The organism is Rossellomorea sp. KS-H15a (assembly GCF_024195245.1).
Taxonomy (GTDB): Bacteria; Bacillota; Bacilli; order Bacillales; family Bacillaceae_B; genus Rossellomorea; species Rossellomorea vietnamensis.
Map to the genome: position 1 here is coordinate 200,001 of NZ_CP096886.1, position 372,500 is coordinate 572,500.

The 372,500-nt window shown below is 43.7% G+C and carries 365 protein-coding genes, 9 tRNA genes, 2 pseudogenes and 5 riboswitches (1 of these 381 only partly in view); of the genes and pseudogenes, 114 read left to right on the forward strand and 262 right to left on the reverse strand.

From position 1 onward, the window contains the following. The 5 genes from M1J35_RS00905 to M1J35_RS00925 all read right to left on the reverse strand — a co-directional run. Positions 1 to 30, reverse strand: a tRNA-Leu gene (locus tag M1J35_RS00905) (it extends 55 nt beyond the left edge of the window). 34 nt (positions 31 to 64) lie between these two features. After that, a tRNA-Lys gene (locus M1J35_RS00910) sits at positions 65 to 140 on the reverse strand. A gap of 18 nt (positions 141 to 158) precedes the next feature. After that, positions 159 to 234 (reverse strand) — tRNA-Thr (locus tag M1J35_RS00915). A 62-nt stretch (positions 235 to 296) separates the two neighbouring features. Beyond that, positions 297 to 372, reverse strand: a tRNA-Val gene (locus tag M1J35_RS00920). Positions 373 to 409: 37 nt separating this feature from the next. Continuing rightward, positions 410 to 484: transfer RNA gene (locus tag M1J35_RS00925), tRNA-Glu, on the reverse strand. A 407-nt stretch (positions 485 to 891) separates the two neighbouring features. On the opposite strand from M1J35_RS00925, the gene M1J35_RS00930 reads away from it, so the two are divergent. Together M1J35_RS00930 and M1J35_RS22640 are read left to right on the forward strand one after the other, a co-directional pair. Next, positions 892 to 1,251 (forward strand): MBL fold metallo-hydrolase, encoded by a 360-nt coding sequence (locus tag M1J35_RS00930; RefSeq protein WP_254652486.1) that lies wholly within the window; start codon positions 892 to 894, stop codon positions 1,249 to 1,251. Between the two features lie 153 nt (positions 1,252 to 1,404). Continuing rightward, the gene (locus tag M1J35_RS22640; protein ID WP_256503929.1) at positions 1,405 to 1,539 is read left to right on the forward strand and encodes a hypothetical protein; all 135 of its coding nucleotides are present in this window, start codon (positions 1,405 to 1,407) and stop codon (positions 1,537 to 1,539) included. Positions 1,540 to 1,607: 68 nt separating this feature from the next. On the opposite strand, the gene M1J35_RS00935 is transcribed toward M1J35_RS22640, so the two are convergent. Both M1J35_RS00935 and M1J35_RS00940 read right to left on the reverse strand, forming a co-directional pair. Continuing rightward, positions 1,608 to 1,757, reverse strand: a complete 150-nt coding sequence (locus M1J35_RS00935; RefSeq protein WP_254652487.1) for a hypothetical protein — start codon at positions 1,755 to 1,757, stop codon at positions 1,608 to 1,610. 408 nt (positions 1,758 to 2,165) lie between these two features. Continuing rightward, entirely contained in the window at positions 2,166 to 4,232 is a 2,067-nt protein-coding gene (locus tag M1J35_RS00940; protein ID WP_254652488.1) for a class I SAM-dependent methyltransferase, read from the reverse strand. Positions 4,233 to 4,346: 114 nt separating this feature from the next. Here M1J35_RS00940 and M1J35_RS00945 point away from each other — a divergent pair, with 114 nt between their 5' ends. Then, positions 4,347 to 4,709 (forward strand): DUF948 domain-containing protein, encoded by a 363-nt coding sequence (locus M1J35_RS00945; RefSeq protein ID WP_254652489.1) that lies wholly within the window; start codon positions 4,347 to 4,349, stop codon positions 4,707 to 4,709. Positions 4,710 to 4,755: 46 nt separating this feature from the next. On the opposite strand, the gene M1J35_RS00950 is transcribed toward M1J35_RS00945, so the two are convergent. Next, positions 4,756 to 5,070: a DUF5658 family protein gene (locus tag M1J35_RS00950; RefSeq protein ID WP_254652490.1), complete on the reverse strand. Its 315-nt coding sequence runs from the start codon at positions 5,068 to 5,070 to the stop codon at positions 4,756 to 4,758. Positions 5,071 to 5,293: 223 nt separating this feature from the next. Then, a complete protein-coding gene (locus M1J35_RS00955; RefSeq protein ID WP_254652491.1) occupies positions 5,294 to 10,867 on the reverse strand; it encodes a pullulanase in 5,574 nt (1,857 codons plus the stop codon). Between the two features lie 353 nt (positions 10,868 to 11,220). On the opposite strand from M1J35_RS00955, the gene M1J35_RS00960 reads away from it, so the two are divergent. Beyond that, positions 11,221 to 13,323, forward strand: a complete 2,103-nt coding sequence (locus tag M1J35_RS00960) for a GDYXXLXY domain-containing protein (RefSeq protein ID WP_254652492.1) — start codon at positions 11,221 to 11,223, stop codon at positions 13,321 to 13,323. 229 nt (positions 13,324 to 13,552) lie between these two features. Here the strand turns inward: M1J35_RS00960 and M1J35_RS00965 are convergent, their stop codons facing one another. The 13 genes from M1J35_RS00965 to M1J35_RS01025 all read right to left on the reverse strand — a co-directional run bounded on the left by M1J35_RS00965 (position 13,553) and on the right by M1J35_RS01025 (position 33,476). Continuing rightward, complete coding sequence (locus M1J35_RS00965; protein WP_254652493.1) at positions 13,553 to 14,683, reverse strand: S-layer homology domain-containing protein; 1,131 nt, start codon at positions 14,681 to 14,683, stop codon at positions 13,553 to 13,555. A 250-nt stretch (positions 14,684 to 14,933) separates the two neighbouring features. Next, complete coding sequence (locus M1J35_RS00970; protein ID WP_254652494.1) at positions 14,934 to 16,052, reverse strand: acyltransferase; 1,119 nt, start codon at positions 16,050 to 16,052, stop codon at positions 14,934 to 14,936. Between the two features lie 242 nt (positions 16,053 to 16,294). Next, a complete protein-coding gene (locus M1J35_RS00975) occupies positions 16,295 to 17,887 on the reverse strand; it encodes an extracellular solute-binding protein (protein ID WP_254652495.1) in 1,593 nt (530 codons plus the stop codon). A gap of 62 nt (positions 17,888 to 17,949) precedes the next feature. After that, positions 17,950 to 18,822: a carbohydrate ABC transporter permease gene (locus M1J35_RS00980; RefSeq protein ID WP_254652496.1), complete on the reverse strand. Its 873-nt coding sequence runs from the start codon at positions 18,820 to 18,822 to the stop codon at positions 17,950 to 17,952. Between the two features lie 20 nt (positions 18,823 to 18,842). Beyond that, positions 18,843 to 19,694, reverse strand: coding sequence for an ABC transporter permease (locus M1J35_RS00985; RefSeq protein WP_254653665.1), 852 nt, complete (start codon positions 19,692 to 19,694; stop codon positions 18,843 to 18,845). A 248-nt stretch (positions 19,695 to 19,942) separates the two neighbouring features. Continuing rightward, positions 19,943 to 20,569, reverse strand: a complete 627-nt coding sequence (locus tag M1J35_RS00990) for a YesL family protein (protein WP_254652497.1) — start codon at positions 20,567 to 20,569, stop codon at positions 19,943 to 19,945. 64 nt (positions 20,570 to 20,633) lie between these two features. Further along, entirely contained in the window at positions 20,634 to 22,949 is a 2,316-nt protein-coding gene (locus M1J35_RS00995) for a heparinase II/III family protein (RefSeq protein ID WP_254652498.1), read from the reverse strand. 34 nt (positions 22,950 to 22,983) lie between these two features. Next, positions 22,984 to 24,408 carry an extracellular solute-binding protein gene (locus M1J35_RS01000; RefSeq protein ID WP_254652499.1) on the reverse strand — a complete coding sequence of 475 codons (1,425 nt, stop codon included), beginning with the start codon at positions 24,406 to 24,408 and terminating at the stop codon, positions 22,984 to 22,986. A 76-nt stretch (positions 24,409 to 24,484) separates the two neighbouring features. Then, a complete protein-coding gene (locus tag M1J35_RS01005; protein WP_254652500.1) occupies positions 24,485 to 25,570 on the reverse strand; it encodes an alpha/beta hydrolase family protein in 1,086 nt (361 codons plus the stop codon). A gap of 39 nt (positions 25,571 to 25,609) precedes the next feature. Next, the gene (locus M1J35_RS01010) at positions 25,610 to 27,442 is read right to left on the reverse strand and encodes a hypothetical protein (protein WP_254652501.1); all 1,833 of its coding nucleotides are present in this window, start codon (positions 27,440 to 27,442) and stop codon (positions 25,610 to 25,612) included. A 25-nt stretch (positions 27,443 to 27,467) separates the two neighbouring features. Beyond that, complete coding sequence (locus M1J35_RS01015; RefSeq protein ID WP_254652502.1) at positions 27,468 to 28,703, reverse strand: DegT/DnrJ/EryC1/StrS family aminotransferase; 1,236 nt, start codon at positions 28,701 to 28,703, stop codon at positions 27,468 to 27,470. Beyond that, positions 28,696 to 30,426, reverse strand: a complete 1,731-nt coding sequence (locus M1J35_RS01020) for a hypothetical protein (protein WP_254652503.1) — start codon at positions 30,424 to 30,426, stop codon at positions 28,696 to 28,698. The genes M1J35_RS01015 and M1J35_RS01020 overlap by 8 nt, the downstream gene beginning before the upstream one ends. A gap of 218 nt (positions 30,427 to 30,644) precedes the next feature. Next, complete coding sequence (locus tag M1J35_RS01025; protein WP_254652504.1) at positions 30,645 to 33,476, reverse strand: carbohydrate binding domain-containing protein; 2,832 nt, start codon at positions 33,474 to 33,476, stop codon at positions 30,645 to 30,647. Positions 33,477 to 33,758: 282 nt separating this feature from the next. Here M1J35_RS01025 and M1J35_RS01030 point away from each other — a divergent pair, with 282 nt between their 5' ends. The 7 genes from M1J35_RS01030 to M1J35_RS01060 all read left to right on the forward strand — a co-directional run bounded on the left by M1J35_RS01030 (position 33,759) and on the right by M1J35_RS01060 (position 41,796). Next, complete coding sequence (locus M1J35_RS01030; RefSeq protein ID WP_254652505.1) at positions 33,759 to 35,009, forward strand: Nramp family divalent metal transporter; 1,251 nt, start codon at positions 33,759 to 33,761, stop codon at positions 35,007 to 35,009. A gap of 17 nt (positions 35,010 to 35,026) precedes the next feature. Beyond that, positions 35,027 to 36,043 (forward strand): NAD-dependent epimerase/dehydratase family protein, encoded by a 1,017-nt coding sequence (locus tag M1J35_RS01035; RefSeq protein WP_254652506.1) that lies wholly within the window; start codon positions 35,027 to 35,029, stop codon positions 36,041 to 36,043. Between the two features lies 1 nt (position 36,044). Continuing rightward, complete coding sequence (locus tag M1J35_RS01040; protein ID WP_254652507.1) at positions 36,045 to 37,097, forward strand: dihydrodipicolinate synthase family protein; 1,053 nt, start codon at positions 36,045 to 36,047, stop codon at positions 37,095 to 37,097. Positions 37,098 to 37,163: 66 nt separating this feature from the next. Beyond that, positions 37,164 to 38,522, forward strand: coding sequence for a GGDEF domain-containing protein (locus M1J35_RS01045; protein WP_254652508.1), 1,359 nt, complete (start codon positions 37,164 to 37,166; stop codon positions 38,520 to 38,522). Then, positions 38,509 to 39,384, forward strand: a complete 876-nt coding sequence (locus M1J35_RS01050; protein ID WP_254652509.1) for a Gfo/Idh/MocA family protein — start codon at positions 38,509 to 38,511, stop codon at positions 39,382 to 39,384. The genes M1J35_RS01045 and M1J35_RS01050 overlap by 14 nt, the downstream gene beginning before the upstream one ends. Before the next feature lie 399 nt (positions 39,385 to 39,783). Continuing rightward, positions 39,784 to 40,662: a helix-turn-helix domain-containing protein gene (locus M1J35_RS01055; protein ID WP_254652510.1), complete on the forward strand. Its 879-nt coding sequence runs from the start codon at positions 39,784 to 39,786 to the stop codon at positions 40,660 to 40,662. A 90-nt stretch (positions 40,663 to 40,752) separates the two neighbouring features. Further along, a complete protein-coding gene (locus M1J35_RS01060) occupies positions 40,753 to 41,796 on the forward strand; it encodes an S-layer homology domain-containing protein (protein WP_254652511.1) in 1,044 nt (347 codons plus the stop codon). A gap of 59 nt (positions 41,797 to 41,855) precedes the next feature. Here M1J35_RS01060 and M1J35_RS01065 read toward each other — a convergent pair whose 3' ends face one another. Then, positions 41,856 to 42,383 carry a hypothetical protein gene (locus tag M1J35_RS01065; RefSeq protein ID WP_254652512.1) on the reverse strand — a complete coding sequence of 176 codons (528 nt, stop codon included), beginning with the start codon at positions 42,381 to 42,383 and terminating at the stop codon, positions 41,856 to 41,858. 410 nt (positions 42,384 to 42,793) lie between these two features. Between M1J35_RS01065 and M1J35_RS01070 the strand changes: the two genes are divergently transcribed. Both M1J35_RS01070 and M1J35_RS01075 read left to right on the forward strand, forming a co-directional pair. After that, complete coding sequence (locus tag M1J35_RS01070) at positions 42,794 to 43,102, forward strand: hypothetical protein (protein ID WP_254653666.1); 309 nt, start codon at positions 42,794 to 42,796, stop codon at positions 43,100 to 43,102. Positions 43,103 to 43,294: 192 nt separating this feature from the next. Continuing rightward, positions 43,295 to 44,260, forward strand: coding sequence for a glycosyltransferase family 4 protein (locus tag M1J35_RS01075; RefSeq protein WP_254652513.1), 966 nt, complete (start codon positions 43,295 to 43,297; stop codon positions 44,258 to 44,260). A gap of 161 nt (positions 44,261 to 44,421) precedes the next feature. On the opposite strand, the gene M1J35_RS01080 is transcribed toward M1J35_RS01075, so the two are convergent. Beyond that, positions 44,422 to 45,255: a DUF6574 domain-containing protein gene (locus M1J35_RS01080; RefSeq protein WP_254652514.1), complete on the reverse strand. Its 834-nt coding sequence runs from the start codon at positions 45,253 to 45,255 to the stop codon at positions 44,422 to 44,424. A gap of 13 nt (positions 45,256 to 45,268) precedes the next feature. After that, complete coding sequence (locus M1J35_RS01085; protein ID WP_254652515.1) at positions 45,269 to 46,633, reverse strand: TcaA NTF2-like domain-containing protein; 1,365 nt, start codon at positions 46,631 to 46,633, stop codon at positions 45,269 to 45,271. Between the two features lie 646 nt (positions 46,634 to 47,279). Here M1J35_RS01085 and M1J35_RS01090 point away from each other — a divergent pair. The 6 genes and pseudogenes from M1J35_RS01090 (at position 47,280) to M1J35_RS22645 (ending at position 51,958) form a co-directional block, all read left to right on the forward strand. Then, positions 47,280 to 48,065 (forward strand): hypothetical protein, encoded by a 786-nt coding sequence (locus M1J35_RS01090; protein WP_254652516.1) that lies wholly within the window; start codon positions 47,280 to 47,282, stop codon positions 48,063 to 48,065. 335 nt (positions 48,066 to 48,400) lie between these two features. After that, positions 48,401 to 49,195, forward strand: a complete 795-nt coding sequence (locus M1J35_RS01095) for a zinc ribbon domain-containing protein (RefSeq protein WP_254652517.1) — start codon at positions 48,401 to 48,403, stop codon at positions 49,193 to 49,195. 73 nt (positions 49,196 to 49,268) lie between these two features. Next, positions 49,269 to 49,361, forward strand: a pseudogene (locus M1J35_RS22790) (zinc-ribbon domain-containing protein); the annotation flags it as partial. A 303-nt stretch (positions 49,362 to 49,664) separates the two neighbouring features. After that, positions 49,665 to 50,885, forward strand: coding sequence for a TcaA 3rd/4th domain-containing protein (locus M1J35_RS01100; RefSeq protein WP_371928731.1), 1,221 nt, complete (start codon positions 49,665 to 49,667; stop codon positions 50,883 to 50,885). 39 nt (positions 50,886 to 50,924) lie between these two features. Further along, positions 50,925 to 51,710 carry a hypothetical protein gene (locus tag M1J35_RS01105; RefSeq protein ID WP_254652519.1) on the forward strand — a complete coding sequence of 262 codons (786 nt, stop codon included), beginning with the start codon at positions 50,925 to 50,927 and terminating at the stop codon, positions 51,708 to 51,710. Positions 51,711 to 51,829: 119 nt separating this feature from the next. Beyond that, positions 51,830 to 51,958, forward strand: coding sequence for a hypothetical protein (locus M1J35_RS22645; protein ID WP_256503932.1), 129 nt, complete (start codon positions 51,830 to 51,832; stop codon positions 51,956 to 51,958). Between the two features lie 401 nt (positions 51,959 to 52,359). On the opposite strand, the gene M1J35_RS01110 is transcribed toward M1J35_RS22645, so the two are convergent. From M1J35_RS01110 to M1J35_RS01120, 3 genes are all read right to left on the reverse strand, one after another. Continuing rightward, positions 52,360 to 52,989: a TasA family protein gene (locus tag M1J35_RS01110; RefSeq protein ID WP_254652520.1), complete on the reverse strand. Its 630-nt coding sequence runs from the start codon at positions 52,987 to 52,989 to the stop codon at positions 52,360 to 52,362. 77 nt (positions 52,990 to 53,066) lie between these two features. Beyond that, positions 53,067 to 53,612: a signal peptidase I SipW gene (gene sipW, locus M1J35_RS01115; protein ID WP_254652521.1), complete on the reverse strand. Its 546-nt coding sequence runs from the start codon at positions 53,610 to 53,612 to the stop codon at positions 53,067 to 53,069. After that, positions 53,581 to 54,312 carry a DUF4047 domain-containing protein gene (locus M1J35_RS01120; RefSeq protein WP_254652522.1) on the reverse strand — a complete coding sequence of 244 codons (732 nt, stop codon included), beginning with the start codon at positions 54,310 to 54,312 and terminating at the stop codon, positions 53,581 to 53,583. Before M1J35_RS01120 ends, sipW (M1J35_RS01115) begins: the two co-directional genes overlap by 32 nt. Positions 54,313 to 54,569: 257 nt before the next feature. Between M1J35_RS01120 and M1J35_RS01125 the strand changes: the two genes are divergently transcribed. From M1J35_RS01125 to M1J35_RS01130, 3 genes are all read left to right on the forward strand, one after another. Further along, positions 54,570 to 56,294 (forward strand): M4 family metallopeptidase, encoded by a 1,725-nt coding sequence (locus tag M1J35_RS01125; RefSeq protein ID WP_371928733.1) that lies wholly within the window; start codon positions 54,570 to 54,572, stop codon positions 56,292 to 56,294. Between the two features lie 55 nt (positions 56,295 to 56,349). After that, a complete protein-coding gene (locus M1J35_RS22650; RefSeq protein ID WP_256503933.1) occupies positions 56,350 to 56,475 on the forward strand; it encodes a hypothetical protein in 126 nt (41 codons plus the stop codon). 92 nt (positions 56,476 to 56,567) lie between these two features. Beyond that, the gene (locus M1J35_RS01130) at positions 56,568 to 57,197 is read left to right on the forward strand and encodes a DUF4396 domain-containing protein (protein WP_254652524.1); all 630 of its coding nucleotides are present in this window, start codon (positions 56,568 to 56,570) and stop codon (positions 57,195 to 57,197) included. A 106-nt stretch (positions 57,198 to 57,303) separates the two neighbouring features. On the opposite strand, the gene M1J35_RS01135 is transcribed toward M1J35_RS01130, so the two are convergent. The 10 genes and pseudogenes from M1J35_RS01135 to M1J35_RS01180 form a co-directional block, all read right to left on the reverse strand. Further along, positions 57,304 to 58,131, reverse strand: a complete 828-nt coding sequence (locus M1J35_RS01135; RefSeq protein WP_254652525.1) for an aldo/keto reductase — start codon at positions 58,129 to 58,131, stop codon at positions 57,304 to 57,306. 56 nt (positions 58,132 to 58,187) lie between these two features. Continuing rightward, positions 58,188 to 59,198: a 2-hydroxyacid dehydrogenase gene (locus M1J35_RS01140; protein WP_254653667.1), complete on the reverse strand. Its 1,011-nt coding sequence runs from the start codon at positions 59,196 to 59,198 to the stop codon at positions 58,188 to 58,190. 19 nt (positions 59,199 to 59,217) lie between these two features. After that, a pseudogene (dgoD, locus tag M1J35_RS01145) lies at positions 59,218 to 60,366 on the reverse strand (galactonate dehydratase). Further along, positions 60,347 to 61,855: a tripartite tricarboxylate transporter permease gene (locus M1J35_RS01150; protein WP_254652526.1), complete on the reverse strand. Its 1,509-nt coding sequence runs from the start codon at positions 61,853 to 61,855 to the stop codon at positions 60,347 to 60,349. Before M1J35_RS01150 ends, dgoD begins: the two are co-directional and overlap by 20 nt. A 14-nt stretch (positions 61,856 to 61,869) precedes the next feature. After that, positions 61,870 to 62,292, reverse strand: a complete 423-nt coding sequence (locus tag M1J35_RS01155) for a tripartite tricarboxylate transporter TctB family protein (RefSeq protein ID WP_254652527.1) — start codon at positions 62,290 to 62,292, stop codon at positions 61,870 to 61,872. Between the two features lie 96 nt (positions 62,293 to 62,388). Further along, positions 62,389 to 63,393 carry a tripartite tricarboxylate transporter substrate binding protein gene (locus M1J35_RS01160; protein ID WP_254652528.1) on the reverse strand — a complete coding sequence of 335 codons (1,005 nt, stop codon included), beginning with the start codon at positions 63,391 to 63,393 and terminating at the stop codon, positions 62,389 to 62,391. A gap of 43 nt (positions 63,394 to 63,436) precedes the next feature. Next, positions 63,437 to 64,447, reverse strand: coding sequence for a 2-dehydro-3-deoxygalactonokinase (locus tag M1J35_RS01165; RefSeq protein ID WP_254652529.1), 1,011 nt, complete (start codon positions 64,445 to 64,447; stop codon positions 63,437 to 63,439). Positions 64,448 to 64,463: 16 nt separating this feature from the next. Continuing rightward, a complete protein-coding gene (locus M1J35_RS01170; RefSeq protein ID WP_254652530.1) occupies positions 64,464 to 65,111 on the reverse strand; it encodes a bifunctional 4-hydroxy-2-oxoglutarate aldolase/2-dehydro-3-deoxy-phosphogluconate aldolase in 648 nt (215 codons plus the stop codon). 176 nt (positions 65,112 to 65,287) lie between these two features. After that, positions 65,288 to 66,055, reverse strand: a complete 768-nt coding sequence (locus M1J35_RS01175) for an IclR family transcriptional regulator (protein ID WP_254652531.1) — start codon at positions 66,053 to 66,055, stop codon at positions 65,288 to 65,290. 135 nt (positions 66,056 to 66,190) lie between these two features. Next, a complete protein-coding gene (locus tag M1J35_RS01180; protein ID WP_254652532.1) occupies positions 66,191 to 67,084 on the reverse strand; it encodes a LysR family transcriptional regulator in 894 nt (297 codons plus the stop codon). Positions 67,085 to 67,194: 110 nt separating this feature from the next. Here M1J35_RS01180 and M1J35_RS01185 point away from each other — a divergent pair, with 110 nt between their 5' ends. Together M1J35_RS01185 and M1J35_RS01190 are read left to right on the forward strand one after the other, a co-directional pair. Next, positions 67,195 to 67,941, forward strand: a complete 747-nt coding sequence (locus M1J35_RS01185) for an SDR family NAD(P)-dependent oxidoreductase (protein WP_254652533.1) — start codon at positions 67,195 to 67,197, stop codon at positions 67,939 to 67,941. Positions 67,942 to 68,243: 302 nt separating this feature from the next. Then, complete coding sequence (locus M1J35_RS01190; RefSeq protein WP_254652534.1) at positions 68,244 to 69,002, forward strand: SDR family oxidoreductase; 759 nt, start codon at positions 68,244 to 68,246, stop codon at positions 69,000 to 69,002. 192 nt (positions 69,003 to 69,194) lie between these two features. Here M1J35_RS01190 and M1J35_RS01195 read toward each other — a convergent pair whose 3' ends face one another. The 3 genes from M1J35_RS01195 to M1J35_RS01205 all read right to left on the reverse strand — a co-directional run bounded on the left by M1J35_RS01195 (position 69,195) and on the right by M1J35_RS01205 (position 71,620). Then, entirely contained in the window at positions 69,195 to 70,010 is an 816-nt protein-coding gene (locus M1J35_RS01195) for a TasA family protein (RefSeq protein ID WP_254652535.1), read from the reverse strand. Between the two features lie 79 nt (positions 70,011 to 70,089). Continuing rightward, positions 70,090 to 70,659: a signal peptidase I SipW gene (gene sipW, locus M1J35_RS01200; protein ID WP_254653668.1), complete on the reverse strand. Its 570-nt coding sequence runs from the start codon at positions 70,657 to 70,659 to the stop codon at positions 70,090 to 70,092. A 37-nt stretch (positions 70,660 to 70,696) separates the two neighbouring features. Further along, the gene (locus M1J35_RS01205; RefSeq protein WP_254652536.1) at positions 70,697 to 71,620 is read right to left on the reverse strand and encodes a fibronectin type III domain-containing protein; all 924 of its coding nucleotides are present in this window, start codon (positions 71,618 to 71,620) and stop codon (positions 70,697 to 70,699) included. Positions 71,621 to 72,005: 385 nt separating this feature from the next. Here M1J35_RS01205 and M1J35_RS01210 point away from each other — a divergent pair, with 385 nt between their 5' ends. Further along, entirely contained in the window at positions 72,006 to 72,260 is a 255-nt protein-coding gene (locus M1J35_RS01210) for a hypothetical protein (protein WP_254652537.1), read from the forward strand. A gap of 563 nt (positions 72,261 to 72,823) precedes the next feature. Here M1J35_RS01210 and M1J35_RS01215 read toward each other — a convergent pair. Continuing rightward, a complete protein-coding gene (locus tag M1J35_RS01215; protein ID WP_254652538.1) occupies positions 72,824 to 74,290 on the reverse strand; it encodes an ankyrin repeat domain-containing protein in 1,467 nt (488 codons plus the stop codon). 162 nt (positions 74,291 to 74,452) lie between these two features. On the opposite strand from M1J35_RS01215, the gene M1J35_RS01220 reads away from it, so the two are divergent. The 6 genes from M1J35_RS01220 (at position 74,453) to M1J35_RS01245 (ending at position 81,931) form a co-directional block, all read left to right on the forward strand. Next, a complete protein-coding gene (locus tag M1J35_RS01220) occupies positions 74,453 to 75,205 on the forward strand; it encodes a sensor histidine kinase (RefSeq protein WP_254652539.1) in 753 nt (250 codons plus the stop codon). After that, complete coding sequence (locus M1J35_RS01225; protein WP_254652540.1) at positions 75,202 to 75,906, forward strand: response regulator transcription factor; 705 nt, start codon at positions 75,202 to 75,204, stop codon at positions 75,904 to 75,906. Before M1J35_RS01220 ends, M1J35_RS01225 begins: the two co-directional genes overlap by 4 nt. Continuing rightward, on the forward strand, positions 75,899 to 77,215 hold the full coding sequence (locus M1J35_RS01230; protein ID WP_254652541.1) for a hypothetical protein: 1,317 nt from the start codon (positions 75,899 to 75,901) through the stop codon (positions 77,213 to 77,215). The genes M1J35_RS01225 and M1J35_RS01230 overlap by 8 nt, the downstream gene beginning before the upstream one ends. A 103-nt stretch (positions 77,216 to 77,318) precedes the next feature. Continuing rightward, positions 77,319 to 78,236 carry an acetamidase/formamidase family protein gene (locus M1J35_RS01235; RefSeq protein WP_254652542.1) on the forward strand — a complete coding sequence of 306 codons (918 nt, stop codon included), beginning with the start codon at positions 77,319 to 77,321 and terminating at the stop codon, positions 78,234 to 78,236. A 3-nt stretch (positions 78,237 to 78,239) separates the two neighbouring features. Continuing rightward, on the forward strand, positions 78,240 to 79,601 hold the full coding sequence (locus M1J35_RS01240; protein WP_254652543.1) for an APC family permease: 1,362 nt from the start codon (positions 78,240 to 78,242) through the stop codon (positions 79,599 to 79,601). Between the two features lie 293 nt (positions 79,602 to 79,894). Continuing rightward, positions 79,895 to 81,931, forward strand: coding sequence for a methyl-accepting chemotaxis protein (locus M1J35_RS01245; RefSeq protein ID WP_254652544.1), 2,037 nt, complete (start codon positions 79,895 to 79,897; stop codon positions 81,929 to 81,931). Between the two features lie 374 nt (positions 81,932 to 82,305). Here the strand turns inward: M1J35_RS01245 and M1J35_RS01250 are convergent, their stop codons facing one another. After that, on the reverse strand, positions 82,306 to 83,916 hold the full coding sequence (locus M1J35_RS01250; RefSeq protein ID WP_254652545.1) for a hypothetical protein: 1,611 nt from the start codon (positions 83,914 to 83,916) through the stop codon (positions 82,306 to 82,308). 310 nt (positions 83,917 to 84,226) lie between these two features. After that, entirely contained in the window at positions 84,227 to 85,075 is an 849-nt protein-coding gene (locus M1J35_RS01255; protein WP_254652546.1) for a LysR family transcriptional regulator, read from the reverse strand. Between the two features lie 162 nt (positions 85,076 to 85,237). Here M1J35_RS01255 and hutG (M1J35_RS01260) point away from each other — a divergent pair, with 162 nt between their 5' ends. Together hutG (M1J35_RS01260) and gltS are read left to right on the forward strand one after the other, a co-directional pair. Beyond that, complete coding sequence (gene hutG / locus M1J35_RS01260; protein ID WP_254652547.1) at positions 85,238 to 86,197, forward strand: formimidoylglutamase; 960 nt, start codon at positions 85,238 to 85,240, stop codon at positions 86,195 to 86,197. Positions 86,198 to 86,212: 15 nt separating this feature from the next. Further along, positions 86,213 to 87,421, forward strand: a complete 1,209-nt coding sequence (gene gltS, locus M1J35_RS01265) for a sodium/glutamate symporter (RefSeq protein ID WP_254652548.1) — start codon at positions 86,213 to 86,215, stop codon at positions 87,419 to 87,421. 114 nt (positions 87,422 to 87,535) lie between these two features. Here the strand turns inward: gltS and M1J35_RS01270 are convergent, their stop codons facing one another. The 16 genes from M1J35_RS01270 to M1J35_RS01345 form a co-directional block, all read right to left on the reverse strand. Next, entirely contained in the window at positions 87,536 to 88,579 is a 1,044-nt protein-coding gene (locus M1J35_RS01270) for an aldose epimerase family protein (RefSeq protein ID WP_254652549.1), read from the reverse strand. Positions 88,580 to 88,612: 33 nt separating this feature from the next. Continuing rightward, a complete protein-coding gene (gene galT, locus M1J35_RS01275) occupies positions 88,613 to 90,103 on the reverse strand; it encodes a UDP-glucose--hexose-1-phosphate uridylyltransferase (RefSeq protein ID WP_254652550.1) in 1,491 nt (496 codons plus the stop codon). Between the two features lie 16 nt (positions 90,104 to 90,119). Beyond that, positions 90,120 to 91,109: a UDP-glucose 4-epimerase GalE gene (gene galE / locus M1J35_RS01280; protein ID WP_254652551.1), complete on the reverse strand. Its 990-nt coding sequence runs from the start codon at positions 91,107 to 91,109 to the stop codon at positions 90,120 to 90,122. A 15-nt stretch (positions 91,110 to 91,124) separates the two neighbouring features. Next, complete coding sequence (locus M1J35_RS01285) at positions 91,125 to 92,291, reverse strand: galactokinase (RefSeq protein WP_254652552.1); 1,167 nt, start codon at positions 92,289 to 92,291, stop codon at positions 91,125 to 91,127. 65 nt (positions 92,292 to 92,356) lie between these two features. Beyond that, the gene (locus M1J35_RS01290; RefSeq protein ID WP_254652553.1) at positions 92,357 to 94,156 is read right to left on the reverse strand and encodes a glycoside hydrolase family 2 protein; all 1,800 of its coding nucleotides are present in this window, start codon (positions 94,154 to 94,156) and stop codon (positions 92,357 to 92,359) included. A gap of 170 nt (positions 94,157 to 94,326) precedes the next feature. Continuing rightward, positions 94,327 to 95,316 (reverse strand): LacI family DNA-binding transcriptional regulator, encoded by a 990-nt coding sequence (locus M1J35_RS01295; protein ID WP_254652554.1) that lies wholly within the window; start codon positions 95,314 to 95,316, stop codon positions 94,327 to 94,329. 87 nt (positions 95,317 to 95,403) lie between these two features. Next, entirely contained in the window at positions 95,404 to 96,234 is an 831-nt protein-coding gene (locus M1J35_RS01300) for a carbohydrate ABC transporter permease (protein WP_254652555.1), read from the reverse strand. Continuing rightward, the gene (locus tag M1J35_RS01305) at positions 96,235 to 97,137 is read right to left on the reverse strand and encodes a carbohydrate ABC transporter permease (RefSeq protein WP_254652556.1); all 903 of its coding nucleotides are present in this window, start codon (positions 97,135 to 97,137) and stop codon (positions 96,235 to 96,237) included. A gap of 98 nt (positions 97,138 to 97,235) precedes the next feature. Next, positions 97,236 to 98,504: an ABC transporter substrate-binding protein gene (locus M1J35_RS01310; RefSeq protein ID WP_254652557.1), complete on the reverse strand. Its 1,269-nt coding sequence runs from the start codon at positions 98,502 to 98,504 to the stop codon at positions 97,236 to 97,238. 44 nt (positions 98,505 to 98,548) lie between these two features. Beyond that, a complete protein-coding gene (locus tag M1J35_RS01315) occupies positions 98,549 to 99,568 on the reverse strand; it encodes a glycoside hydrolase family 43 protein (protein WP_254652558.1) in 1,020 nt (339 codons plus the stop codon). 536 nt (positions 99,569 to 100,104) lie between these two features. After that, positions 100,105 to 100,347: a hypothetical protein gene (locus tag M1J35_RS01320; RefSeq protein ID WP_254652559.1), complete on the reverse strand. Its 243-nt coding sequence runs from the start codon at positions 100,345 to 100,347 to the stop codon at positions 100,105 to 100,107. Positions 100,348 to 100,528: 181 nt separating this feature from the next. Then, positions 100,529 to 100,840 (reverse strand): hypothetical protein, encoded by a 312-nt coding sequence (locus M1J35_RS01325; RefSeq protein WP_254652560.1) that lies wholly within the window; start codon positions 100,838 to 100,840, stop codon positions 100,529 to 100,531. Between the two features lie 84 nt (positions 100,841 to 100,924). Then, positions 100,925 to 101,959 (reverse strand): DnaD domain-containing protein, encoded by a 1,035-nt coding sequence (locus M1J35_RS01330; RefSeq protein WP_254652561.1) that lies wholly within the window; start codon positions 101,957 to 101,959, stop codon positions 100,925 to 100,927. Positions 101,960 to 102,090: 131 nt separating this feature from the next. After that, entirely contained in the window at positions 102,091 to 102,390 is a 300-nt protein-coding gene (locus tag M1J35_RS01335) for a DUF2442 domain-containing protein (RefSeq protein WP_254652562.1), read from the reverse strand. Between the two features lie 298 nt (positions 102,391 to 102,688). Then, entirely contained in the window at positions 102,689 to 103,060 is a 372-nt protein-coding gene (locus M1J35_RS01340) for a magnesium chelatase domain-containing protein (protein ID WP_254652563.1), read from the reverse strand. After that, positions 103,057 to 103,599, reverse strand: a complete 543-nt coding sequence (locus M1J35_RS01345) for a transposase (protein ID WP_254652564.1) — start codon at positions 103,597 to 103,599, stop codon at positions 103,057 to 103,059. Before M1J35_RS01345 ends, M1J35_RS01340 begins: the two co-directional genes overlap by 4 nt. 763 nt (positions 103,600 to 104,362) lie before the next feature. On the opposite strand from M1J35_RS01345, the gene M1J35_RS01350 reads away from it, so the two are divergent. Next, entirely contained in the window at positions 104,363 to 105,292 is a 930-nt protein-coding gene (locus M1J35_RS01350; RefSeq protein WP_254652565.1) for an LCP family glycopolymer transferase, read from the forward strand. Between the two features lie 61 nt (positions 105,293 to 105,353). On the opposite strand, the gene galE (M1J35_RS01355) is transcribed toward M1J35_RS01350, so the two are convergent. From galE (M1J35_RS01355) to M1J35_RS01425, 15 genes are all read right to left on the reverse strand, one after another. Next, entirely contained in the window at positions 105,354 to 106,337 is a 984-nt protein-coding gene (gene galE / locus M1J35_RS01355; protein ID WP_254652566.1) for a UDP-glucose 4-epimerase GalE, read from the reverse strand. 77 nt (positions 106,338 to 106,414) lie between these two features. After that, positions 106,415 to 107,431 carry a PseG/SpsG family protein gene (locus tag M1J35_RS01360; RefSeq protein WP_254652567.1) on the reverse strand — a complete coding sequence of 339 codons (1,017 nt, stop codon included), beginning with the start codon at positions 107,429 to 107,431 and terminating at the stop codon, positions 106,415 to 106,417. Positions 107,432 to 107,448: 17 nt separating this feature from the next. After that, the gene (locus M1J35_RS01365) at positions 107,449 to 108,405 is read right to left on the reverse strand and encodes a 2-dehydropantoate 2-reductase (RefSeq protein WP_254652568.1); all 957 of its coding nucleotides are present in this window, start codon (positions 108,403 to 108,405) and stop codon (positions 107,449 to 107,451) included. A 2-nt stretch (positions 108,406 to 108,407) separates the two neighbouring features. After that, positions 108,408 to 109,127 carry a cytidylyltransferase domain-containing protein gene (locus M1J35_RS01370; protein ID WP_254652569.1) on the reverse strand — a complete coding sequence of 240 codons (720 nt, stop codon included), beginning with the start codon at positions 109,125 to 109,127 and terminating at the stop codon, positions 108,408 to 108,410. Positions 109,128 to 109,209: 82 nt separating this feature from the next. Then, the gene (locus M1J35_RS01375) at positions 109,210 to 110,244 is read right to left on the reverse strand and encodes a UDP-N-acetylglucosamine 4,6-dehydratase family protein (protein WP_254652570.1); all 1,035 of its coding nucleotides are present in this window, start codon (positions 110,242 to 110,244) and stop codon (positions 109,210 to 109,212) included. A gap of 14 nt (positions 110,245 to 110,258) precedes the next feature. Then, positions 110,259 to 111,314, reverse strand: coding sequence for an N-acetylneuraminate synthase family protein (locus M1J35_RS01380; RefSeq protein ID WP_371928705.1), 1,056 nt, complete (start codon positions 111,312 to 111,314; stop codon positions 110,259 to 110,261). Between the two features lie 36 nt (positions 111,315 to 111,350). Further along, positions 111,351 to 112,466, reverse strand: a complete 1,116-nt coding sequence (locus M1J35_RS01385; protein WP_254652572.1) for a glycosyltransferase family 4 protein — start codon at positions 112,464 to 112,466, stop codon at positions 111,351 to 111,353. 2 nt (positions 112,467 to 112,468) lie between these two features. After that, positions 112,469 to 113,716 carry a DUF6418 domain-containing protein gene (locus tag M1J35_RS01390; RefSeq protein ID WP_254652573.1) on the reverse strand — a complete coding sequence of 416 codons (1,248 nt, stop codon included), beginning with the start codon at positions 113,714 to 113,716 and terminating at the stop codon, positions 112,469 to 112,471. A gap of 52 nt (positions 113,717 to 113,768) precedes the next feature. Next, positions 113,769 to 114,851, reverse strand: a complete 1,083-nt coding sequence (locus M1J35_RS01395; RefSeq protein ID WP_254652574.1) for a polysialyltransferase family glycosyltransferase — start codon at positions 114,849 to 114,851, stop codon at positions 113,769 to 113,771. A gap of 1 nt (position 114,852) precedes the next feature. Further along, a complete protein-coding gene (locus M1J35_RS01400; RefSeq protein ID WP_254652575.1) occupies positions 114,853 to 116,028 on the reverse strand; it encodes an oligosaccharide flippase family protein in 1,176 nt (391 codons plus the stop codon). A gap of 65 nt (positions 116,029 to 116,093) precedes the next feature. Beyond that, entirely contained in the window at positions 116,094 to 116,783 is a 690-nt protein-coding gene (locus M1J35_RS01405; protein WP_371928706.1) for a sugar transferase, read from the reverse strand. Between the two features lie 6 nt (positions 116,784 to 116,789). Further along, on the reverse strand, positions 116,790 to 117,674 hold the full coding sequence (galU, locus tag M1J35_RS01410) for a UTP--glucose-1-phosphate uridylyltransferase GalU (RefSeq protein WP_254652576.1): 885 nt from the start codon (positions 117,672 to 117,674) through the stop codon (positions 116,790 to 116,792). A 380-nt stretch (positions 117,675 to 118,054) separates the two neighbouring features. After that, entirely contained in the window at positions 118,055 to 118,822 is a 768-nt protein-coding gene (locus tag M1J35_RS01415) for a tyrosine-protein phosphatase (RefSeq protein ID WP_254652577.1), read from the reverse strand. A gap of 107 nt (positions 118,823 to 118,929) precedes the next feature. Beyond that, on the reverse strand, positions 118,930 to 119,601 hold the full coding sequence (locus tag M1J35_RS01420) for a CpsD/CapB family tyrosine-protein kinase (protein ID WP_305882341.1): 672 nt from the start codon (positions 119,599 to 119,601) through the stop codon (positions 118,930 to 118,932). 19 nt (positions 119,602 to 119,620) lie between these two features. After that, positions 119,621 to 120,361, reverse strand: coding sequence for a YveK family protein (locus M1J35_RS01425; RefSeq protein ID WP_254652578.1), 741 nt, complete (start codon positions 120,359 to 120,361; stop codon positions 119,621 to 119,623). A gap of 196 nt (positions 120,362 to 120,557) precedes the next feature. On the opposite strand from M1J35_RS01425, the gene M1J35_RS01430 reads away from it, so the two are divergent. Both M1J35_RS01430 and M1J35_RS01435 read left to right on the forward strand, forming a co-directional pair. After that, entirely contained in the window at positions 120,558 to 121,361 is an 804-nt protein-coding gene (locus M1J35_RS01430; RefSeq protein WP_254652579.1) for an SGNH/GDSL hydrolase family protein, read from the forward strand. Between the two features lie 81 nt (positions 121,362 to 121,442). After that, positions 121,443 to 122,378: a polyisoprenyl-teichoic acid--peptidoglycan teichoic acid transferase TagU gene (locus M1J35_RS01435; RefSeq protein ID WP_254652580.1), complete on the forward strand. Its 936-nt coding sequence runs from the start codon at positions 121,443 to 121,445 to the stop codon at positions 122,376 to 122,378. Positions 122,379 to 122,477: 99 nt separating this feature from the next. On the opposite strand, the gene M1J35_RS01440 is transcribed toward M1J35_RS01435, so the two are convergent. After that, positions 122,478 to 123,158, reverse strand: a complete 681-nt coding sequence (locus M1J35_RS01440) for a hypothetical protein (protein WP_254652581.1) — start codon at positions 123,156 to 123,158, stop codon at positions 122,478 to 122,480. A 72-nt stretch (positions 123,159 to 123,230) separates the two neighbouring features. Then, positions 123,231 to 124,112, reverse strand: a complete 882-nt coding sequence (locus M1J35_RS01445) for a helix-turn-helix domain-containing protein (RefSeq protein ID WP_254652582.1) — start codon at positions 124,110 to 124,112, stop codon at positions 123,231 to 123,233. 198 nt (positions 124,113 to 124,310) lie between these two features. Between M1J35_RS01445 and M1J35_RS22655 the strand changes: the two genes are divergently transcribed. Further along, positions 124,311 to 124,433 (forward strand): hypothetical protein, encoded by a 123-nt coding sequence (locus M1J35_RS22655; protein ID WP_256503935.1) that lies wholly within the window; start codon positions 124,311 to 124,313, stop codon positions 124,431 to 124,433. A gap of 233 nt (positions 124,434 to 124,666) precedes the next feature. After that, positions 124,667 to 124,993, forward strand: a complete 327-nt coding sequence (locus M1J35_RS01450; protein WP_254652583.1) for a hypothetical protein — start codon at positions 124,667 to 124,669, stop codon at positions 124,991 to 124,993. 103 nt (positions 124,994 to 125,096) lie between these two features. On the opposite strand, the gene M1J35_RS01455 is transcribed toward M1J35_RS01450, so the two are convergent. From M1J35_RS01455 to M1J35_RS01500, 10 genes are all read right to left on the reverse strand, one after another. Further along, positions 125,097 to 125,246: a hypothetical protein gene (locus M1J35_RS01455; protein WP_254652584.1), complete on the reverse strand. Its 150-nt coding sequence runs from the start codon at positions 125,244 to 125,246 to the stop codon at positions 125,097 to 125,099. A 2-nt stretch (positions 125,247 to 125,248) separates the two neighbouring features. Continuing rightward, the gene (locus M1J35_RS01460; protein ID WP_254652585.1) at positions 125,249 to 125,464 is read right to left on the reverse strand and encodes a hypothetical protein; all 216 of its coding nucleotides are present in this window, start codon (positions 125,462 to 125,464) and stop codon (positions 125,249 to 125,251) included. Between the two features lie 87 nt (positions 125,465 to 125,551). Further along, positions 125,552 to 126,499 carry a formimidoylglutamase gene (gene hutG / locus M1J35_RS01465; protein ID WP_254652586.1) on the reverse strand — a complete coding sequence of 316 codons (948 nt, stop codon included), beginning with the start codon at positions 126,497 to 126,499 and terminating at the stop codon, positions 125,552 to 125,554. Beyond that, on the reverse strand, positions 126,477 to 127,760 hold the full coding sequence (gene hutI / locus M1J35_RS01470; RefSeq protein ID WP_254652587.1) for an imidazolonepropionase: 1,284 nt from the start codon (positions 127,758 to 127,760) through the stop codon (positions 126,477 to 126,479). Before hutI ends, hutG (M1J35_RS01465) begins: the two co-directional genes overlap by 23 nt. Before the next feature lies 1 nt (position 127,761). After that, positions 127,762 to 129,432, reverse strand: coding sequence for a urocanate hydratase (hutU, locus tag M1J35_RS01475; RefSeq protein ID WP_254652588.1), 1,671 nt, complete (start codon positions 129,430 to 129,432; stop codon positions 127,762 to 127,764). After that, positions 129,425 to 130,957: a histidine ammonia-lyase gene (gene hutH / locus M1J35_RS01480; protein ID WP_254652589.1), complete on the reverse strand. Its 1,533-nt coding sequence runs from the start codon at positions 130,955 to 130,957 to the stop codon at positions 129,425 to 129,427. The genes hutU and hutH overlap by 8 nt, the downstream gene beginning before the upstream one ends. Before the next feature lie 227 nt (positions 130,958 to 131,184). Further along, positions 131,185 to 131,631, reverse strand: a complete 447-nt coding sequence (hutP, locus tag M1J35_RS01485) for a histidine utilization transcription antiterminator HutP (RefSeq protein ID WP_079534321.1) — start codon at positions 131,629 to 131,631, stop codon at positions 131,185 to 131,187. Between the two features lie 222 nt (positions 131,632 to 131,853). Beyond that, positions 131,854 to 132,336 (reverse strand): hypothetical protein, encoded by a 483-nt coding sequence (locus tag M1J35_RS01490; protein ID WP_254652590.1) that lies wholly within the window; start codon positions 132,334 to 132,336, stop codon positions 131,854 to 131,856. A gap of 101 nt (positions 132,337 to 132,437) precedes the next feature. Next, the gene (locus M1J35_RS01495) at positions 132,438 to 133,010 is read right to left on the reverse strand and encodes a transposase (RefSeq protein WP_254652591.1); all 573 of its coding nucleotides are present in this window, start codon (positions 133,008 to 133,010) and stop codon (positions 132,438 to 132,440) included. A gap of 147 nt (positions 133,011 to 133,157) precedes the next feature. Then, complete coding sequence (locus M1J35_RS01500) at positions 133,158 to 133,346, reverse strand: hypothetical protein (RefSeq protein WP_254652592.1); 189 nt, start codon at positions 133,344 to 133,346, stop codon at positions 133,158 to 133,160. A gap of 196 nt (positions 133,347 to 133,542) precedes the next feature. Here M1J35_RS01500 and M1J35_RS01505 point away from each other — a divergent pair, with 196 nt between their 5' ends. Beyond that, the gene (locus M1J35_RS01505) at positions 133,543 to 133,956 is read left to right on the forward strand and encodes a helix-turn-helix domain-containing protein (RefSeq protein ID WP_254652593.1); all 414 of its coding nucleotides are present in this window, start codon (positions 133,543 to 133,545) and stop codon (positions 133,954 to 133,956) included. A 156-nt stretch (positions 133,957 to 134,112) separates the two neighbouring features. Here the strand turns inward: M1J35_RS01505 and M1J35_RS01510 are convergent, their stop codons facing one another. Further along, positions 134,113 to 134,274: a hypothetical protein gene (locus M1J35_RS01510; RefSeq protein WP_254652594.1), complete on the reverse strand. Its 162-nt coding sequence runs from the start codon at positions 134,272 to 134,274 to the stop codon at positions 134,113 to 134,115. A gap of 198 nt (positions 134,275 to 134,472) precedes the next feature. Then, positions 134,473 to 134,548: riboswitch (cyclic di-GMP riboswitch) on the forward strand. Between the two features lie 262 nt (positions 134,549 to 134,810). Between M1J35_RS01510 and M1J35_RS01515 the strand changes: the two genes are divergently transcribed. Next, positions 134,811 to 135,476, forward strand: coding sequence for a hypothetical protein (locus tag M1J35_RS01515; protein ID WP_254652595.1), 666 nt, complete (start codon positions 134,811 to 134,813; stop codon positions 135,474 to 135,476). 23 nt (positions 135,477 to 135,499) lie between these two features. Continuing rightward, the gene (locus M1J35_RS01520) at positions 135,500 to 136,735 is read left to right on the forward strand and encodes an efflux RND transporter periplasmic adaptor subunit (RefSeq protein ID WP_254652596.1); all 1,236 of its coding nucleotides are present in this window, start codon (positions 135,500 to 135,502) and stop codon (positions 136,733 to 136,735) included. A 42-nt stretch (positions 136,736 to 136,777) separates the two neighbouring features. Here the strand turns inward: M1J35_RS01520 and M1J35_RS01525 are convergent, their stop codons facing one another. Next, positions 136,778 to 137,020: a hypothetical protein gene (locus M1J35_RS01525; RefSeq protein ID WP_254652597.1), complete on the reverse strand. Its 243-nt coding sequence runs from the start codon at positions 137,018 to 137,020 to the stop codon at positions 136,778 to 136,780. A gap of 415 nt (positions 137,021 to 137,435) precedes the next feature. Between M1J35_RS01525 and M1J35_RS01530 the strand changes: the two genes are divergently transcribed. The 3 genes from M1J35_RS01530 to M1J35_RS01540 all read left to right on the forward strand — a co-directional run bounded on the left by M1J35_RS01530 (position 137,436) and on the right by M1J35_RS01540 (position 143,922). Further along, positions 137,436 to 139,040: an alkaline phosphatase gene (locus M1J35_RS01530; protein ID WP_254652598.1), complete on the forward strand. Its 1,605-nt coding sequence runs from the start codon at positions 137,436 to 137,438 to the stop codon at positions 139,038 to 139,040. A gap of 429 nt (positions 139,041 to 139,469) precedes the next feature. Further along, a complete protein-coding gene (locus M1J35_RS01535; protein ID WP_254652599.1) occupies positions 139,470 to 141,104 on the forward strand; it encodes a hypothetical protein in 1,635 nt (544 codons plus the stop codon). Next, the gene (locus M1J35_RS01540) at positions 141,097 to 143,922 is read left to right on the forward strand and encodes a DEAD/DEAH box helicase (RefSeq protein ID WP_254652600.1); all 2,826 of its coding nucleotides are present in this window, start codon (positions 141,097 to 141,099) and stop codon (positions 143,920 to 143,922) included. The genes M1J35_RS01535 and M1J35_RS01540 overlap by 8 nt, the downstream gene beginning before the upstream one ends. 593 nt (positions 143,923 to 144,515) lie before the next feature. On the opposite strand, the gene M1J35_RS01545 is transcribed toward M1J35_RS01540, so the two are convergent. Next, positions 144,516 to 144,689: a hypothetical protein gene (locus tag M1J35_RS01545; protein WP_254652601.1), complete on the reverse strand. Its 174-nt coding sequence runs from the start codon at positions 144,687 to 144,689 to the stop codon at positions 144,516 to 144,518. Positions 144,690 to 144,713: 24 nt separating this feature from the next. Beyond that, on the reverse strand, positions 144,714 to 145,091 hold the full coding sequence (locus M1J35_RS01550; protein WP_254652602.1) for a single-stranded DNA-binding protein: 378 nt from the start codon (positions 145,089 to 145,091) through the stop codon (positions 144,714 to 144,716). Positions 145,092 to 145,360: 269 nt separating this feature from the next. Between M1J35_RS01550 and M1J35_RS01555 the strand changes: the two genes are divergently transcribed. Continuing rightward, positions 145,361 to 145,801 carry a YwpF-like family protein gene (locus M1J35_RS01555; protein ID WP_254652603.1) on the forward strand — a complete coding sequence of 147 codons (441 nt, stop codon included), beginning with the start codon at positions 145,361 to 145,363 and terminating at the stop codon, positions 145,799 to 145,801. Between the two features lie 97 nt (positions 145,802 to 145,898). Beyond that, entirely contained in the window at positions 145,899 to 146,219 is a 321-nt protein-coding gene (locus tag M1J35_RS01560; RefSeq protein ID WP_034765209.1) for a helix-turn-helix domain-containing protein, read from the forward strand. A 114-nt stretch (positions 146,220 to 146,333) separates the two neighbouring features. Here the strand turns inward: M1J35_RS01560 and M1J35_RS01565 are convergent, their stop codons facing one another. The 6 genes from M1J35_RS01565 to M1J35_RS01590 form a co-directional block, all read right to left on the reverse strand. Next, positions 146,334 to 146,723 carry a hypothetical protein gene (locus tag M1J35_RS01565; protein WP_254652604.1) on the reverse strand — a complete coding sequence of 130 codons (390 nt, stop codon included), beginning with the start codon at positions 146,721 to 146,723 and terminating at the stop codon, positions 146,334 to 146,336. 254 nt (positions 146,724 to 146,977) lie between these two features. Next, positions 146,978 to 147,115 carry an anti-repressor SinI family protein gene (locus tag M1J35_RS01570; RefSeq protein ID WP_254652605.1) on the reverse strand — a complete coding sequence of 46 codons (138 nt, stop codon included), beginning with the start codon at positions 147,113 to 147,115 and terminating at the stop codon, positions 146,978 to 146,980. A gap of 33 nt (positions 147,116 to 147,148) precedes the next feature. Continuing rightward, positions 147,149 to 147,306: riboswitch (cyclic di-GMP riboswitch) on the reverse strand. Between the two features lie 399 nt (positions 147,307 to 147,705). After that, on the reverse strand, positions 147,706 to 148,422 hold the full coding sequence (locus tag M1J35_RS01575) for a transcription factor S-II central domain-containing protein (protein WP_254652606.1): 717 nt from the start codon (positions 148,420 to 148,422) through the stop codon (positions 147,706 to 147,708). Positions 148,423 to 148,490: 68 nt separating this feature from the next. Then, positions 148,491 to 149,264, reverse strand: coding sequence for a TasA family protein (locus M1J35_RS01580; protein WP_254652607.1), 774 nt, complete (start codon positions 149,262 to 149,264; stop codon positions 148,491 to 148,493). A gap of 68 nt (positions 149,265 to 149,332) precedes the next feature. Beyond that, on the reverse strand, positions 149,333 to 149,914 hold the full coding sequence (gene sipW, locus M1J35_RS01585) for a signal peptidase I SipW (RefSeq protein WP_254652608.1): 582 nt from the start codon (positions 149,912 to 149,914) through the stop codon (positions 149,333 to 149,335). Continuing rightward, positions 149,892 to 150,620 (reverse strand): hypothetical protein, encoded by a 729-nt coding sequence (locus M1J35_RS01590; protein WP_254652609.1) that lies wholly within the window; start codon positions 150,618 to 150,620, stop codon positions 149,892 to 149,894. The genes sipW (M1J35_RS01585) and M1J35_RS01590 overlap by 23 nt, the downstream gene beginning before the upstream one ends. 291 nt (positions 150,621 to 150,911) lie before the next feature. Here M1J35_RS01590 and M1J35_RS01595 point away from each other — a divergent pair, with 291 nt between their 5' ends. Together M1J35_RS01595 and M1J35_RS01600 are read left to right on the forward strand one after the other, a co-directional pair. Further along, positions 150,912 to 151,241 (forward strand): helix-turn-helix domain-containing protein, encoded by a 330-nt coding sequence (locus M1J35_RS01595; RefSeq protein WP_254652610.1) that lies wholly within the window; start codon positions 150,912 to 150,914, stop codon positions 151,239 to 151,241. Beyond that, complete coding sequence (locus tag M1J35_RS01600; RefSeq protein WP_254652611.1) at positions 151,234 to 151,836, forward strand: class D sortase; 603 nt, start codon at positions 151,234 to 151,236, stop codon at positions 151,834 to 151,836. Before M1J35_RS01595 ends, M1J35_RS01600 begins: the two co-directional genes overlap by 8 nt. A 34-nt stretch (positions 151,837 to 151,870) precedes the next feature. Here M1J35_RS01600 and M1J35_RS01605 read toward each other — a convergent pair whose 3' ends face one another. The 11 genes from M1J35_RS01605 to M1J35_RS01655 form a co-directional block, all read right to left on the reverse strand. After that, the gene (locus M1J35_RS01605) at positions 151,871 to 152,170 is read right to left on the reverse strand and encodes a hypothetical protein (RefSeq protein WP_224522567.1); all 300 of its coding nucleotides are present in this window, start codon (positions 152,168 to 152,170) and stop codon (positions 151,871 to 151,873) included. A gap of 166 nt (positions 152,171 to 152,336) precedes the next feature. After that, the gene (gene fabZ, locus M1J35_RS01610) at positions 152,337 to 152,768 is read right to left on the reverse strand and encodes a 3-hydroxyacyl-ACP dehydratase FabZ (protein WP_254652612.1); all 432 of its coding nucleotides are present in this window, start codon (positions 152,766 to 152,768) and stop codon (positions 152,337 to 152,339) included. A 307-nt stretch (positions 152,769 to 153,075) separates the two neighbouring features. Beyond that, on the reverse strand, positions 153,076 to 153,351 hold the full coding sequence (locus tag M1J35_RS01615) for a DNA-directed RNA polymerase subunit beta (RefSeq protein WP_254652613.1): 276 nt from the start codon (positions 153,349 to 153,351) through the stop codon (positions 153,076 to 153,078). Between the two features lie 15 nt (positions 153,352 to 153,366). After that, entirely contained in the window at positions 153,367 to 154,209 is an 843-nt protein-coding gene (locus M1J35_RS01620) for a flagellar hook-basal body protein (protein WP_254652614.1), read from the reverse strand. 56 nt (positions 154,210 to 154,265) lie between these two features. Continuing rightward, positions 154,266 to 155,108 carry a flagellar hook-basal body protein gene (locus tag M1J35_RS01625; RefSeq protein ID WP_254652615.1) on the reverse strand — a complete coding sequence of 281 codons (843 nt, stop codon included), beginning with the start codon at positions 155,106 to 155,108 and terminating at the stop codon, positions 154,266 to 154,268. 47 nt (positions 155,109 to 155,155) lie between these two features. Beyond that, positions 155,156 to 156,166, reverse strand: coding sequence for a rod shape-determining protein (locus M1J35_RS01630; RefSeq protein WP_206857105.1), 1,011 nt, complete (start codon positions 156,164 to 156,166; stop codon positions 155,156 to 155,158). A gap of 540 nt (positions 156,167 to 156,706) precedes the next feature. Beyond that, positions 156,707 to 156,967 (reverse strand): sporulation transcriptional regulator SpoIIID, encoded by a 261-nt coding sequence (spoIIID, locus tag M1J35_RS01635; RefSeq protein ID WP_034765200.1) that lies wholly within the window; start codon positions 156,965 to 156,967, stop codon positions 156,707 to 156,709. A gap of 511 nt (positions 156,968 to 157,478) precedes the next feature. Next, positions 157,479 to 159,146 carry a sodium:solute symporter family protein gene (locus tag M1J35_RS01640; RefSeq protein ID WP_254652616.1) on the reverse strand — a complete coding sequence of 556 codons (1,668 nt, stop codon included), beginning with the start codon at positions 159,144 to 159,146 and terminating at the stop codon, positions 157,479 to 157,481. 33 nt (positions 159,147 to 159,179) lie between these two features. After that, positions 159,180 to 159,482: a DUF4212 domain-containing protein gene (locus tag M1J35_RS01645; protein WP_254652617.1), complete on the reverse strand. Its 303-nt coding sequence runs from the start codon at positions 159,480 to 159,482 to the stop codon at positions 159,180 to 159,182. A gap of 24 nt (positions 159,483 to 159,506) precedes the next feature. Next, positions 159,507 to 159,689, reverse strand: coding sequence for a hypothetical protein (locus tag M1J35_RS01650; RefSeq protein ID WP_034765190.1), 183 nt, complete (start codon positions 159,687 to 159,689; stop codon positions 159,507 to 159,509). 291 nt (positions 159,690 to 159,980) lie between these two features. Continuing rightward, complete coding sequence (locus tag M1J35_RS01655) at positions 159,981 to 160,838, reverse strand: stage II sporulation protein SpoIIQ (RefSeq protein ID WP_254652618.1); 858 nt, start codon at positions 160,836 to 160,838, stop codon at positions 159,981 to 159,983. 258 nt (positions 160,839 to 161,096) lie between these two features. On the opposite strand from M1J35_RS01655, the gene M1J35_RS01660 reads away from it, so the two are divergent. Further along, positions 161,097 to 161,534, forward strand: a complete 438-nt coding sequence (locus M1J35_RS01660) for a VanZ family protein (protein WP_254652619.1) — start codon at positions 161,097 to 161,099, stop codon at positions 161,532 to 161,534. A 35-nt stretch (positions 161,535 to 161,569) separates the two neighbouring features. On the opposite strand, the gene spoIID is transcribed toward M1J35_RS01660, so the two are convergent. The 5 genes from spoIID to M1J35_RS01685 form a co-directional block, all read right to left on the reverse strand. Next, entirely contained in the window at positions 161,570 to 162,583 is a 1,014-nt protein-coding gene (gene spoIID, locus M1J35_RS01665; protein WP_254652620.1) for a stage II sporulation protein D, read from the reverse strand. A 206-nt stretch (positions 162,584 to 162,789) separates the two neighbouring features. Continuing rightward, a complete protein-coding gene (murA, locus tag M1J35_RS01670; protein ID WP_254652621.1) occupies positions 162,790 to 164,097 on the reverse strand; it encodes a UDP-N-acetylglucosamine 1-carboxyvinyltransferase in 1,308 nt (435 codons plus the stop codon). A gap of 32 nt (positions 164,098 to 164,129) precedes the next feature. Next, on the reverse strand, positions 164,130 to 164,879 hold the full coding sequence (locus M1J35_RS01675) for a YwmB family TATA-box binding protein (protein ID WP_254652622.1): 750 nt from the start codon (positions 164,877 to 164,879) through the stop codon (positions 164,130 to 164,132). A 221-nt stretch (positions 164,880 to 165,100) separates the two neighbouring features. After that, positions 165,101 to 165,337, reverse strand: coding sequence for a DUF1146 family protein (locus M1J35_RS01680; protein WP_254652623.1), 237 nt, complete (start codon positions 165,335 to 165,337; stop codon positions 165,101 to 165,103). A gap of 393 nt (positions 165,338 to 165,730) precedes the next feature. Continuing rightward, positions 165,731 to 165,979: a hypothetical protein gene (locus M1J35_RS01685; protein WP_254652624.1), complete on the reverse strand. Its 249-nt coding sequence runs from the start codon at positions 165,977 to 165,979 to the stop codon at positions 165,731 to 165,733. A gap of 240 nt (positions 165,980 to 166,219) precedes the next feature. Between M1J35_RS01685 and M1J35_RS01690 the strand changes: the two genes are divergently transcribed. The 3 genes from M1J35_RS01690 (at position 166,220) to M1J35_RS01700 (ending at position 168,280) form a co-directional block, all read left to right on the forward strand. Continuing rightward, positions 166,220 to 166,678, forward strand: a complete 459-nt coding sequence (locus M1J35_RS01690; protein WP_224522551.1) for a hypothetical protein — start codon at positions 166,220 to 166,222, stop codon at positions 166,676 to 166,678. A gap of 27 nt (positions 166,679 to 166,705) precedes the next feature. Then, entirely contained in the window at positions 166,706 to 167,320 is a 615-nt protein-coding gene (locus M1J35_RS01695; RefSeq protein ID WP_224522550.1) for a hypothetical protein, read from the forward strand. Between the two features lie 288 nt (positions 167,321 to 167,608). Next, the gene (locus M1J35_RS01700; protein ID WP_224522549.1) at positions 167,609 to 168,280 is read left to right on the forward strand and encodes a DUF2642 domain-containing protein; all 672 of its coding nucleotides are present in this window, start codon (positions 167,609 to 167,611) and stop codon (positions 168,278 to 168,280) included. Between the two features lie 40 nt (positions 168,281 to 168,320). Here the strand turns inward: M1J35_RS01700 and M1J35_RS01705 are convergent, their stop codons facing one another. The 32 genes from M1J35_RS01705 to M1J35_RS01860 all read right to left on the reverse strand — a co-directional run bounded on the left by M1J35_RS01705 (position 168,321) and on the right by M1J35_RS01860 (position 197,293). Continuing rightward, entirely contained in the window at positions 168,321 to 168,725 is a 405-nt protein-coding gene (locus M1J35_RS01705) for a F0F1 ATP synthase subunit epsilon (RefSeq protein ID WP_034765168.1), read from the reverse strand. A 22-nt stretch (positions 168,726 to 168,747) separates the two neighbouring features. Then, positions 168,748 to 170,151, reverse strand: coding sequence for a F0F1 ATP synthase subunit beta (gene atpD / locus M1J35_RS01710; RefSeq protein WP_034765166.1), 1,404 nt, complete (start codon positions 170,149 to 170,151; stop codon positions 168,748 to 168,750). 72 nt (positions 170,152 to 170,223) lie between these two features. Further along, entirely contained in the window at positions 170,224 to 171,081 is an 858-nt protein-coding gene (locus tag M1J35_RS01715; RefSeq protein ID WP_224522548.1) for a F0F1 ATP synthase subunit gamma, read from the reverse strand. Between the two features lie 92 nt (positions 171,082 to 171,173). Then, entirely contained in the window at positions 171,174 to 172,682 is a 1,509-nt protein-coding gene (gene atpA / locus M1J35_RS01720; RefSeq protein WP_034765162.1) for a F0F1 ATP synthase subunit alpha, read from the reverse strand. Positions 172,683 to 172,709: 27 nt separating this feature from the next. After that, complete coding sequence (locus M1J35_RS01725) at positions 172,710 to 173,246, reverse strand: F0F1 ATP synthase subunit delta (RefSeq protein WP_254652625.1); 537 nt, start codon at positions 173,244 to 173,246, stop codon at positions 172,710 to 172,712. Beyond that, positions 173,243 to 173,770 carry a F0F1 ATP synthase subunit B gene (gene atpF, locus M1J35_RS01730; RefSeq protein ID WP_034765158.1) on the reverse strand — a complete coding sequence of 176 codons (528 nt, stop codon included), beginning with the start codon at positions 173,768 to 173,770 and terminating at the stop codon, positions 173,243 to 173,245. Before atpF ends, M1J35_RS01725 begins: the two co-directional genes overlap by 4 nt. A 141-nt stretch (positions 173,771 to 173,911) precedes the next feature. Then, positions 173,912 to 174,124, reverse strand: coding sequence for a F0F1 ATP synthase subunit C (gene atpE / locus M1J35_RS01735; RefSeq protein WP_032086923.1), 213 nt, complete (start codon positions 174,122 to 174,124; stop codon positions 173,912 to 173,914). Between the two features lie 77 nt (positions 174,125 to 174,201). Beyond that, positions 174,202 to 174,915 carry a F0F1 ATP synthase subunit A gene (gene atpB, locus M1J35_RS01740; RefSeq protein WP_034765155.1) on the reverse strand — a complete coding sequence of 238 codons (714 nt, stop codon included), beginning with the start codon at positions 174,913 to 174,915 and terminating at the stop codon, positions 174,202 to 174,204. A 22-nt stretch (positions 174,916 to 174,937) separates the two neighbouring features. Next, positions 174,938 to 175,312 carry an ATP synthase subunit I gene (locus M1J35_RS01745; RefSeq protein WP_034765153.1) on the reverse strand — a complete coding sequence of 125 codons (375 nt, stop codon included), beginning with the start codon at positions 175,310 to 175,312 and terminating at the stop codon, positions 174,938 to 174,940. A gap of 6 nt (positions 175,313 to 175,318) precedes the next feature. Continuing rightward, positions 175,319 to 175,540, reverse strand: a complete 222-nt coding sequence (locus M1J35_RS01750) for an AtpZ/AtpI family protein (protein ID WP_254652626.1) — start codon at positions 175,538 to 175,540, stop codon at positions 175,319 to 175,321. Between the two features lie 568 nt (positions 175,541 to 176,108). Beyond that, on the reverse strand, positions 176,109 to 177,260 hold the full coding sequence (wecB, locus tag M1J35_RS01755; protein ID WP_254652627.1) for a non-hydrolyzing UDP-N-acetylglucosamine 2-epimerase: 1,152 nt from the start codon (positions 177,258 to 177,260) through the stop codon (positions 176,109 to 176,111). A gap of 18 nt (positions 177,261 to 177,278) precedes the next feature. After that, the gene (gene upp / locus M1J35_RS01760; protein WP_098351501.1) at positions 177,279 to 177,908 is read right to left on the reverse strand and encodes a uracil phosphoribosyltransferase; all 630 of its coding nucleotides are present in this window, start codon (positions 177,906 to 177,908) and stop codon (positions 177,279 to 177,281) included. A 403-nt stretch (positions 177,909 to 178,311) separates the two neighbouring features. After that, positions 178,312 to 179,553 carry a serine hydroxymethyltransferase gene (gene glyA, locus M1J35_RS01765; protein ID WP_061808907.1) on the reverse strand — a complete coding sequence of 414 codons (1,242 nt, stop codon included), beginning with the start codon at positions 179,551 to 179,553 and terminating at the stop codon, positions 178,312 to 178,314. 197 nt (positions 179,554 to 179,750) lie between these two features. Then, positions 179,751 to 180,293 (reverse strand): TIGR01440 family protein, encoded by a 543-nt coding sequence (locus tag M1J35_RS01770; RefSeq protein ID WP_254652628.1) that lies wholly within the window; start codon positions 180,291 to 180,293, stop codon positions 179,751 to 179,753. A gap of 12 nt (positions 180,294 to 180,305) precedes the next feature. After that, positions 180,306 to 180,749, reverse strand: a complete 444-nt coding sequence (rpiB, locus tag M1J35_RS01775) for a ribose 5-phosphate isomerase B (RefSeq protein ID WP_034765248.1) — start codon at positions 180,747 to 180,749, stop codon at positions 180,306 to 180,308. Positions 180,750 to 180,865: 116 nt separating this feature from the next. Then, positions 180,866 to 182,155: a methyl-accepting chemotaxis protein gene (locus M1J35_RS01780; RefSeq protein WP_034765141.1), complete on the reverse strand. Its 1,290-nt coding sequence runs from the start codon at positions 182,153 to 182,155 to the stop codon at positions 180,866 to 180,868. Positions 182,156 to 182,173: 18 nt separating this feature from the next. Next, entirely contained in the window at positions 182,174 to 182,611 is a 438-nt protein-coding gene (locus M1J35_RS01785) for a low molecular weight protein arginine phosphatase (RefSeq protein WP_254652629.1), read from the reverse strand. A 146-nt stretch (positions 182,612 to 182,757) separates the two neighbouring features. Continuing rightward, positions 182,758 to 183,312, reverse strand: coding sequence for a manganese efflux pump MntP (locus tag M1J35_RS01790; RefSeq protein ID WP_034765135.1), 555 nt, complete (start codon positions 183,310 to 183,312; stop codon positions 182,758 to 182,760). A gap of 105 nt (positions 183,313 to 183,417) precedes the next feature. Beyond that, a complete protein-coding gene (locus tag M1J35_RS01795; RefSeq protein WP_371928707.1) occupies positions 183,418 to 184,458 on the reverse strand; it encodes an L-threonylcarbamoyladenylate synthase in 1,041 nt (346 codons plus the stop codon). Between the two features lie 305 nt (positions 184,459 to 184,763). Continuing rightward, positions 184,764 to 185,204: a GNAT family N-acetyltransferase gene (locus M1J35_RS01800; RefSeq protein WP_254652630.1), complete on the reverse strand. Its 441-nt coding sequence runs from the start codon at positions 185,202 to 185,204 to the stop codon at positions 184,764 to 184,766. A 131-nt stretch (positions 185,205 to 185,335) separates the two neighbouring features. Beyond that, a complete protein-coding gene (gene spoIIR / locus M1J35_RS01805) occupies positions 185,336 to 186,142 on the reverse strand; it encodes a stage II sporulation protein R (protein ID WP_254652631.1) in 807 nt (268 codons plus the stop codon). 349 nt (positions 186,143 to 186,491) lie between these two features. Then, positions 186,492 to 187,361 carry a peptide chain release factor N(5)-glutamine methyltransferase gene (prmC, locus tag M1J35_RS01810; protein ID WP_305882326.1) on the reverse strand — a complete coding sequence of 290 codons (870 nt, stop codon included), beginning with the start codon at positions 187,359 to 187,361 and terminating at the stop codon, positions 186,492 to 186,494. Between the two features lie 2 nt (positions 187,362 to 187,363). Beyond that, the gene (gene prfA, locus M1J35_RS01815) at positions 187,364 to 188,434 is read right to left on the reverse strand and encodes a peptide chain release factor 1 (protein ID WP_034765126.1); all 1,071 of its coding nucleotides are present in this window, start codon (positions 188,432 to 188,434) and stop codon (positions 187,364 to 187,366) included. Positions 188,435 to 188,567: 133 nt separating this feature from the next. Further along, entirely contained in the window at positions 188,568 to 189,020 is a 453-nt protein-coding gene (locus tag M1J35_RS01820; protein WP_254652632.1) for a hypothetical protein, read from the reverse strand. 341 nt (positions 189,021 to 189,361) lie between these two features. Continuing rightward, positions 189,362 to 189,973 (reverse strand): thymidine kinase, encoded by a 612-nt coding sequence (locus M1J35_RS01825; protein ID WP_034765125.1) that lies wholly within the window; start codon positions 189,971 to 189,973, stop codon positions 189,362 to 189,364. Positions 189,974 to 190,268: 295 nt separating this feature from the next. Beyond that, positions 190,269 to 190,481, reverse strand: coding sequence for a 50S ribosomal protein L31 (gene rpmE, locus M1J35_RS01830; protein ID WP_034765123.1), 213 nt, complete (start codon positions 190,479 to 190,481; stop codon positions 190,269 to 190,271). A gap of 221 nt (positions 190,482 to 190,702) precedes the next feature. Continuing rightward, positions 190,703 to 191,965, reverse strand: coding sequence for a transcription termination factor Rho (rho, locus tag M1J35_RS01835; protein WP_034765121.1), 1,263 nt, complete (start codon positions 191,963 to 191,965; stop codon positions 190,703 to 190,705). 316 nt (positions 191,966 to 192,281) lie between these two features. Next, positions 192,282 to 193,244 carry a class II fructose-bisphosphatase gene (gene glpX, locus M1J35_RS01840; protein WP_034765120.1) on the reverse strand — a complete coding sequence of 321 codons (963 nt, stop codon included), beginning with the start codon at positions 193,242 to 193,244 and terminating at the stop codon, positions 192,282 to 192,284. 363 nt (positions 193,245 to 193,607) lie between these two features. Then, positions 193,608 to 194,891 carry a UDP-N-acetylglucosamine 1-carboxyvinyltransferase gene (locus M1J35_RS01845; RefSeq protein ID WP_206858198.1) on the reverse strand — a complete coding sequence of 428 codons (1,284 nt, stop codon included), beginning with the start codon at positions 194,889 to 194,891 and terminating at the stop codon, positions 193,608 to 193,610. Between the two features lie 178 nt (positions 194,892 to 195,069). After that, positions 195,070 to 195,711, reverse strand: coding sequence for a fructose-6-phosphate aldolase (gene fsa / locus M1J35_RS01850; RefSeq protein WP_224522537.1), 642 nt, complete (start codon positions 195,709 to 195,711; stop codon positions 195,070 to 195,072). Between the two features lie 181 nt (positions 195,712 to 195,892). Beyond that, positions 195,893 to 196,750, reverse strand: coding sequence for a class IIb fructose-bisphosphate aldolase FdaB (gene fdaB, locus M1J35_RS01855; protein ID WP_061810877.1), 858 nt, complete (start codon positions 196,748 to 196,750; stop codon positions 195,893 to 195,895). 180 nt (positions 196,751 to 196,930) lie between these two features. Beyond that, positions 196,931 to 197,293, reverse strand: a complete 363-nt coding sequence (locus tag M1J35_RS01860; RefSeq protein ID WP_034765110.1) for a response regulator — start codon at positions 197,291 to 197,293, stop codon at positions 196,931 to 196,933. A 193-nt stretch (positions 197,294 to 197,486) separates the two neighbouring features. On the opposite strand from M1J35_RS01860, the gene M1J35_RS01865 reads away from it, so the two are divergent. Continuing rightward, positions 197,487 to 198,011 (forward strand): DUF2529 domain-containing protein, encoded by a 525-nt coding sequence (locus M1J35_RS01865; RefSeq protein ID WP_254652633.1) that lies wholly within the window; start codon positions 197,487 to 197,489, stop codon positions 198,009 to 198,011. Between the two features lie 51 nt (positions 198,012 to 198,062). Here the strand turns inward: M1J35_RS01865 and M1J35_RS01870 are convergent, their stop codons facing one another. The 13 genes from M1J35_RS01870 to M1J35_RS01930 all read right to left on the reverse strand — a co-directional run bounded on the left by M1J35_RS01870 (position 198,063) and on the right by M1J35_RS01930 (position 216,629). Continuing rightward, positions 198,063 to 199,049 (reverse strand): ABC transporter permease, encoded by a 987-nt coding sequence (locus tag M1J35_RS01870; RefSeq protein ID WP_224522535.1) that lies wholly within the window; start codon positions 199,047 to 199,049, stop codon positions 198,063 to 198,065. Further along, positions 199,018 to 200,553 carry a sugar ABC transporter ATP-binding protein gene (locus M1J35_RS01875; RefSeq protein ID WP_254652634.1) on the reverse strand — a complete coding sequence of 512 codons (1,536 nt, stop codon included), beginning with the start codon at positions 200,551 to 200,553 and terminating at the stop codon, positions 199,018 to 199,020. The genes M1J35_RS01870 and M1J35_RS01875 overlap by 32 nt, the downstream gene beginning before the upstream one ends. Before the next feature lie 16 nt (positions 200,554 to 200,569). Then, positions 200,570 to 201,646, reverse strand: coding sequence for a sugar ABC transporter substrate-binding protein (locus M1J35_RS01880; protein ID WP_254652635.1), 1,077 nt, complete (start codon positions 201,644 to 201,646; stop codon positions 200,570 to 200,572). A 96-nt stretch (positions 201,647 to 201,742) separates the two neighbouring features. Continuing rightward, positions 201,743 to 201,850, reverse strand: a riboswitch (SAM riboswitch). A 167-nt stretch (positions 201,851 to 202,017) separates the two neighbouring features. Beyond that, positions 202,018 to 203,622 carry a CTP synthase gene (locus M1J35_RS01885; protein ID WP_224522532.1) on the reverse strand — a complete coding sequence of 535 codons (1,605 nt, stop codon included), beginning with the start codon at positions 203,620 to 203,622 and terminating at the stop codon, positions 202,018 to 202,020. 453 nt (positions 203,623 to 204,075) lie between these two features. Next, complete coding sequence (gene rpoE / locus M1J35_RS01890; RefSeq protein WP_224522531.1) at positions 204,076 to 204,639, reverse strand: DNA-directed RNA polymerase subunit delta; 564 nt, start codon at positions 204,637 to 204,639, stop codon at positions 204,076 to 204,078. 160 nt (positions 204,640 to 204,799) lie between these two features. Next, the gene (locus tag M1J35_RS01895; RefSeq protein ID WP_061810870.1) at positions 204,800 to 204,982 is read right to left on the reverse strand and encodes a hypothetical protein; all 183 of its coding nucleotides are present in this window, start codon (positions 204,980 to 204,982) and stop codon (positions 204,800 to 204,802) included. A gap of 488 nt (positions 204,983 to 205,470) precedes the next feature. After that, a complete protein-coding gene (icmF, locus tag M1J35_RS01900; protein WP_224522530.1) occupies positions 205,471 to 208,737 on the reverse strand; it encodes a fused isobutyryl-CoA mutase/GTPase IcmF in 3,267 nt (1,088 codons plus the stop codon). Continuing rightward, entirely contained in the window at positions 208,734 to 209,387 is a 654-nt protein-coding gene (locus M1J35_RS01905; protein ID WP_034765087.1) for a TetR/AcrR family transcriptional regulator, read from the reverse strand. Before M1J35_RS01905 ends, icmF begins: the two co-directional genes overlap by 4 nt. A 111-nt stretch (positions 209,388 to 209,498) precedes the next feature. Continuing rightward, the gene (locus M1J35_RS01910) at positions 209,499 to 210,638 is read right to left on the reverse strand and encodes an acyl-CoA dehydrogenase (protein ID WP_034765086.1); all 1,140 of its coding nucleotides are present in this window, start codon (positions 210,636 to 210,638) and stop codon (positions 209,499 to 209,501) included. 167 nt (positions 210,639 to 210,805) lie between these two features. Then, on the reverse strand, positions 210,806 to 211,942 hold the full coding sequence (locus M1J35_RS01915; protein WP_224522529.1) for an acyl-CoA dehydrogenase: 1,137 nt from the start codon (positions 211,940 to 211,942) through the stop codon (positions 210,806 to 210,808). A 29-nt stretch (positions 211,943 to 211,971) separates the two neighbouring features. Then, the gene (locus tag M1J35_RS01920; protein ID WP_224522528.1) at positions 211,972 to 212,823 is read right to left on the reverse strand and encodes a 3-hydroxybutyryl-CoA dehydrogenase; all 852 of its coding nucleotides are present in this window, start codon (positions 212,821 to 212,823) and stop codon (positions 211,972 to 211,974) included. A 179-nt stretch (positions 212,824 to 213,002) separates the two neighbouring features. Next, positions 213,003 to 214,190 (reverse strand): acetyl-CoA C-acetyltransferase, encoded by a 1,188-nt coding sequence (locus M1J35_RS01925; protein WP_224522527.1) that lies wholly within the window; start codon positions 214,188 to 214,190, stop codon positions 213,003 to 213,005. A 321-nt stretch (positions 214,191 to 214,511) separates the two neighbouring features. After that, positions 214,512 to 216,629: a 4Fe-4S dicluster domain-containing protein gene (locus M1J35_RS01930; protein ID WP_061810865.1), complete on the reverse strand. Its 2,118-nt coding sequence runs from the start codon at positions 216,627 to 216,629 to the stop codon at positions 214,512 to 214,514. Positions 216,630 to 216,930: 301 nt separating this feature from the next. On the opposite strand from M1J35_RS01930, the gene cls reads away from it, so the two are divergent. After that, entirely contained in the window at positions 216,931 to 218,136 is a 1,206-nt protein-coding gene (cls, locus tag M1J35_RS01935; protein WP_254652636.1) for a cardiolipin synthase, read from the forward strand. An 11-nt stretch (positions 218,137 to 218,147) separates the two neighbouring features. Further along, positions 218,148 to 219,101, forward strand: coding sequence for a UV DNA damage repair endonuclease UvsE (gene uvsE / locus M1J35_RS01940; RefSeq protein WP_254652637.1), 954 nt, complete (start codon positions 218,148 to 218,150; stop codon positions 219,099 to 219,101). 47 nt (positions 219,102 to 219,148) lie between these two features. Here the strand turns inward: uvsE and M1J35_RS01945 are convergent, their stop codons facing one another. The 5 genes from M1J35_RS01945 to speE form a co-directional block, all read right to left on the reverse strand. After that, complete coding sequence (locus M1J35_RS01945) at positions 219,149 to 219,328, reverse strand: XapX domain-containing protein (RefSeq protein WP_032086963.1); 180 nt, start codon at positions 219,326 to 219,328, stop codon at positions 219,149 to 219,151. Positions 219,329 to 219,433: 105 nt separating this feature from the next. Then, the gene (argS, locus tag M1J35_RS01950; RefSeq protein WP_254652638.1) at positions 219,434 to 221,104 is read right to left on the reverse strand and encodes an arginine--tRNA ligase; all 1,671 of its coding nucleotides are present in this window, start codon (positions 221,102 to 221,104) and stop codon (positions 219,434 to 219,436) included. Between the two features lie 4 nt (positions 221,105 to 221,108). After that, entirely contained in the window at positions 221,109 to 221,546 is a 438-nt protein-coding gene (locus tag M1J35_RS01955) for a YwiB family protein (RefSeq protein WP_254652639.1), read from the reverse strand. Positions 221,547 to 221,753: 207 nt separating this feature from the next. Beyond that, the gene (gene speB, locus M1J35_RS01960) at positions 221,754 to 222,626 is read right to left on the reverse strand and encodes an agmatinase (protein ID WP_098351466.1); all 873 of its coding nucleotides are present in this window, start codon (positions 222,624 to 222,626) and stop codon (positions 221,754 to 221,756) included. Positions 222,627 to 222,729: 103 nt separating this feature from the next. Further along, complete coding sequence (gene speE / locus M1J35_RS01965; protein ID WP_254652640.1) at positions 222,730 to 223,560, reverse strand: polyamine aminopropyltransferase; 831 nt, start codon at positions 223,558 to 223,560, stop codon at positions 222,730 to 222,732. 388 nt (positions 223,561 to 223,948) lie between these two features. On the opposite strand from speE, the gene M1J35_RS01970 reads away from it, so the two are divergent. Then, positions 223,949 to 226,009, forward strand: coding sequence for a transglycosylase domain-containing protein (locus tag M1J35_RS01970; protein WP_254652641.1), 2,061 nt, complete (start codon positions 223,949 to 223,951; stop codon positions 226,007 to 226,009). Positions 226,010 to 226,322: 313 nt separating this feature from the next. On the opposite strand, the gene M1J35_RS01975 is transcribed toward M1J35_RS01970, so the two are convergent. Then, positions 226,323 to 226,829 (reverse strand): YwhD family protein, encoded by a 507-nt coding sequence (locus M1J35_RS01975; protein WP_254652642.1) that lies wholly within the window; start codon positions 226,827 to 226,829, stop codon positions 226,323 to 226,325. Between the two features lie 13 nt (positions 226,830 to 226,842). Continuing rightward, on the reverse strand, positions 226,843 to 227,448 hold the full coding sequence (locus tag M1J35_RS01980; protein WP_254653673.1) for a site-2 protease family protein: 606 nt from the start codon (positions 227,446 to 227,448) through the stop codon (positions 226,843 to 226,845). A 254-nt stretch (positions 227,449 to 227,702) separates the two neighbouring features. Between M1J35_RS01980 and M1J35_RS01985 the strand changes: the two genes are divergently transcribed. Then, positions 227,703 to 227,888: a 2-hydroxymuconate tautomerase gene (locus M1J35_RS01985; protein ID WP_254652643.1), complete on the forward strand. Its 186-nt coding sequence runs from the start codon at positions 227,703 to 227,705 to the stop codon at positions 227,886 to 227,888. A gap of 153 nt (positions 227,889 to 228,041) precedes the next feature. Next, the gene (locus M1J35_RS01990; protein ID WP_254652644.1) at positions 228,042 to 228,233 is read left to right on the forward strand and encodes a DUF4083 family protein; all 192 of its coding nucleotides are present in this window, start codon (positions 228,042 to 228,044) and stop codon (positions 228,231 to 228,233) included. Between the two features lie 61 nt (positions 228,234 to 228,294). On the opposite strand, the gene M1J35_RS01995 is transcribed toward M1J35_RS01990, so the two are convergent. The 3 genes from M1J35_RS01995 to M1J35_RS02005 form a co-directional block, all read right to left on the reverse strand. Next, positions 228,295 to 228,804: a YwgA family protein gene (locus M1J35_RS01995; RefSeq protein ID WP_224522519.1), complete on the reverse strand. Its 510-nt coding sequence runs from the start codon at positions 228,802 to 228,804 to the stop codon at positions 228,295 to 228,297. Between the two features lie 38 nt (positions 228,805 to 228,842). After that, positions 228,843 to 230,141 carry an HD domain-containing protein gene (locus tag M1J35_RS02000; protein ID WP_254652645.1) on the reverse strand — a complete coding sequence of 433 codons (1,299 nt, stop codon included), beginning with the start codon at positions 230,139 to 230,141 and terminating at the stop codon, positions 228,843 to 228,845. A gap of 270 nt (positions 230,142 to 230,411) precedes the next feature. Continuing rightward, positions 230,412 to 230,636: a YuzB family protein gene (locus tag M1J35_RS02005; RefSeq protein WP_034765044.1), complete on the reverse strand. Its 225-nt coding sequence runs from the start codon at positions 230,634 to 230,636 to the stop codon at positions 230,412 to 230,414. Positions 230,637 to 230,884: 248 nt separating this feature from the next. Between M1J35_RS02005 and M1J35_RS02010 the strand changes: the two genes are divergently transcribed. Then, positions 230,885 to 231,700, forward strand: coding sequence for an RsfA family transcriptional regulator (locus M1J35_RS02010; protein ID WP_305882342.1), 816 nt, complete (start codon positions 230,885 to 230,887; stop codon positions 231,698 to 231,700). 365 nt (positions 231,701 to 232,065) lie between these two features. Here M1J35_RS02010 and M1J35_RS02015 read toward each other — a convergent pair whose 3' ends face one another. Both M1J35_RS02015 and pta read right to left on the reverse strand, forming a co-directional pair. Beyond that, positions 232,066 to 232,908 (reverse strand): octanoyl-[GcvH]:protein N-octanoyltransferase, encoded by an 843-nt coding sequence (locus M1J35_RS02015; protein ID WP_254652646.1) that lies wholly within the window; start codon positions 232,906 to 232,908, stop codon positions 232,066 to 232,068. Between the two features lie 231 nt (positions 232,909 to 233,139). Continuing rightward, a complete protein-coding gene (gene pta, locus M1J35_RS02020; protein WP_060674296.1) occupies positions 233,140 to 234,111 on the reverse strand; it encodes a phosphate acetyltransferase in 972 nt (323 codons plus the stop codon). 298 nt (positions 234,112 to 234,409) lie between these two features. Between pta and hemQ the strand changes: the two genes are divergently transcribed. From hemQ to gerQ, 3 genes are all read left to right on the forward strand, one after another. Continuing rightward, positions 234,410 to 235,156 carry a hydrogen peroxide-dependent heme synthase gene (gene hemQ, locus M1J35_RS02025; protein WP_254652647.1) on the forward strand — a complete coding sequence of 249 codons (747 nt, stop codon included), beginning with the start codon at positions 234,410 to 234,412 and terminating at the stop codon, positions 235,154 to 235,156. A gap of 632 nt (positions 235,157 to 235,788) precedes the next feature. Next, the gene (locus tag M1J35_RS02030; RefSeq protein WP_034765031.1) at positions 235,789 to 236,211 is read left to right on the forward strand and encodes a cell wall hydrolase; all 423 of its coding nucleotides are present in this window, start codon (positions 235,789 to 235,791) and stop codon (positions 236,209 to 236,211) included. 24 nt (positions 236,212 to 236,235) lie between these two features. Further along, positions 236,236 to 236,706: a spore coat protein GerQ gene (gerQ, locus tag M1J35_RS02035; RefSeq protein WP_034765028.1), complete on the forward strand. Its 471-nt coding sequence runs from the start codon at positions 236,236 to 236,238 to the stop codon at positions 236,704 to 236,706. A gap of 49 nt (positions 236,707 to 236,755) precedes the next feature. Here the strand turns inward: gerQ and M1J35_RS02040 are convergent, their stop codons facing one another. From M1J35_RS02040 to M1J35_RS02060, 4 genes are all read right to left on the reverse strand, one after another. Continuing rightward, positions 236,756 to 237,127, reverse strand: coding sequence for a DUF423 domain-containing protein (locus tag M1J35_RS02040; RefSeq protein ID WP_034765025.1), 372 nt, complete (start codon positions 237,125 to 237,127; stop codon positions 236,756 to 236,758). A gap of 15 nt (positions 237,128 to 237,142) precedes the next feature. Then, positions 237,143 to 237,436, reverse strand: a complete 294-nt coding sequence (locus tag M1J35_RS02045) for a YwdI family protein (protein WP_224522515.1) — start codon at positions 237,434 to 237,436, stop codon at positions 237,143 to 237,145. 288 nt (positions 237,437 to 237,724) lie between these two features. After that, entirely contained in the window at positions 237,725 to 238,396 is a 672-nt protein-coding gene (locus M1J35_RS02055; protein ID WP_254652648.1) for a uracil-DNA glycosylase, read from the reverse strand. A 15-nt stretch (positions 238,397 to 238,411) separates the two neighbouring features. Beyond that, entirely contained in the window at positions 238,412 to 239,170 is a 759-nt protein-coding gene (locus tag M1J35_RS02060) for a DUF4230 domain-containing protein (protein WP_254652649.1), read from the reverse strand. Positions 239,171 to 239,303: 133 nt separating this feature from the next. Here M1J35_RS02060 and M1J35_RS02065 point away from each other — a divergent pair, with 133 nt between their 5' ends. The 7 genes from M1J35_RS02065 (at position 239,304) to M1J35_RS02095 (ending at position 244,449) form a co-directional block, all read left to right on the forward strand. Next, entirely contained in the window at positions 239,304 to 239,654 is a 351-nt protein-coding gene (locus M1J35_RS02065) for a YflT domain-containing protein (protein ID WP_224522512.1), read from the forward strand. A gap of 154 nt (positions 239,655 to 239,808) precedes the next feature. Next, positions 239,809 to 240,612: a pyridoxine/pyridoxal/pyridoxamine kinase gene (gene pdxK / locus M1J35_RS02070; RefSeq protein ID WP_254652650.1), complete on the forward strand. Its 804-nt coding sequence runs from the start codon at positions 239,809 to 239,811 to the stop codon at positions 240,610 to 240,612. A gap of 184 nt (positions 240,613 to 240,796) precedes the next feature. Continuing rightward, the gene (locus tag M1J35_RS02075) at positions 240,797 to 241,144 is read left to right on the forward strand and encodes a YojF family protein (RefSeq protein WP_254652651.1); all 348 of its coding nucleotides are present in this window, start codon (positions 240,797 to 240,799) and stop codon (positions 241,142 to 241,144) included. A gap of 35 nt (positions 241,145 to 241,179) precedes the next feature. Continuing rightward, on the forward strand, positions 241,180 to 241,863 hold the full coding sequence (gene bshB2 / locus M1J35_RS02080; protein ID WP_098438675.1) for a bacillithiol biosynthesis deacetylase BshB2: 684 nt from the start codon (positions 241,180 to 241,182) through the stop codon (positions 241,861 to 241,863). A 170-nt stretch (positions 241,864 to 242,033) separates the two neighbouring features. Next, positions 242,034 to 242,762 carry an ABC transporter ATP-binding protein gene (locus M1J35_RS02085; RefSeq protein ID WP_254652652.1) on the forward strand — a complete coding sequence of 243 codons (729 nt, stop codon included), beginning with the start codon at positions 242,034 to 242,036 and terminating at the stop codon, positions 242,760 to 242,762. After that, entirely contained in the window at positions 242,752 to 243,768 is a 1,017-nt protein-coding gene (locus tag M1J35_RS02090; protein WP_254652653.1) for an ABC transporter permease, read from the forward strand. The genes M1J35_RS02085 and M1J35_RS02090 overlap by 11 nt, the downstream gene beginning before the upstream one ends. Positions 243,769 to 243,801: 33 nt before the next feature. Continuing rightward, on the forward strand, positions 243,802 to 244,449 hold the full coding sequence (locus tag M1J35_RS02095) for a TetR/AcrR family transcriptional regulator (protein ID WP_254652654.1): 648 nt from the start codon (positions 243,802 to 243,804) through the stop codon (positions 244,447 to 244,449). A gap of 42 nt (positions 244,450 to 244,491) precedes the next feature. Here M1J35_RS02095 and M1J35_RS02100 read toward each other — a convergent pair whose 3' ends face one another. Beyond that, positions 244,492 to 246,873, reverse strand: coding sequence for an immune inhibitor A domain-containing protein (locus M1J35_RS02100; protein WP_254652655.1), 2,382 nt, complete (start codon positions 246,871 to 246,873; stop codon positions 244,492 to 244,494). Between the two features lie 304 nt (positions 246,874 to 247,177). On the opposite strand from M1J35_RS02100, the gene M1J35_RS02105 reads away from it, so the two are divergent. After that, positions 247,178 to 247,972: an SDR family NAD(P)-dependent oxidoreductase gene (locus M1J35_RS02105; protein WP_254652656.1), complete on the forward strand. Its 795-nt coding sequence runs from the start codon at positions 247,178 to 247,180 to the stop codon at positions 247,970 to 247,972. Between the two features lie 26 nt (positions 247,973 to 247,998). Here M1J35_RS02105 and M1J35_RS02110 read toward each other — a convergent pair whose 3' ends face one another. Next, entirely contained in the window at positions 247,999 to 248,331 is a 333-nt protein-coding gene (locus M1J35_RS02110; RefSeq protein ID WP_254652657.1) for a hypothetical protein, read from the reverse strand. Between the two features lie 304 nt (positions 248,332 to 248,635). Between M1J35_RS02110 and M1J35_RS02115 the strand changes: the two genes are divergently transcribed. The 8 genes from M1J35_RS02115 to M1J35_RS22795 all read left to right on the forward strand — a co-directional run bounded on the left by M1J35_RS02115 (position 248,636) and on the right by M1J35_RS22795 (position 252,397). After that, positions 248,636 to 249,238: a sigma-70 family RNA polymerase sigma factor gene (locus M1J35_RS02115; RefSeq protein WP_254652658.1), complete on the forward strand. Its 603-nt coding sequence runs from the start codon at positions 248,636 to 248,638 to the stop codon at positions 249,236 to 249,238. Continuing rightward, positions 249,214 to 249,435, forward strand: a complete 222-nt coding sequence (locus tag M1J35_RS02120; protein WP_034764990.1) for a hypothetical protein — start codon at positions 249,214 to 249,216, stop codon at positions 249,433 to 249,435. The genes M1J35_RS02115 and M1J35_RS02120 overlap by 25 nt, the downstream gene beginning before the upstream one ends. Before the next feature lie 204 nt (positions 249,436 to 249,639). Then, a complete protein-coding gene (locus M1J35_RS02125) occupies positions 249,640 to 250,272 on the forward strand; it encodes a D-Ala-D-Ala carboxypeptidase family metallohydrolase (protein WP_034764987.1) in 633 nt (210 codons plus the stop codon). A 21-nt stretch (positions 250,273 to 250,293) separates the two neighbouring features. Beyond that, entirely contained in the window at positions 250,294 to 250,836 is a 543-nt protein-coding gene (locus M1J35_RS02130) for an N-acetylmuramoyl-L-alanine amidase family protein (RefSeq protein WP_254652659.1), read from the forward strand. Between the two features lie 31 nt (positions 250,837 to 250,867). After that, on the forward strand, positions 250,868 to 251,020 hold the full coding sequence (locus M1J35_RS02135; protein WP_034764982.1) for a YvrJ family protein: 153 nt from the start codon (positions 250,868 to 250,870) through the stop codon (positions 251,018 to 251,020). A 13-nt stretch (positions 251,021 to 251,033) separates the two neighbouring features. Continuing rightward, positions 251,034 to 251,183, forward strand: a complete 150-nt coding sequence (locus tag M1J35_RS02140) for a hypothetical protein (protein WP_254652660.1) — start codon at positions 251,034 to 251,036, stop codon at positions 251,181 to 251,183. A gap of 128 nt (positions 251,184 to 251,311) precedes the next feature. Then, positions 251,312 to 252,196 (forward strand): nucleoside hydrolase, encoded by an 885-nt coding sequence (locus M1J35_RS02145; protein WP_254652661.1) that lies wholly within the window; start codon positions 251,312 to 251,314, stop codon positions 252,194 to 252,196. A gap of 129 nt (positions 252,197 to 252,325) precedes the next feature. Beyond that, complete coding sequence (locus M1J35_RS22795; protein WP_371928734.1) at positions 252,326 to 252,397, forward strand: putative holin-like toxin; 72 nt, start codon at positions 252,326 to 252,328, stop codon at positions 252,395 to 252,397. 38 nt (positions 252,398 to 252,435) lie between these two features. Here M1J35_RS22795 and M1J35_RS02150 read toward each other — a convergent pair whose 3' ends face one another. Next, positions 252,436 to 253,527, reverse strand: a complete 1,092-nt coding sequence (locus M1J35_RS02150; protein ID WP_254652662.1) for a PQQ-dependent sugar dehydrogenase — start codon at positions 253,525 to 253,527, stop codon at positions 252,436 to 252,438. A 59-nt stretch (positions 253,528 to 253,586) separates the two neighbouring features. Further along, positions 253,587 to 254,456 (reverse strand): Cof-type HAD-IIB family hydrolase, encoded by an 870-nt coding sequence (locus M1J35_RS02155; RefSeq protein WP_254652663.1) that lies wholly within the window; start codon positions 254,454 to 254,456, stop codon positions 253,587 to 253,589. A gap of 160 nt (positions 254,457 to 254,616) precedes the next feature. Between M1J35_RS02155 and M1J35_RS02160 the strand changes: the two genes are divergently transcribed. Continuing rightward, positions 254,617 to 256,134 carry a BCCT family transporter gene (locus M1J35_RS02160; RefSeq protein WP_254652664.1) on the forward strand — a complete coding sequence of 506 codons (1,518 nt, stop codon included), beginning with the start codon at positions 254,617 to 254,619 and terminating at the stop codon, positions 256,132 to 256,134. 123 nt (positions 256,135 to 256,257) lie between these two features. Next, a complete protein-coding gene (locus M1J35_RS02165; protein ID WP_254652665.1) occupies positions 256,258 to 257,571 on the forward strand; it encodes a short-chain fatty acid transporter in 1,314 nt (437 codons plus the stop codon). Between the two features lie 125 nt (positions 257,572 to 257,696). Here M1J35_RS02165 and sda read toward each other — a convergent pair whose 3' ends face one another. Further along, the gene (gene sda / locus M1J35_RS02170; protein WP_079532306.1) at positions 257,697 to 257,828 is read right to left on the reverse strand and encodes a sporulation histidine kinase inhibitor Sda; all 132 of its coding nucleotides are present in this window, start codon (positions 257,826 to 257,828) and stop codon (positions 257,697 to 257,699) included. 372 nt (positions 257,829 to 258,200) lie between these two features. Between sda and M1J35_RS02175 the strand changes: the two genes are divergently transcribed. Further along, positions 258,201 to 259,562 (forward strand): YjiH family protein, encoded by a 1,362-nt coding sequence (locus tag M1J35_RS02175; protein WP_224522500.1) that lies wholly within the window; start codon positions 258,201 to 258,203, stop codon positions 259,560 to 259,562. A gap of 64 nt (positions 259,563 to 259,626) precedes the next feature. On the opposite strand, the gene M1J35_RS02180 is transcribed toward M1J35_RS02175, so the two are convergent. The 9 genes from M1J35_RS02180 to M1J35_RS02220 all read right to left on the reverse strand — a co-directional run bounded on the left by M1J35_RS02180 (position 259,627) and on the right by M1J35_RS02220 (position 268,766). Then, positions 259,627 to 260,883, reverse strand: a complete 1,257-nt coding sequence (locus M1J35_RS02180) for an ATP-binding protein (protein ID WP_254652666.1) — start codon at positions 260,881 to 260,883, stop codon at positions 259,627 to 259,629. Between the two features lie 294 nt (positions 260,884 to 261,177). After that, positions 261,178 to 262,119: an L-threonine 3-dehydrogenase gene (locus tag M1J35_RS02185; RefSeq protein WP_254652667.1), complete on the reverse strand. Its 942-nt coding sequence runs from the start codon at positions 262,117 to 262,119 to the stop codon at positions 261,178 to 261,180. Between the two features lie 90 nt (positions 262,120 to 262,209). Further along, positions 262,210 to 263,400, reverse strand: a complete 1,191-nt coding sequence (locus M1J35_RS02190) for a glycine C-acetyltransferase (protein ID WP_254652668.1) — start codon at positions 263,398 to 263,400, stop codon at positions 262,210 to 262,212. A gap of 256 nt (positions 263,401 to 263,656) precedes the next feature. Continuing rightward, a complete protein-coding gene (locus M1J35_RS02195) occupies positions 263,657 to 264,835 on the reverse strand; it encodes a MalY/PatB family protein (protein ID WP_254652669.1) in 1,179 nt (392 codons plus the stop codon). Between the two features lie 113 nt (positions 264,836 to 264,948). Continuing rightward, positions 264,949 to 265,644 carry a DNA alkylation repair protein gene (locus M1J35_RS02200; RefSeq protein ID WP_254652670.1) on the reverse strand — a complete coding sequence of 232 codons (696 nt, stop codon included), beginning with the start codon at positions 265,642 to 265,644 and terminating at the stop codon, positions 264,949 to 264,951. Between the two features lie 249 nt (positions 265,645 to 265,893). Further along, entirely contained in the window at positions 265,894 to 266,538 is a 645-nt protein-coding gene (locus M1J35_RS02205) for a YczE/YyaS/YitT family protein (RefSeq protein WP_254652671.1), read from the reverse strand. Between the two features lie 115 nt (positions 266,539 to 266,653). Beyond that, positions 266,654 to 267,007: a VOC family protein gene (locus M1J35_RS02210; RefSeq protein ID WP_254652672.1), complete on the reverse strand. Its 354-nt coding sequence runs from the start codon at positions 267,005 to 267,007 to the stop codon at positions 266,654 to 266,656. Positions 267,008 to 267,018: 11 nt separating this feature from the next. After that, on the reverse strand, positions 267,019 to 268,038 hold the full coding sequence (locus M1J35_RS02215; RefSeq protein ID WP_254652673.1) for an S-adenosylmethionine:tRNA ribosyltransferase-isomerase: 1,020 nt from the start codon (positions 268,036 to 268,038) through the stop codon (positions 267,019 to 267,021). Then, a complete protein-coding gene (locus tag M1J35_RS02220) occupies positions 268,035 to 268,766 on the reverse strand; it encodes an SDR family NAD(P)-dependent oxidoreductase (RefSeq protein ID WP_254652674.1) in 732 nt (243 codons plus the stop codon). The genes M1J35_RS02215 and M1J35_RS02220 overlap by 4 nt, the downstream gene beginning before the upstream one ends. 196 nt (positions 268,767 to 268,962) lie before the next feature. After that, a riboswitch (ZMP/ZTP riboswitch) is annotated at positions 268,963 to 269,059 on the forward strand. A 40-nt stretch (positions 269,060 to 269,099) separates the two neighbouring features. Here M1J35_RS02220 and M1J35_RS02225 point away from each other — a divergent pair. The 4 genes from M1J35_RS02225 (at position 269,100) to M1J35_RS02235 (ending at position 272,569) form a co-directional block, all read left to right on the forward strand. Next, entirely contained in the window at positions 269,100 to 269,960 is an 861-nt protein-coding gene (locus tag M1J35_RS02225; RefSeq protein WP_254653675.1) for a bifunctional 5,10-methylenetetrahydrofolate dehydrogenase/5,10-methenyltetrahydrofolate cyclohydrolase, read from the forward strand. Positions 269,961 to 270,074: 114 nt separating this feature from the next. After that, the gene (locus M1J35_RS02230; RefSeq protein ID WP_254652675.1) at positions 270,075 to 271,631 is read left to right on the forward strand and encodes an FAD-dependent oxidoreductase; all 1,557 of its coding nucleotides are present in this window, start codon (positions 270,075 to 270,077) and stop codon (positions 271,629 to 271,631) included. A gap of 147 nt (positions 271,632 to 271,778) precedes the next feature. Continuing rightward, the gene (locus M1J35_RS22660) at positions 271,779 to 271,913 is read left to right on the forward strand and encodes a hypothetical protein (RefSeq protein WP_256503940.1); all 135 of its coding nucleotides are present in this window, start codon (positions 271,779 to 271,781) and stop codon (positions 271,911 to 271,913) included. A gap of 134 nt (positions 271,914 to 272,047) precedes the next feature. After that, positions 272,048 to 272,569 (forward strand): DinB family protein, encoded by a 522-nt coding sequence (locus tag M1J35_RS02235; RefSeq protein ID WP_254652676.1) that lies wholly within the window; start codon positions 272,048 to 272,050, stop codon positions 272,567 to 272,569. A 33-nt stretch (positions 272,570 to 272,602) separates the two neighbouring features. On the opposite strand, the gene msrB is transcribed toward M1J35_RS02235, so the two are convergent. Then, complete coding sequence (gene msrB, locus M1J35_RS02240; RefSeq protein ID WP_254652677.1) at positions 272,603 to 273,574, reverse strand: peptide-methionine (R)-S-oxide reductase MsrB; 972 nt, start codon at positions 273,572 to 273,574, stop codon at positions 272,603 to 272,605. A gap of 9 nt (positions 273,575 to 273,583) precedes the next feature. Next, the gene (locus tag M1J35_RS02245) at positions 273,584 to 273,913 is read right to left on the reverse strand and encodes a CHY zinc finger protein (RefSeq protein WP_254652678.1); all 330 of its coding nucleotides are present in this window, start codon (positions 273,911 to 273,913) and stop codon (positions 273,584 to 273,586) included. Between the two features lie 131 nt (positions 273,914 to 274,044). Between M1J35_RS02245 and M1J35_RS02250 the strand changes: the two genes are divergently transcribed. Beyond that, the gene (locus M1J35_RS02250) at positions 274,045 to 274,659 is read left to right on the forward strand and encodes an NAD(P)-dependent oxidoreductase (protein WP_254652679.1); all 615 of its coding nucleotides are present in this window, start codon (positions 274,045 to 274,047) and stop codon (positions 274,657 to 274,659) included. Positions 274,660 to 274,707: 48 nt separating this feature from the next. Here M1J35_RS02250 and M1J35_RS02255 read toward each other — a convergent pair whose 3' ends face one another. Further along, positions 274,708 to 275,376, reverse strand: a complete 669-nt coding sequence (locus tag M1J35_RS02255; RefSeq protein ID WP_254652680.1) for a haloacid dehalogenase type II — start codon at positions 275,374 to 275,376, stop codon at positions 274,708 to 274,710. Between the two features lie 157 nt (positions 275,377 to 275,533). Here M1J35_RS02255 and M1J35_RS02260 point away from each other — a divergent pair, with 157 nt between their 5' ends. The 7 genes from M1J35_RS02260 to M1J35_RS02290 all read left to right on the forward strand — a co-directional run bounded on the left by M1J35_RS02260 (position 275,534) and on the right by M1J35_RS02290 (position 284,791). Next, the gene (locus M1J35_RS02260; RefSeq protein ID WP_254652681.1) at positions 275,534 to 276,877 is read left to right on the forward strand and encodes an MFS transporter; all 1,344 of its coding nucleotides are present in this window, start codon (positions 275,534 to 275,536) and stop codon (positions 276,875 to 276,877) included. Positions 276,878 to 277,008: 131 nt separating this feature from the next. After that, positions 277,009 to 278,478 carry a phospholipase D family protein gene (locus M1J35_RS02265; protein WP_254652682.1) on the forward strand — a complete coding sequence of 490 codons (1,470 nt, stop codon included), beginning with the start codon at positions 277,009 to 277,011 and terminating at the stop codon, positions 278,476 to 278,478. Positions 278,479 to 278,548: 70 nt separating this feature from the next. Next, complete coding sequence (locus M1J35_RS02270; protein ID WP_034764945.1) at positions 278,549 to 278,806, forward strand: GlsB/YeaQ/YmgE family stress response membrane protein; 258 nt, start codon at positions 278,549 to 278,551, stop codon at positions 278,804 to 278,806. A 283-nt stretch (positions 278,807 to 279,089) separates the two neighbouring features. Next, the gene (locus M1J35_RS02275; protein ID WP_254652683.1) at positions 279,090 to 280,244 is read left to right on the forward strand and encodes a CdaR family transcriptional regulator; all 1,155 of its coding nucleotides are present in this window, start codon (positions 279,090 to 279,092) and stop codon (positions 280,242 to 280,244) included. Between the two features lie 200 nt (positions 280,245 to 280,444). Next, a complete protein-coding gene (locus tag M1J35_RS02280; RefSeq protein WP_371928708.1) occupies positions 280,445 to 281,509 on the forward strand; it encodes a glycerate kinase family protein in 1,065 nt (354 codons plus the stop codon). A gap of 20 nt (positions 281,510 to 281,529) precedes the next feature. Continuing rightward, positions 281,530 to 282,885 carry a GntP family permease gene (locus M1J35_RS02285; protein WP_254652685.1) on the forward strand — a complete coding sequence of 452 codons (1,356 nt, stop codon included), beginning with the start codon at positions 281,530 to 281,532 and terminating at the stop codon, positions 282,883 to 282,885. 130 nt (positions 282,886 to 283,015) lie between these two features. Next, entirely contained in the window at positions 283,016 to 284,791 is a 1,776-nt protein-coding gene (locus M1J35_RS02290) for a metallophosphoesterase family protein (protein WP_254652686.1), read from the forward strand. Positions 284,792 to 284,932: 141 nt separating this feature from the next. On the opposite strand, the gene gvpU is transcribed toward M1J35_RS02290, so the two are convergent. From gvpU to M1J35_RS02380, 18 genes are all read right to left on the reverse strand, one after another. After that, positions 284,933 to 285,334 carry a gas vesicle accessory protein GvpU gene (gvpU, locus tag M1J35_RS02295; protein WP_254652687.1) on the reverse strand — a complete coding sequence of 134 codons (402 nt, stop codon included), beginning with the start codon at positions 285,332 to 285,334 and terminating at the stop codon, positions 284,933 to 284,935. Positions 285,335 to 285,353: 19 nt separating this feature from the next. Next, positions 285,354 to 286,193 carry a GvpT/GvpP family gas vesicle accessory protein gene (gene gvpT, locus M1J35_RS02300; RefSeq protein WP_224522479.1) on the reverse strand — a complete coding sequence of 280 codons (840 nt, stop codon included), beginning with the start codon at positions 286,191 to 286,193 and terminating at the stop codon, positions 285,354 to 285,356. A 15-nt stretch (positions 286,194 to 286,208) separates the two neighbouring features. After that, complete coding sequence (gene gvpJ / locus M1J35_RS02305; protein ID WP_034764928.1) at positions 286,209 to 286,541, reverse strand: gas vesicle protein; 333 nt, start codon at positions 286,539 to 286,541, stop codon at positions 286,209 to 286,211. Between the two features lie 22 nt (positions 286,542 to 286,563). Further along, positions 286,564 to 286,848, reverse strand: a complete 285-nt coding sequence (locus M1J35_RS02310) for a gas vesicle protein K (RefSeq protein ID WP_034764925.1) — start codon at positions 286,846 to 286,848, stop codon at positions 286,564 to 286,566. Then, the gene (locus M1J35_RS02315) at positions 286,814 to 287,089 is read right to left on the reverse strand and encodes a gas vesicle protein (RefSeq protein WP_034764922.1); all 276 of its coding nucleotides are present in this window, start codon (positions 287,087 to 287,089) and stop codon (positions 286,814 to 286,816) included. The genes M1J35_RS02310 and M1J35_RS02315 overlap by 35 nt, the downstream gene beginning before the upstream one ends. A 23-nt stretch (positions 287,090 to 287,112) precedes the next feature. After that, positions 287,113 to 287,919: a GvpL/GvpF family gas vesicle protein gene (locus M1J35_RS02320; protein WP_254652688.1), complete on the reverse strand. Its 807-nt coding sequence runs from the start codon at positions 287,917 to 287,919 to the stop codon at positions 287,113 to 287,115. A gap of 4 nt (positions 287,920 to 287,923) precedes the next feature. Continuing rightward, positions 287,924 to 288,184 (reverse strand): gas vesicle protein GvpG, encoded by a 261-nt coding sequence (locus M1J35_RS02325; protein WP_034764916.1) that lies wholly within the window; start codon positions 288,182 to 288,184, stop codon positions 287,924 to 287,926. After that, positions 288,184 to 288,951 (reverse strand): GvpL/GvpF family gas vesicle protein, encoded by a 768-nt coding sequence (locus tag M1J35_RS02330; protein ID WP_034764913.1) that lies wholly within the window; start codon positions 288,949 to 288,951, stop codon positions 288,184 to 288,186. Before M1J35_RS02330 ends, M1J35_RS02325 begins: the two co-directional genes overlap by 1 nt. Positions 288,952 to 288,962: 11 nt before the next feature. Next, positions 288,963 to 289,886, reverse strand: coding sequence for a gas vesicle protein GvpN (gvpN, locus tag M1J35_RS02335; RefSeq protein ID WP_224522477.1), 924 nt, complete (start codon positions 289,884 to 289,886; stop codon positions 288,963 to 288,965). Positions 289,887 to 289,915: 29 nt separating this feature from the next. Continuing rightward, complete coding sequence (gene gvpO, locus M1J35_RS02340) at positions 289,916 to 290,182, reverse strand: gas vesicle protein GvpO (protein WP_034764910.1); 267 nt, start codon at positions 290,180 to 290,182, stop codon at positions 289,916 to 289,918. Positions 290,183 to 290,262: 80 nt separating this feature from the next. Then, positions 290,263 to 290,523 (reverse strand): gas vesicle protein GvpJ, encoded by a 261-nt coding sequence (gvpJ, locus tag M1J35_RS02345; protein ID WP_034764908.1) that lies wholly within the window; start codon positions 290,521 to 290,523, stop codon positions 290,263 to 290,265. Positions 290,524 to 290,544: 21 nt separating this feature from the next. Continuing rightward, the gene (gene gvpQ, locus M1J35_RS02350; protein WP_254652689.1) at positions 290,545 to 291,006 is read right to left on the reverse strand and encodes a gas vesicle protein GvpQ; all 462 of its coding nucleotides are present in this window, start codon (positions 291,004 to 291,006) and stop codon (positions 290,545 to 290,547) included. A 24-nt stretch (positions 291,007 to 291,030) separates the two neighbouring features. Continuing rightward, positions 291,031 to 291,522 (reverse strand): GvpT/GvpP family gas vesicle accessory protein, encoded by a 492-nt coding sequence (gene gvpT, locus M1J35_RS02355; protein ID WP_254652690.1) that lies wholly within the window; start codon positions 291,520 to 291,522, stop codon positions 291,031 to 291,033. Positions 291,523 to 291,571: 49 nt separating this feature from the next. Continuing rightward, on the reverse strand, positions 291,572 to 291,832 hold the full coding sequence (gene gvpA / locus M1J35_RS02360; RefSeq protein ID WP_060674023.1) for a gas vesicle structural protein GvpA: 261 nt from the start codon (positions 291,830 to 291,832) through the stop codon (positions 291,572 to 291,574). Positions 291,833 to 292,221: 389 nt separating this feature from the next. Continuing rightward, a complete protein-coding gene (locus M1J35_RS02365) occupies positions 292,222 to 292,815 on the reverse strand; it encodes a ribosomal L1 domain-containing protein (protein ID WP_254652691.1) in 594 nt (197 codons plus the stop codon). 9 nt (positions 292,816 to 292,824) lie between these two features. Next, positions 292,825 to 294,003, reverse strand: a complete 1,179-nt coding sequence (locus M1J35_RS02370; protein WP_254652692.1) for a ParM/StbA family protein — start codon at positions 294,001 to 294,003, stop codon at positions 292,825 to 292,827. 541 nt (positions 294,004 to 294,544) lie between these two features. After that, positions 294,545 to 295,321: a 3-hydroxybutyrate dehydrogenase gene (locus M1J35_RS02375; RefSeq protein ID WP_254652693.1), complete on the reverse strand. Its 777-nt coding sequence runs from the start codon at positions 295,319 to 295,321 to the stop codon at positions 294,545 to 294,547. Between the two features lie 20 nt (positions 295,322 to 295,341). Next, positions 295,342 to 296,625 carry a GntP family permease gene (locus tag M1J35_RS02380; protein ID WP_254652694.1) on the reverse strand — a complete coding sequence of 428 codons (1,284 nt, stop codon included), beginning with the start codon at positions 296,623 to 296,625 and terminating at the stop codon, positions 295,342 to 295,344. Between the two features lie 183 nt (positions 296,626 to 296,808). Here M1J35_RS02380 and M1J35_RS02385 point away from each other — a divergent pair, with 183 nt between their 5' ends. Both M1J35_RS02385 and M1J35_RS02390 read left to right on the forward strand, forming a co-directional pair. Continuing rightward, entirely contained in the window at positions 296,809 to 297,684 is an 876-nt protein-coding gene (locus tag M1J35_RS02385) for a LysR family transcriptional regulator (RefSeq protein WP_254652695.1), read from the forward strand. A gap of 106 nt (positions 297,685 to 297,790) precedes the next feature. Beyond that, positions 297,791 to 298,192, forward strand: coding sequence for a carboxymuconolactone decarboxylase family protein (locus tag M1J35_RS02390; RefSeq protein ID WP_224522469.1), 402 nt, complete (start codon positions 297,791 to 297,793; stop codon positions 298,190 to 298,192). Between the two features lie 41 nt (positions 298,193 to 298,233). Here M1J35_RS02390 and M1J35_RS02395 read toward each other — a convergent pair whose 3' ends face one another. Beyond that, positions 298,234 to 299,244 carry an NADP-dependent oxidoreductase gene (locus M1J35_RS02395; protein ID WP_254652696.1) on the reverse strand — a complete coding sequence of 337 codons (1,011 nt, stop codon included), beginning with the start codon at positions 299,242 to 299,244 and terminating at the stop codon, positions 298,234 to 298,236. 146 nt (positions 299,245 to 299,390) lie between these two features. Between M1J35_RS02395 and M1J35_RS02400 the strand changes: the two genes are divergently transcribed. Beyond that, on the forward strand, positions 299,391 to 300,245 hold the full coding sequence (locus M1J35_RS02400; RefSeq protein ID WP_254652697.1) for a helix-turn-helix domain-containing protein: 855 nt from the start codon (positions 299,391 to 299,393) through the stop codon (positions 300,243 to 300,245). 54 nt (positions 300,246 to 300,299) lie between these two features. Beyond that, on the forward strand, positions 300,300 to 300,662 hold the full coding sequence (locus M1J35_RS02405; RefSeq protein WP_371928735.1) for a VOC family protein: 363 nt from the start codon (positions 300,300 to 300,302) through the stop codon (positions 300,660 to 300,662). 82 nt (positions 300,663 to 300,744) lie between these two features. On the opposite strand, the gene M1J35_RS02410 is transcribed toward M1J35_RS02405, so the two are convergent. Further along, entirely contained in the window at positions 300,745 to 301,374 is a 630-nt protein-coding gene (locus tag M1J35_RS02410) for a putative periplasmic lipoprotein (protein WP_254652699.1), read from the reverse strand. Positions 301,375 to 301,550: 176 nt separating this feature from the next. Here M1J35_RS02410 and M1J35_RS02415 point away from each other — a divergent pair, with 176 nt between their 5' ends. The 4 genes from M1J35_RS02415 (at position 301,551) to M1J35_RS02430 (ending at position 306,036) form a co-directional block, all read left to right on the forward strand. After that, a complete protein-coding gene (locus M1J35_RS02415; protein ID WP_254652700.1) occupies positions 301,551 to 302,237 on the forward strand; it encodes a response regulator transcription factor in 687 nt (228 codons plus the stop codon). Continuing rightward, positions 302,234 to 303,238 carry a sensor histidine kinase gene (locus M1J35_RS02420; RefSeq protein ID WP_254652701.1) on the forward strand — a complete coding sequence of 335 codons (1,005 nt, stop codon included), beginning with the start codon at positions 302,234 to 302,236 and terminating at the stop codon, positions 303,236 to 303,238. Before M1J35_RS02415 ends, M1J35_RS02420 begins: the two co-directional genes overlap by 4 nt. A 100-nt stretch (positions 303,239 to 303,338) precedes the next feature. Next, positions 303,339 to 304,100 carry an ABC transporter ATP-binding protein gene (locus M1J35_RS02425; protein ID WP_254653676.1) on the forward strand — a complete coding sequence of 254 codons (762 nt, stop codon included), beginning with the start codon at positions 303,339 to 303,341 and terminating at the stop codon, positions 304,098 to 304,100. After that, positions 304,090 to 306,036, forward strand: coding sequence for an FtsX-like permease family protein (locus M1J35_RS02430; RefSeq protein WP_254652702.1), 1,947 nt, complete (start codon positions 304,090 to 304,092; stop codon positions 306,034 to 306,036). The genes M1J35_RS02425 and M1J35_RS02430 overlap by 11 nt, the downstream gene beginning before the upstream one ends. Positions 306,037 to 306,095: 59 nt before the next feature. Here the strand turns inward: M1J35_RS02430 and M1J35_RS02435 are convergent, their stop codons facing one another. The 6 genes from M1J35_RS02435 to M1J35_RS02460 form a co-directional block, all read right to left on the reverse strand. Further along, the gene (locus M1J35_RS02435; RefSeq protein ID WP_254652703.1) at positions 306,096 to 306,350 is read right to left on the reverse strand and encodes a hypothetical protein; all 255 of its coding nucleotides are present in this window, start codon (positions 306,348 to 306,350) and stop codon (positions 306,096 to 306,098) included. Positions 306,351 to 306,382: 32 nt separating this feature from the next. Next, positions 306,383 to 306,760, reverse strand: coding sequence for a hypothetical protein (locus M1J35_RS02440; RefSeq protein ID WP_254652704.1), 378 nt, complete (start codon positions 306,758 to 306,760; stop codon positions 306,383 to 306,385). Positions 306,761 to 306,780: 20 nt separating this feature from the next. Next, positions 306,781 to 307,488: a hypothetical protein gene (locus tag M1J35_RS02445; protein ID WP_254652705.1), complete on the reverse strand. Its 708-nt coding sequence runs from the start codon at positions 307,486 to 307,488 to the stop codon at positions 306,781 to 306,783. Then, a complete protein-coding gene (locus tag M1J35_RS02450) occupies positions 307,475 to 308,134 on the reverse strand; it encodes a hypothetical protein (protein WP_254652706.1) in 660 nt (219 codons plus the stop codon). The genes M1J35_RS02445 and M1J35_RS02450 overlap by 14 nt, the downstream gene beginning before the upstream one ends. Before the next feature lie 94 nt (positions 308,135 to 308,228). Next, entirely contained in the window at positions 308,229 to 308,927 is a 699-nt protein-coding gene (locus M1J35_RS02455; RefSeq protein WP_254652707.1) for a hypothetical protein, read from the reverse strand. Between the two features lie 101 nt (positions 308,928 to 309,028). After that, positions 309,029 to 309,961: a hypothetical protein gene (locus M1J35_RS02460; RefSeq protein WP_254652708.1), complete on the reverse strand. Its 933-nt coding sequence runs from the start codon at positions 309,959 to 309,961 to the stop codon at positions 309,029 to 309,031. A gap of 339 nt (positions 309,962 to 310,300) precedes the next feature. On the opposite strand from M1J35_RS02460, the gene M1J35_RS02465 reads away from it, so the two are divergent. Then, entirely contained in the window at positions 310,301 to 311,491 is a 1,191-nt protein-coding gene (locus tag M1J35_RS02465) for an MFS transporter (RefSeq protein ID WP_254652709.1), read from the forward strand. 229 nt (positions 311,492 to 311,720) lie between these two features. Here M1J35_RS02465 and M1J35_RS02470 read toward each other — a convergent pair whose 3' ends face one another. Both M1J35_RS02470 and yiaA read right to left on the reverse strand, forming a co-directional pair. Then, positions 311,721 to 313,076 (reverse strand): FAD-binding oxidoreductase, encoded by a 1,356-nt coding sequence (locus M1J35_RS02470; RefSeq protein ID WP_254652710.1) that lies wholly within the window; start codon positions 313,074 to 313,076, stop codon positions 311,721 to 311,723. A gap of 129 nt (positions 313,077 to 313,205) precedes the next feature. Further along, on the reverse strand, positions 313,206 to 313,676 hold the full coding sequence (yiaA, locus tag M1J35_RS02475; RefSeq protein WP_254652711.1) for an inner membrane protein YiaA: 471 nt from the start codon (positions 313,674 to 313,676) through the stop codon (positions 313,206 to 313,208). Between the two features lie 332 nt (positions 313,677 to 314,008). Here yiaA and M1J35_RS02480 point away from each other — a divergent pair, with 332 nt between their 5' ends. After that, complete coding sequence (locus M1J35_RS02480; RefSeq protein WP_061810535.1) at positions 314,009 to 315,004, forward strand: tRNA dihydrouridine synthase; 996 nt, start codon at positions 314,009 to 314,011, stop codon at positions 315,002 to 315,004. A gap of 991 nt (positions 315,005 to 315,995) precedes the next feature. Here M1J35_RS02480 and yeiL read toward each other — a convergent pair. Beyond that, the gene (gene yeiL, locus M1J35_RS02485) at positions 315,996 to 316,667 is read right to left on the reverse strand and encodes a transcriptional regulator YeiL (protein WP_254652712.1); all 672 of its coding nucleotides are present in this window, start codon (positions 316,665 to 316,667) and stop codon (positions 315,996 to 315,998) included. An 81-nt stretch (positions 316,668 to 316,748) separates the two neighbouring features. Here yeiL and M1J35_RS02490 point away from each other — a divergent pair, with 81 nt between their 5' ends. Beyond that, positions 316,749 to 317,933, forward strand: coding sequence for an MFS transporter (locus M1J35_RS02490; RefSeq protein ID WP_254652713.1), 1,185 nt, complete (start codon positions 316,749 to 316,751; stop codon positions 317,931 to 317,933). Between the two features lie 157 nt (positions 317,934 to 318,090). On the opposite strand, the gene M1J35_RS02495 is transcribed toward M1J35_RS02490, so the two are convergent. The 19 genes from M1J35_RS02495 to M1J35_RS02585 all read right to left on the reverse strand — a co-directional run bounded on the left by M1J35_RS02495 (position 318,091) and on the right by M1J35_RS02585 (position 333,902). After that, on the reverse strand, positions 318,091 to 319,071 hold the full coding sequence (locus M1J35_RS02495) for a Gfo/Idh/MocA family protein (protein ID WP_254652714.1): 981 nt from the start codon (positions 319,069 to 319,071) through the stop codon (positions 318,091 to 318,093). A gap of 51 nt (positions 319,072 to 319,122) precedes the next feature. Further along, positions 319,123 to 320,463, reverse strand: coding sequence for an amino acid permease (locus tag M1J35_RS02500; RefSeq protein WP_254652715.1), 1,341 nt, complete (start codon positions 320,461 to 320,463; stop codon positions 319,123 to 319,125). Between the two features lie 138 nt (positions 320,464 to 320,601). Beyond that, positions 320,602 to 320,680, reverse strand: a riboswitch (glycine riboswitch). A gap of 119 nt (positions 320,681 to 320,799) precedes the next feature. Then, entirely contained in the window at positions 320,800 to 321,279 is a 480-nt protein-coding gene (gene rlmH, locus M1J35_RS02505) for a 23S rRNA (pseudouridine(1915)-N(3))-methyltransferase RlmH (RefSeq protein ID WP_254653677.1), read from the reverse strand. Positions 321,280 to 321,373: 94 nt separating this feature from the next. Further along, the gene (locus tag M1J35_RS02510; RefSeq protein WP_079532410.1) at positions 321,374 to 321,532 is read right to left on the reverse strand and encodes a CxxH/CxxC protein; all 159 of its coding nucleotides are present in this window, start codon (positions 321,530 to 321,532) and stop codon (positions 321,374 to 321,376) included. A 110-nt stretch (positions 321,533 to 321,642) separates the two neighbouring features. Further along, the gene (locus tag M1J35_RS02515; protein ID WP_254652716.1) at positions 321,643 to 322,887 is read right to left on the reverse strand and encodes a S1C family serine protease; all 1,245 of its coding nucleotides are present in this window, start codon (positions 322,885 to 322,887) and stop codon (positions 321,643 to 321,645) included. Positions 322,888 to 323,087: 200 nt separating this feature from the next. Continuing rightward, on the reverse strand, positions 323,088 to 323,882 hold the full coding sequence (locus M1J35_RS02520) for an MBL fold metallo-hydrolase (RefSeq protein ID WP_034764817.1): 795 nt from the start codon (positions 323,880 to 323,882) through the stop codon (positions 323,088 to 323,090). A 5-nt stretch (positions 323,883 to 323,887) separates the two neighbouring features. Beyond that, on the reverse strand, positions 323,888 to 324,691 hold the full coding sequence (locus M1J35_RS02525; protein ID WP_254652717.1) for a two-component system regulatory protein YycI: 804 nt from the start codon (positions 324,689 to 324,691) through the stop codon (positions 323,888 to 323,890). A gap of 1 nt (position 324,692) precedes the next feature. Further along, positions 324,693 to 326,030 (reverse strand): YycH family regulatory protein, encoded by a 1,338-nt coding sequence (locus M1J35_RS02530; protein WP_254652718.1) that lies wholly within the window; start codon positions 326,028 to 326,030, stop codon positions 324,693 to 324,695. Beyond that, positions 326,027 to 327,853, reverse strand: coding sequence for a cell wall metabolism sensor histidine kinase WalK (walK, locus tag M1J35_RS02535; protein ID WP_159363156.1), 1,827 nt, complete (start codon positions 327,851 to 327,853; stop codon positions 326,027 to 326,029). The genes M1J35_RS02530 and walK overlap by 4 nt, the downstream gene beginning before the upstream one ends. Positions 327,854 to 327,859: 6 nt before the next feature. Continuing rightward, positions 327,860 to 328,567 (reverse strand): response regulator YycF, encoded by a 708-nt coding sequence (gene yycF, locus M1J35_RS02540; protein ID WP_034764811.1) that lies wholly within the window; start codon positions 328,565 to 328,567, stop codon positions 327,860 to 327,862. Positions 328,568 to 328,784: 217 nt separating this feature from the next. Beyond that, positions 328,785 to 330,269 (reverse strand): M23 family metallopeptidase, encoded by a 1,485-nt coding sequence (locus tag M1J35_RS02545; RefSeq protein WP_254652719.1) that lies wholly within the window; start codon positions 330,267 to 330,269, stop codon positions 328,785 to 328,787. Positions 330,270 to 330,625: 356 nt separating this feature from the next. Then, positions 330,626 to 330,698: transfer RNA gene (locus M1J35_RS02550), tRNA-Phe, on the reverse strand. A 159-nt stretch (positions 330,699 to 330,857) separates the two neighbouring features. Further along, positions 330,858 to 330,934 (reverse strand) — tRNA-Asp (locus M1J35_RS02555). A gap of 124 nt (positions 330,935 to 331,058) precedes the next feature. Further along, positions 331,059 to 331,130, reverse strand: a tRNA-Glu gene (locus M1J35_RS02560). Between the two features lie 8 nt (positions 331,131 to 331,138). After that, positions 331,139 to 331,214 (reverse strand) — tRNA-Lys (locus tag M1J35_RS02565). Between the two features lie 246 nt (positions 331,215 to 331,460). Beyond that, positions 331,461 to 331,874, reverse strand: coding sequence for a DUF350 domain-containing protein (locus tag M1J35_RS02570; RefSeq protein WP_254652720.1), 414 nt, complete (start codon positions 331,872 to 331,874; stop codon positions 331,461 to 331,463). An 18-nt stretch (positions 331,875 to 331,892) separates the two neighbouring features. After that, complete coding sequence (locus M1J35_RS02575; protein ID WP_254652721.1) at positions 331,893 to 333,131, reverse strand: glutathionylspermidine synthase family protein; 1,239 nt, start codon at positions 333,129 to 333,131, stop codon at positions 331,893 to 331,895. Between the two features lies 1 nt (position 333,132). Next, entirely contained in the window at positions 333,133 to 333,441 is a 309-nt protein-coding gene (locus tag M1J35_RS02580) for a hypothetical protein (RefSeq protein WP_061810504.1), read from the reverse strand. Continuing rightward, positions 333,438 to 333,902 (reverse strand): hypothetical protein, encoded by a 465-nt coding sequence (locus M1J35_RS02585; protein WP_254652722.1) that lies wholly within the window; start codon positions 333,900 to 333,902, stop codon positions 333,438 to 333,440. Before M1J35_RS02585 ends, M1J35_RS02580 begins: the two co-directional genes overlap by 4 nt. A gap of 119 nt (positions 333,903 to 334,021) precedes the next feature. Between M1J35_RS02585 and M1J35_RS02590 the strand changes: the two genes are divergently transcribed. Continuing rightward, positions 334,022 to 335,044: a potassium channel family protein gene (locus M1J35_RS02590; RefSeq protein ID WP_061810502.1), complete on the forward strand. Its 1,023-nt coding sequence runs from the start codon at positions 334,022 to 334,024 to the stop codon at positions 335,042 to 335,044. A 42-nt stretch (positions 335,045 to 335,086) separates the two neighbouring features. Here the strand turns inward: M1J35_RS02590 and M1J35_RS02595 are convergent, their stop codons facing one another. Beyond that, positions 335,087 to 336,379 (reverse strand): adenylosuccinate synthase, encoded by a 1,293-nt coding sequence (locus M1J35_RS02595; RefSeq protein WP_254652723.1) that lies wholly within the window; start codon positions 336,377 to 336,379, stop codon positions 335,087 to 335,089. A gap of 843 nt (positions 336,380 to 337,222) precedes the next feature. Between M1J35_RS02595 and M1J35_RS02600 the strand changes: the two genes are divergently transcribed. Beyond that, positions 337,223 to 338,947, forward strand: a complete 1,725-nt coding sequence (locus M1J35_RS02600) for an ABC transporter ATP-binding protein (protein WP_034764794.1) — start codon at positions 337,223 to 337,225, stop codon at positions 338,945 to 338,947. A gap of 42 nt (positions 338,948 to 338,989) precedes the next feature. Here M1J35_RS02600 and dnaB read toward each other — a convergent pair whose 3' ends face one another. The 11 genes from dnaB to M1J35_RS02655 all read right to left on the reverse strand — a co-directional run bounded on the left by dnaB (position 338,990) and on the right by M1J35_RS02655 (position 350,994). Then, positions 338,990 to 340,342, reverse strand: coding sequence for a replicative DNA helicase (dnaB, locus tag M1J35_RS02605; RefSeq protein WP_034764791.1), 1,353 nt, complete (start codon positions 340,340 to 340,342; stop codon positions 338,990 to 338,992). A gap of 184 nt (positions 340,343 to 340,526) precedes the next feature. Beyond that, positions 340,527 to 340,973, reverse strand: coding sequence for a 50S ribosomal protein L9 (gene rplI / locus M1J35_RS02610; protein WP_034764788.1), 447 nt, complete (start codon positions 340,971 to 340,973; stop codon positions 340,527 to 340,529). Then, positions 340,970 to 342,943: a DHH family phosphoesterase gene (locus M1J35_RS02615; protein WP_098438606.1), complete on the reverse strand. Its 1,974-nt coding sequence runs from the start codon at positions 342,941 to 342,943 to the stop codon at positions 340,970 to 340,972. Before M1J35_RS02615 ends, rplI begins: the two co-directional genes overlap by 4 nt. A gap of 26 nt (positions 342,944 to 342,969) precedes the next feature. Next, complete coding sequence (locus M1J35_RS02620; RefSeq protein WP_254652724.1) at positions 342,970 to 343,893, reverse strand: YybS family protein; 924 nt, start codon at positions 343,891 to 343,893, stop codon at positions 342,970 to 342,972. Positions 343,894 to 344,195: 302 nt separating this feature from the next. Continuing rightward, positions 344,196 to 346,256, reverse strand: a complete 2,061-nt coding sequence (locus M1J35_RS02625; protein ID WP_254652725.1) for a methyl-accepting chemotaxis protein — start codon at positions 346,254 to 346,256, stop codon at positions 344,196 to 344,198. 914 nt (positions 346,257 to 347,170) lie between these two features. Further along, a complete protein-coding gene (rpsR, locus tag M1J35_RS02630; RefSeq protein WP_034764780.1) occupies positions 347,171 to 347,407 on the reverse strand; it encodes a 30S ribosomal protein S18 in 237 nt (78 codons plus the stop codon). 40 nt (positions 347,408 to 347,447) lie between these two features. Continuing rightward, positions 347,448 to 347,969, reverse strand: coding sequence for a single-stranded DNA-binding protein (gene ssb / locus M1J35_RS02635; RefSeq protein WP_254652726.1), 522 nt, complete (start codon positions 347,967 to 347,969; stop codon positions 347,448 to 347,450). A 79-nt stretch (positions 347,970 to 348,048) separates the two neighbouring features. Next, entirely contained in the window at positions 348,049 to 348,336 is a 288-nt protein-coding gene (gene rpsF / locus M1J35_RS02640; protein ID WP_034764776.1) for a 30S ribosomal protein S6, read from the reverse strand. Positions 348,337 to 348,500: 164 nt separating this feature from the next. After that, entirely contained in the window at positions 348,501 to 349,601 is a 1,101-nt protein-coding gene (gene ychF, locus M1J35_RS02645; protein ID WP_060674606.1) for a redox-regulated ATPase YchF, read from the reverse strand. Positions 349,602 to 349,853: 252 nt separating this feature from the next. After that, entirely contained in the window at positions 349,854 to 350,054 is a 201-nt protein-coding gene (locus M1J35_RS02650; RefSeq protein ID WP_034764770.1) for a DUF951 domain-containing protein, read from the reverse strand. Positions 350,055 to 350,067: 13 nt separating this feature from the next. Beyond that, a complete protein-coding gene (locus tag M1J35_RS02655) occupies positions 350,068 to 350,994 on the reverse strand; it encodes a mechanosensitive ion channel family protein (RefSeq protein ID WP_224522417.1) in 927 nt (308 codons plus the stop codon). A gap of 256 nt (positions 350,995 to 351,250) precedes the next feature. Here M1J35_RS02655 and yyaC point away from each other — a divergent pair, with 256 nt between their 5' ends. After that, a complete protein-coding gene (gene yyaC, locus M1J35_RS02660; protein WP_224522416.1) occupies positions 351,251 to 351,871 on the forward strand; it encodes a spore protease YyaC in 621 nt (206 codons plus the stop codon). A 42-nt stretch (positions 351,872 to 351,913) separates the two neighbouring features. Here the strand turns inward: yyaC and M1J35_RS02665 are convergent, their stop codons facing one another. The 11 genes from M1J35_RS02665 to rpmH form a co-directional block, all read right to left on the reverse strand. Continuing rightward, a complete protein-coding gene (locus tag M1J35_RS02665; protein ID WP_254652727.1) occupies positions 351,914 to 352,627 on the reverse strand; it encodes a DUF554 domain-containing protein in 714 nt (237 codons plus the stop codon). 105 nt (positions 352,628 to 352,732) lie between these two features. Further along, a complete protein-coding gene (locus tag M1J35_RS02670) occupies positions 352,733 to 353,572 on the reverse strand; it encodes a ParB/RepB/Spo0J family partition protein (RefSeq protein ID WP_061811184.1) in 840 nt (279 codons plus the stop codon). Then, the gene (locus tag M1J35_RS02675) at positions 353,565 to 354,326 is read right to left on the reverse strand and encodes a ParA family protein (RefSeq protein ID WP_224522413.1); all 762 of its coding nucleotides are present in this window, start codon (positions 354,324 to 354,326) and stop codon (positions 353,565 to 353,567) included. The genes M1J35_RS02670 and M1J35_RS02675 overlap by 8 nt, the downstream gene beginning before the upstream one ends. A gap of 200 nt (positions 354,327 to 354,526) precedes the next feature. Then, positions 354,527 to 355,390 (reverse strand): nucleoid occlusion protein, encoded by an 864-nt coding sequence (gene noc, locus M1J35_RS02680; RefSeq protein ID WP_159363164.1) that lies wholly within the window; start codon positions 355,388 to 355,390, stop codon positions 354,527 to 354,529. Between the two features lie 119 nt (positions 355,391 to 355,509). Beyond that, the gene (gene rsmG, locus M1J35_RS02685; protein WP_254652728.1) at positions 355,510 to 356,226 is read right to left on the reverse strand and encodes a 16S rRNA (guanine(527)-N(7))-methyltransferase RsmG; all 717 of its coding nucleotides are present in this window, start codon (positions 356,224 to 356,226) and stop codon (positions 355,510 to 355,512) included. A 21-nt stretch (positions 356,227 to 356,247) separates the two neighbouring features. After that, positions 356,248 to 358,140 carry a tRNA uridine-5-carboxymethylaminomethyl(34) synthesis enzyme MnmG gene (mnmG, locus tag M1J35_RS02690; protein ID WP_254652729.1) on the reverse strand — a complete coding sequence of 631 codons (1,893 nt, stop codon included), beginning with the start codon at positions 358,138 to 358,140 and terminating at the stop codon, positions 356,248 to 356,250. A gap of 56 nt (positions 358,141 to 358,196) precedes the next feature. Beyond that, positions 358,197 to 359,582 (reverse strand): tRNA uridine-5-carboxymethylaminomethyl(34) synthesis GTPase MnmE, encoded by a 1,386-nt coding sequence (gene mnmE / locus M1J35_RS02695; protein ID WP_034764754.1) that lies wholly within the window; start codon positions 359,580 to 359,582, stop codon positions 358,197 to 358,199. Between the two features lie 345 nt (positions 359,583 to 359,927). Next, complete coding sequence (jag, locus tag M1J35_RS02700) at positions 359,928 to 360,545, reverse strand: RNA-binding cell elongation regulator Jag/EloR (protein WP_034764752.1); 618 nt, start codon at positions 360,543 to 360,545, stop codon at positions 359,928 to 359,930. Continuing rightward, positions 360,542 to 361,330, reverse strand: a complete 789-nt coding sequence (spoIIIJ, locus tag M1J35_RS02705) for a YidC family membrane integrase SpoIIIJ (RefSeq protein WP_034764750.1) — start codon at positions 361,328 to 361,330, stop codon at positions 360,542 to 360,544. The genes jag and spoIIIJ overlap by 4 nt, the downstream gene beginning before the upstream one ends. 142 nt (positions 361,331 to 361,472) lie before the next feature. Beyond that, positions 361,473 to 361,847, reverse strand: a complete 375-nt coding sequence (gene rnpA / locus M1J35_RS02710; RefSeq protein WP_034764749.1) for a ribonuclease P protein component — start codon at positions 361,845 to 361,847, stop codon at positions 361,473 to 361,475. A gap of 165 nt (positions 361,848 to 362,012) precedes the next feature. Beyond that, positions 362,013 to 362,147: a 50S ribosomal protein L34 gene (gene rpmH, locus M1J35_RS02715; RefSeq protein WP_034764748.1), complete on the reverse strand. Its 135-nt coding sequence runs from the start codon at positions 362,145 to 362,147 to the stop codon at positions 362,013 to 362,015. A gap of 1,143 nt (positions 362,148 to 363,290) precedes the next feature. Here rpmH and dnaA point away from each other — a divergent pair. From dnaA to gyrA, 7 genes are all read left to right on the forward strand, one after another. Then, positions 363,291 to 364,634, forward strand: a complete 1,344-nt coding sequence (dnaA, locus tag M1J35_RS02720) for a chromosomal replication initiator protein DnaA (protein WP_061811179.1) — start codon at positions 363,291 to 363,293, stop codon at positions 364,632 to 364,634. 206 nt (positions 364,635 to 364,840) lie between these two features. Continuing rightward, the gene (dnaN, locus tag M1J35_RS02725) at positions 364,841 to 365,977 is read left to right on the forward strand and encodes a DNA polymerase III subunit beta (protein WP_034764746.1); all 1,137 of its coding nucleotides are present in this window, start codon (positions 364,841 to 364,843) and stop codon (positions 365,975 to 365,977) included. 169 nt (positions 365,978 to 366,146) lie between these two features. Next, positions 366,147 to 366,365 (forward strand): S4 domain-containing protein YaaA, encoded by a 219-nt coding sequence (gene yaaA, locus M1J35_RS02730; protein ID WP_034764734.1) that lies wholly within the window; start codon positions 366,147 to 366,149, stop codon positions 366,363 to 366,365. Between the two features lie 17 nt (positions 366,366 to 366,382). Then, a complete protein-coding gene (gene recF / locus M1J35_RS02735; protein ID WP_224522407.1) occupies positions 366,383 to 367,501 on the forward strand; it encodes a DNA replication/repair protein RecF in 1,119 nt (372 codons plus the stop codon). A 36-nt stretch (positions 367,502 to 367,537) separates the two neighbouring features. After that, positions 367,538 to 367,765, forward strand: a complete 228-nt coding sequence (gene remB, locus M1J35_RS02740) for an extracellular matrix regulator RemB (RefSeq protein WP_229596311.1) — start codon at positions 367,538 to 367,540, stop codon at positions 367,763 to 367,765. Between the two features lie 42 nt (positions 367,766 to 367,807). Beyond that, positions 367,808 to 369,736 (forward strand): DNA topoisomerase (ATP-hydrolyzing) subunit B, encoded by a 1,929-nt coding sequence (gene gyrB, locus M1J35_RS02745; protein ID WP_224522406.1) that lies wholly within the window; start codon positions 367,808 to 367,810, stop codon positions 369,734 to 369,736. 118 nt (positions 369,737 to 369,854) lie between these two features. Then, a complete protein-coding gene (gyrA, locus tag M1J35_RS02750; RefSeq protein WP_254652730.1) occupies positions 369,855 to 372,389 on the forward strand; it encodes a DNA gyrase subunit A in 2,535 nt (844 codons plus the stop codon). The last annotated feature ends 111 nt before the right edge of the window (positions 372,390 to 372,500 follow it).

Genomic DNA, 372,500 nt, shown 5'->3' on the forward strand with positions numbered 1-372,500 from the left:
TGGTGCGTCTGCCAATTCCGCCACACCCGCAAATGGTAAGATGTTTTACCGAGGCGAAAATCTTTGGTGAGCCATGAAGGATTCGAACCTTCGACCCTCTGATTAAAAGTCAGATGCTCTACCAACTGAGCTAATGGCTCATCTCATATAAAACCAAATGGTGCCGGCAAGAGGACTTGAACCCCCAACCTACTGATTACAAGTCAGTTGCTCTACCAGTTGAGCTACACCGGCACGTGTTTCCCTACTTATTAAAAGCAATGCACGGAAGGATATTTTGCTGACGCAAAAATCTTTGGTGGAGGATGACGGGATCGAACCGCCGACCCTCTGCTTGTAAGGCAGATGCTCTCCCAGCTGAGCTAATCCTCCACAATATATAAGTAAGTTCTTTTTACATTCTAAAAAATGGTGACCCATACGGGATTCGAACCCGTGTTACCGCCGTGAAAGGGCGGTGTCTTAACCGCTTGACCAATGGGCCGTTTGTGCAAATGCCCTTTAAGGACAAGTATTACTATAGCAATTAATTTCGCAGAAGTCAACTTCTAAATCATAATTACTGAGAACTTTTTTTCTACTTACTCATTATAACATTTTTGTAAGCCGAAAAAGAATATACCACACTATTTAAGTTTATATCAATAGTGATTTTAAAAAAACAACTTCATTTGTACTTTAGATTCTACTCCTAGTATTCGCATCTTTTTGAGAAACTTTTAAAAATCAGGTCTGTCCCCCTCTCTCCCGCATAGATATAGAAATTGAAAATACGATGATAACAAAGGAGTTTCCTATGAAAATAACACGTTTAGGTCATTCTTGTTATGTCTTTTCCACGCTTGCTGGAAAGAGTATTATAGTGGACGCTTTTTTGCAACAAAACCCTGCATGTCCAAAGGAGTTTGTTCAAGAAGATTATTTGAAGAAGATCGATATAGTTTTGCCACACAAATCACTTTGATCATATATCAAGGATTGGAGGAGGTTAGGAATTCGAATCCTGATGTACTCGTCGTTGACCAGTATGTGCTGGCATTGAAATTAATGGGTGAAGGATACAAAGTGTTTCCATTAAACTATGGCGGCACCTATCATGCGGATAGCTTTAAAGTGACGATGGTCAATGCCGTTCATACCCCTTCTTTCAGTGAAACTCAGGGAGTACCCAGCTTGGTTGAACTTCCGTGTGGGTATGTCTTACATGCCTTCAACGATCAGGTAGTGTATATTTCGGAGACACCAACGTGACGGCCGATATGAAGATCATATAGGAAATCCATCAACCGACCATTGCCATTCTTTCCTGTTCGACACAATTCGTAATGGGTGTCAAAGAAGCAGCATATCACTTACTCCTCTCATACCTTCCCTAAGGTTAAAGACGCCTCCTGTCCGGAATTGATGGCTGGACTTGTAAAGGGACTCCTTGTGATTCAGTTTATGATGGGACAGGATGAGGAATTAAGGGAAATGATGAAGAATATCGATGTAGAAGTTTCTATTCTAGGATATGGAGAAACGAAAGAGTTTCAATAGAAGGAAAGAAGAGTAGTCCTATAATTATGATGAGAGTTTCTTAATGATGTGTGCCTCCCAATCTTATATTACAGAAAATCATTCAATTTCATTTGATGATAGGATATTTTTTGCTGTAACTTACTTTGTATGCGGGAATCCAGACATCCTTCAAGTAATGCTTTATGATAGTGAATCCTCATGGAATGCCATTTGAATTTTAACACTGTAAAAAACATCGTATTCCTCCTTAAATCTTAAGGTGGCAGGAGTCCGCTACGGAAACTGGCAAGCTCTGTCGCGTCTTTAATTTTCACTGATTCAGTCTTCACCCTACCATTATCTAGTTAAAAACCACTCAATTTGTAATGATTCAAATTTACCATTCAGATAATATCACATTATCTAACGTTATATACGATATATTCTTAAAAGAATACTTTTGCGAACCACTAAATGAAAAAATAAACGGGAAGAAATCTTTTTCATATTTTAAACAAACGTTTATTTAGTCCCCCTCCCGTCTGTCTTTAAAGGGTTTTTCAATTAATCAAACGTTTGTTACATTATCTTAGTACTGATGCTACTAATATCCTCGAATAAAAAGATCTCACCCTCTTTAAGGAGTAAGATCTTTTAGCATTGCACTATTTCTTCTCAATCACAATAAAACACGTACTATCCGGAAGACGCACCGGTTTTCCGGTTTCATCGGTAAGCTCTATTTTCTGTTCTAAGTGTTCTTCATATCCTTCTTGCAAATAATGCTCAAATATCAGGATTTCAGCCTGGTTTCCAAGCGTCGCCTGAATAAACTCCCGAAATCTTGATGGAGTAAAATAGCCGAATTGCTCTTGTACTTCATGGGGGTATGCCTCTTCTCCCCACGTATACGTATAAAGGAATTCCATCGCATCGTTTACATCAAGAAGGACGGCATCGTCTCCTGCTGAACGATATGTGATCGACCTCCCCTTGAAGTCCCCGACGTATCTCTTGAAAAAGGAAAGGCCTTGTGGGTCTTTAAAGCGAATGATCCGTTTCTCTTCCATTGGCTCTGTCATGATGCCATCCCGGATGATGATCCTTCCTTTTGGTCTGAGAGCTTTAAGGGAACTCTTTAAGGTTTGGGCGATGACCCCATGATTGAATTTTTCACCTTCGTACGGGATGTAGGAGAACATTTCATGGAGGATCGATGAGAATACGATCGTGTCGGCTCCTCCCTTCCCGATGTAGTCTTCGAGCTTGAGAGCATCTCCCTGCATGACTTCCCATGGGGCGTTATCCCTTTGCTTTTTCCGCTTCAGCTCCTCCACCACATTGACGGCAATGTCGATTCCGATGACGGTGGCCCCGGGGTGGTGACGGGTCAACAGGTCCAGCATGACTCCTCCCCCCGGACCGATATCGACCATTGTCTTTCCTACAGCGTAATCGGAAATCTTTTTCTTGAAGTCCCGTGAGCTATTCATATCACTTAGGTAGGTTTGTTCATTGTTCAGCCTGTCATAGGCATCCTTCCTGAAGTTGAACAGGTCAAATAACAGGACGATGGCCCGGTCATAAAGGGGTGATTTTTCAGCTTCCTGGCAGAATTCAATCAGCTTCTCTCCTGCCCGTGAAAAAGAAAACCCGACCCCCGCCATTTCTTCCTGTGCATGAAGGGGTGCTGCTACCAAACGGACATGCTCGTTTGAAGGGTGTTTTCCATTGACGATCTCTTCGATTGTGCACTCGGCAAGATATGATTCTATGATTCTTTTTTTATAAACATTGACGGTCTTTCTACCTTTATAGTCGTAATACAGTTCCTTCATCAAGGGCTCAAAGGAAAGGTGTTCCAAGGTAATCTCCCGTGTGTTTCGTTTAATGAGCAGAAAGATCTTGATGAATTCTTCAAACGTAAAATCCGTAAGAGAGGCCTCCACATACCACATATCCGTTTTTCGAAAAAAACGTTCCAGAAGCTTTTCTGCATCGGGATGGGAACTCAGCCACTCATCGTATACGGCGTCAACGTTTTCCCCATGTAAAGAAGCAAGATTTCGCAACCTACGGAGCCTTTCTTGAAACGTTTGCTCTTTGGACACTTCTCCATCGCAAATCCAGCGGTTCACCTCTTCCATTTCCTTTTGTACCGAACTCCAGATCCCGGAGGATACTCCCGCTACGATACAGTGATTCAGTGCATACAGAAGAGGAAACATTTCTTGTGTCGCCACTTCGATCAGAGGCTTCATCGATGAATATCTGACCTCACCCCGTATGTATTGTCCGGCGAGACCGTGTGTCAGGATCAGCACGTACAGTAGCTTCTCCTTCTCACGATTACGTTTTGCTTCAGGTCGTTTTTCCATTTCCGAGGCGTAAATTTGAGCCGACCCCATATTATGAATGGCGAGGTGAAAGCCGTTATCAAGCCACTCTCTCCGTTGGTGGGGAAGGCCGCACTTGGCCGTTTCACTCCATATGAGGACTTCTTCCACTAACTCTTTCTCTTCTTGGTGCAGACTCAACCCGTCCAGTATTTGGAGTGTTCTCTCCACGTATTCCAGCACCGGATTTTGTGCCATCTGTTCAAGCGATTCGACTTGTTCAAGGTTTACATTTTTTTCTTTCGTAAGAGAAAGGTATTTTAGCCACACTTGTTCCCGCAGTATGAGTGTATTTCCTGATCTCAATTCTTCAATTGCACGTAAGGATGAAAGCATTGTTTTCGCTCCCTTTTTCTCATTATTTACCTTTCCATCATACCTCACTCTGGTAAAGGAATGTATGAATTCCCTTTTTCATAGACTTAATGTATAGGAAGGGAGCTGGTCTCAATGCTTGAGTGGAGCGCTGCTATTGCAGCCGTTGCATTTACGATTCTTGTGGCTTACTTGATTTTGACATTAAGGAGAGTCATGAACACGCTGGACGAAACGAAGAAGACGCTGTCTGACACGAGGAAGGCCGTTAATGGTATTACAGAGGAGGCTGAAGAACTGATCCATACGGCCAACCAGATTTCTGTTGATGTAAAAGGAAAGATGAAAGCCGTTGATCCGTTGGTTGAGTCCGCGCATGATGTCGGGGACATGATCCAGAGTGTGACAAGCTCGGTGAAAAGAGCCGCTTCGCAAAACCGCACTCCAAAGACCATCCATACTCAGGAAAGCAAACCGGTGCAGATTAAATTGAAGTAAATGGAAAAGAGGCCTGGCTAAACGGCCTCTTTATTTGAGTCCATACTCAAACCAGTTCACCTGCGACCTCCAACAGCCAGTACCCATGCATGAGAAAAACACAGCTGTAGGATACTGCCGCAAAGACTGACACGAGGAGCAACACCCTTGAAGACCGTTTATCCGTTTTAAGATGAAAAAGAAGGCACAGCAAAACGAACGAGAGACCGACCTTCAATAGTAGAAACAACCAAGGGTCCGTGAGATAAAGGGTATGCATGAGGGGATTGGATTCTGATATATACTGAAAGTGCAATCCATACATTGTGACGAATGCGTCTACGAGGTTAAGGAGTAAGATATAAAGCAGCAGGTACCTCATTAATCGATTCTCCTATTCGCTATTTATCGTGGTTTATACCATCATACCATACATTTCATTATAACACTCCTATTTTGTTCTCAATAAAGAATATTATACAAACGTTTATTTAGATCCTCCCATTCTTTGTATTGATATGGATGGGGACACTATTCAAACGTTTGTTTAAATTTCCTCAAAAAAATCCCAACCCTACGAATAAGGTTGAGATTCCATGATTCTATCAATGTTTCTTTTTCTTCTTCTCTTTCTCCCCCTTCTCATCCACCTTGATGACAACAGTAGTCAAAGGATCGAGGGTCAATGTGTCGTCGCTCATGGTGAAACCGGATTTCTTAGAAACAGGATGTGTCCCCGCTTCATCGTTATCCACGACCACTTTTCCTTTCGAGAAGTCATAGTCTCCGATAGACAGCGTCCTTGCTTTATCATCCGCATTCACAAACACATAATACTCACCCGTATCATCCGTCGATACGTTCTTATACGCAAGCAGCAAATCCGTATCGTCGATTTCAGGGATATCCATCAGGGAAACATTCTGATCGACCAGTTCTTTGTCGCCGAGTCGGAACGCATTGGTGGATCTTCTCAGCTTGATCAATCCTTCAGTGTATTCCCTTGTGGTTGTGTTGATTTCGTATTTCTTCTTGTTCGTTGCTTTTTCCCAGTCAAACATGTTGATGGCGTCGGATGAATCGTAGGAGTCGTGGATGAAGTAACCGAATGGGTCTCCATTTTCATCCTCTAACTCATGATATTTCTGTTCCGGTACGCCTTCGCCGAGCCACTGCTTGGTCCTGCCGTATTCCTGACCAGCATGAAGGAAGGCTGTTCCTTGCGATGTGAGGATCATCGAGTTTCCGAGTCTGATCCGCTTATGGATTTCCAAGTTATTTTCCGGTATAGCTGGATCTTTCTTGATCGATTGAGCAATCACATCGTACAGCGGCAGATTATCGTGGGCCGCAATGTATTGGACCATATCGCCCGGGTCGTCGTCAGCCGTGTTACCCGGCTGTCCCTTGATGTTATTAAAAATAGTGTTGATGTCCCGTGCGCCACCGGTCAGGAAGCGTGGCTCACCTTCTGAACCGAAACCGGATTTCAGTTCGTTCCGGATTTCGTCGGAGAAGACTCCCACGTCGTCGGTTTTGTCCATCCAGTCCTGATCGGCTCCCATTCCTTTTAAGGAAGGATCCGATAGGTGACCGGCGAATGTTCTCCAGCCTTCCCCGATGAACAGGGCGTCCGGGTTGATTTCAGCCGCTGCGTCGTAGGCTTTCTGGATCGCAGGGTAGCTTGCGTCTCCCATCATATCGAAGCGCATGCCGTCGATCTTGTATTCGTCGAACCAGTATTTCACCGAGTCCACCATCAGCTTTTCAGCCATCGTGTGGTTTGTCGCCAGGTTGTTACCGAACCCTCCGAGGAAGTTCCCCTGCTCATCCTGGAACGCATAATAGTTTGGCACGATATCGTTCAGTGTGCTTGTTTTCGCCATATGGGTGTAGACGACGTCGAGGACGACTCCCATACCTTTATCATGAATCGCGTCAATCAATCGCTTCGTTTCTTCGATGCGCAGCTGTGGATCGGTGGGATCCTCTGAATACGCACCGTCCGGGGAGAAGTAGCTGTGAGGATCATAGCCCCAGTTGTACTCGTTACCTCCCGCCGAATACTCAAGCTCCCGTTCACCCATCTTCGTTTCATCACCGTAATACCAGGCCATGATCGGAAGCAGCTGGACGTGGGTCACGCCCATTGATTTGATATAATCAAGCTTTTTGATGAAGGCGTCATACGTGCCCCATCTTTCCTTTTTCAAATCCTTCTCGATGGACGGGTCGGACGTGAAGTCACGGACATGGATCTCATAGATGACCGCATCCTCCCGTTTTTCATAGCCATCGATGGCGGCATGAGTGAATTTCTTAGGATCCGTCCCCTTCAAGTCGACGATTGCCGCTTTTCCGACATTATCGCCGTCTGGTCCCGTTTCACCCTCTGTGTTGACGGTGAAGGCTGCCATGGATTTGGCGTACGGATCGAGTACTTTTTTCGTTACACCATCATTGGTCACCTCGTATTGATAGTAGTAACCCTTCAGATCCTTCACTTTTAATTCTTTCGCTTTCGCGTCTGTCGACCAGACTCCTTTTTCACCTAGAGTCAATTCCACGCTGCCGATTTTCGTTGCAGCATCTTTTTTATCATAGAAGTTTGCCACCACTTTGCTTGCTTTCGGTGCCCACAGTTTTAACGTGGCATTTCCTTTTTTATACGTGGCACCCAGGTCATCCCCATCGTAAGCATACTTGTTATCAAGCAGTCGCCATCCGGCTTCTGCCGCAACGGTCCTGCCCGAGTAGGTGATGGAAAGAGGGAGCTTTTTCAGGTCAAAATCTGCTTTCACTTCCACCGTTTTGTCTCCCGTAATCTTGGCTCTGTTTACTTTCACATCGGAACCAGCGTTGTCTTTGATGACCAATCCTGAAAGCAGTACGTCTTCCGTCAAACCATCTGTCATCGTAAAATTCAATCTGATCGTGTCATCCGAAATGACTTCAGATGAAACAAGTCCCGTCGCCACATCTCCATGCGGGGAAATGAAGACATTATCCTCGCCCTCTTTTACCCATAGTTGATCATACTTATCGAGGAGGTTGAAGGTTTTGTCTCCGCCATCCTTCTCACCGGTTTGCTCATTCAACACAAGGAAGCCGATCTGTTTGGCATCTTCCTTCAATTCAACGTCTACATAAGCGCCATATCGATCCTTTTTTGAAAAATCCAGTGCGCCTGTCGGCCAGTTCTCTGTCGGGGATTTCACCTCTCCCCACGTCCATAGGCCGAAGTTTTCATAGTTCCCGTCTTCACGGTCATAGTGGATGCGAACCGTGTTCGCAGTGAGATCCACCGGCTCATACGTATACACTTTATCCGATCCCTGCTCGATCCAGATTTCATTCACGTCAGTGTTTGTGATCGAGAAGGCTTTGTCTCCGCCGTCCTTACCCCCGTCGCCTTTCGTAATATCCATGACGAGGAATCCGATGTTTTTGGCCCCTTCAGCCAGAGGTACGTCAATGTATGCCCCGTAGCTGTCGGTTTTCTCGAACATCGTCGCTCCTGTCGGCCAATTAGCCGATGGTGATGCGACATCATTCCACAGCCATGCACCGAAGTTTTCAAAGTTGCCATCCGTCCGGTTATAGTGGATGCGGATGTTGTTTTCAGGTACAGGTTCCGCTTCCGGATCTTCCCCTCCAGCCACTGCACCCGTGATGATGCCGCCTTCAACAGTAAGGAGTGCCGTACCTCCGTCTGTTTTGGAAGGAAGGGACAGTGTTACGTTCCCCGATTCAGTTGTAGTATAGGTTTCTCCAGAGTACGCATTCGTCACGACCGCTTCAGGAGAATCAACCGTCAACGTGACTTCTTTCGCTTCATCCGCCACGTTTAACCCGACGTATACGGAGTCGTCTTGGTAGTTACGGGAGAACAAGAGGAATTTGTCGCTGTTGGAACCGCCGACTGTATGTCTTTCGCCCTTCGCAAACACGTCCGAATGGGCCCCCCTGAAGTTCAGGATCTTTGTGTAGTGATCCAGCACATCATTGTTCTCTATATCATCCCAGTCCAGGTCATAGCGGTTATCATACTGAGGGTAATTATTCGCTCCGCTCTGACCTAACTCTTCACCATAATAAATGACCGGCTGCCCTTTTGACGTCGCCTGAAGAGATGCTGCAAGTTTCAGCTTTCCTTTGTCCCCGCCGAGTGAATACAGGAATCCGTCTTCATCATGGCTTCCGAGGAATTGTCCCAGTGTGGCCGTGTTATCAATCTTCCCGTTTCGGGCCGTCAGTTTATCATTGGCCGCTTTCAGGTTGCCGTCCACAAACTCACGGGCGATATCCTTGAATCCGAAGTCGAGGAGGGAATCCATCATCCCTGTACCAAGGTAGCCGTAGTCATTATCAGCACTTGCGCCCCACGCTTCGCCGATCATTTTGTGCTTCGGCATTTTTTCAGTGATCGCATTCTTGAACGCCATCCATGTGGCGTCTTCCACATGCTTCACCGTATCGACACGGAAATAGTCGATCGTGTTGCCCTTATCCGTTTTCGCTTTCTCGATCCAGTCGGTCTGCCAGTCGATGATCTGCTGGCGCACTTCAGGATCTTCCGTCATTACGTCAGGAAGCCCGGCCAGTTCGCCGACCACTTCGTCACTACCAACATTGCCCTGACGCAGGATGTCGCTGTACTTTTCACGTTCTGCGTCTGTCGGATATCCGGCAGGACGCTGATCTTCCGGCAGCTCACCGTCGATTTCTTTCAATCCGTAACCGGTATGGTTCAACACGACATCCACCATGATCTTGATCCCGCGGTCATGGGCCTCGTCGATCAGGTTATGGAAGTCGTCCATGCTTCCGAAGTGAGGATTAAGCTCACCGAAATTGCTCGCCCAGTAGCCGTGGTAGCCAAAATATGGCTCTCCTTCTTCCCCTTTCCGCACATCGTACTTCACATTCTCCACAACCGGACTGATCCAGATCGTGTTCACGCCAAGCTTATCAAGGTAATCGAGTTTTTCCGTGATCCCTTTAAAATCTCCACCTTGATACGAACCGCGTTTATTTTTATCATAATTCAGATTGTATGGATCATCATTCGATGTATCCCCGTTGAAGAATCGGTCCGTCAGCATGAAATAAATGATCGATTCATCCCAGTCAAGGTCGGAATCGCCAACGGACTGCCTTGCTTTCACTTCAATTTCAGTGCTTCCTTTATAGACGTTTCCGTAGGAGTCCACTGCGGTTAGAGGAATTGATTTCGTTCCTGCCGTAATATCATCATCTACGGAAAGGGTCACTTCATTCAGCGAAGGATCAATTTCAAGCTTCTCCGATCCGCCTAATGAAGAAACATCCGCTGTGATTTTTTGAATCGTTAAACCATCTGTCATTCCTTCGATGTCAACATTCAAGACGGCGTTTTCGTTATAGTCCACAGCTGCAGGAGCCACAGAACCCGTCACGGTCAGATTGGCTTTCTGGAAATCCAGAACCGATTTGCCGTCCACCGTATTGTAAGGATCACTCACTTCCGTCGTCACGCCATCCTTTGTGACTAAAAAACTGTACTCATTTTTACCATTAGGAATGTTGTCGTATGGCAGAACGAAACGCTCATTCTCCGGCTCATACGTCATTTCCTTCGTCTCTCCGTTGTACTTTAATTCGACTTTCTCAATCGTATCCATTTGATCGTTTTGGAAAAGGTCCTTGTCACGATAGAAAAATGTCGCATCCCCCTGATCGATAACCGGTGCGGACCCATCCGGTACGATGCGGATCTTCTCGACACCACTTGTTATGTAGGCCTTGGTGAGAGTGTCGTTCTTATTGACCTTGATGAAGCGGTCCCCGAATTCCTTCTCCGCAGTATTCCAATCCTCGGTACTGCGCAGCACAAATCCGAACTGCTCCGTTTCAGGTGCGACGGAGATGTTCGCTACCGCCACTCCGTTTTCATAGGAGTCGAAGTTGATTTGATCATCCTTCACCCCTGTATTCCATGCCCATATGTTCCAGCCGTCGTACGTTTCGTCTTCACGGTCATACGTGAAGCGTACCGTGCGGTCACCTGAATCCGCTGCTGTCGCCGTCTCATTTCCGTCGGCAACGGCAGAAGCTGCCGGAGCGAATGGTGACCACAGGCTGATCAGCATTATCAATGTCATAACCACTGAGAAGTGACGCTTTGTCTTATTTCTCATTCATGTTTTCCCCCTTAATTGGATAAATAGAATAATAGAAGTGCTCGTGATGATACTTGTGGAAACGTTTGCGCAAATGGTTAAAAAAATGTGAGGTAACTCCCGGGGTAGTAATTTCGAACTAATGCAAACGCTTGCAATTGTCTGTCTTTTTCATTTTACAATAGGTGGGTGGAGGGTGGCTATATGACTATTGGGGGATTTTTTACTTATTTTGCTTGTTCAGTAGGAACGGTCTACGGTTTTATAAATGAAGGATTTGAATACTCCCCTCTTGCTCCTCCATATATTAGCCTATTTCCCTAGCGCCATCATATAATAGAAGGAAGAATTTCATGACAGGGGTGAGCTTAATGAAAAAAAAGGTTTCACTTACCTACTTATTCGGAGTTGTCTTTATTTTAAGCAGCGCACTTTATTTTTTCGCTTCTAACTGGCAGATGTTTTCACGGCTTGAGAAAGTGGCTTTAGCGGGGGCTTTGATTGTATTGTTCTATGGAGCGAGTTTCCTGTTGGACCGTGTTTTGAAGGGAGCCCATTTCCTGTCCAACTGGCTGTTGGTCAGCGGGGTGATTTCCTTTGGTCTTTCCGTTGCGTTGCTCGGACAGCTGTACAATTCCCATGCGGACAGCTATTTATTGTTTCTTGTCTGGTCCATTCCCGTCTTGCTGTTCAGCTTGTTCACACGATACGGCGGATTTTACGCATTGACCCACATCCTCATCCATTTGACGATCTATTTTTATCTGTTCCCTTCCACTCCAATCGGGCACTGGACCCTCGCCCACACGTGGATCGCATTCGGAGTCGGCATCGCGAATATGCTCTTATTTTTGATTATTAAAAAAGGATATATCCATTCAAAACCATTGCTTTACTTGAGTCTCGTCTCTGCCAACCTTCTCCTTATCGTCACAGCTTTCAATAACCCGTATTCCGCTTTCTTCACCCTGCTTTATATAGGCATCCTCGGAGTCGGGATTTACCGGTATGTTCATAAGGAAACATCCATCTTTATCATTCTATCAATGTTCGGAACGGGGTTTATCATCATCAAAATGTTCGAGCTGATGGCAAGATACGTGTCCAGTCTGTTCTTCATCGGTCTTTTACTGGCAGCCATTCTGTTATTAACGGGAAGTGTATTCCTTGTGAACTACTTACGAAACCATTCCGCTTCCCGTCACTGGACAAAGACAATCTTCGTGGCAAGCGTCACGACCATCGCTTCTGTCTTCATCGTGGCGTCTGTTTTCGGCCTGCTTTCATTGTTCATGGTGGATGTGTCCATGACCACCCTATTCGTATTGGCGACGGTATTCCTCGTCATTCCGAGTACAGTAACGAACTGGCCATCCCCTGTAAAATATTCGCTTATGATGACCGGCATCGTGATCGGGATGATAGCAAGTGTGTTTGATGAATTTTCGTTTGTGATGTTCTTTGTTTTCGCCTTCCTGTTTTACGTTGAAAAACGGACTGCTGCGAGATTTATCGTTTACCTTCTGTTTCAATTGAATACAGGGATCTTCTTAGGGCAAACGATGGAACTGGGTGCTCATGCCCTTCTTCTCGTGATGGTGCTCTTAAACGGAATCGCCTATCTCCTGCTGAAAAATAAACAGGTCCTTCAGTATGGAGCGTTTCTCAGTGGATTCATAGCCTTTTTCTTGTTAACGACGATTGATTTATCGTTTAGTCTTCATATTTTCTATTGCACGCTATTTTTTCTGATCGCGACCTTATGCGTGTATGTTTTCAAAAAGCAGGGTCTTCAGGTTTATTGGATATCATCCCTACTATTCTGGTTCATGCTGATCGTCCAGCTGTATTATGATCTGGCCTGGAAACTCGTTCACAAATCCGTGCTCTTTGCCGTATTGGGCATTTGCTTCTTACTTGTGGCCGGCTACCTGGATAGGAAGAGTGGCTTTGAACAAAAATCGCACTCGATCCTTGCAGGGAAAAGGCTCGGTATCCTCTTCATCATTTGTCTTCAAGCCGGATGGATCGGGTATCAAGTGTATTCGAACGAAACCTTACTCCAAAACGGGGAAACGGTCATCCTGGAACTTCAACCAGTCGATCCGCGGTCCCTCCTCCAGGGGGATTATGTGGAATTGAACTACAGTATTACACAACTCGAGGATACCTCCATCGATGACAACGGGCCCGTCACGATTGTATTACGTAAAAACCCACAGGGCGTCCATGAATATACAGGAGATTATAAGTTTAATGGAAAATGGAATGTTTCTTATGAAAACAAACCCGGTGACGTGCTCTTAAATGGAAAAGTGACAAGCTCGTGGGACAACAGTGCCCAGGTCTCATATGGAATCGAACATTTCTTCATTCCTGAAGGAACCGGTCTCGATGTGGAAGGAAAGGTGAAGACTGCGGTGGTGAAGGTGAGTGATAAGGGGGATGGGATATTGGTCCGGTTGCGGGACTAGAGGCCAGGTAGTTATGTGATTTTTTATGGAGGTGGTAATTTGTGCGCCGCTCTACACTTGCACTCATTCCACCTCTATTCTTTCAAAGGAAAATAAATTCCCTTTAAGTATAGTTGGATGGGTGTACTAGTAAAAAAGCAAGGAGTGCGTAGCCACCCCCTTGCTTCCTCATTGATTTCTACCTGTTAGAAGGAAAATCAGGATTGAATCAAGATCGCCCTCAAAATATTTATTTTGTATAATCCCGAATCACTTCATCCTTCGTTAACTTCTTCATAGTTTCATCCGTTTCGATCGGTGCACCTTCATATTGGAGACCCAGTTTAAAAGTATTATAAACATCTCCTCTATAAGTAGGGACCGATTCTGACATTAGGACATGCTTTGAGCCTGGCATGATGTAATAATGTAACCATTGATCGGGCTCAGTATAGTCATCAATCTCTCCATATACTTCACCACTAAAGTGATGGACAAACTCATCATCCACACTATGATTCAAAGGATAGAATGTTTTAGTCTCATAGTGGATAGCTCTTACATCTCCTGATTCAAAAAAGAAAACTGCTAAACGATCGTCTTTAAAGATATCGGAAGTTCTATAAGAATAGCTAAACCCTGAAGATGACTGAGAAGGACTGCTGGCATCTGGTAAACCAAGCTTCTGAATCACTTCCTCCTTCGTCATCAATAAAGTGATCCCGTTGAAAAATACTTCATTGTCTTTGTAATCTATGGCCACGTCATTCATTCTGAAGGTATCCTTAATGGTTCGGGCAAGCATAACAGCAAAGTGCTGTCTGGATATCACCTCTTGAGGATGAAAGGAGTGGTCGTTAAAACCTGTAACGATTCGGTTTTTCACCATCACATTGATATAGTTATAGGCCCAATGAGACTTAGGTACGTCTGTAAAGTCAGAGAAATGATACCCTGATAGATTATAAGCTTGAACGATGATCTTTGTCATTTGGGCTCTTGTTAGAGAACCCCAAGGATCAAAGTATTTACTTCCATCTTCACGGGTTTTTCCACTGACCCATCCCATTTCCACAGCTTTGGCAACCTCTTCGTATCCATAGTCACCCTTTTTCAAATCTGTAAAGCCTGGATCTTTAACATCTTTCATGTCCTTGATCCCTTTATCTCTTAAGATCATTTGAACTGCTTGAATTCTTCTGACTGGATCATTTGGCTTAAAGGTGTCGCCATACCCCTCCACAATTTTCGAGTTTGCCAGATAATTGATTTCTTTCTCATAAAGCGTGACATCAGTAAAGGTTCCTGAAGCTCCGGCTGATGAGCCCATACAAAAACCTAGAATCATGAATATAAACGACAAGAAAAATATTTTCTTCATATTATCCCCCTCTCATATAACAATCTTAGCACACATATACATAATTGTAATTTAATCCCAAAAAGTAATTGAATTTGGGTCATTTGCATCATAAAGTCAGTATTTTTCAGAGAGTTAACACTTTCAAAAATTACAGCTAATATGAGTAGTGATCACCTGTAACTCTGAAAACGTCCCCATTGCTTCCAAAACAACAAACGAAAGGGAGCTGCACACTAAGCAGCTCCCTTTCGTTTGAATAAACTTCATTTTAATTCGAAAATCCAACTTTCCTATGATTCGATCTGTACTTGTCATCTTCTTTTTGAACACGGTCTTTCTTAATCCGGGGGACGGTAAGAATATATTGATTGTACGGAAGCAGTTGAAATAACTTAATCAACAGCACTGATCCTCCCAGTAAAGCCAAATACACAATCGGGAAAAACATCGTATGATTCCACAATACATCAGGAATCAGTCTTTCCAGTCCCGTTAACACAAAGGGATGCACAAGATAAATTGCCATGGATAGAGTCCCGATTTGAGTCAGGAATCGATTAGGAATGCTCCACTTTTTAATGTTTTCGGTCATTCCCATAACAAAAAGAATGATGATCGGAATATTAATGACATTGGATAACCTGCTTGCTCCAATCGAACCGACTGTTTTATACTCATATACAGCTAACAGAACCACTATGGCAAAGGCAATCCCAAGTAAGCCCTTGAATTGCTTGGAGAAGTGTAAGATGGGTTCCCAGAAATGAGCCATAAAGCCGCCAAGGACAAAGAAATAAATCCAATAAGGCAAGATGACGCCAGGTCGGATCAATACCTCCCATACTCCACTAAGTGCTCCGAAATCAAAGATGTTAAAGAGATAATACATATTCAGAGCCGATAAGACCAATAGTACACTCCAGCTCTTCTTTGACTTAAACTTCTGTAACAGAGGATAAATCAGATAAAACTGAAAGACAACCGACATAAAGTATAGGTGATAATGCGAACCACCGTAGGCAAAGTTCACAAGAAACATCTTATACCCACTTTCAAATGGGTTTGTCCCAAGAAGAACATAATTAAAGGCCAAATAAAAGATGCTCCAAAACAAAAACGGCAGACCGATCTTCGTAAATCTGCTCGTAATAAATCTTGTCAGATTAAAATCCCTAAACCTTGATTGATACACAAGAAGAAATCCGCTGATTACAGCAAATAAAGATGTTCCAAACCGACTGATCTGATTTATAAAATATGTGACTTCGGTAAATTGCTGTCCGTTCTGATGAAAGTACGAAGCGGACACATGAACAAGAAGAACACATAAACAAGCAAAAGCTCTCAAGAAGTGAATTTCAAAAATGTGACCCCTTGCTTTACTCATCTTTTCACATCCTACTCTAAAATAAATTACGTTTAGAAGCATACAATGGAAAAGGTGAATAATGGGGGATGTTAGTAACCTTTAATACAAAAGTAGGCATTCCTTAATAATCGATCTACTTATTGGATTATGTTCCTTTCTTTTCCTTTCTGTAAGCTGGGGAACAATGCTGCTAATTCCTCGATACATAAAAAAAGAAGCAGGAGAATCGCTCCCCCGCTTCCTTTCCTTTCTAACTAACTTTATTCCCATTTTCTCTCTGAATAACCCTTCTCTTCAATTCCTTTGTTTACTTCTTTAATGATTTCCGAACCTCCACGCTTAAGGTATTCATCCACCAGTTTATCCCAATCTGACACTGGTCTTTGACCAGCAATCATTTTGGCCTGTTCATTCATTAAGAACTGTGTAAGATCAGCACCTTTTTCTTGATCAGTTTTTGACACAATTCCATAAGATGGGTTGATATACATTGGATTAGATTCAAACATATCCTGTAAAGAATTCACCAAATCCTTCATTTCAGGCAGTTTGTAATCATTCGAGTAGCGAACATCTGCGTCTGAAGGTACATGCTCTCTGTTATCAAGGAAATAGGTAGATGGTGCCAATCCCTCAGATGAGAATGTCGGTACACGGACCGGGGCGTTGTTCTCCATCTTATAGCCTTCTCCCTCTTTCCCCCACATCCAATCAAAGTCTTCATTTTCTGGATTTTTTTGATCTGTTGGGAAGAATTTCTTGCCTGCATCAACTAGCTCCAGCGTTCTATATATCTTTCCTTCATTGTCTGCCAATTTGGCATTAAGAGCAAGAATTCCAGAGAAGCCAGATCCCATGGTAAAGCCTTGGGAATCATCTGGAGCCTTAAATGGAGGAAGCGCCACTAGCTTAGCCTCTGGATCTATTTTTAACAATCCACTTAAGTAATCTTCACTCATCCCTGAAACACCACCTACAAAGATACCCGCTTTACCCGAATAAAATTCATTATTCGTGTCTGCCCAGTTCAACACAGCGAAATCTTTCGGCATGGCATTTTCCTTGTAAAGATCTGCAAAGAATTGAATCACTTCTTTTCTTCCTTCCGAAATGATACCCGGGATGAAATCACCGTCATCGTTCTGGTGGTACCATGCACTCGGGTCCCAATAGGCACCCATATTAAAGTTAGGGTTGATGTTTTCTCCTACAGCAAGACCGTACGTATCATCTTTTCCATTTTGGTCAGGATCATCTTCCGTAAAGGCAATGGCCACTTTTTCGAGTTCCTCATAGCTTGTCGGTGCTTCTAGTCCAAGATTGTCCAGCCAATCCTGTCGGATGATGGGCGTAAGAGGAAATGGGTTCGAGTATCTTGGAATGCCGTAGATATGGCCATTCACTTTAAAAGAATCATAAACATGGTCAGGGATTTTAGAGAGTGTGTCATATTCTTTCAGATAATCATCCAGCGGCAGGAATGCTCCTTCATTAGCCCATTGATAGAACCGATTATCATCTGCTGTGAAACCAATCATATCAGGCATGCTTCCTGAAGCGACAACAGCGGAGGATTTCTCTGCATAGTCCCCTTGAGGAATGATTTCCGGCTTATAATCAATATTAAAGCGGTCATTTATCATATCCAATCCAGGACTTGAGGATGGCGGTGGATCACCATAGCGGAAAGTCATCCCGGTAATGGTATACTTCTCACTATGATCAAACGGATCTTGCGTCTTCTGATTATCTTTCTTGTCCGTGTCGCTCTTTGTCTCTTCCGAAGAACATCCAATCAGTGACAAACTGAGGGAAAGACTAAGGAACCCTGTCATTAAATACTTTCTTTTCAAATTAACCCCTCCAGATTCTTTTTATCTTTAGGCAAAAGTGAAAATCGGGTGGCCAAGTACCATCATCCTTTAACTGAACCCAGCATCACTCCTTTGGCAAAATGTTTCTGCAGAAATGGGTAGACTATTAATATAGGAATGGTAGCTAACAGGATAGCTGCCATTTGCACTGTTTCAGGCGGCGGCAGGGATTCCATCATTTCATGGGATCCGAGCGCCGCATTAGGCTCATTGACAATCACGATTTGCCTAAGGATGACTTGAATAGGCCATTTGGCGGGATCATTCAGGTACAATACACCTGTAAAATAGCTATTCCAATGACTCACTGCGTAAAAAAGTCCAAATGCAGCAAGGGCTGGCTTGGATAGGGGAAGAACTACTTTCGTGAATATTTGAAAATCATTGGCTCCATCAATGACGGCTGCTTCTGTCAGTTCTTCCGGTATTCCAAGGAAAAATTGCCTCATGATAATCAGATTAAATGGACTTATTGCAACGGGGATAATCAAAGCCCACCAAGTATTTAAAAGCCCTGTTGCCTTCACGATCATATAGGTTGGGATCATCCCGGCTGAGAACAGCATGGTAAAAAGGACAAAAAAGAGGATGAGCCGCTGTCCGTAAATTCCCCGTGTCAATGAATAAGCCATGGTGGATGTGAAAACCAAATTGATAAAAGTTCCGACCACCGTAATGTAGACCGTGACAAATATGGAGCGGATGAACTGATCAGATCCAAGCAGGTACGTATAAGCATCTGTAACCCATTCCTTTGGCCATAGGAGGATATCATTTTCCAAGAAATCGCTAAGACTTGAAAAAGAAACCGCGAATATGTAAAGGAAAGGGAAGATCATGGTGGCTGCTATTATCAGAAGGATAATACCATTAAACCCATCAAATAATTTATTGCCGACAGAAGTCTTTGACATTTAATCCCCTCCCAATCAGGTTAAAATAATCCGTCTTCACCAAACCGTTTAGCAAGACGGTTAGCAACTACCACCAATACGAGCCCGACCACTCCCTTAAATAATCCAACCGCAGTGGCAAAGCTGTAATTTGCTTGCTGAATACCTTTAAAGTAAACAAATGTATCAAGTACATTACCTGTCTCCATATTAAATGGATTCAGCATGAGAAAGATTTGTTCAAATCCGCTATCCATTACGTTTCCTAATCGCAGGATCAACAGGATGATGATCGTACTCTTTAACGCTGGTAGAGTAATATGCCATATCTGCCTCCACCGATTAGCCCCATCCATAACAGCTGCCTCATATAAATGAGGACTTATCCCTGATAACGCTGCCAAAAAGATGATCGTCCCCCATCCCGATTCCTTCCAGATGACCTGAAGGACAATTAAAGGCTTAAACCATGCAGGATCAGTTAGAAAAGGAATGGTCTCCATTCCTAGCTTACTTACAAAGAAATTATTAACCAGTCCCTCGCTTCTTAAGAAAATGACCGTTATACCCACAACCACTACCCATGAAAGAAAGTGCGGCATATAGACAATGGACTGAAGGAAACGCTTATAAACCTGGTTACGCAATTCATTAAGCATCAAAGCGAGTAGAATTGAAATTGGAAAGGCAAAAATAATTTGCAAAAGGGATATTTGTAGCGTATTCCAAATAACTCTAATAACGTCAGGGCCTTCAAAAATGAGTTTAAAATATTTCAATCCCACCCATGGGCTCTCTGCAAACCCACGAAATGGACTATAATCCTTGAAAGCCAGCAATAGTCCGGCCATAGGAATATATCGATAGATTAAGAAAAATAATACACCTGGCATAAGCAGCAATAATACAAAACGGTCCCTCCAGAGTTTTTTTCTGATTTTGCTCCACCTTGTCACTCCAGTGACCTTGCTTTGGATGCCTGGTGAAGATTCATTGGACGGCCTGGTCTTAAGTTCCAACTGTTTCACTCCTTTCTCTATACCTATTCCTCAGCCAACCCATACATGTATACAACATGTATTTATAAGGTAAGAATAATACAAATTTTAAGAAAATTCAATATATTTTACTATTTTCTTTCTTACTCTTTTGATTTTTCTTCTAATACACTGAATATATGGATAGATAACTGCATCAAGATCAACGCTATTAAGCTCCCACCGAAAAGAGGAAATAGTCCAGGTATTTTTACGATCAGGTAATAAGGGAAATAAAACCCTAATGCCATTATCACTGAATATAGTGGATGGGAAAGAGCAATCAAGACGGCGTTCCGTATACAATGAAAAATACCAAGTTCATAATGGGCATAAACAGGAAAGGCAAATAATAGTGCCGCCAGATAAATGACACCAAAGATAAAAAGTACATATGAAAAAAGGAGCGCTGGCAATGAAGGAATTCCTCGAAAGTAAAGAAGGTCAACATATAAGATGACACCTATAATAACCCATGTGTAACCGTATAGGTTTCCTTTAAAGAACTCTCTTTGATACTCCTTTTTAAAGTGAGTAGCCATGGGCAGGTCCATGTCCCCTGTTTGGTTCCACTTCCTTACAACAGAAAACATAGCGATAGTAGATGGGAAAACACCTGCAATACCTGCACCTATGACAATTCCCCCTAACCATAATAGGTTAAGGCAAGCCAGTTTCAATGCATAGTTCCCATAGTATTGTAATCCGCCCTTCCATCCAGTTAACTCCATATCCATGCCGCCCTTTCTAGAAAATGTAAATAACTCATTTGATTTTATCTTATAATAGGCATGATCATTTTTCTAGAGTTGATGGAAAAATAAGTACTATGTCATAAACGCCTTTAGGGAGCATGAGGTCCAACCTCCCCTGACCATGATGATAGACTGCCTTATCGTCTTCGGCACGAACACCGTTAATCATGATTTTTGCAGGTGGGGAAATGAGTAAAAAGAATTCCCTAGCACCCTTTTTTATTTTTAACTTAGCTATTTGTTTATGAAAGGATGCTGAAACATTAATGTTCTCAGGGGACTGGATAATGATCTCGTCTCCCACCATTAACTCGCTGCCATTGACTAGTGTGAATTTGTTTAATTCGTTGCTTTCATCTTTTATTGAAACCCATCCACGTTCTCCCTTTATCCTCACCTTCCCATCAAATGACCTATGTGTGGCGTCACAAACGTTTGTTTTCATTATGAATAAATAATCTAATATACCGATAGATTCATCCACCATTTTCCACTCGAAATAGGGGTCAGAGTCCCTGAATGTACAATAGAAATCATCCCTTTCACTCTCCACCAGGGGAATAGGTCGCAGCAATGCAGCCATGTATTGAATTTCGTCTTTCGCTTTCGGTTTCACCTCAAGGCAAACGCCATACTGTTCTGCTCCTGGGAATTGGCTAACTTCTATATCAACATCATCGGGGTAACAGATAGTAAGATCTGCAGCAGAATGATTTCCCATAAACCTGATTTTGTTATCACTTACTTTGTATCCGGGCTTAATCACTTCCCTTCCAACTTGAATTTCTGCAGATGTGTGGAATAAGAACGATAGGTTACTATTCTTGTCTTTCTTTATTACTTTATCTATGAGGACAAAATAACGTTGATCAACATGAACTACCGCTCTTTCCCACTTAGAAACCGATGAATGATACGCATCTGATGCATCTCCCACAACAAACGAAAAGTTTTCCGAAGTATGCCAATCGACAAACCTGCTCTTTCCTCTTGCCACCTGTCCTTTTCCATTCACTAGTAGGCTGTTGTGACCGATGGTGCCGAGGGTGAAATCCCTACGCGGTCCCTCTACATAATCCTGATAGCCTGGATTGGTGATCAACCATTCTCCCGCTACATGGAGTATGAAATTATTCTGGTCAAAATGGTTATGGTCTTTCGCTGATTCACTGGCATTGAAAGCTAGAAGGTGGTCATCTTCATTCCAGCCGTTCCTAAAAACACACCACCCTATATGAGGAAATACCCTTGAAGGATTTCCCTTATAATACGAATCCGGAGGAACCGGCTCAGGGATTACTTTGAAATCTAATAATACATCCAGCTTTTTCTCAAAAAAGTGATGGAGGTACCAACTGCAAATAGGATTTTTCACATTAGAGGCAAGGACCGACATGAAATAAAAGATATCCAGTTTATAAAACGAATCCGAGAAATTTACGAAGGTAGCTTCTGTTCCTGTCCCTAACATATAAACAAATAAATCGGGAAGAAAGCGGAAGTACTCATGCCGCAGCAGTTCGTCGTTTCCCGTTGAACGCTTGAGCACGTCTGCGGCCATTAAGATATGGCGAGCGGCAACATTCAAATACAATAACCCTTCAATTTCGGGGTCAGCTAATCTATTCTGTAAATATTCCATCAAATAAGCATATGCGTTTTGATAGTAAGGATAAATTTGCTTTGCGTTTTGAGGGTCCATAATGGCAAGCGACCCGATGAACATAGCCACTTTCTTGGAAGCAATAATATTATGGCTGTCATTATTGAAAAAGTCATTTTTAAGGAGGCATAGACCTTTATCATAAATGGCATACTCAATCGTTCTTTTTTCCTTTGATGAAAGGGTGTCATAAATGGCATCGTAGCCGATGGACACGCCCAATATAAAATGGGCAATACTCAAATTCCCATCGGCTCCTCTGTGGGGGAACTCATACCACCTTGTAAAGGTAGCAAGAGCGATTAGATACTCCTTCACTTTCAGTGAAAAGCATTCTTTACCTGTCACTTTATATGAGAAGGCTAGCACTTTTATTCTCTCTTCAATCGCTCTTGAATACATCGTCCAAAACGGGTAGTCCACATAACCTGGAGGATCCCCTACCGGTTGAAGCTGAGTAAGGGGCAGCTCAATATTCAGCTCCACATCACAGCTGGAATAAGGAACGTGGAAATCTTTCTCGGCTGCATAGATTTCTGCTGCACACTCCACTTCTGCCCATATTTCATGGAAAGGAATAGAGTGCGAGAAACCATGATCAGCGACACGCCGTTTTATTTGATCCACTTCAAGATCATTGAATAAGATTCTAGGATGAGGTTTTATATCATTTAAGAGCCGATCCATATCCATACTAATCATGCACCCCTTTTAGAAATTCTTTTTTCTATGAAGTGACCATTCTGTCATTTAGCATACCGTCGATTCGTCTGCACGAATCTTCCGGTGTTTCCATATTAGCCCAGAGAAGATGTAATTCATTTTCAATTAATTCCAGTTCTTTATTCGTAATGTTAAGATCCTTCAGGCTGACTGCATAAGGCATGACATCCTTGAACGCATTATAATGAGGGGGATGAATGTCGGGTTTAAGCAGATAGTTATCTTCAGCCACATACCGGAGAACCGGTATAGTACAACCATTCAGCTTAATCATCGTTTGGGCTTCGGTGCTGACCATGTAACTGACCAGTGCTTTTGCTGATTCTTTCTTGCTGCTTGCTGCATTTATTCCGAGGGCGCCTCCGATAAGTAAAGTGGCAGACGACTTTTCTTTAGGTGGGGGAAGGACATCCCACTTAATATCATGATCTCTGAACTCATTCATAAAGTAATATGTCGTAAGAATCATAGCTGCCCTCTCCCGCATAAACAGGTTTTCGGCAAGGACATTGCTCCCATGGGAGAAAATGGGGGAGACTTGATGCTTATACATCATATCTACACAAAAGTGCAGGGCATCAATAGTTTCACGGCTATTCATCAGTGACTTGGAACGGTCTTTCGTCATAAAGCTTCCATTATTCTGCAATAAGAATACAGGCCACCGATTCGTCAAAGAAGAGAAACAAAATCCGTATTGGTCAACTAAATGCTTTCCGGCAAAATCTTTGGTATTTCGTCTTGCAATCTCCAGCAAATCCTTCCAGGTCTCCATGTTAAATTGTTCCGGAACTCCTGCTTCTTTAAACATTTTCTGATTGTAGCAAATCATGACCGGGGAAAAGACAAATGGCGTCACATGTAGTTCATTATGGTAGGTGAACATTTCGAAAACTTTATCGTAACTATCCTTTTCTGGCTGAAGATGTTCCGGAAGGTACCCCTCTATGATCGATAAACGATCAGACTCGGCAAGTTCACGTAAATGGTAATCAGAAACTATAAAGACATCCGGTCCATTACCCTGCTCGATGATCTCGTTTAAATGGTGGACATAGTGACTATTAGGGAAAACACGCAGATTCACCCGAATATAGGGGTTCAGTTCCTCGAATCGCTCAATGATTTTCTCGACAATTTTAATTTCATAGGAGTCTGAAAACCAGCCCAGGGTGATCGACTGCTTCTGAGTATCATTTGGAATGGTGACTCTGTTCCCCTTCCCCGGAATTTTCTCGATCAATCCCTCATCCACTAGTTGTGCGAGTGCTTTCCTGATTGAAACCCGGCTTAAATCATATTCCAAACTCAGGGTATTTTCAGGGAGGATGAATTCGCCCGCCTTAATTTTCCCCGAAATAATTTCATTTTTTAGATCCCGGATGAACTTATTAAAGCGTTCATCAAAATCCGTTTTCCTTTTCAACATAACAGACAGCTCCTATACAGCTTGATAATCCTAATTTTACTGGAGGGATCAAGGATTTGCAAAGTTGATCTTTCTTCTATTTTTCCGTTCCCGCATACAGCCAATGATCAAGAAAAGAGTACGCCAATCCCCTGATTTCAGGAGGGAAGTCATGACCCGAATGACCAATGAATGAAGTATATTTCTCCCTTTCGTTCAGCCAGTCATATAAGGAATGTACCTCTACCAATCCTTGAGCTGCGGGCTGCCAATGAGGGAAAATCTGATCATTCTGCCCCATCCAGATAAATAATGGGGTAGGTGCTGTCAAAGCGAGTATTTCATGAAATTCAAAAGGGATTACCCCCCTCTTGATATAATCACTTAATAAAGGAATATGGGTAAACCATTCCCTCCTCCCCCATCTATGCCTTTCCGGATCCTTTGTCAAAGTGGAAAAGCCGCAACTGCAAACAACTGCTTTAATTCTTGTATCAACCCCGGCTAAAAAAAAGGCATTATACCCCCCAAGAGAATGACCGATCACGCCAATCCTGCTCCTATCAACAAATGAGAATGATTCCAGCAGACTGATTCCCTGTCGGTGATCAGCTATCATTTTCCCCACAGCAGACCATTCAGGGTGCTTCTTATAAAAGGAGGCTGTATGAAAAGGTTGTTCCCCATGAGAAACTCTTTCTCCTGCTGTAATAGAATCCGGTGCCAGTACAACGTACCCTTTCTTGACAAGTTCCAGTCCATATTGACGATTTTCCGTTCCTGATTCCAAGCAAATAGCGTCTTTTCCCATTTCAACAGTCGGATGCAGAGCAAGGACAGCAGGAAAGGAACTCGTTTGAGGGAAAGAATCTGAGAAAAGAAATCTTTTAGCCTCTTCTTTAGTCTTTAATATGGGGGTTCTCCCTGATTTAGGAATAAGTAGATTGGCGGGAATCCGATCATCGAAAACAGTCGAATATCTCACCTTTACAAGATAATGGTCAATCTGGTCTACCAGGGCAACGACCTCCATCATAGTTTCAGTTAATGGAGGGATTCCACCTAAAGTTTCCAACCACGTATTCACTATACCTTCCCTTTTCGTTTCCCAACGCTTTAAGTCAACAATATTGTCCAATAAAGAAGGGATTCCTTTTCCAGCCAACTCTATTAAAGAATACAAGGATTACCACCTCCTAAAGAATGGCGTAAACTTCACTTACTAATCGACACATACACTGCATAGATGGCTGCCGCTCCCGTAATAAATTCTCCGCTTATGAAGAACAATGCCACTTGAAGCTTCTTTAGGCAGGAAGGACAATACTTCCGGCTTTGAATGTGCATCCACCTCTTTCAACACCTTTACACAGAGTAACGCCTTGCTTAATAATATGATTAGTGAATGTGATTCCTGGTCAAATATGAACCCTTCTCTGACGATACTTCCCCATCTCGAAAGGTCCTCTCTTATTAACATCTTTTTAGTAACCGGATTAATAACGAAGTAGATGCTTGAGTCCGTTAAGCAATGCACCCGATCAAATTGGTCGACGTAAAGCTGGGCAATCTCCTTCGCCCCCTTTATCGGTACAAATCGATCTTTCACGACTTCACGCTCCCAATCCATAAGATAAAGATATGCTTCATCTTCATTTGATTGGGCCCCGCCAGGTGTTTCAATGGATGTTCCACCGATAATCAATCCGTTACTCAGTTCCCCTAAGCATAGAGTACTTTGATTCGGAACGATTCTGTGGTGAGCAAGAAGAGTGAATTTACCCGACATCGTATTGTAGATTCCAAGTCCTCCTCCAATCATTCCGTAGCCCGGGAACCCTCCCCAAATAATATGTACCCCATTCCTTAGCGCCAGCGCACATCGAGGACGGTGAATAGCTTCAGTCTTAAGGAGAAGTTTGGGATTTTCTTTAAGGGCAAAAGGTTTTGAAGTATCGATCCTGTACAGTTTTCCTCCTGCATATGCAGCACCATACATCACATTCCCCAGGCAGGCATAGGCAGCAATATTCCCTCCACCCCCTCCTTCCACCACTTCTCCGCCAAAATTCTGAATGGCATCATCCTTGAAGCAATATCGATATAGCTGAAGGGGGTGCATGGAAGTACCATATAATCTTTCATCCGGTCCCAGGACAATCGTGGAAAGGTTTGCCCCTTCTGTTTCATAGTTAAATTCGATCCGCTTATCTATCCCCGTTCTACTATGAAAGAACTGGGCATAACCCTCTGAGAGACTGTAATCCCTTACCTGAAATGGCGATTCTCCATTTCTATGAACCTTATGAAATCCCTTCCCTGCATATCGAGATAGTGAGAGATTCGTTGTTTCCTTTATATCACCACCTGAAAACTTCATCCAATAAGAAGAATCCACAGCTTTAAGGAAATCATCTGCCTCCCAGTGTCCGTATACAGCTCCGTCCATCCCGTTATATACATAACCAACACCTTTTACACGCTCTGATTGAGGCACCAGGCTCTTCCTTCTTCTATCCTCAAGATGAAAAGCAACGATATTCTTCCTTTCTGTCCCGATTCCTACATAAGCCCACCCCTCTTGATCCAACGCCAGGGTACCTGGGTATTTCTCCGTTTCTTCCATCGATCCAAAGTCGGTTATTTCTTTCTTTACAGGGTTATACCGAAGCAAGTGGCAGCGAGGATAGGTAGTAAAGTAGATGAGACCGTCCCTATCCTCCGCAAAGCTAAATCCCACGATTTCCTCACCATTCTCAATATATCTCCAATGAACGAACTCTTCTAAAAATGGATCAAGGACGATGAATCGATTACCGGCTCCCGTATAAAACAAACCATCGCTACTGTATGAAGAGAAGGGGTAATCCCTAAAGCCGTCAGGGAACATCATTTGTCTGTGGTTCCCGGTATGGGGGTTGAGTATGATTAGAAAACCTCTCCCGGCAATAACAAAGCGGCATTCCTCCCCCCTTAAGCAGAAAGCAGACGTTCGTTCTTCTTCTGCCTGGACGGGAATACCATGATCTATAAATCCTTCCTTATTTCCAGCCACGGAGTCCCTCCTTTCAAATATCCTCTCAACATGAATAATAGGATACGACTTTTTTTATGGCGCGAATCATATCATCTACGTCCCGATCGGAATAAAATTCGTCCAGGTTTAACCGAATGGCCGTTTTAAGGATATTCTCTGCATTGGGACAACTTCCCTGCATGTAATCATAGGAACCCTGATCAAATGGATATTGACTGTTTCTATAGGCCTGTTTATGTTGGAACAATGGTTGAGCATACAGAACTTTGGGAATGTATCCCGCTTGATTCGGGATTCCTTCTGCCGCCAGGGCATCAGAAAATTCTTGTCTTGAACAACACAAATCCCCAAGACTCAAAGTGAACATATAAAACCAATAACTGCACCAACTATCTTCATGAATATCCATTGGTATGATCCCTCTTATTCCATGAAGAGCACGGTGCAATCTCTCTCCCAACTCATTCCGTCTCGAACAAATCCATCTCAATTTTTTCAACTGAGCGATTCCTACCGCTCCCTGAAGCTCCGTCATGCGATAATTAGGTGCCAGGAACTCTATGTCCTTTGAAACGGAATCTCCAAGCCGCTGATAATTCTTATCGGCAAACGCGTGAGCGGTAAAATAATCGCCCTCATCCTCTGAATTAATCGTCACGATTCCCCCGTCCCCGGTGGAAATATGTTTAAAATCGTTCGTGCTGAAACATCCGTAGTCGCCAATGGTTCCAGTCAACTGTCCCTTGTATTCAGCTAAATAGCTTTGAGCACAATCCTCAATGACCTTAAGCTGATATTTCTCCGCCACCTTCATAATAGAGTCCATATCGCACGGATTTCCAGCCAAGTGAACGACGAGAATAGCTTTTGTTCGATTGGTAATCTTTTGTTCAATTGATTCAGCCGTGAGATTATAGCTATGAGGATCAAGGTCTGCAAAGATGGGAATGGCATTCTGATAAAGGATACCAATAACCGTACCCTGGTCGGTTATCGGACTGGTGATGACCTCATCACCAGCTGTCACCCCTGCAGCACCAAGCGCTACATGAATCGCCGCTGTGCCTGAAGAGGTAGCAACACTATACTTCGTATTATATAGGTCATTGAAATCACTGAGGAATTGTTTTACTTTTTGCCCAAAATGGTAAAACAGTGTATTCTGCTCCAAAGCTTCAAGCAATTCCTTAGCTTCTTCCACTCCAAAACGCTTTCCGGTACAGAAAGGGGCATCCTTGACCTTTGGGCCACCTTTTATCGCCAGTCTATTCTTATCCATTCCCCACCCTCCTATCCTCATTTAAGATAGGGGATGCCACTCCGACTCTCCTGCATAACAATCCAAATTTCTCTGTCACTTCCTCTTCATGTCCCGCTTTTTCATTCTTTAACAGTGGAATCAGCACGGTGAACCCTTCATGATTCAAATGACCTTGTATTTCCACCTGTCCTTTTCCATCTTTTAATATCAGCTTCCTTCTGTCCCGCTCCCATTGATTGATTTGCGAACAGGTCCAAAAGGTAAATCCCTGTTTTTTGGCCATTCTGATTAATTGAATGATAGCCTCCCTAACTTTGGGCTGATCATAAATATGAAATTGATGAAAGAGAAAATGAGCTACACCGTCCACCCGCTTGACTCCGTGCAGAAAGGGTTGAATCACACTTGTATCGGCAAGGGAATGATGATTTAAATCCTGGGTAAGAAAGCCGATCTCCAAAGTATTATAGAAACGGTTTTTCTCATCGGCCCACGCTGCCGGAAAATAGGGATGACAAGTACCAAATAAGAAACCTACATTCCCTTTCTTACTCGGCCCCCTTGTCTGATCTGCTTCAATCCCATACTTCTCACACCACGAGAAGAGTTCACCCCACCCCTCAAAAAGGGTATAGTGATTTTTATTAGATAAGATCTGTTCAGTACTTGTCATCTTCTCAACCGCTTTAAGCTGTTCAGAGAAAGCCTCCTCAGACCAAACTCCATCATCCTTGTGGAGGGCATTGTAATGAAAGGCAATTTCATGTCCGTCTTCTTTAATTTTTTCGTATATAGAAGGACTATATCCAGGCGGAATCATGCACCACGTGGACTGAACATTTTCTTCTTTTAATGTCTCCAGCGTCAGAAGCGCTGACTCATCTACATTCAGATCGCTGTCATGTGATATCATCGCCATATTCTTTACGTTTGAAGGCCAATAGTCTAAGAAAGGCAGAGTCAAGCCCATGTCTCTAACACAAGTAAGAAGGTGCCCCACCAGCGCTTCCTTCCATAAATCTGCATAGGGATGAGGAAAATACGGTATCCCCGTTTCTGTAAAGGAGCGGTCCATTTCCCAATCCAGCTCGAAGCCATCATCTGCCTTTAACAGGTTTTCTGCGAGATCGGCTGTACCGTCGGGAGCGGGAAGCCCATCCTCTGTAACCGGTTTTGTTCCCTGTTGGATACCTACAATCGTCTCAGGTATGTGAATGGCCCACCTGTGAACGGACCCGTTCCCGTATCGAATTTGTTGAAAAGCAGGTATAGCATTACCCGAATTTCCATCCATGCTCTTATTCGTCCTGCACAATGAACCGCTTGGATCTATTGCTAACGACTCATCCACTGCTTTCCATGGATCTGCTGAAAGAAAGCGGAGAGGCGGCATTTTCTTTGATAATATATCTGATATGAATGCATACCCTTTTGAATCAATCTTTTCTGAAGTGAGCCCTAAAATCCCCTTTATACAATCCAACCCGCCATACGATATCAATGTTCCTCCAGATCCTACATAATCAATTAGTTTATCACCAAGTTCATGTCGATCTCCTGTCAAAACAGATATGAGTACATCATTATTATCGAATGAATCTTCGGCATCAAGGACTTCATAAGGAATTCTTAGATGGTTTAACACTTCAAATAAGAACATCTCAAATACATTTTGGTTTGATGACCAGCGTTTTTCTGCTTCGTTCCGATCAAAGAGCAAACCCAATTTGGCCATTTTCATATTAGTCAACACCAACCTTCAGTATACATGTATATGACATGTATACTATTTTTATTTAATATTATTATAGTTTCTCTAGGTTTTCAATTAATTATTGTATTTTTTAGATAATTCAATCAGATATGCCGCCGAGTTCTCCTAAGACACTCATATGACGAAGTCAACACATATGGCCCTGGATCAAAACTAGATCATCCAGGGCCACTATATGACACTCCTTATTTCTTTCCACCTTTATGATTAATCCAGATAGAAACCGGCTCAGTCTCAATGGTGGCATCTTCTAACGTAATAACTGCCGATACTTTAACTCGACCGCTCTTCTTTGCTTTGATCAACCCATCCTCTACTGAAATCATTTTAGGTTTATCTATGGTGTATTTAACTTCTGCCCCACTTAAATCAAACGTACTCCGCCCTTTTTCCAGTATCCCTTTCATTTTGAAAGGGACAGATTCTCCCACAGTCAGTTTGTGATCATTCACCAGCAGTTCACCACTCTTTAACGTTAAAAGAAGAGATTCATCAGTGTACTTATACAACTTGACTCCACTGGATAAATAGAATGCTCCATAATCGTCCTGGGCAAGGTGGTCAACATTGCCTGCAAGGAATTCCCATTCACCGGTATTTGGAGTAAATTTAAAAAACTTTCTGCCGATGATTCCATATAGATTATTGTCTGTCCCGACTTCAAGGGAAGCATTACGCCAGTTACTGGAGGCATTCGGATCCAATTCATGGGTAGAAATGACTTCATTGGTTTTAGGATTCAGCGAAAATAGGACTCCATCAGCCATCCCCCAAATTTTTCCGTCGGCCCCCACTGTCAAAGCGGTCAAAGCTCTTTTCCCTGGTACAGGCACCATTTCTGCAGTTTTTTCTTTTTTCTCCACATCCCACACAAACATTTTTGCTTCTGTGGTAGTCGGAACTGATCCCTGTCCACCGGCAATCGTTGTCCCACCATACACTTTCCCGTCCTTATAGATCATAGAAACAATACTTTGATCAGGAATGATGTTCCAATGAACTTCCGGTTCTTTTTCTGTGCCTGGTTCGTAAATAGTGAAAGCACCACCCAGGTTTCCATTCTTAGGAACAGTTCCTATAAAGAGCTGGTTGTACTCCTCTACCCCAAGCATCGCAAATGGCCGGTCTTGAGGAGTGTACCCAGGTATTGATTCGTTCTTTTCTAACGAGAATAAGAGATTGGGATTTAAGGAGTCGGAATCTGTACGATTCCAGTCCTGATACGGATCGAACTCATAGATCTTCGCTGTAGGATAAAGCCCCAGATACATTTTATCGTTCAGGTTTGCCATCCCTTCACTTTGTCCAATCCCATCAAACCTGATATTCTCCCCAGTCGTCGGTACATAGGCACCCATGTTGCCCGGCAGATAGCCGGTGCTGTAAATTTTTCCATCCGGACCCTTTGACACATCATGTATCTGCACCGGTTCTGAAGGAAGTTCCAAGTCGATCAGCTTTACATTGCCGGTCTCTAGATTATATTTGTACATTTTCCCTCCGTTCCCTGAAAGACCTACAAGGGAATATCCCGGGAACCCTTCCTCATCTAATTGAAGGAACTTATAACTGATGGCACTTCCTTTAATATCTGCCCCCAATGACTTGAAGGTATTGGTATCGAGATTATATTCGAAGAGAATACCATAGTGTGTAAAATAGATTTTGTTCGCAATCGGCGACTTGCCTGAAATTCCACGTGACGATTCAGGGATATCAAACGTTTTCTCTCCTGTATCTCCATTTGTCGCTTCTACCAATTCCCCTGACTCTGTATCCATGACAAACATTTCATAAGCTGATTCCTTTTGAGCGAATAATTTACCTTCCACTAAATCCATATCATAGACGGAAATGATATCTTCATATCGGGAAGGCAGGATATTGCGTTTTTCCCCTGTATCCATGTCGTATTCAATCAAGTGGGCTTTGCTTCCAACACCTGCATATATCTTATTGTCTTCTTCATCGTAAACCGTACTTCTAACCCAGTTTTGACCGTCTGCCATCCTTCCGAAATTTGTGAAAGAATCAGATGATGGATCATACTGAAAGACGGAACCAGAGCTATACGTTCCTCCGAAAATCTTCCCATCACTCGAAGTATCCATAGGATACAAAACGGCGTCGGAGGAAGAGACAGGATAGCCAAGATTCACCAATTCATCGCTTTCAGGAATATAGCGGTATAGAAAGCCTTTATTGTAACCTCCAAGATAAACAGTTCCGTCTCCTGCTACTTTGACACCCCATGCTCCTGACGTATCTTCAAGTGGAAAGCTTTTGATTAATTGTTCCGTTTCCACGTCCACCATAGCGAATTTCGCAGGTGCACCGGCTACTACGGTATAAAGGACATCCCTCCCATTTTTGTCTTTTCCGATGTCCCCAAGCATAACGGTTGTTTTCGAAGCTTGCACACCTAAATCTTCCGCTACTTGTTCAATGGGTTCCACCGGTTTTATTTCTTTCATCACTGCATCATCAAAGTAATACGTTCCTTTATTGGCCTTTCCCGAATAAAATAAAACCGCTGCAAAGGCTGCATGATCAGGCGCAGTCGCCGTAGTACTGATTTCAGTCCAATCAGATACGGGTCCAGGAATGGACGTATTCAATCCGCTAATATAAGTTCCATCCCCATCAAAAAATCTGATATAAATTTCCCCGGCTCCCCCAGTACTCTTCATCCTGGCCGACGCCACATAATCCCAACCGGGATGTACCGGGACACGGTCACTGATGATCCCGTAATTACCGCTTCCCCCATCCTGGAGTTCCATGCTCTTCTCCCCTGAAGCATGTTCGTAATTGACAACTTTAATGCCCCCGCTTCCAAAAATCTGTGTCCAGCCCGGGATGAGACCATTTTCTACATTTTCTTCAAATCCGTCATTGTTTAAAAGCAAGTCATTCCCCTGCGCTTGAACCTTGTTGAGTGGCTGTAATCCCTGCTGCACCAATTGGATGATTAAAACTGCACACAAAAACATCAGAAAACCGGTAAACTTTTTCATCGTCTCCTCCTTTATCGAAATACAGGTATACAACTTGTATTCACCCTAAAAATATAATTTATTTTCAGAAAAATCAATATATTTCTAATAAAAACATGAAGATGGTTCATTAGACTCAGTTTTGTTCATACCCATATATCTTCATCTTTTCTATCTTTCAAAATCAAAATGATTTAAAGACATATTAAAGACGTTGTCTTTATTTATCACAGTATATACGATGAACCTATAAGATTCTGAATTTTCAGCATTAAATAACCTATTATGTAAGGGGGAATGTTGATGGATCCGGAAGTAAACCGCAGTGCAGCCGAGACTCCTCAAGAAGTAGAGAAGAAAAGAAGTATTCTAAGTCAATTAGGTCCTGCCCTTATCACTTCAGCATTGGTCCTCGGACCAGGAAGCTTGACTTTATCCTCTAAAATTGGAGCCATCTATGGAATGCAATTGATTTGGATTCTTATCATTGTTGTCTTTTTTATGATGATGTTTACCGAAATGAGCACACGAATCGGATTGGCTGCTAAAGAGTCCTTCATTCAAATCATGAAGAAGAAATGGGGAAGATTTGCGTCAGTGTTAATAGGAATTGGGGCGTTTCTCGTCACAGGTGCTTTCCAGGCCGGCAATGCATTGGGTTCAGGGTTGGCTGTTTCTACTGTGACAGGATATTCACCAACTTTATGGATTGCTGTGGTCACAATACTAGGGATGGGGATCGTATTTGCAAAGAATTTTTACAAAATCCTCGAAAAATTAATGTTAGGCCTTGTACTAGTGATGCTGGTCTCCTTTTTCATTACTTTAGTGTTAACAAAACCATCCATCTCATCTATTCTTTCCGGCTTTGTCCCGGTGATACCTGATGGATCCCTCCCTTTGATCATTGCACTCACTGCCACAAGCTTTTCAATTGTCGGAGCCGTTTATCAAAGCTATCTCGTCCAGGAGAAAGGCTGGAACCTTCAACAACAGAACCAATCAAGCATCAAAGAAACCTATCTGGGAATCTTTATTCTCGGATTTATTACAATGATGATCATGATTTGCGCAGCAGTTATACTTAAGCCCAAGGGAATTGTCGTAAATTCTGTTTCTGAAATGGGGCTTGCATTAGAGCCACTTTACGGTAATGGTGCAACCATATTATTTATGGTTGGACTATTCGGAGCCTCATTCTCCTCTCAAGTAGGGAATGCCACTATTGGGGGGACGATGATTGCCGATGGCCTTGGCTTAGGGAGCACATTATCCTCCAAAGCTGTAAGAGGGTTCATCCTTCTGGTGATGCTGTTTGGATCATCCATTGCCATGATATTCGGTGCTGCTCCCATTAATCTGATTATCTTCGCCCAAGCCATCACCATCGTCATTGTTCCTATTATCGCCGTAGCCATTCTTGTAGTGGCCAATGACGAAAAAATAATGGGATCTTTAAAAAACACTCTTTGGAAGAATATCGTTGGATTCGCAGGACTTGTTGTTCTAATTCTGCTGGCGGTCAATAACATCGTCAACATTTTTATTAAATAATCATGGAGGTGCCGGAAATGAAAACAATTGAAGAAGTAGAGGAAACGATGACCGTTCCATCCCAGGAATTGATCCAGGATCTTTGCAGTCTTGAAGGAGATTTATTGATTCTTGGAATTGGAGGGAAAATGGGCCCGACACTAGCAAAAATGGCAGTCAAAGCCTTTCAGAAAGGGAATTGTCCCAAGAAAGTGATCGGGGTTTCACGGTTTTCTTCAGGGACATTAAAATCAGACCTTGAGTCTTCCGGGGTTGAAACCATCGCCGCTGACCTGATGGACGATCAGCAGCTTCAAGCACTTCCTAACGTGAAAAACGTTATATATATGGCTGGTAATAAATTCGGAACCAAGGGAAATGAACATTACACTTGGTCCATGAACGCCTATTTGCCCGGACGCGTAGCAGAAAAATTCAAGAATTCCCGAATTGTAGTCTTTTCAACGGGAAACGTGTACCCCCTGGTTCCTATTACACAGGGTGGCTGTGATGAGGAACATCCAGTCAATCCTATTGGTGAATATGCCCAATCTTGCCTTGGGAGAGAACGGATTTTCACAAACTTTTCCTACCGGCATCATACTCCCATGACCATTTTCCGCCTCAATTATGCCATTGACATGCGCTACGGAGTTCTGATGGAAATTGCCCGTCAGGTGTATACAGGAAAACCCATTGATTTAACGATGGGACATGTAAATGTCATTTGGCAGGGTGACGCTAATGAATACGCTCTCCGCTCACTGAAAATGGCTGACAGTCCTCCCGTCATCCTAAATGCAACTGGACCAGAAACGATTTCCGTCCGTTGGCTCGCTGAACAATTCGGGAAGCTGTTTAATAAAGAGGTGGCGTTTGTGAATGAAGAGCAGCCTACTGCACTACTTAATAATTCATCCAAAGCCCATCACCATTTTGGCTATCCGAAAGTTTCATTAAATCAAATGATTAATTGGACGGCAGAATGGGTCAAAGATGATGGATATGTGTTGGAAAAACCGACCCACTTCCAAGAAAGGCAAGGAGCTTACTAATATGTTGAGAGAAGAGATTAAAAGCCTATTATTTGACGGTACGGTGATACCAGCTCATCCACTTGCATTAAATGAAGATAGAAGTCTTGATGAAAAAGGACAGAGAAGATTGACTAATTATTATGTCGAATCAGGTGCAGGGGGAATCGCTATAGGGGTTCACACGACACAGTTCGAAATCAGAGAGCCTGAATTTAACCTTTATGAAAGGGTTTTGAGTCTTGCTGTAGAAGAAGTTAACAAGAAGAAATTAACAAGACCCTTCATTAAAGTAGCAGGGATATGTGGATCGACAAATCAAGCTGTAAAAGAAGCCAAAACCGCCAAGGGACTTGGCTACGATTTGGGGTTATTGAGTAACGGAGGGCTTCAGGATTGGAAAGAAGAAGAACTGTTGGAACGTGCAAGAAAAGTGGCTGAAGTCATACCTGTGTTCGGGTTTTACCTCCAGCCATCTGTAGGCGGAAGGGTACTATCCTATGAATTCTGGAAAGCCTTTTCGGAGATCCCGAATGTTTGGGCCATTAAAATGGCTCCCTTCAACAGATATCAGACTCTTGATGTAATAAGGGCTGTCTGTCATTCTTCCCGGTGTGAAGAAGTGGCTCTTTATACAGGGAACGATGATAATATCGTCAATGATTTATTAACCACATTCCAATTCAACGTTGATGGTAATATAGTGAACAAACAAATCGTCGGGGGCTTACTTGGCCACTGGGCGGTTTGGACAAGAAAGGCCGTATCCCTTTTGGAAGAAATCAAGTCAATCAGGGACCTGGATCAAGTCCCTTCCCATCTTCTTACCAGGGGGCAGGAAGTAACCGATGCCAATGCTGCCTTTTTCGACTCTGCCAATAACTTCAGGGGATGTATCTCCGGCATTAATGAAGTCTTGAGGCGACAAGGCCTACTAAAAGGAAATTGGTGTTTGCTCGAAAAAGAAAAACTAAGTCCCGGGCAAAATAGTGAAATCGACCGGGTCTATCGCGACTATCCGCATTTGAACGATGACGATTTTGTTCATGACCTTCTGATAGGATCGAAAATCTAATAGTATAAAGGAAAACCGAGCACTTTCCATACCGGGGAGTGTTCAGCTTTTTAAGGAGGGAAAAACGTGGACAACTCAATAACAATCGGAATCATCGGTCCTGAATACCTTTATTATAAAATGAAACATTGCCTCAAGATGTTCCCTAATTTCCAACCGGTTTACCGTATGTCTGACCATCTTTATGATGCCACATCCTTCACAAAGGAATTATCCGATATGGTGGATGTACTGCTTTTTACAGGATGGTCCTCCTATTCCTTATCCCGGAAATGCATCCCTGCACATATCCCGGCTCATTATGTACCTTTAAAAGGAGCTGGACTTTACCGGGCGTTATTTGAAATGAAAAAGTCCCATTCCTCTGTTAAAAGTATTTCCATCGACAGCCTAAAATCCCTGGATATCAAAAGGGTTTTAGAAGAAGTAAACGAAGAGTTAACAGTAACGTCTTTCGATGGAATAACCTCTGTGGAGCATATCCGGGAATTAATTGACTTCCATATAGAAAACTTTCATTCATTGCAGAGCAACGGAGCCATCACCGGTTTGAAAGCCGTCGCTGATGAACTGAAACGATTGAACATACCAGCACAATGGGTAGTGCCGACTGAGGACGATATCATTGTAACTCTTGAACGCGCCCTTCTTTCTACCGAAAAGCGACAAAACCGGGAAACCCAAATTGTGTTTGGATTGATCCAAATCGATGGGTATCATGAACTCGTCAGTCAAATATCTTCAGAACACCTCATTCAGAGGCAAAATCTGCAATTGAATCGATTGATCCTCGACTATGTGGAGGAATTAGAGGGACATCTCACCACACTGAGCGGCAATGAATATATGTTCATCACGACACGAGGTGTTTTCGAACGGGTCACACAAGGGTACAAGTGGCTCCCCCTCATTGAAGAAGCGAAGAAACAGCTAGATTTACAGCTATCCATTGGAATCGGATTTGGCCTATCAGCCAATGCAGCAGGCACCCATGCCCGGATTGCCTTGATGCAGGCAAAGGAATTTGGCGGAGAATGCTGTTTCATCGTCAAAGAGGACCGCAGCGTATTCGGCCCTGTCGAATTATCTGCACCGATCACCTACCCTATACATATTACGGACAATGCTTTACTAAAGAAGGCTGAACAGGCAGGAATGTCAGCCATATATCAGCAAAAGCTGATTTCTTTGATCAAAAGGAAACGGCAGAGCCAGTTCACGGCTCAAGAGCTAGCTGAGACTCTTGGCATAACCGCCAGAAGTGCACACCGCATTATCCTAAAATGGTTGGATGCGGAACTCATCAACATCATCGGATTTGAAAAAATATTGACCAGAGGGCGGCCTCGACAGGTTTATGAACTAACCGATCATAGTCTGGTCACTCCATCTCAATCAGGAGGAAAATCGAATGAAACCTATTAACATAGGAATGATTGGTCTGGATACCTCTCATTGTATAGAATTTGCTAAACTATTAAATACTCCAAATCATCCATACAACGTTAAGGGTGGTCGCATTGTGGCGGGATACCCCTTCTATTCTGCAGATGTAGAAATCAGCAAGAAACGTGTTAACGATTTTACTGAAACCCTACGGAATGATTTTAATGTGATGATTACCGAGTCCATAGAAGAAGTCGCATCAAGGAGCGATGCCTTCCTAATGACTGCTGTGGATGGCAGAAAACATATGGAACTGTTTAAAGAATTACTTCCATATAAAAAGCCCGTTTTCATTGATAAACCACTTGTGTTATCTGTAAAAGAGGCAAAGGCGCTGTTTAAAATGGCTCACGAGTATGGTGTACCCGTCATGAGCTCCTCCTCTTTGCGGTTTGCGGAATCTTATCAACGTATAGTGAAAGAGCATAAAGAAAGCTTCACAAGCATCTATGTTCACGGTCCGCTTCCTATGCAGGAACCAATGCCTGGCTATTTCTGGTATGGGATTCATATGATAGAAATGGTCATTGCCGCTTTGGGCACCGGGGTAAAAGATGTAACGGTGAAGTCGAATCGTGAGAGCGAAGTGGTGATCGCACACTGGGAGGACGGCAGATATGCCTTGATCAGGGGGGAATTCAATTGGCATACCCGTTTCGGTGCAACCCTTCACACACCAAACAGCTTCTATTATATAGATATCTCTAAAGATACCAAACCCTTTTACGCCTCATTATTAGAAGAAATTCTCTTATTCTTCCAAACCCGGAATAGTTCTGTTCGCCAAGAAGAAACTTTAGAGGTAATCAGGGTGATCGAAATGATTAATCATAAACGGTAAGGCTCAGCTGCTTCTTCCTACGAGAAAAAGAAGATTAAAGAGAAACGTCCCCTTGCTTCTCACATGCTTCAATAAAAAAAGCACCGACTTTTCCAAGGTCGATGCTCTTCCATTCTCCGGTTGGTTAACCAACCAAAAAATTACCGTACTCTTATTAAACTGAAAATTTAGATTCTACTCAATAAGTCATTGGGATGAATATATGTTCTTTCATATAGGGAATACGGATTATTATTTTTGATGAAAATGGTTCGATTTCTAAAATATGGACAGAAGGATAGCAAAGGTAGGAAGCACAGTGACGGTTCTACTATTTCCTCAACCATAAAAGGAAGCTCAAGAACCTTCACTATGCTTCTTGTGTTAAACTATTTAGAGGCTTTTCCAGGGGGTGAGATAATGGATTACTCTGTAATCGGGACAAAGATAAAGGAAATGCGGAAGGTGGTCGGCATCACACAAGGCGATCTGGCAGAAGGTATCTGTACCCAGGCCCTCATCAGCCGGATTGAAAAAGGGGATATCTACCCAAGCGCAACGGCCCTATATCAAATATCTGTTAAACTCGGGGTAGACATCAATTATTTCTTTGAGATTGGGACTACCCCCAGGATAGATTATATTCGTGAGGTAGAAAAGCAATTTAAATACTTAAGAGACACAAGAGATTTTAGCGAGATGATCGAACTCGTTAAAGCTGAAGAGAAAAATCCTCTTTTCTACAAAGATAATGAAAAGCTCCAGCTTCTTTATTGGCACAAAGCCATCTATCTACATGAGGAAAAGAAGGAATCCGAAGCTGCTTTTACCCTTTTACATAAAGCCTATGACCTGACCGCCCACCCTAAAAAGGCCATGTCCGAAAGAGAAATGCAAATCCTTTCAACCTTAGGCACGCTTCATGCCTCCCTGAACGAATATAAGAAAGCTCTCGAGTATTACCTTCGAGTGGAAACTGCTTTGAAAACCACTGAACATCTACAAGAGAAGTCTATAAAAACCAAATTGCTATACAACACGGCCAGAGTCCTGACTCGTGACGACAGGCTTGAAGAATCAACTGCTTACTGTGTTAAGGCGATTAAGTGGTGCTTCGAGGAAGAACTTCTTTGGGGGTTAGGTGAACTGCATTATCAAATCGGCTACAATTATGAGCTGGTGGATAACTACGAAAAGGCACTATCCTACATGAGAAAGGCATATCACATGTTTGAGTTGCGTGAAGACCGAATTTATATAAACTTTCTTGAGAAAAAGTTTAGTGAAATGGAAGCATAGGGACGGTTCTCATGCTTCCTCATAAATTCGAACAAAATAGAAGCAAGAGAACCGTCCCCGCGCTTCCCTTGCTTCCTCTAGGAGGAACCAATGAAAAAAATAACATGGCTATTATTGGCTACATTAATATTGACTACAGGTGCATCTGTTGCACATGCCGATTTTTCGGACATTTCATTATACAAGAATGAGATTGAGTATTTAACAGAGAAGGATATTATCAGAGGATATGATGATGGAACCTTTAAACCGGATGCCAACCTTAGAAGAATTCAGGCCGTTCAAATGTTTTTAAGAGAAATGAATATAGTTGATTTCGCTGCTCCAGATCCGGGGTTTACGGATATCAAGAAAGGCGATTACGGGTATGAGGAAGTAGCGAAAGCAGTGGAACTTGGTTTCATTTCCGGAAAAACCGCATCGGACGGGACAAAATATTTTGATACGTGGGGGTCTCTTACCCGTTCACAGATGGCCAAGATGATGGTTAAGGCTTATAGACTTACTGAAGATCAGCGAATATCCTTCATCGATGTGCCCATGAACCATTGGGCGAATCCATTCGTAAATCGATTATCCACTGCCAATATTACAACCGGTTACGATGACAGCACGTACAGACCACAAAAATACCTATCAAGGCAACATTTTGCGGTCTTCATGGCAAGGCTCCTGGACGATAAGTTCAAACCGGAGACACAGCGAGAAAGCTTCGAACCTGATCACTCCAAAACATATGTATATAATCAAGAGCCTTATGTGACTTCGTTCAGCTATTCTCACGATAACCTGTGGGAAGAATTCGATGTGACACTAGGTAGACCGGGTTCTTCTCTTCGTCCTTTTGTTGAGAAGGAAAATGGCATCGTATACGGAAAGCCCCAAATGTCCTTCAGTTTCACCCTTGGCTACCCTGTGAAAGTCGGTCACCAATGGTTCGATCAAAATGGACTGAGAATGACGATCACATCTGTAAACAGCACCATCACAACTCCTGCAGGAACATTCACCAATGCGGTTGAAGTAAAAGGTGATAGCTACCAAGAGTACTACGTTCCAAACATCGGTCTCGTCAAATCTACTTACCTGGGGGATGGAAGAGTGATTGCTGAGTTGGTGGAGATAATCGATTGAGATGAAGCGGGGGAAGCAGGGGGACGGTTCTCGTGCTTCCCTCCCCTGCTTTCTGGACCTCACCCAAATCTAAGCCGCATCCCCCATAAGATATGGAAATAAACAAAGACAGGGATAAAAACCGTCAAATACCCTTCAATATCACTTTGCAAAAGGGAGACTGATAGAAGCAAGGCCGCGATAAAGTACCCGAGGAAGAGATAGGAGTATTCTTTAAGTCGGTTTGCCTCTGGCGAAAACTTCTTAATAAGATAATCGATAAGGTATGTAACCGGGATACCTACGATAATGTAAAAGGGGATTTCATAGACGGCTACTACCACTGCGGTTGCCCAGATAGGGGGATTGAAATGGTAACCTTGAACGGTAACCGGTTCAGTTAATAAATAGGCCGTCCCCACTGATAGAAAAGCAGATAATGGAGCGGATAGGAGTATGGAACATAGTATTAATATAAGTTTCTTCATGGGAGCGTACCTCATTGACCTTGGTTTCGTTAGTTCTGTTACTAATATATCATATTGGAGAAGCACGAGAACCGTCCCCTTGATTCCCCTTCTACCGTCAGGATGTGCATTTCGAAACATAAATCTTTCAAACCAATAATTAAAATCTTTCCTGACTTCATCCCCCCCAATCATTATGTGAAATACCAACATTCCGAGTAGAAACATTAATTGTGTAGAGAAATAAAGAGTGGGACTTGAAATAGAAGAAAAGTAGATTTAATTTGTGGAACTATAGAGGGAGTATGAAGAAAAATCAATTTGTTATTGATGGATCTTCTTCTTTACTCAACGTCCAGACCAACAGGAACACAAGATCCACTACAGGAATAAAGAGTAAGATGAAAACTATAATCCATTGGTTAACGGTCAAATTCCGGTTGCTGTTAAACAATATCCAAACTCCTTCTGTAAAAACAACTAAACGAATAGACGCTCTTTATATGTTATAATAAACAGGAAAATATTACTATTAAAAGGAGGTCGTTCCAATATCTACTTCTAGAATATTAAAGTGGACCACAGGGGCATTTGAAGCGGTTTTAGGGGTTCCCTTACTGGGCGCGGGCATCATCATTGGATTTTTATGGTTTCCATTAGTCATCATGCTTGTTTTACATATTACGACTCTGGTTCTTACAGTTAAAGATAAGGGCGCAACAACCGGAAGTATACTCGGAATCGTCACATCCTGCATTGGCTGGATTCCGTTTGTCGGAATGGTCATGCATATCGTATCGGCCATCTTCCTCATGATCGATGCTGCTAAAACAGATCAAACTTCTAAAGAATATATGTAAGACCAGGGGATGGCCAAGGGGACAGGTACTCCGGCTCAAAAAAGAGCCAAGGGACCTGTCCCCCCTGCCTCTACCTTTCGCACTATTTTTTACAAAATGTAGAAAATTATCAGCGGTTGTAATATACTGTAAGAAAATGTCCGATTAATAGTCTAAAAGGCATTCTATTCTTTTAAAGGAGCACTCATAAATATGATTTCTTTATCTCTGATAATCATTCTATTGACTTCAGTTACTACTTACATCGGCGTTAAATTCATTATCCCTTTTGCCATCAAAATAAACTTCGTAGACAACCCCAACAACCGAAAAGTACACAAAAAACCTCTGCCAATGCTTGCAGGAGCCGTGTTTACGGTCGTTACGCTCATTGGCATTCTAATATTAAGCTGGCTCAATTATTTAACATCAAGTCTGACCACCGCCTTGTTCCTGGCGGTTGTCATGCTAAGCACCATCGGTTTCATCGACGACTACTATAAAACAAAATCTAAAGAATTTTCTCCACTCCCAAGGCTACTGGTTCAGATCATCGCTTCTTTCCTGATCGTTCAATTCGGGGATTATGTATCACAGATAGATATTCCTGTTTTAGGATATATGGAGCTTTCACCTGTACTGGGTAAGCTGTTCACCATGGTGTGGATCATCTTCATTATTAATGTCATCAATTTCATGGATGGCCTGGACGGATTGGCGGGTGGAATGGCCGGGATCTTCGCCTTCACGTTCCTGATCACGTCGATCCTGATGAATCAACCGGTTTCAGCTCTCCTCTCCGCATTGATGTTAGGAGTGGCGATCGGGTACTTACCTCATAACTTCTTCCCGGCAAAAATCATTATGGGGGATACGGGGTCTACCCTATTTGGATTCATGATCGGGGCTATTTCCATTATCGGGGCCATGAAGACGATCACGGTCATCACCATCAATATTCCTTTGTTGATACTGGCAATCCCGATTTTCGATACGTTATTTGTCTTCTTAAAAAGGATCCAGCAGGGCCGATCGATCTTTCATGCGGATAAACTGCATTTGCACCATCGACTGCTGAGCTACGGACTCTCGCAGGTCCAAGCCGTGATGATTATCTATTTACTTTGTATCACAACCAGTGCTTCTGCTATTTTCATCTTGATGTCTATCCATTTTTAAAAGCCCGGGGGCATGTCCCTTGTTAAGTAAAAATCCCCCCTACAAGATTAATATTGAATGATAATCCGTAGGGGGGTACTTAATTTGTACAATGGATGCAATTTCTTAGTAAAGTTCCAGTAATTTGAGGTCAGCAGATTGGGAACAGTCCCAAGTCAAACCTAAAACCCCATATTCACCAAAGATTCAATCTCTTCCATAAACTCCATCACACTCGTGCGAATCACAAGATAGGTAATGAACATGGACAATGCAGATGCTCCTGCGGCCAGGTATACTTTGTTTACTGACTGTTGAGACTTCATCGCTCTGTCATACACGACAATGGCCGGCATGATGACAATCGCATAAAAAAGGGATACACCTGTCAGAATAAGCGTCCATTGAACGGAACCCATCAAGCCAGTCGGGATCGCTACTACATTTAATGTAGCAAATGGTACGAGAACACCACCGAATTGAGCCAGTAACTTTTTGAAAGTAATACCCTTAGACATGAATTTCCCTGCCAGAAATACACTAATCAGCGCTCCGACAAGAAAGATCAGTGAAAACATGAAGAGGGATGATGTAATATGGAAAAAGGGCAGTGACTGTGCTCCCATCCCATCTTCCGAGAACATACTTCCAAGTCCACCGAACATCGCTTTAAATAATTTGTTCACCAAAAAATAAATGCTCAGTGAAAAAGCAATGACAAAAAGGCCAATTGTAATAAGTCCATTCTTAAACTGGTGATCTCCACCCTCTAATGCCAAAGAAGGTTTTTTCAGTATTTGTAATGCGTAATTCCAATACTTAGAAACACCTTCCTTAGCCTTCGTCACACTTTCATTTACTGGAACCTGCTCTCTTGCAACTGTCTCTGAGGCAGCAGCAACTTCTTCATAAGCCGTTGGCTGATGTGTAATTTCAGCCTCCATTAAATTGGCTCCACATTTTCCACAGAACTTACCAGAGTCCTGTTCATTGAAACATTTCGAGCATTTCATCATGTCGTTACCTCCATTAAATCTCATTTCGTTCTGTATCATGAATATCAATTTTCTTAATTTTAAAAGATGAATCTTCTTTTATGATGGTATATATTTTCTCACGATTATATGTAGTCTGTTCTTCGAGATGATTGGTGAAAATGAAATTTTCATTTGTCGTAATTTCAAATGTTCCTTCTTCGGCCTCGCGAGAATTGACAATCGTATTGTCTTTGAAATCATAGGAATATTCCTTATCCTGCAAATCTCCTATATACTCAACCAATTCCTCTTCTGCTAAACTTCCTGAAAGCAGGTAGGAAGAAATCAACGTATAGTCCCGTGTATTCAAAGCCTGTTCATATGAATCCCTGAAATCGAGGACAAATTGATTGGCTTCTTCCATAGTAATTGATGAGTCCGCAGATAGGTTATCGTTGTCCTCTGCAAATAAGAAAGAAAGACTTCCCCATGACCCTTGATCTTGTGTGACCTCATCACTCTTTAAAGTCTTCCCATCTGCTTGCGACAATTCCGCAAACATGGTCACTTCCTTATCTTCCGGAAATGGCCCAAGATACTCCAGCTCTTGCAGCGTCTTCTTCGTGCTTTTCCCATTTATAAATAAGACTGCTTCAGGGAAATTGGTATCAATCGCATATGTATCACCGTCAAATTCAAGACTATGCTTAGAGTCACCGGATTTCGTCGGTTTCACTTCAATGTCATCTTCTATGGAAAATTCTCCGTAGAGATTAGCGGCATCGCCTTTTACCGTATACGTGCCAGGATAGGCTTTACCCACCTCAACAGGTTCACTGCTGTCTTTCACACTCACCGTTTTATTACCAATCTTAAACGTGGCGGGCTCCATATTAGTCGTAATGAAAACCTGATTGGGAACTGCTTTAATGTCATACGTTTCATAAAGTCCCAAGATAGAATCTCTCTCTACTTTGAAAACATCATGACCGCGTTGATCCTTCACAAAAGCATCAAATTTCAGATCACTCTCTGTAATGGAAACCAACTGTTCCCTCATATCTTCCCAGTCCAATGTCTTTATATAAGAGAAATACTGTTTCTTATTTAATAGTGAATCTTTGTCAAACGTTATGTATTCAAGGAAACCTTCTTCACTATTACCCGTCATGGCATTGTCCATCAATTGAATATTTTTCATAGGATCATAAATTGAAGATACTATCATATGAGTGCTAACCAGACCTACGACTAAAATACCCGCAATGGACAGAGAGACCTTTTTCTTCTTAGACATTGGAGTCTTGGAAACCTTCTTGATCGGTTCCTCCTTTTCCACCTCCCTCTTCGCTCCACAGCTTTCACAAAAAGCCAGGTCATTTTTTAGTGCTTTTCCACATTCTGTACAGTAACTCAAATTTCGTCCTCCTTGATAGAAACTCACATCATTTGGAAGCAGGTTCCACCGCACCACTTAACCCTCTCAAATTTAGATAATATCAACTATAAAAATAGTTATATTATACCCATTTTTGCAGAATTACCTTAGAATGATTGTAATTAAGTAGAAATTAGAACCGTCCCTGTGCTTACCAGTGCTTACCAAAAATTATACTTAAATAATTTACCATAACTTCCTATTATATGTATATAAAATTGTAATATTTCAATAAAAAAAGTAACGTTTCTGTAATGTTACGAGTAAATTCATATAAATGCACCTCATTTCTTATGAAAAATGGATGATATTGAGCACTAAGGGAAGGATGTAACCCCAAAAAGCACCCTGGAAAAAAACCAGAAATCCCCCTGTTCCGTAAACATTTTTAATAGATTCAGCCATTTATTCACCCTTTACATATATCAATAAATAACTAAACCCCTACTCTACAAACCCATTATTTCATTTATGTTACAAAATCTCTTTAAACAGGTTCCATTTCATCCAACATTATGCTTTAATGGAAAACGTGTCTTTTTATTCTCAAAGAAAGATTTAGATGAAGATAAAGACCCTTTTTCTGTACCAGATTAGTAGACAACTCACATCAGGGGGAATCACCATGGTTTACTGTAAGAATTGCGGACTCCAATTAGAGAAAAACTTTTCGGGGACATCTTGTCCAAATTGTTCTCAACATGAAAGGAAGTTGAAGGATAACGGCAAAAATAAAATCTATCGTTATGCCGGCTTTGGCGCTGTTGTAATCGCAATAGGACTAACCTTTTTGTTTTTCACTTCCAGCGGTGAAAAACTGAGGATGAAATATATAGGTATAGATCTTCTTCCTTATAGCGGATTGACAGAACCAGGAACGCATAAGATGAAGAACACCTTTATTTCGGACGATGAAACCAGTAATACGATCTCTACCATAACCAATAAAGGGGAAAAGGTGATCGATGGAAAGTCAGTTTACGAAGTACATACTACGAACTATAATCCAGAATACGATTATACAACTGAGTACATCCTTTTTTATTCCTACAGCAATAAAGGCATGCTTAAAGTGGGGCTAGCCAAAAGCGAAGATAATATTTATTGGACTGAAGAAGAAGAAGCATCAATTTACTTACCAAGTAAATTGAAATTCGGCGAAGAGTACTCCCATAAAGAGGGTGATGAGGTCCTGAATATCACTCTGGAAGGTATGCAAGATATACAAATCGGGCAACGTACTTTTAAAAATTGCCTCTTCATTAAAGAGAAGTTAATAGGTTCAAATGGGCAGATTTCTTCCACTAGTGAATTCTATTTCGCCAAAGGAACAGGATTGGTTAAACAAAGTGAAACGAGGTACTTTGAAGGTGAAGCTACATACAAAACCAATATGGAGTTTATAGATTAGTATACATATCGAAACGCTCAAAAATTTGGACCTTGTTGCATTTACTTGTCCAACTTCTTCTTTTATGTTGATAAACCTCACGGCGGCAAGGTCTCTCTTTGCCGCCGTAAGAATAACCCCATATATCGAAATAGCAAAATTTCAAAATACACTTCATTTCTGATACTTTTTCCCATGTCCTCCATGCGCATTTACAGTTTCTTCTTACTTTCTTCTCCCTAACAAAACTATAACAACTTATTTAGAGAGCTATCTTTTCCACATAAGAAATTATAGTCATATTTACTCACTTTATTGGTATTTATTAGTTATACCCCATGAAAGGAGTTTTGCTGATGAAGTGTCCCAGTTGTGAGCATGTGAATGATGGAGGGAATTTCTGTGAGAATTGTGGTGCAAGGTTAGTGACAGGGGAGGTTGCAGCGGCGTTGCCCCGTGCAAGCCAGCCGGGTGCAGAAGGAGCTGCCGTAGCCACTTCAACCTTTACTGCTGTACAGCAGCCGAACGCCCATGTTGAGAATGTGAAGAATGTCTCGAAAATGTATTTCAGCTTTTTTTTGGAAGTACTTAAGAAGCCGGTTGCCGCTACGAGGAATACGAATCGGGAACAGCTTGTTAACGGACTGATTTCCATTGGGATTTTCGCCCTTATCATTCCTTTGATCATTTATTTAGGACTTAAAGAGGCCGGCGTGGATGGCGAGTTCATGTCCATGGTCATCAAGCCGACTTTTTCTTATGCCATTTTCATCCTGTTGATTGCCTCTTATTCGTTTGCAGCGATCAAGCTTGGGAAGGTACCGGTAAAATATACAGATGTCATCGCCCGTTTCGGTTCAATGCTCATTCCATTTTTAGCCCTCTTCCTTCTTGCTTTTTTAATGTCTTTAGTGGATATGGGTCTGTATCCGGTCTTTCTCGGAATCGGTTTCCTCGGTTCTGTGTTTATCGTTCCTCCCCTGGTGATTTCAAGCTTTAAAAAGGATGAACCTTCCGGGCTGGATGCTCTATATGGGACACTGTTAACGTATTTAGCCATTTTTATTACAATGGGTATCATGGCTGCCTATCTCCTCTCCACTCTACTGGAACTCATTGAGGAAAAGTTAACTTCTTTGTTTTTCTTTTGAGTGTAACTGAAATCCCCCTTCCTGATTCGTTCAAAGGGGGATTTCCCTAATGATATTCTCGAGGAGGAAAGAGATGAAACATTGTAAACATTGCGGTCATCCCCTTTCGAATGAAAACGGATTCTGCCGTAACTGCGGCAATCCGATAACGTCCGAGGTACCAAAACGGTTCTGCAAAATTTGCGGAACTCTCTTAAAGAGCGATGAAGAAGAGTGCCAGGGTTGTCTTGAAAACAGTCGATCTCTCAACGAAAAAAAGCGCTCTTTCTGTAAGGAGTGTGGGGGCGAACTGACAGATGAAGGACTGTGCCAACAGTGCCAGGGTAGCCTTCCATTACCGATTATGTGCAAAAATTGCGGATCCCCCCTCATGTCAGCGGAGGTTCCATGTGAGAAGTGCAACGAAACAAAAAGCAGACGGGCCAGATCCAGGTCCTACAGAATCAAGCGGAAATCTTCTATTATCGTGATGATTTTAGCCGTGATCCTACTGGGAGCAGGTACATATGGATTCATGTATGTGAAAGACGCCTCCTCTCCTGTTCATACGACCAAAGCTTTAACAGAAGCGGTCAAAAACAAAGACGCGGCAACCCTTGGTTCCCTGATAGAAGGGAATGACCCTGAGAAAAAGCTGAACCTTCTTTTAACTGACCTGCACAAAGATCCTGCAACATTAGCCAAATTGTATAAAAACGTAAGTGATCAGGCAAAACGTTTCGCTGCCAAAGAAAAGAACGATCCAGTACCTCCATTCCTATTCCAACTAAAAAAATCACCCGACAAAAAATGGGGCCTCATCGACCAATACACCTTTACTCTCAACCCAATCACCCTCACCCTCCAAACAGACCCAGACGCCCAGCTATTTGTAAACAATGTGGAAATACCTGAGTCAGGGACGGACCTTCGTCTTGTGGATGACCTTTTACCGGGAGAAATCACGGTGAAAGCCGTTAAGGCCAGCGACAGTGGAAATGATTTTGAAACGAGCGAAACATTCCCTTTGTGGGAGACCAACTCAACCCCCATTCCCCTACAATTTCAAAAACAATATGTAACCGTGAGTTCTGACAGGAGCGAAGTCGATCTGTATGTGAATGGGGAAATGTACGGAACCATTGATCAAACAGGGATGGAGATCGGACCTTTTGCGCCAGGAGATACAATCACCATAAGCGGCGTCTATCATTCTCCCTGGGGAGATGTGGAAAGCGAAGAATTCGAGGTCGGGGCGTCAGAAACAGTTGAACTGCTCTTCCCTCCCCCTGTCGAAACCATACGTGATGAGGTCATCAACAGCGTAAAGAATTTCAACGAGTCCTATATCGAATCCATCACAGACTTAGACAGCTCTGTCCTGCGGAATGTAGAAGGGGCCAAACTCCAAGAAACCATCGGAATCATCAACGATTTAAGACAGCGAAACGTTACGTATGGAGGATATATCGAGGAATTGATCTTCGATGGGGAGTCTTTTACTTTCGATGAAGAAGGAGCCAAGGCCTCCATCAGTGTAGCCGAACACTATGCAAGCAGCTGGAATGACCCGACTGATGAAGAAGCCGCAATCTTTAAAGATAAAACCTATTATTTCACTTATTATTGTGAGTTCGATTCCGATACAGATGAGTGGATGGTCGTTGATTCGAAAGAGCATAACGAATTAATGATTTCCGACCCATTATGAAGGGGGAATATAAGATGAGACGAATACCATTTTTTCAAAATGGAGAAAGAAATGGCTAAGCGGCTATTACTCTTTCCCATGCTGATGCTTCTGCTCTCTGGTTGCACCATGCCTGCTTTCATTCAAAATCAACTCATCGATCCTGAAGAAATACTGGATGATGCCATGAACAATATGAGTTCCTTAGAGACGATTCGAACTATGGGCGAGACGACTTTCCAAGGAAAGGTCCTTGGTACTTCTTATAAGTACTCCGTGACGAGTGAAGGGCAAACTCGAATTGAAGATCGTCAGACGATAGAAGCCTACATGATCACAAGCATGAAGGGCAGCGGGATCCCCGAGTCCACGGACCGGTTCTATTTCAACCAAACACAGTATGGTGTCTACAATGAAGAACTGAAGCAATGGGAAATGACAGATTTCTACCCGGAAGATCAGCTCCTCGTGAATTTGTTTCTATCTTCCTTTGATCCGACCAACTCCGTGAACCAATACTATGATTCAAAAATCGAAAAAAAGGTGAAGATCATCGGAAGGGAAGATCGGAACGGGGTCGCCTGTATAGGGCTGTCAGTAGATATCAATGCGGATGAGATGATGAAAGAAGTCTCCCCCGTCCTCAAAGCCTTTGCAGGTTCATCAGGTACTCTCGCTTCCTCCCTTACAGGGACCATGGTCAAGAACATGAACATGGTCTATTGGATCGGCGAAGAAGACCAACTCGTATATGGAATCGATACGGCACTTCCCACGCCCCTAGGGGATTTGACCACAACGACAACCGTATTTGATCATAACGGGGAGTTTGTGGTGCCGGAGTAAGCAGGGGACGGTTCTTCGAAGCAGGGGGACGGTTCTTCTGCTTCCAAAGACCATCTATAAAACTACTTTAAAGGGAAGCACGAGAACCGTCCCCGTGCTTCCACAAGGGAGGCACACTCATGGAGAAAGGTAAGGAAAGTCTCTCGGAGGAGTTAAAGAAACGGGATTCGGATTTTGATAAAAAGATGGAGAAATATGATAAAGAGATGGAGGAATTGAAGAACAGTATATTTAAAGATAAGAAATAAGTCAGCATTGGTTCCTTGTTCCATGAAAGACCCTGGGGTTGCTTACGGCTGTACAATAGCACTCTTAGAAAAAACGATGTTAGGTTTCTACGAATATTCGATATACGATCCACCCACTACCATTGTTCAAAAATTCATCAACGTATTCCAAAAAAGATTGTTGGGCTCGGGCTATTATATCTATACAAAAATCGGAAAATACAATTGGTTCGTGCGAAAGATTTTATTCCTTATCGCACTCGCTGTCCAAGTGATTCTCTCAATCATCCTATATTATTTCATTTCAGGGTTGCTGGAACTTATTTTTTTATCATAATGCGCCAGGAAGCACGGGGACGGTTCTTCTGCTTCCCCTAAACAAACAAAAAGAAGCACGAGAACCGTCCCCGTGCTTCCGTAGTTTAGTTATTCTCCGGATCCGTATCGTCATGGTAGGTTGACTCACCTGTCATGGCATTAAACGTCCAGTCCACCTTCAACGTATCCCCCTGGAACTGATTCTGATCTTCTCCATTGTCTACAAACTCGAACAGGACAAAGATCTTTTCTTCCTGCCCTACAGAGATCCCATCCGGCACTGGCAGGGCTCCGTCATTGCTGCTTCCGATAAAGGAACCGATGGCGGTAACGTCCGGTGTTTCCCCTTGCAGCTCAGCCAAGGTGGTTTCAACCGCTACGTTGGTGGCACTGCTTGTGTTGTACATGATGGTGACTTTGATATGCTCCGCCATGTCGCCGGTGTTATCACCTTTTGCATCCTGCACTTGATACTTGGTGTCCAATAGGACCTGGTGGATATCCAGCGTCCCATTGTTTTTCAGTGTGAATTCACGGTAAATTTCGTCACCGGGCTTGATGTTGTCGATGTTGACAACGGCACTTGGGTTCATGGACAGGTCCAGTGTCCCCGCTGCAAAGGTATTCTCTGTCGCCTGTGCATCGCTGAAGTAGGCGAACGTCCCTCCCCCAACCAACGATAATCCTAACGCTGCACTCATAATCCCCTTACTTACATTCTTGGTAAAACTCATCTAAAACTCCTCCTCTTTAATAGAAAAAATATAGTAAACTCTTATGTATGTTTGGTGATACATAGGAGATGAAGCCATCATGCTTTGCTTCCTTCCAGTTCCCTTTTGGCGACGATGATCGAGCGAAAGGCAGAAATGATCAACAAGATTCCTGGAACAATCAACAACAGGGCTGAACCTGCTTTTGTATTCAAAAATCCAAGGGCATATCCTATATATGGAATCGTAAAGTTGGTGTACTTTCCGATGATCGTTTGCTTAGGGACCGTCCACAGGTCAGGGCCATTATTGTGATCCCCTTTGGTTTTATACACTGCTTGTCCATTCTCTTCGAGGACATCAATGATCCTATGTGTAATGAGCTTATCTTCCATACGAAAGGTAATGATATCGCCCGTTTTATAAAAAGTATGCTCATCGCCACGCTTGATGGAGATAATGGAACCGGTTTGGAATGTTGGTTCCATGGACCCTGATAATACGGCTTTCACCTGGTATCCCATAAAGGTTGGTTCCCCTCCTGACAACCTGGAGGAAAGAACGATGAACGCTGCCAAGCAGATCACCACCAGAAGGATCGTTCCCACTACACTACTCACTATCCCCAACATTTTCTTCTTCATGTTCTGTCACCTGCTTATCATTTGGATTGTCCTTTGATGCTTCTTCGGTTATGTCCGTTTTAACTTCATTCGTTATCTCCCGAGATCCTTCATTCTGAGATTCAGAGTGATCTGGATCCGGATTAGTCTGAGGTTGTTCTGGAGCTGGATCAGTCGGACTCCCTTCTACAGAAGGTTGCTCTTGATCTTCCAGTTCCTGAATCTGCATCAGGATAGAAGAACGTATCTCCTCTATCTGTGAAAATTCGACGGTTGCCTGTACACCTTTCAGCATTCCTTCAATATGCTCAAAACCCTCACGCACATAATCATATGGTTGGATTTCCGTCTGTTTCTGAATCTCCCTATAATACGTGGACACTTCCTCATAGAGTTGCTGGAGAATGTCCATTTGTCGGGAGAGCTCCTCTTCCATTGCTGTCACTTCATCAAGCTGTTTCAGTAATTCTTCCCCTGATGCACCGGGTGAAGGAGGAACGATGATTCTAACATTTTCCCTCATGCTTTCTGCCACCTTCTGGGCACGATCTTCAAGCTCATGAATGGTCGCAGGAAAAACAAATGCCGCATTCATGGTGATGGAATCTGGTGAAGCCTGACTTGTAAAAGCCGCTTCTGTTTCTCCAATCAGCTGTGTGCCGGTATAAAAAGCGATACAGCATAGTGAAGGCAACAGAATCCTTTGATGAATCCGCCTCACATCCTCACTCCCCTTTCGCTGAACCACTCATTTGACTCTAAGTATACAGAATCATCAAATAATTTAAATTGGGTTAATTTTGTTTAAAAACTGGAGGGAAATGTGTCGAATTTACTCGTAATTTGGAAAAAAGGCATGTCATCGCACAAAAATTAACCCAATTGATTTCACAACCTGTTTTCCCAATAATTTAAATTGTTAGATATCTCAATTCGACGAGAGGGTGAAAGGGTTTGAAAAAGAAAAAGCAGAAGAAGATGAGTAAAAAAGCAGCCATTCCTGCTGTACTGGCATTATCGGTCACATTAGGAGGACTGGCACCGACTTTTCCAGGATTGGCAGGACCTGCGAGCGTCGTTTCTGTCCAAGCTGAAGGGCTGAGTAAGCAAGAGATTGTGAAGGCGTTCCTCCAATCTAAAATAATGGAGAAAACAAAATCAGCCGCTACAGGAGATCAGTTCAAAATCATCAGCGAGGAAGCGGATAGCGAAACGGGTACATACCATGTACGTACTGTGGAGCAGTATAATGGCATTCCGATTTACGGTTCCGGACAAACCGTTGCGTTAGACGCGAATAATAACGTTTATGCATCATTCGGGAACGTGACACAAAAGCTTGCCCGTACCATTATTCCGACTGAATCTGAAGTTAAGAAGGAAGATGCAGAGAACATCGCCAAAGCAGGAGTCGCATCCGAAATTGGCGTGGATGAGCTGAAAACATATGATGGCCTTGACACGGAGTTAACGATTTATCCGTATAAAGGGAAATACTACTTAACCTATCTGGTGAAAGTATCCACTTCCACCCCGGCACCAGGCTATTTCCATTACTTCGTGGATGCAACGAACGGAGAAGTGGTCAACCACTTCAACGCCATCCATGAAGTGGATCCGACAAGCCTGACGGTAGCCCAGGGAAGAGGATTGAACGTGTTCGGTAAAATGCAGTATTTCCCTGTAGGAAAGGATGCGGCAACCGGGACCAGCTATTTATTTGGTGGATCCATCGCGGGGGGATCAGTCGGCAAGCCGAATATCGTTCCACTCGCAACATTCGATGCCCGCCGTATGGCTGAAACACCATTCATCCTGCTTTCTGCCCTTTTTGGATTCACCGGATTTGAAATCAATACGAAGAGTTCTTCTAATTTCTTCTATGACCCGGCAGCTGTTTCAGCCCACACCAATGCTGACAAAATCAACAAATACTATCAAGGAGCCCATAAGCGTAATGGCATCGACGGCAAAGGGACACCGTTCATCAGCACGGTCCATATCGGATCCAAATGGAATAACGCTGCCTGGAACGGCAAGCAAATGCTGTACGGTGATGGGGACGGGGTAACCCTTGGATCCTTAGCGGGTGGCCTTGACGTTGCCGGCCATGAAATCACACACGGCGTCATTACCAATACGGCCAACCTGACGTATCAAGACGAATCAGGTGCCATCAATGAATCACTTGCAGATATCTTTGGCGAATTAGCTGAAATGTACTCTTCCGGCTCTTATACAAACCCTTCAGAGTGGGAAATGGGTGAGGATATATATACACCGAATAAAGCGGGGGACGGCGGTCTTCGTTCCTTGAAAGACCCACGTGCCAAATCCCTTCCGGCCGCATACGAAATGAGGGATAACCGCTATCCGGATCACTATGAGGACCGCTACACGGGGGAACTTGATAAAGGCGGCGTGCACATCAACAGCAGCATCAACAATAAGGCGGCCTACTTAATTTCCGAGGGCGGTACACACAACGGCGTAACCGTGACCGGAATCGGCGCGAGCCAGACAGGCACCATCTTCTACGATGCACTGACAAAGTATCTGACACCATCTTCCGGATTCAAAGAAATGCGCGAAGCCGCCATCCAGGCTGCACGTGACAAGTATCCGGACAAGAATGGTCAACCATCAGCCCAAACAAAAGCCGTCATCGATGCATATGATGCGGTTGGGGTTCCGGGCGAATAATCAACTTTAGTAAATACAAAAGGACCCTGTAGAATCTGCTCTACGGGGTTCTTTTATGTGGAAGCAGGGGGAGCAGGGGGAGCAGGGGGAGCAGGGGGAGCAGGGGGACGGTTCTACTGCTTCCTTCAAAAAGCAAAAAGAAGCACGAGAACCGTCCCCCTGCTTCCACCATCCCCAATAAGATTAACACCATTCTTCAACGGGTATATTGTCTTGTAGACTATATAACTAAGAAAGGATGATTCTGTGCTTACAACGGTTTCGTGGATTTTTTTGGGGATAGGATTATTATCTTCCCTCATTATATTAGTGGATGTCATCAAGCATCCGCAGAAGATGAAGATCATGAACATAGTGTGGCCGATCAACGGATGGTTCTTCGGCCCAATCGCTCTGTGGACGTACTTCAAGTGGGGGCGGGTGAAAGCGAAGGATATAGAGAAGGAAGACAACCGAGGTCATGGGGCCAAGGTATTCGTCTCCACCAGCCACTGCTCGGCAGGATGCTCCTTCGGTGATGCGGTCGGTGTTCCGATTGTCGCCATGACGGGTCTCACAATTGCAGGCTCTACCTTATTTGCTCATTATACTGTGGAATTCATACTTGCCTATTTATTTGGTATCATTTTTCAATTCTATGCAATTTATCCTATGAACAAGGATGATGGGAAACTCAACGCCTTCAAACAGGCAATCAAAGCCGACTCCCTCTCCCTGATTGCCTTTGAAGTGGGGATGTTCGGATGGATGGCTGTCGTACATTATCTACTATTCGCTGAGCCACCGAAGCCGACAGAACCTTCTTATTGGTTTATGATGCAGATCGCGATGATATTAGGGTTTCTGACGAGTTATCCGGCGAATCAGTGGTTGATTAAGAAAGGGTTGAAAGAAGCGATGTAGGAGCAGAGGGACGGTTCTTCTGCTCCCATCCCCCCTCCCTAACAATGCCCTCAAAAAAGAAGCACGAGAACCGTCCCCATGCTTCCCGTCCCCACGCTTCTTCACCCTAAAAGTCAAAATGATCTGGATCGGCACCTGTCCGCTCATTTTGATTCAAACTGCTGATCCGTTTCATGTCTTCTTGTTCGATATTAAAATCAAAGATGTCTGCATTTTCCTTTATCCGATGTTCCTTGGTCGATTTTGGTATCGTGACGACACCATTCTGAAGATCCCAGCGTAAAAGAATTTGGGCGGGGGTTTTTTGATATTTTTCAGATAGGGCTACAATGGTTTCATCTTTCATCAATCTCCCTTTCTTAAGAGGAGACCATGCTTCTAATTGAATTCCCTGCTGTTTGCAATAGTCGTGGAGTTCTTCCTGGGTTAAACTGGGATGATATTCTACTTGATTGACCATTGGCTTTATTTCACCGTCTTTAATGAGATCTTTAAGATGGTGAATGTGAAAGTTGCTTACCCCGATCGCCTTTACTTTTCCTTGTTTATATAAGGTTTCCAGCGCTCTCCAAGAATCCTTGTATTTCCCCTTAACCGGCCAATGAATTAAGTATAAATCCAGATACTCCAACCCTAATTTTCTCAAGCTTACGTCAAATGCTTTCAGTGTTGAATCATATCCCTGATCTGAGTTCCACACCTTTGTGGTGATAAATAACTCTTCCCGTGGGATGGCAGTCTCCTGGATTGCTTTGCCCACCCCATCTTCATTATCATAAAAGGAAGCCGTGTCGATACTCCGATAACCGTGATGAATGGCGGCTTTTACAGCATTCGTTACTTCTGCGCCATCCTCCACTTTAAATACACCCAACCCCATCCAGGGCATTTGTACACCGTTGGATAATACTGTAGTATCCGATAAGCTATTCATTCAGCTCTCTCCTAACTGATACATTATTTTTTACAGCTACCATTATTGTGACCTTCTCATGAATCGGATGTATGTTTCTCCAGCACTTTCTCGGTCAAATGACGTAACTCCTTCACCACGTTCGGTGGCGTGTTGCCTTTAAGATACTCCACCATATTCTCCGCAGCTTTTAAAGCCATATCAAACCGGGCTTTTTGGGTGGCCGATCCGATGTGAGGGGTAGTGACCACATTTTTCATCTTTAACAAAGGGTTTTCACGATCAACGGGCTCCTGTTCATAGACATCAAGGGCTGCCCCCCTAATCCACTTTTCTTCCAATGCTTGAATCAAGGCCGGTTCATTGACCGTCTTCCCACGTGAACAATTAAGAAAAATCGCCGAGGACTTCATCCTTTTGAATTGATCGGTATCCATGAGGTGATAGGTTCCTTCAGACAACGGCACCATTAGCAAGACAAAATCCGATTTGTGAAGAAGAGCATCCATTTCACTGTATTCTATCCCATATTCCTGCTCCATTTCGGGTCTTCTTGAACGATTATGATAAAGAACATTCATACCGAATCCAGCCGTTGCCCTTCTTACCACCTTTTCCCCGATTCTCCCTAACCCAATGATCCCTAATGTGGCATGATGAACGTCCACACCGAAAAAGAAAGGATCGTCATTTTTCACCCAATCCCCCTTTTTTACATAGGAATCCAGCTCAGATATCCTTCGGGCTGAGGAAAGGATCAGTCCAAATACGAGATCAGCAACCGTTTCATCAAGAACGTAAGGGGTATGGGTACCCAGTACTCTTCTTTCTTCCATCAACTTCAGATCAAATGCATCATAGCCTGCAGCTATATTGCTGACCAATTTCAATTTAGGGGCGTGATTCAGGAGGTCTTCCGTAATGACTCCTTTAGGCGTTATTAACCCGACGACATCCTGCAATTCTTCTATTAATCTCTCATATGGTATCGGTTCTTCATGTTCCCATACCTTATAATCGCAATAGGAACTGAGGTAGTCTTCTACCTCTTGCGGTATAGGTTTTGCAATAAACACTTTAGGTTTCATCATTCCTTCTCCTCCCACATTACCATTCTGCGATACTTCCATCTTTATGTCTCCACACAGGGTTTTTCCAGTTATGACCGATTTCAGCCTGTTTCCGGATAAACTCTTCATTGACTTCGATTCCCAAGCCTGGGCCTTCTGGTATCTTGACATACCCATCCTTGTATTCAAAAACGGAGGGATCCATGACATAATCCAATAAATCGCTTCCCTGATTATAGTGAATGCCTAGACTCTGTTCCTGTATAAACGCATTATGGGATGTGGCATCAACCTGCAGGCAGGCAGCCAGAGCGATCGGTCCAAGCGGACAATGAGGGGCAAGGGCCACATCAAAGGCTTCTGCCATGGACGCAATCTTTTTACATTCTGTGATTCCCCCGGCATGAGACAGGTCAGGTTGAATGATATCGACATATCCATCCGTCAGGACCTTTTTGAAGTCCCACCTGGAGAACATTCTTTCACCTGTGGCGATGGGAATCGACGTATGAGCGGCAATTTCACGCAGGGCCTCATTATTCTCGGGCAACACAGGTTCTTCTATGAACATAGGACGAAAGGCTTCCAGTTCTTTGGCCAGAATCTTAGCCATCGGCTTATGAACCCGTCCGTGAAAATCAATGCCTATTCCGATATAATCTCCAACTGCTTCTCTTACAGCAGCGATCCTGGCAACGGCTTGATCAATCTTTTCATAGGAGTCGATATACTGCAGCTCTTCCGTTCCGTTCATCTTCACGGCAGTAAAACCCGCATTTACGACCTGTTTGGCCGCACTCCCTACGTCAGAAGGACGATCTCCCCCAATCCAGGAATAAACCTTAATTGAATCACGACAGGCACCGCCAAGCAGATCATAGACAGGAGCATTATAGAATTTCCCTTTGATGTCCCATAGTGCCTGATCGATTCCGGCAATGGCACTCATGTGAATGGGGCCCCCTCGATAGAAGCCGGATCGATACATCATATTCCAATGGTCCTCGATTCTCATGGGGTCTTTCCCAATCAGGTTTTCCATCATTTCTTCCACGCATGCTTTCACTGAATGTGCCTTGCCTTAAATGACCGGCTCTCCCCACCCAACGAGTCCTTCATCTGTTTCGATCTTCAGAAACAGCCAGCGTGGGGGCACTTGAAATAACTCAAAGCTTGTAATTTTCATCATGCATCCTCCCGTTCCTTCTGCCCTTCATCACTTTACCCACTAATGGGGAGAATAAAGTGGCAATGGCCAAGCCGATTAGTACTGCCGTAATCGGTCTCGTATAAAATATATCAAGATTTCCCTGTGACATTAACAACGAACGCCTTAAATTACTTTCTAACATCGGCCCGAGAATTAATCCTAAAATAATAGGAGAGGCTGGGAACCCATATCTCTGGAGAAAATATCCTGCCACTCCCGCTATAAACATGACTAAAACATCAAAATAGTTGTTCCCCAATGAATAGGCACCCAGCACGCACAGTACCAGGATGATCGGAGTCAGGATCGTTTTAGGGATCAAGAGGACTTTGGTGAAAAGTCTGATTCCGGCCAATCCGAATACAAGGAGTAACAGGTTCGCAAGTAACATGCCGACAAATAGTGTATAGACTAAAGGACCGTTTGCTTCAAATAACATTGGCCCCGGCTGCAGCCCCTGAACCATCAAAGCCCCGAGGAGGACTGCCGTCACGGCATCACCAGGGATACCCAATGTTAACAACGGAATCATGGCACCGCCAGTCACACTATTGTTGGCAGCTTCCGGCGCAGCAACCCCCTTCATCGATCCTTTTCCGAACTCTTCTTTATTCTTAGAGAACCTTTTCGCTTCATTATAAGCAACAAAAGCAGTTATATCTCCCCCCGCTCCCGGGATCATCCCGATGAACGTACCGATACCAGCTGATCGAAGGATAGTCCCAATGAGTGTTCTGAACTCATGCCACTTCAATTTCACTTTCTCAACCATGATGGCCTTCTGGTTGGTTGAAAATATTGTTTCCATTGACTTAAATGCTTCTGAAGCAGCGAATAACCCAATCATCACGGCAATTAAATTGACCCCACTGCTCAGGTTAAGGTTATCGAATGTAAAACGGGGGAACCCTCCCATCGGATCCAACCCGATTGTTGAGATGAGCAATCCGATAAACCCAGAAATCAACCCTTTTATCAACGACTTTCCCGCTATACTGGAAATGATCGATAACCCGAATAACGCAAGGGCAAACGATTCCGGCGCACTGAACTTCAACGCGAATTCCGCCAGCTGCGGAGCCACCACAATTAGGACAATCACACTGATAACCCCACCGATTGTCGAAGCAAGGGTTGAGATCGTTAAAGCTTTATGCGCCAACCCCTTCTTGGCCATTGGATACCCATCAATGGCAGTAGCAGCAGACGCCGGGGTGCCAGGTGTGTTGATCAAGATCGCCGTTAATGATCCCCCATATACAGATCCAAAATACACTCCTATTAATAGAAGGATCCCGGTTACCGGATCCATTCCAAACGTGACGGGAAGAATCAGGGCGACTCCCATGGTTGCCGTCAAGCCTGGAAGAGAACCGATACAGATTCCGACAACAGTACCCGTCACTAAGAAAAGAAGTACCTGCCACTGAAAAACATTGACTAAACCGTCCATAAATAAGCTCATCTAATCCCCCTCCCTTATGTAAACAATGTCCCGAGTGGAAGGGACACGCTTAAGAATTTCTCAAAGAATATATATATAAAAGCAATGGTACCTAGAGGAACAGCTGCTAAAGTATAGAGACTTTTCACTTTAGTGAATAAGAGGAAGCTGACTATGACAGCTGCGGTTGAAAGATAGAAGCCTACATATGGAATCAAGATTAAATAAACGGCCACCATGGCCATAGCTGCAACTGCATATAACATCGCAGCTTCTTTCTTTTCTTCCTTCGCTTTTGACATGACTTCTTTCACTATCAAAATCAAACTTAGCAAAATAAGAAACCCACAATATATTTTCGGCATGAAATCCGGCCCCGTTTCCTGCATCTGATTCTGCGGAAACGCTTGGGACATCGAATAAAAATACGCTGAAATTCCAATGATAATGACGCTCATGATTACAGTAGGTACTCGCAAAATATTCACTCCTTCAATCTTGCCTCAAGATAAACAACAGGAAAGATTGGGGCATAAAACCCCAACCTTTATCTATCATCCATTCAGATCAAGTTCTTTGATCATCTCTCCAAAGAATGTATCATTTTCTTTCATGAATTCTTTGAATTCAGATGAACTTTTTATTGAAACTCCAAGTCCATTGGATTTCATAAAGTCAATGAACTCCTTCTCTTCTGCACCTTTCATAAAGGCCTCTTCCAATACTTTCACTACTTCATCAGGTGTGTCCTTCGGTACCGTCAACCCTCTCCAGGTTGCAATGGTATTCATATCGAACCCTTCCTCTTTAAAGGTTGGGACATCGGGTACGATGTCTGAACGATCGTCGGACATGACGGCAAGCGTCTTCACATTACCTGCTTCCAATTGGGATTTCACTTCTGCAGGACTGACAGTAACAGCATCAACATGGCCGCCTACCAGAGCTGTCACGGCTGGAGCCGCTCCCTCAAAAGGAATATGGTTTAACTCAATATCGGCATTTTTCTCCAGGCTTTCGGCAGCAATATGCCAGATGGAGCCTGTCCCTGCGTTGCCCACTTTGACTTTACCTGGATGTTTCTTGGCATAGGCGACAAATTCTTCGACCGTATCATACGGTGCATCTGCCGGTACAGTAAGAGCCGCCGGGTCAAGGTTAACTAACCCGATTGGTTTGAACTCTTCATAAGATAACGGTGAAAGTCCTAAATGATCCAGCATCGTCAATTCAACAAATACCATTGATACGGTATACCCGTCCGGCTTGGCATTCGCTCCTTCTGTCATTCCTACCGCTCCGCTTCCACCTGGCTTATTGACCACTCCAATGGATTGACCCAAATGTTCTTCGGTAGCTGAAGCCAAGGCCCGTGCAGTAGAATCGGTACCACCACCGGCAGAAGAAGGAACGATTAACGTAATCGGTTTCTTGGGAAAATCAGAAGCATCTCCAGACGATTCGTTCGAAGATGATTGTGAAGTAGATCCACATCCTGCGACAGTCAACACTAAACTTAATAAGATGAATACCCCTATCATTCGTTTGAACAGATTCATATATATGTCCCCCTTATACTTTTTTATAAGCGCTTTCAAACATTCATAAATTAATAGCCAAATATCTTGAGGCGATTTCCTGTGCTCCCAATACAACAGAGCCTTCCACCTGTTCGTCCGTTGCCTCCAGGATTTCTCTTTCTGGATATGAATGGCGTAGTAAGAAGGTAAACGCTTTCCTAAGCGGATACGAACCTCCCACAATCATCCAATTTGTCGGAACGGAATCAAGCGTAGAGCCTAAAGCTTTTATATCATGAAACAAGACGGCTCCCACAAGATAATTTGCCCTCTCATTCTCATTCAGTTTCGTAAACAGTTGCAGTAACCGGATTTGATAGAAGCTTCGTGTTAACCCCACTTTGCCTGCTGCCTCGTATCCCTGAAGGAGCAAGTCATAGTCCAGCGATTCGATTAACACCTCACTTAAGGAGTTTGATAGAATCGTCTCTTTTTGGATGGCGTGCAATACTTCGCCTCCTAAAGTAGAGAGGCATGATCCAATCCGTCGATCCTCCAAGACCTCCACAAACTTTGTGTGAGATCCGGGCAGGACCATCACACCTCTTCCTGAAACCTGAAATTGCTCCAACAGCCCAAATGTTTCTACTTCTTCCCCTCTCATCACATCAAACCCATTAATATGATGGTGAGGTTCTTCTTCCGTAACTTCCGGTGTGTTTTTTAACCCCGGAACCAATATGCAAGGAATCCCTCCAAATTCATCTGCACCATTTACCACCTTCGAATGCTGAACGAAATCATTCAAACTTGCAGGTCCCGGTATATGAGGAACTTCAGCCAGACCGAGATTAGAAGTAATCATTCCGGATGCCACGATATACCGGATATCGCCATCAGATAAATCATTCTGCTGTAAAATTTCGTGAATCCCTTCCTGTATGGCCGTTTTCAACTGAGCATTATTCCCGTCGATCGCCGTGTTACGGACACCTACTCGTTTCTTTACGACAGCCTTGACTGTTCTTTCCTTTTCATCAACCAGTCTTATTCTTGAATTAGTTGTTCCAGAATCAATTAGAATCACATTCATATCAGCACCACTTTTTTCATACTTTATTCGTTGTAGCTTCTTGCTGGATTTGTACAAACCTTCTTGCCCGCTCCTCGATCTCAGCGAAATCACCGGATAGGATGAGGCGTTCATCTACTAATGAGCTGCCAATACCCAGGCCAACGGCTCCCGCCTCAATATACGAAAGGGCATTATCGAGTCCGATCCCGCCGACTGCCATACATTTCAACTGGGGAAGAGGGCCGTGCAGATCACGAATATAGGATGGACCAAATGTCCGGGCCGGGAATATCTTGACCATGCTTGCACCGTATTCATATGCAGTAAGAGCCTCCGTTGGGCTTAATACTCCTGGTATCACGTCAACGTCATAACGACGCCCCATCTCGATTGTCTCTTTCTTTAAGGTGGGGGTCAGAAGGAAATCGGCTCCTGCCAGTATGGCACTTCTCGCTGTCTCTGGATCCAAAACGGTACCTGCCCCGACTACCATATCAGGAAATGCTTCTTTCACTCTTTCAATCCCTCGTAAAGCACCTGGTGAATTCATGGTGATTTCCACTATCCGTATCCCGCCTTTAAATAGACTGTTCACGACAGATTCAACTTCATCTGTTGAGGTTATGCGAATAATAGCCACTAATTGGTGTTGCTCTATCCATTGAATTACTTGACTGGACAATCATTTCCACCTCCTTATCACCTTGTTCCTCATTAAGGAACACCATTCCATTTAAACTTTATAAAATATTCGTTCCGCAATAAGGAACGATATTCCATAAATGATTTATTTGTTTAAATTATAAACAAAGGTGGAAAGCGCTGTCAATTTAATTTTTTGAAAAATTGAAAAACACATCAGACCCTGGCTCCCAGCAGGCGAGATATTTCCGTTGAAGCGTGAAGAACTTCTTCGGCCATTCTCTCAAGCTTATCATCCGTTACTCTCATAATCGGACCTGCTACACTGATCCCTGCCACTACTTCTCCATTATGGTTAAAAATCGGTGCAGCCGCACACTTGATTCCCATTTCATGCTCTTCATCATCAATGGAAAAGCCACGGTCCCGTATCAAATTTAAATTCTGAAGTAAGTCATCCCGATTCGATAACGTTTTTTCGGTGAATTTGTGTAACCCTTTTGTACTGATAATATCCTCTACCTGCTGCTCTGGTAGAAATGCCAGAATCGCCTTCCCTACTCCCGTACAATGCATAGGTGCTCGCTTTCCAACCTTGGAAAACATTCGTATCGTCTGGGAACTCTCAATCTTATCTATATACACAATCTCCTGTTGATCGAGTATGACCAAGTGAGCAGTTTCCTCCATCGTTTCAGCCAGCTTATGTAAATAAGGGGATGCCAATTGACGCACATCTAAATTCTCCGATACAACCTGTCCATACTCAATCAACTTCAAACCCAAGGAATATTTATCATTTTCCTTATTTTGCTGAACGAAGTCTTTCTTCAATAAAGACATTAACAATCGATGAACCGTACTCTTAGATACGTCCAAACGATTAGCCAACTCAGTCACCCCATAGCCTGTAGGATTCTCCTGTAAAATATCCAGAATCATCAAAGCCCGATCAACCGATTGCACTGACGTAACCTCTGCCATATAATCAACTCCTAAATAATATCTAGTATTAATTTCATCATACCACAGGAAGCAAGGGGATGGTTCTTCTGCTTCCATCCCCTCCGATGCAATTCCCTCAAAAAAGAAGCAAGAGAACCGTCCCCTTGCTTCCCCCTACAACTCCCTCCTCACCCTCTTCACAAACTCCTGCACCCTCCGCGATGGAACTTTATCCTTCCGCCTGATCCATGCCAGATGAAGTGGTTTACTCTCCGTCCCTTCTATCTCCACCGGAATGATCGGTTGATTCGTATATGGCGCACGGGTCCGGAACGAGTAATCCATCCCAAGAGTCACGGCCACCCCGCTTTGCACCGCCCTCTTAATCGCTTCGGTATTATTCGTGGTAAAAAGAATATCGATGGGTCCAAACGGTGACAAAGTATCGTGGGCAAATTGTTTTATATAGTCATCGTTATACAGAACGAAAGTCTCCCCAACGAGCTGCTGTGGTGAGAGTTGGTCGAATGCGGCCAACGGTGAATGTTCATGGACGCCCGCCACCATCTTTCCCTCCAGGAGCTCTTCAGCCACCAGTTCGTGATGTTGAACTGCGAACGTCTCAGCGGTCAAAATCAGCCCGATATCCAGTTCGTTATTCTCCACGCCATCGACAATTTTCACCGGCCCCATTTCATGTATTTCCACCTTCACATTCGGGTAATCGGTTTTATACGCCGATACCATATCAATCAGTAGGTTGATGGGTCCGGGGATCATGCCGATTTTCAGTTCCCCTGTCAGGGTATCCGAGCACCGGTTCGCTTCTTCCTTCAATTCGCCAATCGCCGCCAGCACTTTTTCCGCTTTCTCGATGATGTTTTTCCCCTCTGCTGTCAACGCAGTCCCTTGCCGATTGCGGGTGAAAATCTGCACTCCCAGTTCCTGTTCCAGCTTGCTGATGGACTGACTCACGGCCGACGCACTCACATGCATATGATCCGCCGCTTTCGTAATCGCCCCTGCCCTTGCCACCTCTGCCACATGCTCCAACTGTTCAATATTCAAGGTCCGCCCTCCTTAAGTAATGCTTAATTAAATATTAGTTTTATTAAATTATAATAAATTTATGTGAATGTTAAAATTAATTTAGATGTAAAAATAAGGAGGAATTACACATGACGAAAAGAGTAGCAGTCATTACGGGCGGAGCAAGCGGTATCGGTAGAGAAACCTCTCTGAAGTTTGCTAAAAAAGGAGACCGGGTTGTCGTCGCAGACTTTAATGAAGAATTGGGGAATGAAACGGTCGAGATGATCCGTTCCACGGGCGCCGAAGCCATCTTCATCAAAACGGACGTGTCCAACCACGAAGACGTAACCAGCTTAGTAGAGAAAACCGTTGAAGAATACGGAAGAATCGATATCATGTTCAACAATGCCGGAATCGGGTCACCTACACCTGTACTGGATATGAACATGGAAGCTTATCATAAAATCATCGATATTAACCAGCACGGTGTGGCATACGGTATTATCGCAGCAGCTAAGAAGATGAAGGAACTGAACATCAAAGGGGTCATCATCAACACCACCTCCGTATTCGGGGTCCTCGCATCACCGAACACATTCGCCTACCACGCCACAAAAGGAGCCGTCAACATGATGACGAAATCAGCGGCACTCGAACTGGCACCATACGGAATCCGCGTCGTCGGGATCGCACCCGGAATCGTGGACACCCCGATCATCCAGGGCTATAAAGACCACGGCATCATCGATTCCATGAAAGCGAAAGTCATGGGGAATAAACTCACCCAGCCTAAACAACTGGCCAATGCCGTATATCTTCTCTCATTGGAAGAAGCAGATGCCATTAACGGCAGCGTCGTAATGGCGGATGAAGGGTATGCTTCGTTTAAATAAGAAGCAGGGGGACGGTTCTTCTGCTTCCCCCAAAATAAAAAGGAAGCAAGAGAACCGTCCCCTTGCTTCCTTCCCTAACTCTTCCGATACTTATCCTCAATGATCATATAATTTTCATGATTGATCTTATCCCACTCGGTCTTCTTATAGTTAAGTCCTTTGAGTATGTAATTGATCCGTTCAGGGTCATATTATTTGTAGTATACGGATTTGGCCCAAGCCTTCATTCATGAGAACCGCCCCCATGCTTCCCAATAGAATGACAATATGAAAAAATAGACATTAGAAAGGGAGGGATACATATGAAGAATCTATTTGATCTAACCGGAAAAGTAGCCGCCATCACGGGAGCAACTCGAGGCATCGGACGCTCCATGGCAATCGCCCTGGCAGAAGCCGGAGCAGATATTGCCCTGCTTCAAAGAAATCCGGACCAAACGGAGGTGAAGGAAGAAATTGAACAGTTCGGTAGAAAATGCTCAATTATACCATGTGACCTCCAAAAGATAGAAGAAGTGAAATCGGCTATTCCCGGAGTGATTTCGACGTTCGGAAAGATTGATATTCTAGTAAACAATGCCGGTATTCAACGCCGGTCGCCTTCCGTTGATTTCCCTGAATCCGATTGGGATGATGTGCTGAATATCAATCTAAAAGTGGTCTGGCTATTATGTCAGGAGGCAGGTCGTCACATGGTGGCACAAGGAGGAGGCAAAATCATCAACACCGCTTCCCTTCTCTCTTACCAAGGAGGATTCACCGTTCCAGCGTATGCGGCAGCCAAAGGCGGTGTGGCACAACTGACAAAAGCCCTCTCAAATGAATGGGCAAAAGAGGGTGTAAACGTTAACGCGATCGTTCCAGGTTATATCGCTACGGACATGAATACAGCATTAATCGACGATCCCATCAGAAGCAAACAGATCCTTGATCGGATTCCAGCCGATCGATGGGGAAATCCTGATGACTTTAAGGGGACCGTTGTTTATTTAGCTTCGGGAGCTTCGAAATATGTTCATGGGCATTTGTTGGCTGTTGATGGGGGTTGGCTTGGGAGGTAGTACACTATTGGGAGGCTAGAGCGTTGCCAGTACACCTCTATCCGCTCCTCTTCCCTTTCTCCCATTAAATAAAATCGGACCCGCCTCCGATTAACCTATCTCTCAACATAAATAAAAAATTGAAGCAAGGGATCAACCTTCCCACTCGCTTCAATTTTTAAGTATTCATTATATAATTATATTATTTCACTATTAGTCATTTACTTCCTGACTTTGTTTTGGTGTACCTTCAGTTACTGGATTTGGCATAGTAGAACCGTCTGCTGATCCTTGAACATCATTATTGACTGCTCCATTTTTATTATGAGAATCAACATTTACACCATCCCATTGTGTTGCTTCAAGGTTAAAGAAGAAATCAATCTTATCTCCTTGGAATTTATTTTGATCATAATTCTTTCCATCAGTTTTTGTCGGGTCATCTTTAAATGTAATTTGAATAAATACTTCATCACTATCTGTTGGGTTGACCGGAATACCTCTATATTGATTATCTGCGACTGTGAGAGGGGCTAAGTTAATCTTATTTCCTGCACCTAAATAATCTGCTTTAACTTTATTTACATAATTGCCATCAACCAAATCTGCTAAAGTTAGTTTTTGTCCTGCTTGAGTTACCTTTGCCCGCGGCTCCCAGTTTGTAGATTCTGAATCCACTTGCATGAAATCAATTTCAAATTGTGATAAGTATTCAGCTTGAGTTGACGTCAATGTACCATCCACAAAATTAGTAGCAGTTGTGTCAAGGAGAACTTCTTTTATTGCTAATGATCCTTTGTTATTCAGCTTGAAAATTCTTTGTACATTATCTCCTGGCTTCATATTACTAAGGTCAAAACTAATTGGTTTATTTGAGCTCTTCCCTACTTCCAAATCCAAAGTCCCCGCAGCAAAATGGTTATTAATAGTAGCCGTGTCATTAAATGCAGCCCAAGTTCCGCCACCTACTAAAGATATCCCTAATGCAGCCGAAGCTACTCCTAAACCTAATTTCTTTTTGATTGTCATTTGTATTTCCTCCTTGTTTTCCCCTCATTTTGAGGTATGTAGTTTTTATATTGAATCCTTAATTAGATAAGGAGATCAATCACGCAGTTTTCTTTGTATCTGAAGCAATTTGGCCTTTATCAATTTCCCGTAAGGCCGTAATGATGGTGTAAATAGAATAGAAGATTAATAGTATGCCAGGAACAATTAACAGAATGGCCGTACCTTTATTTGATTTTGCGAAATCTATGAAATATCCCAAATAAGGAATAGAGTATCCTGTGTACTTAGCAATGACGTTTTGGGCTAACACGGGTTGAGTATCCACATCTTCGTTGTTGTCCCCTTTTGTCTGAATCATGGTATTGTCACCATTTTTGATCACGTCCATAATCCTATGGGTAACAATTGTATTGTCTTGTTGTAGGAAGGTAACGACTTCCCCTTTCTTGAATGTGCTAGTATCCTCGACTGGTTTTACTGCAATGACCGACCCAGTCTTAAACGTCGGTTCCATTGATCCTGATAGGACCGTTTTCAATTGATAACCAAGGAATTGCGGCTCTCCACCAGAAGATTTTGATGATATCACCACAAAGACCATGAACAGAAAGACCATGAAGAGGAGGGCGGTGAGCACGTTACTGCAAATCTTCATTACTTTTTTTATTGTCATTTTAATCACCTTTCATTTGTATCTTCCCAATTTATTTTTCATTTACCGTTATTAAAGTACCAGGGGACTCATTACCACTTGAATCTACAGTTGTAAATTTATAGGTGATGGATTGATTTGGGTTTTGCGAGAGATTGACTGTTGAATCCGTTATATTTCCTTTTATTGATTTCGCATTTCCCTCTACGTATATATTTATATGAGTGAAATCCTGATCGAGTGGTTTAATCCAGGTGAGAACGATGTTATTACCCTTTCTGGTCCATTCGATTTTAGATACTTCAGAAGGAGGTTGTTGGTCTACTACTTGTTCAGTCGGTTGTTCTTCTTTTTCAGGTTCTGGCTCTTCATTTGATTCAGGCGGTGTTGCTGGTTGCTCTTCCTCTGTCGTTACCGGCTCATTTTGTGATTCCTGTTCCTCCTGGGCTTCAGAGGTAGTTACTTCTACTATCTCTTCAGATAATGATTTTCCAGATTTATCTATTGCTACTATTCTGTATGTGTATGTTGTAGCTGGCACTAAATCTTTTTCCTCAAACTGACCGTTCGTTATAGAATCCGTTATGATGTGATCGTCTCGAGAAACCCTGATGGAACTGAATTTATTATCTGTCGGATTACTCCAATTGAAACTGATGCTGTTACTTAATGCAGTTTTTGTTAAGTTGGTGATTTTTCGTTTATCAGAGCAAGCGGCATTCGTGTGATCTTCACAATCATCTTTGTTATGTCCCGGATTATCTGGATCTGTCCCTTCACCCGTATCTTCATCTCCTGATTCAGGCCCATTCCCGCCACCTGCATTATCTTTACAATGTGCATGCCAGTAGTCACTTCCATTTTTAGCTCCTTCACAAAAGTCTGCTGCAGCGGATAACGTTCCTGATATATTTTCAACATCATTGAAGGAGGCACCGGTGTAACTCGTAAAGTGAATAGCTCCAAACATAGCCATGTACCAGAGTGCAAGAAGCTGAATACATGTTATAAAACCCCTATTTTTCTTTCCGAATTTTTTTAATCGAGAGTATCTTATGGTTCTCCCTCCCCTTGTCTGTTCTTAAAAGAGAACATTTGGTTTTCACTCATTAACAACTTTTCAAAGATATTGACCAATAATACACTTCGAACTCGTTTGTTCTTTATTAAGAACTTATAATCTGAGTATAGGCTATTAGAATTAGTTTGAAAAACCTAAAAATCGGTTAATTTTCCGTTAAAAAGAACGATATTCATACGAAAACTACTTATATCTCACTTTTTCACATTAATTTGTTTTTTATAATGAACGAATTTATTGAGTAGATTTAACTAATGGGGGGATTCGTCTGATATACACTGTGTCCCAATCAATACCAAGTTTCTATGCGAGTGAGAAAGAACTTGAAGAAGAATTGATCAGAAGATTAGAAAAAAGATTCTCAAAAAATCGAGTTGAGTCCCAGTTATCTGTAAGCAGAATGGAATACACAGATGGAGGAGTAGTTAGAAAAAGAATAGTGGCTGCTAAACCTGATGTAGCTTCTTTCAATAATGAGTCTAATTTCCTGTACGAACTTAAGAAAGGGGAAAAGAATCAACACTGCCTCATTTAGATCAAGCTAATCGCCGGCATTGTCTTCCTCGTAGCAAGTGCACATTCTGATAAAGTAAAGGAGGAAGTTAAATCTGTAAATGAGGGGGAGACATTCGGTGCCATAGTTAATGGCGTTTATGGGCAGCAACGTTACCACATCGTGCTGGCGACATACGAGGAATTCAACGATATGCCAGTTAAGTTCCACGAGCTTCCAACCACCATTAAATCAAAAAGTGACAAGAAAAAGCTTTTGAGATTGATGGCTACATGGAGAAAAACGTGAAGAAAAAATCCTGAAAGACCGTGAAAAGGACCTTGAGGTTTCAATAAAGCAACTTTATAAGTATAGTTAATGTTTGCACGAGAAGCAAAGGCCTGTTCAGTTGCTTCCCATTTATCATCCTCTTTGATTCCTTATTTCATGAAACGGGTGTATGTAAAGTATGAAGGGGACGGGGCCCGGTCTACCTTGTAAAAAAAGTAGAGCAGAACCGTCCCCATTTAACTCTCGTTTCCCCAAATTCATATGATTCTTAGAAAGATGAGCCACAGGCCCCCTGGCTCCCCCGCGGCTCCCTATTAATATTCGTCGCTAATCGGACTGTTACAGGTCCCACATTCTTTTGGGTAGTTGTCCCATACAACCTTATTTTTATGTTGAGCTATTACTTTTGCATTTTCATGGGTCATTCCCCTTTGAATTGCTTCATTTTCAGTTGGAAAATGGGCGACAAATTGATTGTCTACGTACAAATCGGTGGGGATGTTATCCCATATAATCATGTTTGGAAAGAACACTTCAGAGTTTTCTAATGTTTGGGCATAGGCGATGGCTTCTTCTTCAGTATAAAAGTACCCTACATCCTGGTCATTAGACAAAACGCGATATTCAGGTCTGTCGTACCCCAACGCTTCTATCTCTTCTGGTAAAACGATTCCTTCTGATTGAGGAGAAGGTTCAACTGCGGTCGGGGAAATATCTTTCTCAGAAATAGCAGGTATGATTTTAGCTGTATCTTCCTCGATCATATTCACAATTTCCTTATACCCGTCTTCTTCTGCTATTTTCCTCGCAGTATAGCCTGCATTATTTTCCTTATCTATAGCTCCGTGCCTTAACAAACTCTCAACCAAGTCCGGGTTATTTCTAATTGAAGCTCTTAGCAAGGCTGTGTTGCCAGCATAATCAGGAGTGTTAGGGTCCAATCCTTTCTCAAGAAGCAACTCTATCATTTGATTTGCATCACTAAAGGCAAGTTCAATTAGTATCGGTAATTGATTAGTTCCTCTTATATCAGGATTATAGCCAGCCTGCAGAAAGACATTTACCAAACCATAATTTTCTTGGTATATAGCATGTAGAAATTCTTCCTCATTTAACAAGTCCAATTTTTCTAATACTTCACTTGCCTGAGTCCGTCCCTTAATATCTCCGGGAAGCTTTAGGCTCCTTAAGTGCTCGATCAATTTCAACTTATCCGAAAGATTGGCATGAGTCAGGACCGTAAAACCTAGTTGGTCTTTAATAGTGGGATCTGCTCCTCTCTCAACAAGAAAGTCATACATATCCATTAAATCTTGATCAGAGGTATCGACTGCATCGAACATTTGGAGCATAGGCGTTTCACCATCGTCATTTTTTATATTTAAATCAAAATTGTGGTCATAAATTGCCTCAATCGTATCAAACTCACCATACCTAACAGCAAGGTGTATAGGAGTTTCTCCGGAATTATTTTTGATTGTGGCATCAGCTCCTGAACTCAATAATAGCTCTGATAATACAGGCTTCTCGTACAAAGCAGCAAAATGCAGTGCCGTTTCTCCTTCATCATTTTTTTGGTTCACATTATAGTTATCTGCTAATATACCTTTGACCTTCTCTATGTCTCCCTTATAAATTGCTCCTTTCATTTCTTTCTCCATCTCGATAATGGGGGGGGCAACACTATCAACTGATAAAACCTCAAACACTTTATACCATATTGCTAGACACATAATACTTGTTAAGGCAATGACTGATAGAGATATCCATTTTTTCATCATTTCGAAATCCTTTATTTATATTGATTTTCATACTATAAATATATCGGAATTCTATTGGTTATATTTAGCGTATTAGGGAAAGCCGAGGGACCTGTCCCCTTGGCTCCTTTCTGAAAAAAGAGTAAGATAAATAGAAAAATAGACAGTCAGGATGAATCTATTATGATAAGTGCTTCAACCTTTTTCTCTATCATTATCTTCCTATGTCTGCTCATTCCAATCATTGCACTGGTCATTCTCAGTATTATTAAGCTGCTTGAAAAAGAGTTTGATTACTTGCAGATGGAGAATAAACAGATCCAGCTTCAGACTCAGCTGCATCAAATGGAATACCTGCAGCTCAGCCAGCAGATCCGCCCGCATTTTCTGTTTAACAGTTTGAATGCGATGATGTCTCTTGCCAGGCTGAATAGGAATGAAGATCTCATCCAATCAATGGAGAGGTTCTCTCTCTTTCTGAGGTATCAGAACCGGGAGAAGGGGTCTCTTATTCCTTTTGAAAGTGAATTGGAACATACAAAGAATTACTTGGCTATCCAACAGATGCGTTTTGGCAAGAAGCTCGAAGTGGAGTTCATGATGGATGAACGGGCACTGCCAACACATCTCCCTCCCTACACCCTGCAGACATTCGTTGAAAATGCCTTTAAGCACGGCATTGAAAATAAACGCGGTGAAAAACGGTTGAAAATTGAATTGCATCGGGAGGGGAACTGGGTCATCTTAAAGGTATTAGACAACGGAAACAGTGAAAATGAGCCACTCATAACGAACGGGGATGGAACAGGGTTGGAGAATATCCGCAAAAGGCTTGAATTACTATTTGAACTCCATACAGAAGTCTCAATAAAACGAAAGCCAGGCTGGACAGAAGTGAAAGCCATTTGGCCATATTCACCGGGGGAATCTCAATGAATCTATTAATAATCGATGATGAACCATTAGAGCTTGAACAGCTCACGTATTTGGTAAAAAAACAATATCCGAACTGGAACATATTCACGGCAGAGGATGCCGTTGAGGCGAAGCAGCTGGTGGAACAGTATTCTTTTCCGCTTGCTTTTGTCGATATCCAATTGCCCGGGGATTCCGGATTGGACTTTTGTGAATACTTGAGGGCACATGGTATAGACATCGAAGTCGTACTGATTACGGCTTATCAAGACTTCATCTATGCGAAACAGGCCATCCACCTGAATGTATTGGATTACCTTGTTAAACCGGTGATTGAAAAAGAACTGTTCAAGGTGATGGAGGATTTTTTACAAAAAAACACGTTCACAGAGACGAAATCCGCGCTGATCAACAAAGTACTGGAGATCGTCCGCGAAGATTACAATCAGAAGCTTCAGCTATCCGACCTGGCGACAAAGGTGTATGTGTCCCCTACTTATTTAAGCAAAAAATTCACTGAGACCCTTGGCATAAAATTCACAGATTACCTCAATCATTTCCGGATTCAGAAAGCGAAGCAGCTGATACTCGAAAACCCGGATTGGAGTCTGTTCAACATCGCTGAAATGGTCGGTTTTTCCTCTCAGCATCATTTCAGCAATTCATTCAAGAAAATAGAAGGCATCACTCCGAGCCAATTTAAGGAGACCTCTGATGATTGATTGGTATGTCCTACTATTCATTGCTTTTACACTCATCATCCTTCTCATCGACAAGGTTGGCAGATATCGCAGTGTCCATGAATTCACCAATCCCGAAAAAGAAGTCGGCTTAGCCGGTGGAACATACTCTTTGGTGATTCAATATATGACTGGGGCGACCGTTCTTTTCCCTTTGATTCTTACAGCAAAAGGTGGATTGTCAAGCTTCTTCATTTTCACCGGCTCCTCTCTTATCCTCTATTTATTAGTACGGAAATGGGTATTCAGCCCGGATAAGATGGAGGTCATTCTTCATGACCCGTTTCATTCTCCAGGTAAAATAAATGCTGCCACATTTTTGATATTTGGTTTTTCCAGTATGGGGAACATCCTGATTCAGACTTCGTTGATGATCATTCTGTTCCGGGATTTTTTTCATCAGCCCTCCTATTTGGGTGTGTTTTTATTTCTGATCTTTAGTTATGTATTATTTGGCTTAGGCGGAAAAATGGGCATCACACGAGTCGGCAGCCTGATTTTAATCGGGGTGTTATTCACCATGTCCTTCACCGTCCTAACGCTCTACTTAAGGACTGGAACAGAAGTTGTTTACCAGCGGTTCATGACACACTTCCAAGGAATATTCAGCGGAAGCATATTGGAGAACGGTTCTTACTTTTTAACGTTCCTATTTGTGATGGCGGGCCAAACCTTCACAAGTGTTTATTTCTGGGAATCGATTAAAACGATCAAACCCCATCACCGCTTATCAGCACTAAGGTATTCTTCCTTTTCCTGGACCGCCTTATTGCTGTCCTATACAGCTTTGACCGTGTACCTGCTTTCTCAAACTAAAACATCAACCTCTGTCCAACTGCTCGAGTCGATGATCCAGTCCAATACCATCATAACTCCTATTTTCATCTATACGGGTATTTCCATGCTCGCAGTCGGCACCGGGCATTCCCTCTATTCAATCGTCAGTCTGTTTCTACAACACACTCAAGCATCATCGTATCGAAAATTAAAAACAGGCTATTTGTTTGGAGTGTTGATGATCGTGCTTCTCGGATTGGCAGGTGTTCTTTTGGCGGGCTCCTTTGAAACATGGCTTCCTTACTTTATGTCCTTCTTTGCCTCGGCGTCTATCCCATTTTTTTATATTGTTATGAAGGGGCCATTCTCCCTGAAGCACTTTTCACTTACAGTCGGATTGATGAGTGTAGCGGGAATTGTCATCAATTTGACGGTAACAGAGGTGTATATGGTCGTACCCGTAACGGTCGCTCTCACATTCGTTCTACATACGCTGGTGACAAAATTTAAATAAGATTATGCAAAAATTGATTGAAATTTTGCAAACAACTACAGCGGGAAAAGTGTAACATTTTAATTATTCAGAATATATAAAATAAAATTCAGGAGGGATTTACATGACGGCACAGTTATCGACGCAAGTATTTGTTTATGCCATGGATAAAAACAATACACCAGCACTGACGGTGAAGTCCGGAACACAGGTCGAGATTGAGACTTTCGACTGCTTCCAAGATCAAATTCAGTCCGAGCGAACGACTTTTAACGCGATCGATTGGAATCAAATCAATCCCGCAACAGGGCCCGTTTATGTCGAGGGAGCACAGCCTGGGGACATTTTAAAAGTGACGATCGATGATATCGAATTAGGTAACCAGGGTGTCATGGTGGTTGGACCGGAGCTTGGTGTCATGGGGCATCGCTTGGAGAAGTTCGAAGTAAAGATCATTCCTGTAGAGGATGATAAAGCGATTTTTAATGACAAAATCGCGCTGCCGTTAAACCCTATGATTGGCGTTATTGGAGTAGCTCCAGAAGGTGAGGCTGTCAATAATGGCACTCCTGGAGCCCATGGCGGAAATATGGATACAAAGCTGATTACAACAGGAGCAACCCTTTACTTCCCTGTCTTCCATCCTGGTGCACTTTTCGCGCTTGGAGATCTGCATGCGGCAATGGGAGATGGAGAAGTCAGCGTGTCGGGCATTGAAATCCCCGCAAAGGTAAAGGTTACGCTTGAAGTCATCAAAGGTCACACCATATATTATCCCATTTTGGAAAACGAAGAAGGTGTAGCCACTCTCGTTTCTAAAGAACTGTTAGACGAAGCCGCTAATGTAGCTGTTGAGGAAATGATTGATTTGCTGCAGCCCCAGACAGATTTGTCTTTAGGTGAGTTCACCATGCTGATGAGTGCAGCGGGCCAGGCACAAATCAGCCAGATCGTGGACCCGCTGAAAACGGCACGATTCTTTGTGCCACGGTCGATCCTCGAAGCTTACAACATCCAACTCTTCAAGAAAGAGGTGGTATAATCCATGGCTGAACTCCAAACGAATCAACCCCAGTCCAATATGGGTTATAAACAGGAGTTAAAAAGATCCCTGACATTCTGGGATTTACTGATTTATGGACTGGTATTTATGGTGCCGATCGCTCCGTTCGGAATTTATGGCGCAGTGGCCCAGGGTTCCAACGGGATGGTGGCTCTCGCCTACCTCATCGGGATGGTCGGGATGATCTTCACCGCACTAAGCTATGCCAGAATGTCCGAGGCCTTTCCGATCGCAGGATCCGTCTATGCCTATGCACAGCGGGGCATCAATGATTCTGTAGGTTTTATTGCCGGCTGGCTTATATTGCTCGATTACATTTTCGTACCTGCCCTTCTTTATCTGGTCAGTGCCGCGGCCTTGCATGATATCGTTCCAACGATTCCATTACTCGTTTGGCTGGTGATTTTCATCGCAATCAATACACTCGTCAACGTATTGGGAATCGAGTTCACCGCGAAAGCAAATAAGATCATTGTTGTCGCGGAACTCATTGTTTTAGTGATATTCGTAGCTGTCGGTATTTTTGCCATCATCAAGGGAGTGAACGGAGCTGAGTTCACTTGGAAACCTTTATATGATGCCGATCATTTCAGCATGGGTACCGTTATGGGTGCAGTATCCATCGCCGTCCTTAGCTTTTTAGGATTTGATGCGATTTCAACATTGGCGGAAGAATCAAAAGGCGGAAGTAAAGCCATTGGTAGGGCTATCATTTTCTCTTTACTTGTCGTTGGAGTCCTGTTCATCATTCAGACTTGGGTAGCTGCATTGATCTGGCCCGATTACACAAGCTTCGAAAACGCGGATGTGGCATTCTATCAGATTGCTGAAATTGCCGGCGGTCCTTGGTTGAAGTGGATGACAATCATCGCAACTGCAGTTGCCTGGGGAATTGCCGACGCACTCGTGGCACAGGCAGCCATATCACGAATCCTGTACAGCATGGCCCGGGATCGCAAGCTGCCAAAGGTCCTGTCAAAAGTACACCCGAAATTCAAGACACCTTATGTCAGCACCCTTCTGGTTGCCGTTGTGTCACTGCTTGTAACAGCATTCTTCGCATCACAAATAGGTGCACTGGCATCAGTGGTCAACTTCGGGGCATTATCGGCATTCTTGTTCCTTCACGCATCTGTGGTCATATACTTTATTAAAAAGCAAAAGAGCAAGCAGTATTTTAAACATCTGGTACTTCCGCTGATCGGTTTTATCATCATCGGTTATGTATGGTTTTCTCTTGATCCCCTTTCCAAACAGCTGGGATTCATCTGGCTCGGGATTGGAATTCTCTACCTGATCCTCTTGAAAGTATTCAAAAAAGATACATCGCTTGATCTGGAATAAATAATATTTTTAAATGCCTGCAGAGAAAGGAGCCCCTGGATCTGCAGTTTTTTTATATGTGACCGTATTCCATGCTTCTCCCCTAGGCTCCCTATTAATTACACTTTTCTGAATAAAACTACTTCTTACTTCCCAACAACTTTTTACAATAACTTTCAATTATGGTGTTATAATCAATTTTTGGCACATGAATCAAAAGTCTTACATAATAGCATTTTAATGGAATTACTTAGAGTCTTAAGGCTTTGCAGAAATATTATTATACTTAGAATATCACTCCAGGAGGAACCACCATGCTAAAACGTTTTTCATTTAATAGCTTGCGAACGAAAATGATCGTCATCTTTTCATCTGTCTTTACCATCATTCTCATTGGGTTAGCCGTTTTTTTATATGTGCAACAAAGCGAGAAGATTAAAGAAGATGCACAGACCAATTCAGAGTCCATTGTGAAGCAGATTGATTTCGGGATTAATATGTTTCTGGAGAAATATGATTCTACGATTAACGTGTTAAGTAATCAATCTCTGGTCGCAGATTATTTAAAAACTGCAGAAGATAAAGCAGGAGAGGATTCCCTGGAAACCAAAGTCCTCGAAACGAGAGTGTCCAATGAATTTGCTTCTTTCATCAGACATAACCCTGCTGTGAAGAATGTATACGTGACGGGGATGAATAAAAAAATATTAATTGAACCGTCTGTCACTCTCCCAGAAGATTTCAATCCATTGGAAGCTACCTGGTTCAAGGGTGCCAGTTCTGACGTGGAAGAAGCCTTTTGGAGTGAGCCCTATGAAGATAAGGCTTCCGGTGAGTTTATTGTGACGTTATCGAAAGTCATTACCGAACAAAACTCAAGCAAAGTGCTGGGGGTCATTGCCTTCGATATTAAAATCGACCAGCTTAATGAGCTGGTCAAATCCATTGATGTGGATTACCAGGGATACTCCTTTCTCTTCGATCAGAATGCCGTCGCAATGGTCCATCCAACAGAAAAAGGGAAAAACCTTATGAAGCTTGGGTTTATTAAAGATATGTATAACGCAAGTGAGAAAAGCGGAAGACTCGATTACGTGTTTGACAAACAGGATCGGGTATTATTTTACAATACCATCAAGGAAACAAACTGGAAGGTCGGAACGGTATACATAAAGAAAAACATGCTGGCGGAAGCAACGGATTTAAGAAATACACTCTTACTCCTCACACTACTTATCATCGTACTGATATCTGTTATCACGACGGTCGTTGCGAGAAGTATTACCAAGCCTTTGATCCATTTGAATAAGCAAGTAAATAAAGTAGCCCAAGGTGATCTGACTGCATCGGTACAATCAATATCAGGTGACGAAGTGGGGCAACTGACCAGGAACTTCAATTCCATGGTGTTGAGTATGAGAGAGATCATCCAATCGGTGCAATCCTCCGTTACTCAGGTAAAAGAATCAACAGAAAGCCTGAGTGCCATCTCCGAGGAAACGACTGCGTCAAGTGAAGAAATCGCCCGTGCCATGGACGAAGTCGCACATGGGGCAACACAGGCAGCAACAGACTCAGAAGTCGCGAACCAACGAACGATGGACTTATCGACTCAAATCGAAGAAGTAGATGCAGCATCGGATGAGTTACTCTCCCATTCAAGAAGTGCCTCCACTACAAGTGAAAACGGCCTGAAGCAAATGACAAACATGAAAGAAATGACCGGTCGATCCAACGAAGTGCTTCATACCGTGGAGTCCGTTATTCAGAATTTAACAAAGAAAATAAATGAAATTGATACAGTCATCCATTCCATAAATGCCATCTCTGATCAGACGAACCTGCTTGCCCTCAATGCAAGTATCGAAGCGGCCAGAGCCGGGGAACACGGGAAAGGATTTGCCGTAGTAGCTGAAGAAGTCAGGAAATTGGCCGAGCAATCAGCCAGGGCAACAGACCAGGTAAGGATGACCATACAAGATATCCAAACTCAATCCAAGCAGGCCACCATTGAAATGAACACCACAAGAAAAATTGCCGATGAACAAACCCTGGTCGTCAACGAAACTGAAGATGCGTTCCACTCCATTTCATCCATGATTAATAACATGGTTTCATCGATCCAAGGAATTTCACAAAAGGTGGAATTCATGACAAGTCATAAAGATGATGTCGTGGGGGCGATCCAAAGCATTTCGGCAACGGCACAGCAATCAGCTGCATCTAGTGAAGAGGTAAGCGCATCGACGGAACAACAACTGATAGCATTGAACTCCATCGCACACTCGGCTGCCAGTCTAAATGAGGCGAGTATCTCATTATCTGAGATCAGCAACAAATTCAACGTTTAATATAAGAAGAAAAAGGTGTTAGTAAATGAGTACAGAAGAATATACGTTATATTGTTATTGTGCCGAATTTCACTCCGAGATAAGAAAAAGATTCTTGATCAGAGAAACCTCTACTCAATTGGCCAGAACGCTTTCAAAAAATTTGAGTGGTCATCAAATTCAACACGTGATTCAAGATATCGAATTGATAAAGAAAAGAGATGGCAGTGTCCTGAACTATTTTATTACTTTAATTCATCCCATATTTAATAAGGCTAATAGTAATTCTTATAGCTTATAGGAATCAGCATCCCCTTTTGAAGTTATGTTCGTATAATAAATTGGGTAGAGTGAGTCATTCCCACTTTACCCTTTACCTTTACAAGCTACTAGCATTAGCTAGTAGTTTCATTTCTCAACAACCGCCTTGGAATACCTCTCTCATCCAATGCTTTATATAAACGATCTTGACCTATTTCAGCTTCTCTTCTAATAGTGGGTATGGTCTCACCATTCACATACATACTCACAGCTGTCTCTATTCTTTCCGAAATAGGGCGTTCAATTGTATTCGTTTTTCTTGTCGGTATTTCGCGCTCATGTAAGTATCGAAGTAATGTGTTGCTTACTATGCGAGTTTCATTCCTGATAGAGTCGTAGGTTTCCCCTTTTATATACATTCCAATAGCTGCATCTAACCTTTTATAGAAATCCTTTGCTTTTCGTTCAGAATTTGTTGGTTCACTACTCAGGTCCCTGGGGTTATCAAAGCACCAATAAACGTACTCTTTATACTCTTCAAAGCTCATGCCATTTCTATCAGCTACCTCAGTCATTACTTCGATAAATCGTACTAGGGTAAAATTGAACTGTTTATGCTTCGCCTCGGCCCATTCAAAGATATTGCTATCTACCTTTGAGTTATTCAAGTCAGCACGTAAAGCAATCATATTGCTGAAAGTCGTGCCACCATGCCCTACATTTAGAGGTATTACATGGTCTAAATGAATATTATTTTTGTCTCCCGTTAAGCTACAACCACCTGTAAGCATTTTCGAACTTTGTTCAATAGTAAAATCGTACGGTAGTCTTCTCATTTTGGCACGCCTATTACTAGTAAGATTCACTTGATACTCAGGGTTTTCTCTCGCCCATTTACGGCTATGTTCCCTATATCTTTCCGGATCATTTTTACGATACTCGCGTTGTTGTTTTCGAATGTGATCCTTGTTCTTGGAATAGTGAACTCTACTCTTTTCATTCAACTGCTCTTTATTTTCCTCTCGATATTGACGATAGTACTCCTTTGTATGTTCTTCATTTTCTTTTCTAAAATTCCTCCCTTTCTCCATACAACAGACTCGACAATGACTATCTTTATTAGCTAAAAACCCTTCCCTGTCTCGATACTCTTCCTTAGGCTTTATTTCTTTGCACTTCGTACAGTCTAAGAAAACATTCCCCTCATTATCTGTAAGTTTCCTCCTACCCCTTTCAGTAACCTCAACCACTTTTAAATTATTATTTTTTATCGTTACAACCGACCCTATTAATTTTTCATATTTAAAATATTTTTTACGTCTACACTCATAACATTTGCTGTCTTTTCCATAGAACCCTTTAGGAGAATGATTGTAGTCCACTATAGATTTTACTTTCTTACAATCACCACAGGTTAAAAATACTTCGCCAGATTCACTTTTATAAGCCTTTCGTGTTCTTCTTTGGTTTACTGCAACTACAGATAGAGTACTACCGTCTACTACAATAACCTCACTTAACAGCACTTCAAGCCGTTCCTCACGCTGTTTACCTCTCCCCTCTTTATAAGCTGATCCTCGCCTTTTCTTACTACATTGTTTACACTCGGAGGCTTTGCCTAAAATACCTTTTTTCTGATTATTAAATTGATCCAGTGATTTAATTTCTTTGCACATAGAACAATCCAAGTATTTTTCCCCACTATTATCAACATAGGCTTTTCGCTTTCCAGTTTTTGCAGCCATTATTACCTCTAATCCGTCCAAAAATATCTCCCCTTGACTTCACTCTATTTTTTCACCTGAAGTATAATTTTCATATTGAATTATTCTTTATGCCTATTATACAGTTCAGGAAGCACGGGGACGGTTCTATCTTCACGCGTTTTCCCACAAATTCAAGCATCAAAAATAAAATCAAATGGACAGAATCAACGGTATGAAAACCGTTGATCCTATCCCATTCGACTCTACGCCTTCCATTTTTATAAAAAAACCAATTGAGAACCGTCTCCACCTAACTCCATCTACCTTCTCCCTCGACCCCATTAAACATTCAAACAAAAAATCCTTTCATTTCCGCTATTAAATGAAATACTGCCGGTGTAAGGTTACGCTCCTTCTTATAGGCAATATACACAGTCCTTTGGAGAAATCCTGAATCGATAGAGCGTGTCACGAGATTTGGATTGGAATAATACTTAACATAGCTTTCCGGCAGAATAGCAATTCCGAGTTTGTGTTCAACCAGGCTGCAGGCTGTTTCCAAACGCTCAATTTCATATTTAATGTTTGGAGCAAGATTTTCATGATTAAATGCATGTAACACATCTTCTCTTGTCTGGAAGCCATCTGTGCTGATGATAAAATCATGTTCAGTAAGATCGTTCAAGGATATGGAAACCAGGTCATTAAGCATGTCTTCTTTGTGCATGACCAAGAGCAGTTTTTCTATATAAATTGGAATAACCTCTATTTCAATGTCATGAATCAGCTGGTTTGTGATCGTTATATGCACATCGTAATTGGTAAGAGACTCTATAACCTTTTTGTGGCCAAGCATTTCTTTGAAATGAATTTCTATAGTAGGATACCGTTCTTTAAATTGTTTTATTACTTTTGGTATCCAGTATTTCGAAGACTCAATCAACCCAATTGAGACCGTGCCGCTTCCTGTTTGCCTGATTTCCTCAAGGTCCTTTAGCATATATCCATGCCTTTTAATAAGCTCCTTAGCACGCGTGTAGAAGATTTCGCCTGATTCGGTAAGGGTTAGGTTCCTTGTATTCCTTTCCAAAAGCTGAAACCCTACCTCCTTTTCCAATTTCATAATACTGTTGCTTAAAGAAGGCTGGGAAATATGAAGTATCCCAGCGGCTTTAGAGAAATTTTTTTCATGTACCACGGTGGTGAAATAACGCAGCTTCCGGAGATCCAATTCAATACACCTCTCCTTTATAGTTAAAGACTATTAATATATATAAAAATGGTATTGGTAATTATATATTAACTCAAATATACTTTTCGTAGGAAGAAAATTCAGAATTTATAAATATCAGGAGGAAGTATGTATATTAAGCCGTCAAGGAATCAGTGGTGCGGAAGAGTCGATAGTGAAACGGACCCTTTTAGTTACCGGGTTCATCAGCAGGTACAATTACTGGATCTAACAGCTGATAAGAAGCCGGTCGGAAATGGCAGATCGTTTGGGATCATTGGCTTTAAGTGTGATGAAGGAGTTAGAAGAAACCATGGCAGAAGAGGAGCGGCTAAAGCACCGGAAGAAGTTAAGCGTGCTTTTGCTAAATTCCCCTGGCATTTGCCGATGGATACGAATGTGTTTGATACAGGTGATATTGAATGTGTCGGGGGAGATATGGAAAAGGGTCAGGCTGAGTTGGGAAAAGCCATTACCGTTTTAATGAATAAAGGAGTAACCCCTATCATTATAGGTGGTGGGCACGAGACCTTTTATGGCCACTATCAAGGGGTCAGGGGATGCTTAGGACCAAATGCAAGTATTGGAATCATTAATATCGATGCACATTTTGATATGAGGCCGTATGAGCAACAACCTTCCTCGGGTACGATGTTTAAGCAGATCTTGGATCAGGATCAAAATTGCGGATATTTAGTCGCTGGTATTCAGCAACTGGGAAACACAGCAGCCTTATTTGAGACAGCCCTTAAGTATAATGTCAGTTTCATAATGGAGGAACAGCTTTCATCCTCAGATTCTTCTGGTACATTCAAGCAGCTGGAGGATTTTACTGCAAATTACGATAATATTATTCTCACAGTATGTACAGACGTCATTCATTCTTCTTTTGCTCCCGGAGTAAGTGCCCCTTCCCCCTTTGGCCTAGAACCGAAAAAAGTGCGAGAGTTAATAAGATATGTTGTTTCAAAAGAAAAAACGGTTTCCTTCGATATATGTGAAGTGAATCCTGATTTTGATCATGACAATAAAACAATTGCATTAGCAGCACATTTTATAAAGGAAGGACTTATGCATTTTAATAAATAATTCAGGAGGTACAATATGAACTTGGCATTAAATAATGTTACTACTATTTTTTTGGCGGTTGCTTTACTTATAGGTGGCGGGTTCCTTATTAATAAAGTTTCATTCTTAAAACGTTTTTGCATTCCCGCACCAGTGGTCGGAGGGTTACTATTTGCTGTTCTTGTAACAATATTAAAGCAGACAGGACTATTAACCATTACATTAGACACCTCATTGCAAGGATTATTCATGTTGGCATTCTTTACTACGGTCGGGCTTGGAGCAAGCTTTAAATTAGTAAAGTTAGGTGGGAAGCTTCTAGTTATATATTGGCTTGCATGCGGAGTATTGGCATTATGCCAGAGTATTATAGGGATTTCCCTGGCCAGCGTTTTAGGACTTGAGCCTTTAATAGGAGTAATGATTGGGGCTGTGTCCATGGAAGGAGGACACGGAGCTGCCACTGCATTTGGTGGGACCATTGAGGAATTAGGGGTGAACTCAGCTCTTTCAGTTGGATTGGCAGCAGCAACTTTCGGGTTGATTGCTGGAGGCTTGATTGGAGGGCCGACAGTTAAATACCTTATTACGAAGTACAAATTAAATCCATCAGAAGCTGATGCATCACAGGAGGCGGCAGCCGCTAATGAAGAGGTAATGGAAAAAAATGAAGTTGGATTTAATTCTCAAAGATTTATGGTTCAACTCTTAATCATCACGTTTTGTATGGCTGCAGGTTCTTATCTTGGAGAGCTATTTTCCAGCGTTACAGGCTTTGTACTCCCTAGCTATGTTGGAGCAATGTTTGTGGCAGTTATCGTTAGAAACATCATGGATAGTGTTAATAAAAGCATTGTCGATATGAAGAGCATTGGCTTAATTGGTGATGTTACTCTTGGAATATTCCTTTCCATGGCATTAATGAGTATTAAGCTCTGGGAAGTGGCGGGTTTAGCACTTCCAATGTTAATCATTGTTTTAGTTCAGGTTGTATTCATTGTAGCTATGGGGGTCTTCGTTCTATTTAGGTTACTGGGTAAAGATTATGATGCTGCTGTCATGGTGGGAGGCTTCACCGGTCATGGCCTCGGAGCCACTCCGAATGCGATGGCCAATATGGGTGCCATTACGGATCGCTTCGGCCCTTCCCCAAAAGCCTTTTTAATAGTACCGATTGTCGGAGCGTTTCTTATTGACGTATTTGCCATGCCAATTATCATTACGAGCATAAATTTATTAAAATGATAATGACTCACTCTTTTGCCGGGCTTTAAGGTTGGCTCTATAGTTAAAACGGGGACGGTTCTGACTCTATCCTAGAGCATGAAAAGGTAGAGTCAGAACCTGTCCCATGTTTCCTTAATCCGTACCAAATGTCAGTTTGGTGATGGATTTATAAGGTTCCCCTTTTTCGATTACGGTGGTTTGGAACTGGGGATGGTGGATGGCATCGGGTATTCCTTGTGTCTCTAGGCACAATCCCAGATAGCTTTCCGACTTTGTCCCCCTGATTTCAAAATCTTCCTCGAGTTGATTTCCTGTGTAAAGCACCACTGCAGGCTGATTTGTTTCCATACGCAACGTCCGGCCGCTTCCATGTTCGGTCAAGCGGATTTGTTCTTCCCCTTTTTCTAATAAAAAGGGATGATCATACCCGTTCCCTGCCAGTTGATTTTGAGGATGAGCGGATTCAATGCTATCCTGGATCTTCCGGCCAGTGCGGAAATCAAAGACCGTTCCCTCTACATCGACTGCTTCCCCGGTCGGGACCAAGGCTTCGTCTAAAGCAAGGAATTGATTGCTTTTGAGGGTCAGTTCATGCTGCTCGATCGTCGTTTTTGCATTCCCACTTAAATTGAAATAGGTATGGTTTGTCATGTTCAGGATCGTCCGCTTATCAGAGACCGCCTCATAGGAAAAAAATAGTTCGTTCTTCTCTGTCAGTGTATACATAACCTTCACTTCTACGTTACCAGGGTATCCTTCTTCCCCATCCTTACTCAGAAGATGGTAGATCAGGCTGAGTGACCCCTTCCCTTCTTGTACTTCCACATCCCAGATTGATTTATCAAATCCTTTAAGGCCTCCGTGGAGATGATTCCCATCATCATTCTGGGCCAACGGATAGGCGATGCCATCCAACGTAAAACGTCCTCCCGCAATCCGGCCGGCATGGCGTCCGATGACCGCTCCAAAATAGGGGGAATGAAGGTCATACTCTTCAAGTGTATCAAAGCCCAGTACGATATTTTCTCGTTTGCCGTTACGATCTGGTGCAATGATCTTAGTGATAATACATCCATAATTGATGCTTGTTACTTCCATACCGGTTGAATTGCTAATGGTATGGGCGAGGATCTTCTTTCCTTCCCGTTTACCAAATTCCGAGATTGTTAGATTCATTGCCGTCTCTCCTTCATTCAATACTTCCACTGTTCATGAGAATAGATGACAGAATTTCTGAAAGGCTTCCTGTCCCTTTTGATTCCTTTTGAATACACCGGCATCTTCCAGAATCCGCTGGAACTTGCTTCCTAATTCTTGTCGAAGAACGGCACGGACATTTTCTTCATGAAGACTCACTCCATGACGTGCTTTGATGTCGTCTGCCCACTCTTGGTGATATTCCTTTAGTTCATTCTCTTTTCCGATTAAGTACTTTTCCATTTCTTCAAGCTCTGATTTTAGTCTTGCAGGCAGCACGGCGAGTCCCATCACTTCAATCAACCCAATGTTTTCTTTCTTGAGATGATGGACATCACTGTGGGGATGGAAGATCCCCATTGGGTGCTCCTCACTTGTCCGATTATTTCGCAACACTAAATCAAGCTCGTAATCCTCCCCGTTTCTCCTGGCAATCGGCGTGATGGTATTATGTGGTGTCCCATCTGTAAATGCCAGGATATCCACCTCTTCATCGGAATAGCCTTGCCACTCGTTCAGGATCCGACTTGCAGCATCCACCAGGCTGTCAGGATTGCCAGAACGGAGCCTTATCACTGACATCGGCCAATTGACAGTGGCCGCAGCGACGTCCGGATGATCACGAAATTCGAACGCGAACTCTCCCTGTGCTTTCTCCATTGCAAATTGATAGTTTCCTCCCTGGTAATGGTCATGGGACAGGATCGATCCACCGACAATGGGAAGATCAGCGTTCGAGCCCAAGAAGTAATGAGGAAACATATGCACAAAGTCAAGCAAACGGCGGAACGCTTCAGGTGTCACCTTCATGTCCCGATGTTCCTTTGAAAGGACGATACAGTGTTCGTTGTAGTACACGTAGGGCGAGTATTGAAGATACCATGGCTCATGCCCGAGTGTCATACCGATCACCCGGTGGTTGGAGCGTGCCGGGTGTCCGATCCTCCCCTCATATCCTTCATTTTCTGGACATAGCAGACATTTCGGATAGGTCACATCTTGTTTTCTTTCCCTTTCCAAAGCGATCTGGCGAGGGTCTTTCTCCGGTTTTGAGAGATTGATGGTAATGTCCAAATCTCCATACATCGTTTCCGTTTTATAATTGATATTCTTAGCGATATTCTTCGTTTGGATATAGTTGCTGTTCTGACTCAACTGGTAGAAGTAATCGGTTGCCCATTTCGGATCCTCTTCATAGTGCTCATAGAAACGCCTGTTGACATCCGACGGCCGTTGAATGAGGACATTCATCAATTTGCTCGAGAGAATGTCTTTTTCTGCATCCAGTTCGCCCACGATGTAATGGTCCTCAGCATACTGCAGGATCATTTCAAGCAGATCAGGAATCCGGACATCCACCGATCCTTCCACCTTTTCAGGGAAATCGGCAAGATTCAATAGGGAAAGCAGCTGATTTCGGGCATACATTTCGTCACACTCTTCTATTAGACCAAGATCTATCCCTCGGTTCAGGAGAGATTGAATCATTGAATAAATATCCATCTTGTCCACTCCTCCCTTACTTTTTATACCCTGCCGGATTGGCCACATGCCACTTCCACGCATCTTCAACGATCTGGCGGATGTCATTTCTTGATGGATTCCACCCAAGCACACGTTTCGCTTTTTCCGAGGATGCCACAAGAGTCGCCGGATCTCCCGCGCGCCTTTGATCGATTACTTGAGGGATCGGATGACCCGTTACCTCCCGTACACTATGGATGATTTCGAATACCGAGTACCCCTGGCTGCTTCCGAGGTTAAAGACATCGCTTTCCCCACCATTTTGCAAGTATTTCAATGCCAGGATATGTGCTTCGATCAGGTCTTCTACGTGGATATAGTCCCTTATGCATGTCCCATCTGCTGTAGGATAATCATTCCCGAACACGGAGATATGCTCACGCTTTCCAAGGGCAACCTGGAGAATGACGGGGATGAGATGGGTTTCAGGCGTATGATCTTCTCCAATCTCCCCTGATTTCCTGGCACCCGCTACATTGAAATAGCGAAGAGCCACATACTTCATGCCATAAGCCCGGTCGCACCATTTCATCATTTTCTCCATGGTCAGTTTGGTTTCCCCATACGCATTGGTTGGAATCGTTGGCAATCCTTCTGTGATCGGAACGACATCCTGGTCACCGTAAGTAGCAGCCGTGGAAGAGAAGACGATATGTTTCACTCCATACTCCTTCATGACTTCAAGCAATACTTGTGTACCATACACATTGTTATCAAAATATTCGAGTGGTTTCTCCATGGATTCACCAACCAATGAATTGGCTGCAAAGTGAAGGACCCCATCTACCTTTTCTTTTTTGAAAACATTTCTTAAAAACTCTTTATCTTTGATATCACCCTGATAGAGTTTGGCCTCAGGGTGAACGGCGTCTTCATGTCCGGTTTGCAGATTATCCATGACAACCACGTCATATCCCTCGTCAATCAGCTGATAAACGGCATGCGAACCGATATAACCGGCTCCTCCCAATACTAATATGCTCATCTGCTCCAACTCCCTTTACAATTCTTTCGCTCCATCACCGATACTCGCTGTATAGAACGTGGCTTCATAACCGATTTTTGATTTATACTGACGTCCGACTTCGTTCTTGAAGGATTCCACATGATCATTTTCAACAAGGGCAATGGCACATCCGCCAAATCCCGCACCTGTCATCCTGGCCCCCAAGGTACCCGCGTGATCCCAGGCTGCTCCCACCAACGTATCCAGCTCCACTCCCGTTACCTCATAATCATCCCGGAGTGAGATATGGGATTCATTCATCAATCGGCCAAACTCACCTAATTCCCCTTTTCGTAAAGAATGCAGGGCCTTTATCGTCCTCGCATTCTCATAGACGGCATGCTTAGCCCTCTTTTTCAAAGTGGGGTCAGCAATCAATTCCAGATGGTCATCGAATTGCTTTTCCGTTAGATCGCCTAACGCCTGAATATCCAGTTTACCTTTTAGACGGAGAAGCGCTTCTTCACATTCAGCCCTGCGCTCATTATATTTGGAATCGGCCAATTCACGTCTCTTGTTTGTATTCATAATCAGGATTTTGTGATCAGTAAGGTTTAAGGGGGCATATTCATATTGAAGCGTGTCGCAGTCCAGCAAGATCCCGCAGTCCCTCTTGCCCATACCCACAGCAAACTGATCCATGATCCCACTGTTCACACCGATAAATTGATTTTCTGTCTTTTGACCAAGCTTCACCATTTCAATCCGTTCCATATTCAATTGGAATAACTCATCCATCACCACCCCCATGAGCAACTCAAGGGATGCTGAAGAGGATAGGCCAGCTCCGTTCGGGATGTTCCCACATACCAGCATGTCGAATCCGTTCGGGATCGTTCCGTATGCATCCTGGATATAGTTGATCATACCTTTGGGATAATTCGCCCAGCCATGTTCATCCTCATATTCCAGTGAGTCCAACGAGAACTGGATGATTCCACCTTCAGGAAAGTTCGTCGAATATAGACACACGTTGCGGTCCGACCTTTCACGGACCACCCCGTATGTTCCAAATGTAATGGCACCCGGGAATACGAAGCCTCCATTGTAATCTGTGTGTTCCCCAATCAAGTTGATCCGCCCAGGTGAGAAAAACACCCTCAACTTGTCCTTCTTACGATATATTTGATAAAAATGATCGATTAAAGCGTTTTTCTCCATCGTATACTTCCTCTCTCGCTGTTAAGAAAAAGGGACCGGTTCAACTTCACTGGTCCCCATTTTTCTTAAATCGTTTCTGAATGCCACATATCGTTTATTGCCCGGATCTTCCTCAGATCACATTTAGGCTTTCGGTCATAAGTGAGAATTCCGTTGATTTCCTGTTCAACATCCGTCAGCTGCGTGTAGCAATAGCCATGAAGAACATTTGATTGATAAACGGCTTCCATGATTCTTTGATAATCCTTTAGGAATTCTTCCTCATTCGCAACAGAGGTATATCCCCAGCCTTCGTCATCCCCTATTCTAAAGCCGATCCCTCCGTATTCAGTAAGCAGGATCGGTTCACCTTGGTGGGAAAATCCATTGGCATAAATTTTGCGCTTAGCAGGCATCGAGGCAAGGATCGAGTCTTTCGTCCTCAACTCTTCTTTATAGTTCTCGTACTTTTCCCGTTCCTGTTCAGAACCATGATTATAATTATGAATCGCACAGATATCCGTCCTGGTCAGTTCCCAACCGTCATTTGAAATGACGAGCCTTGTCCCGTCAAGGGAATGAAGGAGATGGTACATTGCCAGGGAATGATGCTGTTGATGATGATCGTCCCTGACTCCAGGGATCCCCCAACTTTCGTTCAATGGAACCCATGCGATGATGGAGGGGTGATTATAATCCCTTTCAATGATTTCCATCCATTCCTTCGTTAATCGGGCAACAGCCTGATCATTAAATGAAGCCGCGGCAGCACACTCTCCCCATACCAGGAATCCAAGCTGATCGGCCCAGTAAAGGAAACGGGGATCCTCCGTTTTCTGGTGCTTTCTGCAACCATTGAAGCCCATTTCTTTCGCCAGTTCAATATCCTTCTTCAAGTCTTCATCCGACGGGGCCGTCAATAACCCGTCCGCCCAGTATCCTTGATCGAGCACAAGTTTCTGGTAGTACGGCTTATTGTTCAAATAAACCATGCCGTCTTCAGTATGAACCTTTCTCATCCCGAAATAGGTCTTGACCTGATCAAGGACGCGGCTGCCATCTTTGACCGTCATCAACACGTCAAACAAATTAGGGTTCTCCGGTGTCCAGTTCCAGCCGTCGTGATGAAATCCGGTACGGAAAATCTTTAGATTATACAAATCGAAGATCCTGCTGGTGAACGACTCGTGCAGGAGGATAGAATCTTCTACTATCTTCTCGCCTTTATAACGGATCTCGACCTCCAATGTTTTCCCCTCATAGTCCCCTGCAAGCCCGGTATCCAATTTCACACGGCCATTATCCACATCAGGGGTCCACTTAAGCTTGTCGATCCGAGTGCGGGAGACCGGTTCAATCCAGACGGTCTGCCAGATTCCCGTCGTCCTTGTATACCAGATGGATGCAGACTCTTCCAACCAGAACTGCTTACCGCGTGGAATGGTTTCGTCTTCTGAAGGGTCTTCCACCTTTACCACAATCGTCTCCCGTCCGCCTTTCAGAGAATCGGTAATATCAAATGAAAAGTTGATATGCCCTCCTTCATGGGAGCCAACGAGCTGACCGTTCACATATACCCATGCCCGGTAATCCACCGCACCGAAGTGCAATACGATGTTTTGGCCATCCCACTCTTTCGGGACTTCGAATTCTCTTTTATACCACACCGTGTCATGAAAGGCAGGGTCTCCTATCCCGCTTAACTTTGTTTGGTAAGCAAACGGCACCTGGATTTCTTTATCAAATGAGTCTGCCTTGTGAGCATACCATCTTTCCTGAGATCCAACCCCTTCGTCATCGAAGGCAAATGACCAGGTCCCATTCAAATTGATCCAGTTATCACGAACGAACTGCGGCCGCGGGTACTCTTGGCGATACGTCGTCATCACGTTCTCTCCTTTTATCTATATATAATATGTTCCTCGTTCTATATGAAAGCGTGTACAACCCCATTTTATATAACTAGTAAAAAATCGTCAATTGTTTTAGTAAAATTAAACGAAGTATTTTTACTATAAAAAAAACCATAGACCACCGTCTATGGTTTACTTGTGTATTAGAAGCTGCTTTCCCTTTTAATCAGCTCCGTACTGATAAATACTTTCTTTCCTACTTTCCGGCCAACCACTCTCTCCATCAGTAAATCGACGGCAACTTCTCCCATCATCTCTGTATGGACCTTAAGAGTGGATAATGTAGGGTATATATACTTGGACACACTGATATCATTCAATCCAATCACATTCACCCGTTCGGGCACGGCGATATTTTCTTCATGCAAGGCGCGTATCGCACCGATGGCAATGAGATCATTCCCCATGAAAAATGCTGTAGGAAGTTCTTCACCATGCTCTGTGATTGCCTTTTTCATGAGTTGATACCCATCATTGACCGTGAATGTCCCTCTGTAAATAAAGCGTTCATCCACGATGTTTCTACTCAAACCAAAGGCGAGAACGTATTTCTCCCGGAGATCTTCAATTTCACCTGATTGATCTTTATAAGATTCCCGTCCGCCTATATATCCGATTGAGGTATGGCCTTTTTCCACAAAGTAGTTCATGACCTTCTTGATCGCCTTTTCAAAATCGATCGTCACCGAGTCGAAGGATTCGTCTTCTGAACTGTGATCGACAATGACGATATTGTCTGTGATGCCGGCCATGGTCCGAACCTGCGCTTCACTGAATTTACCGACTGCAATGATCCCCTGTATCTTCTCCTGCTTCACTTCTTCCAGATCATCATAGAGATACTTGACCCATTGGGTCTCCAGCTGCTGACAGCGGGTTTCGATCCCAAAGCGTATAGACATATAATACAGGTCCTCAAGCTCTTCTTTCTCCGTATACCAATGGACGATCGCAAACTTTGAAGGCGCTGCCTTACGATCGGCACGACGTTTATATGAGAGCAGTTCGGCCACTTCGAAAATTCTTTTCCGCGTTTCATCCGTGACGGAAAGGGTACCGTCATAGTTCAACACCCGGGAAACCGTAGCGATGGAAACATTTGCTTTCTCCGCGATATCTTTAATAGTCGCCATATATACCAATCCATTCTTCCTTTATTTCTGCTTATATTAATTTTTTCATATCCGTCTTTAAAAAGGAAGGATATCTTTTGTCCATTATTACTTGATCCCTGTCTGGGTGACACCTTTGATAAAGGATCGTTGTCCGATGATGAAGATGACGACCACAGGGATGGTGGCGATGGCAGTCAATGCCATCAATCTTCCCGGAGAGGAAACGAAGCTTCCTTGTTGCATGATGGCAATACCGGTCGTAATCGTCCTCATTTCAGGGGAACTTGTTGTCAGTAACGGCCATAGGAAGTCATTGTAAATCATCATGAAGGTGAAGATCGCCAATGTCCAGATGACGGGTCGCGCTGAAGGAAGGGCCACCTTGGTAAAGACCTGCCACTTATTGGCCCCGTCGAGATATGCCGCTTCCTCAAGTTCTTTCGGAAACATCTTAAAGAATTGATACAACAGGAATACGCCGAATGCGTTCGAAGAATACGGCAGGATCAACACAGCATATGTATCCAGGAGGCCAGCCTTATTGAATCCCATGTAAAGGGGAAGGAACGTGATGACCCACGGAATGGTCAATGAACCGATAAAGAGTCCAAATAACAGCTTTTTAAATGGAATATCCAGTCTCGCCAATCCATACGCAGCGAGAGTATCAACAAATAACACAATCAGCGTCCCGATGATTCCCACCAATAGGGAATTGGTCATCCAGGCGAATACCGGTGTATCCGAGCCCCCGCTTAAACTATACGTATAATTCTCAAGGGTAAACACTTCCGGAAGCCACTTGATTCCAGCCGTGAACGCTTCCTGATCCGTTTTGAATGATGTAGCGAGCATCCAGAATAAAGGGGCGATGAAGAAAATGGCAATGACCACAGCGATAGCAATTAACAGAACATTTAACCCTTTGTTTTTCATTTATCTGGCACCTGCTTTCTTTTCTCTGGTTATCCGGAATTGAATGATGGAGATGACGATCATAATCAATGCCATCATGATCGACATGGCAGCAGCGTTCCCAAGTTGTCGTTGATTAAATCCTTCTTCCACGATATTCATCAGCAATACTTGTGTAGAAGTACCCGGACCACCCCGCGTCATAAGGTAAGGTTGTCCATACACATTGAACGAAGCGATGGTGGATGTCAGGATCACAAAGATCATGGTCGGCTTAATCGTCGGAAGAGTGATATGGATGAGACGCTGCCAGCTGTTCGTACCGTCCAGGGATCCTGCTTCATAGAGTTCTTCCGGCACATCATTCAGGGCATTGGTGAAGATGACCATGTTGAAGCCGATCGTCCACCACAGAGTGGCAATGATAATCGACACCCAGGCCCATGGTAAATCCGTCAGCCAGGGTATCGCACCCACCCCAAGCTTCTGAAGATACTGATTGATCAGACCGCTATTCGTATCGAAAATCCACAGCCAGATGATCGCAACAATGGATACGGAAACAGAATAAGGGATAAAGTACATGGTCCGGAACAAGCCTTTGATTTTTTCGGGCAGACTGTTGAGCAGCAAAGCCAGAGCAAGGCCGATGATGACCAATAGAGGAACACTGAAAATGACGAAGATAAACGTGTTCTTTAACCCTTCAAAGAAAAGGGTGTGTAAATAGGATTCCGAATCAAAGATATTCATATAATTCTTCAGCCCGACAAATTCTTTCACAGGATTGAGAAGGTCCCAATTATGTAGACTGATCCATACACCATATACGATGGGGGCGACCAGAAAGATCGAAAACAGTATGAGATATGGTAAAACAAACAGACTCGATGTCAGCTTTGATTTCCACGAGTTTTTCTGCATGAGATTCTCTCCTTTTATTTATATCGATGAACCCGTGTTCGCTAAATGAGAATGGGAGGAAGCAAGTGCTTTCACCTGCCTCCCCCCTAAACGAATGACTATTTCATAATTTGTTCGGCTTTTTTCGTGGCATCGTCCAATGCTTGCTTAGGATCTTTTTTACCTAGCAGGGCAAGATTGACTTCTGCCCAAAGCGGCTCAGAAACCTGACCCCAGTTTGCCACCCTCGGAGCAAACTTTGCATATTCAAACGATTTCGCAACAATTGGCTGTTGTACCATTTTCTGAAACTCTTCATTTTCTTCATATATCGCTTTCGATGCCGGAGCTTGGCCCGACTTCGCCCACTCCATTGCATTTTCAGCTGTGAACTTTAAAAAGTCGTTGATTCCAGCAAGTTTATCTTTATTATCAACAGATGCAGGGATGACAAAATTATGTCCATTGGCATACACAGCCTGCTGTTCTGTCCCAAGTTGAGGAACCTCAGCCACTCCATAATTGATGCCCGCTTTATCCCACTGTTCCATCATCCAAGGACCGTTGAACTGAATCGCATTTTTTCCTTGAAGGAAGAGGGTGACTTCCCCGTCCTGTTGTACATTCTGAGGAGATACCTTGTACTTGTGGATCAGGTCTGTCATGAATTGCAGCGCTTCCACGCCTGCAGGACTATTATAGTTCGGCTTGCCATCGGCGATCAATTCCCCTCCATTTTGGAAGAAAATCGTCGGGTAGATGAACTGGTTCGGCCAAAGAGTCGGTACGACATAGCCATATTGACCTTTCGACTCATCTGTTAACTTCTTCGTATAATCAAGGAACTCTTCGCGGTTAGTAGGCGCTTTTTCAGGATCCAGTCCCGCTTCCTTGAAAAGGTCCTTATTGTAATACATGATTAACGGGTGGATATCCAAAGGAATGGAGTACTGCTTCCCATCAATGGACCCGGCCTTCCAGGCAGTCTCTGAGTATTCCTCAGGTTTGATGCCTGCTTCAGCAACGGTCTCACCAAGATCTTTCAAAAGGTTCTTGTCCACATAATTCGTTAATTGGTCAGTATGCATGATCATCAAGTCTGGAGCATTTTTTTGACCCGAGAAGGAAACATCCACCGTTTTATAGTAGTCGGATTGCGGAACGATCTGCATGTCTACTTGATATTCATCTTGAGATTCATTGTAGTTTTTTACAATGTTTTTCATCCGCGGACCATCCGCCCCTGAGAATGGAGTCCAGAACGTTATTTTCTTTGAATCTCCATTCGCTTCATCACCTGAAGCAGAATCGCCGCTAGAACATGCTGCTAATGAACTGATTGCCAGTGCTGCCGATAACACAACACCTAGTAATTTCTTCTTTTTCATTGAGTAAGCCCCCTAAGTATTCATTGCCTATACAGGCTTGATATTTATTCGACGGTCATCTCCCGCTCTTCCCTGGATGGACCGTGAACTTTCAGCTTTCCATCGATGAATTCCATCTTATCGATACTCATTTGCCTGTCCCCACTCGGCACCTCCGGGTGAGTGTGAATGTGATAAACAGCGTAGAGCGTTTCTCCGTCAAGCCCTGTCGTGACACTGTTATGCCCTGGTCCCGAGACACCCTTATCCAAATCTTTAGACAAAATCGGATTTTCACTTGCCTTCACAAACGGTCCCGTCGGTTTATCCGAGACAGCATACCCCACACTATAATCTTCACTCGCATAGTAATTGGCGGAGTACATCAGATAGTACTTCCCATCATTCTTCACTACAAACGGTCCTTCATTCCACTGGTAATCCCCCTGAAGGCCTTCCCAATCCTGATCGGGCTGAAGTAAGAGAGTCGGTGTTCCCAGCACTTTGGTCAACCCTTCATCCATCGGCTGAACAAAGATCTGACTCACGTGTTTCCCGTCTTGGATGTTCTCCGAGCAATCTTTGACGTAGTAAAGATAAGGAGTCCCGTCATCTTCTATAAAGATATGTCCGTCGATATAGGAACCACTCTGTTCAATGATTTCAGTGCTCTCATCCTCGAACGGTCCCAAAGGGTCGTCACTTACAGCGACGGAAATCTGCAGAGACCCTGCATCATTTCGTGCGCTATACGTCATGTAGTACTTCCCCTTGTACGAAATGACCTCAGGTGCCCAGAAATCTCCTGTTGCCCACCTGTTTTCCTGCTTATAGTGATCATAGGCAATACCCTTTTCTTCCCAATCCACAAGATTATCAGATTGCCAAACTCTGAAACCGTAAGATGCTTCCGAAGTGGCATACATATAATACGTATCATTCGACTCTAAGATGAAAGGATCCCCGATATTGGTCATCCCACCAACGGGGTTCTTGTAGGTAACGGTTTCACTCTCACGATCCATGAAGAAGTAAAACACCAGCGAAGCAGCCATAACTACCACAACGGCACTAACCAGTATCAATCGGCGCTTCCCCCTCAAACGCTCACCTCCCAAGAGACATTTACACCTTAATTGAATACGCTTACAAACATAACTAAAAAAATAAAAGATGCTTAGTAAAAATTTTAGCTAAATTTTACTTAACACAAATATAAACCTCACACCAAGCAAAGTCAACGAATTTTCAAAAAAAACTTTGAAGCAGGGGGACGGTTCTTTTGCTTCCTAACATCCGCCTTGATAGAAGAGAGAGGTTCTCACCTGAAAGGGAGAGATGGTTCTATAAATGTAATATGTATGGTCAAGACAGTTATGAAGGAAAGATAATCTTGGTTTACTTCAGTAAAGGAGCTAAAGACAATAATAGCCCTATCAGATTACTAGAATGTTAATCTGTAGGGCTTTTTTATCTATTGGTAATGTGGTGGCGTAGCCTGGTAAATTCCTTGACGGAGATTGGTGGAAAAGATAACAAGGATGGTAAAATTTCTCGGCTTTATTCAAATAGCCTGATCCAAATTAACAAGTTTAGTGAGGAACGTCCCCCTTGCTTCCTTTCAGTTGCACCTCTCAAACGCCCGTAACACTGCCTGGCCAAGCTCTTCATCTGAAACACTCAACTGAAGCTCTTCTGATATCTCTCCCTTGCCGGTATATCCATTGGGTTGAGCGTTCCGGATCTTAGGTTCAAATTCAACCCCTTTGTATTCAAGCAGGAAAACCATCTGGTAAAGGTGTCTCTTGGTAAATGCCTTTTCACTCTTATCTCCCGTCATACGCTTGATGTCTACATCTCTCATATCCTCCGGTGTGTAGTCGTTTTGTTCGGATGCGAAGGGACGGTTCTTTTGCTTCGAATGATAATGAAAGCCACTCTTCTCTCTACCTCTTTAATAACTGTCGAACCGCACACCCTAAACAAATGTTTACCTTTCTACACCCTTCCATTCCAGCACTTCCATCCTTCAACCAAACGTTTGTTTAACTCCCCGGCGGTCCTTCCCCATCCCTATACGTCACCACAACCCCATTTTCAATATTCTGTATCAACCCATACCCCTCCAACCTTACAAGACAATCCCTGATCCATTCCCTCGAATACCAATCCAACTTCTTCCCGTTGTAATACCATAGCGACTCACTCATGTCATGTAACATCCTACTATTCCCGTGAATATACGTACCATCCTGTCCTGCACGAAGCAGAATCCACACATATACCCGCAAGTCCGCCGGGTTTCGATACACCTCATGATCCACCATTTCTTCCTTGATCCACACTGTTTGATCCATGTTCATCTCCTCCTTCACCCTTTATATACAGAAATCCGGTTCAGGAGGACACCATCAAAAAAACTTTTTTCATTTATTTTCACTTCACATCACCACACCGGTCCCACGCTCACGATACGCTTTCAGCTCTTCCATCAACTTTGCCTTCTCCACTTCAAACTCCTCATCGCGAATTTCCTGGACGTCTTCTGATTCACTGGTGAACCAATCCGGCAGCATTTCCGTCCGGACCGGCTTCCTCGTCCCCATGCGCACGTTTCGTTTAGAGTACTTCTCAACCATCCCCTGAAACTCTTTCGTCCTCGCATCCTCCACATCCCGAACCTTTAACTGATCCCACTTCACCAGAATTGCTTCACAATAGCTCCAGTACTGCTTCCCCTGCTCGACCGCCCGCTTCATCGCTTCAACGACAAGGCTTTCGGAAAGACTGTCACACCAGCTTTTGATTTTCTCCTGGATATAGGTCCCCATCCGGCCGAATCCATTGTTTTTGAAAAAGGTCACCGGACACTCGGCTGCGCTTTGTTGTTGTTCATTCTTTTCTGAAGAAATCTTTGAAGTACTCTCTGTATACGTCCCATCTTCCACCCGAAGAGCCCCCTCATCTTGAGGTGACAGGCCATCCGTCGAATGGGATGACGTGGTACGTTCCGGCGTATCAGGTGGGCAAATGGAAACGAGGCCTGACACGTTACACCGTTCCTCCATCACCCGTTTCACGTTCCCAGCGACCGGCTGCACATACATTACATTGTTTAAAATCAGGCTCGAAGACGAAATCGTCCTGAACTCCCGAATCAGCAAATGATGCTCGACCAGAAAATCAATTGCATCCTTTACCTGACGCTTTGTAAATCCATATGTATCCGAGAATGCCTGATAACTCTTCTGAAGCATATCCCCCTTGAATTTCGTCCTGGCTCCAACGATCATCCCGCTGTCATCTCTGATCATTGTCGGCCTGTACCAATACACGATATCCGCGAGTAACGTGATCGCCACAAAATGGGCTTTCCCGCTTGAAAAGGTAATGTTTTTGTACCATAGATGAGGAACGATATTCCCCACGATTTCCATTTCCCCGATTTGATCCGCTACCTGACATCCTGATTTCATCTTCTCTTCCACCCTTCTGATCTATTCATGGTTTATATAGGGAGGAGCAGTGAAATAGGGCACCCTGGAGAGGAAATTATTTTTAAAAATGAAAACAAAAAAAGCCAGGGTACTCTACCCTCGCTTTGTCATCAGGCTCGTTCCAATAAATTTGTATTCTTCGCTACTTCAATTATTTTTTTGATTTCATTTAGATCGATTCCTTCTCTGTGTAACTGATCGGGATCCAAATCCAGCTCTCCTGGCCAAGTGATGGTTCTCAACTCATCATCCATATACACTTTTCTGAAAAATTCAGGGTCTTTCAGCTTTTCAAGAATACCCTTCATATGAGGTTTGATGTCTACGAACCTTTTCGATTCATCTGTAAAATCAATCAGTAGCCACCCGTCCATTTCAGGAATTGTAGCTACGTTATCTATGAGAATCATCAAAACACCTCCTAGTTTAGGGGGGGGGATTCTGCAAGGTGCCTCATTACCCCTGCAGTCATTTCACGCCTTCATCCTATCACCTTTATTAAGCCCAAGCCCTTTCATAACAATCTTCTCTTTGCTTGCGGGTAAAGCGTCGTCTCCCCTTACATATTCCTGTCATTATTTCTATTCTTGTCATAAATCCAGAATAATTTACATGAATGTGCACTTTAGTTGGGTGGGGGTCTGACCCCAATATTTCGCACTTGGTGGCTCAAAAGTCCGCTCAAGCGGCTCTTTTCTAATGCAATACTCACGGGAGCATGCCTTCAACAGCTCTGACATCACCATCCAAGGATAAAGCCCCTAGAAAGGCGGTGGTTTCCGGGCTTCGCACCGTAATCTCCTTCATACTCAATAAAACTGCGAGAGCCATAGATAAATCAAATAGCGGCCCTGTCTTCTTCCATTTAGCTGGGGACAGATTAATGATTATTTTCTGATTTACTAGGGTATATCCTAACCGGTGCAGCGCAGCCGTAACCCTTTCTTTCGACTCTTTCACTGAGGCATCGGGTAAGCCGACAATGACGAAGGATTCCGATCCCTGCATGGTTCGCACCTCTACGCTTACTTTATAGCCTTCCAAGCCTTTCAGACCAATGCTTGTCACTTTACTTGTCATAGGGACTCACCCCGCTTTTCAAGTTTATGTTCCACGTAGGATTGGTAACTGATATGAACCGGTTCAAGAAAAAAGGAATACGTTTTGGAAGGATCAACGTGAGGGTTATGCGAAGATTTAATATAAGAAGAATAACTGCTCCAGGGGTAGTCTTCACAGCGGGAAACCATGTTGGCTTCTAACGGATTTCGATGGATATAGCGACTCACTTCCAAAGAGTAGTCACTGGATTCGATCAGCTCATCCCCATATCTGCCCTGGAACTGATTTCCCACCGTTCTCATCCGGCGATTCAGATAGACAGCATATCGGCAGTGAAGTGTTTTCATAATGTATTGAATATGATGGTCGATGGTTTCGATCTGCAGATGAATGTGATTGGTCATGAGACAATAGGAGTGTAATACGAAGGGATCCTCAAGGATATGCAAGTAAGTAAGATAATCGCATTTATCATAAAACAAATCACCACGCTTATTCCCCCTTGCCGTAACATGATACATGGCACCCGGGTACCAGATTCGGAGTTTTCTCGCCATTTCTTTCCTCCTTCCAGAAACAGAACATACGTTCCTTATAGAGCTAATTCTACAATAATAAAAAACACCTGTCAAATCCTACCTAACCAAAGCCAAACAACCCCACCCATCACTTTAACACACTGACGCTGTGCACTTTAGTTGGGTGGGGGTCTGACCCCAATATTCTCTTGCTTTTCAGCAAGTTTGCCTATGAAAATTCGATATGTATCTATTTACTATAAAATCGATAAAATTTTACATAGTTTGTAAAATTTTCATATTAATTCCTCCAACACCCTCAGAAAAGAGGGTTTCCTATATCTGAAGAAAGTCTCATAATTTAAGCTTTCAAAAATAATCAAATAATACCCTTGCCCTTTTTGACAGAGGTTTCTACCATTTATAATTTTTCTAAACAAATAACCCCCGTATGACCTTCACCCATCCAAAAAATGAAATCCAAAGCGGAATACTTAATAATGTTCCCCAGTACATACCTTTGATAAAATTTCCATCTTCTTTCATGGATCTAGCACCCCTTATCGTATTAGTTCTCACGGAGTATTCGACTATTGTCCTAATATTGTAACCGCTTTCTGTAAAAAAGTTTGTCAGAATACAGTCAGATTTCTTTAAAACTATTAGCTAATAACCTCGTTTTAGATTTAATTATGTTTAAATTTCCCTTTTCTTATACTCTGAAAACCACTACCCATTATTTACTATAGGGTACAGGTTAGATAGAATAGAGATATCTATGTTGTAAAGTGAGGATATTAAATTGAAGAAAAAAATAATATGGAGTGTTGTAAGTGTCATTGTGCTGCTAATCATAGCAGTCGGGGGTTATGCTTACTATATGTATGATTCCGTTAAAGGAACCGCTGAGGATATGCATGAAGAGGTGAAAAGGACCAAGCCCAAAGATTCACCGAATATCACCGAAAAGAAAGATGAACCCGCTGAGCCGATTTCCATCTTAATGATGGGAGTGGATGAGCGTGAAAACGATCGGGGCCGATCGGACGCCCTTATTTTGATGACCTTAAATCCAGAAAAAGAAAAGATGCAGATGATCAGCATTCCGCGTGATACCCGAACAGAGATCATCGGACACGGAACGACGGATAAAATAAACCATGCCTATGCCTTTGGTGGTACAAAGATGGCCATTGAAACGGTTGAGAACTTCACAGATATTCCCGTCGATTACTATATCAGAGTAAACATGGAAGCTCTGAGCTCCCTAGTGGATGCCATGGGTGGAGTGACGGTCCACAATGAACTGGATTGGTATGACGAAGGATACTATAAAAAAGGATACCATTACCATGAAGGAGACATTAAGTTGAATGGCCCTAAAGCGTTAGGATATGTAAGAATGAGACACTTGGATCCCAATGGGGACTTTGGACGAAATGATCGTCAGCGCCAAATCATTACGGCCATTATCGATAAAGCATCAAATGTATCAGCTGTAACAAAGTTTGACGATATTCTGAATGTGCTTGGCAGTAATGTGAAAACCGATATGACGTTCGATGATATGATGAATATACAGAAGAATTATCGCAGTGCCAGGAATAAGATTGAGCAGTATGAAATTAAGGGGCAAGGTGGTTTAATTGGGGGGACGTATTATTTGACGGTTCCTGAAGATGAGCAGGATAAAGTTACGGAGATGTTGAAAGACAACTTAGCTATTAGTTAAATATGTAAAGAACTTGGGACACGATGCCCAAGTTCTAGTTATGGCTTATTATAACTTCCTGTTAGTTACTAGAGCCTACTAATATGCTATTATGCCACGTCCAAGCACTCTCAATAATATCCTCTAAATCATATTCAGCCTTCCACCCTAATTCATGATAAATCTTCTCTGAAGAAGCCACAAGCGTAGCAGGGTCCCCTGGACGTCTATCTGAAAGAACAACATTCGCTTCAACACCGGTTACTTTCTCACAGGTATCGATAATTTCTTTAACAGAATATCCTTTACCATTTCCTAAGTTATAGGTAGCTGTCTGCAGTTTTTCTTCAAGCAAAGCATTCAGACTGAGAATATGAGCATTCGCCAAATCGGTTACATGGATGTAATCGCGGATACATGTTCCATCATGAGTATCATAATCAGTCCCAAATACAGAAATGCTCTCACGCTTCCCTAGTAGATGTTCAAGAACAATAGGGATCAAGTGGGTTTCTGGATCATGTTTCTCCCCAATTTCTCCAGAAGCATGCGCTCCTGCAGCATTAAAGTATCTTAACACAATGTAATTCAAACCGTATGCTTGATGAAAGTCTTCTAAAATATGTTCGATCATCAACTTAGAACGACCATAGGGATTAATTGGATTTGTCACTGTTGCCTCTGTAATTAAGCTTGTTTCTGGAATGCCATAAGTAGCTGCCGTAGAAGAAAAAATGAAGTTTTTCACTTCATGATCTAACATCACGTCCAATAGTGTTAGTGTATTTGAAACGTTATTATAGTAATATTTATAAGGATTTCCAACCGATTCTCCTACTAAGCTATTTGCGGCAAAATGCATAACAGCTTCGATTGGAAATTCTGAAAAAAGTTGATTTAATGTTTCTCTATCGCCTAAATCACCTTTGACAAAACGAACCCGCTCATCAATCAAATTTTCATGTCCACTCGATAGATTATCTAAAACGATAATTTCCTGTTGAATGACTAATTCTTTCACTAGGTGACTTCCTATGTAGCCTGCCCCACCTACAATTAATATCATATATACCCCACCCTCTATAAGGTTTTTATTAAATTATTTTTTATTTATAAAGTCTAATCATATTCTTCACCATTTTATTAACTAATTTCTTCTTTTAATATTACTCCGCTTACCCTTTCTAGAGCATACCCATCAATATATTCATATCCTTTTTGAACTAACTCTTTTCTCAGTTCATAACCATTTACTAAATTGAAAAATTTGTTAGTTAGTTCACTTGAACCCACTTCTTCGCCTAGCCCTAATTTAATATTAAAACCATATTTCGGAAAAACATTTGTATTTTCATGTTGATTTTGACAAAGTACCAAGCTTGGCGTCCCAATTGCTGCAAGTTCATAAACAGTTAAACCACCCGAACAAAAAGCAATATCTGCCCAGTTCATATATTCTTCAATATTACTAACAGAGAGTAAAAACTCAACCGAGTTAAAGCGTTCAATATACTCTTTTTTTAACATTAGGAGGTTTTTAAAACTAGGACCAATGATTACTTTTACAGAAAAATCATTCAAAAAACTAGATAAAGAATCTAGAACTTTAAAAGTAAGTCCACTTGGGTCGCTGCCACCCATTGTTATTAAAACATTTTGAACTAGAGGACTAAGCTTACTTTTTCTGTAATTCATAATTTCTTTTCGGATTGGCAAATATGAAGGGCCAATTAAAAATTGTGTCTGTTTATATTTATTAATAATTTCAATTGGAGTATTAACTAACGCATTAATAACTGTATCACACAATGATAGTCCTGTTCCTAAGTCGTCAAAAGAAATAATTTTATTTGTTTTATTTGCGAAACTTTTTAAATACTCAATTTCATTATCCAAAGTATCAAATATTATAGTATCAAAATTACTTGTTATAAAATTTGATTCAGAGAACTTATCTACATCGTTTGGTAAGAAAATAACGTTATAATTTTTTAAAGATTTCTTTGAAAAAAAATCTATTGTCTCTTTATGCCCTTTAGTTAAAATAGTTATTTTTATATGTTCAGTATTGCCTAAGTAGTCGGAAATATTTAATATTCTGTAGAGGTGACCCATACCTCTATCCCTATTTCCATCAGCTCTAATTAAAATATTTTTCAAGAGTATCACCTTTACATTTATCTGATTAATCCTCCACGTCCATCAGCTATTCCAATTTCTTCTGAAGGGTTTGTAATGTTATCTACTATTACATCATTTTTCTTCCCAATTTTCCCACCAGCTACAAACCTTTTTCCACCATTACTTACTTTCTCGCCCATTACCTTCTCAACTAATAAATCTGTTTCCCTATTTAGAGCAATCTGCGAAGTGAAACCAGCTCTCATATCGAGTCTTATTAATTCAATTCCTCTACTTAACCCGAATTCAATTGCTTCACAATCTAAATTTCCTATTCCTACATCTAAGATATACGCATTATCTTTAATATACATTAAATGCTTTTTCTTAATTACTGGATATCCGGACGTTGAGCCAATAAGGATATCGATCTTACTAAAGTCTATATTTCTTATAGTTTTTATTGGAGTAATAGTTGAATTCACTCCAGAACTTTTAATATTATTCAGACCATCCGCTATTACGGAACATTTCAAAAAATCTCTTCTATAAATAAAAATATCCGCTCCACGTTCGACTAATTTTAAAGCTAGCTTGGATCCTATATTACCAGCACCCATTATTAAGATATTCTTACCATCTAAAGAAGAGAATTTTTTTATAATTAGAGCATCTGCTGCATCTACAGTCATATCATTGGGACGAAACGTATTTATATTTGATTTATTAATATGAGTTGTCACAATATCTAATAAGTTAATTTTCTTATTTTCATTATCAACAAAAATGAAATCCAAATTTCCATCTATGACTTTACATATTTCTATAACATCAGACTTATCGCTGGTAATAACATTTGCTATAGCAATACCTTCTGCATATCTTAATGGGGGGAAAAAAGTTTTTGGGTTATTTTGATTCTGAGTCTCTGCAATAGTTATACCTGTTTTCAATCCCTTTTTCCGACTGATTGATTTTACTTCTTTTAGCATTGCTTCCATTTGCTCTATCATTTCTACACCTTCTTTTGATGAACTTCCTCATTTATTCTTATTATGCTTGGGTTATTTTGAAGATATTCAGTAATTTCCTGTGTTGAAAGCAAAGGCCATTTCCCATTAAAGTTTTTAATGATTTTTGAAACCACTTGAAAATCTTCAACTGTATCTACAGTTAATCGATAATTTTCGTTTAATGGATTCTTATATTCTTTTATCTTGAATTTTGAAGGGTTTTCTAAAATATACGTGGTGACATGCTCTTTATGAGATTCTTTTTTTCCGTACTTAACTGATTCTGACAGCGCACTAACAGTGAAAATTTCCGCCCCCATTCCTAAGGGCAGTGAATAACGATTGCTTAAGTAGTCATATTTTTCATTTACTATTTCCTTCATTAAATGTTTTAGCTCCCATGGTGATACTAATGGGTTATCACCTGTAAGTCTAATAATATAGTCAGCCTTGCTATTTTTTGTAGCTTCGTAGAATCTATTGAGAACATTTTGTTCGTCTCCTCTATAGTAACTTATTTGTTTCTCTTTACAAAATAACTCAATTGGGTCATCCGCAGAAAGGTCACTAGTAGCTATTAGTATACTATTTTTAAGATTTTCGATTAATGATAAGCGTTCAATTAAATACTCTAGCATTGGCTTTTTATTAATTTCAGATAATACTTTCCCAGGTAATCTTGTTGATCCCATTCTTGCTTGTACTATAGCTAAAAAGTTCATAAAGAATCTCCTATTTTCTCAAAAAAGCATTTTGATACAATATTTGGTATCAAAATGCTTTTTTGGATAATATCTTATGTTTTCAGAATCCACTTTTGATAATTGAATCAATTACGGGTGATACTAAATCGTTAATTTCATTTTTGTTATACATAACTTCATCTTTAGAAGAGTATTTAGTCCTATTTGTTTGTAAGAAATTCATGTTTGAATAAGTTAACTCTTTACTATTTTCACATTTAGGATTAATTACAAACATTTCCTTAGACTCATAAGCGTTCCTAGCCTCATCTTCAGACATTAGTTCTTCAAATAGTTTCTCTCCGGCTCTTTTTCCTATATACTCAATGCTTGTTCTGTTAATACTTAGCTTTTTTGTTACTATATCCATTACTGAGTAGGCTAAATCTTCAATTTTCATTACTGGCATTTTTAAGATGAACGTTTCACCACCATGTGCTAATTCAGCTGCTCTTAAGACTAAGTTAGTTGCTTGAGGAATAGACATAAAAAAGCGAGTCATTTCAGGTTCCGTAATTGTAATTGGTTTAGCACTCATTATTTGGTTAACAAATAGAGGGATTACCGAACCTCTAGAACCCATTACATTACCAAATCTTACACAAGAAAATATAGTTTTTTTGTTTCCTTTATATCTGTTAGCAGAGCTTATCAATCTCTCCCCTAATAGTTTGGTTGCTCCCATAGTGTTCGTTGGGTTTACGACTTTGTCTGTACTTATTGCAACTACCTTTTCAACATTATTTTTTAGTGCCGCTTCTATTACATTTTGGGTACCAACTACATTAGTATTAACAGCCTCAAAAGGATTATATTCACACGCGGGTACATGTTTTAATGCTGCCGCATGAAATACTATATCTATATCTTCAAAGGCATATTCTAAACGATTCTTATCTCTTACATCCCCAATTAAGAACCTAACATTGTTAAATTCTCTGTATTTTTGTGACAAAAAGAATTGTTTACTTTCATCTCTGCTATATACACGAAGCGTTTTTGGGTTGTAACTTAGAACTTGAGATACAATCTCAGAACCAATAGAGCCTGTTCCACCTGTTACAATTACATTTTTATTTTCAAAAATATTATTCATTAAATGTCAATCTCCTAAATCATATCCCAAGTTAAGATATCATCCTCTTTGATATCTACTCGAGCTAATCTACCAATAACTTTATCATAGTCTATTGGCGATATTCCTGTGCCTGGTCGTTTCCAAGTAATCATTTCTTCTGTAATCTCTTCTCCTTTAGAAATATGAACATTAGCTACTAAACTTCTTCTAGCAAATTTGATGGCATTTTTTTCAGCTTCTAATGGTTCTTTGTAGTTTTTTCCTAATAAAGGTAATATTTTGTTCATATTATTTATAAATGTTCTTACATCACTTGGATCCATCGAATGGAAATGATCATTTCCTTTTAAGGTCTTATCCAATGTGAAATGTTTCTCAATTATTTTAGCCCCTAACAATGCTGCAGTTGTGAGAGACACCATTGAATCATCTGGGAAAGTGTGATCAGAATACCCTACTGTATATTGAGGGAAAACTGTTTTGATATGCTTAATCATGTTTAAATGAGCATCTTCATGTTGTGTAGGATAACTTAGTACACAATGTAATAAAGCTATATTTTTATTTCCTGCTTCTTCAATTACTCTGACTGCACTTTCAATTTCACCAATTGTAGATGCACCTGTTGACAATATTAATGGTTTATTATAATTTGCTAACTTCTTTAAAAATGGATGATTGGTTAAATCAGCCGAAGCTATTTTAAAAGCAGGCATTAAATCATTTAAGAATTCAGCCGCATCTAAATCAAATGGTGTGGACATAAAGTCAATTCCAACTTTTTTTGCATGTTCTGCAAGTTCAATATATTCAGGAGCACCAAATGAATCATATTTTGTAAATAACTCATATTGTGAAGTGATTGGTTGTTTAGATAGATCCCAATATGAAGGTGAATTTTTTGATGCCAGCTTACCAGCCTTATATGACTGAAACTTAATTGCATCAGCACCAGCGCTTGCTGCTTCTTCAATTAGTTTTTTTGCATTATCAATACTACCATCATGATTCACACCGGCTTCTGCAATTAAATATATATCATTTGAATTTCCTTTTACGATTTCATTGATTGTTTTCAATATTATCACTCCTGTAATAAAATTAGTTAGTTATTTATAAGCTTATTATTCATAGACACTCTCAATCTGATTGATCATTTTCTTAATTGTGAAGCTTTTTTCATACATTGATAAACTTTCTTTGCCTAATTCATTTATACTGTTTACCTGAGAATTAATTATTTTTTCAATTTTAGCAACTGCTTCTGAAATGTTTTTTGGTTCAAATAGATACCCATTTTTTCCATCAACTACAATCTCATTATTTCCAGTTACATTCGTAGCAACAATTGGAAGACTAGCAGATAATGCTTCTAGTAAGGAATAAGGAAATCCCTCATAAAGCGAAGTTGATATAAATATATCAAAAGTGTTTAAATATTGAGTTGGGTTATCCTGGAAACCAAATAAAAGCAATCTTTCACCTAGCATGTCTTTAGAAATTTGTCTTTTCATCTCATCATAATGTATCCCATCTCCAACATAAGCAAACTTAAGATTAGGATATTTTGGGATTAAAGTTTTAGCTATTTCCAAAAATGTAAAAGGGTCTTTTTGATCATCCATTCTACCGATAGTACCCACCCAAAGTGTATCATGCTTATTTTGAGAGTTATTATTTTTCTGTAATGGGTTTACACCGTTAAAAATAACTTTGGAGTCACTCTCTTTAATTACACCTTTTTGTAGTGCAACCTTCCTTTCTCCTTCTGATACATTTAGTGTAAGATTTGTAATCTTAGACAAATATTTCTCAAGAAGCATAAACGCTGTTTTCTTTACTTTATTCGTATTTGGGTTCTGAAACATATAAGCATGAGGAGTATAAATTATTTTTTTCACTCCCAGAATCTTAGCTGCAACTCTGCCGAGTGCACCAGCTTTTGAGCTATGACAATGCACAACATCCGGATCAATTCTTTTAATTGTATTAAAAATCCTAATAAACCCTTTTATATCACTCTTCAAAGAAATGTCCCTATCGAAATTTTCAATATTATACATTTTAATTTTAAGACTATTTAAATGCTCGATCTTATTCCAAAAAACTTTATCTGCTCTTTTTTCACTATACAGTAAATAAACTTCATATTTATCCTTATCAATATTTTCCATGAGATCTACTAAATGTTTTCTAACACCTCCACTTAAAGTTTCAGAGATAAGTACAATTTTCTTCATATTCAAACCTCATTAAAATCAGATTTATTCTTCCCTGAGAGAAGTAGACCAAACATCAATATAAGAACTATAGTCCAAAATTGTAAACCTAGAAGCTTTTCAAACTTAGCCATTGTCAACATGTAATTCATCCAGGAAATTAGTTGAATGGCTATTATGGCAAGAATAATTCTACCTCGAAATATTGTAAAAGTTGCTACCTTTATTAACATACCGTAAAATATCCCAACGAAGAAATTTATAATCAAACCTAAAGGGAAAAGAACGCCAACATTTAGAATTGATGGATAACCAAGTGTAAAAGTAGCACTTCCTTGGTTGTAATAATAAAGGACATGATTTTCCGGGTAAAAACTTAACATAACCATTAGAGTCCTCATCCCATAAATAATTTCCTCAAATGTAAATTTAGTTAACCCAACGTTTAAATTGTTTAGAGATCCCCAGAAAACATGTCCTTGAATAGATATTCTTTGTATTATAGCATCGCTAACACTATTGTAACCTGCATAACTATAAGGGTTAAAGATTGAATAGTTATAATAAATTAAACTAATAAATATTACGGTTATAATAAAAATTTTCATTGAATTTCTTTTTAGAATTAGTAAAAGAGAATCAATAAAAATAAGTTTCGGAATCGAAAACAAAAATAAAGCGATTATTAGTGCACTAAATTTATTACCTGCAAGAATTAAATATAGAAAATATAGAAAGAAAGAAATTAAATGTTTTTTCTTCTTATCTAACAAAAAGAGATATCCAAAGGAGAAAGCCATAAAACCAGAAACACTTCCAAATATACTATTTAAAAAAGGAAAAGTAGAATTTTCCCAATAATTAAATCTTGATATACCTGAATTTATATATGGTTTAGGGGACAATAGATAATTTATATAAAGTAATACTAGCGCACTGTTAATTCCTACTATAACCATTTTCATGAGTAGATTTTTATTAATTGGTCGATTACTGTAAGAATATTTTATTCTATTAAAAAGAGAGTGGTATCCAACCTTTATCCCCAAATACAATAGTACTATATATACGATATAGAGAGTAGTTGCTCCATTTAAGAAACCAAATTTCTTTTGTTCTGAAATATATGTTCCTTTTTCAATAACTAATAAAGAAATAATACAGGGGATTACTGTTAGGACAATATACCAAATAGTAATCCTTAAACCTTTATTTTTTGAAATATCTTTGTAATATAAAGGGACTAAAATACCTAAAAAAATCAAGTTCAAAATAAAATATAAGGTGTACAATTAATCTCACCCTTGCTATGATATTAAAGTTTTATTGTTCAATCTCACCTTCCTCGTTAATTACACTAATCCCGAGTGAACGATAAAACATTTTAAAATTATTTAATTCTTGTTTATTTTTATAGATTATATCAAGCCCCGCTATTCTTACTAACTCTAGTAAGTCTTTATTTAATAACTTCAAGTTTACCGAAGCACTAGAATTTATACTGTATAATGCTTTTATATTGAGCTTTCTAAAGTCCAATGTCTCCACAGTTTCTTGTCCATTCAGTTCTATAATTTTCAAATTAGGAATATGGGATTTAATATACTCAAATGTCTTATTTTTAGATTGTGGGTTGTGAAAAGGGTGGGGCTTATAGTATAGGGTTTCCAAATAAGGAAAATCCCTTCTGATTCTTGTAATTAACCCTCTTAAAATACTATAGTATGATTTTTGATCTATCAACTCAAGTAAAGGTTCTGCACCGAGTAGTAACGAATAAGGTTCCCTACTTATTTCTTTGATCTTGGAACTAGATTCTACCTTTTCAAAATGAATTAAGTTAGTTTTTGAACTATGTGTTTTTGGTATAAATAATAATATTTGTGATTGCATTTCTTTTCTATCAATTCCATTTAGACATCCAATAAAAGGTATAAACCTAAATCCTAAAAACATTGCATAAAAAGATTTTATTATCTGTCTTTTAAACATTGCATAATTAACTTTTCTACTAACTATGTTCATTGTGCCATCTTGAATACTATGAAAAGATATTTTTTTATCTTTCTTATTCTTGAAAAACAAATAATTAGTATAGAGACTATCTAAGTTGGAAAAATATATCTCTGTCTCACTTCCAAAGTTGATTATTTCGCTAACTACTCTATACAACTTCTTAGCATCCAAAATCATTTTTTTGTAATAGTTTAAATCATTATTATTTGATTTTTCATATGGATTTAGGTAACTAATTTGATCCCATAGCTCTTCAGTTACTCCTTGAGTAGATCTTGTGAAAAGAAGAAATTTTCCTTCTATCCCTTCTTCCCTTTGTTGCTTAACTATTTCTTGTACATACAATGTATTAAAGGGTGTTAAACATATGAATATTTTATTTTTAATCATTTTATACCGCCTCTAACTTAGTAACTCTTTTAAGTATTATTAATTTGAATATCGCTAATAATAACATAGAAACTGCCGAACTAATTGCTGCTCCATATAATTCATACCTAGGGATTAATAAGAGATTTAAAATCACTGCAACTATCGCCGAAGCTAATGTACTTATTAAAATCTCTTTGTCATTTCCTCTAGAGTACAATCCATAATGTGGAATTTGACTAAGTATATTAAAAGTAACCGCAAATATTAGAATAAAAAAAACAAGTATGTAATTTGTATAAACCTCTTTATCTATAAAATTTAATAGAGGAAAAATCCCAATACTCAAAATGAAAAGTATAGGCACCAGGCCCAAAATTGTGTACTTGACCATTCTAGAAAATATTTTTTTATATTCATTCATATTACCTTTTTTAAAAGATGAGATTAATTTGGGATATAAAATTGAAAAAACTCCAGTTACTATAAAAGTCTGTATAACATTAGATATATTAGTGAAAAAAGTATAAACCCCTACAGATGTATCACCATAATAATATTTTATTATATACCTATCAATGTATTGAATAATAAGAAGGACTAGAGTTGATAAATAGAATGAAGAAGAGGTTCGTAAGCCACGAATTATCCATTTGAAATCCACATTAGCTTTAACAGAAAGGTTTCTGTGTTTTCTAAAGTAGATAATAACTAAGATCAGTCCTAGCATTCCTCCAAATATCCACATTATAAATATAAATTCTAGATTTTTTAATTCCTCATCCAAATATATTAAAGTAATTGAAAAATATACCCAAATTCCACTTCGGAAAAATAATACTAAGTTAGACAATATAGGTTTTGATAAAGTGAATAATAGTCTACTAGATTCTTGTAAAAGGTGTTCTAATATCAAAAGGATATAAAAATATATAATTAAATCTAGTGGAATAATGCCTATTATAAATAGTATTGATACAAAAGGAAAAATCACAACATAAGTAATTAGATGTAAAAAAAATTGATTTTTAATTAAATTCCATTGATTTTTATTGTTGGTAGATAATAATTCTCGGGTATTGAAAACATAAAAATCTATACCTACAACCAAAACTAATATATTTATTGTAACCGTAAATAACCCATAAATACCTAGATCAGTTGGAGATAAAAATTTAGCTAGAAAGAATAGTATCAAAAACTTACTAACAATTGTTACTCCCCTTAACGCAATATTTATAGTAGATAGTATTAACATTATTTTTAATAAGCACCTTTTTTTAGTAATACTTTCCAAACAGTCGTTAATATTATTTTGATATCAAAAAATAAGGTTTGGTTATACACATAATGAAGTTCTAGGTCTACTCTTTCCGGATAACCTACATTGCTTCTACCACTCACTTGCCAAAAGCCTGTAAGCCCTGGTTTAACTGCTAAAAACTGATTAACTCTTTGTCCATACTCACTTAATTCTTCTGTAACAACTGGCCTTGGACCTACTAAACTCATTTCGCCTTTTAATACATTTATAAGTTGAGGAATTTCATCAAGACTAGTTTTCCTCAAAAATCTACCTAAATTAGTGATTCGTGGGTCTTCATTAGGCTCTAACTTGTAGTTATTACGAATATATTTATCATATAAGTGTTTATTACTTTTCAACTTTTCTTCAGCATTAAGGACCATTGAACGAAACTTATATATTTTAAATTCCTTCCCATTTTTGCCAATCCTGCTTTGCTTGAAAATAACCGGTCCCTTTGATTCTCCGGATAAATATAATATAGATATCAATATGAATAATGGTATTAGAATTAGTAACCCTACTATCGCTCCTACGATATCCATCATTCTCTTGAAAAATGAGTAAGTTAAAGATTTATCCTCTTGACTTACGAAATCTTTTCTAACAGCTTGAAAATTCTCCAATTGAGATTGGTTCAAGTTCATATCCTCCTACCCCTTTACATACTCTTTTTCAAGTAACTCTTTCATATAAGTTAAAACTTCCTTTTTAATCTCATCATGCTGCAAAGCAAAATCAATGGTTGTCTTTACGAAACCAAATTTCTCACCCACGTCATGTCTCTCTCCCTCAAAATCATATGCATAAACTGTTTGAGCACTATTCAAATTTTGAATCGCATCAGTCAACTGAATCTCACCACCTGCTCCTGTTTCTTGCTTCTCTAAATAATGAAAGATTTCTGGAGTCAATACATAGCGACCCATGATGGCAAGATTTGATGGTGCAGTACCTTGCTTTGGTTTTTCAACAAATTGATTGACTTGGTACAAACGATTTTCTTTTGATGACGGATCAATAATTCCATAACGATGTGTTTGTTCCTCTTCTACCATTTGGACACCTATTACCGATGCCTGTGTCTCATCATAACGATCCATTAACTGTCTTAAACAAGGTGTATCACTCTGAACGATGTCATCACCCAAAAGGACAGCGAACGGTTCGTCGCCAATAAAGTTTTTAGCACACCATACTGCATGGCCAAGACCTTTGGGTTCTTTTTGGCGGATATAATGAATATTTGCAAGATTACTAGAGTATTGAACTTTCTCTAACAATTCGGTTTTCCCTTTTTCAAGGAGAGTTCTTTCTAATTCTGGTGAATTATCAAAATGATCTTCTATAGCTCTTTTTCCTTTACCAGTGACGATGATAATATCCTCTATTCCGGAAGCAACCGCCTCTTCTACTATGTATTGAATAGTTGGTTTATCAACGATTGGCAACATTTCTTTCGGCATAGCTTTTGTTGCAGGCAAAAATCTTGTCCCTAAACCCGCAGCAGGAATAATGGCTTTTCTTACTTTTTTCAATTTAATGTCCCCCTTTGATTTTTAATTGAAGGTTGTATGTATACGACATAATAAATACCTAATGAAAAAACACATTTCCAAATGTTCTTTCATTAGGTATCCAATTGGAACCTAAACCAACTATTACATAAAACGCTTTCATTGCTTCTCTTTACTTGTGTTTAATAAAATAGTAAATGTGGGCATCTAACCCTTCCTCACATCCCACCACTGACGACGAGCGTCTAAGGCGAAGCTATCTTCACCCACGGCGTGACCGAGTGCCTCCATCGATAATGGTGAGGAGACATTCCCAAACTTCTACTGTTGTCAGAATGCAGTTTGATTCTCATTTACCTACGACAACAGTACCTTAGGGTATTACCTGTCTATCAATCATATTAGAAAATTCCGAGAAACTTCTTTTTCTTGATCAATTCAGGTATCTCTTTATATATGTTCTTTCCATCAATCATTAATTCTGCATTTTCTGTAAAATAATAGACCATATCGGTTCCATAATTCTCGTCTACATAGTCCATCGCTTCTTCCATTTTGAAGGTGCGATTATGTATATTGTGAGCGTCTGACGCAATGAAGTGTGTCAGATTGGCCTGAATCATCTGCTGTGAAAATTTCTGGATGTTTTTACCGAAGTACCCTATTAGGCTGGACGCGGTTAGTTGCGTAACTGCTCCGTTTTTGACCAGCTTATATAGTTTGTCCGGTCTTTCGATGAGTTCAGCGTTGCGTTCGGGGTGAACGATGACGGGTATCAGGCCTTTTACCTGGATATCGTAGAGCATACGCTCTGCATACCTTGGTACTGAACTGGATGGGAACTCGATGAATAGGTACTGTGATGACTGGTTAAGAGGAAGGATGTCTCCCTTTTGGTAGTCTTCGAGGATTTCTCCGTAGATGCGGCATTCCTGACCTGGGAGAACGACTAGATCAATCTTTTCTTCTTTGAGTACTTTGTTTAAGGAATCTACTAATGGAAGAATGTCCATTTTCTTGTTTTCATATTTCCCGTTCATATGATGAGGAGTCGCTATGATGGTATCAATGCCTTCTGAAACGGCTTGTTTCGCCATGTCCAGACTGTCCTGCACCGTCTTAGCTCCGTCGTCGACTCCTGGCAGGATGTGGCTGTGTATATCGATCATGTTGACTCCCCCTCACTTTTTTTAGTTATTTCGACCTACTGTGACACTATCTACCATTTTACTCTACTAGGTATATTTGTAAACAGGTGAATTTTGTCGAAACAATGTTATTTTTTACCATAATAATAGTAGTAACTTGTGTCCTTCACTTCTCTGTTATTTAACACGACTCCTAGCAGCTTCCCTTTCGTAGAAGACAGTAGCTCTTTCGCTTTGACGGCACTCTCCACTTCTGTCGTTCCGGAGCTGATGACCAATACTGTTCCGTCGCACTGATTCGCAAGTACTTGTGCATCTGTGACCGCTAAGATTGGTGGAGTGTCAAAGATTAAGACATCGTATTCGTTATAAGCTTCCAGCAGGAAATGTTCCATGGCCCTTGAGCTCATTAGTTCTGCCGGGTTTGGCGGTATCGGACCGCAAGCTAAAATATCCAGGTTTTCAACATCGGATGAATTGGTTACTTCTGTTAACCCTTTTTGCCTGGTTAACACCGTCGTTAAACCAAATGTGTTGGTTAAATTGAAGGTATAATGAGCAGTCGGCTTCCTCATATCCGCATCCACTAGCAGGACCTTCTTCCCCTGCTGCGCAAACACCACGGAAAGATTGGCAGCCGTCGTCGATTTCCCTTCTCCGGGTCCGGAAGATGTCACCATGATCGAACGCATTTCTTGATCGACCGACGAGAAGTTGATATTCGTACGGATCGTTTTATACTGCTCCGAGATCGGTGACTTCGGATCTGTCTTCGTTACCAGTTTACGTTTTGTATTCATCATCAATTTCTTCATATTCTTAGCCAAGTGTCTCACCTCTTACACGTGATTTACGCTCCGTACGACTGTTCTTCTTTTCTTCCTGATCACTGATTCTCGTAATCGATCCAAGGACAGGGACGCCTAATAGCTTCTCGACTTCCTGCTCGGTCTTAATCGTGTTATCAAGGAATTCCAATAAGAAGGCAAGTCCTACACCTACCATCAGACCTACCACCATGGCAATGGCAATATTCAGAAGTGGCTTAGGCTTGATTGGGGATTGATTCTCCCCTACTTCCGCTTTTGCCAGAACGCTCACGTTATCGACGTTCATGATTTTCACGATTTCTTTCTGGAACACTTCAGCGGTCTTGTTGGCAATCTCTGCAGCCTTGTAAGGATCTGTGTCCTGAACTGACAGATTGATCACTTGTGACTCATTTTCGCTTGAAACCGTTAATTTACTGTTTAATTCTGAAGCATTCATCTTCAAATCCAGGTCAGAAATGACTTTCTCCAGGATGGCCGGGCTTTTCATGATGACATTGTACGTATTGATTAATTGAAGATTGGTTTGGATTTCTCCAGGGTTATAGGCAGGCTGATCGGGTTTGGACTGATTGACTAATAGCTGTGTAGATGACTGATAAACAGGGGTTAACAGGAAAAAGCTTACCCCTCCACTGACAATAATGGCAGTAAGCATAATAAATAGGATTAATTTCATACGTTTCTTGAGTGTCTCCATGAGTTCACGCAAGCTGATGGTTTCTTCCATAACTTCCTCCTAATGCGAAAAATATGTATTATTATAGCATATGTTGTTGTATTTCTTTTCAAACCTTGTCATAATTTTAATATACTTGTAATTTTTTGCGTACTATCCTATTAAACTACAGATTCTTGCACTTTTAAAGAGGAATACCATAGTTGGTAATAATTTCTTACTATTTTGATAAAAATGGAGGTTAACCATGAAAAGTTTCCTATTAATTTTACTTAGTCTCAGCTGTATTGCCTTTCTATACCTGGGGAATACCTACTGGCAGGAAAGAACAGCTGTTTCTTCCTATAATATTACATCTGACAATCCATCCTCAGAAGCTGTGACCTCATCCTCTTCAGCTGAACCTTCTGAAGAAATTGTCCCGTTTGCTAACTGGCCAGAACAGGCACAAGCTGATTACCAGGCAGCCGTAGACAACGGAGAAACGTATAAGCTGGCCTTAGTTGGATCTCCGGCACTCGGGAAGGATGAAAACGGGTGGAGCGTTCAAGTGAAGGATGCCCTGGAAGAGGAGTACGGAGAATCCTTGGAGGTTTCGATTTTTCAATATGATACGGTTTCCACCGATTTCATCTATGGAGAAGATTCAGACGAAGTGATTGATTATGCCCCGGATATGGTATTATTCGAACCATTCTCCCTAAATGATAACAGTCGCGGGGTCAGCGCTGATGATAACCAATACAGCATCGAATTTTTCCTTAAGGAATTGCTGGGTGCGAATGAAGATGTTGTCATGCTCTTACAGCCGTCTCATCCGATCGATGGCGCGACCTATTATCCGAGGGATATTGAAGGGTTGAAGGAATTTGCGAAAGAGAAGGATATCACGTACCTTGATCATTGGACGGCTTGGCCTGACAGTGAAGAACTCAAGTCATTGCTTGCTGAGAAACAGGATGGCCCTAATGAAGATGGACACGAACTGTGGGCTGACTATTTAACGGACTACTTCATTTCAGATGCAAAGGGAAAAGAAGATTCGCAGTAAATAATCACTATCCATTTTCTCAATAATTTGATATGTTATACAGTAGTCTAAACATTTCAAAAAAATGAGGGTAAATACAGTATGAGAAGCGAAAAACACAAAAAGAAAAAGAAGCGCACATGGCTGCGTGTAGTCGGGATTGTCCTCGTTCTACTATTATTGGGAGGCGGCGCTTACGCCTACAGCATCTACCATTCTCTTAACAAGGCAGTAGAGACGATGCATTCCCCGATTGAAAGGGACAAATCGCCTAAACGGACGAAAGAAGTCGAATTTAACGACAAAGAACCATTCTCGGTTCTGTTGCTCGGTGTAGACGAAAGGGAAAATGACAAGGGACGTTCTGATTCCATGATTGTCCTGACCGTAAATCCCGACGTGAAATCCGTGAAGATGATCAGTATTCCCCGTGATACATTGACTGACATCATTGGTCACGGAACAAAGGATAAGATCAACCATTCCTACGCATTCGGCGGTGTCCAGATGTCCATGGATACGGTTGAGAACCTCCTTGATATTCCGATCGATTACTATGTCAAGATCAATATGGAAGGATTCGAAGACATCGTTAATGCCGTAGGAGGCGTAACGGTGGAGAATGACCTGAATTTCTCTACTGGAGGGTATACCTTTAACGAAGGAAAAGTCACTCTATCCGGGAAAGAAGCCCTTGCCTTTTCGCGTATGCGCTATGAAGATCCACGCGGAGACTTCGGACGTCAGCTTCGTCAACGCGAAATCATCCAAGCGGTCATCCGGGAAGGCGCCAGCGTTTCAAGCCTTTGGAATTTCGATAATATCTTCGATGCGTTGGGAGACAACGTGAAGACAAACCTAACGTTTGAACAAATGGTGGATATCCAGAAGAACTATAAATCCGCGTCTAAAGACATGGAGCAGATCCAGATCAAGGACGGTTCCGGGACGAAGATTGATGGAATCTATTATTATATTATTCCTGATGAAGAGATTGAACGGATTCAGGGGATCCTTAAAGATCATTTAGAACTATAACGAAAAAATGACGTGTGAAACAGCACGTCTTTTTTTCATATGAAGATAATGAATACCATAGGAAAGGGTGTCCCTAAACCGGGACACCCTTTCCTATGCCTATGCCGCTTCCCCTTTTTCTTTCTTGAGGACCTTTCTCCCAAGGAAGATCCCCCCTGTGAGGGAAGCCACTCCGAGGAGGATCAATACCACCAATGAAGTCGCTCCGCCTGTCTGATACGGCAGATTGCTGTAGTACCCATACGTTTCATGGGAAAGCCCTTTGATCCACTGAGTTTCCTGTTTGGATTTCGTTTCATTGGTGAAGTCGCTTTTCTTTATCACACCATTTTCATTGATGCTGTACGTTCTAAACTTTACAGGAGCTGAACCTTTAGCTCCCGGATTGGTTTGCATCGCGATGATGAAAGACTCTTTACCCGTCTCTTTATCGACCATCACTTTGTACTGTATCACTTCATTAAATGCTTTCATGCCATCGGTGTCGGGATTGACCTTAACCCCTTTCCAAGTGGCTTCCTGTTCATCTTTTATTTCGAAGATGATATTTCCTTTTTTCAAAAACGTATTCAGCTTTACTCCGTGAAACACCTGCACGGGATCCACTACTCCGTCTTCCTTCAATGAAAGGAATTCATACTGCTTATCGAAGTGGTTTTGATAGAGGGTTTCCCTCATAGACTGAATCAGGAAATAAGCTGCCAGAAGGATCATGAGCAGGCCCACTATCGTAAGAATTCCGCTCAGATATAGCTGCCTTTTATTCGTACCGTCATTCATGGTTTCATCACCCAGATCAATGATTTTTTATATTCTCGGTGAAAACTCTATGATAGTCAGGACATGCGGGGCTTAATCGATGGACTCCAGCTCTTTTATTTTGTTGGATATGAACTTGATATATTTATCATCTTCCTGCAACTCAAACACTGTGAGTGCCTTTTCCATATAGGTCTTAGCCGTTTGGGGTTTGTTGAGAAGCTCTAAATTGTAGCCGATATGGTAATGCAACTCACCCAGGAGGTATAAACTATCTTTATGCAGACACCATTTGATGGCATCCTCACAATATTTATTGGAATCTTCAATACGGTTCAACCTCGTCAAAGCCCTTGCCATATTATAAAATAAGCGGGTCTTGATGGTATAATCATTCAAATGGGGTAATACTTGGAGGTGGCCCTTGATTTCCTCAAACACCTCTAACGCTTTGTCGATATTTTCCTTGAAATAGATGGCTCCGATTGTGAGGAGGATTTCAATCTCCCGTTCGAGCAGGATTTTCCCTTTCACATGGGTGATATTCACGGCTTTCTGCAACGTCTCGATGGACGCCGTCAGGTTCTTATCCACTTCATACAGATAAATCCCCTTATGCCAAAGAAGCAATTGCATATTCTTATTATTCTGCATGAATAAGGGATTTACCTCTTCCGCCCGTACAATATCCATCATTTCTTCATAGCGAAGGTTCCGTCTCATGATCTGCAGCTGTTGAAACACCTCTTGAACGTAATCAAGGCGGGGAGTCGTTCCAATATCAAAGAAATAGTTTACATCCACCCCAAGCTTCTGGGATATTTGATAGAGGGTAGAGGCATATGGAAACACATCGCCCTTTTCAATCTTACTGATCTGGGCCTGGGTACAGATCCCCTCCGCAAGCTCTTCCTGTGATAATCCGCTATTCTTCCGTAATTCCTTAATTTTCTTTCCTACTGCAGCAAAATCCATGAAACCCTCTCCTAAATATGCTTAGAGTTATATTTTTATAAGAAAATAGATGAAAATACCATTTTCCCCCGTCATAACTATAAAATAAGACTTTATATTCACATTTGACCAATTAGAAAAATATGTTTTAATAATTATAACACGTATATTACTAATCTTATCGAATTTCCATTTGAATAAGAAAGGGAGGAAAGACCTATGAAGAGACGTTTTCTTGCAATTCTAACAGCTTCGGTTCTTGTTTTAGGCATTGCGGGTGTTTCAAGTGCTGCAGCTGCAGATAATATTACACCTCAAAAAGAACTTCCAAACGCTTATTAATCCTACCATTTCTTTCATATGAGAGCGCTTCCCGGAATGAGGTGAGCGCTTTTTTCTTTGGGGTGAAAACTAAAATATTCTTTTAGGAATATGCTTAGAGTTATAGAAATCATGGAAAAGCGAATCAAATGCTCCTTTCTTAATGTAATATCTGCCATATTGGTTCTTAAGGCGAAATACCCTGTTTCCTCCATTCTGATAGGATAAAAGTACAATAACAGAAAGGGGGCTTCATGATGAAAAGCATAAGCATGAAAGTAAATCCTCTATACTCGGATATGGATATGTCGATCCAATTCCACTTCGAATTCTCAAAAGGTGATTGTAAGGTCGGGGAAGCCATGGTCTCCACGTACGCGATGGATAACAAGGTAACATACCGAAAGTCCCAGGGTGGCACCCAGGCTTCGATTGAAAAGTGTGCGGTGATCGATCGGTTTGATGTGGTGGGTGAGTTGGGCGAGGTCAGTATGAAGAAGCTCAGACACTTTCTGATGGTGATCGGGATGAAGGAAGTTCATTGCGGATATGAGTTGAATAGAGAGAGTGTTGGTCACTGATCAAACAGGACCTATAAAGAAATAGCTAAACGCCTGGAGTTAAAAAGACTCCAGGCGTTTACCGTTTTATTGTATTAGGCTTCTTACAGCCGGGAATTCACGCTTATCGATTCGTTCGATTCACTTCACGTTGACAATTTGCGAAGATGCCATTATGACCGTCTGCTTTTGTTTTATTCCGCTGGTAGTCGGATAAACTTATTTCCTTCCTGCACCTTTGACAACGTTTGATCACTGTTGATTTCATCGTCATCTTTAATACCCCCTATCCTTTAATACCAGTCCAATACTGTACTTGCTGTCTCCATTTGCCTCACGATACATTCTCTTTAATGTTTCATCATCATATCTCTGATATCGTGATTTATTGCTTTCAATTCTATCTTTTCGTTTATACATCTCAACTTGTTTTTTCTCACCCTGCTCCACCAATTTGTCGTAAGCAGATCTGGCTGCATCGAAAAAGCCCATCAAACCCTCTCCTTTTTATAATCCTTTTTCCCTATACTGAAACATAGAAAAAACCTTAGCAAAGATCTTCCTCTGCTAAGGTTTTGACTAGTTGACCAGTGTTTCCATGATGAGTAGGGAAGCCACCCTGCTCGTCATATCCCTTATATCAAGGGTAGGGTCGATCTCTACGATGTCCATGGTGTGGACTAGAGGATGCTGGAGTGCCGTCTGGACCGCCTCCGTGAGCGTATCCGGGTGCATCCCCCCGGGACCGATTGCCGGGCAGCCCGGGGCAAATGCCTGGTCGAGGACGTCCATGTCAACGGAGAGGTAGATGGTGTCGACTTTGTCTTGCAGCTGGGACAGGGATTCTTGGATGAGTTTGGTTATGTGTTGTTGCTTGACGTCTTTCATGGTATGAATCGCTATACCCTGATCGATGGCATAATCATGATAGGCTTTCGCATTGGCGTAGTTGCGGATGCCGATTTGGATGAGATGCTCTCCTTGGATGTAGCCACCTTCTAGTAATCTCCTGAAAGGCGTACCATTGGTCGGTCCTCCGTCCTCTGTGTTCCTGAGGTCATGATGGGCATCGAACTGGATGATGCCGACCGTCCCCTTCGTTTCCTTGATGGCTTTGACCGTTGACGTGGTGATGGAATGATCGCCTCCCAGGATGATGGTAAAGGGGGCTGCGTTCGCTTCGGTAGCCGCTTTCGTTGATTCAAAGATTCGTTGATGTGATTCTTCGATTGAGGTCGGGTGCATGGTGATGTCGCCGAAGTCGATGATGGTTTTGTTGTCTTCGGTGAGGTCCGTCCCTCTTTCGATGTTATAGGTGGTGAATGAGTTCAGACACCGTCTGATGGCATCGGGTGCGAAGCTTGCTCCTGAGTGGGAAATGGATGGTTTTGAGAGGGGAGCGCCGATGATGGCGATGTCCCCGTTCTTTCCCTCTTCCCAAGGTGTCAGGAGTTCTGCTGCTTTCGTTGTATAGCGGTCTTTGAACTGTGCCTTTCCTGCAGGCCTAATGTGTTGAAATGTGCTCATGAAGCTTCTCCTTGCGGTAGATGATACATCCGTCTTTCATGACGGTGTTGGTATGGTTGACTCCGTAGTGATACGGGACGTAGTGATAGTTCGGGACATCCCATAGGACGATGTCGGCTTTACGGCCTGTTGCTAGCTTTCCTGCCGAGTCGCCACGGTTGATAGCATAGGCTGAGTTGACGGTGACGGCGTTCCAGATTTCTTCCGGCGTCATTTTTAATTGCAGGGATGCCAGATTCATGATGAACTGCAGGTTCTCCGTCGGTGAGCTGCCCGGGTTGAAGTCGGTTGATAGGGCGACGGCCGCTCCCGCTTCAAGCATGCCTCTTGCGTTGGCGAATTTTCCTTTGTTCAGGTAGAAGGACGTTCCTGGTAGAAGGACAGCGATTGTGTCCGTTGCTCCGAGTGCCTTGATGCCTTTCTCGGAAGCGCCCACTAAGTGGTCTCCGCTAGTGGCTCCGATTTCCGTTGCCATTTCCGTTCCGCCTAGTGGATCGATTTCGTCGGCGTGGATTTTGACGGAGAAGCCTTTTTCTTTTGCCATTTTTAAAAACTGGCGAGACTGTTCAACGGTGAATACGCCTGTCTCGCAGAAGATGTCAACGAATTCGGCTAGTTGTTCTTTTTCAATGTCGTTTAATAGATCCAGCATTTCTTCTAGGAATTCATCGGAGCGTCCTTTAAATTCCGGTGGGATGGCATGTGCTCCCAAGAATGTGGAGACGATTTCTGCCGGGTGTGTTTCGTTCAGCTTTTTTGCCACTTTCAGCTGTTTTAGTTCTGTAGCGCGGTCAAGACCGTAACCGCTTTTCGCTTCTACTGTTGTGACTCCGTATGAAATCATCCTGTTCAGGTGAAAGCGTGCCTTCGTTAGAAGCTCTTCTTCCGATGCTTCGCGGGTGGCACCTACTGTAGATAGGATACCGCCTCCCCGCTTCAGGATCTCTAAGTATGGAACACCTTGCTGCTTGAGAGCCATTTCGTGTTCACGTGAGCCACCGAAGACCAGGTGCGTGTGCGGGTCGACGAGACCTGGTGAGACGAGCTTTCCTTCTGCGTCGATTCGTTCCGTTGCTTTGAGAGATTGCGCTTCTTCGTGTGTGCCGATCCAGGCGACAAGACCGTCTTTGATGGCTAGCGCAGCATTTTCCAGAACAGGGAGACTACTCATTGCCTCCCCTTTCAGAGGTCCGTCCCCATGATCCATGGTCAGGAGCTGGCCGATGTTGTCGATGATGGTGTCGAATTGTGTAGTGGTCATCTTATTCTCCTCCTTTGTTCATCGGGATGTGAATGTTGTGTTTTTCAGCTGTTTTTTCTGCGATATCATAGCCTGCATCGACGTGGCGGATGACGCCCATTCCAGGATCGGTTGTCAGGACGCGTTCCAGACGCTCCTGCGCAAGGTCCGTCCCGTCTGCTACAACGACCATTCCGGCATGCAGTGAATACCCCATTCCTACTCCGCCGCCGTGGTGGAAGGAGATCCATGAGCCGCCTGCCGCGGTATTGATGAGGGCGTTCAGGATCGCCCAGTCACCCACTGCGTCACTGCCGTCCTTCATGCTTTCCGTTTCCCGGTTCGGTGACGCGACGGATCCACAGTCCAGGTGATCACGTCCGATGACGACCGGTGCCTTCAGCTCGCCATTTTTCACTAATTCATTGATGGCAAGACCCATCTTCACACGCTCACCATAGCCAAGCCAGCAGATGCGGGAAGGTAGGCCTTGGAATGCCACCTGCTCCTGGGCCATATCGATCCAGCGATTCAGTGCTTCATTTTCAGGGAAGAGCTCTTTGATCAGACGATCTGTTCTGTAGATGTCCTCCGGGTCACCTGATAGTGCCGCCCAGCGGAAAGGTCCTTTTCCTTCACAGAATAATGGACGGATATATGCCGGGACGAATCCAGGGAAATCAAAGGCATTGTCGACCCCTTCGTCTTTTGCAACCTGTCGGATGTTGTTGCCGTAGTCAAATACGATGGAGCCACGGTGTTGGAACTCGAGCATCGCTTCCACGTGTTTGGCCATACTTTTTTGTGATAGTGCTGTGTAAGTTTTCGGGTCCTGCTTGCGAAGCTCTGCAGCGGCTTCGAGTGTGTATCCTTCTGGAACATAGCCGTTTAGTGGATCGTGAGCTGATGTTTGGTCGGTTACAATATCGATTTTGACATCACGCTTGAGCAGCTCATGATGAACCTCTGCTGCGTTTCCAAGTAGAGCGATGGAAAGTGCCTTGCCCTGGTCCCGTGCTTCATACGCCATCATCAATGCTTCTTCGATGGAATCGGTTTTCACATCACAGTACTTCGTGTCGAGGCGCTTCTGGATGCGCTCTGCGTCCACGTCGACAGCTATCACGACTCCTCCGTTCATCGTAACGGCAAGTGGCTGCGCCCCACCCATTCCGCCTAATCCAGCTGTAAGGGTAATCGTCCCTTTAAGGGAGTTGTTGAAATGTTTCTTCGCCAGTGCCGCGAACGTTTCGTACGTCCCTTGGAGGATTCCTTGTGTACCAATATAAATCCAGCTTCCCGCCGTCATTTGGCCGTACATCATAAGGCCTTTTTGATCAAGCTCGTGGAAATGCTCCCAGTTTGCCCACTTTGGAACAAGGACTGAGTTGGAAAGTAGGACTCTCGGCGCCGCTTTATGGGTTTTGAACACACCAACCGGTTTTCCGGATTGGACGAGCATGGTTTCATCGTTTTCCAGGTTTCTGAGAGTATGGACGATAGCGTCGAAGGATTCCCAGTTACGGGCCGCTTTCCCAATTCCGCCGTAGACGACAAGCTCTTCAGGAATTTCCGCTACCTCAGGGTCAAGATTATTGTAGAGCATGCGAAGAACCGCTTCCTGCTCCCATCCTTTACATTCGAGGTCCGTCCCTCTTTTTACGTGTACGATTCGTTTGTCTGCCTTAACCATTTGTCGTTTCCTCCTTTGTTTTGGTTGGTTTGATCAGTGTGCTTAGTGTTGTTTGCTGCAGCCATTCGTTGGCTTTTTCTATGTCTTTCGAGAAGATCCGGTCCTTCGTGATGGAAGGAATGACCTTTCTCGCTGCTTCGTAAAATTGTTTTGTCTGGCTTGCCATGAGGTCCGTCCCTCGATGTTCCGCTGCCTGCAGGTTACAGATGAGCTCGACGGCGAGGACTCTTCTTGTGTTCTGCAGGATCTGGTAGGCGTGACGTGATCCGATGGTTCCCATGCTGACGTGGTCTTCCTGGTTCGCTGATGATGGGATCGAGTCTACGCTTGCCGGATGGGCCAGTGTTTTGTTTTCGGATACGAGTGATGCCGCGCAGTATTGCATGATCATGGCGCCTGACTGCAGACCAGGTTGCGGGCTTAAGAACGGTGGCAGATCATTGAGCTGCGGGTTCACAAGTCGTTCGATGCGTCGTTCTGAGATGTTCGCAAGCTCTGCTATGGCGATCTTCATGAAGTCCATGGCGAATGCGATTGGCTGCCCGTGGAAATTCCCGCCTGAGATAATCTTTTCCCCGTCGTCGAAAATGAGCGGGTTATCCGTTGCTGCGTTCATTTCGATTTCGAGTTTTTCTTTTACATAATCAAGTGCCTGCCAGGAGGCTCCATGAACCTGCGGGATGCATCGTAAGGAATAAGCATCCTGCACCCGCAGCTCCCCCTGCTTCGTTGTGAGCTTGCTGTCTTCGAGGTAGTCCCGGATTCTTTGAGCCGTAGCGACCTGTTGAGGATATCCCCTTACTACATGAATATCTTCGTCGAAGGCATCCATGATTCCTCTAAGTCCTTCCAAGGTCAGACTGGCGATCATCTCACTTTGGAAAGCGAGTTCCTCCGCTTCCAGGTATCCGATCACGCCCATAGCTGTCATGGCCTGGGTTCCGTTGATGAGTGCCAATCCTTCTTTCGCTTGAAGCTGGATCGGGAAGATGTTTTCTTTTGATAGGACCGGCAGGGTTTGATGGACTTCACCTTGATAGTGGACCTCTCCCTCACCCATCAGCGCCAACGCTAAGTGGGAAAGAGGTGCTAAGTCTCCGCTTGCTCCAAGTGATCCCTGCTGCGGGATCACCGGGTGGATTCCTTTATTCAGGAACTCAGCAAGACGCTCTACGATGACCGGTCTGACGCCGGAATACCCTTTTAACAAAGCGTTACATCTCAACAGGAGCATCGCCCGTGATACGTTCTCCGGAAACGGATCCCCCACTCCGCACGCATGGGAATGAATCAGGTTCAACTGGAGCTCCTCCACATCATCCGCATCGATCAACACATCACTGAACTTCCCAAAGCCCGTGTTGATCCCATACACCACGCGCTTCTCCTTCACAATCCTCTCAACTGCCTCGCGACTCTTCCTCACCCGCTCCATACTCAGCGGCGAAAGCTCCACAGGCTCCTTCCCATAAATGACCCTCTTCGCCTCATCCAAACTCAAACTACAACCCGTCAACTCTACCATGTTGGTTCACTCCTTCTATTTAGGGACGGACCTCAGAAAACATGCTATTTTCGGTTCATTCCCATTGTTATTTGCTGTTATTCCTCGTATTTTCTCTTTAACGCTTTAACTTGATGAGGGACGGACCTCTTGGCTCACGTTCCCACACAAAAAGGAGGCTCGACCAAAGACAGACTTCTGCCTTTGGTCGAGCCTCCTTTCAACTAATATCTCTAGGCTCTCATTATTTAAATGTGATTGATTCCAAGTCCGATCGTTTCGTGCTCCAACCCCTTAATGGGCGCACCAATCGTTCCATATAACGCGACGGCAATCCATTCGCCTTCCTCTTCACTTTCATACGGAGTCCCTCTCACAACGGAGAAGCGCAAGCCCACCGTCCGCAGGATCTCTCCCAATTGGGTCTGACCGCGGGTGACCCCTGTCAGTGCTTCCATGATCGCGTGATACAAAGCATGCATCTCCCGGTACAGATCTTCCCGGACCAGGTCACTCCGCTTCGCCGCTGTTTCTATCGCGGCCACGATTTTCTGGCTGTCCATCGATCCGATCTTACCGGTGCAGTAACTCCAATTCAGCTCATTGAAATGACGGTTCCACTCTTCCTCTTCCCTGTCTAACAGGAGAAGGAGCATGGCGTTCTTTCCGATACGAGTATGATCTGTCTTATTCAAGTGGCATTCGCACCTTACGTGAAAATTCTAAAAATACTAATAACTACTATTATTGTATGGTCTGATTCATAAGAGGTCAACGAAAAAAACGGTGATTTTAGAAACTTAGAGAGGTAGTTTGGTAGCGTGGTAAAGGGTTTTTGAAGGATTATGACAGGAGGGCTAGTGGAGGTCCGTCCCTCAAAAAAAGACGTACCTGTTCAGGTTCGCCTCATTCCTCCTTTACTCTTCTTGTTTTTTTCCTTTTCCTTTGAATACCTGGGGATTGTTCATAAGATAGGTGACGGTTCCGTCATCGGATTTCAGGCTTAAGTAGGATAGGATATCCTGCTTGTCTTCGCTGGTGATCGGGCCGTCTACAGGGTATAGGGGCAAGATATTCAGTTGCTCTGTTCCCTCCCGCTTTTCGAGTACGATCTTGCAATCCTTTGGTGTGTTGTCGCCTATCCGGACGAATTTGAACGGGATGGAGTGGCTCCGGTCGACGGGAACGGCAAACAATGTCGTGAACCCGACTGTTTCAAGAATCTTATCCGAGTACATGATGCTCTCAAGCGCATGAGAAAATCCCGGCGGACGATTCACCACGACCAATTTATTGTAATAATGCTGCCCTTGAAAAACGACTAAATGTTTTCTTGTTTTCTTGACGATTCTCTTGGAAACGTGAAAATCCTCCAATATTAAAAGAAATTCTTTACTCATACTTTCCTCCTCCTCAGAATAGGAATTTTGTCCTACTGTTTATGAATTTCGACACCAATATTCAAAACCCTCTATATTTTTCCAAAAATATTTTACTTTTTTCATTTTTTAATTGGGTTTTCATATGGTTCTTCGTGTTGTACTTCTTTCTCTACATATTCCTTATATCGACTTATTTGTGGTGCGGGAAAATAATTGAGCGTGCGTTCCTTGGAAAGCAAGGGGTTATCAATGGAATGGATGTAAAAAGGATAACTGCTCCAGGGGTATGTCTCGGGGTGGATGGTGAGTTTCGCTTCAACAGGATTGTGGTGGATATACCTGCTCGCTTTAATGAAATACGATGGCGTATCAATCTTGGTCGATCCATACCGCCCTTGGAACACATGACCGACATAATCATATTTCTTGTTGAAATAAACGGCGTAGCGGGTATGGAGGATACGGATGAATCTCTCAAGTGGAACTTCGTGGGTTTCAAGCAGCAGATGGATGTGGTTGGACATCAAACAGTAGGCGTGGGTGGTGAATGGGTACTTTTCTTTCGTTTCCTGCAAATACGTTATATACTTCCTGCGGTCTTCATCATCATGAAACAGATCCTGCTTACGGTTCCCCCTCGCCGTCACATGATAAGTCGTTCCCGGACTCCAATTCCGAGGCGTTCGAACCATATCATCACTCCTTCTCTTAAATCTCATATTCTTACACTAAACCTATTCGACACAAATACGTAAAATCCTCTTTTTTATTGAGGGACGGACCTCCATTCATTCACGAAACTCTGTGAACGAAATGGGTAGAGAGGTCCGTCCCTCCTTCTATCTCTCTCTTCTGTGGCCGTCAAGGTTGGTGATGCTGTTATGTGTGTAGTAGATGACTCGCTGTTTTCCAAGATGTTTCGTACTGAATATCAGATTCGACTCCGGTTTCATCTGGATCCATGTGATGACTCTCTTTTCGCCCCTCGTTGAAAGATTGGCCACTCTCCCTCTTGGTTGTTCCCCCATTCCATCTCCACCTTTTCCCCCAATTCGACAAAATTACAATTATATTTACATTTTAATACGTTTTACTGTAATTTTGTATACCTTTTCCAAATTATCTCGAATCGTAATCAAAATAACGATTTCAAAACGTGTAATTTCCTAATACCTCTACATAAAAGCTTTATCTTGAAGAAAAAAGGGATAGTCGGTGAAAACAATGGAGCTACATGTAGAATTACAGCATTACGGCAATGATGTATTGGAGCTTACCCAGAGAGAAGCCGCCCTTCGCCTGAATATCAGTCAGGGCGCACTATCAAACTATGAAACTGGTGCAAGGGACATCCCTTACAAGATGCTGCTTACCTTTAAGGAAGTCTATAAAATCCCGACCCATGAAATGAACCGGATCATGTATGGCGAGGAAAGCGACAGCCTTGGACAGAGTCACGATCCCATGATTCTGAGAGAAACCTTTGAAGACGAAGAAACAAAAGAAATCCTGAAAACCCTCGGGGAGCATCCCAAATTCAAGCGAACCCTGTCATCCCTCTCCTACTTCACAGACAAGCGCAAAGAAAAATTCATCGCACACGTCAACCACTTTTATCAGACGATGAAGGGCTGGTAGAATCCTGTGGGAGGGACGGACCTCACTATCCGCAACTTAAACCCTGTTATACCGGGATTTCCGCTCCCATCTCCTCATAAAAGCGAGGTCCGTCCCTCTATATGTTGAGACAGGTCCCTCCACCAAAAAAAGCGCCTAGATTCCCGGGTTGGGGGTCTAGAGCGCTTTTTGGTTTGCATCTATGGTGTATCCTGATTGGAGTTCTTGTTTGAGCCAGTGAATCATTGTGTTGGTGTCCATGTTTCCTTGTTGACCTTTGTCGAACGCTTTTTGGATCACGTTCAGAATATGCTGATCGCCGTTCACATTTCCTTTCAAAATGACAACCTCCTACATCATTAAACAGTTTATATCACTTTATTACACTATTAGACGGTTTTTCAAACATCAATTTTATGCTATATTACCAGAAAAAACCACTAAATGGAAGATAAAATTTATTGAGAATTATCTTAAAAAATGACTATATACCTATTCAACTACTCTACCCTCTTGTCGATATAATAGTGGTATGGTCTTGAAAAGTGGCAAAATCATCGAAAGGTGATGACGCAAAGCTAAAGGGGCTATTACATGCCAGCCAGCTACCAAACCAAGGAGGGATTATTTTGTCGTTTTTGACACCCGAAGAAATAGTAGTGAAAAAGAAAGCTCGAAAAATGTGGATGTACATAGGTTTATTTGTTTTTACTGTCGCGCTTATAGCGGGCACAACATTTTTAACGTACAACATGTAAAAGCGTCCTGAGGCGCTTTTTTAATTTTATAAACTTTCATTCTACAATTTATGGAAAGTTTCGGGGTTTTTCGATAGAATAAGAGAAGTAATCTAAACTAGTTGGAGGCAACCATATATGCATAAAGAAGTTAAACTCATCCGGGGATTAAGACAACCATCCTACTTCTTTTATCAATTGAAAGAAACGGAAGTATTAAGAGGATATAAACAAAAGATATTCCTTGTTTTCCTATTGTCTGCCCTTGTCTTTGGCCTCATATCTTCCTTTGGAATCGGAATGGATCCTCTATCAAAGGAACTGACGAAACTTTCACCTTTCACATTCGAGATGGAAAAGTTCTTATTTTTATTAGGTAGAATCATTTCTGGAATATTATATGCGGCGGTGATCCTGTTTGTACCAGCCCTGATTTTCTGGACGATTTCAGACGAAGGGGAATATCGCAAGCTCGTCATCACGCAAAGCCTAGTTCTTATCATTTTATTAATTGAAAGACTAACGTACATTCCTTTATCCATTTTCCTTTCACTTGATTGGTTCTCATCGCCTCTATCACTCGGAGTCATCGCTCAATACATAACCGCTAAACCATGGGTCATCTATTTCCTGGGCTGTTTCTCCCTCTTTAAGATATGGGTTTTCTATATTCAATATAAAGGAGTCAAGAGACTCACCCAGCAAAAAAACTGGCTCATCTGGCTCGTGATTTTATTAACAAATCTACTATTCTGGGCTGCTACTGCATTTCTGGCATTCCTGGATTTATCCACTCTAATCTAACTATTTAAAGGCTGTGAACAATCATGCATAAACGAACCATAATATACACCACCCTCACTGTGTCGCTCCTTTTTATAGGTGCCAATACCTATCTCATTGAAAAAGCGGACAGTAAAGTCGACCGGGAGGTCCGCGTCGCCGAATGGGAACCCGTCAACAAAGGGTCTCTCGCCAAAGAAATGCCGAAAGCAGGAGTCGTCGCTTCCGAAGAAGAAAACTACATCTATTTTAACGATGAATTCGGTTCCTTCAAAAAATTCCTCGTCAAGGAAGGGGATCAGATCAAATCGGGAACTCCCCTCTATGAATACGAAGTAACCGATCAATCTCAGCAAAAGAGCGTACTGGAATCAGAAGCTGATCAGCTCGAAGACGAGATCGACAGCATCGAAGATAATATTTCCGACCTGAAGCGACTGGAATCATCCCTTCCATCAGGCTCAACGGATGATAAAGAAATACCGATCGACGCCAGTGCCCTTCAATCGGAATATGATCTGAAAAAAGAGATTGCCGCAAAAGAATTGGAAATCGATCGCCTTGAAAGCCAAATCGACAATCTTGAGCGCCAAATCAAGGATATCGAATCATACGAAACGACCCTGACCGTCCAAAGCAGCGTGGACGGAACCATTAAGGACCTTTCCCATGCGATCGACAATCCATTGATCACGATCGCATCGCAGTCCACCGTCGTCACAACCGAACTGACGGAAAAAGAAATCGTCAAAGTCGATGAAAACATGAGCGCAACCGTTCAATCGGATGTTGAGAAAAAGACCCAAAAAGGAATCGTTACCCGGGTAGCAACCTTGCCAAAGAACGATCCTCACATCCAAACCGACAGTCTGTACCCTGTAGAAATCAAACTGCAGGACACAAAAAACGAACTGCTTCCAGGACACCATGTCTTCCTATCCATCATCACGGATGAAGTAAAGGGCGCATTTGTGGTCCCAATGACGGCTGTTGAAAAAGATGGGGAATACAAATACATTTGGATTTTAACACCAAAAGGAACCGTCGAAAAACGAAAAGTCGAAACCGGACTTACAGTGGGCGGACAGCAGCAAATCAAATCCGGAGTAAAAGCAGGGGAATACTATATCGTCTATCCTGACGAGATCCCGGCCCTTCAAAAAGATGCTGCATTCATCACAGCCCTTGATTGGGATAAAGTGAAACTCAGGGATTTGAAGAAATTCGATCGTCCAACGATCCTCGAGAATTTATTGTTGGGGATTTTGGAACGGAAATAAAATGACAAAAAACCAAGAATGCCTCTGCATTCTTGGTTTTTTTCAACTTCCATCATCCATTTTCATTCTTTCATCCCAAAGAAAGAATATGACCGAACAGCATACTGCAGGCAATGAGATTCCAGGATAAATAAAGTAGGTCAACGCTCCAAATCCAATATGTATAAGTCCCGACACCCACCTGCGATTCCTCAAAACCTTCATGGAAATGCCCTCCGCCACCAACGAAGCAGGCAAACCATACACAAAGTTTCCGAGCAGACTAAGTAAAAACACCACTACCATAGATAGGAGATAATCACCCTCAACCATATAAGCATTCCCTCTAAAAAGAGACACGACAAAGTAAAAAATGAATAACCCAATGGTAAAACAGATGGAGGTATATATGGCTGCTTTGACTTTACGGAAGTTATCTTTGGAAATTATCCCCCTAATGCCAGGAAACATAAAGATTACAAACACTACCCCTAGTAATGTTACTGCCTCAAAGGAAGTGTGCGAAACTACCAAAATGGTCACAACCACCATCAGTGTAAAAATTAAGATACTATTCTTTTTAAACACGTCTTTCCACAAACCTTTTTATTTTCATTGTACAACAGATAAAAAGATCGCGAAAACCCCCTTTCCTATACATACTCCTCCCCCACCAACAAATACTATACCCACATTAAATGAAAAGGAGCCCGAATCCACCATGAAAACAATCAAACAGCTAACCATCCTCCTATCACTCCTAACCCTCACCATACCCGCCCCCTCTACAACCGCCGCCACCCCACCCCACAAAAACGTCATCCTCATGATCATGGACGGCACCAACTCCGACATCCTCACCCTGTCCCGCTGGTATCGAGGGACGGACCTCAAGCTCGATACCATTCTCAGAGGCGGTGTCCGGACCTATTCCGCCCAGTCCGCCATCACCGATTCCGCTGCAGCAGGTTCCGCCATGGCGACAGGGGTGAAGACGAAAGCCGATTATATAGGAATGAATCCCGAAAGACGGCCCGTTCTGACCGTCCTCGAAGGCGCCAAGCTGTCCGGCTACAAGACCGGTATCGTCTCCACCTCCCCCATCCAGCACGCCACCCCCGCTGCGTTCACGTCCCATGTCTTGAACCGGGATGAATTCGGTGATATCGGTGAACAGCAGGTGTACCAAGGACTGGATGTCGTTCTGGGCGGAGGCGGAGCATGGCTAAAGCCGCAAACCAAGAAGCCCACCAAAGACGATGACGGCATGCTGAAAACAAAGCAGGTCAGCCGTGAAGACGGAGAAAACCTCTTTAAATTGATCCATTCTTCAGGCTATGAGTTGGTTCGGAAGAGGGACGGACTTCTAAGGGGTGCGATCTCACCAAAGCTATGGGGGGTGTTTGCTGATGAGGATATCTCTTATGAACTGGACCGTCCTCATCTGAATCCCGATGAGCCTTCCCTTGCAGAGATGACCCGTGCAGCCATTGAAAGGCTTTCTCAAAGTAAAAAGGGATTCTTCCTCATGGTCGAAGGCAGCAAGGTGGACTGGGCCGCTCACAAGAACGATCCTGTCGGCATGATCAGTGAAGTATTGAGCTTTGACGATGCAGTCAGTGAAGCCCTTGATTTTGCCCGGAAGGATGGGAACACCATGGTTGTGGCCGTGACCGATCACGGAAACAGCGGACTGACACTTGGGAATCACGGGACGAACGGTGATTATAAAAGTCTGCCAGCCGATCGATTCATCAAACCTTTGAAGAAAGCCAGGCTTACCGTCAAGGGAGCGACCTCCCAGATGAAGAAGAATCGTTCGAATTTAAAAGAGGTTCTTTCAAGCTATGGGCTGGGTGAATTGAGCAAGAAGGAGTTTGACACGATGGAAGCCGCAAAGAGCGTAGACGATCTTGAAAATGAGATGGTGAAACTGATGGCGGAGCGGGCAAATCTTGGCTTCACCACCCACGGCCACACTGGTGAAGACGTCTTTTTATACTCATATGGTCCAGGTAAGCCGGTCGGACTGATCGAAAACACCGACATCCCACGGGTGATTTCTGCTTATATGGGATTTTCATTGGGAACCGGTCCGTTTGCCACCTGGTATGTGGATGGGATGACATACTATCGGGATCGGGGGTATGAGGTCTCGGTTGAGGGACGGACCTCTAAAAACCCTGTGATGGTGGCGGAGCGTGGTGACGAGGTGCTCCGTTTTCCGGAAAACAAGGATTTTTATTGGAGAAATGATGAAAAAGTGGGGTTGAAGAGCGTGAATGTGTATGATGGGGAGACATTTTATGTGCATGTAGAGGAGTAGTGTGGGGATTGGGACGGTTTTGATAGGGGATCGGTGGGTTTATTTTCAATAACAGGGGATTTATTTTCAATCTTGACGTTTTATTATCAAATCCAGGGTTTTATTTTCAAAACCCTTTTCAGCGGCCGGTGCCTGGCACCTCACAGGGGAATTTTTTTACAGTCGTCAATTATATTATCGACCTAGCTGGATATATTATCGACTTCCCCCCATTTATTATAGACTTTCTAAATATATTATCGACCTAACAACATTTATTATCGATCACCCCCTCCCGTTGCGAAGCCAACCGCCAAACCACCTCCCACCCACACAATTCGACAAACCCCACACCCCCTTCCTACCACTTCCCCCACCCCATGTTCCTTTTCCCCCTCCTTTTGCGTTATAATAAAAGAATGCGATTTTATAGATTGGAGAGGTTTGTTGATGTCGATTCGTATTCAGGAGTTGAAGGATAAGTTGCTTCCCATGAGTCAGTCGATACAGGGTGAACTGGACCCGAATCAGGACGAGAGCAAGAATGTCGTGTCGAAGGGCCTTCTTTTGTTCCGTCAAAATCTGGTTTCGAACGTGAAGGTCCGGGATGATGAAGTGTCGGCGGAGGTGCAGGATGTGACGCCTGTAACTTTGGAGCTGAACTTGTTGTTCCCCCTTTTAAGCAAGTGCTCATGTCCTAAAGGTAGTTGGTGCCGGCATCAAATGGCGACCTTTTTTATGCTCTATAACAAAGTGGGACGGGTCAGTGAGTGGATCCAGAATTGGCGGAGTCAGTCACAGCCTGCCACTCCGGAGGCACAATCACTGGATGATTTAATGAAAAAGCACGGTGCCTTAAAGAAGGCGAGCGATCTATTGAACGAACGGAAAACACGCGGGAACACCCCTCTGGAATGGTGGCATTTCTTTGACTCCCTTCTGAAAAAGGAAGATCTGGAGTTACTTGAAAGACAGCCCTATTTGATGGACGTCCTCGTGCAGAATATCACGAAGCGATTTATGAAGGAAGCTCCGTTCGAACGGGAATGGAAGCCTCTTTATCAGCTGTTTGCGACTTTTTACCTCTCAATTGAAATCGACCTTTTTCTACAAAAACGGAATGTCGAGCTGAGCCGTGAGCAGTACAGCATGTATGACTTCCTCCTTGGCGAAATGGAAGACGCCGTGGAGAAGCTGTCGATCCATGCCATGCCGTTCAGCTTCGATCCGTATATTGCTTTTTTGAAAAAGCAGACGATCGAAATGAGTGATTCAACGGAGAACAGCACGATGATGAAAGCTGAAGTGTACCGCTTCTTATGGTACTACTTGTTCAAGCAGAAATCGTGGCGCCGCGAAGAAGTGACGCGCTTGGAGGAACAAGACAAGCAGGATCCGACCTTCTACAACGTCGCCCTTATCCACCAATATCTCCTTCTTGAGGATTTGAATAAAGCAAGTGAAATCGTCGATGAACTTGGAACAGAACTTGTCGCTTACAGTGAGTTCTGGCTCCGTAAATTTTTCGTCGGGAAGCGGTACGAAGTCGGTTTCTTCCTGGTACGGAATATCCTCTCGAGGATGCCGGATCATCTCGAGACCCTTGATTATTATGAAGCGACCCGATTCGTCCGCTGGTTCGTGAGAATTTTGCCGATGGATTGGCTGATGGAAAAGGACAGCACGCTAGTGAACGAGCTGCTCCTTTCCATGCTTCCGTATAGCTTTTTCTCATACAACGAATATCTCATCACGGCGAAGGCTTACCGTGAATGGGTCGAGCTGCAGAAATATATGAACTACAGCATCGGGGAAATGGAAGGCATGGGTCTCCGTGATGTCACGAAGGAAGCACCCGAGCTTGCCCTGCCCATCTATTACGCCGGTGTCATCACAGCGATCGACCAGAAGAACCGCGACAGCTACAAGCTTGCGGTCCGTTATATGAAGAAGATCAGGACCATCTATAAAAAAACGAAGAAAACAGATAAGTGGGATGTGTATCTCACCTATATTCTGGAGAAATATAAGCGTTTGCGCGCGTTCCAAGAAGAGTGCAGAAAGGGTAAGTTAATCGATGCTTAAACTGTCTTCGGTCAAAATCAATGTCCATACAACTGAATATGAAGACCGTTTCTTCATTACTGCGGAAAACGACGAAGGCGAACTCCTTCCCCCGAAAGACTGGAAGGGGCAGCTGTTTCTTTGGCATGAAGAAAGCTACTACGGTACTCTGCTTGAAGAAACCGAGGGCGGCATCACTGTCACCAAGTGGCAGTTTCTGACCCTTCTTGCCGGCGAGCATTTCAGCGGCATGATCCAGTGGGACTGGGATGAAACCGGTCAGGCATGCATCGCGATTGCCCCTGTCATCTATGAGGCCGTCGAAGCCGGACGGTGGCTGCCGCGCTTTGAAGAGTGGCAGGAAAAGGGACTGCAGTTTCACATCCCGGATGAAGTCTGGTCGAACTTCAACGACGAATTCTGGGAAGAAGAGCTTCCCCATGGAGGTCCGTCCCTCAAACATTTAACAGAATCCTGGTTTCAGGGTGCGTTGAATGAGGCGATGGCGTCGGGTGGTTCGAGTGCGATGAAGCGGATCCAGAAGCTGAAGGAGAGTACGCTGACGTCTGAAGAACTGGATGCGTACTTTGATGAAAGACGTTGGAGTGAATGGATCGCAGGCGTCGATGAGGAGCTGCCGTTTTCCATCGGGCTCCGGATCACAGAACCCCTCGATGAAGATGAATCCTGGGAGCTTGAAACGATTTTAAGAGACCGAAAGAAACAGAATCGGATCATATCCCTTGCTGAAGACACGGTCCCTCCTTCCTGGAAAAAACATCTCCCGGATGTATCCGAAGAACAGGAACGCTGGATGAAGATGCTGCCGATCCTCCGCGACACGGATGGCTCACTCCGGACGGCTCTCGGTGAGCATGATGCCTGGGATTTCTTATCCGTGCTCAGTGAGAAACTGATCGATCTCGACATCGAGATCCTCCTCCCATCCTGGTGGGAAGCAATGAAAGATGCTCAGGTTCTCGTAAAAGCCAAGCTGAAAAACACGGATACGACCTATCGTAAATCCTTCGTTGGCCTCAACGCCATGCTCGATTTCGACTGGCGTCTTTCCATGAACGGCGTCAATCTTTCAGAGGACGACTTCAATCAGCTAGTCGATGATCAGCGCCGGTTGGTGAAAATTCGCGGTCAGTGGATGAAGCTCGATCCTGCCATGATTCGTCGGATCCAACAGATGATGACGAAAGCCAAGCAGGAAGGAATCTCGATCCAGGATATGCTCGAACAGGAGCTTGTCCCCCGTGACGGCGATGAGTCGGACGTGGATCCAGAAGACGATGAGCATGACCCTTACAAATACGCCAGGATCCAGCTCGAACTCAACCGCTCCATGAAAAAAATGGTTCATCAGCTGACGAATGTGTCGTCGATTCCGTTGACGGAAACACCTGATACCTTTATCGGCGAACTCCGCCCCTACCAGCAGCTGGGGATGAGCTGGATGCTCTTTTTACGGAAGTTCGGCTTCGGCGCCTGTCTTGCCGATGACATGGGACTCGGAAAAACCGTGCAACTGATCACCTACCTGCAGCATGTGAAGGAAACAGAGAAACCGGAAACTCCTTCCCTTATCGTTGCCCCTACTTCCGTTCTCGGAAACTGGCAGCGTGAGTTAGAGAAGTTCGCTCCGGACTTGAAGGTTCATCTCCATTACGGCCCGACCCGTGCGAAGGGTGAGAGTTTTGCGGCTGCCATCAAGGACGTCGATGTAGTGCTCACCTCTTACGGATTGTCCCATATTGATTATGACGAACTATCACTCGTCGAATGGACATCGATCTCCCTTGATGAAGCCCAGAACATCAAGAACGCCAATACGAAGCAGTCCCGTGCAATCCGCAAGCTGAGCGGCAAGCATCATATTGCCCTCACAGGGACCCCGATGGAGAACCGTCTGTCGGAACTGTGGTCGATCTTTGATTTCCTGAACCACGGCTATCTCGGTGGGTTCACCCAGTACCAGAAAAATTACATCGCTCCCATTGAAAAAGATGAGAACGAAGAAAAAGTCAAAGAACTTCAGGCTAAAATCAAGCCATTCTTACTGCGTCGTACGAAGAAAGATCCTGAAGTCGAATTGAATCTGCCTGAAAAACTCGAGCAGAAAGAATATTGCCATCTAACTGCCGAGCAGGCGGCCCTGTATGAGCAGCTCGTTAAGGACACACTTGCTAAAATCGAAACACTGAGCGGATTTGAGCGCAAAGGGTTGATCCTGCAAATGCTTAACCAGCTGAAGCAGCTTTGCAACCACCCGGCTCTTTATTTAAAGGAACCGGATCCAAAGTCCATCCTATCCCGCTCTGAAAAAATGCAAAAGCTGAAGGACATAGTGGAAACCGCCCTCGAATCCGGCGAAGCCTGCCTGATTTTCACCCAGTATATCTCAATGGGCGAGATGATCCAGGACGTGATGAAAGAAGAATTCGATGTGGATGTTCCGTTCTTGAACGGAAGCATGGCCAAAGGAAAACGGGATGAACTCGTGGAGAAATTCCAGAACGGTGAATTCCCTGTCTTCCTTCTGTCACTGAAAGCCGGCGGCACCGGTCTGAACCTGACCGCTGCCAACCACGTCGTCCACTACGATCGCTGGTGGAACCCGGCCGTCGAAAACCAGGCCACCGACCGTGCCTATCGGATCGGCCAGAAACGTTTCGTCCACGTGCACAAGCTCGTGTCATCAGGCACCCTCGAAGAAAAAATCGATGCCATGCTGATGAAGAAGCAGGCTCTGAACGATGAGATCATCCGCAGCGATCAGTGGGTGACGGAATTATCGGATCAGGATTTGGAATCTTTGTTGGTGTTGGAATAGAATTGATGAGCCTCTTTCCTTTTGTGGGAAAGGGGTTTTTTGTTGGTTAACGCCTCGATATGGATTAATATGGAAAAATGCGCAATAAGTGAAATAATGACGCAATTACCATGGAAATGACGCAATTAAGTTGATAATGACGCAATCATTCAAGAAAATGACGCAATTAATTTCATTGCGAACCTCTCCACACTCATGCAGCTCAATTTTCTTATTAAATAAATGTCTAAAACCTGCTCAAATAAGGGATTCCCTCTCCCCGCTTCCTAGTTTCTCTCAAATCCGTCCCATTTCACGCCAAAAGCTGTACAAACCCACCTCCTCTATTAACCCAAGAAGATATAATCCTTCTTTATTTTACAAATATATTTGTAAAAATTAAAACAAAAAAACACCAGCCTCCCCTCAAGGAAACCGGCTCAATATGAAGACAAAAAGGGGAATATTTCACTTTCACTTACCGCTACACATGTTTATATCTAATGAGGCAAATCAGGGGAATCTTTCGGGTGACCGTTGGACTTTGAGACATTACTTATAGGTTGGTTGGATTGCTACTTATGGAAAGAGTTCTGGTTGAGGGTTAAAAAAAATCAAGATGAGGTTTTCAAAACCGGGTTCGGATATTCATACCCTTGTTCAAGGGCGGTTACCCGCTGAGATAAGTAGAAGTTTTCGACATTGACTCTTGCTACTTTTTTAATGAGGTCTTCCGTCATTTTTTCCAGTCGATCGACTCTTTGTTCAAGTTCTTGCAGTGAGGCCACAACTCCATCTCCCTCGCGAAAATATTAGAACGGCAACTCGATTGGTTCCTTCTTGCTTCGTTCAGGTGTCACTGGGGACGCCTGCTTACTGTCCAGGAACCGGATGTTTTCAGCGACGACTTCTGTGATATAGGTGCGCTTTCCTTGATCATTTTCAAAGTATCGAGTTTGGATGCGCCCCGTCACCCCGACGACGGAACCCTTCCTGCAGTATTTCTCCGTATTATCCGCTGCACGGTTCCATATCGTACAGAGTACAAAGTCTGCATCGATCTGACCTTGCTGGTTTTTATATGGCCGGTTCACGGCAATCGTCACGCTAAGTACTGATTTTCCTTCCATCGTTTTTCTCGCTTCCGGATCTTTCGTCAGCCTTCCCACCAGGGTCACTTGGTTGATCACTTGGGTTCATTTCCTCCTTTCTGTTAAGGTGTAATCATCTTACCTTCGAACTGCAACTCTTGTAAAATCGTGAATTTCCGAAATTCGAGGCAAAAACGGCTTGAATTTCGGAAATTCGCCTAGGGAGATTTTCCACTTTTTCATTAAAAACATGGTCAAAAACACAAAATTGCATCTTTCGTCATTTTTTTCATCGGTAAATGTATTAGGGAAAACAATTCGGCCTGTGATATAATTTGATAAAACCTTTAAATGGGAGATGTTCGTTCATGAAAACCTTTAAAGTGATTTCCCTTCAAGTAGTGGAGGACGAGGAACTGCATGACTTTGAGCTTGTGGACGGTCTGATCATCAATAAAGAAGACGGTCAGAAAACCTGGCTTGTCGAAACATATATGTCGAATGAATACATTGAATTTTTCCAAAAGGCACAGCAAAGGAAGGAAGATTTGGAAATCCAGGTCGTGATTTCCCATGCAGCCAATGATCCCGCTGCCTTCATGACATCCATCCGTTGCATCAAGGAGATGGATGAACATATCAGCATTATGTTTGAAGGAAAATTAAAGAAACAACGCAATGAATATGCGGAGATTCTGCTTGATGACCTCGTGCAGAAAGGATACTCAGGGGATGAACTGGTCCGTGAGTTCCGCAAGAAGATGATTTCTAAGCCAAGGATCCTGGCAACAGCAAAGCCGAGCGTTTAATAATACGAAAATATGTAATTTCTTGTCGAAATGTTTATGATATAATTGTAGTTAATATTGTGACTTCAATAATGAAGTCATTAGGTAGGTGTCCCTGATGATTGGAGAGAGAGTTAAGAAATATAGACAAGAAAAAAGGATGTCCATGACGGAGCTCGCTGAAAAAGCCGGCGTAGCGAAGTCCTATTTGAGTTCAATTGAACGGAACCTTCAACAAAACCCTTCTATTCAGTTCCTTGAGAAAGTATCCGCGGCTTTAGGAATTCCCATGGATGCTCTCCTATATGATCAACCCGAGGATCAAAACATTGATCACGAGTGGATGAAGATTGCAGAAGAAGCGATGGACTCAGGAATCACCAAGGAACAGTTCCGGGAGTTCATTGAATTTAATAAATGGAAATTAGGCAATAAATAAAGTCTTGCGAAGGGTTCGCAAGACTTTATTTATTGTTCAAGGCTATTTTACCTTGCTATGATAAGGCTTTAACGTCTCATTTTTCTCGGTAACTCTGATAAATAAATGTTATTATTACTTATTCTTGGACATCAGATTCAATTTTTCTTCCAAGAATTTTGCTTCTGATTTACACGAATAATGAATATTTGTTCCTAATTGATCTTGTAAGTGATGAATACTCTCAATCTGTTCCTCATTCGGTTCTTCGGAGAGAATCTTTTCAATTGTTTCATTTATCTTGATTGACAGTTCTTGATGAAACTGTGGATCATTCTTAGTTTCTTCATCCAGGTTCTTATACCATGATGCATGGTTGTTTATGTATTCACGCCATACTGTTATAAAATCCTGTATACTATACTTATTTTCATCCCATTGAATGGAAGCCATATATTTTTCAAATGAGGTCTTAATTGAACGGGTAATACTTATTTTAGTTCCCGATGGTAATTTTTCTAACATTTATGTAAAGTACCCCCTGATTTGTTAGTATATTCTTTATATAACTATACCATATTGATTTTTTTATAGACAGGTGAAATATTTCAGAAAAATATGGTAAGTTTTCAAATTTTTAAAATATCCGAGGGATTTCAGTCATCCTAATGGCGCTCGTTTTTACAATTGGATTCTACTTATTATCAATGATCTCTTTCATAAGTGAAAATAAGATAATAAATAAAGTCTTGCGAAGAATTCGCAAGACTTTATTTATATTAAATCACTTTGTACCCGGCTTTTAGTTCCTGGGTTTGATTGTGGAGAAATTCTCTGATTTCTTGTTTAGAAATACCGGCGTCCAGTGCTTGTTTAATGAGTTCCATCCATTCGAGATCAAGTTCACGATTTGTCAATATAAATACCCTCCCAAAATACATGTATGTATTCCAGGCAATCCAGCCATCATCGTTCGCAAATGATCACACCTTCTTCATTATTTAATCTGTTCATTATATTCAAGATGCTTAGGAGGATATGACTATTTTCAAACCTTAGATCTGTGACTTTGCGTCCTCATCTTTCGACGAGTTTGCCTTTATCTGACTCTTCCCTTCGAACTAATTCGATTATACTATTATATTTTCTGGCGCCGTGTTGTTTTTTGTCTATTCTGATAATTAATTTTACACTTTTTTCCTACATATTAAACCCTTATCTGACAATCCGTTAGAAATTAAAACCAGTTGAATAAAATAATCGAAGAGATTTGTCGAACCACTACGAATAAAGGCTATTTTTATAGCTTTCAAGCTTTCTTCTTAGAGGGAGGACTTTCTTATTGATATTCTGGTAATTCGTGGGGCTGTAGAACGCCTGGTTGGTTAGGTCGAATCCGCATGAAGGACAGATCCATTGACCCGATTCGGTGCTGCTGTAGGATGATCTGGTACAGCGGGTGCAGGTTTTTTTGTACATGGAATCACCTCTTAATCTTTTTATTTTATTACCTTTCTTTTGTAAAGCGTCTATTGATAAAAACAAAGATTAATCCAAGAGTTGTTAAAATGATTCCTAGAGCTAGTATCTTGTAGATGTTGGTAGCGGTATTAGGGAGCTTTGTTCCTTGTGAATTCACATGTATTGATTGAGTTGGATCTTTGACACCTTTTATTTCTTCATCATGTTGACTGTTTGGGGATTCAGAACCTGAAGATGGAGTTTCATGATCAGCGTTAGAAGTTCCGCCATACTCCTCAGCGTAATATTTCAACAGAATTGATGTTGAGAGCCCCTGATATTCATTCCCTAATTCCGGTGGGATGATATATTCATAGAATAGTTCTTCGGTTGATCTTTTAGCTAACTTTCTTGATTCAATTTCATTAAAATCTTTGATGAGCCCTTCATATAAAATGTTATTATTGCTATCTTTAACGTTCAATAAGATTTTATTGAAGTATTTTTCGGAGCCTCCCCGAAATTCTGCAAAGTGGTTATACGTTATATTTACGTTTCCGTCGTTTTTGACTTTGATGGAATCTAAAATTCGATCCCCTGGCTTCAGGGCGTTTAACTCAATAAACGTCTCTCCACGATCTAGGCTAATATCTATTACTTTAGGTGCTGTTTCGGCAACTGTACTTAAAAATGGTGTATTGATTATACCTAATATCATAATTAAAAGTAGGGATATCCCTACACTTACAATCTGTTTATTCATAAGCACCACCTTTAATCTACAAAATAGGTGGGGAAACCCCCACCTATAGTTTTATCAACTCTCTATTATTATTGACCTCCGGCTGAGCCGCTCTTATCATTGATGTCACCAGTTTGCTTGTAGACACCGCCACCACCAGAAGCTGGAGAACCATCTGATTTTTTATAATTATCTAAGTTATTTTTATCATATGTCGTTCCTTCATACTGCAATCCAGTGAATGTAAATCCTAAGTTAGTAACATCACCTTGAAGATTATTTTGTTCTACACCAGTATCTTCAAATTCTAATTCATACTTAAGAGATTTAATTGTTTGTGCACCTGCAATATCCTCACCATTATAACCTTTTTTAGTATCCAGAGAGCCTATGTACTTTCCTACGCCGCTCACTGTTTTACCATTTAACTGAGTATCTCCTTTTAACGCTGTAGAAAGTTCTGCAAGTGAAACTTTACCATCACCACTTGAATCCCAACTCGGATCTAAAATATTGTCGCTACCAAATTTAAGTTGTTTTACAAAAATCGCATTGTCTGATCCCTTAACAGAAGAGGAATTTAGTTTTAAAAATACATCTACCGGTAATGTTCCTTGATTATTCACAACCATTGCAGGTTCTTGATTATCTACCATTGCCACTAACTTATCACCAGGCTTCCACCCTGTTAGTTCGAATGCTTCTAGATAAGGTTGTTCAGGTTGAATATTAATCGTTCCGTTAGTAAACTTTCCTTCTGTTTCAATGGTGTCACTAAAGTATGCAAAGGTTCCTCCCATAACTGCCATAGCTCCCATTGCAATTGATGATGCTCCCGTTAATAGCTGTCTCTTAAAATTCATTGATTTTTCCCTCCAAATGTTTTGTGATTTATATTTTTCTACTAGTTAAACCAGTAGTGAATACCAACTTAAGCAACTCTTTCTTCTTTACTTTTACCTTTACTTCCATACTCTCTATTAAATGCCATCCACAACGAAATAATGTTGTATATGATGATGATCATCCCAGGCAAAATGAGACTAAGGGCAATTCCATTTTTAGATTGTAAGAATTGAAGGATATATCCAACATAAGGAACGTTTATACCAGAATACTTTCCTATAATCTTTGATGATGGTACTGGCCGAGGGTCATCCGTTTCATTGTTATCCCCTTTGGTTATATATTGTGTGAATTCACCTTCGCCTTTGACGTCTATAATTCTATGGGTAACAATCGTATTTTTCTTTATAGGAGAATAGAAGGTGACGATATCTCCTTTTTTTAGATTGGTAGTGTCCTTTACTTCCTTAACTCCAACAACAGATCCGGTATCGATTGTTGGTTCCATGGATCCTGAGAGAACAAGCATTAATTGATTACCAAATATGGTTGGCTGACCTCCACTTACCTTTGAAGAAATCATTACGTAAAACGAACACAAGAGAATGATAATTAATAAGGTGGAAATAAAGTGGTTTACTATTTTAAGAGCTTTTTTCCAATTCACTGTCTTCTCCTCCTTCTGTTGATGGCTTTATCGTTTCTTTATTTGGCACTTTTTCCGTTACATTATTTTTATCTACTTGTTGGTCCTGTGTTTCTTCTGCCCCATCTATAGATTGAGATGGTTTTTCAGTATTTAAACTTTCATCCTCTGACTTTTTCGGAGTTTCTTTAGGTTCTTCTTCTTTTGGTTTATCTGTATCGTTTTCTGGCGCTTCAGTCTTATCATCTACATTTTGAGATTTTGATTCTTCCTTAGCTTGATTATCTTTATTATTCTGTTTCTCATTATCGTTTGGCCCATTATCTTTATTTTTTTCGTTGCCCTTGTCAGGGTGATTATCATTATTGCCATGAGCGGGATTATCAGGGTCTGTACCTGGTTCTTTGCAATCCTCTGGATCATCTACCGTGTCGTCCTCACAGCCGTTACCCAGGCCAGAATTGTCTTTACATTTTTCTTTTATCAATTTTTTCAAGCTATTATCCAAGTGAGGCCAATCTTCACACATTTTTGCTACTTCATCCTTGCAAGCTTCATCTAAATGTTTATTGAAGTAATCTGTACTATCTCTACAAAAGTTATCCGATGTGGCAATACTTCCTCCTTGAATAGATTCATCAGAAAAATATGAGTATGTATCACCTACCTGATAACTCAAGGAATATAAAATAAAATAGAGAAGCGTTAAGTGAAATAAAATCTTCATTTTTTTTGTTCGTTTAAATCTCATCTTTCTGCTCTTATACTTCCTACTTAATGGATGCAATTATTGTCAGCCTCCTTAGAAGAACTTTTTGTTCTTCATATCGAACAACTAAGTTCAGTATAAAATACCTACTCGCATTTGAAAAACCCCAAAAACAGGCAAATATTCTCAATAACGAATAAATCCCTTTCTTTTTCTCTTAATAGCTCCTATTTCCTAATTATTTTGTATTTTATAAAAAACATTTTGTTCTATATAATGAATTAAATACACTAAAAGGGGAGTTGTGGAATGGTTGGTGACAGGATAAAGGGATTACGAGAGGAAATGGGGTTAACGATTAATGAACTGGCTAATCTTTCGAATGTCTCAAAATCATATATTAGTTCTATAGAACGTGGAATACAAAAAAATCCTTCTATAAAGGTATTAAGGAAGATCGCGACAAGTATGGATAGCTCATTAGAGGAGATTCTCTCAACTGATAAGAGAAAAGTAATTTTAGATGAAGAGTGGATAGAACCTCTGGAAAAAGCGATTCAGGATGGTTTAACGAAAGAAGAATTTAAGGACTATCTTTCTTTTGTACATTATAAAAGGAGGAAACTCCACAATGAATAAGATATTAATCCTCCTTGGTTCAATCTTTTTCTTTGCAGGAATAAGCTGTATTTCATACTTTTATTTTGAAATGAATAAGCAAGAACAAGTACAAGCCAAGTCTCTAATAGAAGCAAAAGCCTCTTTTAATGAAAATACACCGTTCGTTAAAGGAGATGAAAATAAAGGGAAGGGTAAACCAGTGGAATACCATTTCAAAAAAGGAGACGTAATTGGCGTCCTCTCCATACCGAAGCTAGACCGTGAGTTGCCTATCATATCGGGAACCGATGAAGCCGAGCTAGAAAAAGGGGTAGGCCACTACTCCACCACTAAACTCCCCGGACAAAAAGACCGGATCTTCCTGGCAGGTCATCGGGATACAGTTTTCACAAAAATGGGCGAACTACAAAAAGGAGACCAATTAACCATTGAAATGGAGACTGGTACACACATATATGAGATTTATGAAACACTTGTCGTCAAAGAAACCGACCTCTCTGTCCTGGAACCAACCGCTCCTGAGGAAGTTCTGACCCTTTCTACCTGCTACCCTTTTGAATACCTTTCAAGCACTACCGATCGTTATATCATCAACGCAAGGAGAATAGAGTAAAGCGCAGAAGCTCAAGTAGCCTCTGCGCCATTCATTACTCGTCCTTATTATCCTTATCCTTCATATCAATATCATCTTCTACAGCGTCTTCTTCCGGAGTGTTATTATCCTTCGCTGCATCTTTATCGCCTTGCTTGTTCTTGTCTTCTGACTCAGGGTAGTGCTCTTGATTCATATCCCCGTTGTCATTCATGTCGTTATTCTCATCCATGTTGTCGTTTTCTTCCACTGGTGCTTCGTCTTCCGGAGGAGGCTCCTGGTTGGCGTTACATCCTACAAGAAGGAAAGCGGCAAGTGCTGATCCACCAAGGACCGATAGTAACTTTTTGCTCATGATGTATGGCTCCTTTCGATGTTGGTTAATGTAAGACCGTTACGTTGGTCTTTTGTTAGCTTTCCCGGAAAATGAATTAACTTGCATATGGAATCATTTTCGAGTTAAAAAAACCGGGTTTGAGGTGAAATCAATCACACCCAACCCGGTTTTCTATATGGGATTGCTATTGTTTATCTCCAAGAGCGAACATCATCTCTAACTCACAAGCAACTTCACCTTCAACGGTTGCCACACCTTTTCCTTTACCGATCGGTCCTTTAAAACGGATCATCTCCACTTCAAGTCGGAGCTGATCTCCAGGCTTTACCTGACGCTTGAAACGGCATTTGTCGATGCCTGTGAAGAACGCCAGACGTCCGCGGTTATCTTCCACCTTCAGCATCGCCACGGCCCCTACCTGAGCCAGTGCTTCGACGATCAGCACACCCGGCATGACAGGGTAATCAGGAAAGTGACCATTGAAAAACTCCTCATTCGCCGTCACATTCTTGATCCCGATTGCCTTCTTGCCTTCCTCCACCTCTAAAATCCGATCTACCAGCAAAAACGGATAACGATGGGGAATAATCTCTTTAATCTCATTAATATCAAGCATGCATAATTCCTCCTACCAATATGTATGTACACCTTATTGTACAGAAACCGGGGTTGTAATAGCAACAGGATGGGAGGGACGGACCTCGAAAACCGGTTCTATTCTTCAAGGGAATCGCTTTACACCAACGTTCTTCATCCAAAAAGGGAGCAAATTCGAGGTCCGTCCCTCCCTTCTCCACATCACAACGATAACCACTCAAAAAAGGGACGGACCTCGAATCACAAGCTCTATCCACAACGAAACCCTGTAATATCAAGGTTCACTGCCGCAAAAGCTAACGATTTCGAGGTCCGTCCCTCAGAAATTATTTCTTCACTACGATATCAATAATATGCTGCCAGGTTTCTGCTTTGAAGACGTCGGCGGCGTTGCCGTTGCCGATGCCTGCGAAGCCGATGACGGCACCGAGGACGAGGCTTCCTGCAAGAAGAAGGATGAACAGAAGGATTCTGAGCCAGATGGGAAGCATGCGAACACGCACCCAGCGTGATGGCCTGGTTTCGTCCTTTTGCTTTGCCTTATTTTCTGTTTTCACTGATTCTCTTGTCACTTTTTCTTGCAGTAGCTCTTTTTCACTCATAGCATTTAACTCCTTTTAGCGTATCCCATTTACAAGGCCCATCATTTGATCTGCAAGGGAGATCGATCGCGCCTGGAATTGATATGATCGTTGGACACTCAGCATGTCCGTCATTTCTTTGCTGATATCCACGTTCGATCCTTCTAACGAACTCTGAACCATGGAAATATCCCTTCGTGCTCCACCCGTGACGTTGGTCACCACTTCATCTTCTGTGACGCCCAGTTGATCCAGGTTATCTGCAAAACCTAACAGGTTCCCGCCATATTGCTGAAGAAATTGAGATTTTTCAACGGTCACTACGCCTAGGTTAAAGCGTTCTTCCCCGCCATTTGAATCCCTGACGGTCAGTACGCCATTGTCACCCAATTCAAAAGCAGCCGCATCCTCAGAAAACGTAATATAGTTATCATTCTCATCCAATACAGGAAGCCCGCTTCCGTTCACAAGCATCATTTCCCCGTTCCCGGTAGGACTCGCAGAGAATGCTCCGTCCCTCGTGTAGCGCACGGCACTCGAGTCCTCATCAGCCTCCAGCACCTTGAAGAACTGACGATCACTGGTCAAAGCAAAGTCCAGAGAGCGGCCTGTCGCTTTCAACGACCCCTGATTCAAGATCAGCTGCGCCTGTGAAAGCTTGGCACCGTTTCCTTCCCGGACTCCAAGAGGGGTAAGCCTGCCTGCTTCAAACTTGTCTACGCTCTGATTTTTCACCTGCTGCACAAGCATCTCGGAGAACGTTGCATCCCGGCGCTTGTACCCGTTTGTATCTGCGTTCGAAAGATTGTGACCAATCATATCCATTTGTTTCTGCAATTGGCCTAATGTGTTGGTTGCTGTAATCATCGTCCGATTCATGACACGTTCTCCCCTATTATAAGGTATTCAGTGACGAAATTCATTTACAATACTTGCTATCCGTTGACCCGACCGATTTCGTTGGCTGCCTTTTCCATGCTCCGGTCATACGCCTGAAGCACTTTCTGATTGGCTTCGAATGCCCGGTACGCCGACATCATGTCAGTCATCGTACGGGAGGCATCCACATTGGATCGCTCGAGAAATCCCTGCTTGGTGGCAAAGGAAACATTGGGCTCATCATAGGCATTACCTAAAGCGACGTTGCCTTCTGTTGCCAACAGCCCATCTCCCTGCTTGACCAGCAGGTTCGGGTTATCCGAATATCCCACACCCAGCGTAGCGACGGCGTTCCCATCTACGACAATCTGGCCGTTTTCACCGACCGTGAACTGATCGCTTTCCAGTTGAATCCGGTCACCATTTTCATCCAGCATATAAAAACCGCTGTTCGTCGTAAGGAAGCCGTTTCCATTCACCGTCAGATTTCCGTTCCGCGTATAGCGTGGTGATCCATCGGGTCCTTCCACCGTCAGGAACACCGATCCACGGATCCCTGTTTCTTCATCGACAGGCATGGAACCATCCAAAAGCGCCACATCCAAGCCGTGGCCCGTTTCCTGAAGGTCACCCTGTACAAAGGAAGGAATCGTTTCCTGCATATACACACCTGTATTGAGTGCTCCCACTCTTTGATTAAAAGGAAGCAACAGCTTTTTTTCAGTCGGGATCGATGTGGAATCCATCCTGTCCATCAGCATCTCGGGAAATGCCCTCATCGAAGCCTGATCCGCTTTATAGCCCGGTGTATTGGCATTCGACATATTGTTTGTCAGCATCTCGGTCTTCCGCTGCTGAGAAAGCATGCCGGATGCTACTGTATAAAATCCTCGAAACATTTACTTTCACCTCTTAACCGTTATATCGGATCAATGGTGCAGTGGCTTTACACGATTCTTCTTCTTGAAATCTTATCGATGTTCTCAAGCATCAATCCCGTTCCGATGGCTACACAATCCATCGGGTTCTCCGCAATCAATACCGGTACCTTCAATTCTTCCGCAAGAAGCGTGTCCATTCCGTGAAGAAGGGCTCCCCCACCTGTTAAAATAACTCCGCGGTCAATGATATCCGCTGACAATTCCGGCGGAGTCTTCTCAAGGACATTTTTCGCAGCCTGTACGATGACCGCCACTGACTCACGAAGCGCCCCTTCGATTTCCTTGGATGTCACGGTGATGGTACGTGGAAGACCCGATACCATATCGCGTCCACGGATGCTCATTTCCCTGCGATCTTCGTCAAGTGTTTCAGAGAATACTGTCCCAATATTCACCTTGATATCTTCAGCCGTACGCTCCCCGATCAGAAGCTTGTACTCTTTTTTAATATAATTCAGAATTTCGTGGTCAAATTTATCCCCGGCCATCTTGATCGACTGACTCGTTACGATGTCACCCATGGAAAGAACCGCTACATCCGTCGTTCCCCCACCGATATCCACGACCATGTTTCCAGTCGGATTGAAGATATCCATGCCGGCACCGATCGCCGCCACTTTAGGCTCTTCTTCCAGATAAATCTTCTTCCCGCCGCTCTTTTCCGCCGCTTCCCTGATCGCCTTCTGCTCAACGCTCGTGATGTTCGTAGGGCAGCAGATCAAGATGCGAGGTTTCGATAGGAATCCTTTTACATTCAATTTATTAATAAAGTGCTTCAGCATTGCTTCCGTCACATCAAAGTCTGCGATGACTCCGTCTTTCAGAGGGCGTGTTGCCACAATATTTCCAGGAGTACGTCCGACCATGCGGCGCGCTTCCTCCCCGACAGCCAACACCTTACCTGTATTCTTATCCAGTGCCACGACCGATGGCTCATTCAAGACAATCCCTTTTCCTTTAACATGAATCAATACATTAGCCGTACCAAGGTCAATCCCAATATCTTTCGCGAACATCTTGTGTTTCTCCCTTCTACTTTTACAATTTCATGAACTACATTCATCTATGGTTTCACTAGTATGTTATTACGTTTTAACGTTAAGGCAGAACTTTCACCTAATTAATTATTTTACCATAAATATGTCGAAGTGAGATGGTATTTGTCAAAAAAATGTATTGATATTGTTATTATCTTGGAAAAAGGTGGGTGTTTTGGAGGGGTATGTTACAGGAGTGTTAAGGAGTGATGGTTGGTGGGGGGTTTTTGGGTGTTCAGCTGCTGAATATGAACGGAATTTCAGCTGCTGATTTTCCCATGTTTTTTGACAGGTGAATTTCACCGTGAAATCAGCAGCTGAACTTCAAGCGATATTCACCTGCTAAACTCTCCTCATTATTCTCCTGCTAAAAAAACGGGAATATTCAACAGTCTAATTCCGTACACATTTTAACAGCTAAACTTCATCCAATATTCAGCAGGCAAAGTCATACATCCTCCCCAAAACGCAAAAACACACCAAGCACAACCCATCATTCTGGGGCTTGGCGTATTTTGGTTAGCTGTGGAGCTCTTCTTTTTTGTACTTTTGCTTGGTTGCCTCTCCACCTCGTAGATGCCGGATTGATTTATGGTAATCAAGTATGGTTTTGACTTCATTTGCGAGATCCGGATTGATTTCTGGCAGTCGTTCTGTTAAATCTTTATGGACAGTACTTTTGGACACGCCAAACTCCTTCGCAATTACACGAACAGTTTTTTTCGTCTCCACGATATACTTACCAATCTTGATTGTTCTCTCTTTGATGTAATCGTGCACACCACTCGACCTCCCTAAATTGGATGTGAGAAGTGTGAAATGAGACTCGCTTTCGGATCAATGAAATAGTACAGACCCCTTGCACATGGGCAAGCGGCAGAAAGCCTTATTTAGGACGGCAGCTTCCTGATGTTACAACATATAAACAACTTATGCAGCTAATGACCAATGGTATAATGACGATTCCTCACCTCAAACACTCTCTGTTTTGATAGGTTTGTTTCATTTTATTAGCTTGTGCCCACATATATGCACAAAAAACACAATAAGGACAAGGTTTCGATTGAATTTTCTGAAAAATAAGTGTGAGGGACGGACCTCTACATGGATAAATGGACCCAAACGCCTGACATGACGAATGATCCGATGCCATTCGACATCATCTGTATCGTTTCCCCCTCCCCTCACTATTTCCTGAGAAATGAGTCGATGAATATGTGAAAATGTCTGATTTTCTCTGTAAACAAGAAAATGCCATACCGGGATTTCCCCACGGTACGGCTTCCTCCCATCATCCTTTAAAATCCACCTCATCATCCACCCAGACTTCCCCGTCTCTAAAGGTCATCTGCTCCGGATATCGGAGATCCATTACTTCTTCCTGGATCTTCTGTGAAGGAGCTTTCGTCATGAGGGACACGACGATATTGGCAATGGCCGCTGATGCTGCCCCGAATACACCCGCTCCTGTATCAATGATTCCGAACAGTGTCACGCCTGATCGCGCCAGGAAGATGTAGGTGAGGGTCACGGCGAGCCCCACAAGCATCCCTGCGATCACCCCTTGGGCATTGGAGCGCTTCCACCAGACTCCGAGTAAGAGGGCCGGGAAGAACGTCCCTGACGCCAGGGCGAAGGCCCAGGCGACGATTTGCGTGATGACCCCTGGAGGATTCAATGCCACCACTCCGGCGAGGACAGTGGCCACCACGATCGACCAGCGTGCAACCGCCAGACGATTCCTCTCTGTCGCATTCGGCTTGAATACGCGGTAGTAAATATCATGTGCAAAAGAAGACGAAATAGCGATCATCAATCCGCCTGCCGTCGATAACGCCGCTGCCATAGCACCTGCCGCCACAAGCCCGATGACGAATACGCCAAGGTTCGCGATCTCTGGTGTCGCCATGACGACGATATCATTCGAAATGATGATTTCCTTCCATTGAAGGATCCCGTCCCCATTCGCATCGGCCACCTGCAGTTTCCCCGTATCGACCCATGAGGCTGTCCAGGCAGGGAGATCGCTGATTTTACTTCCCGCTACTTTTGTCATCAAAATAAAACGGGAGAATGCCGCGTATGCTGGGGCTGATAGATAAAGAAGGCCAATGAAAAGAAGTGCCCACGCACCTGACCAGCGCGCCGCCTTCATCGTGGACACCGTATAGAACCGGACGATGACATGGGGAAGTCCCGCTGTACCGGCCATCAGCGTGAACATGAGGGCCAAGAACTGCCACTTCGTCCCGTTTGTAAAAGGAGCGAAGTATTCCGACACACCGAGCTCACGGTCAAGTTCCCCGATCTTCCCGACAAGCTCCCCGTACGATATCCACGGGGCAGGGTTCCCCGTGATTTGCAGGGACATGAAGATGACCGGGATCAAATACGCTATGATCAAGACGATATACTGAGCCACCTGGGTCCACGTGATCCCTTTCATCCCGCCGAACGCAGCGTAAAAGGCAATGAGGACGACCCCGATCATCGTACCGACCTTGGCATCAATTTCGAATAGACGCCCGATGACCACACCGGACCCCGACAGCTGACCGATGGAATATGTAAAGCTGATGATGATCGTACAGATCGCGGCGATGACCCGGGCCGTGTGACTGTTGTACCGGTCCCCGATGAATTCCGGCACCGTATACCGTCCATACTTCCTGAGCTGTGGTGCAAGCAGGAAGGTCAATAATAAATATCCTCCTGTCCACCCCATGATATAGGCAAGACCGTCATAACCGAGGATCATGACAGTACCAGCCAGTCCAATAAATGATGCCGCACTCATCCAGTCGGCCCCGATCGCCATCCCGTTAAAGATCGGCGGCACCCCGCGACCCGCTACATAGAAGTCCGATGTCGCCTTCGCTTTGTTATAAACCGCTATTCCGATATATAAGGCAAACGTCAACAGTATAATAGACGTCGATACAATAAACTGAGTATCCATTCATTCTTTCCCCCTGTTTCTTCTCTTTTTTGTTTAATGATCCAGCGTTTTCCCGTAGCTAATCTGCTCATTCCGGCTTTCATCCAGCCCATATTTCTTATCGATCCCGTCACACACCCTCGCATTCACGTAAAGTAACACAATGAAAATGATGATCGATCCTTGTGCGCCCATGAAATAATGGAACGGAAATCCGTTGATGGTGAAGGTGGAGAAGCTTTCGGCAAACAGCACGACACCAAAGGAGGAAAGGAGCCAGATCACTAAGTACAGTGCCATGTATCGATTTTTTTCTTTAAAATACTGATCGGCTTTCGCTCTATCAATCTTCTTCATGTAGGTATCCCCTTTTCAAGCTCATTATTTTAAACTGAATATAAATTTCACTGTTTCAAAAAATGGCACCGGAACAATGGCGATCTGCACAATAAAATAGATAAATAAAGACAGAAATGGTATGGTCAGAAAGAATGCCCGCTTTTTCCTCAGGGCAAGGATGATGCATCCTCCTGTGATGAGTAAAAATAGCATGAAGTAGATCAACGTTTCACCTCCTGTTTTATAAAGACTTAATTTTCTGAAATTTTATTCATGCCATCATTATCTTTACTGGAAAAAGCCTGGTCAATAAAGAAAAAACGACAATCGTGCGACATAGTTTCACCATTCATTTTTCTAAAATAAGGATATTTTAAAAGATATGGATATTGAACTGTAAAATGACCATGGAAACGCTTTTCCAGTAAACCTTCCTCCCTGTCGAATTTCCAAGGAAATTTTTTTGGACAAGCAAAAAGACTGACCGGTATTCCGGTCAGTCTTCATTTATGTGTGTTACTCTTCGTCTTTTACGTCAGCGTTGTCTTTGCTTTCTTGTTTCGGCTTGGCCTGGTCCTGCTTTTCTTCAGTGGACTTGTTTTCTTCAGCTGCGTCTTTTTCTTCCGTAGCTTTGTCCTCAGTAGCTTTGTTTTCGCTAGCTTGGTCTTCTACGGCATTTTCTTCTGCAGCTGCTGCATCCGGCTGTTCACCTGAAACTTTTTTGTCTTCAATCTGTGCTTCTTGAAGAGTGGCAAGAGACTTATTGAAGTATTCCATTGGATTCACGGCTACATCCGCTTTCCGGATTTCAAAGTGTACGTGAACGCCTGCTTCTTCATTAAATAAGCTCTTTCCTGCTTTCGCAATGGCTTGTCCTTGTTCGACTACATCTCCAACCGCGACTTCAAAATCTTTCACTGATTGATAGCGAGTCACGATGCCTTTGCTGTGCTCGACTTCAATCGTATTACCAAGTAAGGAATCTTCCTGAACCTTTGTGACTGTACCGCTCATGGCAGCCAGAACATCGAATTCTTTCCCATCTTTCGAGATGTCGACCCCTTGGTTCGGATAGTACATGTTTCCATACACGACTAGGGCAGCTTCCTGTTCTTCAGCTGAAGCTTCAGTGTCGTAGAATTGTTTTTCGATCACTGTGTCTTCAGGGCTTGAAACAGGCATTACAAAGTTTTCCAATGAACGATTGACTTCTTCTGCAGGCTGGTTGAACTCATTGTCAGTAGGAACTCCATCATAGCTGTAATCCTTGGCTTTCTCGTTTACATCATTTCCTGCCTGGTACCACAGAATCCCCGTGATAATGATTGCTGCACTTGCTAAATAGATTGCTGGGTATGCCCAACGTCTTTTCAAAAAGTTTTGAGAAGGTTGTTTCTTTTCTTCCTCTCTCATTTTCATCACCTCAGCAATCATTCTGAACAGAATTCAGAAAATATATACACATTGGCAAAAAAATTTTAATTTCTTATGTTTCGACAAAGTGTGGAGGATTATGTATGGTTGTTGAATTTTTCTCAAAAAAATGTGGCAAACTTCGAAACTATGGAGTGATGATAACGAAATCCCGGTCCCCCATGGTACAATACTAGAAACTGAAAGGACGGGACCTATATGAAGAAGTTACTTAAATATGTGCTGACGGCCGCGCCTTTTCTTTATATGATCCTGATCTGGGTCATGTCGAGCAATCCCGATGATGCCGTGCTGCGGTTTCCTGATGATGGGTTGGACCGTTTCATCAAGGAATCCCTGCATTTGGTGGAGTTCGGGATTTTATATGCATTATTCGTCGTCGCCCTGCTTGCACACGGAAGGCTTCGGTTCACATTGAACTTCACGGTTGCACTGATAGCCATCTTTTATGGGTTTGTGGATGAGATCCATCAGTCCTTCGTTCCGTACCGGTCTTCCACGATGATTGATGCCGCCAAGGATTTGATCGGGGTCACGGTTCTGTTCTGGATCGTGAACCGGACGTATTTTCGAAATCCGGATCACAAGTTGACGAAGGCGATGAAGAGGTTTGAAGCTTATGTAAAAAAGGATTGAGTCCGGTCGCCACGACCTATACTCAATCCTTTTTCTTATCTTTGTGCCGTCACCTTTTGCAGGAGTTTGCTGGATTCTGTTATTTTGACGTCTTTATAGTAATGGGTCACAATATCTTTATAATTCTTGCCTTCCTTCGCCATCCCGTTTGCCCCGTACTGACTCATCCCGACTCCGTGGCCGAATCCTTTTGTGGCAATGACGATGTGGTCGTCCTTCAAGTACCAGGTGAAGTCCGACGATCTGAGGCCCAATTTATCCCTGATTTCCCGCCCGGTGAATTCCTTCCCGTTGATTTCCACCTTCGCCACCCTCTTGCCTTCGGTCCTTGATGTGATCGTTCCAACAGACCCGTCTTTAGGCAAGGTGACACCGAGCTTCTGTTTGAATTCATTGATCGGGATGATCTTTTGATCTTCAAATTTAGGGGATGCTTTATCCCACGGACTTTCTACACTCCGTAAATACGGGATGTCGTCTGTCCAGTACGCCTCAGAGTTTTCCGTATAGCCGTTGCTTGTCGAGAAGAAGGCGGCCGTAATCGGCTTATCATCATATGTGAGCACTTTCCCCTTGGTTTCAAGGACCGCTTCTGAAATCTTCTTGATTTTCCAGTCATAGTCAGAGCCCCATAGGGTGGCCAGTTCCTTTTGGTTTTTATACACCTGATGGGCTACCGTATCCGTCACATCGGCTCCCTTCGGCACAGAAGGATCATCTGACATAAGCTGATTCACCATATAGGTCCTTGCCGCAAGGGCCTGTGCCTTCAACGCTTCCTTTTCAAAATCCGCCGGCATTTCACCCGCCACCACGCCTACGACATACTGCTCAAGGGGAAGCTTCTCGATGAGATCCTGACTGGATCGATACACCGCCACCTCGACTGAGTCTGCCAATTCTTCAACGGATGGTTGATTTTTCAGCTTTTCGTCCAGGTTTGCCGTGTCCTTGTCTGATGAAAATGGGAGTACCAGCAGAGTGGGTACAAGAAAGATGATGCTGATAAAGATTGAGAAGATGATCACTACGGGTTTCAACTGCTTCATGTTCGCGGCCTCCAATGAAAGATTAAATAGGAGAATGTCCTAGCACACTTCTCCACTCTCTTTCATATGTATGGTAGTGGACAAGCAATTATGATTGTGAATTGGGAGAGTTTGAGGATAGGAAATGATAGCGTGCAGGGGGATGGGGTTTTTGAAAATAAAAAAGGCAAGCCCTCCAAAAAGAGCTCACCTTTCCCACTATCTATTTACGCATCCTTGATCATGTCTTGCTGCTCAGAAACAGGTGTTTCTTCGACTTCCTTCACACGCTCGATATCAGCTCCAAGGGCTGCAAGCTTCTGATGGAAGTTCACATATCCACGATCCAAATGCTTTAGTTCTGTTACGCGAGTATAACCGTCTGCCACTAGACCAGCGATGGAAAGTGCTGCTGCTGCACGAAGATCTGTTGCAGCCACTTCTGCCCCTTGAAGAGGTGTTGGTCCGTTCATGATCACAGAGCGGCCCTCGATCTTGATGTCAGCTCCCATACGACGGAATTCTTCTGCATGCATGAAACGATTTTCGAAAACCGTTTCCGTGATGACGCTAGTACCGTCAGCTGCAAGAAGCAAGGCCATCATTTGGGATTGCATATCTGTCGGGAAACCTGGATGAGGCATCGTCTTGATATCGACGGATTTCAGTTTCTCCGGTCCAATGACACGAAGACCTTCTTCTTCGTCGATGATCGTAACGCCCATCTCTTCCATCTTCGCCACTAGTGAAGATAAGTGTTCAGGAATCGCGCCTTTTACAAGGACATCACCTTGAGTGATCGCAGCAGCCACCATGAAGGTTCCCGCTTCGATACGGTCAGGTATGATGCTGTGCTCGACACCGTATAGACGGTCTACACCTTCGATACGGATTGTTCCGGTTCCTGCACCAACAACACTTCCACCCATTTTGTTCAGGAAGTTCGCTAAGTCGACAATTTCAGGCTCTTTTGCTACGTTCTCTAAGATAGTCGTTCCTTCTGCAAGAACCGCTGCCATCATGATGTTTTCTGTTGCCCCAACGCTTGGGAAATCCAGATACACCTTGGCACCTTTCAGTCTTCCATCTACTTCCGCTTCGATGAAACCATTCCCTACCTTCACTTTGGCTCCCATTGCTTCAAAGCCTTTTAAGTGTTGGTCAATCGGTCTTGATCCAATTGCACAGCCACCAGGGAGAGCGACACGCGCTTTACCCGTACGGCCTAAGAGTGATCCCATTACAAGAACAGATGCACGCATTTTACGCACATATTCAAATGGTGCTTCAATAAACAACTCTCTTGATGCATTCACGATGACTTCACCATTGTTGAACTCTACATCTGTATTTAAATGACGTAATACTTCATTGATCGTATATACATCGGAGAGTGGTGGTACATTTTTAATTACACTTTTTCCTTCACTTGCTAATAATGTAGCAGCGATGACTGGTAAAACGGCATTCTTTGCTCCTTCAACTTGCACTGTACCGCTTAAACGCTGACCGCCGCGGACGATAATTTTTTCCAAGAGTATTCCCCTCCGCGTCCAATTTCTCTATATTAATATTCAATAATTAGGATGGGTGTGCCAATCACAAAGGTTGTCTTAGCGCCCATTCCGCTTTTCCGTAGACCTAGTTGTATATTCATATCATCATTTTTTGTTGGTATAGTCCGTGACATTTGTTCCGAGTAAGCTGAAATGGAATAAAAGTCTTTTTCTTTAAGTGATTCCAGTTCTTTTGCGTCTAATTTCGACATTAGTTCGACAGCCTGATTCGACAAAACTTTCTCAAGCTTATCATTGAATTCGCCTTTTATACAAGAGAAAATCATAGGTTTAGAAGTAAAAATGATTTCCATATTTGGGATAAATTCAGACTTGATATACTGCTTCGTCTTTTCTCCCAACGCTTTCTGATTTCCGCGCATTTCATACATAATGTACGATACCGAATGCCCGTTTGTGGGGGTATGCTGGAGTTTAATGGTTTCTTCCCCGTGAGACGTCTGACGTTGTCCCACAACCACTACTCCTTCAGCCGACTTTTCTGTATCCCAGTCATAATCAGAAAATGTTTCCTGCATAGTAGTACTATATTTGGCAAACCCTTTATTCGTGAAGCTTTTTTTGTTTTCTCTTGCATATAGAGACCATTCAGTTATCTGACCTTGAGAATGAACAATGGCTTGATCAAGCTTTTCAATGTCTAATAAATGTTTGGCTTCGATAGTGTTGTTCCCATTAATGACAGGAAGAAAACCTAATCCAACCAAAAAGATTAAAATAATGTAAAAATACCGACTCATTTTTCATTCCTCCCCTTACCTAAAGTCTGTCCGAATAGGGGGAGAACATACTTGAAAATTGTCGTCATCTTTTTACAATTATTGAGGCTTTCAAGCGAGTCTTGTGAAAAGGGTTTCACTTTGAAACTTTTTCACAAAGGGACGAACACAAAATTAATCTTACTCAAAACAGTGTCCCTTGAAAACATGCAGGAAGACCTATTTTTTGTCAGAACCTCTACTTATTCAAAGAAAACCGGCAAGCTCTGAGACCATAGGTAATAATCCAGTAAAAAACGGCTGACGGCTGACCCTATTGCGACCGTTAGTAGGACATACAATAGTCTCCCTTGTGCGACTCGATTCTTCTTCAGGAGCTTGTCCAGCTGAATGGCTTGCAAAGCCCAAAACGTGATCGCGAATACAAATAAATGCACAAGCATGCTGACAAGTGCCTGTTGACCAAAGCTTTCCACCACTCTTCTCACTCCCGCTTCTCAAATTTGACGCACATAGACCATTTTACCACATAATTCTGTAATAACACATCCATATTAATAAAATTTAAGTTGAGTTGGCTATGAAAATTTGTTGAAATTTAGCTGTTCAGAATTGGTGGGAAATCGCTGGGGAATTTGGAGTTGTATTCTTTGCGTGAGATAGCCTTTTGTCGAGGTCCGTCCCTCAAAATGACGTTATTTTGATCCATTCCCGGAACGTCAACGTGATGAATACTGTGTTTCAATATTATTCATTCCTATTAAGATGAGGTCCGTCCCTCAAAAAATCACCCCTTACAGAGGATTGTAAGGGGTGGTTTTCTTTTTGGGGTTTGTTTGGGGAGGTGTTGGATGGTGTTTTATGGTTGGTGGTTATTTGCCTTTGTTTTTGTTTTTATCTTTGTTTTTATTTTTGCCTCTTTGTCCTTTTTGCATGCATTCGTAGTAGTAGCCCTGGCAGCGGCAGTTTTGTTGTTTGCCTTTGTCTTTGCCCTGGTCCTTTTGTTTGTCCTTGCCGCCTTTTGCGTCTTGCGATCCCATTTCTCCCATCATCCATTGGTATTCTCCGTATAGTCTGCATTGTTTCTGACTTTTTCCTTGCCCTTTTTTCGAACTCATCATTTCATCCTCCTTTTGTTCTTGCTTTAGTTTACGTTCATGGGTGGTCAGGCGTATGGGTTGTCCCCCCTGTTTTTGAGCCCTTTTTTATCATGAATAAGGGTCGATAGAAGCCTTGTCTGTGATAAAGAACCCTTTTTCCCGACGACCAGTCCTACAAAAAGGGCTTCTGTAATAGTACGTTGTCACGGCCTGTCACATATACATAAAGTGAAAACGTTTAGATAACTGGAGGGAACAGGTATGAATAAAGAATTATTGTCTTCATTGGTCGGAAAGGTTGTCAAGGTTAATCGTGGCGGCCCTGAGTCGCGTACTGGAAAGGTGTTGTATGGAGGGGACGATCACTTTGCCCTGCTGTCGGAAAAAGATGGTGTGGTTTACTTCAACTCTTCTCATGTGAAGAGCATCTCTCAAAACATCAAGTCTGGGTTATCAGTTAAGGAAGAACTGTCAGAAGAAGGATTGGAGTTTATGAAAGAGGACACATTGGGTGATTTACTCACAAGCTTGAAATACCAATGGGTCAAGATCAACCGCGGGGGTCCTGAAAAGCTCGAGGGAATCCTTGATCATTCAAGTGATGAATTCGTCACGCTTGTATTAAATGAAGAGGTTGTCCGCCTGGCTACGTACCATATCAAGAGCATCAGCTACGGCGTGAAACCGGAAAAAGAAGAGAAAACGGAAGAAGAGAAGTAATTCTCTAGAGGGTAAGGAGGAGTATAAATGAGTAATTTCAATGAATCATTAAAAGAATTAACAGGTCATCAAATTAACATTTTGCTGAACGACGGGACGAAGCTTTCCGGTCAGCTTGCTGAGGTCAGTACTGAGATTGTGACCGTCTATTCAAGTGAGAACGAAACGTCTTATTATCCGATTTCACAAATCCAGTCGGTGACGAAGAACTCTAAATATGTAAAAGCATTGCCGGTTTCCGGTGATCATCTAAAAGGCGAAAAGATTTCTGACGTATTGTCTCAGAGCCTGCTTAACTGGGTGACGATCAACGGTACAGGAAAAGCTTCCTATTCCGGTATACTTTCAGCAGTGGAAGACGATCACCTCGTATTGACCCAAGGGAAGGACAGAGTTTACCTGAAGCATTCTTCTGTACTGAACGTATATGATGCTTCCAAGAAGACGACTTCCTCCGATTCAGACAATGAATCTTCCAATTCGTCCGACAACGCCAGCTCAGACTCGTCGAGCAATAAAGATTCATCTGCTCAAGCTACGTCACAGAGCCAATCTTCTAAGAAGTCTTCAAGTAAAAAATCGAGAAAACGTCAGCCTGCTTTTTATTACGATGAAATTGAAGGAGCCAATTCATCCAAGTAATCGTGCTCTATTAAAAAAAGCTGAAACTCGGGATAAATGTTGGGCAAACTCAATGAGCAGAAATAAAAATAATAGAATAATCTCAGTATCCACGTAAGGTCTTTTTAAAGAGGATACTGAGATTGTTCTTATCATCTTGTCAACAGCTTACTGCATTCATTCTATTTAAACCCATTGGGCCCAAAAAATGTGGACAAAGGGTGCCATGATTGGGGTGCCTTCTACAATCATTTTGTCTGGAATCATGGAATTGAATGGCTACCTTATTCAGAAAGGAGTAATGAGCACATGAAAAATGTTTATTCTAAATTCACCGGAGAAGCAGTCATCATTGAACTTACGGGTAAAAAGACCATCAACGGGTATTTGATCGAAGTGGGTAATGAAGTGCTGATCGTCTATAACGGAGACGATTATATTTATATTTCTACTTCTCATATTAAAAACATGTCGATCGTATCGAAAGAATCCATCGGCATCGATGAACCGACGGACAGTCCCCAGCTTGAGCAGGAGGACCAGTTGTCCCTGCGAAAGATTCTGACGACGGCCAAAGGAGTCTTCCTTGAAATCTATACAATGGGCAATCAGCCGATTCACGGCTATATCACAGGTATTATGAATAACTACTTCTCCTTCTATTCCCCTGTTTATAAAACGATGTATATCTCCCTGCAGCACTTAAAATGGCTGATTCCCTATTCCACGAATCTGTCCCCGTTCCGCCTTGCCAAAGAGAACCTTCCCGTCAATCCGACAACCTCCATCACCCTGGCGAGAAGCTTTGAGGTCCAGATTGAAAAACTCACCGGTCACCTCGTCGTATTGAACCTTGGTGTCAACGAAGAGTTGATCGGTAAGATTGAAAGAGTGGACGACAACATCATGGAGATGATTACAGCCAAAGGAGAATCCCTCTACTTAAATATGCAGCATATCCAGACCGTTCATTTACCATAAAAAAAACCACCTTTCGATGAGAAAGGTGGTTCCTTCATGATTAGAAATTACGTTCTGAAACGTTAATTCTGTTCATGGCACGCTTCAGAGCGAGTTCGGCACGACGGAAGTCTACGTCGTCCTGTTGTGCCTGCATGCGGTCTTCAGCACGGCCTTTTGCTTCTTTCGCGCGTTGTACATCGATAGCTTCTGCTGTTTCAGCAGACTGTGCTAGAATTGTCACTTGTTCAGGACGTACTTCTAAGAATCCGCCACTGACAGCTACAAGCTCAGTGTTGCCACCTTTTTTCAGGCGAACCGCACCGATTTGTAGTGGAGCAACCATCGGAATGTGTCCAGGTAAGATTCCAAGCTCACCGCTTTGAGCTTTTGTGCTCACCATTTCCACTTCTGAATCGTACACTGGGCCATCGGGAGTGACAATATTGACTTTTAATGTCTTCATTTTCTTCCCTCCTGGTCCCTAATTATACCTCTACGCCCATTTCTTTAGCTGCAGCCAGTACGTCCTCGATCGGACCTACAAGACGGAATGCATCTTCTGGAATGTGGTCGTATTTACCTGCAAGAATATCAACGAAGCCTTTAACTGTGTCCTTTACTTCTACGTAAGAACCTTTTTGGCCTGTGAACTGTTCTGCAACGTGGAAGTTTTGAGATAAGAAGAACTGTACGCGGCGTGCGCGTTGTACTGTCAGCTTATCATCATCAGAAAGCTCATCCATACCAAGGATCGCGATGATATCTTGAAGTTCTTTATAGCGCTGTAACGTTTGTTGAACGTTACGTGCAACATTGTAGTGTTCTTCTCCAACGATCTCTGGAGAAAGAGCACGGGAAGTCGATGCCAATGGATCTACCGCAGGATAGATACCCATTTCAGAAAGCTTACGCTCAAGGTTCGTTGTTGCGTCAAGGTGAGCGAAAGTTGTTGCAGGAGCCGGATCCGTGTAGTCATCCGCAGGTACATAGATCGCTTGGATCGATGTTACAGAACCTACGTTTGTTGACGTGATACGCTCTTGCAGTTGACCCATTTCAGTCGCAAGTGTCGGCTGGTAACCAACGGCAGATGGCATACGGCCAAGTAGTGCCGAAACCTCTGAACCTGCTTGCGTGAAACGGAAGATGTTATCGATGAACAGAAGTACGTCTTGACCTTGCTCATCACGGAAGTATTCTGCCATTGTCAGACCCGTCAAGGCAACACGCATACGTGCTCCTGGCGGCTCGTTCATTTGTCCGAATACCATCGCTGTTTTCTTGATAACGCCAGAATCGCTCATCTCGTGGTAAAGGTCATTTCCTTCACGCGTACGCTCTCCAACACCGGCGAATACAGAGATACCACCGTGCTCTTGAGCGATGTTATTGATAAGCTCCTGGATTAATACGGTTTTACCAACACCGGCACCACCGAATAGACCGATCTTACCACCCTTGATATATGGAGCAAGTAAGTCTACTACTTTGATACCTGTTTCAAGAATCTCAACTTCTGTAGAAAGTTGATCGAATGTAGGCGCCTGTCTGTGAATCGGATCACGACGGATACCTGCTGCTAGAGGCTCGTCTAAATCGATTGATTCACCCAGAACGTTGAATACACGACCTAACGTTACATCCCCTACTGGTACAGAGATTGGTGCTCCTGTATCGAGTACTTCGGCTCCACGTTGTAAACCATCCGTAGATGCCATTGCGATCGTACGTACAGAATCATCACCTAGGTGAAGGGCAACCTCTAATGTAAGTTCAGCTCTATCTGCAATTTGGACCTTTAAAGAGTTGTAGATATCAGGAAGTTGCCCGCTGGCGAACTTGACATCAACAACTGGACCCATTACTTGAAGAACGTGTCCTTTGTTCATCTCTTTCCCTCCTAACTAGCTTTTGACAAAAACTTTATAAAGTATAAACGGTTCTAAAAAACCGTCAGAGTTCTATTCGAGTGCCGCAGCCCCGCCGACGATCTCCGTGATTTCCTGAGTGATCGCTGCTTGACGCGCACGGTTAAATGATAGTGTAAGGTCACTGATGATTTCTTTTGCATTATCGGTTGCATTTCTCATCGCTGTCATACGGGCGGCGTGCTCACTTGCTTTACCGTCCAGTAAGGCTCCGAAAATCAGGCTTTCAGCGTATTGAGGAAGCAATACCTCTAGGATTTCCTCTGCAGAAGGCTCGAATTCATATGAAGCAAGCTTTCCTGAAGGAGTCAGATCCGTTAACGGTAACACTTTTTTCTCCGTAACATCCTGTTGAATCGCACTTACATAGTGGTTGTAGAACATATACAGTTCATCGTATGCCTCAGCTGAGAACATACCCACCGCTTTGTTTGCGATATCTTTAATGTCTGCGAAATTCGGTTGATCCGGAAGACCCGTTACCGATTCAAGGACATTAAAGCCTTTTTTACGGAAGAAATCAGCACCGACACGGCCCAGAGCAATAATGGCAAATTCATCATTCGAACTGTGACTTTCTTTAATTCGATTGCTAACAGCACGGATTACACTGCTGTTATATGCCCCCGCCAAACCACGGTCTGATGTAATGACCAGATACCCGGTTCTTTTAACGGGGCGGGAGACTAGCATCGGATTCCTCACACCTTGACTGCCCGCTGCAACGGATGTCACCACTTCAGAAATTTTATTCATGTAAGGCACGAATGACTTAGCATTCGTCTCCGCACGATTCAATTTAGAAGCCGATACCATTTCCATTGCTTTGGTGATTTGACTTGTCTTTTTGGTAGAAGTAATACGAGTTTGTATATCGCGTAACGATGCCACTGGTTCTCACCACCCTTTACATATTGTCAGACATAGGGAGCGGGGCTTTTTAGCCCTACTCCACTATGGTCATTGCCGTCAGACGGCAACCCTTATTCAGACTTGATGAACGTCTTCTTGAATTCGTTGATCGCGGTTTTCATTGCATCATCTTCAGGAAGACCTTTCGTCGTACGAATATGGTCTAACAGTTCAGTATGGTTGTGATCTAACCAGCTTAGAAGTTCAGACTCGAAACGACGGATATCTACAACTGGAATATCATCTAAATGACCTTTAATCAGTGCATAGAAGATCATGACTTGTTTTTCAACTTTAAGTGGTTTGTTAAGATCCTGCTTCAGTACTTCTACAGTACGAGCTCCACGATTCAGTTTCGCCTGAGTCGCTTTATCAAGATCCGATCCGAACTGAGCGAATGCTTCAAGCTCACGGTAAGCGGCTAAGTCAAGACGAAGCGTACCGGAAACCTTCTTCATTGCTTTGATTTGTGCAGATCCCCCAACACGTGATACGGAAAGACCCGCATTGATCGCCGGACGTACACCGGAGAAGAATAGGTCAGATTGTAAGAAAATCTGTCCGTCCGTGATGGAGATAACGTTTGTCGGGATATAAGCGGAGATATCTCCTGCTTGTGTTTCAACGAATGGTAATGCTGTGATGGAACCGCCACCTTTAGCATCACTTAACTTCGCCGCACGCTCAAGTAAACGAGAGTGCAAGTAGAATACGTCACCAGGGAATGCTTCACGGCCTGGAGGACGACGTAGTAATAGGGAAAGCTCACGGTAAGCAGAAGCCTGCTTAGAAAGATCATCATACACGACAAGAACGTGCTTGCCACTGTGCATGAATTCTTCAGCCATTGTGATACCAGCATATGGTGCTAAGAATAGCATTGGAGCCGGTGAAGCAGCTGATGCCGTTACAACGATTGTGTAATCAAGGGCACCGTGCTTACGCAATGTTTCTACCGCGTTACGTACAGTTGATTCTTTTTGACCGATGGCAACGTAGATACATACCATGTCCTGGTCTTTTTGGTTCAGAATCGCATCGATCGCAACAGATGTTTTACCTGTTTGACGGTCACCGATGATCAATTCACGTTGTCCACGACCGATCGGAACTAACGCATCGATCGCTTTGATACCCGTTTGAAGTGGTTCGTGTACGGATTTACGATCCATAACACCAGGTGCTCCACTTTCAATCGGACGTGTTTTCGTTGTTGCGATTGGACCCAATCCATCAACTGGTTGTCCAAGTGAGTTTACTACACGACCAACTAGTTCTTGTCCTACTGGTACTTCCATGATACGTCCAGTACGACGAACCTCATCGCCTTCACGAATGTCAGTATATGGTCCGAGAATGATGATACCAACGTTGTTTTCTTCTAAGTTCTGTGCCATACCCATGACACCGTTAGAAAATTCAACAAGCTCTCCAGCCATGACATTGTCGAGGCCATGAGCACGAGCGATACCGTCACCGATTTGGATAACTGTACCTACGTCGCTTACTTTCATCTCAGACTGATAGTTTTCAATTTGCTTTTTTATCAGCGCGCTGATTTCTTCCGCCTTGATGCTCATGAATTTCACCCCTCATTTATACGAAAGTTAACGAATTAGTTCACGCTCAAGACGAGTCAACTTACCTTGCAGGCTACCATCATAGATGCGTGTCCCGATTTGGACCTTGATGCCGCCCAGTAAATGTTCGTCTGTCACATTGGTAATTCTTAATGATTGTTTTCCGACTTTTTTTGCAAAAGAAGACGACAATGCTGTTTGCTCATCTTCAGTTAAAGGACGTACAGAGTACACTGTCGCATCTGCAATCCCGCGTGCTTCGTTTGTCAATTCGATGAATGCCTCAACCATGCTTGTGATCTCGCCCGTACGGTGACGGTCCGTCATCAGCATCAATGTGTTCAGGACATATGGGGAAGCTGCTCGAAATGCTTCCTGAATCAATGACTTCTTCTTATCTAACGTAAGCTTAGGATTTTCAAAGAGAACCGTTAATTCGGTGTTCTCAAGGAAAACCGCTCTCACTGTACGCAGCTCTTCTTCGATTCCTTCAAGCTGATTATGATCCTGGGCAATCTCGAAAAGAGCTAACGCATAGCGTTTTGCAACTGTAGAGTAGCTCATCGCTCTTCCCCTACCTCTTGAATATAATCGTTAATTAACTTCTGTTGATCATCTGCAGAAAGTTCTTTCTCAATGACCTTAGAAGCAATAAGTACTGATAAAGAAGCAACCTGTTTCTGAAGTGCTGCAACAGCTTGTTCTTTTTGCGTTTCGATTTCGCGTTTTGCAGATTCTTTCAATCTCTCTGCCTCTTGACGAGCAGTTGCGATAATCTCTTCACGTTGTTCAGAACCTTGTTTCTTAGAGTTTTCAATCATCGTTTGAGCTTCAAGACGAGCTTCTTTCAGAAGTTTCTTTTGCTCTTCTAAAATATTGTTTGCCTCAGTGCGGCTCTTTTCGGCTGCCGTGATCTCACCGGCGATGTGGTCTTCACGCTGCTGCATGATTCCCATTAGTGGACCCCAGGCGAATTTCTTAAGTAGCGCCATAAGGACTAGGAACATGATCAGCTGAAAGACGATATCCCCCGTGTTAAGGCCGCCGTGACCTGCTGCCTCACCTATAACGAATGCGTTAGTTAACATACTCGATTCACTCCCTTCAAGAATCGATTGGATCGTATTTTTTATAAATGAACCGTTCTTGCAAAGAATCTATTCTCTAGTACATAGGAATGGCGAAGATAATCGTCAAGACGAACTTCGCCATTCAACCTGTCCGTTTTATTAGCTTCCTAGTGCGATGAAAGCGATAACTACGCCGATGATAGGAAGTGCCTCAACTAGTGCGATACCGATGAACATTGTTGTTTGTAAAGTACCACGTAATTCCGGTTGACGTGCAATTCCTTCTACTGTACGACCTACGATAAGACCGTTACCAATACCTGCTCCTAGTGCTGCTAAACCAACTGCAATTGCTGCTGCGATAAGACTCATTCTAAAGTTCCTCCTTTAATGTATAAGAAAAATATTTTTTACATATATGTTTGTCCACCGTAATGAACAGGTATATATTAATGGTCGTGGCTTACTTTGTGAGCCATATAAACCATTGTTAACATACAGAAAATGAACGCCTGGATTGATCCGACAAACACCGAGAATCCTTGCCAAGCAAGCATTGGTGCGATCGCTCCGATCGTTCCGCCGATACCACCGTTAACGGCTAGACCCGCAAGTAGTGCAAGCAGGATTTCACCGGCATAGATGTTACCGTAAAGTCGAAGACCCAATGTAAGAGTGTTTGCAAACTCTTCAATGATTTTTAGCGGGAATAACCACCACATAGGTTTGAAAAAGTCTTTCCCATATTCGCCAAACCCCTTTAATCTGATTCCATAGAAATGGGATAGTACCACGACCATAACCGCCAGGGTCATCGTGATGGCAGGGTCGGCTGTAGGTGATTTCCACCATAATTCGCCATCATATACAACTGAGAATGGTAGACCCAGCATATTAGATACAAAGATATACATGATAATCGTGAGACCTAAGATATGAAAACGGCCACCCGTCTTCCAGTCCATGTTGCTCTTAATGATCCCCTTGACGAAGTCCATCACCCACTCGAAAAAATTCTGCATTCCGGTCGGTTTCAGGGCTAAGCGACGTGTAGATAAGAGGGCTATAATAAACACTATGGCCGTTGCGACCGTGATCATCAAAACGTTCGCAAGGTTAAAAGTCAAACCCAGAAAATGGGCTGTAGGTGCTCCATGATTCAAAATACTTCACCTCTCTTCCCCGCTATTTATTAGTTTTGAAGCTGCTGAAAAAATAATCTATCATAATGACAATATAGGTCGTCATTAATCCAATAATAAGACTTAGGAGATGAAATGTTTCTGGAAATCGTGTGGCAATGATGACTCCAAGGGCGGCTGCGGCCATACGGGAAGTGGTTCCTAGTGATCTCACTTTTTGCCCGGCTACCACGGCGTCCCCGAACTTCGAGACCCGCTTGGTCATGCCCCAGTGCATATAAAGACTTAGAACTGTCCCTAAAATTAACCCTAAGAATACTGATTTGTGGGTGGTGAATCCCCAACCCAGGACGTAAATAGAAAGCACATAAATTATGTATTTCCGCTGTCTATTAAACATTTGATGGAGTTCCGGCATATCTTATTATTCTCCTAAGAAGAAATGTCGTACTGTACGAAGCATCGCATAAATCCCTGCGGCAAGGCCGAGGAGTAATCCGATGATTAAAAAGAGTGGTGCTGAATCAACCTGCTGATCGATCCATCTCCCCAGGAAAATCCCGACTAAGATAGACCCGACAAGCTGTGCTAAAATGGCCGAATAAATCGCCATCGCTTTATATGGGTTTTCGTTTTTTTGACCCATTTCAACCTCTCCCATTCAAACGAAATTTGAACATGAGGCAAGCATTTCAGACATGATGTAAAACCGATTGCATAAGGGTTTACGCATTGTGAAAACCTTATCATTTTACATCCTTTGTAAGCATACAATAGGGCTTAATCTATGTCAATGCGTTCAAGTTAAAAAGTTCACAACCTATCCACGTGTTCCCAGATTGTTCACATTTTCAACACAATTAGCAGAAAAGCGTAGGGGGCTTGCTCTGGGGCGACAAGCATAAGGCGAGTCGACCGGAAAGGCGTTCTTTGCCTTTTTGGTCGGCTTGACTTATGACCTCGAGCCCCAAGCCCCCGGAGCTGGACATCGCGAAAAGCGTACCCGACTGCCCAACCCTCACGCCCAACTTAGTAATATATTAACAAATTCATAGTCCCCCACTTCACATGCCCCTCCATTATATAGAAGATTCCCTTGCTGAGTAACCCTTGAATTTAATGTAAATACTTCCATTTGGTTTCAAAATGATTCTGTATATAAATAGAGGTCCGTCCCTCAGTGAATTCTAAGAGGGACGGACCTTTTCATTATTTTATTCGTTTGGGTCGAAGGATTTGGGACGTTCATCCAGGTGGCCGAAATGGTAGCGGATTGCTTGGGTAATTCGGTAGGATGCCTGTCCGTCTCCGTATGGGTTTGTCGCTTTGGACATTTTGCCGTGTGCTTCCGGATCTGTCAGTAATTCTTTTGCAAGCTTGTAGATGTTTTCTTCTTCATTCCCTGCAAGCTTCAATGTTCCGGCTTCAATCCCTTCAGGACGCTCGGTTGTGTCACGAAGGACAAGGACCGGTACGCCTAACGAAGGTGCTTCTTCCTGAACACCGCCTGAATCTGTCAGAATCAGATGGGCACGGGAGGCGAAGTTATGGAAATCGATGACATCAAGCGGCTCGATCAGATGAATGCGCTTGTCGTCTCCAAGTACTTCATCCGCCACTTCACGAACGGCCGGATTCAAGTGGACCGGATAGACAACCTGGATATCATCATGCTCTTCCACTAATCGCTTGATGGCACGGAACATGTTGCGCATCGGTTGACCGAGGTTTTCACGTCGGTGAGCCGTCAGTAGAACTAATCGGTCATCACCGACCTTCTCGAGAACCTCATGATGATACTCATCTTTTACGGTCGTTTTTAACGCATCAATCGCTGTGTTCCCCGTAATGAAAATTCCCTCATCTTTCTTATTTTCATTCAAAAGATTCTGGGATGATTTTTCCGTTGGAGCAAAATGAAGATCCGCCATGACGCCTGTCAGTTGACGATTCATTTCCTCTGGGAACGGCGAATATTTATTCCATGTTCTTAGGCCTGCTTCGACGTGGCCGACAGAGATTTGATTATAGAAAGCAGCAAGACTTGCGACGAATGTTGTTGTGGTATCACCATGTACAAGAACAATATCCGGCTTTGCTTCTTTCATAATTTTATCGAGGCCTTCTAGTCCGCGCGTTGTTACGTCGATAAGTGTTTGACGGTCTTTCATGATGTTCAGGTCATAATCAGGCGTGATATCAAAAATATTTAACACCTGATCCAGCATTTCACGGTGCTGAGCTGTTACTGTTACAATCGTTTCAAAGCTTTCTGGATACTTCTTCAATTCAAGAACAAGGGGCGCCATCTTGATGGCTTCCGGCCTTGTTCCGAAAATCGTCATTACCTTGATTGGATTCGTCATGTGTTCGCCCTGCCTTTCTTATTTCGTTCCGTACAAACGATCTCCCGCGTCCCCAAGTCCAGGTACGATGTAACCTTTTTCATTCAGCTTCTCATCAAGAGCAGCGATGAAGATATCAACATCAGGGTGTGCTTCCTTGATGGCGTCGACACCTTCAGGACAAGCAACCAGGCACATGAACTTGATGCTTACGGCACCGCGCTTTTTCAATGAGTTGATCGCTTCAACAGCAGATCCGCCCGTTGCAAGCATCGGATCGACCAGGATGAAGTCACGCTCTTCCACATCACTTGGAAGCTTCACGTAATATTCGATCGGCTTAAGAGTCTCAGGGTCACGGTATAACCCGACATGTCCCACTTTTGCAGCCGGGATCAATTTAAGGATTCCATCAACCATTCCAAGGCCGGCACGCAAGATAGGAACGATCCCTAATTTTTTCCCTGCAAGGGTTTTCGCTTTCGCTTTGCTTACCGGCGTTTCAACGTCGATATCCTCAAGAGGAAGATCACGTGTGATCTCAAATGCCATCAGTGTTGCTACTTCGTCAACAAGCTCACGGAATTCCTTTGTTCCTGTTTCTTTATCACGGATAAACGTTAACTTATGTTGGATCAACGGATGATCAAATACATATACTTTGCCCATACGACTCTCTCCTTTAAATTCAGTTTTATGTAAAAATGGTTTGTCCACTTCATTTACACCTCAGACTATTGTACATAAAAGACAATTTAAGAGCAACATGAGATGGGAAGTGTAATGGAATCGTTAGAATTGAGAAAGTTGGAGGTGGAATTGATCCCCGCGATGGGATTTGGGTTTATTTTGACTGGGTGAGTGGGGACCAGGAGGCTTGGAACTGAGGTGATTGCGTCGTTTTTTCGTTCATTGCGTCATTTTCATTTTTATTGCGTCGTTTTTTCGTTCATTGCGTCATTTCACTATGTTTTTGCGTATTTTAACAAATTATGGAACATTCCATTTCTATACCCATCAAAAAAACCTCCCCACCAGGAACATCCGTCCCTAATGAAGAGGTTAACATCTATTATCTCTCAGGATATAATTCAAATTTGCTTGTTAGATCCAACACGCGTTTGCGTGCTTCTTCCAATTTCGCTTCATCTTCATGGTTTTTAAGAGTCAACGCCATGATCGAGGCAATTTCGTCCATATCATCTAAACCAAATCCTCTGGACGTCACAGCTGCCGTACCGATACGGACACCGCTTGTAACGAATGGGCTTTCCGGATCGAATGGAATCGTGTTTTTATTGACGGTGATTCCGATCTCATCAAGAACCTTTTCCGCGACTTTACCAGTCAACCCAAGTGAACGAGTGTCGATCAATAGTAGGTGGTTATCAGAGCCACCTGATACAAGATCGATTCCTTCCTTGACCAGACCTTCACCTAAGCGCTTCGCATTGTCGATGATGTTCTGTGCATATTCTTTGAAGGAATCCTGCAGTGCTTCACCGAAAGCCACGGCTTTAGCAGAAATGACGTGCATAAGAGGTCCACCCTGGATTCCAGGGAAAATAGACTTGTCTATCTTCTTCGCAAACTCTTCTTTACAAAGGATCATTCCGCCGCGTGGTCCACGCAATGTTTTATGAGTTGTTGTCGTCACGAAGTCTGCATACGGAACCGGGTTCTGGTGAAGACCAGCCGCTACGAGACCAGCGATGTGAGCCATATCCACCATCAGGTATGCTCCCACTTCATCTGCGATTTCACGGAATTTCGCGAAATCGATGGCTCTTGGATACGCACTTGCTCCCGCTACGATCAGCTTAGGTTTGTGCTCTAACGCTTTTTGTCTTACATCTTCGTAATTGATCAGGTGCTTCTCTTCATCCACACCATACTCTACGAAGTTATATTGAATTCCACTGAAATTGACCGCACTTCCGTGAGTCAGATGTCCCCCATGAGATAAGTTCATTCCAAGAACCGTGTCGCCCTGTTCAAGGATGGTGAAGTAGACTGCCATATTGGCTTGTGCCCCTGAGTGAGGCTGAACGTTGACGTGTTCCGCTCCAAACAGTTCTTTCGCACGGTCGCGGGCCAGATTTTCGGCTACGTCCACATGCTCACAGCCACCATAATAGCGACGACCTGGGTACCCCTCTGCATACTTATTGGTCAAAACGGAGCCTTGTGCTTCCATAACGGCTTCGCTGACAAAGTTTTCAGATGCAATTAATTCGATCTTTGTTCGTTGACGCTCTAATTCATCTTGAATCGCTGCATAAATTTCCGGATCTTGCTTGGCAATCTTACTCATACATATCCCCCTTTAATTCATAGGCCCAACTTTGGCGCCTCCTTGATTCATTCAATCCCATTCTAACACGATTCACCAAAAGGCGAAATAAAAACCTATAGTCAAAACGTAACGTTCGTGTTTAGCACCTCATGTAGAGATCAATCCAAAATAAAGGTCCGTTCCTCAACCAAGAGGGACGGACCTTCTTCCATGTTTTATTCGTATACAGCCCTGGTTCCGCCGATGAGTTTTGGTCTGGTTTTGGCGAGGGTGACGTGGGCTTCGCCGAGGCTTTTTTGTGATACACGGATCGGAACGGCTACGTGTTTCAGATGCATGCCGATGAAGGTGTCCCCGATGTCGATGCCGGCGTCGGCTTTGATATGTTCGACCATGACCGGGTCTTCGAAGGAATGATAGGCTTTCGTCGCCATGGCTCCCCCTGCTTTTCGCACGGGAACGACGGTGACTTCATCGAGCCCCCTCTTTTCCGCTACTTCCCTTTCAAGGACCAGAGCACGGTTTAAGTGCTCGCAGCATTGGAACGCCAGAGAAACCCCAATTGAATCCGCCCATCTCTTCAATTCGTCATAAATCATTTCCGCCACATCAATGGTCCCCGCCGTGCCGATCCGCTCCCCCATCACTTCGGAGGTGGAACAGCCGACGACAAAGACTTGTCCTTTTTTCAGCGGAACCTGACTGCTGAAATCACGCAGGATCGTTTGCAATTCATCTTTCAATTGAGCGATTTCCATGAAACCCACTCCTTATTGTTTGTCTTCGTATGCCGTGATCTTTCCGACTCTATTTGCATGGCGGCCGCCTTCGAATTCGGTTCCAAGCCACGTTTTAGCGATTTCACGTGCCAGTCCCGGCCCGATGACACGTTCCCCCATGGCCAGCATGTTGCTGTCATTATGTTCGCGGGTCGCTTTTGCACTGAATACATCATGCACAAGGGCGCAGCGGATGCCCTTTACTTTATTGGCAGAGATGCTCATACCGATTCCCGTTCCGCAGATCAGAATCCCTCGGTCGAATTCACCGCTTGCCACTTTTTCCGCAACGGGAACTGCGTAGTCAGGATAGTCGACGGATGTGCCACACTCACAGCCGAAATCCTCATATTCAAGACCCATTTCTTCCATTAATGACTTGATTTCTTCTCTAATATTCACTCCGCCGTGATCCGACGCAATCGCAATTTTCATCTTCTCCCACTCCCCATAACCTTTGATACGTTTATTTTGCCACATCCTCTCCATTATATAAAGCTTTTCAGCATGAAAAAACGGGCATGAGGTCCGTCCCTCACACCCGCTCATTTTTAAAGATGAAAACGTGTAATCGTGCTTTTCAGTGCCTCAGCCTGTTCTTTCAGGTTGAGGGCCAGCTTCTCGACGTCATTCATGACGACCGCTTGCTCTTTAGTTGAAGCTGATACTTCCATGGCACCCGCTGATGTTTCTTCTGCGATGGCGGCTACTTCCTGGGATTGCTGGGAAGTGAGCTGGATGCTGTCCATCTGCTGATCGACGAGGACTGAGATGTTCTGGACCGCGTCTGCCACTTCATGAATGGTTGTCGTCATGGTTTCAATCATTTCATTCGTCTGCGTTCCTTTTTGGGCTTCTGTGTTGGCAGAATCGACCTGGGTCGTGATCTGTCCAACAACATTCCCGACTTCTGTCTGGATGTTCTTGATCAATTCCGAAATGCCTTGAACCGCTTTTCCACTTTCATCGGCCAGTTTCCGGACTTCCTCTGCGACCACTGCGAATCCTTTTCCATGCTCCCCGGCACGCGCCGCTTCTATGGAAGCATTCAAGGCAAGAAGATTGGTTTGGTTCGCGATGTCCCCGACTAATTGGATGATTTGCTCCACTTTTTTCGCGTTGTCTTCAAGTCGGCGCACGGCGTCCAACGAATCTTCATTCCCTTTTGCCAGCCGGCTGATGCCTTCGACGAGGGAATGAATCACTTCTTTACTTCCCTGAAGCTCCGTCACCATGTTTTTCGACATATGCTCGGATGATTTCGAATGATCCTGGACTTCCCGGGCGATCCGGATGACATCCTCCACGGATTCAGCCGTCGTTTGAATCGCCGTCGCCGAGCTTTCGGCACCCGCTGAAATTTCGCTGATCGTTTTGGAAATCGAATATGCCTGTGTAGAAGCGATTTCCGATGCTTTGGAAAGCTCGATGACATTCGTATTGGTTTTGTTAAAATTGTCATCGATGCTTGAGACCATGTCACGTAAATTATGCAGCATGCGGTTGAACGCCAGTGCCAGTGAACGGATTTCGTCATCGGATTTCGGTACATCCACTTCGATGGCGATGTCCCCTTCAGCGGCTTTCAATGCAACCTGTTCCAAGCGCTGCAGCGGTTTGACGATGAAGCCCGCTGCAAAAAAGGCCAGAACCGCCGACCAGAATACACCCATGCCAAGGGTCATGATCGTGAACCACAGCTCATTCATATCCGGCGCAAAAGCAGGTTTGATTACATAAATAAAAAAGGCACTTGTGGTATACGTCACCAACGCCAGAAGCGTGATAAAGAAGACCAATTTCTTTCTAAGACCCGACTTGTAGCTCTTCACTTTCCCCATCTTTCTCTCTCCCTGTCTCTAGCCAAGCTTTTTCATTAACTCCTCGATCAATGAATTCAATTCCCTGTATGTATGTCTATAGATGTCCATGCTTCCTCCATACGGATCCGATACATCCAAGTCGGCAGGATCTTCAAGGACAAACTCCTTCAATGTAAAAACCTTGTCCGCCACATGTGGATACTGATCCACAATCGCCCGCTTATGATTCGATGTCATCGTAAAAATATAGGAAGCCCAATCCAGGTTCTCTTTTGAGAGCGAACTCGATTGATGTCTATGTATTATATCGTTCTCTTTCAGCACTTCTTTAGTCTGAAATGACGCATCATTTCCGTCCATGGCAAAAACACCGGCAGATTTCACGTCGAACTTATCTTTTCCCTTATGCTTCAAAACCGCCTCCGCCATAGGACTCCGGCAAGTATTCCCTGTACAAACAAACAAAATATTCATCACGTCATCCTCCTTACCACCTATTATAAAATATTTTCCAATCTCCCAATAGTCCATTCACAAAGAATACAAAAAGAAAGGCGCGGCTCAGCCCCGAAACCTAACAAAAAAAGCCCACCCCGAGGGACGGACCTTCACCAGCCAATTCAAATCGGCAAAAGTAGCTTCACACCAAACGCAAACAGGATACTCCCCCCAAGTGCCTCGCTGTACGTTCCAAGCACTCCCTGGAATTTCCGGCCGATCAATAATCCTGCCCACGTCAACACGGTAGCCGCGATCCCGAAACAGAAGAGGGCGACGGCTGTCCTTGCACCGAAGATCCCGAGGGTCAGTCCCACCGAAAAACTGTCCAGGCTTACACTCAACGCAAAAAGGATCAATCCAAAGCCCACCGGCGATATGAGAGTTGTGTCCTCCTCCTTAAAGCTCGACATGAACATCTGGATTCCAAGGACGATGAGCAGGACACCACCCGCATAAGCCGCAAAGGACCCGAACGTTTCCGATAGAAACTTCCCCGTCATCATCCCGAGGAGCGGCATCCATACATGAAAGACCCCGACAACCAACCCTATATAAAAGACCTGCTTTAATCTCAGTTGGAACATACCCATCCCTATCCCGATCGAAAAGGCATCCATCCCAAGAGCAAATGCCATTAACATCAAGGTCATCAGTTCGCCGATAATTGTTGTCATTTTGTTTTTCCCCCTCCGGACATGCCTACAAAACAACTTATGCACGTCCAAAGGGATTTAGAATACAAAACAAAAACCCCTATGAAAGATCATAGGGAAGGATAATCATCCTTTTATTACCCGGTAACCGGCCGCTTTCTGAAGACGGTTCATGATCGCAAGCCCGACTCCTTCTTCCGGAAACATCTCCGCAAAAATAATATCCACATTACTTCTATTAAAAGCACGCAGAGTGTCGTAGAGATGCTGGGCGACTGTTTTCAGATCGTCCCGGCGTCCGGCTGACAGGATGAGATCCGCCTGATACCAATCCATTTGTTCCTCCGTCGTCAGGACCCCGACTTTGAGCCCCTCTTCCTTTTTCTCATCCACCAATCGCTGCACATCTTCCTTTGTACCGTCCACAAGATAAACAGGGGCATCCGGGGCGTAGTGGGTGTATTTCATCCCGGGTGATTTCGGGGCACCCTTGCCTTCTTTCAAGGAAGGATCCACTTCCACTTTCCCGACGACTTCTTCCAGCTGCTCTTTCGTGATACCGCCTGGACGCAAAATGACCGGGATTTCCCCCGTACAATCCACGACCGTCGACTCGACACCGACTCCCGTTTCGCCGCCGTCCACCACTCCGGCGATCCGGCCATCCAGGTCATCGATCACATGCTGAGCCGTTGTCGGACTCGGTTTACCCGAACGATTCGCACTCGGAGCGGCAATCGGAAGTCCCGATGCCTCGATAATGGATAGCGCCACGGGATGGTCCGGCATCCGGATCCCTACAGTATCGAGTCCAGCCGTCACCCTTCCGGAAAAGACGTTTTCCTTATTTTTAAAAATAATCGTCAGTGGCCCCGGCCAATAGGCATCAATGAGTTTCGAAGCATCCATCGGGATCTCTTCGACCAGCCCCTTTAACTGCTCTTTATTTGATATGTGGACAATCAGTGGATTATCCGATGGCCTGCCCTTCGCTTTGAAGATTTTTTCCACCGCAGTGTCCGATGTGGCATTGGCTCCCAGTCCATAAACCGTCTCTGTCGGGAACGCCACCACCTCATCCTGTTGAAGAATCTTCGCTGCATCCACAATTTGTGGATAACTTTTGTTTTTATCCACATCACTTTCCACAATCCAATGTTTCATCATCTATGTCATCCACCTTTATGTTACTAAGCTACATTTCATCACTTTTTATCTACAAATACTGAATTTACAAGTTCCTATACTTTTGAAAGTATAAAAGAAACACCTTGAATTCTCAAGTATTATCCACAAACTGCGTATAACTTGTTGAAAATTGTGGATAAACCTGTGGATGGTGTGAATAATTCTGAAAAAAGAAATAGTTACCGCTTTCTCACATTTTGTCGAATGGCAAACGAAAAAAACTGAACCATTTTTATGAGAATGGTTCAGTCCTGAATTCTCCGATAAAATCCTTGTCGAAAAATCTATAAATCCAATTTCATGGTGATACAGTTATCCACAGTGGATAACTTTTTTGCATGAATGAAGTTCTCCAGCTCATCCACACCAGGATCAGCTTCTTGTTGAAAACCCAGCAGGTCAAAGAACGCGAGGGATGCTTTCCGATTGGAAATCAAATAGAGACGCTTCAGATCCTTTTCTTTCGCAAGCTTTAAAATCTCCTGAAAGAGAGCAAATAATTCTTCACTTTCAAATGAAGAAGTGACTACGAGTGATCGAAGAAGGCCGATCTTCCCCTGCACCTCGATTCCAAGCGTCCCGATCAAACGATTTTCTTCATCCTCCACTACTAAAAAACAATCAATGCTATGTTTAATGCCTTCCGTGCTCAATCCTGCTTTCGTCAAGAAGGCCACGACTTCATGAATGTCCTCATTCGTTGCCTGGCGGATCACTTTCAACATCCTTTCATCCTCCCTTTTCTATCATCCTCTAGTATCAATGTATGAAGGAGGGAAGAGATTAGAACAAGGAATGCTAGAAAGATAGATTTTTTACCAAGAAAAAAGCTCCATCCACACGGGATGCAGCTTTCTTAATTGAATAACCCTTTGAATAAATCTACCACGAAGAAGCGAACCTCTACTTCTTCCTCTTCGGAATCTTCTACGAAGACCGGTTCTTCTTTTTCTACTTCTTTTTCAACCGGGACCTTTACTTCCTCTTTTTCAGTCTCATCAATTACACCGGCTTCTACTGCATCCACTTCGACTTGCTTATAGGCAATCATGTCATATTCCGAGTCATCTTCACTCACCTGAGTTGCATCTTCATGATCTACTTCCGTCACTTCATTCCCGCTAGCCTCCACTTTCGTTTCAAAACCTGTGCTTCTTACGGCATTTCCAGTAGAGAAATCCAGGAAGCATAGTGGCGGATAAAGGACGCACCACCAGTTTGCGCCTTCTCCTTTACCAAGTGTGATCAATACCGCTTCGTACTCACCAGCCGGATAAAGGTACTGACCATATAGTTTCGTAGGAAAGTCGACTTTACCAAACTCCACTTTCACTGATTGATCCATTCCTTCTGCGGCGACGACGTCCTCCGCAATTTTCTGAAGCTGCGGCAAGCCTTCCTTGATGACTGCTTTCGCCTCATCCTGTGAAGTCAGATTCGATACCCATTTCGTAATCTCTTTGTTGACTTCATCCCGGACAAGTCTCTTTACGTTCTGATCCGCATCCAAATCACTATTGGCGAGGATCCGCAGGCGAATCGCCTCATCCGGAATCACCATCGTCTCCTGTGCCGCCATTTCCTGCTTCGGTATATATAAACTTAGAATCGTTCCTAATGATAGAATCAAGATATACAATAGTACTATGTGTTTTGTTTTCATGTCCTCTCCCCCTTGGTAAACAGTGTGGTCAAAATGGGGGAATCTTAAACTAGTAAAATAACATTTTTGTTTGGGAAAATTGGTTGGGTGGCTTATTGAAGATAAACGTAACTGTAATGATTAGATCAGTAGCGAGTGGTGGTTGATTTCCGCTGCAGGTGCTCGCTTTCCGCGGGGCGTGAGTTGAGCCTCCTCGGGCTTCGCCCTGTGGGGTCTCAACTTTCCCGCTGTTCCCGTCGGAGTCGAGCACCTTCCACTTCAATCAACTTATGAGATTACATATTGTAATAGTATTGAACGGTTTTAACACAAAAAAACACCCCCGATCACTATAATCGAGGGCCTAACACTAATTTTTCCTCACACAAAACACCATACGATCTTTCCCATTGATATCATGGACGACTTCTGTTTCTGCATCCGGGAAGGTGGCGCGCAGGAGATCCGCAACGGTCTCTCCCTGGCCGACGCCGACTTCGAAGCCGATCAGGCATTTTTCTTTCATGACAAGAGGCAGTTCCTCCATAAAGCGTTTATAGAGATCATAGCCATCTTCTCCGCCAAACAATGCGAGTTCAGGCTCATGCCCGATGACGACATCTAATAGAGTTTCGCGATCTGTCAACGGAATGTACGGAGGATTCGATAGAAGAACATCCAGCTTCACTCCGGCTTCGATCAATGGCTTCAACAAATCTCCTTCAAAAAAGCGCACATCTGCGTCGAGTCTCCTGCTATTCTCCCTGGCAACCGCCAATGCTTCCCTCGATATATCAACAGCCATCATCTCAAGAGGCAATCGCTTTGACTCAAGCTTCAACGTAACGGCAATCGCCCCGCTGCCTGTCCCGACATCGGCGGCCTTAAGAGGAGCAGCCGCATCACGGAACAAATCCTTTATCTTCTCCAGACCATAATAAATGAGCTCTTCCGTTTCCGGTCTCGGAATCAGCACATGCTCATTCACCACAAACTCACGGCCATAAAACTCCTCAGTCCCGATAATATGCTGTATCGGCACCCCGCCAGCATGCGAGCGGATCCCCTCCTGGAATTCGTCCCATTTTTCTGGAGGGACGGACCTACGTTGTTCTGCCAGCAGCTGCGATCGGGACATGCCCAGTAAATGCCGCAAGTAGATTTCTCCCACATTCTCATCGCGGCCATTCTGGACTAAAAAAGAAGAAGCCCATTTCAGGGCTTCAAATACCGTCACCATGACTATTCTTCCAGTCTTTCAAGAAGTTTGGACTGATCTTCGATGATCAATGCATCGATGACTTCATCCATCTTTCCTTCAAGGATTTGGTCAAGCTTCTGGATCGTCAGGCCGATACGGTGATCCGTGACGCGGTTTTGTGGGAAATTGTACGTACGGATACGCTCCGAACGGTCACCGGTACCAACGGCCGATTTACGATTGGCATCGTATTCCGCTTGAACCTCGCGTTGGAATTTATCGTACACGCGGGCACGCAATACTTTCATCGCTTTTTCTTTGTTCTTGATTTGGGACTTTTCATCCTGACACGACACTACGACACCTGTCGGGATGTGCGTCAGACGCACGGCAGACATGGTCGTGTTAACACTTTGTCCTCCCGGGCCGCTTGATGCGAATGTATCGACACGGATATCTTTATCGTGGATATCGACCTCGACTTCTTCCGCTTCAGGAAGGCAGGCTACCGTTGCCGTCGACGTATGGATCCGTCCGCCGGATTCCGTTTCAGGTACACGCTGTACGCGGTGCGCTCCGTTTTCGTACTTCATTTTGGAGAATGCACCATTTCCGTTGATCATGAAGATGATCTCTTTGTATCCACCAACACCAGTGGAGTTCGCTTCCATGACTTCGATCTTCCAGCCTTGGGATTCAGCGAAGCGGCTGTACATGCGATATAAGTCACCGGCAAACAGGGCGGCTTCATCTCCACCTGCTGCACCGCGGACCTCCATGATGACGTTCTTATCATCATTCGGATCTTTCGGGATCAATAATATTTTCAGACGGGCTTCCAACGCTTCGATTTGCTCTTCAAGCTCGGAAACTTCTTCCTTTACCATTTCACGCATATCAGCATCAAGCTTATCATCCAGCATCGCCTTCGCGTCTTTATACTGCCCGGTCAATTCTTTATATTCTCGATATGCTTCTACCGTTGCTTGGATGTCTGATTGTTCTTTTGAATAATCTCTTAGCTTCTTTGGGTCATTCACAATTTCTGGATCACTCAATAGTTCATTTAACTTATCATAGCGATCTTCCACTGCTTGTAAACGATCGAACACAGCTATTCACCTCAATTTTAATCCATAACAGTACAATTATATTATATGGTGTATGTAAACACAAGGAGGAGCGGGAATGGAGAGGGGAGGATTTCACGTAAAAAGGGGCAGCCGATTGAGCTCCCCCTTTTCATTATCTTTCGGTGATTTTCACATTGATATCGTACCGGGGAATCGCTCTTTGCAGTTTGTCTTTGAGCATGGCTTCCTCTTTATCGGTTTCGGCCATATTCATTTCTTTCTTCGTATGAGCGGTCACCCACATTTGATTCCCATTGATCCACACCTCATCAGGTTGGAATTTCGTATTTTTTCTTACGACTTCACGGGCTTTGTCTTCATACACACCGGTAGTCGTGGAAGTCGTCCCTTGAGAATTGGTCAGGTTCGGGAAATTGGGGTTTTGATCAGTGATTTCCCGCACGTTTTTATCCTGGCGCTTATCCATCTCCGCTTTTCGATTATCAATAAAACGGGTACCGCCGCTGTCATTATGCACACCGTATTCCGACTCCTGATTCACACCACATGCTGTAATCAAAAGAAAGAAAACGGTAAATGATAAAGCTAATGCTATCTTTTTCATGCTTTCACACCTCCTGCTTTTAGGTTTTCCTGGAGGAGGGTGGTTATGCACGAGTTTGAATCAGGCTGTAGAAGTGCATAGAGGGAATATATGTAAAAATACGCAAATAACGCAACAATGACGCAATTACGGCTGAAAACGACGCAATAATCCGTAAAATGCCGCAATCACCTTCGAAAATGACGCAATCCCGGTCCGCAGACAGCTTACCAGATAGAATAGCATAGCTGAAACATACTTCTTACGACTGCATATGTGCACAAATACTCGATTTTGATTTCACTTTCCTTAAAAACATAAAAAAACAAAGCCCCAAACCGAGACTTTGTTCAAGAAAAATTTTATACTTCCTTCACCATATCCGGAGTGACGCTCATCCCGGTCGGTACTTCATGATGATGGCGGCATCTTGGCTCGTACGCTTCAGACGCACCGACAAGGATGACGGGATCATCGTAACATGCCGGTTCACCGTTGATCAGACGCTGAGTCCGGCTTGCCGGAGAGCCGCAGACGGCACAAACGGCTTGAAGCTTCGTCACTTGTTCGGCAATGGACATCAAATCCGGCATCGGCCCGAATGGCTCTCCCCGGAAATCCTGGTCAAGACCTGCGAGGATGACACGGTATCCGCTGTTTGCTAATTTCTGGACGACGTCGACGATGCCTTCGTCAAAAAATTGAACCTCATCAATGGCAACGACGTCCACCTCTGGATTCAGATCATCAAGGATCATGCTTGACTCCTCGACTGCTTTGGCAATGACAGAGGTACCATTATGAGATACAACCGATTCATCGCTATAGCGATTATCTAGTTTTGGCTTATACACAGCAATCTCTTGTTTAGCAAATTGAGTGCGTCGTACCCGGCGGATCAGTTCTTCGGATTTACCTGAGAACATGCTGCCGCAAATGACTTCTACCCAACCCGTTTGTTTCATGACATACACGAAAGCGCCTCTCCTTCCTTACACGTTGTTCTATAGAAAAACAGCCTGGCTGTTAGTAAAAACGTACTACACTTATAGTTAAAGCATTCCTTTATGTACGGGAATAATGCTCAAAACCCGGTAATTTGGCAGAAAAAAAGAGGCACAGCTCAATTGGAACTGCCTCTATTTCTTCAACCATTTGCTTTAAACGTAATAAAAAACAGGCAAGCATGAAGATCCTTGCCTGTTTTTCTAAATAGAAGAGAAGGTGCGCTACGCACAAAGGCGTAGGATGCGTCCTTCTGGCTCTTCATTATTGTTGTTGATTTTTAAGACCGTATTTTTTGTTGAAACGGTCAACACGTCCACCAGCGTCAGCGAATTTCTGACGTCCTGTGTAGAATGGATGGCATTCAGAACATACCTCAACGCGCATTTCTTCCGCTACAGAACCAGTTTCAAATTCGTTACCGCAAGCACAGCTAACTTTGATCGTGTTGTACTTAGGATGAATTCCTGATTTCATTTCTTTCATCTCCTTCCGCCCTGAATCATCTGAGACAGAGTAATTTATTACGAAGATATATGTGATATGAGCATAAGCATGAGAGTAATAGCCAGCCCCTTACCACATCCAGTTTTTAAAAACACATTGATATCATTATAACAAGGACAAGGTATTTTTGCAACCTGCAAAACTGGAAATTCCAGTCACCCTTTTCCTTGAAAAATCATTTGATTACTAGATTAACGCTTCTTGGACTCTTCTGTCAACACATTGAAAAATTCTTCATTCGTCTTCGATTGCTTCAGCTTCCGCATAAGCTTCTCGGCGAAATCAGGCTGATCGGACATGGCTTTTCTGATCGCCCACAGTTTTTCAAGATGATCCGGTTTGATAAGAAGTTCCTCACGACGCGTTCCGGAACGACGGATGTCGATGGCCGGGAAGATACGGCGTTCTGCAAGGGAACGGTCCAAGTGAAGTTCAAGATTTCCTGTTCCTTTGAACTCTTCATAAATGACGTCATCCATACGGGAACCTGTGTCAACAAGCGCCGTTGCAAGCACCGTCAAGCTTCCGCCTTCTTCAATGTTACGGGCAGCCCCGAAGAATCGTTTCGGACGGTGGAATGCCGCAGGATCGATACCACCGGAAAGAGTTCGTCCACTTGGCGGGATGACGAGATTATACGCACGTGCGAGACGTGTGATACTATCCATCAGGATGATGACGTCACGCTTGTGCTCCACGAGACGCATGGCGCGCTCAAGCACGAGCTCGGCCACTTTGATGTGGTTTTCCGGAACCTCATCAAATGTCGAACTGACGACTTCTGCTTCAACTGAACGTTCGATGTCCGTTACTTCCTCTGGACGCTCATCGATAAGAAGAATGATGAGTTCTGCTTCCGGATGATTCGTTGTGATCGAATTGGCGATTTCTTTGATTAGCATCGTCTTACCAGCTTTAGGCGGAGCCACGACTAATCCACGTTGTCCGAATCCGACTGGTGCAATCAGATCCATGATACGTGTAGAAATTTTATTCGGTGTTGTTTCAAGCTTCATTTGACGGTCAGGGTATAAAGGCGTCAATCCAGGGAAATGCACGCGCTCTTTCGCAGAATCCGGCTCTTCCCCGTTCACCATTTCAACATGAAGCAGTCCGAAATAACGTTCGTTTTCTTTCGGAGGACGTACTTTCCCTGATACTTTATCCCCGTTTCGAAGGTCGAAGCGACGGATTTGCGATGCAGAAATATAAATATCCTCAGAGCTCGGAGAATAGTTGATCGGTCGTAAGAAACCGAAGCCTTCTGATTGGATGATCTCAAGGACACCTTCCATGAAGAAGAAGCCTTCTTGTTCTGCACGAACTTTAAGGATGGCAAAAATCAGTTCTTTTTTTGTTAATTTACTATAATAAGAAACTTTGTATTGTTTGGCTAGCTCATAAAGCTCTTTCAGCTTCATATTTTCTAAGCTAGAGATTGTTAACTCTTCCATTATGACACCACGCTTTATTAATTTGTCCTACCTGAAAATAAAAATGAAGGGTAGATTTTCTTGAAAATGAAGAAATAGTTGAAGCATATATAAAGAAAAAACGCTGAAGGTAAAAACCTTATCTATTGTAACCATACTTTTCGTTAAGAATCAATGACTGGGTAAAAAAAGGAAGGTAGATTTGGTAGATAGGCAGCATTTTTTCACCTAGGAAGAAAAAAAGTGAGTGATAAGAGTATGGATGGGCAGGTGTTCTGCCCATCCGTTACTCTCATTTAAGAGGAGTTGGTTTCTCTCTCTGTATGGCTTGTTTCTATTATCTCATGACCAGGTTCGGCTTTTTTTGAAGACTGTGGCGTCCGTCGATGAATCGGACGGTACCGGACTTCGCACGCATAACGACTGAATGAGTCAGGCCGTATGTCCCTTTGAGCTGAACACCTCTTAGCAGTTCCCCGTCTGTTACACCTGTTGCTGCAAAGATGGCATCGTCACCGCATACGAGGTCTTCCATTCGAAGGATCTTGTCCACATCCAGCCCCATGCTGATACAGCGCTGAAGTTCCGCATCGTTTTGTGGAAGAAGCTTTCCTTGAATTTCTCCTCCAAGGCATTTCAACGCAACGGCCGCAAGAACTCCCTCTGGAGCACCGCCGGATCCGAACAGGATATCGACACCCGTATGATCGAATGCCGTGTTCATGGCTCCTGCCACGTCTCCATCATTGATCAGCTTGATGCGGGCTCCCGCTTCTCTCAACTGCTGGATGATATGTTCATGACGCGGGCGATTCAAGACTGTCGCCACCACGTCTTCAATATCCTTATTCTTTGCTTTCGCAACGGCTTTCAGGTTATCGATGACAGAAGCGTTGATGTCGATTTCCCCGACCGCTTCCGGTCCGACTGCGATTTTATCCATATACATATCTGGTGCATTCAGTAGGTTTCCATGGTCCGCCACCGCAAGTACCGCCAGTGCATTCCAGCCTCCGGAAGCAACGATGTTCGTTCCTTCCAACGGATCGACGGCTACATCGACGCGCGGACCGTAGCCTGTCCCTAATTTTTCACCAATATAAAGCATTGGAGCTTCATCCATTTCCCCTTCACCGATGACGACCGTTCCTTTCATCGGCACGGTATCGAATACATCGCGCATGGCAGAAGTTGCAGCGTCATCCGCTTCATCCTTCTTTCCGCGACCCATCCAGCGTGCAGATGCAAGGGCAGCCCCCTCTGTTACTCGAACTAGCTCCATTGATAAACTTCTTTCCATGTATATAGCCTCCCGTAATCCCTTTTGTTTTACAATAATCTTTAATTGTATAACATATTAACAGATTTATTGTAACACATTAAGGCGGTTTGAGAGACTGTTTTTCGAAAAAAGTAGGACATAATGGTTAAATAGACTAGAGATTTTCTGGTAAACCAGGATAGATGTAACTCCAATTAGCGACAAATGGTTGATTTCCACTCCAGGGCGCTCGCTTTCCTCGGGGCGGGCGGTGAGCCTCCTCGGCTTCGCCTGCGGGGTCTCACCTGTCCCGCTATTCCCGAAGGAGTCGAGCGCCCTTCCGTTCCAATCAACAATAAGGTTTAGTGTAAATGAAACTCTCTCAATTTAATTTCACTGAACTTAGGACTTCATCTGCTCCATTTCCTCAACGGACATCTTCTCACGCCAGATGGTGGCACCGAGGCCTTCGAGTTTGGCGACGAGGTCGCTGTAGCCGCGGTCGATGTGTTCGAGGCCGGTGACTTCGGTGATTCCTTCTGCCATTAAGCCTGCGATGACGAGGGCGGCTCCTGCGCGGAGGTCGCTTGCCTTCACTTTGGCTCCCTGCAGTTGGACGGGACCGTTGACGATGGCGGAACGTCCTTCGACTTTGATTGTGGCATTCATTCTTCTCAGCTCATCGATATGCTTGAAGCGGGCTGAGTAGATGGTATCCGTTACGACGGCAGAGCCTTCTGCACGATTCAACAGCGTGGTGAACGGCTGCTGAAGATCCGTCGGGAATCCTGGGTATACCAATGTTTTCACATCGACGGATTTAAGCTTGTCCGCCCTGCCGATGAAAATCTGGTCGTCGTTGGTTTCTACAGGCACTCCCATTTCACGGAGTTTGGCGATGACCGATTCCATATGTAACGGGATGACATTGTCGACGAGGACCCCTTTACCCACTGCTGCGGCAAGGATCATGAATGTCCCCGCTTCGATACGGTCAGGGATGATGGTGTGACGGCAGCCGTGAAGCTCGTCCACTCCATCGATACGGATCACGTCTGTTCCTGCTCCTTTGATCTTCGCACCCATATTGCTCAGTAAGGTGGCGACGTCAATGATTTCAGGTTCTTTTGCCGCATTTTCAATGATCGTTCTGCCTTTCGCGCGAACCGCTGCAAGCATAATGTTAATCGTTGCACCGACACTCACGACATCAAGGTAGATGCGGGCACCTTTTAGTTCATCAGCACGGAGATAGATTGCACCCTGTTCGTTGGTGACTTCCGCTCCAAGTGCCTCGAACCCTTTAATATGTTGATCGATCGGACGCGGACCAAGATGGCATCCACCCGGTAATCCAATGACCGCTTTTTTGAATCGTCCGAGCATCGCCCCCATTAAATAATAGGAAGCACGAAGCTTTTTCACCTTTCCACTTGGTAAAGGCATGGACACCATTTGACTTGGATCTACACTCATATCCCCATCTTCCAATGTGACTGAACCACCGATCTCTTCTAAGAGATCTTTCAGCGTTCTTACATCTGAGATGTCTGGTAACCCTTCGATTGTGACTGGAGAATCAGCAAGAATGGTTGCCGGGATCAAGGCTACCGCACTATTTTTGGCCCCACTGACTTTAATGGTACCTTCCAGGGGATAACCTCCTGCAATTTTTAACTTTTCCATATTAAACTCCCTTCCACTGTTCATCGATTTAGGGCATGCTTCCCTAGACCTAAAACAAAAAGGATTATTTTTCCAATAGAAGACGTTCTAAGAAGTATTGTCTACTAGTGTATACATAATTCGTCAAAACATGTATAGGATAATCGGATTTTTTTCCTTTAGACCGATTGACCTAAAATCAGCGATTATTCCAGTCATTCAAGAAGGCATCGATTCCTTTATCCGTCAGGGGATGTTGGAATAATTGCTTCAATACTTTAAGAGGTACGGTTGCGATATGGGCCCCTCTGAGCGCCGCTTCCGTAATATGCTGCGGATGGCGGGTGGAAGCCGCGATGATTTCCGTTTCCAGTCCGTGAATCGCAAAGATTTCGGCAATCTGGGAAACCAGCTCCAGACCGTCATGTCCGATATCATCCAATCTTCCTAAAAAAGGCGAAACATACGTCGCTCCAGCACGGGCGGCTAAAAGCGCCTGATTCGCACTGAAAATCAGCGTGACATTTGTCTTGATCCCTTCTTTAGCAAAAGTGGATGCAGCCGTCAGACCGTCCGGCGTCATTGGAAGCTTCACCGTAATATTAGGCGCAATCTTTGCAAGCTCCCTTCCCTCTTTAATCATGCCTTCAGCATCCAATGCGATGACTTCAGCGCTTACAGAACCAGGGACAAGATCCGTGATTTCTTTTAGTCTGTCCTCGAATGTGACGCCCTTCTCTTTTGCTACAAGGGACGGATTCGTCGTCACTCCTGAAATAATACCCCAGTTAAATGCTTCCTTGATTTCACTCATGTTTGCTGTGTCTATGAAAAATTTCATTTCCTATACCCCATTTTCGACAAAATTTTCAATCATCTTTTAATGAACGGAAGGGACTGACCCAAAAGGTATCAAACCTCTCCCGGTGCCAGTCCCATCCTACAGCTTCATTCTTTTTCTACCACATAAGGAAAGCCCGTAATCTATCACGGAGGACTTTCCAAACATTACCTGTCTTCTATTACGCCTGGTTAGAAGAACCGAATTCGCGCATTTTGCCAGCGACTGTCGCTTTGATCGCTTCGCGTGCAGGTCCCATGTATTTACGTGGATCATATACTTCTGTATCTGCTGCAAGTACTTCACGTACCGCTTTAGCAGAAGCAATTTGGTTTTCAGTGTTTACGTTGATTTTAGCTGTTCCGAAAGAAATCGCTTTTTGGATATCTTTTGTAGGGATTCCAGTACCACCGTGAAGGACTAGAGGTACTCCAGTCGCTGCACCGATTTCTTCCATTTCTTTGAATCCTAGGTTTGGTTCACCTTTGTAAGGACCGTGAACAGAACCTAGAGCTGGTGCAAGAGTATCGATACCCGTACGTTCAACCATCTCTTGACACTCTTTAGGATCTGCATAGATAACGCCGTCTGCTACTACGTCATCTTCCTGTCCACCGACAGTTCCAAGCTCGGCTTCAACAGAAACACCTTTAGAGTGAGCATATTCAACCACTTTAGAAGTCGTTTCAATGTTCTCTTCGAAAGGACCGTGAGAAGCATCGATCATAACAGAAGTGAATCCTGCATCGATCGCTTCTTTACATTTGTCAAAGCTTGAACCGTGATCTAAGTGGATCGCAACAGGAACTGTGATGTTCAAGTCTTCCATAAGACCTTCAACCATTTTCACAACTGTTTTGAAGCCGCTCATGTAACGGGCAGCACCTTCAGATACACCAAGGATGACAGGTGATTTTTCTTCTTCTGCCGCTTGCAGGATCGCTTGAGTGAACTCAAGGTTATTCAGGTTGAATTGACCTACCGCGTAGCTTTTTTCTTTTGCTTGAATAAGCATGTCTTTCATTGAAACTAAAGGCATAGTTATTTCCTCCTTTTATTCAGTCAGTCGACCATTTTGGTATAAATGGCGGTGTTATGTATAACACCTTGTGACATAGTTAACAAATTCACTTGTATCATACCAAAACAGAATTGATTTTACCAACTGCAGAGGCAAAATGTAAAAAATACTACTATTTTCACTATTCAAATAAATTCCTTATACTGGAATATACTGTCTGACGGCCTGTCTGATATCGTCAATATCAAACGGCTTCGCAAAATGAGTAAGCGCTCCCAAGTCCTTTGCCTCCTGAATCATGTCGAGTTCTCCGTAAGCAGTCATGATAATGACACGGATATCCGCATCTTTCTGTTTCATCCGCTTCAGGATTTCAATTCCATCCATTCCAGGAATTTTCATATCGAGCAAAACCAGATCAGGGGAATGCTTATCTACGATTTCAAGAGCCTGAATGCCGTTCGCAGCTTGAAATGTTTGGTAGCCTTCCTTTTGCAACACTTCATTTAATAGAATCCTAATACCAAATTGATCGTCCACAATCAGAATCTTCTCATTCATATACCCCAATCCCCTTTACATTTTAATAAATTATGTATTCCGACGTTAAATAATTGTATATTTATTACTTATTCTCTTTTTCTGTAAAAAAATCCTGCTTGTTCTCAAGATTTTGCTAGAGACCTTTTTCCCCTTTATAATAAGGGTTATGATGAGAAATGTCGAAGATGAATATGGAAGGAGATTGAACTTTATGATTAAAATGTTCACCACACAGTTAACGGGACTGTTCAAACGGATTTATGATAAACAGGAATTCGAAATCGAGGACGGCGCACGCCTCCTTGCCCAGGCCGCCATCGGACAAGGAAGCATCTATATAAAAGGCTACCGGGAAATGGAAGCCGTCACCGCTGAAGCCCTGTTCGGCGCCGAGCCGCTTCCTTCTGCTAAACGATATGATTCTTCCGTTGAACTGACTGAAGCGGACCGTGTCCTGATCGTCACCCGTTATTCGACGGATGAAGAAGCAGTGACGTTTGCGAAGAAGCTTTCTGCTGAAGGTGTGCCCTTTGTAGCGGTGTCCGGATTGGTGGAAGGGGAAGAGAGTCTTGTGGACCTTGCTGACATTCATCTGGATACAAAAGTGATCAAAGGGATGCTCCCCGGCGATGAAATCGGTGAGCGCGTGAGTTTCCCGTCAAGCATGGCTGCCCTTTATCTCTATTTCGCATTGGGGTTTGTGATCCGTGAGATGTTGGAGGAGTATGAGGACTAATTCCTGAAAGTAATCGAGAGGCACCCGACCGGGATGCCTCTCTTATTTTTTTCAACCTTTGCGCTTTTTCGCATGAATATACGTCACGGCCAACGCTAATACCAATACACTTCCTTTGATGATTTCAAATGCATAGTATGGGAGGTTCATCATGGTCAATCCATTCAGCAGGACCCCGATCAGGGCTGCCCCGAAGAAGGTTCCGAGTATGTTGGGTTTTCCGGCACCGAGGACGGAAAAGCCGACAAATACGGCTGCGACGGCTTCCATCAGCAGCGGGGCACCGGCGTCCATCTGACCGGATCCGACCCGGGCCGTGAACAGGATTCCGCCGATCGATGCGAATATGCCTGACAAAACGTAGGCAATCAGCTTCACTCTCTTCACACGGACTCCGGATAAGCGTGAGGCTTCTTCATTTCCCCCTGTCATATACAGGATACGGCCCCACGTGGTGAAATGCATGATCACATACACAATCGCGACCAGTACGAGCATGATCCATACCGGTACCGGCAGGCCAAGCCATTTCCCCTGACCGATCCACAGGAACGTGTCGGAGAATTCCCCCGGCGCCGTGCCTCCGGTTGTCATGGGCATGTGATTGTAAATCGAATAACCTTCTGTATATGTACGGTGAACACCTGAAATGATGTACATGGCCCCTAATGTTGCGAGGAGATCGGGAATACCGAATTTCACGATCAGTAAGGAGTTGAACAACCCCACCCCTGCCCCCACCAGTAATGGAGCGAGAAGGACGATCCACAGCGGGGCTTCATACCAGACCATCAACGATGCAGTCACGACCGTGGATAAGGAAACCGTCGATCCGACAGACAAATCGAAGCCGTCGACAATGAGGGTGAAGGTGACCCCGATGGCCACCAGTGTGACGATGGAAATCGACCGCAGGATATCTGACAGATTCCCGTATGTAAAGAAAAAGGGATTGTAGAAGCTGAAAAAGAGGAGGATCACCACCATCAGTACAATGGCACCGTATTTAAATAGTAAGTCGAGTATCTTGCCTTTCATGCACATCCGTCCCTCCTGAAGCATAAAACAATATGATTTCCTGCGTCGCTTCTTCTTTTGTTAGTTCTTTGACGATCCGGCCATCATACATGACGAGAATCCGGTCCGAGATCGCCAGGATTTCTTGTAACTCACAGGAAAAGTAGAGAATCGCCTTCCTTTTTTCGGCGAGGTCTTGAATAAGGGAGAAGATTTCCTTTTTCGCTCCCACGTCCACCCCTTTGGTCGGTTCATCAAATAAGAATACCGAAGCCTCATCCGTGAGCCACTTTCCGATGGACACCTTCTGCTGATTACCCCCACTTAAAAAGTTCGCCTGAACATTCTCATGGGCGGTCTTGATTCCAAGGGAGCGAATTTTTTCCTGAGCAAGCTTTCGTTCCTTCTTCTTATTGATCCATAACCCGTTGGATACTTTCTTCAAGGAAGGAAAGCTGAGATTGTGCTGAACCGATTCATGAATGAAGAGCCCCTCTTTCCGCCTCTCTTCGGGAACGAGTGCCAATCCATTTTGAACCGCGTCCTTGGGAGAGTGAATCTTGAGCTTTCTCCCTTTGAGGAAGAACTCTCCTCCTTCAAGGCGTGAGGTTCCGAATAAAGCTTTGGCAAGCTCCGTTTTTCCAGCTCCGACAAGGCCCGCCACCCCGACTATTTCTCCTTCTTTGACCGATAAGTGAATATCCTTCACTTTCCGACCATCGTCGAGCCCCTTCACCTCATACAGTGTTTCACCCGCGACAAGGGAGCCCTTCTGGAAATCTGCCTGGAATGCCCCACCCAGCATGGCCTCTATGATTTCGTGGGAGTTCGTTTGATGTGTTTCATACGTTCCGACTGTCTCCCCGTCTCTCATCACGGTGATGCGGTCGGAAACTTGAAACACTTCAGGCAGCCGGTGGGAGATGAAGATGATCCCCACTCCCTCTTCTTTCAAATCGTCTATCACCTGGAATAACCTTTCTGTTTCTGAAGAACTAAGTGGTGCCGTCGGTTCATCCAGGATCAGTACTTTTGCTTTGTGGAGAAGGCTACGGGCAATAAGGACCAACTGCTTTTCAGCCAGACTTAACGAAGCGGCGGGCTGATGCAGGGGGATCGATTCGGCCCCGATCTTAATGAGTGCCGCCTCTGCTTCTTTTTTCAGCTTTTTTTGGGTGATGAAGAGGGAACCTTTTTGCGAGAAATGATCCAGGCAGATATTTTCCGCCACCGAGAGCTCGGGAACGATGGCGGTATCCACTTCCTGGTAGACACAGTGAATGCCGTTTTCCTTGGCTTCCTTCGGAGATTCATAGACTCTTTTTTCAGAGAGAAGAGTGATATCTCCGCTGTCCCCGACATAAGCTCCTGATAAAATTTTCATCAGGGTGCTTTTCCCTGCGCCGTTCGCTCCCAGCAGGGCATGAACTTCTCCCTCCCGGACATCGAATCTAGCATTTTTCAAGGCTTTCACGCCAGAAAAGCTCTTGTTGATACCCGACATAGTCAATAGTGGAGACGTCATCGATCCCAGCTCCTTTCTAGTTTGTGAACGAAGATTCGAGCTCTTTCAGCTCATCTGTATACCCCTGCTCACTCGCTCCCCATCCTTCAATATGCTCGTTCAATTGATCCGTTGTAATCGATTCTTTCGGTAAAGCAGTTTTTTCAATGAACACGGGGTCCAATTTCACTTTTTCAGGCGTTTCTTTCCCGTTCAGCTTTTGATAAAGGAAGCGGACCTGGACCCTGCCGATATCTTTCGGATCTACCGCTGCCGATGCCACCCATGGGCTGCCGTCTTTTTGAATGATCTGAAGATCCTCGTCACTCATGTCGATTCCGTATACTTTGATTTCATCTCTTCCTGCCGCTTCAATTGCACGGACGGCCCCTTTCGCAAATTCATCCCACGCTGCCCAGACAGCATCGATGTCCCCTTTGTTTGGGTATTGTTTCAAGATCGCCTCCATCTGAGCCTGTGTATCAAGCGCTGTATTCTGACTCGCTGCTCCAAATGCCGCGACTTCTTTAATATCCGGATTCCCCTTTAAAAATTCTTCGTATGCCGCCTGACGTCTTTCCATGGGTGCAAAGCCTGCGACCCAAATTTTTACGATTTCACCTTTGCCGCCAAGCTCATCTGAAAGCTTCGTCAAGGTTTGTTCAGCCATTTGTTTGTCCCCCTGCTCGAGGACCGTCACTCCTTTTGATGCCACGTCCGCATCGAAGACGACAACCGGAATATTTTGGTCTTTCGCCTTTTCCACCCCTGATTGCAGTGCTCCTTTCGTTCCATGGTCGATCAGGATCCCATCAAACTTCTGGTTGATGGCCGCGTCCAGGTTAGAGGACATTTTGGCGAGATCGCCTTCCGAAGTGAACACTTGAACCTTCCCCCCGAACTTTTCCACCTGTTCCTTGACCCCTTCAATGTATTGAGCGGAAAATGTCCCGAGATTGATTTGCATGATAAGGGCGATTTTTTTATTGGCTAACGGATGATCGGAAGTCGCTTCCCCGCCGTCTGCTTCCGCCTCCTGTGATACCTTTGGCTGACAAGCCGCCAAACTGAAAAGTAGTGCGATTAATACGAGTAATGATGCCGCTTTTTTCATCTTTCTTTTCTCCTCCCGAGGGTGTCCCCCTCTATTTTTTCAAATAAAAAAACCCCTTTTCCCAAGAGAAAAGAGGTTTATGTATAAATAAACGTGCTCTTATCACTCAGGAAATGCTTCCTGCAGGTCTTAGCACCTTTCCGTCATAAACGGTAGGTTGCCGGGCGTCATCGGGCCAGTCCCTCTGCCAACTCTTTATAAGAGAATATGAAATTTGGTTGTGTTCGCTTTTGCTATAATCGCTATATTAACGATATGTGGAAATATTGTCAATATTCTTTTTAAAAAAATTCTGTGGCGGGTCTCCGGAAATGATCACCCAACACTACAAAAAAGCCCTCCCAAACCGGGAGGGCTCTATCAATCAAATCTTATTTCTCACCATACGCAAGGGACGCTTCCACGAAGTCTCTGAATAGAGGCTGCGGGCGTGTCGGGCGTGATGTGAATTCCGGGTGGAATTGAGATGCGACGAACCATGGGTGGTCGCTCAGCTCGATGATTTCCACAAGGCGGCCATCCGGGCTTGTGCCTGAGAAGATGAATCCGGCTTTTTCCATTTGCTCACGGTAGTGATTGTTGAATTCGAAACGGTGACGGTGACGTTCGTATACGACTTCTCCATCGTAGGCTGCATAGGCTTTTGAACCTTTTGTCAGCTTACATGGGTATAGTCCGAGACGAAGGGTCCCGCCAAGGTCTTCGATATCCTTTTGTTCCGGTAAAAGGTCGATGACCGGATATGGCGTTTCAGGATTCAGCTCAGCAGAGTGTGCTCCTTCAAGTCCAAGGACATTACGCGCATATTCGACGGATGCGAGCTGCATGCCAAGGCAGATTCCAAGGAAAGGAATCTTGTTTTCACGGGCATATTGCGTCGCAGCGATCTTTCCTTCGACACCACGGTCACCGAAGCCGCCTGGTACAAGGATTCCATCCACGTCAGCAAGCTTCTCTGCCACATTTTCGTTGTCGACAAGCTCAGAATTCAACCATCTCACTTCAATATCGCTGTCGAAATGGTAACCTGCATGACGAAGGGCTTCCACTACAGAAATATAAGCATCCTGTAATTCAACATATTTCCCTACAAGAGCGATCCTTGTTTTGCGGGAAAGGTTTTTCACCCGGTCAACCAGTTCATTCCACTCGGTCATGTCTGCTTCATGGCAGTTCAGCTTCAAGTGCTGACACGTGATTTCATCAAGTTTTTGATCCTGAAGGGCAAGTGGTACAGAGTAAAGCGTATCTGCATCCATTGCTTCGATTACGGCATGTTTATCGATATCACAGAATAACGCGATTTTGTCTTTCATATCCTGGGTCATCGGCATTTCTGTACGTACAACGATGACATTTGGCTGGATACCGAGACTGCGAAGCTCTTTTACACTGTGCTGGGTCGGTTTCGTCTTCATTTCACCCGCCGCTTTGATATAAGGAATCAGCGTACAGTGAATGTACATCACGTTGTCACGACCGACATCACTCTTGATTTGGCGGATCGCTTCAAGGAATGGAAGGGATTCGATATCCCCGACCGTTCCACCGATTTCCGTGATCACGACATCAGAATTCGTTTCGCGGCCGGCACGGTACACGCGCTCTTTGATTTCATTTGTGATATGCGGGATGACTTGTACAGTCCCGCCAAGATAATCCCCGCGGCGCTCTTTTTTCAGAACAGTAGAATAGATTTTACCCGTTGTCACAGAGCTGTATTTCGTCAGGTTGATGTCAACGAAACGCTCGTAGTGACCAAGGTCAAGATCCGTCTCAGCACCATCATCGGTTACGAATACTTCACCGTGCTGATAAGGACTCATCGTTCCCGGATCCACGTTGATGTATGGATCGAACTTCTGGATGGTGACGCTCACTCCACGGTTTTTCAATAGTCTTCCAAGGGACGCTGCTGTGATCCCTTTCCCTAGTGACGACACTACGCCGCCTGTTACGAAAATATACTTAGTCATGTATATGTCCCCCTTATAAAGTAAGTTTGGTTCAAAAAAAGTAGAGGGTGTCTCTTATGTAGTCATGTCATGAATTTATCTTGTTCAAAGAAGGACAAGTCCATTCTCCCAAAATAAAACCAAGTGCATAAACCAGCTAAAAGACAGCCTCTTATTATCAAGATACGTAAAGATGTAAGGGGTCTTAAAAGAATCGATCCTTCACACTTAAAACCTTGTCATGTCAAAGCATTCTTCTGTATAAAAACAAAAAACGCCCCGCTTACAATCTTGTAAGGGGAGCGTGATATACGTGATCTGTCCCTTTTTAGGGAGCCCAAATAAAATACTACCTTCCTAAGAGGTAGAAGTCAAGCATAGAATAAGGGATAGAATTTTCACTCATTTCACGCAAATCAAAAGGCCCCCGGAAGGCCCAAAAGCCTGGCGGGAGCCATACTGATTCGGGAGAGATTATTTCTCTTCCTCTTCTTCCAATTCGTCTTCTTCGTCTTCATCTTCATCGTCGACATCGTCGAATTCATCGATTTCGAGCTCTTCCTCGTCCTCATCAAGATCCAGATCCTCGTCTGCATCATCAACATCGACATCGTCGTCGTCATCCGTCAAATCATCATCGTCGTCTGCATCGTCCAGATCATCATAATCGAGATCTTCATCATCAAGATCATCGAAATCATCCAGATCCAGATCTTCGTCTTTCTTCTTCGCTTTTTTCTTTTTGCTGGATTTCATCGTTGGAACGGTCTCTTCCTCGATTTGATCAACCGGGTACCATTCTCTTAATCCCCAACGGTTATCACCCATGGCAATGTATCGTCCGTCAATATTCAAGTCCGTGTAGAATTGAAGTAAACGGCTCTTAACCTCTTTATCAGAGATTTCAAGCAAACCTTTGATTTCGCTTACGATCTCTTCAAATGCCATCGCTTGCTTTTTCTCTACTAAAATTTCATGTGCCAATTCAATGAATGACGTTTGACGCAATTCTTCTTTGGATAATTGCTTAAGACTCACTTTACGCACTTCCTTTCTCTATTTCACACTCTACTAAGTAGAGTAAAAAAGGGCAAAAATTCTCCATTATCAATTTTAACCATATTCAACATTATAAACAATATAAATCACTTTATGCCAGACATATCTCGATTTTCCCGCATTTTTTTCGCATCTGATTTCAGGATGGTCTGCCATTTCCTAACTTCTCTTCTTTTTGACCGTTTTTGATCACCCTGAACGCTTCATAAAATAGATAAAAAGAGAGCAGGAAAAATGGGATGGCACCCAGTTGAAATTGGTATAAAAGGATGGCGGCGTATATGGTGATGATGAATAGTATGCAGCGTAAAATGGTCTTCACATTCTCACATCCAAACGTATGTATCGTACTTCCCCTGTCTACTTATCTGATAATTCTTATTATATAGGATATCTTACCCTATAAGTATTAAGTTCATGTTAAAAGTTGGTTGATTTCGTATAAAGGATAGACGGTTTGGCGGGATTTTAAACTTGTTGGGCTTTCTTTTTCATTTTTTATGAGAGAGACGTGGTTGATTTCCGCTTCAGGCACTCGCTTTCCTCGGGGCGTGAGTTGAGCCTCCTCGGCTTCGCCTGCGGGGTCTCAACTTTCCCGCTGTTCCCGAAGGAGTCGAGTGCCTTCCGCTTCAATCAACTTAGTATCAAGTCTTTTTATAAGCAACCGTAAACAACCTATCTACTTGAAACGCTACCAAAAAAGCTTCATACCACCATCATTCATACTATGCATACTGATCATCAAATATAAGCCATTTGTAAAAAAGAGACTACTGCCCCCCTACAGTAGTCTCTTTTTCCTTTTCGTTGTTACATGTTGCGTCGGTATTGGCCGCCTACTTCGTAGAGGGCGCGTGTGATTTGGCCGAGGCTGGCAACTTTTACGGTTTCCATGAGTTGTTCGAAGATGTTTCCTCCGCCCACGGCTGCCTGTTTCAGGCGGGTGAGGGCTTCTTCGGTTTTGTCTTTGTGCTGTGATTGGAAATCCCGCAGATTATGGATTTGTGTCTCTTTCTCTTCTTTTGTGGCACGTGCCAGTTCCATACTGTCCATGTCTTCTTCAGAAGGCGGATTCGGATTCAGGTACGTGTTCACTCCCACGATCGGCAGCTCACCTGAATGCTTCTTCATTTCGTAGAACATGGATTCCTCCTGGATCTTGCCCCGTTGATACTGGGTTTCCATCGATCCCAGTACGCCGCCGCGGTCATTTAAGCGGTCGAATTCTGTGAGGACCATTTCTTCCACGAGATCCGTCAGCTCTTCTACGACGAACGATCCTTGAAGCGGATTTTCATTTTTCGATAATCCGTGTTCTTTCGTGATGATCATCTGGATCGCCATGGCACGGCGCACGGATTCCTCCGTCGGTGTCGTGATCGCTTCATCATAAGCGTTCGTATGCAGGGAATTACAGTTGTCCTGCAGGGCCATCAACGCCTGGAGCGTCGTACGGATATCATTGAAGTCGATTTCCTGGGCATGAAGGGAACGACCTGATGTCTGAATGTGATACTTCAGTTTCTGACTGCGTTCATTCGCACCGTATTTATCCCTCATCACCGTCGACCAGATGCGTCGTGCGACACGTCCGATCACCGTATACTCAGGGTCAAGGCCGTTCGAGAAGAAGAACGATAAGTTTGGTGCAAAGGCATTGATATCCATTCCACGGCTTAAGTAGTATTCCACGTACGTGAAACCGTTCGCCAATGTGAAGGCAAGCTGGGAAATCGGATTCGCTCCCGCTTCTGCAATGTGATAGCCGGAAATCGATACAGAGTAATAGTTCCGTACTTTGTGATCGATGAAATATTGCTGGATATCCCCCATCATGCGGAGGGCGAATTCAGTTGAGAAGATACATGTATTCTGACCCTGATCTTCTTTTAAAATATCTGCCTGAACCGTTCCTCGGACGACTTGAAGGGTCTGTTCCTTCACTTCCACATACTCTTCGACTGTGAGTACGCGGCCAAGCTCTTCTTCCTTCATGCGGATCTGCTGATCGATCGCCGTGTTCATATACATGGCAAGGATGATCGGTGCAGGACCATTGATCGTCATGGACACGGATGTGGAAGGAGCACACAAGTCAAACCCGGCATACAGCTTCTTCATATCTTCCAGCGTACAGATGCTCACTCCGCTCTCCCCGACTTTTCCGTAGATGTCAGGACGGTGATCCGGATCTTCACCATATAGGGTTACGGAATCAAATGCTGTACTCAAACGTTTCGCATCATCATCTTTCGACAGGTAGTGGAAACGGCGGTTCGTCCGTTCAGGCGTTCCTTCACCGGCGAACTGACGCTTCGGATCCTCTCCTTTACGTTTGAACGGGAATACTCCTGCTGTATAAGGGAACGAGCCTGGAACATTCTCTTTGTACACCCAATCCAGAATTTGACCGTAGTCCTTATATTTCGGAAGGGACACTTTCGGGATATCGAGTCCGGATAAGCTCTTTGTCTTTAATTCAGTGACAATCTCCTTATCACGGATCTTTGTGATGAATTGATCCTTGCTGTACGTTTCTTTAAGGTCATCCCATTTTTGTAAAATCTGTTTCGATTCTGATGTCAGTTTGTTTTCGACTTCTTCTTTCAATGTTTGAAGGGACGTCACGACCCCGTCATTCGTTTCTTTTTCATTGACCGCTTCGATTGCCCCTTCAAGCTGGAACAAACGGCGTGCCAGGTTTACCTGCTCTTCTGCTTTTTTATGATAATTGCGGACGGTTTCTGCAATCTCACGGAGATAATAACGGCGATTATTTGGAATGATGACGTTTTGCTTTTCCACATCGACATCTTTCGAGAAGCCCGTTTTCCAATCCAGCTCCATTTTCTTGTTCACCGTTTCAATGATGGCTGCAAATAAAGCATTTGTGCCCGGATCATTGAACTGGCTGGCAATCGTTCCGTACACAGGCATGTCATCAAGGTCTTTATCAAACAGCATATGACTGCGCTGGTACTGCTTCTGTACCTGGCGTCTCGCATCCTCAGAGCCTTTGCGCTCGAACTTATTGATGACGATCAGATCGGCATAATCGATCATATCGATTTTCTCAAGCTGGGACGGGGCACCGAACTCACTTGTCATCACGTACATGGACATATCACAGATCTCAGCGATTTCCGCATCCCCCTGCCCGATCCCGCTCGTTTCCACGATAATCAGGTCATATCCTGCCGCTTTCACGACGTTGATCGCGTCCTTGATCGCCAGTGAAAGTTCCGTCTTCGATCCACGTGTAGCAAGGCTTCGCATGTAAACACGGGGATTGAAGATCGCATTCATGCGGATCCGGTCCCCAAGTAGGGCTCCACCTGTTTTTTGTTTCGTTGGATCGATAGATAGAATCGCAATCTTCTTTTCAGGGAGTTCATTGATGAAACGACGGATCAGTTCATCCGTCAATGAACTCTTCCCTGCTCCACCGGTTCCAGTGATCCCAAGGACAGGCGCTTTTTTCGCCAAGCTCTTGATTTCAGAAAAAACGGTCTGGGCTGTCGCTGCCACTTCTTCATTGGCCCCGACTTGATATTCGGCAAGTGAGATCAGCTTCGATACCGTATTCACATCTCCGGTTGAAAGCTTCTCGACTTCCTGATTCACGCTTCCCTTGATGGTAGGGAAATCACATTCCTCGATCATCTTATTGATCATGCCTTGAAGACCCTGGGTACGGCCGTCTTCAGGAGAGAAGATGCGGGCAATCCCGTATTCGTGAAGTTCTTTGATTTCACGCGGGATGATCACTCCGCCGCCTCCGCCATATATGCGGATGTGGGAAGCCCCTCTTTCGTTTAAAAGATCGTACATATATTTAAAATATTCCACGTGTCCACCCTGATAGGACGAAATCGCAATCCCCTGAACATCTTCCTGAATAGCAGCATTGACGACTTCTTCTACAGAACGGTTATGTCCCAGGTGGATCACTTCCGCTCCACTTGCCTGGATAATCCGACGCATTATGTTGATCGATGCATCATGTCCGTCAAACAGGCTCGACGCCGTGACAAAACGTACATGGTGCTTTGGTTTATAAATCTCAACCGTGCTCATATTACTCCCCCTGTTCTCCCTTGTTTTTCAAATCCGATAATCCCTGCAAAAAGCAGCTCGATTTGAAGATCGATATATTCCTCGAGTGTGAATCGTTTCTGCATGGCCCAACGACGGAATCCCCACATCTGCCCCTGGACGAATACATTCTGAGCCAGCATATGGCACTGATTTTCATCAAGCTCAAGCTTTCCACTTTCCACGCAGCCTTTGATCAGGTCCTCAACCATCCCGACCATTTCAAGTTCCTTGCGAAGGACATAAGGTAAAGCATCCTTTGACAGGGACTTCGCTTCCTGATACATGACAAGCACTTCATCCTGCATCCGGTCCATCACCTTGAAATAATGGGCGATGCCAAGCCTCAGGCTCTCAATCGTCCCTTTGCCGACGTCCAGCTCCTCAAGCTCCAATCGAACCTGTTCATAAATGCTGTCACACACTAAATACAGGACATCTTCCTTTGTTCGTATATATTCATACAGCGTTCCGATACTGAATCCGGCGGCTTTTGCGATCTCTCTGGTCGTGGTGCGATGAAACCCCTTTTGTTTAAACAGAGAGACGGCCCCGCGAATCATCTGATCACGCCGCTTTTCCACCAAACGCTCATCCTTAACCGAAGCATGAACTTCCCTCTTCTTATTCAAAACAACCTACCGCCTTTATATTCCGATTCTCCCATTGACCCCTAATTCAATAGCACCTGCCTCATCCCCCAACAAAGCAGATGCCTCTCTCTCTCTCTTAACCCAGCTATCCTACTTCGTCACCATCCGCGAAATAACTAATCTCTGAATCTCCTGCGTCCCCTCATAAATCTGAGTGATTTTCGCATCACGCATATAACGCTCCACCGGATAGTCCTTCGTATAGCCATACCCACCGAAGATCTGAACTGCTTCCGTCGTCACTTTCATCGCTGTATCACCGGCCATCAGCTTCGACATCGCCGATTCTTTTCCGTATGGAAGACCTTCAGACTCAAGCCACGCAGCTTGATAGGTTAATAGACGGGAAGCTTCGATGGATGTTGCCATATCAGCGATCTTGAATGAAATCCCCTGGTTTGCAGCAATCGGCTTACCGAACTGCTCACGCTCTTTTGCATAATCGACAGACGCATCAAGTGCTCCCTGGGCAATCCCCACTGCTTGAGCGGCAATTCCGTTACGACCTCCATCAAGGGTCATCATGGCAATCTTGAATCCGTCGCCTTCGTTGCCAAGCATGTTCTCTTTCGGTACCTTGCAATCTTCGAATACGATTTCAGTCGTAGGTGATGAACGAATCCCGAGCTTCTTCTCTTTCTTCCCTACAGAGAAACCTTCGAAGTCGGCCTCTACGATGAACGCACTCGTTCCACGCTGACGCTGGGAAGGATCTGTCAAAGCAAACACGATATACGTATCAGCGATTCCACCGTTTGTGATGAAAATTTTAGAGCCGTTCAGTACGTAGTGATCCCCTTCCAGGCGAGCTGTCGTCTTCATGCCACCTGCGTCAGATCCTGAACCCGGCTCAGTCAAGCCGTAAGCCCCGATCTTTTCACCCTGCGCCATCGGACGAAGGTATTTCTGTTTCTGCTCTTCCGTACCAAATTTATATACAGGCCAACCGGCTAACGAAGTATGGGCAGACAGGGTAACGCCTGTAGACGCACACACTCTTGATAGTTCTTCAACAGCGATACAATACGCCAGATAGTCACTGCCGATCCCGCCGTACTCCTCCGGCCAAGGAATCCCCGTCAACCCAAGCTCAGCCATCTTCTTGAACAGATCCATATCAAAGCGCTCTTCCTCATCACGCTCAGCAGCCGTAGGGGCCACCTCATTCCGCGCAAAATCACGCACCATCTTACGTATCATTTCATGCTCTTCCGACAATTTAAAATTCATCTCATTTTCCTCCTATCATCTACATACCGGGTCTGGCACCCTCAAGAGACAAGCTATGCTACAAACCCATTTACGCCATAAAACATCAAATTATATATCGGGTGCCTGACACGCTAAGAATATGTGCCCCAAGACACTCTTCCAAGAGTTCAAACTCACCCATCCTATTACACCAACAAATGCTTCCCAATCACCATCCGCTGAATCTCACTCGTACCCTCATAAATCTCCGTCACCTTCGCATCACGGAACAAGCGCTCCACCGGATATTCCTTCGTGTAGCCATATCCGCCATAAACCTGAATCGCTTCCGTCGACACTTCGACGGCTGTTTTCGATGCAAACAACTTCGCCATACTGGCTTCTTTCCCACAGGAAATATTGTTCGAACGGAGATTCGCTGCCCGGTACACAAGAAGCTTGGAGCCTTCAACGGCCGTTGCCATATCGGCAAGCTTAAAGCCGATTCCCTGCTGTGCGGCGATCGGTTTGCCGAATTGCACCCGTTCTTTTGCATAAGCCGTTGAGTAATCGAAAGCCGCTTCCGCAATTCCGAGTGCCTGCGCGGCAATCCCGATCCTGCCGACGTCCAGGTTCGCCATGGCGATTTTAAAGCCTTCCCCTTCTTCACCGAGAAGGTTTTCAGCCGGGACTTTCATATCTTCAAATGTCAGCTGGACGGTCCGGGACCCGTGCAGCCCCATTTTATGTTCATCTTTCCCGATCACAAGACCAGGTGTATCCTTCTCAACGATGAAGGCCGATACCCCGCGGCTCCCCTTCGCTGAATCCGTCGTCGCAAATACAATATACGTATCGGCTTCGCCACCATTGGTGATGAAGACTTTCGATCCGTTCACCACATAGTGGTCACCACGCTTTTCGGCCCGGGATTTTAGACTCTTCGCATCGGATCCTGCACTCGGCTCCGTCAGGCAGAATGCCCCTAAATACTCACCCGTTGCAAGCTTCGGAAGATACTTTTGTTTTTGTTCTTCGTTTCCAAAGTAAAGGATCGGATTGGTTCCTACAGAAGTATGAACCGATAGGATGACGCCAATGGTGGCGCTTACTTTAGACAGCTCGTGGATTGCAATGATATAAGAAGTGAAATCCATCTCAGATCCGCCGTACTTCTCAGGGATCGTAATCCCCATCAAACCAAGCTCAGCCATCTTTTTTAAAATATCTCTCGGGAACTCTCCCGCTTCCATCTTCTCGATGAACGGCTGGATTTCTGTTTCAGCAAAATCCCGGACCATCTTTCTCATCATCTGCTGCTCTTCCGTGAATCGTAACTCCATGACTGTTTCCTCCCTGATGTTCGTTGTGATCACTCGTACGAATAGAAGCCGCGGCCCGTTTTGCGCCCCAGCCAGCCTGCTTTCACATACTTCCTTAGCAGCGGGCATGGACGGTATTTATCGTCACCGAAACCTTCGTGCAGGGTTTCCATGATGTAGAGGCATGTATCGAGTCCGATGAAGTCAGCCAAAGTCAGAGGTCCCATCGGATGATTCATACCGAGCTTCATCACTTCATCGATCGCCTCTTTGCTCGCCACTCCTTCATAAAGGGTGTAGATCGCTTCATTGATCATTGGCATCAGGATCCGGTTGGAAACGAATCCCGGGAAATCCTCTACCTCTACCGGCACTTTATTAAGAGACTTCGTCATATCTTCAATCACTTGGTATACTTCATCCGTCGTCGCAAGTCCACGGATGATTTCCACCAATTTCATCACTGGTACTGGATTCATGAAGTGCATACCGATCACTTGCTGGGGACGCTTCGTCGCTGCCGCAATTTCCGTGATCGGAAGAGAAGATGTGTTCGAAGCCAGGATGGTATGCTCTGGTGTGATCTCATCCAGCTGAGCAAAGATCTTCGTTTTGATATCCATATTTTCCACTGCCGCTTCGATAACAAGATCTACCTTCTTGGCGTCCTGGATATCCGTTGAAGCCGTCAAACGATTCACCGTCGCTGTTTTATCTTCTTCAGACATTCTTCCTTTTTCAACGGAACGCGTCAGATTCTTCGCGATGACTCCCATTCCCTTTTGGACAAACTCTTCTTTCAAATCGTTCAGGTATACGTTGAATCCTGCCTGTGCACAGACCTGGGCGATCCCAGAGCCCATCTGTCCCGCGCCGATGACCATTACGTTTTTTATGTTCATTATGTTCTCCCCTTTGTTATATGAGACTAGTAATCTAGTTGGTTTGGTTGGTTTGGTTGATTCAGCTGCTGAATATACTCACTATTTCAGCTGCTGATTTTCTTCAGAAATTCAGCAGCTGAATCCAAGGGTGTACCAGGTACAGTTCACTCTCTTTGTACCAGGTACAACTACTCACCCTACTGCTTCGCCACCTCAATCATAATCGCATCCCCTTGACCGCCCCCGCTGCAGATCGAGGCTATCCCGATTCCGCCTCCGCGGCGTTTCAATTCGTAAGCAAGCGTCAGGATGATGCGTGCCCCGCTTGCTCCAATCGGATGGCCGAGGGCAACCGCTCCACCGTTCACATTGACTTTCTCATGATCAAGACCGGCGATTTTCCCGCTCGTTAATGCCACGGCGGCAAACGCTTCGTTAATTTCAAACAGATCGATCTCTTCAAGGGATTTCCCTGTTTTCTTGAGAAGCTCGTTGATCACAAGCCCCGGTGTTTGCGGGAAGTCCTTTGCTTCGACCGCGATGGCAGTATGGCCAAGGATGGTTGCTAACGGCTGTTTCCCTTCCTTTGAGGCTCTTTCTTCGCTCATGAGGACCATGGCAGCCGCTCCGTCGTTGACCCCTGGAGCGTTCCCGGCTGTGATCGTTCCTTCTGATCCGAACACCGGCCCTAATTTAGCCAGCGCCTCAATGGATGTTTCTTTACGTGGCGCTTCATCCTTTGCAACGACGATCGGATCTCCTTTGCGTTGAGGAACTTCAACAGCAATGATTTCTTCACCTAGCACGCCTTCTTCCGTTGCTTTCACTGCCCGTTGATGGCTTCTGAGTGCCCATTCGTCCTGCTCTTCTCTTGATAGTTCAAATTCCTTCGCTGTTTCATTTCCGTACGTTCCCATGTGGACGTTGTTGAAGCTGCACGTCAATCCGTCGTGAACCATCAGATCTTTCACCTGTGAATCGCCCATCTTGAATCCCCAACGTGCTTTCGGCAGGATGTAAGGGGCGTTCGACATGGATTCCATTCCACCAGCCACGATCACTTCGCCGTCGCCTGCACGGATGATCTGGTCTCCCAGTGTGACGCTGCGCATTCCTGATGCACAGACCTTATTGATCGTTTCCGTTTTGACATTCCACGGCAATCCCGCGTGGCGCGATGCCTGACGGGAAGGGATTTGCCCCTGTCCCCCTTGTAGAACAGATCCGAGGATGACTTCTTCGACTTCTTCCCCGTTTACACCGGCCCGTTTCAAGGCTTCCTTCACCGCGAAACCGCCAAGCTCTGAAGCAGTAAAACTGCTGAGGCTTCCCCCGAATTTACCAAAAGGCGTTCTTGCTCCGTCTAGAATAACCGTTTTCCCCATCTTCATCGCTCTCCTTTATATGGATTTATCCGCGTTTGTATCCGCTTTCAATTTACCTTAAAAAAATTTGATCCACTTTCGACTGAACGCTCGCTCAACTAATCCTCACAAGAGAAGGGACAAATTTTGTCCCCAATATACCTTTATTGTACTTCATTTCGAGTGCAAACGCATTGATTTTTTAGAAAGTTTTTATTTTTCCATCAAATTTATTATTGTAGAAAAATAATAGGAGCGAAACGCAATAGAGACTATTTTGTTTCACTCCTGTTTGTTTCATGAACTCGTGTTTCATTCATTATCTAAAGGATAATATTCTTTTTAAGATGCAGCCGGTTCGTCCTTCAGATCGCCACATACGGCTTTTTCAAGGATTTCGGCTACGTCGAGAGTAGATACTGTTTCTTCCACTTCCTTCGCTTTCGTACCATCCGACAGCATCGTCAGGCAGTATGGACAGCCAGAGCTGATGACCGATGGACTAACAGCCAGTGCCTGCTCGGTACGGGAGACGTTGACGCGGTGACCTGCGTCTTCCTCCATCCACATGAGTCCTCCACCCGCTCCACAGCACATTCCTTTTTCACGGTTACGTTCGATCTCGACCAATTTCACACCGGAAATGGATTTCAGGATTTCACGCGGTGGATCATACACTTCGTTGTACCGACCAAGATAACAAGAGTCATGGAAAGTAATCGTTTCGTTCACTTCATATTGCGGCTTCAAGCGGCCTTCTTGTACGAGCTGATGCAGAAGTTCTGTATGGTGGTAGACCTCTGCTTCCAGACCGAAGTCCGGATACTCATTTTTGAAAATGTTGTAAGCATGCGGATCGATCGTGACAATTTTCTTGATTTCATGCTTTTCGAATTCGGCGATGTTTTGTCCGGCAAGCTCCTGGAATAAGAATTCATTTCCAAGGCGGCGCGGTGTGTCACCGGAGTTCTTTTCTTTATTCCCAAGGATGGCGAACTTCACGCCCGCTTCATTCATTAGCTTGGCGAAGGATAAGGCAATCTTTTGGCTACGGTTATCAAATGAACCCATGGATCCGACCCAGAATAGGAATTCGAAGTCTTCTCCTGCTTTTTTCATTTCTTTTACTGTAGGAATCGTAACGTCTTCTCTTGCTTCGCGCCAGTTCTCACGCTCTTTACGGTTCAGACCCCAAGGATTCCCCTGGCGCTCGATGTTTTGCATGGCGCGCTGTGCGTCAGCATCCATCTTCCCTTCCGTCAGAACGAGGTAACGGCGAAGGTCGATGATTTTATCTACGTGTTCGTTCATGACCGGACATTGGTCTTCACAGTTACGGCACGTTGTACATGCCCAAATCTCTTCTTCTGTGATGACATCCCCGATCAGGCTAGGGCTGTACGTAGCTCCTGCAGCCGCTTCTTCTGCAGCCTGAGTCGCACTTGCCATAGCTAATTGGTTCCCTTTTGTGCCGTTGAAAGCGAATGTCGGCACCCAAGGCTTCTTCTGTGTCACGACAGCACCGTGATTCGTCAGGTTATCACGTAATTTTACGATCAGGTCCATCGGGGAAAGCATTTTCCCTGTCCCGGTTGCCGGACACATATTCGTACAACGACCACATTCCACACATGCGTAGAAATCGATCATTTGGTGCTGAGTGAATTCTTCTATTTTTCCTACCCCGAAACTTTCAGCTGATTCATCTTCAAAGTCGATGGGCTTAAGCTTTCCAGGGTTGTCTAAACGATTGAAATAAACATTGGCAGGTCCTGCGATTAAATGCGCGTGCTTAGATTGCGGCACATACACAAGGAATGCCAGTAAGAATAGTAAGTGAATCCACCAGGCTACATAGAAAATGGCGATGGAAGCCGTTTCCCCTATGCCTCCAAGTGCCCCTGCAATCAGAGACGCTATAGGCTCAGTCCAGGCAAGTTCTTCCCCATGCCAGATGATACCCATTCCATTCCCGACCAGGACGGAAAGCATTAAACCACCAATGAATAGTAAGACCAGTCCTGATTTGAATCCTCTCTTGAGGCGGACCAGTTTTTCCACATAGCGGCGGTGGAATGCCCAGACAACCGCGACAAGGATCGTCAGTGTGACAATTTCCTGGAAGAACGTGAAGCCAGGATATAAAGGTCCAAGCGGCAGGTGACTCCCCGGTGCCAGTCCTTTCCATATGAAGTCGATGGCCCCGAACTGTACGAGGATGAAGCCGTAGAAGAACATGACGTGGATGGCTCCACTTTTCTTATCCTTTAAGAGCTTCTTCTGTCCGAAGACATTGACCAGGATTTTCTGGAATCGTTCTTTGAATCGTTTGTCGAACTCCACTTTTTTCCCGAGCTTAATATATTCAATTCTCGTCTTTACTACATACACAAACAGACTCAGTGCATAAACGGTCACAAGGATAAATGCGACCCAATTGAGAATGAGTAACCCATTCATAGAAAAACACTCCCCCTTCTTTGGTCCGATGAACTTCCCCTTTGTTCAAACTTTTACAAACCAAATTAATATTCTGAATAGTCCTTATATCCATTATATTATGAATGAGCATTCAGTCAATGGTTTTTCCGAATAAAAATGAAAACCTTTTCATGATTGGCGATTCCATTTCAATAAGAAACGGGACTTTCTGTACCCCCCACAGGTTTCAAAAGGACTCCTTAATGGGAAAAGAAGAAAGAATGCAATCTACATAAAATTCAGGACATACTAAAGACAATGCAAATGAGAGAGTGATTCTATGTGGTGGTTAATCCTATTGGTGATCCTTGCCGCGATCATCGGATGGCTGATGCTTGATTTCAGATTGGGAAGAAGTCATTTCATCCGGACGCGGACAAGAAGAGATTATGAGACTCGAATGAGTGATATTCAATTGTTTTCAAGGGGACCCGAGCTTTTCGATCAAATGTTTAAAGAGATGAGAGAAGCAAGGGCCTCCATTCATGTATTATTTTATATCGTCCAGGATGACCACTTTGCCCTCCGGTTCCTGGAATTGCTGAAGGGTAAGGCACAGGAAGGGATTGAAGTCCGTCTTCTGATGGATCAGATCGGCAGCCATAACGTCCCGAAGTCGAAAGTGAAGGAGCTTCGGGATGCAGGTGTGGAAGTCGATTTCTGCCGGAGGGTCAAGTTTCCCTATCTGTTTTTCTCTTCCCAGCAGCGTAATCACCGGAAGATCACCGTCATCGATGGGGTGATCGGTTATTTGGGTGGTTACAATATCGGGAAGGAATATATCGATGAAAATGATAAACCCGAGCTTTCTCCCTGGAGGGATTATCATCTCCGGTTGGAAGGTGAAGGTGTCCACGATCTTCAGACTGAATTCTGCATTGACTGGTACCGTGCCACACAGAAGGATTTGAAGAACGAAGCAACGTATTTCCCTCCAGCTGAAAAAGGAAGCATCCAGCATCAAATTTTTCCGACCGAGGGGGTTAATATCGAAGGCTTCTTTGGGAAATTCATCGACGAAGCACAAAGCGAAATCATTATCGGCACACCTTACTTCATTGCTACTCCGATCTTGATGGACGCACTTTTGGGTGCACTGGACAGAGGGGTCATCGTCAAAATCATCATCCCGAACAATGCCGATCATATGCTTGTGAAGGAAGCGGCCTTCCCTTATTTCAGACCGCTGCTCGCTAGTGGTGCGAGAGTGTATCAATTCATGGACGGCTTTTATCATGCGAAGGTGATGATCGTGGATGACCATTTCTGTGATATCGGCACGGCCAATTTTGATAAGCGGAGCTTCTTTATCAATTTTGAAATCAATAACCTGATCTACGATAAAGGATTTATCCAGACGTTAAAAAAGGAAATGGAAAAAGACATGGCGGCATCCGACATGTTAAGCGAAAGCGACCTCTCTTCGGTTTCCATGCTCACCCGGTTAAAGGAACGCGTTGCTTCAGCCATTTCAATCTTACTTTAGGGGGATGACACATGAAAGTCCGACTGGGATTCGTGGCGAACTCCCTCTCTTTATGGGATGCAAGCCCGGCCAAAACCATGACATACAAGCGATACACAGAGTTACCTAAAGCCGAGCGGATGGACAGGCTGAAGGAAGTGACGAGATTAAACCTGGAGCATACGAAACGCATCCTGTATCTTTGTGCCGCTCACGAAATCAAGGTGTACAGATTATCCAGCTCCCTCGTTCCCCTTGCCACCCATCCTGAGGTGGAATGGGATTTCCATTCCCCTTTTCGGCACGAATGGAAAGAACTTGGAGATCTGATCAACAAGCTCGGGATCAGGGCGAGCTTTCACCCGAACCAGTTCACCTTATTCACGAGTCCTAAGCAGCATGTGACGGACAATGCCGTGAAGGATATGGTGTATCACTACCGGATGCTTGAATATATGGGGATCGAGAAGGATTCCGTCATCAATATCCATATCGGCGGGAGCTACGGGGATAAGGAAGAAACCCTGGTCCGTTTTCATGAAAACCTGAAGGACCTCCCTCCGGATGTAAAAGACATCATGACCCTCGAGAATGACGACAAGACCTATACCGTCGAGGAAACGCTCACCGCTTGTCAAAAAGAGAATATCCCCATGGTCCTGGACATTCATCACCACGAGGCAAATCCGAGTGAGAAACCTCTAGATGGGTATCTTGAAGATATTTTTGCCACCTGGGACAGGAGAGATTTAGTGCCGAAAATACATATTTCTTCACCAAAATCTGCTAGTGCCTTTCGCTCCCATGCTGACCTGGTCGATCCGGGATTTGTGGAGGGTTTCTTCAAAACCCTGAAAACGTTGGACCAGGACGTGGATTTTATGATCGAAGCCAAACATAAAGATCTTGCCATGCTGAAGCTGATTGAGGATTTGTCCTCCATTCGTGGGGTGAAGAGGATCGATGGCGGGACCCTTGAGTGGTAAAGAAGAAAAGATGGACACTTGGGTGTTCATCTTTTTTTATGTACATATTATTTAAATACAGACTCAATCCAGGGCTGGATCGCCATGAAGGCTTTGAAGCCAAGATAAATACCCACGATTCCTGCAATTCCTGCCAGTGCTGGCGGGGCAGGTATCGGTAACTTAAATAAAGCAAAGATAAACCCGACTAAAAATCCGGTTACGATAGCCAATACGACCGTTTTCATACCCTTCTCCTCCTTCATCCATCTCTCATTATTATACGTTAAAGCGGCCGAAATATAAGAAAAAGGTCCATCCTGATGAGGGACGGACCTTTGGTATGCGCCTATTTACATTTTTTCTGGAGCTGCTACACCGATCAAGGCAAGAGCGTTTTGTAACGTGACACGTACCACTTTCACTAAAGCCAGACGTGCTGTCGTCAATTCACGATTTTCTTCATCAAGGACCTTATTGGCATTGTAGAAGCTGTGGAAAGCAGAAGCCAGGTCGTTGATATAATTCGCTACACGGTGAGGCGTGCGTTTCTCAGCCGCATCCGCGATCATTTGCGGGAATTCACCCAGCTTTTTCAGTAAGTCCACTTCTTTTTCCGTACCGATAAGCTTTAGGTCAATCTTGTCTTCTGAAGCCAGCCCCTGTTCTTCAGCCTGACGAAGGATACTGCAAATACGCGCGTGGGCATATTGAGCATAGTAAACAGGGTTTTCGTTGGACTGGGATACGGCTAAGTCCAGGTCAAAGTCCATATGCGTATCGGCACTTCTCATGGCGAAGAAATAGCGGACAGCATCAAGGCCGACCTCTTCGACAAGCTCACGTAACGTGACGGCTTTTCCTGTACGCTTACTCATTTTCATCTTTTCCCCATCTTTATAAAGGTGAACGAGTTGGATGACTTCCACTTCCAGTTTGTCACGGTCAAAGCCGAGTGCTTCGATGGCCGCTTTCATGCGGGGGATGTAGCCGTGATGATCCGCACCCCAAATGTTGATGAGCACATCATGCCCTCGCTCGAATTTGTCCTGATGGTAGGAAATATCCGGAGTCAGGTATGTGTACGTGCCGTCGTTCTTGATAAGGACACGGTTTTTGTCATCGCCAAGTTCAGTCGAGCGGAACCATGTCGCGCCGTCCTCTTCGTATACGTGACCGTTGTCTCTCAGCGTCTTCAATGCCGCATCGATTTTCCCATTTTCATAAAGGGATGTCTCAGAGTACCACACGTTGAATGGTACGCGGAACATTTCTAGGTCCTTTTGAAGCTTGGCCATTTCAATTTTCAGGCCGTACTCACGGAAAAACTTGTAGCGTTCTTCATCGCTTACTTCTGCATATTTCGAGCCGAATTCTTCAGCCAGTTTCTTTCCGATTTCGATGATGTCCTGACCGTGATATCCGTCTTCAGGCATCGCCTTGTCTTGTCCAAGGGCCTGGAAATAACGTGCTTCAACGGAGATTGCCAGGTTATGGATCTGGTTTCCGGCGTCGTTGATGTAGTATTCACGGGTTACTTTATAGCCCGCTTTTTCAAGGACATTACATAGGGAATCGCCGACGGCCGCTCCACGGGCATGGCCAAGATGGAGGTCGCCTGTAGGGTTGGCAGAAACGAACTCGACGTTGACTCTTTCGCCATTCCCCGCATCTGATTGACCATATTCCTGATCTTGATCGAGAATCAACGGAATCAAGTCTGTTAAGTATTCGTTGTTCATATAGAAATTAATGAATCCAGGTCCTGCGATCTCCATTTTTTCAATGGACGCTTTGGACTGGTCGAAGTTAGCGACGATGTCGTCTGCGATCATGCGCGGCGCTTTTTTTGCGACTCTTGCAAGCTGCATGGCCATATTCGTTGAATAATCCCCGTGTGACTTTTCTTTCGGGATCTCAAGGATGACATCCGGGATTTGATCCTCTGTTGCAAGTCCCGCTTTCAGGACCGCTGCTTTGATTTCGGATTTCAGGTTTTCTTGTACTTTTTCGACGATATTCATATCCCTATGCTTCCTCCTTATAGTGAATGGACATAACATAATCCCCAACCGGGCTGTCCTGCATCTTTAACTCGTATGAAAGGTTGAAGTTCCCTTCAAGCACCGAGTCACTCTGTGTATGTGAAAGTGTTTTGGTTTTCGTTGTCAATAAGAGGGTACCGAGCTGGCTCTCGTAAGAACCGTTCTGTTCCTCGAGTTCGTTGAAGGCCATTCTCATTTTGACTGCTCCGCTGCGTAGAATGAGGGCCTGTCGATCTGTGACTTTGACGATCGTATGAGTGGTCCCTTCCTCTTGTACTTCATCGTACTTCAGAAAAATGGCATCTCCTTTTTCATAGTATCGACCAAATGATACCAATTCAAAAGAGTCACTTTCCTCTCCTATTGTGATCTTGGTTTTCAAGTGAACTTTGACAGGTGTAGAATCCGCTTTTGCCGTCAAACCACTCACATCCTTTTCTTTTTAGGGTCCGATCAAGTGATGGGTCCGTCCCTCAAATAGACGTCCCTTCCTTCTAACTAATTAAGTATAAGAAGTATTGTGGGAAATTGCAATGGAACACGGTGAGTTTTCATTTATTGGAGGAATGTAAGCGGATTTATGGAAAAAGGAAAGCCTCTTCTGCCAATGAGAAGAGGCTTTGATGGTTTATTTTACCCAGCCAAGAAGCATTTCACGGATCAGCTTGCTTGCCGTATTCGCTGTCTGCTCGGATGGATCATAGATTGGCGCCACTTCCACAAGATCCGCTCCCACGACGTTCACGTCAGAGTGAGCGATGGCATGGATGGATGCGAGTAATTCCTTGGATGTGATTCCGCCGCAGTCCACGGTTCCAGTGCCAGGAGCGTGGGCAGGGTCTAAGACGTCAATATCGATCGTCACATACACAGGACGTCCTGCAAGCTGTGGAAGGATTTCCTTCAATGGCTCGAGCACTTCGAATTTGGAAATGTGCATGCCATTTTCCTTCGCCCATTGGAATTCTTCCTTCATACCGGAACGGATCCCGAATGAATAGACGTTCTTCGGTCCGATATGCTCGGCGATCTTGCGGATCGGAGTCGAGTGGGATAGCGGCTCCCCTTCATACTCTTCACGAAGATCAGTGTGAGCGTCCATATGGATGATGGCTAGATCCGGGTATTTCTTCGCGATGGCTTTCATCACCGGCCACGAGACCAGATGCTCGCCCCCCATTCCGAATGGGATCTTCCCGTCACCAAGAAGCCCGTCGATATAATCTTCAATCATATCGATGCTTCGCTGCGGGTTACCGAATGGAAGCGGGATATCACCGGCGTCATAGTATTTCACTTCTTCAAGCTCCCGGTCAAGATACGCACTGTACTCTTCCAGACCGATCGACACCTCGCGGATACGGGCAGGGCCGAAACGGGAACCCGGACGATAACTCACCGTCCAATCCATCGGCATCCCATAAAGGACCACCTGGCTCTCTTCATAAGAAGGATGACTCTTAATAAACACATTACCTGAATAAGCCTCATCAAAACGCATATTCTTCAACCTCTCTTTTAGAGAGGGACGGACCTTGGTTTTGGTCCGTCCCTCCTTGATATTATAGGATTTCACCTTGAAATTTGAGGTCCGTCCCTCACATTTATTTGGTCAGGTCTTTTACGAATTTCGGAAGGGCGAATGCTGCGTTGTGCAGTTCCGGTGTGTAGTAATTGGTTTCGATGTCGTGGAAACGCTCTTCCGGTACTTCAGTTGGGTCGTGCTTTTTGGAACCGATGGTGAATGCCCACAGTCCGCTTGGGTACGTTGGGATGTTCGCTGTGTACAGGCGGGTGATCGGGAAGATTTCCTTTACGTCGCTCTGTACCTGGCGGATAAGGTCTGCTTTGAACCATGGGTTATCACATTGAGCAACGAAGATTCCGTCTTCTTTCAATGCTTTCGAGATCCCTGCGTAGAATCCTTTTGTGAACAGGTTAACAGCTGGTCCTACAGGCTCAGTGGAATCAACCATGATTACGTCATATTCGTTTTCACTTTTCGCGATGTGCATGAAGCCGTCGTCAACTTGTACGTCCACGCGCTCGTTCTCTAACTCTCCCGCAATCTCAGGAAGATATTTCTTGGAGTACTCGATCACTTTTCCGTCGATTTCAACAAGAACGGCCTTTTTCACGCTTGGGTGCTTCAACACTTCACGGATGACGCCTCCGTCTCCTCCGCCGACAACCAATACGTTCTCAGGGTTCGGGTGCGTGAATAATGGAACATGCGCGACCATTTCATGATAGACGAACTCATCCTTCTGGCTCGTCATGACCATGCCGTCAAGGAACAGCATATTGCCCCATTCTTCTGTTTCAGCCATTTCAAGATATTGAAAATCCGTTTGCTCTGTATGTAAAGTCTTCTTGATTTTCATCGTGATCCCGAAGTTTTCTGTTTGTTTCTCTGTGTACCAAAGTCCACTCATTGTTTCAACTTCCCTTCTTGTTTTAATGGTTTATTGCTGTTTCTGTCAAAATCATATACCACTAGTTTGATCCTTCACACGTTCATCTTTAGGACAAAGTGAAGCGAAACCCTGACATAACGGGCTTAACTCCTATTTATAAAAACATCCGCATCGGACGTCATTTTTATCCTTCCCTATCATGATAAATACAAACATGAGGAAAAGTATAGTGGAATCTAGCAAAATTTCAAGTGAAATTTTTTCTAAACCTTTGACGTTTAAAATCTCGTAAAACTTTTCATACTGATACTACACAGTAATCAGTATAAACGAGATGACCAATATAAAAAATCCAAGGTCCGTCCCTCTTAAACTGCGGGCCTGTGCAGGGAAAGTAGGGAGAGGTATGGAAGTGATGGCTCGAATGGAGAAGACAAAGAAATATGCGAGATTTGCAGTGGTCGGGGCTCTCGCGGGCTTGGTCCTCTTTTTGGTAGGGATCATGGGGGTTTTGATTTATGCCAAGGTTCAGGGACCGCCACCCCTTGCCGTCCCCCAATCCACTTTGATCTATGGTGAAGATGGTTCGGTCATAGGAGAAACGAATACCGGCGAGAAGCGCTACTGGGTGGGTCTGAAGGAAATTTCCCCAGCCCTCATTGAAGCGACGATCTCCATTGAAGACAAAAGCTTCTACCAGCATTACGGGTTTGACCTGAAGCGAATGGCAGGGGCAGCCCTTGCCGACGTCAAAGCGATGTCAAAGGTGCAGGGGGCAAGCACCATTTCACAGCAGTACGCTCGCAATCTATTTCTTTCTCATGATAAAACATGGAAAAGAAAGATCTCAGAAGCCCTCTACACGATCAGGATCGAAATGAACTACTCCAAGAAGGACATTCTAGAAGGCTATCTAAATACCATCTACTACGGCCACGGCGCATACGGTGTCCAGGCAGCGAGTCAATATTACTTCGGCAAGGATGCCAATCAATTGACCGTCGCAGAAGCCGCCATGCTCGCCGGAATACCGAAAGCACCGTCCTACTATTCGCCCGTTACTCACCCTGAAAATGCCAAGAAGCGCCAGGAGCTCATCCTTCTCTCCATGACCGAGGACGGCTTTATAACCAAAGAGCAAGAGGGTGTTTCCAAAGCGGCACCCATCCGCATCACAGGGGAGCACGCCCATCAAAAGGCGGAAACCGCCCCCTATTTTCAAGATGTGGTGAAAAGCATCCTCCGCTCTGACTTGGGAATTGAGGAACGTACCATCGAGATGGGTGGCTTGAAAGTCTATACGACACTCAACCCCGATCATCAAAAGGTGGCCGAGAAAGTCGTGAAGGAACAGATCCCCGATGAATCGGAAATCCAATTGGGATTTGTGTCCATGAATCCGAAAAATGGTTATGTCACAGCTTTAGTCGGGGGACGGGATTATGAAGAAAGTCCGTTTAACCGTGCCGTGCAGGCAATCCGCCAGCCGGGATCAACGATCAAACCGCTACTCTACTACTCTGCTTTAAAACAGGGGTTTACGCCATCTACGACGATGAAGAGCGAAATGACGTCCTTCACATTCGATGATGGAAAAAAATACACCCCTCATAATTACAACAACAAATATGCAGATGGAGATATCACCCTGGCCCAGGCCATCGCTCTATCTGATAACGTGTACGCCGTGAAGACCCATCTCTTCATCGGTCAGGACACCTTGACGAAAACGGCAAAAGAGAAGTTCGGATTGACGACAAAGGTGAAAAAATACCCTTCCTCGGCACTCGGTACATCAGGGGCACGGGTCATCGATATGGTCAACGCCTACAGCATCTTTGCCAACGGCGGGTATAAAGTGAAGCCTGTTTTCATTACAAAAGTGGAAGACTGGTCGGGTAAGGTCATCTATGAAAGCGAATCGAAAAAAGAGCAGGTGCTCGACCCGGATCTCACATACGTCATGACCCATATGCTCACCGGGATATTCGACCCTAAGCTCAATGATTACTCAACGGTAACGGGGATCCAGATCAAGAGAGACGCGACCCGTCCCTACGCAGGGAAATCCGGGACGACCAACACAGACAACTGGATGATCGGCTACTCCCCTCAATTAACGGCAGGAGTGTGGACCGGATACGATAAAGGAAAAGAGGTCTCCCTGGTCGATGATAAATACTTTGCCAAGAAAATCTGGGTCCACTTCATGGAAGAAGCATTGAAGGATGAACCCGTCAAAAACTTCAAACCGACCAAGGGCGTCGTCGGCGTGGCCGTGAACCCCCATAATGGATTGCTCGCCACAGAAGACTGTCCCGTCCAGCGCTTCACCTACTTTGTAAAAGGCACCGAACCGACCGAATACTGCCATGAACACTTAGGTGAAAAAGAAGCACCGAAAGAAAAGGCACCGGAAAAAGAGAAGAAGCCTTGGTATGAGAAAGTTAGGGATTGGATTTTTTAGTTTTTATTGTTATATAGCTGGAAATGGGGTTTTCGAGATGTCCAGCTCCGGCGGCTAGAGGCTCGAGGTCATAAGTCAAGCCAACCAAAAGGCAAAGGGCGCCTTTCCGATTGGCTCGCCTTATGCTTGTCGCCTCTGAACGAGCCGCCTCCGCTTTTCGGTACAACAAAAAACCCCGGGTTTGTGCGAACCCGGGGTTTTTCATGTCCTAGTTTATGTGCAAACTGTGATTTAAGTGTACTTTTTTTCTCTCCATAGAGCAAGATGTGAACGACATATTCAAACAACTGTCACATTTTGTTCACAAATCGTTTTATTTGATTTTGAGGGCTTCCTTTAATTCATCCTTTGAGCGTTCCCACATGCCTTCATCATGATTCTTCAAAAAGTCCGTAAGAATCCCTTTGGACTTGTCGTCCAGTTGATCCAGGACGATCTTCCGCTTGATGGATTTATCCATATTGTTCACATGCTCCGGCATAGACTTGTAGCCTCTGCGCTTCTCACGGTTTACAACAAGCTCACAAGCCGTCACTCCTGCATAGTACGGTCCGTCTTCCATCCGGTCGATGGTTATCCAGATCAACCAGTACGGCTTGCCGCCTGCAGAGTCCTCACGGTTATTCGTGAATTTGATCCCTTTTTCGATCGGGCTCCTTGCGTGCATCGCTCCGATTTCAATGGTCGCTTCCCCTTCTTCGACATCAATCATGACAGGCGAAACATTATCAAGGCTCAATGATCCTACCCCGTAACCGCCATGACCGTCAGTGGGGTCACTTTTGATGATATTGAATCCAATGTTTTTTTTCTTTTCCATGAAACGTCACTCCCTAGCTAAAGATTGAAAAAATCGTCGTGAATATAGTACTGAATGCCTGATTAGTCGCCGTCATGCCACCCTGTAGTAACGGCCAGATCGTATATTCGTCCAGAGGCGTGATGACGATGATCAAAAATAATAGAACGCCATATTGCTCATATTGGGTCAGTTTGGCCCTGACATGATTCGGTGACAAGTCCTCTATGATCCGGTACCCATCCAGTGGAGGGAACGGCAGTAAGTTGAAGACAAACAGCAATACGTTCAAGTAAACGATCATCTGCAGAAGGTCGATGATGAACGGTGGAACCCCGACGCCACCCGTCACCCCTACAAAAAAGTAAAAGATCCCGAATGCAATAAAGGCAAGCAGGAAGTTACTCAATGGGCCGGCCACGGATACCAGCACACCTGCCAAACGCGGATTCTTAAAACGGGATCTCATGACAGGCACGGGCCGCGCCCAGCCAAATCCCACAATTAATATTAAAAGGGTCCCAAACGGGTCCAGATGTTGAATCGGATTCAATGTGAGTCTTCCTTGATCCTTCGCCGTCGTATCCCCGAACTTGTATGCCACATAGGCGTGGGCGAACTCATGAACCGTAAAGGCCATGACGAGGGCGATCACGACAAACGGAAGCTCTTCCAACCGAAAGACGGAAATCGACTCAAAAAGTGAGCTAATGGTATCCAAAGTATGTACTCCTTTAAAAAATGTTTTACTTTCTTATTCCATAGTATACAGAAAAATTCCTGCATTCATGACATATCATATCAAACTTGCTCTCTCATCCCCCAGCCATTACATTTATAGAGTAAGAGCCTACCACAGATTGTACCAAATCCGAAAGCAAGGAGCGAATCATTATGCCTTATATCACCGTAAAAATGCTCGAAGGCCGTTCAGAAGAGCAAAAGCGTGCCCTCGTCGAAAAAGTGACCGAAGCCGTCAGCGAAACCACCGGTGCCCCTGAAGAAAAAATCGTCGTCTTCATTGAAGAAATGACGAAAGGCAACTATGCCGTCGGCGGCAAAAGACTCAGTGACCAATAAAAGCAAGTCATAAGACAAGCCCGCTGCGAAGGCATTCCTTTCAGCGGGCTTGTCTTATGATTCCGACTTTTTTCAAATCCGGAATTCCACACGGGCAACATTTGCATCTGACGAATACGATATACCATACACTCGACGGAAAGGGTGAAATGAATGGACATGACGATTGGCGATGTGTTCTTACAATTGTTCATGATGGCTTTTCTACTAGCCATTGTCTTTGTCGCTTTTATGGTGGCGAAAGGTCTTCGGGTCAGAAGGATCCAGCAGCGGGAACAAGACAAACAGGTTGAAGAAAAGCTTGATCAAATCATCGAAAAAATGAATCAATCATCTAAATCATAACGATGTAAAAGGGGATCACTCGACAAGAGTGATCCCCCTTCCAATCCTATAAGAACGTTCTCTACTGAACGATTTTTTTTGATTTTAGTCCATCAATGTAAGCGAAGGCTTCGTCGATCTCTTCTTCGGTATATTTCTGCTTGCTCTTGAGTGTATGCACTTTTTCCACGACTTCTTCTTTTGAAAGGTTGTCAAAATATAAGACGGTCGAAACAAGCTCCAAAAAGCGTGCTGATTGAACGTTCATATCCGTAAGGCAATCCTTCAGGTGAGGCATATCCTTTTCATAGATCTCCAGGAAGTCCTCCCCTTCCTTCGTGACCGTATAGCGGTATTGATAGTAGCCGCCCTTTTTCTCCTTCACCTCGGAGATGAACCCCATATTGCATAGCTCCTCCACCCGAAGCGTCAGTTCTTCCGAATACGGACCATAAAAATGAAATTGAAATTTTTCCTGAAACGGGAATTCAAGCTTCTTGGCGATGAATATCATCTTCTGAAGCTTCTTCCTACCCACCACTTCACCCGAGGCTAAGAAGGCACTCATCAGTTTGGCATGATCTTTCAACAATGTACGTCATCTCCTACTCCTAGTATTGCATGTGTCGTTTACAGCTCCAAAATCTTCCGTATCTGTCTCTTAATATTCTTCTTTGTTGATTCGTCATATAGTAAATCCACTGGATAGTATAATTTATGGTCGGTCCGGCGTTTTCCGGAAATGGAATCCACGATGTCCGACTGCCTGGATAATTCGCGCAGCTCCTCATTTTTCATTAACAAATGAATCGGGAGCCGTTCCTCTTCCTCGCCCGGCCTGTAGAAATCGTATGGAAGATCTGAAGATGAGTCCACCACCAAGTAATAATCGGGATCGATACCCGCCTTTTTAAAGAGGGCTTCCAGTTCACTGTGCTTCTTGTATTCCTTCGCAGGATCGAACTCCACGTACTTGAATAAGTTCCGGTTCATGAACCGCTCGCACAAGTCCCGCAAAATCGGGTCTTCTTCTTCCTGCCAGATCTGAAAATAGTACATGATGACCGCTTCATCGAGCTTAAGATAATCCTCAAGGGCCACTTCCCCTTCAAACAGGGAATAAAAATGGATCGGGCTTTGCTTAAAGGAATAGAACTCTCCATGAAGCTCCTTCGCCCTATGTAAAATCTTCGTCAGGATCACTTCTGCACTTCTCGTCACCGGATGGAAATACACCTGCCAGTACATCTGATAGCGGCTCATGATGTAGTCCTCCACGGCATGCATCCCGCTCTGCTTGATGACAACCTGGTCTTCACGGGGCCTCATCACACGGAGGATCCGCTCCATGTCGAAATGCCCGTAGCTCACCCCTGTAAAATAGGCGTCACGCTGCAAATAATCCATGCGATCGGCATCGATCTGGCTTGAAATGAGGCTGACGACCAGCTTGTTACTGTACGTCTTGGCGATCACTTCTGCCACATGCTTCGGAAATTCAGGTGCCACTTTAACGAGCACCGCGTTCACCTCTGTATCCCCTAAGATGATGGCTTGGGTAAAATGCTCGTGATCGAGGTGAAACACCTTTTCAAAAGAATGGGAAAACGGACCGTGTCCCAGATCATGCAATAACGCAGCACACAATGACAATAAGCGTTCATCCTGGTTCCACTCCGGTCTTCCGACGAAGACATCATCGACGATGCGGCGGATGATTTCATACACGCCAAGTGAATGATTGAACCGGCTGTGTTCCGCTCCGTGAAAGGTCAAGTAGGTGGTTCCGAGCTGTCTGATTCTGCGGAGTCGCTGGAACTCTTTTGTCCCAATCAAATCCCAGATCACGCGATCCCTTACATGAACATAGCGATGAACAGGGTCTTTAAATACTTTTTCTTCATGTAATTTCTGCTTGGCATACTCCATCTTCTACCCTCTTCCTAAACTAGCATATTTCTATTATAGCGACTTGCTCCATCGCATTCATCTCGAATTTTGTCGAAAAAAATAGGTATTTGTCCTTTGATTGTTCCACCGCAAGCGTTCCAAATCCTTCAAAAAAATTTGGACGCTTGACAAAAAATCTCTCCTATTATTTCTCTACCCCTTATGTAGTTTCCTTTTCCAAAGAGGCGCAAACCTTTATTTATTTTTATCAGTAGAAAAGAAAAAACTCCCTCAGGAGGAAGTTTCCCTTTATTTCTTTATTTTCTTGATCACTTTTTCCATCAATTCTTCTTCAGTCAACGCCGCTACAGGACGATTATTCACGAAAGCGAATGTCTTTTTGCGTCCTGGACCACAATAGGATTGGCACGCAATGTCAATCGGTGCGTCCGGATCGATCTCCTTTAATTTTGGAATCAAGGTCTTTAGGTTAACGGCCTGACAATCATCGCAAACACGGAATTCGTTTGCCATCTGTCAACAACCCTTTCTATCTATTGAAATGGATTTTATACGTCGTAAACATCGATTTATAGAATACAGTTTTCAGTCATGTTTTGCAAGTGAACTTCGTTTCCATCTCACATGCGTTCATCACTGATACAACGAAACTAGCAGACAGAAAATAATTTTAACATATTCGTATAAAAACCTGAGAAATGGTCCATCCTTTTATCAACGAATACTTTAAGAAAACTTTGGGAGTTGAGATGAAAATGATGATGAAAACAAGACAGGATGCCTGGACGGAAGAAAATGATCTATTATTGGCCGAAACGGTCTTACGTCATGTGCGTGAAGGCAGTACACAACTGAATGCCTTCGAGGAAGTCGGGGACAAACTGAACCGCACATCCGCCGCATGTGGATTCCGCTGGAACGCCGTTGTGCGCCACCAGTACGAGAAAGCTCTTTCACTAGCAAAAAAACAACGCAAACAGCGCCATCGCATCCTCGGGAAAGACCAGGGCGGCAAGAAAAAGCTATTATACCAGCCACCGACACCTTCCTTCGACGATTTAGACGCTATGTCTCTATCAATGTCTGAAGCGGAAGAAGAAATGGAGTTTGCAGAGTACGAGAACTACGTACCGGAAACGGAGCAACTGGGGAAAGAAACCGAAGAAGCAGTCCAGAACTTTAATGTGGAAGCAAGTGAGGAACCAGCTTACGTGGCGCAACAGGCACCTGCTGCCAACCACTTGGTAAAGCCAGCGGGACTAAAAGGGGAAGTCACACTTGAAAAGGTGATCGCGTACCTCCAGAACCTGGCCCAAACCAACATGAACTCTGATTACGTAAAAATTGAGAATCAGAGACTGAAGCAGGAGATTTCCGACCTCCGAAAAGAAAATGCCGAGCTCGAAAAGAAAGTCAAAGCCCTTGAAAACAATTCCGTCACGATGCAGGAAGACTACGAAACACTCATGCAAATCATGAACCGTGCAAGAAAGCTTGTCGTATTCGATGAAGACGAATCGAAAGCACCCCGTTTCAAGATGGATCGAAACGGAAATCTCGAAAAAGTAGCTGAATAATGGTATTCCCAACCAGTGCGCCTGTGGGCGTGCTGGTTTTTTGCGTGGGGTTTGTGATATTCAAAAGAATCTCTTTCCACAAAACGTAAAGGGTGTCCAGTTTGGTTCAAAACTAGTTACTTAAAATCTATTTTAGCTAAAAATGCGACGATTAAGAGTGGAAGTTCAGTCCAAGACGGGGGATATCCCCTCGATTGCGTCATTTCACCATTTATTGCGTCGAAATCGGGGATGATTGCGTCATTTTTATTTTTATTGCGTCGAAATCAGCCTTGATTGCGTCATTATTTTATTTAATGCGTCTTTTTCCAATTCCATACAAAAAAAGCCGGACCCTATTCCATATAGAAGCCCGACTCTCTTCCTTATCCCAGCACCTTCTCATTCCGATCCACGACCCGCTGATAATACATCTCGTACATCCCATACTCTTCCCCCTGGAGGGCACTGCTGTAAAATTCGCCGCTGAATCCTTTCAACGACTGCAGGAAGCGGAGCATCACATCCTGGATCGATAATTCGACGCCTAAGAGCTCCGATAAAGAAGCCATCACCTCAGGGGCAATCTCCGGAAACGTAAACTTCGACGTTCCATCCTTCAGTCCGGTCTCATAAAAACGCTGAATCAGCCTCGCCCGCTCAGAACCGCTTCCACTGGCGCAAAGGTACACCTGAACGGCTACCCCGTTCCGGATCCTCCGCTGGGAGATCCCTGCGAACTTCTGATCATTGATGCTGAGATCATAACTGCCGGGACAGTACGATTGTGTGATTTCCTTTGCTTCAATTTCCACGTCAAACTCCTTGAACATATCCTTAACCAGCAGCCACATAGCGTCGTAGCCTCGGTTAATGTCGATGCCTTTTTCAGAATCAGGGAAAACCAATGAAAGATTCAAAACCCCTTCATCCAATACGACGGCAAGGCCCCCGGAATTTCGTACAATATATCGGTAGCCTTCCTCTTCCAGCACCTCTAAGGCGTCCGAAAGAAACGGCAGCTTTGTATCTTGAATACCTAATACAACCGTTTGATGATGGACCCATGAGCGAGCCGTCGGATCAGACTGCCCTGCTCCGATCGCCGTGCACAATGTATCATCCATAGCAAACGACTGCAGGGCTCCGAACATCGGTCCCAAACTTGATTGATCAATCACTCTCCATCGATCTTGACGAAGCAGTGCATATGCTTTTTCCTTATCCATAACGCTTCTCCTTCACTTACAACATGCGAGCTCATTATATCACATAATGATGGGGTTTCTAAAAAGGGGTTGGACAATCTTTATCGAATTGTCTGTTAAAACTTGAGGTTCGTTTGACAGGTGAATTCCCCTCAATTTTTGCCTGTCAAAAAAATGGCGTTATTTAACAGGCGACCACCGCAAAAAAACCGAACCCCCTAAAGGATCCGGTTTTCCGATACATCTATCTCCTTACAGCGCCTGAGCTGCCGTAATCAATGCAAGCTTATACACATCTTCTTCGTTACAGCCACGGGAAAGGTCGTTCACAGGGGCGTTCAGTCCTTGAAGGATCGGGCCTACTGCTTCGAAGTTCCCTAAACGTTGAGCGATTTTGTACCCGATGTTTCCTGCTTCAAGACTTGGGAATACGAATACGTTGGCATTCCCTTGGATGTCGGCACCCGGTGCTTTCTTTTCCGCTACGGATGGAACGAAGGCAGCGTCGAATTGGAATTCACCGTCGACAGTCAGTTCCGGTGCTTTTTCTTTAGCAAGAGATACGGCTTCTACCACTTTTTCCGTTTCAGGTGATTTAGCCGATCCTTTTGTCGAGAAGCTAAGCATCGCAACGCGTGGATCGATGTCGAACATATCAGCTGTCTTCGCACTTTCGATGGCGATTTCAGCTAGATCCTGGCTGTCAGGTGTGATATTGATCGCACAGTCAGCGAATACATACTTCTCGTCTTCACGTACCATGATGAAGACACCGGATGTCTTACGGACGCCTTCTTTTGTTTTGATGATCTGAAGGGCAGGGCGAACCGTATCAGCTGTTGAGTGTGCTGCGCCGCTTACAAGTCCGTGAGCCTGGCCGGTGTAAACCAGCATCGTACCGAAGTAGTTACCGTCCAAGAGGATCTTCTTCGCATCTTCTTCAGTCGCTTTCCCTTTACGACGTTCCACAAATGCTTTCACAAGCTCGTCCATACCAGCAAAAGATGCCGGGTCAACGACGTCACAGCCGTCAAGTTTCACACCAAGCTGATCCGCTTTGGCGTTCACTTCATCCACATTTCCGACTACGATCGGTGTCAGGATGCCGTCTGCAGACAAACGGGATGCTGCTGTCAGAATGCGTTCGTCCGTCCCCTCAGGGAAAACGATCTTTAACTCTTTGCCTTTTACTTTATCCGTTAATGTTGTAAATAAGTTGCTCAATAGAGGAACCTCCTTGATTTATACATATCCAATCTTAGAATACTCTTCTCATTGAGGAATTCAAGGAAAAGGAGAAATGATACCGGTTTCAACTTAAAAGTCTTTGTTTTCTAATAATTTTTACCCAATCCAGGAGTATCCTAAGCCTGTATGACAATCTACGAGGATAGTGTGTTCCAGAAATCCACCGTCTATCCGCTATTTGTGCCATTTTAGCGACATTGGGTTTTGTATTCTTACTCAAGGGTGAAACTATGATATAGTAAAGTTGGAAAAAGTACTTTAAGGAGTGATTACGTTGGCAGAACCGGCACAAACATTAGATGGTTGGTATTCCCTGCATGATTTTCGCGCAATGGACTGGACTTCATGGAAGATGCTTCCGAGTGAAGAAAGGGCCTCGGCGATTTCAGAATTCCACCGTTTCTTAGATCGATTGAACAGCACTCAGGATGCAAAAGAAGGAAGTCACGCCCTTTACACGATCGTTGGGCAGAAAGCGGACTTCATGCTGATGATCCTTCGTCCGACAATGGAAGAATTAAATGAGCTGGAAAATGAATTCAACAAGCTGAAAATCGCTGAGTTCACCATCCCGACATTCTCATATGTTTCTGTAGTGGAACTTGGTAACTATATGCCTTCAGAAGGCGATCCTTATGAGAATCCTTACGTACAGGAACGTATCTACCCGATCCTTCCGAAAGCAAATCATGTCTGCTTCTACCCGATGGACAAGCGTCGCCAGGGGAATGATAACTGGTACATGCTGCCGATGGAAGAGCGTCGTGACATGATGAGAAGCCATGGTATGATCGGCCGCCAATACGCAGGCAAAGTAAAACAGATCATTACGGGTTCTGTTGGTTTCGATGATTACGAATGGGGTGTCACACTGTTCGCCGATGACGTGCTTCAGTTCAAAAAGCTTGTATACGAAATGCGTTTTGATGAAGTAAGCGCCCGCTTCGGTGAATTCGGTGCCTTCTACGTAGGAAACCTATTAAAAGAAGAAGCTATCTCAAAATTCCTTCACGTGAACTAAATACATCACAAACGACAAGTCCCTGTGGCTTGTCGTTTTTTTATTTTTTTATAAGCATGGTGTTGGTTGATTTCCACTCCAGGTGCTCGCTTTCCGCGGGGCTGGCGGTGAGCCTCCTCAGCTTCGCTTCCGGGGTCTCACCTGTCCAGCGTTTCCCGCAGGAGTCGAGCACCTTCCGCTTCAATCAACTTCCAAGCATGAGTTCTTATTTGAGATAACAGCATTTTCAAAATGCATTTGATTTTGGCTCCTTTAGAAGAACGGCTGTTTTCTTTCAGACGTTCTTCTCCCATTTGTAAGCTTTGTCACGCCTTTCATAAAGTTGTGTGAGGGGTAAAGAAAGCACTACATAAATAAAAGCACAGAGTGGAGTGGAGCGGAAGGCACTTGACTCCTGCGGGAATAGAGGAAATGTCGAGACCCCGCAGGGCAAAAGCCCGGGGAGGCTTGACTTCCTCCCCGCCGGAAAGCAAGTGCCTGAAGCGGAAAGGAACGGTCCACTTTCAAAACAACCACTCTTCTTAACAAACCATCCCCCCCTCCCCCATTCAAAAAACACAAGAATATATTATTCCCACACAACATAGACATGAAATAGTGAGACATAGCATCTCCTAAAGTGAGGTGGGAAGATGGCTGTTATTCCTTATAACGAGAAGGAAGTAAAGCTCCTGGCTCGATTGATGAGGGCTGAGGCCGAGGGTGAAGGACAACAAGGAATGCTGATGGTAGGGAACGTCGGGGTGAACCGGGTCCGATCCGATTGCCTTGACTTCAAGAAACTGGCGAATCTTCAGGACATGGTGTTTCAAAGCCCTGGTGGATTCGAGGCCACCCAGAAAAGCTATTTTTATCAGCGGGCCCGGCAGAAAGAGATCGATTTGGCGCGGAAGACCATTAAAGGCGGCAGATATCACCCTGCATCTTACTCCCTTTGGTTCTTTAAGCCCGCCGGGAATTGCCCTGCCGAGTGGTATAACCAGTCCAATGCGGGACGATTCAAATCCCACTGTTTCTATCAACCCACTCAAGGTGATTGCCCAAAAGTATATTAATCTTACTTAAAGGAGGTATTCGGTTTGGCGAACCAATCAAACCCGTATCAAGGGTATAATCAATCTGCTTATAATCCTTATGGTCAGTATTACGGTGGTGGGCAAGGTCAGGGACAATACTATCCCCAGCAGCAAGGTCAAGGTGGTGGAGGGTATCAGATTCCTTCCCCTACGAATGCCCCGGCGCCTTCTCAAAATGTTCCGGGAATGCTTCCGATTGAAGAGTCGTATATCGAGAATATTCTCAGATTGAATAAAGGAAAAGTCGCAACGGTTTATACGACGTTTGAAAACAATAAGGAATGGAATGCGAAGGTGTTCAAGGGGATCATTGAAGCCGCCGGTCGGGATCACCTTATCCTGAGCGACCCGCAAACCGGTACACGGTACCTCATTCCGATGATTTATCTTGATTACATCACATTTGATGAAGAAATCGAGTATGAATATCCATACGGTGCGGGAGGCTCCATGCAAAGCTATTCCCAACGTTAAAAAAATACCCTGTCGGGAAATCCTCTTCCTGACAGGGTATCTTTTTTGTTTATAACGTTTTCGCTGCGAATACGATCAAGAGTACCCAGGCGACGAGGAAGCTGACTCCTCCAAGCGGTGTGATCGCCCCAAGGATCTTCACTCCTGAGATGCTCAGTACATAAAGGCTTCCAGAGAAAAGAATCGTTCCGATCAGCATCAGCCAGCCTGACCAGGAAAGCAGCGATGTCGGGGTGACATTCCCCATCAGCACTCCGACGATGATGATCCCGATCGCATGGAACATTTGATAAAGGACCCCTGTATTCCATGTATCGATGTACTTCTGTGAAATCTTCCCTTCCAATGCGTGGGCACCGAAAGCTCCAAGTGCCACGGATAAAAAGGCGTTGATGGCACCGATAATGATAAATGTTTTCATGTTAATCCTCCTAGGTTAAAAGTCAAATAATGAATTGCCATTCGCTCCGTCATCCGTTTCGAGAGGCTCTTCCTTCTGAATGGAAACAGGCTTCTGAACCGGCTGTGATTCCTGGAAATACGGCATGGTTTGCTGAGGTTGGGAAAACGTGCTTTGAGCGGATGACCCGTTGTTCTCCTCCAGCAATACTTCACATAGTGCTTTTATTGAATAAACATGCTCACGGATCTGCTGGGACTTTTCAGCAGTCTTCGCTTTACCGAGTTCATGTTCGATTTTCTTGATTAATGATTGATGTGGGATATTCACAATGATTGACTCCTTCCACAAGGTCTACAGTATGTACGTCTTTATCCTAATTCTTATTGAAGGATTTCGCAAATATCATCTTTGTTTTGCCTTGAATTTCATGCATGGACTCCCGGAGGATTGAAAAACCACAAGGGAAGGCATCGCCTTTGTCTTAAATCCGTAGCCCTTACATCCCCGTGGATGAGCCTGTTCCCACGTGGTATAAAAATACTGACATTGAAAACAGTTGATCCTTTCTTCCTTTTTCACAAAGCTTCCTCCCTCACTGTTTCACGTGAAACATTGCTACTCTATACACCAGTCAATCGCATCCATTCCCTGTTCACGAAGATACCCGTTCGTTTTGGAATACGGTCTGCTTCCAAAGAAACCGCGGTGGGCCGATAACGGGCTTGGATGGGGAGCCGTGACGATGTAGTGCCTGGAAGAATCAATCAACGACTGCTTTCCCTGGGCTGGCTTCCCCCATAGCAGAAACACCACCGGCTTCTCCCGTTCATTCAATATGGAAATGACTCGATCGGTGAACTGTTCCCACCCCTTCCCCCGATGGGAATGGGCCTTGCCGTCCCCGACGGTCAGTACGGTATTTAAAAGGAGGACACCCTGTTCAGCCCATTTCACCAATGAGCCATGTTCGGGAATCGGACACCCCATGTCATGATGAAGCTCTTTGTACATATTTCGCAGGGAGGGAGGGATTTTCACCCCTTTTTTCACAGAAAAGCTCAGCCCTTCCGCCTGATTTGCTCCGTGATACGGATCCTGCCCCAATAAGACAACTTTTACGTCCTTATAGGCTGTATAGTGAAAAGCGTTGAAAATATCGTGCATGGGTGGATGAGTGAGGTTCGTTTGATACTCACCTTTCAGCCATTCCCGTAAATCCCGGTAGTACTCCTTCTGAAGTTCATCTTCCAGAACGCGTGCCCAATCATTTTGAAAAATCGCCGACACTTGAAGACACCCTTTCTAGTTTTGAAATTCAATCGTCACATCGTATCCTAATTGCTCAAAGAAACCCTTCAATGACTTTTCAGCATTTTTTTCAGCAGCTGAAAGGATCCCCTGTTCGATCGCTTCCTGACTGATTTGATCCTTCGCCACTTCCGCAAGGGCAAACCCTTCATTCCAATCCACATCATTCCGGAAGATCCCTTCTACTGAGAAAGTTTTAATATTGTCCGTATCGATCGACGGTTCCTGAAGGATTTCAGCACGGGGCAGTGTTAATTGAATTTCTTTCTTCTCTTCATCTACTACTATATCCTTCCCATCAATTCCTTGTAAATCGACCCCTGCAAGAACAGTCCCGGGCACCACCATCAAAAGCTTCCGTTTCGTACTGGGGAGGTCCGCATTGATTTCTTTCCCGAATAATTGATTATCTTCCTGCTCGATCACAGCTTTCACAAATCCTTGAGCCGTAGCCAGTGAACTCATCTCTTGAATCCGTTCCACAAATGAACCCTTTTCTTCTGTAAAAGTAGAGCCCGATAACAAAGAATAGACCCCTATCGCTGCACCTCCCAGCACTAGCAAAAACACCAATAGAAAGAGTACGACTTTCCTTTTCCAAAAAATCAGGAGTGTGTTGGTCCATCCCCGACGCCTGCTGCTTCTATTTTCAATGGCCAAAGAGGCACCGGTTTGTCTTTCGGTCGCCTTCAAATCCGCCAGAATCGCTTCCATTTCTTGTATTTTCTTGTATTGACTTGTCAAATCCTTCACCTTCCTCTCTTCTATTATAGGAAATAATGTAGAATCTTGGAAACAATTATTCTACTTCTATATTTTGGAAAGTTTGAAGTTAATCCTACCGGGAAAAGAAGGGACAAGACATAAAAACACGGAGGTAATGATCATGTACAAGGTTCAAACAGTTGAAAATGCCGTAGAAGCTAAAAAGGAAATTGACATGTTCACCAGTGAAGGCTATACGAAAGATGATATTTACGTATTCGCTCATGACAAGCATCGCTCTAAACACATCACCGAGGCAACAAATACGGAATCAACCGGTATAAAGGAGCAAGGAATCCTTGAATCCATGGGGAATATGTTCAACAGCCGAGGAGATGAACTGCGTTCGAAAATGAAGTCCGTTGGGATGAATCAGGCAGAAGCCGATGCCTATGAGGAAGAACTTGATAAAGGCAAGCTTGTCATCGTGGCTTCGAAAGAAGCAACGAATAATAATGCGAAACCTTTCTAAGTTGATCTAACAGCTAATAAAGACGTCGATGGATTTTCATCCGGCGTCTTTTTTGTCGTCATCCATAGTCAAAAGGATTTGTATTTAACCGTCCGATATTATATTCTTTAGTCAGACTTTTACAATGAAACGAAATCACAGGAGGAATGCAGCCATGAAAAAAACACTCACGATCGCCGGATCCGACACAAGCGGAGGCGCCGGGATCCAAGCCGATCTTAAAACATTCCAGGAGCACGGCGTATATGGTATGACAGCTCTCACGACCGTTGTGACCATGGATCCGAACAATCACTGGCACCACAACGTCCATCCATTGTCCATCGATACACTGGAAGCACAATTGGAAACGGTTATGTCTGTCGGAGTGGATGCCATGAAGACAGGTATGCTTGGTACCGTTGAAATCATCGAGCTTGCAGCAAAAAAAATCGATGCATTCGGATTAAATAAAGTGGTCATTGACCCCGTCATGGTATGTAAAGGCGAGGATGAAGTCCTCCACCCTGAAACCACTGACGCCATGAGGGAACATCTCTTGCAGCGTGCGACCGTTGTAACGCCTAACCTGTTTGAAGCTGGACAGCTTGCTCAGACGGGTCCGATCAAAACGATTGATGAAATGAAAGAAGCAGCCAAGAAGATTCACGACCTGGGAGCGAAAAACGTTGTCATCAAAGGCGGAAAGCAATTAAAGCACGATAAAGCATTGGATCTATTCTTTGACGGGAATGAATTCACCCTGCTTGAAGAAGAAAAAGTGGAAACGACGTATAACCACGGGGCTGGATGCACGTTCGCAGCAGCCATCACCGCAAACCTTGCCAATGGACAAGACGTGAAAGAAGCAGTCACAAATGCCAAATCCTTCGTCACTGCAGCCATCAAACACGGTTTCAAACTGAACGAATATGTGGGACCCGTCATGCACGGAGCTTACAACCGCTTCAATAAATAGTTCTTTCCCGGCCAAGTGCCAGGCACAAATCAACTCTTTCGTGCCTGGCACTTTTTTGAGGGACGGACCTCTCCACTCGCGCATCCCCTGCCTCCTCAATCATACTTTTCGCATTCATTCATGAATTTTAGTAAGATAGTACATAATGGTTAAGAGTCTTTTCTGTATTTAAGGAGGAAAAAGAATGGAACCAATCAAGATTGCCGATGTGCAGGGAATCATCACCCGGCTTGCCCGTCAGGACGTTTATATACATTTAGAAACCACCAATGGAGCCTATGCTTCACACTTCAATGAAGGCTTCTTCTCCGCGGGAGCCCATATACGCAACGCAAAAGTGAACTATGAGCACGGAAAAATCATCGGGGACGGACCTTACCGTGTCGGCCTGAAAATCGAACTCGGCTGGATCTATGCCGAGGGTCTGACTCATTATGAATTCGATGAACACGGCCGCCTCCTCCTTGCAGGACATGGCGGGGACGGGAAACTCGCCGTTGCCCTTGAAATCAGTCCGACACCTTTCAATTAAACTACTTGAACTTTATATATAAAGGAGAGGTCAAAATGGAAAAAGAAAGACAGGTACTGGTCATCTTCCCTCACCCGGATGATGAAGCATTTGGTGTATCAGGGACCATTTCCACCCACGTGAACAATGGAACGCCCGTCACCTATGCATGCCTCACATTAGGGGAAATGGGAAGGAACTTAGGGAACCCGCCATTCGCGACCCGGGAATCCCTTCCTTTAATCCGGAAAAAAGAGCTGCAAAAAGCCGCCGATGTGATGGGGATACAGGACCTTCGCATGATGGGTTACCGTGATAAGACCCTTGAGTTTGAAAATGATGAAAAGCTTTCAAATATGGTGACGGAGCTGATCGAGGAATTAAATCCGTCCCTGATCATCACGTTCTACCCGGACTACTCCGTCCACCCGGATCATGAAGCAACGGCAAGAGCCGTCGTCCGTGCAGTCAGACGCCTTCCGAAAGCGTCAAGGCCGAAGCTTCACTGCCTGGCATTCTCTAAGAATTGCGAAGAAGAATTGGGCAAACCCGATATCTTTGTTGATATCACACCGGTCAAAGACCAAAAAATCGGTGCCATGAAGGCCCACATCTCCCAAACGGCCTGGATGCTGAAGGATCTTGAAAAAGGGATCCAGCAGAATGACCCTGAATCATTAAAATGGGTCACCGTTGAACGATTCTGGAGCTACCAATGGGAAAATGATAACGTGAAATAATCTTTTGAAAAGAGTTTGGGCCAATGGCTCAAACTCTTTTTTATTGTCCTCTTCTATAAATAAATTTGGAGAATATATTTGTAATGAGTGATTACTCACTTTACAAAAGAACGTACATAGATTATATTATAAGTGAGTAATCACTCATTATTTTGAAAGGTGTGATGCATATGGATTCCATCCTCCAACTAAAGAATCTGTCGAAGTCATTCGGCTCTCAGGAGGTACTCAAAAATGTTTCCCTCGACATCCCAAAAGGGAAGATCTATGGTTTATTAGGCCCTTCCGGTTCTGGGAAAACGACGTTAATCAAGCTGATGATCGGTCTTGAAACGCCGTCATCCGGCAGTGTCAGCTATAAAGGAAACAAACTGAAAGCAAGAGACCTGTACCCGAACATCGGTTATATGGCTCAATCCGATGCACTGTACGATGAGCTGACGGCCAGAGAAAACCTCTCATTCATGGCCTCCCTGTATGGATTAAAGAAAAATGAACGAAAAGCGCAAATCGAAAAAGTGATGAACACCGTTGATCTTTTGGAACACCTGAACAAGCCGGTCCATCAGTATTCAGGCGGGATGAAACGAAGACTCTCCCTCGCCATCGCCCTCCTTCATGACCCTGAAGTCCTTTTTCTTGATGAACCGACCGTCGGGATCGATCCCGTCCTTCGAAAAGAAATCTGGGACAGCTTTCACCGCCTGAAAGAAGAAGGCAGGACGCTGATCATCACGACCCATGTCATGGATGAAGCCGAAAGATGCGATGTACTCGGTCTCCTTCAGCATGGGGAAATCATTTCAAGCGACACGCCTGCCGGGATTAAAGAAACGTACGGAGTCACTTCAATTGAAGATGTCTTTTTGAAAAATGGAGGTGTTTCCGTTGAGAATTAGAGGGTTTGTCATCCGTATCCTTCAGCAGCTACTCAGGGATAAACGCACATTGGCCTTGATGTTCCTGGCCCCACTCCTGATCCTCAGCATGCTGTCGCTTGTTTTTAACTCTGAGGATTATGACGCAAAGGTCGCCATCGTGGATCTGCCTCAACAGCTGGAGGCGAAGGTTAATACAGAGGATTTTCAAGACTATCCAAGTCCCGATAAAGCATTGAAGGACATTAAAAGTGGTGAACTGGATGGCTATATATCATTCGAAGACCCCACTTCTCCATCCATTGTCATCGAAGGCAGTGATCCCACTGTCAATGGGGCCGTCATGAAAAAGATTCAGACCTTATTCCCATCTCCTTCACAAAACCTGACCGATGAAGTGACATATGTGCACGGGAGTAAGGATATGGAGATGTTCGACTCGTTTGGACCCGTCCTCCTTGGATTTTTCGTCTTCTTCTTCGTCTTTTTAATAAGTGGGGTCTCCTTTTTAAGAGAGAGAACGACGGGGACACTTGAGCGGTTGCTTGCTTCTCCCATTAAAATCTGGGAAATGGTCGTCAGTTACGTCATCGGCTTCGGGATCGTGACGCTCCTTCAGGCATCCTTGATTTCGTGGTACTCGATTTATATCCTGGATATGATGATGAAAGGGAGTTTTTTCAACGTATTGATCATCATCGTCTCGTTATCGTTCACCGCTCTTACTCTCGGAATATTGCTGTCCGCTTTTGCTAAAAATGAATTACAGATGATGCAGTTCATTCCGATCGTCGTGGTCCCTCAGATTTTCTTCTCGGGATTATTCAATTTGGATACCATTTCCGAGTGGCTGAGCTGGATCGGGCCCATCACCCCGCTTTATTATGCAGCTGATGCATTAAGGGACGTCATGATCCGCGGCTATTCATTCGGGGACCTGCTCTTGAATCTATCCGTGCTGATCGGTTTTTCTCTACTCTTTATCGTCCTTAATGTTGCAGCCCTCCGAAAATACCGTAAAATATAGGGTAGGAATGAACGACAAGTTAGGGGTTTAAAAATGTCTGAAGAAAAAAATATATTCAAACAGTTATTCGACCAGGAAGAAACACTGACGGATAAACAGCAAAAAATTGTGGAGGCAGCCATTGAGATGTTCTCCGAAAAGGGCTATGCCTCTACCTCTACCAGTCAAATCGCCAAAAAGGCGGGCGTCGCAGAGGGAACCATCTTCCGCCATTATAAAACGAAGAAGGACCTGCTTCTTTCGATTGTATCGCCGACGATGGCTAAACTGATCGCACCTTTTGTGATCCGGGATCTCAATAAGGTCCTCGATGCGAAATATGAGCGCTATGAAGATTTCTTGAAAGCGATGATTCTGAACCGGCAGGAATTTTTAAAAGAGAACATGGCCGCTTTTAAAATTCTGATACAAGAAATACCCTTTCATCCCGAGCTTAAAGAACAGTTTCGGGAGCATATCGGCGAAAAGGTATTCGAGAAATTCGTGAAGCTCGTTGATCATTATAAAGAAAAAGGACAGATCATCGACATGCCCTCACACGCAGTCGTACGATTTTCAGCCTCAAGCATCTTCGGTTTGCTTCTTGTCCGGTATCTCTTCCTGCCTGAAGCCGATTGGGATGATGAGAAGGAGATTGAGATGACGGTGAGGATGATTGTGGATGGGATAGGGAAGGAATAAAAAAGGCGACCTTGGAGAGTGTTCCAAGGTCGCTTCTCTATATTATTTGTGGATCCAAACCGCTCCGGCCGTATTATCTTTCGCTTCACCAATGACTTCGAATTTCAATCCGAAGTTAGGCGTTTTACGTCCGGCATCTGGAATTAAAGTGTTCATATAATTTTGGGAATCATCGAATACCTTTACTCCATTTAAGCCTTTGTAGTCAAAGATTCCTCGGGATGGAGAGTCGATATACCAATCTGGTGCTTTGTCTAATGAGAAGGCTGCATCTGCTACTTGATAGCGGGTACTTTGATATGTCGAAGGAGAACCGTTTCTCATACCTAGTATTGCTTCCGGATGAGAGTCTACTACTCCTAAGAATCCTTCCCCTGGATGAACTCCTACCCAGTTGTCTGTAAAGCTGTCGTCTCCGTACCAGACGACTAACCCAGTGTTATATTTTACTCCCCGGGAGAAGGCTAATGCTTTATCGGAACCGGCATAGTTCCTCCATTCGAGGTAGTAGTAGTGATTTTTGAAATCAATACCGTTCGAAACGACAAATCCATCTTTTGTAAACTTCTCAGTTCCTTCAGCATCATCTGAAAAGACTTCCTTACCATCGACAGTCACTGAAACGTTATCCATGGCAAAGCCGTCGAGGGCAAGGCCGCCATCTGTAAGGTAGTCAAAATAAAGAGTTACTTTTCCCCCTGCAAACTGACTTAGGTCGTACCCTCCATCGACCCATAAACCATTAGTCGATTCAGCGCCTCCTCCCGTATTTTCGTCACCGATAACGTCCAGTTCCACTTCTTTACCGCTATCCGTTACAGCTGTTACGTATAAATAATCATAGTCAGATTCAACCTCATAAAGCGTCTTAAAACTAATTTCAGCCGTTTTCGCTTTCGTTAAGTCAAACTCTGGGGACACTAATGTCGTATGAAGATCATCACCCTTCGTACTATAATAATACTTCTCACCGAATTTCGGCTGAATTCCCTTTACTTCTTTCTTAGGAAGGTTCACTTTCACGATCCCAGGATTCTTAGATTTCGTTACACTTTGATCAAGGAATGAAGTCATTCCATTCTTATCAATATCTTCAAATGCTATCTCCGTAATATTGGCCCAGTTACCACCCATCGTCTTCTGGAAGAACTCCTTATTTTGAGGGGAGAAGCTTGTCGGTGCCGTTCCTGCAATACTTCCATTCCAGCTGCCGCCACTCATGATGGACCAGGAAGCGACCGGCTCTCCTTGACCAGTGTACTGGGTATCATACTCATCTGGTAAGCCTAGATCATGACCGAATTCATGTGCGAAAACTCCGACTGCACCGTCTTCGGGTTGGATGGTGTAATCGTATGCTCCCATTTTGCCGCCCCAATACGGAACTTCAGTCGAGGATCCAGGTACTCTGTACACTCCATTCAATACCCATCGATGAGACCAGATGGCATCATCACCTAAAGCACCACCACCTGCTTCTTGCCCGGTACCTGCATGGATGATCATCAGATGATCCACTAAACCATCAGGCTCGTTCTGATTTCCGTCTCCGTCAAGATCGTATAGATCATATACGTCGTATTCTGACAGGTCCATTCCTTTTTCTACAGCTGCCGTCAAAGCATCCTTTACCAAATCACGGGGACCTTTCGGGTTTAAATTATCATGTCCCCCACTTGGATTATCATCACCATACTCTTTTGCCGTCCCCGGTACCGTCAACCACTCAGATACAGTCCCGTCCAACGTATAACTTCCCCCGGACTGCTCTTCATAAAATTGCTTAAAGGTTTTGACTTTTTCACCATTAAACAATTCGAAGTCTTCATCCCCAAACATTAATTTTTCATAATGCTCCTTATTAAAATCGCTAGAATACATATATCCATCTTCTTGAATAACATTATTATGCTTGAAATCCGAGAATTCTGTCAGGAGAACAAGAACCTTATCCTCTCTTACCCCTCCATTGTATGGGGCCTGCTTAGCTGAATCTACCTTGGCAGATCCTGTAGGTTTCCCCTTCTTGAAATTATCATGACCTTTCTCCATTTGCTTCATCAGCTTATCCTTTTGCTTGGTTAAAAAGTCTTTCGCTTTCTGATCCATTTCGTCATGCTTATGTTCTTTGGCTGATTTAGGTTCTTTTACATTCTTTTTCTTTTGTATGTACTCTTTCACAGCTTCCTGAATGTCGGCAGTAGAGGCGTTTTTAGAAATGACCCCTCGTTCTTGAAGTGCTTTTGCCAATCGGTCTTCGTTAATGATGTTTAAATCGATCGGTGCCGACTCCATTTGAGAGGCAGCAGCATAAGCAGGTACTACCTTAGACCCTGCCACGCTACCTGCAAATAATGTGGATGCTACAATGGTACTGGCGGTAATGCTTGTAAACACTTTTAATGCCGACTTTTTCTTCCCCAACTGATTCACCCCTATAAATTGGTAGACTGCTAGATTCGTTCTTCTTGAAGAACAAAATGATCATACCAATTAGTCTGAATATTGTAAATACTAGTGATAAAACTAGTCAAAAGAAGTGAAAAAGTTACAATTTTTGAGCAGAATTCCGTCTTTCATTCGGCATGGAACGAGGGATCGGCTGTTTCGAATCATCTATTGAAGCTTATTTTCAAAAACAAGACTTTATATTCAAATCGTACATCCAGCCGTTTCCCAACTCCCCCCATCGGGTAAAACCTACTATACAACACAAGGAGGGTGAAAAATGAGTTTCCTTTTTCATGAAAGCACGTTGAAAGATCATCATATTCTTATTACCGGTGCCACCGGCGGCATCGGGTACGAAACGGCGAAAGTGGCCGTCCAGGCGGGGGCCAGGGTGACGATTACAGGACGGAATGAAGAAAAGCTGAATGAACTGAAAGCAGATTGCGAGGATTCAAGCAGGGTCTTCCTGTATAAAGCAGATCTTACGAATGACCAAGACCGGGAACAGCTCTTATCGTCGGCAAGAAACGAGCACGGTCCCATCACAGGTCTCGTGAATTCAGCCGGGAAAGGCGGCGGTGACCTGGTGGAGAAACTATCACAAGAAGATGTACGAAAAATCATGGAGCTAAACTACTTCTCACTGGTCCAGCTTTCCCAGGCCGTCTATAACCAAATGAAGGGCGTAGAAAAAGGAGCGATCGTCAACATCTCTTCCCTTTCCGGACTGAGAGGCACCCACGGAAACAGTGCTTACAGTGCGTCCAAGTTTGCAGTGACAGGGTTCACACAGGCCTTTGCTCATGAAGCGATCGAGCACCATATCAGAGTGAACGCCATTTGCCCCGGATATGTCGATACAGAAATGGGGCGAAACGCTATTCAGTCAAAAGGGAAGCGGGAAGGCAGAAGCTATGAGGAACAATTGGAGATCGCGAAGGACAGCATTCCTTCAGGAAGATTAACTTCCCCTGTCGAAGTCGCAAACACCATCGTCTATCTATTAAGCGATGCTGCCAAAAACATTGTCGGGGAATCGGTTAAGATCTCAGGGGGAAGCGTGATGCGCTGACCGGTTAAGAAAAGGGCAGGGATGCTTCACCCTTGCCCTTCATTCCCCTCTTGGATTTTCTTTTTGATCTCATCAATATACTTTTGCTTTTCTTTTTCGTTGTTGAGCTGGTCGTTGTTTTTGTCCTGGAGGTACTTTTTGAGTGCCTTTTCAATTTCTTCATGAGAAGCATTTTCCGATATGACTCCTGTCTTCTTTAACATCTCGATGATTTTTTCATCGTTGGCCAGAACATCCATCTTGTTTGCGGGCTGGTCTGCAGGTACATCCGAGTTGACTTCAGTAGAATCCTGTTCCTTTTTCGGCTCTTCAGAAGCACATCCGTTTAATAGCACAGGTACGAGTAAAAATGCGAACATCCATTTACCACGCACAGTATCACTTCCCTTCCAAAAGAAATGGACCTTTCTACATTATATTAGATAAAATACCCTCCAACCCCTCTATCAATCACAAATCTACCTGATATTAGGAAAATTAGTGCATTCATCACTTACTTCATTCTGTAATATATGGTTTAATAGATAGTACTATGGAACGATATAAAAGATGAAGGTTGTGGAATGGGGACTGTCCGCTTCTTTATAAAGTAAAAGCCGAGAGAGTTTTCTCCTCTTTTTTTTACTTCAAAATCGAACATATGTTCTATTGGTGGTGAAAAGAATGAACCCATTAGTGAAAGAATTTTATCGTCATTATCCTCATCTCAAGCATAATAAAGCCGTTGAGTCCTTTATCAGTCAAGAAGAGAATCAGAAGTTACTGGAAGAATTTTTACGTCACCCCAGTGCGCATAAGGAAGAACGTTTAAACGACGCTTTCAAAGCTCATTATTTCGATATCCGGTTTACCTCTTATGTCAGTTCATCCCTTTATTTTCACAGCGTGAACTTTGACAAGAATATAAGGAAATACAGCGAGCGCCACCCTCTTACCCTGGATGACCAGGCAGGTGAAGAGGGCGGATCGTTCATCGATCTTGTGCCGGACCCGTCACCGGATATGGCTCCATTCACCAATTATTCAACCTTAGGGGATTGCCTGGAGAACGAAGAACTCCTCTGGGCCTATAAAACACTGACGGACAAACAAAAGCATATCCTGGATCTTGCATATGTGCAGGAATTATCCGATACAGAAATCGCCAGAACACTTGGCGTATCGCAACAAGCCGTCTCCAAGACCCACCGAAAAGCTTTAAGCCTATTAAAATCTATTCTAAAAAAGGAGAATCATAAACGATGGGAATCTTATACGATCTCGTGAAAGAAGCGAAAAGCAACACTGAATATGAATCGAAGGTCATCCGGACGTTCGAGCCCAAGATCAAGAAGTCCTTGTATCTGACTCGATTTGAAAACAGGGACGATCTTGAACAGGAATTAAAGATTAAGCTGATCCGGTACGTCCGTGATTATTCACTTGAAAATGTACCGGGACTCTTTGATTTGAAGAAGCAATAAAAAAAGGACAAGTGCCCACTTCCGGGTGCTTGTCCTTTTTTTATAACCCTATCAATCCCAATAATTTTCATAAGAAGGTTGTCATTTCCCCCTCCAACTCTTCTTTATACAGTGTAAGGCAAACAGCACAGAGTGAGAGAGATTGGGATGGTCTTTCTCACTCATCATCCCCTTTGCCTAGAACAATAAAGGGAGCGATGTTAAATGAATTGGACCAGAACACTACGACAAGGTGATTCAGGCAGTGACGTAAAGGAACTTCAAATCAGGGTAGCGGGTTGGGCCGCGTCTTCCCCTTCAAAAACGTATGTTTCAGTAGATGGAGCATTCGGTCCCGGAACGGAAGCAGCCGTCAAACGATTCCAAAATGCTTACGGTCTATCAGCTGACGGAATTGCAGGACCTCAGACACACAGCCAGTTGAATGCCCTTGAAGCAAGCGACGGTTCGACGGCCAACTTCGCATTCAGCGAATTCTACTCCAAGGATGGAAGCGGCTTCTCCGGGGGAAATGTCGGCTCGACCCAGGTAAAAGAGAACGTACGAAGACTGATGTACAAGCTTGAAGCCCTTCGTAAAAAACTGGGGAATCCTCCAGTTGTCATCAACTCCGGATTCAGAAGCATCACCCATAACCGAAATGTAGGCGGAGCCTCCAACAGTATGCATACTTATGGAATCGCAGCCGATGTCGATCCTTCAGGAAAGACACCGACTCAAGTGGCGGAAGTCGCTAAAACATGCGGATTCAGCGGAATCATCATTTACTCAACATTCGTCCATAATGATAGCCGTGTTGAGTACCCGTATGGTGCCGGGGCGTATTACTGGGCTTAATAATAGAAAGGGGGAGAGTAGATGCCAATTATCGTACTTGATCCAGGCCACGGGGGAACCGACCCCGGTGCGTCTGGAAACGGATTACAGGAAAAGAATCTTACGTTAACGATCGGTTTGAAAGTAAAACAATTACTCGAAGCAAAATATGTGGTAGACGTGAGGCTGACGAGAGAAACCGACGTCTTTGTAGGGCTGTCGGAGCGCGCCGACTACGCTAATGCACTTGGGGCATCCTATTTCGTTTCCCTCCACCATAACGCGGGTGGAGGCACCGGCTTTGAAAGTTATATTTACCCTGGGACAAGTTCTTCGGAAACAGGAAGACGCCAGGACGTCATGCACGGAGAAATCATTAATTTCCTCTCAGGTTACGGTGTACGGGACCGGGGACAGAAGGAAGCGAACTTTGCGGTATTGAGAGAAACAGCCATGCCTGCGATTTTGCTGGAAAACCTCTTTATTGATACAGTGAATGATGCCAATCTCTTAAAAAATTCCAACTTCATCACAGGACTTTCAAACGCCATTGCCACTGGCATCGGAAAGGCACTGAAACTCTAATAGCCAGGCCTATTGTAAAGGAGGAGCCCTAATGGATTATTCCGTATTTGTTCAATTACTTGGTAATTTCGGATTTCCCATTGCCGTCACACTCTTTCTGTTAGTAAAGCTTGAGAAGAAATTGGAGCAGCTCGAACTCGCCATCCATACTCTATCTAAGTCGTTTCATAAAAAAGATCAATAGTTGGAGGTAATAGATGAGAATAATCTATGGATTTACCGCTATTTTTCTGGGCTGCATCGGTATGACACTCATCATGATGAACCCTCAGCAATGGATTAGTCTCGTGTTTCTGGCACTCACCACCGCTCTGTACGCTGGTAGATTCAAGCATATAAACCGTTGACTTTAGTACAATCGAACAGGCATGTACCGCACCTCCTACATATATCATAGTAGGAGGTGTTTTCTATTAAAAAAATCATTCTATTTTCAGATACTGGGATAGATGATGCAATAGCCTTGATCTATGCCTTGAAAAATCCTGATATTGACGTGGTGGCGATTGTCAGCGGGTTTGGTAATACCGATCGGAATAAAAGCTATCGGAATGCAGCCTATCTAGTAAAGTTGGCTGGTCAAAAAGGGATACCGGTCATTGCCGGAAGTACAGGTCCACTTAATGGTGAGGAACCTGAGTTTTTTCCGGACATTCACGGGGTGGAAGGATTGGGCCCATTGAGTCCCCCTATTCCAGAAGAGCGGTATGGTGATAAAACCAATTTCAGCAAGCTGTTCCAACTCATCAAGAAGCATCCTGGGGAAATTACGATAGTGAACGTGGGCAGATGTACGTCACTCGCGATTGCCTGGCTCTTGAGCCCGGAAGTCATGGTCCTTGTAAAGGAGACGTATCTCATGGGCGGGGCATTCCTGGCCCCCGGAAACATCACAGAAGTGGCTGAAGCGAACTTCTATGGAGATGCGGTTGCCGCAGATATTGTGTGCAGGACCGCTCCGAACCTGACGGTGGTTCCATTGAATGTCACAAGGAGGGCATTGCTCACACCGGATCAAGTGGACTTCATCGATTCAAGGGCAAAAACGTCATTGGATAAGGTCATCAAACCCATCCTGGACTTTTATTATGAAGCCTACCAGAAGCTGGAACCAGGAATCCCAGGAACTCCCCAGCACGACTTGTCTGCCGTTTTGGCCGCTGAGGAAATCTCCGGTCTGTTCATGTATGAGAAGCGTATGATCCGTGTCCAGCATGAAGGAAGCCTTGCCAATGGACTTAGCATGGCAGATTTCAGGCCCGGTACCACGGATTGTGCCGGGACAAGTTGTTCCCGGGTTGCCGTGGCCATTGATGAACGAGTATTCCTGACAAAAGTGTTGGATATTTTCACGAGATAATAAAAAAAAACATGAAACATCCGTTTCATGTTTTTTTATCGTATATAGCGTATAGGACAATCTTCGATCCGGGAAGCCTTAGAGTAAGGAGGCGATGTATAAATGGATACATTCGAAGTAATATCTCTGATGCTCAGCTTTGGGATGTTTGTGATTGCAATCCTGAAATATAAAGACAATGATGAAAATAAACGTTCATAAACACGCTCTTGCAGCGTGTTATTTTTTTCTCTCCTACATTATTCTTCCTTCATTAAAGACTTCAGGTCCACGGCATAAAGCTTATCATCATTCTCACGGGGAATGCCGCGACCATCCGTATTATTCGACACAAAGTAAAGGGTGTCCCCTTCCACGAGGACATCTCTTACACGTCCGAACCCGGTAAGTAATTCAGATACTTCATTATTCTCTGTATCAAACCGTTTCACACTTTGACCGGCAAGGGAAGCAAACACGAGATCATCGTTCCAGAAGTCAGCTCCAGACGGGGCCCATGACGGCTCTCCAGAATGGGCCAAGGGTGAAATCAACGACTCTCCCTTTTCATCTCCCGTGATCTTCGGCCATCCGTAGTTGTTTCCTGCCTTGATCAGGTTGACTTCATCATACCCATTCGGACCATGTTCAGTTTCATAAAGTTCACCATCCCGATTCCAGGCAAGGCCTTGGGGATTCCGGTGGCCGTAGCTGTAAACATATGAATGTTCAAATGGATTATCCGACGGGATCCCACCATCTAATTCCATGCGAAGAATTTTCCCACCAAGGAAAGTGGGATCCTGAGCATGATCCTGCCTGGTGGCATCCCCTGTGGTGATATAGAGCTTGTGGTCAGGACCGATCTTAAGCCTGCCACCTTGATGAAACTGCCCGCTTGGAATCCGGTCCAACAGGACTTTTTCCTCGGTCCACTCGTTTGCAGTCCGCTTCAGGGCTACGACCCGATTGTAATGGTCCCCGGAATCATCGTACGAATAGTAGGCAAATGCCTGTTGGTTAGTTTTGAATTCGGGATGAAGCACAAATCCTAACAGTCCGGCTTCAGGTCTACTCGATAATGGCTTGGAAAAACTGGTTTTGACCACGGATTTTTCCCCATCCATTATCTCCACAATTCCGCCTGTCCGCTGTGTGATATAAAATACATTGTCCTGCTTCTGGATGGACCAGGGAATGGACAGATCCTGCGCCACTACCTTACTCTCGACACTTGGTCTCGTGACGGATTCACTTTCTTCCTGCTGCCCATCTGGCTGTCCGAACGAACAGGCACTAAGTAATAAGCTCTGACTAATGATCAATACGAGCCAACCCATTTTGATTTTCATCCTACCAGCTCCCCTTATTCACTCTTTTTAACCAGTATGGTCAACAGAAGAGGTTCTCATTACTTTGCCGGTTGTTGGATGACTTCCTGAATGGCTTTGGCCACACCATCTTCCTTATTGGTTGCCGTGATGAATGGACAGAAGTCCTTAATCTGATCCAGGGCGTTCCCCATGGCTACGGGTCTTCCGACTACTTTCATCATGGACAGGTCGTTAAGATTATCTCCCATGGCCATGGCATTCTCAGCTGACAGTCCTTTGTCTTTCAGCAGTTTCTCAATGGCGACGCCTTTTTGTGCCTCAAGACTGTTCACTTCAATATTTTCTTTACCAGATGAGCTGATGGCGATGCCTGTAAGGGCACTTAATTTCTCGTTCGCTTCCTGTAGCTGCTTCTCATCAAAGGAGAAAACAAGGAATTTGTATACAAGCTGGTTGTCATCCTCGAACAGGACCCCGTAATCTTCCACCAATTTGATATGCCCTTTTTCAAATCGTTCCCTGGCAGCTTGTCTCACTTGTTCTTCAGACACGCCGGGATTGGCTGTTGTGAAAATGTTGACGATTAATTCGACTCCCATTTCATAGTTTTCCGTATACGTTCCCTCGTCTGTGTAGATTTCAAAGTAAATGCCGGTTTCATTTAAGACAGCGGCAATCTCTCTTGCACGTGCTGACTCAATGCCCGCCTGATAGATGATTTCGCCTTGTTTGTTCCGCACTTCTGCTCCATTGGCACAGACGATATCGCATGAGATGCCTGCCTCCTCTATGACATATCGGGCTTCCTCATATGACCTGCCTGTGGCTACCACTACTTCGATTCCCTGCTCCTGTGCGTCCAGGATGGCCTGCTTATTCGCTTCACTGATTTCCTGTTTTTCATTTAATAATGTTCCGTCCATATCTGTAGCAATGAATGTAATCATTTGTAAACACCTTCCTGTTGTTGAGTATTCTTAATTTAGCCATTGTATCATGAATCTTTTATGGTTTTATACTGAACACCCTCCGGATATGAATACCCTGGGAGAATTAGGGTATGAGAAATAAAGAGAACGCTCGTCTACTACGTCAGGAGGATTATTCATGGGTAACCGTACATATTTGAACAAAGTGTTTTGGATTTCAGCTATTATTGTGTCCATCTTAGTTGTTTTTGGCGCTTCTTTTCCGAAACTTTTTGCACAAGGAGCGAATGCTGCATTTGGTTTCACCACCTATTCGTTTGGATGGTTTTATCTTGCGGCCGTGTTTTTCTTTGTGTTATTTCTACTGTTTCTTATGGGAAGTAAATACGGGAAAATACGACTCGGAAAGGATGACGAACGGCCACAGTATCCATTCTTCACCTGGATCGGGATGTTATTTTCCGCCGGGTTTGGAATCGGACTTGTGTTTTGGGGGATTGCAGAACCGATGAGTCATTTCTTTGAAACTCCGATCCCGGGTGTGGAAGTACAGACGGAAGAAGCCGCCCGCCTCGCAATGGGGTATGCCTTTTTCCACTGGGGAGTCAGTCAATGGTCGGTCTTTACGATTGTCGGGTTGATCATTGCCTACTTTCAATTTAGAAAAGGGGACAATGGACTCGTTTCCACTTCTCTCACTCCCATGATTGGTCAACGTAAAGGTTCACATGCTATTAAAAATACCATTGATATACTGGCGGTCATTGCAACCGTCATGGGTGTCGCTACTTCACTCGGCCTCGGGATTCTTCAGATCAATGGAGGATTGAGCTCCGTCTTTGGAATAGGGAGCGGCACGTTGACTCAATTGGTGATTGTATTGATCCTTCTCATCCTTTACTTAGCATCCTCCACAACAGGGCTTGATAAAGGCATTAAATGGCTCAGTAATCTCAATTTATCCTTGGCTCTTATTCTGATGCTCTTTGTGTTTATCGTCGGTCCGACAGTCTTTATCTTAAACACATTCACACTTGGAATCGGTGATTACATTTCGAATTTCATCCGCTACAGTCTTCGTCTCACACCTTATCAGGGAGGAACCTGGGTACAGGACTGGACGATTTTCTACTGGGCATGGGCCATTGCCTGGTCTCCATTTGTCGGTGCCTTTATCGCACGGGTATCACGAGGGAGGACAATCAGGGAATTTATTGTAGGCGTGCTTGTCGTTCCACCGCTCATTGCTCTCATGTGGATCGCCGTCTTTGGAGGAACTGCCCTTCACTTGGACTTATTCAGCGGTACCTCGATTGCGGAAGGGGTCAATAAAGATGTAACAAGTGCCTTATTTTCAACATATGGTGAACTTCCCTTTACCATGGTACTGTCTGTCTTATCGATTCTTTTGATCTTTACCTTTCTCATTACGTCGGCTGATTCAGCGACGTACATTTTAAGTAGTATGACGACAGAGGGGAGCTTAAATCCTCCAATGATCGTGAAGGTCGTTTGGGGAGTATTGATTGCCGCCATTGCAGCTGTATTGCTCGTATCCAGTGGTTTAGAGGGCTTACAGACTGCTTCTCTTGTATCTGCACTGCCATTCACGGCAATCCTGATTTTGATGTGTGTGACGTTATTCCGACTTCTCCGAAAAGAAAAGAAAGAAAGGTCCCGACCTGTAAAAAAATAGCCTTTGGCGTCTGAACTCATATAAAGAGTCAGGCGCTTTTTTCATTTTATACATTTTGAAAGGGTTTTCATTATTCGCTATAGAAGAATAGTATGGAGGTATATTTTTATAAGGGGGATGAAGATGAAAGGACTTATTTCATTATCTAACAAAATCATGCAGCGTTATTTGCCTGATCCATTTTTATTTGTGGTCATTTTAACGTTGGCTGTGTTCGGTCTTGGGCTCATTTTCACTGAAAGTTCGAGCCTTGAGATGGTTCAGTATTGGGGGGATGGATTCTGGAGCCTGCTCGCCTTTTCCATGCAGATGGTACTTGTCCTTGTGACAGGGTATGTCCTTGCGAGCAGTCCATTATTTAAACGTTTCCTCGGATTTCTTGCTTCGTTCGCCAAATCTCCCGGCTCTGCCATAGTGATCGTGACCGTCGTGTCCATGATTGCAAGCTGGATCAACTGGGGGTTCGGACTGGTCATCGGGGCATTGTTTGCAAAAGAACTGGCCAAACGGGTGAAGGGCGTCGATTACCGCTTGCTCATTGCCAGTGCCTACTCAGGATTTGTGGTCTGGCATGCAGGATTCTCCGGGTCGATCCCGTTATCGATTGCGACTGACGGTCATCCGTTCCAGGATTTGATCGGGGTCATCTCGACCAATGAAACCATCTTTGCAACATCCACTCTCATCATCGTGGCCGCATTATTCATCGTCCTGCCCATTACCAACAGGATGTTAATGCCAGCAAAAGATGAGACGATTACGGTTGATCCTGAGCTCTTCAATGAGACAGCTGCCACTCTTGAAAAAGAAGCGATGACCCCTGCCGACAAGCTTGAGAACAGTATGATCTTATCGATCATTGTCGCGGTACTCGGAATTGTGTTCTTATTTTCGTATTTTGTTAAAAATGGTTTCGCACTCAATTTAGATATCGTCAACTTTCTGTTTCTATTTCTGGGCATCCTCTTTCATGGTACGCCGAAGCGCTTCCTTGCGGCTGTACAGGAGGCCATTAAGGGGGCAAGCGGAATTGTCATCCAGTTCCCTTTCTACGCGGGAATCATGGGGATGATGACGGCATCCGGACTCGCTGTCGTCATGAGTGAAGCTTTCGTATCGATCTCAAATGATGTGACGTTCTACTTCTTTGCCTTCCTGAGCGCAGGGATTGTCAACTTCTTCGTTCCTTCCGGTGGAGGACAGTGGGCCGTTCAGGCTCCGATCATGCTCGATGCCGCTCAAACCCTCGATGCATCGGTCGCCAAGACCGCCATGGCCGTTGCATGGGGTGATGCATGGACCAATTTGATCCAGCCGTTCTGGGCTTTACCGGCTCTAGCCATCGCGGGACTGAAGGCAAAGGATATTATGGGCTACTGTGTGATTATCCTTGTCATCAGTGGAGTCGTCATTTCACTGGGGTTACTATTTTTATAACAGAAAAAGCGAAAGCACCATTCTCGTTGATGGTGCTTTTTTCTTGGATCAATAAAAAGGCCAGCCTCCCTGAGAGACCAGCCGTTATGTATGGACGTTCATTATCTATTATATTCGCATGTCTTCTAGCGTACACTTTCCCTTCTTTCCATCTCCCCTTCTAGCATCTCAATAAACTCTTCTTCCAACCCTTCTTCTTGTGCCAGTTGATACACATTGGTCAATTGCTCTTCAGTAAGTTTTGTTAAAGATGTCATCTATTACAACTCCTGACTATCTAAGGTATGAATTCTTTATACCCACTTAAAAAGAGGATAAACCTCTATTTTTCAAAATATAATATCTTTTATTGGTTCTATACTCACCTATGCCGGAGTTATTATTGAAATTTTTAAAAATTTTAGTAAAATGAAAGGTATACATAAAGATAGCGCTTTCTTTTTTGTATCATTATTTATTTTGATTTATCTATCACTCTATGTTTGACCTATCCCTTCTTTGGGAAAACCATCTGAGGGATACATACATGCCTTTCCGGGAATTTTCTATAGACAAATTTATATGTATGCATTAGAATGAATAATGTTTCATTTTTCCGTTACTGTTACTACTACTTCTGAGGTGAATTTATGAATCAGCAACATCGTTTTACACCAACCAGTCATTTACGCTTTATCATCCCTTCCTTATTGGGAGTTTTCTTATTTATGATACCGATTCCGGGGAAAGACGGAATTACGATACCGATCGCGGTCTTATCCGGACTTCTGCAGGACTGGATCGGCAGCTATGTACCGGCCATAATGACGGGGTTGATCATCCTGACAGTCATCGGGACGTTAGTCACCAAGCTCGCACAGCCGGATTTCATTAAAAAATCACCGTTTTTCACTAGTCTATTCGATGTTCGACCTGTATGGGCCGTTGTCAGAGTAGTCGGAGCCATCTTTGCCGTGATGACTCTGTTTAAATTAGGTCCTGAGTGGGTCTGGTCTGATGCAACAGGGGGACTTCTATTAAACGCGGACGGACTTCTTACCATTCTTTTTTCTGTATTTCTTTTTGCAGGACTCTTCCTGCCGCTATTATTGAATTTCGGACTACTGGAATTATTCGGGGCACTCTTAACGAAAATTATGCGCCCTGTATTTGGCCTTCCGGGTCGTTCTTCCATTGACTGCTTGGCGTCATGGCTGGGGGACGGTACGATCGGCGTATTATTGACAAGTAAACAATATGAAGATGGTTATTATACGAAGAAGGAAGCAGCGGTCATTGGGACAACCTTCTCAGTCGTATCCATCACTTTCTGCCTTGTTGTCATTTCACAGGTGAATCTTGGGGAATACTTCATTCCATTTTATCTGACTGTATCTGCCTCCGGACTCCTTGCAGCGATTATCCTGCCGAGGATACCGCCTCTATCCCGAAAGCCTGACACGTATTTCAATGGTCAGGAAGGGAAGAACACGATGGAAGAGATCCCTGAAGGTTATAGCCGGATCGGTTATGGCTACGAGCAGGCTCTTGTACAAGCAAAGAACAATAACAGTGCATCTAAGTTCTTCTCAGATGGAATGAAAAACGTGTTGGATATGTGGATGGGGGTCGCTCCCATCGTCATGGCAATCGGGACGACGGCTCTGATTGTAGCCGAGAATACGAAGTTCTTTGAATACATCGGTATGCCGCTTATCCCGATCCTGGAGCTCCTGCAAATCCCGGAAGCTACAGAAGCATCACGCTCCATCCTTGTCGGGTTTGCTGACATGTTCCTCCCGGCCATCTTCGGATCCGGAATTGAAAGTGAGCTGACGCGCTTTGTCATCGCCTGCTTATCTGTTACACAATTGATCTACATGTCTGAAGTTGGCGGACTGCTCCTTGGTTCCAAGATCCCGGTCGATTTCAAGGACTTGGTCATCATCTTCCTGCAGCGTACATTCTTGACATTACTTGTGATTGTAGCGATTGCTCATATGATCTTTTAAGAATAGGAAAACCCAGGTTCGCTTTCGAACCTGGTTTTTTTGATGGGAATAAGTATTATTGCTTTTAAACCACCGGAAACGTCACTTCCACCCTCGTTCCCTTGTTCACCTCAGAATCAATCTGAAGGGATCCTTTATGGTCTTCGATGATCTTTTGACTGATCGTTAGACCCAGTCCCATGCCCTTTTCCTTCAGGGTGAAGAACGGCTCTCCCAGTCGTTTCAAACGATCTGGAGGGATACCGGTCCCCTCATCCTCGATGATGATATGAATGGACTCATTCCTTATTTTCCAGTCGACATCAATTTCCCCTTCATCCATGGATTCAATGGCGTTTTTAATGATGTTGATAAACACCTGGATGCATTGATTCTTGTCACCAAATACAAGAATCGGGGATGTAGGGAGCTTGATGTTCAACGTGATTCCCTTCAGAAGCGCTTCATGTCCCATGACTTTGACCACATATCGCAGCACTTCACTCATATCAAAAGACTGGAATTCCCTCATTTGGGGTTTCGATAAGATAAGCAGTTCTCCGACAATCTGGTTGATCCTGTCCATTTCGGATGACATGACCTTAAGATAGTGACCTGACACATGCTCATTTTCTTCCAATAATTGAATGAAGCCTTTGATACTTGTCAGGGGATTCCTGATTTCATGTGCGATCCCCGCTGCCAGCTCTCCCACTACGGAAAGCTTTTCTTTCCGTAACAGCATTTCTTCGGCGATCTTCTGCTGGGAAATATCCCTGCCGATGATGACAAGGCCCTTTCTTTCATGGTTCGAGTGGAATAGTGGGACTTTAATGACATCAAAGGTCTTAAACTCCCCGTTCGGCAGAAAGAACCCTTCTTCACAGCGTGTCACCTGTTCCGCCTTCCATGACTCTTCATCGGAATCGATGCAATAGTCGAAAGCGTCTTTGAAGAAAGGCACAAGTTCCCCAAGATCCCGGTCCGTCTTGCCGACATAATCGATGTCTTCCAAATTGTACAGCCTGCGACCAAATTGATTGACCTTCAACCAGCGCCCGTCTCCATCCTTGAAGCACACAAAGTCCGGGAGCGAATGAAGGAGGGTGGATAGCTGATTTTCTTCTTCCAACAGCTTTTGGTGCCGCATCATGAACCGGTTGCCCCTTTTTAACAGGATGAGGAGAACCGCCACTATGGCGCACATGAGAAGGAGTGAAGCGATGAAGTCCCATGGTGAATCAAGGATGAGTAGGTCGATGACCTGTAATACGGATAGAGCCATGAGTATTATGATTAACTTGTGGAATGTCGGTTCCTTACCATTCACTTTTTCTGCCATCTAAGTCACCAGCCTCACTCTTACTTTCAATGATTTATAGGTTGTATCGGTGCAATTCAACGTCTGTAAAATCTAAAGGTTGGTAGCCTGCATGTTATATAGTTCATATGTACCACCATCCCATTTATAAGAAACCTTTTATTATTGACATTTCATACTGTTTCTGTTGAATTTCTTTTTTCTGTTAATTGAAGTATATCATGTCCCCGTCAATAAATGTCATTTTTTGTCGCATATTAAACTCTGTGGAACATAAAAAAAGGGTCCCTCTGACCTGCAGAGGGATCCTTAAACTTACTTCGTTTTTAATTTATTCAGCATATCTGCCGTCATCTTGGCTAAATCGTATTCTGCTTTAAAGCCCCATTCGTTCATGGCTGCACTGGAGTCGATGGCGTTTGGCCAACTCTCTGCAATGCTCTGGCGAACGGGATCAACGTTATAATTCAGTTTGAAGTCCGGCTGGTGAACGCGGATCGCCCCGGCGATGTCTTCAGGCGCCACGCTCATGGCTGACACATTGAAGGAATTACGGTGCAGAAGCTTAGATCCGTCCGCTTCCATCAGGTCGATGATCGCATTAAGGGCGTCTGGCATATACATCATATCCATGTAAGTACCCTCACCAATATAGGAAGTATACTCATTATGTTTAATCGCTTCGTAGTAGATTTCTACCGCATAGTCCGTCGTTCCACCACCTGGGAGGGTTTCATATGAAATCAGTCCAGGGAAACGCAATCCTCTTGTATCCACTCCGAATTTCGTGAAGTAGTAATCTGAAAGAAGCTCACCGGATACTTTGTTCACTCCGTACATGGTCGTAGGGCGCATGATCGTATCCTGAGGCGTTGAATCCTTCGGTGTAGATGGACCGAATGCTCCGATGGAACTCGGTGTGAAGAATTGGCAGCCTAATTCTCTTGATGTCTCAAGGGCATTCACAAGTCCGCCCATGTTCAGGTTCCATGCAAGCAGCGGCTTCGCTTCTGCAGTCGCGGATAAGAGAGCGGCCAGGTGAATGACCGTATCCACTTTATGTGTTTTAGCAATATCAAACATTTTCTCGCCATTGGTGACGTCAAGTTGTTCAAACGGTCCATTTTTCACGACCGGACTATCGGTTTCACGGATATCCGTTGCAATGACGTTATCCGAACCGTATACTTCGCGCATTCTATTGGTGAGCTCGGAGCCGATTTGTCCAAGTGCACCCGTTACTAAAATCTTTTTCATCGTCTTTCCTCCTGCATTTACCTTTGGTGATATCGTAAACATAGAGGGCCGGCTATGTAAGTCGCACCCTATACGATTTGTACTGTTTGATTAGATAATACCCATTTCTTTTCCGACTTTCTCATACGCTGCAATCGCCTGATCAAGCATTTCCTTCGTATGTGCAGCGGAAGGCATGTTTCTGACACGGCCTGTTCCCCTTGGTACAGTCGGGAACACGATGGATTTAGCATAAATCCCTTCTTCATACAGACGCTTACTGAAGTTCTGCGTTGCCTGTTCCTCACCGATGATGACAGGTGTGATAGGTGTTTCACTTTTTCCGATATCGAATCCAAGCTTCGTCAGCTCTTCTTTCAAATAACGGCTGTTTTCCCACATGTTATCCTGTAGTTCTGTGGAATTCATGATCAGATCAAGTGCTTCCGTACAAGCCGTCACATCTGCAGGTGTCAAGGATGTAGAGAATAGGAATGGACGGGAACGGACCTTTAACCAATCGATCAGGTTTTGTGTTCCGGCCACATATCCGCCGACTACCCCGATTGCTTTCGATAACGTACCCATTTGGAAGTCGACTTTATCAGACAGACCAAAGTGCTTGACTGTCCCTGCACCTTTTCCAAGGACACCGGAACCGTGGGCATCGTCTACATACGTCATGATATCGAACTCTTCAGCGATCTCAACGATTTCAGGAAGCTTACATACATCCCCGTCCATGGAGAATACGCCGTCTGTGATGATCATGATTTTGTTGTATTGACCGGATTCCTTCGCTTCTTTCGCTTTTGCACGAAGATCTTCCATATCAGAGTGACCAAAACGGATGATCTTGGCTTTTGATAGACGGCATCCGTCAATGATGGATGCGTGATTCAGTTCATCTGAAAGGATGGCATCATTTTTGTCCATTACCGCTGAAATAGCCGCCATATTACAGTTGAAACCGGATTGATACGCAATCGCCGCTTCTGTTCCTTTGAATTTCGCAAGCTTTTCCTCAAGCTTCACGTGAAGATCCAGCGTACCGTTGATCGTACGGACCGCTCCTGCTCCCACACCATATTCTTTCACGGCTTCAATCGCTACCTTTTTCAGGCGTTCATCTGTAGCAAGTCCAAGATAGTTATTGGAAGATAGGTTCACGAGCTTTTTCCCATTAATGGTGATCACCGGTCCATTTGCACCTTGCAATGGATCGATTTCATTATACAAACCGCGTGATTTTAAATCTTCAAGATTTTCTTGTAGAAAGTGATCTAATGTCTTGCTTGTCATATACTCGTCCTCCTGTTATGTAAGCGTTTTAAAAACAAATGTCCACTCCAAAAATACAGTATTTATCAGTTGATTCTTTGTGTTTTCTAAGGATTGTTCTATTTTTTAGTTTAACATGTTTTTTTGTGATGGACAAAAAATATCTTCAGATTTCGGTTTAATAGTAGTGTTCCCTTAATGGTATAAGTTAGTTGATTTTATTTGGGGGAAAAATAAAAGATGAACAAAAGCCGTCACTTCTGTTCATCCACGTTTGTTATTTACTTATCCTGCTTTTTACCCGGTGTTCGAGTATGGCTTCGTGCATTCTTCTCAGGGCAAGGTCGACCCGTTCTTTAGGGCAGGCGATGTTCATCCGGACGAAGGATTGGCCGCTTTCTCCGAATTTGAAGCCTTCGTCAAATTTGACCCGGGCTTTTTCCAGGAAGAATCTGCAAAGCTCATCCCCCTGCATGTCGAGATCTGAGCAGTCGATCCAGATCAGATGGGTGGCCTGTGGCTGGATGGCCCGGAGTTCCGGCAGATGCTGATCCAGATAGTTATGAACATACTGTTTATTCTCTTCCAACACCATCAGGAGCTCATTCAGCCATGGTTCCCCTTCCTCATATGCCGCGATGGTACCCTCAATCCCGAACACATTCGGGCGCATCAGTCCAAAGCCGGTGAGCTTGTCCTGATACCTTTCCCTTACCTCTTCATTCGGGATAAGGAGGATGGAGGTTTGCAACCCCGCTATGTTAAACGTTTTACTTGGAGCGGCACATACTATGCTTCTCTTAAGCAGACTCTCATCCACTTTAAAGAGAGGAATATGTTCAAATCCTTCGTACACTAAATCACCGTGCATTTCGTCAGAGATGATCCATAAATCATGACGTTTGGCGATATCACCGATTTTCGACAGTTCCTCATTCGTCCACACCCGACCGACAGGATTATGCGGGCTGCAAAGGATAAGGATCTTGGTTCTTGACCGGCTCGCTTTCTCTTCCAGATCGTCGAAATCGATGGAATACACGCCATCTTTGTAGAGTAACGTATTCTTCACCACCGAACAGCCGTGATTCTCGATCGTGCTATAGAAAGGATAATAAACCGGATCCTGAATGATGACACCGTCTCCAGGCTCAGTCAGCACGGACAACAGTACATTGATTCCGGGAATGATCCCGGGACTGAAGCTGATCCACTCTTTCTTAATATCCATCTGGAAACGCCTTTTCCACCATGACATAATGGACTCAAAGTATCGATCGCTAAATGTCGTATAGCCGTAAATGCCGTGCCGGGCCTTCTTGTTCATTGCTTCCACAATGGCAGAAGAAACCTGGAAGTCCATATCTGCTATACACATAGGGATCACATCCCCTTTTGGAAACGACCATTTAACGGAGTGTGTATTCGTTCTCTCGATGCAATCATTCCAATTCATATCCCAATGCCCCTCTCAAATCTATCTTTCTTTACTTTATACTAGATTGGGGCCTGGGTGAATACCTGAAAAATAAATAGGAAATTCCCCTTATCTCTTTTCATGACCCCTTGCTACTTTCCCGTTTTCTCCACCTTAGCTTTTCGATTCACATGCTTCAATCCTTCCCGAATGCTGAGTGGAGCCAACTCCTCTGAAGCGATGAAACGTTTCACCGATTCGGGATTCGTTTTTGAATACTCCCTCAGGGCCCAGCCAATGGCCTTTTGGATAAAGAATTCATTGGATTGATGGTGCATGTTGATATATCTGAAAAGGCGTGCCTCATCGGTTTTTTCTTTATATTTCAATTGATGGAGTATAGCGATGCGATTCAACCACATATTATCTGATTGAATCCATTTCTCTAAGTATGTGTCATCTTCTTCTTTTTGATAGATTTTCCCTACATGATTAGGTGCGATATGATCAATCGTATCCCACCAGGATTTCGTTACAATCATTTCTTCCAAAAGGGGAAGATGCTCTTTTGTTAAGTATCTTGATTGTTTATCGATCAGGCCGAGAGCGGCGTATTGACATTCCCGCTGAGGGCAGGACCAGAGAGAACGGACAATATCAGGCAATTCTTCAATAGGCGGCTTACCGTTCTCCTTCAGAAAATCACGGAGCAAGACAGTGCGTTCCGGACTCCTAATGCCAAAGAACTCAAATTGATTTCTCATATACGCTTCCATGGCTTCCCTGTTTTCACTGTTTTGATGATCGTTCAATAGGGCAATCAGTTTATCAGCATACTCATGACTCATGTAACGTCTCCTCCTTTTGACTCCGTTCCTCACATTCAAAACAACAACTCTTTCCATCCCCCATTTGAACACCGTTAAAGAAACCGTCAAAACAATAGAGGGGCTTTTGACAGAGATAACAATAGTCTACAAGCTCTTTCATACTCCCACCCATTCCTTCTCACATAATAGATCCCAAATACCAGAACTCTATTCATACTTCTGGATGATCGTTTGAAATCCCTTTTAGGCTGTAAAAAAAGACAACCCTTAGCTTGCTAAAGGATTGTCTCGTTTTGTCATCTGTCTTGCAATGAGAAAGTGTAACAGCTTTTTGCTTTGAGGCAATGAAAATCCAACGATGGAACCGAGTCCCAAGGCGATGATCACGGTACCGACCCCGACAGGACCACCCAATAACCACCCGAAGAAGAACACGATGATTTCCATTCCATTCCGAACCCATTGAACTTTCCAACCCGTTTTCTCAACGACCAGCAGCATGAGACTATCCCGCGGTCCCGCTCCGAGGTCCGCTGATACGTACAGACCGATTCCATACCCGATCACTACGATCCCAATGGCAAACACGATGGCCTGCGCCAGGAAAGAATGGGGGTCAGGCAGTATAAAATTGAATACATCTATGAAAATGCCAATTAACAGCATATTGATAAAAGCACCGGCTTTAGGAAATGACCTGGTCCCAAGACCTGTCACAAACAGGATGATGAAGCCCACAATGATGGACCACGTCCCGATCGTCAGACCAAGCTGCTTGAATAACCCATAATGGAATACATCCCAAGGTCCGATTCCAAGGTCTTTCCCCTTGATCGTCAAGCTGATGCCAAACGACAGCACGAGCAGTCCCACAAAGAAGAATGACCAGCGTAAACTCTTTTCTTTATTCATGAAAATCCCTTCCTACACCATAGTCAGTTCATTTATTACCCGGATAACTGTATCACAGATTTCCGGACAAAAAAATTTCATAAAGCCTATGGGTTTAGTGGGGATAAATCACCTTCTACTCTTCAATCAACTCAATGATTTCTCCATCGGGACCAAAGAAAAAAGCCACTTTCCATCCATTTTCAAGAAGAAGAGGGCCTTCCACAGGCACCAGTCCCTTCTCTTTTACGGATTCAACTTCCTTTTCAAGGTCGTCGGCTTCCAATGCGATATGAAGGAATGCACAGGTTGAGCCACCCTCTCCGGATTCCTCTATGAGCTCCAACCGGCAATCCCCCTTTTTCAGAAACATGATGTTCTCACTTCCCCACTTAAAAACCATTTCTTCCTTAAAGCCAAAGTGGGATTGATAAAATTCCTTTGACCTCTCCAGGCTCTTTACATTTATCCCAATGTGATGAAGTCTCATATCCATTCTCCTTACAAAATGATATTCATATCTCCGAATTCATGCCATTTATAGTTTTTTGCCAGGGCCGTTTGATAGGCATGACGCAATTTGTCCTCGGACATGAACGCCTTTAAGAGATTCAAATGACTCGCTTCCGGTTCGTGCAGCCCTGTAATGAGGCCGTCTACGATTTGGAGGGATGTATCGCCGGTTATATACAGATTTGTAACACCTTCAGCAGGCTGCAGCTGCCCGTGCTGCGTCATGACCGTCTCAAGTGCCCGTACCACCGTCGTGCCCACTGCAATGACCCTTTTCCCCCGATTCTTTACGTGGAGGATCTCGTTAACCGCTTCAGGACTCACCCGATAGTCTTCGGGGTGGTGCTTTGGCATCGGCCAACGATCATTCCCATAATAACTTAAACCTGCGTGGAGCTGGATGAACACAATGCCCACCCCTTTTTCCTTTAAGGCTTGTAATAACCTCCACGTAAAAGCCCTTCCGGCGGAGGCCATTTCAACGGATCCCGGTACCGATCCATACACATTCTGGTAATAATCCAGGGGCCAGGGCTCCGAGATGTATTCATAACGGATGGGCTCGCCGTATTTGAAAATGAAGTCCATCAGTTCACTGCCACCCTTGTTGAACTCCAGCTGTACAAGGGGGCTTTCACTTCCTGGACCCTTTATGCGCCCAGATACCCCTCCTGGAAAATCAATCGGTTCCCCCGCTTGATGGACGTCCCCAAGGATGAGGGCATCCCACGTGTTACCGCCTCGTTTTCTGGAAAGGCGAACATGGACATTCCGGTTTCCCTGCTTCCCTTTGAGTGAAGCGGGAAGTGTTCTGCTGTTATTAAAAACAAGCACATCCCCCTCATGTAAAAAATCAGGCAGCTTTTTAAATACAGTATGTTCACACTTACCGTACTCACGGTCCAGCACCATCAGCTTGACGTCATCCCTTTCAAGCCCCTGAAGCTCGATGGGTGTCGCCGCGTTCAAACGGGAAGGGATTTGAAATGAATTTAAATGTACCTTCATGCCTCCTCCCTCGCTTTCCCTTGATATTCCTGCGCTTCAAACCTCTGACCTTGTTCCATTGTCGAAGCATCAGAGGCGAGGTAAAGAAAGACATCCAGGTGATCTTGTGGATTTGCAAGGGGATAATCACATTCGGGTACCGCCTTGTCGTGCATATCCGTGTCCATCTCACCCGGATCCACCATGTTCACCCGCACACCCGTCCCGTCGAGCTCATCAGCCCACGTTTGAGTCAGTCCCTCCACCGCGAATTTTGAAATACCATACGCTCCCCATTCCCCGAAACCTGTTCGGCCCGCTTCTGACGTTATATTTATGATGGACCCCGTCCCCCTGCTGATCATACCTGGGAGAACCCGTTTCGTTACTAAAAATGGGTTCAACGTATTGATCCTGAGCACCTCCATAAACTCTTCCTCGGGATAATCTGCCAACAGGCGTGGTCCCGGCCCAAACACAGAAGCATTATTTATCAGGACATCCACACTCCCCCACACTTCCTCTGTTACCGACACGAAGCGATCAACATCCCGTGCATTCGAAACATCTGCCTCACAAGCCACCACTTCAGCCCCCCATGCCCTCAGTTCTTCTTCAACTTCCTTTAGTGGACCGGCGTTTCTTGCACAGATGGCCACCTTTGCCCCTTCTTCTGCAAACTTCATGGCCAAAGCCTTCCCGAGTCCCTTTGAAGCACCCGTTATCATGACGATTTTGTGTTTGAACATATTCCATACCCCTTTCATTTCTCTTGTTATTCACATTGTATGAAATACTCAAAGGCAAAAAATCGTCTATTCGGGGTTGAACCTTATAGAAAATTAGATGTAGCACACTCTCAGCCTTTTGATGTATCCCAGCAAAAAACACGAACATTAATACTAGAAATACACTTTATATTCGTGTTACAATGAATTTGAAGATAATTAGAGCAGTGACTGGCGAAAATGTGGAATCAACCACGAGGGAGCTGCGAATTTTACAAAACATGAGCCATTAGCCGTTCGCCTGGGCAGAAGGCAAGGGGATACCCTTGTCTTTTTTTACTACTATCAGGAGGGATTGCAGTGGAACCACTAGTATTAGACGGGAAACTTGTTGCATCTGAAATTAAGGAAAGCCTGAAATCAAGAGTAGCTGCACTAAAGGAGAAGGGAATCACTCCGTGTCTTGCAACGGTGCTCGTGGGAGATGATCCATCTTCTGCCACGTACGTCAAGATGAAGGGTAACGCCTGTGCGAAGATCGGCATGGAATCAAGACGCATCCACCTTTCAAAAGAAACGACAACAGAAGAACTGCTTGAGGTGATCGGGGAGCTGAATGACGACTCTTCCGTACATGGGATTCTCTTACAGCACCCGGTACCTCATCATATCGACGAACGTGCTGCCTTTGAAGCCATTTCCATTGAAAAGGATGTGGACGGGGTCACGAGCCTCGGGTTCGGTCAAAATTCTTTGGGATTCGGTGAATATCCATCCTGCACCCCGGCAGCCATCATGAGCATCATTGATTACTATGGAGTCTCCCTTGAAGGGAAGCACGCCGTCGTGGTTGGAAGAAGTCCGATCCTGGGTAAACCCGTTTCCATGATGTTATTGAACCGGAACGCTACCGTGACGACATGTCACTCCTATACAGAAAATCTCCCTGACCTTCTGGCCACTGCTGATATTGTCGTGGCAGCTGTAGGCAAGCCGAATTTCATTCAAGGGGAATGGGTAAAAGAAGGTGCTGTCGTCCTTGATGCCGGCTACAACAAGGGGAACGTCGGAGACATCGATTATGATGCGTGCTATGAAAAGGCAAGTGCCATCACACCCGTACCAGGCGGGGTCGGTCCTGTCACGATTTCCATGCTATTAAAGCAAACCGTTGAATCTGCAGAGAAAGATGCCCGTATTCTGCAGAATTCATAAAAACGCTCCATGAGAGACTGGCTTTAGCCGGTCTCTTTTTTTCTTTGTTCTTACTTATTTTTTCTTCAAATCGGGAGAGAATGGTAAGGAATAGAAAGCTAAAGGAGCGTTCATATGGATACACATCAACAAAATGCATTTTCCCACACACCGGAGCCTTACTGGAGAGAAACGAGTAAACTCCCTGTATTTAAAAAGCTGGATCAAAATCTGAAAGTGGACGTAACCGTTGTCGGAGGTGGGATAGCAGGGATCACCACTGCTTACCTGTTGGCAAAAGGCGGGAAGAAGGTTGCCCTCATAGACGCCGATCACGTATTGAACGGCACGACAGGTCATACAACCGCCAAAATTTCGGCACAGCACGGATTGATTTATGATGAACTCATCCAACACTTCGGGGAAGAGTTCGCAAGGAAATATTATCTGTCCCAATCAAAGGCTATCCAGTTCATCAAGGACACCATTCACAACGAAAACATGGACTGTCATTTTTCAGAAGAAGACGCCTATGTGTATGCAACGACCGACCAATATGCTGAGAAGATCGAAAAGGAATATGAAGCGTATCAGAAGTTGGATATATCAGGTGAGCTGACAGAAAACATCCCTTTCGACCTGGACATCAAAAAAGCGGTGATGATGAAAAAACAGGCTCAATTTCATCCCTTGAAGTATTTAAAAGCCTTGATTGATTCTTATACGGGATTTGGCGGCCAAATCTATGAAGGAACGGCTGCCAAGACGATCAATGAAGGAGATAGCACGCAGGTTGTGACCTCTGATGGTTATCATCTCGATAGTGAATATGTGGTCATCTGCTCCCACTTCCCCTTTTATGATGGCATGGGATTCTATTTTACGAAAATGCATGCAGAACGCTCGTACATCATCGGTGTGAAAGCCAAGAAGGATTATCCGGGAGGCATGTATATCAGCGCAGACGAACCCACTCGTTCCCTCCGTTATGAAGTGGATGAAAAAGGGGAAAAACTAATCCTGATTGGTGGGGATAAGCATAAGACGGGGCAAGGAAAAGATACGATGGACCACTACAGGGCTCTTGAGGAATTCGGGGAAGAGGTTGTCGGTGTAGAGGAAATACGGTATCGCTGGTCCGCACAGGACTTGATCACCCTTGATAAAGTGCCTTATATCGGAAAGCTGACAGAAAAGCACGCATCGATTTTTGTCGCAACTGGCTTTAATAAGTGGGGAATGACTTCCGGTACTCTAGCCGGCCAGATTCTCTCTGACCAGATCTTAGGAAATCATCACATTTATGCAGACATCTACTCCCCTTCAAGATTTGTTGCTGACCCAAGTATCAAGCATTTTTTCAAGGAGAATCTCAATGTAGCCGGCGAGCTCATGAAAGGAAAACTCCAAATTCCATCTAAAAAGCCCGGGGACCTTGAGAAAGGGGAAGGCGATGTCGTCAATTTGAACGGGCGCCGATGTGGAGGATTCCGTGATGAAAACGGAAAACTACATGTCGTGGACACTACATGTACCCATCTCGGATGCGAAACCGAGTGGAATCACGGAGACCACACCTGGGACTGCCCTTGTCACGGCTCACGCTTCTCCATTGACGGAGACGTCATCGAAGGCCCTGCCAAGAAACCCCTCACAAGGTTTGACGTGAACGATGGAGGGACGGACCTCTAGAGTATATGTGTTTTTTTGTCGAATATAGCCTGGGAAATAAACTGAAAAACCAAGGTATCTGACATATTTTGTCGCATGGTACAGAAGAATATTTCCTGCGTAACTCCTTAAACTATAGATGCTTGACTATTTAGGGAGGGATTCTGAATGGGACGCACGAAAAAAGGAAACCGCAATGCTCAAAGCAACACGAATGCTAAAAGAGGAAATCGCACGAGTTCCGAATTAGTCGAATTTACAACTGGGCAGGAAAACGCCAAGAAAAACCGACCACAAGAATAGGAACATCCGTCATAAATACAACACAACCGGAAGCAGCGGGACATCGTCTGCTCCCGGTTGTTCTTTTTGTAAGAAGGAATCCACCACCCAATCCCGAATTAATAAATGGAGAACATGATTGGGAGGAATACGAAATGAAGGAACATATGCTGTTTCAACAAATGGAGTTCATTCGGATGCGCACACTCGCTGCACTGGACGCCACTAACGAACAACAGGCGGATGACATTCCTGAAGGATTTAAAAATTCGATCCGGTGGAATCTGGGGCATATCCTGTTATCCCAGGAAAACCTGTTATTTTCTTTTGTAGGAGAAAACGATCGCCATTCCCTTCCGACTGAATATGGAGAGCTGTTCGGATTTCATACCAGTCCCCATACCTGGAACGGTCTCACTCCCCCTGCACTTAGTGAGCTTCGGGAAAAGTTGGAGGACCAGCCGCGACGGATGAAAGAAGCATTCTCGGGTCGCTTGGATGAATTGGGAGAGAAACCGTTTGTCCTTGGTGAACATACCACGTTTACAACGTTAGCCGAAGTCCTCTCCTTTACGAATTGGCATGAGGGGCTGCATCAAGGTACCATCACAGCCATCAAACGGGTACAAGGTATAGAAAATCTTTGGGAAAAAGCTGAAGAGAAGGTAGAAAGATAAAAAGACATGCCGGCATACTCCGCCGGCATGTCTTTATTTACTATGAAATAATAACAGAAAATCGCCATATCCTTCCTCTTCAAGCTTTTCTTTAGGAATAAACCGCAAAGAGGCAGAGTTGATACAGTAACGAAGTCCTTTGGAACCCGGTCCATCCGGAAAGACATGGCCAAGATGGGAATCCGCTTCCCTGCTCCTGACTTCCACCCGGGTAGTCCGATGGGAGAGATCGTATCGTTCGCTGACGCTTGCGTCCATGACCGGCTTTGTAAAGCTGGGCCATCCACAGCCGCTGTCATACTGGTCTTTCGACGTGAAGAGGGGTTCCCCTGACACAATATCCACGTATATTCCTTCTCTCGTGTTATCCCAGAACTCGTTTTCATATGGTGGCTCCGTCCCATTTTCCTGGGTGACGAAATATTGCATCTCTGTTAGCTGTTCTTTTAAATATGATCGATCCTTAGGCCAATATTTCTTCAGGAAATCCTCCCTGCTGCGTTTGTATAGCGCATATCGGAAAGCGTTTTTCTTGTGGAAATCCTGATGATAGTCTTCCGCAGGATAAAATTCCTTTGCGGGGAGGATTTCGGTCACAATAGGGTCTGCAAACCGTCCACTCTTCTCCAATTCACTTTTAGAGTCTACGGCAAGCTTTTTTTGATGATTCGTGTGATAAAAGATCGCTGTCCGGTATGAGCTTCCCCGATCTTTGAATTGGCCTTCAGGATCGGTTGGGTCGATTTGTCTCCAGTAAAAGTCCAGGAGTTTCTCATACGGAAATAAGACAGGATCAAATAGGATCTGCACTGCTTCATAATGACCCGTTTCGCCTGAGATCACTTCTTTATAGGTAGGATCGGGAGTCCGTCCTCCTGTATAGCCTGAAATGATCTCTTCGATTCCTTCCTGATTCTCAAAGGGTTCCACCATACACCAGAAACAGCCTCCTGCAAACGTGGCTTTCTCCATTTCAAAACACCTCCTTCGTTTCACGTGAAACATTGCTGTGGTTCACCCTTCAAAGTACAGGTGGTAATGGGTCTGACATCCGGGATTAAAAGCGGACTGACAATGGGGGCAGACCGATTGGCAATTCATGTATTGTAAAATCGTTAACTCGTTATGGCATTCTCCGCACAGAATCGCTTTCGTATTCCACTCTTCCGGTGACCAGAGGATGGGATCATGATCCGCCACTTCTTTGTGACATGAGTGGCAAGGATAATAGGTGTTACAGCATTTGAATTTAATGGCGATGATATCCTTTGATGTTCGATAATGCTTACATTTTGTTTTAGAATCCACTTCCACTCCAGATACCGGGATCAGCTTTTCAGTCATGATCATTTCCTCCACACTGTTATTCTTTGTTTATATTCCTATAAAAATCAAAACAGTTTACCTATTCATGCTAGTCTATTATTCTAACTGTACTATACAATGAATAGTAACAGAAAGGGAGGGGAAGATTCTTGAAGTTAATCGTGTTTGGAGCAACCGGCGGTACAGGTAAAGAAATTGTCAAGCAAGCTTTGGCTGAAGGCCATAAAGTCACAGCTTTTGTAAGAAACCCATCTAAACTAAACGGTGACGATCCACTATTGACCATTATTCAGGGAGATGCTTTAAACGCTAAAGCAGTGGAAGACGCATTAGCGGGACAGGAAGCCGTCATATCCTGTCTTGGTTCGGATGGATTGAAGGAAACCACCGTTCTTTCAGACATGACAAAAAATATCCTGACGGGAATGAACACCCACCACATTGAGCGTATCGCTTACGTAGCATCAGCCGGCATCCACAAAGAAATACCCGGCCTTCAAGGGAAACTGGCACAATTCATCCTACGTAATGTGCTGAAAGATCATAAGAATGCCGTAGAAGAAATAAAGAAACATGACGTTCGCTACACGATTGCAAGACCTATGCAATTGACCACCCAGCCCCTGTCAAAGACGTATCGTCAAGATGAAAATTCAATCCCGGACAAGGGACGTAAAATAGGCCGGGCAGATGTCGCTCACTTTCTATTACAAAGTGTCATTCAAGGGAAGCACATCAATGAATCTATTGGCTTAGCTTACTAAATAAGTAAAAAAGGGGCTCGGCATTCATCCATATGCCAGCCCCTTTCATCATGTATGCTCAAGTATTCCATTCAGATCACTATAGACAAAATCAGGCTTTACCCCAAGTTCATCCATTACCTTATCCTGACGGTTGATCCATGCCGTATTGAACCCAAAGTTGGCCGCTCCAGCAATATCCCACGGGTTTGAAGACATAAACAAAACCTCTTCCCTTTTGACGCCAAGCTTCTTAAGGACAAGCTGATAAGACATCGGAGTGGGTTTGAATTGTTTGATTTCATCCACTGTCAATACCTCATCCAGCAGGTGCCCGAATGAAGACTGCTCCACCAGTGGTGAGAGCATATCAAGGGAGCCATTTGAGAAGATGGCGGTTTGATAAGATTTCAGTTCCCAGAGTACACTCTCTACTTCCTCATAATGAGTCAATTCCAGATAAGCATCCAACAACTCCTTCTCTTTGTCATCAGATAGATCGACTCCCACATGGACACATGCGTAATGCAGGGCATCCCTCGTGATGGAGTAAAATGTGGTATATGTTCCCATCAGCTGACGGAGAAAGCTATATTCCAATTGTTTCTGACGCCACACCTGACTGATTTCCTCCCCTTTATCCGGAAAGAGTTCATTACATTTTTCAATAACGGAATGGACATCGAATAAGGTACCATATGCATCGAACACAAACGCTTTTATCGTAAGATTTGACATACTTATCCTCCTAACAGATTCTCCTTATATAATAGACCATTTCCAACATCTTAAACTTCCACAAGCCCACCCGGACGAAGGCACATTCATTTTCAGTACGTCTTTGTTTGTGGTATAGTACTTCGAGCATCAATATCTATCATGGAGGTGGTCAAAAATGACTGGTGAACAACATGCTCAAGCATCTCCTTCACATACAAAGACGATTCTTTTTTTAAGTTTGACCATTTGGCTCGTGGTCATGAATACGACCATGTTCAATGTAGCCCTTCCGAATGTATTGAACGATTTCTCTTTGGCTCCTTCTGAAGGAGCCTGGATCGTATCGGGGTATTCAATTGTACTTGCCATTTGTACCATTACGTATACCCGTTTAGCTGATTACATCCCTATCAAACGATTGCTCATCATTGGGATTACCATCTTCGGCATAGCCTCATTGACTGGCTTCTTTGCCAATACATTCGCATGGTTATTGCTTTCACGATTGTTTCAAGCGGCAGGGGCAGCAGCCATCCCTGGTCTATCCATGGTATTTGCCGGACGGTTTGTCCCCTTGGAAAGGCGTGGAAGGGCCCTTGCGATGATCGCTTCCGCTTCTTCCCTTGGGTTTGGATTGGGTCCCGTTGTAGGTGGCGTTATCACAGATTACCTGAGTTGGAATTATTTATTCCTGATAACATTATGCGTACTTGGAATGATCCCCGTACTGTACCGCTTTCTACCAAATGAGACGACAAGAAAGGGATACTTTGATGTTTGGGGAGGATTGCTGACAGGAATTGGCATCACCTTCTTCCTGCTATTCATCTCAACGTTTCATTGGTACTACTTCGCAGGTGCCGTCGTTTTCTTCGGTGGATTATGGATTCGGATTCATAAGATTGAGATTCCCTTTATTCAGCCCAGCTTGATTCGGGATAAAGGCTACAGGCAAATTCTATATATGAGTTTCCTTGGGTTTGTCACTCATTTCGCCATCCTGATCGTCATGCCCCTCATGCTTCAGCATGTATTCGGCAAAAACCCGACGGCTGTCGGATTCATCATTTTCCCTGGAGCGATGCTGTCTGCAGTCGCAGCCATATTTGTAGGAAGACTAATCGACCGCTACGGGAATATCAGAGTGATGTTTCTTGCTCATATTCTTCTGATCGTTTCGACTGTCCTTTTTTATCTCTTATCACCACACAGTGAGTATATGATCATGTTAGCCTATATGTTTACAAGCTTCGGATTTTCCAGTCTTTCTTCAAGTTCGACAAACGAAGTGTCCCGTGTCATGAGCAAGGAATTGACTGCCTCAGGTATCGGGATGAAGCAGCTGATCCACTATGTCGGGAGCGCATCCGGTTCCGTCCTTGGCGGAATAATCGTGGAGATGGGAGGAGCAGATTTCCCGGTAAGCTCCTTTCAGAACACTTTCCTGGTTCTGATCGGACTCATGACGCTGTCTCTCTTACTCTTGCTTTTATATCGCAGACATGTTCATTCATCATAGGTAAGGAGTCCAGGCAGATTTTTCTGCCTGGATTTTTTTTGGACTTTTCCACCAGATCTTCATCTATGTGGATTCCCCTCATGCCATTAAGGGTATAGTAAGAAAAAACACAATAGAACAGGGGAATTCATTTGAAGAGCAAGAAGAAGTGGTATAAAAAGAGAAGCTGGTGGATCGGCGGTGTTATCATTTTAATCCTGACGGTGGTCATGATATATAACCGCGTAAAGCCTTTGCCGAAAGGAATCTCCTACGCCAGCGACACCTATGCCATACCGGAAGAGGACGTGGAATTCTTATACGACCTCACCTATCAGAAGGATGGGAAAGAACGATATGATCAATCGATCTTTGATGAAGTCTATCAAACCATTGAAGAGGCAGACGATTTTCTTATTTTGGACTTATTCTTAGTTAATGGCTATACAAAGGGTGACCGTGATTATCCCAAGATCAGTGAAACATTATCCAGAAAGATTAAAGAACAGATGAAAAAGAAGCCCGACCTGAAAGTGGTCTTTATCAGTGATGTCGTTAACACGACTTACGGCTCCCATACAGCCAAACAAATTGAACCTTTAGAAAAACTCGGTGCTGAAGTGGTCTTTACCGACTTAAATCGTCTTAGAGATCCCAACCTCTTATATTCCGGTGTGTGGAGGACCGCCTTTGGCTGGTTTGGGCAGGAAGGTACCGGCTGGCTGCCCAATCCCATGGCACCCTCCGCACCTAAGGTAACAATGAGGTCATATTTGAAACTATTGAATGTCAAAGCGAATCACCGGAAAATCGTCATAACGGAAAAAGCCGGACTCATCCTGTCCGCCAATCCCCATGACGCCAGTGGTTTCCACTCGAATATCGCATTCAAGGTAAAAGGAGACATCCTGAAGGATATGGTAAAAGCCGAAAAAGCGGTTGCGGCTTTTTCAGACGGAAATGTGGATGCCTTCCCTACTGAAGAAGAGGTCAATGATTCCGTCAAAGCCCTTCCACCCGGCGAGTCGACTGTCAACGCTCAGATCCTGACGGAAAGAGAAATTCAAAAAGGGGTGGTAAAGGCATTAGATGACGCGGAAAAAGGAGACGAAGCATGGATCGGCATGTTTTATCTGGCGGACCGGGATATCATCGACGCCATTGAAGATGCGGCAGAACGCGAAGTGGATATTCGTTTAGTCCTGGATCCGAACCAGAACGCCTTTGGACAAGAAAAAATCGGACTTCCTAACCTGCCCATCGCAGCCGAGCTTCACAAACTGGAGAACGAACATATCACCATCAGATGGTATAACACGAATAAAGAGCAATATCACACGAAATTCATTTATGTAAAAGGGGAAAAGCAAAGTACGGTAATTGGAGGATCGGGCAATTATACGTCCCGAAATCTGGATGATTATAACCTGGAAGAAAACGTGAAACTGACGGCCCCGACAGACAGTAAAACTATAAAGGAAGTCGATGACTATTTCGACCGGATTTGGAACAACAAGAACGGGACATACACTGTGGACTATGAAAAATACCAGGATAAGCTGCCGGCTGTAAAGTATGTTATGTATATCCTCCAGAAAATTTTTCAAGTGACAACATATTAGGTTTTGACATTTGAAAAAAGGGGAAATTACCTTATAACAACACAAAAACATTACATGGAGGTAAGAAAAAATGGGTATTATCTTGTACTTAATTGTTGGTGGAATCATCGGTTGGTTAGCTGGTCTCATTTTAGGTAAAAACGTCCCTGGTGGAATCATCGGAAACATCATTGCAGGTATCATCGGTGCCTGGATCGGTGGGGAACTTCTTGGAAGCTTCGGACCGTCCCTTGCAGGAATCGCTATCATCCCGGCATTACTGGGAGCGATCATCTTCGTATTCCTATTAAGCTTACTTCTAAGAGGAATGAGAAGAACGTCTCATTAAGAATACTAAAAACCCCTGGATTCCCAGGGGTTTTTTATTTGTGCCAAAATGACATAAAAAAACAGCCCATGCAGGCTGTCCTCTTAATACGTCATTGATTTCTTATGTCTCCTCTTATTCCGATACTTCTTGTAAATCGGGTAAATGATAGGTCCCCATTTGATCAGTCTTCCGATTAATCGTTTCATAAAGGTAACCTCCTTTGTATACGTATCTATACCCGAATAGGCAGAAAGAAAACATGTGCTAGAATGAAGGCATGACGAATAACGGGGTGTTCCACATGCATATTACAGAAGAACTAGCTTATCCAATCATAGCGAAATTGAAGACGATCGTACATTACAATATCAATATCATGAACGAGTCCGGCGTCATAGTTGCCAGTACAGATTCAACGCGCATGAATCAAGTTCACGAAGGGGCTCTTTATGTCCTTAAGCAGAAAAGTTCATTGATCATTTTTGAAAATGACCTGGATAAGTATCATGGTTCTAAAGAAGGCATTAACTTACCTATTGAGTTCATGGGAGAAATCATCGGGGTCGTTGGGGTGACCGGCTCCCCCCTGGAACTGGATCAGTTTGTGAAAATGTTGAAGGTCACCGTAGAAGTAATGCTTCAGCAGGTTCATTTCCACAATCAATTGCAGCACCAAAAAACATTGATGGATAATTGGCTGCTTGATTTAGTACACCCCCATTATTTTGATGAAAGAAAAAATGAAGCGTTCGCTCATCACTACATACATCTTGAAACCAGCCAACCTGTTCAAGTACTATTGGTACAGTTCACCAACTTATTCACCCACTCTACCACCAACATGCCTTTATCCATGGTCAAAGAAGATCTTCTGAAGAGAATAAAGCTTCAACTACCAAAGCTTCACTTTCAATCTTTTATCAACGACTCCCACTGCGTCGTCGGGATCCCTGCAAGCGTCTGCCCCACTAAGGGTGAAGTCATCACTTTGGCCAAGCGTTTGCAGCGGCATTTACAGGAGAAGGCTTTCATTGTAAAAACAGCAATCGGTCATGTCTACCCAGGCGTCGTCGGGTATAGAAAATCGTATTTGGAAGCACACAGTTCCCTGGAATTACAAGAAAGCTTCCCTCAGTTTTCCGATCATATTCATATACAGGATTGGGGCATCATGGATTTTATCAAGCGCATCCCCCTCGAGATTCGCCAGGAGTTTATGAATCGCTATCGTGAGCAGACTTTTCAGCTAAGCGACACCTTGCGACATACCCTTCAACGTTTGTTTGACTGCCAATTGAACATGAAAGAAACGGCGAACGCTTTACATATTCACCGGAATACCCTTCTTTACCGGCTTGAGAGTGTCGAAGAACTGACGGGTCTTAGCCCCAGAACATTTGATGACGCAATGATACTGCGTTTTATCTTATTGATTGATGACATGAATAAAGAATAATAGAAAAATGATTGTGCACATGCACAATCATTTTTGTTTTCGCCCGGAAATGTTTAGGAGAATTCACATTGTAACCGCTTTCTTCACTTGGTTAAATAGAGTAATAGATTATATTTTCTGAAAAAGGAGCCGCTATGAATATTCTTATTGCCCCCGATTCATTTAAAGGTAGTTTAAGCTCTTTAAAGGTTGGAGCCATTATGGAGAAAGCCTTTCTGGATGAATCAACAAGCTTTCAAACGAACGTCATCCCCATGGCTGATGGAGGGGAAGGGACTTTGGATACCCTCTTTTACGCAACTGGAGGGGAGAAAGTACCTGTAACAGCCACCGGTCCTTTAGGGGAAAAGGTCTCTACTGTATATGGTGTTTTAGGAGATAAGAAAACAGCTGTCATTGAAATAGCTTCCATCGCCGGGTTACCTATGGTGCCTGGTGAAAAACGCAATCCATACCATACCACTTCCTTTGGCATCGGAGAAGTCATTACAACAGCGATGGATGACGGGTTCCGAACGTTCATTATTGCCCTGGGCGGCAGTTCGACGAATGATGGTGGATTCGGCATGCTTCAAGCACTCGGCGTTACCTTTCAGGATGAAGGCGGAAACGCTGTCGGGCCATTTGGAAAGGATCTTGAGTCCATTGCAAAGGTGGACTGGAGCACCCTCCATCCCCTAGTAAAAGAATGTACCTTTCACATTGCTTCCGATGTTGAAAATCCTTTGTGTGGAAAGACAGGGGCATCTCATGTATTCGGCCCACAAAAAGGGGCCACCGAGGAACAGGTGAAGGAGCTTGATCAACAACTATATCACTATAGTCTATTGCTTCAAGAAGAAAAAGGAGTTGATTTTCAACACACGAGCGGTGCCGGAGCAGCCGGAGGACTCGGTTTTGCCTTCTTGCATCTGGATGGAAAGATTGAATCAGGAGCAAAGCTGGTTGCTGAAGCGACGAAGCTTCCAGATGCCATTCGTCAGGCTGATTGGGTCCTCACCGGGGAAGGTCAGAGCGATTATCAAACATTGTTTGGAAAACTCCCTTCTTATATCGCAGCCATCGCAAAACAACTCCATACTCCCGTATCTCTTATCGCAGGGAGTTTAGGAGAGGGGTATCAACAATTATACGACAATTTCTCCAGCTGTCATTCCATTAGTATCGGTCCGATGGCTTTAGAGGAGAGCATCAGTCGAGCAGAAGAACTGCTTTACCATGAAACAAGGAATATCGCACGAATTTTACATTTAACAAAGGGATAAACATAAAGGGGGAAATTCTCATGTCAGGAATTTGGTTATTTACGGTCATTGTCCTAGGGGTAGGATTTATCATTTTCACAACGGCAAAATTAAAGCTTCAGCCCTTTCTATCATTATTGTTTGCCGCTTTCTTAGTCGGTATCTTTGCAGGCTTGCCACTGGATACGGTTGTAGAGGCTGTCAACGGCGGGTTCGGAGGATTAATGGGGTATATCGGGATCGTCATCGTAGCAGGTACCATTATCGGGACGATTTTAGAGAAATCCGGTGCCGCTCTCAGGATGGCAGAAGTGGTTCTTCGATTAGTAGGGGAAAAAAGACCACAGCTGGCTATGTCCTTGATTGGGGCCATCGTCAGTATCCCCGTCTTCTGTGACTCCGGATACGTGATTCTCTCAAGCCTCAAAAAAGCATTGGCCAAACGGGCAAAAGTGGCTCTTGCCTCCATGTCTGTTGCACTTGCCACTGGGCTTTATGCCACCCATACCCTCGTGCCGCCGACTCCGGGTCCCATTGCCGCAGCCGGGAACATCGGTGCAAGTGACTATTTGGGAACCATTATTTTAATCGGGATGATTGTAGCCATCCCTACGATTCTGGCAGGTTACCTGTGGGCTGTTAAGGTCGCAAATAAAATTGAGATCGAGGGAGAAGATGAGCTCGATCTGGATTATGACGAGATCGTCAAATCCTTTGGGGAGCTTCCTTCAACGTTTAAATCTTTTGCCCCGATTGTCCTTCCGATACTCTTGATCGGTACAGGATCTGTCGTCAGCTTCTTCCAGTGGAAAGGCGGAGCCGCAGATGTTCTCTTATTCATCGGTTCACCCGTCGTTGCTTTACTGATTGGTGTCCTTGCTGCATTTGCCCTTCTGCCAAAATGGGATGAAGAAACCCTTAATGGCTGGGTGAGTCAGGGAATGAAGGATGCTACCAATATCTTATTGATCACAGGTGCGGGAGGAGCATTCGGTTCCGTCATTAAGGCGACTCCCGTTGCAGAGTTGATTCAAGGGATTGCAGACGGAGGATTACTTTCCGGTGCCCTCGTCCTCTTGATTCCATTTATTGTGGCAGCTCTATTGAAATCAGCTCAGGGATCTTCAACCGCTGCCCTTGTCATTACCTCTTCCCTGATTGCTCCTCTCCTCCCACAAATGGGGATTGACGGTGCCGTACCCCTCGCGTTAGTGGTCATGGCCATCGGTGCAGGAGCCATGACGGTCAGCCATGTCAATGACAGCTACTTTTGGGTTGTCACGCAATTCAGCGGCATGAAGGTTACAGATGCTTATAAGGCACAGACTGCCGCTACGCTTGTTCAAGGTTTAACCGCCCTTGTCTTTACTTTATTATTGTGGATGATACTTGTTTAACTGAGAGAGGGTGTCCCTTATTGGGGCACCCTTTTTTATGTAAATAGCAGAGACACTGTTTTGTAAACAAGGCTCCACACTACCTTTACATTCGGCTGATACTCTTGAGGCAGAAAAGGAGGTAAGCATCATGAAGAATTGGTTAAAAAAAGGATTCGTACTAATGTTGATATTTTCTCTTTTCCCACTGTCAGTCCAAGCACTGGACAACCCTTTCAGCTCTGCCGGCGAGCGTGATGGAGGGATCGGAAACACTACTCATTACGTAGATGAGTTCCCAAATATCTCACTTGATCAAAAAGTGAACCAGATTATTTACCCTTTATTTGCAACGCCCGCCATTAAGAAGAAAGGCGAGTCCCTCACCATCCAGGTTGATACCCAAGGAAAGGAAACTGGATCTTGGTCTGTTAAATTAAAGCAAACCAATCACTCTTCTCTTACCAGTGATTACGAATTACCAGTCAAATCGGTACAACCAGGGAAATCCCATTGGAAGGACAGCTCTTCCATTGTCGATGTAACAGTCTCCATTCCAGAAGGGACTCCACAGAGATTATATGATCTAGAGGTGACCTATACAGGAAACGGAAAAAGGATCACAGATGAGCAGCCTCATTCCGTCAAAGTCGTCGATGAATATAAGAAGAACTTTTCCTTCTTACATTTGACCGACACTCACATAGGATCTCCGCGTAATCTTGGGAATACCGATGACCCTTCCTCCTTCACGCCTGGACGCGCGAAGGAAACGGGGATGTGGGATCCAGACCCAACTAAACGCTGGTTATACCTGCAGAAAGCCATTAAAGAAGTCAATTTAAAAAACCCCGATTTTGTTGTCATTACAGGAGACCTGATGTTCGGTCAACTGAACCCTCTCGAGTATATTTATGAATACGAAGAAACCTATAAAATGCTACAAAAGCTGAATGTCCCTGTCTATATCGTCCCTGGAAACCATGATTACTACGCCCAGGATGCGACACTGACGGATGGAGCAAAGTACTGGGAGAAGTACTTCGGCCCACAATACTTCTCGTTTGATTACGGCCCATACGCCCATTTCATCGGGTACAACTCGTTTGATTGGAATAAATTCGACCGAAGCGGAACCGGTACGGTTTCTGTACCAACCTGGGGCGGCCAGATCCGGGAAGAACAGTTGAACTGGGTGAAACAAGATCTGCAGGAGAATGCCAAAACCGCACAAAGTGACCAAATCCGCGGCCTCTTCTCACACCATAATCCATTATGGCGCGACAGAGATATTTGGCCACAAGACGACCCTGACGTTCAAGAATACTGGAAGCAATATGACGAACAACATGACCCTCAACGCTTGAGCACACTGATCCTAGGTGAAAAATTAGGGATTAAATATGATCAGCAGTGGCATGGGGAAAACGCCAAAGAATTGATCGATATCATGAAGGCGAATGATGTGACAATCAGTCTCCATGGACACACTCATATTGACGATGTAACAAAGGAGGATGGCATCTTATATACAACCACCACGGCCATTGAGTTATCCGGTAAGCCATGGGTAGGCTTCAGAGACTTTTCCGTTCAAAACGGTCAGATCTCATCCTACAATTACGAAGAACCCGATCGTTCCATCCCTGTTTACCAAAACGGCGATACAGAAGGCGGCACCATGTCCTTTGACGCCGATTATCTGAACGAGAACGATGGAAGTGCCGCTTCTCAGCGAGTAGATATAACCAATCGTTTAAACAAGCCTTTAAAGGTCACCATTCCTTTATATATGGCAGAAGGAAATTATACTGTATCTAAAGGAAGCATCACACAAAACTACGCTTCAGATGGCAAGCAATATTTAGAAGTACAAATCACCATTCCGGCGAACAGTACTGAGATCATGAATGTTCAAAAGAAATAGTGATATAAAGATCCCCTTTCCATCTATTATTGGAAAGGGGATCTTTTCACCATGAAGCTGATTCCTGCCCGGGAAATAATACTTCCCCAGTTCTTCTTTAACACCTAAAAGCGACTGAACAAAGAATTCAGTCGCTTTTGCTTATTTACTACTTTTCGATTCTGATATCTTTCCTAAAAAGAATCCATCGATTTCATTTAGTTTCCCACGCCACATGATTTTCCCTTTTGAAGGGGTCGGTTTGCTGTCACCACAATACACCTTTGCGTTCTTCAGGTGAATAAAGTGGGCTTCAGAACTTTGGTTTTCTTCTACAGATTCCCCGGCTTTGGCAAGCTCCTCACTCAGCTTCTGAGCTATATCACTGCCATCCTCAAAGGTTTCACTCAATGAATCGAAGTATTCCTTTGCGGAGACGAGGGTGCCTGTTACGACAGCTCCCTTGACGTTTAACGTGATGTCTAATGAAAAATCATGCTTATTTGATGCCTGTACAAAAAATTCTAAGATGCTATCCTTCCCTGTACTTGATTCTACACTCATTTTCACATCTCCTTTATCGTTAAGCTACAGTATCATCTTCGGTAGAGAGTGTTGTATCTTCGTCTTGATCTTCTTTATCATCATCTTTTTTTGCAGATTTTTTACTTTTAGCTGAAGACTTGCGAGTAGAACGCTTCTTTCCTTTTGAACCGGATTTGCCGTTTGTTTTCTTCTTGCCTGAAGCTTCTTCCTCATCTTCGCCATCTTCATCGTCGTCTGCGTTTTCATCTTCATCGGTATCTTCATCTTCTTCCTCCTCTTCATCGGACGCTTCTTCCTTAGTCTTTTTAGAAGATTTCTTGCTTGAAGAAGTTTCTTCTTGTTCTTCTTGTTCTTCTTCATCGTCGTCTTCCTCTTCATCGCTTCCATCTTCACGTGCTGCGGCAATTTGATTCATTTTTTCTTCTAATTGCTGCAGGCGGTTCTGAAGCTCTTCATTTTCCTGTTTAAGAGCTTCATAGTCTTGGTTCGACTCTTCTTCCTGGGTGTTCGTTTCTGTTGAATTTACGGCCGTTTCTGTGTCTTCTGAAGCTTCTTCCTCTTTATCACGTTTAAACAGGTTGGCTGTTGACGATTTTAACGTGACAGCGGCTTTTCTGGATCTTTCCTTTGCTGCTTTCCCGAAGTCCAGGCTTTTGCTTTTGATTTTCTCCTGATCAATACGGTCCAGAAGTTTTTTTCCGTTTTCGGGTGTTGCCAGATATCCTACCGTTGCTCCCAATAGACTCCCAGCTACAGTTCTCTTGATTGGGCCACTTCTTCTTGTTTTGTTCTCATTTGTTGAATTCTTTTCTGTTGAATTTTTTTCCTGTCCTTGATTCTCAATTGTTGTGTTTTGCGTATTATTTTTTTCTGCCATCGGTAAAACCTCCAATTAGTTTGTTGTTTCCGCCGTATTAAGACGGTTTGTATCCAGTTTCTTTTCAAGTGATTCCAGTCGTTCCTGTAATTTCTTATTTTCCTCTTCCAGTGCTCTCGTGTTGTTATCTGCGGCTTTGGAACTCAGATAGGGATCATTTTCCCACCAGTCCATACCTATTTCTTTTGCTTTATCTACAGAAGCAACGATTAAGCGGATCTTTATCGTAAGCAGCTCGACATCGGCGATTCCCACCGTAATATCTCCTGCTACGACAACTCCTTTATCTAAAATCTTTTCTAATACATCCACGATTGTGTTGGATTGTACTGGATGCTCCATTCCCATCATGTAACCTCCCTAATCGGCATTACATTAAACTCCCTAAAGGACCAAGATCTATATTCAAGTCTTCTGCATCAAGACCAAATACCTCTTTCAACTCTTCCATTTTTTCTTCTAAGTTCATTAGGGCAATGCCCAGATTCTCCACTTGTTCATCCGTTAATGTACCGCCTTCGACACGCCGCATGGCATGCCTTTCGACGATTTGCCTTAATAGTTCTACAACGGTCAATACAAGCTGTGCCAGTCCTTGTTCTGCTTTTTCCGGGTCGAAATTAATTCGCCCATTTGTCCCGCTGGCCTGTTGCATGAATCAATCCCTCCCTTTCTTGATCGAATTGATCGGACGTTACCGTTTTGCGCGTTCCCTGTTTATGCTGAACCAATGTTTCAACAGAGGAAATCAGCACTCGCAAATCCAGATACACGAGGTCGACCCCGGCAATGGATATAATCAAATCTCCCTTGATTGCCACACCTTTATCGAGAATGACATCTAAAATATCAATTAGGGCTATATCTTTGTTCTCGATCGATTCTCTGACTGTCATATTTCTCATTCCTTATTTTGTGATTAAGAAAAACTAGAAAAATGATAAGGTGGCCAAGGACCGGATGCTTCAATTTTCCAACCTGCGTGTCCCAGTTCTTCTTCGTATTGCTTTATTTCATCGACAAATTCATCTACTTTGGCTCCTCGAAGGAGAAATACACTATTCCACGCCATATGTTCCTGTCGGCCTGTTACATCTTTACTCCAATTCTTTTTGACATTCCCATGTAGAGAATGTTCTTTCAGCTTTTCATGGACCTCTTCACAAAGCCGGTTCTTTTCGTTTTCAAGTTCCCGATCAATCAGCTGATCGATTTTTTTCTTTTCAAAGAACTGCCTGCCCTTTGGTAATTCGCTGATTTCTTTCCTTTTGGCTTCGATGGATGGATTGTTCTCACTAACCTGTTCTTTCAGCAGCTTATCGTCACAGTAGATCTTGACGTTCCACTCTTCGTTTCCATCCAGCTGTTCAAAAGTCGTCTCCAGCTTATTTCGATTACCTTCTATTGTGGACTTGAGGCTATCTTCGTTTTTATATAATGTACAGAACTTCAAGGGGACGATGGTATACAACCTTGAAACCATCAATACCGTTTCGTGATGATGAAACGCCTTTTCCTGAAGCCAGTCCATGTCGTTATCAACTTTGTCCTTTATGGTCTCTTCAGAGTATTCATTTGATGGTAAATCACAAACAATGGCTGTCACGTCACCGATTTCTATCGTGTACAGCTCACTTTCTCCATCGAATCCTTTCATGGAGGGCAGGTTTTCTTTATTTGCTTCTTTTGTCGGTATTAAGCCGTATAAATAAAGTAAATCGCTCATTTGATCACCCTTGTTTCTTTTTCGTTAGTTCTTCCCATTGTTCCATTTCCATCTGTTTCGCGATTTCATACCTTGTTAAGAGTTCATCTTCTTTTTCCTGGAATGCTTCCTCAGGAATTTCTCCTAATTCATACATCATTTGAAGCTGAATCAATTTTTGCTGAATGGTAGGAAGGTCGTACAATTCTTTGTCTGCTTCTTCTTTGATTTTTTCAGCGACTTTTATGACCATATTAATTGGTGCACTCACCAATTTATGAATCATCAGCCTTCCTCAACCTTCAGGCGTATATTGACAAAGTTGTAAGCCGGCCAAGGACCGCTGTAATTAAATTCGACCTTATCCTTCCATTTTTCGTGTGCTTCATTTACCTTTTGATCGAATGACTCTTCCTGATCCCGGTCAATTAAGAAAGAAGCGTTAAGAAGCATTTTCTCACTTGATGGATCGTTAGCTTTTGCCGATACTGCCTCTTCCTCAAGAGGTGCAAACACTTCTTCCTTAATCTCACTTTGCAGGGAGGCAAATAACTTCTGAGCCATTCCGCCAAGCTGAATCCGGTCATAATACGCTGCCGATTCAGATTTCCCTTTAACGGCTGTGGCCATTTTTTCTACTTGGGGGTTATCTTTTACCATGGCTTCTAGCCATTCCTTTTTACCGATAACCTTTAAGCCCAGCTCGATTTTCCCTTTAATTGCCGGGAAAAGAGTTTCGAATTGCGGATAAAGGTTTTCAAGCAGGGCTTCTACATCGTCCCTTGTTTTAAAAACATTTCCGAAGCTGATCGGGATGACGGTATCCTTTTGTTCCATGACACGGGACACAGCTCCCTGATGCATCAGTAAATTCTGCTTCTTAGGATGATAAATTTTCATCGGCACTTCTGCTGCTACCATCGCTGCGTCCTTATATCTGATCGTGAACGTCTCACGTTCTTCGCCTTCTATTTCAATCGAACCAAATTGATCATCATCATTGGTCTGTATGGCACAAAAAATATAAATTCCCATTTCTTCCTGACTCATCATAAAACTCTCCTTTATTCCTCAGATACCTTCATTCGTTTACATGCATCTATAATCAATTGTTCTGCTTTTTCTTGTGGGTTTTCTTCGTCGATACATCGACTTATACTATGTGCTGCTATATCAATACATAGACGTTGAAAATCTGTATCCTTACCGTCTATGGGAATGTCCGATTCAATGGCGAGTCGTGCAATCATTAAGGAAGCACGCAAGCTCGGTCCGTTCATTTCATTTGTACATTGATCGCGTAATGTTGAGATGAGTGTCGTGATCGCTCTTGCTTCACTCATAACCAGGTTAGCTTTTTCTGATACAATCTTTGCCTCTTGTTCCGCTCCCTTGTAATCTACGTTAATGGTGATCAACCGATCCAATAGAGCATCCTGTGTTTGATAAACCCCTGCATACTCTGCAGGATTACTAGTAAATATGATGGCAAATTCCGGATGTACTCTAATAAATGGCTCTGTCAGTTTTGAACCGTACAAAGGAATGATTCCTTCTTCCAAAATGGATAGGAAGATATTATTGGTCGTCGGCTGTGATCGTGTGAATTCGTCATATACAAGGGTATAACCATTCTTAACGGCTTCCAGTAAACGTCCATCTCTCCATGTCTCTGTGACGCTTTCGTCCTTTTTATAAACGGATCGTACATATTGATCAACGACCTTTTTACTTGTATAACCGGTAAAATCACCGATTAAGTCTTTATTATTCAATTCGTGATTACCGTGCATGAGCATCACCGGTCTTTTTCTCTTTTTCGCCAATGCGAGTGCAAGAGATGTTTTCCCGGCACCGGAAGGACCCGTGAAATGCACAGGATATCCAGCTTTAAGGTATTGCAATGAGCGCGAAAGCAATTCTTTCGTTTCATCATCTTGTATTAATGCCCTGCTATCCTTTTTGATCCGTTTTGTTAAGACCGTCACGTACAATTCCCTCCTACTCGCTCAGGACCCTACATTTCCTGTCCAATGGCACTTCTGTAACGGATATCCCGCCGTTTAAATGACGTGACTTCCTTTTCTTTATTAAGGAGAACATCATATGTTCCAAGCATTTCGTCTTTCGCATATTTCTTCATATATTCCTTTTCTTCAATCACTTCGACTTGCAGTTTCCAGCCTTCGTCTTCTGTCAGTTCCACTGACGTGATCTTATGGACCGGAGCTACATGTTCATTGAAGAAATCCGTGACACTATTCATAATTTCTTTGATTACCATAGCTGCCTCCTACTGTAGATGAAGGGGAGGGTGCCGATAACGGCCCCCTTCATACACATTTCTTTTTGCCGACACTCCATTTAGATGCTGAACTGGGAGCTTCTTTCGTTCTGCTGCGTAGCAAGACCGTTTTCTTCGACGTCATCCCGTAAGAGACCTACTGCCTCTGCATAACGCAACCATGTATCGACGCTGGCGATGACGACCCTTGCTTCAACGGTCAATATTTCGATTCCAACGACGGATACCCTTGCAAATGCATCGATGACGATCCCTTTGTCTAGAATTCGGTCGATGACTTCTGCTAAACTTGAACTGTTATTACTCTTTTGAATAGCCAATTGTTATTCTCCTTCCGGTGTCTAAGAACAAATCGTCTTAATATCTTTTGAAGATTTAATATTTTCTGAACTTTTTATTTCGGTGGAACTCTTAATATTAAAGGAGCTCTTAATATCACTTGCTCCCTTGATCTTTCCTACGCCTTTGATTTTTGTTCCGTTGTCATTCGATGCAGAGATCTTCTCTTGAAACTCTTCTCCTGCTTCTTTTGCCTTTCCTAACTTTTCCCGTACGGAAAGCAGGACATCCTGGACTTTTTCCTTTGCTTCTTCTGCTTTGGTATGAACATTATCGGCGTTTTTCTCTTTTGCGTTCTCTAATTTTTGTGATGCTTCGTTAGCTTTTGATTGGAGGCCGTCCTCCACACCATTTACAAAGGTTTCTTTCGCTTTCTCTTTCAACTTATCTTTCACGGGTTCCGGAGCATGGTCGTATGCTTTTTTAGCCATCTTGCCGACTACTTTTTTTACAGGCTTACTCATGTAATGCCCCCTTTAGGGATGCGATTATTTCTTAGAATCAACCAGGCTGTTTAACATTTCCTCGATGCGTTCTAAACGCTCATTCAGATTCTTGTTCTCTTCTTTGATCTCTTCTAATTCTTCTGATTGATTGGAAGAACTTTTACTTTTTTCAGCTTTCGCATTTGAGTTTTCCGATGCCTCTTCTTTTTTCTTTTTTGGTGACAGCAAGCCACCTTCCAACTTGCTCATATATCCGGTAGCGGATTGTCTTAGGGTAATGATGGCCTGCTCTGTCAAAAATTCCTGTGCTGATCTTCGAAGTTCTTTACTTGCGGCTTTCATCACTTCTGACTTCCCTAAACTGTCTACCATTTTCTTACCTGTACCTGGATTCGAAAGTAATCCGATACCAGCTCCGACTACCCCACCGATAATCGCGTAATTCATGGATTGTCTGTTTTCAGCTGACTGCTCTTCATTCTCTTCCGTATTTTTCGTTTCTTCTGCTTGTTGACTGCTTTTCACTTCTGACATATTCATCCTCTTTTCTATTAAATAGTAAAACTATATTTTATTTACTTGTTTATATGCTGAATGCTGTCCCTCTTTCATTCTCCTGCTTGGCGAGACCTTCTTCCTGGACCTCGTCTCTTAATAGTCCAACTGCTTCTGCATATCGTAACCATGTATCCACACTTGCGATTACGACCCGCGCTTCTATAGTAAGAATCTCTATCCCTACTAAGGAAACCCTTGCAAACGCATCAATGACGATTCCTTTATCCAGGATTCTATCAATTACTTCTGCGAGACTTGAGCTATCATTACTTTTTTGAATACTCATCGAATCTCTCCTCTTTAGTGGTGTAGCCAACGACTGACGTGCCATGTTTTATTCTGTTTAACCGGTGTTTACCTCGATTTCCACCTCCCCTAAACTAGGTCATGGGAATCATTTGAAATAAACTGCCATTTTTTATACATGTTTTATTCCTCATATGACACCTTGTAACATTTCTCCCTTAGAGAAACATACCTTGTCGGGTTTCGAGTAGAAAATATAATTCAAATAAGACAAATTGATTACAGTTTTCAACTATTATAGGTGGTTGTATATAGAAGGGGAGTATGCTTTAAAATGAACTTTCAAAGAATTTCTCTTTCCTGCAGTCTGAGTAGGCAAAAAAAAGAACCTGAAGCATCAGGCTCTATGCCTTCCTTCAGGTTCTACCTTCATTTATTCATTTGGGCGAGGAAGTCGCCTAACAGGTCTTCCATTGACTCCTCTTTAGGCTCTTCACTGACGGTTTCATTCGGTTTCATTGCACTGTCCCAGTCGAAGTTCTCCAGTTCCTCATCTGTTGAGTGCGAACGCTCGTCCGTTACTTCTTCAAGGGTATCATCCATCACTTGATCAAGGGACCACTCTCGTCCCGTATCATGACTTGCTGCCGTTTCTTCCTGAAGATACAGTGCTTCATCGATATCCAATGAATTACTGCTTAAAGAAGCAAGAAGGGAGGCCGTTCGAACCGGGTTTGAAAGCAGCTGGTACACGATGCTGCCGAGCAGGGCTTCAGAGTGTTCATGCTTCAGCCAGTCACGCTGGGACTTGTCCAGTCCCTTCGGAAGGGGGATCGTAATCGCTTCCCGCCTCTTTGCAATCGAATCATTTACCCCGTTCAGGACAAGCTCTGCAATCTTACTGGAGAAATTCCGTTTTTCTTTTTCTTTGAGCTTTTGTAAATGTTTTAAAACATGGTCAGGTGTATCTGAGGGAAGCCGAAATGTGATCGGCTGTCCCCTCGACATCCCTTTTTCAGTCATACCATCACCCTATTTGGTTTTCGCTAATTTTTGATCTTCTTTCGGGGCTTGCTGCTTTTGCGTTTTTCTTGTGAAGTCGGCAATCAGCTTGTAGTAAGCGTTGGCCATCATCCAGATACTTTCCTTCTCATCTTCAAAGAAGTCGATGTTGTATCCATCAAGGTTATTGTTAAGCGTCTTGATGTACTCTTTAAGAACACTAGAGCCGCCACCGATGAAGTAACAAATTTCCGTCTGGGAGTTCTTTTGCCACATATTACGCAGGTGACGGTATTGCTTTTTAGCCAGTTCAAGCATGATTCGGTCCACGATATCATGGACGCTTGTACGACTACCTTTTACCATAATATGATTGCGGTCATTTTTCTTCGTGATGATTTCGACCACATCGCGGCGGCTGTCAAGCTCAATACCATGTTTTGAACGGATTTCCTCACGGATCAATTCCAGTGATTCAGATACACCCAGATTAAACCCTTGAGCTTTATCGTCGTCTACTTTACGATCTTTGATGACCGCGATATCTGTGGATAATCCACCGATATCCTGAATCAAGATGCGCTTATCAATCAAATCTTTGTTGATGATATTTGAATTATTATCCATCACAAGGTTGATGAAAGCAGCGAATCCTTCTGGATAAACCTTTACTTCATCAAATTTAATATTTACTTTCATACCTTGATAGCGTGGAGTGACAAGGAATTCGACCTGGTGAACCGAACCTAATAATCTTGAACGGTATCCAACGTCTTTTCCTTCCTTTACCTCACGTAGGGGAAGGCCTGTTCCAAGCGTATAGTTTGCTTCTACTACATTATTATTCTTTTTAAAATCCGATCCATTACGTGCTGCATCCAGAGCGATAGAAGCAAACAGCATGACCAATGTTTGATCCTCTTCTGATTTACTGCTTCCCGGATCCAATTCAGTCGAGTTATTGCTCTTGGTCGCAAGATTACCAACCCGGTAGATTGCATTATTGTCTTTCAGGGCAGGGGAGTGGACACGGATATGTATGCCGTCTAGTGGGTCTTGTGTATCCAGTTCCTCAATACCGATGATCGGACGGTCTTCAACATCCCTTGCGATGACGTTCGGAATATTCACCTCAGCGTCCAGTTTCCCAAAAATACCTTTTAAAGAATCATTACCAACATCAATGGCTGCAATGCGAGAGTTCGTCATTAAAATCATCCTTTCATTCATGAGTAAGAATTTGTCAAAACATTTCAACTCTTACTCTCAGAGTATACAATTTCCTGTCTCCGGTCAATCCTACTTTTCTATCGATTATAGTAAGGGAGAGTCCGTTGACTTGTATACATTTTTGTATCGTTGTATACACTAAGTGTACACATCCTTTAACAACAATATGTGTACTTGTTTGTGTACATGTATACTTTTTTGTATACAATTGTGTACGTTTTTGTTTACATGTATACAAATTTGTAAACTTAATGTTTTTTACATATTCTTACTTCAAATTATGCTCTTTCTACTACGTTTCGAATCTAGGAAACTACCTTTTTATTACATTTTAAACAGATGAAAATTGAGGAGTGAAAATGAAGACATGTAAAAGATTGATCGGAAGATGGAGAGGAAGAAAAATGTGGATGAAAGAATGTATATATTTATAATGATTCAGTCGTTTAACGACTCGATAGAAAGATAGAAAAAGGCATCGGCATTTTACACGCCGATGTCTTATCAGAAATAAAACGATTTATTGGGCCGTATACCCTCCGTCGATGACGACCGCTTGTCCCGTTACACTCTTAGCTTGATCGCTGGACAGGAACATTGCGTAGTCGGCAATTTCACTAACATCAAGTAAGCGCTTTTGAGGGACTAAAGGATAGATGACTTCTTCCAGTACTTTTTCTAAAGGAACGTTTCGCGTAGTCGCAATATCCTTTAATTGTCCTCTTACGAGTGGTGTATCAACATAACCTGGGCAAATGGAATTCACCGTGATGCCGTAAGGAGCCGACTCCAGAGCCGCCACTTTCGTCAATCCGATCACGCCGTGTTTTGCACTGTTGTAGGCAGCTTTTCCAGCAAAGCCCACTAAACCATTGATGGAAGAGACATTAATGATACGGCCAAACTTCTGTTCTTTCATGATTGGCAGGACGTGCTTGATCGCGATGAAAGGCGCGGTAAGCATGATTTTGATCATGAGCTCGAACTTACCTGTCGGAAATTCTTCAATCGGAGAGACATGTTGTAATCCGGCATTATTCACCAATACATCGATGCGTCCATATTGTTTATGGGCTATGTCAATCATATTCTTGATATCTTCTTCACTCGTTACGTCAGCTTTAAGACCAATGGCTTCATACCCGAGACCTATAAGTTTATCAGCAGCAGCTTTAACTCCCTCTTCGTTCAAATCTGTCAGTACCACTTTACTTCCTTTTTCAGCATAGGATTTACCTAATTCAAAGCCGATGCCGCTTGCTGAACCCGTAATTAAAACCACTTTATTTTCTACCATGTCAAAACACTCCTTTAATTTTAAATTAGCCCTATACTTGCCATGATGATTCCGGCTATGACGGCGATGGTAGGGATCACTAGACCCACAATAAACACATCTTTATAACAATCTTTATGCGTTACATTCGTAACCGCCAAGAGCGTCAATAAAGCCCCGTTGTGAGGCAGGATCGATGCCCCGGAAGCAATGGAAGCCATGCGATGGAATGCTTCCTGACTGACTCCCGTTGATTGAGACAGTTGGTAATAGGTATCGCCCAGTGCCTGCATGGCAATCCCCATCCCCCCTGAAGCAGAACCGGTGATCATTGCAAGGATCTGTACAATCAAGGATTCCGAGATCAGTGGATTTGATGAGATCCCCAGCAGAAGGTCAGTGATGCGTTCGAAGTCCGGTACACTCGTTACGACTGCCCCGAACCCTACGGCCGCACTGGTGTTGATGATGGCCATCACAGAGCCCTTTGCCCCTTCATTGATGGAAGGGATGAATTTCTTATACCTGCTCACATTCATAAGGAGAATCAGAACAATCCCTGCCAGTAAAGAAGGGATGGCGTCCAATTTGATACCGTTCAATAACACGACAACCAATAGTAATGGCAGCAAGGAGACAATCCAATTGGGTAAAGCTTGCTGCTCTTCATTGGACCCTGCCCCTTGGCTGATTTCTTTAAATGTATCCCCGTTAGCAGCCATCTTCTTCTGCCTGCCCACGAGCCACAGGTATCCCCCGACAGCCATGATGAGTGACGAGACGACACCCATCCATGAACCTGCCATCGGTGACGTGTGGAACGTCTTCATCGGGATCAAGTTCTGTATCTGCGGTGTTCCAGGGACAGCCGTCATCGTGAACGTAAATGCCCCCAGCACGATCGTCGGTGCAATCAGCTTTCTTGAGATATCCGCATTTCTGAATAATGCCAGAGCGATGGGATAGATGGCGAACACCACGACGAAGAGACTCACGCCTCCATAAGTCAGTACGGCCGAAGCGACCAGCACCCCAAGAATGGCCCGCTTCTCTCCGATCATTTTCGTGATTTGATAAGCGACAGATTTTGCTGCCCCTGTATCTTCCATCAACTTTCCGAAAACGGCTCCCAGTAAGAAAATCGGAAACCACTGCTTGGCGAAATTCACGAATCCTGACATATACGTATCGGTATACGTATCCATCAGATCCATACCGCTCATGAGTGCCACAACGCCTGCGACAATCGGTGCAATCCATATAATGGACCATCCAAGATAAGCAAAGACCATCAACAAAATCAGGCCTATTAAAATACTAAACAACTTCTTTCCACCCTTCTAAAGAAAACAAAAAGAGAGGACACAATTTTGCACCACTCTTCCAACGTTTAAAACAGTAAATTTTTTTGACGTAAGAAATTTTACTCTTCTCCTATAAATAAGTAAAATGAATTAAAACTATACTTATCATGCAATAAAGTTATAGATTAAAAAGGAGAGAAACCGTTGGATATTCGACAGCTTACCTACTTCAATGAAGTGGCCAAATTCAAAAGTTTTACAAAGGCTTCAAATGTTCTTCACCTATCCCAGCCCACCCTCAGTAAGATGGTACGGAGCCTGGAAGATGAACTGGAGATGGAGCTGATTGACCGGTCCTCCCGTCAAATCGAACTGACTGAAGCGGGCGAAATCGTTTATGAACAGGGACAGGTCATCCTGGAATCCCTTGATCACTTATCAACACATCTGTATGACTTAATGAATTTAAAGAAAGGAAAAATTAAAATCGGGATCCCGCCGTTGATTGGGTTTTTATTTTTCCCCAGCATCATAAAGGAATTTAAAACATTATATCCAGACATCCTTTTACAGCTGAACGAATATGGTGCCAATAAAGTGGAGGAAGAAGTGAGGGATGGGATGCTGGACCTTGGTGTGGTCGTTTTACCGATGGATGAAGAGCAGTTTGATGTCGTCCCATTCGTTTCCGAGAAACATATGCTATTTGTCCACCACTCTCACCCACTGGCGAAAAAAGATTCGGTAGAAATGAACGAATTACATGGTGAGGACTTCATCCTTTTCAGTGAAGACTTTGCCCTGCATGACAAAATCATTGAGGAATGCAGAAAAGCGGGATTTTATCCTAAGGTAGCCTATGAGAGTTCACAGTGGGATTTCATAGGAGAAATGATCGGGCAAAACCTTGGCATTTCCATCTTCCCACAATCCATTTCTAAGAAAGTGGACCAGGAAGTCGTGAAATCGATTCCCATCGTAAACCCCGTTGTTCCCTGGAATTTAGGGATCATCACGAAAAAAGGACGATACGAATCGTTTGCGGTTCGCGAATTCAAGAAAATGCTGCATGATCGATAAAACCCATAACTATTTTGCATACATTCTATAAATTATATGTATTTTACGCATATATACTTACGGCGTTATAGTATTCCTGTAGCAACTTAGACAGGAGGAATGGAACATGAATCAAGACAGATATCAAAACGGGTTGGATAAACTGATGGAATATACACTGACTGATAATAAAGAAATCTCCACTCATCTCAAAATCTCTGAAGCATTGGAGGATATCGCTCCCGATGTAGGAAAATACATCATCGAATTTGCCTATGGTGAAATATATTCCAGGAAAGGATTGACGAATAAGCAGCGCGCCCTCGTCACCATTTCCTCCCTCGTGACACAAGGAACGGAGCCTCAGCTCGAGCTCCATATCAACACGGGGTTGACTGCTGGTTTAACTGAGGAAGAAATCGTTGAGAGCATGACACATTTAATTCCTTATACCGGTTTCCCTCGCGTCCTTAATGCCCTGACGGTTGCGAAAAAGGTATTCGCTATGCGCCGAGAAGAAAAACATTGATAGAAAGAGGCCAGACGATAGTGTCAGGCCTCTTTAATGGGTTACAAGGGCTTTTTCACCTCTAACACGACCTTACCCTTAGCTCTTCCTGTTTCGACGTACTGGATGGCCTCCTGAGCCTTCTCAAGGGGGTAGACTCTATCCACCAGAGGTCGTATGCTCCCTTGTTCAACAAAATCCTTGATTTCAGCCAGCTGTTCTCCGCTCGGTTTCATAAACAGGAAGTAATAGTCTACGTTAAACTTCCGTTCCAGAGCGGTTATCCGCCTGCTCACAATCGAGAATAACATGCGCTTAAGAAAACCCAATTTGTTATCTACAGCGAATCTCCCGTTTGGTACTGCTGAAACCGAAACAATTCTACCATGTGGTTTCACTACCCGGAACGAACGGTTCAGGGATTCCCCTCCTAGCGTATCGAATACCGCATCGAATCCCTCTAGAATTTCCTCAAAGGGTTGTATCCTATAATTGATCACCTGGTCCGCTCCAAGAGACAAAACCAAGTCATGCCCTTTTTCACTTGCCGTCGTGGCTACATACGCCCCCATTTCCTTTGCAAGCTGAATGGCGAAGGTTCCGACTCCACCAGCCCCTGCTTGGATGAGGATCTTCTGTCCCGGTTCCAGCTCAAGGATGTCATGAAATGCCTGCCATGTGGTCAACCCAACCAGCGGAAGGGAAGCTGCCTCTACAAACGTCAGGTTGTTAGGTTTCAACGACACATCGTCTTCATGAACAGAATGATATTCAGCGAAAGTGCCAATCCGGTTCTTACGCGGTCTGCCGTATACTTCATCCCCCACCTGAAACTTATTTACTTTGGATCCCGTTTGAATGATTTTCCCTGAGAAATCATTCCCCAGAACCAGTGGCATCTTATAGCTCAACAGCATTTTCACCTTGCCATCCCTGATTTTAAAATCGATTGGGTTTATGCTCGCTGCATACACTTCCACTAGGACATCATGTTCCCCCACTTCCGGAATGGAAAGTTCCGTCAGTTCTAAAGGAGTGTTCTTACCATACTTCTTTATGGTCATCGCTTTCATATACATCACCCTCATATAAAGTTTAAATGTTTAATCATATAAACATATTATTTATAATTGAACTTGAACCGTCAATAAAATAGCATAGATAATCGCTTCCAATATTTTGTATAATAGTAGTAATATTGCATTCGGGAGAAAAACGTATGACACAATCGGACTCATCTAACTATATCCTTCAGGCAAGGAGCGATAAATTCCATTGGGAGGGAACGGGACAGCTTTCCATAAAGACCTTCATGAACGGAAGGGCCTTCTACAAAACCAACAGGGGCTACTTCAGTGTAGAGGAAGGACGGTATCTATTGGTCAATGATGGGCCATACACCATTACCATTGAGGAAGATCGGCAGGTGGAGTCATTTTGCATCTTCTTTAAGAAAGGGTTTGCGGAAGATATCTATCGCGCGTTGGGAGATTCTCCCGATCAATTGATAACTGATCCTTTCAAAGGATGCGGTCCCATTGAGTTTTTCGAAAAGACCTATGACATCACCCCTTCAATCGCCAGGCAGATACAATTAACCCAAAGGCTTCATACATATCCTAAAGATAGCTGGTGTGAAGAACAGTATCATATCGTTATGGAAAACCTATTAACCTCTCATTTTCACCATTTAAAAAGAACGGAATCAATTCATGCAGTAAAACACTCCACCAGGGAGGAAATCTACAGGAGAATCACAATCGCTCATGAATATATCAGGGCATACTATCACCATGCTCTTACACTCGATGATATAGCCATGGTTGCTTGTTTATCACAAAATCATCTGATCAGAACATACTCTCAGCTTTATGGGAAAACCCCACATCGCCACATCTCGGAATTACGAATTGAAAAAGCCAAAAGATTATTGAAGTACCCTGACCTATCCATTACAGCCATCACCTTTGAGCTCGGCTTTCAAAACCCTGTGTCCTTCTCTAAAATGTTCAAACAATTTGTGGGATGCTCACCGACTCTCTATCGAAAAAAAGTGATTTTGGAAAAGAATTAACTCTTTCAATCCTCTACGATAAAGTGGAAACGAAAGGAGAAAAATGAAATGAGTATGATCCAAGGAATCAAACAGATCGGGGTCCCCGTGAAGGATTTAGACCGCGCCATCGACTTTTATCGTGAACAATTAGGCCACCCGCTCCTATTCACGACTGCCCATATGGCATTTTTTGATTGCAACGGCGTGAGGCTCCTCCTTACACTACCGGAAAATGAAAAGTACACCCAGTGCTCGGTCATTTATTTTGAAGTGGATGATATCCAATCCAGCTACGAAAAAATGAAGGATAATGGTGTTCATTTTGTGGGTGAACCTCATGTGGTGGGGAAGATGGACGACATGGAGTCATGGATGGTGTTTTTTGAGGATACGGAGGGGAATACACATGCGTTGGTGAGTGAAGTAAAGGTTTAAAAAGGAAGGGGATCCCGTGTGTAATGGGATCCCCTTCCTTTGACTCCAAATACGTACCTTTTATACCCCCATAGAACAGGTGTCATAGTTCATCAACGTCCCCGCCCTGTCCATCCACCTGGTATGTCACATCATACTTCTCTGCCAAGAGCTTCATATCTGAATGATAGGATTCCACCAGTCTGTAATACTCCTCAATTTTGGCATTGGACTCCTCTATTAGCCCTTCGTCCTGTTCCTCAAGAGCCTGTTTTTCGAGCAAAAGGGAATCATAAAAAATCTGGGTGGCTTCCACAATCCGTTCCGTCATTTCCTCAAGTTCGGGGATTTCCCCTTCGATGGACTCCGCTTCTCCCAATGCTTTCTCATAGGAAGGGATGGTCGTTGAGGTCAGCTCTTTATAAAGGGTCTCATCATCGGTATAATTCACCCCGGATACCGATGCAAGAGATTCAAATGCCACAACTTCATATTCAGCAACTCTCTGAATATCCTCATTGATAAATTGAATAATCGCTTTTTGTTTATCAGCGTCCGTTAGTTTTTCACCGTCTTTACCATCATCAACCATGCTCAATCCATTGTTGCTTTCCTCTTTACTGTTACTCTCTTCAGTCTGTGGTTCCTGATCTTTATTAATCGAAATCTGCACTTCACCACATCCACTTAACAGAACGGCTGTTAACAAGGCTAATCCGAGAAGTTTCTTCATGCTTTAATTCCCTTCTTATGCAATTTGGTCAATTGCTTTTAAAAGTTAAATACCCATCTTTTGTAAAAATAATCTAAATATTTCTAAATAAAGCAGTTCCTAACTTCAGGCATATGGCAAACGTATGCGATTTCCTATACAATTTATGTAAACAGCAAGATTGAGTGGTGAAAGAGTTGAAATTATTGTTAATCGAAGATGATATTACCCTATTCAACGAAATCAAGGAACGGCTTTCCCAGTGGTCCTATGAAGTATATGGAATCAAGGATTTCAATCATGTCATGCAGGAGTTTACAGAGGTAAAGCCGGATCTAGTAATCATCGATATTCAGTTGCCTAAATTCGACGGCTTCCACTGGTGCCGGATGATACGCACACATTCCAATGTGCCGATCCTGTTCCTGTCCTCGCGAGATCACCCGACGGATATGGTCATGTCCATGCAGCTCGGGGCAGATGATTTCATCCAGAAACCCTTTCATTTCGATGTCCTCATCGCTAAGGTTCAGGCCACTCTCAGAAGGGTGTATAACTATAATACCGAACAGGTGAGTATCAAGACCTGGTGCAGTGCAACTGTTGACTTTGAGCGCAATACGGTATCCAATGAAATCGGTTCGATCGATTTGACGAAGAATGAAATGTACATATTAAAACTCCTCATTGATCAGAAGAATAAGATCGTCAGCAGAGATGCACTGATGAACAGCCTCTGGGATGACAAGCGATTCATCAGCGATAACACATTGACCGTCAATGTGAATCGTCTCAGGAAGCGCCTTGAAGAGATAGGACTTGGCCGCTTCATTGAAACGAAGGTCGGGCAGGGATATCTGGCCATTGAAGAGGATTCGCCATGATCCGTACATACTTATGGGAACGGAAAAGCTGGATATCGTTCGTGCTTGGACTTCATCTGTTATGGATCTTTATCGCCTCTATCGATACGGCCATCCCGTTACAACCGATCATGTATATGGTGTTTCTGTCGCTGCTCTTTTTCACCTTTTTTGTGTTCATCCGCTATCAGAAGGAAACCCGATTCTTCAAACGGCTGAAAGAATGGGATCATAACCTCAACATGACAGGGGTGGATGCCCCGGATACTCCCTTCCAGGAAATCGTTTCGGAAAGTCTATCGGAGCAGGCGAACCTTCTGAGAAAGGCGGCATCTGATAATCGAATCATGCTCGAACAGGAAAAGGACGACCTTCTGTCCTGGATCCATGAAGTGAAAACACCGCTGACGGCGATGCATTTAATGATTGAACGTTTGGAAGACGACCCTTTGAAGTCTCATTTAAAATATGAGTGGCTGCGCATCCATCTTTTGTTGGATCAGCAGCTGCACCAAAAGCGTATGTCTTTTATGGAGAATGATTTATACATTGATGACACCGATCTTGAGGCGGCTATTTTTCAGGAAATAAAAACCTTGCAATCATGGTGTATTCAGAAGGGGATCGGATTTGACATTCAACTCGAGGTCACAAAGGTGCTGAGCGATGCGAAATGGCTCTCTTTTATGATCAGGCAGCTCTTGACTAACGCAGTTAAATATAGCTCTGAAACGGATATTGCCCTAGTAAGCGAAAAAAGAAATGGAAAAGTGACTCTCATCATTCAGGATTTCGGCAGGGGAATCGACTCCAGGGACCTGCCAAGGATCTTTGAAAAAGGATTCACTTCGACCACAGACCATACTGATCACGCTTCTACTGGAATGGGCTTATATTTAACGAAGAGAGTTTCAGAACCTCTGCTGATTAGCATAGATATTGAATCCAAACGAGGTGAAGGGACCCGGGTCACCCTCACCTTCCCGGAGAAAAATGATTTCGTCCAACTTACCGGCGTGTGACAAAAATGTCACATGCTTTTCTATTTTGTTCGAACAATAAAAGGAAAAGAAACTTCCTGCTTTTTATAATAAAGGTATCAAATCAAAGGAGTTTTATATGATGACTATACTAGAAGCAAGCAAACTTCATAAAAGCTACGGAAATAAATTCAATAAGCAGGAAGTGTTAAAGGGTATCGACCTGTCGATCCAAAAGGGTGAATTCGTCAGTATCATGGGGGCGTCGGGTTCCGGGAAGACGACTCTCTTAAATGTCCTATCCTCCATCGACAAAGTGAGTGAGGGCTCAATTAAGATTGAAAGCAACGAAATGACGATGATGAAAGAAAAGCAGCTCGCACAGTTCCGAAAGAATCATCTCGGCTTTATCTTTCAGGATTACAACCTGCTCGACACGTTAACGGTGAAAGAAAATATCCTTCTGCCATTATCCATCACCAAGACCCCTAAGAAAGAAGCCGATCAGAAATTCAATGCCCTTGCTTCAGAGCTGGGGATCCTTGAACTGAAGGATAAATATCCGAACGAAATCTCAGGCGGGCAGAAACAGCGGACATCAGCCGCCCGTGCCTTCATCCATGAACCAAGCATCATTTTCGCCGATGAACCCACGGGGGCCCTGGATTCGAAATCGGCCTCTGATCTTTTGAACAAGCTGAGTGAGCTGAACCAAAAGCTGAAGGCGACAATCGTCATGGTCACGCATGATCCCGTTGCGGCAAGCTACTGCAGCCGGGTCGTTTTCATCAAAGACGGGCAGATTTATACTCAGTTAACAAAAGGTGAACAGGAGAGGCAGCATTTCTTCAGTGACATCATGAAAACCCAAGGCGTGCTCGGTGGTGTGCAGAATGAACATTAATACCCTTATCTTCAGGAATCTGAAGAAGAATCTGAAGAATTATTACCTGTATGTATTTGCCCTGGTTTTTAGTGTCGCTCTCTATTTCGCCTTTGTGACCCTGCAGTACGATCCATCCATGGATGCAACGAAGGGAACCATTAAAGGCGGGGCAGCGGTAAAGGCTGCTTCTGTCCTGCTCGTCGCCATTGTCTCGATATTTCTTTTATACGCCAATACCCTCTTCATTAAGAGAAGAAGTAAAGAAATCGGGCTATTTCAGCTGATCGGCATGACAAAGAATAAAATCTTCCGCATTTTAAGTGTAGAAAATTTCATCCTATATTTTGGAGCTTTGATACTTGGTATCTTAATCGGGTTTTCCTTCTCCAAGTTAATCATCATGATTTTATTCAATATAACCGGCGTCGATGCGATTGCCACACTGCATTTCTCTACCAAGGCACTCATTCAGACCATTATCGTGTTCTGCGCGATTTATCTATTGATCATGCTGATGAACTTTATATTCATCAAAAGACAAAGCATCTTATCCCTTTTCAGAGTTCGTTCTTCAACCGAAACGAAAGTGAAAAAGATGTCCAAGTTCGAAATCGTCATTGGAGTTTTCGGAATCATCTTGATTGCTTCCGGATATTATGTCTCTTCCAAATTATTTGGCGGGGACTTCACGACCTTGCCAGAACTTTATGGAGCCATGCTATTTATTCTCGGCTCGGTGATTCTGGGTACCTATCTTTTCTACAAAGGATCTGTCAGCTTTATATTTAATGTCATCCGTAAGAAAAAGGATGGTTACTTAAACATCAACGAGGTCCTGTCTCTTTCATCCATCATGTTTAGGATGAAATCCAATGCCTTACTGTTGACGATTATTACAACAGTCTCGGCTCTGGCTATCGCACTACTATCTTTGAGCTATATCGGGTATTACTCAGCTGAAAAAACGGCTGAAAATAATGTACCGGCGGATTTTTCATTAATAGACAAACAAGACTTCAATGAATTTAAAGAAGCCCTTTTGAATGATGGTATTGAATTCAAAAAAGAGGAAATTGAAGTCATCAGAGCTCTCGTTAACCTGGAAGACATTGCAGACTCTGAATTCAGTGAACTGAACGGATCACAAGATGCCATGCCTACTGCAGTCATCAGTGAAAAAAGTGTAGAAGGTATTGACGTAAAAGAAAGCGAAACAGTCTTTACTGGCTATAGCGACTTACTTCAAAAGCTGATGCCACTTCACGATTCCGGTATGATAGAGCTGAAAGGAAAGACGAAGAACATAAAGCTCAAATACTTGGGAATGCGGGATGAATACCCGATCTCTGGGTGGTTTACAGGGTTCGGTTCACCTGCGGTCATTGTGGATGACCATATTTTCCAGCAGCTGAAAAAGGATCTGGATCCAGAAGTTCAGAGGGAGTCCTCACTGTATATCGGTGTAAATATCGAGAAGGAAAAAGATTTAAAGAAAGCAAACGACCTCTTTCACGAGTTAAATCTAGTTGAAAGATGGGGGAACGCTTCACAGTACGACATGAAAGCCGAACAAAAACAAAGCATGGGACTCACTATGTTCATCGTCGGGTTCCTCGGCCTCACCTTTCTGATCACATCGGGCTGTATCCTGTACTTCAAACAGATGGACGAAAGTGAAGATGAGAAACCGAACTATACCATTTTACGAAAATTAGGATTTACTCAAGGTGACTTATTGAGAGGCATTCAAGGTAAGCAGCTCTTCAGCTTCGGGATCCCTCTCCTCATCGGACTTCTGCACAGTTACTTTGCGGTTCAATCAGGATGGTTCCTATTCGGAGCCGAAGTCTGGACGCCGATGATCATCGTGATGGTTTTATATACGGTGTTATATTCGGTCTTTGGTGTATTATCGGTGTTGTATTATAAAAAGGTGATTAAAGCGTCGCTATAATGTAAAGAGCCATCCCGTGATTTTGGGATGGTCATTTTATTTATACGGAATCCCTTTGCCTATTCCAAAATCCTGGGACGTAAACAAGCAATGAATGAGAGCAGAATAAGTAACGCTTCGACCTGGATGCCAAATAACCACACATAACTATCTCCATCCTGAGCCCAACTACTTTTATTCAATAAGAATAAAAGAATAGAACAAAGAAGGAAGACGTTACTCTTCCAGTAAAAAATAAAGCCTCGTTTAAAAGAGAAGAATTTCTCATCCTTCTTTTCCTCTGTTGAAAGTTGAATCATCTTTTCCTCTGTCATGCTTTAACCTCCTACCCATCATTACATAAACGCTAATTAAATATTCCCACAATCCCAAATCCAATCCAAACAAGAGATAGGAAATAACATATGGCCAGGATCTTATTCACAAGAAAAGGGAGGCGTTTTAATACGTTTTGTATATAGTAATTTAGACCAGATGTTAAGATAGCTGTGTACTTATTGAAATATCCGGTTAAACTATCCTTTCCTTCATAAACATTCACTTCATATAAAACAATAATCAATCGCTGAGCAAAAATAGAACAAAAAGCAAACACACCATTTGCTGCAATCATTAATGGAATATAGGAACTAGGTAAAGGGATATTGATTCCATATAAAGAACAAGCAATCAAGGTAAGCACCATGAACACGAGTATAAACCCTGTTATTTTCTTTTTTGACATATAGTTACCTCCTAAATGATTCACCGTTTAATTCCCCTTTCCCTTTTAGGTAACCCAAACTGGGGATATACCCTCTTAACGGACTCTTCATGTTTCAAAATAAAATAGTATCGGTGGATAGATATTGAGAAAAAGGCGGTGAGTATCGAAAGGATGGAAACTCCCGTAATGATGATGATCACAAAAAGGGATTCCGTCATGAATGTAGAAAGCAGAATATGGGCAATGACATACCCGATACTTGAAGCGGTTAAAATAGGAGACAACTTGAACTTATGATCATTCCTCTGCAACCTTGCATACGCTCCGGAATACAATAATTTGTGATTAAACAGCTGGAAGAACACCAATAACCCCAATAGTAACAGCAAACCTAAAATAAAAGGGACCTTGCCATTCAATCCGGCATATACATACAAATATTTTTGAATCACCAAAAAATACACATATGTATTCACGATGCCGTAGATGCCAAAAAACAGGTAGTACGATTTTTCAAACTGAAACGGGGCCACCAAATAAAGGATTGCCCAAATATGTAATAATGCCACCGGTACAACAGCCGGCCAGACAAAGGCGTAGGAGAAGGGCTCCCCCAAAATGGGAAGGAGTCCAATGATGTCTAAAAAAAAGATAAAAAACGTAATGATACTTCTTCTATTCTCCTCAGGAGTTTGCAAATTCAAGTAAGATAATGTGATGGGGTCAATATCTTTATGCTTGTTCATGTCTTTTCCCCTTTTTTCGTTTTCCCTCAATCAAATTTCTTTCTTTTTTCGGTAACCCGAATTGGGGATAAACGTGTTTTACCTTCTCAACGTTTCTTCTAATATAAATATATTTATGGATGCTTGTAGAGAAGTAAGATGTCGCCACAGAAAGTATCGATAATACCCCGATGATCATAAGGATTTTCACTGATTCTATAAAGAAGGATGATAAGATTACCTGTGCCAGTACGTACCCAATGCCTGAGGCTGTAGCAATAGGAGAAATGTTTACACTCTTTTCTCCTTTCTGAAGACGTGAGTACGTGCCGGAATACAATAAGCGGATGTTCATCCAATTCATGATGAGAAGGAGGAATGCAAATAGAATTAACCCTGAAACCAAAGGGACTACTCCGATTATTTGAAAATGAGAATATATCATTTTTTGTATGACTAAAAAGTACACGAAGGTATTGATAACCCCATACACACCGAAAAACAGATAATAGGATCTTTCAAACGTATAAGGGGCAATTATATATGGAATGGCCCACAGGTGAATGAATAACACCGGAATGATGCCGCCCCAAAATAAAGAAAGAATCAAGGGCTCTCCCAGAAGGAAAAGCACGCCAATGATATCCAGAAAAACGAAAAGAAACACGAGTATATTACTCCTGTTTTCACAAGGTGATTGGAACCTTAGATAAGACAGAGTAATATCATCTAGTTTTTCCTGCTTCAACGAAAAAATCCCCCTAACCAAACTTCCTGGAAGCCTTTGGCTTCCCAAAACCAGGATACATTTTCAACACTTTTTCCTTATTTCTTTGGATATAAATATACCGGTGAATGAAAGTAGATAAATAAGCAGTAACAATCGATACAACCGAATACGCCATCATTAATACAATTATATAAGCTGAGTCAGTGTGCATATAGGACATTAAAAACTGTGCAGCAACGTATCCAAAAGTTGAGAAAGCGACGATCGATGGAATAGTGAATGGAGACTTTCCATTTTGGATTTTGACATAGGTACCGGAATAAAGCATTTTCACATGAAAAACCTGAATAAAAACCAATAGAAACACCATCAGCACTAATCCTATGTAAAAAAAGCGGTTGCTATCTACACCGATATGAAGATATAAAAGCTTTTGAATAACAAGGAAAAATACATACGTATTTACAATTCCAAAAATTCCAATGTACAAGTAATAAGAGTGTTCAAATTTATAGGGAGCAACGATATAAAGGATGCCCCATACATGAATAATAACAGCCGGTGCCAGTGCTGCCCAAAAGAAGGAAGAAGAAAAAGGAATGCTCAGTAAAGGAAGCAAGCCTAAAAAGTCCAAAAGTAGGATTAGAAATCCAATTACATTTCTTCTGTTTTCTTTAGGAAGCTGCATATTGCTCAGGTACACACGGGTCATATCATCTATATCTTTCAATTTCTTCAGTTCTGCTCACCTCAATAGCCGTAAAATTACCTAAGATTCCCCCATATCAACGGTACTATCATAAATCCGTCTCTTAGTGAGACGGATCTCTCCTAGCGTTCTCGATAGCACCTGCTTAGATCTTCAGTCTCTTTTACTTCCTTTACCTTACATGTACCATCTAAGTTGATGATGTTCACGACTGATTCATCCATCCCGTATTTTCTGAAGACATCAAATGCCTTTAGAATGTCCTCGTTACTTGAATAAGGTTTGGTAAATAAGGTGATATCCTGACTTACAAACAATGTCGTAATAAAATATTCACTTTGCTCATCCCAATTCAATCTTGAATCTGCAGACATGCCCAACTTCTCGAGCTCTTGATCCAACACACCACCATCAACCATTTCATGGTGGTTGACCAACATAAATTGTTGTTCTACTATCTGTTCAAATTCAGCCGATTCTCCCTTACTATAGTAATCCGTTGAAATCCTATTATATTTCATTTCCAGATCAAGTGAGGTTTCGACAGGCACTTTCACAAGGCTTTCACTTATTTTTCCAAGTGTGTGTACCAGCTTCCCCGGGTCGGTTTCTCCACCCTTGTAGTATCCACTGACTGTTATGTATGGTTTGCCTTTGTGGATCATACTTCTAAACTGTACATCTTCTATTCCATTCTCTTTAAATACATTTTGATATTCTTCATACTTCTTATCCCGTTCTAGCAAATATTCATGTTTACTTTGAACATAATCCTCTTCAAAGTTTTCAAGGTCCTCTGAGATTTCACCCCCGAATGTAAAATTCGGATCATCTTCAGATTGAAATATCAGGTCATATACATCAGTAAAGATTTTTGTAAGTACCACAATGATCGTGGCGCCAATGGGTGTGGATTCCTCTATAGAAGTCATTTTGACTTTTTCTCCATACACCTCTTCAATTTCCTCTTCCGTAAAGGTGGAGACCTTCTCTTCTAAAGAAGTACAACCTGATAAAAAGAAAATGACGATTAAAATAGATATCTTTTTCACCAATTATTTACCCACCTTTGTTTTATTAAATTTTACAGAACCATTCTTATCTAAGACATACCTCAATACAGATATGACCTTATTTAGAAGATATATCCAAATCCATCTCATATCAAACCAGATCGGAAAGTAAAAAGAAAATGGAATGACTTACTCATTTAAACATAAAGCCTTCCAGTCTATCAAAAACGTTTCCTAGATTCCCATGAAAAATGAGCCCTGCTCTTTTGTTTATATTTTTACCATACAAGGGTTACTGCAAAAAAATGTTTTATGGTATGATGGTTAAATTGTTTGCCCACTCTATCCCATATGGATATTCCACTTAGAAAAGAGGTACTTATGAAAGAAACGGTATTATCTAAACAACATTGGTTTCTTATTTTTACCCTTACGTTACTTACATTTGTTCTCGGGACAAGCGAATTTGTCATCGTCGGGATTTTAACGGAGATTTCTTCAAGTCTTCATATAACCAATGCTAAGGCAGGCACGCTCGTTTCAGCGTTTGCGATTACCTTTGCCATTGCCACGCCCATTGTCATGTCGGCAACTAGTCATTTTCCAAAGAGGAAATGGGTGTTGTGTTTGATAGGGTCATTCATCGTTTTGAATGCTTTGTGCGTGATTTCCACAAGCTACGTCATGCTTATGGGTCTTCGGATGCTGACAGCGATTGTGACAGGAGTGTTGATTTCACTTGCTATGACGATTGCCAGTGAGGCCATTCCCGTCACAAAAAGAGGCGTCGCCATCTCATTCGTGTTCGGCGGGTTCACCCTTGCAAACGTCATCGGTGTTCCCATCGGTACCGTTATTGCCGAATGGTACAGCTGGCATGCTACGTTCCTATTAACGACGTTGCTAGGTGTCGTTGCCTTCTTGGCATCATTCTTGAATTTACCGAGTAAGCTCAGTCAATACCGCAGTTCCATGCGGGATCAGTTCTCCTTATTGACTCATCCAAGGATCCTGATGGCTTTCTTCATTCCATCCCTTGGCTTCGGTGCGACCTATGCAGTATTTACGTATCTTGTCCCGATTCTGAACAAGATGGGAGCACCAGGCAGCTCCATAAGCTTGATCCTGTTCGCTTACGGGTTCATCTCGATCTTCAGCAACATCCTTGCAGGGAAGATCGCCAGTCACAATGCCATCGGACGCCTCCGATTCGTGTTTCTTATCCAGGCATTTGTCCTGTTTGCCCTGTACTTTACGACCGATCATTTTATCGTTGGATTGATTAACATCGGATTGATGTCCTTGATGGCCATCCTCCTTACCACCTCGACCCAGCTTTACTTGATCGACCTTGCCGGCGTGTATCAACCGAAAGCGACTGGCCTCGCCGCTTCCCTTATGCCGGTTGCGAGCAATGTCGGCATCGCCATGGGATCCGCACTCGGAGGCCTTGTCTATCACCAGGGACCGTTGATGAATGTGACACTCGTCGGCGGAGTGGTTGCGATTTGTGCGAGTCTGCTGACTTTCTTGAGTTATCGGTTGGATCAGAAGCAGGTCACAACTGCATAACGTTAATAAAAGAAGTATCCGGAACGTTTGATTGTTCTTGGATACTTCTTTTATTATGGAAGACTTTTACGGAAAGAATTATGCGAGAAATAAGCTGTATCGCTCGGAGATTTCTATTATCGTGCGGTTTAAACGTTTTTCATGCGAGATTTCAACTAATCATGCGAAGCTTAGAAAAATCGTGCCGGCATGTCGAATTTTCTTTATTCAGCTGCCAAACAGCCACTCTTTATCTCAACCCCTGAGGGAACTTGAACACATTATACGGATCATATTTCTTATTCACCTTATCCAATCTTTTCGCATTCTCCCCAAAGTACTCACATTCATAATTCCTAAGTTTGCTGATTGGAAAATTCACATAGGACCCTTCTGTGATGCTTTTAATATATTCAAAGCGGCCTCTGACCCATTCCCGGTTTTCTTCCGCAACAGAATCTTCTGTCCATACCGACTGGATACCCATGATGTATCTTGCATCCCTGTAGAAGAAGGCCGTTTCTCTTTTACCGACACACATGATTTCCCCGCCCATTGCATAAAAGGAAACTGCCGCATACACGGAACCGCCTGCCGGCACCTGTATCAGATCTGCGATATTCTTAAGCTCAGAAGGGGAATAACGCCTTTGAACAAATCTGCCCGTCGACTTGAATTTTTCAGATGGAGGATACGTCTCTTCCACTTTTTTCACCGCTTCAAGGAATGAGGAGGTCTCAAGCTCTACCCGGAATCCTTCAACCTCTGCAAAAGGCTGTAAAATCTCCCTGGCACGTGCAGATGAGCCATAGAAAAATCCTGTCGCAAAGATACCCGGTCCTTCTCCTTCAGCGTTATAGAAACTGGCCACAATCGTCATCCGTTTATCAAGTCCAGGTAACCAGTTCTGCCAAACGTTCATCACTTGTGCCTGCTTTTCACTGGTGGTGCCCACATAATGGAACCTTACTAGCGTGACAGGACAATCCGTCGGTTCCGGAAGTTGGAAGGTCATACTGACAATGACCCCGAAATTCCCTCCGCCGGCACCACGGCATGCCCAGAACAGATCGGAGTTGCAATATTTGTTTGCCCTGATAAGCCTTCCCTGGTAGTCGACCAGCTCCAACTCAATCAGACTGTCACATCCCAATCCGTAAAGCCTGCTCGAAAATCCCCAGCCACCACCGAGTGTAAATCCCGACACACCAACCGTCGGACAAGTCCCCCCTGGGAAAACATAGCCATTGGATCCTATCAAATCATATACTTCTGTATTCTTTGCTCCCGCTTCCATCTTTAACACGTTCCGCTGCTTGTCCAGTTTCAGCTCATTCAAACGACTGATATCAATGACCAACACCAAATCACCGGTGGAATACCCTTCATAATGATGCCCGCCTGACCGTATACGGATAATGACATGATGCTTTCGTGCCCAACAGATGGCATTCACCACATCCTGCTTTCTTTCACAATACACAAGCACCAACGGAAACTTATTGATGGCTCGATTCCATTCCTGTCGGGCTTCGTCATAAACCGCATCCTTCACCGTCACCACTTCGCCCGTAAGACCTTTTAAAAACCCAGGATCTTGGTACACAATTCTCACCTCTATAGATACTGATTAATCTTCTTGTTATTAAAGTATTCGTATTGACGATGAGATGAGTGGGCTTGGCAGGAACGTTTTAACGAAAAAGGGCGGCACTGCAAGCAGTACCGCCACTCATTAGTCTCTATCTCTTGCCATCTGTGTGTCCCTGATATTCTTCTGAATCGTAATGGCCGCAAACAAACTAAGAACAAACGACATTCCATAAAATCCTTTTTCACTTAAGATGATACTTCCGGCGTTATAAAGTCCGATGGTCATCAACGATACGGCTACAATGACGGCGAACCAGCTGAGCCCATAATAGATGCCCGATACAGGGATATCCTCTTCCTTGTCCCTTACCGCTTTTTGCAGGGATACAGCTGCATAGAGTCCGAATACCAATACGGCAAAGTAATATCCCTTCTCATTGAGTTCCATTCCAGCATTGAACAAGCCGATCAAATAAGCGGAAACCCCAATCACAAGAGCCGCCCAACTTGCCCCTTTAAATGCGGAAGTCGGTTCCCCTTCTTTTCTTTCCACCTTAATCTTCGGTTTCTTTTCATCACTCTTCATTAACGGATTTTCATTCAACTCAGACATTCGTCGCTCCCCTTTACTGTCGCAGGTCGACACACTGCTTCTGTAAATAATTATAGCAATTTTTTACAGATTTTGTTCAGTATTATGAAATAAATTCTTCCATATTCAAAGTGCTGATCACCTTATTAATCTATTCAAGATTTGGTTCATTTTTCTTCAATAATAAGTATTTCCCTCCTAACAAGACGACGCGTTCCCTTGCACTTTTCGTCCAATACCATTAAAGTATATACTGGTTGGAATCCATCCCAACCGGGAATGGATAACAGTAAAGCATCTTACTTTTTAATTTTGGGAACTTGCTTCCCTAAAGGAAAGGGTTTAAATAGAGTATGAAAGAAAATTTCTGGCATGAGTTGCCTAAGCCATTTTTTGTTCTGGCACCAATGGAAGCCGTGACCGATGTCGTTTTTCGTCATGTGGTGAGTGAAGCGGCGAGACCTGACGTGTTTTTTACAGAATTTACGAATACAGAAAGCTACTGTCATCCGAAAGGAAAGGACAGTGTACGCGGGCGTCTGACGTTCACGGAAGACGAACAGCCAATGGTCGCACACATCTGGGGTGATAAGCCTGAATACTTCCGTCAAACGAGTATCGGTGTGGCTAAAATGGGCTTTCGCGGAATTGACATCAATATGGGGTGTCCGGTGCACAATGTTGCAGCGAATGGAAAGGGATCCGGCCTGATCCGCCGACCGGATGTCGCAGCGGAAATCATCCAGGCAGCCAAAGCGGGTGGACTTCCCGTCAGCGTGAAAACCCGACTGGGTTATACCAAGGTCGAAGAATGGCACGACTGGTTGAAGCACTTACTAGAACAGGACATTGTCAATCTTTCCATCCATCTTCGTACGAAAAAGGAAATGAGTGACGTGGATGCCCACTGGGAGCTGATTCCTGAAATCAAGAAGCTTCGCGATGAAATCGCCCCTCACACCTTACTGACGATCAACGGCGACATCCCTGACCGAGAGAAGGGACTTGAACTTGCGGAGAAATACGGTGTAGACGGCATTATGATCGGTCGGGGGATCTTCCACAATCCGTTCGCGTTCGAAAAAGAGAAGAAAGACCATACGAGTGGAGAGCTTCTCGATCTACTGCGTCTGCAGCTGGATCTTCATGATCAGTATAACGACGAACTTGAGCCCCGCCCGTTTAAACCGCTCCGCCGCTTCTTCAAAATTTACGTACGCGGATTCCGTGGCGCAAGCGAGCTCAGAAATCGCCTGATGGAGACAGAAACCACGGATGAAGTTCGTGCACTGCTTGATGAGTATGCAAGTGTATTGAAGGAAGATGAGGGATTTTCGGTGTCTAAGTAAATCCATTTGAATTTCAAAAAGAGGTCAGCCTCCAGTGAGCGTTCACATACTGGGGGACTGACCCTTTTTTCATATTCAGAGGATTCACTACAAAATAAGGAAGAGTGGGGTACTGCAATACCACATCAAATAACTCACGGGGCTTGATGATCGATTGTAAAGTAAAATTCATATGGTTTCACAGTAAGAGTAATATCGGCCATCAACCAAGAAATACATTAAATGTCCAAATGATCGTATAACAGCCGACAGGCGTTTTGGCAGTAGAAACATAAGCACCCAGGTAATCATGGTGGAAAAGATAATAAACAGTTCATTTTCATCAATTTGATGAAGGAGAGGGAAAATCATATAGAATTCACTTCTTTGTTTCTCTGCATACCTTTTTCTAAATAAAAGGAGAAAACAGCCATTAATAAAACAATCAGACTATATCTCAAATAGGAATAAAACACATTCCAATTTATCCATTCCAAGTAGTTAATCTGGACGAAATAGACTTCTATTGAAACAAGTGCAGATAAGAAGAGGACAAAATGAATGAGTTTAGAAAAAATGGTACTGTTAGAAAACAGAACATAAATCAACCATAAAAGTAATGCGGGCTTGAGCGACAACTCAGGAATCTTTTGTGTCCAAAAAATCAATTCACTGTATGGATTCTGATATGTTAACTTTAAATTTAAGTTTATGATTACTCCTGTATTCGTAAGAAGGATATTGGACAAAAAATAACTTCCTAAGACGTTAACGACATTCATTTTCTTCATCAAAAAGTAGAAAGAGACAAAGGATACTATTGCTAAAATCAGAAAAAGTCATACCGGAAACATTATATTCACCATCTTTATTTAGATATAAATAGGTTTCACATAAAACGGTGATTATACACGGTATGTTAAGAAAATCCCCGAACCTAAAGAACTTTTTCTTTACTCCCACCGGGATATTCATACCACTACCAAGTATTGAAGCACTTAGTCATGAACTTTTATCTATTCTTTATCGCTTCAGCAAGCTCATTCAAAGCATGCTGATTTACTATAGAATATTTCCTGCCTTCCTTTTGCAAATATCCCTTCTCACAAAACTGAGTCAGGACATGGAGCAGGTGGCGGTAAGAAACACCTAAATAATCACAAACGATGACGTGCTTCTCCAGGTAAACTCCCTTATCGGACGTCTGTAAAATAAAGTCTGCAAGCCTGTTTTCCAACGGAAAAGCAAGGCTCTGTGAGTACTTGGCTGCCATTACCGTTGCTTTCAGACTCAAAAACTTTGTTAACTCTCGAAGGAATTTGGTATCTTCAAGCAGTTTGGTGCGGTACTTGGAAAAAGGCAGAGCCAAACAAACTGTTTTTGTGGATGCCTGAATTCCTTTTGTATAGTACACATCGTTCAGTAATTCCATTTCACCGATATAATCATGGGCATTGATAAAGTTGATGAGCGATACTTTCCCATTTTGATGCGTGACGTATATTTTTGCTTTTCCTTCTGTCACATAAAATAAATAATCCGGCCGCTTTCCTTCTTGAATGATCCATTCATCCCGCTTATATTCACGCACTTCTAGATATTCTTCGATTTGAAAAGAAAAGCGATGAGCGATTGAGTGCTTTTCTAAATATAGCTGCTTTTTCTCACCTTTATAAATTTCCATCTTCCACCTCGAAAATATGAGATATCTCATATTATTCTTCTTTATTCTCATGATATCATGCGATTGATAAGGAGGATACAAATGAATACACAACGTTGGATGAGCACACATTTTTTCAGTTTTTTTCTTACATGGGGGATTTTTCTGCCTTATTGGTCAGGATGGATGATACAAACAAAAGGCATTACTGTTTCAGAAGCGAGTTTAATCATGAGTATTGGCTTAGTTGCAAGAGGCCTTTCTACATTGTTTGCTTTTCCTTATTTATTGGAAAGAGTCAGTAATAAGGTACTCCTGAACATAGCTGGAATGGGTACACTGGCCGCGCTCCTCTGTTATATCCCTGCTGACTCGTTTACTGCTTTACTAATCGTAACCGTTATACTGCACATCTTTTACCCAACCTTGATGCCGGCTTTAGACAGCGTTGCCGGTGTTCTTGTACAAAGTAAGCAATTGAAGCACTATGGGAAAAGCCGCCAGTGGGGATCGATCGGATTTGTCTCGGTAGGAATACTGTTAACGGTCTTTACAGGGATGTTTGGGGATGACGTTATTTTTTGGGCACTGCTGCTCGGGATCAGCTGCTTTGTCGTTCTCAGCTTAACGAATGGACCGGAGATCTTATCGAAGAAACCGCAAGTAAATCAATCCCTTAAGATCAATATCTTTGAATTATTCAAGACGAAGCACTTCCTGGTCGTTCTTATTATTGTGGTTCTTCTTCAAGCAGCCCACGCTGCTTATTACAACTATGGCTACATCTTTTTACAGGAGATTCATGCACCGGTCTATCTCATCGGTGTCATCATTAACATCGCCGTCATTGCAGAAATAATCTTTTTCTCGATGGCTGATAAACGATTTAATCGCTTCTCTTCAGGAACCTTATTGGCGCTGGCTGCTGCCGGCTCTTCGCTACGGTGGATATTGGTATTTACGTTTCCAAACGTTGTGGTGTTTTGCATTGCCCAGACGCTGCATGCATTTTCGTTTGCGATGGGACACTATGCTTTTATGAAATACTTAACAACAAATATTCCTCATACACACATTCCAAAGGCTCAAGGCATGTATTCAGCCTTTGCACTCAGCTGGAGCACGGCAGTGTTTACGATATTCGGGGGGTTTTTATATGAAATCGAACCAAGATACGCCTTCATCGGAATGCTGGCGTGCAGCCTGCCGGCGATGTTCATTTCCCTTGGGTATATGAAACTGGAAGTGGAAAAGGATGTACTGGTGACTGCTGAAGCGCGTAAATAAATCCGTAAAAGAAGAAGTTTGTCCCACTTTAGGATAAACTTCTTCTTTTCTTTAGTGAAGAGACTTGCTGAGCTGTCACTTAAGATCTACTTCTGACATTTTTATTCCTTTATTCCCAATGTTACGGTTTTCCGTTATTTATCCATCACATAATTTTTCACTTTCCGACGATCTTATCCATCACGCGGTTGGTTCTCGCACCCGATTCTCCAGTGCTCGGACACCAATTGCCTCCCTCGGTTAACTCTTTCACAATCGTCGTTACAAGCGGCTGGTGGACATGCTTAGGACGTTCGAAACTCCATTGCTGCTGCCCTTCATGGGTCGTCAAGATGACGGGGTCATCTCCAAATGTAGAAAAACTGATCTTCCCCTTACTGCCGACAATCTCATTCTTATCCACCTCTTCAAAAGCCGTAAAGCACCATGTCCCGACGCCTTGAACGCCGGATGTGAAACGATATGTACCGGTCACAATATCTTCCGCCTCGTAAAATCCCCCCTGATTGGATGCATAACCTTTTGCTTCTTGAATGGGTCCGAGGAGAAAATCAAGTATATCGAGGGTATGGCTCGCCAAATCGAAGAACAATCCACCTCCTGCTATTTCGGGCTGAACACGCCAAGGTAATTGATCTGAATCTTTCACGTCTTCCCCTGCTTTTTGATACTGGGTCGAGGTGACAAAACGGACGTCTCCGATCGCGTTTTGATCAAGCAATTCTTTTATCTTCAAAAAGCGTTCCTGAGCCCGGCGGTAGTATGCTACATACAACGGAACACCAGCTTCCTTACAAGCAGCCACCATCTCATTGCATTCATCGAAGGTACGTGCCATCGGCTTCTCCACATAAACAGGTTTCCCGGCAGCCGCTGCCTTGAGGGTATACTCCATATGCGAAGCAGGTGGCGTAGCGATATAGACCGCATCCACATCAGGATCGTTAATCAGGGCATTCGCATCATCGTACCATTTCGCTACCCCATGTCTTTCAGCATAATCCTTCGCCAGCTCACCTGTCCTCCGCATGACGGCAACAAGCTCTGAGTTTCGTACCTTTTGAAAAGCAGGGCCACTTTTCTTTTCTGTCACATCTCCGCAGCCGATGATTCCCCAGCGGACTTTTTTGTCTATCATGATCTGGTTCCCCCTTGTGGTTTCGTCATACTTCCATTGTAACAATGAACGCTAACCCTTTCTCCTCATTCCATATAAAATAAATAAGAGAATGAACCATAAAGGAGTCAACAGTAAGGCCGGCCGTGTCGCATCAGAAAACAGCATAATCACAAGAATTGCTGCAAACATTATGAGCACCACATAATTCACCAAAGGTGTGAACGGTGCCTTAAATGTGGATTTCTCGTGTAAGTGCGGACGGGTTTTTTTATACTTAATATGACAGATCAGAATGATGCCCCATACCCAAATAAAGCAAATGGCACTTATGGTTGTCACGATGCCAAAGGCCTGTTCCGGTATAAGCTTACTTAATAAAGCACCGACTGATATGACCAGTGTGGAGAGGAATAACCCGTTACCCGGAACATGGTTTTGATTCAGTTTGGCAAAATGAGGTGATGCCTGATGATCTTTACTTAAATGATACAGAATCCGGCTGGTAGAAAACATTCCGCTGTTACAAGCGGAAGCGGCTGACGTCAACACGACAAAATTAATGACCCCTGCCGCCAGTGGAATTCCCACCAGGCTAAAGGTTTTCACAAACGGACTTTCTGCCGCATTCAGTTCCATCCATGGATTAATGAACAAGAGGACAGTCAGAGCTCCCACGTAGAAAAATAAGATCCTCAAAGGAATTTTATTGATGGCAGACGGAATATTTTTCTTCGGATTGGACGTTTCCGCTGCCGACACAGCTACTAATTCCACACCGACATAGGCAAAGATGACCATTTGGAACGAGAGTAAGAATCCCGATATTCCATTTGGAAAAAAGCCTCCATGCTCCCATAAGTTTCGAGCCGTAACCGCCCCCGCATCTGTCTGAACCCCCATCACCAGTAAAATGACACCAAGGGCAATTAACCCAAGGATGGTGATGACCTTGATTAAAGCAAACCAAAATTCCAATTCCCCAAACAATTTGACCGTTAATAGATTTAGTCCCAACAAAATGAGGACACAGATAAGGGCAGGGACCCACTGCGGAATGTCGAACCAATATTTCACATAGACACCAACAGCGATCACATCGGCCATCGCCGTCATGATCCAGCAAAACCAATACGTCCAACCCGTAATAAAGGAGAACCGGGGTCCAAGATACTCTTCTACAATGTCTGTCAGCGATTGAAACCCCGCTTTCGATAACAACAGCTCCCCAAGCGCCCTCATCACGAAAAACAGGGCAATACCCACAATCAAATAAGCAAAGATGATAGAGGGACCGGCAAGCTGTATCGCCTTACCGGAACCTAAGAACAGCCCCGTACCGATCGTCCCCCCGATGGCGATCAGCTGAACGTGCCGGTTTGATAGATCCCTCTTTAATTCTCGTTGTTCCAACCTAAACTCCTCCTTACAACCAGTATAAATAAGCATAAAAAAAAGAGATTGGAAGGGCTCCAATCTCGTGGTCATAAGAATAACAAATACAATTTATCATGCTAATAATAAATATTACCTGCACGCCAAATACATATCCGATACTCTTCTGTCCTTTTGCCTGAGATAATGAACCCTTCGGCGCCGCGGATCCCGCGGTCTCTCCAGAAGCTGCTCCTGCCATGGGATGATCCATAGCAATCATAGCTTTCTATTAATTATATTTTTCGCTTAACGTTTCACTGTCGAATAGTTGATAATTTTAAGGGGTGTTGTGGATTTTGTCAACAGAAGGGATTATTTATGATACGGTTCCCCCCGATTAATCCGAAACGCCCGATAAATCTGCTCCACCAATATCAACCTCATCAATTGATGGGGAAAAGTCATATTCGAAAAAGAGAGAGTCTCATTTGACCGTTTAATCACGTCATCACTCAATCCCAATGATCCACCAATTACAAACGCCACTTTGCTTTTACCGTAGGTTGCAAGCTTGTCCAAGTTATCGGCGAGGTCTTCTGAAGAACGCATTTTCCCTTGAATGGCAAGGGCAATGACGTGATGATCGGGTGAGATCTTCGCTAAGATCCGTTCACCTTCTTTATTCTTCACCTGCACTATTTCGGAGTCACTCAATACTTCTGGTGCCTTTTCGTCTGCCAACTCTACAATTTCGATTTTTGCGTACGCACCGAGACGCTTCACATATTCGCCGATGCCTTGTTTTAAATATTTTTCTTTCAGCTTTCCAACCGCTACTATTGTGATGTTCACTATCCACACTCGCTTTACAAACAATTTACAAACACATTATCCACAGAAATTATCCACATATCCACAATACCTGTCTTTATATGGTATGGGAATATTAGTTCGCCACTATATATACGGCGTTATTCCCACAATATTCACAGGTTGTGGATAACTTCTTATCTTCTGAAAGCTCCGTTAGTTGAGGCGCTACCTCATGCTCATCGACGACAATATCCATGGCTAATTCTACATGCTCCAAGCAGCAGTAAATCATGTCGTTTCCTCCCTAAATGTAGTTTATATACTTATCCACAATCATCATATCATGTAAAGAAAAAGCAGGAAAGGGCGCATCGCCTTCCTGCTTTTCGCTTTATCCACATTCTATAATCGGGATTCATCCGTCAGTTTCATCGTGACTTCTTTCTTCTTACCATCCCGGTAGAAGGTCACTTTCATTTGATCGTTCACTTCTTTTTTATTATATAGATGCTTCCTCAAGTCGATTACATTCTCGACCTTTTCACCATCAAGTTCAATGATCACATCGAGCTCCTGCAAACCAGCTTGAGCAGCAGGGGAATTCGGAACAGTTTGTCTGATCATCACACCATAATGGATATCCTTCGGCAGCTTCAAGGTTTCCTGCTGGTGATAGGCAGAAATCTGATTGACATCTTCCAGTGTCACACCCATTGCAGGACGCTTCACTTCTCCGTATTGCTCAAGGTCTTCAATGATAGGTCGAGCAGAATTAATCGGGATGGCAAGTCCGATTCCTTCCACCGCTTCCTGGGCGATCTTCATGGAGTTGATGCCGACCAGCTGACCTGAAATATTGATAAGGGCTCCACCGCTGTTACCAGGGTTGATGGCTGCATCGGTTTGCAGAACCTCTGCGTTCCAATCCTCCATCCCGTCCTGATTGATGTCGACAGGAATCGTTCTCTCCACACCTGAAACGACACCCTGCGTCACGGAACCTGAGAATTGAAGTCCAAGGGGGTTCCCAATGGCGATGACAGGCTCACCCGCTTTGAGCTCATCCGAATTTCCAAACTCGGCAATATCGTCATCCTTGATCTTGCTTCCCTCGATTTCTATGACGGCAAGGTCTGTCCAAACGTCAGTACCACGGAGTTTAGCAGGAACCTTTGTACCGTCAGCGAGGGTGACCTCCAATTGGTCAGCCCCTTCCACAACGTGATTATTCGTCACGATATAGACCGTTTTTCCTTCTTTTTTATACATGACCCCTGATCCCGTTCCTGCCTGTTGGTCCTGGGTCTGCCCACCACCCTGACCCCAGAAGCTTTGGGATTGGATATTCGTGATTCCGACCACGGAGTCCCCGGTCTTTTCAACGGCTTTCGTTACATCCGTCGTCACATTGACTGACACATTCTTGGTGGTTCCATTATGATACGTCTGATCCGTTTCTTTCAAATCTTGATCCGGTTGGACCGAATAAGGTAATATATCAAAGTTTGTCAGTTGAGGAATGGCTACGATTACGAGGATCGCCCCAAGGATTACTCCCAATAGCCCCGCCAGGAACATTCCTCCCCGATTTCCCTTTTGCCTGCCAGTCCTGCCTTCAGAATTATGATCACCATCATAATATCCCATGCGTCTTCATCCTTTCTAACAGCTATTCCTTTTGTTATTTTATCTTTACAAGCCCGATTATAGTCAGATTAAATTAAAAAATGATGAAAAGATGGTAAGAAATTTATTAGGTTACTATTTATGTAAACAAAAAAGGCGAAGACAGAAGCCCTCACCTTTTTCATACCTTTATAAGAGAAATCATAAACATTTGAATCGATTTAAATCGCAACTAAAGGCGTTGGTACTTTAGGGTCCGTATCAAATAGATCGATTTGTTCTCCTACCAGGATTCCCTTTGATTCGAGTGTTTGGGTGACACTCATTCTTGCGAGATCTTTCATATTGTTATCAAGGCTTAAATGAGCCAGGTAAATACCCTTGGTGTTATCACCCATCACTTCACTCATGGCAATGGCCGCGTCTTCGTTGGATACATGGCCGTAATCACTCAGGATCCGGCGTTTGATATTCCAAGGATAACGGCACATCCTGAGCATCCCTACATCATGATTGCTTTCAAATACATAGGCATCGGCATTCGAGATGATCCCTTTCATCCGATCGCTGACATAGCCCGTATCAGTGACAAGAACAAGCTTCTTCTCCCCATGATGGAAAATATAAAACATCGGTTCTGCAGCATCATGTGATACACCGAATGACTCGATGCTTAAGCCCCCGAAATGCTTAGCCGTTTCCATATCAAAAGAAAACTTCTGCTCTGTATCAATCTTCCCCACAAGACCGTCCATGGCGTTCCACGTCTTATCATTCGCATAGATCGGCAGCTTGTATTTCCTCGCCAATACACCGATCCCCTTAATGTGATCACTATGCTCATGGGTGACCAGAATCCCCGACAAATCTTCAATCTTCCGGTCGATCTGACTGAACAATCCTTCCATCTGCTTGCCGCTCAATCCGGCATCGACAAGAAAGGAATGCTCCTCCGATTCAACAAATATCGCATTTCCCGTACTGCCGCTAGCAAGTACACTAAAATGCATCGTCATATCTCTCACTCCAATGTTTCTTTTTCCGGTTTGGTGACCTCTACTATCTGTCCTTCTACGGCATTGATAAATAAATCTTCTTCTTTATCCCCTGATTCCACGACAAAGTGCCAGGTTGGTGCAAGGACCTGGGATTCCTCTGACAAGAACGTCCAATACCCCAATTTCGGTTTGTGAACGACACTATCCGGACTGATTTTTTGATTCGTATAAAGGCCCTGCAATGCTACAAAGGAAGGAATGATGGATTTATCTTCCCCAAACTCACTCAGATCCTCAAGCATGGACTGTTTATACGATACAATTTTATTATCATTATTGACGGTAATGACGATCTTTCCATTTGTATTATTGAATAACTGCCTTCCCCGATACGTCTGATAATACGTGATCGTCTGTTCTTCCGTGTTGTAATCCCAGAAGCTGTACTTATCGCCATCAATGACTTCGTTCTCCATGAAGTCATTTAAATCATCCGGTGAAAAATCCTTATCTAATGAAACAGGTTCGTCTAACGTTGAATGAATCGTACTTTCGTTAATAACGGTAACGTCTTGGTCCTTTAAGAGACTGATATCTTCATCCTTAAATTTCTTTGATTTAGCCTGTATATATTTTTCTTCCGTTGGATCCTGGGATAACGTTTTTGGGTATTTAATTTTGTCCGCCTTTAATTTTTCCTCAAAAGTAGCCTGACTAAGTGTTTCCGGGTTGCTTTCTGAGACTTTATTTATAAAAAGGGACATTAAAAAGATATCTAATACGAGAAAAACAATGATGAAAATGCTTTTCGTTTTACTCCAATCCATTTTACAGTCCCTCCTTGTCATCGACGGATAATCTCAACCAATTACCATCGTATTTATAATACCAGGAGGGTTCGAAATTCAGTTTTCTGCTTTCATTTGGGTCTCTGGTCATTTTATACCCAACGGCAATATCCTCTACATAATCAAGGTCGATCCCATCCACTTGATTCAAAGCATAGATGACGGAAGAACCTGATGGTAACAGGACTTCAGCCGTATCTTTAAACGAGAAATCTAGTTTAAAGTAAGGCCGACTGTATTTATTGATACCGTTCTGACCCCATGTTTGGGAGACTTCAGCCATCCCGTTATCGTTGAAGACAGGGTGGTTTTGCAGAAAAAGGCGATAAACGATTTTATTTTCATAAGGGCTGATGGAAAAGAGCTGATAATCATCCGTCCAACCACCATGATCATTGACGAACTCCATGCTCTTTTGTACGAGCATGGCAGGTGAGGAGCCATCATCCTTATCCTCAGAAGGATTAACGAACGAGAAGGTATTGTGATTCTTATCCACCGTCAATATGGAGGAAACGTCCATGAACGTCACCAGATCGTCCACTGAGCCCATATTTACACTATTGGGATCACTGAATAGCGCCTGTTTATATTCTTCAAGGGAACTTAATTCCGTGTAGTAATAATAACTGACATAGTCCTCGGCATCTTTGGGTAGAAAAATGGTATTCTTATCATTTATCGGTTGTTCCACATATTGACGATAAGCGCTGTTATATAATGCTCTTTGCACGAAATTCCGTTTAAACGAGTCGAGGCTGGCAAGGCTCACCTGACATTCATACACAGCCTTCTCCTCTTTATCGTCACTTACTGTAATAAAGAAAATGGAGCCGGAATCACCATTTGCGTTGTGCAAATCAATGATAATTCGATTAAACGAAGCCGTGGAAACATTTTTGTCCTCCAAATTCAAACCTTGACTGAAGACAGATAAGGGGACGATGTCAGGAAACACCAGTTCAAACTTATCTTCACCCTGAATAAGAGTATTGATTTCTTGAAAACTATACTCGTTTGATACATTTTTAATTTCAAACAGGGACCACTTTCCCAGCTGTTCGGTCACTTTATTCATTTCGGTCTGGTTTGTAGTACCGACTGTCTTGTTTCTTCCATGATAAAAGAGCTTGTAAGGTCTAATAAGGTGGGTATTCAACTCGTTATCCTTGAGCTTTTCCCCGACAGAAACATCATAAGCACCATCACTGTTGATCGTATCGTAACCTGGTGAATAGGTCCAAAGATTAAAGGTAAGGAAAATACTTATGCAAACAAGTACGGTTAAGACTATCGATTTTATTTTTTCATAATTCATGACCAATCATCCTCTTGTGTGGAATCATATGGGAGGGTAAATACGATTGTCGTCCCCTTACCTTCTTTACTCTTCGCCCACACATCGCCACCGTGTGCTGATATCATTTCTTTCGCAATGGCAAGGCCTAATCCAGTACCGCCCATTTGTCTCGTACGGGCCTTGTCTACGCGATAGAAACGTTCAAAAATCTTCTCCAGATTATCTTTCGGAATCCCTAACCCCTGATCGGATACGCTGATCTCAATGAATCCATCCTTTTCTTTCACCGTAAAGGTAATGGTGCCGCCTTCTGGTGAATACTTTAATGCGTTGGAAATGATATTATCCAACACTTGAGTGATCTTGTCCTGATCGATTTCTACGAACATCGCTTTATCCGGCAAGAAGCGGTTAAAGGTTACATTTACATGTTTCGTCATTTCAAAACGATCGATGATTTTATGGAAAAACAGGATGAAGTCCACCCAATCTTTATTAAAACGATAGTCTTTGCTATCCATTTTTGATAACTGAAGGAGGTCATTGACGAGACGGATCATCCGCTCAGTCTCGTTCTGGGTCACGTCAAGAAATTGCGGCGCTATTTCCCTATCCTCCCATGCTCCTTCTGCCAGGGCCTCCAGATAGCTCCTCATCGTCGTCAAAGGAGTGCGAAGTTCGTGGGAAACGTTGGCGACAAATTCCCGTCTCTCTAAATCTATCTTCTCTTGTTCCGTAATATCATGCAAGACTGCTATAAGACCATTCACGAAGCCCGTCTCTTTTTGGATAATAGAGAAGTTCGCGCGTAATATATACGGTTTATCCTTTGTACTGTAATCCAAAATGATAGAGTCCTGCTCATTCGATAAGTCATCGAATGTATACTCCTCATCCAGACCCAACAACGAAACGATCGGTTGGGAAACGACTGTTTCACGTGAAACATCCAGCATATCAGCAGCAGGATCATTAATGAGAATGACCCGGCCTTTTCGATCAGTCGCAATGACCCCATCCGTCATATAAGACAGCACTGAAGAAAGCTTCCTTCTCTCCCCCTCAGTCGTTGCCTGGGCTTCTTGAAGACGCTTTGTCAGATTATTAAACGTAATGGCCAACTGACCGATTTCATCGTATCCGTAGACCTTTACCTTCCTCGAGAAGTTACCTTTTGCCATGGCTAAGGCCTGCTTCCTCATATCTGATATGGGCCTGGTAACGGTTTGGGCCAATAAGACACCCAAAACAGCCGTTATCGCTAGTGCAATAATGGTTCCATTCGTGAAGATCTTATTGATTTCACTCATTTGATCATAGACCGTTTCGATTTCCCCGGCGATATAGATGGTCCCGATGACTTCGTTGTTCGACTCAATCGGTTTGGTGTATACCCATATCCGGTCCTTTGTCTTATCATCAAGGTAGATATCGTCGTCACCAAATCCGAGAGCAAGGGCTTTTTTAACCTCTTTTTCCGCACTGATCTGACCGACCAGACCTTGATTATTAGGATCAGAGGTACCCTCAATCCTGGCTCGGCTATTGATGACCCTGATTTCAGCTATATCGGATGTTTTACTGCTATCATCCAATATCCTGTATATATCCTCCTGAAGGGTGGGATCGTCCTCGGTCCTTTTTTTCAACATGGCTTCTTTGACGGTATATTCTAATAAGTTCACTCTATTGGTAATAGAGGTTTTAAAGTTCTCCACCAGCTTCTGCTCCAATTCCCGCACAAAATAAACCCCGATGATTTGCATGGCGAGAAGGATGAGCAGGACGTAGATCAGAACAAATTTCAAATGAATCGAACGGGTTAAGCCAACTTTCTTCATTACATATTACTCCTGTTCAGGATTTCGTAAGTAATAACCTACTCCTCTACGTGTTACGATCCAGGTAGGGTGACTTGGGTTATCTTCAATTTTCTCGCGAAGACGTCTGACAGTCACATCGACTGTGCGTACATCCCCGTAGTAATCATAACCCCACACTGTTTGAAGTAAATGCTCACGGGTCATGACCTGTCCGATATGTTTCGCCAAGTAATGAAGGAGTTCGAACTCACGGTGCGTCAATTCGATTGTATCTCCCCGTTTTGAAACAACGTAGGCATCCGGATGAATCGTTAAGGATCCGACGGTGATTTCATTGTTCTCATCCTCGACAGCTTGCTGCGCCCCGTGCTGGTGGCGTCGCAGGTTGGCTTTCACCCTGGCAATCAATTCACGTGTACTGAACGGTTTGGTCACATAATCATCCGCCCCAAGCTCCAGTCCCAATACTTTATCGATTTCAGAGTCTTTCGCTGTCAGCATGATGATCGGCATTTCATACTTCTTCCTGATTTCACGGCACACTTCCATTCCATCACGATTCGGAAGCATGATATCAAGAAGAACAAGATCCGGTTTAATTTCTTCCGCCATCTTCACCGCTTCATCGCCATCATATGCGCAATGAACCTCATATCCTTCCTTCTTCAAATTAAACTGTAATATATCTGCAATTGGTTTCTCATCGTCAACGACTAATATCTTCTTTTCCATATCAATTGATCTCCTTTAGAAAAAAGTAATGGATCATATAAAGTTGTGATTAGTATAGGATTCTTCCTTTAAATTTATCACTTTCTCCATATTAATTCATCTTTAACTCTATCATACCCTTTATTTCTATGCTTGTTGAACTATAATCTAAATATAACAAAGGGGACTGACAAATAAAATGATTGTGTCAGTCCCTTGCTTGATTCCCTCTATAAAATTACAGTACATCCAAAGGATTAATCAATGATCCATTTTTGAAAATTTCAATATGAAGATGAACACCTGTTGCTTCACCCGTTTCTCCCATGATCCCGAGTTTCTGTCCTCTTTCCACCGTTTGGCCGGCAGAAACAGAGATGGAGTCTAAATGGGCATAAAGAGTTCTATATCCATTTCCGTGATCAATGATGACCTTATTTCCATAACCGCCATCGTCCCAGCCTGCTGATACGACTCTTCCGTTATCAATGGATTTGATGGTACGGTCACTTGGACGGGCGATGTCGATGCCCTTATGCATTTTACCCCATCGCTGGCCTTGCTTGGAAGAAATATATCCGCCATTCGTCGGCCATGCAAAGCTTCCCGATCCTCGTGAAGGAATGGCTTTCGTCCCTTTGACCACGATATATTTTACCGGATCTTTTAATTTCTTTTCTTCTTTTACATTTTTAGAGATTTGAGAACCATTTACCTCTGTTGTTTCGAAGGTAACGGATTTCTCACCATCCTGACCCTCTTGCTTCACTTTCGTATCGCCCTTATTCATAGAAGAGTCTTCTTCTACTTCTTTATCGTAAGCAATCTTTTCAATCTTATTTGCTTCCTTCTTAACGAGTACGTGAACAAGCGGCTCGTATACAGTAACGTTTAACTCCGCACCAACCTTAAGTGCATCGCCCTCTTTCAATCCTTCATTTAACTTGAGTAAAGTACCGGTCGTTAATTGATGCTCTTCGGCAATCGCACTAAGAGAATCGCCTTCTTGAACTTTGTATTTCTTCTCTTCTAACGCACCTTTTTTAAGAAAATCGGCCGCTTCTTCAGGGGACATCATTTCTTCAGGTTTTACCTGCGCCTTTTTAACGTCTACATTCTCTTTGAAAGAAACTTCTAACAAACGTGTTTCATTTTCTTTTAAAGCGGGTAAAGAAGTGGTTGAAGAGTCCTTTTTCCTTGCTTCTAATTCAGCCAGCTCTTCATCGGAAACATAGTTAAGCTTAAAAGCTTTTAAAGCTTCTTCAGCCGCCTTTTCGTCTTTCACATACGCAACCGGCTTGTTATCGACAACCAAAGCAAATGCATTTGCTTCGATTGCTACAGATTTATTTACGTTTTCAATGACTTGTTGATTGTTGGTTTTGACAGCTTCAAATACATTCTCAGGTATGTATGTTACTTCATGATCAAAATCAACCTGGTAATCACTGTATTCCTTCTGAGCCTTCTCAAGCTTCTCCTCCAATACCGCCTTTACTTCGTCCTGACTTGTAACGGCACCTACATACTCACTATCCATGTACACATGATAGATGGTTTGCAAATCTTCTTCAGACCCCGTAGCGGCAGCAGAAGAAAAGGTTAAAGTGGTAAGGGCGAGGGTGGTGATCCCTACTCTCTTCACTAATTGACTTGATCTATGTCGAATATTAAGTTTTTTGTATTTGTCTAAAACGGGTGAAAACTTCTCTCCAAAACTCATTGACTTGCCTCCTATAAACTAAAGCAAAAATCCCAGTTAACGGTAGTTCATTAAGCCTAATTTAGTCGAATTCTATAAAATTGCTACTTTACTAATTTACCATAATTCGACGAAAACCGGGACGCAGAATCATGATTGTAATATAACTGTATAATTTATCTGAAAATATAGTTTCGACTTTCGGGCAATGATCCGCGTCATAATGGGAATGATATGGGTCTAAGGATGTATTTTCGATTGAAATAGGGTTGGTAGAAATTAGAGGATTTTTGTTGTTTTATGTTACATGAATATTACAAGAGGCATAATAAAAAAGTACTACGAGAGTCTAAGTCGTCGCAGTACTTTTTGTGTGATGGCTCAGGACGGAATCGAACCGCCGACACATGGATTTTCAGTCCATTGCTCTACCAACTGAGCTACTGAGCCAAATAGTTTTCGGCTTCCGCTAAGCTTCGAATCTCTTCGTCAGCTCACTCAGTCACATCCTCACGTATGTAAAATACGCTCCGGTGTTCCTTCGATCGCTTCCTCGACCTTCTCGCTTATCGAAACCCTTTTCCATTTCATGAATATCAGATATGTAAATGGCGGTCCGGACGGGACTCGAACCCGCGACCTCCTGCGTGACAGGCAGGCATTCTAACCAACTGAACTACCGGACCAAAGTTTTTTTGCGCTAGCAAAAATAACTATCATTACTTTGCTCTTGCAAAAAATAAAATATGTATTCCATTTCCGTAACATCAAGTCTGCTAAACCAGCAATCTATCATCAAGGAAATAAAAATGACCCATACGGGATTCGAACCCGTGTTACCGCCGTGAAAGGGCGGTGTCTTAACCGCTTGACCAATGGGCCGTAAAAAATGGTGAGCCATGAAGGATTCGAACCTTCGACCCTCTGATTAAAAGTCAGATGCTCTACCAACTGAGCTAATGGCTCTCTAAGTATATATAAACACGAATCGAAGGCTTGATCAAAGCCTCTTTCGTGACAACGAAATTAATATTATCACAGGTTGATTGTCGAGGGCAACAGTTTTTTTGGTTTTTTTGTCGAAAATTATTTCTTGGGGAATAATTTGGTCAAACCGATGATTTTCGGAATGCATTTCGTTAAAACGGACTCCATCTCCTTCCTCAAAAAAAGACCCGCCACCAAAGCAGCAGATCTCCAATTTAAACAAAATCAATAAGTCAAACTAGCCGACACTACCAATCCTACGACAATCGACGCGGAGAACAGGCTGAATCCGATGGCAATGTTTCCTTCTTCCACTTTCTTGGCAAGATTTGTGCGTGGAGTCAGAACAAACTCAATGATCCAGTAAGCAATGACCTGGGTTGCAATTCCGATCAGACCCCAGATGAACGCATCAAGTAAATTAAGACTGTTTGCCCACACGGTGTAGATGACGATGGCGAGTCCGATGGCTTTTCCCCATAGTTTCAAGGCTACCGCAATGTTTCCTTCTTTGATTAACTTCGCTTCTGAGAACTTAGTAGTGAAGGCGAAGACGGTGATGCCGAGGATCATGAGTCCAAGGCCGGTTCCCACGTGGGCCAGAAAGCTGAGTAATGCTTCACTTGTTATGATTTGCATATGTTTCTCTCCTTTTTATCACTCCTGTATTCCTACAGGCAGAAAGTATGATTCGTTATCGGTGATGGCATTTCCGGCTCTGATCCCGATTGCGCCGGGATTACCGTTTATGATGAAGCTTCCGACCATCAGGCTTGCTTCCTTTTCCCCTTCATCCGTTGTGATCACTGAGACGGGAAGGGGGCAGAATTGTTGATAAACAGGCAGAGTCTGTTTATACGTTTCGTTTTTGTCTTCCAGTAGCACCTTACCCGTCGCTTCCAGTATTTTGACTGTATCTCCTTCACGACCGAATACAGGTTTTTGTACGTACGTCATTCCACACTCCTCAAACGTTTCAGGGTCAAGGTACGATGGAAGGAAGTAGCGCTCAATCCACTGATGTTCTTCCTTTGTGAAAAAGGTGCTTCCTTCTTCATGAAGCCCCCAAATGAGTGCCTGCACCCCTTTTGATTGAAGCAGAAAGGCAGATGGCGGATTCAAGACAGCCAATTTCTTATCCAACACCAGTTCCATCAGTTCCTGTCCGACTTTATCGTTCGTCAGGGGATCCTCATCCTCGACGAGATGCTCGATCGGATACGTTTGACGATATAATACATCGATTCTCTCCCCATCCGGTGTAAAAAGCCCATCGTTGCGTATTTGCAACTGATCAAGGCTCACATACTCTGAAGGGACGCCCGAGAGATCCTGTATATACTTCGTTGTCAGGTAGTCTTCTTCGTGATCGGCATGGGAGGTGAACACGATCTTTGCGTCTCCTTCCCTTTGAAGTGACTTCCAGGACGATAAAAGAGCCCTTTTCAACTCTTTGGATAATTGTTCTTCCATCCCTTCATTCGGATTCGCATAATCGAAGTACTCACAGACCTTTTCATTCACATGATAAAGCTCTTTGATGAAAGTTGGAGTATCACTATTAAATTCTAATAGTTTCATATCTCCATTAGATACGACGAAATCAAATCTCCCAATGATACATTCTTGAGGGACGGACTTACATTTTATATATGAGAGGGATTCTTCAGGGTACCCCAGTTCGAGAAGGGTTCCATCATCCAGCTCCCGAAGAAGATCTGCCGTCTTATCAAAAATGGCGTAGACACGCTTCGATGCTTCTTGAATCGCCATGATGTTGTTTCTGGGTATCAGATGGATATCCAATAAGGAGTATTCCATATCATATAAATCGTGCCAGAACTCCGGGATGCCATTGTAAAATCCTCTTCTTTTCGCTTGGTGAGAGATTGGCATATTACCCTCCAAATCCACCTTTAGAGCCACTTCCAATTCCTGATTTGTAGCTTTTAGAATAAGATTTATAGCTTGGTGAGCTTTTCAGCCCAGATTTATTTTTATAATATCTTCCTCCATAGAAATAATGGCCGTAATGGGAAGATCGATCATCATCACAATAATACGTACCGCTGTCGTCATCCCAATCCCAATCGTCACAATCTACATCCGTCGGTTCCGGCGGGAGGTCCTGGTTCCCGCAGCCGCTCACCGATATTGCCATGACCGAGGCGGCCACACCCGCCATCATTTTTTTTGTTTTGTTCATCTACTTTCCTCCTCCAGCTTATATCCCGTTGCCTTTACATATAGAAGATATACATAGCGATCCTCATCTATTTCAGCAGAGTCGCGTTCCCATTCAACTCCGTCTATATAATAATAAACAGAACCGATGACGCTTAGAATATCAAGATGATAATCATGATGTTCTATTTTCAGGATAGGATTATTTTTCCGGTGATTGAGCTCACGAATTTCAAGTACCAATCGTTCCGGTGGAAACAAAGGGTCATTCAACGGTTCTTCCTCATAGGTTTCCACATAAATGACGAATACGTTGCCTTCTATAGAAGAAGAAAGCTGCCGGTAAGTGATCCCTTCCTTTACGAAGAACTCACATTCCCTTCTTGCGAGAATCTGTTCAAGCTCAATATCGGGGTAGTGATAAATGGGATCGAAGGCGTCGTTTCCTTTTCTCAATCGATACTCTAATATCGGTTCTTTCATTTCCTGGCATCCTCCTACAATGATTTCTTTAAACTATACGAACCAGTAAGGAAAAGGTTTCATTTTCAAGAAGTTCATTGGTATGATTGAACTATGATTTTTCAGAAAGGAGGGTATGTATGATTATTTTCCAAAGGATTTGGAAGCAGATCACGAAGATGGACTTCGGTTTCATTTTTCTATTATCACTGATAATCGTCCTGATTGGAACCTTTGGCAGTCATTTTTTGGAACCTGAGACATTTCCATCACTGTTTGACGGATTCTGGTGGACGATGACGACGTTGACGACGGTCGGGTATGGAGATTATTTTCCCGTTTCGGTAGGAGGGCGGATGCTTGGAATCTTTCTCTTTATCTTCGGGATTGGGATCATCGGGGTATTGATCAGTAAAACCGTCGATTCAATCACCACGTTTCAGAAATTCAAAAGGGAGGGAAAGCTAGTGTATACATATGAAGATCATTATATTTACATCAACTGGTCCAAAAAGACGGAAAGGGCAATTGAAGAGATCCTTGCCCATGTGCCCGATGCTGAAATCGTCCTCATCGACATGCTTCCCATCACTCCGATCGAGCATGAGCAGGTCCATTTCATCCAGGGGGATCCATCAGATGAAAATGTGTTATTGAAGGCCAATATCTTTGAAGCGAAGCGGGTCGCCATTTTCTCTGATTCTAAAATCGAGGACCCTTCCCTTGTAGATGGGAAGACTTTATTAATCGCTTCAGCTGTCGAAGGATTATCCAAAACCCATCAGCGAGAAGTCCATACAATCGTGGAAGTATCGGAGGATCGTCATATTCCAAAATTCCAGCATATCGCCGTAGAGGATTTCATTCTTTCCAATGATTCAGTCTCACTTCTGATGGCGAAAGCTACCCTGCATCCTGGAACGACTACCTTGTTCAGACAGCTCTTGAGTAAACGATACGGCAACAATATACACGAATTCAGCGTGAAGGATACCTGGAAGACCGTCAAGCAGGCATCTGAGGAACTGCTTGAAAAAGGAGCCATCCTTCTTGCCGTAAATGACAATATGGATTTCAGCAATGCCATGAATCAGGAACTCCATCCGGAAGATACATTGTATGTTGTCTGTCATGATCGTGTGTACGAACAATTGACACAATAAAAAAATCTCAGCCTGGTTAGAAGGCTGAGATTTTTTTATTTATTAATTCGGGCTCCAAACGCTGCGAACCACATTCGTTTGAGAACGGTCAGGACCGACTGAGAAGATGGAAAGAGGTATTCCTGTTAATTGAGAAACACGCTCTAAGTAGTGACGGGCGTTTTCAGGAAGATCCGTCAGCGTCTTGCATCCTGTGATGTCTTCCGTCCAGCCTGGAAGCTCCTCATACACAGGCTCACAATCAGCAAGGATGTTCAGGTTAGCCGGGAATTCTTCCATGACTTCACCTTTGTATTTGTAAGCAACACAAATTTTCAGTGTTTCGATCCCTGTCAGTACATCGATGGAGTTCAATGAAAGATCCGTTAACCCGCTGACACGGCGAGCGTGGCGTACAACCACACTGTCGAACCAGCCGACGCGGCGAGGACGTCCAGTCGTTGTACCGTACTCACGGCCGACTTCACGGATTTTATCTCCGGTTTCGTTATTTAATTCTGTAGGGAAAGGACCGTCTCCCACACGTGTAGTATATGCTTTTGAAACACCGACTACGTGATTGATTTTTGTTGGGCCGACTCCGGAACCGATCGTCACTCCACCAGCTACCGGGTTAGAAGAAGTAACAAATGGGTATGTACCTTGATCGATATCAAGCATAACCCCTTGAGCTCCTTCGAATAGAACACGGCGGCCGTTATCAATGGCATCGTTCAAAACAACGGATGTATCGACAACATAGTGCTTGATCTGCTGTCCGTACTCATAGTATTCTTCCAGGATGTCTTCAATGTTGAAGCCTTCTGTTTCATAGAATTTTTCGAAAAGGCGGTTTTTCTCTTCCAGGTTACGGGCAAGCTTTTCTTCGAACGATTGGCGATCCAGAAGATCTGCGATACGGATTCCGACACGTGCTGCTTTATCCATATAAGCAGGACCGATTCCTTTTTTCGTTGTACCGATTTTATTGGCACCTTTACGTTCTTCATCGATTTCATCCAGTTTCAAGTGGTATGGAAGAATCACGTGTGCACGGTTGCTGATTCTCAGGTTGTCTGTTTTCACATCGCGATCGTGAAGATATTTTAACTCTTTCACAAGAGCTTTCGGATCGACAACCATTCCATTCCCGATGACGGATGTTTTTTCGTTATAGAATATACCTGATGGAATTAAGTGTAATTTATATGTTTCACCGTCAAACTTAATCGTATGACCCGCGTTGTTCCCACCTTGGTAACGCGCGATTACTTCTGCATGTTCAGAAAGGAAGTCAGTGATCTTTCCTTTTCCTTCGTCTCCCCATTGCGTTCCTACTACTACTACTGAAGACATATTAAGCACCTCCGACGGGAATTAGTATTCCCTCTTTTATCAAACAAACTCATTTTATCAACACTAAAACTGAAAGTCAATTAAAACACGAACGTTTATATAGGTAATTATATTTATGTTCGTGTAATTTTGGACTTTCATCCCTAAAGTCCTCTAGTTTAAGAATTTTAAGACAAATAATACAAGCTTAATTAAAGGTGGAGAATGATGGTGTGTAGAAGGGGGACCGTTCCTTTCCGCTCCAGGCACTTGCTTTCCTCGGGGAGGAAGTCGAGCCTCCTCGGGCTTTGCCCTGCGGGGTCTCGACCTTCCTCTATTTCCCGAAGGAGTCAAGTGCCTTCCGCTACAATCCACTCTGTGCTTCTATATTCTGATTGCATTATGAGAATAGTCTACAAAAAACTCCTATTCTAGATAGTTTGCTTCAGAAAATAAACCATCTTCAAAGGATCACAAATTTAATCATTCCCTCACAGATGATTTAGACTGCCCTCATGTACATTACCCATCAATTGGAAAATAAGTAGTCATCTCAAATTTATTTGCTCTGTTCATGATTTCTTCATAAAGATTGTCAGGGGATTTGCGAGACTCCTGCGGAAAAACGGGCGAGGCAAGACCCCGCAGCGAATGCGAGGAGGCTTGACCGGTCGTCCGCGGAAAGGGAGCGAATCCCCTGACAATCAAGCAGTTTGCTAATCGAACAGAGCAGACACACTCAATTTGATTGATCAAGCGTGGTAAAGAACCGAACAAATAAGATAGCGCAATGTAGAAACTTTTGCTAATCTAAGATAAGCATTTTGAATTTTACATACAATTGAATAACGAGGTGACGATGTGATGATTAAACGATTTTTTAGTTATTACCGTCCGCACCGGCGGCTTTTTTATATTGATTTCGTCTGTGCGGTGTTGGTTGGACTTTTAGAGTTAGGATTTCCTTTGGCGGTATCGTGGTTTATAGATTCTTTATTGCCTGAGGGGAATTGGAGTACCATCCTGGCTGTTTCAGCAGGCCTCCTGGTTCTTTATTTGCTCAGTTCGAGTATGCAGTTTGTGGTGAACTACTGGGGGCATAAGCTCGGGATCAATATCGAGACGGATATGAGGCGGGAATTGTTTCATCATGTTCAGAGGCAATCCTTCCGCTTCTTTGATAATACGAAAACAGGTCATATCATGAGCCGGGTGACAAATGATCTGATGGATATCGGGGAGCTTGCCCACCATGGACCAGAAGATCTGTTCATCGCCGTCATGACCTTTATCGGGGCGTTCTGGATTATGCTCTCGATCAATATGGAGCTTGCTTTGGTTGCGATCATTATTGTACCGTTCCTTGTGTGGCTCATTTCGTATTCGAATATTAAAATGAATGCGGCCTGGACGAAGATGTACGGAAATATCGCAGACGTCAACAGCCGCGTTGAAGACAGTGTTTCAGGGGCGAGAGTGGTTCAATCATTCACGAATGAGTCTTATGAAATGGAACGTTTTAATGAAAATAATCAATTTTTCCGGAAGTCGAAACTGAAGGCTTATAACGTAATGAGCGTAAATTTATCAGGGATTTATATTACGACCCGGTTGATGACCCTGATCATTCTAGTATACGGAGCCTGGCTGAGTTTTTCAGGAGCTCTCTCGTATGGGGAGCTTGTCGCCTTCATCCTTTATATCAACGTCCTGTTTAAACCGATCGACAAGATTTCAGCCCTTTTAGAGCTTTATCCAAAGGGCATGGCAGGCTTTAAGCGGTTCACCGAGCTTATGGATATGGAGCCGGATATCGAGAATCGCCCTCATGCTGTTGAAGTGTCCACGCTGAGAGGTGATATTGCCTTTAACGACGTGACTTTTGGATATGAACCTGACCGGCCCATTCTGAACGATTTATCCTTCACCATCCAACCAGGACAGACGGTCGCTTTTGTCGGTCCTTCCGGTGCCGGGAAAACGACCATATGTTCATTGATTCCCCGCTTCTATGATATAGAAGAAGGAGCCATCACCATTGATGGCATCGATATCCGTGAAATGACGAAGGAATCCCTCCGTTCCCAGATCGGGATCGTCCAGCAGGATGTGTTCTTGTTCACTGGCACGCTCCGTGAAAATATAGCTTATGGGAAGCTTGATGCCACCCAGGAAGAGATTGAGGAAGCGACGAGACGTGCGCATCTGACAGATCTGATCGCATCCCTTCCAGACGGATATGAGACCCAGATCGGGGAAAGGGGACTGAAGCTTTCCGGGGGGCAAAAGCAGCGTTTATCCATTGCCCGTATGTTCCTTAAGAACCCACGAATCCTGATTTTGGATGAGGCCACTTCCGCTCTGGATACAGAGACAGAAGCGATCATCCAGGAGGCGTTAAATGAACTGGCGAAAGACAGGACCACCCTCGTGATTGCCCACCGGTTGGCAACGATCCGGAAAGCAGACCGTATTCTCGTCGTCACTGAAAACGGGATCGCCGAGGATGGGACTCATGAAGAGTTGCTCTCTAATGAAAATGGGATCTTTACAAGGCTTCATGCTCATCAACATGCGACGATCCTATAACAACAAAAAAAATCCAAGCCTGATACGCTTGGATTTTTTCTATTAAGCCGGAGCGTCGTCGAACCGCCGCTCCAGATTCACGAATTTATTGTATTCCTTCACGAACGCCAGAGACACGTTCCCAACCGGACCGTTACGCTGCTTGGCGATGATGATTTCGATGATATTCTTGTTCTCGGCTTCTTTGTCGTAGTAATCTTCACGGTATAGGAAGGCTACGATGTCAGCATCCTGCTCGATACTTCCTGATTCACGGATATCGGACATCATCGGACGCTTATCCTGACGCTGCTCCACTCCACGGGAGAGCTGGGATAAGGCGATGACCGGCACTTGAAGCTCACGGGCCAGCCCTTTCAGTGAACGGGAGATTTCAGAAACTTCCTGCTGACGGTTTTCGCCGGAGCGACCGCTACCCTGGATCAGCTGCAAGTAGTCGATGAGGATCATTCCAAGGCCGTGCTCCTGTGCGAGTCGTCGGCATTTGGAGCGGATTTCCCCTACTTTGATCCCCGGGGTATCATCGATGTAAATACCGGCATTCGAGAGGCTCCCCATAGCCATGGTCAGCTTTCTCCAATCTTCGTCTGTCAGATCACCGGTACGGAGATTTTGTGCGTTAATATTTCCTTCTGCACACAGCATACGCATGACGAGCTGTTCCGCACCCATCTCGAGTGAGAAGATGGCTACGTTTTCCTTGGCTTTTACGGCTACGTTTTGTGCGATGTTCAGGGCAAAGGCTGTCTTACCCATGGAAGGACGGGCACCGACAATGATCAAATCATTTCGCTGGAATCCTGCTGTCATATGGTCAAGATCGGCGAATCCTGTTGAAATCCCCGTGACGTCACCTTTACGATTCGTCAAAGTTTCGATGTTATCATAGGTCCGTACGAGGACATCCTTGATATTATGGAAAGCTCCCGCGTTTTTACGCTGAGCCACTTCCATGATGTTTTTTTCCGCTTCGCTCAGGAGGCTGTCCACCTCATCCTCACGGGCATAGCCGTCAGAAGCGATATCGGTTGCTGTACGAATCAACCTTCTCAGTAACGATTTCTCTTCCACGATCTTTGCGTAGTATTCAATATTCGCAGCGGTTGGAACGGAAGCGGCCAGTTCACTTAAGTAAGCGACCCCGCCGACATCCTCGAGCTCTTTTGCTGCTGCCAGTTCTTCAGTCACCGTTATCAGGTCGACGGCTTTTCCGCCATCCCCGAGATTCAGCATGACATTGTATATTCTTTGATGAGAATGACGATAGAAATCCTCTGGAATCAATATTTCCGATGTGGTCGTCAACGCACTGGGCTCCAGGAAAATGGCCCCTAATACCGCTTGTTCAGCCTCAATATTCTGAGGTGGCACCCGGTCCTGAAACATTTCATTCATCTATGCTCACGCCTCCCTTACGATCAAACAGATCCTGACTTTCATATCTATATAAAAAGAATGGTATTTTACCGAAAAAATGTGATCAGGATAAAATCCAGATCACATTTTATATCAAGCTATATTCATTTTAACATGTTTTTCTCAAAATGAAGTTACCAAATTTCGTATATTCAGTGGAAAACTATTCTTCCGTTACGTGGACCTTCAATGTTGCGGACACATCTGTATGCAGTTTCACAGGAACATTTGTGTAACCAAGGGCACGGATGGCGTCATTCATTTCGATTTTACGTTTATCGATTTTGATGTCATGAGCCTTTTTCAGCGCATCGGCGATTTGCTTGCTCGTAATGGAACCGAATAAACGGCCGCCTTCACCGGACTTCGCTTTCATTTCAACCGTGAGCTCTTCTAATGTCGCTTTTAATTTTTTCGCTTCTTCCAGTTCCTCTTGAGCCAACTGCTCTTCTTTCTTCTTTTGACCCTCAAGTTGGCCCATATTGGCGTTTGTCGCTTCAACGGCCAATCCTTTTTTCAGTAAAAAGTTATGTGCATAGCCGTCCGCTACGTTTTTCACTTCACCTTTTTTACCTTTGCCTTTAACGTCTTTTAAGAAAATGACTTTCATATCTCTTTTCTCCCTTCAAAATAATCATTTAGTGCTTCTTTCAGCTGTTCTTCCGCTTCCAGGACAGATACTTGCTTGATCTGGGTGGCGGCATTGGTTAAATGACCTCCGCCGTTCAAGTTTTCCATGATGATCTGTACGTTAACGTCACCAAGTGAACGGGCACTGATACCGATTGTGTCAGGGTCCCGCTTCGAAATCACGAAGGACGCGATGACTTCATCCATGGTCAATAAGGTGTCTGCCGCCTGGGCAATGAGGACGGGATCATAAATGACATCCTCCTCGGCTTTCGCTATGGCAACTCCTTCACGGAAGAACTTAACCGACTCGATCAAACGGGAACGCTTGATGTACGTATCGACATCCTCTTTGAGGAATTTTTGAACGAGCACCGTGTCAGCACCCTGTGCCCGTAAATAGGAGGCTGCATCAAACGTCCTTGAGCCTGTTCGAAGCGTAAAGCTCTTCGTATCGACAATGATCCCGGCGAGGAGCGACGTCGCTTCCAGCATCGTGATCTTCTCATGCTTCGGCTGATACTCGAGAAGCTCTGTCACAAGCTCTGCCGTAGAAGAAGCATAAGGCTCCATATAGACAAGCAGTGGATTTTTGATAAAATCTTCGCCCCGTCGATGATGATCGATGACGACGACTTTATCCACTTTGTTTAACAGCTTTTCTTCAATGACCAGGGAAGGCTTATGGGTATCAACGACGACGAGCACCGTATCATCCGTTGCCATCTCAAGTGCTTCCTCCGGGGTGATGAAGCGTGGATGAAGATCGGAATTCGCTTTGATTTCCTTCATCAACCGTTTCACACCGTTGTCGATTTCATTAAAGTTCAAGACGACGTAGCCATCACGCTGATTCATCTGGGCCACTTTTCTGATTCCGATAGCCGCCCCAATCGCGTCCATATCGGGATGCTTGTGCCCCATGATGATGACCTTATCACTCTCGATCATGATTTCCTTTAAAGCATGGGAAATGACCCTGGCACGCACACGGGTCCGTTTTTCCATCGGATTGGTTTTACCGCCATAGAACTTGACCTTTCCATTGGTCTGTTTAATCGCGACCTGATCGCCGCCTCGTCCAAGGGCAAGGTCGAGGCTTGATTGAGCCAGTGTCCCAAGTTCCGGAAGGGAGGAGACCCCTGTCCCGACACCGATACTCAAGGTGAGGGGGACATTTTGCTTCGAGGTCGTATCCCGGACATCATCCAGGATCCCAAACTTCTCCTTCTCCAGTACTTGAAGGATCTTTTCATTTATGACAGCGATGAAGCGTTCGGAAGAGACCCTCTTCAGGAACACACCGTACTCTTTCGCCCACTTATTCAGGATGGATGTCACAAGACTGTTCAAGCTGCTTCTCGTCTGATCATCCATGCCTTGCGTCAACTCATCATAGTTATCTAGAAAAATGATTCCAATATTCGTGCGTTCATCATGATATTGCTTTTCTATTTCTTTTTGCTCTGTGACATCAAAGAAGTAGAGTAGTTTTTCTTTGAGCTTCAATACGACATGATATTTTCGTTCATTAATCGTCACAATTTCCGAATCGACTTCCTGCTTGATTAAGGGAACGAGTGATTCAGCCACATCGTAAAGGGACCTTCCAACGACTGTGTCTTCATTGAAACAAGAGGCAAGAAAAGGATTCGTCCATTCTATGTAATATTCATCATTGATCAGCATGATCCCAATGGGCATCTCCATTAACGCCTCTTCCCCTACACGCTTGACGCGATAGGATAAGGTGGAGATATATTCCTCTGTTTCTTCGTGTGACCTTCTTTCAAAATAGAAAGCGAGAAAGTACACGATTCCAAAGACAATCAACCCTATTAACGAAATGATCCATTGGTAAAAGGAAACCGATACTAACAATAGAGCTGTTAATATAGCTAGACCGTACAATGGGTAGCGGATCATTCGCTTATTAAAATAAGATGGCATGATTTCAGCTCCTGGATCTTAAATTTCTATGACTTGCGTTGCAGGCGTTGTCTTAGATCAAATCCTAAGTCAATTATACCTAAAATTCGCACGAGATAAAGAAGAGGAATCGAAATGATTGTAATTAATACCAAAAATCCTTTGGACCAGCCTTTCAGATGAGAAAAGAAATAAATGAATGACAATCCTTGCACCGCCATCAGTGTCTGCAGTACATACAAGATATTAATCAGTGCCGTATAAACGTATGTTCCTTTTTCCGGCTGAAGGATCATGGACAGCACAAGTGTGATCAAATAATACCAAAGAATGCTCTTAGGGAGCTTCCATTCCCTGAATGGCTTGAAGACCGGTACATCCCTTCCCAGACGCTTCATGATCGGGAAATTGATCAAGATGAATAGTAAAGCAAGTACAACCGCTATCCCTACAAACAAAGTAGGAATCAGGGTGTGGATCAAATCGACGGAACTCTCCAGACTTTCAACCAGCCTTTTATCCGGTTGCTGTCCAAGCTTTTCAAAAAAAGAATAATAAGCAGCCTTCGATTCCTTCAGACTGTCTTCAATTACATTCACACCTAAAAATAGAATGGAAACAACGTAACCGATCACAATGTTGATAACAAGCGTGAAACTTGCTGCCATAAACAGCCTCATCTTATCCACTCTTGCCTTCACACACCAGCCGATGACCACCCCGGTTGTAGCCACCATAAAGGCAACCGGTAATGCAAGCAGTCCTCCGAATAAGAAAGACAGCCCCAGTGATCCGATCAATACTACGATCGAATTCCATAACGAATACTTGGAACTAAATAAAATAAGAGGGAGGGGCAACACAAAAAATGCCAGGGTCCCAATCAGCGGAACATATAAACTCAATAACATCAACACAGTAAAGATGGCGAGCATAAGCGCACCTTCTGTCAAAACACGGGGATTCCTCACTCAAAACGCTCCTTACGATAAATTAAACAATGCAATAGCACTATCATATCAATTTTGAAGATAGATTTCATCTAATGGGGATTTGGAAGGGGCTTTTGTCAAAGTTGTGCCACTTTCAGTGAAACATGGGCTACTTCTGGTCGAACTCGTTCCAAATTGTGAATATCCGTCAATATCATATTAAAAAGAGGGCATCCCTCTTCACAGCTATTCATCTACTCTAGTATGCACTCACTCTAAAAAGGAGTATACGTAGTAGATAAAGAAAGGCCATGTGTCATGGATAACCCTACTATCACAGATTATGAAATTTTGAATCGTTCAATGGAGGACTGAAGCTCCTGGCTAAGGTCCGTCAGACGCTCCGCTGCTTCTGTAACGGATTGTACGGCCCTTACCTGTTCCTCTGTCGAAGCACTCATTTCCTCGCAGGAAGCGGCTGTCTCTTCGGCTGTCGCGGCCATCATTTGGATCACATTGACCACTTCATCCTTTTCGAGGTTGATTTGACCCACTTCGTTATACATATTCTCAATCTCACGCTGCATGGATTTCATTAATTGAGAAGTTTCGTCAAATACATGATTCGTTTTTTGAATCACATCATTTTGCACCTCGAAGGTTTCTTTTGTCTTGACCATTTCGTCCACTGCTTGATGAGATCCCTGTTGGATCTCAACAATCGTGCGCTTGACTTCTTCCGTTGCTTTCACGGATTGATCGGCAAGCTTGCGAACCTCTTCGGCAACTACAGCAAAGCCTTTGCCGTGTTCTCCGGCTCTTGCCGCTTCAATGCTCGCATTGAGGGCAAGCAGATTCGTTTGAGACGAAATTTCCGTGATCGTCCCCATGACGGATTCAATCGTCTTCACTTTTGCTTCCAGGCTAAGGATGACTTTTTCCATGGAAGTGATGTATTCACTGGAAGAGTGATAGGCATTTTCCAATTCTTTCACCTGATTCAATCCAGACTGGTTCATGGTATCCGCTTTTCCTGCAAGTTCAGACATGGCTTTGGATTTTTCATAAACCCCATCAATTCTCGTTCCCAATTGCTCCGTTTGAAGATGAGCCCGATCAGAGTCAGCCGCTGACTGTGAAGCACCGCTGGCGATTTCCGCTACGGCCCTTGCCATCTCCTCACTTGACGCATTTGTTTCCTCAGAAACTGCACTTAGTCCTTCGGCAGATTCCCGAACATTATAGATCGATTCCTGAACGACTTTTATCGTATCTTTCATATTCACGATCATTTTATTTAAATCTGTAGCCAGAAGGCCCGTTTCATCTTTTGTGTTAATCGTAGATTGAATGGATAAATCACCGGACGAAACGTCGGTTACCGTTTTTTGCAGCTCTTTAATTGGTTTAGTCATCATGTTGGCTACAATGACAACCAGCACCAGCATGATGACCAGCGTGATCAGAGCTGTGATTTGGAGTAAATGTTCAATGTCTTTAGAGGATTGAATGAGATCCTCCATGTTATAAGCGGAACCTACTTTCCAATTCGTTTTCGGTACCGTACTGTATATCAATATTTTTTTATCGCCATCTAAGTCATAGCGGATAGTATCTGAGTCTTTTTCAGATTTTAACATCTTGCTGATAAACGGTAACGTAGACAGATCTTCACCGCGTTTAGTCGGATGAACGATGGCTGTACCATCAAGACCAATGAGAAACGGATAACCATTATATCCGATTTCCATTTTGGAAACACGGTCGGTCAGTTTCGACAGGTTAATATCGACACCGAGGACACCCACCACTTTGTTTTCAGAGACAATCGCCCTTGAGGCGGTTATGATGTATTCCTCCGTTGCCGTATCGACATAAGGTTCGCTCCATACGACTCCTGCCCTTGCCTCTGCAGCGGTTTTATACCACTCTCTGCTCGTCGGATCAAAATCACTCGGCAGGGAAACGGAAGGGACGATTTTCAGTTTCTTATTCGGTGATGCAAAGTAGATGGAAGTGGCTTCCTCGTACAAACTAAGATAATTATCAAAATCCGATTGAATATTCGCATACAACTCTGTATTATCTACGCCCTTTTCTGTTTGCATTTGTGCCTTGGCATAGTTTTTTAATGAGTTGGAAACAGAGTACTGATCAATACTCTTTTCATATTGTCCAAGGAACAGCTGTACGGAATTATTGAGTTCCCCGACAATCCCTTGAGTTTGACTGATGACTTCATCCTCTGTTTTCATTCTCGTCTGCCAACTGGTAATGGATATGATGACAGCCAAGGATACCATAAATAAGATAGAAATAATGACAATAAGCTTCATTCTGATGGATGATAAAATAAATGTCTTTTTATGGTCTTTTTTGTTTTTCTTTCTGATTTTTTTCACCAAAATTCCCCCTTTTACTACAAAAAACATCAATGTACACACTTATTCATCGACATTTTCCAGTGATTATTTATAGTTTTGAGGGAATTCACTCTTCTAGTATTAAGAATCGATTGTCGTTTGTTGGATATAAGTATAAGTTGTGGCGTGAAAATAAGAACGTTCCGTTTCGCTACAGGCACTTGCTTTCCTCGGGGAGGAAGTCGAGCCTCCTCAGGCTTTGCCTTGCGGGGTCTCGACTTTTCCTCTATTTCCCGAAGGAGTCAAGTGCCTTCCGCTACACTCCACTCTGTGCTTTTACAGGATGAGTTCCTAATTATGAAAAGACATTAATTCCTTACTAAAAGGGAACAAGTATCTTCACATAAGGATCTTTTCTTAGAAAGAGTTGTTGTAAAAAAGCAGCCGTCAAAGGTCTAATAACCAGTATGTGTTTGATGTGAGAGGAGTAATATTTGAAGGACAGAACTAGTAATAACAAAAATCAATCGACAGAGCCGACAACACTTCGAAAAATGCTGAGTTAATACGTATATGTATTTATATTTTTCTATATTTATATACTCTTGCTTATTAAGTTGATTGAAGCGGAAGGTGCTCGACTCCTGCGGGAAACGCTGGAGAGTACGAAATGCGGAGGCGGCTCGAACAGCCCCGACAAGCATAAGATGAATGGACGAAGAAGGCGTTGTTTTACCTTCTTGGGCCATTTAGCTTATGACCTCGAGGGGCTAGCCGCCTTAGCTGGACATGTGAGACCCCACGGGGCAGAGCCCGAGGAGGCTCAACTCACGCCCCGCGGAAAGCGAGCACCTGCAGCGGAAATCAACCAGCACTCACTCATCTATAAGCTACGAAAAAAGCCATAAAAAAAGCAGCAGAGACAAGTCTCTGCTGCTTTTAACTCGATGATATTATTCACCAGTAACGTATGGAAGTAATGCCATTGTACGAGCGCGTTTGATCGCACGAGTCAACTTACGTTGGTACTTAGCGTTTGTTCCAGTTACACGACGTGGAAGAATCTTTCCACGTTCAGATACGAATTTCTTAAGAAGATCAACATCTTTGAAATCGATATGTGTAATTCCGTTTGCTGTGAAGTAGCATACCTTACGGCGTCTACGTCCACCTCTACGTCCTCCTGCCATTTGTTTCGCCTCCTATCTTGTTAGGTTTGATATCGTTCGTTTAGAATGGCAGATCATCATCGGAAATGTCGATCGGCTGACCGTCATTAGCGAATGGATCCTCATCTACACGTGTATAGTTGTTGTTATTATTGTTGTTGCGTTGTTGATTCTGATTCTGACTATACGGATTTCCTTGGCCTTGGTCACGCTGACCTCCACCCGAATAGCCCGGACTTCCTCCACGATCGCCTTGATTCGCACTACGCGGTTCCAAGAACTGAACGCTTTCTGCTACAACTTCCGTCATAAACACACGACGTCCATCTTGTCCTTCGAAATTACGTGTTTGAATGCGACCGTCAACGCCAGCTAAGCTGCCTTTTTTAAGAAAGTTTGCTACATTCTCTGCAGGGCGACGCCATACAACACAGTTAATAAAATCTGCTTCCCGTTCTCCTGATTGATTCGTAAAACTACGATTGACAGCCAGTGTAAACGAAGCCACAGCCACTCCACTTGGAGTATATTTTAATTCAGGGTCTTTGGTTAAACGCCCTACTAATACAACTCGGTTCATCATCAGAATCAACCCCTTCCTTCTAGTTTACTGTTTCACGTGAAACAGATGATAGAAGTGTATATCTTAAAAAACGTACGGATTATTCTTCTTCTTTAACAACGATATGACGGATAATATCATCGCTGATTTTAGCTAAACGATCGAATTCGTTAACTGCATCAGAAGTAGCGCTCATTTTAACTAGTTGATAGAAACCATCACGAAAATCGTTGATTTCATACGCTAAACGACGTTTACCCCAATCTTTTGACTCGATGATTTCCGCGCCGTTAGTTGTTAAAACGTTATCGAAACGCTCAACTACTGCTTTCTTTGACTCGTCGTCAATGTTTGGGCGGACAATGTACATAACTTCGTACTTTCTCATCTGAATGTCACCTCCTCGTGGTCTATGCGGTCCTTTCTTTGTGAAAGAACAAGGAGCAATGCGTTCATTACTCACGAAATAAAATTATAGCATAGGTTATCTATTATTGCAATATGACGTAAAAAAAAGACTAGAATCGAAACTCTAGTCTTTTTATATATAACTTACACGTTAAAGCGGAAGTGAATGATGTCTCCGTCTTTTACAAGGTATTCTTTCCCTTCCAAACGGACTTTTCCTGCTTCGCGGGCTGCACCCATTGTACCGGCAGCCACTAAATCTTCATAAGATACCGTTTCGGCACGGATGAATCCTCTTTCGAAGTCGGTGTGGATGACACCTGCACATTGAGGGGCTTTCATTCCTTCACGGAACGTCCAGGCACGGACTTCTTGTACACCTGCTGTGAAATAAGTAGCAAGTCCCAATAGGGAATAGGTAGCACGGATCAGCTGATCAAGGCCGGATTCCTCGATGCCTAATTCCTGCAGGAACATCGCCTTTTCTTCATCGTCAAGCTCTGCAATTTCAGATTCGATCTTCGCACAGACAACAATCACTTCTGCATTGTCGTCCTTCGCAAATTCACGTACTTTCTGAACATATTCGTTATCAGAAGGATCCGCGATCTCATCTTCACTTACGTTTGCTACATATAATACAGGCTTAGACGTCAGAAGATGAAGCTGCTTCACAAGCTTCATTTGCTCATCCGAGAACTCAACTGTACGAGCTGGTTGTTCTGCTTCCAACGCTTCTTTGATTTTCACAAGGATGTCGTGCTCAAATACCGCTTCTTTGTCTTTTTGCTTCGCCATTTTCTGAACTCTTGCCAGACGCTTATCCACCGTTTCAAGGTCGGCCAGGATCAACTCCAGGTTGATGACTTCGATATCCGCAATCGGATCTACTTTACCGGATACGTGTGTAATATTATCATCTGCAAAGCAACGGACAACCTGACAGATCGCATCCACTTGACGGATATGGGATAGGAATTTGTTCCCAAGTCCTTCTCCTTTACTTGCCCCTTTTACAATCCCGGCAATATCCGTGAATTCAAAGGCAGTGGGAACCGTCTTCTTCGGGTCCACAAGTTCTGTTAATTTATCGAGACGATGATCCGGAACCTCTACGATTCCTACGTTCGGATCAATGGTACAGAACGGGTAGTTCGCAGATTCTGCACCTGCTTTTGTAATTGCGTTGAATAGTGTGGATTTCCCTACGTTAGGTAGTCCCACAATACCAGCTGTTAATGCCATTTCAGTCACTCCTCATCCATATTCTTATCTATTAAAAATCCTGTAAGATCAAAAAACTAGTAAACGGTCGAACCTTTCACAATTATAGAGATAATAGTGGGAAAAGACAAGTGAAGCTTCCACTGTTCCATAGGAAAACATCCCAGCAGAAAAAAGCATCCGCTCTTCGGGAAACGAGTGGATGCTCTTGATTACATTCATGTGAACATAAGGTGGATTAGGTCAAAAGAATTATGGGTAAAAAAAGAATACTTATTCTTCTTCACCGCTTGAGATGACTTTTTTCATTTTTTTCGCAAAGTCTTTTCTGGGGATCATGACACTGTGACCGCACCCGACACACTTGATGCGAATATCCATCCCCATACGGATCACTTTCCAGCGGTTCGTCCCACATGGATGAGGCTTCTTCATCTCTACAATATCATTTAATGTGAATGTCTTTGGTTCCACCGGTTATTCCTCCTTATTCGCTTTCAAGTCTTCTTTGCTTTTCACGAGGGTGAATCTCTTCTTCATCTTGACGTGAATACATCACCATACGAGGGAATGGAATCTCGATACCATGCGCATCCAGGCAAAGTTTCACTTCTTTCCTGATCATCCTGGCCATATACCAATGTCTCATCGGAACCGTTTCAGCAACGATACGAATGACGACATCGGATGCTCCAAGGGTTTGAACCCCCAACAGCTCCGGCGGATTCACAAGGTCTTCGTACTTTTGCGGCAAAGCGAGAAGAAGTTCCTGCATCACTTTCTCGGCTTCTTCAATATTTTCTTCGTATGCAATGCTGACATCCACGACTGCGATACTGTTATGGATGGAGAAGTTCGTCACTTCCGTAACATTCCCATTGGGGAAGATATGTAATTCCCCTGTCCAACTTTTGATTTTTGTCGTTCGCAGGCCGATCTCTTCCACGGTTCCCTCTGCAGAACCGATGCGAACATAATCGCCAACTGAAAATTGATCCTCAAAGATAATGAAAAAACCGGTGATGATATCACGTACCAGATTCTGTGCACCGAAACCGACGGCAAGGCCGACAATCCCGGCACCGGCGATGAGTCCTTTCACATCGATTTCCAGAGTCGATAATATAGTCATCAGACTGATGAAATAGATCACATAGGTCAGGACGTTTTCCAACAATTTGGATAAGGTCGCTTCCCTTCGTTCAGTGAACTTAAGAGGGGAGCGGGAACGGACTTTGAATACGTTTCGAATCGCAGACCTTCCTACCCTTAGGGCAAGATATGTAATAACCATAATGGCAATAATCTTTACAGCACCTGTTCCCAGGGCCATCCACATTTCATTATCTATCAGTTTCTCAGTAGCTTTATCAATCGTGTCATCTACCTTAGCTTTGGTATCATTTGCACTCATATATCGAACCTCCACTTATCATTCAATAAGAAGTATTCCTTATTTTATCAACTTTCCCTCTCCTTGTGTAGATATAACCTCATAAAGAATAGTTTCTAGAAAATTTTTATTTTATGAAAAATTGGAGTTTATTATGTATGAAAAAAAGAAATCGTCCGTATACTGATAATACTTAAATAGTATGATTCTGGTGGCAAGACCTGACATAGTCAATTTCAACATAATCCCCCTAATCACATTCAAAGGAGTGGAAGCGATGAATCTAAAAAAAGGACTATTTGAACGAAGATCTGAACCTTTTAGAGTCCTTCATCAGGAAGAGCGTGCGGCACAGGATCTTTCTGTTCAATTGTCGTCGATGCTTCCCACTTATTATCGTACAAGGCCCATCGTGTTTGTCTGTATCGGTACGGACCGTTCGACAGGGGATTCATTGGGGCCTTTGGTTGGCACACTAATAGAGGAACAGGATATTAAACCATTCCATGTCTATGGGACATTGGATGATCCGATCCATGCCGTCAATCTGGAAGAGAAGCTCAAGGATATCTCTTCTAAACATATCAATCCCTTTATCATAGGTGTAGATGCCTGTCTTGGACGATTAAAGAGTGTTGGTGCCATCCAGTTGAGTGAAGGCCCTTTGCGCCCGGGAGCCGGAGTCAATAAAGAGCTGCCTGAGGTCGGGGAGATTCATCTGACCGGTATTGTAAATGTCAGTGGGTTCATGGAGTTCTTTGTCCTGCAGAATACCCGTTTGAATCTTGTCATGAAAATGGCGAGGACGATTGCCGAAGCGATTGTGCTGGCAGGTCATTCTGTAGAACGGAGAAATGCCGTCAGTATCGAAAAATGGCGGGAAGAATTGCAGCAGTAAAGAGAAAAGGGAGATGGCGCGTTACGCCATCTCCCTTTTTGATTACATATACAAATGATAGGCGTGGATGATTCCGACCACCATGCCCACCACGATGATTCCCGGAAGTAAATTGGCGACTCTTATTTTCGTAACACCCAGGAGGTTGAGTCCAATCGCAAAAATCATGATGCCTCCTGTTGACGTCATTTCGACAATATAAGCATCCATCAATTCCTGAGGCACCCATTGATGGATCTGAGTAGCGAATAGGGCGATGATTCCTTGATACAGGACGACTGGAATGGCCGAGAACATGACACCGATCCCGAGGGTCGTCGTTAAGATTAAAGAAGTAAATCCATCAATGATCGATTTGGTCAGAAGAACATCATGATCTCCCCTGATCCCGCTGTCCAGCGCACCGATCACGGCCATTGCCCCAATGACAAAAATCAGGGTGGCGGTTACAAAACCTTGAGAAATGGACGTTTCATTTTTGCTGCCTATCTTCGTTTCTAACCAATTCCCCAGGGCATTGAGCTTGTCCTCGAGATTCATCCACTCTCCCCAGGCAGCACCAAGGGCAAGGCTGATGATCACGATGAGAAAGTTTTCACTTTTTAACCCCATCTGTAAACCAAGAACGATAACGGCGAGTCCGATCGCTTTCATGACCGTTCCCTTCATATCTTCAGGTATGCGATGCAGGATTTTCCCGAGAAGCGTCCCGATAATAATACATACTCCATTTACTAGCGTTCCTAAAAGTACCATGACGTTTCCCCTTATGATTATTTCCCAAAGAATAGTATATGTACCATATGGAAGAGGACTAACTTAAATGGCATATAATATACCACTTAAGTCAGTCCCTTGATGCTACTGCAATAATTCTAAAATCCGATCCAGGTCTTCCTTCGAAAAGAATTCCAGTTCGATTTTCCCTTTTTTCTTCGATTGTTTAATCGTTACGGTTGTACCGAAGCGTTCCCGCAAGAGTGATTCCTGTTCCTGGATGAAAACATCTTTCCGCTCGTTCTTTTTTGTTTCACGTGGAACATTGTCATTGGCTTCTTGAATGATTTTTTCTAATTGACGGACGTTTAATGATTCTTTCAGGATCCGATTCACAATCATGGACAACTTCTTTTTATCTTTCAATCCAAGAAGGGCACGTCCATGTCCCATTGACAGCTTCCCTTCAGAAATCAGTTCCTGAACGGGTGCAGGAAGGGAGAGTAAGCGAATATGGTTCGCGATATGAGGTCGGCTCTTCCCTAATCGTTTCGCCAGTTCTTCCTGAGTAAGATTTAATTTATCCATCAGCATTTGATAGGCTGCGCCTTCCTCGATAGGCGTCAGGTCCTCGCGTTGAAGGTTTTCCAAAACGGCAAGTTCCATCATTCGTTGATCATTCAATTCACGCACGACGACGGGAACTGTCTCTAACTTAGCCGCCGTAGCTGCACGGTAGCGGCGTTCACCGACCACAATCTCATACCCTTTAATGGACTTACGGACAATGATCGGTTGGAGGATCCCATGCTCCAGTATCGATTCTTTCAATTCTTCGATTGCCTGCGGCTCAAAGATCTTTCGTGGCTGATAAGGGTTCGGCCTTATTTCTTTCAGGCTCACTTCCTGGACGGACTCTTCATTTTGGGTAGTTTGCATATTAGTAAAGAGAGCATTGATGCCCTTTCCTAAACCTTTAGCCATTCGCCACCACTTCCTTTGCCAGTTCTAAATAAACTTCTGCTCCCCTGGATTTCGCATCATAGATGATAATCGGTTCACCATGACTGGGTGCTTCACTTAAACGAACATTACGTGGGATAATTGTGCGATACACTTTGTCTTGAAAATATTTTTTCACTTCTTCAATGACCTGGATCCCCAAATTGGTCCTGGCATCAAGCATCGTTAACAATACACCATCAATCATAAGGTCATGATTCAGATGCTTCTGCACTAAACGGACAGTGCTTAACAGCTGACTTAATCCCTCGAGGGCATAATATTCACACTGGACCGGTATGACGACAGCATCCGAAGCGGTTAACGCATTGATCGTCAGGAGTCCCAATGAAGGGGGACAATCGATAATGATGAAATCGAATTCGTCCTTTACCTTCTCCAGCGCTTTCTTTAAACGGACTTCACGGGAGATGGTCGGAACCAATTCAATTTCCGCCCCGGCAAGTGAAATCGTTGCAGGGACAATCGATAAGTTCTCTACTTTTGATTGTTTGATCGTCTCTTTCACATCTACATCATCCACTAACACATCATAGATACACTGTTGTACATCCCCTTTTTCCACGCCGACACCACTAGTGGCGTTTCCCTGAGGGTCGATATCTACAAGTAAAACCTTTTTCCCTATATAAGCTAAACAAGCCCCCAAATTGACGGATGTCGTGGTCTTTCCCACCCCGCCTTTCTGGTTTGTAACGGCTACGATTCTGCCCAAGGTTGTCACCTACCTTTTGACTTCCTAAGATTGATTTCAATTTTACACAGTATTCTTTTATTCTATCAAAATTCCCGGATAATTGTCTGTCAATTTTTCAAAAAGAAACACCTTTCCATAAATAGGAAGGGTTCTGTTGTTCTTGCAATAAAAAAAGTGAGAAACGGATCGGATATGTTTCTCACTTTTAGACTACGAATCTATTTTTTTTTCGGAATACGAATGGTGAATTGATAGAATTCCTCGTGCTCTTCTTCTTCTGAGTCGAGATTGATTCCGCTATCGGATACCATGGACAGCGATTGTCGGATCGTATTCACGGCAATCCTCATGTCTTTGCTGAAGGCCTTCCGTTTAGGCTTCGGCTTTTGGGTCGTTCCTTCTTGCATTTTCACAACCCGGTCTTCGGTCTGTTTGACATTCAAGCTCTTTTCAATGATTTCCTGAAGAAGCTGGATTTGCTTTTCAGCATTCTTCAAAGGAATCAAAGCCCTGGCGTGACGTTCAGTGATTTGTTTATCTAGTAGGGCTGATTGAATTTCTTCTGGAAGCTTTAGGAGACGAAGCTTGTTCGCCACGGTTGATTGTCCTTTTCCTAAGCGTTGAGCAAGGGCTTCTTGAGTTAGATCATGTAATTCCAACAGTTTTCCATATGCGATTGCTTCCTCTATAGGAGAGAGTTCTTCTCTTTGTAAGTTCTCAATTAATGCGACAGAGGCTGTTTCTGTATCATTAAGATTCTTCACAATCGCCGGTACGGTTTCCCAGCCAAGCTTTTGAACGGCTCTGTATCTCCGTTCACCCGCAATGATCTCAAACTGGTCATCATCGTACTGTCTCACCACGATCGGCTGGATGATGCCATGAGTATGAATCGTTCTGGATAACTCTTCTATCTTTTCATCATTAAACACAGTCCTTGGTTGAAATCGATTCGGGATGATTTGTGAGACCTGTATCTTCCTCACTTCATCACGATCTTCTTCCACTACATTCGACTCTTCAGATTCAACATCTTGCTCCTTTTCACCTAGGCCAAAAAAACGAGAGAAAGGATGCTTCATCTTCCTACACCACCTTTAAGAAACTCCCTTTATTAATATTCTCTAAAATATGTCCATTTCCTGCCTTCTCACTATATGTCGATTATACCATGACCGATGAAGGCAGGAGAGTGACCATACTATTCTAACGGTAATTTATTCGGGGTCCCGGGTTTTCTGGGATATTTGTTAGGCGTTTCTTTCACTTTGTTGATTTTCACGATATTCCGTTCACTTTCCTCTTCAGGAAGGATGAAGGAATACATTTTATCGGTTTGTCCACCAAGTGTCCCGATGGCTTTCTTTGCATTGGACAGCTCTTCATTGACATTGGAAGCCTTCATGGCGACAAATGCTCCACCTTTTTTCACAAGCGGCAGGCATAATTCGCTTAAAACAGACATTCTGGCTACGGCTCTTGCTGTAACCATATCATATTTTTCACGGTGAGCCTTATTTTTTCCAAATGTCTCTGCGCGATCATGATAAAAATGGGTATTTTCAAGTCCCAGTTCATCGGATAAATGATTTAAGAATGTAATGCGCTTATTCAAGGAATCAACAATCGAAATATGTAGATGCGGGAAGCATATTTTAAGCGGGATACTTGGGAAACCGGCACCAGCCCCAACATCACACAGAGATTGAACTTCCGTGAAGTCGACATAGAATGCTGCACTGATTGAATCGTAAAAATGCTTTAAATACACGTCTTCTTTGTCAGTGATTGCCGTCAAATTCATTTTTTCATTCCATTCAACAAGCAATTCATAATAACGTTCAAACTGATCTAATTGCTTGGAAGAAAGGGAAATCCCCTTCTCCTCAAGCATTGATTGAAATTCATTTACGTTCATGAAATGATCCTTCCTTTACTTCTATTGATCACCGGATACCTTGGCGATTTTCCCCTGTTCAATATAGACCATCAAAATGGATACGTCTGCAGGGTTCACGCCTGAAATGCGGGAGGCCTGTGCAAGAGAAAGAGGCTGGACCTCGATCAATTTCTGTCTTGCTTCAGAAGCCAATCCGCTGATTGCACTGTAATCAATGTTCTCAGGAATTCGCTTATTTTCCATCTTCTTCATTTTATCGACCTGTTGAAGGGATTTTTCAATATACCCCTCGTATTTCACCTGGATCTCCACTTGTTCTTCTACATCGGGATCATGCTCAATGTCACTTGGGACAAGTGCCTTAATATGACTGTAATTCATTTCCGGACGCTTCAGAAGGTCTGCTGCCAGTATCCCGTCTTTCAGCTCGCTTCCGCCAGCATCACGGATAACCCTTTGAGTTTCTTCACTCGGCTTGATGCGAAGGGATTCAAGTCGCTTCTTCTCTGCTGATATCGCTTCTTTCTTCGCCGTGAATCGTTCAAAGCGATCCTCTGAAATCAATCCGATCTTATGACCGATATCCGTTAAACGAAGATCGGCATTATCATGACGGAGCAACAAGCGGTATTCCGCACGTGATGTCAAAAGACGATACGGTTCGTTCGTCCCTTTTGTCACGAGGTCATCGATCAGTACCCCGATATAAGCATCTGACCGGCTTAAGATCACTTCGTCTTTATCAAGTGCACGGCAAGCAGCGTTGATTCCTGCCATCAATCCTTGTCCAGCCGCTTCTTCATAGCCGGATGTTCCATTGATTTGCCCCGCGGTATACAGATTTTTAATTTTTTTCGTCTCAAGTGTCGGCCATAATTGCGTCGGTACGATGGAATCATACTCGATGGCATAACCGGCACGCATCATTTGTACTTTTTCAAGACCCGGAATGGTCTGTAGGATTTTTTGCTGAACATCTTCAGGCAGGCTTGTCGATAACCCTTGAACATACACTTCTTGAGTATTTCTTCCTTCCGGCTCTAGGAAGATCTGATGACGCGGCTTGTCGTGGAAACGCACGACTTTATCTTCAATAGAAGGACAGTACCGAGGTCCCGTTCCTTTGATCATACCTGAATACATTGGCGAACGATGTAGATTGTCGTCGATCAGTTGATGAGTCAGTTCATTCGTATACGTCAGCCAGCATGGAAGTTGATCCGTGATGTATTTGGTCGTTTCATAGCTGAATGCACGTGGTACGTCATCACCTGGCTGAATCTCCGTTTTCGAATAATCGATGGTCGAGCTATTGACCCGCGGCGGTGTCCCGGTTTTAAACCGAACCGTATCGAAACCGAGTTCATGCAAGTGATCAGATAATCTGATGGAAGGCTGTTGGTTATTGGGACCACTTGAATATTTCAGGTCTCCCAAGATGATTTCTCCACGAAGGAATGTACCCGTGGTGATGACGACCGTTTTGGCACGGTAAGCGGCACCTGTCATCGTGACGACCCCTTTACATTCATTATCCTCCACGATCAATTCCTCAACCATTCCCTGCATCAAGGTCATGTTCGGTTCGTTTTCGATTGTCCGCTTCATTTCATTCTGATAAAGGAATTTATCTGCCTGCGCGCGCAGTGCACGTACAGCAGGACCTTTTCCTGTATTCAACATCCTCATTTGTATATGCGTTTTATCTATGTTACGACCCATCTCTCCACCGAGAGCGTCGATTTCCCTTACAACGATCCCCTTTGCCGGTCCACCGACAGATGGATTACACGGCATAAAGGCAACCATATCCAGGTTAATGGTGACCATTAACGTTTTTGCTCCCATACGTGCAGAAGCAAGTCCCGCTTCTACCCCGGCATGGCCAGCACCAATGACAATGACATCATATTGCCCTGCGTCATATTGCATGGTTTGTTATTTCCTCCTTGTCGGACGGATAAGTACCGTCCACATTATAATAGTGTTTATTTTCCTAAGCAGAACTGAGAAAACAGCTGATCAATCAGGCTTTCATGAACGCTGTCCCCGATGATTTCACCTAATAGTTCCCACGTTCTCGTCAGATCGATCTGTGCAATATCGATCGGTGTCCCCATTTCCACACTGTCGATCGCTTCATTGATTGCAAGGGATGCCTGGTTGAGTAAGGCGATATGACGACTGTTGGACACATATGTCATATCCCCCGCTTCGATGGATCCCGCAAAGAATAAGGATGAAATGGCTTCTTCCAGTTCATCGATTCCCTGTTCCTCCAGTAAAGCCGTTGTCACCAGCTGATGATTTTCGGAAAGCTTTCTTACCTTATCTATATCAATCTTCTGAGGCAGATCCGTTTTGTTCACGATGACAATGACGTCCATTCCCCTCACCGCTTCGAATAACTGTTCATCCTCAAAGGTCAATTCATCCGCATAATTGAGCACGAGTAGTATTAAATCGGCTTCCTTCAACACCTGTCTCGAGCGTTCGACGCCGATCCGTTCAACGATGTCTTCGGTCTCACGAATCCCGGCCGTATCAACAAGACGGAGAGGGACTCCCCTTACGTTGACATATTCCTCGATCACATCACGTGTGGTTCCCGGAATATCCGTCACAATGGCTTTATTTTCATGAACAAGGCTGTTCAAGAGGGATGATTTCCCTACATTGGGCCGTCCGATGATTACCGTAGAAAGACCTTCCCTTAAAATCTTCCCTTGTTCAGAGGTTCGAACCAGCCGTTCAATTTCATCCCGGACGTGTTTGGATTTTTCCAAAAGTACGTTATGCGTCATCTCTTCAACATCATCATACTCCGGATAATCGATATTCACTTCCACATGGGCAAGTGTTTCAAGGATTTCCTGCCGGAGCTTCCTGATCAAATTGGAAAGGCGGCCTTCCATTTGATTCAGGGCTACATTCATGGCCCGGTCGGTTTTCGCCCGAATGAGATCCATCACCGCTTCTGCCTGAGAAAGGTCAATTCGGCCATTCAGGAAAGCACGCTTCGTGAATTCACCGGGTTCTGCGAGTCTCGCCCCGTTTTTCAACACCAGCTGCAGAACCTTATTCACCGACACAAGTCCTCCGTGGCAGTTGATCTCGATAATGTCTTCCCGGGTGAATGTCTTTGGTCCTCTCATCACGGAAACCATGACCTCTTCCACCACTTGATCGGTGTCGGGATCAACGATATGTCCATAATGAATGGTATGAGATGCAAATTCCTTCATGGAACTCCCCTTCATTCCCTTAAAGACTTTATCACCGATATCGAATGCCAGCTCACCGCTCAAACGGACGATGGCGATCGCTCCCTCTCCCATCGGAGTGGATATGGCTGCAATTGTATCTAATTCCATTATGTTCACCTCTCTTATAGCTGACCTATTTATATGAAATGTATAGTATAAAGTAACGTTTCCCCAAATTATTAGAATATCACATTCCGTTTTAATACTAAAGAAAGGAAACCCTTTGTTCGTCACCAAATAATGTTATCCACATAGATAACATCTCATCTCTATTATTTTAACTTATCCACATGTGAATAACAATAAACCGGGATGAAAATAAGAATTGGCAGGAGGTAAGGAATGGAAGAGTGGAAGGAGAATTCTGGAATGATATTTGCCATTCTACAAAAAATGACAATTTACGCAAAGTTGCAAAAAAAAAAACGATCCCCCGAAAGGAATCGTCTTTCATTATTTTGGTGCAATGACAATGTATCGATTGGGTTCTCTTCCCTCTGAATGGGTATCGACCCTTTTGGAATCCACTAAAGCGGTGTGGATCACTTTTCGTTCATAAGAGGGCATCGGTTCCAATGAAACAGAGCGATTGGTGCGCAGTGCCTTTTCTGCTAAACGTTCCGCAAGCGTTGTCAGCGTCTGCTTCCGTCTTTCCCGATAGTTTTCGGCATCCAACAGGATCGTGATGAACTGACCGGATACCCGATTGGCGACCAATTGCGACAAATGTTGAAGAGCATTCAACGTTTGTCCTCTTTTGCCAATCAATAGAGCCATTTTTTCACCGGAAATGTTGAATTCCACATCTCTTCCATCCCTTTTCACATCTATGGTCGCTTCCACGCCCATTTCACGTGCGACGGATAGAAGAAAATTCTTCGCTTCCTCTACCGGATCAACCGCTTTCTTCACTTGGACGACTGCCGGCCTTCCGCCGAACAATCCGAATAAACCTTTTTTACCTTGATCAATGACGTCGATCTCTGCTTCTTCTTTGGTGATATTCAGTTGAGACAAGGCTGATTCAATGGCTTCTTCCACCGTTTGACCAGTCGCTTCTACTTCTCTCACTTTTTCTTTCCTCCCGAATTCCCACCAGCTTTGACTGCTTGCGCTTCTTTAATCTCAGGTCCCTTGATGAAGTACGTTTGAGCAATCATGAATAGATTTCCGACCACCCAGTAAAGGGATAGAGCTGCAGGGAAGTTAATCGCAAAAATGATGATCATGACCGGCATGATATAAAGCATCATGGCCATTTGCGGATTCTGATTCGCTGTACCCGCCATCATTAATTTTTGTTGGATGAACGTTGTTAAACCTGCTACTAAAGGTAAAATATAGTATGGATCCGGATTACCGAGATCGAACCATAAGAAGTTATGCGCTTTGATTTCCTGTGTTCTGACGATCGCATGGTAGAAACCGATCAAGATCGGCATTTGAACGATCAATGGTAAACAACCCGCTAACGGATTCACCCCGTGACTTTGGAATAAAGCCATCGTTTCTTGTTGAAGCTTTTGCTGAGTTTGTGCATCTTTAGAGCTATATTTTTCACGCAGTTTTTTCATTTCAGGTTGTAATGCCTGCATGGCTTTTGAATTTCTCGTTTGTTTGATCATCAATGGCAGAATCGCTAAACGAATGAGCAATGTAACGATGACAATCGCTAATCCGTAAGATCCGCCCATGAATTCTGCAACCATGGTGATCAATTGCGATAAAGGATAGACAATATATTCATTCCATATTCCGCTACTATCAGATGTAATCGGCTTATTGTAATCTGTACAACCTGATAGAATAGCCATTAGCCCAATGATTCCCACCAGGGCTATCATTCTCTTTTTCACCCTTATTTTCCTCCCAACTAATATCTTTCAAATAAAATGTAAACAAGTACCATCATCCCGTACCCAAAAAAAGTACAATCCCTCGTATTGTAACATCTTTTCCTTGGCTTGTGATGACGAAACCTGTCATTCTCTCAAAATGTTATGACTTCTTCCTATCATATTTGCCATAAGAAGACCTTTTCAATACTTTTCCTCTTTTTAATACATGGGTGAGACTCCCCTTCACCTCATGGAAATTCATGTCGGCCGCCGGTTTTCTGGCGATGATAAGATAATCGTACTGATCGTGCACCTCTTCTTGTAGTTCTAAGAATGCCTGCCTTACATACCGCTTTATCTGATTTCGACAAACAGCATTTCCGATTTTCTTACTTACGGAGATTCCAATTCGAAATGGCTGAGGCTCTTCCTTCTTTAATAGATACAAGACGAATTGACGATTCGCGAAGGATGTTCCTTTTTTAAATATTTCCTGGAACTCTTTATTTTTCTTTACTCTTTGTTCTTTCCGCATGGACCACACCTAATTTTCATTTTTGTCTTGATCTAACCTCGACATTATTGGCTCATTCATATGAAATTATAAGTACTTTTTCTCGTTAACCATAATACGAACGAGCCAAATCGTCTTATTTTCTAATAGAAAGGAAAAAAAAGACCACTGAGTCAGTTCAGTGGTCTAGGCAGATAGTACTTTTCTTCCTTTGCTGCGACGGCGAGCTAAAACATTGCGTCCGTTTTTAGAGCTCATACGTGCACGGAAACCGTGATTCTTTTTTCTTTTGCGGTTATTTGGTTGAAACGTTCTTTTCATCTATGACACCTCCCTGAAGGATATCTTTAAAAAAAGTTAAAGACATTCCTCACTATTATAAAGACGGTACCCATAAAAAGTCAACACTCAGATTATTTTTCTTTTTAAGTGTTACTTCATTGAAGTTTTTTATGAACATTAAAATGTTAATCGTTCGTTTACTGCTCTGTTCTATTAGCTTAGTGGTGGATTGGAAGGAGATTACGCTCCCTTTCCGCGGACGAGCGGGCAAGCCTCCTCGCTTCGCTGCGGGGTCTTTCCCAGCCCGTTTTTCCGCAGGAGTCTCGCAAATCTCCTTCCAATCCTAAAGAAAGATCAATGAACAGTGCACTAGGTTTTATATGTCCACTGCTTAGAAGATAAACACATGAAATCGTTAGAAAAAAGTTACCAGTTTCCTTTTGCATGGTAGCAGAATGCTCAAATAGCCGTTTTTAATAATGTGGTGGATCAATCAAAAAATCCTTCCCACAAAACTAGAAATAGGATTATCCCTAATATAGATTTTGAAAAAGTTGCATACTCATATAGTTGATTGGAGCGGAAGGGGCTCGACTCCTGCGGGAAACGCGGGAAAGTTGAGACCCCGCAGGGCTTTAGCCCGAGGAGGCTCAACTCACGCCCCGCGGAAAGCGAGCCCCTGGAGCGGAAATCAACCACTACTCTCTCCGTAATTAGTTTCCTTCTACAAACCCTATCCCATTTTTCTATTTAACGTGCCTGTGGATAGGATTCGACATGGTTTTAAATTATCCACAACACATACTGACAACTTTTTCACAAGTTCTTGGGTTGTGGACAATTTCATTCCACAAGGTGTGGGGGGTTGTGGATAAAATTTAAAAAGCATTGCACCTCTAAGGATATTTTGATATGATTATTGTGTTTTCACTCTTGATAACTGTGTTTACGGAAATAACTTATCCACAAAATGTGGATATCATGTGGGTAACTTATACAGAGGGTTTGTAAAACGTTGTCCACAAGTGGTGGATAATGTCGAAAAACCATTTTCCTTCCTTATTATATATATTTTCCACATTCAACGAATTGTATTTTTATAAAATAGCGTGAGTTTAAGGAATGTATAGCACGTAATGATTGTACAGAAGTTATACAAACTAAGAAAAGGAGGGATCAGGATTGGAGAATATCGGGGATCTTTGGAGCAAGGCCTTAGAAAATATCGAAAAAAAGATCAGTAAACCAAGCTTTGATACTTGGTTGAAATCAACTAAGGCCCATTCCATTCAAGGGGACACCCTTGTGATTACAGCTCCAAATGAATTTGCTAGAGATTGGCTGGAAGGCCGTTACTCTCAGCTAATCTCAGGGGTTTTGTATGATATTACGGGCGAAGAACTAGTCGTGAAATTTATCATTCCTCAAAACCAGGAGCCGGAAGAGTTTGATATTCAAATACCGCCAAAGTCGATGAAGGATGATGATCAGCAGGATATCAACCAAAATATGCTGAACGCTAAATACACGTTCGACACGTTTGTTATCGGTTCGGGCAACCGGTTCGCCCATGCCGCTTCTTTGGCTGTGGCTGAAGCACCTGCCAAAGCCTATAATCCCTTATTTATTTATGGGGGAGTCGGTCTTGGAAAAACTCACTTGATGCATGCCATCGGCCATTATGTACTTGAGCATAATCCCGCTGCAAAAGTGGTTTATCTATCATCTGAAAAATTCACCAACGAATTCATTAACTCCATCAGGGATAATAAAGCAGTCGATTTCCGCAACAAATACCGGAATGTTGACGTTTTATTAATCGATGATATTCAATTTTTAGCCGGTAAAGAACAAACACAAGAGGAATTTTTCCATACTTTTAATACCTTACATGAAGAAAGCAAGCAAATTGTCATTTCCAGTGATCGGCCACCGAAGGAAATCCCGACACTTGAAGATAGACTTCGTTCCCGATTCGAATGGGGGCTTATAACAGATATCACTCCACCGGATCTCGAGACGAGAATTGCGATTTTACGAAAGAAAGCAAAGGCTGAAGGACTGGATATTCCAAATGAAGCCATGCTTTATATAGCTAATCAGATTGATTCGAATATTCGTGAGTTAGAGGGTGCATTGATCCGTGTCGTCGCGTACTCTTCTCTTATAAATAAAGATATCAATGCAGATCTTGCAGCCGAGGCGTTGAAAGATATCATCCCGAGCTCGAAGCCAAGGGCGATTACCATCCAGGAAATTCAACGTGTCGTTGGGGAGCACTTCAATGTGAAGCTAGAGGACTTTAAAGCAAAGAAACGAACAAAGTCCATCGCATTCCCAAGGCAAATCGCCATGTATTTATCAAGGGAAATGACGGATTCCTCCCTTCCGAAAATCGGCGAAGAGTTTGGCGGACGTGATCACACGACTGTCATTCATGCTCATGAGAAAATCAGTACATTACTCGGAACGGATGCTCTTCTTCAGCAGCAATTGAAGGAAATTCGTGAAACATTAAAGGCCTGATTCTACACACAACCAAACTGGATAATGTGAATAACTCCGACTAACTAGCACACAGTCTGTCCACATGTGGATAGGCTGTGTTTACGTTCGATTCATACACTTATCCACATATCAACAGGCCCTACTACTTCTATTACTATTTTTAAATAAATTATTTAGTATATGATTCAGTCCATAAAATTATGTGCAAATTGGAGGAATAAATCATGAAATTTGTTATTCAAAGGGACTATCTTGTCCAGAGCGTCCAGGACGTTATGAAAGCTGTCACATCAAGAACGACCATTCCCATCCTGACCGGGATCAAGATCATTGCCACTGAAGATGGTGTTACATTGACAGGTAGTGATTCGGATATCTCGATTGAATCCTTTATCCCCAATGAGGAAGAAGGCACTGAAATCGTTGGGATCATGGAAACAGGCGGCATCGTCCTCCAGGCAAAATTCTTTAGTGAGATCGTTAAGAAATTACCGAAAGATACGGTAGAAATCGAAGTTCAGAGTCACTTCCAGACAGTCATTCGTTCAGGACAGGCAGAATTCAATTTGAACGGGCTGGATCCTGAAGAATATCCGCATCTTCCTCAAATTGAAGAAGGAAACGGAATAAAAGTATCAACGGATCTTCTTAAAACGATGATCAGACAAACCGTATTTGCAGTGTCCACCTCAGAAACACGCCCCATCTTGACAGGTGTAAACTGTCAGATCGAAGACGGGGAGCTAAGCTGTATTGCAACAGATAGTCACAGGCTTGCCATGAGAAAAGCACCGATCGAAACCAATCATGATGCTTCTTACAATATCGTGATTCCAGGAAAGAGCTTAAATGAGTTGAACAAGATCCTAGATGATACGGATGAACCAGTGGAAATCGTCATTACGGAAAATCAGGTCCTGTTTAAGGCAAAACATTTATTATTCTTCTCAAGACTATTAGAGGGGAATTACCCGGACACAAGCCGATTGATTCCATCTGATACGAAAACAGAATTGACCCTTAATACAAAAGAATTTTTACAAGCGATCGATCGTGCATCGCTGCTGGCGAGAGAAGGCCGGAACAACGTCGTGAAACTTTCGACCCTTGATGGTGGAATCATTGAAATTTCGTCAAACACTCCTGAAATCGGGAAAGTCATCGAGCAGGTGGAAAGCCATTCGGTGGAAGGGGAAGAACTGAAAATCTCTTTCAGCGCAAAATATATGATGGACGCGTTAAAAGCGATTGAAGGAACGGAAATTCATGTGAACTTCACAGGAGCGATGAGACCGTTCGTATTGAAGCCGCTTCATGATGAATCCATCCTTCAGCTGATCCTTCCGGTTAGAACGTACTAAAAATCAAAAGCCAACACCTTCGAAAAAGCTCAGGTGTTGGCTTTTTACATTTAGGGAATCCTTCTGAAATCAACTGCGACCATATTCTCCATTTTTCGTTAGTTGTGACTTAACTCCATTTAGAGTAAAATAATATATTAGAGACTTTATACGGAAAGTAGTGATTTTAGTGGCGAAAGAGATCACCATCGAAACAGAAATCATCACATTGGGACAATTCCTGAAGCTTGCTGAAGTGATTCAGTCCGGTGGGATGGCGAAATGGTTCTTAAGTGAATATGAAGTATACATAAACGGGGAACAAGACCAAAGAAGAGGGAGAAAACTTACGGTTGGAGACAAAGTTGAAATTCCTGAAGTAGGGGTCTTTGTGGTTGCTGGAGAATAATAAAGGGTGTTATGTCCATGTACATTGAACAATTGGAATTAAGAAACTACCGTAATTACGAATCGATCGACGTGAGTTTCGAAAATAAGGTGAACGTCATTCTTGGAGAAAATGCTCAGGGGAAGACGAATATCATGGAGTCTATCTATGTCCTGGCAATGGCTAAATCCCACCGTACCTCGAATGATAAAGATTTAATCCGTTGGGACCAGGAATATGCTAAAATAAAAGGTAGGATTCAGAAATATAACGGTGGTTTACCTTTGGAGCTGATCCTGTCCAAAAAGGGGAAAAAGGCGAAGAGTAATCACCTTGAACAGTCTAAATTGAGTCAATATGTCGGGAATATGAATGTTGTCATGTTTGCACCTGAAGATCTTCATTTGGTAAAAGGGAGCCCTCAAGTCAGGCGCCGTTTTATTGATATGGAAATCGGTCAGGTTTCTCCTGTTTATTTACATGATATCAGCCTTTATCAAAAAATATTACAGCAGCGGAACCATTATTTAAAACAGTTGCAGACGAGAAAACAAAAAGACCAGACGATGCTTGATGTTTTGACCGAACAGTTCATCGAGATGGCGGTGAAGATTACGAAGAAACGATTTGAGTTCGTTCAATTGTTGGAAAGTTGGGCGAAACCGATCCATTCAGGGATTTCAAGAAACCTGGAAACGTTGGAAATCGTATATAAACCGTCTTTGGATGTATCAGATAATCAAGAATGGTCAAAAATGGTAGATATATATGAGCAGAAATTCGATGATATCCGTGAACGGGAAATTGATCGGGGTGTGACCCTGGTCGGACCGCATCGGGATGATCTTCAATTTATTGTGAATGGACGGGATGTTCAAACATTCGGGTCACAGGGGCAGCAACGGACGACAGCCCTCTCTGTGAAGCTTGCAGAAATCGAGCTGATACACTCTGAGATCAAAGAGTATCCCATCTTACTTCTGGATGATGTGTTATCTGAGTTGGATGATTATCGTCAGTCTCACTTATTAAATACCATTCAGGGGAAAGTTCAAACCTTTGTGACCACAACCAATGTGGACGGGATTGATCATCAAACCTTAAACGAGGCGACTACGTTCGAAGTGGAAGCCGGATCTATGAAAAGATTGAAATGAGGTGTTACCTTGTACATACATGTTGGAGAAGATGTCATGGTACGTACAGATGAAATCATCGCAATTATTGATCGAGACACCGTTCAATTTTCAGAGGAAATTCAACATTTTCTAAAAACGAAAGATCATAACCTTTGCAATCTTGCAAAGGGTTCATATAAATCTCTTGTTATCACAACGGGCCAGTTGTATCTTTCACCACTGGCATCCAGTACGTTAAAGAAGCGATCAAAGAAATACTCAAACTATGAGAATTTATTATAGAAATATAAAGCCCTGAAGGTTAGAAAGTGTAGGTGAATCAGTATGGCTATAGAACAAAATCAAGCGCAAGGCGGCTCCTATGATGAAAATCAGATTCAGGTTTTAGAAGGTTTAGAGGCCGTTCGGAAAAGACCGGGTATGTATATTGGATCAACAAGCGGCAGAGGTCTGCATCACTTGGTGTGGGAAATCGTTGATAACAGTATTGATGAAGCATTAGCCGGACACTGTAGTGAAATCGAAGTCATCATTGAAGAGGATAACAGTATTACCGTGACGGATAATGGACGTGGGATTCCGGTCGGTATCCACGAAAAAATGGGACGTCCTGCCGTAGAGGTCATCATGACGGTCCTTCACGCGGGCGGTAAGTTCGGCGGCGGCGGATACAAAGTATCCGGAGGTCTGCACGGAGTAGGGGCCTCGGTTGTAAATGCCCTTTCCACGGAACTTGAGGTACATGTCCATCGTGATGGGAACATCTACTATCAGAAATTCGAAAAAGGTGTTCCGAGCTTCGACCTTAAAGTGGTCGGAGAAACGGATAAGACCGGAACGATCATCCACTTCACTCCAGATCCTGAAATCTTTACTGAAACGACGGAATACGATTATGACACACTGGCAAACCGTATTCGTGAATTGGCGTTCTTGAACAGAGGGATCCAGATCAGTATTGAAGATAAGCGCGGAGAAGGGAAAAGACGGGACTACCATTATGAAGGTGGAATCAAGTCATACGTTGAGCACCTTAACCGTTCGAAAGAAGTCATCCATGAAGAACCGATCTACATCGAAGGTGAGAAGGATGATATCACCGTTGAAATCGCCCTTCAATACAATGACGGTTTCGCAAGCAATCTTTACTCATTCGCCAATAACATCCACACCCATGAAGGTGGAACCCATGAGTCTGGATTTAAAACGGCTTTAACGAGGGTCATCAATGATTACGCCCGTAAAAATAATGTATTCAGAGAGAACGATGCGAATCTTTCAGGGGAAGATGTCCGGGAAGGTCTGACAGCCATCATCTCGATCAAACATCCTGACCCTCAATTCGAAGGTCAGACGAAAACAAAACTCGGGAACTCGGAAGCAAGGACGATTACGGATTCTCTATTCTCAGAGCATCTGGAAACATTCTTACTTGAAAACCCGGTTGTTGCCCGGAAGGTCGTTGAAAAAGGCCTGATGGCTGCCCGTGCCCGACTGGCTGCGAAAAAAGCAAGGGAGCTTACCCGCCGTAAGAGTGCTCTTGAAATTTCAAGTCTGCCTGGTAAACTGGCTGACTGTTCTTCCAAAGACCCGAGCATCAGCGAAATCTATGTGGTTGAGGGTGACTCAGCCGGTGGATCGGCCAAACAGGGACGTGACCGTCACTTCCAGGCCATCCTTCCACTGCGCGGTAAAATCATCAACGTTGAAAAGGCACGTCTTGATAAGATCCTTTCTAATAACGAGGTCCGTGCGATCATTACAGCTCTCGGGACTGGTATTGGTGAAGACTTCAACCTGGCTAAAGCAAGATACCATAAAATCGTGATCATGACCGATGCCGACGTTGATGGCGCTCATATTCGTACACTATTATTAACGTTCTTCTATCGTTACATGAGAAATATCATTGAAGCAGGTTATATCTATATCGCTCAACCACCTTTGTACAAAATACAACAAGGGAAGAAGATCGAGTACGCCTACAATGATAAAGAACTGGATCGAATACTTGCAGAAATTTCTCCGACGCCTAAACCTGGAATCCAGCGTTACAAAGGTCTTGGAGAGATGAATCCAGAGCAGCTTTGGGAAACGACAATGGATCCGGAATCAAGGACCTTGCTGCAAGTAAGCCTTCAAGATGCGATCGAAGCCGACGAAACCTTTGATATCCTGATGGGTGACAAAGTAGAGCCGAGACGTAACTTCATCGAAGAAAACGCTGCGTACGTTAAGAATCTGGATATTTAACGAAAACTTTTTTGAAATAGTACAGGATAGACCACGTGCTATCCTGTCTTTTACATAGCGGACAAGGTAAAGAGTAAGAAAGGTATAAATCTTTCTTTAAAAGGAGGTCCCTTTTACTATGGCAGAAACACCAAGATCGAATGTTAAAGAGATTAATATAAGTAGTGAAATGCGCTCGTCTTTCCTGGATTACGCGATGAGTGTCATCGTTTCACGTGCCTTACCAGATGCACGTGATGGCCTTAAGCCCGTCCATCGCCGTATTTTATATGCGATGAATGACCTCGGAATGACGTCTGACAAAGCATACAAGAAATCAGCACGTATCGTCGGTGAAGTAATCGGTAAGTATCACCCTCATGGTGACTCAGCTGTTTATGACACCATGGTTCGTATGGCACAGGATTTCAACTATCGCTATATGCTGGTTGACGGTCACGGTAACTTCGGTTCTGTGGACGGTGACGCCGCAGCGGCCATGCGTTATACAGAAGCACGTATGTCCAAGATCTCTATGGAACTCATTCGTGATATTAATAAAGACACAATTGATTATAAAGATAACTATGATGGCACTGAGCGGGAGCCGGAGGTATTACCTGCCCGTTTTCCTAACCTTTTGGTTAATGGTTCTTCAGGAATCGCCGTAGGAATGGCAACGAACATCCCTCCCCATAATCTTGGAGAGGTCATCGATGGAATCCTTGCATTAAGTAAAGATCCTGACATTACGATTCAAGAGCTGATGGAATTCATCTACGGACCTGATTTCCCTACTGCCGGTTTGATTGTGGGAAGAAGCGGGATCCGTCGCGCTTACGAAACAGGTAAAGGTTCCATCACCATGCGTGCCCGTGTGGAAATCGAAACAAAGAGCAATGGAAAAGAAACGATCATCGTCCATCAAATTCCCTATCAGGTGAATAAAGCGAGACTCATTGAGAAGATCGCGGATCTGGTCCGGGATAAGAAGATTGATGGCATCACGGATCTTCGTGATGAATCGGATCGTAATGGTATGCGCATCGTAATCGAAGTACGAAAAGATGCCAATGCTAACGTCCTGCTTAATAATTTGTATAAACAAACAGCACTTCAAACAAGCTTCGGGATCAATCTTCTGGCACTTGTAGACGGTCAGCCGAAGGTATTGAACTTAAAAGAATGTCTCTATCACTATCTTCAGCATCAACGTGTAGTCATTCGCCGCAGAACGGAATTTGAATTGCGCAAAGCTGAAGCAAGGGCTCATATTTTAGAAGGTCTGAGGATTGCCCTCGATCACATTGATGAAATCATTGCCCTTATCCGTGGTTCTCAAACAACAGAGCTTGCGAAACAAGGGTTGATGGAGAACTTCTCCTTATCCGATAAGCAGGCCCAGGCGATCCTGGATATGCGTCTTCAACGTCTAACCGGTTTAGAACGTGAAAAAATTGAAGATGAGTACCAGGAGCTGGTGAAGCTGATTGCTGAACTAAAAGCGATCCTTGCAGATGATGAAAAGGTCCTTGAAATCATCCGTGAAGAACTGATCGAAATCAAAGAACGCTTCAATGATGAGAGGAGGTCTGAAATTGTAGCGGGTGGAATCGAGAACATCGAGGATGAAGATTTGATCCCTAGAGAGAACATCGTCGTTTCCCTTACCCATAACGGTTATATCAAACGTCTCCCAGTTTCCACCTACCGCAGTCAAAAACGTGGCGGAAGAGGGATCCAGGGTATGGGTACCAATGATGAAGACTTCGTCGAACATCTGTTGACGACTTCTACTCATGATACGATCCTCTTCTTTACGAACAAAGGAAAAGCGTATCGTGCAAAAGGATATGAAATCCCTGAGTTCAGTCGTACCGCGAAAGGACTTCCAATCATCAATCTGCTTGGCGTAGAGAAAGATGAGTGGATTAACGCCATGATCCGCGTAGAAGAATTCGTGGACGATTGGTACTTATTCTTTACCACAAAGCAGGGGATCTCCAAGCGTACACCGGTATCGGATTTCGCCAATATCCGGACGAACGGATTGATTGCCATCAACCTTCGGGAAAATGATGAGCTGATTTCCGTCAAATTGACTGATGGCGAAAAAGATATGATCATCGGTACGAAGCAGGGTATGTTGATCCGTTTCCCTGAAACAGACGTTCGTTCCATGGGAAGAACGGCAACCGGAGTAAAAGGAATCAACCTGAGTGATGATGATATCGTTGTCGGGATGGAGATCCTTGAGGACAAGAGTGATGTCCTGGTCGTCACGGTAAATGGTTACGGTAAACGTACTCCAGCCAGTGAATATAGAGTCCAAACCCGTGGTGGTAAGGGATTAAAGACATGTAATGTAACTGAGCGTAATGGAGAACTCGTCTCTGTCAAAGCCGTTACAGGCGAAGAAGACTTAATGATCATCACCGCCCATGGTGTTCTCATCCGTATGGACGTCAATGACATTTCCACAACGGGACGTAACACCCAAGGAGTCAAGCTTATTCGTCTTCAAGAAAGTGAATTCGTTTCAACCGTCGCCAAAGTTGAAAAAGAAGATGAAGAAGAAACGGAAGCGCCGGTCGAATCTGTTGAAGGAATGGAACAGCACGATATGGAAGACCAACCAGCTTCAGATGAGGCTGATGAAGACACAGAAGAATAAATAATAGAGTAAGCTATTTTCAGGAATGGGTGTCCATTCTGGAAATAGCTTATTTTTTTTGTCAGGGACCTATTTATTTTTTAAAAATAACAACTACAGCTCGCCGAATTT

Excerpts from the sequence above, each read along its gene's own strand:
- M1J35_RS01340 (WP_254652563.1), bottom strand. The coding sequence starts at position 103,060 with ATGACAAGTAAAGTGACAAGCATTGGTCTGAAAGGCTTGGAAGGCTAT.
- M1J35_RS01330 (WP_254652561.1), bottom strand. The coding sequence starts at position 101,959 with ATGAAATCAGGATGTCAGGTAGCGGATCAAATCGGGGAAATGGAAATC.
- M1J35_RS01250 (WP_254652545.1), bottom strand. The coding sequence starts at position 83,916 with ATGGCTGCAAAAACTGGAAAGCGAAAAGCCTATGTTGATAATAGTGGG.
- M1J35_RS01365 (WP_254652568.1), bottom strand. The coding sequence starts at position 108,405 with ATGATAGAGCAAATGGAAGCAATGCTAAAAGAAGTAAAATCAATCAGT.
- M1J35_RS01530 (WP_254652598.1), top strand. The coding sequence starts at position 137,436 with ATGAAAACAATCAAACAGCTAACCATCCTCCTATCACTCCTAACCCTC.
- M1J35_RS01000 (WP_254652499.1), bottom strand. The coding sequence starts at position 24,408 with ATGTTGAAAAGGAAAACGGATTTTGATGAACGCTTTAATAAGTTCATC.
- M1J35_RS01560 (WP_034765209.1), top strand. The coding sequence starts at position 145,899 with ATGATTGGAGAGAGAGTTAAGAAATATAGACAAGAAAAAAGGATGTCC.
- atpD (WP_034765166.1), bottom strand. The coding sequence starts at position 170,151 with ATGAACAAAGGACACGTTCTTCAAGTAATGGGTCCAGTTGTTGATGTC.
- M1J35_RS02330 (WP_034764913.1), bottom strand. The coding sequence starts at position 288,951 with ATGATGAGTCAGGAAGAAATGGGAATTTATATTTTTTGTGCCATACAG.
- M1J35_RS01195 (WP_254652535.1), bottom strand. The coding sequence starts at position 70,010 with ATGACAATCAAAAAGAAATTAGGTTTAGGAGTAGCTTCGGCTGCATTA.
- rpsF (WP_034764776.1), bottom strand. The coding sequence starts at position 348,336 with ATGAGAAAGTACGAAGTTATGTACATTGTCCGCCCAAACATTGACGAC.
- M1J35_RS02420 (WP_254652701.1), top strand. The coding sequence starts at position 302,234 with ATGATCCGTACATACTTATGGGAACGGAAAAGCTGGATATCGTTCGTG.
- M1J35_RS01305 (WP_254652556.1), bottom strand. The coding sequence starts at position 97,137 with ATGCAGAAAAACTCGTGGAAATCAAAGCTGACATCGAGTCTGTTTGTT.
- rpmH (WP_034764748.1), bottom strand. The coding sequence starts at position 362,147 with ATGAAAAGAACGTTTCAACCAAATAACCGCAAAAGAAAAAAGAATCAC.
- M1J35_RS02210 (WP_254652672.1), bottom strand. The coding sequence starts at position 267,007 with ATGAGACTTCATCACATTGGGATAAATGTAAAGAGCCTGGAGAGGTCA.
- M1J35_RS01270 (WP_254652549.1), bottom strand. The coding sequence starts at position 88,579 with ATGAATCTAACAATCTCGGAATTTGGTAAACGGGAAGGAAAGAAGATC.
- M1J35_RS01925 (WP_224522527.1), bottom strand. The coding sequence starts at position 214,190 with ATGGGGAAAACGGTTATTCTAGACGGAGCAAGAACGCCTTTTGGTAAA.
- M1J35_RS01015 (WP_254652502.1), bottom strand. The coding sequence starts at position 28,703 with ATGGATAAGAATAGACTGGCGATAAAAGGTGGCCCAAAGGTCAAGGAT.
- rho (WP_034765121.1), bottom strand. The coding sequence starts at position 191,965 with ATGGAAGAGTTAACAATCTCTAGCTTAGAAAATATGAAGCTGAAAGAG.
- M1J35_RS01105 (WP_254652519.1), top strand. The coding sequence starts at position 50,925 with ATGGAGAAAGAAATGGCTAAGCGGCTATTACTCTTTCCCATGCTGATG.
- M1J35_RS01565 (WP_254652604.1), bottom strand. The coding sequence starts at position 146,723 with ATGTTAGAAAAATTACCATCGGGAACTAAAATAAGTATTACCCGTTCA.
- M1J35_RS02325 (WP_034764916.1), bottom strand. The coding sequence starts at position 288,184 with ATGATTCATAAATTGGTGAGTGCACCAATTAATATGGTCATAAAAGTC.
- M1J35_RS02280 (WP_371928708.1), top strand. The coding sequence starts at position 280,445 with ATGGAGAAAGCCTTTCTGGATGAATCAACAAGCTTTCAAACGAACGTC.
- M1J35_RS01050 (WP_254652509.1), top strand. The coding sequence starts at position 38,509 with ATGAAACCTATTAACATAGGAATGATTGGTCTGGATACCTCTCATTGT.
- M1J35_RS01500 (WP_254652592.1), bottom strand. The coding sequence starts at position 133,346 with ATGGGGGAACAACCAAGAGGGAGAGTGGCCAATCTTTCAACGAGGGGC.
- M1J35_RS00960 (WP_254652492.1), top strand. The coding sequence starts at position 11,221 with ATGAAAAAAAAGGTTTCACTTACCTACTTATTCGGAGTTGTCTTTATT.
- M1J35_RS01770 (WP_254652628.1), bottom strand. The coding sequence starts at position 180,293 with ATGGAAATCGCTCAATTGAAAGATGAATTGCAAACGATCCTGCGTGAT.
- M1J35_RS01625 (WP_254652615.1), bottom strand. The coding sequence starts at position 155,108 with ATGTTTCGAGGATTTTATACAGTAGCATCCGGCATGCTTTCTCAGCAG.
- M1J35_RS01430 (WP_254652579.1), top strand. The coding sequence starts at position 120,558 with ATGAAAAGTTTCCTATTAATTTTACTTAGTCTCAGCTGTATTGCCTTT.
- M1J35_RS01445 (WP_254652582.1), bottom strand. The coding sequence starts at position 124,112 with ATGGATTTTGCTGCAGTAGGAAAGAAAATTAAGGAATTACGGAAGAAT.
- M1J35_RS02580 (WP_061810504.1), bottom strand. The coding sequence starts at position 333,441 with ATGAACAAAACAAAAAAAATGATGGCGGGTGTGGCCGCCTCGGTCATG.
- M1J35_RS01675 (WP_254652622.1), bottom strand. The coding sequence starts at position 164,879 with ATGAGTCGGTATTTTTACATTATTTTAATCTTTTTGGTTGGATTAGGT.
- M1J35_RS01300 (WP_254652555.1), bottom strand. The coding sequence starts at position 96,234 with ATGAAAAACAAAGGGTTAAATGTTCTGTTAATTGCTATCGCTGTGGTC.
- M1J35_RS02155 (WP_254652663.1), bottom strand. The coding sequence starts at position 254,456 with ATGATTACATTCATTGCTACAGATATGGACGGAACATTATTAAATGAA.
- M1J35_RS01415 (WP_254652577.1), bottom strand. The coding sequence starts at position 118,822 with ATGATCGATATACACAGCCACATCCTGCCAGGAGTCGACGACGGAGCT.
- M1J35_RS02315 (WP_034764922.1), bottom strand. The coding sequence starts at position 287,089 with ATGACAGTCAGAGAATCGATCGAGAACAAAGATATAGCCCTAATTGAT.
- rnpA (WP_034764749.1), bottom strand. The coding sequence starts at position 361,847 with ATGCGGAAAGAACAAAGAGTAAAGAAAAATAAAGAGTTCCAGGAAATA.
- M1J35_RS01110 (WP_254652520.1), bottom strand. The coding sequence starts at position 52,989 with ATGAGTTTTACCAAGAATGTAAGTAAGGGGATTATGAGTGCAGCGTTA.
- glyA (WP_061808907.1), bottom strand. The coding sequence starts at position 179,553 with ATGAGTAAGATTGCCAAGCAAGATCCGGAAATTTATGCAGCGATTCAA.
- M1J35_RS02175 (WP_224522500.1), top strand. The coding sequence starts at position 258,201 with ATGAATCAGCAACATCGTTTTACACCAACCAGTCATTTACGCTTTATC.
- M1J35_RS02430 (WP_254652702.1), top strand. The coding sequence starts at position 304,090 with ATGAACATTAATACCCTTATCTTCAGGAATCTGAAGAAGAATCTGAAG.
- M1J35_RS02425 (WP_254653676.1), top strand. The coding sequence starts at position 303,339 with ATGACTATACTAGAAGCAAGCAAACTTCATAAAAGCTACGGAAATAAA.
- spoIIR (WP_254652631.1), bottom strand. The coding sequence starts at position 186,142 with ATGAAAACAAAACACATAGTACTATTGTATATCTTGATTCTATCATTA.
- M1J35_RS01745 (WP_034765153.1), bottom strand. The coding sequence starts at position 175,312 with ATGCCGGAACTCCATCAAATGTTTAATAGACAGCGGAAATACATAATT.
- remB (WP_229596311.1), top strand. The coding sequence starts at position 367,538 with ATGGTACGTACAGATGAAATCATCGCAATTATTGATCGAGACACCGTT.
- galT (WP_254652550.1), bottom strand. The coding sequence starts at position 90,103 with ATGGATATTTATTCAATGATTCAATCTCTCCTGAACCGAGGGATAGAT.
- M1J35_RS02525 (WP_254652717.1), bottom strand. The coding sequence starts at position 324,691 with ATGGATTGGAGTAAAACGAAAAGCATTTTCATCATTGTTTTTCTCGTA.
- M1J35_RS01920 (WP_224522528.1), bottom strand. The coding sequence starts at position 212,823 with ATGAACATAAAAAACGTAATGGTCATCGGCGCGGGACAGATGGGCTCT.
- M1J35_RS00985 (WP_254653665.1), bottom strand. The coding sequence starts at position 19,694 with ATGCCAGGTGTATTATTTTTCTTAATCTATCGATATATTCCTATGGCC.
- M1J35_RS02235 (WP_254652676.1), top strand. The coding sequence starts at position 272,048 with ATGAAGGAACATATGCTGTTTCAACAAATGGAGTTCATTCGGATGCGC.
- M1J35_RS01580 (WP_254652607.1), bottom strand. The coding sequence starts at position 149,264 with ATGAATTTTAAGAGACAGCTATTAACGGGAGCATCATCAATTGCAATG.
- M1J35_RS02230 (WP_254652675.1), top strand. The coding sequence starts at position 270,075 with ATGGATACACATCAACAAAATGCATTTTCCCACACACCGGAGCCTTAC.
- M1J35_RS01235 (WP_254652542.1), top strand. The coding sequence starts at position 77,319 with ATGACGGCACAGTTATCGACGCAAGTATTTGTTTATGCCATGGATAAA.
- M1J35_RS02390 (WP_224522469.1), top strand. The coding sequence starts at position 297,791 with ATGAATCAAGACAGATATCAAAACGGGTTGGATAAACTGATGGAATAT.
- M1J35_RS01910 (WP_034765086.1), bottom strand. The coding sequence starts at position 210,638 with ATGAATTTTAAATTGTCGGAAGAGCATGAAATGATACGTAAGATGGTG.
- M1J35_RS02465 (WP_254652709.1), top strand. The coding sequence starts at position 310,301 with ATGAAAGAAACGGTATTATCTAAACAACATTGGTTTCTTATTTTTACC.
- M1J35_RS00990 (WP_254652497.1), bottom strand. The coding sequence starts at position 20,569 with ATGGAGTTAACTGGATGGAAGGGCGGATTACAATACTATGGGAACTAT.
- M1J35_RS01345 (WP_254652564.1), bottom strand. The coding sequence starts at position 103,599 with ATGGCGAGAAAACTCCGAATCTGGTACCCGGGTGCCATGTATCATGTT.
- argS (WP_254652638.1), bottom strand. The coding sequence starts at position 221,104 with ATGAATATCGTCGAAAAAGTACAAGAAAACCTGAAATCCGAAATCAAA.
- atpE (WP_032086923.1), bottom strand. The coding sequence starts at position 174,124 with ATGAGTCTTATCGCAGCAGCAATTGCAGTTGGTTTAGCAGCACTAGGA.
- M1J35_RS01975 (WP_254652642.1), bottom strand. The coding sequence starts at position 226,829 with ATGGAAAAGAAAAAAAACATTGGATTCAATATCATCAAAAGTGACCCC.
- M1J35_RS01945 (WP_032086963.1), bottom strand. The coding sequence starts at position 219,328 with ATGAAAACGGTCGTATTGGCTATCGTAACCGGATTTTTAGTCGGGTTT.
- mnmE (WP_034764754.1), bottom strand. The coding sequence starts at position 359,582 with ATGGAATTAGATACAATTGCAGCCATATCCACTCCGATGGGAGAGGGA.
- M1J35_RS00940 (WP_254652488.1), bottom strand. The coding sequence starts at position 4,232 with ATGCTTTCATCCTTACGTGCAATTGAAGAATTGAGATCAGGAAATACA.
- atpF (WP_034765158.1), bottom strand. The coding sequence starts at position 173,770 with ATGTTAACTAACGCATTCGTTATAGGTGAGGCAGCAGGTCACGGCGGC.
- M1J35_RS01885 (WP_224522532.1), bottom strand. The coding sequence starts at position 203,622 with ATGACTAAGTATATTTTCGTAACAGGCGGCGTAGTGTCGTCACTAGGG.
- M1J35_RS01335 (WP_254652562.1), bottom strand. The coding sequence starts at position 102,390 with ATGATTCTCATAGATAACGTAGCTACAATTCCTGAAATGGACGGGTGG.
- M1J35_RS02010 (WP_305882342.1), top strand. The coding sequence starts at position 230,885 with ATGAAAACAAGACAGGATGCCTGGACGGAAGAAAATGATCTATTATTG.
- M1J35_RS22650 (WP_256503933.1), top strand. The coding sequence starts at position 56,350 with ATGTGGAAGCAGGGGGAGCAGGGGGAGCAGGGGGAGCAGGGGGAGCAG.
- M1J35_RS01385 (WP_254652572.1), bottom strand. The coding sequence starts at position 112,466 with ATGAAGAAAATTGTACTTATCTCTGAAACTTTAAGTGGAGGTGTTAGA.
- msrB (WP_254652677.1), bottom strand. The coding sequence starts at position 273,574 with ATGTTTCACGTGAAACGAAGGAGGTGTTTTGAAATGGAGAAAGCCACG.
- M1J35_RS01405 (WP_371928706.1), bottom strand. The coding sequence starts at position 116,783 with ATGAACTTGAACCAATCTCAATTGGAGAATTTTCAAGCTGTTAGAAAA.
- M1J35_RS02515 (WP_254652716.1), bottom strand. The coding sequence starts at position 322,887 with ATGGGATATTATGATGGTGATCATAATTCTGAAGGCAGGACTGGCAGG.
- M1J35_RS01320 (WP_254652559.1), bottom strand. The coding sequence starts at position 100,347 with ATGAGAGATGTAGACATCAAGCGTATGACGGGAGATAAGAGTGAAAAG.
- M1J35_RS02585 (WP_254652722.1), bottom strand. The coding sequence starts at position 333,902 with ATGAAAGAACCGATATTAGAGTATCGATTGAGAAAAGGAAACGACGCC.
- M1J35_RS01095 (WP_254652517.1), top strand. The coding sequence starts at position 48,401 with ATGAAGTGTCCCAGTTGTGAGCATGTGAATGATGGAGGGAATTTCTGT.
- M1J35_RS01630 (WP_206857105.1), bottom strand. The coding sequence starts at position 156,166 with ATGTTCGCGAAAGATATTGGGATTGACCTTGGTACGGCTAATGTATTG.
- M1J35_RS01865 (WP_254652633.1), top strand. The coding sequence starts at position 197,487 with ATGATTAAAATGTTCACCACACAGTTAACGGGACTGTTCAAACGGATT.
- M1J35_RS02480 (WP_061810535.1), top strand. The coding sequence starts at position 314,009 with ATGAAAGAAAATTTCTGGCATGAGTTGCCTAAGCCATTTTTTGTTCTG.
- M1J35_RS01065 (WP_254652512.1), bottom strand. The coding sequence starts at position 42,383 with ATGTTTCGAAATGCACATCCTGACGGTAGAAGGGGAATCAAGGGGACG.
- M1J35_RS02220 (WP_254652674.1), bottom strand. The coding sequence starts at position 268,766 with ATGTTCAAACACAAAATCGTCATGATAACGGGTGCTTCAAAGGGACTC.
- M1J35_RS01820 (WP_254652632.1), bottom strand. The coding sequence starts at position 189,020 with ATGAAAAAGATAGCATTAGCTTTATCATTTACCGTTTTCTTTCTTTTG.
- M1J35_RS00950 (WP_254652490.1), bottom strand. The coding sequence starts at position 5,070 with ATGAGGTACCTGCTGCTTTATATCTTACTCCTTAACCTCGTAGACGCA.
- hutU (WP_254652588.1), bottom strand. The coding sequence starts at position 129,432 with ATGGTTAAGGCAGACAAACGAATCGTACACGTAAAAAGAGGGACGGAC.
- M1J35_RS02510 (WP_079532410.1), bottom strand. The coding sequence starts at position 321,532 with ATGATTTACTGCTGCTTGGAGCATGTAGAATTAGCCATGGATATTGTC.
- M1J35_RS02570 (WP_254652720.1), bottom strand. The coding sequence starts at position 331,874 with ATGCAAATCATAACAAGTGAAGCATTACTCAGCTTTCTGGCCCACGTG.
- M1J35_RS02290 (WP_254652686.1), top strand. The coding sequence starts at position 283,016 with ATGAAGAATTGGTTAAAAAAAGGATTCGTACTAATGTTGATATTTTCT.
- cls (WP_254652636.1), top strand. The coding sequence starts at position 216,931 with ATGTGGTGGTTAATCCTATTGGTGATCCTTGCCGCGATCATCGGATGG.
- M1J35_RS01875 (WP_254652634.1), bottom strand. The coding sequence starts at position 200,553 with ATGACGTCTCCACTATTGACTATGTCGGGTATCAACAAGAGCTTTTCT.
- noc (WP_159363164.1), bottom strand. The coding sequence starts at position 355,390 with ATGAAGCATCCTTTCTCTCGTTTTTTTGGCCTAGGTGAAAAGGAGCAA.
- M1J35_RS02075 (WP_254652651.1), top strand. The coding sequence starts at position 240,797 with ATGGAACCAATCAAGATTGCCGATGTGCAGGGAATCATCACCCGGCTT.
- speB (WP_098351466.1), bottom strand. The coding sequence starts at position 222,626 with ATGCGTTTTGATGAGGCTTATTCAGGTAATGTGTTTATTAAGAGTCAT.
- yeiL (WP_254652712.1), bottom strand. The coding sequence starts at position 316,667 with ATGGAAATTTATAAAGGTGAGAAAAAGCAGCTATATTTAGAAAAGCAC.
- uvsE (WP_254652637.1), top strand. The coding sequence starts at position 218,148 with ATGAAAGTCCGACTGGGATTCGTGGCGAACTCCCTCTCTTTATGGGAT.
- gvpA (WP_060674023.1), bottom strand. The coding sequence starts at position 291,832 with ATGAGTATTCAAAAAAGTAATGATAGCTCAAGTCTCGCAGAAGTAATT.
- M1J35_RS01220 (WP_254652539.1), top strand. The coding sequence starts at position 74,453 with ATGATAAGTGCTTCAACCTTTTTCTCTATCATTATCTTCCTATGTCTG.
- gyrA (WP_254652730.1), top strand. The coding sequence starts at position 369,855 with ATGGCAGAAACACCAAGATCGAATGTTAAAGAGATTAATATAAGTAGT.
- M1J35_RS01860 (WP_034765110.1), bottom strand. The coding sequence starts at position 197,293 with ATGAATGAGAAGATTCTGATTGTGGACGATCAATTTGGTATTAGGATT.
- hutH (WP_254652589.1), bottom strand. The coding sequence starts at position 130,957 with ATGGTAGAGTTGACGGGTTGTAGTTTGAGTTTGGATGAGGCGAAGAGG.
- gvpQ (WP_254652689.1), bottom strand. The coding sequence starts at position 291,006 with ATGAGTAAGCCTGTAAAAAAAGTAGTCGGCAAGATGGCTAAAAAAGCA.
- M1J35_RS01505 (WP_254652593.1), top strand. The coding sequence starts at position 133,543 with ATGGAGCTACATGTAGAATTACAGCATTACGGCAATGATGTATTGGAG.
- M1J35_RS01245 (WP_254652544.1), top strand. The coding sequence starts at position 79,895 with ATGCTAAAACGTTTTTCATTTAATAGCTTGCGAACGAAAATGATCGTC.
- M1J35_RS02245 (WP_254652678.1), bottom strand. The coding sequence starts at position 273,913 with ATGACTGAAAAGCTGATCCCGGTATCTGGAGTGGAAGTGGATTCTAAA.
- galE (WP_254652566.1), bottom strand. The coding sequence starts at position 106,337 with ATGATATTAATTGTAGGTGGGGCAGGCTACATAGGAAGTCACCTAGTG.
- yiaA (WP_254652711.1), bottom strand. The coding sequence starts at position 313,676 with ATGTCTGAGTTGAATGAAAATCCGTTAATGAAGAGTGATGAAAAGAAA.
- M1J35_RS01025 (WP_254652504.1), bottom strand. The coding sequence starts at position 33,476 with ATGAAAAAGTTTACCGGTTTTCTGATGTTTTTGTGTGCAGTTTTAATC.
- M1J35_RS01990 (WP_254652644.1), top strand. The coding sequence starts at position 228,042 with ATGGACATGACGATTGGCGATGTGTTCTTACAATTGTTCATGATGGCT.
- hutG (WP_254652586.1), bottom strand. The coding sequence starts at position 126,499 with ATGAGCACATTTCAACACATTAGGCCTGCAGGAAAGGCACAGTTCAAA.
- M1J35_RS02440 (WP_254652704.1), bottom strand. The coding sequence starts at position 306,760 with ATGTCAAAAAAGAAAATAACAGGGTTTATACTCGTGTTCATGGTGCTT.
- ychF (WP_060674606.1), bottom strand. The coding sequence starts at position 349,601 with ATGGCATTAACAGCTGGTATTGTGGGACTACCTAACGTAGGGAAATCC.
- M1J35_RS01645 (WP_254652617.1), bottom strand. The coding sequence starts at position 159,482 with ATGAAGAAGATTGATAGAGCGAAAGCCGATCAGTATTTTAAAGAAAAA.
- prmC (WP_305882326.1), bottom strand. The coding sequence starts at position 187,361 with ATGGTGACGGTATTTGAAGCCCTGAAATGGGCTTCTTCTTTTTTAGTC.
- dnaB (WP_034764791.1), bottom strand. The coding sequence starts at position 340,342 with ATGAATGAAATGTTTCAGGACCGGGTGCCACCTCAGAATATTGAGGCT.
- M1J35_RS02200 (WP_254652670.1), bottom strand. The coding sequence starts at position 265,644 with ATGAGTCATGAGTATGCTGATAAACTGATTGCCCTATTGAACGATCAT.
- M1J35_RS01040 (WP_254652507.1), top strand. The coding sequence starts at position 36,045 with ATGTTGAGAGAAGAGATTAAAAGCCTATTATTTGACGGTACGGTGATA.
- M1J35_RS02600 (WP_034764794.1), top strand. The coding sequence starts at position 337,223 with ATGATTAAACGATTTTTTAGTTATTACCGTCCGCACCGGCGGCTTTTT.
- wecB (WP_254652627.1), bottom strand. The coding sequence starts at position 177,260 with ATGACGAATCCAATCAAGGTAATGACGATTTTCGGAACAAGGCCGGAA.
- M1J35_RS01695 (WP_224522550.1), top strand. The coding sequence starts at position 166,706 with ATGAGTAATTTCAATGAATCATTAAAAGAATTAACAGGTCATCAAATT.
- M1J35_RS02185 (WP_254652667.1), bottom strand. The coding sequence starts at position 262,119 with ATGAAAAAGATTTTAGTAACGGGTGCACTTGGACAAATCGGCTCCGAG.
- M1J35_RS01155 (WP_254652527.1), bottom strand. The coding sequence starts at position 62,292 with ATGAGCGTCATTATCATTGGAATTTCAGCGTATTTTTATTCGATGTCC.
- M1J35_RS01685 (WP_254652624.1), bottom strand. The coding sequence starts at position 165,979 with ATGATGAGTTCGAAAAAAGGGCAAGGAAAAAGTCAGAAACAATGCAGA.
- M1J35_RS01800 (WP_254652630.1), bottom strand. The coding sequence starts at position 185,204 with ATGTTGAAAGTGATCCGCCAGGCAACGAATGAGGACATTCATGAAGTC.
- M1J35_RS01375 (WP_254652570.1), bottom strand. The coding sequence starts at position 110,244 with ATGAATAATATTTTTGAAAATAAAAATGTAATTGTAACAGGTGGAACA.
- M1J35_RS01620 (WP_254652614.1), bottom strand. The coding sequence starts at position 154,209 with ATGAATCGGACGATGATTACAGCAACCAACACATTAGGCCAATTGCAG.
- M1J35_RS02255 (WP_254652680.1), bottom strand. The coding sequence starts at position 275,376 with ATGTCAAATCTTACGATAAAAGCGTTTGTGTTCGATGCATATGGTACC.
- M1J35_RS01985 (WP_254652643.1), top strand. The coding sequence starts at position 227,703 with ATGCCTTATATCACCGTAAAAATGCTCGAAGGCCGTTCAGAAGAGCAA.
- M1J35_RS02165 (WP_254652665.1), top strand. The coding sequence starts at position 256,258 with ATGAAAGGACTTATTTCATTATCTAACAAAATCATGCAGCGTTATTTG.
- gvpO (WP_034764910.1), bottom strand. The coding sequence starts at position 290,182 with ATGGTAATCAAAGAAATTATGAATAGTGTCACGGATTTCTTCAATGAA.
- gvpT (WP_254652690.1), bottom strand. The coding sequence starts at position 291,522 with ATGTCAGAAGTGAAAAGCAGTCAACAAGCAGAAGAAACGAAAAATACG.
- M1J35_RS01055 (WP_254652510.1), top strand. The coding sequence starts at position 39,784 with ATGGATTACTCTGTAATCGGGACAAAGATAAAGGAAATGCGGAAGGTG.
- M1J35_RS01515 (WP_254652595.1), top strand. The coding sequence starts at position 134,811 with ATGCATAAAGAAGTTAAACTCATCCGGGGATTAAGACAACCATCCTAC.
- M1J35_RS01595 (WP_254652610.1), top strand. The coding sequence starts at position 150,912 with ATGGTTGGTGACAGGATAAAGGGATTACGAGAGGAAATGGGGTTAACG.
- M1J35_RS01090 (WP_254652516.1), top strand. The coding sequence starts at position 47,280 with ATGGTTTACTGTAAGAATTGCGGACTCCAATTAGAGAAAAACTTTTCG.
- M1J35_RS02530 (WP_254652718.1), bottom strand. The coding sequence starts at position 326,030 with ATGAATTATGAAAAAATAAAATCGATAGTCTTAACCGTACTTGTTTGC.
- M1J35_RS01450 (WP_254652583.1), top strand. The coding sequence starts at position 124,667 with ATGATGAAAAGCATAAGCATGAAAGTAAATCCTCTATACTCGGATATG.
- M1J35_RS01140 (WP_254653667.1), bottom strand. The coding sequence starts at position 59,198 with ATGAAACCTAAAGTGTTTATTGCAAAACCTATACCGCAAGAGGTAGAA.
- spoIID (WP_254652620.1), bottom strand. The coding sequence starts at position 162,583 with ATGAAGCAGTTGAAACCCGTAGTGATCATCTTCTCAATCTTTATCAGC.
- M1J35_RS01600 (WP_254652611.1), top strand. The coding sequence starts at position 151,234 with ATGAATAAGATATTAATCCTCCTTGGTTCAATCTTTTTCTTTGCAGGA.
- M1J35_RS01700 (WP_224522549.1), top strand. The coding sequence starts at position 167,609 with ATGAAAAATGTTTATTCTAAATTCACCGGAGAAGCAGTCATCATTGAA.
- mnmG (WP_254652729.1), bottom strand. The coding sequence starts at position 358,140 with ATGCAATATGACGCAGGGCAATATGATGTCATTGTCATTGGTGCTGGC.
- M1J35_RS02275 (WP_254652683.1), top strand. The coding sequence starts at position 279,090 with ATGCATATTACAGAAGAACTAGCTTATCCAATCATAGCGAAATTGAAG.
- M1J35_RS01790 (WP_034765135.1), bottom strand. The coding sequence starts at position 183,312 with ATGACAACAATTATCGGCGAACTGATGACCTTGATGTTAATGGCATTT.
- gyrB (WP_224522406.1), top strand. The coding sequence starts at position 367,808 with ATGGCTATAGAACAAAATCAAGCGCAAGGCGGCTCCTATGATGAAAAT.
- M1J35_RS02140 (WP_254652660.1), top strand. The coding sequence starts at position 251,034 with ATGAGAATAATCTATGGATTTACCGCTATTTTTCTGGGCTGCATCGGT.
- M1J35_RS02495 (WP_254652714.1), bottom strand. The coding sequence starts at position 319,071 with ATGATAGACAAAAAAGTCCGCTGGGGAATCATCGGCTGCGGAGATGTG.
- M1J35_RS00970 (WP_254652494.1), bottom strand. The coding sequence starts at position 16,052 with ATGAGTAAAGCAAGGGGTCACATTTTTGAAATTCACTTCTTGAGAGCT.
- rplI (WP_034764788.1), bottom strand. The coding sequence starts at position 340,973 with ATGAAAGTCATTTTCTTAAAAGACGTTAAAGGCAAAGGTAAAAAAGGT.
- M1J35_RS01230 (WP_254652541.1), top strand. The coding sequence starts at position 75,899 with ATGATTGATTGGTATGTCCTACTATTCATTGCTTTTACACTCATCATC.
- galE (WP_254652551.1), bottom strand. The coding sequence starts at position 91,109 with ATGAGCATATTAGTATTGGGAGGAGCCGGTTATATCGGTTCGCATGCC.
- M1J35_RS01705 (WP_034765168.1), bottom strand. The coding sequence starts at position 168,725 with ATGAAGACATTAAAAGTCAATATTGTCACTCCCGATGGCCCAGTGTAC.
- M1J35_RS00930 (WP_254652486.1), top strand. The coding sequence starts at position 892 with ATGTCCAAAGGAGTTTGTTCAAGAAGATTATTTGAAGAAGATCGATAT.
- M1J35_RS01160 (WP_254652528.1), bottom strand. The coding sequence starts at position 63,393 with ATGAATCTGTTCAAACGAATGATAGGGGTATTCATCTTATTAAGTTTA.
- ssb (WP_254652726.1), bottom strand. The coding sequence starts at position 347,969 with ATGATGAACCGAGTTGTATTAGTAGGGCGTTTAACCAAAGACCCTGAA.
- speE (WP_254652640.1), bottom strand. The coding sequence starts at position 223,560 with ATGAGTGGACTTTGGTACACAGAGAAACAAACAGAAAACTTCGGGATC.
- rpmE (WP_034765123.1), bottom strand. The coding sequence starts at position 190,481 with ATGAAATCAGGAATTCATCCTAAGTACAACACGATCAAAGTTAGCTGT.
- M1J35_RS01690 (WP_224522551.1), top strand. The coding sequence starts at position 166,220 with ATGAATAAAGAATTATTGTCTTCATTGGTCGGAAAGGTTGTCAAGGTT.
- M1J35_RS01100 (WP_371928731.1), top strand. The coding sequence starts at position 49,665 with ATGATTTTAGCCGTGATCCTACTGGGAGCAGGTACATATGGATTCATG.
- recF (WP_224522407.1), top strand. The coding sequence starts at position 366,383 with ATGTACATTGAACAATTGGAATTAAGAAACTACCGTAATTACGAATCG.
- M1J35_RS01590 (WP_254652609.1), bottom strand. The coding sequence starts at position 150,620 with ATGAAGATTTTATTTCACTTAACGCTTCTCTATTTTATTTTATATTCC.
- M1J35_RS01215 (WP_254652538.1), bottom strand. The coding sequence starts at position 74,290 with ATGATGAAAAAATGGATATCTCTATCAGTCATTGCCTTAACAAGTATT.
- M1J35_RS02015 (WP_254652646.1), bottom strand. The coding sequence starts at position 232,908 with ATGGATAAGGAAAAAGCATATGCACTGCTTCGTCAAGATCGATGGAGA.
- M1J35_RS02400 (WP_254652697.1), top strand. The coding sequence starts at position 299,391 with ATGACACAATCGGACTCATCTAACTATATCCTTCAGGCAAGGAGCGAT.
- M1J35_RS02310 (WP_034764925.1), bottom strand. The coding sequence starts at position 286,848 with ATGCAACAGGCCAGCGGGACAAATGGGCGAATTAATTTCGACCCGGAA.
- M1J35_RS02130 (WP_254652659.1), top strand. The coding sequence starts at position 250,294 with ATGCCAATTATCGTACTTGATCCAGGCCACGGGGGAACCGACCCCGGT.
- M1J35_RS01435 (WP_254652580.1), top strand. The coding sequence starts at position 121,443 with ATGAGAAGCGAAAAACACAAAAAGAAAAAGAAGCGCACATGGCTGCGT.
- M1J35_RS01295 (WP_254652554.1), bottom strand. The coding sequence starts at position 95,316 with ATGGCGACTATTAAAGATATCGCGGAGAAAGCAAATGTTTCCATCGCT.
- rpsR (WP_034764780.1), bottom strand. The coding sequence starts at position 347,407 with ATGGCAGGAGGACGTAGAGGTGGACGTAGACGCCGTAAGGTATGCTAC.
- M1J35_RS01125 (WP_371928733.1), top strand. The coding sequence starts at position 54,570 with ATGAGTAAAAAAGCAGCCATTCCTGCTGTACTGGCATTATCGGTCACA.
- M1J35_RS01150 (WP_254652526.1), bottom strand. The coding sequence starts at position 61,855 with ATGAGCTTATTTATGGACGGTTTAGTCAATGTTTTTCAGTGGCAGGTA.
- M1J35_RS01490 (WP_254652590.1), bottom strand. The coding sequence starts at position 132,336 with ATGAGTAAAGAATTTCTTTTAATATTGGAGGATTTTCACGTTTCCAAG.
- M1J35_RS02215 (WP_254652673.1), bottom strand. The coding sequence starts at position 268,038 with ATGAAGGTACATTTAAATTCATTTCAAATCCCTTCCCGTTTGAACGCG.
- M1J35_RS02110 (WP_254652657.1), bottom strand. The coding sequence starts at position 248,331 with ATGTTCGCATTTTTACTCGTACCTGTGCTATTAAACGGATGTGCTTCT.
- M1J35_RS02435 (WP_254652703.1), bottom strand. The coding sequence starts at position 306,350 with ATGACAGAGGAAAAGATGATTCAACTTTCAACAGAGGAAAAGAAGGAT.
- M1J35_RS02150 (WP_254652662.1), bottom strand. The coding sequence starts at position 253,527 with ATGAAAATCAAAATGGGTTGGCTCGTATTGATCATTAGTCAGAGCTTA.
- M1J35_RS02205 (WP_254652671.1), bottom strand. The coding sequence starts at position 266,538 with ATGAATAAAGAAAAGAGTTTACGCTGGTCATTCTTCTTTGTGGGACTG.
- M1J35_RS01370 (WP_254652569.1), bottom strand. The coding sequence starts at position 109,127 with ATGAACTTTTTAGCTATAGTACAAGCAAGAATGGGATCAACAAGATTA.
- M1J35_RS01285 (WP_254652552.1), bottom strand. The coding sequence starts at position 92,291 with ATGGAGAAAAACGCTTTAATCGATCATTTTTATCAAATATATCGTAAG.
- M1J35_RS01970 (WP_254652641.1), top strand. The coding sequence starts at position 223,949 with ATGGAAGTGATGGCTCGAATGGAGAAGACAAAGAAATATGCGAGATTT.
- fsa (WP_224522537.1), bottom strand. The coding sequence starts at position 195,711 with ATGAAATTTTTCATAGACACAGCAAACATGAGTGAAATCAAGGAAGCA.
- fdaB (WP_061810877.1), bottom strand. The coding sequence starts at position 196,750 with ATGCCTTTAGTTTCAATGAAAGACATGCTTATTCAAGCAAAAGAAAAA.
- M1J35_RS02490 (WP_254652713.1), top strand. The coding sequence starts at position 316,749 with ATGAATACACAACGTTGGATGAGCACACATTTTTTCAGTTTTTTTCTT.
- M1J35_RS00935 (WP_254652487.1), bottom strand. The coding sequence starts at position 1,757 with ATGTTTTTTACAGTGTTAAAATTCAAATGGCATTCCATGAGGATTCAC.
- M1J35_RS02135 (WP_034764982.1), top strand. The coding sequence starts at position 250,868 with ATGGATTATTCCGTATTTGTTCAATTACTTGGTAATTTCGGATTTCCC.
- M1J35_RS01725 (WP_254652625.1), bottom strand. The coding sequence starts at position 173,246 with ATGAGCTACTCTACAGTTGCAAAACGCTATGCGTTAGCTCTTTTCGAG.
- M1J35_RS02285 (WP_254652685.1), top strand. The coding sequence starts at position 281,530 with ATGTCAGGAATTTGGTTATTTACGGTCATTGTCCTAGGGGTAGGATTT.
- M1J35_RS01175 (WP_254652531.1), bottom strand. The coding sequence starts at position 66,055 with ATGGCAGAGGTTACGTCAGTGCAATCGGTTGATCGGGCTTTGATGATT.
- M1J35_RS02005 (WP_034765044.1), bottom strand. The coding sequence starts at position 230,636 with ATGGCAAACGAATTCCGTGTTTGCGATGATTGTCAGGCCGTTAACCTA.
- M1J35_RS02000 (WP_254652645.1), bottom strand. The coding sequence starts at position 230,141 with ATGGAGTATGCCAAGCAGAAATTACATGAAGAAAAAGTATTTAAAGAC.
- M1J35_RS01030 (WP_254652505.1), top strand. The coding sequence starts at position 33,759 with ATGGATCCGGAAGTAAACCGCAGTGCAGCCGAGACTCCTCAAGAAGTA.
- gvpJ (WP_034764928.1), bottom strand. The coding sequence starts at position 286,541 with ATGGGAATGGAGCATCCAGTACAATCCAACACAATCGTGGATGTATTA.
- M1J35_RS02405 (WP_371928735.1), top strand. The coding sequence starts at position 300,300 with ATGATCCAAGGAATCAAACAGATCGGGGTCCCCGTGAAGGATTTAGAC.
- rpiB (WP_034765248.1), bottom strand. The coding sequence starts at position 180,749 with ATGAAAATTGCGATTGCGTCGGATCACGGCGGAGTGAATATTAGAGAA.
- M1J35_RS01190 (WP_254652534.1), top strand. The coding sequence starts at position 68,244 with ATGAAGAATCTATTTGATCTAACCGGAAAAGTAGCCGCCATCACGGGA.
- M1J35_RS01225 (WP_254652540.1), top strand. The coding sequence starts at position 75,202 with ATGAATCTATTAATAATCGATGATGAACCATTAGAGCTTGAACAGCTC.
- M1J35_RS01880 (WP_254652635.1), bottom strand. The coding sequence starts at position 201,646 with ATGAAAAAAGCGGCATCATTACTCGTATTAATCGCACTACTTTTCAGT.
- M1J35_RS02030 (WP_034765031.1), top strand. The coding sequence starts at position 235,789 with ATGGCTGTTATTCCTTATAACGAGAAGGAAGTAAAGCTCCTGGCTCGA.
- upp (WP_098351501.1), bottom strand. The coding sequence starts at position 177,908 with ATGGGCAAAGTATATGTATTTGATCATCCGTTGATCCAACATAAGTTA.
- M1J35_RS01750 (WP_254652626.1), bottom strand. The coding sequence starts at position 175,540 with ATGGGTCAAAAAAACGAAAACCCATATAAAGCGATGGCGATTTATTCG.
- yyaC (WP_224522416.1), top strand. The coding sequence starts at position 351,251 with ATGAATCTAAAAAAAGGACTATTTGAACGAAGATCTGAACCTTTTAGA.
- M1J35_RS02595 (WP_254652723.1), bottom strand. The coding sequence starts at position 336,379 with ATGTCTTCAGTAGTAGTAGTAGGAACGCAATGGGGAGACGAAGGAAAA.
- M1J35_RS02410 (WP_254652699.1), bottom strand. The coding sequence starts at position 301,374 with ATGAAGAAACTTCTCGGATTAGCCTTGTTAACAGCCGTTCTGTTAAGT.
- M1J35_RS22645 (WP_256503932.1), top strand. The coding sequence starts at position 51,830 with ATGGAGAAAGGTAAGGAAAGTCTCTCGGAGGAGTTAAAGAAACGGGAT.
- bshB2 (WP_098438675.1), top strand. The coding sequence starts at position 241,180 with ATGGAAAAAGAAAGACAGGTACTGGTCATCTTCCCTCACCCGGATGAT.
- M1J35_RS02105 (WP_254652656.1), top strand. The coding sequence starts at position 247,178 with ATGAGTTTCCTTTTTCATGAAAGCACGTTGAAAGATCATCATATTCTT.
- hutI (WP_254652587.1), bottom strand. The coding sequence starts at position 127,760 with ATGACCACTACACAATTCGACACCATCATCGACAACATCGGCCAGCTC.
- M1J35_RS01870 (WP_224522535.1), bottom strand. The coding sequence starts at position 199,049 with ATGAAAGGCAAGATACTCGACTTACTATTTAAATACGGTGCCATTGTA.
- icmF (WP_224522530.1), bottom strand. The coding sequence starts at position 208,737 with ATGAGCACGGTTGAGATTTATAAACCAAAGCACCATGTACGTTTTGTC.
- M1J35_RS01520 (WP_254652596.1), top strand. The coding sequence starts at position 135,500 with ATGCATAAACGAACCATAATATACACCACCCTCACTGTGTCGCTCCTT.
- atpA (WP_034765162.1), bottom strand. The coding sequence starts at position 172,682 with ATGAGCATCAAGGCGGAAGAAATCAGCGCGCTGATAAAAAAGCAAATT.
- M1J35_RS01460 (WP_254652585.1), bottom strand. The coding sequence starts at position 125,464 with ATGGGCTTTTTCGATGCAGCCAGATCTGCTTACGACAAATTGGTGGAG.
- sda (WP_079532306.1), bottom strand. The coding sequence starts at position 257,828 with ATGACATCTTTAACAAAACTTACTGAAGAGCAATTGACCAATGTGTAT.
- M1J35_RS02115 (WP_254652658.1), top strand. The coding sequence starts at position 248,636 with ATGAACCCATTAGTGAAAGAATTTTATCGTCATTATCCTCATCTCAAG.
- M1J35_RS02365 (WP_254652691.1), bottom strand. The coding sequence starts at position 292,815 with ATGACTGAAAAAGGGATGTCGAGGGGACAGCCGATCACATTTCGGCTT.
- M1J35_RS01915 (WP_224522529.1), bottom strand. The coding sequence starts at position 211,942 with ATGGAGTTACGATTCACGGAAGAGCAGCAGATGATGAGAAAGATGGTC.
- M1J35_RS02260 (WP_254652681.1), top strand. The coding sequence starts at position 275,534 with ATGACTGGTGAACAACATGCTCAAGCATCTCCTTCACATACAAAGACG.
- M1J35_RS01420 (WP_305882341.1), bottom strand. The coding sequence starts at position 119,601 with ATGAATACAAAACGTAAACTGGTAACGAAGACAGATCCGAAGTCACCG.
- M1J35_RS02085 (WP_254652652.1), top strand. The coding sequence starts at position 242,034 with ATGGATTCCATCCTCCAACTAAAGAATCTGTCGAAGTCATTCGGCTCT.
- M1J35_RS22640 (WP_256503929.1), top strand. The coding sequence starts at position 1,405 with ATGGCTGGACTTGTAAAGGGACTCCTTGTGATTCAGTTTATGATGGGA.
- hutG (WP_254652547.1), top strand. The coding sequence starts at position 85,238 with ATGTATATTAAGCCGTCAAGGAATCAGTGGTGCGGAAGAGTCGATAGT.
- M1J35_RS01660 (WP_254652619.1), top strand. The coding sequence starts at position 161,097 with ATGAAGAAGTTACTTAAATATGTGCTGACGGCCGCGCCTTTTCTTTAT.
- M1J35_RS01785 (WP_254652629.1), bottom strand. The coding sequence starts at position 182,611 with ATGAATATTTTGTTTGTTTGTACAGGGAATACTTGCCGGAGTCCTATG.
- M1J35_RS01425 (WP_254652578.1), bottom strand. The coding sequence starts at position 120,361 with ATGGAAGAAACCATCAGCTTGCGTGAACTCATGGAGACACTCAAGAAA.
- M1J35_RS02270 (WP_034764945.1), top strand. The coding sequence starts at position 278,549 with ATGGGTATTATCTTGTACTTAATTGTTGGTGGAATCATCGGTTGGTTA.
- M1J35_RS01325 (WP_254652560.1), bottom strand. The coding sequence starts at position 100,840 with ATGGATCAAACAGTGTGGATCAAGGAAGAAATGGTGGATCATGAGGTG.
- M1J35_RS22660 (WP_256503940.1), top strand. The coding sequence starts at position 271,779 with ATGGGACGCACGAAAAAAGGAAACCGCAATGCTCAAAGCAACACGAAT.
- glpX (WP_034765120.1), bottom strand. The coding sequence starts at position 193,244 with ATGGAAAGAAGTTTATCAATGGAGCTAGTTCGAGTAACAGAGGGGGCT.
- gvpT (WP_224522479.1), bottom strand. The coding sequence starts at position 286,193 with ATGGCAGAAAAAAATAATACGCAAAACACAACAATTGAGAATCAAGGA.
- gltS (WP_254652548.1), top strand. The coding sequence starts at position 86,213 with ATGAACTTGGCATTAAATAATGTTACTACTATTTTTTTGGCGGTTGCT.
- M1J35_RS01290 (WP_254652553.1), bottom strand. The coding sequence starts at position 94,156 with ATGACGACGTATCGCCAAGAGTACCCGCGGCCGCAGTTCGTTCGTGAT.
- yycF (WP_034764811.1), bottom strand. The coding sequence starts at position 328,567 with ATGGAAAAGAAGATATTAGTCGTTGACGATGAGAAACCAATTGCAGAT.
- M1J35_RS01440 (WP_254652581.1), bottom strand. The coding sequence starts at position 123,158 with ATGAATGACGGTACGAATAAAAGGCAGCTATATCTGAGCGGAATTCTT.
- M1J35_RS00995 (WP_254652498.1), bottom strand. The coding sequence starts at position 22,949 with ATGGATATGGATCGGCTCTTAAATGATATAAAACCTCATCCTAGAATC.
- M1J35_RS22655 (WP_256503935.1), top strand. The coding sequence starts at position 124,311 with ATGAAGAGACGTTTTCTTGCAATTCTAACAGCTTCGGTTCTTGTTTTA.
- M1J35_RS02375 (WP_254652693.1), bottom strand. The coding sequence starts at position 295,321 with ATGGTAGAAAATAAAGTGGTTTTAATTACGGGTTCAGCAAGCGGCATC.
- M1J35_RS01310 (WP_254652557.1), bottom strand. The coding sequence starts at position 98,504 with ATGAAAAAGAAGAAATTACTAGGTGTTGTGTTATCGGCAGCACTGGCA.
- M1J35_RS02395 (WP_254652696.1), bottom strand. The coding sequence starts at position 299,244 with ATGAAAGCGATGACCATAAAGAAGTATGGTAAGAACACTCCTTTAGAA.
- M1J35_RS01395 (WP_254652574.1), bottom strand. The coding sequence starts at position 114,851 with ATGATTAAAAATAAAATATTCATATGTTTAACACCCTTTAATACATTG.
- M1J35_RS02520 (WP_034764817.1), bottom strand. The coding sequence starts at position 323,882 with ATGACGATGCATTTTAGTGTACTTGCTAGCGGCAGTACGGGAAATGCG.
- M1J35_RS02445 (WP_254652705.1), bottom strand. The coding sequence starts at position 307,488 with ATGAACAAGCATAAAGATATTGACCCCATCACATTATCTTACTTGAAT.
- M1J35_RS02065 (WP_224522512.1), top strand. The coding sequence starts at position 239,304 with ATGTACAAGGTTCAAACAGTTGAAAATGCCGTAGAAGCTAAAAAGGAA.
- M1J35_RS01455 (WP_254652584.1), bottom strand. The coding sequence starts at position 125,246 with ATGACGATGAAATCAACAGTGATCAAACGTTGTCAAAGGTGCAGGAAG.
- sipW (WP_254652521.1), bottom strand. The coding sequence starts at position 53,612 with ATGAAGAAGAAAATGTTGGGGATAGTGAGTAGTGTAGTGGGAACGATC.
- M1J35_RS01060 (WP_254652511.1), top strand. The coding sequence starts at position 40,753 with ATGAAAAAAATAACATGGCTATTATTGGCTACATTAATATTGACTACA.
- M1J35_RS01795 (WP_371928707.1), bottom strand. The coding sequence starts at position 184,458 with ATGATGAAACATTGGATTGTGGAAAGTGATGTGGATAAAAACAAAAGT.
- pdxK (WP_254652650.1), top strand. The coding sequence starts at position 239,809 with ATGAAAAAAACACTCACGATCGCCGGATCCGACACAAGCGGAGGCGCC.
- M1J35_RS02320 (WP_254652688.1), bottom strand. The coding sequence starts at position 287,919 with ATGAGCGATTTACTTTATTTATACGGCTTAATACCGACAAAAGAAGCA.
- M1J35_RS02180 (WP_254652666.1), bottom strand. The coding sequence starts at position 260,883 with ATGGCAGAAAAAGTGAATGGTAAGGAACCGACATTCCACAAGTTAATC.
- M1J35_RS00945 (WP_254652489.1), top strand. The coding sequence starts at position 4,347 with ATGCTTGAGTGGAGCGCTGCTATTGCAGCCGTTGCATTTACGATTCTT.
- M1J35_RS02095 (WP_254652654.1), top strand. The coding sequence starts at position 243,802 with ATGTCTGAAGAAAAAAATATATTCAAACAGTTATTCGACCAGGAAGAA.
- M1J35_RS00955 (WP_254652491.1), bottom strand. The coding sequence starts at position 10,867 with ATGAGAAATAAGACAAAGCGTCACTTCTCAGTGGTTATGACATTGATA.
- gvpU (WP_254652687.1), bottom strand. The coding sequence starts at position 285,334 with ATGAGTGTAGAATCAAGTACAGGGAAGGATAGCATCTTAGAATTTTTT.
- M1J35_RS02190 (WP_254652668.1), bottom strand. The coding sequence starts at position 263,400 with ATGACAAGCAAGACATTAGATCACTTTCTACAAGAAAATCTTGAAGAT.
- M1J35_RS01930 (WP_061810865.1), bottom strand. The coding sequence starts at position 216,629 with ATGAATGGGTTACTCATTCTCAATTGGGTCGCATTTATCCTTGTGACC.
- M1J35_RS01525 (WP_254652597.1), bottom strand. The coding sequence starts at position 137,020 with ATGGTAGTGGTGTTTTTACTTAGTCTGCTCGGAAACTTTGTGTATGGT.
- M1J35_RS02615 (WP_098438606.1), bottom strand. The coding sequence starts at position 342,943 with ATGCCATCTTATTTTAATAAGCGAATGATCCGCTACCCATTGTACGGT.
- M1J35_RS01135 (WP_254652525.1), bottom strand. The coding sequence starts at position 58,131 with ATGAATAGCTTATCGGATACTACAGTATTATCCAACGGTGTACAAATG.
- M1J35_RS01980 (WP_254653673.1), bottom strand. The coding sequence starts at position 227,448 with ATGGCCTTTACGGTTCATGAGTTCGCCCACGCCTATGTGGCATACAAG.
- rsmG (WP_254652728.1), bottom strand. The coding sequence starts at position 356,226 with ATGAACGTAAATGAATTTCAATCAATGCTTGAGGAGAAGGGGATTTCC.
- M1J35_RS02195 (WP_254652669.1), bottom strand. The coding sequence starts at position 264,835 with ATGAATTGGAATGATTGCATCGAGAGAACGAATACACACTCCGTTAAA.
- M1J35_RS01780 (WP_034765141.1), bottom strand. The coding sequence starts at position 182,155 with ATGGGGAAAGTGAAGAGCTACAAGTCGGGTCTTAGAAAGAAATTGGTC.
- M1J35_RS00980 (WP_254652496.1), bottom strand. The coding sequence starts at position 18,822 with ATGTCAAAGACTTCTGTCGGCAATAAATTATTTGATGGGTTTAATGGT.
- M1J35_RS01575 (WP_254652606.1), bottom strand. The coding sequence starts at position 148,422 with ATGAATAAACAGATTGTAAGTGTAGGGATATCCCTACTTTTAATTATG.
- M1J35_RS01165 (WP_254652529.1), bottom strand. The coding sequence starts at position 64,447 with ATGAATGTGATTCTAATTGATTCTGGAACAACTAATTCAAGAATAAGA.
- M1J35_RS01540 (WP_254652600.1), top strand. The coding sequence starts at position 141,097 with ATGCTTAAACTGTCTTCGGTCAAAATCAATGTCCATACAACTGAATAT.
- M1J35_RS02545 (WP_254652719.1), bottom strand. The coding sequence starts at position 330,269 with ATGAGTTTTGGAGAGAAGTTTTCACCCGTTTTAGACAAATACAAAAAA.
- M1J35_RS01240 (WP_254652543.1), top strand. The coding sequence starts at position 78,240 with ATGGCTGAACTCCAAACGAATCAACCCCAGTCCAATATGGGTTATAAA.
- M1J35_RS01035 (WP_254652506.1), top strand. The coding sequence starts at position 35,027 with ATGAAAACAATTGAAGAAGTAGAGGAAACGATGACCGTTCCATCCCAG.
- M1J35_RS02160 (WP_254652664.1), top strand. The coding sequence starts at position 254,617 with ATGGGTAACCGTACATATTTGAACAAAGTGTTTTGGATTTCAGCTATT.
- M1J35_RS02120 (WP_034764990.1), top strand. The coding sequence starts at position 249,214 with ATGGGAATCTTATACGATCTCGTGAAAGAAGCGAAAAGCAACACTGAA.
- M1J35_RS02575 (WP_254652721.1), bottom strand. The coding sequence starts at position 333,131 with ATGCCAATCTCTCACCAAGCGAAAAGAAGAGGATTTTACAATGGCATC.
- M1J35_RS01075 (WP_254652513.1), top strand. The coding sequence starts at position 43,295 with ATGATTTCTTTATCTCTGATAATCATTCTATTGACTTCAGTTACTACT.
- M1J35_RS01640 (WP_254652616.1), bottom strand. The coding sequence starts at position 159,146 with ATGGATACTCAGTTTATTGTATCGACGTCTATTATACTGTTGACGTTT.
- M1J35_RS01185 (WP_254652533.1), top strand. The coding sequence starts at position 67,195 with ATGACGAAAAGAGTAGCAGTCATTACGGGCGGAGCAAGCGGTATCGGT.
- M1J35_RS01080 (WP_254652514.1), bottom strand. The coding sequence starts at position 45,255 with ATGATGAAATGCTCGAAATGTTTCAATGAACAGGACTCTGGTAAGTTC.
- M1J35_RS01020 (WP_254652503.1), bottom strand. The coding sequence starts at position 30,426 with ATGAAAATGGCCAAATTGGGTTTGCTCTTTGATCGGAACGAAGCAGAA.
- dnaN (WP_034764746.1), top strand. The coding sequence starts at position 364,841 with ATGAAATTTGTTATTCAAAGGGACTATCTTGTCCAGAGCGTCCAGGAC.
- M1J35_RS02590 (WP_061810502.1), top strand. The coding sequence starts at position 334,022 with ATGATTATTTTCCAAAGGATTTGGAAGCAGATCACGAAGATGGACTTC.
- M1J35_RS01205 (WP_254652536.1), bottom strand. The coding sequence starts at position 71,620 with ATGGCTATGTTTGGAGCTATTCACTTTACGAGTTACACCGGTGCCTCC.
- M1J35_RS01555 (WP_254652603.1), top strand. The coding sequence starts at position 145,361 with ATGAAAACCTTTAAAGTGATTTCCCTTCAAGTAGTGGAGGACGAGGAA.
- walK (WP_159363156.1), bottom strand. The coding sequence starts at position 327,853 with ATGAAGAAAGTTGGCTTAACCCGTTCGATTCATTTGAAATTTGTTCTG.
- M1J35_RS02370 (WP_254652692.1), bottom strand. The coding sequence starts at position 294,003 with ATGACGAACTCTCGCATTGCAGCCATTGATGTTGGTAATGATTCTTTA.
- M1J35_RS01495 (WP_254652591.1), bottom strand. The coding sequence starts at position 133,010 with ATGGTTCGAACGCCTCGGAATTGGAGTCCGGGAACGACTTATCATGTG.
- M1J35_RS02665 (WP_254652727.1), bottom strand. The coding sequence starts at position 352,627 with ATGGTACTTTTAGGAACGCTAGTAAATGGAGTATGTATTATTATCGGG.
- M1J35_RS00965 (WP_254652493.1), bottom strand. The coding sequence starts at position 14,683 with ATGAAGAAAATATTTTTCTTGTCGTTTATATTCATGATTCTAGGTTTT.
- M1J35_RS02655 (WP_224522417.1), bottom strand. The coding sequence starts at position 350,994 with ATGAGTGCAAATGATACCAAAGCTAAGGTAGATGACACGATTGATAAA.
- M1J35_RS02670 (WP_061811184.1), bottom strand. The coding sequence starts at position 353,572 with ATGGCTAAAGGTTTAGGAAAGGGCATCAATGCTCTCTTTACTAATATG.
- M1J35_RS01535 (WP_254652599.1), top strand. The coding sequence starts at position 139,470 with ATGTCGATTCGTATTCAGGAGTTGAAGGATAAGTTGCTTCCCATGAGT.
- M1J35_RS02125 (WP_034764987.1), top strand. The coding sequence starts at position 249,640 with ATGAATTGGACCAGAACACTACGACAAGGTGATTCAGGCAGTGACGTA.
- M1J35_RS02040 (WP_034765025.1), bottom strand. The coding sequence starts at position 237,127 with ATGAAAACATTTATCATTATCGGTGCCATCAACGCCTTTTTATCCGTG.
- M1J35_RS01845 (WP_206858198.1), bottom strand. The coding sequence starts at position 194,891 with ATGGAAAAGTTAAAAATTGCAGGAGGTTATCCCCTGGAAGGTACCATT.
- M1J35_RS01605 (WP_224522567.1), bottom strand. The coding sequence starts at position 152,170 with ATGAGCAAAAAGTTACTATCGGTCCTTGGTGGATCAGCACTTGCCGCT.
- M1J35_RS01615 (WP_254652613.1), bottom strand. The coding sequence starts at position 153,351 with ATGAGTGAAAAAGAGCTACTGCAAGAAAAAGTGACAAGAGAATCAGTG.
- fabZ (WP_254652612.1), bottom strand. The coding sequence starts at position 152,768 with ATGCTTGATATTAATGAGATTAAAGAGATTATTCCCCATCGTTATCCG.